Raw genomic sequence first — 450014 nt, 5'->3', positions numbered from 1 at the left:
ACATTGCGATTATGCTCGGCATAGGTCTCGGAAAAGGCGTGCCCGCCCGTGCCGTCGGCCACGAAGAACAGATAGTCGCTATCGGGTGGATTGAGCACGGCGCGAATCGACGCCGCGCCCGGATTGGCGATGGGCGTCGGGGTCAGGCCTGTGAAATGGTATGTGTTGTAGGGGTTTGAGGCGTTATCCAGCTCGGAGCGGAAAATCCCGCGGCCCAGCGGCTCGCCCTGGCTGATCCCGTAGATGATGGTGGGATCAGATTGCAGCATCATGCCCCGGCGCAGGCGGTTTACAAACACGGCGGCCACCAGCGGGCGCTCGGCGGCCACGCCGGTCTCCTTTTCCACGATGGACGCGATCGTTATCGCCTCCTGCGGCGTCTCGAAAGGCAGGTCGTCGGCGCGCTGGGGCCAGAGCGCCTCCAGCAGAGCGGCCTGAGCAGCCGCCATGCGGTCCAGCACGGCCTGGCGGCTCGTTCCGCGATCCACCATATAGGTCTCCGGTAACAGCGATCCTTCGGCCGGAACCGCGTCGATCTCTCCGATGAGCACCGGCGAGGCTTCAAGAATGCGCACGATCATGGCGCTGGTGAGCCCTTCGGCGACCGTCACCGGATACTGGATCGTGTCGCCGTCACGCAGGATCTCATAGATCTGCGCCATTGAGGCGCCTTCGGGAATGGCGAATTCTCCGGCCTTGAGATCGCGGTCGCCGCCGTCGATCGTCACCATCAGGCGGAAGATGCGCGCATCGGAGATCAGACCCTCGCGCTCCAGCTGATTTGCGATGGCGATGAGGCCGGAGCCGCGCGGCAGCTGCACCGTTTCTTCCGCACCCACGGGGCCGGAGGCGTCAAACTGCGCGTTCAGCCAGGTCCAGCCGCCCCACGCCATCAGGCCGGCGATGAGCGCCAGCGCGATCAGCGTTCCGGCGAGCCAGACGAAAATACGGCCCAGCACGCCGGATTTCTTCTGTTTGGAAGGTTTGGAGTCGCCGTCCATCGCGGAGGCTCCCTGGCGCTAGTCGACGCGCTTGAAGACGACCGAGGCGTTGGTGCCGCCAAAGCCGAACGAGTTGGACAGCGCAGCGTCGACTCGTTTCTCCACCGCCTTGTGCGGGGCGAGATTGATTTTCGTCTCCACGGACGGGTTGTCCAGATTCAGCGTCGGCGGGCAAATCCCGTCGCGCATGGCCAGGATGGAGAAGATCGCCTCCACCGCGCCGGCCGCGCCCAGAAGATGGCCCACTGCGCTCTTGGTGGAACTCATCACCAGGCCGTCCGCGGCATCGCCGAACAGGCGCTCCACCGCGCGCAGCTCAATCTCGTCGCCCTTGGGCGTGGAGGTGCCGTGGGCGTTCACATAATCAATGTCGGCCGGGGTGAGCCCAGCGCTTTTCAGCGCGGCGGTCATGGCGCGAAAACCGCCGTCGCCGTCATCGGCCGGGGCGGTGATGTGATAGGCGTCGCCGGACATGCCGTAGCCTGCGACTTCGGCGTAGATCGTCGCGCCGCGCGCCTTGGCGGCCTCGTATTCTTCCAGGACGACGACGCCGGCGCCCTCGCCCATGACGAAGCCGTCGCGGTCCTTGTCCCAGGGCCGCGATGCGGCTTTGGGATTGTCATTAAAGTCGGTGGACAGGGCGCGCGCCGCGCCGAATCCGCCATAACCCAGCCGGGTGACCGCAGCTTCGGCGCCGCCGGCCACCATCATGTCCGCATCGCCATAGGCGATCAGCCGGGCCGCATCGCCGATGGCGTGGGCGCCGGTGGAGCAGGCGGTGACGACCGAATGGTTGGGCCCTTTAAGGCCATGGCGGATCGAGATCTGGCCGGAAGCCAGATTGATCAGCATGGCCGGGATCACGAAGGGAGACAGCTTGCGCGGCCCCCGCTCGTGCAGGGTCACCGACGCATCGTAGATGGTCTGCAGTCCGCCAATGCCGGAGCCCACAAGAACGCCGGCGCGCTCCAGCGCGTCCTCGTCCTTGGCCGCCCAGCCGGAAGATTTCAGCGCCTCGTCGGCGGCCGCGATCGCGTAGAGGATGAACTCGTCGATCCGCTTGCGGTCGCGCGCCGGCATGACCGCTTCGGGATCAAAGGATCCCTCCACGCCTTCGCCGCCGCCATTGCGGCCGTCCACGCGCGGAATGATGCCCGCGACATGGCTCGCCAGATCGCTCACATCAAAATGCTCGATCCGGGCGAGACCCGACTGGCCAGCCAGAAGCCGGCGCCAGACAAGTTCGGTTCCGCAACCGAGCGGGGACACAAGCCCCAGCCCGGTGACGACGACGCGGCGCTTGGTCATGCGTGCCGAGCCTTAGGCTTGCTTCTCGGAGATGAATTTCACCGCGTCGCCGACCGTCTGGATGTGCTCGGCGGCGTCGTCGGGAATTTCGATGTCGAACTCTTCTTCAAACGCCATCACAAGCTCGACATTGTCGAGGGAGTCGGCGCCGAGATCGTCGATGAACGAGGCCTTCTCGATGACCTTGTCTTCTTCAACGTCGAGGTGCTCGACAACGATCTTCTTAACGCGATCAAAAACGTCGGACATGTCGGACCCTTTTTCCAATGTCTCGGCGGTCGGCTCTTTTCGGCTTTCCGCATCTTTCTTATGCAATAACAGGCAGCAAGGCTCCCTGCCGGATCGTGCGGGCTGATAACACGCCCATCTCACCTACGCCAGCAGGTAGAGGTCTGGCAAGACGGCGCGTTCATCACGCCGCGCTCGTCTAGATCATCGCCATCCCGCCATTGACGTGCAAGGTCTGGCCGGTGACGTACCCCGCCTCCTCGCTGGCGAGATACAGGCAGGCGTTGGCGATGTCTGCGCCCGTCCCCAGCTTGCCGGCCGGAATCGTACCGAGAATCAGCTTTTTCTGGTCCTCGGTGAGCGCATCGGTCATGGGCGATTCGATGAAGCCCGGCGCCACGCAATTGGCCGTCACGCCGCGCGACGCGACTTCCTGGGCCAGCGCCTTGGTGAAGCCGATCATGCCGGCCTTGGAGGCGGCGTAATTGGTCTGGCCGGCGTTGCCGGTCACGCCCACCACCGAGGTGATGCCGATGATGCGCCCGAAGCGCGCTTTCATCATGGGACGCAGGCACGCCTTTGACAGCCGGTAATGGGCCTCAAGATTGACCTTGATGACCAAATCCCAGTCCTCATCCTTCATGCGCATGAGGAGCTGATCGCGAGTCACGCCGGCGTTGGAGATCAGGATGTCCAGCCCGCCCAGCGCTTCGCTGGCCTGTTTTGGCAGGGCGTCCACCGAATCGGAGTCAGCCAGGTTCGCCGGGCAGATCTCCACCCGCTCGCCCAGCTCATCGGCGAGGGCCTTCAGCTTCTCTTCGCGCGTGCCCGACAGGGCGACGCTGGCGCCCGCCGCATGGAGCTTGCGGGCGATTTCGGAGCCCAGCCCGCCGGTGGCGCCGGTGACGAGGGCTTTCTTGCCGGTCAGGTCGAACATGTGGATTTATCCCTTCAACGAATTCGCGAAGCTTTCGAGATCGTCCGCAGTCACCAGCGCGATCCCCTCCGCCTCCTTGATATGACGCTTGATCATGGGTGTCAGCACTTTCGCTCCCGCCTCGGCGAACCGGTCGACCCCTTGGGCGTGCATATAGTCGACGCTCTCGCGCCAGCGCACCTTGCCGGTGACCTGCTCCACCAGTTGATCGCGGATGGTCGCCGCGTCGGACACGGCAGCCGCTGAGACATTGGTGACCACCGGCACGAGGGGATCCGTTATGTCGGCCTCGCCCAGCGCTTCTTTCATGACATCGGCGGCCGGCAGCATCAGCGGGCAGTGGAAGGGCGCGGAGACCGACAGCATGATCGCCTTCTTCACGCCGCCGGCCTTGGCCGCCTCCAGCGTCGCTTCAACGGCGGACTTGGCGCCGGAGATGACGATCTGGCCCGGCGCATTATCGTTGGCGATGGTCACGACGCCATGGGCCGACCCGGCGTCCACCGCCTTGGCGGCGGTCTCCATGTCCGCACCCAGCAATGCAGCCATGGCGCCCTGCCCGGACGGCACGGCGGCCTGCATGGACCGGCCGCGCAGCTTCAACAGCTGCGCCGCCTCGGTGAGCGACAGCGCGCCAGCCGCGCACAGGGCCGAGTATTCGCCCAGGCTATGACCGGCCACGAATTTCGCCGCCGTCACGTCCACACCGAACTCTTGCTTCAGCACCCGCATGGCGGCCACCGACACCGCCATGATCGCCGGCTGGGCGTTCTCGGTGAGCGTCAGCTCCTCGATGGGGCCATCCTGCATCAGCTTGAAGAGCTTCTGATCGAGCGCGGCGTCGACCTCGTCGAACACGTCGCGCGCCACCGAGAATTGCTGGCTCAGCGGACCGCCCATGCCCACGGACTGACTGCCCTGGCCGGGAAAGGTGAATGCAAGCGCCATTAACGCGCCTCCCTGAAAATTTCTGTGTGGTCTTTGAAGGCGGGATAAACCGCGCGGGGGCGCGCTGGCAAGGCGGGGCTCGCATCCATTGGATCAGGCGTGCTAAACGTCAGTCTATGAACCTTGAGCAAGTCATCGCCGTGTTAAGGTCGGCTCAGCCCGAGCTAAGCGAACGCTATGGCGTGTCGGGGATCCGCGTGTTCGGCTCGGTGGCCCGCGGCGAGGCGAAAGCGGCCTCCGACATTGATGTCGCTGTCGAGTTCTCAACCGGCCAGGATCCGCTTGCAATCCTCGGGGCTGCGGGCCTTATCGGCGATCAGTTCGACGTGCAGGTGGACGTGGTGAAATACCCGGTCCGCAACGCCGAGCTGGCCCATGCGATCGAAACGGATGGCGTGCGTGCCTTCTAGACAGCCCGAAAGCCGGTTGCGCGATATCGTCTTCTCGGTCGAACGGATCGACACAATCATCAGTGCTGCAGGCGGGCTGGAAGAGGCGTTGGCGCCGGGCTCGATATTTCGCGACGCGCTCGAACGTCGCTTGCTCATCATTTCCGAGGCGGCGGTGAAGCTTGGCGCCGGCGCCGAAAGCCAGGCGCCCGAGATCGACTGGCGCGGCGTGAGAGGAATCGGAAACGTGCTTCGGCATGGATATGATCAAATCGATATCGAGACCCTGTCGCTGGTCGTGACGCGCGAATTGCCCGCACTGAAGGCGGCGTGTATCCGCCTCCTCTCAGACAACCCCTGACACACCCGGCCCGCTTGCCCGGCGCGCCGTTGGCGTGCCTCACGTCGGCCTTCTCGGAGACCTCACGAGCAGCGTTGAAACGATGACGGAGCGCGCCGCCCCTGCCCACGGCCTGGCCGCCTGATCGGGCAAGGCGGACGCAAGCGCCATGGAACGCGCCTCCCTTGGAACTTATTTGTTGAGCGCGGGGATAGACCGGGCGGGTGGCGCAGTGGCAAGCTTCCCGTATGCCTGAAGAACTTGCGCGAGATTTAGCTTTAATCGTCACGGGTGCGGCGCTCACGCTAATCGCCTCAGTGTGTGTGAAACTCATTGAGAGAGCATTTGAGCGGCGGGATCACGACGCTCAGCGCGAACGCCTTCGAGTGATGTTATCAGAAGAGGTCGAGCAAATTGCTGAAATGCTGGACGTCGATTTGCGCCCGCGTCAGCAGCGCCTAGGAAGCGGGTTTTTAGAAGGTGCGCTCCTTACGGACTTCGAAGCGCCTCTGAAGCGGTTGGGCGACGTTGCCCGTAACAAAATACTATTTGAATCGTACTCAAGCCAGCTCATATGGTTTGAGGGTTATCTGCCTAATTCTCTTGTAAAATTCTACTCTAGGCTTCCTGGATACGTAGACCGGCTTGAACATGCCGCAAAAACTCAAGACGAGAATGAATGGGAAGCGGAAAGGATCAAAGCTTACAGGCATGCCGACGCTTTGAAATACGATCTTTCGCAGGCGAAGAAGAATTAATTACGGTCGCGCCCTTGGTCTTGGTCTGAATTACGGTCGCGCCCTTGATCTTGGTTTGAAATGCGGGACCAACGATGACCCGCTTGCCCCCTCACCCTGTTTCGCGTATGACCCGCCGCTCACCGGCTGCGGTCCCCTGACCGTCATGCATCCCTCAATGACGAAGGGTGCAGGTTCAGGGGAACCGACGCGGATGGTCCGGCCCTTCGGCCCTCCCGCGCCGCAGCCCAGAAGAAGGGACGAAAGTCTATGAACAAGTACGAACACGTGTTCATCTCGCGGCCGGACGCATCGCCGGCGCAGGTGGAGACCACGCTCGAGGAGCTCAAAGCCCTCGTCGAGGAAAAAGGCGGCAAGGTCAACAAGACCGAATACTGGGGTCTTCGCACCCTGGCCTACCGCATGAACAAGAACCGCAAGGGTCATTACGGCTATCTCGACATGGAAGCCGGCAACGACGTCCTTGACGCGCTCGACTACAAGCAGAAATACGCCGACGACGTCATGCGTTACATGACCGTCAAGGTCGACGAGCTCACCGAAGAGCCCAGCGCCGTGCTGCGCAAGGGCGACGACCGCAAGCGCCGCGACCGTGACGGGCGCCCCGAGCGTGGCGATCGTCCCGACCGCGGCGACCGTGACCGCGGCGATCGTGGTGATCGCGGCGACCGCGGCGACCGGCGCTAGGAGGCGTTCATCATGGCTGATCAGATTTCCAACATCCCCGCCCGCCGCGCGTTCCAGCGCCGCCGCAAGGTGTGCCCGTTCTCAGGCGAAAACGCGCCGAAGATCGATTACAAGGACGTGAAGCTTCTTCAGCGCTACATGTCCGAGCGCGGCAAGATCGTGCCCTCGCGCATCACCGCCGTTTCGGCCAAGAAGCAGCGTGAGCTGGCCCGCGCCATCAAGCGTGCGCGCGTTCTTGCTTTGCTGCCCTATTCGGTCGATTAAGGAGGAAGTCCAATGCAAGTCGTTCTCATCGAACGCGTCGACAAGCTCGGCGCCATCGGCGACGTGGTGGACGTGAAGCCGGGCTTCGCCCGCAACTTCCTCCTGCCGCAAAACAAGGCCCTTCGGGCGACCGAGGCCAATATGGCCCGGTTCGAGCGCGAGCGCGAAGCGCTTGAAAAGCTCAACGCCGAGCGCGCCGAAAAGGCCCGCGAAGAAGGCTCTCACCTGGACGGCGCGAAATTCGTGCTGATCCGTCAGGCCTCCGAGAGCGGTCAGCTCTACGGCTCGGTGTCCACGCGCGACATCGCGGACGTGACCACCACCGAGGCGCTGACCATCACCCGCGGCATGGTGGACCTGAATACGGCCATCAAGACGCTGGGCCTGCACGAGGTTCGCCTTGTCCTGCACCCGGACGTGGACGTGATCGTCACCATCAATGTGGCGCGCACTGAAGAGGAAGCCGAGCGTCAGGCCAAGGGCGAGGACGTGATCCGTTCCGCCGCCGACGAAGACCGCGCTCTGGCCGAAGCCCAGGCCGCGGCCCTCTTTGAAGACGGCGCCGAGCCGGACGAACTCGCCAACGGCGAGTACGAAGGCGAAGCCGCCGAGGATGAGGAAAACGCGTAGGCGTCTCCTTGTCATCGCGATGAAGATCACGGGCGGTCCCTCACGGGGCCGCCCGTTTTCGTTGGAGATCACCGTGATGCGCACAAGCGATACGATCCGCCTCGCCCATTGCGGCGATATGGCGGGCCTGGCCGCCCTGATCCACGCCGCGGTGCACGAGGGTGCGGCAGGCGCTTACACCCCGGATCAGCTGGCCGCCTGGTCGCCCGCGCCCAGGAGCGCCGCGGGCATGGCGAAGCGACTGTCCGGCCAGATCATACTGGCGGCGGAGGATGCAGCCGGGCTTTCAGGCGTCTTCACCCTCACCGGGGCCGGAGAGATCGATTTCGCCTATGTGCGCCCCGACCGCAAAGGCGACGGGCTGGCCGGTGCGCTCTACGACGCGATCCTGCAGCATGCCCGCGCCCGCGGCCTCGCCACCCTGACGGTGCAGGCGAGCCATATCGCCCGGCGCTTCTTCGAAAAGCGCGGCTGGACGCTGGTCGAGACACAGACGGTCCGCCCAAACGGCGTGGCGATGGAGAATCACCGCATGATGATCAAAATTTCACGCTGACGGGTTATCCACAGCGCGTCGCACACGCGAAGCTGAGGCGGCGTGGTACGATCTGGGTCTAGGCGCCGGGCGCGCCGCAGGTTTCGGGCTTGTCCACAGCGCGCTGTGGAAATCCGCGAATCCGCCGCTGAAAAGATCAAGACTGCAATATGCGTGAAGGCTTCGCTATTGGAGCACTATGACCGCTGATCCTCTCCACGAGCCGGGACACATCCCGGCGTCCGAGCCCTTCGCCCCGCCCCACAATATCGAGGCCGAGCAGGCGCTGCTGGGCGCCTTGTTGTTCGACAACGAGGTGTATCAGCGCGTCGGCGACTGGCTGAAACCCGACCATTTCTACGATCCGCTGCATGCGCGGATCTATGAAACGGCGAGCCAGCTGATCATCGGCGGATCGCTGGCCGACGCGGTGGTGCTGAAGAGTAAGTTCGAGCGCGATCCCGGCATGGCCGAGATCGGCGGGCCGGTTTACCTCGCCGATCTGATGCGCGAGGCGCCCGAGCCCGCGTCAGCGCCCGAATATGGCCGGCTGATCTATGATCTCGCCCTGCGCCGCGAGTTGATCCGCTTTGGCGAAGAGGTCAGCCACAACGCCATCGGGTCTGTGGATTCGGTCCCCGCCACCAGCGTGCTGGAGGAAGCCGAGCGCTCGCTTTTCGCCCTTGCCGAAACCGGCGGCACGCAGAAGACGCTGCGGCCCTTCCATGAGGCGCTGGAGGAATCCATCGCCATGGCCTCGGCCGCCTATCAGCGCGGCGGCGGACTGTCGGGAATTTCCTCAGGGCTTAAAAGCCTGGACGCCAAGCTGGGCGGCATGCACCGCTCCGACCTGATCATCCTGGCCGGCCGCCCGTCCATGGGTAAGACATCGCTCGCCACAAACATCGCGTTCTCGGTGGCCCAGGCCTACAAGGCCGAGGAAAGCTCGGACGGACACCGCAAGACCACCGACGGCGGAATCGTCGCATTCTTCTCGCTGGAGATGAGCCAGGAGCAGCTCGCCACGCGTCTGATCGCCGATTATTCGGGGATTTCCAGCTACCATATCCGCCAGGGCAAGATCGACGCGGCCCAGTTTGAGGACATTCGCGACGCGGTGTCCGAGATCAACACGATCCCGCTTTACATCGACGACACCGGCGGTCTCTCCATCGGCGCCATGACGGCGCGCGCGCGGCGCCTAAAGCGCCAGCGCGGGCTCGACATGGTGGTGGTGGACTATCTTCAACTCCTCACCGGCTCGGGCAAGACCGACAGCAGGGTGCAGGAAATCTCCGAGATCACCCAGGCGCTGAAATCCCTGGCCAAGGAGCTCAACGTTCCCGTCATCGCCCTGTCCCAGCTGTCGCGTCAGGTGGAGAACCGGGACGACAAGAAGCCCCAGCTCTCCGATTTGCGCGAATCCGGCTCCATCGAGCAGGACGCCGACGTGGTCATGTTCGTGTATCGCGAAAGCTATTATCTGGAGCGCCTGGAGCCGAAAGAAGGCACCGAAGAGCATCTCAAATGGGAAGACGAGATGCGCGAGATCAGAAACCAGGCCGACGTGATCATCGGCAAGCAGCGCCACGGCCCCATCGGCTCGGTGAAGGTGGCGTTCGATCCAGAACGCACCAAATTCTCCGATCTGGAGCTCAACTACCAGCCGCGCGAGTTCGACTAGCCCGCGCCAGCGCGAACCCCGCCATGGCCAACGCAAACAGCGTCAGCAGCCTTGCAGTGAAGAACACGCCCGCCGGCAGATCCTGAACCGCCCGCCAGAGGGGCCCGGGCAGCACTGCGTCCAGCACCGCGGCGATTCCGGCGAGCAGGTCTGGCCCGCTTCCCAGATAGGCGCCCAGCGAGACGGTGAAGCCCGCCCCGCTCAATGCGAGATGACCCAGCGCCGCCGCGTCGGCAAGCGCGCCCACAAGGCACAGCCAGGCGAATGCGGCGGCGATGGGGGCCATCAGGCGTCCTCCCGGCCAAGCTCGCTGCGCAGCCGCTCGACCCTGAGCTCCAGCCGGCGCAGCTCCAGCATCAGCCGGTTTTCCGCCATGAAGGGGGTCAGCGACGTCTTCACCACCAGCGCCATCACCAGCAGCACCGCCGCAGGAAGCCCGGTCTTCAGTGCGAGCAGAGGATCGTTCGCCTGGAAGAACAACCAGGCCATCCACACCCCGCCTGCAAACAAGCCGATCTGCACGGCCATCGTCATAAGGCTCATCCAGCCGCGCGGCCCCTTGAACAAGGACAGGCCGACTTCAAAAAAGCCCGGCTCGCGGCCGAACACGCTCTCCGGCGCGGTGCGCTCTTCTTCCAGCGCCCGGTCGATCATGCGGTCGAGATCATTGGTCATCTGCTCCTCCTGTGAGCATCGCGCGCAGCTTGCGCCGCGCGTGCATGAGGCGGGTCTTGATCGTCCCCGCCGGGACATCGAGCGCGGCGGCGGTCTCCGCCACGCTCAAACCTTCAAAGTGATAGAGCGCGATCGCGGCGCGCTGATCGCCCGGCAGCGACGCGATGGCGGCGCGCACCTTGGCGAGATCGGCGTCGCGCTCGGGATCGTCATGCGGCGCCGACTCCGGCTCGGCGGCGGCCGCCGCACTCAGATCACGATCACGCCGCGCCCGCCCGATCGCCTGGGCGCAGCAGCGCGTGACGATCTGGAAGGCGAAGGCGGGAAACGCCGCCTCGTCGCGCAGGCGCGGCAGGCTGCGCGCAATCCTCAGCCAGGCCTCCTGCACCGCGTCCTGGGCCATCTGGGCGTCTGAGGTGAGCCGCCAGGCATGGCCCATGAGGCGCGGCTGAAACCGCGCCACCAGGTCACGCTCGGCCCGCGTGTCTCCGGCGCGCGCAGCGGCGACCAGATAGGCGTCCAGAGCTCGGTTCAGATCACGCTTGGCCACCGGCCTCTCCCATGGTTCACAAGTAAGGTGCGCCGCACGCGGGATTCGGTTCAATGGACGAGAGAATTTTCGCGATGCAGCATCGAGGGGGCGACGCGGGCGCCATGATGGGCCATATCTGGGACATCCCTTCCGCAGCCTGTCAGCGTCCATGACCTCTAACGATCAAAGCTTTCCCGACGACCGGGTCTCGCCGCGCCTGGTGATCAATCTCGACGCCGTGGCGCGCAATTATCAAAGCCTTGCCGGGCGGGCGCCGAACTCAGAGACCGCGGCCGTGGTGAAAGCGCAGGCCTATGGTCTCGGCGCGGCGCAAGTGGCCCGGCGCCTCCTGCGCGAAGGATGCCGCAGCTTCTTTGTCGCGACCCCCGAAGAAGGCGCGGAACTGCGCCGGGCGTTCGGCGGCGGCGAGGCTGAAATCTGGGTGTTAAACGGCTATCGTCTCGATACGCGCGGCCTGTTCGCTGAAGCCCGCCTGGGCGCGATCCTCAACAGCGATAGAGATCTGGAGGCTGCGCTGCAGGAGCCTTACGGACCCGTGGCCCTGCACGTGGACACAGGCATGAACCGGCTGGGTCTTTCGCCGGAACAGGCCGCAGCACTGACCCCGGATCAGCTGGAAAGCCTCGATCTGCGCCTTGTCATGAGCCATCTCGCCTGCTCCGACGATGCAGGCGCCATCATGAACGCGGCGCAGCTCAAGCAATTCGAGGCCGTCGCCGGGCATTTCCCCGGCGTGCGGCGCTCGCTGTGCAGCACCGGCGGCGTGCTGCTGGGCTCGGATTATCATTTCGACCTGGTGCGGCCGGGCATCGGGCTTTACGGCGCCACGGCCAACCCCGGCGAAGATCACGGGCTTGAGCCGGTCGTGCGCCTCGAAGCTCCGGTCCTGCAACTGCGCCGCCTTGAGCGCGGCGAGAGCACCGGCTATGGCGCGACCTATGTGGCCGACCGGCCACGGCTCACAGCGACGGTGGCCGCCGGCTACGCCGACGGGTTGCCGCGCGCGCTCTCCGGGTCAGGATACGCCCGCTTCAACGGCGCAAAGGCGCCTATCCTCGGCCGTGTCTCCATGGATCTCACAGTGCTCGACGTCACCGATTGCGAAGACGAAGTCCGCGCCGGCGCTCCGGCGTCGTTCCTGGGCGCCGATCTGGGCGCCGTGGCGCAGATCGCGGACACCCTGCCCTATGAGATCCTGACCGGGCTCGGCCGCCGGGCGGCGCGGATCTATGAGGGCGCGGCGTGAACCCGGTGCGCGCCCTTGGGGCCGGCCTGCTGGCGCTTCTGCAAAGCGCCGGCGCGGTGACGCGTTTTGCGCTGGAGACGGTGTTCGCCGCCGTGCGCCCGCCGTTTTTCGGCGGCCAGCTTGTGCAGCAGCTGTTCCGGCTGGGCTTTCTGTCTCTACCCGTGGTGGGCCTCACCGCCCTCTTCACCGGCGCGGCGCTGGCGCTGAACATCTATACCGGCGGCTCGCGTTTTAACGCCGAAAGCTTTGTGCCCAACATCGTTTCACTGGGGATCGTGCGCGAGCTTGGCCCCGTGATCGCCGCGCTCATGGTCTCTGGGCGGGTGAGCTCCGGCATCGCGGCGGAGATCGGCGCCATGCGCGCCACCGAGCAGATCGACGCGCTTCATACGCTGGCCACAGATCCCATGCGTTACCTCATCGCGCCGCGCGTGATCGCGGGCGTGATCGTCATGCCGCTACTGGTGGTCGTCGCCAATCTAATCGGCATTCTGGGCGGGTTCGCGGTGTCGGTGCAGACGCTGGATTTCGATCCCGGCGTCTACACTAAGAACACCCTGGACATCCTGGAGCCCTGGGACGTGTTGTCTGGCCTCGTAAAGGCGGCCGTGTTCGGATTTTTGCTCACCCTCATGGGCTGCTATCACGGGTATAACGCCGAGGGGGGCGCCCAGGGCGTCGGCCAGGCCGCCACCAACGCCGTCGTCTCCGCCGCCGTGCTGATCTTCGCGGCGAACTTCCTGCTCACCTCGCTGTTTGTGTGATTCGATGACCGCTCCCGACAAAGCCAAGGTGAAAATCGCCTGGAAAGACGTGACGGTCCGGTTCGGGTCAAAACCTGTGCTCGACGCCTTCAACCTCGAGGCCCATGAGGGGCGCTCGCTGGTGATCATCGGCGGGTCGGGCGTGGGCAAGTCGGTGACCATCAAGACCGCGCTGGGGCTCATCAAGCCCAATTCCGGCAAGGTGGAGATCGACGGCCGTGCGGTGAAGCATAATCGCGAGGATGATCCGGGCGTGGCTCAAGTGGGCATGCTGTTCCAGTCCGGCGCCCTGTTCGACTCCCTGCCCGTGTGGAAAAACGTCGCCTTCCGGCTGCTCCACGCCGAGCATATGAACGCCGACGAGGCGCGCGAGCGGGCGCTGGAGGCCCTCGATCAGGTGGATCTGGACCGCGAGAACGCCGACAAGCGCCCCAACTCTCTGTCCGGCGGCATGCTGAAACGCGCAGCCCTGGCCCGCGCCATTGTCGGGCGGCCAAAAATCCTGTTCTTCGACGAGCCCACCACGGGCCTCGATCCCGTCACCGCCGACGTGATCAACAAGCTTATCCTGCGCCAGGTGAAGCATCTGGGCGCCACGGCGGTGTCGATCACCCACGATATGGCGTCGATGCGGACCATCGCCGACGAAGTGGCCATGATCAAAGCCGGCAAGATCCTCTGGCGCGGCCCGCTGGACGGGGTGGAGTCATGCGAAAACCTGGAAGTCTGCCGCTTCGTGCAAGGGCGCAGCGAGGACGACTAACCCGGCATCCGCCCTGAATTCCCCGGCCAGCCCACCAGGGCGCTTATCCTGGACATGGCCTTGCGCGACCCGCGCCCGCTGAAGAAAAACGCCGGATCTCGGCCGGGAATTCAGGTGGGCTGCGGGAAAGCCGAATCACTCCCATTGCGCTATTCTTGCGCGCAACCGCCGCCGCCACGGACAGTCCATGCCCCGTTCCGACACCGTCTATGTCTGCCAGTCCTGCGGGTCGGTGCACGCCAAGTGGGCCGGGCGGTGTGATGGGTGCGGATCGTGGAACACGCTGCAGGAAGAAAGCGACCACCGCGCGCCCATGGGCACAGCGGCCAAGGCGGTCTCGAAGGCCCGGCGCTCCAAGCTGGAGCTGTTTGACCTGGGCAGCGAGACCGACGATCCGCCGCGGTTTGAAACCGGTCTGGCCGAGCTGGACCGGGTCGCCGGCGGCGGATTCGTGCCGGGCTCGGCGGTGCTGGTGGGCGGCGATCCGGGGATCGGAAAATCCACGCTTCTGCTGCAGGCCGTCGCGCGTCTGGCGCTGAACGGCGCAAAGGCGGTTTACGTCTCCGGCGAGGAGGCCGCCGATCAGGTGCGGCGGCGCGCACGGCGCTTGGGGCTCGCCGACGCGCCGGTGTCTCTGGCGGCGGAGACCTCGCTGGAGGTGATCCTGGACGGGCTCAAGAAAGAGACGCCGGACATCGCCGTGATCGATTCGGTGCAGACGCTGTGGTCGGATCAGCTGGCCGCCGCGCCCGGCACGGTGGCCCAGGTGCGCGCCTGCGCCCAGGAGCTCGTTCGCTTTGCAAAGAAGCGCAACACGGTGATCGTCCTTGTGGGCCACGTCACCAAGGACGGCCAGATCGCCGGACCGCGCGTGGTGGAGCACATGGTGGACGCGGTGCTCTATTTCGAAGGCGACCGTAACCACCAGTTCCGGATCCTGAGAGCGGTGAAGAACCGCTTCGGCCCCACCGACGAGATCGGCGTGTTTGAAATGGCCGAGGCCGGGCTGCAGGAGGTCGCCAACCCGTCCGCCCTGTTCCTCACCGGGCGCGGCGAAGACGGATCGGGCGCCGCGGTGTTCGCCGGCATGGAGGGCACGCGCCCCGTGCTCACCGAAATTCAGGCGCTGGTGGCGCCGGCCGCCTTCGGCACGCCCCGGCGCGCGGTGGTGGGCTGGGATTCAGGGCGCCTGGCCATGGTTCTGGCGGTGCTGGAGGCCCGATGCGGGCTTGGCTTTGGGGGCCGCGACGTTTATCTCAACGTCGCAGGCGGGCTGAAAATCTCTGAGCCTGCGGCGGATCTGGCGGTGGCTGCAGCCTTGATTTCCTCCTATCTCGATTCCCCCCTGCCCCATAACGGGGTCGTCTTCGGCGAAATCGCCCTGTCGGGTGATGTGCGCCCGGTGGGCCGGTCGGAATCGCGACTCAAAGAAGCCGCCAAGCTGGGATTCAAGCAGGCCCTCGCCCCGTGCGGCGTTGATGCGGCGGGCATGATGGTCAACGGCGTTGATTCGGTTCAGGCGCTGGTGCGCCGGCTCGGCCAGGACGCGGCCTAGTCCGCACGAGGTTTTCAGGGAGGTTGACCATGGACGCCGGATTTTCAGCCTTCGATCTTTTCGCCGTTGCGGTTCTGTTCCTCTCCGGGCTGATGGCCCTGATGCGCGGCTTCGTGCGCGAGGCGCTTACGGTGACGGCCTTCGTGGCCGCCGCGCTCGCTGCGCTTTGGGCGCGCCCGGTCTTCGCCGGCGTGCTGGAGGGCCCGGTGGGCGGCTCGCTCACCGCCAACGCCATCGCCATGGCCACGGTCTTCATTCTGGTCTATCTGGCGGTCAGCTTCGTCACCAGTTCGCTGCAAAAAAACGTGAAGCGCGGCGAAGACGTGCCAACCCTTGACCGCGCTCTGGGCTTCGTATTCGGCGTGGCGCGCGGGCTGGTCCTTCTGGGCCTTCTGGTGGTGGTTTTCGTCAACGCCAGCGGGGGAACCGCCCCGGCCTGGATGCGCAATTCGCAGGTCTATCCGCTCGCGCGGGCCACCGCCGGCCTGCTTCAACATCTCGCCCCCGCAGGCAGTCCGATCGATCCGGACACTGCACAAAACGGGGCGCAAGACATTGACGAAGACCCGATCGGTCGCCTTATCCAGCAGCGAACAGCCGAGGATGACGAGGGATGAGCTTGCCAACCCTGACATACGACGCCGAGACCGATCGAGCCCGCGAGGAATGCGGCGTCTTCGGCGTTCGCGGCGCGGATGAGGCCGCAGTGCTCTGCGCCTTCGGACTTCACGCCCTGCAGCACCGGGGACAGGAAGCGTGCGGGATCACCAGCTATAACGAGGGCCGCTTCCATTCAGAGCGGCATCTGGGACTGGTGGGCGACCACTTCACAGATCCCAAGCGTCTGGCGGGTCTGGCGGGCGCGGTGGCCATCGGACATGTGCGCTATTCCACCTCCGGCGGCGCCGCCCTGCGCAATGTCCAGCCGCTCTACGCCGATGTGCGCGGCGGCGGCGTGGCGCTGGCCCATAACGGCAATCTGACTAACGCCCGGGCCCTGCGCGAGGAGCTCACCAACCAGGGCGCCATCTTCCAGTCCACCTCCGACACCGAGGTGATCCTTCAACTGGCGGCGAAATCGCGCAAGACCAAATCGGTGGACCGGCTGATCGCGGCGCTGCGCCAGGTGGAAGGCGCGTTCGCGCTGGTCGCCATGACGAACGACAAGCTTCTGGGCGCGCGCGACCCGCTGGGAATCCGGCCGCTGGTCATGGGCAAGCTGGACGGCGCGGTGATTTTCGCCAGCGAAACCTGCGCGCTGGACATGATTGGCGCCACCTTCCTGCGCGAGGTCGAGCCCGGCGAGATGGTGATCGCCACCGACGACGGCATTGAGAGCCGCCGCTATGCGCCCGCCGTACCGGCCCGGCCTTGCGCGTTTGAATACATCTATTTCGCCCGCCCCGACTCGGTGATCGACGGCATCTCCGTCTATGAGGCGCGAAAGCGCATGGGTCGGCGCCTGGCGGAAGAGGCGCCCGCAGACATCGACGTGGTGGTGCCCGTGCCCGACAGCGGCATGGCGGCCGCGCTCGGATTTGCTGAAGCCATCGGCAAGCCGTTTGATCTGGGGATCATCCGCGCCCACTTCGCCGGACGCACCTTCATTCAGCCCACACAGGCCAAGCGTGATCTCGGCGTCCGGCGCAAGCACTCGGCCAACGCCTCGGTCCTGAAGGGCAAGCGCGTGCTTCTGGTGGACGACTCCATCGTGCGCGGCACCACCTCGAAGAAGATCGTCGGGATGGTGCGCGAGGCCGGCGCCACCGAAGTGCATCTGCGCTCGGCCTGCCCGCCCATCACGCACCCGGACTTTTACGGCATCGACATGCCGATGCGCGAAGAGCTCATGGCCGCCAGCCATGATCCCGAGCGCATGCGGGCCATGCTGGAGGCGGACTCGCTCGGCTTCCTCTCGGTGGACGGGCTGTACTGGGCCGTGCGCGGTGAAACGCGCAATGACGCCCGCCCGCAACTGGCCGATCACTATTTCACCGGGGACTACCCCACACGGCTTGCGGATCGCGATCGCTCGCAGTCCGACAAGGACACCCAACTCTCATTCCTGGTTGACGCATGACGAACTCTCGCCCGCTTGAGGGCCGCGTGGCGCTGGTGACCGGCGCATCGCGCGGTATCGGCTATTCAGCCGCCCTGAAACTCGCCGAAGCCGGCGCCCACGTGATCGCTACGGCGCGCACTCAAGGCGGGCTGGAGGACCTGGACGACGCCATCGAGAAGGCGGGCGGATCTACGACCCTCGTCCCAATGGACCTTCAGGCGCCGGACTCCATCGAGAAGCTGGCCGAGGCGGTGGCGAAGCGCTGGGGCAAGCTGGACTGCCTGGTGGTGAACGCCGGCGTGCTGGGCGTCATCACACCGGCCGCACAGATCCCGTCGAAAGTCTGGAACGAGGTTCTGGGGGTCAATCTGATCGCCCCGGCCCGCTTCATCCGCGCCTTTGAAGGCCTTCTTAAAAAATCAGACGCCGGCCGCGCCGTGTTCACCACATCCGGCGTCGGCAGCCGCAGGGCCAAGGGCTATTGGGCCGCCTATGGCGCGTCCAAGGCCGGGCTCGACAATCTGGTTCAAAGCTGGGCGCTCGAGCTTGTGGACTCGTCGGTCCGGGTGAACCTGCTCAATCCCGGCGCCGTGCGCACCCGCATGCGCGCCAAGGCCGCGCCGGGCGAAGACCCCCAGTCCCTGCCCCATCCCGACGACATCGCCCCGCTCTTCGTGACCCTGTGCTCACCCGAAGAGACCCGCCACGGCGAGATCATCGACGCGCAGTAGTGAGCTGACACCGCCAAGGGGTGGGCGGCGGGGTGCTGGCGCCAATGCCACAAAGGCTCACGCGCGTCATCGCACCCCACCAGGCCCGAGGTTTTGCCTCGACCCGTTCGGCGCGTCGACCGATCCCCAGGATCGGTCTTTGGCCCCTCACCCCCATAAAGGGGAGGGACAGAGAGCCCGGCGCTTGTCCTCCCCCTTGATTGGGAGGTGTCCTGTAGCGGAGCGGAAGGACGGTAGGGGTGGCGGCGGCGCCCCAGCGAAACGCCAACCTTCCTCATCCTGAGGAGTCTTTTTGCGTCAGCAAAAAGCCTTTAAAGGACGCAGAGCGCTCGATCCTGCGGGGTCCTTCGAGGCTCGCCTCTGGCTCGCACCTCAGGATGAGGGTGGCGGGAGCGGGCCGAGAACGAGCCGAACCCGCCCTTAATCCGCCAGCACCACCAGCACCGCGCCGTCGCTGACCTGGGCGCCTTCGGTGACGGGCACCGACTCCACCACCCCGTCGGCCGGGGCGGAAAGCGCGTGCTCCATCTTCATGGCTTCGAGGACCACCAGGGTCTGGCCCTTCTTTACGGCGTCGCCAGCCTTCACCGGCAGAGAGAGCACCTTGCCGGGCATGGGCGCCTTGATCTGGCCGCCGGCGTCCAGCGCATCGGCGAGGGCCGCCGGGTTGTAGCGCTCGATGAGGTGGGTTTCGCCACGCGCATTGACGAGCACGGCGCGGCCATGGCGTTCAAAGCGGGCGCTGACCGGATCGCGGTCCAGCTCGGCGAAGAGCTCGCCGGCGCCATAGCTCGGGCGATCGAGCACGAGGGTCTGCTCACCCACCTGCGCCTCAAGCCGGTTCGGGCTGAAAGCCAGGCGCACGGCGCGCCGCTCGCCGCCGGCGTCCAGGCCGATCTCGATCACCGGCGCGCCGTTTACGCGAAAACCGTCGCGCACATCGAAGGGATCGGCGCTCGCCGGCGCCAGGGGGCCGCCTTCGGCCATGGCCAGAGCCGCGGCGGCGTAGGACAGGGCCGGCGCGTCCTTCGGGGCCAGCTCCTCCAGGCGTTCATCGATGAAGCGCGTGTCCACATCGCCGGCGCGGAAATCGGCGTGATCCAGCGCCCGCCGCAGGAAGCCGGCGTTTGTCTTCACCGGCCAAACCATCAGCTCGTCATCGAGAAACTCGACGAGCTGGTCGATCACAGCCTCGCGGGTCTCGGCGGAGGCGATGATCTTCGCGATCATGGGATCATAGTGAAGCGTGACCTCGCCGCCCTCCTCCACCCCGGATTCAATGCGCACACCGAATTCTGGAAGGTTCAGCCGGTCCAGCTTGCCGATGGAGGGCAGAAAGCCGCTCGCCGGATCCTCGGCGTAGAGGCGCAGCTCCATGGCCGAGCCGTGAAGCGTAATCATGTCCTGGGCCGGAAGCTCGCCGCCGGCGGCCACATGGAGCTGGAGCGCCACCAGATCATAGCCGGTGACTTCCTCGGTCACCGGATGCTCCACTTGCAGACGGGTGTTCATCTCCATGAAATAGAAACCGTCTTCGCGCAGCGGCCCGGAGCCGTCGACGATGAACTCGATCGTGCCCGCGCCCACATAGTCCACCGCCTTGGCCGCGCGCACGGCGGCGTCGCACATGGCTTTGCGCACCGTCTCGGTCATGCCGGGCGCGGGCGCTTCCTCGATGACTTTCTGGTGGCGGCGCTGCAGCGAGCAGTCGCGTTCGAAGAAGTGGACGACGTTTCCATGGCTGTCGCCGAAGATCTGCACCTCGATATGGCGCGGGCTGGAGATGAATTTCTCGATCAGCACCCGCTCGTCGCCGAAGCTGGAGGAGGCCTCGCGTTTGCAGCTGTCGAGGGCTTCGAGGAATTTTGCGCTCTCTTCGACCTTGCGCATGCCCTTGCCGCCGCCGCCCGCGACCGCCTTGATCAGGACCGGGTAGCCGATTTTGTCGGCCTCGTCCTTCAGATCGTCCGGGTCCTGGCCCTCGCCGTGATAGCCGGGCGTCACCGGCACGCCGGCGGTCTCCATCAGCTTCTTGGCGCGGTCCTTGAGGCCCATGGCCTCGATGCTCTCAGGGCTCGGCCCCACAAACACGATACCCGCCTCGGCGCAGGCGCGGGCGAAGCCGGCGTTCTCCGACAGAAAGCCGTAGCCCGGATGGATCGCATCGGCGCCAGTGGACCGGGCCGCTTCGATGATGAGATCAGCCTTGAGATAGCTCTCACGCGCCGGCGCCGGGCCCAGACGCACCGCCTCGCCGGCGTCGCGCACATGGGGCGCGTCAGCGTCGGCGTCCGAATACACCGCCACGGTGTCGATCCCCAGGGCGTGCGCGGTGCGCATGACGCGGCGGGCGATTTCGCCGCGATTGGCGATGAGCAGCTTCTTGATCATGGACGTCCTGGAGCCGGTTCGAAGATGGGTCCGCGTTGTGCGCCATGGCGCGCCAAGGTTCAAGCGCCGGGGGCGTCCGCAAGGCGGCGCACCCCGGATGCGCCGGGGGGGCTCCGCCTACTTCGCGTCTTCGCGGCCGCGCACCGCCGCCGCCAGGACGAAGCTGATCAGCATCAGGAGATACCAGCTGCCCAGCTTTGCGATATGCACCGGCCGCCAGGCGAGTTCCTGACCGGGGTAGCTCCAGGCGCGCGCGAACGTGCCGATATTCTCTGCAAACCAGATGAAAAGGGCCACCAGCACCAGACCCAGAAGAAGCGGCATGGGGCGGTGCTTCTCGTCGGGGCGAAACCAGACAACGCACGGCCCGTAGATCAGGGCGCTGGCCAGAAACAGCCCCCATCGCAGATCCAGGGTGAAGTGATGGGTGAAGAAATTCACATAGACCGCGGCCGCCAGGATCGCCTGCAGCCAGAGCGGTGGAAACCGGTCGAACCGGAACGCGAAAATCCGCCACACCCGGACGAGATAGCTGCCCACCGCCGCATACATGAATCCGGAGAAGAGCGGCACACCCATGATCTGCAAAAATGCTGCATCCACTTCGGGATAGACCCAGCTTCCCACATGGACTTTGAAGATCTCCATGAGCGTGCCCACCAGATGAAACACCAGGATCACCCGCGCCTCGGCCAGCGTCTCCAGGCGCAGGGCCAGCATGGCGATCTGGATGAGGAGCGCGCCGATGGTGATGGCGTCATAGCGCGCCAGCGCCGCGTCTTCCGACCAGAGGAGGAAGGTCGCCAGCAGCAGCGCCAGCATCAACCCGCCGAACAGGCACGCCCAGGCCTGCTTGATCCCGAAGGCGACGAATTCGAACAGCGCCCCGGTGACCGGGCCGCGCACGAAAGCATCGTGCAGCCGTGTTCGGAAGGCGTGAAGCGCGCGCTCGGTGCGAGGCGGCAGCGCCATGGCTACTCGGCCCAGCCCGGCTTTCGCTTCTCCAGGAAGGCGGTGAGGCCTTCACGGCCCTCTTCGGAGACCCGGCGATCGGCGATCTGGTGGGCGGTCTTGCGCAGAAGGGAGTCGTTGATCTCGTGATCGGCGACCATGTCCACCAGCTTTTTCGCGTCATGGACGGCGCCCGGCGCGGTGGAGAAGGCGAGCGTGGCCAGGTGCTCCATCATGTCGTCGAGCTCGTCGACGCTGTCGACCACGTACTGGGCGAGGCCGATCTGGTGGGCGAAATTCCCGTCAAACCCCTCGCCCGTGGCGAACAGGGCGCGGGCGTAGCGCGGGCCGATCGCTTTGACGACGAAGGGCGAGATCGTGGCCGGCGTCAGGCCCAGGCGCACTTCGGAGAAGCGGATCTTCGCGTCCTTGACCGCCACGGCCACGTCGCACGCCGCCATCAGGCCGGCGCCGCCGCCCATGGCCGCGCCCTGCACCAGCGCCACGGTGAGCTGGGGCAGGTCGAAAAGCTTGTGCAGCATGCGCGCGAGACCCAGCGCGTCTTCCACATTGTCGTCATGGGTCCAGTCGGCGGCCGCCCTCATCCATTCAAGATCGGCCCCGGCTGAGAAGCTCTTGCCCGCGCCGCGCAGGATCACGATGCGCACCTCGTCGGCGTTGGCGCGCAGRKYYNCGAAGATGTCGGAGAGCCGCGCGATGACATCCGCGTTGAAGGCGTTGTGCTTTTCGGGCCGGTTCAGGGTGATCACCGCGGCGCCGCCGGGCGTCACCTCCAGCAGGACTTCATCTTCAATCGCCATGGCCGACCTCGCTGAGAAACTGCGTAGCCCCCTTCCTACTGCGCGCCGGCCACAAGAAAAAGCCCGCCGCGGCGCAAGGGGCCGGGCGGGCTGTCATTTTTCAAGGTGCGGCGGCGCGGATCAGCGCGGCAGCACGATCGACTTGATCAGGTAGAGCACGGTCAGGCCGATCAGATAGGCGCCGGCGGCGAACGCCAGATACTGCCAGTAGACCATGTCGGTCACAGGCGGCAGGGAGAAGCTGGCGCCGTCGCGCACCATGGGCAGCACCTGATCAACGACCACATGGACGATGACGCTGGCAACGGTGAAGATCAGGATCGCGCCGTAGGACGGCATCAAAAGCGCCATCACAAGGCCGATGACACCTAGCTGAAGACCAAAGAACAGCCAGTTGACGCCCCCGTCTTCAGCGGCCGGACCAAAGGTCTCCACGCCGTTCATGAGCCATGCCCAGACCGGCTCGACATACGGCATGACCGGGTCGAGAAATTCCATGACTTAATCCCCTCGTTCAGCGGCCCTCGGCCACCCACGGTGTCGGAGCGTGCCAAATCGTTAACAAAAAGCAAGGAAAACGATGATTCGGCGGAGATTAAATTGTGCGCCGTCGCGAAAATCCCACGCTTTCCTGAAAGCGTTCAGCGTTTGAGCAGCAATTGGCGCACCAGCATGAACACCGCGATCACGACCAGGTAGCCGGCCAGCAACACCGCGACATAACGCCAGAACGGGTATTCGAGAATGTCCGGCAGAAGCAGCGGCGCGCCCCGCGATACGACAGGCAGAAGACTGTCGACCAGCACGTGAATGATCGTTGCGCCCAGCGTGAACATCGGCAGGCGGCGCCAGCTCGGCAGGATGAGGGCCGCGACGAATGCGATGATCAGCCCCTGCACCCCGTTGACCTGGTCAAATCCGGCCCGAAAAAACGCAAGAACGTCATTGAGAAATTCCATTTCACCCCTCCCGTGCCGGATCCAGTCATCCGCCCCGCATCCAGCATCGCCAGATTGGGCTTTCGGGGCAAGGCCGGGCGCGTGACATCATTTTGACGGCGCTGTGACGCCGCCTACAAGCCGGCCTACATCCGGAATACGCCGAACTTCGTATCCTCGATCGGCGCGTTGAGCGCCGCCGACAAGGCCAGGGCCAGCGTGCGGCGGCTGTCTTCAGGCGCGATGACGCCGTCGTCCCAGATCCGGGCGGTGGAGAAATAGGGCGAGCCTTCGGCTTCGTAGGTCTCGCGGATCGGCGCCTTGAAGGCGGCTTCCTCGTCCGCGCTCCAGGTTTCGCCCCGCGCCTCCATGCCGTCGCGCTTGACGGTCGCGAGCACGCTGGCGGCCTGCTCGCCGCCCATCACAGAGATGCGCGCATTGGGCCACATGAAGAGGAATCGCGGAGAGAAGGCGCGGCCGCACATGCCGTAATTGCCTGCGCCGTAAGACCCGCCGATGACAAGCGTGATCTTGGGAACACGAGCAGTGGAGACGGCGGTGACGAGCTTGGCGCCGTCCTTGGCGATGCCCCCGGCCTCGTATTTGGAGCCCACCATGAAGCCGGTGATGTTCTGCAGGAACAAAAGCGGGATCTTGCGCTGGCAGCACAGCTCGATGAAGTGGGCGCCCTTCAGGGCGCTTTCAGAAAACAGCACGCCGTTATTGGCGATGATCCCCACCGGCATGCCGTGCAGGCGCGCGAATCCGGTGACCAGCGTCTCGCCATAAAGCTTCTTGAACTCGTCAAAATACGAGCCGTCCACTAGGCGCGCGATCACCTCGCGCACATCATAGGGCTGGCGCACGTCCTTGGGGATGACGCCGTTCAGCGTCGCCGGGTCCAGCGCGGGCTCCTCCGGCTCTTCCAGAAAGACCTGTTTCGGCTTCACAGTGTTCAGGCCCGCGACAATGCGGCGGGCGATCTGAAGCGCGTGGTCGTCGTCGGCGGCGTAATGGTCCACCACGCCGGAGGTGCGCGCGTGCACGTCCGCGCCGCCTAGGTCTTCGGCCGAGATCACCTCGCCGGTGGCGGCCTTCACCAGCGGCGGGCCGCCCAGGAAGATCGTGCCCTGATTTCGCACGATGATGCTCTCATCGCTCATGGCCGGCACATAGGCGCCGCCGGCCGTGCAGCTGCCCATGACCACCGCGATCTGGGGGATGCCGGCGGCGGAGAGATTGGCCTGGTTGAAGAAGATGCGGCCGAAATGGTCGCGGTCGGGAAACACCTCGGCCTGGTGAGGCAGGTTCGCGCCGCCTGAATCCACCAGATACACGCACGGCAGATGGTTTTCCCGCGCGATCTCCTGGGCGCGCAGATGCTTCTTCACCGTCATGGGATAATAGGTGCCGCCCTTCACCGTGGCGTCATTGCACACGATGACGCATTCGCGCCCCGAGACCCGGCCGATTCCGGTGATCATGCCGGCGCCGTGAACATCGCCCTCGTAAAGGCCGTTGGCGGCCAGCGCGGACAGCTCAAGAAACGGCGAGCCGGGATCCAGAAGGCGCTGCACCCGGTCGCGGGACAGAAGCTTGCCGCGTTTCAGATGCTTCTCCCGCGCGCGCTCATTTCCGCCCAGAGCCGCTGTGGCCGTCTTGTCTTTAAGCTCCGCGACCAGCGCCTCCATGGCGTCGGCGTTGGCTTTGAACGCATCGGAGTTCGGGTCGAGCTCGGAAGTCAGTCGGGTCATGGCGCGCCTTTAATTTGTTCGAAGACGCGGGATTAGCCCGCCGCGCGCGATTTCTCAACGATGCAGGGCGTTGATTGATGAGCCGAGGGTCAACGACCGCTGCAGATTCGTTTCAGGTCCTGCTCTGGCGTCGCGCTCACCATTTTTCTCGCGTCGCATATGCCGCGATCGCGAGTTAGATGAAGACGGCGACCACGCCAAGCCGGTAGCCCCCCGTTATTGCGTCCAGAAATAGGAACGCGCCGGCTGCCGACATTACCGAACAGTAGATGACCAATACCCGCTCCACGATTATCCCTCCTGCGTTGGCGCAGCGCTTGGAGGCATCCTGGCCGGCATGCTCGCCGTGTGATCGAGTGTTTCATTGGCTGCAGCGTTCCACCGCGAGCGCCTAGTCCACCCGATTGGGTCCAATTTTATCTCTCAAAACATAAAAAGAGAGCCCGATCTGGGCTATGAAGCCTGCAAGCGCCGGCAGGCCGGATCCAAACAAATCCCCGACAAGGACCTGCATTCCGATCGCCGACATCAAAGCGCAAAAGATGGCGAGCACTCTTTCAATCATCGCCGCCTCCATGAAGCGCTGGCGCGATCAGGCAGACCGCACCAGCTGCTCATGTTCAAACCTAACCGCCAAGGGCTGCAGACGCCATTCCACCGGCGAAGCTTCCCCCGATAGCATCAGCGGCATTCGCGCCGCGACTGCTTGCGGCAGCCGGTCCGCGGACGGCTCTGATCCCGGCGACGATGCCGCGGCCCGCAGCCCCGCCGACAAACCCTGAGGCAGCCCCGATCGCAATTTCATCCCAGTCTTCAGCCTGCAATCCATCGCCCATGATTTCCGCCCCAATTGCGAATGCGGCGCCGGCGCCGGCGCCGGCGCCGATAAAGCCGAAACCTCCGGTGACTTCGTCAAGCTCAACGAAGGTCAATTCGCGTCCAATCGTCTGGGTCAACGGTTTTCTCATTTCGATGTGTTCGCTTAGCCGCTCAACCTTGCAGCTTATGATAGGTTTCCGAATCCCCTACCGAAATCAACCATAAATTTATAATGGTATTTGCGCGGGCTGCATTTCTGCTCGCAAACGCGCTTGTCCGCGTGCAGCCGCCCAGGCCATGGTGCAACTTCAAACCTAGGAGCCGCGCATGCCCGCTTACACCAGCTTCACCCTATCCGCCGACGGCCCCGTCGCACGCCTCACCCTCAATCGCCCCGACAAGCGCAACACCATGACGCCGGCCTTCTGGCGTGAACTGCCCGAGGCGGTCATGGCCCTGTCGGATGCGGGCGAGACGCGGGTGCTGATTCTTGACGCGGAAGGTCCGGTGTTTTCCGCCGGCATGGACATTTCGGTGTTCACCAACCCCGATGCGCTGGCGACCGACAGCGCGGCGGCGCGCGAAGCCTTCATGACCGCCGCCACGGCCCTGCAGGACGCGTTCACGGCGTTTGAGCGCGCGCGCTTTCCGGTGATCGCCGCGGTCCAGGGCCCGTGCGTGGGCGGGGCGGTGGACATGATCACCGCCTGCGATCTGCGCTACGGGACGCAGGACGCCTGGATGCGCATTGAAGAGACCAATATCGCCATGTTCGCCGATGTGGGCACGCTGCAGCGCCTGCCGGGCCTGATCCCCGAAGGCGTGGCGCGCGAGCTCGCCTATACCGGCGAAAGCCTGAGCCCGGAGCGCGCAGAAAAGCTCGGGCTTTACAACGCCGTGCTGGCTGATTCTGAGAGTTTGCGCGAGCATGTGGACGCGGTCGCCGAAAAGATCGCCAGCAAGGCTCCGCTGACGATTTCCGGCGTGAAGCGCTCTTTCCTCTACGCCCGAGACCACACCATCGCCGACAGCCTGGAGCATGCCATGACGCTGCAGGCGAGCCTGTGGAGCACCGACGACATCATGGAGGCGATCACGGCGCGCGGCGAAAAGCGCGAGGGGAATTTCGCGCCGCTGAAGCCGGTCAAACGCATGGGCCGCGGGTGACGGAAGGCGGCGCGCCGCGCCCTGTCCGGGGTGCGTCGCCGGTCCAGCAATCTTTAAGCTTTGTGAGGCATGATCACCCTCGAACTTTCCGGGGGCGCGCATGCATATCATCAATCAGAACGTCAACAGCTTTCGTAAAGCGCGCGGACGGCGCCTGTCTTCGTTTCTAGCAGCGCGCGCCGCTGCGGCGGGCCGCAAGCTTGTGATTCTGGATGTCGGCGGTCAGGCGATCTTCTGGGACAATGTCTCGCTGGACTGCGTCGAGCGCATTGATCTGGTGAACCTCACCGAAAGCGAGCTGGATTCCAGCAGCATGACGCAGGGCGATGTGGAGTTCCGGCGCCTTATCGGCAATGGCTGCGCGCTGACCGAGGTCGCCGACAAGGCCTATGACGTGTGTCACTCCAATTCGGTGGTGGAGCATGTGGGCCTGTGGCGCGACATGGAGAACTTCGCCGCCGAGGCGCGCCGGGTCGCCCATGCCGGCTGGATGCAGACCCCGGCGTGGGAGTTTCCCATCGAGCCGCACCTGCGCCAGCCGTTCATTCACTGGTTCTCACGGCCCATCCAGCGCAAGTTCATGAACAAGCCTGAATGGATGCCCAACCCGACCGCCAACGAACGGCGGATCTATATCGAAGACTTCAACCTGCTTTCCAAGGTGGAGTTTCAGGCGCTCATGCCCGAAGCAGATCTCTGGACCGAGCGCCTTGCCGGGCTTCCAAAATCCTATGTCCTGAGCTGGGTCTGCGAAGCCCCTTGAGCACGCACCCGGTGTGCTGTCTGTTGGTGATCCGGCTTTAGAACAAGGCGACGCCCGGCCTCATGGTTGATCTCAATCTTGGTTTCCTGCCCTTCCTGAATCGGGTGGAGAAGGCGGCCCTTAGAGCCGTCGAGACCGAGGTGGAGTGGTTCTGCCTGCCGTCGGGACAGACCCTGTTTGAAGAGGGCGAGCCGGCCGACGCGTTTTACCTGGTGCGCTCAGGCGCGCTGGGGGCGTTCCGCACCGGCGCTGACGGCCGCCCGGAGCTGGTGGGCCATATCCGCAAAGGAGAACCCATCGGCGAGATGGCTCTGGTGGAGGACCGGCGCCACTCGGCCAGCGTCTATGCGCTGCGCGACTGCGAGCTGATGCGCCTGCCCAAGCAGGCCTTCGACCGGCTGACGCGAAAGCACGCCTCTCTGATGCACGAGCTGGCGCGCATGATGCTGTTCCGCCTGCGCGGCGGCTCGCTCAATCAGCGCGCCGAGCCGAAAGTGTTCGCGCTGATCTCCACCTCGCCCACCATCGATCTGGAGTTCCGCACCGCCGAGCTTCAAGGCGCGCTCAAGGCGCTGGGCGTGAAAGCGGCGGTGCTGGGCTATGAGATGAAGGAAGCCTCCAGCCGCAAGCTGGACGCCATGGAGGCCGACCACGATGTGGTCCTGCTACACGCCCGCCTGGCTGATTCAGAATGGGCGCGCCAGGCCATGGGCCGGGCCGACCGGATCTGGCTCATGGCGCGCGCCGATGCGCGGCCCTCGACGCCGCTGATGCCCGACGACCCCTCGCCGGCTGCGCGGCTGAAGCTGATCGACGTAGTGATGGTCCACCATGGCGGCGACCGGCGCGAGGCCAGCCCGCAGGACTGGGTTGAAGCCGCCGACGCTGCGCGCTGCTTTCACTGGCGCCAGGGCAAGCCCGGCGATGTCCGCCATCTGGCGCGCACCATAGCGGGCCGCTCGGTGGGACTGGTGCTGTCGGGCGGCGGCTCGCGGGCCTACGCCCATATCGGCGCGATCCGGGCGTTTCGCGACGCCGGCGTGGAGTTTGATTTTTTCGGCGGCTCGTCCATGGGCGCCATCATCGCCGCCGGCGCGGCCATGGGCTGGGACGATAACGAGCTGGAGGACCGCATGCGCGCCGCCTTCGTCACGTCCAATCCCTTGTCGGACTGGACGCTGCCGGTGGTCTCGCTCATGCGCGGCAAACGTGTGGATCAGCGCCTGGCCGAACATTTCGGCGAGGTCAGCGTAAACGATCTCGCCCGCCCGTTCTTCTGCATCTCCTCCAACCTCTCCGACGCGACGGTGAAGGTGCATCGCAGCGGGCGTCTGCGCGAGGCGCTGCGCGCCTCCATCGCCATTCCCGGACTGCTGCCACCGGTGGTTCAGGGCGAGGACGTGCTAGTGGACGGGGCGGTGTTCAACAATTTCCCGGTCCAGGAGATGAAGGCGTTCCACCGCGGCGTGAATCTCGGCTGCGACGTGACGCGCACCAACACTATCAATCCGGGCGACTTTGTTGATGCGCCGGGCTTTTTCGGCTGGGCGTTCAAGCACGGCCTGTCCGAAGCCCCGCCCATCGCCTCGCTCCTCATGCGCGCCGCCACCGTGGGCGCCATGGAGCAGCACGCCCAGTTTCGAAGCGCGGCGGATTTGCTGGTCCTGCCCGATCTTGATCTGGATCTGCGGGAATGGAAGCGCTTCGACGATGCGCTGGAGGCCGGCTATCGCGCCGGGGTGGAGGCGCTGAAAGACGCGCCGTCAGAGACCAGCCTTTTACTCAGCCGGACACGCGGCGTCGCGGTTTAGGATGGCGCCCTGGGCGAACAGCTCAGAATCGCAATCGAGGTGGAAGGTGCGCCGCCGTAACGGCCCGGACGGCAAGTACCGAGCGAGTCAACGTCTACGGCGGCGAAGCAGGTAGTGACCGTACGCGAAGTTGAAAAAGTTCCACACAATCACCAGGAAGAGCAAATTCGCCAGCAAATGCGCCAATCCGCAGTCAACAAAATGCGCAGCAAATCCAAAGGCGACTGAAAACACGATAAATTGTATAATGAAGTAAGACTGGGCGTTCTTATTTTTAATAAATTTTCTGGCAATGATGTTGTCTTCGATTTCAGGTCCGAAAGAACGGACTGCAAGGACGGTCGAAAACCAGTCCAGGAACGAAAAGACGGCGATCTTTGCGATCACCGTCAGCGGACAGGGGATGGCGGAAATCGCGAAAGACTCGACCGCCATCCCCCGACTCCCGCCTACTTCAGGACCTTGGCGGCATGGCCATGCATGCCCAGCCCGACGCCGGCCAAAGCGCCGATTCCTGCACCGGTGGCAACCTCGTCCCAGTCATCCCAGCCAAGACCATCTCCGGCCACCTCACGCGCCATGGCGCCGGCGGCGCCTACAAGTGCGCCCCCGCCCGCGCGCAGAGCGTAATATCCAGCGAGCACCGGCAATCCGGCGCCGCCCACTTGATCGATTTGCGAGGGGCTCAAAGGTCGAATAGAGGCGTCAACGATTTGTGTCATTTTCTACTCCATTTTGACGCTTAGGGTGCGGCCGATCCTCTTATAGTATTATTTTCTGCCGCCAGATCAACCATTAATTAGCAAAAATGTTAGCGGCGAAAGGCGCCAAGCCGTGACGCGGGCATCTCGCCAAGAGGACGTCCCTACCCCGGAGTATCGGCATCGGGATGAAAGGTTTGCTGCGCCTTCAGGCGCTCAGGGTCCACATTCCCGAAGCCCGGCAGGCCGCCATTGTCTTTCAGCATGCGCGCCATGTGCATGAGGTTCCAGCTCATGAACACCGCGTTGCGCTGGGTGAAAGTGTACTTCGCGCCGCCGCCTTCCATATCGGCGTAGCCGGGACCCGGGCCGATCTCGCCGATCCAGCCGGTTTCGGCCTGGGGCGGGATGACGTAGCCGATGTGGGACAGGGCGTGGAGCATGGTCATGCAGATCTGCTTGACCCCGTCCTCATTGCCGATGACCACGCAGCCCCCGGTCTTGCCGTAGAAGATGTACCGGCCCTTCGCGCTGGTCTGGCCGGAATGGGCGTAGAGACGCTCCAGCAGCAGGCGCGCCACCGAGCTTTCCTCGCCCAGCCAGATCGGCGTGCCGATGACGAGAATGTCCGCCGCGCGCACGCGTGTCCAGATTTCCGGCCCGTCGTCGCGCTCCCAGCCCGCTTGCGTCATGTCCGGATGAACGCTCAACGCGATCTGGTGGTCCACCAGGCGCACGCTGTCCACACTGACGCCGGCCCCGGTCATGATCTGGCGGCACACATCCATTAACGCGTCGGTGTCGGAGGCGTCCGGTGAACGCTTCAGCGTGGAGGTAATGAAAAGCGCCGTGAGATCGCCGTACCGGGCGGGCGGCTTCTCCAGGGGGGGATGGGCCATGGGGCGAGGCTCCGTTCTGGTCGCCTCCGCCCCAACGCGCAGGCCCGGCTGCTGGTTTCCGGCTTCAGGCCGCCACGTCCCAGTCCGGCGCCCAGTCGGGATCGACGATGCGGTGGTTGCGGCTGCGCAAATCGTGGATCCGGCCCATCTCCTGTTCGCTCAGTTCGAAATCGAAGACTTCGAAATTGCTCTCCACATGGGCGTTGGAGGACGAGCGCGGGATCGCACAGACCCGCTCCTGCTGGATCAGCCAGCGCAGCGCCACCTGAACCGGCGTCTTGTCATGGGTTTTCGCGATCTCCTTGAGGCCGGAATCATCAAGCACCTCGCCCTGGGCGATGGGCGAGTAGGCGGTCAGCGCCATGTCGTATTTCTCGACTGCGTCGAGCACCGGGGTCTGATCCAGGAAGGGGTGATACTCCACCTGATTGCAGATCAGCGGCGCCTTGGAGAGAGCGACCGCCTCGCCAAGCCAGGTGGTGGTGAAGTTGGAGACGCCGATATGGGCGGCCATCCCGCCGTCACGGCAGGCGTTCAGGGCGTTCAGCGTCTCGCTGAGCGGCACGTCGGTCTGGGGCCAGTGCAGCAGCAGAAGATCCACCTTGTCCACTTTCAGCCTGGACAGGCTCTCCTTCACGCTGGCTTCAAGATCACCGGCGGTAAAGCGCTCCATCCAGACCTTGGTGGTGAGGAAGATGTCTTCGCGCGCCACGCCTGAGTCCGCAATCGCGCGCCCCACCTCGCCTTCATTGCCATAGGCCTGGGCCGTGTCGATATGGCGGTAGCCGGTTTCCAGCGCCGCCTTGACGCCGTCATAGGCGTCGCCGTCTTTCAGCTTCCAGGTCCCGAAGCCGAGTTTGGGGATGGACGCGCCCTGCACGTCGACGGCGGATTTCCGGGTGATTTTCGCATTGTGAGTCATGGAGGCCTCCTTTGGCGTTCCTGCTTCACCCGTCCTAACGCGCAGGACGCCTGCGCGTTTCGTGGCGCAAACGCCGGCGGCGCCCTGCTTCCGCCTCGCGCCGGCCGCCCGCACAAAAAGCCCCGCAGGCTTTCGCCTCGGAGGTCTGGGCATCAAGAGCGCGGGAGGTCCCGGGCGTCGGCGTGGCTTGGGCGTGGCATAGGCCAAGGCTAAGGCGTGGCTTGGCCACCCGTCGCCTCCCGCAACTCCATCAAAGCGCTGTGATGACAAGGCCCGGCGATCTTACGCCGGGAAGGCCGCCCGCCGGTCTTAGGCCCTCTGATCCTATGGCGGGGCGCCGGGCCGGTCATCGTGGCGCCACGCTTCATCGCCGTTTCAAAGACGTCTCGAGCCGTCCCGTCCGCGGTTGGAAGCGGGGACAGTATGGGGGAGGTGTGCGAGGGGGCGGATAAGCCTGACCCGGAACGCGCCTTATCCTGCAGGCCCTTCGAGGCTTTTTCTTCGAAAAAGACTCCTCAGGATGAGGAAAACTTCGTTTCACATTCCCTCATCCTGAGGTGCGAGCCCGGACTTGATCCGGGCGAGCCTCGAAGGACCCTCGGATCACGACGCTGTCACCGCAGCCGCCCAAAAACAAAAAACCCCGGCGCAACCGCACCGGGGTTTTCCATCTGATATCCACTTATCGCTACCGCGTGGCGTTGAACAGTTCCCGCCCGATGAGCATGCGGCGCACTTCGCTGGTGCCGGCGCCGATCTCGTAGAGCTTGGCGTCGCGAAGCAGGCGGCCTGTGGGATATTCGTTGATATAGCCGTTGCCGCCCAGGATCTGGATCGCGTCCAGCGCGCACTGGGTGGCGGCTTCGGCGGCGAACAAAATGGCGCCGGCGGCGTCTTGGCGGCTGGTCTTGCCGCGGTCGCAGGCTTGCGCAACGGCGTACACATAGGCGCGGCTGGCGTTCATGCGGGTGTACATGTCGGCGATCTTGCCCTGGATCAGCTGGAACTCGCCGATCGCCTGGCCGAACTGTTTGCGCTCGTGCACATAGGGCATCACCACGTCCATGCAGGCCTGCATGATGCCCAGCGGCCCCGCCGCCAGCACCGCGCGCTCATAGTCGAGCCCGCTCATCAGGACGCGCACCCCGCCTCCGATATGGCCGAGCACGTTCTCCTCGGGCACTTCGCAGTCGTCAAACACCAGCTCTCCGGTTTCAGAGCCGCGCATTCCCAGCTTGTCGAGCTTCTGGGCGACGGAGAAGCCTTTCATGTCCTTCTCGATGAGGAAGGCGGTGATCCCCTTGGAGCCGGCGGCCGGATCGGTCTTGGCGTAGACCACCAGCGTGTCGGCGCTGGGCCCGTTCGTGATCCACATCTTGGAGCCGTTGAGGACGTAGCGGTCGCCCTTTTTCTCGGCCTTCAGCTTCATGGACACGACGTCGGAGCCCGCGCCGGTCTCGCTCATGGCCAGGGCGCCGATATGCTCGCCGCTGATGAGCTTGGGCAAGTACCTGGCGCGCTGTTCGTCATTGCCGTTGATGCGGATCTGGTTGACGCAGAGGTTTGAGTGCGCGCCGTAGCTCAGGCCCACCGACGCGCTCGCCCTCGAGATTTCCTCCATGGCGATGCAGTGTTCCAGATAGCCGAGCCCGGTCCCGCCGAGCTCTTCCTCCACGGTGATGCCCAGGAGCCCGAGCTCGCCGAGCTGCGGCCAGAGATCGGCCGGGAACTCGTCCTTCTGGTCGATATCGTGGGCGCGGGGCGCAATTTTGTCGGAGGCGAAGGAGCGCACGGTGTCGCGCAGCATCTCCGCAGTTTCGCCGAGGGGAAACTCGAGCGTGGGGTATTGGTTCGAGATCATGAAAGGCGAGATACCACGCCGGGAGAAACGGTCAAGCCGGGCTCGTCGCCCTTAGACAAGATAGGGCAGCGCACCAAGGCCGGCGGCGCACGCGCCAACCGTGACCCCGGCGCCAAGACGCGCCCAGAGCCGGTCGCCGGCCCCGCCCATGAGAGCGATATGAAAGGCGGTGACCCAAAGACCTGTCACCGCCCAGACCACCGGCTCATACACGCCGTTATCACCGCCCGGACCGACCAGATTTGAAAACGGCTCGGCCAACACGACCAGCGCGATGAAGCCGAACAGACCGTACTGGGCGCCCCTCAGGCAGCCCTGCAGGGACCGCTCGGCGAGCCGCCACACCCTTGCAGACACATAAAAGGCCAGCCCGAGCGCGACCGACGCCAGAAAGATCGGCAGGCCGATGGAGGCCGCGCGCCAGAACTGCCCGTCGCCGGCGGCGCTGCGGACATCCTCACCCATGGTGATCAGCGCGCCGTCGGACTCAGGCGACAGCAGCGAGGCGGCGACGAGACCGCAGAACAGTCCGATGACGAAGAACGGCCCCGGTGCGAGCAGAATTCCGCTTCGCCCCTGATCCTGAACTTCGCGGATCTGCGGCCGCAGCAAGGCTGGCCAGAACAAAACCGCGCCCAGCGTCGGCGCCAGGCACACCAGGGCCAGAGACACTTGTGTCAGCGCCCCGTCGATCATGCCGAGCGTTCGCTTGCCGTCCTGCAAACCATCTTCAGACATCGTCTCACCCCTGAAGGCGAGTATTGACGATGCTGGCACGGTGCGCCAGTCGCCTTGATCTGGCCGGACGCGCCTAGGCCTTCTTGCTGGTGAGTTTGCCGACCACGACCCAGCCTGAGGACACCAGGAGCAGCACGCCGCCGGCGAACAGGCCGGGCGGGATCCAGTTATAGCCGAGCCCTGCGGACAGATAGGCGTCCATATTGGCCATGATCTGCCAGGCGCCCAGCCCGGCGAGCGCGGTTCCGGCCACCAGATTGGCGCCGTGCACCCAGTCGCCGCGTCCTTCGACAGCGCCCGGCGGGGTCTCTTCAGACTCATAGTGAGCCTCGGGACCGGCGACGAGCGCCGGTTCCAGCTCCGCCTCGTCCTCGCCCATGTCTTCGGCCTCGCCGTCTTCGTGATGGTCGGGGCCTTCGCTTTCGCCGCTCATGCCGGGGGCGGCGGCGGGCGCTTCGGCCGGATGGGGCGGCGCGTTTTCAGTCCTCTGGACCAGGCCCACCGAAACGGTGGCGTACACAGGTCCCGGAGCGGCGCTGGCCACGGCCTTGCCCGGACCGGCGGCCTCTTCGGGCCCCGGCTCCGGCGAAGCGTCTGCGGTCTCGGACGGCGCGGAGTCGGCGCCGGCGGCGTCTAGGGGCGCAGCCTCCGGCTCGTCGTCATCCTCGTCGTAGAAGTCCCAGCCCACCACGTCGGGCTGCAGGAACGAATAGCCCAGCTGCGTGGTGGATAGATCGCGCGCCGGGGACGCGGCGGCGTCCGTCTGCGCCTGATGCGCGTCGCTGGCGTCTTGAGCCGCATCTTCTTGAGACGCGTCCTGCGCCTCAGGCTCGGGAGCTGTCTCAGGCCGGCGCACCCCGGCGACGGATACCGACTGGGAGATATCACCGGCCATGCGGCTCATCACGGCCTTAATGGCGGCGTCCTGGGCGGCTTTTCGCGCACCCGCCTCGAATTCATCCAGCCCGCCGTGTTCAGTCTGCGGCGCATCGCTGAAATCAGCGGCGTCGAGCGCCTCGCTGGCGGCCGGCGCTTCAGGATCTGTTGCGGCCGCAACCGGTTGCGACTCGACGACCTCAGGAGTCTCAATCTCGGGCGCGGTCTCTATGGGTTCAGACGCACTTTCCGCGCCGGGCGTGTCGGACATCTCCGCAGCGGCGGGCTCAGCCTCGGCCTCAAGATCGGGCGCGGCGGCAGGCGCCGCGTCTTCCGGGTCTTCAAACGCGATGTCCACATCCACCAGACGGCCCGGCCTGGCGACAGGCCCGGATACCGGCTCCGGGTCGGCTTGATGCTGCGGCGCTTCGGCCGCGGACCCGGTGTCTATGCCAGGCTCAGCTTCAATTTGCGGCGCCGCACCGGCAGACGCCGGCGCGCCGGACAGGCCAAGCATCAGCGCTTTCTCAGCGGCGCGGCGCTTCACCAGCAGATCAGAGGTGACCAGACGCCCGTCCTCGCTCACCCTCACCCAGGTCTCGAGCGCGGCGGCGGCCGCCTCAAGCTTTCCGGCTTTGGCCAGGCGCGCCACGTCGGAGACCTTGAAGGCGTTCAGACCGACCGAGGCGGCGAAACTCACAAGCGCGTCGCGCACCGGCGCCGAGATGTCCTCGCCCAGGGCGGCGTGCACGGCGGTCTCCGCCTGGAGCACGTCGTACATCAAAAGAAGCTCGGCGTTCTCGCGAGACAGCGACACGCCGGACTTCGCCGCGGCGGTGTGGCCATAGCCCACGACCCATCTCTTGCCGCGGCGCACGGCCTCGCCATGGAAGGGCTCAAAGGCCTTGATCAGTTCGCGCGCAGCGCGGGTGGATTTCAAACGCGGTTTCATCGCTGTCCCGTTTCAGAACGGCCGGTTTCAAGCACAGCCGGCGCGATGCAAGCGCAGGGCCGTCAGGGCGCGGGGCGGATCACGTCCACCGATTCAACGGCCGTGAAGGGCGCGAAAAAGCCTGCGCCCGCGCCGCCGCCGATGAGCCAGATCTCGCCGTCCAGCGTCGCCGCCGCAGCTTCGGTGCGCGCCGCCGGCATGGCCACGCCGTCGCGCCAGGCCCCGTTTACAAGCTCCAGATGGTCGTCCAGCGTGCGCCGCATGTCGGCGCTGCGCCCGCCGAACACGTGCACGACGCCGTCAATCGCGGCCGCCGCATGCCCCGCACGCGGCTGCGGCAGCGCCGGACCGGCGCGCCATGTCCCGGCTTGAGGATCGTAGACATCCACCAGCGCGCTCGCCTCCCCGTCGGCGGCGCCGCCGATCAGCCAGATCTCGCCGTCCGCCTCAACCGCGGCGGCGCCGCGGCGATTGGTGTGCAGCGGCGCGGGAAGCGCCGACCAGACGGCCGAATCGCGGTCGAACACGAACATGCCCGGCGCACCGTCCTCACCGCCGAGAGCGTACAGCTTGCCGCCGGCCACGACCATGGAGAACGCGGCTTTAGGACCGGGCAGCGCAGGCTCGGGGCTCCATTTGTTTTCGGCTTCGTCAAAACTCCAGACCTGAGCGGCAGGCTCCGGCCCGCCCTCGTCGGAATAACCGCCGGCGACCCAGACCCGGCCGTCGAACGTGGCCATGGCGAAACGCTCCAGCCCCACCGGCAGGGGTTCGCGCGGGCTCCAGCGGCCCGTATCGGGGTCATAGACCTCAAAATCATCGCGCGGGGCGGTCAGACCGGCGCCGCCGGCCGCATAGATCTTTCCGTCCAGAACCGCCGCCGACAGACCGGAGCGGGCATGGGCCAGATCAGGCCCGGTGCGCCAGGGCCCCGACAGGGTGAAGCCGGACGCCGCCGGAGCGGAATTCGCAACTGGGGCCGCCGCGTCCTGCGCCATGGCCTGCGCCGCCGCCGCAAAAAGTATCCCGGAAAGGATCGCCGTCATCGCCTTCATGGCGCCATCACCTCTTCTTCGCCCTGGTGTCCGATTTGGGAAAGGGAGCACTCCGATTAAAGCAGAACAAGGGCGCCGAGCCCGAGAAACACGAAGAACCCCACCACGTCGGTCACCGTCGTCACGAACACCGCGCTGGCCACCGCCGGGTCGGCGCCCATGCGCCGAAGCCCCAGCGGCACCAAAATTCCGGCGAGGCCCGCGCAGGCCAGTGTGATCACCATGGAGATCGCAATCACGCCGCCCAACGCCCAGTCCTGGAACCAGAGGCCGGCGACGACGCCCATCACGATGGCGAAGATCACGCCGTTCACCGCCCCGGCGGCCAGTTCGCGCCAGATCACGCGCATGGAATTGGACATGGTCAGATCGCGCGAAGCGATGGAGCGTACCGCGACAGCCAGCGACTGGGTCCCGGCGTTTCCGCCCATGGAGGCGACGATGGGCATCAGAACCGCCAGCGCCACAAGCTGGGTGATCGCCTCGTCGAACAGGGCGATCACCGCCGAGGCGAAGACGGCCGTGCCCAGATTGACCAGCAGCCAGGGCGCGCGCGCCTTCACGCTGCTGTACACCGTGTCGGACTGACCGGCGTCGTTCACGCCGGCGAGCGCGAGCATGTCTTCCTTGTTCTCCTCCTGGATGACGTCGACGATGTCATCCACCGTCAGCATCCCGGCCAGGCGGCCGTCATCATCGACCACCGGCGCGGAGATCAGATGGTATTTCTCGAACAGATAGGCGGCGTCCTCCTGGTCGTCCTCGGGGCGGATGATGATCTTGGTGGGATCCATGATCTCTGAAAGCGGCACCGCGCGCTGGCTGCGCATCAGCTTGCTCACCGGCACCGCCCCGATGGGCTTGAAGCCTTCATCGATGACGAAAACCTCAAAGAACAGGTCGGGCAGATCCTCGCCGGCCATGCGCATATGGTCGATCGTATCGCCCACCGTCCAGAATTGCGGCGCCGCAACGAACTCGCGCTGCATCAGGCGCCCGGCGGTCTCCTCCTCGAAAGCCAGCGAGCGTTCCAGATACTGCCGGTCTTCGGCCGACACCGCAGCAAGAACCGCAGCGCGCTTTTCGTCGTCGAGCTCCTCGACCACCAGCGTCATGTCGTCGGAATCAAGATCGGCGAGCGCTTCGGCGATATGCACCGGGTCCAGCGCGTCCACCACGTCGCTGCGCGTATCCACCGCCAGCTCGGCGAGCACGTCGCCGGTGAACAGGTCCGGCGCCAGACGCGCAAGCTGGTCCTGCTGCTCCCAGGCGAGCTGCTCGATCAGGTCGGCGATATCGGCCGGGTGCAGCTCCAGCAGCAATTCGCGCGCATAGGAGGCGTCCTGGTCCGAGGCCGCGCCGGAGAGCTCCTGGACCAGCCGGTGATGGGCGCCCGGGTCGTCGGAGCGCTCGGCGGGGTCTTCGATGAGCTCGGCGGGATCGGCCATGGGCATGCCCCCTAAACAGTGCTGATTGACGCGATGCGAGGATAGACGCGCTGCGCTGCGAAAGCGAGACGGCCCGTCAGGGCCTCCGGCGATCATGGCCCGGGGCCGAAGCGCAAAAAACCCGCCCGGCGTCGCGCGCGGGCGGGTCTGAAGCATCACGAGGATGGTGCGGCCGAGAAGACTTGAACTTCCACGGGTTTTACCCCACAGCGACCTCAACGCTGCGCGTCTACCAATTCCGCCACGGCCGCGAAAGAGGAGGCAGGCTGGTACCAAGTCCTTGGGGGTTTGTGAAGCCCTGATCTGCGCCTGGCCGCCCCGGTTTAAGCAGCAAAATATTCATGCACGTCGGCGGCGGTGGTGATCGCCACGGCGACCCGGTCGCCCTGGATGACGATTTCACCGCGCGCGATGGGATGATTATTGGCCAGGATCCACACCTCGTCATGCTCTGCGGCGTCCAGCGGGATCACCGCGCCGCGGCCCATGCGCAGGAATTGGTGGATCGGCATCGTTGAGCGGCCGAGCAAAACACTGATTTCAACCTGAACGGACCCGAGCTGACTCATGGCGAAACTGGATATCCTGCCCTATCTGGAGCGAAGTCTTGCCTTCGCGGACCTGCTCAACGATGGTCCGCGCCGGTTTCCGACCCGTTAAGAGACTGCTCACCATGTCGAACCCTCTTCCCCCCGCCGGCTGGGCCGTCAGCCCCGCGCGCGTGCCCTATGAAGCCGCCGTCGCCGCCATGGAGGCGCGCGCCGAGGCCATTGCAAAGGGAGAGGCCGGAGAGCTGGTCTGGCTTCTCGAGCATGATCCGCTCTACACCGCCGGCACGAGCGCGAAGGAGAGCGACCTGCGCGAACCGGAGCGGTTTCCCGTGTTCAAGACCGGACGCGGCGGCGAGTATACCTATCACGGGCCGGGCCAGCGCGTGGCCTATGTCATGCTGGACCTGACGCGCCGGGGCCGCGACGCCCGCAAATTCGTGCGCGATCTGGAGCAGTGGATCATCGACGCGCTGGATCGCTTCAACGTGGACGGCGAGCGGCGCTGCGGGCGGGTGGGCGTGTGGGTGGACCGCACCCAGCCTGGCGGTCCGGAACGCGAAGACAAGATCGCCGCCATCGGCATACGCCTGCGCCGCTGGGTGAGCTTTCACGGGATCGCGCTGAACGTGGAGCCGGACCTGTCGCACTTTGGCGGCATCACGCCGTGCGGAATCTCCGATCCGCGCTACGGGGTGACGAGCCTTGTGGATCTGGGCCTGCCGGTGACCATGGACGACGCCGACGACGCCCTGAAGACCAGCTTTGAAGCGATCTTCGGCGCGACCGAGGCGGCCGACCCGCCAGTCTAGCCGTCAGCGCCTCAACGTGTTGTCTGGCTAGTCTTTGCGGCCGCCGGAGACGCTGTAAGGCCGGCTCGGCCAGCGTGACCAGACAGCTGCGAACGCCGCGATCACGCCCCAGAACGCCCAGGTGGACGGCCAGTCGCCGGCGCCGGCGATCCGGGCGAGCAACTCTGGAGAGCCTTGCAGGCGCGCCTGATAGGCCTCCTGCGTCACCGGATCATAGGCCGCCGCCTGCATCGCCGCGGCGTCGTTCACGTTCACGCCCTGATCGGCGAGAAATTGCAGGAAATCAGGATAAAGCGCCGCCGTGATGGCGATCAGCGCCACAACCGACTTGGCGACGACGGCCATGCCGACGGGGAGCGCCAGCATCAGGATCGGCCGCCCCGCATCGCGCAGCCGGTTCGCCAGAGCGAACGCCAGCAGAAGCAGTACAGCAAGCCAGGCCGGGAACACCAAGCCGCCAAGGACCGTCAGGCGCACCGCATCGCCCAGCGCTACAAGCGCCAGGGCGATCTGGAACGTGCGCGCATCAGAGCGGCGGCCCGGCTGATACGCCCTGCGGAAATCGAACTCGGCCATGAACGGGCTAGGACTCCTGCCAGAAAATACAGACGCGCGCGCCGGTATGGAACGGCGCGCGCGTCGCTTCAAGTCGCCTGCTCTGCGGTGAAGCCGCCTTAATCGCCCTGGCGAGCGGCCGCGTCACCCCCATTGGTCGCCTGACCTGCGTCGGCGGGCCGCTCCTGCCGTTCGGAGCGTTCAGTGGAACGCCCCGCGCCCATTGAAAGCGCCTCCATAGTCAGGCGCTGGCGCAGCTTCTCCTTGTCTTGATTCACCATGCCGGGAACAAGAAAGAGATCAACAAACACCCAGATCCCTGAAATGATGATGCCAAAGAAGGTTATGGTCAGAATTAGCTGGACGATCGCCGTGCCGATACGGCCAAGATAAAATCGATGGGCGCCGAACAATCCCAGAAAAATCAAGAGCAGATAGGCGACCACTATATTCTTGGCGTCATTGGTGACGCGCTGCTCGATAAGCATGCGTTCCGCGGTGTCTAGCGACATTAATCAGCCCCCTGATTGTTTTGGCCGGAGAAGCCGACCGGAGTAGTGGCGCTCGCCCCTGAGCGTCGCACCATCGTTGACGCCCACCCTTGAGATGACACGGCTGCAAGCGGCGGCGATCAAACGCCGTCCGCGGGCTCAGTGTCGCCCGACGCACCCCGGCCCGCCGGCAGCACCGCGTTGAGCCCAAAGGCGAACGCCGCCGAGATGAGCGTGGAGACAATCAGAATCGGGACCATCGCCGCCTCGGTGACCGGCTCCATCGCCGCCTGAATCGCCTGCTGGTCACCGCCAGCGAAAATGCTTGGATCGAGCCCGGAGCCCATCAAAACGAGGAACCCGGCCACGCCCTGCGCGATGATCCAGAGTAAAACCACCAGGGCGGTCCACCAGCCTGAGCTTCCCGCCGCATGGAAGCGCTTGATCCAGGCCGCGACCCAGCAATAAGCCAGGACCAGCCCGAGGAAGAACAGCACCGGCCCCAGCGCCGGTAAGGCCATTTCAATCGCGTCGCTGACGAGGCTGACGGCGATCAGGATCACCGCAGCGACGGCGAAACCGGACTTGGTGATGGTTCCTTTGGGAACGAAAAGCGCGTGCACAATGCTCATGAAAGGGCCTCCCAGCCTCCAGTGTCGAATCCGATCTGGTCTTCGAGTCTAATATCCGCCGTTCGGCGCGTCACCTGTGGACGCGGTGCGCGCCTCGCTGACCTGTCCTTCAATCAGGGGCGCAGGCCCGTAGGTGTTCGCGCCGGGATCCGGCTTCAGCAAACCGACCCAGAGCGTGTAGCCGAGCCAGACCAGCGTTCCGAGCGCCAGCATGAACAACGCCCCGCCGCTGGCCGCCAGGAAACTCATGATGCTTTCAGGGCTCGGATCGGTGTTGTTCATGCCGTCCAGGATCAGCTGAAACAGGCCGGCGCCCAGCATCACGGCGGCGATGATCGTCAAGAGGATGCTCAGCGACCAGGGGATGGCGTGAAGCCAGGCGGTCTTGCCCGCATCGTGCAGGCGCTTGCCGTAAATGCAAATCCCCATCCACACCAGGGCGAACCAGAGGATGAAGCCGATGATCGGCAGGACATTCACCAGAAGATTTCCGCCGATCATGATCAGCACGCCGATCCAGAACGGCTTCTGGCCGATCCGTCCGTTCGGGTCGAACAGCGTCTTGCCCCAGTCCATGGCGTGCGTCCTCCTGCGCTGATGTTGCGACTTCAAAATCCCGTGCGCCGGGCCCTTGTGTCAAATGAAGGCTTGGTCACGTAGAGCTACTCAAACTCGATCAGAAGCTCGTCGGCTGCGACGCTGGCGCCGGGCCGGCAGCTGATCGTCTTGATCACCCCGTCCATCTCGGCGCGCAGCACGTTCTCCATCTTCATGGCCTCCACGACCATGAGCGCCTCGCCCGCCTTCACCTCCTGGCCGGGCTCCACAGCGACCGAGACGACGAGGCCGGGCATGGGGCTGGTCACAAGCCTGGCGGTGTCGGGCTTTTCTTTCTCCGGCAGGCGCGCGTGCAGCTCTGCGGCGCGCGGCGTGCACACCAGAACCGTGGCGGCGAAACCGCGATGGCGCAGCACATAGCCTTCGGTGCGGTCGGCGATGGACAGGGCGAAAACGTCCTCGCCCAGACGGGCTTCAAACAGATGCTCGCCCGGCTTCCAGCCTGTGGAGAGGCGCACATGTTCGCTGCCCAGCGCCGGCATCCAAAGCTCGGCGCCCTCCCCGTCCAGGCGGATTTGAACCGGAAAGTTCTGCTTGTCGAGAATCACCACGAATTCATGGGTTCCGCCCGGCGCCGGCGGCGGGCTGAGACGCCCGGTGATGCGGCCGGCGCGCTCGGTGAAGACGGCGTGCACATAGGCCGCCGCGGCGGTCATCCAGCGCAGCTGGCTTTCCTTGGCCAGCGTGCCGAAAAAGCCTTCAGGGAAGTGCTCGTCGATATAGCCGGTGTGGATCCGGCCGGCGCGGAAATCGGGCTCTTCCAGCACCGCCGAGAGGAAGGGCTTGTTCGATTGCAGACCCTCCACATGGAGCCGGTCGAGGCTCTCCGCCAGCGCGTCGATCGCCTTCTCGCGCGTGTCGCCATAGCCGATGACCTTGGCGATCATCGGGTCGTAATACATGGAGATCTCGTCGCCCTCGCGCACCCCGGAATCAATGCGTAGCGAGCCCGGCCCCATGGGGCCTTCAGGCGGCTCGCTATAGCGTTTCAGACGTCCGATGGAGGGCAGGAAGCCGCGATACGGGTCTTCGGCGTAAAGCCGGGCCTCCACCGCCCAGCCCTTGGGCTTCAACTCGGCCTGGGTCACGTCCAGCGTCTCGCCGGCGGCGACGCGGATCATCTGCTCTACCAGGTCGATATCATGGGTCAGCTCGGTGACCGGGTGCTCCACCTGAAGCCTGGTGTTCATCTCCAGAAAGAAGAAATTCTTCTCCGGATCGACGATGAATTCCACGGTCCCGGCGCTGTCATAGTCCACCGCCTTGGCGAGCGCGACCGCCTGATCCCCCATTTTCTTGCGGGTCCGGGCGTCCAGGAAGGGTGACGGCGCCTCTTCCAGAACCTTCTGGTTTCGGCGCTGCACCGAGCATTCGCGCTCATTGAGGTGGACGACATTGCCGTGCTTGTCGCCCAGCACCTGAATCTCGATATGGCGGGGGCGCTCGACGAATTTCTCGATCAGGATACGGTCGTCTCCGAAGCTGGACTTCGCCTCGTTGCGCGCCGCCTTGTAGCCCTCGCGCACCTCGCCTTCGGAGCGCGCGATGCGCATGCCCTTGCCGCCGCCGCCCGCCGACGCCTTGATCATCACCGGATAGCCGATATCGCCCGCCACCTCGACGGCCTGCTGGTCGTCCTCGATCTCGCCCTTGAAGCCGGGAACCGTGCTGACGCCCGCCGCCGCGGCGAGCTTCTTGCTCTCCAGCTTGTCGCCCATGGCGGAGATGGCGTGGGGGTTCGGCCCGATCCAGGCGACGCCGATCTTCGCCAGCGCCTTGGGAAAATTCGCGTTTTCTGAAAGGAAGCCGAAGCCTGGGTGGACCGCGTCCGCGCCTGTGTCCTTGATGGCCTGAAGGATCTTGTCCATGGCGAGGTAAGACTCGCCCGGCGCCGGCGGGCCGATGAAGACCTTTTCGTCGGCCATCTCCACCGCCATCGTGTCCGCGTCGGCCTCAGAATAGACCACCACGGTGGGGATGCCGAGACGCTGACAGGTCTTGATCACCCGGACGGCGATCTCGCCGCGATTGGCGATAAGGATTTTCTTGAACATCGGCGCGGCGAGCCCCCGGGAATGACAGGTTCAAATCGGTATCCAAGGGTTTAGCGCGCGTGCGCGCCGCCCGGCAAGCCGGGCCGGTGATCGAGGCGAGCGATCCCTTGACGCCGCAACGACCATCATCGCCTCGGCCCATGGCGGGGTCAGCGCCGGCCGGGCGCCGGCAGATCGCGCCGCAGCGCCTCGGCCTCGCCGGCCAGACCGGAGACGACCTGCGTGAGACGCGCCAGATTGGCGTCGAAGGCGCGCCGCGACTGCGGGTCAAAGACCAGACTTGCGTCCTCGCGCCGGGCCCGCTCCAGATCCGGCGCGAAATGCTCTGCCATGCGCCCATGGGTCACCGAAACCGGGTCGGCGCTGAGCATGACCCGCAAACGCTCCAGCTGGGAGGCGAGGTGTTTGGGCGCGCCGGCCTTATCGGACGCGCTCAACGAAGACAGGGTTAGCGAAGACAGGCGCGGCGATGCGGCGATGGCTTCAAAACGCTCCATCACCGGCTGGATCGCGTCGCCATCGCTGGAGGCCGCGAACGCCCGCAGCGCCGACAACTCGCCCTCCAACTCGCGCAGGCGCAGCGCGGCTGCGTCAGCCGCATCCGCCAGCGCTGTACGGGTGCGCGCACGCCGCCGGCGCGACAGAGCGATATTGACCGCCAGCGCCGCGATAAAGCTCACGACGAAGACGACCGCCGCCACGATCAGTGGCGTGAAGATCGGCGAAGTCATAGTCAAAGCCTCCCCCAAGGCCCTCCGCCGGCGACCCGGCGCGGTTAACCCGCGTTAACCTTAGCCAAGAGCGAGGCCGCCGTCATCCATCATCAGACCGGCCGCGTTTGAACAGATCCGGCTCGAAACGCCCTTCCAGCCAGTCCATCTCCACGCTGCGAAGCCGCGACAGCACCGAAATCAGGAAAACCGTAGACCAGCCCAGAAGCAGGAAGCCGTTGGCGCTTTGAATTGCGGCCAGGATTCGCCAGCGGCTCTCGATCACCAACTCGCCGTAGCCCACCGTGGTGAAGCTGGAAGTGGAGAAATACAGCGCCGCCTCGAAGGTCTGAAACTCCCCTAGCGCGATATAGACCGCCGCATAGAGCCAGATCTGCACCGCATGGGTGGCGAACAGGCCCAGCACCACGATCAGGATCACCCCGGCCTGTTGCAGAACATAAGTGAGGCTGGCGATGCGTGGCGCACGCCAGCGCATGATCCAGATAAGCACGGCGAGCCCGGCGATCTGGACGATGACGGTAAGCGCCACCATCAGGGCGGAAAGGAGCAGCGGTAAGACAAGCATGAGCGCACCCTAGAGACTTTTCAGCAAAAGTGGGTACCGGTTTCGCGGTTCGAAAAGGCCGCAAATCAGAGATCTAGAGCGATTTTGGCCGATCAGAATCGATCAAAATCGCTCTCGCGCAATCCGGCTTGACGCGCCCGCCTGGAACGCTCGACCCTTCATGCAGAAAAACAAGAACCGGGAGGACATCATGGCCGACATCAAGGTGACGCCCAGCGGCGCGGCCCTGGGCGCTCAGGTTACGGGCGTGGATCTATCCGCGCCGCTGGACGATGCGAGCGTAGCGGCGATCCGCGCAGCCTGGCTGGAGCATCTGGTGCTCGCCTTTCCCAGCCAGCCCATGGACCATGACGCGCTGGAACGGTTCACCTTCTATTTCGGCAGGTTCGGCGACGATCCCTTCATCGCCCCCCTGCCCGATCGCCCGCACATCATCGAGGTCAAGCGCGCAGCGGACGAGAAAGCGAGCGTATTCGCCGCCGCCTGGCATTCAGACTGGAGCTTCCAGGACACCCCGCCGGCGGCCACGATCCTGCATTCCAAGGTGATCCCGCCGGTGGGCGGCGACACCCTGTTCTGCAACATGTACAAGGCCTATGAGGCGCTCAGCGACGAGACCAGGGCGCGAATCGAGGATCTGGAGGCTGTGCACTCAGCCGGCCTCGCCTATGCGCCGGACGGGGTGTACGGCGCGACCGACGGGCCGGACCGGTCCATGAGCATCCGCGCCGACCCGCGCGCCCATGCGAAGAAAACCCACCCCGTCGTCATCACGCACCCGGAAACCGGGCGCAAGGCGCTCTTCGTCAATCCAGGCTATGTACGCACCATCGAAGGGATGTCGGATGAGGAGGCCTTCATGCTCCTGATCGAGCTTTACGAAGCCTGCCACGCCGAAACGAACCTATACCGCCACCGCTGGGAGCCGGACATGCTCCTCATGTGGGACAATCGCTGCACCCAGCACATGGCCACCGGCGGCTATGACGGCCACGCCCGGCTGCTTCACCGCACGACGGTGGCGGGGCCATAGCCGAGAAAAGAGGCTATCCGGCCATCTTCCTGGCCTGGCCCACCCAGTCATCACGCTCGATCCGGCCGCGCCCGTTGATCAGCATGTCGTAGCGCTCGACATCTTCGCTGGACCATCCGGCGATCTCGCTCACCCTGGTTACGCCGGCGGCGTTGAGCTTCTCGGCGGCCTTCGGGCCAAGCCCCTTGATCTGGGTGAGGTCATCGCCTGGATCGGGATCCGGCGCGCCGGGACCCGCGCTGGTTTCGCCTTGCGGGCCGTCGGTCACCGGACCGGCGTCGGCGCCCGGCGCCTGCATGGGTGCGGTCATGGCCATGGCGCTCCTGGCGTCCGGAGCCGGGGAGGCCTTCGCGGCCTTCGAAGGGGCATCGTCCCCGCCGTCATCCAACGCAGCCGTGCCCGGCGAGCCTGCTTCGCTCGCAGGGCCGGACGCTTCGTCCGGCGCCGGCGTTGAGGCCGCCGCCGCGCCGGCGGTTCCTGCGGGCTCCGCTCCCGGCTTTGGCGTGGACTCTCCAGCGCTCAGACGGGGCCGCTCCGGCACGTCGGAACGCGAGCGCACCACCCAGCCGGTGATCACCCCGCCGGCGAAGGCGAGAAGAAGCAAAATCCACATGTGCCAGGTCAGCCAGAGCATCATCTTATCCTTGGTTGGTGTCGGTCTGTTCGGAAACCGCGCCGGAGCCGGCTTCGGTTCCTTCGCCGGTTCCGTCCCCGGTTCCGTCTTCGCCAGCTGCGCTAGCCGCGGCGTCGGCGCGGATCGGCTCGACGGCGGCCACTTCAAACGACACGGCGCGCGCGGCGTCGGGCGGCGCAACGGAGGTGGCGAAGCGCGACGGGTCGACACCGGCCTGGGCCATGGCGGCGACAATGGCTGCGGCGCGCATCTGCGCCAGATCGGAGCCGCCTTCGTCCTCGCGAACCCGCACCTGAAGCGGGTCCGCGCTGCATGCGGCGAAGGCCTCACCGGCCCGGCGAAGGGCGGTGCTGGCCGGCGCGGTGAGCGCGTCCAGTCCCGGTGAAAAGCTGATCGGCCGTCCAGCCAGCGCGGCGCGCACCAGCATCGTACACAGAACTTCATCATCCACGGCGCCCTCATAGGCCCCGCCATCGCGCCGGATCAGTGCGGCTGTGCGAAACTCGCCGACCGCCGTCTGAAACGCTGCGCGCACCATGTCCTCGGTCTGGGCGTTGGCGGCGAGCCCGGCCAGCGCGACCCGTTCGCTTTCAATCAGGCCCACCCCGGCGTCGAGACGCGCCAGCTCTTGCAGCAGAAGGCGCACGGCGGACTCCCAGCCCAGGGGAGCGCCGCCGGGAAAGATCCGCAGATCACTCTCCACCTGACCCCCGAACAGGCGCTCGGCCAGGGCGTTGATCCGGGCGGCGGCGTCGGCGTCGGGCGCGAATCCCGACAGGGTGAGGCGCGCGCCCGTCCGCTCGGCGCGAAGCGAGAATTCCTCCTCCGCGTTGGCAAGCGTGGTTTCGTCCACGACGCGCGTGATCCCTCCGGCGACCACGCCGCCGGCCCAGTCGGCGCGGGTCAGCGCCGCAAGCGCGGCCTGGCGGGCTTCGACGCCGGGCGCACGACCACCAAGATAGGCGACCTGGCCGTCAAGGCGGACCTCGGCCCATTCATCGGCGCGTATTCGATAAAGCGCTTCTTCGGCGTGGGTCTGGAGCCGCGCCTCAAGCGCGGTGCTGGACACCGGGCTGGCGTACACGGCGAGAGCGGCCAGAACGAAAAAGATCGCCAGGCAGATGAGCGCGGCCTTTCGGCGGGGAGACAGCATATCGCGTCCTGTGCGGCGGGTTACTCAGGCGGGAGCCCGAATGAAAGCATAGCGAGACATGCGCCCGGCTTGAACGGTGAATCGCGTCAGAAGGTGAACGGCGCGGCGCCGCGGACGTGCGGCTCGATCCTCAAGGCCCGCTGCAGCGGGGGAAAAGCGCGCTCGGCGCATTGAGCACGCTCGCAGAGCCTACAGGACAAACCCACCGGCGTGAACGCCTCGCCCGGCTTGTAGACAAGGCGGTGAGCTTCCTTGGCTTCACACCCCACCGCAACGGCGTTCATCGCGGCGCCGCCGTCGGGCAGCTGGCGCGTCACCGCGCGCGCGATGGAGACGAAGCGCGCCCCGTCAGGCAGCTCCAGCCCCTGCACCTGCACGCGCTCCGGCGCGCGGAACGCATCAAACAGGCGCCAGCGCGCACACCCGCCGCCGGACCGGGCGAACGCCAGGACCCCGCCGCCGAATCGTTTGGTGATGTTGCCGGCCTGATCGATGCGGATCATGAAAAACGGCACGCCGCGAGCGCCCTGGCGGTTCAGCGTGGTGAGCCGGTGACAAACCTGCTCCCAGCTCACATTGAAGCGCCGGCGCAGCGCATCGATATCGTAGCGCACCGTCTCGGCCGCCTTCTGGAACGCATCATAGGGCATGAGAATCGCGGCCGCGGCGTAGCTGGCGAGGGTCACCCGGTAGAGCCCGCGCGCCTCGGCGCTGAGGCCGGTCGCCCGGTCCGCCTCTTCATCCAGCGCCTCGCCCATCTCCAGATTAACCAGCGCCGCAGCGATATGAAAGGCGCGCGCCGCCGGCTCCAGCAGATCGCTGAGCAACAGCTTGCGGGCGTGAAAGTCGAACCGGCGAAGCGCCCCGCCCATGACCTCGTCGTCATAGCTGCGCACCGCGGCGCCGTGGACCGATCTGAGATGCTGGGTCAGGGCCGTCTCAAGGCTGGGATGATCCTCCAGCATGGCGCGCAGGCGCTCGGCCTCGTCCTCAAGGGCGGGAAAGTAGTTCTGCTTGCCGTCGAGCGCGTCGCGCACTTCTTCCAGGGGAGACAGCCCCGCCGCGACCCCGCCCTCTGCGGCGCGCGCGGCCAGATCGGCGGCGGCGGCGCTGGTGTCGCGATAAGCCTGGTAAAGCCGGGCCAGCGCCTCGGCGGCGCGCGGATGGGCGTCGGCGAGCTCGGTAACATCACGCCGATCCAGATCGGCGCCCTTGAGCACCGGATCGGACGCGGCCTCGGTCAGATCGGCGATGAGCTGGCGATCGCTCTCGGCGGCGAATTCGCGCACATCAATGTCAAAAACCTGACTAAGCGACAGAAGCACGCGGGCGGTGACCGGCCGCTGATTGCGCTCTAGCAGGTTGAGATAGCTCGGCGATACGCCCAGACTTTCAGCGAATTGCGCTTGAGTCTGGCTGAGATCCCGGCGCATCCGGCGCAGGCGCGCGCCGGCGAATAATTTTTCCTGACCTGCAATCACTTAGCGCACCGTTGTCATGTTAATTACATCGTTACACGTTTACAGAGATCATTTGTCTACTTCGTTTCTCCTTTCTGCACAAGCGTCCCTCGACCTTCGCGGCTCCATCGTGTCTAAGTCCGCACAACGCAGATTGAAGGGCCCGAACCATGGCTTCGTTTTACGACATCATCCCCGCCGCCGCCGAAGGCCGCTTTGACGGGATCGAACGCAATTACACCCCCGAGGACGTGCTCAAGCTGCGCGGATCGGTGCAGATCCAGCACACGCTGGCCGAGCGTGGCGCGCAGAAGCTCTGGGAGCTTTTGAAGTCCGAGCCCTACGTCAATGCGCTGGGCGCCCTGTCGGGCAACCAGGCCATGCAGATGGTGCGCGCGGGCCTGAAGGCGATCTATCTGTCGGGCTGGCAGGTCGCCGCCGACGCCAACACCGCCGGCGCCATGTATCCCGACCAGTCGCTCTACCCGGCCAACGCCGCGCCGGAGCTGGCCAAGAAGATCAACCGCACCCTTCAGCGCGCCGACCAGATCGAAGTCGCCGAGACGGGCAAGGCGAGCCGGGACTGGTTCGCGCCGATCGTGGCCGACGCCGAAGCCGGCTTCGGCGGCACGCTGAACTGCTATGAAATCATGAAGGCCTTCATCGAAGCCGGCGCCGCGGGCGTTCACTTCGAAGACCAGGTCGCCGCCGAGAAGAAGTGCGGACACCTGGGCGGCAAGGTTCTCATCCCCACCAGCGCCCACCAGCGCAATCTGCACGCCGCGCGCCTGGCCGCCGACGTCATGGGCGTTCCCACCCTGACCGTCGCGCGCACCGACGCCGAAAGCGCCACGTTGATCAACTCCGACATCGACGAGCGCGATCACGAGTTCATCGATTATGACGCCGGCCGCACCGCTGAAGGCTTCTACCGCCTGAAGCAGGGCATGGGTGTGGATCACTGCATCAAGCGCGGCCTGGCCTACGCCGAAGTGGCCGACCTTCTCTGGTGGGAGACCTCCAAGCCGAATCTGGAGGAAGCCAAGCGCTTCGCCGAGGCGGTCCAGAAGAAGTATCCGGGCAAGATGATGGCGTATAACTGCTCGCCCTCGTTCAACTGGGAAGCCAATCTGGACAAGGCCACGATCGAGACCTACCAGAAAGAGCTCGGCGCCATGGGCTACAAGTTCCAGTTCGTCACCCTTGCCGGCTTCCACCAGCTCAATTTCGGCATGTTCGAGCTGGCCCGCGGCTATCGCGATCGCGGCATGGGCGCGTACTCGGAGCTGCAACAGGCCGAGTTCGCCGCCGAGAAGGACGGCTACACCGCCACGCGTCACCAGCGTGAAGTGGGCACCGGCTATTTCGACCTGGTCAACATGACCCTGTCGGGCGGCACCAGCTCAACCACGGCCATGGGCGCGTCCACCGAGACCGACCAGTTCAAGACCGACGCCGCCGAGTAAGGCGCACCGCTTGCTGAAGCCGGACCCGCGCGTTCGCGGGTCCGGCGCTTCAGCGCCGCGCCGCGCGACCTGCGAGGCCCCATGATTTCCGTCTGCGATCTTTGCGACGCCCATCCCGACCGGGTCCAGGTGCTGGAGCCGGTTTTTTCAAGCTATGGCGGGCGTGACGCCTTCTTCGGGCGCGCCGAAACCATAACCGCCCACGAAGACAATAGCCGCGTGCGCGACGCCGTGAACGAGCCCGGCGACGGCCGCGTTCTCGTGGTCAATGGCGGCGGCTCGCTGAAACGCTCGCTCCTGGGCGGCGATCTTGCGGGCAAGGCGGCCAGGAACGGCTGGTCCGGCGTCATCGTCTATGGCGCGGTGCGCGATATCGCCGAGTTGGAGGCTGAGCCGCTGGGCGTGCTCGCCCTGGCGCTGATCCCCATGAAAACCGAAAAGCGGGGCCTTGGCGTGCGCGGCGGCGCCGTTTGCATCGCGGGCGCCGTGGTGAACCCCGGCGACTGGATCTATGTGGACCGCGACGGCGCTATTGTGGCCGCAGAGCCGCTGCACGAGACCTGATTTTCAAACAGATACGAAGAGGAGCGCCCGATGCGCGACACGCCCGACGGCCTGAATATCCGTGGTGAGATGAAGCCGGGTTATGAGGAAATCCTCACCCCTGACGCGCTGGCTCTGCTCGCCGACGTGCACCGGCGCTTTAACGCAGAACGCCTGCGCCTGCTGGCTGAACGCGAGGCACGCCAGAAGGGTCTGGATTCCGGCGAAGACATCCTGGACTTCCCCGCCGAGACCGCCGCGATCCGCGCCGGCGACTGGACCGTGCCCACGGCGCCCGCCGACCTTCAGGACCGCCGTGTGGAGATCACCGGCCCGGTGGACCGCAAGATGGTCATCAACGCGCTGAACTCCGACGCCAAATGCTTCATGGCCGATTTCGAGGACGCCTCCACTCCGTCCTGGACGAACATGATGGACGGCCAGATCAATCTGCGCGACGCCAATGCGCGCACTATCGCCCTCACGGACGAAGCCTCCGGCAAGAGCTACGCGCTGAATGATGATCCGGCGGTGCTGATCGCCCGCGCCCGCGGCCTGCACCTGGACGAGGCCCATGTGACGGTGGACGGCGAGCCGGTGTCCGGCGGCTTTTTCGACTTCGTGCTGTACCTGATCCACAACCACGCCAGCACCGCAAAGAACGGCTCGGGGCCGTACTACTACATCCCCAAGCTTGAGACCCGGTTCGAAGCCCGCCTCTGGTCGCTGGTGATCCGCCACTGCGAGGAGGCTCTGGGCCTGAAACGCGGCACGGTGCGCATCACGGTGCTGATCGAAACCCTGCCGGCGGCCTTCGAGCTGGATGAGATCCTTTATGAGCTGCGCGAGAACATCACCGCGCTCAACGCCGGGCGCTGGGACTATATCTTCAGCTATATCAAACGCCAGAAGACCGACGCCTCCAAGGTCCTGCCGGACCGCGCGCAGGTCACCATGACTGCGCCCTTCATGGCGGCCTACGCCAAGCGTCTGATCGCCGTCTGCCACCGCCGCGGCGCCCACGCCATGGGCGGGATGAGCGCCTTCATCCCGGTGAAAAACGACGACGCGGCCAACAAAGCCGCCGTGGACAAGGTGCTCGCCGACAAGACCCGCGAAGCCTCCATCGGCCATGACGGCGCCTGGGTGGCGCACCCCGCCCTGGTGAAAGTGGCGCTGGAAGCCTTCGACAAGGTGATGCCGGGGGCCAATCAGCTCGACACCAAGCCGGAGGTGACCGAGGATCGCGACGCGCTGATCCTGCCGAACGAGGGCACGATCACGGAAAGCGGGCTCTACGGCAACGCCGATGTGGCGATCCGCTATATCGCCAGCTGGCTGCAAGGCCGCGGCGCGGCGCCGATCCATAATCTTATGGAAGACGCCGCCACCGCCGAGATCAGCCGCGCCCAGCTCTGGCAATGGCGCACCCACGGCGCGAAGACCGATGACGGTCAGGTGATCGACGACGCCCGCGTGAGCGGCGTCATCACTGCGGCGGCCGAAGCCATCAAGACCGAGATCGGCGCCAACGCCTGGACGGTGGGACGCTTCGACGAGGCCCGGGAAATCCTTGAGGAGATGAGCCTGTCGGACAGGTTCGAAGAGTTCCTCACCCTGCCCGCCTACAAGAAAGTCGCCCAGGTCTAGGCCACATCTTTCACGGCGAAAATCAGCCCGGGACGGTGATCCGTTCCGGGCTTTTTTGTGTCCGGCGGCCGGCGGCGCCAAACGCCCACAGCTGTGAGCGCAGCGCCAAGAACAACAAAGGGCCGAAGCTTTCGCTCCGGCCCCGTGCCGTCCTCCCCGACTGGTCATCGGGAAACTGCGTGCGAAATTTAGAACTCGCTGCGCAGGGTCACGCCGAAGGTGCGAGGCGCACCCAGGAACGCCATGTAGCTCGCGGTCGCGCGCGGGTCGTTAGACGTCCCCGCTCCGCCACGGCGGCCCTGAGCGAAGGCGTCGAACGCCACCTGCGCATAGGTTTCGTCCGTGAGGTTGCGGCCCCACAGCTCCACCGACCACAGACCATCTTCACGGCCCAGCGCAAAGCGCGCGTTCACCAGGGCGAAGCCGTCCTGCACCTTCTCCGGATCAAGATCAGACCCGGTGTTGTACTCCGACACGTAGCGCGCATCGGCGGAGGCGGTGAACAGCAGGTTATTGAACACCGTGCGCTCATAGATCGCCTGACCGGTCACGAAGTGTTCCGGCGACAGCGAGAAGTCCTTGCCTTCGATCGCGTCCACCAGCGGATCGCCGGTGTTCACCGTCGTATATTCGGTGTTCACATAGGCGTAGCCGGCGGTCAGGTCGAGGCCCGGGATCGGCGTTGCGTACGCCATGTCGAGCTCAACACCCATGGACTCCGACTCGTCCACGCTCTCCACCACAAAGGCCAGGCCGTTGAAGGTGTTGAGCTGGTAGTCTTCGATCTGCTGCAGGAAGGCGGCGCCGTTCAGCTGCAGAACGCGACCGAACAGCTCGGATTTGAAGCCGATTTCGTAGGAGTCGATGATTTCCGGAGCAAACGAGCTGTCGGCGTTGGTGTAACCATTGGCGCCGATCGGACCGTTCAGCTGACGGTCCAGGTTGAAGCCGCCGGCCTTGAAGCCGCGCGAATACCCCGCATAGACCATCACTTCGTCATTCACGTCATAGGTCGCGCGGAGCGTGCCGGACAGCTCCTCGTCAGACCGTTCGCGGTCATAGCCGTTGGCGTCAAGACCGGTCCGTGCATACGGCAGGCAGGCGGACGGGACCAGAGCCGCCAGCGCGGAGCCGGCGAACGTCGCGGCCGGATTGAACCCGCCATAAAGTTCGAAGATGCGGCAACCCAGCGGCGAGTTGGTGTCGAACGTCGCGTAAACGTCCTTGGTCTCGTTGGTGTAACGAAGACCCGCCGTGATCGCGAGGTTGTCGGTGAGCTGATAGGAGTTGTGCGTAAAGATCGCCCAGCTGTCGGCCGTCTGATTGTAGACGTCCTGGTTCACTCCCGAACCGGCCGGGAAGAAAGCGCCGGCGGGCTGAGGCGCATAACCGGGCAGCGCCGGCAGGCCGAGGCCGCCCAGAGCCAGGCCGTTCAGGGTCTGGGAGATGAACAGCGGGTTGGTGCCGCCCGAAGACGCCAGGCCGAGGAAGGGTTCCCAGTCGTCGCCGTAGCGGATCGCATCACCCAGCACCAGATCTTCGTGGGAATAGAACGCACCCACGAGCCAGTCGAGATTGCCATTGACGCCGGTCAGTCGAAGCTCCTGGGAGAACCGCTCCAGATCCGTGAAGTTGTTGTCTGAATCACGATAGGCGATGTCTGCGGCCGAATAGTCGATGTCTTGGCTGCGCGAGTTGGACCAGTTGCGGAATGCGGTCACAGACGTCAGCGTGCCGATCGGCAATTCGATGTCGAACTCCCCGGAAATCCCCCAATCCTCGATCTTCTGCTCGTAGGGCCGGTTGGCGTAAGCGATGCGTGCTTCCGGGTCAGCGGGGAAACCAACACCGCCGCCGGTCGCCCGCGAAGTCACCGCGCCGACAAGGGCTGCGGCCGTTGCGGTGTAGTCGTAGGAAACCGCCGAACAGCAGAGTTCATCCCGCTCGGAATAGTCGGCGATGATGCGGCCCTCGACCATTTCGGAAGGCGTCCACAACAGCTGGCCGCGGACCGTGTAGTAATCCTGGGTTTCGGAGTCGCGCACGTCGAAGGAGCCACCCTCATCCAGCACCAGGCTGGTGAAGCCGTCGCGCTTTGAATCAGCGGCGAACAGACGGAAAGCCAGCTGATCTTCGATGATCGGGCCGGTGAGGTGCGCTGAATATCGCTGATAGCCGTAATCGCCGAGCTCGGCCTGCACGCTGCCGCCGAACTCAAATTCCGGCGCTTCGGTCACGATATTCAGAACGCCGGCGGAGGTGTTCTTGCCGAACAGGGTGCCCTGGGGGCCGCGCAGCACTTCGATGCGCTCAAGTTCGCCGAGATCGCCGAAGCCCACGCCGTTGCGCGAGCGGAACACGCCGTCGATGTAAACGCCGACCGAGCTTTCGAGGCCGAAATTGTCACCGACCGTGCCGACGCCGCGGATACGCGCCGTGGTGATGGTCTCGGACTGGGTCGAGGTGACCATGAGGCCCGGCGCGATGGAGATCAGGTCCTTGATGTCCTGAACGCCGGCCTGGGCGAGCGACTGGCTGTCATAGGCGCCGATGGAGATCGGAACATCCTGGGCGCTCTGCTCGCGCTGCTGGGCGGTGACGGTGATGACGTCGAGCGTACGGCGCTCGCCGCCGCCGACCTGATCGATGAGCTGCGCGTTCGCGGCCGCGCTCAGCGCGACAGACGACGCCGCGGCGAACAAGGCGACTCGCGTGAATTTAGACACCATGATTGTGCATCCTCCTGAATGGATCGGTCCCCGGTTTTGTCCGGGAGCGTTTTTGTTGCAGCGCAATACGTGCACTCCCACACAGAGTGTCCGAATTCGGGCCTGGAATGAAGCGTCCCAGTACAGGCTCACCCGACGCCAAACCCCTATTATTCGAACCTTTCTTTTCTTTTCACAGAAGTGTTGCATCGTAGTCACGCCCAAAACCGGCGCCCGCTATGCTGCAATTGCGAAGAGATAGGGATTTCCGGCGCTTACCGCTTGCAAAGGAAACCGGGTTATTCTGCCTTCAGAGCCGGGAGAAAAGGCGAGACTCGCCCCATGGACGACGCCGTGATGCAGGCGCTCAAGCGCCATCTGGCCAGTGCGGAGACGTTGGACGTCAGCCGCTATCAGTTCGTGAACATGGAGGCGGTGAAGGCCGCCGCCGGCGCGATCTGGCCGGAAGTTCGCGCCCGCGTTTTCCTGGCCTCGCGCTCCATCATCGAGCGCCGCATCGCCGAGGACGACCTCGTCTTACAATGCGCCACCGGATTTCTGGTGATCTACAAGGCGACCACCGGAGCCATGGCCGAGCAGACGACGGCGCGTATCCGCGCCGACCTGGAGCGCTTCTTTCTGGGCGAGCGATTCGCCGACCTGATGCGCGTTCAGGCCACCAGCGAACGGCTGACCCCGGCCGAGTTTGAAGCCGCCATGGCCGAAGCCGGGCTTGAAGAGGCTGATCCGGCGCCGCCGGCCGCCGCGCCGCGCGCCAACCATCCCGGCCTGTTTCGCTCGATGGAGTTTCATGCGGCGTGGGACGTGCGCAAGGAAGCGGTCGCAAGCTATTTCGCCAAACCGGTGGTGAGCGAGACCGAAGACGGTCCGGATCTAAGCGAGGCTTCGCTCAATGCAGCCCTGTCGCGGCCTGAAGACCGGCTCGCCTTCGACCAGGCCGTGCTCGCACGCGCGTGCGAAGCGCTGACTAGGCTGCTCCAGGCCGGCACGCGCTGCGCGCTGATCGTCCCGGCCGGCTATGGCGCCGTTTCCAATTCGCGGCTGCGGGCCGGCTATGTCACCGCCCTCGCCCATTTGCCGCGCGAGCTGAAAAAGCTGATCTGGGTGCGTCTCGTGGGCGCGCCCGGCGATACGCCGGCCTCTGTGATCGCCGAGACCGGCCGCACCCTGCTGCCCTATACCGGCCAGCTCTTTCTTGACGCCGACATCCGCTCGGTGACGCTTGAACGCCAGATGGAGAGCGACGCCCACTGGCTGGGCGCGCGCCTGCCGGACAAGCTCACCGAGGCCGCGCGCCAGGATGTGGAGCGCTTCATCGCCCTGGCCAGGCGGGGCGGTCGCCCGGTCTATTTTTACGGCGTGAATGACTGGGAACGCTTACGCTACGCCTCGCGCACACCGGCGCGCCTGCTGGCCGGATCCGCAATCGGACGCCATGATTCGCCGCCCGCCCCGTTTCGCCTGACCCGCAACGGGCTTCTGTCGCGCGCCGCGTGACATCTTGCGCTGGCCTCCGGCTCGGCTAGGGTTCGCATCAACAGAGATAGAAATTTCGGGGAGATAAGTCATGAAACGCGCCCTTATGGCGGCGGCCTTGTGCTGCGCCGCGCCCTTCGCCGCCCAGTCGCAGACCGAGGACGCACAGCCGGCCGCGGGCGGCCCGCTTCAGGCCGCCGATATTTTCAGCCTGGAAATGGCCACCGATCCGCAGATCAGCCCCGACGGGCGCCAGATCGCCTATGTGCGACGCTCCAACGACATCATGACCGACCGTACCCGCCAGGCCGTCTGGGCGGTTGATTTCGCCGGGTCTGACCATCGCCCCCTCGCCTCGGGTTCGGCGAGCTATTCCAGCCCGCGCTGGTCGCCGCAATCGGACCGGCTTGTCGTGAGCGCCAGCGAAGACGGCGAGACGACGCTGGAAATGATCTGGCCGGAGACCGGGCGTGTTGCGCGCCTGGCCGAGCTGCCCTTCGGCGCCGGCGCTCTGAGCTGGTCGCCGGACGGGCGCTGGATCGCCTTCACCATGTTCACCCCGGCGCCGGGCCCGCAAGTGGATATCGGCATGCCTCCCAAGCCGCCGGGCGCCGAGTGGGCCGATCCCGCGCTGGTGGACGAAACCACCCGGTATGAATTCGACGGCGTGGGCGAAATTCCTGACGGGGCGAGCCAGATCTATCTGATCAGCGCGGAAGGCGGCGCGCCGCGCCGGATCACCAATGTGGCCGACGGCCAGATCTCCGGGCTCGCCTGGACGCCGGATTCGGGCCGGATCCTGTTCAGCTGGGGCGGCCGCGAGGAGGACGGCTTCGATTTTCGCACCAGCGACATCTATGCAGTGACCCCGCAGAGCGGCGCGTTGCAGCAGATCACTGACTTTCCGGGGCCCGAGGGCTCGCCGGCCGTGTCGCCGGACGGATCGCGCCTGGCCTTTCTGGGCGAGGCCGCCCGCGAGGAAAGCCATATCGACACCGATCTCTATGTCATGCCTCTGAACGGCGGCGAGCCGGAACGCCTGCTGGCCGATCTGGATCGCGGAATCGACCAGATCGAGTGGGCCGATAACCGCGGCCTGTACGTGCGCTTCGATGATGCGGGACACACCGTGCTGGCGTATGCCGGGCTGAATGGCGGGCTGGACCGGCTCACCGACCGCATCGGCGGGACCACGTTCGGCCGGCCCTACACGTCGGGATCGTTCTCCGCCTCGTCGAACGGACGCTGGGCGGCGACGCTGGCGAGCGCGTCAGACCTTGCCGATGTGGGCGTGGGGTCACGCCGGGGCCAGGCTGAAGAGATCAGCGATCTCAACGCCGACGTGCTGGGCGTACGCGAGCTGGCGCGCGTGGAACGGATGACCTGGGAGAGCTCTGCGGATGGGATGGAGATCGAAGGCTGGATCGCCTATCCGCCGGGGTTTGATCCAGACGAGTCCTATCCGATGATCCTTGAGATTCATGGCGGGCCGCACACCGCCTATGGACCCCAGTTCTCCGGCGAGGTTCAGCTCTTCGCCGCCGCCGGCTATGTGGTGCTCTACACCAATCCGCGCGGCTCCACCTCCTATGGTGAGGACTTCGCCAACGAGATCGACAAAAACTATCCCGGCGACGATGTGGCGGACCTGCTTTCCGGCGTCGACGCGCTGGTGGAGCGCGGCTTCATCGATGAGGACAGGCTATATGTCACCGGCGGATCGGGCGGCGGCGTGCTCACCGCCCAGCTGATCGGGGTCACCGACCGCTTCGCCGCAGCCGCAGTGGGCAAGCCGGTGATCAACTGGACAAGCTTCGCACTCGCCGCCGATATCGGCCCGGTGATCCTGCGCTACTGGTTTGGAACCACGCCCTGGGAAAGCCCTGAGGAATACTGGCGCCGATCCCCGCTCTCGCTGGTGGGCGAGGTGGAGACCCCGACCCTGGTGTTCGTGGGCGCCGAAGACCGCCGTACCCCGGTGTTCGAGGCCGAGCAATACTATAACGCCCTGCAGATCCGCGGGATTGAAAGCCGGCTGGTGCGCATCCCCGGAACCTATCACGGCATCGCCGATTCACGGCCCTCCAGGCTGCTTCAAAAAGCCGGCCATATCCTGGCCTGGTTCGACGATCATGGCGGCTCTGACGAACAGGACTAGCAAGGCGAGCGGTCCGGCCACAGCGGCTGGACCGGCTGCTAGACCCTCGCGCTGGGGCGCGCCGCGCAGGCCTCGCGCCAGGTGGCGAGGGCATTCAGATCCTCGCCTGGCTCCAGCTTCACCCAGCCGGCGAACTCCACGAAGATGAAGGCCGTGATGTCCGCGACAGAGAAGGCGTCGCCCGCAAGCCAGGGCGTTTGCTGCAGCCGGGCGTCGAGGGTGTGGAAGAATTTCGACCCTCGCGCGCGCCCCCGCTCGGCGAGCTCCGGGATCTGCGCCACGGGGTCAGGGCCGGGCAGCGCGCGGTCCTTCATGGCCCTGGAGGTGTTGCGCAGGATCTCCATGACGCTCATCAGCCCCTCAAATTCGGCGCGCCAGGTCCATTCGGCGACGCAGGCCTGCTCCACCGAAGAGCGGCCCATGAGCGGCGGATCTGGGAACTCCGCCTCCAGATAGCGCGCAATGGCCGCGTTCTCGCAGAAGCGCTCGCCGTCCTCTGTCACCAGAACCGGCACGGTGCAGCCCGGATTGACCTGTCGGAACGCGTCGGAGAATTGCTCGCCGCTGCGCAGATCGACCTCGATCGTTTCCACTTCGACGCGCTTCTCAGCAAGAATCATCCGGGCGCGGCGCGGGCTTGGCGCAGTGGCGCAATCATAAAATTTCATCATGAGTACAGTCCTTTAATCTAATTCTCCTCAAGCGAAATCTGAAGGCCGGATACGGGCCACGTCAAGGCGCGCTTCTATTGCTCCGCCCAGCGCCAGGATCGTGTCTTCCTTGAAGAGCGGGGCCCAGAGGCTCGTGGCCTGAGGCACGGAGAAGGTCGCCCCGCTTTCATCGGCCGCGGCGCCGAAGATCGTGCGGGTGGGCTGTTCGGAGAAGCCGGACCGGAAGGCGAGCTGGGGATGTCCGGTGTAATTGGTGATCAGCAGCATGCCGCCAGCGAAATTCGGCCCGATCACGGCGTCCAGCCCCGCCATGCGCTCGGCCATCATGGTCTGAGCGTGGCGGCGCAGCCGGTCGGCGTTGACCATATCCACCGCAGACGCAAAGCGGGCGCGCCGCCAGGTGTTGGGCCAAGCCGCGTCGTCCTGCCAGGTGAGCTGATCGTCGAGATCATCAAGGGTCAGCCGCTCGAACGCGGCGGCGGCTTCCGCCTCCAGCTGGATCAGCATGGTGTCATAGGGCTTGTCGTCGATATTAAAGGCGACGAGCTCGACGCCCAGCGACCGGGCGGCCGCAAGCGCCGCGCGGTCGCCGTCAGAGCCCTGCTCAAACCAGGCGGGGTTATAGCCCAGGCGAAGCCCGCTCAGGTCCCGTGACAAATCGGCGCCGAACGTCGTTGAAAAACTTGCAGGATCACCGTCGTCCGCGCCGTTGATCGCAGCCAGGACCAGCCCGGCGTCGGGGGCGGAGCGCACGATGGGGCCGATCTTGTCCAGCGACCAGCACAGGGCCATGGCGCCGGTGCGCGCCACCCGGCCGAATGTGGGGCGCAGCCCCGTGGTTCCGCACCGGTGCGAGGGCGAGACGATGGAGCCAAGTGTCTCGGTGCCGATGGAAAAGGCGCACAACGCAGCCGCCGTCGCCGACGCCGGACCGGCCGAGGAGCCCGAACTGCCCTCATTGGGGTTGAACGGATTGCGGGTCACGCCGTCATACCAGATGTCGCCATAGGCGATCGCGCCCGACGTCACCTTGCCCAGAAGAACCCCGCCCGCTTCTTCGAGGCGGCGTGCGACCACGGCGGTGCCCTGCGCCACGCGGCCTGAGTACACGCTCGCGCCCCAGGTGGCGGGCAGGCCCTCCACATCGATGATGTCTTTGAGGGTATAGGGCACGCCGTGGAGCGGCCCGCGCACCCGGCCGGCCGCGCGCTCGGCGTCCCGCGCCCGCGCCTGCGACCTTGCAAGATCGGCGGTGACGGTGACGAAGCACTCAAGCCGGCTCTCATAAGCGGCGATGCGCGCCAGATAAATCTCGGTGAGCTCAAGGCTCGAAAGGACGCCGCGCTCCAGCCATTGGGCCTGCATCCACACCGGAGCAAACGCGATGTCGGCTGCATCAGACGGCAGGCGCGGCGCCCGGCCCAGCCCCGTCACCCCGCCCCCGGCCATCTCATAGGCGCCTCCGGGCAGCCGCGGGTCGAAGGTCAGGGCCGGAGCCAGCGCGTTGGGCTTCTCCACCGCGCGCAGGCGCTCGGCCCGGCCGATCCAGGCCTCGATCCCCGCCAGCATCTGCTCACGCTCGTCAGCGGTGTAGGAGACGCCCAGAAGCGGCTCGGCGCAGGCGAAAGTTTCCCGGGTCACCGGCGTCACGGCAGCCTCCTGAGCGCGCGCGCTCGCCGCGAACCCCGCCCCTGCGCCGGCCATCAGGCCGAGAACCCCGCGGCGCGTGGCCGCCGCTTTGGCGAATCGAGTCATGGCGTTTCCCCTCATTCATTCCTGTGGCGCTGCGAAGCGGTGTTCATACCGGGTTCATCGGCGCGCTTATTAACCTTGGCAGGCTTCGTCGCGGCGCAAAACTTGCCGACATTGACCCTTAAAACAACAATTATGGCGAAGACTCCCTATTTCAGCCCAACTTCGGAAGCTTGCTTGGGTTTGGTTAATGCGGGGCCGTGAATAAAAAGGGGCATATCGCCATGGACGACCACATCCAATCGCGCCAAGCCAGCCCGCAATCCAACCGTGACCTTTTAAGGGGGGCGGATTTGATGGATCGCGCCGAGCTGAAAGCCCACCAGATATCCGACCGGCTGACCTATGCGTATCAGCGCGCCGGTTCAGCCTTCGTCGCCTACATGAATTTCAAGGATACGCGCGGCAGCCGCTTCGGCGAAGCCACCGGCGCGCAACCGATTCACCGGGCGCCGGCCTATCCCGACAGCCACATCATGACCTTCTCCATCCTGGCGGGTCTGGTGCTGTTTGAAGGCCTGGCGAACGCCTACTTCTTCTCCAAGGGCTCCGATCTGGGCCTTCTGGGCGGCTGGATCCAGGCGATCACGGTGGCCAGCGCCAACGTCATCGCCAGCTTCTTCATCATCGGCTTTCTGGGCCTGCGCATGGTGCAGAACCCGCACCGGCCCTTCTCCTTCGCCGCGGCGCTGATCTTCATGCCGCTGGCCACCGCCTTCGTGGTGTTCTTGAACTTCGCCGCCGCGCACTATCGCGATCTGCTGGAGATCAACGCCGCCGTGCTCGCCCAGGGCGGGATCGAGCAGACCGGCCAGATGCTGACGCCGGTGACGCGCGCGCTCACCCTGGCGCCGTTTGAAACCCTGGAGGCGCTCCTGCTGTTCGGCCTGGGGATCACCTTCGCCGTGATCGCCGCCTTCAAGGGCGCGACCTTTGATGATCGCCTGATCGGCTATGGCGCGGCCCATCGCCGCCTGGTCAACGCCTCCTCGCATCTGGCGGCGGTTCTCAAGCAATTGCCGGCCAATAGCGGCGCGGCGGACGGCGAGATCGTCACCGGCGCCAAGCTCACCACACGCCAGCGCGCGGCCGATCTGAAAGAGCTGATCGACGACATGTTCGCCCAAGAGGTTGAAGACGCGCTGGCCCGCCATGAGCGCCGGCGCGAGGGCCGAGATCCGGCTGACGCAGAAATTTATTCCAACGATCCCCCGCCCCGGGCCTAGACTTCAGCGGCGCGCCGCGCTCGTCTGTGAACTGCAGGGGCGTGGTACGCGTTCGCTAAGCGTCTCTTGAGGGGGATCACATGCGCGGCAAAGACATATTGGGGATCTTCAACATCCTGATCGTGCTCGGAGTGCTGGGCGCCATCAGCTACGCCGCCCTGGTGCTGCAGCCCGAAGAGTACGATCCCGACACGCTGTGCCTGGCCGGTGAGACCCCGCCGCACATGGCGCTGGTGATCGACAAGACCGATTTCTATTCGCCTGAGCAAGCGGTCCGCATCGAAGGCCTGGTGCTGGACAGCCGCGACCGGCTCACCGTCGGCGAGATGCTGTCGCTCTATGAGCTGGACGCGCGCGGCGCGCTGATCAACACAAATGACTTCGCCCTGTGCAATCCCGGCCGCGGCGATCAGATCAACCCCCTCTACCGCAATCCCCAGCGCGTCGAAGCACGCTACCAGGCGCTGTTCGAGGGCCCGCTTCAGCGCGCGCTGGACGATCTGGTGGAGCCCAAGGAAAGCCCGGCGAGCCCCATCGTCGAGGCGCTGGCGCGGCTGGCGGTGGAAGAAGACTTCGACCGCGAAACGCCTCAGCGCACGGTGATCCTGGTCTCCGACATGCTGCAGAATTCAGCACTCTTCACCGTCTATGGCCGGGGCCGGTCTGATCTTACCCGCACCCTGCCCGACCCGCGCCTGGTCGCAGACGCAGTGACGGCGGAGTTCGGCGACGCGCTGGCCGGTGTGACGGTCGAGGTTCACCTGATCCCCCGCCCCGGCTGGGAAGCCCAGCAGGCCGGGGTGATCCGCGCCTATTGGGAAGAGGTGTTCCGGCTCCTGGGCGTGCGCGACACCTGGACCGCGCTTTAGGCGCGGCTCAGCCTCGGCGTCAGCCCGCCGCCCTCTCCAGCACGCACACGTAAAATCCGTCCGTTCCGGTGCGGTGGGGTGTGAGCTGGATGGCGCCGTGGCGGCCTTCGAGTTTTGCAAGACGGGCTTTCGCGCTGTCGGCGAGGCGGCCCGACGATGCGATCGCCTCGCTGGCCGGGACCGGCGTGAAGTCGTCGCGGCCGTTAAGGAAGGCGGTGACGCGCTCCTCGTTCTCATCCGGCAGGATCGAGCAGGTGACATAGATGAGGCGCCCGCCGGGCTTCACATAGGCCTGAGCCCTGGCGAGCACCTCGTCCTGTTCGGCCATGCGGCGCTTCAGGGCTTCGGACTTCAGCTTCCACTTGCTGTCCGGGCGCCGCCGCCACGTGCCGGAGCCGGAACACGGCGCGTCGATGAAGACCACATCCATGCTGGCTTCCAGGTCGCCCAGCGTCTCGGCCTCCTTGCCGTCGCGCACTTGCACATTGCGCGCCCCGGCGCGCTGCAGCCGCGCCCAGATGGCCTTCAGGCGGCGCCCGTCATAATCCCAGGCGTAGAGCTGGCCGGTGTTTTCCATCAGCGCCGACAGGGCCAGCGTCTTGCCGCCCGCCCCGGCGCAATAATCGAGCACTTGTTTACCTGCGATTTCACCGGCGGCGAGCGCGGCGATCTGGGAGCCGAGATCCTGCACCTCCACCCAGCCCTTGCCGTAGGCGGGGATACTTTCGGCGCCCGGCGACTTGGCGCGCGGGTCGGTCTCGGGAATGCGCAAGCCGTCAATGACGAGATCGCTCTGCTGAACGTCCTTCAGCTTCGCCTTCACCGCCGCCACGGCGCGCTCGGGCTCGGTTTTCAATGTGTTGATGCGCAGATCCACCGGGGCGCGGCCCGCCATGGCCTGGCCCTCGGCCACCGCATCGGCGCCGAACGCCTTCTTGAAGGCCAGGGTCAGCCATTCAGGGATATCAGCGGCCACATGCAGCGGCGCGCCTGCCTCGCGGGCGCGCAGAAAGCCGCCCTTCTCTGCAGCCGTCAGCGGCTGCGGCGCGTGCTCGTCGCCGTCAAACATCGCCTCAATGGCTTCGGACTCCAGACCCCAGGCGATCGCCAGCGTTCCAAGGGCCAGCGCGCGCGGCGTGTCTTCAGCCATGGCGTCGCGAATGCTCGCCCGGCGGCGCAGCGCGTCCATCACAAGGCCGGAGATCCAGGCGCGGTCGCCGGACCCGGCGAAACGATGCGCCTTGCCCCAGTCGCGCAGCGCGTCCTTCACCGGTTGATGCCGGTTCAGCACCAGATCGAGAACCTCGATCGCGCCTTGCACTCGTCCGCCGTCACGCATGGCGCCGCCTTTCATTCAATAACCGCCCGATTTGCGGCGCGGCGTGGCCCGGCGGTCTGCTAGAACCGGGCCATGTTGTTTGATCCGCCATCCCAAACCGTACTTTATGACGCCTTGCTGGCGCGCGACCCGGCCTTTGACGGGCGCGCGCTCGTGGGGGTTACATCCACCGGCGTGTTCTGCCGGTTGACCTGCCCGGCGCGCAAGCCGAAGGCGGAGAACTGCCGCTTCTTCGACACCGCGTCCGCCTGCTTAGAGGCGGGGTTCCGCCCGTGCAAGCGCTGCCGCCCGCTGCACGCCGGCGCCGAACCGCTGGTCACCGCGCTGGTGGAGGCGCTTGAGGCCGACCCGGCCCGGCGCTGGGACGAAAGCGCGGTGAGCGCAGAGGGCTATGACCCTTCCACCGTGCGCCGGGCCTTCAAGCGCGAGTTCGGCGTCACCTTCCTGGAGATGGCGCGCCTGCGCCGGCTGCGCGAGGGCTTCACCGCCGTGGCGAGCGGCGAGCGGGTCATAGAGGCGCAGCTGGCGGCGGGTTATGAATCCGGCAGCGGATTTCGCGCCGCCTTCGCACGCCTGCTAGGCGTCGCGCCGGGCCGGCTGAGCCCGGACGCGCTGCTGCGCGCCTCGCCGATCGATACGCCGCTGGGCGCCATGCTCGCGGTGGCCGACGACCATGCGCTGCACTTGCTGGAATTCATGGACCGCAAGGGTTTGCCCGCTGAGCTTAAGCGGCTCGCCGGACAGCCAGGCGGTCTGGGGTGCGGGCGCACCGGTATCCATGAACGCATCGAGGCTGAACTGCGCGCCTATTTCGCCGGCGAGCCGGTGCGATTTGAAACGCCGCTGGCGCTTCACGGCGCCGCGTTCGCCCGCTCGGTCTGGGCGGCCCTGCGCGCCATTCCACCCGGCGAGACCCGCAGCTATTCAGACATCGCGCGGCAGATCGGACGCCCGGACGCCGTGCGCGCTGTGGCGCGCGCCAACGGCGCCAACCAGATCGCCATAATCATCGCCTGCCACCGCGTCATCGGCGCGGACGGATCGCTCACCGGCTATGGTGGCGGCCTGCATCGAAAACGCGCGCTTCTGGAGCTGGAGCGCACAGCCGCGAGAACCACGCCATGACGCCTGCAGACAAGATCCAGCGCTTCAAATCCCTGCACCTGCCGGGCGATCCCCTGATCCTGCTGAACGCCTGGGACGCCGGCTCGGCGACGGTCCTGGATGCAGCGGGAGCCCCCGCCATCGCAACAGCGAGCTGGGCCTGCGCCGCCGCCCACGGAGAGACGGACGGCGAGCGGCTGGCGCTGGATCTCGCCCTCGCCAATCTGGAGCGCATCATTGCGGCGGTCAAAGCGCCGGTATCCTTTGATCTTGAAGCTGGCTACGGCGCGGATCCAAAAGCGGTCGCCGCGTCGGTGGCGCATGCGATCAAGATTGGCGCGGCGGGCCTCAATCTGGAGGACAAGCGTCCCGGCATGGACGGGCTTTTAAGCGTGGATGAGCAATGCGCCCGCCTGAACGCTGCGCGCGGCGCCGGCGCCTATTTCCTTAACGCGCGTACCGATGTGTTCCTGGAACGGCCCGCACTGGAGCACGCCGCCGCCCTGGACGAGGCGCTGCGCCGGGCGTCCGCCTACGCGGGCGCGGGCGCCGACGGTGTGTTCATCCCCGGCCTGACCGATCCGGCGCTGATCGCCCGGTTCTGCGCAGCCTCGCCCTTGCCGGTGAACGTCATGGCGCTGGACCCGGAACCGGTGAGGGCATCCCTCGCCGAGGCGGGCGTGGCCCGGGTCAGCACAGGGCCCGGCGCCTATCGCGCTTTGATGACAGCGTTCGGCGAGCGCGCAGAAGGCCTCTACCGGCGCGAGGCTCAGCCCGCCTGACCCCCGCTGAACGCGAAAACCGCCAGACGAACCCACATCACAAGGATGCAGATTGCGCCCAATGAAAACACGGGTATGCGTAATCCGACCGCATTGGAGGTCGAATATATAAGCGCGTGAACGACGCGCGTCACCACGTAGAGCCACGCGGCGCCAAGCATCACGGCGTCTTGAACCTGCAGCACGATTGCAAGGATCGCCGCGGCGAAGAAATACACCGGGGTCTCGAACTGGTTGTTAAGCGCGTTGGAAATCTGCTGGGTTTTCGCCGGCCAGGCTTTCTGACCCAGATCAACATCACCCGGCTTCACCGCGCCCGCTCCAAGCGCCTTGAAGCGCGCGGCGCCCATGATCACGACAAGCGCGAAGAACACGAGCACCTGGACAAAGATCGGCGCCAGAATCGGGTGCACGGCCAATACGGGGCCCATCAGGACGGGCTGGGATAGTTCGGCGCTTCGCGCGTGATCGTCACGTCGTGGACATGGCTTTCCTTCAGCCCCGCCCCGGTGATGCGCACGAACTCGGCCTTTTCCTGGAACTCGGCGATGGATTTCGCGCCGGTATAGCCCATGGCAGCGCGAAGCCCGCCCACCATCTGGTGCAGGATCGGACCCACCGGGCCCTTATAGGCGATCTGGCCTTCAATGCCTTCGGGCACCAGCTTCATGGCGTCGGTGACTTCCTTCTGGAAATACCGGTCGGCCGAGCCGCGGGCCATGGCGCTGACGCTGCCCATGCCGCGATAGGACTTGTAGGACCGGCCCTGATACAGGAACACCTCGCCGGGGGCTTCTTCGGTGCCCGCCAGCATGGAGCCCATCATCACCGTGTCGGCGCCGGCCGCGATGGCCTTGGCCATGTCGCCGGAATACTTGATGCCGCCGTCGGCGATGATCGAGCCGTCAAAGCCTTGCTTGGCGCGGGCGCACTCGATGATCGCGGTGAGCTGGGGAACCCCGACGCCCGCCACGACGCGCGTGGTGCAGATCGAGCCCGGCCCGATGCCCACCTTCACGCAGTCCGCGCCGGCGTCGAACAGGCCGCGCGCGCCGTCATAGGTCGCCACGTTTCCAGCGATGACCTGGGCCTTGTTGGAGGCCTTCTTGATGCGGCGCACCTGGTCGAGCACGCTGACGCTCATGCCGTGGGCGGTGTCGATGACCAGAACGTCCACACCGGCGTCCAGCAGCGCCTCGGCGCGCTCAAAGCCTCGATCGCCCACCGTGGTGGCGGCGGCGACGCGCAGGCGTCCGTGCTCGTCCTTGGCGGCGTGCGGATAGGCTTCGGCCTTCATCATGTCCTTGACGGTCATGAGGCCGACGCAGTGGCCTTCGTCGTCCACCACCAGGAGCCGCTCGATGCGGTGCTTGTGCAGCAGGCGCCGGGCCTCGCCCTGATCCACGCCGGGCTTCACGGTGACGAGATTTTCGCGCGTCATCAGCGAGCTGACCGGTTGGGACAAATCGTCGGCGAAGCGCACGTCGCGATTGGTGATGATGCCCACCAGCCGCCCGGTGGGGCCGCCATTGGCCTCCACCACAGGAATGCCGCTGATGCCGTTGAGCGCCATCAGCTCCTTGAGCTGAGCCAGCGGCGCGCCGGGCTCGATGGTGATCGGATTGACCACCATACCGCTTTCATAGCGCTTCACCCGGCGGACCTCTTCGGCCTGCTCTTCATTGGAAAGATTGCGGTGAATGACGCCGATGCCGCCGGCCTGGGCCATGGCGATGGCCAGTCCCGCCTCGGTCACGGTGTCCATGGCCGCCGACAGAATGGGAACGTTCAAACCGATGTTTGCGGTAAGCCGGGAGCGCACGTCTGCGTCGGCTGGCAACACTTCCGACGAACCGGGCTGCAAGAGCACGTCGTCGAAGGTGAGCCCCTCACGAATCTGCATGGGGAGGCCTCCTTCTCTCTTGCAAGCGCGCTTTAGCAGGATTCAGAAAAAGGGCAAGGCGCGTGCGCGGCGCGAGGGGGTCACCAGCCAACGGGCCCAGTCCTTTCAGGTCTTTCGGAAATTCTTTGGGAATTCCTGGTTATGCTCTGGAAGATGGCGACATGCGTGCGCGACAGGAAAGACCCGAATGAAGACCCGACCCTCCCTGGAACACCTTCTTGCTCATACGCCTGGGCTGGTCGGAGTCGCTTCGACAGACGGGCGCTTTGTGCGCCTGAGCGCCGCCTGGGAAAAGCTTCTCGGGGCGCCACTGTCCGAGCTTGAAGGCGCCGAATTCATTCAGTTCGTTCACGCCGACGATGTTGCGCCAACCCTTAAGGCGTTAGCGCGGCTAAACCGCAATCTGCCTGTAATCAGTTTTGAGAACCGATACCTGTGCGCGACCGGCAAGCACCGTAGACTTGTCTGGCGGTCTAACCGAGGCGAAGACGGCTTCATCTATTTTATCGTAGAAGATGTGACTGAAGCGCGAACGCTGCACGAGACACTGGAAGCCTCAAGCGAGCGGCTTCGGCAAGTGGCGGAGATCGCCGGCATAGGAAGCTGGGAAGTCGATCTGATCAATCAGACTGTATTCTGGGATGAAACGACCCGGCGGATCCATGATGTTCCGGACGAATACGTCCCAACGCTTGAGGCCGGCGTCAACTTTTACGACGGAGACGCCGCCGAAACGATCGGGCGAGCGGTTCAAAATGCTATCGACACAGGCGTTGCGTGGGATCTAGTCCTGCCCCTGATCACATTCACCGGCAATCAGATCTTCGTGCGGGCCAGCGGGCGGCCTCTTTTGGTTGAGGGCGTCGCAACGCGCCTGACCGGCACTTTCCAGGATATAACCGAGCAACAAGAATATGCAGAACATTTGGAGCTGCGCCGTGTAGCGGCGGAGACAGCGAATGAGGCGAAGTCGCGGTTTCTCGCGAATATGAGCCATGAAATCCGCACACCGCTAAACGGCGTCTTGGGGATGGCGCAACTGCTTCAGCGTACTCCGGTCAACGAGCGCCAAAGCTTCTACCTAGAGACCCTTCGAGAATCCGGGAACGCGCTGGCGAGCCTGGTGGACGATGTGCTTGATCTTGCCCGGATCGAGGCTGGCGAGGTGCGCCTTGCCGAGGAGCGCTTCAACCTTCACGAAGTGATTGGCTCAGCGCGAAGCGCCATCGCCGCGCAAGCGGCTCAGAAGGAGTTGATGGTCACTGTCTCAATAGACCGCTTGCTACCAAAAGACGTGTTAGGCGATTCAGTCAGACTCAAGCAGGTTCTCATCAATTTGCTCGGCAACGCTGTCAAATTCAGCGATCGCGGCGCGATTAAACTGCTGGCGGAACCCTTGGGCGACGCCTGTGTCCATGTGAGCGTGATCGACACTGGGCCCGGCGTGCCTGACGCCATGAAAGGTCTTATTTTTGAACGATTTACACAGGTCGACTCCTCTGACACACGTCGCAATAGCGGGACCGGCCTCGGCTTGGCTATATGTCGTGATCTGGTGAAGCTCGCTGGTGGCCGCATCGGCGTGAAGGATACGCCTGGAGGCGGCGCGACTTTCTGGGTCGAATGGCCCATCACACAGACGAGTGTAAGCTCGACGAAAAACCCGCTGCCGCATAAGCGCGAGCCCGAAAAGACCGTCCTAGTCGCCGAGGACAATATGACCAACGCGGTGATGCTTCAGGAGGCCCTAGGCGGCGCCGGCTATAAGGTTTTGCATGCTCACAATGGGCGTGATGCGGTGAAGCTTGCACGAACCGCCCGGCCCGACCTGATCTTGATGGATATCCACATGCCCGAGCTAAGCGGGATCGAAGCAATCATGCAGATCCGGCGCGAGATAAACATGCCTGCACCATGCATTGTCCTGACGGCGGATGTCACCGCTGAAATGCGCCAAAAAATCGAGGATCTGGCTCCGCTCGAGACTTTCTCAAAGCCCTTCGATCTGAACATTCTGCTTCAGACGGTGGACCGCACGCTTTCAGTCAATCCTCTGAAAAGTATCGCCTAAGCCACCTTCGCCGTCACCGGCTCCGGTCCCCTCCACGCTTCGCGGGTGGCCAGGTAAAGCTCGGGGCGGGCGAGGTTCAGGCGGGCGCGGGCTTCGTCCAGTTTCAGGGGGAGAAGCTCCAGCAAATCCACCGCAGAAAATTGGGTGGAGGTGCGCGCCAGGCGCACCGCCTCACCCACCATGCGGCCCACCGGCCAGGACGGGATTTCGGCGCGGATGCGAAGGCCGGCCATCCGCCCCAGCAGGCGCGAACCGCGCAACCCGGTCTGGGTCCCGGTGAACACCAGCAGCAAAGCTTCGCCCAGAGGGTCGCGGCCGTATCCGGTGAGGACGTGATAGAGGTCATGGGTCAACGACATCATATAGGTGAGCGCATAAAGCTGCGGATAGGAATCGCGCAGCGTCGCCATGTCCTGTGGCGCCTGCGCCCAGTGAGCGTCGTGAACGCCGGTGGGGTGCAGGTTTTCCCCGTCCAGATACTGCAGGTACGCCGCCGCGAACGTGCCGGGCCCGTGGCTTTCCAGCGTCGCCCGGTCGGTGAGGATACGTCCGATCCGCTCGCGGTCGGCGACCACGCTGCGCCCGTATTCGCTGTCGAAGAACCGGTCGAACCAGTCCTCCTGAGAGCGCCCGTTCACCGCTTCGAAGAACGCGAAGACATGGCGGGTGTCGTCGCGGTCATTGACCAGATCGCGAAACGCCCTCAGCGCCTTGATCGGACGCACGGGGCGATGCGGATAGCGCGGCGCTGATGCGGCCATGGCGGCGGACCTTTCTAGGTTGACCCAATAATTGTGAACGCCGTTCACATATCGCGTCAAGGCGCCGTCGAATTCAAGTCGCCCTGCGGCAGGGCTCGGCGCGAAAAAAAGGCCGGGGAGGTCTCCCTCCCCGGCCTTCTTCAGCCTCGTCTGCGGGGTCTAGAACTCGGCGCTGACGCCGGCGTAGTAGGAGCGGCCAAGGGCGCCCACCGGGGTCTGCTGCGTGCCGATATCCGGAAGCTGATTGCCCAGATTGTTCACGCCCGCATAGAGCTGGATCGCATCGGTGAAGCCGTAGCGCACCTGCACGTCATGGGTCCAACGCTGATCATACATGATGAACTCCGGGCTCACGATGTCCGGATCGCCGGCGGTGACGTTGCGGTCGAAGCGGCGGGTCTCGTCATACCAGTTCGTCCCGTAGTTCACGGTCCAGCGGTCCATGTTCCAGGTCACGTCGGCGGTGGCCTGCCATTCGGGATAGCCGGCGTCGCCGGCCTGCTCGTCAGGCTCGGAGTCCGGCAGGTCCTGCAGGGTCAGGCTTTCCAGGTGAGAGCCGGCCAGCGAGAGGGTGAACGTGCCGATGTCACGCTCCATGCCGAAATCACGCGGATCATTGAGATACCGCGCCGAAAAGTCGACGCCCGAAGTGGTGTAAGAGCCCACATTGACGAAGAACTGATCGAAGAAATCGATCTGGCCGGTGGCCGGATCGCGGCTGACCAGGTCACAGAACTGGTTGGGAAGCGGCAGGTCGACGCATTGCTCGGCGAGCGCCTGCGGGCTGACGCTGAGGATCGCGTCCTCCAGCTCGATGTCATAGTAGTCCACCGCCACCTGCAGGCCTTCGATGAAACTCGGCGTAAACACCACGCCATAGGTCACCGTATCCGCGGTTTCAGGAACCAGATTTGGATTGCCGCCGACGCGGCCCTCGACCGTGGAGGACTTGGTGTCCTCGAAGGTCGACAGATCGACGCCGAGGATCGCCTGGCAGTTCTCGAACCGCAGATCGGTGCCCTGATCCACCGCACGCCGGTCGCAAGGATCGGCCACGAAGGCGAAGGTCTGGGTCTGCGGCAGGAACAGATTGGTGATGTTCGGCGCGCGCACCGCCTGAGCGACCGTGCCGCGCAGCATCACCTGCTCGTTGATCCGCCAGATGCCGCCGACTTTCCACGTGTCGGTCTGACCGGCTGTGGAGTAGTCGGACCAGCGATAGGCGGCGTCGATGGTCAGCTCTTCGATGAAGGGCAGACCGGCGAGCACCGGCGCTTCAATCTCGCCGAAGAATTCGGTGACGTCGAACGAACCCGACGAATCGGTCCGCTGGCCGATCCAGCTGATATCCTGTCCCAGAGCCGCCGATTCCTTCTCGATGTCGGAGGCGAAGGCGCGGGATTCTTCTTCACGGTATTCCGCGCCGAGCACCCACTCGACCGGACCGCCGGGAAGCGAGAAAAACACTTCGCTGTCGCCCGCGAGGAAGGCCTGGAAGACGCTCTGCTCGATCTCGTCGCGATAGGTCTGGGTGTCGGTGATCCAGGCCGCGGCTTCGGGGGAAATATTCTCACCGAAGACATTGGCGGGGACGCAGCCCGAATTTGCGCCCGGCGTGAACGTCGTGCCGAACAGAGCCGGATCAAGACCGCCGGGAACGGCGGTGGGGTCCAGGTCCGACCGGCAGACGATCTCGCCGGTCGCCGGGTCCACCACCGAGTCGATGGCGGCCAGGAAGCGGTCTTCCAGCCGGTCGCCGTAATAGTCCGTTTCCGCTTCGGTACGGCCATAGACGTAGGACGCTTCGTAGGTCAAACCGCCGAGCACGTCGAACTCACCTTCAAGGCCGGCCACCGCGCGCAAGGTCTGACGCTGGATGTCGGTGCCCGTGAAGCCGAGGTCGAAATTGTCGCGGCCCATGAAGACCGTGCCGCCGCCGGCTGAGGCGCGGATCGAGTCGGGCATGAACGCGGCATCGCCGGCGATCGGGATGAAGTAGTCAAAGGTAGGCTGGCCCTGGAATCCGGTATTGGTCTCGACGTATTTCAGCTCGCCGAACAGGGCGTGGTTGGGGGTGAGGTCGTAGCGCGCGGTGGAGTTCAGCACGACGCGCTCGTTCTCGGGCAGAACCTCGTCGACGAAATCGTCCAGGCGCGTGCCGGAGCCGCCAATGGTGATGAAGCCGCCGGTGTACTGGCCCGGCCGGTACACATCGCCATTGCCTTCAAAATTGATGCCCGTACCGGCCAGGTCGCCGGGAACGCCGGAGAAGTCGGTGTAGACAAGGCCGCCTCGGGCGGTGTCGATATAGCGCGCGTCGCGCACGAAGATGCGGTCGACGACATTGGGATCATCGCCGTTGAGCTCGGCGGGATTATCCACCAGCGTCCAGCGGCGGCCGGGCGTAAGGAAATCGCGATCGCGGGCGTTCAGGCTGGTGTCATGAGCGTATTCGGCGGCCAGCGTCAGGTTCAGACGGCCGTCGAGGAAGTCGCGGCCGGAAAGCGCGCTGACGAACACATTGTCGGCGCCGCCCGCCTCGGTCGTGCCGACCTGAGCGCGGACCTGATCGCCCACATAGGTGTCGCGCAGCACGAAGTTCACCACGCCGGAAACGCCGTCGGCCCCGTACACCGCCGATGCGCCGCCGGTGAGCACTTCAACGCGCTCGACCAGGCCCACCGGGATGGTGTTGATGTCCACCGAGGCCGAACCTTCGCTCTGGGCCACATGGCGGCGGCCGTCCACCAGCACCAGCGTGCGCTCGGTGCCGAGATTGCGCAGGTTCAGCAAGTTCAGGCCGGCGGATCCGGAATTGCCGGTGTCGGCGCTGTCCTGGCTGTCAAACGAGTTCACCAGGGCGGGAAAGTCCTGCAGGAAGTTCGTCAGGTTGGTGGCGCCGGAATTCTGGATGTTCTCGGCGTCGACAGAGACGACCGGAGCGGACCCGGTGAAGTCTTCACGCACAATGCGCGAACCGGTGACGGTGATGGTGTCGGCCTGGGAGGCTTCGGTCTCGCCCTCTTCGGCCTGGGCGAAGGCGGCCCCGGAGAGCGCCATGCCGGTGAAGCCCGCCAGAATCGTCGTCCGGGTCAGTCCGGATTTGAAGTTTCGCATGTGGTTTCCTCGAATGAAGGTTCGATGACAAAAATCGAAGACCCCCTCCCTGCACTGGCGGCGTGCAGTCGCACAATCGCGAGCGCTGCGATCAGCTGGCAATGATCTGCCGCGCGCAACACGATCGTTGTAAATCCGTCACGCAATGTGGCGGGAATAAGAAATACATTATTTTTCAGTAACTTCTGGAACAACTTCTGAGGTCTATAAATCAGCTCTTGTTCGTAAATTTGAAAACGGAGCGTAGCGGCGGCTCCATCCGCAGCATCCATGGCGCAGAAAACGGGCTGCGATTTGATGCGGCGGCGAGCAGAACGAGGCCGGTCCGCGGACGGCTCGCCCTACCCCTTGAAGCCCGTGGCGATGAGGAAGGTTTCCGCACTTTCCTGACGGCTGGCGGGGGGCTTGTAATGGCGCACCTTGGAAAAGCGGCTCTTCAGGAGATCCAGCAGCTCGGTGGTGGCGCCGCCCTGGAACACCTTGGCGACGAAGCCGCCGCCGGGGCGCAACACGTCCATGGCGAAGTGAGCGGCCAGCTCCACCAGCGCCACGATGCGCAGATGATCGGTGGCCTTGTGGCCGGTGGTCCACGGCGCCAGGTCGGAAATCACCAGATCGGCCGGACCGTCCAGCGCCTCCTTGAGAACCGTGTCGGCGCCCTCTTCGGTGAAATCCAGGGTGAGAAGGATCGCGCCGGGTACCTGCTCCATCTCCAGAAGATCGACGCCGGCCACGTGGGACGCGCCGCGCCGCAGCGCGACCTGCGTCCAGCCGCCCGGCGCGGCGCCCAGATCGGCGATGCGCATGCCCGGCTTGATGAGGTGGAACTTGTCGTCCAGCTCGATGAGCTTGTAGGCGGCGCGCGAGCGATAGCCGTCCTGCTTGGCGCGGGCCACGTAAGGATCGTTGAGCTGGCGCTCCAGCCAGAGCTTGGAGGAGTATTTGCGCCCGCGCGCAGTCTTCACACGGGTGTGAAACTGCTTGGCCGCGCGCGCATCGCCGCCCTTGGTCACAGGGCCCGAGCGCCGGCGCCGGCGCTTATCGTCGCCTGCGCCGTCTTCACCGCCCTGGCCGCCCTCGCCGTTTTCGTGATCGTCCTGGCTCATGCTTCGTCCTTCCCGGCGGCCGGGCGTCCGCCTGATCCGCCCCGCTTGCCGCGCCGCCGGCGCGGCCGCATGAGATTGTGCAGCATGCCCTCGCGCAGGCCGCGGTCGCCGATGCGCACACGGCTCACCGGCCATGCATCAAGCACCGCTTCATAGATGGCGCAGCCGGCCACAACCAGCTCGGCGCGCTCCTCGCCGATGCAGCCCTCCTGCGCCCGGCCCGCCCGATCGCGCGACGACAGGCGGTCGCAGGCGGCGCGCGCCTCGGGAACGCTCATCCACAGACCGTCCACCCGGTCGCGCATGTAGCGCTCCAGATTGAGGTGGACCCCGGCCACCGAGGTGACGGTGCCCGACGTGCCCACCAGATGCGCCTTGCCGGCGTTGAACACCGGGCGCATGCGCCGCGCGCCCTTGGGCGGTTTGAGATGCTTCGCGGCGTGGGCCTTCATGGCGCGATACCATTCGGCGCGCGCCGCATCGCCTTCGGGTTCGGGAAAGTGATCGGAGAGGGTGACGACCCCCAGCGGCATTGTGGACCAGCCGCGCAAAGGCGGGCGGCCGCCCGACGCGTAGCCTCCGCGAGCGCGCCATTCAGCCAGATCCACCCAGCACAGCTCGGTGGACCCGCCGCCGATATCCAGCACCAGCGCCGCGTCCATGGTCTCGTCCATGAGATCAAGACTGCCCAGAACCGCCAGGCGCGCTTCCTCTTCCGCGGTGATGATCTCCAGCGGCAGGCCGGTGGCCTCGATGGCGCGGTCGATGAACTCCCGACCGTTCTCGGCGGCGCGGCAGGCCTCGGTGGCGATGCAGCGCATCTTCACCACCTCGCGCTTCTTCAGACGCTCGGCGCACACTTTCAGAGCGGTGATAGCACGCTCCATGGCCGCCTCGGACAACCTGCCGGACGCGGTCATCCCCTCGCCCAGGCGCACGATGCGCGAATAGGCGTCCACCACGCGCAGGCCCTTGCCCTGGCGGCGCGCCAGCAGCAGGCGGCAATTATTGGTGCCCAGATCGATCGCTCCGTAGACGGGGTCGGACGCGCCCTTGCGTCGGCCCCTACTCGGGCGCGGCCGCGCCGGTCCGGATCCGGCTGCGTCCTTTGCCATGTCGTCTGTCCTTTTGTGTCCGGCGGATCGCCCGTCCGGCGCGCCGGTGCGGCGCAAGCTCAGACGGGGGTGAACCGGACATATCCAATACCGTTTGTGACAGGATAACACGCTTGGCGCGAAGGAAAAGCGGCGCATGAGCCGGCATGCCGCGATCAAGACCAGCAAGGGGTCTCGAACCTGCGCCGCGAAGGCTTATGTTTAACGCTAAAGCAAGGGAGAGACTTCACCATGGCCGCCATGAGACAGGCCAAATTCGCCATCGGAGACGTCGTGCGTCATCGCCTCTTCCCGTTTCGGGGGGTGATCTATGACGTCGATCCCGAGTTCGCCAACTCGCAAGAGTGGTGGCTGTCCATCCCCGAGGAAATACGTCCGAAGAAGGATCAACCCTTCTACCATCTGCTGGCGGAGAACGATCAGACCTTCTACCCCGCCTATGTGTCGGAGCAGAACCTGGTGCCCGACGCCCATAATGGCGGCGTGGCCCATCCCAAATGCGCCGAACTGTTCGAGGGCTTCGATGGGGAACGCTACGTGCTCAAGCGGTCCAATGCGAGCGTGAACTAACCACGTGCGGCTCACAGCCTGCGGCCGCCGCAGATTTCACAAAGGATCGCGGTCGAGTGTTTCGCCGCCGTTTTCACGCTGCGGGACGCGGGCTTCTGCATGCGGATTGCCGTTCAGCTGAAGGCGGTGCGGCTTGAACCCGACCTGAAAACCGGGCGGCCCGGCCCCGGCCACGTCCCCACCCCCAACGCCCTGCTGGCGCTCGTCAGCGCTTTCGCCGGGCCCCCATGGGCGCCCGGCGGAATCCGGTATTGACAATCATTCTCATCTTTGGTTTTTGCGGATCATTCTCATTTGCACCCCCTTGGGAAGGATCTTTCGATGCGTACGCTTCTCGCCGGCGTTTCCGCCGCAGCCATCCTCACGGTGTGTGTCGCCGGACCGGCTTTCGCCCAGATCAGTGAAGCAGCCGACCGCACCGCCGACCCGGAAGACACGATCGTGGTCACAGGCCGCGCCAGCGCCCTTTACCGCATCGGAGAGATTGAATCCGGCAAGCTGCCGATCGATCCGCTCCTGTCCACGCAGACGATCCAGATCATCAACGAGCAACTTATCGAGGACCAGGGCGCGCGCGACGCCCAGGATCTTTACCGCAATCTCGCCGGGGTGGATTTCTTCAGCTACGCCGGCGTCACCGCGCGCGGTTTTCGCCAGGAGGAAATTTTCTTCGACGGGCTGCGCGGCGATCCCTACGCCGGCTTCTCCGTACCGCAACTCTTCAACATTGAACGTATCGCCTATCTCAAAGGACCATCGGGAATGCTCTACGGCCCCGGTGCGCCGGGCGGTCTGTTCAATTACGTCACCAAGAAGCCCCGGTTCGAGGAGTCGATGGAGACGCGCCTCACCGTTGGAACCGAGGCGCGCTATGGCGCCGCCATCGAGGCCGAAGGCACGCTCTCTGAACGGGTGGCCGCGCGTGCGGGCGTGTTCTTCGAGGACCGCGACCTTCCGCGCGCCAACGCCGACAGCACATCGCAGATTGTCGACGCCGGCTTGCTCGTGGATCTGGGCCGCGGGGAGCTGACCCTGCAGGCGACCCATTACGATCAGGATCTGGGCGCCAACCGTCTGCGCGGCGTTCCGGTGGATGATTTCGGCCGCTTCCGCACCGACCGGCGCTGGAACCATAATGAACCGAGCGACTTTCTGCGCCTGCAATCCACCGTGCTTCAGGCTCTTGTGGACTATGAGCTGACCGACTCGCTGAGCGTCGATTTCGGCCTGCGTTACAATGACGCCGAGGAACGGCAACAATATCACGAGCCGCGCGGCCTGTTCCCGCGCCAGAATTCGCTTGGCCAGTTCGTCGACGCCTCAGGCGCGGCCGTGGCCAACCCTGCGGACGCCGAGCTGGTCATGGTTCGCGAGTTCCGCGACCAGCTGCGTCCGGGCGAATCCTGGTCGGCCGGCGCCAACGCCATATGGGAGACCGAAATCGCCGGCATGGCCAATCGCGTGCTCGTGGGGGCGGACTGGTTCACCGACGAGCGGGGGCTGGTGTACGACCTGGCCCGCGGCGACAACGTCTCCGGCAACGACGGCCAGCCGAACCCTCTCGGGCTGCTGAACCCTGATTACGGTCAGACCGATCCGTCGACCTACACCACGGTGGCGCCGTTCGGTGACCGCTTCTTCGAAGCCGAGCGGGCGGGCGCTTATCTACTCAACGAGCTGACGGTGGATCGCCTGATCCTCACCGGCGGCCTGCGCTTCGACAGCTTTGAAGACGTCACCACCCAGCGCTTCGATGACGGCCGTGTGGTCTCGGGAAGCGCAGAGGACGAGGCGCTGACCTACCGGCTCGGCGCGGTCTACCGCGTCACCGACGAGGTCTCCGCCTTCGTGCAGAGCGCCGACAGTTTTGAACCGGCCGGGCCGGGCTCGTTTGATGCGGACGGAAACCTCATCGATCCGTCCGAGGGCGAAATCGTCGAAGGCGGCCTGCGCTTTGCGCTGAACGGCGGACGCCTCCAGGGCACGGTGGCGGCATACCATATCGTGCGCACCAACATCGCCCAGGCCGATCCCGATCCGAACGCCCCGGCCGGCGCACTGATCACCTTCGGCGAGATCACCAGCGACGGGTTCGAGACCACGATCGCCGCCGACATCACGCCGAACTGGGTCGGCACGTTCAGCTACGCCTATAACGATGCGCGCATCACCGAAACCACGGGAGCGAGCATTACAAACGCCGTGGGCGACCGCTTCGCCAATGCGCCGGAGCACTCGGCCGGTTTCTGGACGCGCTATCAATTCCCGCAGATCAACACCGCGATCGCGTTCGGCGGCGATTATGTGAACGTGCGCCAGTCGCTCTCCGGCCAGAAAGTACGTCCCTATCTCATCTTCGACGCCTCGCTGATCTACGAGACGGATGTGTGGCGCGCCGTGCTGCGGGCCGACAATCTGTTTGACGAAACCTATGCGGCCTCCGGCTTTATCGACCGTACGGGGCACTTCCCCGGCGAGCCGCGCTCGATCTTCCTGGAGATCGGACGGCGGTGGTAGAGGGACCCGTCAGCCAGGGGAACGCCAACCCGGCCGCGAGCAGGCCTCCGGCCGGGGCGGGTGCTCCCCCTGCCCGCGCCAGCGAGCCGAACGTGAAAAAGCGTTCCATCTGGTGGCGCCTGCATCAATGGGCGGGCCTGCAGATGTCGCTGTTTCTGGCTTTCGTCTTCGTGACGGGCACGCTGGCGGTGTTCTCCTATGAGATGGACTGGATGGCCCGGCCCGCCATGTGGGCGGCGCCGACACCGGTGGAGGACCGGGTGAGCTGGGGCGCGGTCGGCGACGCCGCCTCGGCCCATGCGCCGGACGCTGAAGTCCTGAACGTCTACGGCCCGATCCATCCCGCCGCCACATTCGACGTGGTGATGCGCGGTGAAGACGGGCCGTTTCACATCTATGTCGACCCACGCACCGGCGAGGTGACCGGGACCGGGCCGTGGCCCGGGTTTCAACGCTTTCTCAGGAACGCTCACCGCCATCTCATGATCCCGGTGAAATGGGGCGTGTCGCTGGTCAGCCTTGCGGCGGTGTTCCTGGCGTTCAGTCTCGTCACGTCGTTCTGGGTCTATAAAAAGTGGTGGCGGGGCTTTTTCCGCCTGCCCAAGGGGCGCACGGCGCGCGCCTTTATCGGCGATCTGCATCGCTTCGCCGGGCTCTGGTCGATCTGGTTCGTCGTGCTGATGATCCTCACCAGTTTCTGGTATTTCGCCGAACAATGGGGCGCCGCCGCGCCAGCCGCGAACCCGTCACGTCCGCCGGCCCCGATATCGCTCGCGCAAGGCCCATCCCTCGCCGCGACTCCCGTTGCGACCCCCGGCGCGGCGGTGAACCGTGCGGTGGACGAGCTGCTGTCCGAACGCCCGGATTATCGCATCGCCCAGGTCTACTGGCCACGTGGCGAGGACGGGCTGTTCCAGATCCACGGCCATTCGGGCCGCGCCATCCTGGTGCGTCCGCGCGCCAACGTGGTCTGGGCCGATCCGGCCACCGGCGCGATTCTCGGCGATGTGGATCCATCGCGCCTGAGCCTTCACACCCGCATCGCCGAGGCCGCCGACCCGCTGCATTTCGGCACGTTCGGGGGCTACTGGACGAAGACGCTCTGGTTTGTTTTCGGCGTGTTCTTGAGCGGACTGGCGATCACCGGCGTGGTGATCTACGCCCTAAGGATCGCCAAGCAGGACAAGGCGCCGCCGCGCTGGCGCACGGGGCTTGTGAAATCCTGGCGCAAGATGGGCCGGGCGCGCTGGCTGGCGGCGGGGCTTGTCGCCCTGCCCTTCGTGCTGGCCCCGGTGGTGCTTTAAGTCAGGCGACGGTTCGCGGCGCGGCCAGAATGACCATAGCGCCGAGCAGGCAGATCGCCGCGCCGATCAGGTCCCACCGGTCCGGTCGCAGCCCTTCCATGAGCCACAGCCAGGCCAGCGAGCTTGCAATATAGACCCCGCCATAGGCCGCATAGGCGCGCCCGGCGGCGATCGCCTCCACCAGGGTCAGCAGGTAGGCGAACAGGGCGAGCGAGGCCAGTCCGGGGACGACCCACCACATGGATTTGTCGAGCCGCAGCCACGCCCAGAATGCGAAGCACCCCGCAATTTCTGCAAGCGCTGCGGCCAGATAGACGGCGATCGTCCGCACAGGCTCACCCTTCGTAGCGCACCACCGTCTGCTCGATGGCGCCGAAGATGGACTTGCCGTGATCGTCCAGCATCTCGATACGGATCACATCGCCCGGCGTCATGAATTTCGTCTTCGGCTCGCCGTCGTAAATCGTTTCGATCATGCGGATCTCGGCGATGCAGGAATAGCCTTTTCCGCCCTCGCTTACCGGCTTGCCCGGGCCGTCGTTTAACTTGTTGGAGATGGTGCCCGAACCCACGATGGAGCCGGCGGTGAGCGGGCGGGTTTTCGCGGCGTGGGCCACCAGCTGCGCAAAATCGAACGTCATGTCCACATGACAGTCCGGCTCGCCGAATTTCTCGCCGTTGAGCCAGCTGGTGAGCGGCAGGTGCACTTTGCGCCCATCCCACTTGTCGCCAAGCTCGTCCGGCGTCACCGCCACCGGGGAAAAGGCCGTGGGCGGTTTGGACTGAAAGAAGCCAAACCCCTTGGCCAGCTCGCCGGGGATCAGGCCGCGCAAGGACACGTCGTTCACCAGCATGATCAGCCGGATTTCCTTCGCGGCGGCGTCCACCGACAGGCCCTGCGGCCCGTCCCCGGTGATCACCGCCACCTCGCCTTCAAAATCACAGCCCCATTTGTCATCGCCCAGGGGGATCTCTTCGCGCGGTGAGAGGAAGGCGTCGGAGCCGCCCTGATACATCAAAGGATCGGTCCAGAAGCTCTCCGGGATTTCCGCGCCGCGCGCCTTCCTCACCAGCTCCACGTGATTGACGTAGGCCGAGCCGTCCGCCCACTGGAAGGCGCGGGGCAGCGGGGAGAGCGCGTCATGCTCGTGGAAGCGCTCGCGCGGGATCGATTCGCGCATCAGCTCCTCGGACAGGCTGCGCAGCTCCGGCTCGCAGCGCGCCCAGTCATCCAGCGCCGCCTGCAGGGTGGGCGCGATCATGGTGGCGTCGGCGCAATACGCCAGATCCTTGCTGACCACCACCAGGCGGCCGTCGCGGGAGGTCGATTTCAGTGTGGCGAGTTTCATGGGGCAGTATCCTCGTAAACTAGCAATCCGTGATCTAGGACCGCGGGCAATACTATTTGGTCATCATCACACACAAGCCAGAGGTCGATCTCAAGGCCGGTCAAATCGCATAAGTCGTTAGCCCACCTTCTTTTACGAAATGGGAATATCCCCTCCGCACTAGCGTGCTCCGAAGCACCAACCTCGACCGCCACATCGAGATCGCTCTCTTCACAATGGCAGCCTTTTGCTCGCGAACCAAATATCCAAAGGCGAATAATTTCCGGCTCGTTAGAGGCCCAAATTCTCACAGTTTCAAAGACTTCTTTAAGTTCCACCCTACTCCGCCGCGGCCTTCGGCTTCCAGCTGTTCACGTAGTCGGGGTTCTCCACGCTGGCGGCGCCGTCGCCCACGTCCAGGGGATCGCGGGTGTCGATCATGACGGCGTATTCGTCAGTGGCCGGTTTCTTCTGCTCCATCATGTTGTTCAGAGCCTTCGGATGCGGGCCGTGGGTGAAGCCGGAGGGGTGGAAGGTCATCATGCCCGCATCGATATTGTCACGGCTGAAGAAATCGCCGGCGTGGTAGAACAAGACCTCGTCGTAATCGTCATTATTGTGGAAAAACGGCACCTTAAGCGCGCCGGGATCAGTCTCGAACGGGCGCGGCGCGAAGGTGCACACCACGAAGCGGTCCGACAGGAAGGTGGTGTGGGCGCTGGGCGGCAGGTGGTAGCGGTGGCTCATCAGCGGCCGGATATCTTTCACGTTCAGGCGCACCGGATGCAGCTCGCCATGCCAGCCCACCGCGTCCAGCGGATTGTAGGGATAGGTGATGGTGGAGACCTGGCCGCGCTTCTTTACCTGCACGGTCCATTCGTGGTCTGCGTCGGCCTGCTGGGCGCGGAACGCCTCGTCCATGGCCGGCACGTCCAGGATCGCCGGATCGAACACGGCGTGGGGACCGGCCAGACCCCGGTCCGGCAGGGTGTAATGGGTGTTGGTGGCCTCCACCATGAGCACGGCGGTGGGCGCAGAGGGCGCCAGGCGCCACATCGTCCCGCGCGGCAGGACGACATAGTCGCCGGCGGCGTACTCCAGATGCCCGAAATCGCAGAACAGCGACCCCGTGCCCTGATGGATGAACAGGAGCTGGTCGCCGTCGCCGTTGCGCGCGAGCGTCTCCATGGCGCCGTCCAGCTTCCAGAAGCGGATATCGATGTTGGAATTGCCAAGCACGCTCGCCGCGCCCCAGGGTGAGGCTTCGGCGATGTTCAGACGGTTCAGATCAAAGGCGCGGGGTTTGAGCGGACCCTCAAAATCAGTCCAGCCGGTGGGCGGGCGCTTGTGATGCAGGAAGGCGGCGGGGCCGAAAAACCCCTCCTTGCTCATCTCGCGCTCATAGGGCGCCTCTTTTGGAAAGTCGGCGTGCGCCTGACGCGAGGCGGTCCCTTCGGTGCGGCTGGCGTAAATCCATTTGCGGGCCATGGGGGCCTCCAGTGATGACGTTCTGCCTTATCAATTTAGTTACATTTGAAACTAAATGAAAGGGCGGCGTGGTGCTTGACCTCATCGTACCTGTCCGCATCATCGGATCTGTTCTAATCGACGGATACAATGAGCGACGCGCCAAAATCCCCCTCAGACGACGAGCGGCAAGGTGGTTTGAAACGTGCAGGGTTCAGCCTTGGCGCGTTCGTGATCACGCTTGGCTTTATCTGGATCGTCTTCGAGAATCTGGCGTTGGCGCTTATGGTCGCCCTGGTTCTCGCCGGCGGCGCGCAGGCCCTTCAGCAGAAGGTGAAGCGGGACTGACCGGCGCGCGCCATTCCAGGCGCGGCGGCTGTCAGTCCTCATCCCCATAGATCGACACCACGGCTTCACCGCCCTCCACAAGGCTCGCGCGATACATGCCGGCGGTGTTGAAGGCCCAGGCGGGCTGGCCGTGGGCGAGCATGACCACGCCGCCATCGCCGCCGAGCGCGGTCAGCTCGTCCATGATCACAGCGCTGAGCGCCTCGTCCGCGCTTTGCCCGGCTTCGAGATAGGTGCAGATGCGCGCCGCCACGTTGAGGCGGATGAAATACTCTCCGGTTCCGGTGGCCGAGACGCCGCAGTCCGGCGTGGCGTAGGTGCCCGCCCCGATGATCGGCGAATCGCCGACCCGGCCCCAGCGCTTCGAGGTGGTCCCGCCGGTGGACGTGCCTGCAACGATCTCGCCGGTTTCGTCCATGGCCACGACGCCCACAGTGCCGAACGCATGCTCGCGCTCCATCAGGTCCAGCGCGCCTTCATTGACGGGCTCAGGCTCGGGCGCGCCTTCGGGGCGGGCGGGGATGTCAAGGCCAAGGCGCGCATTCTGGCGCTCCATGGCGGCCCAGCGCCGCTCGGTGAAGAAATGGCTCGCCGGGACACGCTCCAGCCCCTGCTCGCCGGCGAACGCCTCCGCGCCGGGTCCCTGCAGCATCACGTGGGGGCTGTCCTCCAGCACCCGGCGGGCCAGCGTAATGGGATGGCGCACCTGGGTGACGCCTGACACAGCGCCGGCCTGATAATCCGAGCCGCGCATGATGGAGGCGTCCAGCTCGTTGCGGCCTTCGGAGGTAAACACCGCGCCGCGCCCGGAATTGAATTTCTCGTCGTCTTCGAGGGCGCGAATGACGGTCTCCACCGCGTCCATGGCCGATCCGCCACCGGCGAGAATCTCGCCCCCCGTCCGGACCGCATCCGCCATGGCGGCGCGGTAGGCCGCCTCGGCGGCGGCATCCATGTCGCCGCGCTCGATCACCCCGGCGCCGCCATGGACCACGATGGACCAGCGCGGCGCGTGATCATCGGCGAACGCGGGGCTCGCGGCGGCGGCGGCGCAGGCAAGGGCGGCGGTCAAAAGGCGCATATCGGTCTCCCCGGGCTATCAACGCCCCCAGAGCAGCGCGTTCGCGCGCCGCGCGCAAGGGGTGACCCTGCGCCGGACCCGATTTCAGAAATGATCAGCCGCGCGCGCGGCGGCGCTCGCCCGGGGGCGCAGCACCGGGAGCCGCTCCAGCGATGTGGAGCGCTCCATGCGCCGCGCCGAGTCGATGCACAGGGCGCGATTTTCTTCAGACGCCCATTCGCCCACGTCGGCGGCGCCCACCGCCTCCTCGATCAGGGTCAGCGAATGGCCGCGGTCCTGGGCGTCAAACAAGGTGGCGCTCAAGGAGGTGCCGGCGGAAAAACCAATCAGATAGGCCTGCGAGCCCAGGCTTCCCTCCAGAATTCCGTCCAGATCCGGGTGAGCGTAGGCCGACACGCCCGCGCGGCGCAGCAGTACCTCGCCGGGGCGCGGCTCGCAGCCCGGGATCGGCTGGGTCATGCCCATGCCCGCCATCAAGGGGCCGCCCTGATGAAGCTGGGCGTGGACCAGGGTCCAGGCGTTGGCCCGCGCGGCGGCGATGATGTCCGCGCACAGAGCGCCGATCTCCTCGCCGTCGGGATCCGCCCAAGGGCGGCCCGGCGCGGCGAACTCCATCTGGAGGTCAAGGCAAAGAAGAACTGGAACGCCTAACAGCATCACGCCGCTCCCTTTATCGCCGTCTAGCGCGCCGGTTGCACGCTGCGCGCCCGCTCATATTGCGCCGGCGACGCACCCCGGCGGATGGATTCGTCCAGCGGCCCCGGCCGGTCCCAGTCACCCTCCGGCCTGTCGAGGACGAGAGGGTCGCTGTCCATGGTCAACGCGTCTGGATGGGGATCATACCGCCCCTCCACTTCAGCGTAGGCCCTGTCGGAGAAAACGAAAACCCCGCGATGTTCACGATGTGTCAGGCCGTGGCGCCGCTTCCAGTACTCCAGCAGCTGATGCTGAACCTGACCCATGAGCAGGGTGTAGCCCTTGCGGCGCAGGATCTCGATCGCGGTCTCCATGATCAGCTTGCCGGCATGACCGGAGCGCGCCTGCGGGCGCAGGGCGACCCGCTCGATCTTCACGAACCCGGCGAACCAGCGCATGCGCAGGCAGCCCACGGGCTCGTCGCCCATCTCCACGATCAGATGGGTGGCGCCGGAGAAGTCATTGCCGTCATATTCTTCCTCATAGGGGCAGTCCTGCTCGTGCATGTAGACGAGCGCACGCACCACCATGACCTTCTGCAGATCGTCCAGAGAACGCGCCACGCGCACCCGTAAACGCGGCTCGAATTCGTCCGCCAGCATACCGTCCATCATTCGCCCCCAGTGGCTTGGTTGTTTTCAGGACCGTTCATGCGCGGGCACCCAGCCCAGAAAGGCGCCGCCTTTGGGCCCGTCCAGCGCTGCGGTCATCATCTGCCCTTCCCGGCTGACCGGGCGGGCGAACAGCGCGATGTCGGGGAAGGCCCGGCGGCGCGCCTCGGTGACCGCGCGAACGACCGCGCGCTTGGCGTGAGGCGTCGATCCGGTCAGGCACCAGACATAGATCGCGTCGGCGCGCTCACCGGGCTCGCACAAATGCTCAAGATCCGGGTCAGCGGGCGAAAACCGCCGGTACATCAGGGCCTTGAAGCCGTGCGCGTTCAGGTAAAGCAGCGCAATGAAGCCGTCGGTGAGCCCGGCCTCGTCGGTGCGGCGGAAAAAGCAGCGCCGGGTCTTCAGCTCGCACGCGCGCACCCTCTCGGCCGGAACGAGCTCGCCGCCCAGCGTCCGGGCGCCCAGATCCAGCGCAGCTTTGATGTCGGCGAGGTCGGCGCTGGGCGTGAACCCGCGGCGCGCAAGTATGTCACGAAGCTTATCCGTCCGCGCAGCTTCACCACACGCAGACTCGCCTTGCAGACTGTAGTCGTACATATTCGCCCCCCGCAACGTTAAGCGCTTGTTTACTTTTTCGATGCGCAACGTGCGTCTGCGATGTTGGAATGGCCCCCATACGCAAATCGGACGACAGCAGACGATGACCCCCACTCCGCGCCCGCAATTGTTTGACTGGGATGATCTGAGAATCTTCCACGCCCTGGTGGCGGCCGGTACCATGAGTGCGGCGGCGCGACGGCTCGGCATCGGTCAGCCCACGGTGAGCCGGCGCCTGGAGCAGCTTGAGACACGCATCGGCGCCCGTCTTGTGACGCGCGGCGCCGACGGGGTGGAGCTGACCGATGTGGGCGAGCGCATCTGGACCCAGGTCCAGATCATGCAGTCCACCGCCGGCGACATCGAACGCATTGCTCACCAGGCCGACCGCGCCGACGCCGGCACGGTTCGCCTGGCGGCGCCTGAGGGGCTGGCCGGGTTCTGGATTGCGCGTCACCTGCCCGGCTTTGTGGAAGCCAACCCATTGATAAATCTGGAGATCTTGACGCGGGTGGAGGGCGAAAGCGCGCCGGAGGGCGCCGACGTGACCTTGCAGATGGTGGAGTCCAAGCGCATGGCCTATGTGGCCAACCAGCTGGCCACCCTGCACTACGTCCCGTTCGCCTCACGCCATTATCTGGACACCTACGGCCCGCCGTCGGGACTTGCCGACGTGCTCAACCACCGCATCGGCGATCTGGTGAGCTATCGCCAGCAGCAGACCCACTGGCCCAAGGAGGCCAGCGCCATCAAGCAGATGATGAACGCATCGCTGACCACCGACAGCTCGGCGGTGATCAGCGAGGCGACCCGTGCCGGCGCGGTGATCTCCATGCTGCCCACCTACGCCGCCCACACCTTTCCGGGCCTTGTCCACGTGGATATGGGGCTGGTGGTGCCGATCACGCTGTGGATGGTCTATCACCCCGACCAGCGCCGGGTGACGCGGGTGAGGAAGGTGATCGACTGGCTGCGCGAGATTTTCGACAGCGCAGACTATCCCTGGTTCCGCCGCGATTTCGTCTCACCGTCCGAATTCGGCGACGTGGAGACGGTGACCGTGCGCGGCGAACGCCCGAGGCCGAAGCCGATCTAGACGGCGCGCCGCCCCTTCAGCGCCACCCCTCCACATGGAAGAGCTTGCCGTGCTCCTCCACGGCGAAGCGGTCGGTCATGCCGGCGATATAGTCGCACACCGCGCGCGCCGTGGCCCGGCCGCCCGGACCTTCCGCGCCGCGCTGGATCTCGGTCGGCAGCAACATGGGATCAGCGAGGAAGGCGTCGAACAGGTCGCGCACGACCCGCTTTCCCTTCTCCTTCATGCGCTTGACCTTATAGTGCAGATACATGTTGGCGTAGAGAAAGCGGCGCACCGCGGCGAGCTTCTCGGTCATCTCTTCCGAAAAACTCACCACCGGCCGGCCTAGCGCGCGCACCGCCTCGGGGCTGTCCACACCGCTTTCGGCCAGCCGGCGCCGGGTTTCGGTGAGCACGTCTCCTACCATCTCCCCGATCATCTCGCGCACCGCCTCGTGGATCAGGATGGTTTCGCTGATGCCAGGAAAGCGCGCGCGGGAGTTTCTGAACGCCTCGCCCACCAGCGGCAACTCCATCAGCTGATCAAGCTCCAGGATCCCTGAGCGCAGCCCATCGTCAATATCGTGATTGTTGTATGCGATGTCGTCGGACAGCGCCGCGATCTGCGCCTCCACGCCGGCATGGGTGTGCAGCTCCAGCTCGCGCCAGCCCTCATAGGCGGTGAAGCCCCAGGGCAATGTGGCGGCGTCCTCGCCGGCGCCCATGAGCGGGCCGTTATGCTTGACCACGCCCTCCAGCGTCTCCCAGGCCAGATTGAGGCCTTCAAACTCGGGATAGCGGGTCTCCAGCTTGGTCACCACGCGCAGGGTCTGGGCGTTGTGATCAAAGCCGCCGAACTTCGCCATGGCGTCCTGGAGCGCGTCTTCGCCCGAATGACCGAACGGGGGATGCCCCAGATCGTGGGCGAGCGCGGCGGCCTCGGCTAGATCCTCGTCCACGTCCAGCGCCCGGGCCAGCGTGCGGGCGATCTGGGAGACCTCCAGAGAGTGGGTGAGGCGCGTGCGATAGGCGTCGCCTTCATGGGCGACGAAGACCTGGGTCTTTTCCTTCAGGCGGCGGAAGGCGCTGGAATGGATGATCCGGTCGCGGTCGCGCTGGAAGGCGGTGCGCATGGCGCTTTCGCCCTGAGCGAAACGGCGCCCGCGGCTGCTGGCCGGGTCGCAGGCATAGGGGGCGCGCGCCATCTCTGTCTCCAGAATAATGAGAGGCCTTTGCAAGACCGGGTGCAAAGCTCCATATAACAGGGCAGTATGAAACGCGAACCCCGCTCTTTCGGAGGCGTCCATGGCCACCACGCTGGCATCCGCCAATATCTCACTTTCGCCCAGCGCCGCGGCGCAAATCAATCAGATCATGAAGGCGCAAGGCGCTGAATTCCTGCGCGTTTCCGTTGTCGGCGGCGGCTGTTCCGGCTTTTCCTACAAGTATGATCTGGTGAGCGAGGCCGAGGCTGACGATCTGCGGATCGAGAAGGACGGCGCCACGGTTCTGATCGATCCCATGAGTGCGGACTTCCTCAATGATTCGGTTATCGACTATGTGGACGAGCTGATCGGAGCGAGCTTCCAGATCAGGAATCCGAACGCCACCGCCGCCTGCGGCTGCGGGACGAGCTTCTCGATCTAAAACACTGTCCCCGGGGGGGATTCATGAGCCTGACGGTTTCGCAGGCGCTTCGGCGCCGCAGTTCCACGCGCGCCTTTCTCGACACCCCCGTCCCCGCCAGCGAGGTCGAAGCGCTGCTGGATACGGCGCGCTGGTCGGCGTCCGGCGGCAATGTGCAGCCCTGGAAGGTGGTGGCCGTCGCCGGCGAGGCGCGCCGGCGCGTCATCGACGCGGTGAAGCAGAAGCTTGAGACCGACCCGTTCACCAACGAGGCGCGCTTTCCGGTCTATCCTGAAAAGCTGTGGGAGCCCCATCGCTCCTGGCGCTATGAGCTGGGCGAGGACATGTACGCGCTGATGGGCGTGCCGCGCGAGGACAAGATGGCGCGCCTCAACTGGCTGATGCAGAACTATGAGTTCTTCGGCGCGCCGGTGGGCCTGTTCTTCATCATCGACGAGCGCATGAACCAGAACCAGTGGGCGCATCTTGGCATGTTCATGATGAGCTTGTGCCTCGCAGCCGAGGAAAAGGGCCTGGCTACCTGCATGCAGGAAGCCTGGACGCCCCATTGCGACACCGTCGCCAAGGCCATCGGCGTGGAACAGCCCGACATCGTCTATTGCGGTCTGGCGCTGGGCCACGCCGACCCGGACGCGCCGGTGAACCAGCTGCGCTCCAAGCGCGCTGAAGTGAGCGAGATCGCACGGCTGGAGGGGTTTTAGGGCGCTTTTCCAGCACGCCCCTCAAGGTCGCCCAGGTCTCACGAGCAGGGCATGATCAACCCCTTAAAACCCGCAGGTCAGCCTGCCCTCGCACAGGGGCGCGACGCTGACGAAGGCGAGCCAGGCCAGCAGGGCCACAAGCCAGAGCACCGGAATGAAGAAGGCCAGCCGTACGCCGGTCCAGGGCGCCTTGAACAGGGTGAACGCCACCCAGCCGAGCACGAAGCCCAGACCGCCGGCGACCGGACCGCCGAGCATCAACGCCATGACGGCGTAATACGCGGCCATCATGGCGTCGCTGGTCGCGCTGGCCCCCGCCGCCGTCATCAGCGTGGGCACGTAGAGCCCCGCCCCGCCCACCGCGATGGCCAGCGCAGCAAGGCTCGCCCCCAGCATGGCCAGAACGGCGAGGAACGTGTACCGCTTGGGCTCCAGCGCGCCCGCGCCTGCGTCGATATCGGCCATGGCTTTTCTCCGCCTGCATTCAGGACTGAACGATGACTCTCACCCTCGCCTCGTGGAACGTCAACTCTATCAAGGCGCGCCTGCCTAATGTGCTCGACTGGCTGAAGGAGAAGGGCCCGGACATCGTCTGCCTGCAGGAGATCAAAACCGTCGACGACGCCTTCCCGCGCCTGGAGATCGAGGACCTCGGCTATAATGTCGAGACGGTGGGCCAGAAGAGCTATAACGGCGTGGCGATCCTGTCCAAGCGCCCCATCGAGGAGATCGCCCACCGGGCTCTGCCCGGTGAAGAGGACGAGCCTCAGGCGCGCTATATCGAGGCGGTGATCGCTGCTGAAACCAGCCCGGTGCGGGTCGCCTCCATCTATCTGCCCAACGGCAATCCCTCGCCGGGGCCGAAATATGATTACAAGCTCGACTGGATGAAGCGCCTTAGGGCGCGCGCCGCCGAGCTTCTGACGCTTGAAGAAGCGGTGATCCTCGCCGGCGATTACAACATCATCCCGCGCGATGACGACGTGCACGACGCCGCCGCCTGGGCGGGCGACGCGTTGATCCGCGAAGAAAGCCGCGACGCGTTCTCGGCGATCAAATGGCTGGGATACGCCGACGCCTTTGAGCAGGCCGACGGGCGCGCCCACCAGTACACGTTCTGGGACTATCAGGCCGGCGCCTGGCCGAAAAACAACGGCATTCGCATCGATCATCTCCTCCTTTCCCCGCAAGCCGCCGACCGGCTTGAGAGCGTGGAGATCGACCGGGGCCCGCGCGGCGAGGAAAAGGCCAGCGACCACACGCCCATCATCGCGACATTCCGGCTGTAGCGGCTTTCGCCGCCGGACGCGTCAGTGCACCGCGCGCTCAATCTCGCGAATCACAACGCGCCAGGCCGGCGCCGTGGGGTCGATCAGCTCGAAATGGCCGGCGTCCTCGATCTCGATCAGGCGAACATCATCGCCGGCCGCCTCAGCTCTCGCGGCGTAGGCCTCGCCCAGCGCAGGCGGCACGATGGGATCTAGCGCGCCCGAAACGATCACCTGGGGAACGCCCAGCGGTAGAAGCCGCGCCGGGCTGGTGTCGGCGTAGAGATCAGCGCGCCCCTCGCCAACAAGTGACGCAACGATCTCCGGCTCGCCGCACCGGCCCGGCCCCGTGGCGGCGTAGTCTTCCAGATCGTTGAGGCCGGCGAGCGAAATCACCGCGTTGGGCGTGAACGGATCGGCGCCGGCGCGCGGAGCCCCCGGCGCACCCTCGGGCAGGCGGGCGCGCGCGGCGCTCCACAGCGCCAGATGCCCGCCGGCGGAATGGCCCACCATGACCGTGCGCGTCAGATCCAGCGGATGGTCTTCGCTTAAAGACCGCACATGGTCGGTGGCGGCGGCGACCGCCTGAAACGTGCCCGGATAGCCGCCGGTCTCGTGGCCGACACGCGGATAGGTGATGTTCCAGACCGCGTAGCCGCGCCTCTTCAGATCGGCGTTAAGCTGATCCTGCAGGATCGTGCCGGGAATCTCCGCCCGCCAGCATCCGCCGTGGATCATGATCACCAACGGATGCGGACCGGCGCCGGCCGGCAGCCAGAGCTCGCCATAACGTTCCTCGCCCTCACCATAGGCGATGATGTGATCGGCGGCGTCGCGCTCCCGGTCCAGAAGATCGCGCCAGGTGATCGGGCGCTGATCGGCATAAGGGTCAGAGACGCAGGCGGCCAGCAGAAACGGGAGCAGAAGAGCGAGATGTTTCATAGCGGTATTTGCGCCCGGCAGGGGCGGCGGGGCAAGGCTCCGCCTCTTCCGCACGCCTATTCGCTCTCGTGCTCGGCGCCGACGCGCTGGGCGAGAGCCGCCGCCATGAAGGCGTCCAGATCGCCGTCCAGCACCCCGCCGGTATCAGAGGTCTCCACGCTGGTGCGCAGATCCTTGACCATCTGATAGGGCTGCAGGACGTAGGAGCGGATCTGGTGGCCCCAGCCGATATCGGTCTTGGAATCAGCTTCCGCCTGGGCGGCCTCCTCACGCTTTTGCAGCTCCAGCTCATAGAGGCGGGCGCGCAGCATGTCCCAGGCGTTGGAGCGGTTCTTGTGCTGGGAGCGCTCGTTCTGGCACTGCACCACGATGCCGGTGGGCTCGTGGGTCAGGCGCACCGCCGAATCGGTCTTGTTGATGTGCTGACCGCCGGCGCCGGACGCGCGGTAGGTGTCCGTGCGCACATCTTTTTCGTCGATCTCGATATTGATCGTGTCGTCCACCAGCGGATAGGTCCACACGCTGGCGAAGCTGGTGTGGCGCCGGCCCGACCCGTCAAAAGGTGAAATGCGCACCAGGCGATGCACCCCGGCTTCAGTCTTCAGCCAGCCATAGGCGTTCTCGCCCTTGATGAGGATGGTTATTGATTTGAGCCCCGCTTCCTCGCCGGCCTGGGCCTCGATCACCTCCACCTTGTACCCTGAGCTTTCAGCCCAGCGCGTATACATGCGCGCCAGCATGCTCGCCCAGTCCTGGGCCTCGGTGCCCCCGGCGCCGGGATGGATCTCAAGATAGGAATCGTTGGCGTCGGCTTCCCCGGACAACAGCGCCTGCAGCTCGGCCTTGCCGGCGCGCGCGCGCAGCTTCTGAAGGGCTGCGCGCGCCTCGGCGAACAGATCCTCATCGCCCTCCGCCTCTGCCAGCTCGGCGACTTCGAGATTATCAGCCAGCTCGGCCTCAATCTCGGAGACCTCGCTCATGGAGGCGTCGAGCTTGTTGCGCTCCTTCATGAGCGACTGGGCGCGGGCGGGATCCTCCCACAGGGCCGGGTCCTCGGCCTTGTCGTTCAGCTCATCGAGCCGCTTCTGCGCCGTATCCCAGTCAAAGACGCCTCCGGAGCAAGGCGGTGGACTGTTGGATGGCGGCGTTCAGATCAGAGATTTCGGCGCGCATGGGCAAGCATCCTCGGCAGAGCGGAATTTTGAAAGGTTACAGACCAGGGGCTTAGCAAAGCCCCCACGCCGCACACAAGACGGATCAGTAGAGATCGCCCAGCTCGTCGGACGGCTCTTCCTCGCGCGGCGCTTCGCTTTCGCCCTGGCGCTGAGCGCCGCGGCCCAGGGCGCCGGCGCCGAAGCTGAGGGTCTCCTCGGCGTCGCTGGCGCCGCGGCGGGGCTCGGTCCCCGGCTTGAACGCCTCCAGGATGACGCCGGGACGCCCGATCACGCCGGGCCGGCCGGTCTCGTAATCCACCGGCGCAAGATTGACGCCGTCGGGCACGCGGAAGTTCGCGATGGGGTATTGCTCAAGCACCGGCCCGAGAAAATCGCGCGCGATGGGCGCGGCGACCCGGCCGCCGGCCTCGCCGGAGCCCAGCGGCAGCGGCGTGTCGAAGCCCACATAGACCCCGACCACCAGATCCGGCGAGAAGCCGACAAACCAGGCGTCGCGAAAATCGTTGGTGGTGCCGGTCTTGCCGCCCAGCGGCCGGCCCAGAGAGCGCAGCGCGGTGGCCGTGCCGCGCTCCACGGCGCCTTCCAACATATGCACGACCTGATAGGCGGTCACCGGATCGATGACCTGCTCTCCGGCTTCGGTCAGGACAGGCTCTTCGAGCCCCGGCTCCCACTCTTCCACATCGCAGCCAATGCACTCGCGTTCATCGCTTCTGAAGATGGTTTCGCCAGAACGCGCCTGCACCCGGTCGATGATCGACGGCTCCACCAGACGCCCACCATTGACCATGGCCGCATAGCCGCCCACCAGATTGATCAAACGCGTTTCGCCGGCGCCCAGCGCCATGGCCAGTGTCGGCTGAAGATCCTCGTAGATACCGAAGGCTTCGCCATATTCGGTGATGGGACCCATGCCCATTTCCTGGGCCAGGCGAACCGTCATGACGTTACGCGACAATTCCAGGCCGCGGCGCAAGGTCGAGGGGCCGTAGAAGACCTCTGAATAGTTCTGCGGGCGATAGAAGCGCGTCGACTCGTCGCCGGACGCCACGAAGGGCGCGTCCAGAATGATCGAGGCCGGCGTGTAGCCGTTGTCCAGCGCGGCGGCGTAGACGAAAGGCTTGAACGACGAGCCGGGCTGGCGATTGGCCTGAACCGCGCGGTTGAACTGACTTTGGGCGAAAGAATAACCGCCCACCATGGACAGCACCCGGCCGGTGAACGGGTCGATGGCGAGAATCGCGCCGTTGACCTCTGGGATCTGGCGCAGGCCGTAATGGTCATCCGCGACCGTCTGCCCGGGGGCGTCCTCGGCGACGAGATCTTCAACAATCACGATATCGCCCAGTTCCAGCACATCGCCGGGAGCGCGCACGGCGCCGCCGGTGCGCGGGAAGCCTTCGTCGTCGCGGCGCGGCTCGCGCGCCCAATCCAGAGCGTAAAGCGGAATCTTGCCGCGTGCGCCATCTGCAAAGCCGATATCGGCGTAGGCGCCCGTCAGCTCCAGCACCACGGCAAGGCGCCAACCGTCATCGAGGTCGGCCGGCGGATCGATCTCGCTCAACTGCTGGGGCCAGGCGTCGAAACCCTCCAGCGTCATCAGCGGCCCGCGATAGCCGTGGCGGCGATCATAGGCTTCCAGCCCGTCGCGCAGCGCCCGGCGCGCGGCGAGCTGCATGGAGGTGTCCAGCGTTGTGCGGATCGACAGGCCTTCGCGGTAGAGCTGGTCCTCGCCGTAGCGGTCGAACACGTCGCGGCGCACCTGCTCCACGAAATATTCCGCGGCCAGATATTGCTCGCCCTCAAGCCGGTCGACGGTCTCCAGGGGCCGCTCCATGGCCGCCTCGGCGACCGCGTCGGTGACATAGCCGTTGGCGGCCATGCGCGAGAGCACGTAGTTGCGCCGCCCGATCGCGGCCGCCGTGCGCCTGGTCGGGTGATAGTTGTTCGGGGCCTTGGGAAGCGCGGCGAGATAGGCCGCCTCCGCCAGCGTCAGCTCGTCCAGCGACTTGTCGAAATAGTTCAGCGCCGCCGCCGCCACGCCGTAAGCGCGATTGCCCAGATAAATTTCGTTGAGATAGAGCTCCAGGATCTGGTCCTTGGTGAAGGCGCGCTCCATGCGCCTTGCGATGACGATCTCGCGCACCTTGCGTTCGATGCGCTGTTCGGAGCTGAGCAGAAAGTTCTTCGCCACCTGCTGAGTGATCGTGGAGCCCGACTGCAAAGGCGCGCCGGGATTGCGTATCCGCGTGATGACCGAACGGATCCCGCCGCGGATCATGCCGAACAGATCCACCCCGCCATGCTGGTAAAAGCTCTTGTCCTCGGCCGAGAGGAAGGCGGCGATGACGTCGGGAGGAATATTCTCGATGGGCACGAAGACGCGCTGCTCAATGGCGTATTCGGCGATCAACTCGCCATCGCCGGCGTGCACGCGGCTCATGATCGCCGGCTGATACTCGGCCAGCTGCTGATAATCGGGCAGATCCTGGGTGACGCGCACCGTGTAGACGATGGCGAAAATCACAAATACGACGCCAGCCAGCATAGCGGCCCCGCCGCCCCATAGGACGGCGCGCAGCGCATTCTTCCAGGTGAAGAGCTTCATGAAATCCTCGTCGCCCACGCATGCTTGATGCACGGGCTTTTGCCGCCCTCGATTGGCGCCATTATGGCGATCGCGCGGTTAAACGCCACCATTGGGCGCGACGCAAGACTAACGCGCCGAGCGCCCGCCCGGTCCAGCCGCCGACGCAAGGTATCCGGTGCGCTCGTCACCGCCGCCGCAATGAATGAAGTGCTGGTCCACGGCCGCGACGACCGCGTTCATCAGCCGGGACAGCTGGCGCTCGTCATTGAGCATGCGCGCATCGTCAGGATTGGTCAGAAAGCCCATCTCGAACAGGACGGCGGGGATCTGGGAATCGATCAGCACGGCGAGATTCGCGCGGTCGATCTCGTTGCGCCAGAGCGAGCGCGTGCGGCCCACTTCGGTGAGCAGCATCTCGGCGAACCGGTCGCTCTCCTCGACTTTCTGCGTGATGGTCATGTCGCGCAGAATCTCGGTGGCGATGGGCGAACGGCCGCGCTCGACCCAGTCGCCGTCGGTCTCCGCCTGGCGCCGGGCCCGGTCCATGGCCCGGCCGTTCATGGACATCACCGAAGCGCCGCTGGCGCTGCGGCTGGCGTCCGGCGACGCATTGGCGTGCAGGGAAATGAACAGATCCGCCTCAAGATCGCGGGCGATCCGCGGACGCTCGTTCAGATCAATGAAGACGTCGGTGTCGCGCGTCATCACCGCATCATAACGCCCGGTCGCCTCCAGCAGGTCGTGAAGGATCAGGCCCGCGGCGAGATTGACGTCCTTTTCATGGCCGCCGCCGAAGCGGGCCGGCGCCCCCGGATCGCGTCCGCCATGGCCGGGGTCGATCACCACGCGCACCACCGAGCAGCTGGGCGGAAGCGTGTGTTGAGGCGGCGCCGGGGAGGACAGCTCGGTGGAAATCGCCGAAAGCAGTTCGGCCATGTCGTCAGTGTCGCTGAAGCCTGACGCCTGCAGGAAGGCGGCCCGCGACACAGGCGCGACATCCACGACGGTGCGATAATCGCCGTTCGGCAAGGGATCCAATGTTATGTGGCTGCGCACGGCATAGGGGCCGGTGAGGTCAAAGATGATGCGTGGAGCGCCGGACTGCGCGTCGAACACGAACGCGCCCACCGCCGCGCGGCCAAGCCCTCCGGCCTCAAGGCCGGGTACGTTGAAGCGGGCGCCGCGCGGCAATTCCAGCACCAGGCGTTCTGTGGGTTCGGCCAGCGTCATGACACGGGTCCGCACCGGGGCGGAGGTCTCCACCACGATTCGCGTCATGTCGGGGTGCTCGCCAAAGCGCACTGCGGTCACGTCGTCGCCGCGCGCGGCGCCGCCAAGCGCGGCGAAAAAGCTTGCAGTCAGAATAATCGTCAGCAGCCGTAACACGATCTCACCATCCCTATAGGGCTTTGCAACACCTTGCATTTTCCGCCTCTTAAAGGCCGGGCGGCGCATGCGGGAAATGGCAGACTACCCCGGACGCCTTGCGATTCGGTTAGCGAGACGTCAACGCTATCTAACACGGGAAAGCTCGCTTTTCATCGCCGTGGATATGGTGCAGTGTACTCAGCGCCGAACTCAGGCTCCGCGTCCGTACTCTTGCGGAGACGGGAGCCGGTCGGACAGTTCAGGCCTAGCGATGACATCCGCTTCTGGCTTGAGCACGCAGAATTTCTGGACGACGCGCGGGCGGTTTTCCGCCTGCGCCGGCGCCACAACACATGACGGGCACGATCGAGGCGGCCGGGCTTTATGCCGGCGATCGCCGCGACGCGCCCGAAGGACCAATCCCATGCGCTCAGCGCACGCGACACGCCCCGCCCCGACCGAAACGGTCCGGACCGACACAATGCGGACCGGACGAATCGCAACGGGTGCGGCCAGGGCCGAAACGGCTCACGCCGGCCAGGCTCTTCGCCACGCGACGCGCTCCATCAAACGCCGCAGCCCGACCCGCTCGTCCCGCCTCGCGCGACAGGCCGGTTCCGCTCGGCATGGAGTCATTCCCAATGTCCCGCAAAATGCTGATCGACGCCTCACACCCGGAGGAAACCCGGGTCGTCGTGGTCGAAAACAACCGCGTTGAAGAGTTCGATTTCGAGAGCGCTTCGAAAAAACCCATCCGGGGAAATATCTATCTGGCGAGAGTGACGCGCGTAGAGCCCTCGCTTCAGGCCGCCTTCGTGGAGTATGGCGGCAACAAGCACGGCTTCCTCGCCTTTAACGAGATCCACCCGGACTATTATCAGATCCCCCACGCTGATCGCGAGGAACTGCGCAAGCAGGAAGCCGAGATCGTGGCCGATTACCCCGACGAAGGCGGCGCCGACTCCGATGAGGAGAAGGACACGATCCCTGACGAGGACGACCTGATCGACGAAGCGGCCAAGAAGCGCCGCAACTTCATGCGCAAGTACAAGATCCAGGAAGTGATCAAGCGCCGTCAGGTGCTGCTTGTGCAGGTCGCCAAGGAAGAGCGCGGCAACAAGGGCGCGGCGCTGACCACCTATCTGTCGCTGGCCGGCCGTTATTCGGTGCTGATGCCCAATACTGCGCGCGGCGGCGGGATTTCGCGCAAGATCGCCAATGTCTCGGACCGCAAGCGGCTGAAATCAGCTGTGGGCGAGCTGGACGTGCCGGGCGGCATGGGCCTGATCATCCGCACCGCCGGCCAGGACCGCACCAAGGCCGAGATCAAGCGCGACTACGAATATCTGATCCGCTTGTGGGAAGACATCCGCACCACCACGCTGGAGAGCGTCGCCCCGTCGCTGATCTATGAAGAGGGCAATCTCACCAAGCGGGTGATCCGCGATCTTTATGACAAGGACATCGAAGAAGTCCTGGTGGAGGGCGAAGAAGCCTACAAGGAGGCGAGGGCCTTCATGAGGATGCTGATGCCCAGCCACGCCAAGAAGGTGCAGCATTACAAGGAGGACACGCCCCTCTTCCTGCGTCACCAGGTGGAAAGCCAGCTGGAGTCGATCCACTCGCCGGTCGCGCAGCTGAAATCGGGCGGCTATATCGTCATCAACCCCACCGAGGCGCTGGTCTCCATCGACGTCAACTCGGGCAAGTCCACCAAAGAGCGCAATATCGAGCAGACCGCGCTGCGCACCAATCTGGAGGCCGCCGACGAGGCGGCGCGCCAGATGCGCCTGCGCGACCTGGCCGGCCTTCTGGTCATCGACTTCATTGACATGGACGAGAACAAGAATGTTCGCCAGGTCGAAAAATGCATGAAGGACGCGCTGCAGCGCGACCGCGCCCGCCTGCAGGTGGGCCGCATCTCCCAGTTCGGTCTCATGGAGATGAGCCGTCAGCGCCGGCGCACCTCTCTGGTGGAGGGCTCCAGCGATATCTGCCCGCAATGCGGCGGCGCCGGCCATGTGCGCTCGATCGAGTCCAGCGCCCTTGTGGCCTTGCGCACCCTTGAAGAAGAGGGCGTGCGAGGGCGCACCGCCAAGGCGCGCCTGGCCTGCCCGGCCGAAGTCGCGCTCTATCTGCTTAACGAAAAGCGTGACGCGCTGGCGCTCATCGAGCAGCGCTATGAAATGCGCGTGATCATCGCCGCCGAAGACGGGATGATCCGCCCCGATTGCCGCCTGGAGCGTCTTGAAAGCCGCAAGGAAGCCGCACGCGCCGAGGCCGATGCGGCTGCTGAAGCGCCTGCGATCACGGCGACGGCGCTTGAAGCCTCCCGCCCCGAGTCTTCTCGCCACGAGCCGTCACGCCGGGCGCCGACCCGCGCCGCGCCTGCGGTTCAGGAGGCGGACGACGAAATCGAGGATGAATTCGAGGATGACGGCGAAACCCTTGAGGCTGCGCCCAAGCGCCGCGAGGATCGCAGCGAGCGCCGCGCCCAGGATGAGTCAGAGGATGACGGCGCCAACGGCAAGAAGCGCCGCCGCCGCGGCCGCCGCGGCGGGCGCAATCGCCGCCGCCGTGATGAAAACGGATCGGAAAACGGGAGCTTGGACGCCGAAGCCAATGCGGCTCTGGACGGCACGCAGTCCGGCTCGGGCGACTCCGGCGGTGACGTCCTGCAAGTGGTGAACCCCACCGGCGGAGACGACTTCTCCGGCGGCGAGGCGCCTGAAAAGCGCGAACGTCCCGGTCGTCGCCGTCGCCGATCTTCCGAGGACGAACCAGAAAAGACCGCATCCGGCGCCGAGGGCGACACCGCCGCGCCGGCGCCCGCTGAAGCCGGCGCTTCCGAAGACGGCGAGAAGAAGCCGCGCCGACGCCGCCGCCGCCGGGCAGAGCCCGCCGACAACACGCCCGCTTCAGGTGAAGCTGAGGCCCCGGTGATCGGCGAGAGCCCGGCTGCGCAGCCAGGCGAGACGCAGGCTGAAGCAACCCAGGCTGAAGCCGCGCCTGAATCCGAAGCCGCACCCAAGCCCAAGCGCCGCACCCGCCGCAAGGCGTCGCCGTCAAACGACGCCGATGCACCGGTCGTGGATGAAAGCCCCGCCGCCCTGGGCGCCGAAGCGGTCGAGGACAAACCCAAGCGCCGCACCCGCAAGAAAGCCGAGCCCAAAATCGACGCTTCGGCGGACGCCGACACGGCGCCGGTCGCCAAGGCCAAGCCGAAGCCGAAGCCGAAGCCCAAGCCGAAGCTGAAGCCGGAACCCGATCCAGAACCCGAAACGGCTTCCGAATCTCCCCGGCCGGCCGAGACGCCCGCCCCGGCGAAGCCGTCCGGTGAGAGCGGCGATACAGATGGCGACACAGGTTCCGACACAGGCGGCGGCGATGACGGCAAATCGGCCAAGCGCGGCTGGTGGCAGCGTTCGTCGAAATTTCTCGGCCTCGGCTGAGCAAAGCATGGCGGCGCCGGACTTGTCTGAAGGTCCGGCGCCGTGCAGCTTTGGTGTGCGGAGGGGTTCGCACGCCATAATTCAGCGCTAAATTCGGTATCGGATGGGGTGAAGCAGCGCTTTTCGGGGTAAGCGCAGAAGACGGAGGGCGACATGCCCGGACTGTTTCGCACACTCGCCGGCCAGCTGACCGGAGCCCTTGGCGCGGCCGCCCTGGCCACTGCGCCTGTGTTCGCACAAGGCCTCATTCGCGATACCGAGATCGAGGCGGTGATGCGCGAATACACCGATCCTCTGCTGGAGGCGGCTGATCTCGATACGCGTTCGGTCGACGTGTATCTGATCGGCGACATGGAGTTCAACGCCTTCGTCACCCAGGGCCAGAACATCTTCCTGCACACCGGCCTCATCGTTCGTGCTGAAAACCCGGGCGAGATCAAGGGCGTGATCGCCCACGAGATCGGCCATATCGAAGGCGCGCACCTGGCGCGCACCGGCGAGGCGGCGCGCGGCGGCATGGCGACCATGGCCGCCTCCATCGGTATCGGCCTGATCGCGGCCATGGCCGGCGCCGGCAGCGCTGGCGCGGCGATCATCGCGTCCGCGCCGCAATTTGCTCAGATGGACATGCTGCGCTACTCGCGCGGTCAGGAGGCCTCCGCCGACCAGGCTGCGGTGCGCCTGCTCACCGCCACCGGCCAGTCGGGCCGCGGACTGGTGACCACGTTCGAGCGTCTCGCCTATCAGGAGCGCATGAGCATGCAGCGCCGCTGGGAGTATTTCCGCTCCCACCCGCTTTCGTCCGACCGCGTCTCGGCGCTGCGCCGCAATGTGGAGGCGTCGCCCTTCGTGGACACGCCGGACACCCAGGAAGAAATAGACACGCTGCGCCGCATCCAGGCGAAAATCATCGGATTCATGGTGCCTCCCGCCCAGACGTTCAATCGCTTTCCAGACTCCGACACGTCCTTTCCCGCGCGCTACGCCCGGGCGGTGGCCTATTACAAGCAGGGCCTGACTGATAGGGCCGAGGAAGAAGTGGACGGGCTTCTGGAACTGGAGCCGGAGAACGCCTTCCTCCACGAACTGAAAGGTCAGATGCTTTATGAGAGCGGGCGTATTGATCAGTCTGTGGCGCCCTATCGGCGCGCGGTGGACCTGATGCCGCAGGCGGCGCTGCTGCGCATCGGACTGGCCGGCTCCCTGATCGCCCATGGCGACGAAGCCGGTGTGCGCGAGGCGGTGGGCCATCTCAACTTCGCTTTGGTGAATGAACCCGACAACACGTTTGGCTGGTTCCAGAAATCCCTTGCTCATCAGGCGCTTGGAGAGACGGCCATGGCCGAGCTCGCTACCGCGGAGCGCGCCTACCATACCGGCGACGAGATGCAGGCCCACATCTTCGCCCAGCGCGCCCACGAAGACCTGGAGCGTGGCACCGAGGGCTGGATTCGCGCCGCCGAGATCATCGCCGTGACCCAGCCCACCAGCCGCGAAGTGCGCGAATGGAACCGGGTGGAACGCGGACGCCGCCCGAACTTTTGAGCCGCTTGGAGCGCCCGGGTTCACGGTGATTTGACCCCGATTTGAGCCCAAATCGGCCCTCGGGCGCCGCCGTGTACTTGGACACGGGCGCGCGCCGCGCTTAAGACTGGGTGAGATCAGACCTGAAACCTGGAGACGCCCCATGCGCCGCCTCATCGCCGCCCTCGCCGCCTCTTTCGCCATCGCTGCATGCTCGGGCGCCGACGACGCCTCCGCCCAGCAATCCGATCAGACGCCGCGTGACCGTGTGGCGATCGAGGAGATCGTGCGCAGCTATCTTCTGGAAAACCCCGAAGTCATCGAGGAAGCCCTGATGGAGCTTCAGCGCCGCGCCCGCGACCGCGAGCGCATGGGCCAGGTGCAGGCGGTGACGAGCGAAGCCGAGCAAATTTATAATGATGGCCGCGATCCCGTGATCGGCGCAGCGGACGCGCCGGTGACAATCGTGGAGTTCTTCGATTATCGCTGCCCCTACTGCGCCATGACCAATGACTGGGTTCAGACCACGCTAGAAGAGCATGGCGACCAGGTGCGCTTCGTGTTCAAGGAATTCCCGATCAACGGCGCGGCGTCCACCGAGGCTGCGCGCGCAGCGCTCGCCGTCTGGCGGCTTCAGCCGGACGCCTACGGCGATTTCCATGACCGGGTGATGACCGCCACCGGCCCCCTGCCCTCCCAGCGCATCGACGAGTTGGCCGCCGCCTCCGGCGTGAACGTGGACGCCATGCGCGCTGAGATGACCTCAGATGAGATCACCGCTCATCTGGAAGATACTCGCGATCTCGCCCGCACCATCGGCCGGGTGGGCACGCCGTTCTTCATCGTGGACGGCATGATCGTCAACGGCGCAGATCTGAACGGCCTTGAACAGGTTCTGGAAACTGCGCTGCAGCGCGCCGGCTAGGCCGGCCAGGCTGCGGGCCGCTCCCGCCTAGATCAGGCCCGCCAGGGGGCTTGAGGGGTCGGCGTATCTTTTCTTGGGCATTCGCCCGGCGAGATAGGCCTCCCGGCCCGCGATGACGGCGTGCTTCATGGCCGACGCCATGAGCACCGGGTCTTTGGCTTCGGCGATGGCGGTGTTCATCAGCACGCCGTCACAGCCCAGCTCCATTGCGATCGCGGCGTCCGAGGCCGTGCCAACGCCCGCATCCACGATCACGGGAACCCTGGCCTCTTCGATGATGAGGCGGATATTGACCGGGTTCTGGATGCCCAGCCCCGAGCCGATGGGCGCGCCGAGCGGCATGATCGCGCAGGCGCCCGCCTCCTCGAGCTTTTTGGCGTACACCGGATCGTCAGAGCAGTAGACCATCACGTCGAACCCCTCCTTGATCAGCATCTCGGTGGCGCGCAGCGTCTCGGCCATGTCGGGATAGAGATGCCTTGGGTCGGAGAGGACTTCCAGCTTCACCAGCGTCCAGCCGCCGGCTTCGCGCGCCAGGCGTAGCGTGCGCACCGCGTCCTCGCCGGTGAAGCAGCCGGCGGTGTTGGGCAGGAAGACGTATTTTTCCGGATCGATGAAATCCACAAGGCGCGGCTTGCCTGGATCGGAGAGATTCACCCGGCGCACAGCCACCGTGATCATCTCCGCGCCGGAGGCTTCAAGCGCCCGGGCGTTCTGCTCATAGCTTTCGTACTTGCCCGTGCCGATGATCAGGCGGGAGCTGAGTTCGCGGCCGGCGACAGTGAGCGGGCCAGTGTGCGGGGCGGTGTGCGGGGATGTATCGGTCATGGGGTTCTCCTAGCGCGGCGCAGGCCGCGCGTCATCTTGCTCAAGCGCCCCGAGGCGGTAGGATATTCAATATAACTTCGCTGCGCGCGCCGGGCGGGCGGCGCAGACAGGGGGATTTTCCATGCATCCAGCCACAAAAGCGGCGTCTCTCGTCCTTGCAATCGTCGGTCTGCTGAACTGGAGCTATGCCGGATACCAGACTGTCCAGGGCGAAGCAGTCTCCGACAGCTTGCCGCTGATCATCGGCGGCCTCGTCTGCTTCACGATGATCGTCATTCTGAACGCCGCGACAAGGCGCAAGAAGGACTGAAGGCTTAGCCCCCGCCCACGAAGTGAACGATCTCCAGCCGGTCTTCCGGCGCGATTGTGATCGCGTCATAGGCTGACCGCGGCGCGATCTCCAGATTGCGCTCCACGGCCACTTTGCGCGGATCAAGGCCCAGATGGGCCAGGAAAGCGGTGAGGGTCAGCCCGGCCGGCGCGCTGCGCACCTCCCCGTTCACGGTGACGGCGATCTCTGTCATGGTCTCGTTCGCACTCATGGTGGTCTCCAGGATTTCAGGCTCCAGGCACGCACCTTGCTTGTTTTCCCGTAGGTCCACGTCGTAGAACCGAGGTCCCACGTCAAGGCTTCCCCGCTGCGGAGTATCTGTTTGAAGCCGATCCATATCCTCAACGGACCCAATCTCAACCTGCTCGGCACGCGCGAGCCGGAGATCTACGGCCGTTTGAGTCTCGCCGATATCGAGACGCTGTGCGCCAGGCGCGCTGCGGATCTCGGCGCCGACATCGTTTTTGACCAGACCAACCATGAGGGCGTCCTTGTGGACTGGATTCAGCGGGCGGGGCGTGAGGCCTCGGCCATCGTGATAAACCCGGCCGCCTACACCCACACATCGATTGCGCTTTACGACGCGCTCAAAGGGGTGGACGTTCCGGCTGTAGAAGTGCATCTGTCCCAGCCTGCCGCCCGGGAGGCGTTCAGAGCGACAAGTTATGTCGCCATGGCCGCCAAGGGCTCGATTTCCGGCTTCGGCGCCTTCGGCTATGTGCTGGCGCTGGAAGCCGCACATAATCTCGCCGCTCAAGACGGCTGAAAGATAAACAAAAGAGGGGGTTTCGCCCATGGCGTCCAACACGTCCCGACCGCAGATCGATTCCAAGCTCGTGCGCGAGCTCGCCGACATCCTCAATGATACCGAGCTGACCGAAATCGAAGTGGAAAAGGGCGAGTTGCGCATCCGCGTGGCCCGCGAGGTTCACGCCGGGCCGGTGCATTACGCCCCGGCGCCTCAGGCCGCGCCCGCCGCGCAGCAGCCGGCGGCGGCGCCGGCCAGCGCCGTGTCGAGCCCGCCTGAAACGCCGGCCTCCTCCGGCGCCGCAGATCCCAAATCCCATCCGGGCGCGGTGACGTCGCCCATGGTGGGAACGGTCTATGTGCGCCCCTCGCCCGAGGCCGAGCAGTTCAAGAAGCCCGGCGATTCGGTGAAGGAGGGCGAGACCATCCTGCTCATCGAGGCCATGAAGACCTTCAATCCGATCACCGCGCCGAAATCGGGCAAGCTCGCCGAGCTGCTCGTGGACGACGCCCAGCCGGTGGAATACGGCGAAGCGCTGTTCATCATCGGCTAGGGGCCCCACATGTTCGACAAGATCCTGATCGCCAATCGCGGCGAGATCGCCCTTCGCGTGCATCGCGCGTGCAAGGAAATGGGCATCAAGACGGTTGCGGTTCACTCCGAAGCCGACGCCAACGCCATGCATGTGCGCCTTGCAGATGAGAGCGTCTGCATCGGGCCGCCCCCGGCGGGACGCTCCTATCTGAACGTGCCCCAGATCATCGCCGCCGCCGAAGTCACCGGGGCCCAGGCGATCCATCCAGGCTACGGTTTTCTTTCTGAGAACGCCCGCTTCGCCGAGATCGTGGAGGCCCACGGCCTGACCTTCATCGGCCCGAGGCCGGAGACGATCCGGCTCATGGGCGACAAGATCACCGCCAAGAAAGCGGCCATGGAGGCCGGCATCCCCGTGGTGCCCGGTTCTGAAGGCGCGATCGAGGACATGGTCGAAGCGCGCAAGGTGGCCAAGTCCATCGGCTTCCCTGTCCTCATCAAGGCCGCCTCGGGCGGCGGCGGACGCGGCATGAAGGTGGCCCAGGACGAGGCCAGCCTTGAAAGCGCGCTGCAGACCGCATCTTCGGAAGCCAAGGCCGCCTTCGGCGACGGCGCCGTCTATATCGAGAAATATCTTGGCCAGCCGCGCCATATCGAGATCCAGGTCCTCGCCGACGAACATGGAAACGTCATCCATCTGGGCGAACGTGACTGCTCGCTGCAGCGCCGTCACCAGAAGGTGCTGGAGGAAGCGCCTTCGGTGGCGCTGGATTCCGCCATGCGCGCAAAAATCGGCAAGACCGTCACCGACGCGGTGAAAGCCATCGGCTATCGCGGCGCCGGCACGGTGGAGTTCCTCTACGAGAACGGCGAGTTCTACTTCATCGAGATGAACACCCGCCTGCAGGTGGAGCATCCGGTGACCGAGGCGATCACGCGCATCGATCTGGTGCGCGAGCAGATCCGCGTCGCCGCCGGCCTGCCCCTGGACCTCAAGCAGGAAGACGTGAAGTTTGAAGGCTGGGCCATCGAGTGCCGCATCAACGCGGAAAACCCCGAAACCTTCTCGCCTTCGCCGGGCAAGGTGACAGAGTTCCATGCCCCCGGCGGGCTCGGCGTTCGCCTCGATTCAGGCCTCTACACCGGCTATGTGATTCCGCCCTATTACGATTCCATGATCGGCAAGCTGATCGTGCACGGCCGCGACCGGGACGAGGCGCTGATGCGCCTGCGCCGGGCGCTGGGCGAGATGGTCGTCGGCGGGGTGGAGACCACGATCCCGCTCCACCTGGCGCTGCTGGAGGAACCGGCCTTCCTGTCGGGCGACTACCATATCCGCTGGCTGGAAGAATGGCTCGCGAAGCGCGCCAAAGGCTAGGCGCATCAGGGGTCAGGCGCGAGGCTTGCAAAGCGGGAAGCGACGATCATCTTCCCCATATCGAGCTGTGCCATGATGAAACACATCACCGCCTTGACGCTTCTGATGGCGAGTCTGGCCGCCGCGGTCCTTTCGGCCGTTGTGACAGGCGCGGCGGGCGCGCAGAACGCAGGCGAGATCGCGGCTGTGCAGGCCGGGCGCTCCTGCCCCGGCTGCAATCTATTTCAGGCCGACCTCGCCTATCGCGACCTGCCCGGTGTGGACCTCTCCAATTCGCGCCTTCGCCAGGCGGACCTGAGCCTTGCAACGATGAATCGCGCCCGCTTCGACGGCGCTGATCTGTCCGTCGCCAATCTGTTCGGCGCGCGCTTTTCCGGGGCGAGTTTTCGCCGCGCCGACCTCACCCGGGCCAATCTGGTGGGTGCGCATTTTGGCGGCGCGGACCTTAGCGGCGCCGTACTGGACGGCGCGACGCTCGCCGGCGCAGAGTTGCAGGAGGCTCGCGGATTGACGGCGGCGCAGCTCTCGCGCGCCTGCGGGGACGCCTCGACCCGCTTGCCCGCCGGCCTCTCCACGCCGTCCTGCGCGCGATGACTGGCCCGGTTCAGCGACTTACCGCGAATTAAGTCGATCTCGCCTGATCGATTGACTAGGTTTCAGCCCATGAGCTTGAAACACGCCCTTCTGGCGGCCGCAGCGGCGGCTGCGATTTCGGCCCCGGCCCACGCCGGCGAGGACCCGCACAAGCGCCTTGTCATCGGCGGCGATTGTCAGGGCTGCGATTTCGCCGACAGCAATCTGGCGAACGCCCAGTTTCTTGGCGGCGATTTTTCCAACTCCGACTTCTCCCACGCCGAACTTCTCGGCGCGCGCATGTCCGACATGGTTTTGGCCGGCGCCGACTTCGCGCACACCTCCATGATCGAGGCGCGGCTGACCAGCGTCGACTTCTCCGGCGCCGATCTGGCCGATGTGGACTTTGAACGCGCCCGCCTTCACCAGGTGGATTTCGCCGGAGCGCGCCTGGAGCGCACCACCCTCACCGGCGCGGTGATGTTGCAGGTGAGCTTCGCCGGCGCCGACCTTGGCGGCGTCCGCGCACGTGACGCCGTGCTGCGCCAGGTGGATTTCACCGGCGCCGACATGCGCGGCGCGGAGTTCGCCCAGTCTCACTTCTTCGGCGCGAGCCTTGAAAGCGCCGATCTTCGCAGCGCAAAGCTGGCGGGCGCTATCTTCGAGCGCGCCGACCTCAGCCGGGCCGATTTTCGCGGCGCCGACCTGGCCGGCGCGCGCTTTGTCTCCGTCGATGTCACCGGCGCCGATTTCACCAGCGCCCAGGGCCTTGAAGCCCAGAGCTTTCGCCAGGTCTGCGGCGCCCAGGTGGCGGGACTGCCGGCGAGCCTGAGCGTTTCTGACTGCGCAGTCAGAACGGACATGGCCGCCTATGGCGATCCGCATACCGGGTCCTCCGCCTACGCCACCGGGCTCGATGGACGCCGAATCGCCTTCGTTCAGGCGCGCGCCGCGATTGAAGCGGCTATGGCCGAGGCGGAGGGAAATCTTGCAAACACCGCGGTGGAGCGCGAAGCGCTTGGGGCTGCCCGCGAGGGGCTGCGCGCGGCTCTGGCCGCTCTGGCCCAGTCCCATGGCGACATCGAAGCCGCCCTTGAAAGCGGCGCCGGCGAGGCGAGCTGGAGCTTCGAGATTCGCCGAGCCGAGCTGGGAGAACCGATCCGCGTCATCCTGGAGCAGGCCGGAGCAGCGTCCGCACCGCCTGCTTCGCCTGCGACGCCGGCCCCGCCGAGGAGGGTCGATGGCGCGCAGGAGGACTTGATCCTGCGTCTGGGGCCCCTCTCCGTCCAACACCGCGTCGACGTGCAGCGGGCTGAAGAGCAGGCCCGCATTGCGAGCGAAGCCCAGCGAGACGCCGCCGAAGCCGCAGCCGACGCCCAGCGCCGCGCCGCCGTCGAAGAGCGCCAACGTCGCGAGCGCGAGCCTGACTAGCTTTTTGCGTATGGGTTGTGCTGCGCCTTGACGATCAGACGGATCGGCACGCCGGGCAGATCGAACGCTTCGCGCAGCCCATTCACCAGATAGCGTTTATAGCTTTCGGGCAACTGCGAGGCCCGGCTCGCCATCAGGACGAAGGTGGGCGGGCGCGCCTTGGTCTGTGACAGATAGCGCGGCTTCACCCGGCGCCCGTCAACCGCAGGCGGCGGATGGCGCTGGGTCATTTCCTTGAGCCAGTCGTTGAGATCGCGCGTCTTCACCTTCACCGACCAGTTGGCGTGCAGCGCCTTGACCGTCGGCATGATCTTGTCGAGGCCGCGCTCGGTAAGGCCTGACACCGGGATCAGCGGCGCGCCCTTCACCTGGGGCAGAAGGCGTTCGAATTCCTCGCGCAGCTCGGCGAGCTTGGCCTGCTTGTCCTCAACCAGATCCCACTTGGAGATCAGCACGACGAGGCCGCGCCCCTCCTCCACGATCCGGTCGGCGATGGTGAGGTCCTGCTTTTCAAACGGGCGCTCGGCGTCCACCAGCAAGAGCACGATCTCGGCGAACTTGATGGCGCGCAGCGTATCCGCCGCGCTCATGCGCTCCAGCCGGTCGTCCACCTTGCCGCGTTTTCGAAGACCGGCGGTGTCGTGCAGGCGCACGCGCTCGCCATTCCATTCCCACTCCACCGCAATGGCGTCGCGGGTGAGCCCGGCTTCCGGCCCGGTGATCAGGCGCTCTTCGCCGATCATGGCGTTCACCAGCGTGGACTTGCCCACATTGGGCCGTCCGACGACCGCCAGACGCAGGGGCGCGTCTTCCGCGTCTTCGTCCAGGCCGTCGGAATATTCGAGATCCGCGGAGGTCTGGCCTTCCAGCACCTCGACCAGGCGGGCGTAAAGATCGGCCATGCCCTCGCCGTGGGCCGCGGACACCGGCACCGGCTCGTCAAGCCCAAGATTCCACGCCTCGAGGGCGCCGTCATCGCCGCGCGCGCCCTCACACTTGTTCACCGCCAGGATCACCGGCTTGTCCGACTTGCGCAGCACTTCAGCGAAGCGCTCGTCCAGCGCGGTGACGCCCTCGCGCCCGTCGATCAGGAACACGCAGACATCGGCTTCGGCCAGCGCGGCCTCGGTCTGGGCGCGCATGCGCGCTTCAACGCCCGTCTTCTCGTCCTCATAGCCGGCGGTGTCAATCAGGCGCAGCTCCAGATCGCCGATCCGCCCGCGGGCCTGGCGCCGGTCGCGGGTGACGCCCGGACGGTCGTCCACGATCGCCAGCGGCTTGCCGGCGATGCGGTTGAACAGGGTCGACTTACCCACATTGGGACGCCCCACAATAGCCAGGGACGGCAAGCGTTTCACGAGACATGCTCCATTACAAATGCGAGCGCCGCGGCCTGACGGGCCGCGGCGCATGACGCCAGCCTGCTCAAATGCGCCTTTATCGGTACGCGATCAAGCGTCCCTCGTCGGTGAACACCACAATGGTCTCCTGCGCGATCACGGGAGCGATGAAGACCGAGTCTCCCACATCGCGATCTTCCAGCCTGTCGCCGGTGGCCGGATCCAGGATCACCATCTGGCCCTGCGACGAGGCCAGCACCAGCCGATCGCCCGCAAGGATGGGGCCGGCCCAGCTGATGCGGTCACGGCGTCTGCGTTCATTTTCAAAGGCGTCGAGCTGGGTGATCCAGCGCACAGTGCCGCTCGTGCGGTCGATAGCCGCGACTTCGCCCTCGGTGGTCACCAGGAACAGAAAATCGCCCGCGAGATACGGCGCATGAAGTCCGCCCGCCGGCAGGGTCCAGACTCGCTCGCCGCTGCGAATGTCGAACGCGGCCATGATGCCCGAATGGCTCATGGCGTACACGCGGTCGCCGACGGCCACCGGGCTGGCGGCGATGTCGTTGATCGAAGACAGAGGCGTGAGCCCGCCGGTCCGGGTGAGCGAATCCGACCACAGCACCGTTCCGTTCTGCACGCGCAGGGCGACGATCTCGCCCGAGGTGAAAGGCGCGATCACCACCTCGCCGGAGACAGCCGGGCTCGGAGCGGTGAGCAGGCGCGCGGTTTCTGCGATGGAGCGGTGCGTCCACAGGACTTCGCCGTTCCGGGCGTCGATGGCCAGCAGCTCGTTATCGTCGGTGGTGGCGAAGACCCGGCCCTCCACCGCGGTGGGCGCGGAGTGGAACGGCGTCAGCGCCTCGGACCGCCACAGCACCTCGCCGGTGTCTGCGTCGAGCGCGTAAAGGGTCATGCCGCCGTCATGGGCGAAGATGCGTCCATTGTCATAGGCGACGCCGCCGCCGAAGGTGAGCACGCGGTCGCCGTTCCCCCGGAAGGGAATCCAGCTGCCCTCGGCGGCCTCCCGGCGCTCCTCGGCCAGGCGGGTGCGCCAGGTCTGCTCGCCGGTTTCCAGCGATCGGGCGGAGACGCGGCCCGAGGCGTCGATGGCGAAGACCACGCCCTCGGCGATCACGGGGCGCGCATTGAGACGCCGGTTATTGTTGGAGCCGTCGCCCGCGCTCTCCCGCCACAGCCGGTTCAGGCCGCCCGAGGCTTCGGTGTGCTGCATGGCGTGGGTGGGATAGCCGTCCGGCTGCGGCCAGGCGCTGTTCACATAGGCGCGCGGCAGCGTGACCGGGCCTTGTTCTATATTGGAGGACAGACGTTCTTCGAGCTCGAGTATGGAGATCCGCTCCGACCGCGCAGGAGCGTTGGGATCGTCCTCCTCCTCGCCGCCGAAGGGGTTGAGGCTGGAGAGACGCTCGCCGGCGCCGCACCCGGCCAGGACGAAACTCGCCGCAACGGAGGCGGCGAGGGTAAGGGCGCGGATCGACATCAAAGGCCGTCCTCCTGTTGAAGCGGAGCGTCCGGTTCGGCCGGCGCAACGGCGGGCCCTTCGACCGGGGTTTCGGCTTGGGCTTCAGCCGGGGCCTCGCCCATCACCTCGGCAGGAACTTCAGACGCCGCCTGCGCGGCGTCTTCAGACACCGCTGCTGGTGCGTTCTGAGCAATAAAGGTCAGCGCCTCGGCCGCACGGCGCGAAACGCCCGGCGGCGCATCCAGCGACACCGAAAGCAGTTCATAGGCGCGGCGCGCTTCCTCCCAGCGCTCGGCGCGGACAGCGGCGGCGGCGATGAGCTCGCGCGCCAGCGCGCCAAACGGCGCATCGCCCTCGGTCAGCGGGCTCAGGCGCACACGCACATCGTCATAGGAGAGCCCGTCGAACTGCGCGAGCGTGGCCTTGTAGGTCGCCAGCTGACGCGTCAGCGGCTCCGGCGAACGCTCGGCGGCGGCGCCGAAATAACGCGCGGCCTCCTCGGAATTATTTTGCTGCAGCGCAATTTCACCTCGGCGCAAAAGCGACAGCGCTGCGTAGCCGCGCGGCCCGCTCTCGGCAAGATCGGCGAATCCTGCGTCAGCGGTGGACAGATCCCCCGAGGCGAGCGCTTCGGCGGCGGCCATGTACTGGTCGGACGCCTCGGCGCTGGTCCGGCTCGAATTCCAGTCCCAGAACTGATAGCCGGCCGCGCCCAGCACAATCGCTGCAGCGACGCCCGCCACCCAGGGGCCATAGCGGCGCAGGGCCGCCTGATACCGCTCACGGCGGAGTTCTTCCTCGACTTCGTCGAAAACGTCGACCACGCGTCAGGCCTCACTCGTTCCATACAATAACGGCGCGGACCCTAGCCGCGTGTGGTCAGCCGGGCAATACAGCCCTGCTGTTTCAGCCCTTCCGGGGCTTGTAGACTTCAGCGTCTGACGGGAAGGCGCGGGTGCGAACCTCCTCGGCATAGCGTTTGACGCCCTCTTCCATGGCGCTCTTCACATCGGCGTAGCGCTTTACAAAGCGCGGCGTCCAGTCGAACAGGCCCATCATGTCCGGGGTGACGAGAATCTGCCCGTCGCATTTGGCCGAGGCGCCGATTCCGATCGTTGGCGCCTTGACCCGCTCGGTGATTTCTTCGGCGAGATCCTCGGCCACGCCCTCCACCACAATGGCGAAAGCCCCCGCCTCGTCGGTGGCGATCGCTTCCTCGATGACGCGCCGGCGGGAGTCCGCGTCTCGGCCCTTCGCCTTGAACCCGCCCTCGGCGAGCGCCGCCTGGGGCCGCAAGCCCACATGGCCGATCACGGGGATGGCGCGCTCGGCCAGATAGCGAATCGTTTCCGCGATGAAGACGCCGCTTTCCACCTTCACCGCCTGGCAGCCGGTCTCGCGCAGCACACGTGCGGCGTTGTCGAACGCCTGCTCCTTTGACCGCTCATATGTGGAGAACGGCATGTCCACGCACACCAGCGCCCGGTCCGACCCGCGCATCACCGCCTGGCCGTGCATAATCATCATCTCCAGCGTCACCGGAATAGTGTTGGGAAGCCCGTGCACCACCATGCCCACCGAATCGCCGACCAGCAGAAGATCGCAGTGGGGATCGAGCAGCCGCGCCATGGGCGCGTCATAGGCGGTCAGGCAGACCAGCGGCTCGGCGCTCTTGCGCGACCTTATATCGGGCGGGGTGAGACGTTTGACCGGAGTTTGTTTCTGCGCGGACATCTGGCCGTCTCCCGGGCGGTGCAGCTGATTTGGCGCGCACATTAGCGCGAATCCGAAGCTGCACAACGCCAGCCACACGACGCCATTGGGTCAGGCCAGGCGCCCGCCCGGCAGGACACGCGCAAACACCAGAGCGACAGCGGCGAACGCGAGTGTCACGAGCGCCTCCGGACCGACTAAGCCGGCCGCCTGGCCCAGCACGCCGTCCATGTCCAGCATCGAAACGTCCACCAGGCGCTCCAGCTGGGTTCCCGCTATGGCCGACCCGGTCGCCCCGGCGCCGCCCAGGGCGAGAAACCGCACACGGCTGGTCCGGCCGAGCTCCGAGATGACGTGAGCGGTGAACACAGGATCATGCTCCGGCGGACCGGCCGCCTGGAACATGGACGTAAGGTGCGCGTCGAAGGCCGCATCGAACGCCGTGCCGGCGCTGTCGGAACCATCGTTCCGCCTCATCGCGTCTTCGCCATTAATGGGATCAGGCCCGCTCATGCGGCGACCTCCTTGAGCTCGAACCAGGCCTGCAGCTTCGCCCGTCCGCGATTAACATGGCTCTTCACCGTGCCCAGGGGAAGCCCGGTGGCTTCGGCGGCTTCGGAATGGCTCATGCCACCCGCGTAACACATGATCACGCAGGTTCGCTCCTCCTCGCCCAGCGTCGCGAGCGCGCGATCAAGATCAATCCGGGCGCCGGCGGGACCCGCCGGCACATGGTCCTCGCCCGGCTCCGCCTGCAGCCGCTCAAGCGCGGCCTCGGCGGCCTTGCGCTTTCGCGCGCTCATCAAAAATTCGGTGTAGGCGATGCGGCACAGCCAGCCCTTGAACGAGCCTTTGCCGCTATAATCTTCGATCTTCGCATAGGCCTTGATGAAGGCGTCCTGCGCCAGATCGTCGGCCATGGCGGTGTTGCGGCAAAGGCGCATCAAAACGCCGCGCACGGCGTTTTGGTGGCGGGTGACAAGCGCCCCGAAGGCCCGCTTGTCACCGCCCGCAATCACCAGGGCGATCAGTTCCGCGTCGCTGGCGTCCACGCCGTCGCCTCCCGGGCCCGCTGCCTAGCCCGCGTTCTCGTCTTTGTTCTTGCGCAGGCCCGCCAAGCCGAACAGCACAAGCACGACGCCGATAAAGCCCGGGAAGGCCGCGATGGCGACGAAAATCGGGACGATATCCGGCGAGTCGCCCAGATCAGCGGCGTTGATCGACATGCCCAGCACCACGAAGGCCGCCGCCACCGCAACGAGGATCAGGCCTGACTTGAGATCACCGCCCTTGGGTTTTTCCTGGGCGCCCAGCGCCTTGATCGTGGCCGGGTCCAGTTGCTGACCCGAGCGGATCGCGTCGCGCACGGTCTCCATGACCTGTTTGCGCTTCGACGTCCCGGCCCAGACGTTAAAGCCCACAATGGCTGCAACCATCGCGAACGCACCCAGGGGAACCAGAATATCTTCCATTGTTTATCTCCTCGAACTGCGCCGCTGACCCGGCGCTTCTACCCCTAGATGCCCGGCGCAGACGGTTCGGATGCAAACCCCACCACCGCGACGCCGAACAGCTGCATATGGAAGATCGCCAGAGCCGCCGAAGCGCCCAGCCCAATCACCAGCGCGGCGATGTCCGCGCTCCAGTTACCGGGCCGTTCAAACGCGCCGCCTACGGCGTATCCCTCGATCATCAACATGACCGACCAGGCGAAGAACGCGCCGAACAGGACCAGTGAGGCGATCTCGCCATTGGCCAGCAAATGCGATCCCGACCACAGAACCGTGGCAAGCGTCATGGGATGGCGGGTAAGCGAGCGGATATGGCTGGGAAGATAGGCCGCCGCCAGAAGCACCAGCGACACAGGAACGGCGATGAGCGCCAGGGTGCGCGTCCATTCGGGCGGGTTCCACACCGCCTCGGACGGGTGCGCCAGGATATGTCCATAGATCACCAGCGACAGGCCCACCGCCGACAGCACCGAATAAAAGATCCAGTAAAGCGTGTCCCCGATCACCGAGACAGTCAGCCGCTTTATCCCCAGAACGCGCGTAAAGTGCACGCCCAGGAAGATCGCCAGTCCGATAATGAGTACGCCCATAAGCCCCGAAACCCCCTGACTGTTATGAAAGCATAGAGCGACTCCGCCAAAAGCCGCCAGCACCTCGACCACGCATTTTCGCGGGTTAAATTGAGAGTGTGTGAAAGAGGTCCCATGCCCGCACTGATCCGATTTCTGATCCGGCACGCCCTGATCGGCGCCGCCATCGGGATCGCCTTCACGGCGGCGATCCTGATCCTGGATATAGGCTCTATCCGCACGATGACCCGAGGCTCGGTCGACGGGACCGGAATACGGCTTCTGCTTGCGTTCTTCGTCTCCACCACATTCGCCAGCGCCCAGATGGGCGTCGCGGTGATGTTTCCGCCCAGCCGCAAGAACGACCCCATGGCGCCTCCGGACAGGGACGGCGAGGACGAGTCCTAATCTTTGAACGCCGGGTCGGGGACCATGGGCGGCAGGCTGTCGCGCATTTCGTCGGCGCCGGACATGCCTGCGCGGCGATTGACCATGACCTGCATGCCCTGCTGGCCCGGCAGACGGCGCAGGGCCGGATCGAGCTGCGCGCCGTAGAGCCCCGCCAGCGCGTTGAAGCGCGCCTGCGTCAACGCTTCGATCCGGGCTGCGCCCTCGCCGGCGGCGTAGGCGGCGAGGTCCGCCGCAGGAACGCTGTCGCAGCCGATCTGACCGTCCTCGCGACCGAACGCCCGCACACAGGCGAGCCCGCGCAGCGCCGACGACCGGGTGGGGAAGGCCGTCTCCCCCGCCGCCCCGCCGGGAGCGTCCAGAACCACCGCCTCGCCGACCGGAATGTCTCGCGGCGCAGCGGCGTCCGCAGGAGCGAGGTTTGAGGTTTCGCGGGGCGGCGCCGGTTCGGCCATGGCCAGCGCCGGGGGCTCTGCGAGGTCCACCTCGGGCTCCGCCGCAGGCTCGCGCGCCGGCGTCACCAGTTCCACATGCACCACCCGGCGCGGCGGCCCTTCCAGAGGCGTCTTCGCAGCCAGCCAGATGACGGCGGCGAGGCCCGCGCAGTGCAGCGCGGCGGCCCCGAGGAGCGGCGCGCCACGGCGCATCCCGGCTGCGAGGCGCGCGGCGGGTGAATTCTTCGGCGGATCGAAATCTTCGAAGACGGCCAAGCCTGACACCCCACGCACGAACGAGGCGGTGAACGCACTCTATCATCGCGATCAGCGCTCGTTCATGACGGAATCGTTAGTTCCCCTCCATGTGCCTCGCGCGTTAAGACATCGCGTAATCAAGCAACCTACGGGGAATACCTCATGCGCAAGCTTCTGCTCGCCGCCGCCGGCGCGGCCGCTATCGCCGCCGCCCTTCCGGGCGTCACCCTCGCAGCTCAGCAGGCCGAAACCGCCGAGGGTCAGGCCCAGGCCGAGACCAATCCGCTGCTCGCCGAGTGGACCGGCCCGTATGGCGGCGTGCCGGCCTTTGACCAGATGGACCTGCAATATCTGCGTCCGGCGCTGGAAGAGGGCATGAACCGCTATCGCGCGGAAATCGACGCCATCGCGCAGAACCCCGAGCCTGCGACGTTTGAAAACACCATTGTGGCGCTGGAAGGCGTCGGCGATGATCTGGGCCGCGTGTTCACCTATTACGGCATCTGGTCGTCCAACCTCTCCTCCCCCGAATTCCGCGAGATCCAGCGCGAAATGGCGCCGCGGATCAGCGCGTTCTATTCGGAGATCAATCAGAACAAGGATCTGTTCGCCCGTGTTCAGGCGGTCTATGAGAGCGACGAGGTCGAGACCTTGCGCCCCGACCAGCAGCGCCTGGTTCAGCTGACCTATGACGGGTTTGCGCGCAACGGCGCGACCCTGGACGGTGAAGCCGCAGAGCGCTACGCCGCGATCCAGTCGCGCCTGGCGGAGCTGCACACGCAGTTCTCCAACAACGTGCTGGCCGACGAGGAAAACTATGTCACCTGGCTCACCGAAGAGCAGCTGTCGGGCCTGCCCGAGAGCCTCGTGAGCGCCGCCGCCGCGGCGGCCGCCGACCGGGACCGCGAGGGCGAGTACGCCATCGTGAACACCCGCTCCTCCATGGACCCCTTCCTGACCTATTCCGACGAGCGCGAGCTGCGCCGCCAGGTCTGGGAGACCTATTATTCGCGCGGCGACAATGGCGACCAATTCGACAACAACGCCCTGATCGCCGAGATCCTGCAGCTGCGCGACGAGCGTGTGGAGCTTCTGGGCTACGACAACTACGCGCAGTGGCGCCTTGAAGACCGCATGGCCGGCACGCCGGAGCGCGCGCTGGAGCTGATGGAGACGGTCTGGCCGGCCGCCATCGCCCGCGTGGAGGAGGAGGTCGACATGATGACCGACCTCGCCGCCCGGCGGGGCAACGACATCGACCAGATCCAGCCCTGGGATTATCGCTACTACATGGAGAAGGTCCGCCAGGCCGAATACGACCTCAACTCCGAGGAAGTGAAGCAGTACTTCAATATCGAGAATTTGCGCGAGGCGATGTTCTTCGTTTCCGGCGAGCTGTTCGACTTCGCTTTCGAAGAAGTCACCGACGGCTCGGTCCCGGTCTTCCATCCCGACGTCCGCGTCTGGGACGTAACCGACACCGAGAGCGGCGAGCATATCGGCCTGTTCTATCTTGATCCCTATGCGCGCACCGGTAAGCGGTCCGGCGCGTGGGCGTCCAGCTATCGCGGCCACTCCACGTTCGACGGCCAGGAGACGGTGCTGTCGTCCAACAACTCAAACTTCATCCAGGGCGCGCCCGGCGAGCCGGTCCTGATCAGCTTTGACGACGCAACGACCTTCTTCCACGAAATCGGTCACGCCCTGCACGCGCTTTCCTCCAACGTCGTCTATCCGACGCTCAATGGCGGCGTGCGTGACTATACCGAGTTCCAGAGCCAGCTTCTGGAGCGCTGGGTGCTCACCGATGAAGTGATCGACAATTATCTTCGCCACGCCGAAACCGGCGAGCCCATGCCGGACGAGCTGGTGGAGAAGATCCGCGCGGCCTCGACCTTTAATGAAGGCTTCGCCACCACCGAGTATCTGGCGAGCGCGCTGGTGGACATGTACTACCACACCGCCGATCCCGAGGGGCTCGACCCGGACCAGTTCGAGCGCGAAACGCTGGAGCGTCTGGGCATGCCCGATGCGCTGCCCATGCGTCACCGCAGCCCCCATTTCGGGCACATCTTCTCCGGTGAGGGCTATTCGGCCGGCTATTACGGATACATGTGGGCCGACGTGCTGACTTCGGACGCAGCGGAAGCCTTCGCCGAAGCGCCGGGCGGCTTCTACGACGCCGATCTCGCCGAGCGCATGGTGGAAACCCTGTTCGCCCCGCGCAACAGCATCGACCCGGCCGAAGCCTATCGCCAGTTCCGCGGCCGCGACGCCACCGTCGAGCCGCTCATGCGCGATCGCGGCTTCCCCGTTCCGGGCGAGGATGAGGGCGACGAAATGGGCGAAGACCCGGCGCAGTAAGCGTCAGGGTTTTCTCAAGCGAGTACGGAGCGGGCGGCGCGAAAGCGCCGCCCGTTTTCGGTTGTGCGGCTGCGCGCCCCATGGCCCCTTCACCGTTGTTCAGGCATTAATCCCTTATGCCCGAAGACCAATCGCAACCCGCCCGCCTCGCCCTCGACGTCACCGGCATGACCTGCGGCGGGTGCGCCCGGCGGGTGGAGGCGGCTCTGTCGGCTGCGCCGGGGGTGCGCGAAGCCACCGTGAATTTCGCCGCGCGCACGGCGGACCTCGTGCTCGAGCCCGGCGCCGCGCCTGAACCCATCCTCGAAGCGCTGCGCAAGGCCGGCTATGACGGCGCGCCGGTGAAGGGCTTTGCCGAGCGGGCCAGGGCCGCCGGCCAGGCGCAGGACCAAGCAGAGGGCCATGGGAGCGGCCATCACGACCATGGCGAGGTCCCGCTTCGCGAATTGCTCTTCGCCGCGGCGCTGACTCTGCCGATCTTCCTCATCGAGATGGGCGGCCATGTGATCCCGCCGCTGCATGCGATCATGATGGAAGGGTCCGGGCGCACCGTCCTGAACTGGGTGTTCCTCATTCTGGCGAGCCTGGTGCAATTCGGGCCGGGGCGCGTCTTCTACCGCCACGGCCTGCCCGCGCTTCTGCGCGGCGCGCCGGAGATGAACACGCTGGTGATGCTGGGCACGTCAGCGGCGTGGGGCTACTCCGCCGTCGCCACAATGGCGCCGGGCCTGTTCCCTGAAGGCCAGGCCCAAGTCTATTTTGAAGCCAGCGCCATGGTGGTGACGCTGATCCTGCTGGGCCGCTTCCTCGAGGCGCGCGCCCGGGGCCGCACCGGCGACGCGATTCGGAAACTCCTGTCCCTGCAGGCCAAGACCGCCCGCGTGCGCCTGGCCACCGGCGCGCTGGAAGAGCGCGCCATCGAAGACGTCGCCGTCGGCGATGTCATCGAGGTGCGCCCCGGCGAGCAGATCCCCGTGGACGGCGATGTAATCTCCGGATCGAGCCATGTGGATGAAAGCATGCTCACCGGCGAGCCCCTGCCCGCCGCCAAGCATGAGGGCGACCGGGTCACCGGCGGCACGGTGAACCAGACCGGCGCCCTGGACATGAAGGCCGTCGCCGTGGGCGCCGACACCGCGCTGGCGCGTATCGTCGCCATGGTGGAGGAGGCCCAGGGCGCCAAGCTGCCGATCCAGCAGCTGGTGAACCAGGTTACTAGCGTGTTCGTGCCCGTGGTCATGGGCCTTGCCGCCCTCACCTTCGCGCTCTGGCTGATCCTCGCCGGTTCGCTATCCCTGGCGCTGATCAACGCCGTGGCGGTGCTGATCATCGCCTGCCCGTGCGCCATGGGGCTGGCGACGCCGGTCTCCATCATGACCGGGACCGGGCGCGGCGCCGAGCTGGGCGTCCTGTTCCGCCGCGGCGACGCGCTGCAGGGCTTAAGCCGGGTCGCCACCATCGCCTTCGACAAGACCGGCACGCTGACGCAGGGAAAACCCACGCTCACCGACCTCCACGTCGCGCCGGGCGTCGACGAAGACGAGGCGCTGAGGCTCGCGGCGAGCCTTGAAGCGCGCTCCGAGCATCCGATCGCGCTCGCTGTCGTGAAAGCCGCGCAGGACAAGGCGCTGACGCTTGCGGCTGTCACCCGATTCGACGCGGTTTCCGGCCACGGCGTCTCTGGCGAAGTGGACGGGCGCGCGGCGGCCGTGGGGGCCGGTCATTTCATGGAGCGGCTGGGCGTTGATGTTTCAGGCCTCGCTGAAGTCGCAAGCGGGCTGGAAGCCAAAGGCCGCGCGCCGCTCTATCTGGCTCTCGACGGCGAGGCCGCCGCAATTCTGGCCGTGGCCGATCCAGTGAAGCCGAGCGCCAAGGCCGCGATTCAAGCGCTCCACCACGCCGGGCTGAAGACCATGATGATCACCGGCGACGCCGCCGCACCCGCCAACGTGGTCGCCAAAGAGCTGGGCATTGACGACGTGCGCGCCCGGACCCTGCCCGGCGACAAGGCGGACGCGGTGAGGGCCCTGCGCGCCGGGGGACCCGTCGCGTTTGCCGGCGACGGCGTCAACGACGCGCCGGCCCTTGCCGAAGCCGATGTGGGGATCGCCATGGGCGCGGGCACGGACATCGCCATTGAAAGCGCGGACATTGTGCTGATGGGCGATGATCTGAACGCGGTGGCGTCGGCCTATGGCCTGTCGAAGGCGACGCTGTCCAACATCAAGCAGAACCTGGTCTGGGCGTTCGGCTATAACGCCCTGCTCATTCCGGTGGCCATGGGGGCCCTTGCGCCCTTTGGCGGCCCCACCCTGTCGCCGGTGCTGGCCGGTGCGGCCATGGCGGCGTCCAGCGTCTGCGTGGTGCTGAATGCGCTGAGGCTGAAGGGCTTCAAGCCTGCGGCGCCCGGTCGTGGTGGCGAAAGCACGAAATCGGGGTAAACAGACGCGCCTGAGATGACCGCTGGAAAGCCCGCCATGACCCAGACCCTGACGATCCGCCAACCCGACGACTGGCATGTGCACCTTCGCGACGGCGACATGCTGAAGCTTGTAGCCCCCGCCACCGCCCGCCAGTTCAGGCGCGCCATCGTCATGCCCAACCTGGTTCCGCCGGTGACCACCATGGCCCAGGCGTCCAGCTATCGCGACCGGATCCGCGCGGCGGTGGGACCGGACAGCGATTTTGAACCGCTGATGACCGCCTATCTCACCGACACGATCGATGCTGGCGAGCTGACGCGCGGCCACGCCGCCGGCGTGTTCACCGCCGCCAAGCTCTACCCGGCCGGCGCCACCACCAATTCGGCCAGCGGCGTCACCGATGTCGAAAAGATCTATCCAGTGCTGGAGGCCATGGCCGGGATCGGCATGCCGCTTCTGATCCATGGCGAGGTTGTGAGCCCCGAGATCGACATTTTCGACCGCGAGAAAGTGTTCATCGACCGGATCCTGTCCAGGATCGTCGACACCTTCCCAGGCCTGAAAATCGTGCTGGAGCACATCACCACCGAGGACAGCGTAGAGTTCGTCAAAGCCGCGCCGGACAGTGTGGCCGCCACCATCACCGCCCATCATTTGCGCATCGACCGCAACGACATGCTGGTGGGCGGAATCCGGCCCCACATGTATTGCCTGCCCGTGGCCAAGCGCGCAAAACACAAGCACGCCCTGCGCGCCGTGGTGCAGACAGGCAGCCCCAAATTCTTCCTGGGCACCGACTCCGCGCCCCATGCCCGCCACGCCAAGGAAAGCGCCTGCGGCTGCGCCGGCATCTATTCAGCGCCGGCGGCCCTTGAAAGCTACGCCCAGACCTTTGAGGAGCTGGATTGCCTGGACAAGCTGGAAGGCTTTGCCAGCGAGCACGGCCCGCGCTTCTACGGCCTGCCCCTGAACGAAGAGACCGTGACGCTGGAGCGATCCGGACTGGACGTGCCCGAGCGGATCGACCCGGACGGCGAAGCGGTGACGCCCTTCCACGCCGGCGAGCGTTTGGACTGGCGGCTCGCGGACTGACCCCCGCCTGATGCTCACTCGCCCGCAAAATCGGGCAGCGGGACGGTGATCTCCCGCGCCACGGGCTCTCCGCGCATGAAGGCGTGCATGGCCGCGCCCACGTCCGGGCTCGTCATGAAGAGGTTATGGCCGGCGTTGATCACGGTGACCGCGGTGAGATCGCTCAGGCCCGCAGTCGCCTCGCGCTGGCCTTCTGGATAGGTGCGCCCGTCCAGCGTGCCGGTGAGCACCAGGACCGGGCCGTCATAGCTCGCCTCCTGCCGGAACGCCTCGCCCAGATCCATGTCCGGCCACACATTCGCAAGCTGGGGCATGGGAAAGTTCAGATAGGGCCCGGTCAGGCCCGCGTCAGATTGAGCCTCGAACTGCGCCATCCGGGCCGGACTGATGCCGGAGGCGATGTCCATGGCGGTGGACATGGCGCGCATCGTGATCGGTTCGCCTGGATTGAAGAAGCGCTGGGCGAAGACCTGCGCCATGCCGGGCTCGCCGGCGTCCAGCGTCGCATAAAGCGGCAGCAGCCAGAGCGCGTTTTGCGGATCGGACGCGGCGCCCGACAGCATCTGCAGATGGTCCTTTGTGAAGGCGAATTCCATCGGCGCGCCGTCCGGCCCCTGCACGGTGAGCATCATCGGTTCCGCCTCGAGCCTGGCTTGCACCCGGCGCATCAGGGCGACCACATCGCCATAGCGGGCAGCCGCTTCAGGCTGGCTCGCCACAGCCTCGCTCAGCCGCGCAAAGAAGGCGTCGGTGCGCGACGGCAGCTTCACCGTTTGATCGAGGCCTTCCGCGCTCGCCAGAATGATCTGATCGAGCTCGTCCGGGATCGTCTTCATAGCGGCGAGCGCCAGGTGCGTGCCGTAGGAAATGCCCCACAGATCCAGCTTCTGCGCGCCCAGATGACGGCGCAAATCCGACAGATCGGCGACGCTTTCCAGCGTGGTGTAGCCCTCAATGGCGATCCCCTCGCCCGCCCAGAAGCTGCGGCACTCCAACGCCGCAGCCCGGTAGGCTGACGTCATCTCCTCAGACGCCACACGCCGGTCCTCAGCCAGATAAATTACGGTCCGGCAGGCGGGCAGAGCAGTGGAGTCGCCCGTGCCGCGCTGATCTAACGCGATCACGTCGCCATGCTCGCGCATGGCCATGAAGAGCGGGAAACGCCGGCCCGCGGCGGTCCCCGAGCCCGATCCCCCCGGCCCGCCGGCGAGATAGACGATGGGGTCGCCCGGCGTCTGCGTGGTGGTGGGAAAGCGCACATAAGACAGGGTGATCATCCGGCTCGCCGGGTTCGCCCGGTGCTCGAAAACCTCGAGGCTTCCCCGATACGCCGCGACGGTGTCGCCGCTCTCGGCGGTAAATTCGATTTGGGTCTCACCGGGCTGCGGCTGGGCGGCCAGATTGGCGGAGAGGCCGGCGGACAAGATGGCGGCGAGGCTTGCGGCGGCAATCATGATTTCTTGCTCCGTTATGGACTAACCCCCTCTTCATCGCCGCCCGCGCCGACGCGCGCACCCTGCGATCGGCCAGCGGCGCCAAGCGTTCGGCGAGCGGCGCGCGCGGATCGGCGAACGGCGCGACTCTTTGGCCGAGCGGAGCTAGCCTGAACGCCATGACTCGTCTGCTCGCCGCCCTCATCATCTTGATGGTCGCCGCCGCGCCTGCATCTGCGCAGGTCTGGACTGTGAGCAACGATGTGCGCGTCTGCCCGGCGGAGCCCGGCGAGGCGGCGCCGCCGGATTTCACCGCCCAGATTTGCGAGACCACGCCCTTCTGGGCCGCCAACGCCCAGAACCGAACGATCTGGATCGAGGCGGTGATTGAACTGGAGACGGCGCCGGATCCGCTATCGGGTCCTTACGCGCTCTTCCTGTCGGGCAAGATGGCGGTTGAAGCTCAGGTCAACGGCGCGGTGATCGGCGCCAACGGCATTCCAGGCTTCAGCGCCGCCGAAGAGACCGCCGGGCGCATGGACGCGGCGCTCTTCCTGCCCGCCCAGCTTTTACGCGCCGGTGAGAACCGCGTGGTGCTTAAAGCCTCCGGCCATCACAGCCTGATCCAGCTCGCCGCGCCGACCCACCGCATCGCCATCGGAGCCTTCGCCGATCCGCGCCGGCGGATCCTCGGCGGCTATCAGGGCTCGCTTGCGACGTCGGGCGCGTTCGCCCTCGCGCTGGTCTTCTTTGCAGGTCTCGCAGTGCTTTCCCCCCGCCGCGCCTCGCCGTCTCTGCTGGCGGCGATCGCACTGGTCGCCGGTTTTCAGCTGATCGCCGAAGCCGGGCGCGGCCTCTTCGCCTATGGCTATCCCGTGCAGGATTTGCGTCTCCTGGCGCTGGTGGCCGGGGCGGCGGGACTGGCCCTGCTCACCACCGGCTGGAGCCTTGTGCGCTTCGCCCCGCCAAGGGCCATTGTGAGTGCGGGGCTCCTCAGCGGATTGGCGGTCGTGATTCTTCTGATCGTCGTCTTTGGGCGGGGCTTTGATGAAAAAGCCGCACTGACCCTCATGGCCGGGGCGGTCGCCGCCGCGGCGCCGCCCGCCTGGCGCGCCTGGCGGCGCCGGAAATGGGTCCCGGCGCTGTGGGCGCAGGGTTTTCTCATGTTTGCTGCAAGCGCCGTCCTTGCGCCCCAGAGCCTGCTGGACCGCACGGTGTTCTGGGCCCTGAGCGCGTTATTGCTGGTGAATGTCCTGGTCGAGGCGCGCGGTTTCGCAGCGGAAAGGTTGCGGCGCGAGGGAGAGACGCGGCGCGCCGACACCCTCGCCGCCGCCCTGGCGCGTGTGGAGCAGGCCGCTCACCCGGTCCAGATCGCCCTCAATTCAGCCGGGCGCACTGACTATGCCGACGCCGCCGACATCGCCCGGCTCAACGCCGCCGACGACTATGTGGAGCTAGTGTTCAAGGACGGACGAACCCTGCTGCACACCGGTGCGCTGGCGAAGCTGGAGGCGCAGCTGCCGGCCAATTTCCTGCGCGTGCATCGCTCGTGCATCGTCAACACCGACGAGATCGTGGCGCTGGAACGCGAAGCCGGCGGCTCCGGGCGGCTTGTCCTGAGAACCGCAGGCGAAGCGCCGGTGAGCCGGCGCATCCTACCGAAGGTCCGGCGCGCGCTGGGGACCGGCTAATCGCATGCCGCCGCAATGTCGAAATGCACCACCTCGGCGCGATCCCCCAACTTTTCGTAGAGCGCAATAGCAGGTGGATCTTCGGGATCGGCCTGGACAAAGATCACCGACGCGCCGACCTTGCGCGCCAGCGGCCTTAGCGCCGCGATCAGCGACGTAGCGACCCCGCGCCGTCGATGACTTTCACCCACCGCGATATCGTAGATATAAATCTCGGCGCGGGCCTGCTCGAACTTGTCGAGAACATAAGCGACCAGGCCGCCAATGACCGCCTCGTCCTCAAACGCCGCCAGCGCGATGACATGGGGTTTGGCGAGCCAGGCTGAGAGATAGGCGTCCGGCGGCGGCGCTGACGCGTAAGGCTCAGGATCCTCGAACGCCGCCGCGAACACCGCGTTCAGCAGCCGCATCTGCGCTACATCATCCACGCCGAGCCGGCGGACCGTGACGGGGCGCGCCATGATCAGAACCGGCTGCGTCTGCGCATGCCGCCCGCGAGCCATTTTCGGGCCGCGAACCCGACAGACAACGCAGCCGCCAGAAAAAGCGCCGCCCCGTTCAGTGCGGCGGCCCCTTGGGCGGAGATCACCATCAAGGCCAGCGGCGACACCACCGGCGCCAGCCCCCACGCCGCCGCAAACAGGGCGACGACAAGCGCGAGGCGGGTCGCCAGCTCGGCGCGAAGCCGACGCCGGGCGACAGCCTCCATGACGCGGAGCACGAACGTGTTGTCCGGGCGCGCCGCGGAGCGGACGGCCCAGGTGTGAGTGTCGGTCTTAGCCCAGACCTCATCGAGCAGGCGATCAATCTTGCTCATCGGCGTCTCCCGTCATCGCGCGCAAGCTGGCCTTGGCGCGGGCGATGTTCGATTTCACCGTCCCGAGCGGTTGGTCCAGAATACGCGCTGCGTCGGCGTGGGACCAGCCCGCACCCTCGCACAGGGCGAGCGCGGCGCGCTGATCCATGGACAGCATCGCCAGCAATTGACGCGCTGTGGCGCCGGCCTCACCCGTCGGGTCGATGGAGGTCTCGCGCATCTGCGCCCACTGCCCGTCCCGGCGCCAGCGCCGCATCAGGCTGCGGGTTCTGGAGGCGGCTTTTCGAAACGTGATCCCCATGACCCAGCTCTTAAAGCGCGCAGGATCCTTTAGGCGCGACAGCCGGCTCCAGGCGTGGACGAAAGCGTCCTGCGCCACATCCTCGGCTTCGCCCGGATCGGCCAGAAGGCGGCGGGCGAAGGCGCGCACGGCGCCCTTGTGGCGCCGCACCAGCCGGCCATAGGCGGCGTCGGAGCTCAGCGCCGCACGCACCAACCACGCATCTTCGCTGTCATCGCCAACGGGCGTCACGATTCGCCGCCTAGCGCCGGCGCCCGAACAGGCTGCTGACCAGAAACGCCAGCGCCAGGACGCCCAGGATCAATGCAACGAAGTAGAAGCTCTGGGCATCCTCGCCCATCATCCCGGTATAGCCCGCAAACGCGAACACGCCCGCCAGGCCGGCGAACAGCACCACCAGAAACGGCGCGGCGCCGCCGCGACCGTCCGCCGCGTCCTCATCGTCGTCATCTGACCGGCCATCAAGATTGGCTAGAAGCGCGGCCGGGGGTTCATGACCGCTCGCGGCGTAGCTTTTGAGAAGGTCGATCTTCGCCTGGGTGCGCTTATAGCGCATGAAGCTGCCCCATCACGCTGCGATGAAGAAAAACAGCGGGAAGAGCAGCCACCAGTACGAGCTGAACAGGTCATAAAAAGCGTCCATGGTCGTGCATCCTTTCACATCCACGCCCCCAAAACAGAGCGTTTCATGTCTTGGTCGCCGCCGCGGGCGGATCTGGATGCAGGGGGGCGAAAAAAGATGCAGGGGACCGGTCACCGCGCCGGCGCTTCTTGCGTGACGACCTCGTAAAAGGCGCGCCCGCGACGTCTAGTAGTGCGGCGGTTTTTCGCCCTGCGGCGCAGGGGCGCCCGCTTCCAGCTCGGCGATGCGGTCGTCGGACGCCACCAGGCGCGCCTTCAGCCGATCGATATCCTTCTGCTGCAGCGCAAGGGCTTCGGACAGCTCCTCGATCACACGGGCCTGGTCTGCGGTGTACATTTCAAGCCGGTCGAGGCGGTCTTCGGTCATGGGGCTTTCCTAAGGGGGTCAGAGCAGTGCGCCGACGGCTTTCGAGCCGGGCACGTCACCGTATTTGGCGTCGCGCGTCCAGAGCGGCGCGTCGAGCATTTCCGCCAAGGCGAGACAGGCCGCGTCATAGCGGGTGAGATTATCGCGCAGCGCCCAGATTCGGCCGACCAGCGCATGGCGCAACACATTGGGCGCCTGCGCCGTGCGCGCCGGGCCGATATCACCTCGATAAGACAGTCGGAGAAATGTCTGCAGGACTTCAAGGTCAACCACTTCTGACGCCGCCATCTGTCGACCGGCCGCCTCGATCCGGTCTTTGATCTCAATGGCGCCTGGACCGTGCAGGAACATCTCCAGCCCGAGCGAGGCGTCGATGACGATCACCGCCGGTCGCGCTCTTCATGGACCATATGAAAAATCTCGTCACCGCCGATGTCGATGGGCTCCATGCCCTCCATGCGCCGCACCATCGACGCCCAGTCCGGACGCGTCAGCTCACGCTCGATCATCGGCTTGAGGTGTTCGCTCACGCTCATGCCGTCGGCGGCACCGCGCACTTTGAGCACGGAATGCGCCTGCTCGCAGACCTCGCTAATCCGAATATGCTTGTTCAAGTAGAAGATATCATGTCCGGAACAAAAGGTGTCAATGCGGAGGTTGCGCCGGTGCCCAGAGGGGAGCTGAGCACCGGCGCGCACGGTCAGGCTCGGGGAATGGGGACTGCCTCGCCTGACTGTCCGGTTGGGCTGTTGGCGCACGAGACGGCGGCCGCGTCGGTTTGACCGGGGCGTCCAAAGAGGGCGCTCCAGACCTCCCGAGGGCTTCGGGCCCGGCGCAGGTCCTTGATCAGATTGCCCCACTCATGAAAGGCGATGACGAAGGGGTTGTTGCTCAGCACCGGCTTCGTGAGGCCGTAGATGACCGGCTCGCCAGCGCGCTCGGCGGCGAACGTGCCGAACAGACGATCGAACACGATGAGCACCCCGCCGAAATTCTTGTCGAGATAGTCCGGGTTCGATCCGTGGTGGACACGGTGGTGGGACGGCGTGTTGAGCACCCATTCGAGCGGGCCCAGCTTGCCGACCGATTCGGTGTGGATGAAATATTGGTAACGCAGGTTGATCAGCATCAGCGTAGTGATGAGCAAAGGGTGAAACCCCATCGCCGCCATGGGTGCGAACACCAGCCACGATCCCGTGAGCGTGCTGGTCCATCCCAGGCGTGTGGCGGCGGGCAGCGTGAACTCGTTGGTGGAGTGGTGCACCGCGTGGGAAGTCCAGAACCAGCGGATCGTATGGCTGAATCTGTGCTGCCAGTAATAGAAAAATTCGAGCACGAGGAAGCCCGCAATCCATGTGCGCCCATCATCCAGCGCCCATTTCACAGGCGCGATCGAATAGACGGCAAGCAGACCGCCGAACATCAATCCATAGGTGAGCGTTCGTGAAATGCGCTGACCGAGGGCCGTGCCCAACGTGCCCGCCAGGGCGCCCAGGTCATAGCCGCGCCCGGTTCGCTTCCGCCAAACATACTCCGCGCCGGAACACACGATGATCAGCCCGGCCAGGCCCACGAGGACAGGGTTCTCCACGATTGAGCTCTCCATAATTCGGCCCCGTATCCGCATCGCGCCGTTAGGCGGCTCGCGATGTTCCGACAAGACGGCCCGCTTCTGGTCCGCCAAAACCGTTTAGCGCCCCGGCGTTGCCGGTGTTTGCAGCGATGGATACGAAGTTCGACGAAGTGTTGCCGGACGGCGCTCGCGCGCAACAAAGCGTCGCAATTCTTCCATGGAGAGGCGTCATCCCTTGGGGTATGAGGTTTTTATGGAAGCAGAGCTAAAAGTTCTGGTGGTGGACGATGATGTTCAGATTCTTGAACTCATCGAGGGCGTGTTGTCGCGCAATGGCATCACGGTCGCGTGTGCTCAATCCACGCGTGAAGCTGACCGGCGACTTGAAGTCTTCCAGGCCGATTTGATAGTGCTTGATCTAATGATGGCCGGCGAGGACGGACTGGAATATTGCCGCCGTCTGCGTCAGACTGTGGCGTTGCCGATCATCATGCTCACCGCCCTGGCCGAAGACGTTGACCGCATTGTCGGCCTGGAAGTCGGCGCCGACGATTATCTGCCCAAACCCTTTAACCCACGCGAGCTGGTGGCGAGAATCCGCGCTGTCATGCGCCGTGGCGGCGCCCGGGCAACCGCCCGCCCGCAGTCCCGGACGACGGTGCTGAGGTTCGGCCGATTCAAGCTGCATCCAAGCCGCCTTCACCTGGAACGGGATGATGGAGGCTCGATCGCGCTGACATCGGGCGAGTTCGCCCTCTTGCTCGCCCTGGTCGAGAACGCGCCGCAGGTCCTGTCCAGGGACCGGCTTCTGGATCTGTCTCGAGGCGCCGCAGCGAACCCGTTTGATCGCAGCATCGACTCCCAGATCAGCCGCCTGCGCGGCAAGATCGAGGCGAACCCCAGGCGGCCCGAATACATCAAGACCGTGCGCAATCTCGGCTATGCGTTCGCCGCCGATGTATACCGGGTCGAGCTTTGATCCAGCCGGTCACACGCTTCATGTCCTCGATCGCCGCTCAGGTGATCGCCGCAACGCTCGGCGCATTCGCCCTTTCTATTTCCCTTATGCTGGCGCTCCTTGAGGGTCCTTTCACGCTCTGGGTCTATCCGCGCACCGTGGCCGAGAACGCGGAAATGATCGAAGGGTTCGTTCAATTGATCGAACAGGCTTCAGAAGACGATGAGCGCCTGCTGCTGAACGCCTTTCAGAGCCGCGATCGGGCGGCCTTGATCACCCCGGGATTCGTTGAGGCGCTGGGAGATCGCAGCGACCTTCGCAGCCGGTTCCTCGGCCAGGGATTTGGTCTGGCTGAGCGCGACATCCGGTTCGCCAGCCGGGGGCCGGCTCAGCTGGGCACGCTGGATTACAATGATGCGACGGCGCTTTTCACCGCCGGCTATGCGCTTCAGATCGGCGTGGAGCTCAATGACGGGCGGGTCCTGAACATCTGGATCGCGCCGTCCATGTCACTGGACCGGCGGCCGGCCGTCATTGGATTTCTGATTCTGGTGTCGGTGCTGGTCGCGCTGTCGCTGAGCGCCGCCATCGTCTTCATCGTCAACCGCCCCATCCGACGTCTTGAGCTGGAGGCTCATACAGTCGAGCTCGCCGATGCCGGCGGCTCGGTATCGGAACAGGGGCCGGTCGAACTGCGCCAGCTGGCCGCAGCGCTCAATCAGATGCGCCGCAGACTCGCGGGCCTCATCTCCGAGCGCGAGCAGATTATCGCCGCGATCGCCCATGACGTGCGTACAGGGCTCACCCGCGTTCGGCTCCGCCTCGGCGAGAGCGGCCTGGCCAAGGCGCCAGGGCTGGACGACGATCTCAATCAGATGGAGCATCTGGTGTCAGACATGGTGGCCTACGCCCGCGCCGAGAGCCCGTCCGGTCACCGGGAGCTGGTGAAGATGAACCAGTTCCTCGAAGACGTCGCCGCCCATGCTCCAACGCCCGTGCGCTATGAAAGCGGGCTTCGTGCAGGCGAGACCTTCGTCATTGCCGCTGATCCGATCGCGCTGCGCCGTTTGTTCGAGAACTTGCTGGAAAACGCCCGCCGCTATGGTGGCGGAACGGTCACCATGCGCGTGGCCGTCGAGCGCGCCGATCTCGTCATACGCATCGAAGACGAGGGACCGGGCGTTCCGGACGACCAGATCGAAGCCGTGTTCAAGCCCTTCCAGCGCCTGGAGAGTTCTCGCAACCGGGCGACCGGCGGCAGTGGTCTCGGTCTGGGCATCGCGCGTTCCATCGCCAACGCCCATGGGGCTTCGCTCGCTCTGGAGAACCTCAGGCCGCGGGGGCTGGCCGCCGTCGTGACGTTTCCCGGCGAGACCCGGACCTAGCCAGGTGCGATCGCCGGCGACCTCGCGCGGCGCCTCGCAACATTTCGCCATATAACCGGCAAACCCCGGCATTATCACCGCCGTATGGTCCCTCTCGAAAGCGAATGGAGATGCGTGACCATCATGACGAGGTATTCACTGTCCGCAGTCCTGGCCGCAGGTCTGATGACCACGTCCTGCGCCGGCGGTTCGTCCGCCGAGCCGGGCGCCCCCGCCATGCCGCTCACCGCCGACACCCAGATCGCGCCGCCGGTCGGTCTGATGTTCGCCGGCCTGGACCAGGATCTGGATGGGATCATCAGCGCCGAGGAGATCAGCGCGGCCGCGCCGGTCATGTTTACAGCCAGCGACAGCAACAGCGACGGCGTCCTGACCGGGATCGAGTTTTCACAATGGTCCGAACGCCATCTTGGCGCGGCCCATACCAATCCTGGACGGTTCCGCTTCGACCACGACCAGAACGGCCGCATTACGCTCATCGAGTTTGAGACGACCTTCGACGGGCTGCGTGACCATTTCGATCAGAACCGGGACGGGGCGCTGGAGCGCACCGAACTTCTCGTCACCCTGAACCCGCCGGACATGGCAGCCATGCAGGCCCAGATGCAAAGCCAGATGATGCGCCGCGCCCAAGAGATGTGCCGCCGCAACCGAGGGTAATATTCGTCAATTCTTCAGTTTCCAACCCGGATCTGAACGGTCCGGTCAACAGAGGCCAAACCAGGGAGTCACACCATGAGCCTTCTGATCACCGCGCTCGCCGCAAGCCTTTCCGCCTCTGCCTTCCAGCCGGCCGATGCGCCGCAATGCATTCAAAATCCCGGCCAGCTCCTGGAAGCCGACATGAATATGGACGGGATCATCACGCGCTCGGAAGTCGCAGATCGCCGAGCGAACATTTTTGTGCGGCTGGACCGGGATGGTGATGGAATCGCCAGCATGGAGGATGCGCCGCGCCGCATGGGTCGGGATCGATTCACCGAAGCGCTGAATCAGCTATTGCCCGAGTTTGACGCCGATGGCGACGGCGCGCTTGAGCGCGACGAGTTCGTCGCCGGGCCGACGCCGGGATTTGATCGCGCCGACGCCGATGGCGACGACCAGCTTGACGCCGAGGAACTCGCCGCGCTGCAGGCCCTCGCCTGCGACGCGTAAGATTTTTCTGATACGCTCTCTCCGTGATGAGGCCGGGCGAGGTCTCATCACGGATTTGCTTGCTGGGGGGGCAAATGATCACGAAGCTGCGCGCAGGCGTAACAGTCTTCGCCGCCTCGAGTCTTGCGGCCGGGTGTGCGCTTACTCCCGAGCCGACGCCGAGTGACGTGGTCGGGGAGATCACCAGCCAGGGCGCGTTCGTGTACGCGGATATCCAGCCCGGCGTCCTCACAGCCGGGCAGGTCGAATGGTGGGTTGATATCGCCGGCCCCGGCCTCTCGCGCGGCGCCGATCAGCTGCGGGCCCGCAATTTCGATCTGATCGAAGCACGCGAGCGTGTCGTCCAGTCCGAGCTTCGCGCCGCCCAGGCCCGCGGCACCCGGTTGCCGTCAGCTGGCGGGGATGTCGGTGCGAGCTATAGCCGCGGCCCGATCCCGCCCTCCGGGTATGCCTGGGATGACAGCTACTCCGTCGGTGTGACGGCGAGCTTCGATACCGACATTTTCGGCGCCCTGCGCGCGAGGTCGCGATCCGCTCAGCTCAGTGCGCGGGCCTCCCGCCTGAACTACCAGGCCACCGAGCAGCAACTGATCACGGTTCTGGCCCAGTCGTGGGTGAACGCGGCCACTCTGCAACGACGGCTCGATCTGGCCGAAGAGATCGCGGAGAGCTACGAAACCACCTATCGCCTGACGGACCAGCGCTATGACACCGGCTCGCGGAACACGTCGGCCTCCGACGTTCAGATCGCGCGCCAAAATCTCGAGGCGGCGCTGGCTGATATTCCAGATCTGGAGACCCAGCTCGCGGCCCAGCTGATTCAGATTGATGTTCTGCTGGGCCAAACCCCGGGCCGGACGGCGGAAACCTTTGAAGCCGATCTGGATCTCGATCGCGAGATCGTCGCGCCGGGTGGCTTCCCCGCCGATCTTCTCGCCCAACGCCCCGACGTAGCGGCCGCCGGCCTGTCCTACGAGGCGGCGCTCGAAGACATCGGCGCAGCGCGCGCAGACCTGTTTCCAGGCTTGTCCCTAACCGCCGCGCTAAGTTTCCAGGGCGAGGATCCCGGGGATGTCGTCGAGTTCGACGAGCTTCTCGCGAGCCTCGCCGCCTCTTTGACCCAGCCGATCTTCCAGGGCGGCCGCCTTCGCCAGGAGGTCCGTGTGCAGGAATCGGAGGCGCTGGCCCTTTCAAGCGCATATGCGCGCGCCGCGTTGACCGCCTTGTCAGAGGTGGAGACCGCGCTGGTCCAGCAATCTGGATTGGTCCGCCAGCTCGAGCAGCTCGACGCTGCACTGCGCTCGGCGCAAATCTCCAACCAGATCGCCCAGGACCGCTATCGTCAGGGTCTGATTTCACTTCTCTCGGTTCTTGAAACCCAGCGCAGCCTGAACGCCGCGAGCCTCAACATCATCCTGACCGAGCAGGCTTTAATCCTGGCTCGCATCGATCTTCACCAAAGCCTCGGGGGGCAATGGTTCGAGCCGGCTGAAGAACCGGCTCCAGCCGTGCAGTAATCGTCATGTCGCAATCACCGTCATCCGGACGCCTGTCGCTCAGCGACCACTTCAAGGGCTGGCTTCAGATCGCGCTTGTCGTCGGCGTGCTCGCGCTGGGCGTGATCATCAATCAGGTGCTGTCCGCCGCGTCCTCGCCCCCGCGCCAGAGCGTGTCGGGGGATGACGCCATCCTGGTCGAGGTGATCCAGCCCCGGCCCGTCAGCACGCCGCTCATCATTCGTGAGTCCGGCGCCGCCCGGTCGCGCAACACCGTGGGTCTCACCCCTCAGGTCGGCGGCCAGGTCGTTGAGGTCTCAATCAATCTCGCCTCCGGCCAGCTGTTCGAGGCCGGCGAAGTCCTGTTCCGCGTCGACCCGTCCGACTATCAGGCCGAGCTGGACCGGGCGAATGCCGACCTGTCTGCGGCGCAGGCTGATCTGCGCGTCGAGATGGCCGAAGCCGACGTCGCCCGGAACGAGTGGGAGCTGGTCAATCCCGGTGAACCGGTTCCCGATCTCGTCGCCCGCGGGCCGCAGATCGATCGCGCCGAAGCGGCTGTGGAATCCGCAGCCGCGCGCCAGCGCACCGCGCAGCTGAACCTTTCGCGCGTGGCGGTCTCCCTGCCGTTCTCCGGGCGGGTCGTCAGCACCACCGTGGAACTCGGGCAAACGCTTTCGCCGAACCAGACCTATGGCCAGGCCTATGCTCTGGGTAGTCTGGAGGTGTCGGTACCCATCAACGCCAACGCATTGACGCGCCTCGAGCCGGCGGTTGGACGCCCCGCCATCCTGCGGATCGAAGGCGGGCGCTCAATGCGCGAATATCCCGCCGAAATCACCCGGGTCGAAGCTGAGCTGGATGCGCAGACCCGCCTCGCCGGCCTGATCATCCAGCCCGTCGGCCAGACCGACATTCTGCCTGGGACGTTCCTAGAGGTGGAAATCACAGGCCCGGTGATCGAGAGGGCGCTGCCTATCCCCGAGCAGGCGATCTCGGACAATCTCGACGTCTGGGTGGTCCAGAACGGGCGCCTCGCCCGGCGGTCCATCACGCCGCTCGGTCTCAACGAGGACGGCGCGCTTCTGGTCGCGCAGTTCGCCTATGGAGAGGGCGTCGTCATATCCCCGCTGGTGTCGCCGACCGAAACCACGCCGGCGCGCATCGTCGAGGGCGGGGGTGAGCTGTGAGCGCTGGTGAAAAGCCTGTCGAAGGCGGGGGGATCGTCGGCTGGTTCGCTCAGAACGCCGTCGCCGCCAATGTCCTGATGGTCGTCCTGATCGCAGCTGGACTGATCATGATAACGCGCACCAATGCGGAAGTTTTTCCGACAATTGATCCGCGTACGATCACCGTGTCGGTCGTCTATGGCGGCGCCTCGCCTGATGAGATCGAGTCCAGCATCACAAGACGCGCCGAGGAGGCGGTCATCGGGATCGAAGGCGTGAAGCGTGTCAGCTCGCGCGCCGTTGAAGGGTCCGGCTCGGTCACGATCGAGCTGACCGACTTCGCCGAAGCCCGCGTGGTGGCTGAAGACGTCCAGTCCGCCATCGATCAGCTCGCCGAATTCCCACCGGAAAACGCTGAGGCTCCGGTGGTGCAAGTGGTCACAGTCGCGTCCAATGTTGTTCGCCTTGTGGTGACAGGAGATGTCGGCGAACTGGCCCTGCGCCAGGCGGCCGAGCGGCTGGAGCGCGACCTGATCTCTCTGGACAACGTGACCTCCGTCACGCTCCAGGGCGTACGCGATTACGAGATCTCCATCGAAATCTCCCAGGCGACGCTCAGCCAGTACGGGCTGACCATTGAACAGGTTTCAAACGCCATTCGAGCAGATTCGGTCAATCTGTCCGGCGGTTCGCTGCGCACCAGCGCGGGCGATATTCTGCTGCGCACCGACAAGGAAGCCCGCCAGGCCGCCGAATTCGGCGAAATCGTCATTTTGAGCGACTTTGAAGGAAAGCGTGTTTTGCTGCGCGATATCGCCGCCATCCGCGACGAGTTTGAGGACGCTCAGCTTATCAATACTTTCAACGGCCTCCCCGCAGTCTTCCTGCAGGTCGCCCGCAGCGAAAGCGAAGACGCCTTCGACGTTGCGAACGCAGTAAAGAACTTTGTCGCGGGCTATGTCCCGCCGCCGGGCATCCAGGTCCAGGTCGTCGGCGATGACACCGAGCGGATCTCGGACCGGATCAATCTGCTTGTGCGCAACGCGCTCATGGGACTTGCACTGGTCTTTGTCTTTCTGTCGGTGACGCTTGATCTGCGACTTGCTTTCTGGACGACCGTGGGCATTCCGGTCGCTTTCATCGGCGGCTTCATGATTTTCGGTCAGTTCACGACCATCAACATGACTGCGCTCTTCGGCCTGATCATGGTGCTCGGGATCGTGGTCGACGACGCCATCGTGGTCGGCGAGAACATCTACGAGCGCCAGACCCGGCAGGGCCATGGCATGGCTGGCGCCATCGACGGCGCGCGCAGCGTGCTGGCGCCGGTCACGATCGGCATTCTGACCACCATCGCCATTTTTGCGCCGCTCCTCTTCATGGGCGGCGTGCTCGGCCAGCTGCTGCAGCCGGTGCCGATCGTCGTCATTTCGGTGCTGCTTCTGTCGCTGGCCGAAGTCTTCCTGATCCTGCCCTCTCACCTGGCCCACGGATCGGAGTGGACGGTCGGGCCCATGCAGAAATTGAAGCGCGCGGTGCAGGGCGGATTGGACACCCTGCGCGACACGGTGATGGTTCCCCTCGCGAGGTTTGCGGTCTCGATGCCCTACGTGGTCATCGCGGGAGCGATTTCGGTGCTGCTCATCGCCGCCGGCGTGATATCCGGCGGGCATGTTCGCTTCGTCTTCTTCCCGGCCGTGGAGGGCGAAGAGGTCGTCGTCCAGCTGGAAATGCCCAAGGGCACCGCGTTCGCCCAGACCGAACGGGCCATGTACCAGCTGGTCGAAGCGGGCTATGAGGCGGCCGGCGGGCAGGACAGCCCGCTTTACCGCAGCCTGTCGGTCACCATCGGCGGTCAGCTCGCATCTGGGTTCGGCGTGGACGGCACGATCATCGGATCAGAGCTGGCCACAGCCACCATGGAGCTTGCTCCGGCGTCAGAGCGCAATCTGACCTCGGCCGAGATCGAACGCCGCTGGCGGGAGGCGGTCGGCGAGATCGCCGGCGTGCGCAGCCTGGTCTTCACTTCGGAGGGCCTGAGCGGCGGCGATGATCTCAGCTTCAACCTCGCCCACGCGGATACCGATCAGCTCTTCCTGGCGGTTGATGATCTGGTCGCGGCGCTGTCTCTGATCGAGGGCGTGTCGGAGATTGAAACGTCCAAAGAGCTAGGCAGCCGGCAGCTCGCCTTCACTCTGACCGAGGCGGGCGCGGCGGCTGGTCTGACCGTCCGTGATCTTGGGTCCCAAGTGCGCCAAGCCTATTTCGGTGAAGAGGTCCAACGCCTGCAGCGGGGCGGCGAGGAAGTGCGCGTCTATGTGCGGCTTCCTGAAAGCGAACGGCGCAGCCTGTCAGACCTGGTACGCATGCGCATTGCGCTTCCCAGCGGGGAGGAAGCTGATCTCAGCACGGTGGCGCGGGTGGAGGAAACGCGCAGCTACGCGTCCATCGACCGGGTCGACGGCCGCCGCGTGATCTCCATCACCGCTGATGTCGATGAGGCTGTGACCACGCCGAACGATGTCACGGCGCTGCTTGAGGATCAGATCCTTCCCGATATGACCGCGACCTATCGCGGGCTTTCGGTCAGCACGGAGGGTCAGGCCGCTGATCAGGCTGAAGACCTCGCCTCGCTATTGAACAATCTGGTTCTTGGAATACTGGTCATGTACGTGCTGCTCGCCAGCACGCTGCGTTCCTACACGCAGCCCATCGTCATTCTGCTGGCCGTTCCGTTCGGTGGCGTTGGGGCCCTCGCCGGCCACATGCTGCTTGGCTTCGACATGAGCTTCCTGTCCCTGTTCGGCATGGTGGCGCTAGCCGGTGTCGTGGTGAACGACTCCGTCGTGCTGATCGACTATTTCAACGGCCTGCAGAAAAGCGGAACAGGGACAACGCGCGAGAACATCGTCCTGGCGGTCCAGCGCCGCTTCCGGCCGATCCTGTTGACCACTTTGACAACATTTATCGGCCTGGTCCCGATGATCTCAGAGACCAGCGTCCAGGCTCAGTTCCTGATCCCCATGGCCGTCAGCATCGCCTTCGGCATCGTGTTCGCCAGCCTTGTGGTGCTGATCATGGTGCCGGCCTTCCTCGCCATCGGCGCAACAAAGGCTTGAAGTCACCATTCGTCTCTAGCGCTTCGAAATCATTCCCACTCAATCGTGCCCGGCGGCTTGCTGGTCACGTCGTAGACCACCCGGTTCACGCCGCGCACTTCATTGATGATGCGCGTCGCGGTGCGTCCCAGGAAGTCGTGGTCGAAGGGGAAATAGTCCGCCGTCATGCCGTCGGTGGAGGTCACGGCGCGTAAGGCCAGCACATTGTCGTATGTGCGCGCATCGCCCATTACGCCGACGCTCTGGACCGGTAGGAGTACGGCGAAAGCCTGCCAGATGGAGTCGTAGAGCCCGGCCTTCTTGATTTCCTCTATATAGATGCGGTCGGCCTTTCGAAGGATGTCCGCCTTCTCCTTGGAGACCGCGCCGGGGATGCGGATGGCGAGGCCCGGTCCGGGGAAGGGGTGACGGCCCACGAAGGCGTCGGGCAGGCCCAGCTCACGGCCGAGCGCCCTTACCTCGTCCTTGAAGAGCTCGCGCAGCGGCTCCACGAGCTTCATGTTCATGCGCTCAGGCAGCCCGCCCACATTGTGGTGGGACTTGATGGTGACGCTGGGCCCGCCGTCAAAGCTCACCGACTCGATGACGTCGGGATAGAGCGTGCCTTGGGCCAGGAAATCAGCGCCGCCCACCGATTTGGCGTGCTCTTCAAAGACGTCGATGAAGAGCTTGCCGATGGTCTTGCGTTTCTTTTCCGGGTCGCTTTCGCCCTCAAGGGCGGTGAGGAAGCGCTCCTCCTCGTCGGCGGCCACCAGCGGGATGTTGTAGTGCTCGCGAAACAGCGTGACGACCTGGTCGGCCTCGCCCGCGCGCATCAGGCCGGTGTCCACGAACACGCAGGTGAGCTGATCGCCGATGGCTTCGTGGATCAGAACGGCCGCAACGCTTGAATCCACGCCGCCGGAAAGCCCGCAGATCACCTTGCCGGAGCCCACCTGCTCGCGGATCTTGGCGATGGCTTCTTCCTTGAAGGCGGCCATGGTCCAGTCGCCGTGCATGCCGGCGATCTCATGGGTGAAGTTGCGAAGGATCAGGGCGCCGCGCGGCGTGTTGACGACTTCGGGGTGGAACTGCACGCCGTAAAAGCGCCGCGCCTCGTCGGCAATGGCGGCGAACGGCGCGTGGGTGGTGGCCGCGATGGGGTGGAAGCCCTGGGGCAGCGCATTGACCCGGTCGCCATGGCTCATCCAGACCCGCTCCAGATGGCCCACATCTCCCAGCCCCTTGAAGAGAGGGCTTATCGCGGTGATCTCGATGTCGGCGCGGCCGAACTCGCGCTCATCGGCCGGCTCGACGCTGCCGCCCAGCTGGGCGCACATGGTCTGCTCGCCATAGCAGATGCCCAGCACCGGCACGCCCAGCTCGAAGACTTTTTGAGCTGCGCGCGGGGTGCCCTCGCCGTGGACGCTGGCCGGGCCGCCGGAGAGAATCACGGCCCTGGGCGCGTATGTCTCCAGAAACGCGTCGTCGACACGATTGAAGGGGTGAACCTCGCAATACACCCCGCTTTCGCGAAGGCGGCGAGCAATGAGCTGGGTGACCTGACTGCCAAAGTCGATCACCAGCGCTTTTTCATGATGGGCCTGAATCTCGGTCATGCACGCGCTTTAGCGCGGATCAGGCCGAGCGGGAAGAGGCCGGCGCGGCCCAAAGGCGGGCGCCGGCCCCTTCACCGAAAAACGGCTACGCCGCCTGCGCCTCCACGGCGTCCACCGCATCGGACACCGCCGCCTTTTCCGCGTCGGAGCGGAATCCCCAGCGGCCGGCGTCTACGACGCGCACATCGGTGATTCCGAGAAAGCCGAGCACATGGCGCAGATAGGGCGTCGCGAAGTCGATCTCGCTGTCCACGGCCGTCCCGCCCGAGGCGACGACCAGCCAAGCGGTCTTGCCTCTGAGAAGACCTTCTGGACCGGCTTCGGTATAGCGGAAGGTGCGCCGGACCCGGGCGATCATGTCGATCCACCCCTTCAGGCTCGCCGGGATGGTGAAATTATAGACCGGAACCGCGATGACGATGTGGTCGGCGGCCTCCAGCTCCACCACCAGTTCGTCGGACGCCGCGAGCGCCGCCTGCTGGGCGTCGCTGCGCTGGGCCGGGTCAGTAAAGTTGGCGCTCACCCAAGCCGCGTCAACAAAGACCGGTGGCTGCGCCGCAAGGTCGCGCAAGGTCACGGCGCCCGTCGACCCGGCGAGGCGCCGGGCGAGACGGTCGGACAGGTCGCGCGACACCGAGCCTTCGATGCGGGCGCTGGAGTCGATGCGAAGAATACGGATCACGCGGATCTCCCAGAAATCGATGGCCATCGCGGCCGCTGGCAGACCATTAAATGCGCCATCCTGAGCCGGGATTTAATCCTCACAGTGGGAAGCTCTTTGTTTCTTTATCGGCAAATATAGGCACAAAAAAAGGGCCGCAGCGCGCTGCGGCCCTTACGAGGGGAGGTTGGGAGGGCGGATCAGCCGGCGCAGGCGACCAAGGCGCTGTTGGTCGCCACGGCGGCCTCGCCGGCGCCCAACTCGGCGGCGCGAGCAAAGTCAGCGGCCGCAGCTTCGCTTTCGCCTGACAGCCACAGCGCGGCTCCGCGATTGGTGTAGGCTTCCCAGCTTGCGTCATTCATCGACACCGCCAGGGTGCAGGCTTCGGCGGTTTCCAGATTGGACTGATTGGCCAATGCGGCGCACAGATTGATCTGGGCGGCGGCCTTGTTCCGGCTGGACGTGCCGGACTCAAGCGCCTCGGACGCAAAGTGCTGAGCCACGGCCCAATCGCCGCGTTCGATGCGGCTCTGGGAGGCGCGGACATCGGCATTGGCTGCGGTGACGCCCACGAAGACGGGTGCGGACGGACAGTCCTGAGCCTGAGCCGGGCCGAGAGCTGCGAAAAGGCTCAGCGCTGCACCTGCGAGAAGCGGGGAGAGTTTGGCGAACATGGAGATAGTCCTTCAGGTCTGGCCGGCCAGCGCCCGCCGTTCAGTTCGCCTATCAATGTAGTTGCTTCACCGAAGTTTGAAAAGTGAACACCGTTAGATTTTTGGAAAAAACACGACAAATTTCCGTTGTGCGGCGCACAAGTCGCGGCATCATATCGACTTTCAAGGCTTTGGCGGCGGCCTGTTGCGCCCTATCGCCCGCTCTGCTCCGCGTCAGACAGCCAGGCGTCCAGCCGCTCGGCCAGATCCACCGCCGTGGCCACGGCGCCGGCGTAGAATTCCGGCTCGATGATGGAAAACTCGTCGCTCGGCTGGTGATAGTGCTCGTGATCCTCGACGCCCAGATAAAGGAAGGGTGTGCCCGCCACGTGGAACGGTCCATGATCGGACAAGAGCGTCCAGTCATTGCGCGGATCGCCGTCCGGCCGGTCATAGCCGGCGCGAAGCGCCAGCGGCGCCTGCTCGGCGGCGGCTTCGACAACCGGCAGAAGCGAGGGCGTGTGATAACCGCCCGCCGCCCAGATATCGCCTTCGGGGCTGTAGCCCAGCATGTCGAGATTGAAATTGAGCGCCACCGGCGCGGCGCCGTCGGGCGCCGACGCCACGAAAGCGCGTGCGCCGTGCAGGCCCCCCTCTTCGGCGTCAAAGGCGATGACCAGAACGTCGTGCTGAGGCGGGTTGACCTTGAAGTGCTCGGCGATGGCCAGAATGGCGCCCACGCCCGAGGCGTTGTCATCGGCGCCGTTGAATATCTCATTGGCCTCGCCCGGACCCACATGATCGTAGTGGGCCGTCACGGCGAGGGCTTTTGACCGGTCGGCGCCGGGGATGACGCCAATGATATTGTACCCGGTGAGCGTTTCGCGCTCGCTCTCGGGATCGCGAAAATCCACCGGACGCTGGAAATCAAAGCCGTGGACGAAGTCCTCGCCCACGCTGTCCAGCCCAAGCTCTGTGAAGCGCCCCACCAGATAGGCGCGCGCCAGGGCGTTGGCCGGCGTCCCCACAAGCCGCCCCGCCATGGCGTCATGGCTGAGAACGCACACATCGCGCAGAGAGGCCGGAGACACCGCGCCGCAATCGGCGATGATCGCGTCGGGCAGAACCGCCATGGCTGACGGTGCGTCAGAGCCCGCCGGCGCCGATCCGGTGTCCTCAATGGCGCCATCATCAGGCTGCTCAGGGGCGCCGCAGGCGGCGAGCGTGAAACTGGCGAGGGCGAAGAGGGCGAAAGAACGCATCAGGCTGGCTCCGGTCATGGCGCCGAGGACGGCGTTTTCCTATACTGGGGGGCCTTAGGTAGACCAACAAGGAGAGCCCGCCAATGCCCATGCAGGCCGAGGACATCGCCGAAATGATCAAGGAGGGCGTGCCCGGCGCCCAGGTCGAGATCATCGATCTCGCCGGAGACGGGGACCATTATAAAGCGGTCGTCATCGCCGAAGCTTTCGAGGGCATGGCCCGCGTGAAGCAGCACCAGCTCGTGTACGCCGCACTCAAGGGCCGCATGGGCGGAGAGCTCCATGCGCTGGCGCTGGAAACCCGTGCGCCATCAAAGGGTTGATATGGTAATACTTCAATTGACTCGATATCGTCGAAATTACGAGCTCATCGTGTGATCAAGAATGGTCCGCAGACGACGGGAGCCGGCCATGGCGATCAACGATTTTTACGAGTAGATTTTCGATGCCTCGCCCATGGCCACGGCGATCATTGACCGCAATTACCATTTGCCGCGCAGCGACATCGCAATGGACTGCATCAGTGGTTACCGCAGCGTCCCAGGAAAATGTGGTCCCGCACCCGGCCGTCTTGACCGAGCCGGACGCCTAGCCCACGTATGCCACTGTAGTTTTGCTCAGGAGCGCCCCATGACCGACCAACCCACGCTCGACGCCATCAAGAAAGCCGTTACCGAGAACGACGTGGTCGTTTTCATGAAGGGCACGCCCACTTTTCCCCAGTGCGGTTTTTCATCGGTCGTGGCGCGCATTCTGGATCATTTGCAGGTGGAATACGCCGCAGTGAACGTGCTGGACGACCATGACGTCCGCGAGGGGATCAAGGCCTATTCTGACTGGCCCACCATTCCCCAGCTCTATGTCAAAGGCGAGTTCGTGGGCGGCTGCGACATCATCAAGGAGATGTTCGAAGCCGGCGAGCTGCAGCAGATGTTCAAGGAAAAGGGCCTGGTCGAGGCCTAAGCGCGAATGCGCGGCCCGTCCACCTTCTCACCAGTCCCCAAAAACCAGGGCCGACGTCAGGCCCTAGTAAAAGTCGTGATTGCGCGGATTGATGACACGCAGCGACGCGCCGTCGGGCAAACCCAGCTCGTCCTTGGTCCAGCTCAGCTCCACGCCGGTGGGCAGCATGGCGCGGCAGTCATCCGGGTGCACGCGAATGAGCGCAAGGTCGAATGCCCAGCCGGCGTTCGCCGCACCGGTCACTTCGGGAAAAAAGCTGTCCTTGGTGGTGCATCCGTTGGACGGCACGCGAATACGGACCGAGGGTCCCTCGTCGCGCCAGGATAAGACCGGGGTGAGCTCCGCCCCGAAATTGAACGGAGTAAGCGGCGGCTCTTCGTACGCCGGTGCGCATGCGCCGAGCGTGAGCGCCGCAGCGGCGGCGAATAGCATGAGCGTGCGCGCCATGGCGGCCTCCTGAATATCCCTCACCTTTAACTCTAAACCGGACCGGGGCCGAGCGACAGCCGATCGCGGCGATAAATTCGCGGCGGCGCGGGACGCCGGCGCCAAGACAAAGAAAAGGCCCGCCGGATCGCTCCGGCGGGCCCGATCTTGGTGATCCCCGTAAAACTTACGAGGAGTAGAATTCGACGACCAGGTTCGGCTCCATCTTCACCGGATAGGGGACCTCGTTGAATTCCGGCACACGGGCGTAGGTCGCCTTCATGCCCTTGGCGTCGAGATCGAGATAGTCCGGCACGTCACGCTCCGGGCTGCCCAGAGCTTCGAGCACCAGCGCCATGTTGCGTGACTTCTCGCGCACTTCCACGACGTCGCCCGGCTTGACGATGTAGGAGGCGATATTCACGCGCTTGCCGTTCACCTTGACGTGGCCATGGTTCACGAACTGACGCGCCGCGAACACGGTCGGCACGAACTTGGCGCGGTAGACGATGGCGTCAAGGCGGCTCTCCAAAAGGCCGATCAGGTTCTCGGCGGTGTTGCCTTTGCGGCGCATGGCCTCGGTGAACAGACGCTTGAACTGCTTTTCGGTGATGTTCCCGTAATAGCCTTTCAGCTTCTGCTTGGCGCGCAGCTGAATGCCGAAATCGGACATTTTGCCGGCGCGGCGCTGACCGTGCTGGCCGGGGCCGTAGGAGCGTTTGTTCACCGGGGACTTGGCGCGGCCCCAGATGTTCTCGCCCATGCGGCGATCCAGCTTGTATTTCTGTGTATGGCGCTTCGACATAATCTTCCTATCCTGGACGCGGCCCGGTGCAGCGCCCTCTTCGCTGCACGATCAAAACGGCGGTTCACGCGTCGTCCGTCAGAGTTGAACGAGCGGTCGGCTTCAAGGCCGGCCCATGAGGGAAGCGCGCGTTATGGCGACGGGGCGCCACAATGTCAATCTCCGCAAGCCTTAGAGGCTCAACCGGCGAAGGATGCCTGACACTCGTCGGGGGTCGCGCCCTCGGGCTGGATCGTGACGCGAAGCTCGCGAAGCAGCAAGGCGCGGGCGCCGCCCTCGATATCCGGCCAGACGCCGACGAACTCAACTTCATTGAGCGGCGCGTCCGGGCTCACCTGATAGCAGAAGCCCACTGTACGGAAATCCACGCCCACCGGGACGTATCGCCAGCCGCTATCTCCGCCGCCGCTTGTAAAATACGCAAGCCGCGCCTCGGTGATCGCAGATTCCGGCGCCGCGCGCAGGCTCGCCTCGATTTTTAATAGACGGCCCGGCACGCGAGCTTCGAATTCCGGCGGTATCACCCCGGCCACGCCCGCCGAGAGGCGGCCAGCCACTTCCAGGCTCGCCGTCGCTGTCAGGCGCGCCACCGGCGCGCCGCTGGCGGTGAACAATTGAAACCCCGTGCCCGGCCCGGGCAAGAGCTGGGCGAGCGCCGGTCCGGCCATGACGAATTCGGTCTCGGTCACCACCGGATCTTCGCCGCTGGGCTCAAGCGCCATGGCCAAGGCGATTAGCCCCGCCGCGAACAGCACCGCGCCCGGCATGAACAGCCAGTCCGGCGGCGAAAGCCGCCCCAGCCCGCCACGGGGCGTGGAACTGCGTCCGCTATCGTCCTGGAGGGAGGACACCATGACTCTTTCTCCAATCCCGCAGCCGGAACGCTGTCTGGAAAGCCGCTACCTTGCCCGGTCTAGAGGATTTTTCCGGCGGCGAACAGCGTCGTTCCGGCGCACTGGCGCACCGCGGCGCGCGCTCCGGCCACCGCGTCCAGGCGCTCGCACAACGGCGCGGTCCGCGCTAAGAGCAAGTGGGGGCTGATGGGAGACAGCGGTGCGCATACTCGTCACAGGCGGCTACGGGCTGATCGGACTGGCGGTGGTGCGTGCGCTGATGGCGCAGGGCGTCGAGGTGCGCGGCGCTGGCCGGCGGCCGCAGCTGGGCGCCGCGCAGGCGCCGGGCGCGCACTGGGTTCAGATCGACATCGCCCGGACGGATCAGCGCCTTGACGCCGCGCTAGAGGGCGTGGACGCGGTGGTGAACGCAGCCGGCGCGCTGCAGGACGGCGGAGGCGATGATCTGGCGGGCGTTCATGACACCGGGGTCGGCGCGCTGCTGGACGCCTGCCGCAGGGCCGGCGTGCAGCGTTTCGTGCAAATCTCGGCCTCCGGCGCGGCGCCTGACGCCTCAACGCATTTCTTTCGGACCAAGGCCGCCGGCGATGCGCGGGTGCGCGAGAGCGGGCTCGCCTACGCGATCCTGCGCCCCAGCCTTGTGCTCGGCCCTGAAACCCACGGCGGATCGACGCTGCTGCGTACGCTGGCCGGCCTGCCATTTGTTCAGCCCGTCGCACACGCGGACTCGCTCATTCATCTGGTCGCTCTTGACGATGTGGCGCGGGAGGCCGCCCGCTTCGCCATGGGCGAACGCGCCATGGATGTGGAGCTGGATCTCGCAGGCCCCAAACCCGTGCGCCTTGGCGCATTGATCGCCGGCCTGCGGCGCAGGCAGGGCCGCGGGGCCGCGCGGATCCTCCCCCTGCCGCCGGTTTTCGCCGCGCTGGCGGGCGTGGCGGGCGACGCCGCGGCGGCGCTGGGCTGGAAGAGCCCGCTGCGCTCCACCGCCATGCGCGTCATGGCCGAGGGCGTGCCCGCAGATTCCGCCGCTCACACGGCGCTGGGCTACGGCCCGCTTAAAACCACCGAGCAGGTGCTCGACACCATCGCCGGGATGAAGCAGGAGCGGATATACGCCCGCGCCCTGCCCCTTCGCGTGCTGGCGGCGGTGACGCTGTCGGCGTTCTGGATCGTCAGCGGCGCGGTGGGGCTGGCGCAGATCGACGCGGCCACGAGCCTTCTCACCAGCGCCGGCATGGACGAGCGCGCCGCGCGCGCCTTCGTCGTTTCGGGATCCCTGATTGATCTGGTTCTGGGGTTCGGCGTGCTGGTGCGGCGCAGCCATACCGCCGCGCTTCTGGGCATGATCGCGGTGACGCTGGGCTATCTCGCGGCCGCCAGCTTCGTGGTTCCGGCCCTGTGGCTCGATCCCATGGGTCCGCTGGTGAAGACGATCCCCGCCATGACGCTGGCGCTAGTGGCGCTGAGCCTGAGAGAGCCGCGCTGATGCTCGCCGAGCTGATCCTGCGCCTGGCCCATGTGACCGGCGCCGCGGTCCTGCTGGGCACCGGGGCGGGCATAGCGTTCTTCATGGTGATGGCGCGGCGCACCCGCGACCCGAAGCTCATCGCCCATGTGGCCGGCACGGTGGTGATCGCCGATCTCGTCTTCACCGCCACCGCCGTGATCGCCCAGCCGGTCACCGGATACCTTCTGGCGCGCGAAGTCGGCTGGTCCATGGGCGAGCCCTGGATCGTGCTCTCGCTGGCGCTCTATGTCGTCACAGGGGCGTTCTGGCTGCCGGTGGTTTGGATCCAGATGCAGCTGAAAACCCTCGCCGAGACCGCCGCGGCGAGCGCAGCGCCGCTGCCGCCCGCCTTCGACCGGCTCTATGCGATCTGGTTCGCCTGCGGCTTTCCCGCCTTCTTCGCGGTGGTGGCGATCCTCTGGCTGATGATCGCGCGGCCGGTGTTCGCCTAGGCGCCTAATCCTCGCGGATGATTCGCGCCTTGCCGCGTCCCAGCGTCAGCGCCTTGATGGCGCCGCGCAGGGTGCGCACTTCCTGGCTGGTGACGCCGCCGCGCGCGAAGATGTTGATCAGGTTCTGCATCATCAGCGGCGTTTTTTCCGGCGGGTAGAAGAACCCCGCCCGGTCAAGCTCGTCATGGAGATGGCCGTAGAGCCCGTCGAGCTCGCCCTGGCTGGCGGGGGCCTCCATAGGGCTCCAGGCTTGCGGCACGCCCTCGCCTGCGCGCCATTCATGGGCGAGGACGCCGCAGGCCATGGCCAGGTTGAGGCTGGTGAAATCCGGATCCACCGGCAGCGAGATCACCGCCCTGGCGCGGGCGATCTCCTCGTTGGAATGGCCGGATTTCTCCGCCCCGAACATCACCCCGGCCCGGCGCCCTCCGGCGAGCGCCCCTCGAATCTCGCCCATGGCCTCGCGCCCCGTCATCACAGGTTTGATCATGTGGCGCGGCGTGCCGGTTGTGGCGTACAGCAGATGGCAGTCGGCCACCGCCGCCTCCAGCGTTTCAAAGACGCGCGCATTGGTCAGCACTGCGCTTCCCGCCGCCATGGTTTGCGCTGCCGGATTGGGCCAGCCGTCACGGGGCGCGACGATTCGCAGGTCGGGAATCGCGAAATTGCCCATGACGCGCGCGCAGGCGCCGATATTCTCGCCCAGCTGGGGGCGGCACAGGATAAAAACGGGCGCCTGATCCATTGAATCGACCATGGTGGGGGGCAAGGGCGCACACCCGCGCCCTTTCTCTCTCCGGTCCGCGGTGCTAGACACCCGCGCGACATCCGTCCACCCCTGGCGCGCGGCCTCCCCTGTCCGTCTTGCGCGCGGTAATGTTGAAGAACAAGAGAGTTTCGAACATGGCGAAGATCAAAGTCGACAATCCGGTCGTCGAACTCGACGGCGACGAGATGACCCGCATCATCTGGGCGTTGATCAAGGAAAAGCTGATCCTGCCCTATCTCGATATCGACTTGAAATACTACGATCTTTCCATCGAAAAGCGCGACGAAACCGACGATCAGATCACTGTTGAGTCCGCTGAAGCGATCCGCCATTACGGCGTCGGCGTTAAGTGCGCGACGATCACGCCGGACGAAGCGCGGGTTGAAGAGTTCGGCCTGAAGAAAATGTGGCGCTCACCCAACGGCACCATCCGCAACATTATCGGCGGCGTGGTGTTTCGCGAGCCCATCGTGATCAAGAACGTGCCCCGCCTGGTGCCCGGCTGGACCAAACCCATCGTCATCGGCCGTCACGCCTTCGGCGACCAGTACCGCGCCACCGACATGAAGGTGCCCGGTCCCGGCAAGCTGACCATGACCTACACCCCGTCGGACGGCGGCGAGCCGATCACCCATGAGATCTTCGATTTCCCCAGCGCGGGCGTCGCCATGGGCATGTATAATCTGGACGAGTCCATCCGCGACTTCGCCCGCGCCTCGCTGCGCTACGGCCTGGAGCGCGGCTGGCCGGTCTATCTGTCCACCAAGAATACGATTCTGAAGGCCTATGACGGGCGCTTCAAAGACATCTTCCAGGAGGTGTTCGACGCCGAGTTCAAGGACGGCTTTGCGGCCAAGAAGATCACCTATGAGCACCGCCTGATCGACGACATGGTCGCCGCAGCGATGAAATGGTCCGGCGGCTTTGTCTGGGCGTGCAAGAACTATGACGGCGACGTGCAGTCCGACACCGTGGCCCAGGGCTTCGGCTCACTGGGTCTGATGACTTCGGTGCTGATGACGCCGGACGGCAAGACGGTGGAGGCCGAGGCCGCCCACGGCACTGTGACCCGCCACTATCGCCAGCATCAGAAAGGCGAGAAGACCTCCACCAACTCCATCGCCTCGATCTTCGCCTGGACCCGCGCCCTGCACCATCGCGGCCGCATGGACGGCAATGAAGACCTCATGGCCTTCGCCGACCGGCTCGAGCAGAGCGTCATCAGGACGGTCGAATCCGGCTACATGACCAAGGACCTCGCGCTCCTGGTGGGCGACGAGCAGGGCTGGCTCTCCACCGAGGGCTTCCTGGACACCGTGGGCGAGCGCTTCGCCGAAGCGATGAAAGACATCGTCTAAGGCGCTTCAAAGCCCCACACCAAATGAACGAGGCCGGGCGGCGACGCCCGGCTTTTTTCATTCCCCCTTCCCGTCCGCCCGCGCGTATTCGTCGTCGCGCTCCTGGGCCAGACGGTCGCGGACGGTTTCCGGCGACAAGCCGAAGCCTTCCAGCGCGCGGCCGGCCAGCGCCAGCGCGGCCTCGATGGCCTCCAGAGTCACATGGGTGGCGCCGGCCTTGGTGAGACGGGCGGCGTGTTCGCCATCCCGCGCCCGCGCCAGAATCACCGCGTCGGACCGCAAGTCGCGGATCGCGGCGACCACGGCGCACGCCTTGTCGGGATCGTCCACGGACACCGCGAACAGCTCCGCCTTCGCGGCGCCGGCCTTTTTCAGGATTTCAGGGTCGGCCGCATCGCCGTAATAGGCGCGCCAGCCGTCCCTGCGCGCCCTGGCCACCCGCATGGCGTTGCGGTCGAGGGCGAGCACCTCCACGCCCTCGGTTTCCAGCACCCGGCCGATGGCGCGGCCAACACGGCCCATGCCGGCGATGATCACATGACCTTCAAGATCGGAGAAGTCCGCCATGGCCGGACCGGTGTCCGGGGCCGGGGCCAGGCGGGCGGAAAGCGCCGCACCGATGCGCGCCAGCGCCGGGGTGAGCAGCATGGACAGGCCCGCGATCGCCGCGACGATGGCCTGGGTCTGGGGATCGATGATCGCGCCGGCTGCGGCGGCGGCCAGGATTACGAAGGCGAACTCGCCGGCCGGCGCCAGAAGGAAGCCCGCCTCCAGCGCCAAGCGGCCATTGCCGGCGAACAGCCGACACGCCGCGTAGACGATGGCGAATTTGAGAACCAGCATCGCCGCCAGACCGCCGAACACCAGGATCAGGTTCTGCGCCACGGCGCCCAGATCGAGCCCGATCCCCACCGTGGTGAAAAACACGCCCAGAAGCAGCCCCTTGAACGGCTCCAGATCGACCTCGGCCTGGTGCTTGAACTCGGTCTCGCCCAGAAGAAGTCCGGCGAGAAACGCGCCCAGCGCCAGCGACAGCCCGGCCTCCTTGGTCAGAAGCGCGGCGCCCACAAGCGTCGCCAGCGTGATCGCCATCATCAGATCGCGCCCGCCGACCTTTGCGACCAGGCGGAACGCGCGCTTGAGCACATAGCGGCCGATGAGCACGATGATGGCGATGGCGACGAGGCCCTGAACCAGCGCCTCGATGATGACGGCTGTGACGCCCTGCTCGTCCGCGCCGGCGTCGCGCGCCAGAAAGCCCACCGTGATCAGGAAGGGCGCCACCAGAATGTCCTGCATCAACAAAACCGCCAGCGAGGCGCGGCCCAGCGGCGTTGCGGACCGGCGCTCTTCGGCGAGGATCTGCATGACGATGGCGGTGGACGACAGCGCCAGCGCCAGGCCGATCACCACCGCCACCGGCGCCGTCAGCCCGATAAGGACGCAGGCCGATCCGATGGCGGCCGCGCTCAATCCCGCCTGCAGCCCGCCGGCGCCGAACACGGCGCGCCGCAGCGCCCAGAGCCTCTGGAAGGAAAGCTCAAGCCCTAAAAGAAACAGGAGGAAGAGCACGCCCAGCTCGGCGAAGGGCGCGGCGGCCTCGGGATCGGAGACCGTCACCCATTCCAGCACCGGCCAGCGTTCGGCCATGGCGCCCAGCACATAGGGACCCAGCAGCACGCCCGCGATGAGAAAGCCAAGCACGGCGGACAGCCGCACCCGCTTGAACAGCGGCACGACCACCCCGGCGGCGAGCAAAAACACCGCCGCGTCCTTCAGCCAGACATCGTGGCCGCCGCCCGCCTCCATTGTGCGCTCCCGCTGCTGGCTTATTCGTTCAGTCTACACGCGATCGCCTGCAGGTTAATGGGCGAAGTCCGGTTCGGCAGGCCCATCAGGCGTTACCTGGCGCCTAGATCGCGCGAGAGGGTGACGAACACCTCCGCCGCGATGCGCCAGTCATCGCCTTCAAGGCGCCATTTGGCGAAATACCGCCCGGCATAGCGCACCATGACGCCGTCGGACGACCAGGCGCCCGTCCAGCGGCCGGTTTCGGCCGCCAGCAGGCCGTCGCCGCCCACCTCGATCCGCTTGGCGGACCGCACATAGGTCAGATCGCTCGCCTGACCCATGAGCGAGCGCCAGGCGTCGAGCTGCGCGCCGCGGCCGGCCATGAGCTCCGCGTCGTCGCCGGGCGTCAGGGTGCAGTCTTCGCACAGGACACTGGCGACAGCCGCCAGATCGCGGTCGGCGAGCGCCTGATTGAAGCGCGCCCGCGCCGCCAGGATCGCGCGGGCTGCGCGCTTGTCGCCGCTCGTCTGGATGTCGGCGCCGGGCCGTGCAGCACGCGCCATCAGCCGGCGAGCGCGGCCCGGATGGCGTCAAGCGCGGCCTCGGCCTTGTCGCCGTCGGGTCCGCCGGCCTGGGCGAAATCGGGACGCCCGCCCCCACCCTTGCCGCCGACCTCGGCCGCGCCGGCCTTGACCAGCTCCACTGCGTTGAACCGGCCGATGAGATCATCGGTCAGGCCCACCGAGAGCGCAGCCTTGCCGTCATTGACCCCGATGAACACCGCTATTCCCGAGCCCATGGCCTGGCGCGCCTCGTCCACAAGGCCGCGCAGATCCTTGCCGCCGACGCCCTCCACCACCCGGCCGGTGAATTTCACCCCGGCGATCTCTTCGGCCTCGGCCGGCTTGGCGCCGCCGCCGCCACCCATGGCGAGCTGCTTCTTGGCTTCGGCGAGCTGGCGCTCCAGCGCCTTGCGCTCGTCCTGCAGGGCGGTGATGCGCTCGGCCAGGTCGGCGGTGGGAATTTTCAGCGCCGCGGCGGCCTGCTTCGCGCGTCCCGCCTCAGTTTCCAGATACTGGCGCGCGGCCTCGCCGGTGAAGGCTTCAAGCCGGCGCACGCCAGCGCTCACCGAGCTGTCGGAGATGATCTTGAACAGGGCGATATCGCCGGTGCGCTCCACATGGGTGCCTCCGCACAGCTCCACCGAATACGCCTTGCCGGCCTTATCCAGCGAGCGGCCCATGGTGAGCACGCGAACGCTGTCACCGTACTTTTCTCCAAACAGGGCTAGGGCGCCCGCCTCGATGGCGGCGTCCGGGGTCATCTCGGCCGTCTTGCCCGGAGCGTTCTGCCGGATCACGGCGTTGACCTGGGCCTCGACAGCCTTGGCCTCATCCTCGCTCAGCGTGCGCGCATGGGAGAAGTCGAAGCGCAGCCGGTCAGGGCCCACATAGGAGCCCTTCTGGGTCACGTGCGGGCCCAGAACGTCGCGCAGGGCTGCATGGAGAAGGTGCGTGGCCGAGTGGTTCGCCTTGGTCCTGGCGCGGCGTTCGGCGTCGATCTTCAGGTGGGCGCCCTCGCCCGCCTTCACCAGGCCAGTCTCCAGCGTGCCGATATGGGCGTAGAGCGCGCCGGCGCGCTTCTGCGTATCGTCGACGATGAAGCGGGCGCCGTTTTCAAACTCGATCACGCCGCTATCGCCGATCTGGCCGCCGCCCTCAGCGTAGAAGGGCGTGCGGTCAAACACCAGCGCCGCAGGATCGCCCGCGTGCAGCGTCTCCACCTCCTGGGCGCCGGCCACGATTGCGCGCAGCACGCCGTTGGCCGTTTCGGCGGCGTAGCCGACAAAGCCGGTTTCGGCCAGGCGCGCCTTGAGATCGAACCAGAGCGCATCGGGCGCGGCGTCGCCCGAACCCGACCAGCTGGCGCGGGCATCGGCCTTCTGTTTCTTCATGGCCTTGTCAAAGCCGGCCGTATCCACGCCGATCCCCTTGGCGCGCAGGGCGTCCTGGGTCAGATCCAGCGGGAAACCGTACGTGTCGTAGAGCTTGAACGCGGTCTCGCCGGGCAGCGCCTGGCCTTCGCTCAGCCCCTCGGCGGCCTCTTCCAGCAGGGTGAGCCCGCGGCCCAGCGTGCGCTGGAAGCGCTCTTCCTCGGCGCGCAGGGTTTCCTCGATGACGGGCAGCGCGCGATTGAGCTCGGGGAAGGCGTCGCCCATCTCATCCGCCAGCGTCGGCGCCAGGGTGAACAGGACCGGCTCGGACGCGCCCAGCATGTGCGCATGGCGCATGGCGCGGCGCATGATCCGGCGCAGCACATAGCCGCGCCCTTCATTGGACGGGGTCACCCCGTCGGCGATGAGGAAGCTTGAGGAACGCAGATGGTCGGCGATCACGCGGTGGCTGGCGGCCTCGGGCCCCTGCGCCTTCACGTGGAGCGCTTCTTCGCTGGCCGCGATCAGTGTTTTGAACAGGTCCACATCATAATTGTCGTGCACGCCCTGAAGCACCGCCGCGATGCGTTCCAGCCCCATGCCGGTGTCGATGGAGGGCTTGGGCAGATTCTTTCGCGAGCCGTCGCCCTGCTGCTCGAACTGCATGAAGACCAGGTTCCAGATTTCGATGAACCGGTCGCCGTCCTCGTCCGGAGAGCCCGGCGGGCCGCCAGGGATGTGCGGGCCGTGATCGTAGAAGATTTCAGAGCACGGACCGCACGGGCCGGTGTCGCCCATGGACCAGAAATTGTCGCTGGTGGCGATGCGGATGATCTTCTCGTCGGGAAGGCCGGCGATCTTCTTCCAGAGGCCATGCGCCTCGTCGTCGTCGTGATAGATCGTGACGAGGAGCTTGTCCGGATCCAGCCCGAACTCCTTGGTGATCAACGTCCAGGCATGGTGGATCGCCTGTTCCTTGAAATAATCGCCGAAGGAGAAATTCCCCAGCATTTCAAAGAAGGTATGGTGGCGCGCGGTGTAGCCCACATTGTCCAGATCATTGTGCTTGCCGCCAGCGCGCACGCATTTCTGCGAGCTGGTCGCGCGCGAATACGGGCGTTTTTCCGCCCCTGTGAAAGCGTTCTTGAACGGCACCATCCCGGCGTTGACGAACAACAGCGTCGGATCGTCCTGGGGCACGAGCGGCGCCGATTGCACCACTTCATGGCCGTTGGATTTGAAATAATCCAGGAACTGGCGGCGGATATCGCGCAAGGCGGTCATGCAAGGGCTCCGTGCGCCGGTGGGCGCTTCGATGTCTCATGGCGCGCGGCGGTTTTTTGCGTCGCGCGTACAACGTCACGCGCACATATACGAAGGCGAGCCCGGCTTCGCCAAGCTTGCGGTGTAGATTTGCTGAAATACCATGGCCGGAACTTGCGCGCGGATCACCGTCACAGCGCCGTCACTGCGTTTCCGCCCACAGGTCGAAGCGGTCATGGCCCCAGTATTTCTGGCCGCGATCCACCAGAAAGGGCACGCCGAACACGCCGTCTTCGCAGATGCGGGCGCGGTCGGCCTTGAACGCGGCGTGTATCGCCTCGTCGGCTTTCAGCGCGTCCATGTCCGGCAGGCTCCAGCCGGAGCGCACGGCGCATTCGGCCAGAACCGCCGTGTCGGAAATGTCCAGCCCGTCGCCCCAGCGCGCATCGGACACCGAGAGCGCGAACGCCATGGCCGCGCCGTCGCGCTTTGCAGCCTGAAAGGCGCGATTGGCCGGCGCCCAGTCCACATCGAAGGGGTCAGGAAGCGCCAGAGGCAGCTTCATGCGCGCGGTCATCCGAATGACGTCCTCGATATAATAGTTGCGCTTGTATTTGTTGGCCGCCGGATCGGCAAACCCGCCCGCATCCTCGGGCGGGCCGGTGAAGGCGATTAGCTCGCCCTCGAACCGTGCGCGGGCCAGCTTGTGAAGGCCAAGCCTGGAGTACGGACTTCTGAACCCGAAATAACATCGGGCGCCGGATCCCGTGTCCGCCATGCCTCACCTCCTCGAATCTGGACGCTGTTAACTTAACACCGCGCCCTGGCCGCGCTAACGTTTCGTTAATTGAAATGCTCGGCGCTAAGCGAGGGTGGCCGGCGCCGGATGAAACGGGCTTTCGAGGGGATCGCCGAAATGACGTCAGAAGTCATGATCATGAACCGGCAGGCAGTGGTGCTCGCCGCCGACAGCGCCGTGACCTACGGGGGCGGGCCGGAACCGGTGGTGACGCTGGAGGCGGAAAAGATCCTGCCAATCAGCGAAACCATCGCGCTCATGGTGTATTCGCGCGGCGACGTGCTGGGCCGGTCCTGGTCGCACATCGCCCACGCCTTCAAGCGCGAGAGCGCAGCGCGTGAATTTGAAAGCGTGCGCGCCTGCGCCGACGCCTTCTTCGCCTTTCTGGACAAGAACCGCCGCCTGTTCCCGGAAAACGAGGAGAATGAGGAGTTTGAGGGGCTGATGCGCGCGGCCTTTCTCACCGTCCTGTCCCACGCCAAGGCCATGCGCAATTATCCCGGCGGCGGCTATGAAGGCGATTCAGACGCCTTCGAGGCGGCGCTTGCCCTTTATATCGAACACCTCACCCACGACGAGGCCGGGTCCGAGCGCGAACGCCTTGACGTGTTTGAGAGCTTTGACCGCCGCGCCTTCTATGAGCGCTACGGCGAAATGCTGGACGCACTCATCCGCGACAGTTTGGGCGAATTCGGCATGGCCGAGCAGATGCGCGCGAGGCTGTTTGATTTCGCCTATCTCATCGCCACACAGCCTGCCTTCCTCGAACCCTATGCGGGCCTTGTGTTCGCCGGATTCGGCGAAGGCGACGTGTTCCCGGTCTACGCACACTATTACGCCTCGATCTTCGTGGACGGCGTAATGAAGCGCGCCCATGACGAGACCACCGCGGTGGGCGTGGACGAAGGCCCCAACGCCTATCTGCGCACATTTGCGCAGGCGGAGATGACTCACGCCTTCCTACGCGGCGTCCACCCGCTCATGTTCGACGTGATGCTGTCTTTAAACCTGATCACCAACGAGGCCGCCGCCGAAGCCGCGCTTAAAGAGGCGGGCCTGGGCGAGGCGGAAATGGACGCGGTGCTGCAGCGCATGCGCGCCGAGGCCCTGCCGCGACTCACCGGCGAATTCGTCAACGCCGCCCAGTCCATCAGCCAGGAAGAATTCATCAATCCCTTCATCAAGGTCGTCTCGGCGTCGGGCAAGAGACAACTCGCCGAAACCGCCAAGGCGTTGGTGGAGCTCAACATTCTCAAGAGCGATCTGCATATGAGCCAGACCGGCGTGGGCGGCGAGGTCGATGTCGTAATGGTCTCGCGCACCGGCGGTGTGGAGTGGTATGCTAAAAAGTCGTGAATGGGGCGAAAGACAGGAGCGTGTGATGACCGAAGAGACCACCCGCCTGAATATCGAACGCGCCCGCGAGGCGCTGACCCGCGCCCGCATGGACCAGGTGTCCGCCGCCGTGCGCGCACCGCGCCCGGCCGACCTCTCCCGCCTTCGCGAGGAGCAGGACCGCCGCGCGTCCATCGATAGCCGCGCCGGCGCATTCCGCGAAACGGTCCGGTCAAGCCTTGGCCTCGGCGAGTATCGCGGCCCCGGCGTGCCCACCACCAGCTATGTGGCGCAAGCCATGAGCGCACCCTTATGCGACGCTGACATCTGCGCCCCGGCGCTCCATCCGGCCCTACAGACCCTTCAGCCGCAAACGTCCGGCGAAGCGGCCGCGCCTGCGGCGCCGACCACCGTTACGGCGACACCCGAAGTCGCGGCGCAGGACACCGACGCGGGCGCGCCCCCGCCAGCCTATGGCGAGGCTTCGCCGGCGCGCGCGACGGCGACCATGGCGGAAGAGACCGTCACCGATGAAGGCGACGCCTTCACCGCACTGCCCGAGGGTTATGTGGCTGAAGAAACGCCGGCCCCGGCCACCGCGCCGAAGCCGCGCAAGCGCCGCAAGTTTCTCGGGATTTTCTAGGCGAGAGCCCCCGGGACATGTCTGAACGCAAGACGCCGCGGCGGGCCGCTCAACCCCCGCAGCGTTTTCGTTCAGGCCGTCAGAAGCAGCCTGCAGATCGCTTCAAGACCCGCCTGATCATCGGAATCGAACGCGTCCAGCTGCTCTGAGTCCACGTCCAGCACTGCGGCGAGCTTTCCATCCGCGCCGAGGACCGGAACGACGATTTCCGATTTCGAGCGGCTGTCGCAGGCGATATGGCCGGGAAAGGCGTGCACGTCGCGCACCAGCTGGGTCTCGCCGCTTTGCGCCGCAGCGCCGCAAACCCCTCGCCCGAACGGGATGCGCAGGCATCCAAGCGTGCCCTGATAGGGACCCACCACAAGCTCTTGCGGCTTTTGTGGATCCACCACGTAAAAGCCCGTCCAGAAAAAGCGCGGCGCGAAATTGTGCGCCAGCAGGCAGGCGGCCGTGGCGTAGCGCGCGGTGGCGCTGGTTTCACCGGCCACCACCGCCTCGATCTCCTTGGCGAGGCGGGCATAGGCCTCGGCTCTGGTTTCGCCGGGGGCGGCGGTGCTCATGGCTTCGGCCATATCAAGCTCTCCCTGTCTGACCCGCCCAACTTAGTGGCGCGCGCGCCAGAAAAAAGCCGTCTCTCACGAACTCGTGCAGCCCGGCTCACGCGTCCGCGAGCGGTCGTGTAGTGCGGGCCGACCAAACGCAGCCTAGCGTCCGGCCATCGCATAACGGGCCGTTTGCAAGGCCCGCCCTTACGGAAAGGTCACTCCATGAAACACGCCTCGCTTCTCGCCGCCGCCGTGCTGGCTGTCTCCGGTGCTGCGGCCCTGCCGGCCGCGCCCGCCTTTGCTGACGACCTGGTCTATACGGGCCTGTTCTCCAACACCGGAGCGGGCGGCTATGACGTGGTCGCCTACCATGGCGAAGGCGGGCCCATGCGCGGATCCCGCGATTTCGAGACCCGATGGAACGGCGCCGACTGGCGCTTTGCAAGCCAGGCCAATCTGGATCTCTTTCTGGCCAACCCTGAGACGTATGCCCCGCAATATGGCGGCTACTGCGCCTGGGCCATGGCTGAAGGCTATACGGCCAAGGGCGATCCGGAATTCTGGAACCTGGTGGACGGCAAGCTCTACCTGAATTTCAACCGCGATGTTCAACAGACCTGGGAAGAAGACATTCCCGGCAATATCGAGCGCGCGGATGCAAACTATCCGGCAATTTTAGAAGACTGATCCTGTCCTTAGGGGGACGCCATGATGTCACACATTCGAATACTCGCCGCCTACGCCGCCGGACTTTTCATCGCCGCGATTTTTGTGGACTCGCTTCGGTTCAAGTTCGCCGGCCACGAAACACCCCGGCATATCTTCACGACCCTGCGAGACTGGTCGGGTATCGAGCTGTTCTATCCCGCCGGTCCCTGGATAATCGGGCTGGCGGAACTGGCCTCGGCGCTGCTGCTCATCGCGGTGGCGCTCATGATGCGGCTGACGGGGCGAAAAATCGTGGAAGCGGCTTCCCAGGTCCTGGGCGCGTTCATCGCGCTGGGCGTGATGAGCGGCGCCATCGGATTTCACCTGTTCACCCCGCTGGGAATCGAGACGCCGGTGGAATGGGTCGGCGGAGCGGCCACAGCTTTCAGCCCGGCCCTGTTCATCGCCGCCTGCATCAGCTGGTCGTTGGCGCTACTGATCATCGCAATTCGCGGCCGCGAAGCCCTTGGCGCCGTGCGCACATGGCGGGCCGCGCCGGCCGCCGCCTGACCCGCCTCGCCCTGCGTGCAGCGCGATGGTTGAACTCATGGGCGGATTCATGGTGGTATCAGAGAGTAATGCGTTAATTCCGACGCACGCGATGGAAGGATGGGATCAGTAATGCCGACACATGCGCAAGTCGCAGCCAAATTGCTCCGCGACGCCGCGGGCTTCTTCTCCACGGTGGGCGAACAGAATCCGACGCTGACAGACCAGATGGCCGAGAACGCCAACGTGTTTCAACAGGTCGCAAACTTGGTCGAGACCGATCCGCAGGGCGAACTGCAACAGCCTGAAGGCGCGCCCGGCGCGGAGCCCCCGGCCGGCGCCAACACCTGACGCGTCGACGCCATCATTAAAAAAGGCGCGCTTCTTCGGAGGCGCGCCTTTTTCTTTGCCTGATTCCGGCCCTGGCGCCCGGGCGCGAAGGTCAGCCTGTCAGTCGGCTTTACGCTCAACACCCAAAAGCGCGTCGGCCAGCGGCCCGGCGCCGAAACGGATCGGATCCGTGGCCGGCAGCCCGGTCTGGACCGAAGCGGCACGCACGGCGGCGCGCGCACGATCCTCGTCAAGGCGGCGGGTGTTCAGGCTCACACCTATGGCCTTGCAAGCCGGATTGGTGACGCGCGCGGTGGAGAGATGGGCCTGAATGGTCTCAACCAGGGTCGGCGTCTCGCGGCCCGGCAATCCGCGCATCTCAGCGCGCTCTGCTTCATGGGCGATGATGATGGCGTCCGGCTGGGCGCCGTGGACCAGGCCCGTTGTCACCGCAGCAAAGCTGGGATGCAGAACGCTCGCCTGACCCTCGATCACGTCCCAGTGGTCGGGCTCGTTTTCCGGGCACAGCATCTCCACCGCGCCGGAAACGAAATCGGCCGGCACCGCGTCGATGGCGATCCCGGCGCCGGAAATCAGAACCCCGGTCTGGCCGGTGGCGCGGAACGTCGCCTTCACGCCGCGCCGCTTCAGCTCGGCCTCCAGCGCCAGGGCGGTATAGTTCTTTCCCACTGCGCAATCCGTGCCGATGATCAGCACGCGCTTGCCCGCCCGGCGCTTGCCGTCGCCCACGGGCAGCGGCGCGCCGGACCAGTGGCGCACGTCATGGAGGGTGCGGCCAAGGCGTTCGGCGGTCTGGGCGATCTCCGGATTGGAGGACAGGCGCTGATGCAGGCCGCTGGCGATATCCAGCCCGGCTTCCAGGGCGGCCAGCAGGGTCGGCGTCCAGCGCGGCGACAGCACGCCGCCCCGGTTGGCGACCCCGATCACAAGGGTTTTAGCCCCTGCCGCGGCGGCCTCCTCCGGCGTCATGTCCGGCAGGCCGAGATCAAGATTGGAGCCTTCAAAGCGGTTCTGGCCGATGCATCGCTCGGGCCGCCAGTAATAGACTCCCTCAGCGGTCTTCGCGCCGACATCCTCGGCTGCAGACCCGGCCTCGCCCAGAAACAGGAGGTAGGGCGCGTGAATCGTTTTCAAATCGTCTCTCCATCGCCCCAAAGCCCGGCGGGCGGCGGGCTCATGCGGCCCCGCCCGTCCATCACAAGCGCCGCGTCGTCTTCGGCCAGCCAGAACGGCCCGTCAAGATCGACGAAGTCGGCTGTCTGCGCGAACAGAAAGGCCGGCGCGATCGCCCGGGCGCCGCAGATCATGCAGCCCACGAACATCCGTTTGTCCAGCGCACGCAGGCGCGCAGCCATGGTCAGGGCGTGGGTGAGCCCGCCGCACTTGTCCAGCTTGATGTTGACCACGTCATAGCGCGAGGCTGCGCGGTCGATATCGGCCAGGCTTTGAATGCTTTCATCACCGCACAGGGGCAGCGGGCCGTAATAGCCCTCCAGCGCAGCATCAAGATCCGCCGGCAAGGGCTGCTCCAGAAGCGCGAACCCGGCCTCGAACAGGGCGTCGGCGTTGCGCGCCAGCATGTCGAACGTCCAGCCCGCATTGGCGTCGGCGATCAGCGTGGCGTCGGGCGCGCCGCGGCGGACCGCCCTCGCCCGCTCGGCGTCAAGACCGTCCTTGGCTCCGAGCTTCACTTTCAGGAGCGCCAGCCCCGCCGCGTCGCGCGCGGCGGCCTCCATGGCCTGCGGCGTGTCCAGGCTGATGGTGAAGGCGGTGGTGAGCGGGCCTGGCGCCGGAACGCCCAGACGTGCGGCGACAGAGACGCCGGTCCTTCGCGCCTCCAGATCCCACAGCGCGCTGTCGACGGCGAAGCGCGCCCCGCCCGGCCCCATGAGATCCTGAAGCGCCGCGCGGTCCAGCCCGCCCTCAATCGCGCCGCGCACGCCCTCGATCTGGGCCGCGAGGCTTTGCGCGGTTTCACCAAGATAGGAAACGCCGGAGGCCTCCCCCAGGCCTTCCACGCCGTCCTCGAGCAGGACGACCTGAACGGCGGTCTGCACCACGCGCGATCCGGTGGAAATGACAAAGGGGCGTTTCAGGCGCCGTGACAGGACACGGACGATAAGCTCGGGCATGGGCGTCTCCGGCGGCGCGGACTCGCGCGGCGCCAGAGTGCAGAGCTTTGCCCCGGCTTTAAAGGCCTATCCGTACTTCACCGAGCAGCCATAGGGCCGCGTCGCCGCCGGGTCGGGCGTTTCGCCCGCAGCCAGCGCATCAAGGGCGTTGGCGACATAAGCGATAGGCGCCGGATCGCCCTCGGCGGGACGCGGTTGATCGTCGATGCCGCCGGCGTATTGAACAAGGCCCTCGCCATCGATCACATACATGTGCGGCGTGGTGCGCGCGTCATAGGCGCGCCCGATCACGCCTTCAGGATCAAGGATCGTCGCCGCCGGGGCCGCGCCGCGCTCTTCATTGAGGGCAAGGGCCGTGGCGCCGTCCACATGGCCCTGCTGTCCGGGCGCCGAGCTGATCACCTGGATCCAGACGACGCCGTCTTCGGCCGCTGCGGCCTGCAAGCCCTGCATTGCGCCGCCATAATGGCGCACGACATAGGGGCAGCCGTGATTGGTCCATTCCAGCACCACCGTCTGGCCCGCATAGTCAGACAGCGAGATCGTCTCGCCGCTGGCGGTGAGGCCGGTGAAGGCCGGCGCGGGCTGGCCGGGCACGGCCTCAGCGCGAGCGTGGGCGGCGAATGCGGCCATGGTCAATGCAGAGGCGGCGAGGAGCCCCCCAAGGGTGGTGAGATTGCGTCGCGTGAGGGTCATGGTAAGCGCTCCATCCGGGGTTAAACATTTAGTCTACGGCGCGGTTCAACGCCTGGATCACCAGATTGCCGGTCAACAGGGGCGGCAGCACTTCGGGCGCGCCCCCGCCGGCGGGGTAAACCAGGTAGAGCGGGACGCCGGGGGCGCCGTGGCGGGCGAGCTCGGCGGCGATCACGGAATCTCGATTGGTGAAGTCAGCGCGCAGGAGCGCCACGTCATGGGTGGCGAAGGCGTCCTTCACCGAGCCTTCGGAAAGCGCGCCGAGCTTGTTGACCTGGCAGGTCACGCACCAGGCCGCGGTGAAGTCCACAAACACAGGCCGGCCGGCGGCGCGCGCCTCGTCCACCGCCTCATGGCTCCAGCTCGCCCACTCGCCCCCCGCCGGGGCGCCCATCTCCACCGGCTCGAGGCGGGCGGCGGCGAGCACGGCCGCGACAGCCAGGATCGCGCCGGCGATGGCTGTAATTCGCGCCGCGGCGCCGCGCATGGAAAACGCCCAGGCGGCGAAGCCTGCCGCCAGGAAGGCGGCGAGCACCCAGATCACACCGCTGGCGCCCACCTGGGCGACGAGCACCCAGATCAGCCAGATCGCGGTGGCGAACATGGGAAAGGCGAGCACTTGTTTGAACCGGACCATCCAGGGCCCGGGCCTTGGCAGAAAGCCCAGAAGCACGGGGAAGAAACTCACCACCACGAAGGGCGCGGCGAGGCCGACTCCCAGGAAAGCAAAGACGGTGAGCGAGGCGTACACCGGCTGGGACAGGGCGAACGCCAGCGCGCCGGTCATGAAGGGCGCCAGGCACGGCGCCGCGACGAACACCGCCAGAACGCCGGTGAGAACCGCGCCCCGGCGCCCGGTGTCGCGCACGCCGGATCCCACGGTCTGCAAGCTTGCGCCCAGCTCGAACACGCCGAGAAAATTCAGTCCGATCATGAACATCAGCAGCGCCAGGCCCGCCACCACACCGGGCACCTGAAGCTGAACGCCCCACAAATCAGGCAGGCCCGCGACCCGAAGGATCAGCAGCAATCCGCCCAGCGCCAGAAAGGTCCCGATCACCCCGGCGGCGAAGAGAAGGCCGAGCACGCGCGCCTCGCCCCGCTCGGCGCCGCGCTTTTCCGCCAGGGTCAGCGCCTTCATGGACAGGATCGGGAAGACGCAGGGCATGAGGTTGAGGATGAGCCCGCCCATGAGCGCAAAGAGCGCCGCCTGCAGGAAGGACAGGCTCACAGCCGCCGCGGCGGGGCTCTGGCCGGCGCCGCCCGCGCCGCCTGCCCCTTCAGGATTTAACGGGGCCGCCCCGGCGCCGAGGGAGAGCGCGTTCACCGGATCACCGGGCGCCGCCACTGCTTCCAGGGCGACACGATCGCCGGCGGGCGTGTCGAAGCTCACCAAAAGACGCTGCGGCCCGTCCACGCCGGAGCGGGCGAGATACCCGCCCGCCACATCGATGCGCAGCGCGCCGGGGCCCGTGGAGACACGCTGCTCGGCCGCGTGGTCGATCAGGCCGGATACGTAGGGAAAGAGATAGACGTTGGACATGCCCTCAAGCGAGGCGCCGGCGAAAGTGAAGGAGAGCCCCTCCCCGCCTTCGCTCACCGCCGCCTCAAAGCCCTCCGGCGCAGGCTGCGGCGCGGCGGCGAGCGCGGCCTCGACGAGGCGCGCGCCGGAGCGGTCGGCGCGGCTTTCACCCACCTGAAGGCTCAGCGTCAGGCTCGCCTCCTCGGGAATGCAGATATCCTCGCAGACAAGCCAGGTGGCTTCAGCCGGGATCTCGACACGGCCGGGCGCGAACCCTTCCGGCACGGTGACGGGAACCGGCAGGGTGACGGTGTCGGAATAGCCGTAATTTGTAAGCGGACCCAGTGGATAGGCGTTGGGCGCCGGCCAGATGATCTCTCCGGCGCTCCAGCCTTCAGGCAGATCGAGGGTCAGCCGCGTCGGCTCGCCGCTGTCGCCGGGATTGCGCCAATAGGTGTGCCAGCCGCGCGCGATCTCCTGGTGCAGGGCGATGTGAACCGTCTCGCCCGGCGCCACCGAGGCCCGGTCGGCCACCAGCGATGCGTCCACCATGGGGCCGTCGCCGGAAAACTGGCCGGCGGCCGGCGCCATGGCGGCGGCGATGAACACAATCAGAAAGGCGATCAATCGGATCACGAAACGCACCTCGAGCTTTGACAGCCTGCAGGTATAAGCCAGACCGCCCCACGCATTAACCGCCCTGACGGCCTTGTGATCGCGACGTGTCGCCTCAGCTCTCGTCTTTGTGGAAGCGGTCGAAGATGTGCTTCACCCGGCTCCAGACGCGCGGATGGCGCTTGAGCCAGTCGGTGATGATGCGGTGAGCGGTCTTCGAGGTGCCCGCCAGCAAAAGCAGCGCGAACAGCGCCAGCGGCAGGCCGAGCGGGATCGGCAGGAAAAAAAGCGGCACCGCGAGCACCAGCAAAAACAGGCCCAGCGCCACCGCGACGGCGCGAAGCACCGCCTGGATCACGCCGCTGACCTGCTTGCGGCCCCAACCGCCGACTGGCTCGTTCATCGCCACCGTCTTGCTCCATATCGCGCCGCCGGAGTTCCGGCGCGCTTCTCTAATGTCTAGATTACAACGCTTAACTTCAAGCCAAACCGGACCGGGCGCTGTGTTTCATTTTCGTAACCTGACCCGTACACGCCCAGAGTATGGCGCCGGAGAAACAACGGTTTTTGATCCCGGGTCCGAGGCCGGCCCCCGTTCAGCCGCCTACAAGGCGGCCTTGCTGCATAACGCGCCGCGCGGTTCAGAAGACCGAAAGGACGTGCCATAAATCATAAAGATGATCGCGACCGGGGCCCCGCATGACCATGAAGCTGGAGTGGATACAGGTGCTTCGCGCGGTGGCGGCGGTCATGGTTTTGATCGCGCATCTGACCCAGCACGAGCTGCGCTTTCTGGACGCGGCCATAAGCCCGCTCTGGACAAGCGCCGGGGTGTCGGGAGTCGATTTGTTCTTTGTGATCTCCGGCTTTGTGATGGTCTACGTGACCCGCCATGCGCCCCGGGGATCGTCCTATGCCGGCCGCTTCCTCTACGCCCGGATCACGCGGATCTATCCGCCCTACTGGCTCGCCACCCTTGGCGTTCTGGCGGGCTATGTGGTGTTCGGCTCGGCGCTCAACCGCGAGGCCGGCGACTTGAATCTCATCACTTCCGCCCTGCTCTGGCCGGATCAGGACCTGCCGATCCTGATGGTGGGATGGACGATGATCCACGAGATATATTTCTACCTCGTCTTCGCCGTTCTGCTGGTGGCGCCGCGGCGTTTTCTGCCCCTGCTTCTGGCGGCGTGGCTGAGCCTGATCGTGATCGCCGGGCTGATCGTCCCGCAATCGGACTCGCCGGTTTTCAACCTGATAACCCATCCGCTCACCGCCGAGTTCGTGCTGGGGGGCGGCGCGGGGCTCCTCGCCGTTTCGGGCCGGCGCACCCTCGCTTTACCCATGATCGCCGCAGGCTGCGTTTGGTGGATCGCGGTGACCGCGAACATCGCCTGGACCGGCCATGAGAGCACGCCTGAAGGATGGCGCAGGGTGCTCGCCTACGGCGTTCCGGCGACGTTTATCGTTTACGGCGCCGCGTGCCTGGACTGGACCCTGAAGGCTCCACGGGCGCTGGTGGCCGTGGGCGACTGGTCCTACGCGCTTTACCTGGTCCACCTTCCCATTATCGCCGCGCTCGTCCGCCTCTGGGCTGGAGCGTTTACGGACGGCGGGTCGGCGTCCTCCGTCGGGTTTATCGTCACCGGCGCGGCGCTGAGCCTGGCCGGCGCTGCGCTCATGCATCACGTGTTTGAAAAGCCCGTGCTGGCCCTGACACGCAAAGCGGGCGACCGAATGTTTCCGGCCGCCCGCCCCGTCGCCGATACGCCCGGCGAAGCGACGAAGATCTGGTGACTATTCGGCCGCCTGAGGCGTCGCTTCCGGCTGGGTCCAGCGCAGCACCGGATTGCGGGCCGCCTGGGTTTCGTCCAGACGCTTGGCGGGCGCGTGGCGCGGCGCGGCGGTGAAGCGCTCGGTCTCACCGCTTTTGGCGGCGTTGGCCAACCCCTCCAGCGTATCGCAGAAACGATCCAGCGACGCCTTGCTCTCGGTCTCGGTGGGCTCGATCAGCATCGCCCCGTGCACCACCAGCGGGAAGTACATGGTCATGGGGTGATAGCCCTCGTCTATCATCGCCTTGGCGAAGTCGAGGGTGGACACGCCAGTACCTTCCAGGAAGCGGTCGTCGAACAGGGCTTCGTGCATGCACGTGCCCTCGAACGCCTGCGTCATGACGCCGGACAGGCGCGCCTGGATGTAGTTGGCGTTCAGCACCGCGTCCTCGGCGACCTGGCGCAGCCCGTCGGACCCGTGGCTCATCATGTAGGACAAGGCGCGGGTGAACATGCCCATATTGCCGTGGAAGGCGGTCATGCGGCCGAAGGGATCGCCTTTAGCGTCCGCCTCATGCTCGACGATGGACCAGCTGTCTGCGGTCTTCACCACGTAGGGCACCGGGGCGTAGGGCGCGAGCGCCTCGGAGAACACCGTGGGACCCGAACCTGGACCGCCGCCGCCATGGGGCGTGGAGAAGGTCTTGTGCAGGTTGATGTGCATGGCGTCGATGCCCAGATCGCCCGGCCGCACCCGGCCGACAATGGCGTTGAAGTTCGCGCCGTCGCAGTAGAAATATCCGCCCGCCTCGTGGATCAGGTCGGCGATTTCCTTGATGTCGCGCTCAAACAGACCGCAGGTGTTGGGGTTGGTGAGCATGATGCCGGCGACGTCGTCGCCCAGCTTGGCCTTGAAGGCCTCCATGTCCACGCGCCCGCCGGCGTTCGCCGGGATCTCGTCGACGGTGAAGCCGCACTGCACGGCGGTGGCCGGGTTGGTCCCGTGGGCGCTTTCCGGCACCAGCACGCGGCGGCGCTTGCTCTCGCCGCGCGCGTCCAGGGCGGCGCGGATCGCCATCATGCCGCACAGCTCGCCATGGGCGCCGGCTTTCGGGCTCATGGCCACGCACGGCGTGTTGGTGAGCGTCATCAGCCAGTGGGCGAGCTCGCCGATCAGTTCAAACGCGCCCTGCACGGTGGATTCCGGCTGCAGCGGGTGAATGTCGATGAAGCCGGGAAGCCGCGCCAGCTTCTCGTTGAGACGCGGATTGTGCTTCATCGTGCACGAGCCCAGCGGATAGAGCCCAAGATCGATGGCGTAATTCTTCCGGCTCAGGCGCACATAGTGGCGCATTGCTTCGGGCTCGGAGAGGCCCGGTAGGCCCAGCTCGCCCTCGCGGTCCAGACCGCCGAGCCGGGTTTTCGTCCCCTTTGGCTCTTCAAGGTCCACGCCGCAATTGTCGAAATGGCCGCGCTCGAAGATCAGCGGTTCGGCCTGGTCCAGCCCGCGAGAGCCGGAAAACGTGTCCTCATAAGCGCCCGCGTCATAGACGTGCAGCGGCTTGGACGGACGGCCTTGAGTGTTCATCGCCATGGTTAGAGCACCTCTTTGAGCGCGGCTTCGAGCGCGTCGAAGTCTTCCGGCGTATTGGTTTCGGTGGCGGCGACCAGCAAGAGATCGCCGAACTCGCCCTTGGGATAAAGGCGGCTGGCCGCAACGCCGCCCAGGACGCCCCTGTCGGCGAGCGCCTGCACGACTTTGGCCGCGTCGCCAGGCAGGCGCAGGGTGAATTCGTTGAAGAATGCGTCGGTGACCAGCTCCACGCCCGGCAGGGCGGAAAGACGGTCGGCCAGCTCGCAGGCGCGCTCATGGTTGATGCGGGCGAGCTTGGTGAAACCCGACTGGCCCAGCAGCGTCATGTGAACGGTCCAAGCCAGCGCCATCAGGCCGGAATTGGTGCAGATGTTCGAGGTCGCCTTGTCGCGGCGGATATGCTGCTCGCGGGTGGAGAGGGTCAGCACGAAGCCGCGCCGTCCGTCCGCGTCCACCGTTTCACCGGCCAGACGCCCCGGCATGTTCCGCAGGAAGTTGCGGTCGCCGCGGCAGGCGAAGAGGCCCACATAGGGCCCGCCGAACTGCAGGCCGACACCAAGGGACTGGCCCTCGCCCACCACGATGTCGGCGCCCATGGCGCCAGGGCTCTTCATCAGGCCCAGCGACAGCACCTCGGTGAACACGGCGATCAACAGCGCGCCCTTGGCGTGGGCGGCTTTGGCCAGCGGCTCAAGATCATGGACCTGGCCGAACACGTCGGGGTTCTGCACCACGACGCAGGCGGTCTCGTCATCAATGGCCGCGGCGATATCGTCCAGCGAGCCGGGCTTTGCGCCCTGGCTCACCGTGTCGATATCCATGTATTTGGCCAGTGTATGGGTGGAGCCGGCGTAGTGGGGATGCAGATTACCGCTGAGCACCGCCTTGTGGCGCTTGGTGACGCGGCTTGCCATGAGCACCGCCTCGGCGCAGGCGGTGGAGCCGTCATACATGGAGGCGTTGGCGATCTCCATGCCGGTAAGCGCCGCCACCTGGGTCTGGAATTCAAACAGGGTCTGCAGCGTGCCCTGGCTGATTTCCGGTTGGTACGGCGTGTAGCTGGTGAGGAATTCAGACCGCTGGATCATGTGATCCACCGTGGCCGGCACATGGTGCTTGTAGGCGCCCGCGCCCACGAAGAACGGCGCCTCTCCGGCGGAGAGGTTCTTCTTGGCCATGCGCGTGAAGGCGCGCTCCACCGCGATCTCGGTCGCCTTGGGCGGCAGGTCCACCGGCCCGTCCAGGCGCGCCGCCTCGGGCACGTCAGAGAACAGATCGTCGATGGAGGCGACCCCCACCGTTTCGAGCATCGATTTACGATCCTCGTGGGTCAAAGGTAGATAGCGCATCGGCGTTTCAGCCTCTCTCCAGCTTTCGCGCCCCGGGCGGACAGGCCCGGCGCGGCGTGCGAATTCATCGTTTGGCGGCGCGACATAGGCCGCCGCCGGGCCATGTCAGCCCGGCGCGGCGTTTTCTCGCAGACCTAGTCGGTGTGGGCCTTGTAGGCGTCGTCGTCCATCAACGCGTCGAGCTCGCTCTTGTCGGCGACGGCCAGCTTCACGAACCAGCCCTTGTCGGCCGGGCTTTCATTGACCGTGCCGGGCTCGCCGTCGAGCGCGTCATTGACCGCGATCACCTTGCCGGAGATCGGGGCGTAGACTTCCGAGGCGGCCTTCACGCTTTCGACAACGGCGAGCTCGTCGCCCTGCTTGACCTCTTTGCCCACTTCAGGCAGCTCGACGAACACGACGTCGCCCAGCTGTTCGGCGGCGTAGGCGGTGATGCCCATGACGGCGTTTTCGCCGTCCATGCGCACCCATTCATGCTCTTTGGTGTAACGGGTCTGGCTCATTGGTGTGCTCCCCTTGAAACCTGTCTTGAAACTCTAACCGCGGAAAAAGCGATGCTCTGAAAACGGTGTCTTGACCACTTCGGCCGGGCGCGCCTTGCCGCGCACCATCAGGTCCAGCGCCGTACCGGCCTTGGCGAGATCGGCGCGCACATAGCCCATGGCGATGGGCCCGCCCACGGTGGGGCCGAACCCGCCGGACGTGATCACGCCGACAGCCTCGCCCTCATGCTGGATCTCCGTCCCCTCGCGCGCCGGCGCGCGATCGTTGAGGACGATCCCGACGCGCTTCTTTTCCGCTCCGTCCTCGATCTGTTTCAAGATGCGGCGGGCGCCGGGGAAGTCGGCGCGCTCGCGCCGGGACTTCGCCACCGCCCAGGTGAGCGAGGCCTCGACCGGGGTCACCGTCTCGTCCATGTCGTGTCCGTAAAGGCAGAGCCCGGCCTCAAGGCGCAGCGAATCGCGCGCACCAAGGCCGATGAATTTCACGCGGCTGTCACCCAGCAGCGTTCGCGCCAGGGCTTCCGCCTCGACGTTCAGAACGGAAATTTCAAACCCGTCCTCGCCTGTATAGCCCGAGCGCGAAACAAGCACGTCATGGCCGGCAAGATTCAGGCGCGCCGCCTGCATGAATTTCAGCTCGCTCGCACCGGGGCAGTGGGCCTCCATGACGGACACCGCTTCCGGCCCCTGCAGCGCCAGAAGCGCGCGGTCGTTCAGCTCGATCAGCTCTGCGCGGCGGCCGAAATGGTCGCGCATATAAGCAAAATCGCCGCCCTTGGTGGCCGCATTCACCACTACGAACAGGAAATCGTCCTCGGGGCGGGAGATCATCAGATCGTCCATGATCCCGCCTTCGGGGTTCAGGAGCAGCGTATATTTCTGCTGATTGGGACCCAGCGCTTCGACATCGGCGGTGATCAAGTCCTCCAGCGCCCCGGCCTCGCCGGTGACGCGGGCCTGGCCCATGTGGGACACGTCGAACAGGCCGGCGTGGGTGCGCGTATGATGGTGCTCGGCCATCACGCCTTCACCCTCGTACTGGACCGGCATCTCATAGCCGGCGAACGGAACCATTTTGGCCCCAAGCTCCATATGGAGGTCGTAAAGCGGGGTGCGATGCAGCGGCGTCTCGGCCATGGCGGCGTGTCTCCAAAGTCTTCGCGCGGTTGCGCATCCGGCGCCGGCTCATGCCGACACCACCCGCGCCCCCGCTGTCTCGAAAACCTGAGAGATTCCCGCAAGCCCCGGCGAACCGGCGCGCGCATTGCTCCTTCGGTGGGGCTCGATCCATCCGGTATCGAACCCGCTTTCCAGCGTCGGCCTAGTCTCTTGCGGTCCTGCAGCCTGAGCGTTTCCGGGGCGGTTGCGCCTTCGGCGCCGGCGTCTTCGGCCGGTCTCTCCCGCAAGGGAGCCGTCATGTAATTTCGCAACCAGCCCGCCTCACGGCGCTCCTTCGCGAGCGCAACAAACTAGCGGAGGCGTGATTCGAGTCAATGTGCCTGAACGCGCCGGAACGCATCGAGCCGCGATCGAAGGCCCGTGGGGTCTCCGGTCGCGGCTCGCGGGCCGGTTTGCGGTTGCTGCTCCGCGCCCCGGCCGACCGGCCCTGACGCATCGGGAGCGCCCAGGACCGGTGTCGGCGATAGGGGTCTATGCAGAGCGGCGGCGCTGGCGCTCCTGGTGCAGGGCGAAGACGCGCGGATCGCCGAGCTTCTCGAGGGCGCCCGCCAGGGTGCGTTCCTGGCAGTCAGCTGCGATGCGCACCTGCAACAGGCTGCGCGCCTCAAAGACGTCGCAGTAAGCATCCACCCGACGCTCCAGGGCATCGAGCACATGGGCGCGGCCTTCCGCGCTGCGCAGCTGCCAGGCTTCATAGCTGAAGGTGAACTCCTGAGCGCTCGCCGCACCGGTGAAGGCGGCGCCGGAAAGCGCCAGGCAGGCGATGAGGGTCTTGATGGCGGGGAGGGTCTTGATGGCGGGCATGGTCCTGTCTCCTGGTTGAGGCCACTCACGTGGCCGGTTCGGGGCGCGGCCGACGCTGTTGCTGGCCGCGACGTCTTCACCATCCCCCCTGACCTCGCCCAAATCCTCAGGCAGACCTGAGGAAGTTCTAAGAAGTTCTGAGAGTGTTGTTTTAATTGTGTTTTTGGCCTCATCTTTTTCAAGAATTCAGCTCAGGAGCCGTGACGCGCGTGCTTGGGCGCGGTAAAACGTAGGGGCTGCAGGTTTGGGGAGCGCGCAATGACAGAAGAAGCCGCGAAGCGGTTCGCCGAAGAACCGCGGCGCCTCGCCGCCGATGGCCTGGTCCTTGACCGGCGCGACGAGACAGCCACGCTTCATGGAGCGCCGCTGGATATTCGCGGCAAGCCAATCCGCCTGCTCGCCCTCCTGATGGCCCGCGCACCCGATCTTGTGACCAAGGACGCGATCATCGCCGAGGTCTGGGACGGTCTTAGCGTGTCTGACGCAGTGCTCACGACGGCGATGCGCGAACTGCGCGCCGCTCTGGGCGACGATGCGCGCGCGCCGCGCTGGATCAAGACCGCCCATGGGCGCGGGTATCGCTTCATCGTCGCGGTGACGCCAGCGGCCCCGGCGGCCGAGGCGATCGAGGACGCCGCTTCGCCCTCGGCATCCACGGCCCTGCGGTCGCCTCAGCCCGGAGCGCCGTCAGCGCCGCCGACCGAAGCCGAGACGCCGGCGCCGTCTCAGCCGCGGCTGCTCGGCGTGCGCCCGGCCCATGCCGTCATCGGCGCCGTTCTGGTGATCGCAGTCGGCGTCATCGCCGCGTTCACGCCGGGCCTTCGTACGCCGTCGGCGCCGGACCAGTCGGTAGCGGTGCTGGGCTTCGAGGCTTACAGCGAGGACGGCGACGCGCTCTGGTTTGCGGACGGATTGTCAGAGGAAATCAGCGCGGCGCTGGGGCGCATCCCAGACCTGCAGGTCGCGTCCCGGCGCGCCACTCTGGCCTATGACGGGGACACTCAAACCAGTGTCGCCGCCATCGGCGAAGCCTTGAACGTGGCCCATCTGGTGGATGGCTCGGTCCGGCTCGACGGCGAGCGGGTGCGTGTCACCGTCAACCTGATCGAGGCGGCAAGCGGGGTTCAGCGCTGGTCTGACACCTATGACCGGAACTTCGCCGACATTCTGGACCTGCAGGGCGATATCGCGCGCCATGTGGCCCAGGTCCTTGATACCGCCCTTAACGCCCAGGCGCTGGACGCCATGGTGGAAGCCGGAACGGACTCGATCGCCGCCTATGAAGCTTACTTGCGCGCCCAGGCGGTGATCACTGAATTCAACCGCACGGGTGACGGACGCGACTGGGCGCAGGCGCTGCCCCTGCTTGACCGCGCCCGCTCCATAGACCCGGACTTCGCCGAAGCTCATGCGGTTTCCGCCATGGTGTTTCGCTATCTCAACACACCCTCTCTGGTCATGAGGCCGGATCCATTGACTGGCGAAGCCTATCTGCAGGCGTATTCAGAGCGCATGAACGCCGCTGTGGCCGCCGCGCGCGACCCCCTGCAGGCCGCCGTATACCGGGGCCGGCGCGAGCAGGAATTGTTCAACCTGGACGCTGCGCGACAGGCCTATGAGGCCTATCTGGCCGAACGTCCCAACGATACTGATCGCTTGTTCGACCATTCCAACACGCTGGTGATGATGGGTCGCCATGACGAAGCGCGTGCGGTGGTGCGCCGGCTTGACGCCCTCCTGGCTCCAACGGACATCCAGAATCGCGGTTACCTTATCCAGCATGCGCGAAAGGCGCGCGATTTCGACCTGGCTGTCGACATCGCCAGCCGGACGCTGCAGGTCGACCCCTATCATGGCGTCAGCCTTATCGAAGCCCAGCTGGCGATGCATTATGCCGGTCGCCATGATGAAGCCGCCGCGATCGCAGCGCGCATTCAGGAAAGCGAGCTGGGCCGGTTCGCCAAGCTGTTCAGCGAGATCTATCGGATTTGCGCAGCCGGGGACGGGGCACAGGCCCTGGCGCTGGGTCAGATGTTCATCGACGAACCGCGCGCGGTGTTCCAGGGCTACGACATGCTGCGGCTGATCGGGCGCGAGGACGCCGCCTACGCCAGGCTCGCCCCGCTGGACGAACCCGGCGTGCCGGGACGTCTGCGCGAAAGGCTCTTCGATCCGTCGTTTGACCCGCGCCGCTTTGCGAATCTCGCCGACGCCATCGAACGCGCCGGAGGGTCGATCGCGCCGCCCGAGCCGCCGCTGGTCTTCTGCCCGCCCGAAAGCTGAGGTTACATCCGCTCCGGCACGTCCATGCCGATCAGGCCGAGCGCGAGCTCCAGCTGCTTGAGCGTGGTCTCCGCCAGGCGCAAGCGCGAGGCTCGAACGCCGGCGTCTTCTTCCGGCAGGATCGGGCAGGCCGCATAGAAGCCCGAAAAGGCCTGGGCGAGGCCGTAGGCATGCTCGCACAGGATATGCGGCGCCCGGCCGGTCTCGGCGCGCTCCAGCGCGATTGCGAACCCGTCGAGCCGGCGGATCAGCGCCGCCTCGGTCTTGTCGGTGACCTGCACCGGGCCGGGCTCCACGCCTTTCTCTTTGGCTTTTCGCATCAGGGATTTAACGCGGACAGCCTGATACAGGAGATACGGCCCGGTCTTGCCCTCGAAGCTGACGAAGCGATCAAGATCGAAGATATAGTTGGTGGTGCGCACATTGGAGAGATCGGAGAATTTGATCGCGGCGTTGGCGACGCTGCGGGCCACCTGATCAAACTCCGCAGTGGAGAGCTCCGCGCCCAGGCCCGCCTCGTTCAGGCGGGCGCGAGCGCGCTCCAGCGCCTGCTCGATCAGATCGGCGAGCCTGAACGTGCCGCCGGAGCGTGTCCGCAAACGCTTGCCGTCGGCGCCGTTCACCGTGCCGAACTTCACGTGCTCCAGCCCGCCGGCCTTCGCCAGGTCGGCCTTCATTGCAGCGCGGAAAACCTGTTCAAAATGATCGCTTTGCGCCAAGTCTACGACGTATAGGATGAGATCTGGATCGTATTCGCGTCGCCGGTCGAGGATCGTCGCCAGATCAGTGGTGGCGTAAAGCGCCGAGCCCGTGCGGGAGACCAGGATCAGCGGCGCCAGATCCTTCTTGTCGTCCTCTTCGGCGACCCGCACGATCCAGGCGCCCTCGCTCTCCTCGGCGACGCCGCGGCTTTTGAGATCCTCCACCATGGCGGGGATGAGATCATTGACGTCGCTTTCGCCCTTCCACAGGTCGAAGCTGACGCCGAGGGCCTCGTAATCGGCTTTCAACGCCCGAATCGACACCGTGATGAAGTGGGCAAGCAGCGCGCGATAACCGGGACGGCCGGCCTGAAGCTCGGCGGTGGCCTTCTGGGAGCGCGCATTGCGCTCGGGGTCTTCCTTGGCCCTGGCCGACGCCTGGGGGTAAAGCCGTGACAGATCCTCGATCGTCACCGGGCTGGTCTCAGGATAAGGCCCGGTGAAATCCGCGTCGAAATACACAAGGCCGGGCTGCTCGTCTTCCAGCTCGGTGACGAGATGGCCCATCTGCAGGCCCCAATCGCCCAGATGAACATCGGAGATCGTCTTGTGACCGCGAAACGCCAGTAGTCGCTGAAGGCAGTCGCCGATCACCGCGCTGCGCAAATGGCCCACATGCATGGGCTTGGCCACGTTCGGTCCGCCGAAATCAAGCATCACCGTCATGGGCTCAGGACTGGTCCCCGCCCCGGCCCGATCATCAGCCGCGACAGCGTCGGCGCGCGCCTCATAATCGCGCGCGGCCGGCGTGAGATTGAGAAAGCCGGGCCCGGCGATCTCAACGGCGAGATCCGGCGCGCTTGAGGCAAGCCGCTGCATCACCGCTTCGGCGACGGCGCGCGGATTCTGCTTTGCGATCTTCGCCGCCGCCATGGCGCCATTGCATTGATACGGCGCCAGGTCCGGGCGCCCGCTTTCATTCACATGCCCCAGATCGGCGGGCAGGCCTTCCGCAGCGAAGGCGTCCGACACGGTTTTGGAAAGCGCGGCGATGAGCGAGGTCATGGCGGGTTCGTCCCGAGGGCGCGGCCCTCAAGGCAAGCCGCGCTGTTCATGGAAATTCGGTCAGTTCTGACCGGCGTCGACGCGGAAGCGAAGACCGGAGCGATTGAACTCAAGCTGGTCTTCGGTGAGCTCAAAGCCCACCAGCACTTCGAAATTCACTCCGGACGTATCGGCGTTGGCGCGCGGAATGGCGACGGGATCGAAAATTTCGGTGACTTCGACCCGGTCCTGGCCCGGCCGAAATTCGATGGTGACCGGAAATACCAGCTTTTCGATCACAACGCTGTCCAGACCGGTGACCGCGACGAACATGTCGTAGGTGTGGGTCGAGCCTTCCGCGGCCGGTCCGCGCCCGAACGCCATGCGGATCCCGACCTCCATATCGATCGGGGTGGCGTTCCGGTCGGTATAGCGGCAGCGGCTGACCACATTGATGATCTCGCCGGTGAAACCGACATTTCCGTAGGCGATCTCATCGCCATTGATCTGCACCAGCCGGTGCGCGTCATAGAGCGCCAGCGCATTCGGGCATGGGCCCGGATTGGGCTCGCGCTCGCTCAGCGGGTTGCGCACCGACTGACACCCGGCCAGAGCGAGCGCGGCGGCGAAGACGGTGAGGGCTTTAAGACGCATAAACGATCCCCAAATGAAGGGTTAAGCTGTAACGAGGCGAGCTCCCCTTGCCCGGGCGCACAGGTTTGATACAGGCTGTCTATTACGCGCGCGGGCTCGCCGCAACGCCCGCCAGCGCCGGTATGCGGAGATTTCATGTCTGAAGACAGCGCCCTGATCCTGCTTCTCGCCAGTCCGCGGGGCTTTTGCGCCGGCGTCGACCGGGCGATCCAGATCGTCGAGCGCGCCCTGGAGCGTTATGGCGCGCCGGTTTATGTGCGCCACGAGATCGTTCACAACAAGCATGTGGTCAACCGGCTCAAAGCCATGGGCGCGGTGTTTGTGAAAGAACTCGACGAATGCCCCGACGACCGGCCGGTCGTGTTTTCCGCCCACGGCGTTCCAAAGCACGTGCCCGCTGAGGCTGCGGCCCGCAAGATGCTCTATGTGGACGCCACCTGCCCTCTGGTGTCCAAGGTCCATGTGGAGGCCCAGCGCCACCACAGGAACGGCAAGGAGATCCTGCTCATCGGCCATGCCGGCCACCCTGAAGTGATCGGCACGATGGGCCAGCTGCCCGATCAGGCGATACACCTGATCGAGACGGTTGCGGACGCCAAAGCCTTTGAACCCAGGGACGCGGCCAATCTCGCCTTCGTCACCCAGACGACCCTGTCGGTGGACGACACCGAGGAGATCGTGGCGGTCCTGCAAGACCGCTTTCCCGAGATGGCGACGCCGTACAAGGAAGACATCTGCTACGCCACCACCAACCGCCAGCACGCGGTGAAGGCCATCGGCGCCAGCGCCGATCTGGTGCTGGTGGTGGGCGCGCCCAACTCATCCAACTCAGTGCGTCTGGTGGAGGTCGCCAAGCGCGCCGGCGCCAAGGACGCCCACCTTGTTCAGAAAGCCGGCGACGTGGACTGGAGCTGGTTTGACGGCGCGACGCGCGTCGGGATCAGCGCCGGCGCCAGCGCGCCGGAGGAATTGGTGGAGGACCTGATCGCCGCCATCGCAAACCGGTTCGCCGTACGCATCGAAGAGGTGCGCGTGGCGGAAGAAGACGTCGTCTTCAAGCTGCCCCGCGAAGTGGCCTGACCGCCGCGCGCCGTTGCGCCGGCGCTGAGGGGCCTTAGCTTGCCACACATGGCCGACATCGATTCTCCCGCCGCCCCTCGCAAGAGCATCGCCGACGCCCGTGCGGCCATGGCCGAAGTGTTCGGCTTTCGTGATTTCAGGCCCGGCCAGGAAGAGATCGTCGATCAGGTCCTCGCCGGCCGCGACGTGCTGGCGGTCATGCCTACGGGGCGCGGCAAATCCCTGTGCTATCAGCTGCCGGCCATCGTGCGCGGCGGGCTGACGCTGGTGGTCTCCCCCCTTATCGCGCTGATGCGCGATCAGGTCACCGCCCTCCAGGCGAGCGGCGTGGAGGCGGGCAGCCTCACCAGCGCCGACAGTCCGGAGGACCGCGAGCACACCTGGTCGCGGCTCGACGATGGAAGCCTGCGCCTTTTGTATGTGAGCCCGGAGCGCCTGGCCGCGCCGGGCCTCGCCGAGCGGCTGGGGCGCGCCGGCCTCACCATGATCGCCGTGGACGAAGCCCACTGCGTCAGCCAGTGGGGCCATGATTTCCGTCCCGACTATCTACGCATCAAGGAGCTGGCCGAAGCCGCCGGCCGGCCCCAGATCGCCGCCTTCACCGCCACCGCCGACGCAGCGGCCCGGCGAGACATCGCCCAGCGCCTGTTTACGCGTGAGCCGGCCGAATTCGTCGCCGGGTTTGACCGTCCCAACCTGCATCTGGCCTGCGGCGCCCGCCGCTCCGGTCCCGCCCAGGTGCTCGCCTTTGTAAAGGCGCGGCCCGAGCGTTCGGGCATCATCTACTGCACCAGCCGCAAGGCCTGCGAGGATCTCGCCGACAAGCTCCAGGCCGAGGGCGTTTACGCCCTCGCCTACCATGCAGGGCTGGACTCGGGCGTGCGCGCCTGGCGCCAGGACGAATTTGTGAAGGGCGACGGCGTTGTGATGTGCGCAACGGTCGCCTTCGGCATGGGCGTGGACAAGCCGGACGTGCGTTACGTGCTCCACGCCGCCCTGCCCAAAAGCGTCGAGGCGTATTACCAGGAGATCGGCCGCGCCGGGCGCGACGGCGACCCGGCCGAGACGCTGATGCTTTGGTCGCTGGCTGACGCGGCCCTGCGCCGGCGTCAGATCGCGGAGAGCGAATCCGACGAGACGCGCAAGCAGATGGAGCTGCGCCGCTTGGGCGCGCTCATCGCCTATTGCGAGGCGCCGCAATGCCGCCGCCAGACCCTGCTGTCGTATTTCGGAGACGAAGCCGAGCCCTGCGGCAATTGCGATCTCTGCGACGATCCGCCCAAGCTTATCGACGGCGCTGTGCACGCCCAGAAGGCCATGAGCGCCATCGCGCGCACCGGCCAGCGCTTCGGGCTGGAGCATCTGACCAGCGTACTGCGCGGGTTGAAGACCGAGAAGGTGCTCGCCCGCGGCCACGACCAACTGCCCACGTTCGGCGTGGGAGAAGAGCTCTCCAAGGAGCAGTGGATGAGCGTGTTCCGCCAGCTCTTCGCCCACGGGGCCATCGACCAGCCCATTGACGGCCATGGCGAGTGGGTGATCACGCCCAAAGGCAAGGAGATCCTGTTCGGCCGCCAGCCTATCCGCCTGAGGCCGCCGGAAGAGGCGCGCGGGACCAAGAGCGCACGCTCGCGCCCGGTCTCCGACGCGGCCGAGGCTTTGTCCAGCGAGCGCGACCGCGACCTCTACCAGGCATTGCGCAAGCTGCGCCTGGAGATCGCCAAGGAAACCGGCAAGCCGGCCTATACCGTGTTCGCCGACCGCACCCTTATCGAGCTGGCGCTGAACAAGCCGTCCACTCTGGACCAGATGGGCGAATGCTTCGGTGTCGGCGCCCGTAAGCTGGAGCGCTATGGCGAGGCTTTCCTGGCCGCGATCGCCAGCGAGATGTAAGACGGCCGCGGACACGTCAGAGGACCTTAACCTATCCCTGCGCGTAGTGGGGATATGATCCAGGCGATGAAAATTCTGCTTGTCGATGACGACCCCACCGAATTCATCTTCCTCGAGGATGCGCTGGACGCGGACGGGGGCGGGCATGAGTTGAGCTATGCCGAAAGCGGTCGGGCGGCGCTCCGCCAGCTTCGCGAGGTCACGCCCGACGTCATCATCCTTGATCTGCGCATGCCGGGCATGACCGGCTTTGACGTGCTGGAAGCGGTGCGGGCCGACCCGTCGCTGGCGGGATCGGCCGTGATGGTGCTGTCCAACTCCGCCATCGCCGCAGATCGCACTCAGGCGCTCGCACTGGGCGCTCAGGACTACCGGGTCAAGCCGCTGACCCCGGACGGCTACGCCGAACTGGTGGACGCCATGGCGAAACTGGCCAGTCCCGCAAGTCCCGACTCCACGGGCCGTGCCTGAACCGGCGGCGCGCTAGAGCTTTTTCAGTAAAAGCGGGTCCCGGTTTCGCGGTTAGAAAAGGCCACAAGTCAGGGATCTAGAGCGATATTGGTTGACCAGAATCGACCGTAATCGTTCTAGCGCATCGTCTCGTAAGTCACGCGATTGCGGCCGTCTCGTTTGGACTGATAAAGATTCTTGTCCGCCCGCTCCAGCAGCGCCTGGCGCTGCTCGCCCTGGTGAAGGGTGGCGACGCCCATGGAAATCGTCACATGGCCAAGATCGTCATTGGTCTTGCGCCGGGTCAGGCGCTTGCGAGCGATGCGCTGGCGAACGGTTTCGGCGTAGGAACCCGCCTCGCTGAGCGAGGCGTCAGGGATCACAATTGCGAACTCCTCACCGCCATAGCGCGCAACGGTGTAGGTCGGCGCCGCCTCGGCCGCCAGAACCGACGCCACAAAGCGAATCACCTGGTCGCCGGTCTGATGGCCCCAGGTGTCGTTGAACTGCTTGAAGTGATCGATATCGCACATCACCACCGAAAGCGGGCGTGCCTGCTTATGGGCTGTGCGAACCGCCTCCGACAGCGCCTCATCCAGGCGCTTGCGATTGGCCAGCCCGGTGAGGCCGTCCTTAAGCGTCTCCACCCGCAGAGCCTGGACATCGCTTTTCAGCGTGTTCATCTCCGCGAGCGTCTGCTGCAGATTCCTTTCCAGATCAGACGAGCGCTGTTCAATCAGGCGATTAGCCGAGATGAGCACGTTCAGGGCATGGCGCATTTCGTCAGAGCCACGCGCCGACGCCAGGCTTTGCCCGCCGCAGGCCAGCGCCCCGTGATACTCCCGGCGCGCCTCGACGGCTTCGCTCAACCGCGCCTTGAGCGCGACAAGCGCGCCCGAAGCAGCGCGGCCGGCTTTAAGGGCGTCGTCCTCGACCCTGCGATAGCTGAAAAAGGTGGCGAAAAGCTTCGCGCTGTAGGCTTCGTCAATGGCGTCTCCCGCCGTGGTCCGGCTGTCGACCGCCTCGCAAAGCGCTAGGTTTGTCTTTGAGACATAGGCGGTCCAGACACGGAAATTCTCCGGCGTCGGGCCAAGCCCGCGCTCAGCCATGAATTCCACCGCTGCAAGGGCGGCTTCCATTGTGTCACAAGCCGTTTCGAAGCCGGAGGCTGGGGCTGGGGCGGCGTGTGCGGCGGCGGTCATGGCGGTCCTCACGATTGATGCATGAGGGTATTCCGCGATGCTTAACCCAAGCCTAATTCTACCCGAATTTTGTCCGGACCTTTGGACATTTGCGCGTCGAGCGTCGGACCTGAATCGCAAGGCCTCAAGCAGCCATCGCGCACCACCCCGACTCGATTTGTTCTGGACGAGGTTTGGTGAGCCGACAGGGGTTCGAACCCTGGACCTACTGATTAAAAGTCAGTTGCTCTACCAGCTGAGCTATCGGCTCCCAGACGCGACACCGAATTGGTCCCGTCGAGAGGCGCGGAAACTAGTCGCGCGCGGTGCGAGGGTCAAGCCGTACATCCCCCCTTGTCAGCCCCTTTTACAGCGCAGCACAGGACGGTTACCGCGCCTGGAAATTTGGGTAGGCTGGCGGCCATGAAGCAGATCGCGTTCAAGCCTCTTGCGGCGATGCTCGCTACGCCGCTCGCCTTGGCGGCGCTGCTTGGGGCTTGTTCCAGCGCGCCCGACGCCGGTGACGTGGCCGGCGACACGCTGGGGCTCGCCCGCGAGCGCCCGGGCGAGATTGTCCTGGAAGAAGACGCGCGCACCGCCGCGACCCCCTATGGCGGCTACAGCGCCCGCGTGGACTGTGTGAATGCAGCGCGCGACATCGCCCGCCTCACCGTGCATCTCGGCGCCGACCTTGAAGCGCCGGCTCGCGAAGCCACAGGCGAGGACGAGGCGGACGGGGCTCTGGAACGCACCCGCGAATTCGCCAGCGATGTCTCAAATGATCTGCCGGACATGGCCTCGGATGCGGCGGTGGATGCGGTGGTGGGGCTGAATCCGGCCCGCCCGGTCGTGCGTTTTTTCGGCCGGGCCGGCGAGACCGAGGCCGCCGCCCGGCGAGAGCGCGAGCTTGCGCTGAAACGCCGGGCGTGGCTCCGCGGCGCCTTCGATGCATTGGAGTGCGAGTCCGCCCTTTTGATCGACAGTCTTGAGCGCCAGGGACTCGCGACGGCTCCCTGGGACTGACGCGCATCCGACTGATTGCCCGGTTTGGCGCCCACGCACCGGCAGGAACGTTCCGAATGTTATCTGTGGGCTTTTTTCACTCCTCACCAGTGAATTCTGGAACTCTCCAGTACAGGCGGCGTTATTTGCAGGCCGACACCCGAAAGGCGATAAGATTATCACATCGCATAAAATTTTCGGCGTGAGAGCACCCCGTTCTGTATTTTAATTCCGAGCGTTCCATCCATTCGCCGCATAGGTCATTAGCCCGTGCCCACGGCGAGTATTGATTGAACGCGCACAGGAGCATTTCATGTCCAGACTTCTCATGTCCGCCGCAATCGCCGCCCTGATGAGCGCGCCCGCAATGGCGCAGGCCGATCCCGCGATGGCGCTGGCTGATAACATCTCAGCGAGCACCGAGGCCGCAGGCGACGCCGCCGACTGGAAAACCAGCCATGCCTGGATCAACGCCGCGGTCTATGACGAGGCCGGCGATCAGGTCGGAATCGTCAACCGGGTGCGCCTGAACGACTCCGATGACGGCGTGCGCGCACTGGTGCTCGACACCGGCGGCTTCCTCGACAAGGGCATGCGCCATGTCAGCCTGCTCAGCGACGAAGCGACCGTGATCACCCGCGACGCCCTGCCCGCAAGCTGGATGGTGACGCACGAGGGCCCGACCGGCGCACCGGGCGAGCCCGCCTCTGATGGCGACACCACGACCGAGCGCAGCTGGTGGGAGTTTGGCCGCGAGGATGACGACGCAGGCGGCGACCCTTCCGCCATGCCGAACTTCACCCTGATCACGCTGGACTTCACCGCCTACGAGATCGCCATGATGCCGCAATTCACCGCCGGCTCGTCCAGCCACGAGCAGCCGGAAGCCAGAGCCGCCTCAACTGCGAGCTCCGCCGATGAGGGCCGGGCTGATGCATCTGCGGGTCTGACGAGTGTGTCCGATGATGAAAGCGATGCGGCAGACGACGCCGCCGCAGATGAGAGCCGGAACGACGGGCGCGGACCCAGCACCGCGTCCACTGATGTACGTGTGGCCCTGGTGACCAACGATGAGCGAGAGGCCGCCGCCTCGCAACGAGCGTCGATGAACGAGGACGCCGCCAAGCCCGACATGCCCGCAACAAACGAGTCCGCCAATCCGTTCAGCCTCGCCTGGACCGATGTTGAGTCCGCGATGGATCGCAGGACCGGCATAAGTGACGAACCAGTGGTCTCCGAGGCTGGCTGGACCGACGACAACACCCTGGTCGGCCAGGACGTCTATGCTCAGGACGACACCCGCCTCGGCGCGGTGAGCCGCGTCCGGCAAGACGGCCCTGGGCTGGAGGCCGAGCCCGTCACCCTCATCATCATCACCGACACCATGGGTGAGCGCTCGGTTTCCCTGGAAGGGCGCGACTGGTCCAGCCGGCGGCGCGAAGGTGTAGACGCCCTGACGCTGGATTATCAGGACCGGGGCGAGTTCGAGCAGAATTCCGCGCCTTACTCCGCCGCTGATCGCCTCGATGACGGCGAGAGCGACACCCCTGAATGGACCGACCAGCATGACTGGGTGAACACCGCGGTCTATTCGCGCAGCGGCGAGAAGATCGGCGAAATCGAGCGGGTTCGCGGCGGCGCCGGAGCCCTGCACCCCCGCGCCATTGTTCTGGAGACAGGCGGTTTTCTGGACATCGGCGGACGCGAAGTGGAGCTGAGCGGCTCGAACTTCCGCCTCACCGACTATGAGGGTGAGCAGGTTCTGCAAATCCGCTACACGCAGGACGAGATCATGCAGATGCCGACCTTCGATGAGGCCGGCGCTTCCGATTATCTGTTGAGCGATAATCCGCTCGAAGTCGATGAAACTGAGACCGGGTCCGACGACGATGAAACCGAGAGCGGCGGTACACGTTAACGCCATCTGATCTCGGGTCGAAGCTCTCCTCTGAAGGCTTCGGCCCCGGCGCAATGCATCCTCCCCTTGCAGCGCGCCCACGCTTGGCGCCGGTCGAAAGACCGGCGCCTTTTCCTTGTGCGGAGGGAAGCGATCACGCGGGGAGAGGCCGGATCGGGTTAGACGCTCTGCGTCCCCTCGTCCCATTTGGCTCGGAAATCCTTGCGGAAAGTTTCGAACTCGCCCGCGGCGATGGCTGCGCGCATGCGCCGGGTAAGACCCTGATAATAGGCGATATTGTGCCAAGACAGGAGCATGGAGCCGAGATATTCGCCCGCCCGGATCAGGTGGTGGATATAGGCCCTGGAATAATCGCGGCTGGCCGGGCAATCGATCTCGGGCGCCAGCGGCTCCTTGTCCTCGGCGAAGCGGGCGTTCTTCAAATTCATCGGGCCGAAATCCGACCAGGCCTGGCCGTGGCGCCCCGATCTTGTGGGCAGGACGCAGTCGAACATGTCGATCCCGCGCGCCACGCTCTCCACCAGATCAATGGGCTTGCCCACCCCCATGAGATAGCGCGGGCGCTCCATCGGCAGGTGCGGCGTCGTCACGTCGAGCACCTGGCACATCATCTCGAAGCCCTCGCCCACCGCGAGCCCGCCCACCGCGTAGCCGTCATAGCCGGCATCCACGAGCCCTTGCGCGCTTTCGCGGCGCAGATCTTCATAGGTGGAGCCCTGCACGATGCCGAACAGAGCCTGATCCGCCCGCTCGCCGAACGCGGCTTTCGAGCGGGCGCCCCAGCGTAGCGAGAGCTGCAGCGAGCTGGCCGCCTCATCGCGTGTGGCGGGATAGTTGGTGCACTCGTCCAGCTGCATGGAGATGTCGGCGCCCAGCAAATCCGCCTGGATCTCGATGGAGCGCTCCGGGGTGAGCATGTGGGACGAGCCGTCGAGATGGCTTTTGAACGCGGCGCCTTCCTCGCTCATCTTGCGAAGACCGGCCAGCGACCAGACCTGAAAGCCGCCTGAGTCGGTGAGGATCGGCCCGTCCCAGCGCATGAATTCATGCAGGCCGCCAAGCCGCTTCACCCGCTCCGCGCCGGGGCGAAGCATGAGGTGATAGGTGTTGCCCAGTATGATGTCCGCGCCGGTCTGCTTCACCTGATCTGGATACAGCGCCTTCACCGTGGCCGCAGTGCCCACCGGCATGAAGGCGGGCGTGGCGATGTCGCCGCGGGGCGTTTTCAACACCCCGGTGCGCGCGGCGCCATCGACGGCGGCGATTTCAAAGGGGAAACTGCTCATCAAATCAGACGCGTCCTGCGGCGAACGGAATAGAGATGAGCTGGAAAGACGAAATCGAGCATTTACGCAAGCGCCAGAGTCTGGCGCGCGCCATGGGCGGACCGGAAAAACTCAAGCGTCAGGCTGACGCGGGCCGGCTGAATGTGCGCCAACGCATTGATCTTCTGCTGGACGCGGGAAGCTTCAGGGAGATCGGCTCGATCACCGGAACGCCGCAGACCGGCCCCGACGGCGAACTCGCCGGCTTCACTCCGGCCAACTGCCTGTTCGGGCGCGGAACGATCGACGGGCGCAAAGTTGCGGTGGTGGCCGATGACTTCACGGTGCGCGGCGGGGCCGCAGACGCGGCGATCATCGAAAAGCAGATCGAGGCCGAGAAAATGGCCGGCGAGCTCGGCCTGCCGCTCATCCGCCTGATCGAGGGCACGGGCGGGGGCGGATCGGTGAAATCCATCCTCGACATGGGCGCAAGCTATGTCCCCTTCAATCCGGGCTGGGACCATGTGGTGGCGAACCTGTCGCGGGTGCCCGTGGTCTCCCTGGCGCTGGGGCCGGTGGCGGGCCTGGGCGCGGCGCGGGCTGTGTCGAGCCATTACTGCGTCATGGTGAAAGGGCTCTCGCAGATGTTCATCGCCGGCCCGCCGGTGGTGGCCGGCATCGGCGAACACGTCACCAAGGAGGAGCTGGGCGGCGCGGACCTGCAGCTGGCCGCCGGGGCCGCCGACGACGCCTATGAGAGCGAAGCCGACGCCCTGTCGGCGGCGAAATGGTTCCTGTCCTACCTGCCCGACAGCGTCGGCGAAGCGCCGGAGCGCAAGCCCGTGCGCGATGATCCGGACCGGACGGATGAGAGCCTTCGCGAGATCGTGCCCCGCGACAAGCGCTACAGCTACGACATGCGCAAGATCCTTAGCGCCACGCTGGACAGCGGAACCGTGTTTGAGATGGGCCGCCATTTCGGCGCCAGCGTCATAACCGCGTTCGCGCGCCTGGACGGCTGGCCGGTGGCGGTGCTCGCCAGCAATCCGCAAGTCTATGGCGGCGGCTGGACGGCGGAAGCCGCCCAGAAAGTCACGCGGTTTGTGGATCTGGCCGAGACCTTCCGCCTGCCGGTGGTGCATTTTGTCGATGTGCCCGGCTTCGTCATCGGGCGGCGCGCCGAGCAGGCCGGCACGATCCGCCACGGCGCGCGGGCTCTGTCGGCGATCTATCAGGCGAGCGTGCCCTGGTGCACCATCCTGATCCGCAAGGCCTACGGCGTCGCCGGCGCGGCGATGATGGACCATACCCGCTTTCGCTATCGCTACGCCTGGCCCAGCGGAGACTGGGGCTCGCTGCCGCTGGAGGGGGGAGTGGAGGCCGCGTTCAAGAGCCAGCTTGAAAAGGCCGAGGACCCCGCCGCCATGAAGGCGGAGCTTTCAAGCGCCATGAGAAACCTCGCCTCGCCGTTCAAAACCGCTGAGCGCTACTGGATCGAGGAGATTATCGACCCGGCCGAGACCCGAAGCGTGCTCACCGAGTTTGCAAACCTCACCGCCAAGCTGCGCATGAAGCAGACGCCCGGCGTTCGCTATCGCCCCTGACATGCGGTGCCGGAGCGGCTGGCGCGAAGACGTGAATGGTCTAGCTTTCGCGGCAGCTTGAAGGACCCGCCCATGCCCGTGATCACCACCGCGTCTGAAGTCATCGCCCTGTTCGCCGCCGCCGGCCTGTTCGGCGCCATGGTGTTCTTCCCGATCGTCGTGGCGCCCACCGTGTTCGCCACCCTGCCCGAGCAGACCGCCGGCCGCTTCCTGCGCGCAGTGTTTCCGGCCTATTACGCCTTCGTCGCGGCCAGCGCGGGGCTGTGCGCGGTGGCGCTGATGCTGATCGGAGAGTCATGGTCCATCGCCGCCTGGGCGATCGCGCTATCGACGTTCGTTGTGCGCCAGGTGCTGGTCCCGAAGATCAATGTCTGGCGCGACGCGCAGCTGGAAGGCGAGGCGGGCGCGAAGGAGAAGTTCGACACCGGACACAAGATCAGCGTGCTGATCAACGCCGGCCAGATCATCCTGGCGGCCTGCCTTGTCTATGTGACCGGAACGCTCTGACCGACGCGCCAGAGCAGGCTTGAATCCCCGTAGGAGAAGAAGCGGTAGCCGGACGCCACCGCATGAGCGTAGGCGGCGTGCATGGCGTCATATCCCGCCAGCGCGCACACCAGCATGAACAGCGTTGATTTGGGCAGGTGGAAATTCGTCATCAGCGCGTCCACGACCCGAAACTGATAGCCGGGCGTGATGAAAATGTCGGTCTCGCGCGCCTCGGCCCGCACCGTCCCGTCTGGCTCCGCCGCGCTTTCGAGGGTGCGCAGCGATGTTGTCCCCACCGCGATGATCCGGCCCCCGGCGGCCCGCGCCGCGTTTATCGCGCCGGCGGTCTCGTCACTGATCTGATACCACTCGGCGTGCATCTGATGATCTTCAAGGTTTTCGGTTTTCACCGGCAGGAACGTGCCGGCGCCCACATGAAGCGTGACATGGGTGGCGGCGACGCCACGGCGCGCCAGCGCCTCGAACAGGCGATCTGTAAAGTGCAACCCCGCCGTGGGCGCCGCGACGGATCCCGATTTCTCCGGATCGGCGTAAATCGTCTGATAGTCCTCAAGATCGGCCACGTCAGCGGCCCGCTTTGACGCGATATAGGGCGGCAAGGGCGGCGCCCCGGCGGCGACGATGGCCGCGTCCAGCGCGACCCCGGAGCGGTCAAAGCTCAAGACGATCTCTCCGCCCACCAGCTTGTCGGAGACCTGCGCCGTCAGCCCGCCTTCAAAGGTGAGCGTATCGCCCTCTTTCAGGCGCTTGGCCGGCCGGGCGAAGGCGCGCCACACCGCTTCGCCGTCGCGCTTGTGCAGATTGATCTCGATCGCCGCGTCTCCGCCGCCGCCAACAGGGCGCGCCGGGCGTACGCCGGTGAGCGCAGCGGGAATGACGCGCGTATCGTTGAACACCAGCAAATCGCCGGGCTCCAAGAGATCCGGCAGATCCAGAACGCCTCTGTCCTCTAGTCCGCCCTCGCTCACATGGAGCAGACGGGCGGTGTCTCGCGGCCGCGCCGGACGCAGCGCGATGCGGTCTTCAGGCAGATGAAAATCAAAGTCAGAGAGCTTCATGGGGAGCGATTAACCGGGGCGGGGGGCGGCCGCAAGGGGCGCACGCCACAGCCCTCGCGGCGCGCAAACCGCTTTCACGTGCGCAGGCGCGCTTATAGGCTCGTCACATGCGCGCCCTTGTCCTGATCTGCACCTTCGCCGCCGTCGCCGCTTCAGTGGTGCTGAGCCTCGCCGGCGCGGTGTCCGCCTTCGCCGATATCGTCAATATCGCCTGGCCGTTCCAGCTCGCCGCAGGTCTCGTTGCGCTGGCGATGCTCCAGCTTGTTCGAACCCCGCGCTGGCCCTGGCCGAGGCGTGCCGCGCTTGTCTGCGCCGCCGGGCTCGCCATCGCCGGAACACCCTGGGCGATGCTGCGTCCGGCGACCGGCGAGACGCCCGCAGGCGTCGAGCCGTTTCTGGTGGTGACGACGTTCAACGCCTGGGCCAGCAATACGGACCCGGAGACGGCCGCGGCGGCGCCGATCCTGACAAGCGCCGACATCATCGCCTTTCAGGAAATCGGGCTGAACGCGCGCGACCTGCCGGCCCGGCTCGCGGCGAGCCACCCTTACCGGGTTCGGTGCCGGTGGTCGGTAGAGCTTGTCTCCCGCCTGCCCTTCGAGGCGTCCGGATGTGGCGACATGCTCGCCCTGCCGGCCGCCTGGGCGCGCGTGAGCATGGACGGAAGCCCGGTGACGGTCCTTTCCGTCCATCTGGCCCGACCATTCGCGTCGAACTGGTACGACGCCCATCGCGAAGCCCTCTCGACGCTGATCGGCGAGTTTACAGACCCGCTTGTGGTGATGGGTGATTTCAATACCGGGGAAGGCGGATTCATGATGGCGGGGCTGGAGCGTGATCTGGCGCCGCTGCGCCGGGTCACACGGGGCCATCGCACCTGGCCGTCAGAGCGGATGTCGCCAGTGCCGCTTTTGGGCATCGACCATGTCTTTCTGGGCGAGGGCCTGTGCGCCGCATCTGTCAAAGTCGGCCCGCACGCCGGCTCCGATCATCGCCCGGTGCAGGTCGGCGTGGCCCGGTGCTTGGCCCCCTGACACAGCCCTCGAATACGGTCCCGCCGACCGTTAAACTCGGGTCGTTTCATACGAGGGTTTTAGCGCCGTCCGCGCGCCGTGCGAGGAGATAGAGCATCCCTCAAGGCGGCGCCCCGGAGCGGAGCCGGGGCGCGCCTCGAAGGAGCTTCGCCATTTTGTCCCTACTGGACCACAGCTTTGTGAATCTTGCCCGGATTGCGGGGCGGCTCGCCCTTGGGCAGGGCGTCCACATGTTCGATGCCGTCGGTCACTTCGCCCCAGACGGTGTACTTGCCGTCGAGGAAGTTCACCGCATCAAGGCAGATGAAGAACTGGCAGTCGGCGCTGTCAGGATCGTTGGTGCGGGCCATGGAGCAGGCGCCGCGCTCGTGGGGCGCATCGTTGAATTCAGCCTTGATCTTCTGGCCCGTGCCGCCGGTGCCGCGCCCGTCCGGGCAGCCGCCCTGGGCGACGAAACCGTCAATGACCCGGTGGAAAAGCAGGCCGTCATAAAAGCCTTCGGAAACCAGCTCGGTGATGCGCGCGACATGCTTGGGCGCCAGATCCGGGCGCAGCTTGATGGTCACGTCGCCCCCGTCAAGGGTGAGCACGAGGGTGTCGGCCATGGGTAAAACTCCAGTTGTTGAATGCTATTGCGAGATCCGCACAGGCACGTCGATCTCGCAGATGTCAGGAAGATCGCCCCTTGCGTTGCGCACGGCGTCAAGATAGCCGGCGAAAGCGTCAGAGCCGGTGTCCATCACCTCGATGGTGGCGCGCTCGGCTTGCGGAAGATCGCTGGCCACCGAGACGTCCTCGATGAAGGAAGGCGAAAAGCCCGGCGTTTCGCCGAGCGTGCCCTCATTGAGCGCATAAACCACGTCCAGGCCGCTCCGAACCTTGCCCCAGACGGTGTACTGTGCGTTCAGATGCTCGGCCGAGCCGCGCACGATGTAGAACTGGGCGTTGCCCGAATTGGGATCGGCGGTGCGCGCCATGGCGGCGGCGCCGTCGCAATGCAAAAGCCAGGAGCTCACCCGGCCGTCGCCCATGATCGACGCAGCCGCTGACGCCTGCGTGCCGGCGGGAAAGCCGTTCCAGAAACCGGCCTGCACCCGGCTGGTGTCGGCCCGCGGATTGACGACGCGCTCCTGAAGCTCGCTGACCTCAATCGCGGCGGGGTCGCGGCGGATCGTGAATTCAGCCTGAATCGGCGCGGTGGGGGCGTTGACCGAAGGATTGTCCAGCGCACCGCCGCCCTGGGCCATGAAGCCGTCGATCACGCGGTGCCAGACCTTGAAATCAAACCAGTCGCTGCGGGCGAGCTCGCGCATGCGCGCGGTGTGCGTCGGCGCGAACGCCTCGGCCAGTTCCACCCAGACCACGCCCTCGGTGGTGGTGATGCGCAACAGATTGTCCGCATCCACGGTCCGCCAGGCGCTTTGCGGCGCATCTGCGATCGCCGCCGCCAGCGCCCCGGTCTCCTGCGCCGCTTCGGCGTCCCGGCCAGCGACTTGAGCGGACGCGGCTGCTTCGGCCCCGGAATCTTCTGTCTGGGCTTCGGCCTGCGTTTCAGTTTCGGAAGCGGCCGTCCCGGTCTCGCTCTCCGCGCAGGCGGAAACCGAGAGGACAAGCGCAGAGGCGCCGGAAGTCAGAAGGGTCGCGAAAAGCCGGGTCATTGGCTGAATTTCTCCAACAGGCGCGTCTTCACCAGCGATGGGACGAAGGGATCTATGTTTCCGCCCAGCCTGGCGATCTCTTTCACCAGGCGCGACGCAATGGCCTGATGACGTGGATCAGCCATCAGAAACACGGTTTCGATGTCAGCATTAAGGCGCTGATTCATGCCAACCATCTGGAACTCATACTCGAAGTCGGACACGGCGCGCAGGCCGCGGATGATCGAACCGGCGCCCACCTCTTCGGCGAAATGCATCAGCAGGCCTTCGAAAGGCAACACCTCGATCTCGGTGTCCCCGGCGACGCTCATCGCCAGCTCGCGGGCCATGTCCACCCGGTCCTCAAAGGAAAACAGCGGCCCCTTGGAGGTGTTCAGCGCCACGCCGATGACCAGCTTGTCATACAGCTTCACCGCCCGGCCGATAATGTCGAGATGGCCGTTGGTGATCGGGTCGAACGTGCCCGGATAGAGCGCGACGCGCTTTTTCATGGCTCACACCTCCCCAGGCGTCTGGCCGTCCCCGCTGTCCGGCGCATCAGGGGTTTCCAGCCCACCGGGTGTATCAGGCGCATGCGGTCCATCAGGCCCAAGCCCCTCGCCGTCTTCACCGGCGCCATCATCGCTTTCCGCGACGCGCACCACCGAGACCACCTTCTCGCCGTCACCCAGCCGGATCAGGCGCACGCCCTTGGTGGCGCGAGCGGCGATGCGCACGGTGTCCACCGGGAAGCGGATCAACTGGCCGCCGTCGGTGACGGCCATGACGGTGTCGGTGTCCACCACGGTGAAGCAGGCTGAAAGCGGTTCGGGGAAGCGCTTGTCCTTGGTCCACACGCCCTGGCCGCCGCGGCCCTGGCGGAAATATTCATAGGAGATCACGCGCTTGCCGAGCCCGGATTCGGCCACGGTGAGGATCAGCTCTTCATTGGCCTTCATCTCAAGGAAGCGGACATTGGACAGGTCGACCTCTTCCTCGCCTTCTCCGGCGTCCAGATCATCGTCCAGCGTTTCCAGCTCTTCGTCGCCCTCGCTACGAAGCTCTTCGCGCCGGCGCTTGATATAGGCGCGCACTTCGGCGCGGCTGACCTCCAACGCATTGAGCACCGCCATGGAGATGAGGCGGTCACCGCCTTCCATACGAATGCCGCGCACGCCGGTGGAGTTGCGGCTGGCGAAGACGCGCACGTCAGTGACGGGGAAACGGATCGCCTTGCCGTTGGCGGTGACCAGCAGCACGTCCTGATCGGGACGGCACAGGCGCACGTCGAGGATTCGCCCGACCTCCTCGTCCAGCTTCATGGCGATCTTGCCGTTGCGGTTCACCTGCACGAAGTCGGATAGCTTGTTGCGCCGCACAGTTCCGTTGGTGGTGGCGAACATGACGTCGTAATCGCCCCAGCTCTCTTCATCCTCGGGGAGCGCCATCACCGAGGTGATCCACGCGCCCTCGCCAAGGCTCGGCAGGAGATTGGTGAGGTATTTGCCCTTTGTGTTGGGCGCGCCCACCGGAAGGCGCCAAGTCTTGGTCTTATAGACCATGCCGTCGGAGGTGAAGAACAGAAGCGGGGCGTGGGTCGAGGCGACGAACAGGGTCGCCACGAAATCCTCGTCCTTCATCGCCATGCCGGCCCGGCCGCGGCCGCCGCGATGCTGGGCGCGATAGGTGGAGAGCGGGGTGCGCTTCACATAGCCGCCATGGGTGAGCGTGACGACCATGTCCTCGCGCGGGATCAGGTCCTCGTCCTCCATCTCCAGCTCGCCTTCAACGATGATGGAGCGCCGCGCCACGCCGAACTGGGACTTGGCGTCCTCCAGTTCGCCGCGAATGATCTCGCGGATGCGGGTGGGGCTGCTGAGGATGTCGAGATAGTCGGCGATCTGTTCGGCGAGCTTGGCGGCTTCATCGCCGATCTCGTCGCGGCCCAGCGCCGTCAGGCGGTTCAGGCGCAGATCGAGAATGGCTTTGGCCTGCTCTTCGGTGAGGCGGATGACATTGCCCTCACGGATCACCGAGCGCGGATCGGCCACCAGCTCCACCAGCGACGCCACGTCGGACGCCGGCCAGGCGCGTTCTTTCAGCTGCTCGCGAGCGGTGGCGGGATCAGGCGCGGCGCGGATCAGGCGGATGATCTCGTCGATATTGGCCACAGCCACGGCGAGACCGACCAGGACGTGGGCCCGGTCGCGGGCTTTTTTCAGGTCGAACTTGGTGCGCCGGACCACCACTTCCTTGCGGAAGGCGATGAAGGTCTCAAGGAAGGTGCGAAGGCCCGCCTGCTGCGGGCGCCCACCGATGAGGGCGAGCATGTTCACCCCGAAGCTGCTCTGCAGCGGGCTCCAGCGAAACAGCTGGTTCAGGATCACGTCCGCGTTGGCGTCCTTCTTCAGCTCCACCACCACCCGCATGCCGGTGCGGTCGGATTCGTCGCGCAGATCGGAAATGCCTTCAATGCGCTTCTCGCGCACCAGATCGGCGATCTTCTCAACCATGGTGGCCTTGTTCACCTGGTAGGGGATCTCATGGATGATGATCGCCTCACGGCCCTGGCGCACCGTCTCCACGCTGGTTTTGCCGCGCACCAGGACCGAGCCCCGGCCCTCCATGAGCGCCTTGCGCGCGCCGGAACGGCCGATGATCTCGCCGCCGGTGGGAAAGTCCGGCGCCGGCACGAATTCCAGCAATTCCGCGTCGGTGACGCCCGGATCGTCCAGAAGCGCCAGCGTCGCGTCCACGACCTCATTCAGGTTATGGGGCGGGATATTTGTGGCCATGCCCACCGCGATGCCGCCGGCGCCGTTGACCAGAAGATTGGGATAGCGCGCCGGCAGAACGACCGGCTCATGCTCCGAACCGTCATAGTTGTCCTGGTAATTGACCGTATCCTTGTCGATATCGGCCAGCAACGCCTCTGCCGGCTTGTCCATGCGGATTTCGGTATAACGCATGGCGGCAGGCGGATCGCCGTCCACCGAGCCGAAATTACCCTGACCGTCCAGGAGCTTCAGCCCCATGGAGAAGTCCTGGGCCATGCGCGCCAGCGCGTCGTACACCGCGCTGTCGCCGTGGGGGTGGTATTTACCGATCACGTCGCCGACGACGCGGGCCGATTTACGGTACGCCTTGTCGTTGGTGTAGCCCTGTTCGTGCATGGACCACAGGATCCGCCGGTGCACCGGCTTCAGCCCGTCGCGCGCATCAGGGATGGCGCGGCTGACGATCACGCTCATGGCGTAATCAAGATAGCTGCGCTTCATCTCGTCTTCGATGAACACCTGCGACCCGCCCGGGGCCGGCATGGAGGGTTCTTCGCTCATAGGATCTTCAGGAGGCAGATCGCTCAAAACCGTCTCGTCCGTCGCTGGCGCGCCCCGCCGGAAGGATGGCGGGCGGCGTAAAATTCAAAGGCGGAACGCGCCGTTCAGAATCGCACGGCGCGGCTGTCACACCGGTGTAGCAAGCAGGGGCAAAACCGGCAAACGGCGCGGGCTGTGAGGTGTGGAGAAGGGGGCGGCGAACCGGCTTTCGAACGCGGTCCGTCGGTAATTGCCTACCGCAGTTAAACCCTGGGGCTGCAAGCAGGCAAAAACCATACTTCTGGAATCATTTTATACCTTTTATAGTGGTATTTTTATTGCCACGATAGACACTCGGTGAAACTATGGAGCGATCTGAAATGTGAAGAAAACACTCGGAACAAGCGTCGTTGCTCTGGGCTCAGTGGCCCTCGCAGCCTGTAGCATAACTGGGCGGGGATACGGGGAATGCCAAACCTCCGGTAACTGCAAAGTTGGAGTGGAGGTCGTCATTACAAATGAGAATGACCGTACATTAATCTATGGATCAGATCTATCCGTTGACTTTACTGGCTCGACCGTGAATCCGCCCAGCACCGGAACATATGTTATCAGAGGCATTAATTCTTCGACCGGCGCAAGTTCAGTCACGCTTGCGCCTTGGCATCTTGTGAATGGCAAATCCGTGCTTACCAACCCGTCAATGTTCGATACTTGGTTGCAGTCACTTCCAAGCGGCGTTGACACCCTTCAAGTCGAAGATTTTATGCAGGTTGAAACCGTTAGCGGCACCAACACTTTAGCGCTTGAGTTCTTCCACGGAACGACCTCGCTCGGGGTGGCGCAGGATACGTGGACGGTCAGTAGCGGCTGTGGGGGGATTTTCCAACCTCCCTGCTAACCTGCGCGAAACTGGCGCGCTGCACTCGGCAAGCGCACCAGTTTCGTACTCCGTATCCTAGACTGCACTTCAGATTTCGCGCATGCGGGGAATTAGGTTAGTCCTAACCTACCCCTCTCCTGCCCGCCCCTAACTCGCCTTAGCTGAGCGCATCATGCTGAAATCCAATGCATTGAAGCTTCTGCCAGCAACTGTCCTTCCGCTCGCCTGCGCCGGTTGCCTGGCGTTTCCCGACCCGTGGGCGACCCTGACCGATGACTCACAAGACTTGGAGGGGACGTTCGAGCTTCAATATGTGCTGATGACACCGTTTGGCCCTGGCTTCGCTTATCAGACCGGGTCCCAGCTTGCGCAGCTTGACCCGAACGGTTCATCTCAATCTATCGCCGACACCAGAGCGGCGGCTTCAAATCCGACCGTGCACGTGGCCGGTGACGGGCCCGGGTATCGGATCGAACCCCTTGTGGAGGAAGTGGCCAAAGGCGTTGAAGCGGGCGCTCGGTGGTTTCCAGACACCTTTGCCGACGGGTTCAGGGTGACGCTGCATCTGGAAAATCATGAAGCCATTGATTTTAGGAGAACCTTCATCGCGAGCAGATCCCCGTGGCCCATGGCGTTCGCGACCCATGGCGATCGGGTGGACACCGCCGCCGAACGCGTCGCTTTTGCAAGCACAATCAGCCACGAGGCCTATCATTTGGCGAATTCCGTTTCCCGGACCGGCTTGGCTCTGCCGGAATTCGAGGCGCGCCCGGATGCAGGGTGGATTTATGAAGAAACCGCGGCGAACCTGATCGGCGCATGCGTGCGAATCGAGCTCGGCCAAGCCGTTGGACTGGACCGGGCTGCGGCCTTAACAATTGACCTCATTGATGAAAGGACGGGAGATCGGCAGACGGTTTCGCCGCCCTTGCCGCCCTCTGTGACAGCCCGTGTCATCGATGCCATGGCCGCAACACATGAGCCCAACGAACACCCGAGGCTCCTCTGGGCGTGGAGCTTTTACCAGACCGTCTTTCATCACTATGCAAACGGAGCCGATCGCATTGCTCCGAACACGCTTGAGGCGGAGCGATTGATCGCGGCCTGCGACCGGGTCGGGCCGGACGTCACGCAGGTGGAGGCGATACTGCGGTCGCTTGGTTCATCCTAAAACTGGCGAACCCGCCCCCTCGTCAATGCGTTGCGCCGTGATAGGTTCGCTTTCGAACCGCAACGCAACGGAGCCCGCCCATGACCCTCGCCAAACTCTTCACCGCCGCGTCCGCCGCCGCCCTCCTGGCCGCCCTGCCCGCCTGCGCCCAGGAGGACCAGCAGGAGAACCCGACCGAGGGCCAGAATCAGACCGAGGACACGCTCGGCGGTATGATGCAGGACGCCGCCGACGACATTCAAGACGAGCTGAGCACCGCCGCCGATGAGATGACCACGACGAGCACGGCCTCCGGCCGCATCATCAACCGTGACCGCGAAGCGGTGGGGACGGTGACGTTCCAGCAGGGCCAAGACGGCGTGGTGGTGACGATCGAGGCTGATTTGAGCGCCGGAACCGGCCAGTGGCATGGCGCGCATCTGCACCAAGTCGGCGATTGCTCCAATAACGACTTCACCAGCTCTGGCGGACATATCAACCCGGACGGGAACGCCCACGGCTTCCTCAACGCCGACGGTCCCGACAACGCCGACCTGCCCAATGTCTGGCTCCACACCGACGGGACGATGCGCGCCCAGGCCTACACCACGCGCGTCTCGGTGGACGGTCAGACCGATGCGCCGGCGCTTCTGGATGCGGACGGCAGCGCGCTGGTGATCCACGAAAACCAGGACGACATGGAGGCCCAGCCCATTGGCGGCGCCGGAGCGCGCATTCTGTGCGCCGTGATCGAGGCCGGCGCCCAGTGAGGCTCCGGGGCGGGGCGATGCCGGGCCGAACCATCACCGGCGCCTATTCACGCCGGGCGGTGCTGACCGGGGCGGGCGCAAGCCTCGCGCTGGCCGCTTGCGCGCGCGGGCAAGAGACCGAGCAGGCTCTGGCGCCGGGCTGGACCAGCGGACCGGCTCTGCCGATCCGGGTGCAAGAGATTTATCCGGCGGTTTTGTCGGGCGCGATCTATGTGGCCGGGGGTCTGTCGCCGGATGCAGGGTCCGGCGCGATCGGGATTTCCGACCGCGTGTTCGCCCTGACGCCGGGCGCGAACGCCTGGCGCGAGCGCGCCCGCCTGCCCCTGCCGATCCACCATCCAAATCTTGTGGCGCTGAACCGCTATCTCTACGCGGTGGGCGGCTTCACTGCGGAAAACGGCGGCGCCTGGTCCATGAGCCGGGCGGTGCGCGTCTATGATGAAAGCCGCAATAAATGGTCGGCCGGGCCGGACATGCCCCACCCCTACGCCGAGACCGTGGCCGCCGAGCTGAACGGCGGCCTTCACGTGGTCACCGGGCGCAGGCCCGCCGGCGCCGCCAACCGGCTGTGGGGCGACCACGCCGACACCAACGCCCATATCGTTCTGGACCCGGCGGTAGGCCAGTGGCGCACCGCGCCGCCGGCGCCCACGGCCCGCAATTCAGCCGCCGGAACCGTTCTGGCAGGGAAGCTTCACGTGGTGGGCGGACGCACCGTCACCGGCGGCAATACGCCCGTGCATGAAGTCTACGATCCACAGGAAGAGCGCTGGGACACTCTTGCGCCCCTGCCCGAACCCGCCGCCGGTCCGCGCGGCGCCGGCGGCCTGGCCGCCGCGACGCTGGGCGATGCGTTTTATGTGTTCGGCGGCGAGTGGTTCGATAATACAGGCGGCGGGGTCTACAGCCAGGTCTGGGCTTATGACGCTGCTGAAGACCGCTGGCGCGACGCCGGCGCCATGCCGACGCCCCGCCACGGGCTCGGCGCGGTGATGCGCGACGATGCGATCCACACCATCGCCGGGGCCGCGCGCGCCGGCGGCAATGAGACCAGTGCGGCGGTTGAGGTGTTCAGGCCTTAAGGCTCGATCAGGGAGTCCGGGGCGCCGGCGGCCACCAGGGCGGCCCGCGCCAGCCGCTCGCGAAGGGCGCCCTCGCCGGCCTCGTAATCAAGGTCCACATTAACGGCGAACAGCCAGGTTTCGGGCTCGCCGCCCTCGTGCGCCTCCAGCCAGCCCACATACCAGCCATGGTTGGGCGCATCGCGGATCGCCCAGCCGGTCTTGGCGTAAAGCGTCCAGTCCTCGCCGGTGCGATGGCGCATGATATCGATCACATTGTCCTGGACAGTCCCATCAACCGGCAGGGTTCGGGCGTGGAGCCGGGCGAGAAAATCCACCTGTTCGCGCGCCGAAATCTCCAGGGGGCCCTGAAGCCAGAACGTGGCGATATTATCCGCGCCGCCGATTTCGCCATTGCCGTACTCCAGCCGCGACACCGCCTCGCCCATGCGCTCATGGCCAACTTCGCGCGCCCAGTGCTGAAACGCCCATACGGCAGAGCGGCGAAACGCGGTGCGCAATGTCTGATCCTGATCCCAGCCGCTTGAGCGTTCGACTCCGTCCCAGGCGAGCGCGTCCAGGTCAGGATCGGCGACCACCCCGGTTTCCAGAATGATCAGCGCATTGGGAATCTTGAACGTGGAGGCCGGGATCATCCGCCGTTCCACCCGCTCACCGCCGGCGGTCCACTCCGCGCCGTCTGAGAGCCGCCGCACGAGGATGGCGCCGGTGGCGTTCTCGGCGGCGAGGATGGGGTCAAGCGTGTCTTCGCCGGGCGGACCTTGGGCGAGCGACGGTGCGGCTAGACAGAGCGCGGCGAGGCCTGCGTAGAATAGCGAAATCAGCCAAGCATTCATCCAATAACCGGAGAACCGACAATGTATGGCGCGAGTCCTTCTGGGTGGTAGGCCATAACATTACGCAGGTTACGACTAACTATTTCATTTCCCGCTTGTCCAGCCAGCCACAGCTCTACTCTCCCAACCACGTTTTCTACAAATTGTACAACGCTGTACACGTAGGCATCATTCAATCGACAATTGGTGAACGTCATAGAGCCTGGTGGAGTGAAGATGATTCTAGCGACATTGTGGCTCATTCCTCCGTATCGCCCTTGATGGACTACTCCGCAACGGAATGAATAAAAGTCTTCGGGCGAAAGGTAACTAAATTCCGGACCAGATAGATTCTCTTCGCACCAAGCAAGGTAGCGTCTCTGTGTAGACCGACCGTCTTCGTGGGCCAATGCTGCGCAAATGTCCGGAAGTGTAGCGGACATTGATATAGCTAGTAACGGCAAGCCATAATTAGCGGCTCGCCGCACTTCTGTAAGCAATGGATCCAAAGAGGCCATTCAAAAAGCTAGCTCCATCAGAACGGAATGTCGTCGTCCAGCGTATCCGACGAGAAGTCCTCGCGGGGGCGGTCGTTGGAACGGCCGCCGCCAGAACCGCCCTGAGAGCCGCCGCCCTGAGAACCGCCACGATCGTCGTCATAGGACCGGCCGCCGCCACCACCGCCGCCGTCATTCTTGCCGTCCAGCATGGTCAGCTCGCCGCGGAAGCGCTGCAGCACCACTTCTGTGGTGTAGCGGTCATTGCCGTCGCGATCCTGCCATTTGCGAGTCTGCAGCTGGCCCTCAACGTAAACCTTGGAGCCCTTCTTGAGATAGTTTTCGGCGACCTTGGCGATGTTGTCGTTGAAGATCACCACATTGTGCCATTCGGTCTTCTCGCGGCGCTCGCCGGTGGACTTGTCGCGCCAGTTCTCCGACGTGGCGATGCGCAGATTGACCACGGGGTCGCCGGAGTTGAGGCGGCGGATTTCAGGGTCTGCGCCGAGATTGCCGACCAGAATGACCTTGTTGACGCTGCCCGCCATTGAAAACTCCCTCGCCAGGTAAGGCTCTTGTCGCTCACGCGATATTTGTTCACACTCTGTTCCGCCGGTCAACGCCGGCGCGACTCATGTGTTAACGAACACCAAGGCGCCGTGCCTGTCCACGCCGCCCGCAGCATGCTCCACAGCTTTGTGGTGGCGGGGGGCGGCCTTGGGCCCTAGTTATGACGCGATCAGCTTGAAGGACGGATTTGATCCATGGGCGAACCGCTGAAATCAATTTCGGTGCGCGGCGCGCGCGAGCATAACCTGAAAGGCGTCGACGTGGACCTTCCGCGCGACAAGCTCATCGTGTTCACAGGGCTCTCGGGCTCCGGCAAGAGCTCGCTGGCGTTCGACACGATATACGCCGAGGGCCAGCGCCGCTATGTGGAGAGCCTGTCCGCCTATGCCCGCCAGTTCCTGGAGCTGATGAGCAAGCCGGACATGGACTCCATCGAGGGTCTGTCGCCGGCGATCTCCATCGAGCAGAAGACCACCTCGAAAAACCCGCGCTCCACCGTGGGCACGGTCACCGAGATCTACGACTATATGCGTCTGTTGTGGGCGCGGGTGGGCGTGCCCTACTCGCCGGCCACCGGTGAGCCCATCAGCGCCCAGACCGTGTCCCAGATGGTGGACCGGCTCACCGCGCTGGAGGACGGCGCGCGTCTTTACCTGCTGGCCCCCATCGTGCGCGGGCGCAAAGGCGAATACCGCAAGGAATTCGCCGATCTGCAAAAGCAGGGCTTCCAGCGGGTGAAGGTCAACGGCGCCTTCTACGAGATCGACGAGGCGCCCGAGCTGGACAAGAAATACAAGCACGATATCGACGTCGTGGTGGACCGGGTGGTGATCAAGGAGGGGCTGGAGCAGCGCCTCGCCGACAGCCTGGAGACCGCCTTGCGCCTGGCCGACGGTATCGCCGTGGCCGAGTTCGCCTCTGACTCCGGCGCCTACGAACAGCATGACCGCATCGTCTTTTCGGAGAAGTTCGCCTGCCCGGTCAGCGGCTTCACCATCGAGGAGATCGAGCCGCGCCTGTTCTCCTTCAACAATCCCCACGGCGCCTGCCCGGCCTGTGACGGGCTGGGCGCGAACCTGAAATTTGACGAGCATCTGGTCGTGCCCGACCGCGACAAGACGCTCTATGACGGCGCGGTGGCGCCCTGGGCGCGCGGCACGTCGAAACTGTACCAGCAGACGCTGCAGGCGCTCGCCGACCATTACGGCGCCTCGATGTTCACGCCCTGGCGCGACCTTCCGGCGAAGTTCAAGCGCACCGTGCTCGACGGCACCAAGGAGAAGATCAAATTCACCTATGAGGACGGGCTGCGCCAGTTCTCCACCACGAAGAGCTTTGAAGGCGTGATCCCGAACCTTTCGAGGCGCTGGCGCGAGACCGATTCCAGCTGGGTTCGCGAAGATCTGCAGCGCTTCCAGTCGGCCCAGCCTTGCGAGACCTGTCGCGGCAAGCGTCTGAAGCCCGAAGCCCTGGCGGTGAAACTTGCCAACGCCGACATCTCCGAAGCCGGTGAGCGCTCCATCCGCGAGGCGCGCGACTGGTTTGATACGGTGGAGGCGACCCTCTCGCCGAAGGATCAGGAGATCGCCCGGCGGATCCTGAAGGAAATCCGCGACCGGCTGAAATTCCTCGTCGATGTGGGGCTGGATTACCTTTCCCTCAGCCGCGCCTCGGGCACGCTGTCGGGCGGGGAAAGCCAGCGCATCCGCCTCGCGAGCCAGATCGGCTCAGGCCTCACCGGCGTGCTCTACGTGCTCGACGAGCCGTCCATCGGCCTACACCAGCGCGACAATACCCGCCTGCTGGACTCCCTGCGGGGCCTGCGCGATCTGGGCAATACCGTGATCGTGGTGGAGCACGATGAAGAAGCGATCGAGACCGCTGATTATGTGGTCGATCTCGGCCCAGCCGCCGGCGTTCATGGCGGCGAGATCGTGGCCGAGGGCACGCCCAAGGAAATCGCCGCGAACCCCAAATCGCTCACCGGCCAGTACATGTCGGGCAAGCGCATGGTGCCGCTGCCCGAGCGCCGCCGCACGGTGGATCTCAAACGCGCGGTCACCGTGAAGGGCGCGACCGGAAACAATCTGAAAAACGTCGATGCGGCCTTCCCGCTGGGCGTGATGACCTGCGTCACCGGCGTGTCGGGGGGCGGCAAATCCACCCTCACCATCGAGACGCTGTACAAAGCCGCCGCGCGCCGGCTTTCCGGCGCGAATAACGTTCCGGCCGAGCACGAGACGGTGCTCGGGCTCGAACAACTCGACAAGATCATCGATATCGACCAGTCGCCCATCGGGCGCACGCCGCGCTCCAACCCGGCCACCTATACCGGCGCCTTCACGCCGATCCGCGAATGGTTCGCCTCCCTGCCCGAGGCGCTGACGCGCGGCTACAAGCCGGGGCGTTTCTCTTTCAACGTGAAAGGCGGGCGCTGCGAGGCGTGCCAGGGCGACGGGGTGGTGAAGATCGAGATGCACTTCCTGCCCGACGTGTTCGTGGAGTGCGATGTCTGCCACGGCGCCCGCTTCAACCGCGAGACGCTGGAGGTGAAGTTCAAGGGCAAGTCCATCGCCGACGTCCTGGACATGACCGTCGAGGAGGCCGCTGATTTCTTCAAGGCGGTGCCGTCCGTGCGCGACAAGATGGAGACCCTCAAACAGGTGGGTCTGGGCTATGTGAAGGTGGGCCAGCCCGCCACCCAGCTCTCCGGCGGTGAAGCCCAGCGGGTGAAGCTGTCCAAGGAGCTCGCCCGCCGCGCTACCGGCAAGACGCTCTACATTCTCGACGAGCCCACCACGGGCCTGCATTTCGAGGACGTGCGCAAGCTTCTCGAAGTGCTCCACGAGCTGGTGGACGCTGGCAACACCGTGGTGGTGATCGAACACAATCTCGACGTCATCAAGACCGCCGACTGGCTCATCGATCTCGGCCCCGAAGGCGGCTCGGGCGGCGGCGAGATCGTCGCCTGCGGCACGCCGGAGGATGTGGGCGAGGTGGAGGCCAGCTGGACCGGCCGCTATCTCAAGCCGCTTCTGAAGCGCGACCGGGCGCGTCAGGCTAAGCTGGCGGGGTAGCGCCGTCCGTCACCGGTTCGGCGGCTGGAGACTTTGAGGCGTGGTCTGTCACGCTCGCATCGACTGAACTGCGCCTCGACCCGACCGTCCATGTCCGTCTGGCTTGAAGCTGCGACCATGACTCATCGCGGAGCGCCCCTTGCACCCGCACTCAGCTGCGTCCGGCTCGGCGGGCGATCAGCACGGCGAGCACCGCACTGATTACGCCTGCAGCCAACGCCTGGCCGAAGGTCTCAGGTCCCACGGTCGTGCTGCCCGGACCCGCCATGCCGGTGGCGCGGGCGAACACTTCGGCGAACGCGGCCTTGGCCGACAGGGACGGATCCTCGAACAGAAGCGCCAGTGTCGGCGCGCCCACTGCGGCGGCGTTGAAGGCGCCGTGGGCGGCGACCGCCTCCCACACCGAGCGGGTGAGCACGCACAGAAGCGCAAAGGCGAGCCCGGTCAGGCCGAGCCCTAAAAGCGCGACCAGGCCGAAAGCGAAGCCGGACACGAAGACATGGGCGTGGAACACCGTAAAGAAGGCGCTAGAGACGATCACCGCCGCCGCCACGCCCCAGCGCGCCGCCAGCATGCTCATCAGCCAGCCGCGGAACACGATCTCCTCGGCGGCGCCCTGCACCAGAAAGACCGAGCATCCCAGAAGCACGGCGAACACCGCGCCGGCGGGCGGAATCCCGGCAACGGCGTTGCTCCCCAACGCCTCGCCCGCTTCGCCGCGCGCGCCCAGCGCAAGGGCGGCGGCGCCGACGGCGATCACCAGAACCACGCCGAGCACAAGGCCAAGCAGGTAGCGCGGCGCGGCGCCCGGCCCGAGGCCGATCGTCGCGAGGGACCGGCGCTCGAACGCCTTGATCCACAGGACCGTCAGTCCGCCCCAGACGAGGAACTGCACCAGCACAAGGGGCAGCATGAAGGTCAGCGTGTCCTCGGTCATGCGCCGCTGAATCTCGGCCGGATCCACGCCGCCGAAGGCGAGCACGCCCGCATAGACCGCCGACCCGGCCACAATCACCACACCCGATACGGCGAAGCCGGCGAGGGTCAGCAAGAGCGCCGCCCAGCCCCAGGTGCGCCGCGATCCGTCCGGCCAGGTGGCGTAGAGCGCGCGCGTCATTCAGGTTCACCCTCAAGAGCCAAGCGCACGCCGATCGCCCGGGATACCGCCATGATCGGCACGAACAGCAGGTTCGAGGCCAATATCAGCAGGAACGCAAAGGCCGCCGCGCCCGCGTCAACCACAAGAATGCTGTACACCTCGTACTGGGCGAGCGGGTTTTCAGGCTGCTCAATGGCGGCCTGCACAGCCCGCCAGGGGCTGGCCGGCGTCAACGAGAGCAGGCTTACCGAGATTGCGATATTAACCAGATACGCGAAGGCATAGCCGAGCCAGGCCAGCAGCAGCGCCCCCATCCGGCCCCGCGACAGGCGCCAGGCGTCCGCAACCGCGATGCGGCCCGTCATGAAGACCACTCCCGGCAAGGCGGTGAACCGCATCTGGACGAGGATGAGAAAGGCCACGAATGCAGCAAAAACCAAAAGGCCCGACACAATCGCCGGCCCGGCGCCGCCAATCGCTGCGGTCACGCCGATGATGATCGCCCCCAGGAAGAGGACGCCCAGATAGCCGGCGATGAAGACCGCCAGAACGATGAGAAAGCTGAGGAGCAGCCGCCCGTAATCGCTCCAGCCCGGCCACAGCCGCAGGGGCCGGTTGAAAAACAGGTCCAGCCATAACGCCTCGATCCAGATCGAAAGAGCCGCCAGCGCCAGATAGACCGGCGCTGTGAGCGCGCTCACGCGCAGAGCCGCCGCAACCTGCTCGGCTGGCGGGGCCTCGGCGTTCAGCCCCGCCCAACCCATGAGCCAGACCATGGCGAATCCGGTGGATGCAAAGATCAGCGCCTGCAGGATCGCAAGGCGCAGGAACGCCATGGGATTCGTACGAAACACCACCCATGCATAGCCGAGCGCAGCCCTGGCCGTATACCGCGCCGGGACGGCGCCCGGGACCGTGCCGGTCATGGCTCAGCCCTCTGCCGGCGCGTCGCCCACCGAGCCGGCGGGGGCGCTGAACGTCTCTTCATGGCTCAGCGGATCATTGGCGTGGCGCACCGCGACATAGGCGCCGGGACCGTGCCAGAACGCCTCGAACAGGATCTGAAAGAGGATCTGCAGTAACACGACCACGCCAAGACCGATCAGGGCGCTCGGCCGGGTGAAGATGTCGGCCAGGATGGAGAACACGATTTCCGGGTCCGCCTCGGGGTCCAGCGCCGACAGGGCGCCGATCAGATCAGCCGCGGCCAGAAGCACTGCGACCTGCTGGGCCAGGCTCACCACGATGGCGCCGCCGACATAGATCACGCACGCCAACAGATAGACCAGGAGCATCCAGGCGGTGATCGAATTTGTCGCTGCAAAGGATCCAAAAAAGCGAAAGCGGCGCTGCTGCACGCTCATCGCCGGCGCGGCGGCGAGCTTGAGCGCCAGGATTATCCAGATGACCACCGCCGCGACCACCACAAGGGACGACACCGCCGCGCCGCCCAGCACGGCGCCGGTGTCGCCGCCGGCGGCCTGCGCCGCGATAGTTGGGGCCACCGCGACACCGATCGCGACGCCCCAAAACACCATGTTCAGCAGGATAAAGAGGATGTTCACCCCGATGAGGCGCAGCTCGTCGCCGCCCAGGCGGAACGGGATTCCGCCGGCCACCTCGTCGCGGGTGAGAAGCCGCAGCCAGGCGCCTTGCGCCAGCACCAGCGCGAGAAGGCCGCCGATCCCAGCCAACATCGCGCCTGCAAAAAGGCTGGCGGCGTATCTCAGGATTGTGGCTTCATCCGGCTCGACGCCCTCGGCCAGAGCCCCGAAGAGTTCCGCCCAGAACGGCCAGAGCAGCGCCAGCGCCCCGCCGTAGATCACGGCGTACAGGATGATCTGCCACAGCGCGATCCAAAGGACCGCGCCCGGGCGGCGGCCGAGCGCCTTGAAGAAAAAGAATGCCGCAGATGTGAAGTTGAACGCAGGCTTGTCCATCGTCTCCCCCGAAACTGGTTTCCCCACCGAGGCGAGACTAACAAGACGCGCGGCTCAGGTCTCCGGGTCGGGAGGCGATTCTTCGGTTTCTGTGCGATATTTAACATAGAGCGCACACAGCGCCGCGGCGCAGGGCGCGGCCACCAGAGCAATTTTTCCGGCCCCGTAGATCAGCGCAGCGACCCCGAACAGCACCGGGTTGGTGGACAAAGTGTCGGCGCCGGACGTCACTGCGCTTTGCGCTGCGCCCGGCCATGCCCCGATCAGGGCTTCACTGAGGCGATTGAACACCACCAGGAAGATCACGCCCGGCGCGGCGGCCAGCACCAGCGTCAGCGCGATTTCAAGGGCGCGACGCTTCCCAGAGAACGGCCAGGCGGTGAGCACCTGCACCTTACGCTGATCCACCGTGGCCGGATAGGCCATGACGAGGCGGGCGAAGAACCACAGGCTGAAGCCGATGAACACGATGGCCGTCAACCAGACCGCGCCCCATTCAGCCGTATTGAGCAGCGCGAACGTGTTCACCGCATCGGCGGGCGGTTCGTCGTAACCCTGGCGGCTGATGGCGACCATGCTGGCGCCCAGAATGATGCAGAACGCCAGAAACGCTGCGGTCATCACGACGATGCCTACCAGAAGCACCACCAGAAACGCCGCCCACAAAAGGCGCCGCTCGTCCGGCCCGAAGCCGGGCGCGCCCGCTTCGCCATGGAGCGCTGTGCGCCCCCAGGCCGAGAGCGCCACAACGAAGATAACGAACCCAGCCAGGATGAACACCAGGGCCGTCGGCGCGCCCCAGCCGGCGCCGGCGGCGGCGTAAGCGGTGGACAGCGTCTGGGCGGCGAAGATCACGCCATAGATCAGCGCCCCGGTGAGAACCGGGCGGGAATTGTCCAGCGGAAAGCGGAAGGCGGCGCGCAAGGCGCTTATGTCGAGGATGGTCATGGCGGCGGACATAGCGCCGAAACCGGCCCCGGCCAAGCCACGCGGCGCCAGGCCGCAGGGCCGGTTCTAATCGCGCTGGCTGATGCGGCAGACTTCGATTAGCTCGCCCGCCTCGTCACGCAGCTCCGTGCAGGGATCAAAAACGAAAGCTCGATTAGCGTTGAGGCCGGTGGTGAGATGGTGGCCAGTGACGGCGTCGCGCAAGGCGCCGCCCTCTTGCGGCGGATAGGCCAGCTCCAGCTTAGCTCGGCGAACCCGCGTCTGATGGTTCGTGCGCACCTCAAGAATCACGTAGGCCGCGTCGCCCGCCCCCGCCGCCGGATCCACCAGGATTCGCTCGGGCGCGCCGCAGTCCTGCGCCGCCAATCTGGACCCAAGATAGGCGGAGTGAGCGTACCAAGCGTCGGATGTGGCCCAGTCGCCCGGTTCAGTGGCGAGGCGGCGGACCACCCGGCGCTGATACTGGTCCAGCCCTCCTGCCGCGTGGGCGATCCTTTGAGCCGCCCAGAACCAGTAGCCGGCCGGAGCCTCCACCACTTCAAACCGCGCCGCCACCCCCAGAATCCAGGCGAGACGGGCGCCGTCGGGCGAGATCGAACACCGATCAGATTCAAGACGGGCCATGGCCAACGCCGCCGCTTCACCCGCCGCAGGGAGATTCCCCGCAGCCCAGGCTTCATAGGCTTCAACGAGAGCCGGCACGGAGTCAGCGGCGCTATAAAGCTCGCTGTCAGGACCCGACGCCTGCAGGCCCAGGGCGGTCAGCACAAAGAGAAGCATTGACCGCATCGTTCAATTCCTTAAAGCGAAGGTGAACTCTGTCATCACATCTTCACGAACCACCGGGGATCCGTCCACCAGCTTGGGCTCATAGCGCCAACGCTCAACCGAGCGCACGGCGGACTCGCCGAAATCTGGATGGGGCGCTGAGAACAGAACCTCGATGTCCTGAGTGCGTCCGTGCTCGTCGATATCAAACTGCACCAGTGTGATGCCCTGAACGCGCGCAGACTCCATCCGGGACGGATAACTTGGCGACGGTCGACGCAAGGGCCGCGCATCACGATTGTTTTCATCCTCGATCGTCTCATCGCCGGCGTCGTCGGCGTTGTCGCATTCGGCGAGACAGGGCTCGGCGACCCATCCGCCCTCGGCGAAACGCTCAAGTAGAACGCGCCGGTCGGTATCGCTCAGGCGCCCGCGCGAGTAATGCCCCCAGGCTCTGGCGATATCCGACGCCCGGTCGGCGACTTCGAAGGCCTCAAACAACTGATTTGCAACCTCAAACCAGAACGCCGCGTCGCGGTCATCGCCTCTGAAAGCCCGTTCAATTCCGGCGTAAAACGCCAGGAAGGCGCTGTCGGCGTTCAGGTCCTGACCCGATCGCCGCCACGCCTCGAACGCTTCGCGGCCGCGTTGTCCGGCGACCATATTGCCGCCGCTATTCCAAGAGGCGTGCGCCTGAAGCGCGCGGGTGCGGGCAATTTCGAAGTCTCGCTCGGGCTCCTCTGGCAGCGCCTCGAGCGCATCGGCCAACGTGTCGGCGCGCCTGCTGGCCTCCTCTTGCTCGCCGCTGAGAAACAACGTCTCCACCGCCCGCCGCTCCATACGGACCGCTGCGAAGCCGGGTTGACCGGTCTGCCGATAAAGCTCGCCGGCGCGTGTGAACGCCTGAATGGCGATGTCCAGGCGATCCATGGCGGCGGCAAGCGCGGCGTAGTTTTCGGCCAGCACACCTAGCGTCGCCGCATCTATCTGCTCCGCCTCACCCGCCTCTAACGCATCACGCGCCGCGCTCAACGCAGTTTCGGCGTCCCCGGCGTCATAGGCCTGCTGATAGCGGGCATAGGCTTCGGTCACAGAGTCCGGAAGCGTCTGGGCGCCCGCAGGCACGGTCAACAGCGCAGTCATCAGCGCGATGCATAGCGATATAACCTGCAATTTCACACCAAACTCCCCTCTTCTCTCAAAAGGAGAAAACTGCAATCCGAGCTGAGGGTCAAGGCCGGGCGGGGCGAGCCTGCATTTCGGCCCTCGCAGTGTTTGAGCGTCAGGCCCGCAGCGCGTATATGGACGTCATGACCCAGACCCCAATCCATATTATCGGCGGCGGCATGGCCGGCTGCGAAGCCGCCTGGCAGGCCGCAAACGCCGGCGCACAGGTCGTGCTTCACGAAATGCGCGGCGTTCGCGGGACCGAGGCCCACCAGACCGACGGCCTGGCAGAGCTGGTGTGTTCCAACTCCTTCCGCTCCGACGATCATGAGACCAATGCGGTGGGGCTTCTCCATGAGGAGATGCGCCGGGCCGGCTCGATCATCATGGAGAAGGCGAAGATCGCCCAGGTGCCCGCCGGCGGCGCGCTGGCGGTGGACCGCGACGTGTTCTCGAACGCTGTCACCGCCGCCATCGAGGCGCACCCGAATATCCAGATCGTGCGCGAAGAGATCACCGGCTTGCCGCCGCAGGACTGGGACAGCGTGATCATCGCCACCGGCCCCCTCACCTCCACAAGTCTGGCCGAGGCGATCCACGGCCTCACGGGCGAGGGGGAGCTGGCCTTCTTCGACGCCATCGCGCCGATCCTTTATGCCGACTCCATCGACATGAACGTCGCCTGGAAGCAGTCACGCTACGACAAAGGCGAGACCGAAGAAGACAAGGCGGCCTATATCAACTGCCCCATGAACAAAGATCAGTACGAGGCCTTCATCGACGCGCTGGTGTCCTCGGAAAAGACCGAGTTCAAGGACTGGGAGAAGGACACGCCCTATTTTGACGGCTGCCTGCCGATCGAAGTGATGGCCGAGCGCGGGCGCGAAACCCTGCGCCATGGGCCCATGAAGCCGCGCGGCCTGACCAATGCCCACAACCCGGATGAAAAGCCCTATGCGGTGGTGCAGCTGCGCCAGGACAACGCGCTGGGCAGCTTGTTCAACATGGTCGGCTTCCAGACCAAAATGAAATACGGCGTCCAGACCGACGTGTTCAAGATGATCCCAGGCTTGCAGAACGCCCGCTTTGCGCGCCTTGGCGGCATTCATCGCAACACCTTCCTGCATTCGCCCAAGCTGCTGGATGGTGTGATGCGCCTCAAGGCGCGTCCGTCCCTGCGCTTCGCTGGGCAGATCACCGGCGTTGAAGGCTATGTGGAGAGCGCGGCCATGGGGCTTCTGGCCGGACGCTTCGCGGCTGCGGAGAAGCTGGGCCAGCCGATCGCGCCGCCGCCGCCCACCACGGCGCTGGGCGCGTTGCTCACCCACATCACCACCGGCCACGTGCCCGGTAAGAAGGGCGCCTTCCAGCCCATGAACGTGAATTTCGGCCTGTTCCCTGAAATGGAGGCCCCGCGCAAGGGACCCAACGGTGAGCGCCTGCGCGGGGCCGCGAAATCCCAGGCGCGCAAACGCCTGATGACCGCGCGCGCCCTCGCCGACCATGACGCCTGGCGCACCGGGATTGTTTCGCAGGCGGCGGAGTAGTCCAGCGAGGGACCCTAGATCCGCCCGGTGAGCGAGCCCCATGTGAGCCGCCATTGGCGGGCCGCCAGCGGCCGGTCGGCGGTCTGGCGGTAGGGGTCTTGGAGCGCCTTGATCTGCTTCAGGTAGCCGCGCGCCAGCCCGGCATAGCCGAGCGCGGGAAACACTTCGGCCGGCAGGACCGAGCGCGTGCGCGACAGCATCGCCTGCGCCTCGTCGGCTTCGGCGATGAGGCCTTTGAGGGCCGCCTTGGCGTCGGCCGGCTTGGCGCCCTGGTGCAGATCGGTCTCGTTCAGCGGCGCCCCGGCGAGCTCGTCGGCGGCGAAGGGCGGACGCCCGGCCTGACACAGCGCCGGAAAGGCGCGGATCAACCCTGTGAAGCCCCAAAGTCGGCCCGCCGCATGGATCGCCGCGCCCGCCTCTCCGCCAAGATCGAGATCGGGTTTGCACAGGCGGGCGGCGGCCCGCATCAGCGTGACGGCCGTCCGGTCCACATAGTCGCGCCGGTCGGCGCGCGTGGGAAACGGCCCCTCGCCCAGATCAGCCGCGCGCGCCTCCACCAGGGTTTCCAGCGTTTCGCGGTCCGGAGCGCCTGGCGCGGCGCGCAGTTCGGAGAGCGCTTCATAGATGTCGTGGCGGCGTACTTTCGGTGGATCGGCGAACAGATCGGCCACCGCCTCACGCGCCCAGGCCAGGCGCATCTCGCCGATCATTGCATCGCTGACCGCCTCGGGCACCCGCGCGATCTCGTGATAAAACGCATAAAGCGAAAACAGGCGCCCGCGGATTTGCGGCGGCGCGAACAGGGCCGCCATGCGCCGGTCAGGATCGGAGGTCTGCAACAGGGCGTCGAAATCGGTCATGGATGGCTTTCAGGCCTTGGGCACGCGGGCGAGGCGTCAGGGACGTTGAAGGTGGACAGCGCGGTGGTTGGAACCATATGAAGGCTGCGAGACATTTCCAGAGACGCATGCATCTCGGCTGCATCCAAATTGAGCCGTTCGCCGATGCGATGCGTTTTCTGGGATGCAGACCGCTCACATCAAGGGAGACCCCCATGGCCTTTACGCTTCCCGACCTTCCCTATTCCAAGGACGCCCTCGCTCCGCATATCTCGGCGCAGACCCTCGAGTTTCACCACGGCAAGCACCACAAGACCTATGTGGACAAGGCCAACGCGGCCCTGGACGGCTCCGACTATGACGGCTCGGACCTGGACGCCACGGTCAAGAAGTCGTGGGACGCCAAGGACATGGGCATGTTCAACAACGCCGCCCAGATCTGGAACCACACCTTCTACTGGAACTCCATGAGCCCCAAGGGCGGCGGCGCGCCCACCGGCGAGATCGCCGATGCGATCACCAAATCCTTCGGCTCGTTTGAAAAGTTCGCTGAAGAGTTCAAGAACGCCGGCGCGACGCAGTTCGGGTCCGGCTGGGCGTGGCTGGTGAAAAACGGCGACACCCTGGAAGTGCGCAAGACCCTGAACGCGGAAACCCCGCTGACGGAGTCCGGCGTCACCCCGCTCATCACCATGGATGTCTGGGAGCACGCCTACTATCTGGATTATCAGAATCGCCGGCCCGACTATATGGGCGCCTTCCTGGGCAATCTGATCAACTGGGACTTCGCCAACGCCAATCTGCGCGCTTAAACGCAGGCTGAAGAACCGGAACGAACAAGGCCGCGGGGCGCAACACCCCGCGGCCTTTTTTTTCGTTGTGTCCTCAATCGCTAGTAAGGCCGAGCGCAATTCACCGCCCGGGTGTGGCCCTGGAAGCCTTCCGTCCCGGCGCCGCATCGTCGATACTGAGATACGCGATTTCGATTTCCGGGGATTCTCACGATGGATTTTTCACCCGCCTTGCGCCGCCGTCTTGCGCTCCTGCTCGCCGTAGCGAGCGCCGCCGTGCTCGCCGCATGTGAACCGCCCACCCCGGACACGCCAGACGCCCCGCCGCCGGTCAGCACTGAAGTCACAGAGGCCGCCCCGGCCGCACCTCAGATCGCCGGCTTCACCCGCTCCGGGCTGGACGCCCTGGACGAGCGCCTGCAGGCGCTGGTGGATGCGGGTGACCGCTCCGGCGTCGTGGCGGTGCTCGCCCGCGGCGGAGAGGTGCGCCACGTGGCGGAGGCCGGCTACGCCGATATCGCGGCGCAAACGCCCATGACCGCCGACACGCTTGTGCGCATCGCCTCCATGAGCAAGCCGGTGACGGCCGTCGCGGCGATGATGCTGATTGAGGAGGGTGTGCTCAGCCTCGACACTCCGGTGAGCGACTACATTCCCGCGTTCGCCACTGCGCGCGTGGCGACCTCCACTTCGGTGGACGACGCTTACGAGATCCCAACCGAGCCGCTGGAGCGAGCCATCACGGTCGAGCACCTTCTGACCCACACCTCGGGGATTGGCTATATCTTTGATTATCAGACCAATCTGGGCGCCCTTTATATCGGCAACGACATCTATGCCGGCGGCGGCGAAACCTTCGCCGAGCGCATGGAGACGCTGGCCGGGATGCCGCTGTATTTCCAGCCGGGCGAGCGCTGGTTCTATTCCTACGCCAGCGACGTGCTGGGCTTCATCGTGGCCGAAGCCGCCGGTGAGAACCTTGAAGCCTTCATGCAGGCGCGCATCTTCAGCCCGCTGGGGATGGACGACACCACCTTCTTCCCCGACGAGGGCCAGCAGGCCAACGTCGCCACGCTCTACACCCATGACGATGTTGGCGATCTCACGGCGGTCTCGAGCGCGGAGGATCTCACCCGCGCCGCGCCGTTCGAGGCGGGCGGCGCGGGCCTGTTCTCGACGGCGAATGACTATCTGCGCTTTGCTCAGATGCTGGCCAATGGTGGCGAGCTGGATGGCACGCGGATCCTCTCAGCTGAAAGTGTCGCTGCCATGACCGCGCCCCATGTGCAGGCTGATCGCGCGCCGCAGGGCATGAGCGATATGGATATGGGATACGGCTATGGCGTCGGGGTCACCTATGAAGGCCCTGGCGCGCACCCGCACCGGCGCGTGGGCGATTTCGGCTGGGCGGGGTATTTCGACACCGAGTTCGTCGTCAGCCCCGCCACCGGCATGGTCGCGGTGATCCTGGCCCAGGAACAACCCGGCGCCACCACTGCCGAAACCACCGGCGCGCGCGCCATATTCGACGAACTCGCCTACGGCGCCCTGCCGCGGGAGAGCTAGTCTTCGCCCGCGTCCAGGTCCTCGCCGTCCAGAAAATCCACATGGAACTGGGCGGCTTCATCCTCGGAGAAGAGATCCTCGTCCGGCACGCCGAGACTAAGGCCGGGGCTCGGCACGGCGAAGTCGGGCGGCAGGCGGTTGGAGAGAAGGCCGGCCGCCTTCAAATCCGACACGCCGGGCAGGTCTGAAATGCTGGGCAGGCCGAAATAATCCAGGAAGGCGTCGGTGGCGCCGTAGGTCACCGGCCGGCCCGGCGTGCGCCGGCGTCCGCGCAGGCGGATCCATTTCATCTCAAGAAGCTGATCCAGCGTGCCTTTGGACACGGCCACGCCGCGGATCTCCTCGATCTCGGCGCGGGTGACCGGCTGGTGGTAGGCGATGATGGCCAGCGTCTCCAACGCGGCTTGAGAGAGCTTTCTGGGCTCCTCGCGCTCTTCGCGAAGCAGGAAGGCGAGATCCGGCGCGGTCTGGAAGCGCCAGCGTCCGCCCACCTCGGCCAGGTTCACGCCCGCGCCCTGATACTTGGCCTGCAGGGCGTTCAGCACAGCGCGCACATCGGCGTCGTCGGGCAGGCGCGCGCGCAGGGTTTCGATGTCCAGCGGCTCGGTCGCCGCAAACAAGAGCGCCTCGGTCATGCGCAAAAGCTCGGCGTCATTGTCCACGGCCAGACGCACGCCCGGCGGGCCGGAATCGCCCCTGGTCCGGTCGCCGGCTTCGCTCTGAAGCGCCTTGATCGCTTCGGCGATCGGATCGCGATCATCATCGCTCATTTCGCGCGCTCCCCTTTGTCGACGCCGCGCATCCAGATCGGCGCATAGACCGCTTCCTGGCGCAGCTCGGCGTCGCCGTCCTTGGTGATCTCCAGCGCCGCCAGCAGCGAGCTGGCCATGACGCTGTCCCGCCCCGGCGCATCCAGGCCCAGCTCGTCCTCATCAGGCAGGAGCGTGTCCAGCCTGTCCCAGCCGGTGAGGCGCCTGGTGATGCCGGTGAGGCGCTTTCTCGCCTGCTCCAGCGAATATACGCGCGGCACGGTGGGTTGATAATTGCGCAGGGCCTCGCGCTCGCGGCGCACGGCGTAGGCTTTGAGCAGATCGTAGAGCTCGGCCTCATAAGCCGGCGTCTTTACGCTGCGCACGCCTTCCGGCATGCCGCGTGCGAACACATCGCGGCCCAGCACGGACCGGGCGTAGAGCGCCTTGCCGGCTGCGCGCATCGCGTCCAGACGGCGTAGGCGGAAGGCCAGCGCGGCGGCCATGATCTCAGGCTCGGGCTCGTCATCGTCGGGCCGGGGTTTGGGAAGCAAGAGCCGGGATTTCAGGTAGGCGAGCCAGGCCGCCATCACCAGATACTCCGCCGCCAGATCGAGGCGTTTCTTTCGCGCCTGCTCGACAAAGACAAGATACTGGTCGGCCAGCTCCAGCATGGAGATATGGGCCAGATCCACCTTGTTCTTGCGCGCCAGCGCCAGCAGGAGGTGGAGCGGACCCTCCCATCCGCCGATGTCGAGGATCAGCGTCTCGCCCTCGGCGGCGCCGTCCGCCGCCTCGAACGGATCTTCTTCGAACCCGTCGAAAAGATCGCTCATCTAGAGCTCCAGACCGGCCTCGTTGAACAGGGCGGAGAGGCGGGCGCACCCCGCATCGAAATCAAGATCCTGCGGAGCCTGGCGCAGCGCCAACGCCGCCTCGGCGCGCTCAAGGGCGCGCCCGTCAAGACGCGGCGCCGCGTGGGCGATCTCGACCATTTCGGCGCGCTCGCCATTGCAGTGCATCAACAGATCACAGCCGGCGGAGAGCGCCCGTTCAGCGCGCTGCTGGAACGATCCCGACAGCGCCTTCATGGACAGATCATCGGTCATGAGAAGACCTTCAAATCCCATATGCCCGCGAATGATCCGGCCTATCACCTCTGACGACAGGGTCGCCGGGTCGTCGCGGTCAAGGGCCGAGTAGACCACATGGGCGGTCATCGCCATGGACGCGTCCGCCAGCGCCCTGAACGGCGCAAAATCAGTCTGCGCCAGCGTGTCTTCGTCGGCGTCCACCACCGGCAGCTCCAGATGGCTGTCGGCGCCGGCGCGTCCGTGGCCGGGCACATGCTTGATGACGCCGAGCACGCCCTGATCCAGCAGCCCCTCCAGCGCCGCGCGGCCCATGGCGGCGACTGGGTCGACCTTGGTGTGCAGCGCACGATCGCCGATGACGTCGTGGGCGCCGGGGACCGGCAGATCCAGGCACGGCGCGAAATCCACGTCCACGCCCGACGCAATCAGCTCGGCGCCCAGCAGGCGATGGTTCAGACGCACCGCCTCCAGCGCCAGATCCGGCTCGCGGTCCCAAAGTTCGCCAAAGCGAGCCGCCGCCGGAGCGGCGCGCCAGGCGGGAGGCCGGAAGCGCTGCACGCGTCCGCCTTCCTGATCGATGAAGACCGGGACATTGCGGCCCATGAGATCGCGCAGGCTCTCGGTGAGCCGCAGCACCTGGCCCGGCCGGTCCACATTGCGGGCGAACAGGATGAAACCCCACGGATCGGCGTCGCGGAAGAACGCCTTTTCGTCGCTCGTCAGGCGCTCGCCTTCAAAGCCGTAGAGCGCCGCGCTCGCCATCAGCGGCGCGCCACCATGCAGGCCTGACCGCGCGCCTGCAGGGTCTGGCAATACGCGTTGGCCGCATCACGCGTCGCGAAGCCGTTGACGCGAAGGCGGTAATAGATGCCGCGCTCACCCAGATCGGCGCGCTGAATGTCTGCGTTCCGGCCACTGGCGAGGTCGGGAAAGCTGCGCGCGAAACGGCGCCAGTCGGACTGGGCGTCCTCTTCAGAACGAAACGCCGCGATCTGCGCCAGATAGGGCTGGGCGGCGCCGGGCTGAGGCTCGGCGGGAGCCGGTCGGGGCGTAGCGGCAGGCGCAGCCTCGGCGCGCGCTTCACTCTGCGCCCGCTCGCGTTCGGCGATGACATCCTCGATCGACGGATCTCGCGCCGGCTGGCTGGAGTTCGGCGCGGGTTCAGGAGCAGGCTCGGGCGCTTGCTCTGACCGCCCGGACGGAGCGGGCTCGGCGCCGCCCTCTTCGCTCGGATCGCCATCGGCATCACCCGTCATTTCGTCGGCGTCCGCGGTCTCGATACGCGCTTCAGGCAGGCTCACCGGCTCTTCGCTCACCGCGCGGGGCGCAGCGGCTTCGCCGCCATCGGCGCTGCGCTCTCCTGAACGCAGGCCATGGACGCCAAGATCGGGTTCGTCGGTTTCATCCCCTTGCGGCGCCACACGATAAGGCTCGGCGTCGGCGGTGATCACCGGGCTGTCGCTGCGCTCGCGCACGCCCAGCTGGAAAGTGTTGTAGACCACGGCCACAAAGAGCGCGAACACCACCGCCGCGGCGGCGAGAAACAGCCAGCCGCGCCGATCCTGCTCGGCGTCGCGCGCGTCGAAGGTCTCGTAATCGTCAGGCGGCGGGGCGTAAGCCCCCAGGCGGCGGTCGTCGTCGCTCATGGCTCACTCGAGAAATGCGGTCAGCCGATTCGGCCAAACTTGTACGCTGTCACCATAGCAAGCCCCGGGCGCGAACGCCTCCCCGGTCGGCAGGCTCTTTCCACAGGCTTTTGACTAGACCGCGATAAGCGCCGCACACACGCGCCTTGCCTCGCCGGCGAGCAGGTTATAGGTGCGGCACGCCGTGGCGGTGTCGAGCACCTCAAGCCCCACGCCGGCCTCGCGAAACGCCTTGCGCACTTCGGCGGGCGGATGCTTCAGGGCGCCGCCGACGCCCAGCACCACCATGTCCGGCTTGTCGGCGCGGTTGAGAAAAACCGCAAAGTCACCCGGCGTCAGCGCGGCCGGATCGGCGGCCCAGGGCCGCGCGGCGCCGTCGACGATCAGCTGTGAGCCGTCCTTGCGGGCGCCGGCGATGCGAAACCCGCCCTCGCCGAACGCATCAATCGGCGGCACGGCGTAGGACGGGGTCTCTCTACGGCGCATTATCGACCAGGGCGCCTTCGCCCTCTTCACCGCTCTCGCGGCGCACACCGGTGAGGGTGAGCAGAGGCGCGGCGACAAAGATCGACGAATAGGTGCCGATCGCCACGCCCCAGATCAGCGCCAGCGCAAAGCCCTGCAGCGCCGGGCCGCCGATAAAGGCCATGGCGACGATGGCGACCAGCGTCGTGCCCGAGGTCAGGATGGTGCGCGACAGCGTCTTGTTGATCGCCATGTTCAGGACTTCGGCGGTGGGTTTGGTCTTGTACTTTCTGAACTTCTCGCGGATGCGGTCATAGACCACCACGGTGTCGTTCATGGAATAGCCCACGATGGTCAGGATCGCCGCGATGGTGGAGAGATTGAACTCCAGCTGGGTGATCGCGAAAAATCCGATTGTGGCCACCACGTCGTGGGCCAGCGCCAGGACGGCGCCCACCGAGTACTGCCACTCGAACCGGAACCAGATATAGACCAGCATCAGGAGCAGCGCGATAAGCACGGCCATGGTGCCGGCCACGACCAGCTCGCCGGAAACCTGGGGTCCGACAACTTCGACGCGGCGATAATCGATGTCGGAGAACGCACTGTTCAGAGACGCCTGGATCGCCTCGCGGGTGACCTGCTGGGCGGCTTCATCATCCTCCACCCCGTCACGTATCCGCTGATCGGGAAGCGTCAGACCAAGTTCCCGGGCGCGCTGGAACACGGCTTCGCCGCCAGCCTGATCCAGGGTTTCCACCCGGATAAGCACCGCGTCGTCCGAGCCGAATTCCTGCACCTGGACGTCGCCGATCTGGAGAGAGTCCAGCTCGGTGCGGATGGCGGAGAGGTCGGCGGGGCCGTCGGTGCCGATCTCGATCAGCGTTCCGCCGCGAAAGTCGATGCCGAAATTCAGGCCCATCCCCAAAAACGCACCGGCGCTGGCCAGCATCAGCAGAAGCGACAGGACGAACGCGGCCACACGCCCCTTGATGAAGGGAAAGTCGGTGTCGACCGGAAGAAAGCGCACAAGGGCGAGTTTCATGGCGTCTAGGTCCCCTTACATGGCCAGCGTTTTGGGCCGGCTCACGCGCAGCCAGATGGCGATCAGCAGGCGTGAGAAGACGAAGGCGGTGAACACCGAGGTGAGGATGCCGATGCCCAGCGTCACGGCGAAGCCGCGCACCGGTCCGGCGCCGATCATGTAAAGCACCGCGGCGGCGATGAAGGTGGTTATGTTGGCGTCAAGGATCGCCGAGAGCGCCCGGCTATAGCCGGTCTCCAGCGCGTTTGTGACCGTTCGCCCGAGCCGGTATTCCTCCCGGACCCGTTCAAAGATCAGCACGTTGGCGTCCACCGCCATGCCGATGGTGAGGATGATGCCCGCGATGCCCGGCAGGGTCAGCGTCGCCTGCAGGCCCGACAGCGCGCCAAGCAGCAAAGCCACGTTCACCACCAGCGCCGCCGTCGAGACGATCCCGAAGAAGCCATAGGCAAGAAGCATGAACACGATCACCAGCGAGAAGCCGATGAGTATCGCGGTCTGACCACGATCGATGGAGTCCTGCCCAAGCCCCGGACCCACCGTGCGCTGTTCGATGGGCGAAAGCTCGGCCGGCAGAGCGCCGGCGTTCAGCATGTTGGCGAGATCACTTGCCGACTGAACGGTGAAGCCGCCCTCGATAATGCCCGACCCGCCCAGAATGGGAGAGCGGATATTGGGCGCGGAGATGATTGAATCGTCCAGCACAATGGCGAAGCGCCTGCCCACATTCCGGGCGGTGGCCTCGCCGAAGGCGAGCGAGCCGGACTGGTTGAAGCGGAAGCTCACCGCAGGCTGGCCGCTCTGGTCAAAGCTCTGGCTTGCGCTCACCAGCTGCTCGCCGGTGATCAGCGGGCGGGTCTGAACCGCCAGATAGGGCTCGCCCGGACGCTCGGTGGACAGGATCGTCACGCCCGGCGGGGTACGCGCCTGTCCGTCAGGGCCAGGGTCGACATTGGCTTCCACCATGTGGAAGGTCATACGCGCCGTGGTGCCCACCAACTCGATAATGCGCTGTGGATCGCTTTCTCCGGGCACCTGGACCAGCACGCGATCCTCGCCCTGGCGGGCGATGGTGGGCTCGGTGGTGCCGGTGGAGTCGATTCGCCGGCGGATCACCTCGATGGACTGGGTCACCGTACGCTGGCGAATGCTTTCAAACGCCGCCTCGGTGATGGACAGACGCAAAGTGCGCCCGTCTTCTCCGCGCTCGATATTCAGCGTGTCCTGCAGGGTCTGCTGGCCAGCGGCGTTGGTCACCGGCTCGTTGATATCCTCAAGACGCTCCAGGGCGCGCTCCAGGTCCTCGGGGCGCGACAGGCGCGCCACGACCTGGCCGCTCACCACAGCAGGCGGCGCCGAGAGGATGGGCGGATCCTGTCGGAACGTGGCGCGCACGTCCTCGGCCAGATTGCTCAGTCTTTCCTCGCGCACGCCCTCCATGTCCACTTCGAACACCAGATGCGAGCCACCGCGGAGATCCAGGCCGAGATTGATCGAGTTGTGGGGCAGCACCCGCCAGATCCCCACCGGCTCGCCCGCCGCGTCAAGACGCTCGGACGCCGGCACGAAATTCGGCAATATGAACAGGAAGCCGATCAGGCAAACGGCGGCGATAAGCCCCGTCTTCCAGGTGGAGAAGTAAAGCATTGAGCGGTCCGCCCGTATTCAAAAACGGCGCGGCGCCGGGGACCCCGGCGCCGCTGAAAGGCTTACTGGCCGTCTTAGTCAGACTTGGCCGATGCGGAGTCGTTCGCCGGTTCGGTGCGATTGCGCACCTCGGTGATGGTGGGCTTGAGCACTTTCACGCGAACGCCCTCGGCGATCTCCACCATGGCGTCGGTGTCGGTGATCTTGGTGATCTTGCCCACGATTCCGCCCTGGGTGAGGACTTCGTCGCCCCGGCGCAGGCTGTTGATCATCTCGGTGTGCTTTTTCACGCGCTGCTGTTGCGGACGGATCAGCAGGAAGTAGAACACCACGAAGATGAGCAGGAAGGGCGCAAGCTGCAACAGCATGGCGCTCATGCCCCCTCCGGCGGCGGCGGCGATGGTCGCGGTTTCGATCCCAGAAAGCATGATGACTCCGTCTGTCCCGGTCGGTTCAAGGTGCGCGACTATATCGGGGCGAAAGCGCGTTGCAACAAGAGGCGCCGGTCAGGAATCCGCCCCGGAGCGGGCGGGGAGCACAGTTTCGGGATCTATCGGGCTGACCCCGCGGCGCACCTCGAAGTGCAGGAGCGGCTGTGTGACCGGCCCCGACTGCCCGGCGTCGGCGATGTGATCGCCTGCCCGCACACGCTGCCCCACCTGGACCTGCAGCCGCGAATTCATGGCGTAGGCGGTTGTGATGTCGCCACCATGGCGCACAAGGACGAGCTGGCCGTAATTGGGAATTTCGTCAGAGGCGTAGATCACCTCCCCGTCGGCGGCGGCGAAAACCGGCTCGCCGAACTGCGCACCGATGCGCAGCCCGTCCAGCTTGTCAGGTCCGGACCTGGAGAACCGCGCAAGCACGGGGCCGTTGAGCGGCCAGATGAATTCACCTGGCGCACCGAGCTGCACCTGCGCCGCAGGCGGAACCGAGGGCTGGGTGCGGTCCACCCCGTCGCGGCTGGTCGGCGGCGGATCAAGGGTCGGCCCGGACGAGGGTCCGGGCGTGCCCGGCCGGGTGCGGGATCCGCCCGACGGCGCCTCGGCCACAAGGCGCGGCCTGCCGGTAACGCGCAGCTCCTGACCGGGATGAATCGTATAGGGGGGGCGCAGATTGTTGAGCGCGGCGAGCGCCTGCGTATCCATGCCGTGGGCCAGCGCGATGCGGTACAGATTATCGCCGCGCCGCACCGTGTAGGTGGGGGGGCGTGGCATGGAGAGGCGCTGGCCGGGATTGATGGCGCTGGGCGAGCGAAGACCGTTGGCGTCCGCCAGGGCGTTCACATCCACCTCGCAGCGGCGTGCGATGGCGTACAGAGTATCGCCGCGGCGGACCGTCACTCCGCCCGCGCAGTCAGGACTGGAGGCATAGCCGCGTTGAATCGGCGCAGTCTCGCGTCCGCCCCCGGCGCACGCCGAGACGGCCAGAGCAGACAAACAGACAAGACTGGCGAACCGGCGGCGCATCGCAGCGTGACCTTGACCATGGGACGCGAAAGGAGCCCCAGTATCACGCGGCGAGCGTTAACCGGACGTTGACTTTACGCGGCTCACTCGATCGCTGTGAGTCGCTCATAGTCGCCCAGCCCGCACGCGCCCTGACTCATGTTCGAGCCATTGTCGATCACGCGGATGATTTCACCGCGGCACAGCTGTCCTGTGGGGATCTCGTATTGAAGATAGGTGAAGGAGCGATCGGCGCCGTTACAGCCTCGGCTCACGCGGTTGAGATACATGTCGCCATTGACCGTCTCCACCAGCCAGTGGCGCTCGTCCAGCGGCTTGATTTGATCAATTCGGTTTGTGGAGAGGCAAGATTGGGTCTCGCCGGTGAAGTTGTACCGCGCCAGCGTTTCGGCGGCCTCCGCCGACATGTCCGGCTCCATCATTTCACCAGGCGCGCAGGCCTGAAGCGTAAGCGCGGCGAGGCCGGCGCCCGCGGCGGGAAGTAGAAAGCGAAGCATCACAGGCTCCTTTAGAATTGTGGTGTCAGACCGGTACGGTCGACCGCCCCCACCTTAACACGCTCGCGCACCATCTGGTTCGATGAAGCGAGGGAAATAAGGCAAAACCTTGGCGAGGCGAGGCCCGGCGCTCTACAAAGTTCGCGCCGCGCCGGGCACCAACGGAACAAAGCGCACGTCGAACAGGGCGGTTTCCTCAAGAGCGCCATTCTCATCGCGGGTATACCGCATCAGGGTCTGCACTGCGCCGTTTTGCACGGGTGAGACTGCGATTCCGCCCGCTTTGAGCTGCTCAAGCAGCCCGTCGGGGCGTTCAGCAGCGGCGGCGGTGACGATTATGCGGTCAAACGGCGCCTGCTCGGGCCAGCCCTTGGAGCCGTCGCCGACCCTCGTAACGATATTGCTCAGGCGCAGCTGGGCGAAGCGCGCCTCCGCCTCGCGCGCCAGGGTGCGGTATCGCTCCACGGTGTAGACCCTGCGCGACAGGCGGCTGAGAACGGCGGCCTGATACCCAGACCCGGTCCCGACCTCCAGCACCTTGCAGCGATCATCCACTTTCAGCGCCTCGGTCATAGCCGCGACGACGAAGGGCTGGGAAATGGTCTGACCGCAATCAATGGGCAGCGGGCGGTTCTGGAAGGCCTGGTCCTGAAAGCCTTCAGGCACGAACAGATTTCGCGGCGTTCGCTCGATGGCGCCGAGTACGCGCTTGTCGGAGATTCCGGCGTTGCGCAGCGCCATCAGGAGCTGAATGACGCGGGTATCGGGCCCCTGGCTCATGGCTTGAAGTCTTGGAAAGCGCCGGCGAGGCGCTCGCGCGCCTCAAAATGAGTCAGATCAAGATGCAGCGGCGTGATCGAGATGCGCCCCTCATAGACGGCGCGAAGATCGGTGCCCACGGCCGGATCGGATTTCTTGCCGCTGAAGCCCAGCCAGTAATAGTCCCGGCCGCGAAGATCGGTCCGCTTGTCCGCATAAAGCACCGTCTGATCGCGTACACCCTGCACCGTGGCCTCAAGCCCCGCGACATTGTCCGGCGCGCGGTCGGGGAAGTTCACGTTCATCAAAACGTTCTCGCTCCAGGGATGCTGCAGCAGGCGTTTGAGCACGGCCGGGCCGTGATGGCGCGCGGTCTCCCAGCGGATCGTGCTGCGCCCCTCAAAGCCATAGGCCTGCGACCAGGCGATGGAGGGAATGCCCAGCTGGGTGCCTTGCATGGCGCCGGCCACGGTTCCCGAAAACGTTACGTCCTCGGCGATGTTCTGACCTGAATTGACACCCGAGAGCAGTAAGTCCGGCGCCTTGCCGTCGATGAGACCATGAACGGCCATATGCACGCAGTCGGTGGGCGTTCCCGTGACCGAAAACCGCCTGTCGCCCAGCCGCTGCACCCGCAGCGGCGCATTCAGGGTGAGCGCCCGGCCCATCCCCGACTGCTCTTCGGCGGGCGCCACCACCCAAACATCATCGCTCACTGAAGCGGCGATATGCTCCAGCACCTCAAGACCCGGCGCATGGATCCCGTCGTCATTGGTGATGAGAATGCGGGGGTTGGTGTCGAGCATCATGTATCGCCTTCAAAAGAGCATGGGGCACGGTCGTGCGTCCTTCGAGGCTTTTCGCTGAAGCGAAAAGACTCCTCAGGATGAGGAGGACAAAGACTTAAACTCACCCTCATCCTGAGGAGCGAGCCCGCCAGGGCGAGCCTCGAAGGACGCGCAGAATAAATCTCACCCGATCTTTTCAAGTCCGCCCATGTAGGAGCGCAGCGCATGCGGGATCGTCACCGAACCGTCTTCGTTCTGGTGGTTTTCTAAGATCGCCACCAGGGCGCGCCCCACCGCCAGGCCAGAGCCGTTAAGGGTGTGGAGGTATTCAGGCTTCTTCTCGCCTTCGCGGCGATAGCGCGCATTCATACGCCGGGCCTGGAAATCGCCGCACAGCGAGCACGAGCTGATCTCGCGATAGGTCTCCTGGCTGGGCATCCAGACTTCCAGGTCATAGGTCTTGCGCGCCGCGAACCCCATATCGCCGGTGCACAGCAACATCACCCGGTAGGGCAGCTCCAGCCGGCGTAGGATCTCTTCTGCGCACCCGGTCATGCGCTCCAGCTCCTCGCCTGACTGCTCCGGCGTGGTGATGGAGACCAGCTCCACCTTGTGAAACTGGTGCATGCGAATGAGCCCGCGCGTATCCCGCCCGGCCGAACCGGCTTCGGACCGGAAGCACGGGGTCAGCGCGGTGAGCCGCAGGGGAAAATCGGCTTCGGCGTGGATCGCATCGCGCACCAGATTGGTGAGGGGGACTTCGGCGGTCGGGATGAGCCAGAAACCGTCTGTGGTGCGGAACTGATCCTCGGCGAACTTCGGAAGCTGACCGGTGCCAAACAGCGCGGTGTCGCGCACTAGATACGGCACGGCAGTTTCGCGGTATCCGTGCTCCTCGGTCTGAACGTCCAGCATGAACTGGCCGAGCGCGCGCTCCAGCTTCGCCAGCGGGCCCTGCAGCACCGCAAAGCGGGCGCCGGACATGGCGGCGGCGCGTTCAAAATCGAGGCCCATACGCTCGCCCACGGCCACATGGTCTTTCGGTGTGAACGTGAAATCCCGCGCCTCACCCCAGACACGCACTTCTTTGTTCTCGCTCTCGTCGGCGCCCTCGGGCACGTCGGGGAGCGGGCGGTTGGGCAGCGCCGCCAGGTGCTGATTGAGCACCTCCTCGGCGGTGCGCGCCTCCTCGGTAAGGCGCTCCATCTCGGCCTTGAGGTTCTCCACCGTGCTGCGCAGCTCGGTGAAGCGCGCCTCGTCGCCCTGGGCTTTCGCCTTGCCGATCTCCTTGGACTTGGCGTTACGCTCGGTCTCCAGCTCCTGCAGGCGCGCCGTGGCGGCGCGGCGGCGCGCGTCGAGATCGATCAGGCGCTCGGCCTGGGGCTCCAGGCCGCGCTGCTTCATGGCCGCGTCAAATGCGGCCGGCTCGTCGCGGATCAGTCGAATATCGTGCATGGGGCGCGGCTCAAATCAGGGGGACGGGACACGCGCCGGTGATACGCGCGGCGGAGCGTTGCGGCAACCGGGGGAGTGAGGGGTGGCCGTCTTTGTCCCTCCCCCTTGATGGGGAGGGTGGGCCGAGGCGAAGCCTCGGGTCGGGTGGGGTGGCAAGCGCCAGCTTTGAACGCTTTGTGCGGCCACCCCCTCCGTCCCGAAGCGGAGCTCCGGGACACCTCCCCCATCAAGGGGGAGGACAGCTACGTCCTTACACCTCGGCCTCCACCTTCGGCTCCACCAGCTTCACCGCGAGGATGGACAGGCCGTAGAGCCCGAACATGGCGGCGCCGAGGAAGATCTGGCTGATGGGATCCGGCGGGGTGACGAAGGCCGCGAAGGCGGCGATTCCCACAAGCGCAAACTTCCAGGAGCGTACAAGATCGCCGCTGGTCAAAAGCCCCGCCTTGCCCAGCAAAGACAGCATCACGGGAAGCTGAAAGCTCACCCCGAAGGCCAATGCCAGCGTGGTGACGAGGTTGAGATACTCGCTGACGCGCGTGAGCAGCTGGATCTGCGCGCGCCCTTCGGCGCCCATCTGCTCCTGGCCCAGAGCAAAGCTCATCACAAACGGCAGGATCAGGTAATAGACGAACGCCATCCCGGCCGCGAACAGGGCCGGCGACGCCACCAGAAACGGCGCGAACGCAAGCCGCTCATTCTTGTAAAGCCCTGGCCGCACGAACGCCCAGACCTGATAGGCGATGACGGGAAAGGCCAGCGCGATCGCGCCGAACAAAGCAAGCTTCAGCTTGACGAAGAAAAACTCCAGCGGCGCCGTGAAGATGAGCTGAAGCTCCAGCTCGTCGCCCCGCACCTGCCGGGCCGCGTCTTCAAACGGCACCAGAAGCACGTTGTAGATCCACTCGGCGTAGACAAAGCAGACGGCGAAGCCCACAGCCACGGCGCCCAGCACCCAGATCAGCCGGTCGCGCAGCTCTTCAAGATGCGCCATCAGGGGCGCGCGCGAGGCTTCCACCTCGTCTTCATCTTGCGGTCCCGCAGCCATGCTCAGCCGGTCTTCTTTTTCGGTTCGGAGGGCTCAGGGCGAGGATCCTCCAGTGAGCCGGACAACCCGCCCAGATCCGGCGCAAAGGCCGTGTCGCCGGAGGCGGCGGCATTGGCGCCGGGTTCACTACCGGACACCGCCTTCGCCCTCGGCTCGATGTCCGCGCGCGGACCGGTCATTTCCGCCTCATGCTGGCCGCTATCTGGCTTGCCAGCGTCCTGCTCGCCCGCTTCTGCGGCCGGACCGAATTTCAACGGCTCGCCCTTGAGCGGCTTGTCCTTAGCGGAGCGGGGATGGGGCTTGTCCTCGGCGCCGGCGCGGATGGCGTCGGCCTCGGCGTCCTTGAACTCGCGCTGGATCTCGGAGAGCGGGTTCGCCTTCTTCAAGGCCTCCACTTCCTTTTTCAGCTCGGCGAGTTCGGCTTCGCGGCCCAGCTCGTCAAAACTATTTTGAAACTCGCGCGCCAGACCGCGCATCTTGCCCACAAAGCGGCCAAGACGGCGCACCATCAGCGGCAGGTCCTTGGGACCCACCACGACCAGCGCGATAATCGCGATGACCAGAAGTTCCGGAGCGCCGATGCCCGGGTTCATCACCTAGCCCCCGGTGCGCTCGTCCTCGCGGCGGGGCGGCGCCTCGCCCGGGGCGTCGGCTCCCAATGCTTCGCGGCGGCTCTCGCCGTCCTTGGCGTCGGCCTTGGGGTCGCTGGACTCGTCATCCTTCAACCCCTTGCGAAAGGCAGTGACGCCTTTGGCCATGTCGCCCATGAGCGCAGAGATCTTGCCCCGCCCGCCAAACAAAACGAGCAGCAGGATCGCCACGATGAGAATGCCTGTCCAATGCGGACCCATGTCGCGTCTCCCGTGGACCGCGCAGCGCGCGGCGTTCTAACCGTCTACACATGTAAGGGATGATGGTCCGCGAATCCAACGCCGCCCGCACGCGGAGCCGGAAATGACTCAGAATTTCGACGCCAGCCCTAGTCTCGCCCGCGAGCGATCACCCAGTTCCAGTAGCGTAGAACCGTCTGGGCTTTGTCTGTGGACAGCGTCTCGAACACCGCCTTGGCCTGTTGCAGACGCACGACGGCGTCGGTTCCGTGCGACGAGGCGATCATGTCTTCAAGATGATAGCGCGACAGGCCGGTCGCCTTGGCCAGCACCGCGCAGGGCTCGCCACCGAAATCATCAATGATGCGGTTGAAAAGATCGCGCTGGATGTTGGCCATCACACAGCCTTCGGCGCGCAGCACTTCGGTGAAGCCGACCTTGCCGGCCCGCTCCACCACCGCCTCCAGCGAGCCGTAGGGCGACACCTCGGCGGCCTCGCGGTCGCGCTGGCGCCGATCGATATAGGCGAGCGCCTCGGTGACCGTAGGATCAGGCTCGCGCTCCCTGGCGGCCAGGGGAAACACGTCCGCTGCGGCTTCCTGCAGGATCGTCCGGCTGGCGGCGAAACGATCCAGGATGAGCCGGCGCAGCGAATGGGGCGTCGCCCAGAACAGGACGAAAGCCTGGACCGGCCGCAACTCGGGCCGCTTGATCAAAAGCTTGGCGATCTGCTCGTTCTCGGCCGCCTCGCGCACCAGAAAATCGGCGGTCTGGGTTGCAAGCCGGGCTCCAGGATTGCGCAGGACCGCGGCGATGGTGTCCGGGTCCCCGGCCCGGCAGAGCGCAGCGGCGACGGTCTCGGACACCGACTCGCGCCGGGCCAGCGCTAGCCGGTGACGCAGCTCGCCCTTGGCGGCGATCTCCATCATGTCAAAATCGGTCAGGGAGTCGCTCGAGCGCAGGATCGGTTCCGCGATCTCATAGGCGTCCATGGCGAGCTTGCGTAAAAGTCCCGCGGGCGCCTCGGTCTGTTCGGCGAGGCGCGCAGCCACCTTGGCGCGCAGCGCGGGATCGGCCTCTCGCAGCAACTCGTCGAGCACGTCGGCGGTCATCCAGCGTTCCTGGGGCGAGACTCGGCTCGCCGGCAGGCAGACAATGTCAGCCAGACGGCGCGTGAGCCGGGCGCGCGCCCGGCCGCTGGCGGGCGGCGGCGGGGGCGCAGGCTCGGCGGGGCGAAAATCTTCAGCCATGGCGGGCCGGTCACCTCATCGACGCAAGCTTCAGGCTCGCATGAATAGCGACGCTGCGTTAAGGAATAGTCTAAGCGGCGGCAGCAAACCGAGAACACGCGTTACTCATTCCTGGCGCGCAACACCGTGGTGAACCCTGTCACCAAGGTGGCCCTGCGCATGGGCTTGCCAGGATTCATCTTGCAAAAAGCGGTGGTCATGGCGTCCCGAATCCAGCTCGCCACCCTGATCGAGGGCACGGAGCCGGGTCGATCCGGGCTGCAGTCCGTCCTATATGATCGGGACGTGTCGTTCAGGAGACTTCCCCCATGCCCCGCCTCCCCGCTGAAAAGATCGCCGAGCTTCGCAAGAACCTGCCTGCGGAAATTGAACGCATCGCCTTTCACGAAGGCACCGAAGCGCCCGGCTGCAGTCCGCTGAACGCCGAAAAGCGCGACGGCGTCTATGCCTGCGCCGTGTGTGGCGAGGTGACGTTCACCAGCGCCGAGAAGTATGAGAGCGGCTCGGGCTGGCCCAGCTTTTATGCGCCGGCGAATGAGCACGCGCTTGGCACCAAGCGCGACTTCAAGCTTCTGGCGCCGCGCACCGAATTTCACTGCGCCAATTGCGGCGCCCATCTGGGGCATGTGTTCAATGATGGTCCCAAACCCACCGGCCTGCGCTACTGCGTGAACGGCATGGTGCTGGACTTCCGACCCGGCGGCGGCGAAGACTGACGCCGCTCACCAGATTTTCAGGGGGCCGGTCGGCGATCCCGGACCGGTTGAACGCACATGACCCAGACCTTTCTCACGCACGCGCGGCGGGCGGTTATGCTTGTCGGCGCAGCGGCGCTCGCGCTGACCGCCTGCCAGGAGGCCGGCGCGCCCGCCGACGACCAGACCACGGAGACAGACACCGCAATGGATGCGTCGAACCAACCGACAGATCTCATCGCCCGCGCCGTCAGCTTGGACGCGCCCACGCCCGAGGCGCGCCCGCTTGTCATTGAGCAACTGGGCCGCACGCGCACCGACGAATTCGCCTGGCTGCGCGATGACAACTGGCAGCAGGTGATGCGCGAGCCGTCGGTGCTCGACGCCGATGTCCGCGCTCATCTCGAGGCGGAAAACACCTATTATAATGCGGTGATGGAGCCGCTGTCCGGTCTTGAAGACCGGCTCTACGCAGAAATGCGTGGACGCATCAAGGAAGACGATTCCAGCCCGCCCGAGAAAGACGGCCCCTGGTTTTACTACACGCGCTTTCGCGAAGGCGGTCAGTATCCGGTGTTCGCGCGCCGTCCCGCCGGTGAGGACGGCACGATCAGCGGTGAAGAACAGATCATCTTCGATGGCGACGCCGAAGGTGCTGAGTCGGAGTATTTCGACATCGGCGCGGTGGAGCCCAGCCCTGACCATCGTTATCTCGCCTACGCGGTCGACACCGCCGGATCGGAATTCTACCGGATCAAGGTGCGTGATCTTGAGACCGGCCAAGAGGTCACGACCCTGACCGACGAGGGCTACGGCTCCATGGTCTGGGCGAACGATTCCCAGACCATCTACTGGGTCTGGCGCGACGAGAACAATCGCCCTCGCCGGGTCTACCGCCAGCCGATCACCGAGGCGGAGCCGGAGTTGATCTACGAAGAAGAAGACACCGGCTATTTCCTCGGCGTCGGCAAGACCGACGGCGACACCTGGATCGTCCTGTCGGCCAGCGACCACACCACCAGCGAAATGCGGCTGTTCGACGCCAATAATCCGGTCGCCGAGCCGATCCTGGTGTCGGAGCGCGAAGGCGGCGTGGAATACTCGCTCACCGAGGCGGGCGGCAAGATCTTCGTGCGCACCAATTCGGGCGGCGCCGTCGACTTCAAGATCATGGAGGCGCCCCTGGCCGATCCACGCCGGGAGAACTGGGCCGAGCTCATCGACCATCGCGCCGGCGTACTTGTGAACGGCCTGATGGGCTTTGAAAACTGGCTAGTGCGTATGGAGCGCTCCGATGCGCTGCCGCGCATCGTGGTGCGCGATCTGTCCAACGACGAAGAGCACGAGATCGCCTTCGACGAGGAGGCCTACGCGCTGGGTATGGATGGCGGCCTGGAATACGCCGTCGACCAGATGCGCTTCTCCTATGAGAGCCCGGCGACGCCTGAAGAAACCTATGATTACAATATGTCGACCCGCGAGCGGACGCTGATCAAGCGCCAGGAAATCCCCTCCGGCCATGATGCGTCCGACTATGTGGTGCGCCGCCTGCACGCCACCGCGCGCGACGGAGCGCTGGTGCCCGTCACCCTGCTCTATCGCGACGGCACGCCGCTGGACGGCTCGGCGCCAGTGCTGCTGTACGGCTACGGCTCCTACGGGATCACCATCCCGGCGAGCTTCTCCACCTCACGGCTAAGCCTTGTGGATCGCGGCATGATCTACGCCATCGCCCATATCCGCGGCGGCATGGCGAAAGGCTATCAGTGGTATCTCGACGGCAAGCTTGATCAAAAGCAGAACACCTTCAACGACTTCGTTGATGCAGGTCGCTTCCTGGTCGCCGAAGGCTACACCAGTGAAGGCCGGCTTGTGGCCCATGGCGGCTCGGCGGGCGGACTTCTGGTGGGCGCGGCGATCAATCAGGACCCGGCGTTGTTCTCCGCCGCCATCGCGGCGGTGCCGTTTGTGGACGTGCTCACCACGATGAGCGATCCGTCCCTGCCACTGACGCCGCCGGAATGGCCCGAATGGGGCAATCCGATCGAAGACGAGGCCGCCTACGATTATATCGAGAGCTATTCGCCCTATGATCAGGTGAGCGCGCAGGCCTATCCGCACGTGCTGGCCACGGCCGGCCTGACCGATCCCCGGGTGACCTACTGGGAGCCGGCCAAATGGGCCGCCCGCCTGCGCACTAGACGCACCGATGACGGCCTGACCCTCATGCGAACCAATATGGGCGCGGGCCATGGCGGCGCGTCCGGGCGCTTCGACTCGCTGAAAGAGCGCGCCGAGGAATACGCCTTTGCGCTGATGACGGCGGGCCTGGCCGACACCGAAGCCGCCGAAGCGAGCGCGGCGGCGGCCCTGGCCGGAGACGACGCCGTGGGCAGGTCGGACAACTAAGCCAGCCATATTCGGCAACGAACTTGGCGGTAGAAACGGCGAACGGCGCGGGGAGCTCTCCCCGCGCCGTTTCTCCATCAGACGCTCACTCCTCCAGGCGGAAATTGAGCTCAGTCACCATGCCGCGCCGGATGACGGCGCCCGGTGCACGCGAGGCGTCGGCGGCGTGACGCCAACGCTCCACGGCGGCGATCGACGCGCGCGCAAACGCCGCGCTGTCACATCGCACCACCTGAATATTCGCCGTCGCACCACTGGCAAGAATGTCGTAGCTCACCGAGCAAACGCCCTCCACGCCGCGGCTAAGCTCACGAGCTGGATATACCGGGTTGGTCCGGATCGTCATAGGCGGCGGCGGAACAGCTATGGGCTCACCGCGAAGCACCTCGCGAGGATCCAGCGTCGGTTGCTCATAGACCCCGTCGGCCCCCATCGCGCCGGGCGCATCGGCCCGCGACTCGATCCTCGGATTGACCGGGGGCGGCGCGACTGGCTCAACCTGATCAATCCCCATGGACTCAGGCCGCGGATCCACCGGCTCCACCTCGAAATTGATTGTGATCCGGGTGACCGGTTCAGGCTCCACCAGCGTGATTATTTCCGCTTCGATAAGGCGCTGCATCAGTGCGAAAAGTGCAAATGTAACCGCGGCGGCGGCAAGCACGGCGAGCGGCCAGCGCAAAGACCAGCCGCCCGACGCGCGGTTAACCCCACTATCCGAGAGCCCCGATGGAGCTGGGTGAATTGGATGAACCATGACGAAACCTCCAGTCCGGGCACGGCGCTGCGCCGCACTTAAGACTCGACAGTCTACAATAAAATCCCTCAGAACACGAATCCGTGAACACTGTTCATCTTATAATGGCGCGTTGCACGAAAGTTCGGCGATGGCCGGACAGAAAAAACCCCGCCCTGCGATGCGCATGGCGGGGCGTTTTCAGGCGCTGGAAAACCCCTAACCCTCCGCCTGGGAAGCCCCGTTGTCGGCGCGGGCCTGCTCGGCCTGGGCGTCAGAGATGCAGGGCTCGCGCGTCTGATCACCGGTGCGCAGGTTGAACCAGGTGGAGCAACGATCCGGAATGGCGCCCTGCGGGAAGGCGACTTCCCCGTCCTCACCCACTTCACCGATGAGCACGAGCTGGCGCCGTTCGGCGTCGATGGTCAGGCGGCATTCATCGATCTGGACGCGTTCACGCTGGCACGCCCGGCGTTCGACACCCTCGATCTGGGAGTTCACGAACTCGATCCAGCCGTTCGCCTGTGTGCGCGAGCTCGGGAAGCGACGCCCCTCGCTGAACGCCTGCAATGCGCCCTGAAGCTCCCCCTGCTGGAAGCGCGCCGTACCCAAAAGCACCCAGGCGTCGCCGTTTTCACGTGCGCTCAGGCCGCCACGCTCAATCGCCTGAACAAAGGCGGCCTCTGCATCTGCGTAATTATTCAGCTGATAGTGGGCTTCAGCCAGACGAAGCGACCATTCCGATGTGCCGGTCTCCCGGGCGAGCCGCTCAACGACGGGAATAGCCTGGTCAAACTCTGCGGCCTGACGCCACATATTCCCGAGCCGCTCGAGCTGCTCGACATTACCCTCGCACCGGCCTGAATTGATCGCCCGCTCGAGGATGTTCGCGCCCCGGTAGGGATTGTCGAAAGCGGAGTAATACTGGGCCAGGCGGAAAACTTCGTTACATTCCTCAAACAAGCCGTTGAGATACATCAGCTTGTTGGCTTCGAACGCCTCATCCTCGCGATCAAGACGTGCAAAGATGGACACCAGATTCTGCCACGAGCGGCGTTCGCCGGGATAGGCTGATAGCCCCTCGCGGATCACGCGTAGCTCGTCCTGGGGACGGTCCAGCTGATTATAGTAAAACTGCATGAGATTGAAGTCGCCGAGCGTCTTGTTCGGTTCCTCACGGTAGAACTGTTCCGCATAGCGAACGCCTTCGGAATAGCGATCAGCTTGCGCATAGGCCGTAGCCAGCATCTTGGCCAGGCGCGTGTTCAATGTCGCGCCGTCTCGGATCGCAAGCTCGAACTGGCGGATGCCCTCGTCGATTTGCTCCTGGGCCATGTAGAGCTGGCCCACATTGATGCGCAGCGTATTGGCTTCTTCCTGAACCAGCGCGCCGGTTTCAATCACGGCGACGAAATCACGCGTCGCCTGTGGAAGATTGTCCTGATTGTAGTATGCAGTCGCGCGCAGACGCAGCACGATGGACCGCTCATAGGGTGTGAGCTCGGTGCTCAGAAGCGGCGTCAGGGTGGAGATCATCCCCGCCCAGTTCTCAACGTCCTGCTGCTCGATCGCGGTCTGGACCCGCTGGCCCACAGCAGCCGACAGCGTTCTGTTGGCCTGCTCTTCTTCGGAGCGTTCGTTGTTGTTGCGATTGCGCTGGGCGTCGGCCGGTGCGGCCAACGTCAGTACGACGGCTGTCGCCGCAACCAGGGCCGAAAATCCGGCGATCGCCGACTTTGCGGAAACGGCGTTGATCAAACGTGCCATCGATTGGCTCCTTAAGGTCGGCGCCCCGTCTCAGGCCCGGTCAGGACCAGAGACGGGGCGGCCCGCGTCAATCTTCGAGGCGGAAGGTGAATTGGGTCACGACGCCGGTACGGCGCACGGCGGTGCCTTCAACGATCTTCGGCTGGTAACGCCACCGCTCCACCGCACGGATCGCGTTGCGTTCGAACAGCGAGCTGTCGCAATCCATGATCTGGATATTCGTGGTGATGCCGTCCGGAGTCACGTCGAACGTCACCGTGCAGTCACCCGACACGCCCCGTTCGGCGGCGCGCATGGGATAGTCCGGCTCGATGCGGACCAATGGCTGTGCGTCACGGTCAGAAACCGAGAAGCTGACAGAGTCACCGGTCAGGCTGGGCGCGTCGAAATCAGGGATCTCGCCGACGATCGTCGACATGTCCTCGCTCGGTGCATCGGCGGCGGCGCGTTCGATCTGGGGCGGCGGAGGCGGCGGCTGCACGTCCTCCACGTCGTCGAGGGTCACGTCCCGCTGACGAATATCGAGCTGTTCGACTTCCTCATTGATGACGATGCGAAGGTCTTCCTCTGCGTCTTCCAGAAGGACCTCGTCGGTGAAGATGAGACTCTGCATGAGCATGAAGAGCAGGAAGGTGATGACGCCTGCGATCGGTACTCCGATCAAAAGGCGGATAAGACTGGCCATCGTGTCTCCTCCCTATTGTTCGCGTGTGGAGATTGTCACGTCGATGTCCATATTGAGCAACAGCTCCTGAACATCGAGGACGGTGCCGGCAGGCGCGCCGTCATCGCCCTGGATCATGGCCTCCGCGCGCGGATTCTCCTCGCGCAGCTGCTCGAAAACGTTCCGGAGCTGGTTCAGCTCGTAAATGTCTCCGTCGACGTAAATCTCGTCATTGGCCGTGACGGCCACCAGCAGGGTCGGTTTCTCCCGCTCCTGTGTCACCGTTTCAGGGCGGATGATGTCCGCGCCCGGTTCCTTAACGAACACGGCGGTCACGATGAAGAAGATGAGCAGGATGAACACGACGTCCAACATGGGCGTCATATCCAGCTGGGGCTCTTCTCCGTCAGTCATTACGCGGCTTTGTCGGCGAGCCATCTTTGTTCTCCCCTGCCGTCTACTGGGCTTCGGTGGCGCGCGTAATCGATACGGGTATCGAATTTGCGCGCAACTCATCGATGATCCGCACGATCGTTCCGTGCTCGGCTTCCTGGGACACCTCGATGACCACAGCGGAGTTGGGCTGTTCAGCCCGAATCCTGGAAACCGCAGCCATGACCCGCGACTCCGCGGTTGCGTCACGATTTACGAACACCCGGTTCTCATTGCTCACCTGAACAAAGATCGGCGGAGGGGCATCGACCGGCGGCGGCTGATCACTTTCCGGCGGCGGGGTCAGATCGATCCCTTCTTCCTGGAGGAAGGTCGCCGTCACGATGAAGAAGATGAGCAGGATGAAGACGATATCCAGCATCGGCGTCATGTCGATATTGGCTTCGTCACTCCCGCGTCTTGATTTTCTACGCATGGCTTACTCCACCTCGAGCTCATCGCTCAGCTCGTGCACGCGGCGCTTGGCCATGCGTTCGATCTGATTTGAGAACATAAGGCCCGAAAGGGAGGCCACCATGCCCGCCATGGTCGGGATCGTGGCCCGCGCGACGCCGGAGCTCATCGCCCTTGCGTCCGAAGACCCCGAAATCGACATGACGTCGAACACGGCCACCATTCCCGTCACGGTGCCCAGAAGGCCGAAGAGGGGAGCCGCTGCGACGAGCGTCTTGATGAGCTCCACATTCTGCTCGGCTTTCTGTTTCACCTCGGAAATGAGCTGATCCCGGACGGCGAGGGCGTGCCAGGAGTGATGGTCGCTGCGCGCCCCCCACTCCTTGATCACCCGGCTTCGCACGCCTTTATGCGCAAAACCGAAATAGGCCAGCCGCTCCAGGATGAACGCCCACATTACGAAGGTCAGCAGCATGATCCAGTTCAGGATCGGGCCGCCCCGCTCCAGGAATTCCTGGAGACTTTGCAAGGCGCCTGAAACATCCATCGGTTCTTTCCTCTAGCCCGCGGACTTTTCTTCGGCGTGACGTGCGATGATGCCGGCGGCCTGCTCTTCCAGGGTCTGCTGCGCGCCGCGCGCAAAGCTCGCCGCGAAGGAGTGGATGAACAGGAGCGGGATCGCCGCGATCAGGCCGGACACCGTCGTCACGAGGGCTTCGGAGATGCCGCCCGCCATGATTTTCGGATCGCCGGTGCCGAACAGGGTGATCTGGGTGAAGGTCCGGATCATCCCCGTCACGGTGCCGAGAAGGCCCAGAAGCGGGGCAACGCCGGCGGCGAGCTTGAGGAAGTTCAGACCGAATTCAAGCTTCGGAGTCTCGCGAAGGATCGCTTCGTCGATCTTCAGCTCGATGGTCTCAACCGAACGGTCCTTGACCTCTTCATAGGCGAGCATGATGCGGCCCAGCGGGTTGGACTTGGATGCGGTAGACCGGCGCTTCTGGGCGTTGATGGCCGAAGTGGTCATCAAGAGCGACAGAAGACGGAAGATGCCGAAGGAGGCCGAGACGATCAGCAGCGCGGCGATGATCTTGGCCACGATGCCGCCCTGCTCGAAACGCTCCGACAGGCTCGGCATGTCCTTGTAAATCTGCAGCAGAGCGCCGCGAGACGGGTCGATCGGGCCGGCTACGATCTCGCCGGGCTCGGCGTTGATCAGGTTGGACGCCGCACTCATGAGCGAGCCCGGCGGCTGCTGCTCGAGCTGGACCAGATTATAGCCGGCGCGCGAATTGCCGGAATCGCTGGCCCACGTAGCGAACACCGGGCCGCCATCGTTAGCGATGGCGAGGAAGGCGCCGACGCGGGTCACAGGAACTGGCTGGCCGTCATTGAGGCCGACAACCCGGCGATTGAAGGTGATGACCTCCGACTGGGCGTTCATTTCCTGGATCAGCGCCTCGTAGATAGCGTCCAGCTCGTTGCGCTCGGGGAGCGTGCGGCTTTCGGCCGTATCCAGCAAAGCTTCGGCGCGCCCGGGATACTGGGCGGAAATCAGCGAGGCCTGCAGGATCGAGCCGAATTCACCGGCCGCCTGGCGCGCGGCGCCGAACAGCTCGCCGAATTCGCCTTGAGCTGCGCGGAGCTCTGCGTCGAGCTCGGAAATCCGGGTGCGGTTGGCTTCAAACTGGGCCTCGGCCTCGCTGGCCTGGGACTCAAGGCTCGCAAGGCGGTTGCGCGCCTGGGACAGCAAAGCCGCCTGCCGGTTACGATCTTCACGGAAGGTGGCGATGCGGCGCTGATTTTCAGCCTCGGCTTCGCGGGCGTCCTGGCGGACCCGGTCGAGAAGCTGCGAAATCGAGGTCACCGGCTCGCGGTCGGCCTGAGCGAAAGCCGGAGCCGACGCAAGACCCGCCATGAGCGAGACGGCTGCAATGGTTTTGATGAGCATGTTCATCGGATAAATTCTCCCGTCTCGTGCGGTTATTGAGCCGTCTCAGGCCCGGGAACCGGGGCCACGAAGACTTCCGGAGTGGTGACTTCGTTCGCAATGCGGAACGCGCGATCAACGTTGGCCGCCATGCCGCCCGGCACGGGACGCCATTCAGGATTGGCCTTGGTCAGCATCTCGACCCCGCCGCCGACGCGGCGGATCAGGGCGACACGGCCGACCTGCAGGATATCAGCCTGCTGGGGGACGCCGTCGACCATGACTTCCTGCGAATAGGCCCGCAGCGAACGGCCCGCGGCGGCTTCCGCCTCGTAGGCGTTCAAAAGCACGCGATACTTTTCGGCCGGCGGGATCGCCGCATCACCAAGCGCTTCCTGGATCTCAGCGAGGCGCTCGCGCCGGCTTTCGATCTGGAAGGGCAGGTCCTGATCCACGAACGCTTCAAGGCGCACGTACATCTCAAGCAGCATTGGCGTAAGGTCACGCTCGATGCTGCCGACCCGCTCAAGCTGGGTCTGGAGCGAAGACAGCTCATTTTCCTGAGAGCGCAGGAAAACCCGCTGCTGCTCGAGATAAACTTCCTGGCCCTGGATCTGCTCCTGCAGAGCAAGATACTGGCGCTCGGCGTTATCCGCGTCGTCGGCCAGCTGGTTGATCTGCTCCTGAGCCTGGGCGCCTTGCTGGGTCGACTGACGTGCGACCTGCAGCGCCTGATCGAGTTGGGCTTGTGCTCCACCGACGCAGACCAAGGCCGTGATGCCGGCCGCCAGCGTCGTGCGGATACCTTTCAAGTTCTTAGACATTTTTCGCCTCACAGTAGCCGGCGCGAACTTGATGTCCGCGCGCTTCCGCTTTCCCTCGCTCTTCGGTGCGCCGAACGTCGCCGCGACGGCTTCGGGCCCCAACAAATTAAACGCGGCGCGCCGCGCCGCAACGGCCGGATCCCGACCGCCGCAGAATGACTCTGAGGGCATAACGTCTATTTTCGTCATCCCCTCGTAGCGCGGCGTTGCCCGCCGTCTCTTTCATTTGAATCGACGCTAGCACCGGCTTTACGAACCGATCAACCGCTCATGCAGCGTGTGGCCGCTTAAAAACCGGCTCTTGACCCTTTTCTACCGCGCCAGGGTGGCCTTTTTACGACAGGTGCGCAGGCGCTACAGGATTGTTCTCTAAGCTATTAATCATAAATATGAAATTATACGAGGGCGCACATGGATAAATCTTGTTTTCGGTGGCGCTCGGCGCGGCCGCGCACGCGGCCGCCGAAAATTTGGCGCGCCGCTCGATCAGGCGCAAAGATTAACGCGCCGCCGGTCTCACCACAAAATGCAGGGCGCGCGCATGAGTTTGACCGGGCGCGGCGTCGGTCGCGCGGCTCCGCCGTAAGTATGGTGCTCGGGCGGCTTGGTCGTATGGAATTCAAGAATGGCTGGGGCGCCAGGATTCGAACCTGGGAATGGCGGTACCAAAAACCGCTGCCTTACCACTTGGCCACGCCCCAGCAGGACCAGGAGGGCCCGGTCACGGGCCGCGTTATTAGCCCGGCTTTTTTATCGATGCAACGGGCCTTGCTGCAGGTTTCCCACCATGTGCATAGCTCTGCCGTGAGCCGATTGCATTGAGGGTGCGGCTTGGCTATAAGCCGCGCCTCGGTTCGGAGTATAGCTCAGCCTGGTAGAGCACTGTCTTCGGGAGGCAGGGGTCGCAGGTTCAAATCCTGCTACTCCGACCAGATACTCTTCGCTCGGCCCCGATCCGGCGAAACGCTTAAATCGCCCGCTCCCTCTGGAGCGGGCGATTTGCGTTTCAGACCGTGCGTGGCGCCGCGGCGACAGGGCGGCGTCGCCGGCCCGGACGCCCTCGCCCTTGCCTCGACCTGTCCGCGCGTCCGGCCTAGGCTTGGACCGATATGAGGCCTCGCCGACGCGCACCGTAGGTCGAGGACGATAGTCGAGGGGATAAAATGAAACAGTTCTGGTCGAGTTTTTTAGGCACGATCACCGGGCTCTTGGTCGCCACCCTGCTGATGGCGCTGTTCGCCGTGTTCGCCGTGGGCGGATTGATCGCCTCGGCGGTGCAGAGCGCTGATGACGCCCAGAGCGCCTCCCTGCCCACCGGCGCAATCATTCTCGAGCTGGATCTTCGCGAGCCGCGCACCGACCAGCCCTCGATGAGCCCGTTCGCCTTCACCACCGCCCTGCCCCACACCGATCTTCTGATCGCCCTGGAGCGCGCGCGCGGCGATGCGCGGGTCGAGGCGGTGTTCGTGCGCGCCAACGCCCTGTCCATGGCGCCGGGCCGCGCCGAGGAGATTCGCGGCGCGCTCAATGCGCTGTCGGCCGCGGGCAAGCGTGTCGTGGTGCACGCGCAAGGCTTTGAAGGCCCGGCCGTAGCCAATTATTTCGCCGTCGCAGGCGCCGATACGCTTTGGCTGCAGGACAGCGCCAGTTTCTCCGCCACCGGCTATACGTCTGAAACGATCTTTTTCGGCGACGCCATAGAGCAAGCCGGCGCAAGGGCGGAATTTATGCAGTTCTATGAATACAAGAACGCCGCCGATCCCTTCCTCAGCGCCGACTACACCGAGGCCCACCGTGAGGCGACGCTATCATGGCTCGGCTCGCTGTTTGACACCGCAATAGACGCGGCCGCCGCAGATCGCGGCATGGCGCCGGAGGCCATGCGCGCCCTTATAGAGGCGGGGCCGTACAGCGCCGAGGCGGCCCTTGAATCCGGGCTCGTCGATTCTCTGGGTCATGTGCATGAGGCGCGCGAGGCCGCGCGAGGCGATTCCAGAACAGCGCGTTTTGTCCAGGCGGCCGTCTATCACCGCGCCGGCGCGGCGGGATCAGGGCCGGTCATTGCGCTGATCGGCGCAGAAGGGGCCATCGAGACCGGTAACGGCGACACCGGATTCGGCGGCGCCGTGATCGGTTCCGACCGGATGAGCCGGGCCATAGATTCGGCCGCGCGCGATTCCTCGGTGCGCGCGATCATCCTGCGCGTCGACAGCCCGGGCGGCTCCGCCATTGCGTCTGATCAGATCTGGGACGCCGTCGTGCGCGCAAGGGAAGCGGGCAAGCCGGTGGTGGTCTCTATGGGATCTGTCGCCGCATCGGGCGGCTATTACATCGCCGCGCCCGCTGACCGGATCGTCGCGAACGCATCCACCCTCACCGGGTCCATCGGGGTTGTGGCCGGAAAGATAGTGGTGGACGGGGCGTTGCAGCGCCTGGGCGTCAATATTGAGCCGCTGTCGGTGGGGGGTGAGTTCACCACCGCCTTCTCCTCGGCCACGGTGTGGAGTGAGTCCCAGCGGGCCGCCTATGAGCGCCTGGCCGAGGACGTCTACGCAGATTTCACCGAAAAAGTCGCCGAGGGACGCGATTTGCCCCTCTCCCGCGTGCGCGAACTCGCCCGCGGCCGTGTGTGGACCGGGGCCCAGGCGCTGGACCATGGGCTAGTGGATCGAATCGGCGGCTTTCAGGCGGCCGTCGAGGAGGCGCGCGGCCTGGCGGGCCTGGCCGCGGATGAACCTTCGCGCCTACGCCGCTACCCGTCCCAGCTGACGCCGCTGGAGGCCTTCCAGCAGCTCTTCGGCGTCACCGCCGACGGCGCAGAGGCGGCGGTCCGGCTCAATGCACTTCTTGACCTTCCTGAAGTGCGCGCAGCCCTGCGCGAACGCGAACGGCTGGCGGCGCCGGGCGTGCGCCTGGAGAGCGCCGATGCGGAGCGGGCCGCCGAGCCTGACCAGGGGCGTTGACCGGCTCCCCTGACTAAACCAGGGCGCCCAGCAACAGGACGACTAGAAAGCCGATCAGCAGGACGAAGAAGTACAGCGTGTCCAGAAAAAGCGTGCGCAGAACGCTGGTGAAGCGCCCACGCGCGTAAACCACGCGGTGGATCCGATAGAGATAGATATTCGAATACACGATCAGGATCAGCCAGGCCCAGCCCGCGCCGATCAGGCTCGACGTCAGCATGAGAAGCGCCATCACCAGAAACAGCGCCGAATGGATATGCAGAGAGACGATGAGGTGATCAAAGAAGTAAAATCCGCGCCGCCAGACATAGATCAGCCCCAGAAGCAACGCATAGACCGGCACCATGACGAACATGATGCGCGGAATCCAGGCGGTCACCGCATCCAGCCAGCCGCCGGGATCGGCCGCGACCTCAGCGAATCGATCCCCCAGATAGCGCCGCACCGGCAGGGGCCATGATGTCTGCAGCGCAGGCTCACCGAAATCCTCAGGTGCAAAAAATCGCCGGATCGTTTGAGGATTGTTCGCGTCCCCAAAGTCGATGTCGAGCACATCTCCGCCGGCGACGACGACTGGACTGGTCGTGGCGTCCTCGTCCGCCTCGGTCGCCGGAGGCGCGGTTTCACCCGCCGCGTCGGGCGGCGCGCGAGCCACATCTCCGCCTTCAGCTTCAGCTTCAGCTTCGGCCTCTGCCTCTGCCTCAGGCTGGTCCGGGGCCTCGCGCGGGCGCTGACCCGACCCGATCAAGTCCAGCGTCGCGCGCATTCGCTCGGCCTCGAGCGGCGTCATGCTGCCGTCCGCCAGCCCGTCGCGAATCTGAGCCTCGATCTCTTCTATCACCTCAGCGCGCTCGGCCCGCGCCATGCCCGCAGCGCCCGACTGGGCGGAATCCACCAGACCGTCGAGCCCGGGGATCAGAAGAAAGAAAATCACCGACGCTATGATGTAGAGCCGGAAGGGCGGCATGTAGCGCGCCCGCTTGCCCTTCAGAAAAGCGCGCGTGAGCCGCCCCGGACGAAACAGAAGCGCCGGCAGCGTACGCAGGACCCGCCCGTCCAGCGCGGTCAGGCCCTCGAAGATCTCCGACGCCAGACCGTGAACCGGACGATGATATTCATCGTCCACCTGGCCGCAATTGTGGCAGACCGGCCCCTGCAGCGTGGTTTCGCAATTGGCGCAGACGCCGTCAGGGGTATCAGGGGAGAGCGTGGCCGGCCGCGAAGCTTTCGCCCGCACCTGACCACCGCCCGCCGCGGCCGCAGCTGCGGCCGCGTGCTCAGCGGAGGTCTGGGCGGCCTGTTCAAGCTCGTCGCCGTCCATCCCCTCCCCCTGCTTTCCCGATCAGCCTAGCCCTGACTGCTCGCCCCGGCTGCGTCCGCCGCGGCGGCTGCGGCCTCCGCATCAACCGTACACAGATAGCGAGTGCGGTGAATATGGACCAGATTGTCTTCCCAGCCGGTCACGTCCGGGTTCACCAGCGCCTTGTTCACATAATAGACAATTGGCACGTAGGGCATCTCGTCGAGCATCATCTGCTCGGCTTCCGCCAGCATCCGTCCACGCTCTTCTGCATCCAGCGTGCGGTTGGCCTGATCCACCAGCGTGTCGTACGCCTCGCTGCTCCAGCGCGAATAGTTCATCGGGATCGACCCGGTCTCGGCCAGGAACAGGAAGTTGTACGCGTCGTTGTAATCGCCGATCCAGCCGCCGTCGCCGATCGCGTAGTCGCCGGCGCGCAGGTTGGAGTAGTGGATCTGGGTCTCGATGCCGATGATTTCGGCGTCCACCCAGTCGGCGATCAGTTCCCAGTCCTGCTGGACCACCGGCGCCACGCGGGGGTTATCCCCAGTGGTTCGGTGTGTGTATTCGAACTGCAGCGGGTTGTCCGGACCGTAGCCGGCTTCCTCCAGCAGCGCGCGCGCCATCACCCGCCGCTCTTCAATCGGAGTGTCAAACCACTCGATGCGGGCGGTGTCTGGATAATCGTTCACGCCCGGCGGCACGAAGGAATAGGCCGGGATCTGACCGGCCTGCAGGATTTCCTCGGCGATGAAGGTCCGGTCGATCGCCATGCCCAGCGCATTGCGGACCCGCGGATCGTCGAACGGCGCCTCGGTGGTGTTGAAGGAGAAATAGACGATGCCGAGATAGGGATTGATGCGCACATACTCAGGCACTTCGCGGCGCAGGAATTCGAGATTCTGACCGGCGAAATCGACGTTCAGGTCCAGCTCTCCGTTCCGAACGCGGCGCTCGGCGGCGGGATTGTCGACGGTGGGATAGTAGAACACCTCGTCCACGCAGACATTTTCGTTGTCCCAGAACAAGGGGTTGCGCTCGGCGAGCACGAAGTCGTTGGCGCGCCAGTTCACCAGCTTGTAGGGCCCGTTCACCTCGATGTTCTGGGGCTGGATCCAGGCGTCGCCATGCTCCTCCACCACGTGCCGGGGCACCGGGAAGGTGGTGTAGTGGGTCAACAGGCCTGGAAGATAGGGCGCCGGAAATTCCAGCTTGATCTGGAGCGTGCGCGCATCGAGGGCGTTCACGCCCAGCTCTTCGGGGGGAAGCTCGCTGGTGTTCACCAGGCGCGCATTCTCGATCGGGTAAAGAAGCGACGCATACTGGGCCAGAGTCGCGGGATCGAGAATGCGCCGCATGGCGAATTCAAAGTCATAGGCGTCCACCGGCTCGCCGTCCGACCATTGCGCCTCGCGCAGGGTGAAGGTCCAGATCAGGCCGTCTTCACTGACCTCCCAGCTTTCGGCCATGCCCGGAATCGGCTCGCCGGCCGCATCCTCGGTGAACAAGCCGATGAACATGTCGCCGATAATGTTGTTCTCCCAGGTCCCCGACGCCTTGTGCGGGTCCAGGGACAAGGGCTCTGCGCCGTTGCCGCGATGAAGTACGACGCCGTCGCTTTCAGAACCGCCTCCGCTGCAAGCGGCGAGCGTCAGGGCCGAGGCGCCGGCGGCCAGCGCCAGGGCGAAACGTCGGGTGAAGGTCATAAAGGCATGCTCCCCTGCATTGCTTTAAATCGCGCGGGGTTGAGTCCGCGCTGGTGTTTCGGGTCCGCCGTGGGCCCGCGAAGGTGCGGCGGCGGCGTTGACTGACGTGTGCGCGTTTCGCGCACGGTGCGCCATTGCAACGCTTTGACGCGAGCTTGAAAGTCCGCACATGAGCGTTCGATGAATGCATTGCGCTTGACGCTGCGTTAATGTCCTAGAGAACCATACCTGTTTTCAAGCAAAACCGGAGAGTCGCCTGCATGCTTACGTCAAGAATCGTCGCCGCTTTGGCATGGCTCGTCGTTCCGGCAGGGGCTCTGGCCCAGGACCCGTCCGACGGTGGGGCCGTAGAGTCTCTCTTCTCCTGCCGCTCCATCGAAGACCCGCAGGCCCGCCTGGCCTGCCAGGACGACCGCCTCGCCGAGCTCTCTCAGGCGCTCGATTCCGGCCGGGTGGTGCTGGTGGAACGCGATGCGATTCGAAATGTGGAGCGGGAAAGCTTCGGCCTGTCTTTGCCCAGCATCGCCGGCCTCGGAGCCTTTTTCGGGCGCGGCGACAATGAGGCGCGGGTTTCGGCGCCCGTGCAGGCCGAAACTGAAACCAGAGCTGAGGACGGCTCGGTGACGGTGTTTGACGACTCTGGCTCCGTTGACGAGATTCGCGGCCTCGCCGTCGAGCGGGTCACCACCGACCGGGTCGGCAAGCTCACAGTTTATCTGGAGAACGGCCAGGTCTGGCGCCAGACAGATACGGCGTCCGTCAGCGTCCGCCGCAGCCATCTCGACGGTCTGACCGCAACGATCAGCCGCGGCGCCTTGAGCTCCTACTTCATGACGCTCAGCCACAATAGTCGCCGGTTCCGCGCCGAGCGTTTGCGCTGAGCCTCGCTCTGGCCTGAACCCGCCCTCGCAGCCCCGGCGCGCGATCGATCCTCTGGATTGATCGCGTCTCACGAAGTGTTTGAGGATGCGTGCGCTATCGATCCTTCGGATCGATCGCGTCTCGCAGGCCGTCACCGATGAAGTTGAAGCAGAACAGCGTGATCATCATGGTCAGCGCCGGGAAGATCAGCGTCCACGGTGCGATCTCCATGTCGCGGGCGCCGTTGGAGATCAGATTGCCAAGCGAGGTCAGCGGCTCCTGCACGCCCAGCCCCAGAAAGCTCAGGAAGCTCTCGGCCAGGATCACCACAGGGATCGTCAGTGTGACGTAGACCACCACCGGTCCAAGCACGTTGGGCACGATATGCCGACGGATGATGGAGAATTGCGACACGCCGGCGGCCTGAGCCGCCTCGACGAACTCCATGCCCTTCAGCGAGATCGTCTGACCGCGCACGATGCGCGCCATGGTCAGCCATTCCACCGCGCCGATGGCGACGAAGATCAAAATGATGTTCCTGCCGAACACCACCATCAGGATGATCACGAAGAAGATGAAGGGCAGCGAATACAACACGTCCACGATACGCATCATCAGTTGGTCGACCCGGCCGCCCACAAAACCGGCCGTAGCGCCCCAGATCACGCCGATGGCCAGCGACACCATGGTCGCCACAACGCCCACCATCAAACTCATACGCAGGCCTACAATCACGCGGGCGAACAGATCGCGCCCCTGAGCGTCCGTTCCGAAGATATGCAAGTTTTCAAAAGTCGGTCCGATCTGGACCCGGTCGCGGTAGATGAAGGTGGAATCGTGAACCCACAGAAGCGGTCCCACGATGGCCAGCGCCACGAGGACGCCCAGCAGGATCAGGCCGAACACGGCCGCCTTGTTGCGCAGAAGACGGGTCCGCGCATCATCCCAGAGCGAGCGCCCCTTGACCGCCGCGTCCTCGATCATGCGCGCCTTTTCGGAGGGCGTTGAGGTGAGAACCATCAGTCGTACTTCACTTTCGGATTCAGCGCCGCGTACAGCAGATCGGCCACCAGATTGAGAATGATGATCAGACTGGCGTACAGGATCACCACGCCCATCACCACGGTATAGTCGCGCTGCAAGGCGGCGAACACGAACTGGCGTCCGATGCCCGGCAGAGAGAAGACCTGCTCGATGACGATGGAGCCGGTGAGCAGCGCCGCCGAGGCCGGGCCGAGATAGCTGACCAGCGGCAGGATCGCGCTGCGAAGCGCATGCTTGAAGATCACCGCCGGCGCCGACAGCCCCTTGGCGCGCGCCGTACGGATATAGTTGGAGCGGATCACCTCGATCATGGAGGCGCGCATGAGGCGTGAGATGATGGCGATCTGCGGCAGGGCGAGCGTGATGACAGGCAGAATCAGCCTGTCCAGGGTCATGCCGTGTCGTGGATCAAGCCCGCCCGATGGCAGCCAGCCCAGATAGATGCCGATGGTCAGCGCCAGGATCGGACCCACCACAAAGGGCGGAATGACGATGCCCACCGTGGCGAAGGCCACCACGCCGTAGTCGGCCGCCGTGTTCTGGCGCAACGCGGCGATGGAGCCGAACACCACACCCACGCCCACCGCCAGAGTCATGGCCAGAACGCCCACCGTGGCCGAAACCGGAAAACCTTCAGCGATGATGTCGGCGACGTCCTTGTCGCGAAATTTTAGCGATGGTCCGAGATCGCCGCGCACCAGCCCGCCGAGATAGTCGATATACTGCTTCCAAACCGGCTGATCCATGCCGTAGGCGGCCAGCACGTTTTGGCGAATCTCTTCGGGCATGGGCCGTTCCAGATCGAACGGACCCCCAGGCGCAATGCGCATCATAAAGAACGCCAGCGTGATGATCACAAGGATCGTCGGGATGGCGACAAGAATGCGGCGGGCGATAAAAGCGGGCATTTAAGAGCCGGAAAAGCTGTCGGATGAGGACGGGTTATTGGGCTGCATGGCTGTTTTGATCAAGAACGCCTCGCAGTAGGCTCGATTTATTCCAAACGCTCAAGTGTTTCCGGTCCCGCTTCGCTCCGCTCCATGGAGACGATCACGGCGCTGGCGGACGACGGCGCCGGCGCGGCGAAGGCGGCCAGAGTGATTTTGACCGCCAGCAAGGCGATGAAGGTCAGCGCCGCCAGACGCAGGCGGCGCGATAATGAAACGGCCAGGCGCTTGATGTCGGGCATTGGCGGCACCTCCTCTGCACGGCGCGGTAAAGACCGCCCTTGCAGGATGCTTGCCGCTATCGCCGGAGCCCGGCCCAGCGCCTTTGTCATGCTCATGAATGCGTGATCACGGCTGAACCGGGCGTGAATTGCGCCTACTCGCGACCGGCGTATCCTGACCCGTATGTACGAAGAGCGATTCTGATGGCGGCGCGCGCCTGGTGGCGGGATTTCAGCCTGGAGGGCGGCGCATTGCGCGTGCGCAAGACCGGCGCGCTCGTGCCTGTGGAGCCCGGCGTAATCGGCGAATTTGCAGCCTGGCTGCGCTTTCATCTGGCCGTTGAGGCCAGCACGGCGGCGCGCCGCCCGAGCGGTCCGGCGGTATGGTTCGCCCCTGATGCGCCCCGTCCCTGGTACTTGATCTGGCCCGTGGCCCGCCTGGCGGGCCTGCGCTTCGCGACGAGCCCTCAGGAGGCTGACCTGGGCTTCTGCTTTGAAGACGCGACCGTCACCGCGCCGCCGGCAGGCGCTGCGCTGCACCATATCAACGCCGCGTGCCTCGATGTCTCGAAATCGCACGTCTCCACCGTCTTTGAAACGGTGACGGGGCGAGCGCTTCTGGTGAACCCGGAAACGTTCGAGGGCGACATGGTCGCCAAGTCAGAACACAACGGAGCCCACGATGGCCGGATCGTTCAGGGCCCCTGCGCACGTGCGCCGGGCCTTGTGTATCAGCGCCTGATCGACACGCTCTGCGATGACCGGCTGGTGGAGGATCTGCGCTGTCCCACCGTCGACGGCGAGGTTCCAGTGGTGTTCATCAAGCGCCGCCCGGCAAGCGCCCGGTTCGCCAACGCCAACACCCAGGTTTTCAAGCGCACGCCCGAAGAGGTCTTCGACGCCGCCGAGCGCGATCTAATCAAACGGTTCTGCAAGGCCATGGGCCTTGATTGGGGCGGGATCGACGTGCTGCGCGACCGGCGTGACGGACAGATCTGGATCGTCGATGTGAACAAGACCGACATGGGGCCGCCCACGGCTTTGCCTCTGAACGAGAAGATGGCGGCCGCGCGCACGCTGGCGCGGGCGCTGCGCGCCTACGCCGAGCGCCTGGCCGGACCGGGATGGGAGACCACGCCGTGAGCATACCCTTTGTGCGCGAGTTCGACTTCGAATACGGGCGGTGCGACCAGCTGAGCCCGCTGGTGCGCCGGGTGATCGCGCCCAATCCGGGCCCCTTCACCTTCACCGGCACCGGCGTGTTCATTGTCGGACGCGGCGAGGTCGCGGTGATCGACCCAGGGCCCGCCATGGAAGACCATGAGGCGGCGCTGGACGCGGCCCTTGAAGGCGAGCGCGTCATCCATGTTCTGGTGACCCATCACCATCTCGATCACTCGCCCCTGGCCCACACGCTGGCGAAAAAACACGGCGCGAAGGTTCATGGCATGAGCCCGGCGATCGCCCCGGCCGAAGGCGGCGAGGTGCGCATGGAGGCCGGCGACGATCACGGCTTTCGTCCCGACCTGGAAGTCGCCGACGGCGATCAGTTCAAGGGTCCGGGATGGACGCTCACCGCACTCCACACGCCGGGGCACACCTCAAACCATGTCTGCTACGCGCTGAGTGAGGAGAACACGCTGTTTTCCGGCGACCATGTCATGGGCTGGTCCACCTCGGTGGTGAGCCCGCCGGACGGGTCCATGGGCGATTATATCGCCCAGCTCAGACGCGTACGCGCGCTCGATTTCGACGTGATCCGCCCCACCCACGGCACGGCGATCGAGGCGACGGCGCCCTTCATGGACGCCTATATCGAACATCGCCTGAACCGCGAACGCCAGATTGTCGCCCAGCTGAAAGAAGGCCGCACGCGGATCAAAGACATGGTGGCGCATATGTACGCCGACGTGGACAAGCGCCTGCATCCGGCCGCCGCCCATTCGGTGCTGTCCCACATGATCCATCTGGTCGAGCAGGGCGCAGTCACCACGCCCGCCGAGCCGGGCCTCGACGCCGATTACCGGCTGGCCTGATGAAGTCAGAATGGGGGACGCTATGATAAGGGGCCTCGCAATCGCCGCCGCACTTGTCCTTTGCGCGTGTTCGCAGACAGTGATCACCGCTCAGGGCTATGTTTATGATCTGGCTGGCGCGCCGGTGGAGGGCGCGGTGATTGAGGTGGGCGACGGCGCAGCCTCGGGCGGGGCGGTCTCCGGGCCCGACGGTCATTTCACCATCAAAGCCGTTCGCCCGTCTCGCAGCGTGCCGTTGCCGGCATCCAGCGTCTTGCCAGAACCGCTGGAGCTCAGCGCCCATAGCAGCGTGGGTGCGGGCTTGTCCCAGGCCACGGTCCTGTCCGTCGGCGAAACAGCCGGAACGCGCGCCGATTTCATCCTGTTGCCCTTTGCCGACATCGCGGCGGCGCAAGCCTTGCTCACCCGCCGGGCGAGGGCCTGCGGCGCGGTCGAGGGGCGCGCCTACGCCCACGCCATGCTGGACCGGCTGGACCAGATCCGGGCCTCGCCAGCGGTTCAATCAGTGATCGCAACGCGCGGGATCGAGGGCCTGCCCCTTCGCCTGGAGGCGCTGGTGATGAACGCACGCCATGACTGCGCTTTGCCGGAAGAAAACTGGCGCGGCGATATCGCGGCCCTCGAAGCCACGTTCGGCGATTACCGCTAGCGCACACCCACGCAGGCCCGGCTGGCGCAAAGGGCGCAGCCGGCCGAGCCGGCGTGTTGCGCCTTGACCTTGTGCAGCGGTGCGGGCAATCACCTCATGGATGAGCGACAGTCCGGACCCCTCCGCCAAAGAGGTGCGCCGCGCCGGGCCCAAGGCCTGGCCGGGCCGCATCGTGGCGTTCATCAAGCGCAGCTTTTCTGACGGACGCTCGCCGGCGCTCTGGCTCGCCGCGCTCGGGGTCGGGCTGGTCGCGGGCTACGCCGCTCTGGCCCTGCGCCTCGCCATCGAGGCCGTTCAGCTGGTCGCGTTTCAGGACGGGAGCGAGCGTCTGGCCAGCGTGGCGCGCCAGCTGTCCCCGCTTCACATTATCGCGGCGCCCATAATCGGCGGACTTGTCGTGTCCGCGCTGCTCTATGCCGGTGAGCGCCTCGGCTGGCTTAAGGAGACCCGCGCCCTTGGCGTCAGCGACGTCATGGAAGCACGCGCGGTGACCGGTGGAAAGATGGAGGCCGCGCCAGGCCTCCTCTCTGCAGTGATCGCGGCGGTGTCGCTGGGGTCTGGCGTCTCGTCGGGCCGCGAAGGCCCGGCGGTTCATCTTGGCGCGACGCTCGCCAGCCTGATGACGCGGCCGCTGGGCCTCCCGGCGCGCGGCGCGCGGATCATGCTGGCCTGCGGCGCGGCCAGCGCGGTGGCCGCCAGCTTCAACGCGCCGGTGGCCGGCGCCCTGTTCGCCTTCGAGGTGATCCTGGGGCATTACGCCTTGCGCTCCATTGCGCCGGTGGCGGCGGCCAGCGTCACCGGCGCGGTGGTGGCTCGCATTCATTTCGGCGCCCAGCCCGCCTTCGCCATCCCCGAGCTTGATCCGGCGAGCCTGTTTGATTTCGCCGCCATGGTGCCGCTGGGGATTGCGGCGGCGGGGGTGGCGATCCTGTTCGTCATGGGCGCCGCGAACGCCCCGCGCATCGTCGCCGAGCAGGCGAAAAAGCTCGCCTGGCCGCTCTGGGCGCTGCCGCCGTTTGGCGGTCTGCTGGTGGGGATCATGGCCGCCGGCGCGCCGGAGATTCTCGGCGTCGGCTATGAAGCCACCGCCACGGCGCTCGCGGGCGGATACGGGATCGGCTTCCTCGCCGGACTGCTGGCGTTGAAACTCATCGCCACGGTGACCACGCTGGCGTTCCGGTTCGGCGGCGGGGTGTTCTCGCCCTCGCTCTATCTCGGCGCCATGCTCGGCGCCCTGTTCGGCGCCATCGCAGCAACCCTGTTCGGCGAGCAGACCGCAGGCGCCGGCTTCTTCGCCGTGGTGGGGATGGGCGCGGTGTCCGGCGCGGTGCTGGGCGCGCCGCTCTCCACCACGCTTATCGTGTTCGAACTCACCGCCAATTACGAAGCCTCCATCGCGCTCCTGGTGGCGGTCAGCCTCGCCACCGTGATCACCACCTCGGTCACAAAAGGCAGCTTTTTCCACAAGATGGTGGAGCGTCACGGCTACGACCTCACCAAGGGAGACGCCCGCGTCATCCTGCAGACCATCCGCGCAAGGGACATCATGACCGCGCTCGACAAGGCGGACCGGGCGGCCGAGATGGACGAGCCCCATGTCTACGAAGACGATTATCTGGGCCGCGTGATGGGCTTCTTCTCGGCGGAAAAGCTGGACGGCGCGCCGGTGCGCTCAAGAACCGGCGATCAGCCCATCACCGGCTACATCACCAAGGCCGACGCCCACGCCGCCTATGCGCGGGCGCTGCAGATCAGGCATGAGGAGGAGCATCGTTAGGGGGTGATGCGAAGCAGGCTGGCGAGGATGGCGGTCACCTCGGCGACAGTCTCGTGCGGCGCAACCGCAATCTTGCGAGGCCTGCGCGCCGACAAATCCAGCGCCCTCACCTGATCAACCAGCACCGCGCCGGAGACCGGCGAACCGTCCGGCAGCATCACCTTGAAGGCGAACGGCGACCGGTTGGAAGTGATCGGGCAACCGATCGCGGTCGCGGATGCGGTGTTGTAAAACGCCGGGGTCAGAATGAGGAACGGACGCCGGCCCGCCTGCTCGCGTCCCTCCTGGTCCTTCATGAACGCCGACACCAGGTCGCCGCGCTCGAGGACCATCGCCGGCTTAGTCACGGATCACTTCCGCACCGACATCCGGCCCCCAATCTACGACTTCCGGGGGCTGCTGCGTCTTCATTTGTGCGACGAGGTCCTCCAGACTAGGCCGCGCGCCCGCCGCCACGACAAGAGTCTTCCCCTCCAGCGTCACCTCCACCTCGTCGCCGGCCTTGATGCCCAGCGCTTCAAGATACGGCTTTGGAAGGCGCAGGGCCGCCGAGCGTCCCCATTTTCCGATCAGCGCTTTCATGGCGGCCTCCAAAGCTCGTGATAGCCTTTGTGATATCACATACCGGGGCGCATGTCGCCTTTAACGCGCGCACCTCACCCCCTGCCCTTCCGCCTCCCGCGTGCTAGTTTCGTTCTCCTTTCGAATCGAAGCGCCGCGAGGCCTTGCATGTCCGATCTGCCGCTGTCCCAGCAAGCCGCCGCCCGCGCCCCGCGCGTCGGGGCCACGTCATACCTGCAGGGCCTCAATCCCGAGCAGAGCAAGGCGGTGCAGACCGTGGACGGGCCGGTGCTGGTGCTCGCCGGCGCCGGGACGGGCAAGACGCGGGTGCTCACCACGCGGCTGGCGCATATTCTCGCCACCGGCCGGGCGCAGCCCTGGCAGATCCTCTCGGTGACCTTCACCAACAAGGCCGCGCGCGAGATGAAGACCCGGGTCGGCGCGATCATCGGCGAGCAGGTGGAGGGCCTGCCCTGGCTGGGCACCTTCCACTCCATCGCCGCGCAGATCCTGCGCCGCCACGCCGAGCTGGTGGACCTGAAATCCAGCTTCACCATCCTGGACACCGACGACCAGATCCGGCTGATCAAGCAGATCCTGGAAGCCGAAGGGATCGACACAAAGCGCTGGACGCCGCGCCATTTCGCCAGCCTGATCGACAGCTGGAAGAACCGCGCGCTGACCCCCAAGCGCATCCCCGAAGAGGACAAGTGGAGCTTCGCCGACGGCAGGGCCGGCGATCTCTACCGGCTCTATCAGGAACGGCTCTCGGTGCTGAACGCCTGCGATTTCGGCGATCTTCTGATGCACAACATCACGATCTTCCAGGAAAACGCGGATGTGCTCGCCGACTTCCAGAGGAAGTTCCGCTACATCCTGGTGGACGAGTATCAGGACACCAATATCGCCCAGTATCTCTGGCTGCGCCTTTTGGCCAAGGGCTCCAACAATCTTTGCTGCGTGGGCGATGACGACCAGTCCATCTATGGCTGGCGCGGCGCGGAAGTGGACAACATTCTGCGCTTTGAAAAGGATTTTCCCGGCGCCGTGGTGATCCGGCTGGAGCGCAATTACCGCTCCACAGGCAATATTCTGGGTGCGGCTTCAGGCCTCATCGCGGCCAACAAGGCGCGCCTGGGCAAGACGCTTTGGACCGAGGATGATCCCGGCGAGAAGGTTCAGGTCTCCGGGCTCTGGGACGGCGAGGCGGAGGCGCGCTTTGTCGCCGACGAGATCGAATCCCATGTGCGCACTGACGGCAAGCATTCCGACATCGCGGTGCTGGTGCGCGCGTCCTGGCAGATGCGCGCCTTTGAAGACCGCTTCATCATGCTGGGTCTTCCCTACAAGGTGATCGGCGGGCCGCGCTTCTTTGAACGCGCCGAAATCCGCGACGCCCTGGCCTATTTGCGCCTGGTGCGGGCGGAGACCGACGATCTGGCGTTTGAGAGGATAATCAACACCCCCAAGCGCGGCGTCGGCGAGACCAGCGTGCAGAAAATCGCCGCCGTGGCGCGCGCCAGCCGCGTGCCCATGGTGGAGGCCGCGCGCCTTATGACCCGGACCGACGAGATCAAGGGCAAGGCGCGCTCAGGCATCCAGGCCTTCCTGCGCGATCTTGATCGCTGGACCGACGAGGCCAAAGAACGCCGCCATGACGAGCTCGCCGAGGTGATCCTCGATGAAAGCGGCTACACCGCCATGTGGCGCGAGGACAAAAGCCCGCAGGCCGCCGGCCGTCTGGATAACCTGAAAGAACTCGTGCGCTCCATGGGCGGGTTCGACAGCCTGGAAGCCTTTCTGGAACACATCGCCCTGGTGTCCGACGCCGACCGCAAGGAGGACGGCGAGGAGGTGTCGATCATGACGCTCCACGCCGCCAAGGGCCTGGAGTTTCCGCTGGTCTTCCTGCCCGGCTGGGAGGAGACGGTGTTTCCCTCCCAGCGCTCCATGGACGAAGGCGGCACGGCGGCCCTGGAGGAGGAGCGCCGCCTCGCCTATGTAGGCATTACGCGCGCGAGGGAGCGGGCCGTCATCAGCTTCACCGCCAACCGGATGATCTATGGCCGTTGGCAGAGCGTGATCCCGTCTCGCTTCATCGACGAAATGCCGCCGGCGAACTGCGAAGCAAAATCAGAGACCGGCTATTACGACGCCGGGCCGGGCTTTGAGGGCGTGTCAGAACCCGCCGACCCGTTCCGCTCCTCCTATGAAAGCCCGGGGTGGAAACGCTTCCAGGCCAGCAAGGCCGCCGGGCGCCGCGCCGATCCCGGCGTGCTGGAAGGCACGGCCCAGCTGATCGAGAGCGGCGACGCCAATTCCGTGGGCGGAAACTCGAAATGGCGCCCCGGCGACCGCGTCTTCCACCAGAAATTCGGCTATGGCGTGGTGAAGATCACCGACGGCGCCAAACTCACCGTGGCCTTCGACAAGGCGGGCACCAAGAAGGTGGTGGCGAGCTTTGTGGGGGCGGCGCCCTAGGACGAGGTGTAGGGCTCGGTAAGACGCTCGAGTTCGGAGCGAGCGCTCTCAAGCAGTTTATTGATTTCTATAGCTTGAAGCGATGTTGGATCATCCGTTCTAAAAATGACCTGACTCACATCAACGTTTCCCAATTCCGTCTCTGGATACACAGCGAGTGCAGCATCAATTTTCTGTCGTACTCTTATTACATTATATAAAGCATCGTATGCCTCCTCTCCAAATGCGGCCCTCGCGAGCGGCAGAGATTGAAATATCTTTTCCCACGTATCACTATAAGAAGAAATTCTATTTATCAAAACTGTCTGATTAATAAACTTTTGTTGTTTATCATCATTTAGATGTTTAATTTGTTGTGCAATCAGTTTCTCAGCCTCGGCAAGCTCACTAGCGTTCAAATTTCTGACTCTGATACTTGATATTGCAAATTCAGCTTCATAGAAACAAGCTAGAATTTGAACAGAAATATTTCTGTTATACTTAAATTTCTCACGCTCGGCCCACTTTCTAAAGTTGTCAGCGGCCAACAACACCGCGACAGCACCTAACAGGGCGCCTAACCCACCGAGCATTGCGCCTGTTGAGGCCCAGTCAACGCAATAAAACCAGATACCGAAACCACATTCGCTCAATTTGAAGCCCTTCCCTAAACCCCACCCAGCAAAAACGCCCCCGTCAGCAGCAACCCCGTCGTCCGGTTCGACTTGAACCGCGCAAGGCAGTCCCCGCCGTCTTCGGGATCAAAGCCGCTTGATTGCCATAAGAGGTGCACGGCGTAGACCGCAAAGCCCAGCGCAAAGAAGAGATGCGCGCCGCCCACGACGCCCGCGACCGCGGCCAGCAGCGCCGAAGCGATGTAGAAGCCCGTGACGCCGGGTTTCACGCCCGGGCCCAGCGCGCGGGCGGCGGATTTGACGCCCACCAGGGCGTCGTCCTCCTTGTCCTGGCAGGCGTAGATCGTGTCATAGCCCAGCGTCCAGAAAATCGCCGAGGCGTAGAGGATCAGCACGACCGGATGAAAGGGCGAGCCCAGCGCAGCGGCGCCGGCCACGGGTATGCCCCAGTTGAAGGTGAGTCCCAGCCAGGCCTGCGGCCACCAGGTGATCCGCTTCATGAAGGGATAGGCCGCCACCAGGATGAGCGCCGCGAGGCCGGTGAGGATCGCCGCCAGCGGCAGGAGCAACAGCACCACGAGCCCCGCAAGGCATTGGGCGATCAAGAAGATCCAGGCCGCGCGCAAGGACACCGTACCCGCCGCCAGCGGCCGGTCGGCGGTGCGGGCGACCTTCGCGTCCAGATCACGGTCGATAATGTCGTTATAGGTGCACCCCGCCCCGCGCATGGCCACGGCGCCGATTCCGAACAGCACCGCCCACCACAGATCGACCCAGGCGAGGCCCGTCTCAAGCCGCACCGCGGCGAGCCCGAACCAGCACGGCAGGGCGAGCAGCCAGAAGCCCACCGGCCGATCATAGCGCGCCAGCCGCAGATAGGGGCGCAACGCTTCTGGCGCACGGTCCACCCAGCTGGTGGGCAGCGAATCGGCGACGCGGCGGTCAGAATGAAGGGTCACAGGAGTAAAAGCACCCACTTGCGGCTGAATTTCAACGGTCTGTCATACGCGGCCTCTATGCCATAGCCAAGCGCAGGGAGGGAGTCGCCATGATCGCCGCAATCCGCACCATCGCCGCCGGCCTTGCGCTCGGCATGGTCTCCTCCGCCCAAGCCCAGGCGCCGCTCATGCCGGCCCGTGACGCGGTGGAGCGATCCATTGCCTCGCCCGCCTCGCCGCTTCCGGAAGCCTGGATCGAAATGAATGTATGCGGAGCCGGGGAGGACGGATCGCGAGGATATCTGAATTCCAAGGAAAACTATCGCGATCGCGGATCGCTGAACGTAGAGCTTACGGCGCCGGTGCGCGCCGCGCTCGCCGCACGTTATGGCGGGGACCCGATAGATGTCCTCTTTGCAGAGCGTATCCGCGTCTACGGCGCTGTGCGCCAGGTTCGCATTTCCGTCTTTCGCCAAAGCGACGGCGTGACCGTCGGGTCCTATTTCCAGACGCAGCTGCGCCTGGCGTCGGCCGACCGGCTGGAGGTGGTGGCGCGTACCGCCGACCTTTCCGACGACGCCGCCTGTGGTCCACTGGCCACCTAAACCCCCGTAATCGCGATCGTCTTCGGATTGGTGAATTCCAGAACCCCGTCGCGGGCGAGCTCGCGGCCGTATCCCGACTTCTTCGCACCGCCAAAGGGCAGGCGCGGATCGGAGGCCACCATCTGGTTCACATAGGTGGACCCGGCGCTGATCCGCGTGGCGGCCGCCTCGATCTCGGCTTCGTCGCGCGACCAGAAACTGGCGCCCAGCCCGTAGCGATGGTCATTGGCGAGGCCGATGGCTTCGTCGAGATCGCGGGCGCTGAACAGGAGGGCGACGGGACCGAACAGCTCGTCATCATAGCCAGGCGTGCCCCTGGGCACGCTTTCCAGCACGCCCGGCGTCACGAAGGCGTGGTCCAGGCGTTCCGGCGCCAGTGAGCTGGCCGCGCCGCCCTTGAGGGTGGCGGCCACCTGCTCCATCAACGTGTCGGCGGCGCCGGTGTCGGCGAGCGGGCCGATATCGGTGTCCTCGTCCATGGGATCGCCCACCTTCAGCGCCTTCATCTGCGCCAGGAATTTCTCGCGATAGGCCTCATAGACCTGCTCGTGGATGATGAAGCGCTTGGCCGCGATGCAGGACTGGCCGTTATTCTGCGTCCGCGCTTTCACGCCGATCTTCGCCGCTTCGTCAAGGTCGGCGCTGGGCATGACGATGAACGGATCCGAGCCGCCCAGCTCCATGACGCTGGGCAGGATCGCCTTGCCGGCCTGCTCGGCCACTTTCGAGCCCGCGCCTTCCGACCCGGTGAGCGTCACGCCGCGCACCCGCTCGTCGGCGATGACTTTCGAGCTAAGCTCGGAGTCGATCAGAAGGGTCTGGAACGCCCCGTCCTCAAAGCCTGCGCGTTTGAGCACGTCCTCGATGGCCAGCGCGCTGCCCGGCGTGTTGGAGGAGTGCTTCAGGATCCCCGGATTGTCGGCCATGAGATTGGGCGCAGCGAAGCGGAAGACCTGCCAGAACGGGAAATTCCACGGCATCACCGCGAACACCGGCCCGATGGGCACGCGGCGGATGAAGCAGCGCCCCTTCTCCGGCGCGTCCAGCGCCTCGTCGGCGAGAAACGCCTCGCCGTGCTCGGCGTAGAAGCGGCACGCCGCGGCGCATTTCTCGATCTCGGCGCGGGCCTGGACGATGGGCTTTCCCATCTCGGAGACCATGAGCCTTGCATGGTCCTCCTTTTCCGCCTCCAGAATCTCGGCCGCCTTCACAAGGCGCGCGGCCCGGCTGTCATAGCCGGCGGCCCAGAGGGTCTGAAACCCTGCGTGGGCGCGCTCCAGCGCAGCGTCCACATCGGCCTCGCCGTGGCGCTCATAGGTGGCGATCGCTTCTCCGGTGGCCGGGTTGATGACGGTGATGGTGCTCATGGCGCGCCCTTCCTTTGATGCCGGGACCTGACACAACGCATGCGCGCCGCGTTCCGTTCGCTGCGCTTAGTCTGTAGAAAGCCGTCATGACTGTCGAACCGCGCCTTTACCTCGACGCGCCGCTCACCGCCGGCGCCCACCTGGATCTTGAGAAGGATCAGGCCCATTACCTTTTAAATGTCATGCGCCGCGGCGCCGGCGACACGGTGCGCGTGTTCAACGGCCAGGACGGCGAATGGCGCGCCGAGATCGCGGAGGCCTCGCGCAAGCGCGCCGCGCTCACCCTGCTGGAGCAGACGCGGGCGCAGACCGCCGCGACGGACCTGCATCTCTATTTCGCCCCGGTGAAGAAGGCGCGCACCGACTTCATCGTGGAGAAAGCCACAGAGCTTGGCGCCGCCGCCATCACGCCGGTGATGACACGGCGCACCATGGCCGACCGGGTGCGCATGGACCGGATGGAAGCGCTGGTGCGCGAAGCCGCCGAGCAGACCGAGCGCCTGGACCTGCCGCGCGTGGGCGAGCCGGTCTCGCTGGTGCAGATGCTCAACGGCTGGGACGAAACCCGAAAGCTGATCTTTTGCGACGAAGCCGGCGACGAGGACGACTCCCCCTGGGGCGGAGAAGCAGGACGCGCCGCGCCGATTCTGGCGGCGCTTTCTGGCGCTCAACCCGAGTCCTGGGCCATCCTCATCGGTCCTGAAGGCGGATTTGATCCAGCCGAGCGCAATCTGTTGCGCGGGCGGAGCTTCGTGGTTCCGGTGACGCTGGGGCCTCGCATCCTGCGCGCCGACACCGCCGTGGCCGCCGCCATGAGCGTATGGCAGGCGGTGCTGGGCGACTGGGGCTAGTCAGGGTCTGTATTCGCCCAGATCGCCTCTACATGGGCAATAAAGAACGCGTCCTTCTGGGCGAATACGATCCCGTCCGCGCCATTCTCCGCCGCCGTTCCGGACCGCAGCACAATGCCCTCGATCAAGCCTTGTGAGGCGTCGCGAAACAAAGCGAGACTTTCTTCAGGCTGATCCAGCCGCTCCAGCAGAATGCGTCCCAGAAACGCTCGGTTGCTCGCCAGCGCAGGATGGTGGTGTTCCAGGGCATGAACGCGCAGATCCAGAGCTTCCCGGTAGGCTGACGCGGCGGCCGTGTACTGACCACGCTGCTCCAGAACGTGGCCGAGCGCACTCACCATATTTCCAAGAGAAACATCTGAGCGCGGCTCCAGGGCGCGCATGTCTTCGATACCCTGGCGCATGAACCGCTCAGCATCGGCCATCTGCCCCAGCGTCATGAGAAGATAGCCCTGATTGTAATCAGATAGCGCCCGGACGGATGTGCCTCGCGGCCAGACTTCCGCCACCAGGTCGGCGGACCGCTGTGACGCTTGAAGGGCCTCATCGCGGCGGCCCTGAAGCGAAAGATTCGTCGCCAGCTCGTCCCAGGCAACGCCCAGATCATTGCCGGATGAAAAGCCATAGGACTCGTGGATCGCAATAACGCGGCGCGTGACCGCCTCGGCGTCCTCCAGATTGCCCTGCAGGCGCAAGATCTTTGCAATGTCCAAAAGCGGATAGGCATTTCTGCGTGCGTTTTCGCCGTCCCGGGCCACCAGGATCGCCAGCTCAGCATTGAGGTGCATAAGCGCTTCGGTGAACTGGCCCTGGGCCTTACGCAGGCGGGCCATGGCGCTATGCCAGTCCCGGCGCTGATCGTCCCGCGCCTCAGTGATCAGGGCGCTTGCGGCGTCCAGCAGGGTCTCGGCCTGCGGCAGCTGCCCGCGATGATAGAGGACCTCCGCGCGCTGGATCATTACGTCCACGCGCGCCTCGTTGGCAGACGGGCCAAGCGCGTCATACACGGCCTCGGCCTCAAGGAGTGAAGCCAGCGCCGCGTCCGCCATGCCGGACACGCTCTCCACCGTGGCGAGCGTCTTCAGGCCTCGCCCGTATTCCAGGCTTTCACGCCCGTATACCTCGGCGCGCAACGCTGTATTCCGGCGCGCAATTTCAAGCGCGCGATCCCGGTTCGAGTTGTAAACAAGGTGGATCGCGAATGGGTCCAGAAGGCTGACAAGCAGGCCCTCATCTCCGGCTCCCGCATCAAGAAGCCGGAGTGCATCCTCATAGACCGGCTCGGCTTCATTGGGCCGTAGTTGTTCGTGCAGAGCCAGCGCGAGGTTGTTCAGCGCCCGGGCCATCAGCAGGGGCTGGTCGTCAGCCCGCGCGGTCAAAGCGTCGATGCGGGCGCGCGCATTGGCCTCCGCGTCGACGAAGCGGGCGGAGCGAAACATGGCGGTCCAGACCCGTTCCAGCGCGGCGATGGTCCGCAGGCCTGACGCGCCGTCCATTCGACCGATGAAGTCCGCGTAGTCCTCCAGCGCGGGCAAGGCGGCAGCGTAGCCTGACGTGGTTTGAACGCTGATCGCCCGGTTCAGCAAAAGGACGGCCATGACGGCGTCGGGCGTGTCCGGGGCCGCCGCCGCCGCTTCATAGGCGCTTTGATGGAGCTCGGCCGCAACGTCGAGCAGACGCGCAGCCCACGCCCGATGAGCGATCGCTGAGAGGATGCCGGCGTAATCCATGTCAGCCACGGCCGTGGCCGTGACGCGCTCACCAAGGGCGCGCAGGCCATCTGCGTCGCCCAGAGTGATCAAGGCATCCGCCTGCTCGCCCGCGAGCGTCATGATGGTCATATCGCCGGACTCACGCGTCGACAGGGCGATCACCAGGGCTTCCTCGCGTGCGTCAAGGGCCTGCCGGGTGTTTCCCTGAGCCTCCAGATCGCGCGCCAGCGCCTCCAGGACGAACCCGACATAGGCGTGATCTGGTCCATGAACGTCAGTGTAGATCTGCAGGGCGTGGCGCCGTTGCTCGCTGGCCTCCTCATAGCGGCCAGCGGCGTAAAGAGCGGTGGCGTAGGTATTCAACGCGCCGGCGCGCGCCTCGCGCGTCTCATCGGTGTCTGTGCGGACCCGGAGCGCATGCTCAAGGTAGGCGATGGCGCGTTCGGGATCGCCGGCCTCGAGCGCGGTCCTCCCGGCATAACCGATATAGGCGTCGATCTCGGCGTCGGGGGTTCCAGCGTCGCGGTGGAGGGTGAACCCGGTCTCCAGCCAGTCCAGCGCTGTGACCGGTTCACCGGACTCGCGGGCCAAAATCGCTAGCGAAAACGCCGTGCTGGCCCGCTCGCCGGGATCGGTGTCGGGGATGGCGCGGAACACCGCCTCGTAGAGCGTGTAGGCGCGCGCGGTCTCGCCGGCCTCATAGGCCGCCAGAGCTGGCGCACGCAGCGACTCATAAGGGTCCTCCACGACCGTCTGGGCGAGCGCGCCTGCGGCTGCACTTGCCCACAGGACCCCGCCGGCGATCCAGTAAAGCATGCTGTCCCTCCCTTTCAGCCCATCCTAGCCCGGTCGCGCGCCCGGCAATCTGACAAGTATCGACAGGTCGCGCCCTTGCCGGTTCGCGTGTCCCCGAATAGATGTTGGCGGCTTCAATTGGTGGAAGGCCGTACAAACCTCATGAGCGGGACGTATAACCCAGGCGGCGAAGGCGCGCCCATCGAGAGCAAGGCCCAGCTGATCGGGCATATTGCGGCCGGCGAGAAACCCGCCGAGGCCTGGCGCATCGGCACCGAGCACGAAAAGTTCGGCTTTACCAACGACGGCCACAATCCCCTGCCCTATGACGGCGACGGCCCCACCGTGCGCAAGATGCTCGAAGGCCTCACCCGCTTTGGCTGGGAACCCATCGAAGAGCACGGCAAACCGGTGGCCCTGAAGCGGGAGGGCGGCTCCATCACGCTGGAGCCCGGCGGCCAGTTCGAGCTGTCCGGCGCCCCGCTGGAAGACCTGCACGAGACCTGCCGCGAGGTGAACGGGCATTTGCGCGAGGTGCGCGAGGTCGCCGACGAGATCGGCGCGGGATTCCTGGGGCTCGGCTTCTCGCCCAAATGGTCGCTGGAAGACACGCCGCTCATGCCCAAGGACCGCTATCAGATCATGAGGGCCTATATGCCCAAGGTCGGCGGTCTGGGCCATCAGATGATGTTCCGCTCCTGCACGGTGCAGACCAATCTCGATTTCTCCAGTGAAGCCGACATGGTCAAGAAGATGCGCGTCTCGCTGGCGCTGCAGCCGCTGGCTACGGCCCTGTTCGCCAACTCGCCGTTCAAGGATGGCGGGCTCAACGGCTATCTCTCCTATCGCGCCCATGTCTGGACCGACACCGACCGCCACCGCACCGGCGATCTGCCCTTCGCATTCGAGGAGGGCTACGGCTATGAGCGCTATGTGGACTGGGCGCTGGATACGCCCATGTATTTCGTCAAGCGTCAGGGCAAGTTCCTGGACGCGTCGGGCCTCAGCTTTCGCGATTTTCTCAAAGGCGAGCTCTCCATCCTGCCCGGCGAGCTTCCGGTGCTCAGCGACTGGGAGGATCACCTCTCCACCCTGTTTCCCGAAGTGCGCCTGAAAACCTTCCTGGAGCAGCGCGGCGCCGACGGCGGCCCGTGGAATCAGCTCTGCGCCCTGCCCGCCCTCTGGGTCGGCCTGCTCTATGACCAGGCGTCACTGGACGCCGCCTGGGACTATGTGAAGGACTGGACCGCGGACGAACGCGCCGCCCTGCGCGCCGGCGCGGCGAAACACGCCCTGAAAACACCCTTCCGCAGCGCTACCCTGCAGACGGTCGCCAAGGACATCCTGGCGATCTCGCGCTCAGGCCTCAAAGCCCGCGCCCGCATGAACGCCCACGGCGAACACGAAGCGCTGTTCCTGGACGATCTCGACGAGATCGCCAGAACGGGCGTCAGCCCCGCCGAGCGGCTGATCGAGCGCTATAAGGGCGCGTGGGGGGAGAGTGTGGAGCCGGTGTTTGAAGAACGGGCTTATTAGGTCCCATACGCGCGCCACCTGATTTCCCAGACCCCGGTCCTGAATTCCCGGACGAGCCCGCAGGGGGAAGATCCGGGACCTCAAGCAGGATAAGACGCCGAACCCTGAAAAAGGTCCCGGCTCTGCGGCCCCGGAAGACGGGGCCTTGGCCGGGAATTCACTTTGCTGAAGGATCACGGCATAATTCTCCTCAAGGGAGAATTTCATGGATCGGGCGTACGTCTACATACTCACCAACAAGCCCCATGGCGTGCTCTATCTCGGCATGAGCAATGTGAATTTGTGCCGCCGGCTTTGGGAGCATCGTACCGGCGCCACGCGCGGGTTCGCCTGGAAGTATAACTGCCATCGCCTGGTCTGGTGCGCGCCCTTTCCCGACGTCACCACCGCAGCCGAAAACGAATACCGGATGAAGCGCTGGCGCCGCGCCTGGAAGATCGCCCTGATCGAAAAAGAGAACCCGGACTGGCGCGATCTCTACGAAGAGATCTGCACCGCCTGACCTCGCCCGCACCTGAATTCCCGGACGAGCCGAAGGCGATGATCCGGGACCTCAGGCAGAATTGGGCGCCCCATCCTGAGGAAGGTCCCGGCTCTGCGGGTTTCACCCTTGGCCGGGAATTCAGGACTTAGCTGGCGAGCACCAAAACTCCCCACCCGTCCACCAGATCGCTCCGCTGCAGCGAGAGCCCCTGCGCCACATAGGCGCGGGTGACGCCGTCGGCTTGTTCTTCCAGCAGCCCTGAAAGCACCACGGTTCCGCCGGGCTCCAGCACCGCTGCGATCTCGGGCGCCAAGTGGATCAACGGGCCAGCGAGGATGTTGGCGAGGACGAGGTCGAAGCTGCGGCCTTCGAACGCTGGATGATCAAAGCCGTCGGCGATGACGGCCTCGAACGCCGTGTCGTTGCGGGCGGCGTTCACCGCGGTCTCCTCCACCGATTCCGGGTCGATATCGGTGGCGAGAATGTCGGCGTCCGGCCACAGCTTGGCGGCGGCGATGGCCAGAAGCCCGCTTCCCGTGCCGAGATCGAGGATGCGCTTTGGCGCGAGACCCGCCTCATAAAGCCGGTCCAGCGCCTCCAGACAGCCCTTCGTCGTGCCGTGATGGCCGGTGCCGAAGGCGGGGCCGGCCTCGATCCACAGGCCGATCTGGCCGGGTTGCAACTTGTCCTTCTCGTGCTCGCCATAGACCATGAAGCGCCCCGCCGCGATCGCCGGCAGGCCTTTCAGCGACAGGGCGATCCAGTCTTCGTCCGGCAGAGGCGCGAAATGGACGGTGAAGGCCTCGCCCTCAAGATCGAGCGCCGCCAGCCATTCGTCCTCGCGCACGCGGTCGGCGAAGAGAAGCTCGATATAGCCGCGGCTGGCATCGTCCTCGGCCTCGAACAAGGACCAGCCCAGCGCCGGCTGATCGTCATGCTCGCCCAGGCGCGCATTTGCGGCGCTCAGGGGCGCAAGGGGTCCGTCGATGCGAAGGCGCCAGATTGTGGACATGGAAAGCTCCTGCTCTGTGTCGCCAGCGTGTTAGGCGGTTTCGATGCGCCGTGCCAGCCGGGCGTCACGCGCCGCGCGCCCATTTGGTGAAACGCCCCGTTGGTGAAACATGGGTTGGAGCGGGCGCGCGCACACGGCTATAACGCCGCCATGACACAGCCGCCCGCCAAGTTCGACCTTGATGATCTGAGCGCCCGCACCGCGCCGGAAGCCTGCGAAACAATGGCCCATGTGCGCGACGGCGTGGACCGGCTGGACCGCGCCCTTGTGGCCCTGATCGCCGAGCGCTCGCGCTATATGGAGGCCGCCGCCCGCATCAAGCCGAGCCGCGACCGCGTGCGCGACGAGGACCGGATCGAGGACGTGGTCACCAAGGTGAAGGCGGCGGCGGAAACCGCCGGCCTGCCCGTGCAGATCGCCGAGCCGGTCTGGCGCGAGCTGGTCGAGCAATCGATTCGCTATGAATTCACAGTCTGGGATTCGCGCAGAGACTAAGGGTCTGCGCCGGCCCCTAGGACGCCGCCTGGGCCGCGCTCATGGCGGCGCGCGCCTCTTCGCCGGTGTCGCGCACCAGGGTGAGCGCCTCCGGATCCAGCGGGCGCGCCTCTGCGGCCTCGCACGCCTCACCCAGCTTCATCGCGCCAACGCCGCGCGCCGCGCCTTTCAGCGTATGGGCCGCCCGCGCCCACACATCAGCGTCGCCGGACGCGTCCGCCATGGCCGAGATGCAGGCGTCGATCTGGGCGTTCAGAAGCGAAAACAGCTCCGCCTCCAGCACCGCCTCGCCGCCGGTGTATCGGGCCAGATGGTCGCGATCGAGTGCGGGCGCGTCCATGGCGTGCCTCCTTTAACGTGAGCGCACAGCGTCGCACGACGAGGCTTAAGAGGGGGTTTGCGGGGCGAACGAAAACCGGCGGCTAAGCCGCCGCAAGCGCAACCGCGCGCCGGCCCCTTATGGGCCGCTCGACCGAGCGGACGCAAGGGAGAACAAGAAAAAATGGTGCGGGCGGCCGGACTTGAACCGGCACGGGAGTCGCCTCCCAACGGATTTTAAGTCCGGTGCGTCTACCAATTCCGCCACGCCCGCGTGCGAGGGGAGCACCCCTCATACGAAACGGGCCGGTCCTTGAGAAGACCGGCCCGCAACGCATTCACAGATAAAGGGATGATCAGCGTTTGATCTGATCCTGGGTGGTGATGATCTGGCCGCACAGCCCGTACTCCACCGCATCCTTGGCGCCGAGCCAGAAATCGCGGTCGGTGTCGGTCTGGATCCGCTCGAGCGACTGGCCGGTGGCGTCGGCGAAGATCTGGTTCAGGCGCTGGCGCATGGTGCGCATCTCGCGCACCTGGATCTCGATATCGCTGGCCATGCCGCCGGCGCCGCCGGAGGGCTGGTGCAGCAAAAAGCGCGTGTTGGGCAGCGCATAGCGGTCTTCAAGCGCGGCGCCCACATAGATCAGCGCGCCGGCGCTGGCGACCCAGCCCGATCCCAGCGTGATGACCCGCGGTTTGATGAACTTCATCGTATCGTGGATCATGTCGCCGGATTCCACGTGGCCGCCGGGGCTGGAGACCACCATGAGGATCGGCTCGTCGGATTTGGCCGCCATGGCGAAGAGCTGGGCGCACACGCGCGCGGCCACCCTGTCGTTGATTCCACCGGTCACCAGGATCGTGCGGTTGTCGAACAGGGCCTTGCCGACAAAATCTTCCTGCTTGGTGGCCTGCTTGTCGACATCCTCGTCTTCGTCCTCGTCGTCATTTCTGATCAGGCGGTTGTCGAATTGGTTCACCATGGACCGGTCCTTCGTCTCAAATCGGCGCGTCTGGGCGGTGCGCGGCGCAGCGATAACCGCCACACCCGCATGTCATGACGGACCCTAGGGCGCGCGCCCTCGCCCGGCAAGGCGGGCGCGCGCCTTGGCTGCACGCCGCGCCAGAGCCGAGCCAAAGCCGGCCGAGAGCCGGGCGATCGCAAGTTGGACCCTATTCGCCCCGCCCCGGCGCCCTCAGGCGCTCCTGCGCCGCAGCGCTTTCAGCCAGCGACAAGAGCTGCAGGAATTCGCCACGATAGCCGAACGGGTCCGCCCCGCGGGCGCCGCGGGCGATGTCTGCTGCGTCCTCAAAGGTGAAATCGTTCAGGTAGGCGTCGCCGCGCAGCAGCTGGGCGTAGGCCGCCGCCGCCACCGAAAAGCGCACATCGTCGCCGGCTTGCGCGAAGGCGCGCGTATCAGCGTCCGTCACGGGCGTTTCGATGAGTCGGCTCTCGTCTTCACCGGGCTGCTTATAGCGGAGGCGCAGGAAGGCGAACTCGCCGTCTGGATCGCCGGCCGCCTCTGCGGTTTGATAGCGCAGGGGCTCCAGCAGGAGGCCCTCGCTTCCCGGCGCGGCGATCTCGTAGATCGCGGTCACAGAATGGCCCGAGCCGATCTCGCCGGCGTCCACCGCGTCATTGTTGAAGTCAGAGCGCTCAAGCGCGCGGGTTTCATACCCGATCAGGCGGTATTCGGCGACGCGGGCGGGATTGAACTCCACCTGGATCTTCACGTCGTTGGCGATGGGAAACAGCGTCGAGCTCGCCTCCTCCACCAGAAGCCGGCGCGCCTCGGTGAGGCTGTCCACATAGGCCGCCGTACCGTTGCCGGCCTGGGCGATCTGCTGCATCAGCGCGTCGTTGTAATTGCCGAGCCCGAAGCCCATGACGGAGAGATAGATCCCCGTCTCGCGCTTTCTGGCGACGAAATCCTCCAGCCGCTCGCCGCTGGTGACGCCGACATTGAAATCCCCGTCGGTCACCAGGATCACGCGGTTGACCGCCTCCGCGTCGAAATTGCGCTCGGCCAGGGCGTAGGCCAGGCGCAGACCCTCCCCGCCTGCGGTGGAGCCGCCCGCCGATAGCGAATCCAGCGCCGCGTCTATGCGTCCGCGCTCCGACACCGGCGTCGGCTCAAGCACTACGCCCGCCGCGCCGGCATAGACGGCGATGGCCACCGTATCGTCGGGCCTTAGCTCCGACAGCATCATGCGGAAGCCCTGGATCGCCAGGGGCAACTTGTCCGGGCTCGCCATGGAGCCGGACACGTCTATGAGGAACACCAGATTGGAGCGCGGCTGCTCATCGGGAAGCACGTCATAGCCCTGCACGCCGATATGCATCAGCTGGGTATGGGGATTCCACGGCGTTTCGGTGACCGTCACGCTGGCGCGGAACGGATCCTCGGAGGTTTCGGGAAGCGGATATGCGTAGTCGAAATAATTGATGATTTCTTCAGGCCGAATGGCGTCACGCGGCGGCAGGACGCCGCTTTGAAGGGCGCGGCGGGCGCGCGCATAGCTGGCGGTGTCCACATCGATGGAGAAGGTGGAGACCGGCTCTTCGGCCACGGCGATCACCGGATTGGCGTCCACATCCTCGTATTGCTCGCGGTCCTCGGCATAGCCCGGCGGGACCGGCGCGGGCTCGGCGGCGATCGTGGCGCGGCTCATCGCGGCGCCGCCGAACATCGCCATGTCCTGGGAGTAGGGTGGCGGCGGCGGAGGAGGCGGGGGCGGCGGAGCCGGAGGCGGCGTGACGGCGCTCTCCGTGGTGCAGGCTGCAAGCAACACAAGCGCGGCGCCCGCGGCGCCGAACGAAAACCGTGACCGAAGCGTCCTCATGAGCAATCCCCTTTTCCTGCCTGGTGACAGACACCACGCTCCGCTTCGATTGGGGCGGCAATGGGGAGGTTATGAGGCTTTTAACGCCTCAAGTTCGCGTTTCACCGCTTCAAGCTTCGCCTGATCGACCCCGCGCGCCACCAGCGCCACGCCGCGGCGAAAGCCGCCCTCGCCGTCGTCTTCAAACCAGGGATAGGAGCCCAGAGACACGCCGTCATGGGCGTCCTGAACGGCTTTCAGGCGCGGCGCGATATCGCCCTCGCGCACGCCTTCAAGGCGCACGGTGACGGAATGGGTGACCCGGCCGCGCGTCAGCCTGGGTGCGATGTCCTCCAGCATGCCGCGCGCGATCTTGGGCACGCCGGCCAGAACGAACACGTTCTCGATCTGGAAGCCCGGCGCGCCGGTGACCGGATTGTCCACCAGCACCGCGCCGTCGGGAATGCGCGCCATGCGCAGGCGGGATTCGGTGATCTCGGTCCCACTTTTCTCATACCAGGCTTCAAGGATCGCCCGCGCGTCCCCGCGCACGTCGATCGCGCGCCCGAACGCGGCGGCCACCGCGTCTGCGGTGATGTCGTCATGGGTCGGGCCGATGCCGCCGGTGGTGAAGACATAGTCGCACCGCGCCGACAGCGCCCGCACCGCCTCTACGATGGCGTCCTGGTCGTCGCTCACCACGCGGGCCTCGCTGAGCGATATCCCCAACGGCGCGAGAAATTCCGCGATCTGCTGGATATTGATGTCGCGGGTGCGTCCGGAGAGGATTTCATCCCCGATCACCACCACGCCCGCCCTGACCGCCTCGCCCGTCTCACCCATCTCGACCTCGTCTGCTTGCGCCTTGTGGGACGGGGACTATGGTGCGCCGAACGCAATAAGTCCAAAGGCCTCCATGCAGTTCACATCCCCGCTCCTGCCCGGCCGGCCGATCAAGCGATACAAGCGATTCCTGGCCGATATCGAGCTGGACGGCGGCGAGAGGATCACCGCCCACTGCCCCAACCCAGGCTCCATGATGGGGCTGCAGGCGCCGGGCAGCCGCTGCTGGGTGTCGGTGAGCGACAATCCCAAGCGCAAGCTGAAGCACACGCTGGAGGTTCTGAAAGCCGACGGCACGCTGGTGGCCATGAACACGATGAGCCCCAACAAGATCGCCGAGGCGGCAATCGATAACGGCGAAATCGCGCCCCTGTCCGGCTATGACGCGATACGGCGCGAGGTGAAGTACGGGGCGAATTCGCGCATTGACCTTCTTCTCACCGCTGAGACCCGCCCCGACTGCTATGTGGAGGTGAAGAACTGCCACCTCATGCGCACGCCGGGTCTCGCCGAGTTTCCAGACAGCGTCACCACGCGCGGCGCCAGGCATTTGTTTGAACTGAGCGAGCGGGTGCGCGCCGGGGACCGCGCGGTGCAGCTTTTCATCGTTCAGCGCGGCGACTGCACGCGCCTTTCGCCGGCTGACGATCTGGACCCGGCCTATGCACAGGCCCTTCGCGCCGCGGCGACGGCCGGTGTGGAGATCCTCGCCTATGGATGCGACGTGACCCTTGACGGCGTGACGCTGGAGAAACCCTTGGAGATCGCGCTGTGAGCCCTACCCCGCCAAACCCCTTCTCAGAGAGTCTCACCCCTGAGAGCGCCGGCTGGGACATGCCCGCCCCCCATGTGCGCACGGTGACCGCCACGGCGTCCGAGATTGATATTTTCGGCCATGTGAACAACGCCGTATATCTGCGCTGGGCCGACGAGGCGGCATGGGAGCATTGGGAGCATTCCGGGCATGACCACGACACCTGCCGTGATCTTGATCAGGGCATGGCGATTGTGCGCACCGAAGCCGACTATCTGGGCCATGTGCGCGAGGGGGACCGCATCGCCTGCGCGGTCTGGATCCCGGTCTCCGACGGGCGCCTTCGGGCCGAGCGCTGGTATCAGTTCCGCCGGGTGAGCGACGGCGCGACCGTGTTTCGCGCGGTCACCAAGCTGGTCTGCTTCACCCTTTCCAGCGGCAAGCCCACGCGCATGAAAGGCGCCTTCGCGGAGCACTATGCGAAGCCGGATCCGGCGCTGGCCGACGCGGCGGCGCGCTTCATGACTGAATTGAAACGTTAGACTTGGCCGCAGCTTCGTTATAAGCGCGCCCAAAGCTTCAAGAAACACCACGGGGACCCGCCCATGCGCATGACATTCGCCGCCGCCAGCGTGCTGGTGCTCGCCGCCTGCACCACGCCTTCAGCGCCGCAAGCCGGCGCACCGTCCATGGCCGAGGCCACCGAACCCGCGCAGTCGGTGCGCGCGGGCGCCATTGAGGCGCATATCCGCTTCCTCGCCGACGATCTGATGGAGGGCCGCGAGGCGGGCGAACGCGGCTATGATCTGGCCGCCAATTATGTGGAGGCGCAATATCGGCTCATCGGACTCGAGCCCGCCGGTCTTGAAGGCTATCGCGCGGCGGTCCCGCTGCAGACCGTCACGGCCCTGCCAGAGGCCGCCCGGTTCGATATCGACGGCGAAGCGCTGACCCCCGGCGATGACTTCATCGTGGCGGCCTCGGCCCACCATGATGAGAGCGAAGTGACCGGCGAGGCGGTGTTCGCCGGATATGGCGTCGTGGCGCCGCAGCTGGGCGTGAACGACTATGCAGGCCTGGACGTCGCCGGCAAGATCGTCGTGATCCTCGCCGGCGTGCCCGAAAACGCGCCGTCGGATGTCGCCGCCCATCTCAATAACTCCGGCACGCGCGCGGCCTTCGCTGCGCAGGCCGGCGCAGCGGGACTCGTCACAATCCCGGCTGATGGCTTGACCCGCTACACGTACTCGCGCCGCGCCGCCCGCGCGCGCCAGCCCTCCATGACGGTGGCCGCCGACGCAGGCGCCGCGAGCCTGCAGGTGGAGGCCGCCCTCTCCGAAGCCGCGGCCGCGCGCCTGTTCGAAGGCGCACCGGAGAGCTTTGAGACCGTGATCGCCGCCGCCCGCGCCGGTGAGGCCGTTCCCGCTTTCGCACTGGGCAAGACCGTGACGCTGGCTCAGGCGACGACCCGCGAAATGATCTCTGACGACAATGTTGTGGGCGTGCTGCCCGGGTCGGATCCCGCACTTGCAGGCGAGCCGGTGATCGTCACCGCGCACCTTGACCATGTGGGGATCTGTCGCCTCGAAGAGGCGGAGGACCGGATTTGTAACGGCGCGCTGGACAATGCGTCTGGGACCTCGATCATGATCGAGACCGCGCGCGCGCTGTCGCAAGGCCCGGCCCTGCGCCGCCCGATCGTGTTCGTGGCCCTCGCAGCCGAAGAAAAGGGCCTTCTGGGCGCCGCCCATATCGCGGCAAACCCGACGCCGGCCATGGCCGGCATGGTCGCCAACATCAATCTGGACATGCCGGTGATCCGCTACCGGTTCGAGGATCTGATCGCGTTCGGCGCCGAGCATTCCACGCTCGGCCCCCTGGCGGAAGCCGCGGCCGGCCGGCGCGGCGTCGCGCTCACCCCCGATCCCCTGCCCGAGCAGGCGCTGTTCACGCGTTCAGACCACTATCACTTCGTGCGCGCAGGCGTGCCCTCGCTCTTTTTGATGACGGGCTTCTCCAGCCCCGATCCCGAGGACGATGAAGGCCAGGGCTTCCTGCGCTTTCTGGGCGGCGATTATCACGGCCCGGGCGACGAAGCCGACGCGGTGCTGTTTGAGGAAGGCGCCAAATTCGCCGAAATCAACATGGAGATCATCCGCGAAGTGGCCAACGCCGACGCAACACCGGCCTGGAACGAAGACAGCTTTTTCAAAACCCTGGCCGACTAGGGCCGATCCAGGCCCTGCCGGCTCGACTGCACCTTGAAGCGCCCGGCGCGGATTGGCCGCGCGCCTGGGCGTTTCTTTTGTGAACACGCATGATACACACGGGTCACGAGCAAGCAGGAGAAGACGGTGAGCGAGACCGGGACCGAGGCCGCGCCGGTGCGCGACGGCCAGATCAAGCGCCATGGGCCGGACGGCTTTGAGGGCATGCGCAAGGCGGGCCGGATTTCCGCGCGCGCCCTGGACATGCTGGTGGACATGGTCAAACCCGGCGTGACCACCCAGCAGATCGATGATGTGGTGCGCGAGTTCTTCCTCAAGGAAGGCGCGGCGCCCGCCACCCTGTTCTATCGCGGTTACACCAAATCCAGCTGCACCTCGATCAATCACGTGGTCTGCCACGGCATCCCCAACGACAAGCCCCTCAAAGAGGGCGACATCGTCAATATCGACGTCACCTGCATCAAGGACGGCTGGCACGGCGACACCAGCCGCATGTATCCGGTGGGCGAAGTCCGCCGAAAGGCCGAGCGTCTGGTGGAAGTGACCTATGAGGCGATGATGCGCGGCATCGAGCAGGTGAAGCCGGGCAATACGTTCGGCGATATCGGCCGGGCGATCCAGGAGCATGCCGAGGCGCAGCGCTTCTCCATCGTGCGCGATTTCTGCGGCCATGGCCTCGGCCGCCTGTTCCACGACGCGCCGAACGTTCTGCATTTCGACGAGAAAGGCATGCGCACCGCCGTGCTCGAGCCGGGCATGTTCTTCACCATCGAACCCATGCTCAACGCCGGCAAGGCGGGCGTGAAAGTTCTGGGCGACGGCTGGACCGCGGTGACCCGCGACAAGACCCTCTCCGCCCAGTTCGAGCATTCGGTGGGCGTCACCGAAGACGGGGTGGAGATCTTCACCAAAAGCCCGCAAGGCCTGGACTGCCCGCCTTATTCGTGAGGCGGACTGGCGCACCAACCCTGATCGCCGCGCGACGTGCTGGCCGCCGTTACAAACTTTAATATTTCCTTTACAATCTCGCGACCGCCCTGCTTAGATTTTCCAACGGGGAAAAGAGGGGGGAACACCGTGCGCGAATTTCAGCGTATACTTGGGCTTGTATTCATACTGACCGGGCTTGGCCTTTTGCAGTTTCTGCTAATACCAACCCATGAGCCTCAGCTCATGATCGGGCTCCTGGGAGCCGTGCTGTTTCAACTCGGCTTGAACGCACTGTTCTTGGATTGGCGCCTCAAATCCGGCGCCCACCGCGCCAGCTCCGGCGACAGGCTGAGTACGACCGGTTCCTGATCGGCAAGCGTGAGCCACACGGCCAGGCGGCGGGCGCGTTGCTTTGAAAAGCTGGCGCCGCCACCCCCTCCGTCCGCTGCGCGGACACCTCCCCATCAAGGCGGAGGAGTAAGGCGCTCGCTCAAACCGCCTTCGCGAACCGCAACAGCCCTAGCCGTGCAGCTGCACCGCCTCGGTGATCTTGTGGACCAGGTCGTCGCCGTCGGCTTCGTGGATGGTGACGTAATCGCCAAGCCGCAGGGTGTGGTCGCCAAGCTTGAAGACCGGCTCGTCCGGGCCTTCGCCCTCTTCGTCATAGTGGAAAAACCAGTTTGAGCCGCGATGGGTGAGCCAGCCGTCGGCGCGCTCTTGATCATCGGGGGAGAAGCGGATCACCGTGCAGGCTTTCTTGTGCTTGCGGTAAAGATCGGCGTCCAGCTTGCCGTCCTTGTCCAGCGGCGCGGTGATGACGTAGCCGCGCTCGTCGTCGCCGTCGATGATTCCGGCATCCGGGTTGCGCCCCAGGCGCAGGGTGAGACGGGTCAAAGCCATGGGCGAATCTCCTTTTTGAAATCGGTCAGTGGGCGATCAGAAGAGATGGCCCTTCCGTCGCCCCCAGAAGCGTGCGGGTGACCCCGCCAAAGATGAACTGGGCGATGCGCGACTGGCCGTAGGCGCCGGCCACCAGCAGGTCGCAGCCTTCAGCCCCTTTCAAAAGTGCGTCGCCGAGCCCGCCGCTTGTGGAAACGGGTGTGGAGGTCGCTTCGATCCCTCGCCCTGACAGCCAGTTGGCCAGGCGGTTCGGCGCGGCCACGGCGCGGTCCTGATAATCGAGGTTTTTCGAGCTGTGCAGGATCGTCACTTTAACCCCCGGCTGAAACAGCGGCTCGGCGGCGAACGCAGCGCGCGCAGCCTCTTTCGACCCGTCCCAGGCCACGGCGATTGTCTTCGGCGGCACAGCGCCGGCCCGCGGCACAAAAACCGGGCAGCCCTCCTCCACCAAGCAGGCGGTGGTGAAATCAGCCAGCGATCCCTTGCCCGCCGCGGCGTGCGGACAGGTCACCAGAAGCCGCACAAGGCGGGCCTGCTGGGCGGCGTCGGACGGGCTGTCGCAGATGCGCCGGAAGCTCGCGCCGTCGGACAGCTCGCCCGTCATGGCGGCGAGAAAGCTTTTCTCAGCCGTCTTGCAGGCCCTGTCGGTCTCCTCGCGCACCGCGTCCAGGGCGGAGCTGACCACCGAGGCGCCCGCCGCCCCCGGCCCGGTCCACAGCATATAGGCGGCCGGGTCCGGCTCCACGAACAGGCCGCGAATGTCCGCCCCGAAGAGCGGGGCGAGCCTGGTGGCGGCGGCGATCGGCGAGGTGTCGGCGTCCGAGCCCTGCAGCGCGACGAGAATGCGTTCGCGTTTCATCATGGTCTCCCTGTGCCAAGCCCTTTGGTCACGACGGGCTTTTCTTGAACTTACGCCGTTTCGCGCTACGACGGGAGGGAAAGCTCATCAAGGCGGGACAAAGTGGCGCGGTCACCGGCGAAGGCGAAACCACCCAGAGCCTGGCAACGCATGTTGTCGGGGCGCCGGCTTGATCTGCTGGACCCCTCCCCGTTTGATGTGGAGATCGACGACATCGCCCAGGGCCTGGCGCGGGTGGCGCGCTGGAACGGGCAGACCATGGGCGATCACGCCTTCTCTGTGGCTGAACATTCGGTCATCGTGGAGGCGCTGTGCGCCGAGCTGGAACCGGACTGGCCCGCCGCATGGCGTCTGGCCGCCCTGCTGCACGACGCGCCCGAATATGTGATCGGCGACATGATCTCGCCGTTCAAGGCGGCGCTGGGCTATGACTACAAGGCGTTCGAAGCCCGGCTGGAGGGGGCGATCCACATGCGCTACGGCCTGCCGCCGGACCTTCCCGACGAGGTTCACAAGACGATCAAGCGCGCAGACCGGTTGTGCGCCTTCTTCGAGGCGACCCAGATCGCCGGCTTCAGCGTGGAGGAGGCGCGCAAATTCTTCGGCCGCCCGCCGAAGGGTCTCTCCATCACGATCAATCCCCTGCCCGCCCGCGACGCCCAGATCCTTTTCCGGGAGCGGTTCGACACGCTGTTTGCCCGCGTGGAACGGGACCGCCGGTCATGAGGCCCAGGATCGACATGGCGGCGCTCGGGCGCATCGTCGTCGGGCTGAACGCGGTGATCTTCGCGGCCGGCGAGACCGAGCTGAAAGTGCTCGTCACAGAAAGCCTGGAGGGCGGACAGACCGCGCTTCCCTTCGGTCCGTTCGACCCGGAGATCCACCGCACGTTCGAGATCGGCCTGCGCGAATGGGTGCGCGGCCAGACCGGGTTCGAACTGGGCTATGTGGAGCAGCTCTACACCTTCGGCGACCGGGGACGCGAGGCGCCCGTGGCGGCGCTGGCCGGCGCGGAGGACGCTCGGGTCATTTCGGTGGGCTATCTTGGACTCACCCCCCAGGCGCGCACACTAAAGGGCGATGAGGCGCGCTGGCTGGGCTGGGCGCGGTTCTTCCCCTGGGAGGATCATCGCGACGGCCGCCCGGCGATCCTGGACGGGTTTCTGGAGCCGGCGCTTCGAAGCTGGTGTGATGAAGCCGCGGCGCCCGGCCGCCGCGCCGCGCGCTATGATCGGGTGCGGGTCTGCTTCGGGCTGGACGGCGCCGCCTGGAACGAGGAACGCGCGCTGGACCGCTACGAGCTTTTGTACGAGGCCGGGCTGGTGGCCGAAGCCGCCCGCGATCGCGGCGAGCCGGCGCCGGCTGAAAGCGCGGGCGAGGCGATGGCGTCCGACCATCGCCGGATTCTCGCGACGGCCCTCTCCCGCCTGCGCGGCAAGATCAAATACCGCCCCGTGGTGTTCGAGCTGACCCCGCCTGAATTCACCCTCTCCCATTTGCAGAAACTGGTGGAGAGCGTGTCCGGCTTTCCCCTGCACAAGCAGAATTTCCGCCGCGCGCTGGACCGGGCCGGCTTTGTGGAAGGCACCGGCCGCATGGAGAGCCGCACCGGCGGACGCCCGGCCGAACTGCATCGCTTCGTGCGCGAGACGCTGAAATCGGGGACCGCACTGGGCCTCACGATTCCGCGATTGAAGGACGCCGCGTCATAAATCTGACTTGCCACCGGGGTTGTCAGGCGTATAGTCCCTCTCCACGTTAGGCTCATCTAGAGCATAAGCCCGGCGGCGACCCTTCGCCGCCATCTTTAAGGCCCGCCTAATGCTCACTTCGAGCAAAAGCGTTCGAAGCTGCATCACGCGGGACCACGGGAGGCGACAATGGACGGCATGACTTTCCCCGCGAGCACCTGGCCCGAGGCCGATGCGCTCGTTTATGACGCGGCTGTCAAAGCACGCGTCGATCATCTCTATGAGCGCGTGAAGGACGTGGTGACGCCCATGGAGTGGCCGAAATTCGCGCCGCTCATCGACGCCATTAACCGCCTGAAGGTGGAGCGCGGCGCAACGATCCTGGCGCACAACTACATGACGCCGGAAATCTTCAACTGCGTCGGCGACATCACCGGCGACAGCCTGAAGCTCGCCCAGGTCGCCGCCGAGGCCGAGGAGGATGTGATTCTCCAGGCCGGCGTGCACTTCATGGCCGAGACCGCGAAAATCCTGTCGCCGCACAAGACCGTGCTGATCCCCGACATGGAGGCCGGCTGTTCGCTGGCCGCCTCCATCACCGGCGCGGACGTGCAGCGCATCAAGGCGGCCTATCCAGACCTTCCCATCGTCACCTATGTGAACACGTCAGCCGAGGTGAAGGCCTGGTCCGACATCTGCTGCACCAGCTCCAACGCAGTGCAGGTGGTGGAGGCCGTCGCCGCCCAGTGGGGCGTGGACACCGTGATCATGATCCCCGACGAGTATCTGGCCAAGAACGTCGCGGCCCAGACCGGGATCAAGATCCTCACCTGGAAAGGCTCCTGCGAAGTGCACGAGCAGTTCACCCCGCAGGATCTCGATGACTTGCGCGCCGCCCACCCCGACGCGGTGATCCTGACCCACCCCGAATGCCCGCCGGACGTGATGGCCAAGGCTGACTTCGCCGGCTCCACCGGCGCCATGGCCAGCTATGTGAAGGATCACGCCCCGAAAAAGGCGATCCTGATCACCGAATGCTCCATGAGCGACAATGTCTCGGTGGAGAACCCGGGCGTCCAGTTCGTGAAGCCCTGCAATCTCTGCCCCCACATGAAGCGCATCACGCTCAAAGGCATCTACGAAGCCCTGCGCGACATGAAGCACGCCGTGGAGGTCGATCCGGTGATCGCCGAGAAGGCGCGCGCCAGCCTGCAAGCCATGCTGGACCTGCCCAAGGCGGCCAAGCCGCCGCACTTCGACACGGGGCGCGACGCCGTCGCCGTCCCGTATGTGAGCGTTTAGAGGCTGAATTCCCGGCCAAGCGCAAAGCGCGAAGAGCCGGGACCTCAGGCCGATAAAGGCGCTCTATCCTGCGCGAGGTCCCGGATCTTCGGCCATGCGGCCTCGTCCGGGAATACAAAAGTGAGTGCAATGACCCATCCCCTCATCATCGCCGGCGCCGGCATCGCAGGCCTCTGGACGGCTCTGCACGCCGCCCAGCGTCCGGTGATCCTGCTAACGGGTTCAAAGCTGGGCGAGAACAGCTCGACCGGCTGGGCCCAGGGCGGGGTGGCCGCAGCGCTGGGCGTTGACGACGCGCCGTCGCTTCACGCCGCCGACACGATCGCGGCGGGCGCAGGGCTGGTTGATGAAGACGCCGCGCGCCTGCTCGCCGAGGCCGGACCGCGCGAAATCGAGGACCTGTTCGCCCTGGGCGCACCCTTTGAAAAGGACGGCGACGCCTGGTCTTTGTCGCGCGAAGCGGCCCACAGCCGGGCGCGCGTCGCCCGGGTGAAGGGCGATCAGGCCGGCGCCGGCATTCTCAACGCCCTCATCACCGCCGTGCGCGCCGCGCCCCATATCGACATCCGCGAAGGTTGGCGCGCCGAGAGCCTGATCCCCGACGCCGACGGCGGCTGCGCCGGCGTGCTCGCGCGCGACGCGGACGGCGCCCTGCACCGGATCATCGCGAGCGACACCGTGCTCGCCACCGGCTCGCTGGGCGGGCTCTATGCCGTGACCACCACGCCCTGGACCAGCCAGGGCCAAGCCCTCGCCATGGCGGCGGGCTTGCGCGCCGAAATCCGCGATGCGGAGTTCGTGCAGTTCCATCCCACCGCCATCGATATCGGCCGTGACCCCGCGCCACTGGCCACCGAGGCCCTTCGCGGCGAAGGCGCCACGCTCATCGACGCAAAGGGCTCGCGCTTCATGAAGCCGGTGCACGCCGACGCCGAACTGGCGCCGCGCGACGTGGTCGCCCGCGCCGTCCACCGCCAGGTGAAAGCCGGCAAGGGCGCCTTCCTGGATGCGCGCGCCGCGGTGGGCGAGGCCTTCCCCGAGCGCTTCCCGGCCGTGTTCGCCGCCTGCATGTCCGGCGACATCGATCCGCGCACCCAGCCCATCCCCGTGGCGCCGGCGGCGCACTATCACATGGGCGGGATCGCCACAGACCTTTCCGGCTTCACCGGCGTGGCGGGCCTGTGGGCGGTGGGCGAATGCGCCGCCACCGGCGTCCACGGCGCCAACCGGCTGGCGTCCAACTCGCTTCTGGACGGGCTGGTCTTCGGCCGCCGCGCGGCTGTTGCATTGCGCAAGTCCGCGCCGCGCGCCCTCAACCCGCTTGAGGCGTTCGCGCCGCCCAGCCTGCCCGGCCCGGCGCTGCAGCGCTTGCGTCAGGTCATGGCGGCCGAGGCCGGCATGGAGCGTGACGGCGCCGGACTGTCGCGGCTCATCTCGGTGATCGACCAGCTTGAGGCGCGCTACGGCCCGGCGCCGGCGCTGATCGCTGCGCGCTTCGTCGCCGCAGGAGCGTTGGCCCGCACCGAAAGCCGCGGCGGCCATTTCCGCAATGATTATCCGAAAACACGACCGACCGGAGTCTCCACCCGCATGCGCCTAGACGACGCCCGCGCCGTAACCGCCACGGCCCTGCCCGCCGCGGAGATCGCGGAATGAGCCTTCAAATCCCGCCCGTGCCGCGCGGCGTCGTCGCAGAAATCGTCGCCGTGGCGCTGGACGAGGATCTGGGCGGACGCGGCGATCTCACCTCGCTGGCGACGATTTCCGAAAATGCGCGCGGCACGTTTCAAATCGTGAGCCGGGCTGAAGGCGTGCTGTGCGGAATACAGGCCGCCGACGAGGTCGCCTCCCAGGTCAGCGCCGAGCTGATCATCGACTGGCGCGCGAAGGACGGCGACTCCATCGCCAAGGGCCAAGCCGTCGCCCTGATCAAGGGCCCGGCGCGCGCCATTCTCACCGCCGAGCGCTCGATCCTGAACTTCATGGGCCGGCTGTCCGGCGTCGCCACGCTCACCCGGCGTTATGCAGACGCGGTGGAGGGGACCGGCGCCCGCGTCGCCCACACCCGCAAGACCACGCCGGGCCTTCGCGCCCTGGAGCTTCAGGCGGTGCGCGCCGGCGGCGGCGCGCCGCACCGCTTCGGCCTCGATGATGCGATCCTCATCAAGGACAATCACGTCGCCCTGTGCGGCGGCTCGGTGAGCGAAGCCGTGCGCCGGGCGAAGGCCTTCGCCGGCCACATGATGCGCGTCGCCGTGGAGGTGGACCGCCTCGACCAGCTGGAGGACGCCCTGTCGGCCGGGGCGGAGAGCGTGCTGCTGGACAATTTCAGCCTCGACGATCTTTCCGCCGCGGTGAAACAGGCCAAAGGCCACGCCACGCTGGAAGCCTCCGGCGGGGTGACGCTGGAAACGATCCGCGCCATCGCCCAGACAGGAGTCGACATCATCTCGGTGGGCGCACTGACCCACTCCGCGACGAATTTCGATCTGGGACTGGATGCGGTTTAGGTGGGGGACGCCGCCCACTGGTGCTCACAATTGCTTGCAGGCATGGGCGCCAGACGGCCTTCAGCGCGCCAGCGCTACGACTGCGCGCCAATGGCCCGCCACCGGCGCTTCCGCGGGATACACCTCCAGCATGACCTCTGGCGCGATCCCGGTCTCTTCAAACACCGCGCCGTCCGGACTTGCAAACACCTCGTTCGACAACTCGAGCAGCCAGCCATTGGGCAGCGGCTTGGCCAGCGGTGTGGAGAAGGCGCCGCGCGTGGTTGTGCCTGCATGGGTGACGTTGGGGAGCTGGCGGAGGGCGAGCGTCGCCAGTTCGCCGCCGCTGACCGTCACGTCGCTGGTGAGGAGAATTACCTGACCAGTATAGCGCGGCCCGTCCGCCGGCTCGATCACATGGGGAAACGGCGCAAGGCCGGAGCCAAGCGCCTGCGTGGTGAAGCCCACGAAAGACATATCGGTGAAGCGGCCCGGCAGGGCCTTGGCCACCCGGTCCCAGCCGCCGCGATTATTGGATAGATCCACGATCACACGGTCGGCGCCCTGAAACGCCGTAAACGCCTCATCTAGGGCGGCGTTGAATGCCGCCATTTCCGCTTCGGCCCACTGCGGGCTGGCGAAATCTGTCAGGTCGGTGAACCCGCCCATGACGAAAAGCTGTAGATAGCCGACACGCACGCCGTGCTCCGGCTCGATGACGCCCCAGAGCAGGCGGTCGTTCAGCGTGTGCACGGCGCTTTCGCCGAGCCCGGCCGCCGCCTGCTCCAGCAGCGCGATAAGCCATGGCGTTTCGCCTCCGCCGGCGCGCGCGCGCGGCAGGGTCTCGCCCAGACCGTCCTGCTGGCGGCGCGGCTCGCCGTCCACCACGCCGATCAGCTTGGTGTGACTGTCCGACAGCCCGTCCATATACATAGCGAGCGCGTTCCAGAGCTCAGCCTCGCTCATGGTGTCATGCACCGTCCGCCGAAGCCGCTCGGCCCGCACCCTCCGGTCGGGCAGGCGCCGGTCGAAGAAGGCGTAATGGCGCTTGAAATGATCCAGAAACGCCGCCGCAACCGCTGTCGGAGTGGCGTCGACCGGCGCGTTGCATTCTGCAGGCAGGGCGTCCAGCCGGTCGAAGACGACATTGGTGTCGCCGTCCAGAAGCTGGAAGATGGCGGCGTCGCCGGGCAGGTCGCGAGCGTAGCGATAGCTCACAGAGGCCATGGCTGACATGTCACGCGTCCCAACGGGCGTGGCGTAGCAGACATCGCCCGATTGAAAGCGGGTCGCGCCTTGGGCATCGATACCTAGGACCCAGCCATAGCCGCGCGACCGCCAGACTCCGCGAAACTCAGGCGCGGTTTGGCCGGCCTCGGCGTAGAGCAGCGTCAGCGGCCCGGCATCCAGCCAGGGCGTATCATCAGCCGGTTCAACGCCAGTCAGCGCGCAGCCGGCGACAAACGTGCACGCGGCGCAAAGAACGAGACGGATCATGGGAACTCCAAAAAGTGACCGCAGTCACTTTTATTGATCCTGATGGCGTCATGCAAGGAGTTTCACGAAGCCGCGGGCGCGCGCTTCGATAACGCGGTCGATTTCGAACGCGCCCTCGGCGTTGACCCATTCGCGCACCGTGCCGGTGAGCACGGCGAGGAACAGAGCGGCGGCCTCATCGGGGTCGACCTCTCCCCTCACCTCGCGATCGGCCTTCGCCGAGCGCATCAGCGCCTCGAACCTGGCCCGGGCCCGCGCGTCGGCCGCATGCTCCACGGCGCGCAGTTCGAGGTGAAGCGCGGACAGGCGCAGCTTGGCGCGCCACAGCTCCGGCTCGCCGAGCACAGGCGCCAAGGTCGCCGCGCACGCCGCGGCCAGCCGGTCGCCGAGCCGTCCGGACGGCGGATCGAACCCGTCGGCCTCTTCAGTGGCGCGCCCATACCACTCGAAAAGCAGATGCTCTTTGGTGGGGAAATGATTGAAGAAGGTGCCCTTGGCCACGCCCGCCTCGGCGCAGATTTGAGAGACGCTCACCGCGTCATAGCCGTGGGCGCAGAAAAGGGTCAGGCCTGCTTGATAGAGGCTCTCGAACACGGCGCGCTTCTTGCGCGCGCGTCGGCCGGGCTCTTCATGGATCTCGCCGCTCATCGCCACAGTTCACGCAGATACGCCACCGCCATCATCGCCGCTGGACGGCTCCGGCACGCCTACGCCTCGCGGTCAGAGACCAGCAGCTGACGCTCGGAGCGATTCGGGAAGCGGTAGAAGATGTGAGCGCCGATGCGGCGCGTGCGCACCAGCGAGTCGTTCCAGATCGGATCGACGGCGGTGGTGTGATAGTGCGTTGCGCGCCGCGTGACCGGCTGGGCGAAGCCCATGAGCGCATGCTCGGCCACCAGCTGGGCCCGCTCCCAGGTGCGCCCGTAGGGCGTGCGCACCAGCGAGCCGTCGCAGGTGAAGGTGAACTGGCAGCCGGTGACGCGTTCACTGCCCTGATACACCACGCCGCACACCGTGTCGGGATAGGCGCGGTGGCGTACGCGGTTCAGCACCACTTCAGCCACGGCCGCCTGGCCGGCGAAGTTTTCAGAGCGCGCCTCGTAGAAGATCGCTTCAGACAGGCAGCGGCGCTCGCGCGCAGCGGCGCGGGCCGCGTCCAGGTGCATGGTGTCGAAGCTGCGAAGATCGTCGAGGGCGCGCGCGGTGATGCGGGCGCCGAAAACTTCGTCGGACTCAACGGTGAAGCTCGCGAACTCCAGCGAAGCCGGGGCTTCATCCCAGCGCGAGGTCGCCGCATCGTCGAGATAGGCGCCGGCCATGTCGCGCCAGACGCCGGCCTCGTCCTGCTCGCGCACACGCTCCGGCGCCAGCGCCAATACGCCCGCCATGAAGACGAACGCCAGGGCGGAGGCGGCGCCTCCCGTCCAGCGCTTGATACGCGCTTTTGTCGATCCAGCGGTCATGTCGCCGTCTCTCCTCGCAGCGGTCTCAGGGCCGTTTCGCACATCGTGCGGCGGCCTGAACCGATACATCGTCCCGGACATCGGGAAAGTCACAGCGAGCCGTTGCAAGGCGTGCGCCGTAAAAGGGGACCTTAGCTAGGTTCCCCGCTCCGGCGGGTCAATAGACGTCAGGGCCGGGCGGAAATAAGGCGAGCGCCGCCATATTCTCACCCAACTCGCGGAAGCACCTATGGTTCCATAGGCTTAGATGGAATTTCAGCTGTCCCGTTTCAGGGCCGACTGGGCCGCGGCCAGTCGCGCTATAGGCACGCGGTATGGCGAACAAGACACATAATCAAGCCCGGCGCCCTCGCAGAAACGAATCGAGGCCGGGTCGCCGCCATGCTCGCCGCAAATGCCAAGCTTGATATCGGGACGGGTCGCACGGCCGCGTTCCACGCCGATTTTTATCAAGTCTCCGACGCCTTCCTGATCGAGGCTGACGAAGGGATCCTTCTCGAAGATTCCAGCTTCCAGATAAGCGCCCAGGAACTTGCCGGCGTCGTCGCGCGACAGGCCGAACGTGGTCTGGGTCAGATCATTGGTGCCGAACGAGAAGAATTCCGCGTGCTCGGCGATGGCGCCGGCCAGCAGCGCCGCGCGGGGCAATTCGATCATGGTGCCGATGAGATAGACCGGCGCGGTTCCGGTTTCTTCCTCGACCTTTTTGGCGATCGCCTCGATGCGCACTTTCAGGATCTCCAGCTCCTTGGGCAGGGCCACGAGCGGGATCATCACCTCGGCCACGGGCTGGACGCCGGTTTCCTTCTCCACCAGGGCCTGCGCCTCGAAGATGGCGCGCGCCTGCATCTCGTAGATCTCCGGATAGGTGATCCCGAGGCGGCAACCGCGATGGCCCAGCATGGGGTTGGTCTCGTTGAGGTCGCGCGCCCGCGCCATGAGCTGGTCGGCGGGAAGCCCGGTGGCCTGCGCGACCGCCTTCACGTCTTCCTCGGTGTGGGGCAGAAACTCGTGCAGCGGCGGATCCAGCAGGCGGATCGTGCAGGGCAGCGAGCCCATGATCCGGAAGATCTTCGCAAAGTCGTCGCGCTGCATGGGCAGGATCTTGGCCAGCGCCTTGATCCGCCCGGCCTGGGTGTCGGCCAGGATCATCTCGCGCACGGCGGCGATGCGGTCGGCGTCAAAGAACATATGCTCGGTGCGGCACAGGCCGATGCCCTCGGCGCCGAAATCTTTGGCTGTCTGAACGTCGGCGGGGGTTTCGGCGTTGGTGCGCACCTTCATGCGCCGCGCCTTGTCGGCCCACACCATGAGCGAGGCGAAATCGCCGGTGACTTCCGGCTTGATCATGGGCGCCTCGCCGGCCAGCACTTCGCCGGTGGCGCCGTCCACGGTGATCATGTCGCCATGGTTAAAGGTGCGCCCACGGGCGGTGAAGCTCTTGGCTGCGGCGTTGATCTTCATCTCGCCGGCGCCGGAGACGCACGGGCGCCCCATGCCGCGCGCCACCACGGCGGCGTGGCTGGTCATGCCGCCGCGCGCCGTGACGATCGCCTGGGCGGCGTGCATGCCGTGAATGTCTTCCGGGCTCGTCTCCACGCGAATGAGGATGACCTTCTCGCCCAGCGCGGCCATATGCTCGGCCTCGTCGGAATCAAACACCGCCTTGCCCACCGCGGCGCCGGGAGACGCCGGCAGGCCCTTGGCGATGACGTCGCGCGTGTAGCCGTCATCGATCATCGGGTGCAGCAGCTGGTCCAGAGCGCCGGGCTCCACGCGCAGCACGGCCTCCTCCTCGCTGATGAGGCCCTCCTCCACCATGTCCACGGCGATCTTCAGGGCGGCGCGCGCCGTGCGCTTGCCGTTGCGCGTCTGGAGCATCCAGAGCTTGCCCTGCTCGACGGTGAACTCGATGTCCTGCATGTCGCGGTAATGGATCTCCAGCTTCTCGAAGACCTCGGTGAGCTGGGCGAACACGTCGGGAAGCGCGGTCTCCATGGAGGGCAGCACGTCCTCCATCTTCACGCGCATGGATTCAGTCAGGCATTGCGGCGTGCGGATGCCCGCCACCACGTCCTCGCCCTGAGCGTTTATCAGGAACTCGCCGTAATAGCCGCGCTCGCCGGTGGAGGGATCGCGGGTGAAGGCGACGCCCGTGGCCGAGGTGTCGCCCATATTGCCGAACACCATGGCCTGCACGTTCACCGCCGTGCCCCAGCTGGCGGGGATGTCGTACATGCGCCGGTATGCGATGGCGCGCTGGTTCATCCAGCTGCCGAACACCGCGCTCATGGCGCCCCAGAGCTGATCGCGCGGATCGGTGGGGAAGGGATGGCCCAGCACTTTCTGAACCGCCTTCTTGTACTCCACGATCACCTCTTCCCACTCTTCGGCGGTGATCTCGGTGTCGAGTTGGTATTCCCGGTCCTCCTTGAAGGCCTCCAGGATTTCTTCAAAGCGCGAATGGGACACGCCCAGCACCACGTCGGAATACATGGTGATGAAGCGGCGATAGCTGTCCAGCGCGAAACGCCGGTCGCCGGAGAGCTTTGCCAGGCCCTCGGCGGTCTCGTCGTTGAGGCCCAGATTGAGCACCGTATCCATCATGCCGGGCATGGAGGCGCGCGCCCCGGACCGCACCGAGACCAGCAGCGGATTGCCAGGATCGCCGAACGTCTTGCCGACCTTGGCCTCCAGCGCTTTCAGCGCTTCTTCGACCTGATCCTGCAGACCTTCGGGATAGGTCTCTCCGTTGTCGTAATACGCTGTGCAGACCTCGGTGGTGAGGGTGAATCCCGGCGGCACCGGCAGGCCCAGCGTCGCCATCTCGGCCAGATTGGCGCCCTTGCCCCCCAGCAGATTCTTGTCGTCCCGGCTGCCGTCCGCCGATCCGCCGCCGAACGCGTAAACCCACTTGACCATTCTGGCTCCCCTAAATCCTTTTTGCCCGGCCCCTGTAAGCAAGGCAGGCGCCGACTTCTCCGCCGCGCCTCAGCCCTCCAGCCGGGAGAAGTCCGCCACCGCATCCACCGCCGCACGAATCCGCGACAGCAAAAGCAGCCTATTGCGTCGCACAATACGATCTTCCGCGTTCACGACAACCGCCTCAAAGAAGCCGTCCACGAAGCGGCGCAGTTTTGACAGCGCCGCCATGGCCGATTCAAAGTCTTCCTCGGCCAGCGCCGCCGTCGCCACGGCCTCCGCCGCCTCCAATTCCGCAATCAAGGCGCGCTCTTGCGCCGCATCCGCGGTCCTGGCGATGGCGATGAAAAGCGCGGCGGAGTCCGCTTCGCTCAGCGGGCCTTCGCCATCCGCATCCGGCGCGCGTTCCAGCGCCTCGAGGCGCGCTACGGAAAGATCGAACCCCTTCTTCTCCTCGGCGGCGAGAATGTTCGCCGCCCGGCGATACCCGGCCAGCAGCGCCGCGCCGTCCTCGGTCTCCAGAAACGCCTGCAGCGCCCGGGACTTGTTGGTGACGCGCACGAGGTCGTCATCGCCAAGGGCGAACACCGCATCGATCACGTCATGGCGCACGCCTTCGTCCTTGAGGTGGACTTTGAGACGGTCGGCGAAGAAATCAAAAAACTCGTCCTCCATCCATTCAAAATGACTTGCAACCAACCCACCCGCGCGTTCGGAGTTTTCGTTTCCATCTGCGTTTTCAACGTCGACGAGACCATACCGATCCGAAAGTCCAAGGTGATCAACAGCCAACCTGAAATCCTGCAGAGCGGTGAAAGCATCGGAATTCTGAAAGACTTCTAGAGCGGCTGGCGGGACGCCTGGATGAGGCCAGTCGCGACAATTTTCGACAAAAGCCCTGACTGTTTTTACCAGCTCGTCGTCCGTATTCGCATATGCAGAAGCAATTCCAAAAGACTGCGCATCAAAAATTGATGTCATTAAGAAACGCGAAGCATCCTTTTGCTTTACGATCTTCAAAAACGCAAGAATAAGACCGAACGGAATCTGCTTAAGGTGTTTCAATATCCCGGTACGGAAGAAGTGATTTATTGATGGTTCGTGGAAACGAACCTCCAACAAAATCCGAATAACCCCCAGCGCCGCCCTTCGCAGGGCGAACGGGTCCTTCGACCCTGTGGGTTTTTCGTCGATAGCCCAGAAGCCCACCAGCGTGTCGAGCTTGTCGGCAAGCGCCACCGCCGCGCTCACCGGCGCGGTGGGGACGGCGTCGGAGGGGCCCTGGGGTTTGTAATGGTCGCGGATGGCGTCGGCGACGGTTTGGCGGTCTTTGTCGCTTAGCCCTGAGAGCCCGCCCTCGTCCTTCGAGGCCCGCTTCGCGGACTCCTCAGGATGAGGCCTCTTTTGCTCTCCCCCTCCCACATTCTGAGGTGCGCCCCCGGACGTGGTCTGGGGGCGCCTCGAAGGATCGGCCTCCAGCGCATAATAACGCCCCATCACCCCCTGCAGCTCGGGGAACTCATAGACCATCTGGCTCACCAGATCGGCCTTGGCGAGCTTCGCTGCGAGGTAAGCAAGCTCCGGGTCCGCGCCCACAGCTGGCGCGAGCTCGCGCGCCAGCGCCGCGACGCGCTCCGTCTTGTCGGCGACCGTGCCCAGCTTGTCGTGGAAGGTGACTTTCGAGAGCTCAGCCGCCATGGCCTCCAGGCCCTTGGCGCGGTCCAGATCCCAGAAATGGCGGGCGTCGGAGAGACGCGCCGACAGCACGCGGGCGTTTCCCGCCGCGATGGCGGCCCCGCCGTCGGGGGCGTCCTGATTAGCGATGACGACGAATTTCGGGGCGATCTTGCCGCCTGAGTCCGCCACCGCGAAATATTTCTGGTGGGTCTTCATGGTGAGCTGGATGACTTCCGGCGGTAGGTCCAAAAAGCCCGGATCCATGTCGCCCAGAATGGCGACCGGATGCTCCACAAGCCCCGTCACCTCGTCCAGAAGGCCGTCATCCTCCACCAGAACCAGCCCTGCATCGGCGCAGACCTTGCGCGCATCCAGCAGGATTTTCGCCCGCCGCTCGGTGCGCGAGAGAAGCACGCCGTTCTCTTTCAGCTTGATCTGGTAATCGTCCCAGCCGGACACCGCGAAGGGGCCGGAGCCGTGAATGCGGTGGCCCTCGGTCACGTTCGAGGCGGTGATCCCGAACACCTGCGCCGGGACGATCTCGCCGCCCAGAAGCGCGACAATCCGCTGCAGCGGACGCACCCAGCGCTGGGCGCGGTCTCCCTCGCCGAACTTCATGCTCTTGGGCCAGGGGAAGGCTTTCACCATTTCGGGAATCGCCTCGGCGATCACGTCGGCGGTGTTGCGACCCGGCTTTTCAATCACGGCGATGTAGAACGCGCCCTTCTTGTTTTCCTCGATGCGGCATTGATCAAGGCTTGTCAGCCCGGCGCCGCGCAGAAAGCCTTCAAGGGCTTTCTCCGGCGCGTCGGTGCGCGGGCCCTTGCGCTCCTCGCTCACATCGGCGGTCTTGTCCGGCAGGCCGGTCATGGACAGCCCGATGCGGCGCGGCCCGGAGAAGGTCTCCAGCGCGCTCCACTCCAGCCCCGCCTCTTTCAGCCTGGCGGTGAACAGGCGCTCAAGATCCGCCTCGGCGCGCGCCTGCATGCGGGCGGGGATTTCCTCGGAGAAGAATTCGAGAAGGAAGTCTGACACGGGTGCGGTCCTAATGATTGCTCGCCTGCATGCGGGTATAGGCCGGGCGCGCGTGAAGGCTGTCTATATAGGCGCCGAAAGGAGACTCCTTGGGCAGAACGCCGAAATGGCGAAGCCAGCCCAGCGCGCCGCCCACCAGAATGTCGGCGGCCGAGAATGTGTCGCCGAGAATGTAGGGCGACTCCTTCAGGGGCCGTTCCACCAGCGTCAGCGCGGTCTCCCAATCGCCCCAGCCGACCCGGCCGGGATCGGCGTCCCAGCCCTGAACCTTCGCCATCATGGCCGGCTCCAGAACGCTGGGACGAAACACCGACCAGTAGAGATACGCGGCGCGCTTTTCGTCGCCGACGGCCGGCGCCAGCCCCGCTTCGGGAAATTCGTCGCACAGATAGAGCGAGATCGCAGCCATCTCGCCGATCACCTTGCCCTTGTGGCGGATCGCGGGAACCTTGCCGGCCGGATTGATCGACAGATAGCTGGGCTCGCGCGTCTCGCCGCCGAACACGTCGACCTTCCTCAGATCATAGGCCAGGCCCATCTCTTCGAGCAGCCAGACCGTGCCGGTGGAGCGCGTGTTGGGGCCGTGCCAGACAGTGATTTCGGCCATCAGTCGGCGCCGATCGTCTTGGCGAAGGCCGGACGGCTGGTGACCGCATCCACATAGCGCTCGATGGCCGGACGCGCCTCCATGAGGCCGAACTCTGTCGCCCAGTTCAGCGCGCCGCCCACCAGAAGGTCGGCCGCAGTAAACCAGTCGCCGAACAGATAAGGCTCGGCGGTCTGAAGGCGGGTCTCCAGCGCGTCGACCACCGCCTCCACATCGCCCCAGCCGGCCTGGCGGCGGTTGGTTTCGAACTTGAGGCCCGCCTGCAGCATGGCCGGATCAATGGCGGTGCCCTGAAAGATCAGCCAGCGCAGATAATCGCCGCGGCGCGGATCATCGAGCCCCGGCGCCATGTCCACCGGCGTCTTGTATTTGTCGGCCAGATAGATCGCGATGGCCGGCGTATCGCTGACGCTTACCTCGCCGTCCAGAAGCGCCGGGATCTTTCCCAGCGGACTGATGGAAAGAAACTCCGGCGTGCGCATGGAGCCGTCTTCATACTCCACGCGAACAAGCTCGTAGTCCACGCCCAGCTCTTCCAGGAGCCAGTGCGTCATGGTCGCGCGCGATTGCGGATTATGGAAAAGTTTCAGGGTCATCAGGCGGCTCTCTCACGTTCAAGTTTCACCCATGCATCCGCGCAGCCCTTGGCGAGCTCGCGCACCCTTGCGATCCAGCTGGCGCGCTCGGCCACCGAAATGGCGCCGCGCGCATCCACCAGATTGAACAAATGGGAGGCTTTCAGGCAGAAGTCATAGGCCGGAAGCGGCAACGGTTTTTCCAGCGCCAGCAAAGCCTTGCACTGATTTTCCGCGCCCTTGAACCAGTCGATGAGCATGTCCACGTCGGCGCGCTCGAAATTGAAGGCCGATTGCTGGCGCTCATTCTCCAGGAACACGTCGCCATAGCTCAGCCCGGCTCCGTTGAAATCAAGATCGTAAACGTTTTCAACGCCCTGCACATACATGGCCAGGCGCTCCAGCCCGTAGGTCAGCTCGCCGGAGACCAGCTCCACATCCTGGCCGCCCACCTGCTGGAAATAGGTGAACTGGCTCACCTCCATGCCGTCGCACCAGACCTCCCAGCCCAGCCCCCAGGCGCCCACGGTGGGGTTCTCCCAGTCATCCTCCACAAAGCGCACATCGTGCAGCTTGCGGTCCACGCCGATGGCGTCCAGCGAGCCCAGATAGAGGTCCTGCAGGTTTGACGGAGATGGTTTGAGGAGCACCTGAAACTGGTAATAATGCTGCAACCGGTTGGGGTTTTCCCCATAGCGCCCGTCGCCGGGCCGGCGCGAGGGCTGCACATAGGCGGCGCGCCAGGGCCGGGCGCCAAGCGAGCGCAGGGTCGTCGCCGGGTGCAGGGTGCCCGCCCCCACCTCGGTGTCGTAGGGCTGCAGAATCGCGCAGCCCTGGTCGGCCCAGTAGCGCTGCAGGGTCAGGATGAGGTCCTGAAAGGACGGGGCGTCAGGGTTTCGCATGGCGGCGGAAAATCCGGCTCTTTTTCAAGTCGCGCGAACCTAGGCGCGGTTACCGGACCGATCAAGCGGCCCGTCCGCGTTGGGATGTCGACCAGACAGGCGCCAGGCAGACACAAAAACGGCGGCGCGCCACCCCGGACACGCCGCCGTCATCAGGCCGTCCCCCCATCGGACGGTGGTTCCTGGCCCCTAGCGGTAGGTCTGCGCCGGACGCCAGATGCCGTCAGTGCCCTGGCACATATACACAAGGCGGCCCGACGACTGCATGTCGCGGCAGGCGCCGTTGGCCGGCGCACTGGCCGAGCCCTGAGAAGAGCCGGCGGTGTAGACCTGGGCCTGGCCGTAGGAACCGCTGTCGGACGGGCGGTAATCAGGGCCGCCGAGCAGCTCACCGGACGAGCGCCCGTATCCGTCGTCATAGCCGTAGCCGTCATCGACGCGGCGATCATCGTAGCCGTACTGGTCATACCCGCCGGTGTCGTAGCGCCGGCTGTCGTAGCGCCGATCGTCGTAACGCGGATCCGCGTAGCCGTAAGCGTCGCCGCGATAACCCACATCGGACCCGTAATGGCCCGGCGCCGCGCCGTAGCCTCCGCCGCTGCGGCGGGCGTAGGCGTCGCAGCCGCTTCCCGCCCCGCCGACGGCCGCACCGGCCACCGCGCCAAGCCCGGCCCCGGCGAGCACGGCGCCGTCATTGCCTTCTTCCTGGTAGCCACGACCGCGATGTCCACGATATCCATGGTCGCGCCCACGATAGCCGCGGTGGCCGCGATAGCCGCGCTCATTGCGCGCACGGTCCTGGCCGCCGTCGTGGATTTCCGCGCCGAGCACGGCGCCGATGACGCCGCCGATCACCGCGCCGGCGATCTGACGGTTGCGCTGCTGGGCGATGCATTGCTCATAGCTGGGGCCCTGGTTTCCATAGCGCGACTGGGCGCCATAGCTCTGGGCCTCGGCCGGGCTGAGGCCGGGAAGCACGAACGCTGCGCCGCAGGCGGCGGCGAGGAGAAAACGGGTCATGGAAGACCTCCTCTTCTGGCGCGCCACGAGGGCGCGGACCTTTTGATCTTACGCAAACCTTAAGCCATGAGCCATGAGCCGGAGATGAACGGCTTCAGGACGAAAAAGGCCCGCCCCACGAGGGGGCGGGCCCTGTCTTGCGCGCGGCCTACTGGCGCCGCGCCACCTCCCAGCGGCCATACCGGTCGCGGCACATGCGCACCCGGTCATAGGCGACCTGTCCGTTGGGGAGGAAGATTTCCGCGTCGCCCCAGCGGCACTGATTGCCGCGATACTGGTGCCAGTCACGGGCGTAAACCACGCCGCGGACACCCGAATACGGATTATTCCAGTAATAGGGCCGGTCGTTGGAGAAGGCCGAATGCACCGCATAGCGGTACTGGCCGCGATCGCAGTCGTTGAACGAGGCGCCGAGCCCTGCGCCCAAAAGCCCGCCGGCGAGCACTGCGCCGCCATCGCCTTCATACGCGGCGCCGCCCAGGATCGCCCCGATCAGCGCTCCGGCCACCACCCCGTCGCCATCGGACCGGCAAAACCGCTGATCATAATGGAAGGTGTTGCGGGAATAGTGGTCTGTATACCGGCGGTTATAATGCCAGCTCGCACGGGCCGGGGCATGACTGTAGACACGCCGCGGCGGAGTGTGGACGCGCGGCGCCGGGCGGTGTCCGCGATAGTGCTGATCCACACGGTGCACCGGCTGATTATAGCGGTGATCGCGGCGGTGATCGCGCTGATCGACCCGGCGGTCACGACGGTCGTACCCATGATCGCGGCGCTGGTCGGACCGGTCGAAGCGCTGATCCCGGCGTTGTTCTCGGCGATCGGCGCGCGGGTCGCCCCGCCGGTCTGCTCGCTGCTCGGGGCCACGATTTTGAACCGCATCCCGGCGGCGCTCCTGCGCCATGTCCGGCCCCGCGTCCCGGCGCCGGTCGGGGCGTGCCTGTCCGGCTCGATCAGGCCTTGAAGCCGCGCGTTCTTCGCGGCGTTCGCCGCGGCCGCGCTCGGCGCGTTGCTCGCCGCCCCGCTCCCGGCGTGCGTCCCGGCGCGCCTCACGACGGTCTCCGGATCCGCGCTCAGGGCGTTCCTGAACGGCGGTCATGCTTTCGGTGCTGGCGAGCGTTGCGGCTTGCGCTGCGGGCGCGAAGCTCGGGCCGGGACCTGCAAGCAGGCCCGTGACCAGAACGGCTGCAGCAAGCGATCGATACATCATCGCGCTTGGCCTTTCTGTCTTGAGCGCCGGACACACGCCGGCTCGGTAACCAAGGGGTAAACGCGCTAACCTGACACCTGGATGAACAAAAGGTTCATAAAACCTGGGAATACGACATCAAGTGACTGTATTTACCGGGCTGTGAGCGGATCAAGTCCGGGCGGCGGCGCCAGGCCCGGGCTGGCGAAGGCCATAACCTTGAACAAGTCGCCCATTTCATCGGAGCTGGTGAGCCGTTCAAGCTGGCGCATGAGCCGGCCCCGGCCCGCCTCGCCGGCGGTGCGCGCCAGCGCTGCGGCGCGCTGTTCGATGCCCAGCCCGGTCAGGAAAGCGCCTTGCGCATTAGGGCCGTAGACATCAAGGCCTTCCGCCTGCGCCAGTGCGCCCAGCCGGTCGAACGCGGCCCAGGCCGTGAGATCGGCGCCGCCGGGCCGGTCCAGCGGATCGACCTTCTCATGCTTGCGAATCGCCTGCAGCGTATCGCCGAATTCCGGCGCATCCGATCCGTAGTCGATGAACAGGGCGTAGCCCGGCGCGGCGTGCAGGCGCGCGGCCACCGCCTCAACCAGCGGCGGGTCGCCAGGGCGCAGCTCCACCAGCGTTCCATCCGGCGCAGCGCGCAGAGCCTCCGGCAGGGTCTCAATGTCGGCCTCGCTCAAGACGGAACCAAGCCCGAACGCAAAGCGCGCCGGGTCTTTCGGGTCCAGCCCCACCACCCGCTCACGCCAACGACCGTCCAGGCGCACGCCCTGGCGGATCGGCAGGCAGTCCAGAAACTCATTGGAGACGATGACGCACGGCCCCTTGGCGGCCTGCTCCAGCTGCCTGGCCCAGCGCACCGGAACCGGCGCCCGCGACAAGGTCTCGCCCTGGACCATTTTAAGCGCCGGGCTCGCCTCTACCAGCGTGACGTCACAGGCTTCCAGAAAGCCCGGCATGGCCCGGCCGGCGCGCAGCATGTCGCTCATCATTCGGCCCGTGCCGGGGCCCAGCTCGATGAGCTGAACCGGCGCGGGCGCGCCCATCTGACCCCAGACCTCGGCTGTCCACAGACCCAGAAGCTCACCGAACATCTGGCTGATTTCCGGCGCGGTGATGAAGTCGCTGGCTGCGCTCAGAGGGTCCTTGGTGGCGTAGAACCCGGCTATGGGATCAAACAGCGCCTCGCCCATGAAGGCGGCCACTGAAAGCGGGCCCTCGGCGGCGATGCGCTCTCTCAGGCGGGCCGCGAGCATCGCCAGCGGGCGTAACTCGTCACTATCAGAAGTCATGGATCCTTACGCGGCCGCTTTGTCGCCAATCGCCGGTTTCTTGAGCGCCCGACGCACCAGGAAGGCGCCTAGCGCGATCATGGGAACGCACAGCAGCATGCCCATGGTGACATAGCCCTGCAGCGCTTCGGGCATGTGCCGGTCCGGTTCGCGCACCAGCTCCACCAGGGCGCGGAACACACCGTAGCCGATCAGGAACACGCCGGTGGAAAGGCCCGGCCGGGCGAGAATCCTGAAGCGATAGATCAGCACCGCTAGGATCGTGAACAGCACCGCGCCTTCCAGGAACGCTTCGTAGAGCTGGGAGGGGTGACGCTCGGCGCAGATCGGATCGGCGGCGAAGCGCATGCCCCAGGGCAGGTTGGTTGGCCGTCCCCACAGCTCGCCATTGATGAAGTTCGCCAGACGGCCAAAGAACAGACCGATAGGCGTCGCGGCGGCCACCGCGTCGGCCACGCGCAGGACCGGCGCCTTGTAATGGCGGCTGGTGAAATACATCGCCAGCGCCACGCCGATCAGCCCGCCATGGAAGCTCATCCCGCCTTCGGCGATTCCGGTGATGACCCAGAGCGGTCGCTCCCAGATGGCGCTGGTCTGATAGAAAAGCACATATCCCAGCCGCCCGCCGCCGATCACGCCCAGCATGATCCAAAGCGCCAGATCGTCCACGAAGGCGCGTGAATAGGGCGCGATCTTGGTGGCCGTGGTGGTTCCCCACAAATCGTCGCGCTTCACAAGGCGCATCACCCACCACAGGCCGATGAACAGCCCCGCGATATAGGCCAGCGCATACCAGCGGATCGGGAACGGGCCGAGGCCTGCGATCTCGGGGATGGAAAAGAGAACCGGATCAATCAGGTCGAAGGTCGGCGGGCAGTATTCCATGAGAGATTTCCCGTCAGCTGACGCCCGAAATACGGTTAACTTCGGCCAGGCGCGTTGCCATCACCCTGGTCGAACCCCTATATGAGCCTTCATAGCAGAGCGAGCGGTGTTGTCATGCAGTCGCGCAGCCCAATTTTCAACGATCTGGCCGATCTGATGACGGACGCCTTTTCTGCGGCCCAGGCCGCAGGCGAGGAAGCGCGCACGGCGCTGCGCGCCCGCGCCGAGCGCATGGCCGCCGAGCTGGATCTGGTCAGCCGTGAAGAATTCGACGCGGTGCGAGAGCGCGCTGAGGCGGCCGAGGCCGACCTTGATGCGCTGAAGGCGCGAGTCGACGCGCTGGAGGCGGCCGCCAAGAGCCCCGCCCGCAAGGCTCCGGCCAAGCGCAGTGCGGCGAAAAAGTCATCCAGTTAAGCCGCTTTAATCAGAAACCATGAAGGCGGTTGCGCTGCGGAAACCTTGCAGCGTACCGTCGAAGACGTGCGGGCGGTGAGTCGCCCGCGGCGAGGGGGAGAGGACCTTATGGAGCTCAGCACCCAGGACCACGTGACGGTCGCCGACCCGCTTGAAAGCATCGAGCAGGCGGTGATCGCAGAGCAGTTTCCCTACGAGCGCGACGAGCTTGAATTGCATCTGGCGGCGCCGGGCGCCTGGCGCGACCACCAGATCTGGTTCGCCTATCGGCCCGAGCTGGATGTAATCCATGTCTGCTCCAGCCTGGAGCTGAAAGCTCCGGATAATCGCTACCGCGATGTCTGCGAGCTTGTTACGCGGCTGAACGAGCGGCTGTGGATGGGCCATTTCGATCTGTGGAGCGATGACGGCTCCATCGTCTTCCGCCACGCGCTGACGCTGACCGAAGCCGCGGGCGTGACGCCGGCCCAGGCCGGCGCCCTGATCGAGGCGGCCAAGGAAGCCGGTGAGCGGCTCTACCCGGCCTTCCACTATCTGCTGTGGAGCGGCAAGAGCGCCGCAGAAGCGGTGGCCGCCGCCATGTTCGACACGGTGGGCGAAGCCTAGCCTCTCCTTTCGAGCGATCCGTGTCCCGGCGCCGTCACGACGCGCTCACGGGCGATCTTATCCATCTTCAGAACATGCCTCGCCCGCCCGGAAGCTCCCGGGCGGGCGGTTCTGTCTGAGGGCTCGGGTCAGTCGGCGGGATCACGATTGCGCCCCGGCGCAGACCCCTGAGATAATTCGGCGAAAACGGGGCGAAGGCGCCGGAATCGCGCCTTGAAATGACCCCTAAATCGCCCCTGCCCAACATGGAGCCGTTTTCAAACCTCGCGGGTTTTCTCTCACAGGTCGACGGGACGGACCGTTCCGCCGAGCCGATTCGAAGCAAAGGAGAATTCGACATGAAAACCCTGTTCACCGCCGCCGCCACCGCCGCTCTGATGGGCGGCGCCGCCTTCGCACAGGACGCTGGCGTGTCCTTTGGCGATGTTGACGCCAATGCAGACGGCAAGCTCTCCGTCGAAGAGGTCCAGGCCGTGGCGCCGGACGTCACCGAAGATGAGTTCGACAGCTATGACGCCGACGCCGACGGCTATCTGCAGGAGCCGGAATTCGACACCTGGCTCGCCGCTTACACCGGATCTGAGAACGAGGATCCCGACGGTGATGACGGCGACGACCCGATGAAGGGCTAACGCCAGCAAGACAGCGTGCGCCCGGGACCTCGCCCCTCTGACCCCGCCCAGGCGCGTTCCCGGCGCACGACTGGCCGCCCGCTCCGCATTCGCGGGGCGGGCGGTTTTGCGTAAAAACGCCTTGGCGCCCCGCACCCAGCGGGGCGGGCGGTTTTGCGTGAAACCGCTGTGGCGCCCCGCACCGCCGGCTGCGCGGATTTGCGGTGCGGCGCCCTCGCCCCTTTCCAGCAAGGCCCGTGATCGCCTATACGCGCGGGGCTGAACCAAGCGGGCGCCGCGGCGCGAAAGGATATTTCATGGGTTTCAAATGCGGCATCGTCGGACTTCCAAATGTGGGCAAGTCCACCCTGTTCAACGCCGTCACCCAGACCGCGGCGGCCCAGGCGGCCAACTATCCCTTCTGCACCATCGAGCCCAATGTGGGCGAGGTCGCGGTGCCCGAGCCGCGCCTGCAGGCTCTGGCCGAAATCGCCAAGTCAGCCAATGTCATTCCGGCGCGGATGAGCTTCGTCGACATCGCCGGACTGGTGAAGGGCGCCAGCCAGGGCGAGGGCCTGGGCAATCAGTTCCTGGCCAATATCCGCGAAACCGATGCTGTGCTGTACGTGCTGCGCTGTTTTGAAGACGGCGACGTCACCCATGTGGCCGGCAAGGTCGATCCCATGGCCGATTTCGAAACCGTGGAAACCGAACTCATGCTCGCCGATCTGGAAAGCCTGGAGAAGCGCCGCGCCAATCTGGAGAAGAAGGCCAAGACCGGCGACAAGGACGCCAAGGCCATGCTCGGCCTGGTGGATCTGGCGCTGGCCGAGCTGCAGGAGGGCCGCCCCGCCCGCCACGCCGCCGTGCCCGAGGATTCGCGCAAGGAATGGCGGATGCTTCAGCTTTTGACCGCCAAGCCGGTCATGTTCGTGGCCAATGTGGACGAGGACAGCGCCGCCACCGGCAATGCCTACTCTGAAGCGGTGAAGGCGCGCGCCACCGAGGAAGGCGCCGCCTGCGTCGTGATCTCGGCCAAGATCGAGGCCGAGCTGGCCTTGCTGGAGGAAGATGAGCGCGCGGAATATCTTGAAGAGCTGGGCATTGAAGAGCCGGGCCTGAACCGCCTGATCCATGCCGGCTATCAACTTCTGGACCTCCAGACCTATTTCACCGCCGGCCCGAAGGAGGCGCGCGCCTGGACCATCCGCAAGGGCTGGACCGCGCCGAAAGCCGCCGGCGTCATCCATGGCGATTTTGAACGCGGCTTCATTCGCGCCGAGACCATCGCCTTTGACGACTATGTCGCCAACAAGGGCGAAGCCGGCGCGCGCGATGCGGGCAAGCTGCGCCAGGAAGGCAAGGAATACATCGTGCAGGACGGCGATGTGATGCTGTTCAAATTCAACGTCTAGACTCGCGGTCCGGCCCTGTGACGGGCCGGCGCACCGAGGCGAACAGGGCGTGCGTCGCGTCGCGGCGCTGCTCGAAATAATGCTCGCTGGGCGCCACAAACAGGAGAAGGTCGAGCACCTCGCCCTTCACCGCCGCCAACGCCAGGCCTGAAATCTCCAGCCCGCCCGGCCGCTCGAGCTTCAGCGCGTAGAGCACGCCGCGATCGTCGCCGAAGGCGTGGTCGCGCATCGCCGTCACGCGCACGTTTTCATAGCCAAGCGCGGCAAGGCTCGCGGCTAGAAAATCATCCAGGCCGTCCGCCGGGGTGCTCGCCCACCAGCGCGGATACACTTCGAAACCCGGCGTCACCAGGCCCCGCCCGTCGGTAAGGCTCGCCACGAAGAGCCGGTCCAGAAGCGGTCCGTGGCGGGTGAGTTGATCGGTCGCCACCTCCGGATCCATGCCGGGCCAGATCAGCGTCATGGGCCTATCCAGCTCAAAGGCGAAGCGCGGCGTCTCGATCAGGCCCGGCCCGACGGTTGCATCGTTTGACAGACATCCGCACAGGGCCGACGCGGCGAAGACGATTGCGGCGAGCCTGGCGCCCCGGGCCATGAAGCCGGCGAGCCTCATGAGCGCTCCATTCCAGTCAGATTGGCGAGCCGCGCAAGCTCACGGGCGTGGCGGGCGGCGCGGCGGGGATCGCGGATCGAGCGGTCGCGGCGCGCTCCCGACCACAGCACTTCGCCCGTCTCCAGATTGACCAGCGACAGGACGATGCGCCGCTCAAGCCCGGTCAGCGCCACATCGAACATCTCGCCGATCACGATCTCTGCGGCGCGCTGATAGCCTTCGGCGTATTCGCCGGTCACCGAGACGAACAATCCCGTGCGCGCATCATGGGCCGTGGTGAGATTTTGTCCGGCGGGACCGAGACCGGGCCGCCCGCGGGTGGCGACCGGCGTGCGCCCGGTGAGCGGCCGGTCAAACCCCATAAGGCTTTCCGCCACGGGGCGGTGCAGCCGCGCCAGGGTCCAGGCGGCGTCGAGATCGGACTGATCGTTGAGAAAGACCGGAATGCGGTTGCGCTCGGCCAGCGCCGAAGCTGCGGCGTCCAGAACCGGACGGCGCACCGCCTCGCTCCAGTCCCGGCGCAGGCGAAACGCGCCGCCCAACCGGCGCTCGCCCAGCGTGACATGGACCGGCATCACGAGGATGCGCCCCGCTGGCGCCGCACGCCCCGAGGCGTAGAGCCCGCCTGCGCATCCGCCCGCCAAAAGCGCCGAACCGCATAGCGCCGCTCCCGTCAGTATTGACGCTCGAAGTATCGAGCGCCGTGTGATGCCGCGTTCCATGCGCGCCCCCAATACGCGAACTCAGGCACGGATTATCGCGCATCAGGGGAGAAACGCAAATTGCACTCAGCCCTGATCATCTTTCGCCTCGTCCTCCTTGGCCTGACGAGTCTCGTCGCGGATCTGAGCGTAGGCGAGCATGGCGAACAGGGCCGTGCCGCCGATCATGTTGCCGATCAGAGCCGGTACGATGAAGCCGCCCACACCGGCCAGCAGACTCATTTCGCCAGCAAGCGCCAGCACGCCGACTTCGACGGCGCCGACGATCACATGGGCGAACTCGCCGAGGCCGAGAATGTAGATGATCGTCACCACGATGAAGAATTCGCCGTTCTTTGCGTTCGGCAGCATCCAGACCATGGCCGCCACCAGGAAGCCTGCGGGGACACCAAGCGCCATGGTCTCGAAAAAGCCCGGCTCCATGGCGTGGCGGGCCACCTCCAGCGCGCCGGCGAAATGCTCCGGCTTCAGCACGGGCAGGAAGCTGAGAACGCAGGCCGAAAGCGCGGCGCCGATCAGGTTCGCCGACAGCACAATGAGATAGAGCCGCCCCATTCGGTAAAAGTTGGAGCGGGTGAAGTTGGCCGCCAGCGGGAGAATCGCCGCGATCGTGTTCTCGGTGAACAGCTGCAGGCGTCCGAACACGACAATCACAAAGCCGGTGACATAACCGAGCGGCCGGATCAGATCACGCACCATGCCGGGTTCGGTACTGGCGGTGATCATGCCGGACACGGCCAGCGAGAACGCCAGCGCGAAGCCGGCTGCGATCCCTGACCAGAACAGCGATGCGGCGGGGCGGGTCATCTCCTCGGCGCCCTCACGGCGCACGATTTCAAACACCATCAATGCGCTCGGGCGCACCCGTTCATTCACCGCCTGCTCGGCTTTCCAGCCCTCGACAGTGCTGGAGTCCTTGGGGTCGGTGCTTTCGGTTTCGGCAGCCGCTTTCGCGCGAGAGACGGGTCCGCTCGCCATATGAATCCTTTCACAATCGGGGTGGAGCCATAATTTACGCACGCGGCATGCTTTGGTTCCCCGCTTGGGTGGGCTGAAGCTTCAGTGCGCGGGGCCTAGGCGCAGGCGCGAAGCGGCGTTACATGTCCCGGCCATGAACTACAGACACGCTTTCCACGCGGGCAATTTCGCCGATCTGCTCAAGCACGCGGTTCTCGCCCTGTGCCTTGAGCATCTGAAGAAAAAGTCCAAGCCGTTCCGCTATATCGACACCCATGCGGGTATCGGCGCCTATGATCTGTCCAGCGACGAGGCGCGGCGCAGTCCTGAATGGGAGGGCGGAATCGCGCGCCTGCTCGCCGCCTCTCCGCCGCCGGAGATCGCGCGCATCCTTGCGCCGCTGCTGGACACGGTGAAAGCGATGAACACCGGCGCGGACTTGAGCGCCTATCCCGGGTCGCCGGAGCTCGCCGCACGGCTGATGCGCGAAAGCGACCGCATGACCCTGTGCGAGCTTCACCCGCAGGATTCCCGCACGCTGGACCAGCGCTACGCAAAAGACGCGCGTGTGAAGGTGGAGATGCGCGACGGCTATCGCGCCCTGCCGGCGCTTCTGCCGCCGCGTGAAAAGCGCGGCCTGATCCTCATCGATCCGCCGTTCGAGCACCGCGACGAGATGGCTCACATGGCCGAGGCGGCACTGGCCGCGATCAATAAATGGCAGGACGGAACGTACATCTTCTGGCGCCCGCTGAAGGATTTATGGGCGGCGGAGCGCTTTGACGTCGGGTTCGCCGAATGGCTGATCGAGGAAAAGGGCTTTGACGCGGAGAAAATCCTGCGCGCCGATCTCTGGGTCCGTGAGCCGGGTGGAGACGGCAAGCTCGCCGGCGCCGGCGTGGTGATCATCAACCCGCCCTACACGCTTGAGGCGGACCTCAAGGCGCTCCTGCCCTGGCTGTGTGATCTGCTGGCCCAGGACGAGGATGCGGGCTGGCGCCTGGACGGCGCCATCGCCGAAGACAGTCTGAGCGTCGACGAGTTCTAGAACGATTTTCGTCGATCTTGATCGCCCGGTACCGCCCTGCTCACGGGTCCAGCTTCGCTTAAAAAGGCTCTAGCCCGCCTCGGTCTCGGCCGCCGGCTCGACCTCGCGGCCGGCTCCCACGTCAAACAGCCGCCCCTTCTCGGTCCAGATCACCACGGCGAAGGAGGCGGACCCCATCACCAGAAGTCCGGCGATGAGCGGCACCACCGTGCCGTCATAGAGCTGGCCGATGACCGAGCCGAGCACCGCGCCGGCCATGGACGTCACCGCGCCATAGAGCGCCGCGGCCGTGCCGGCGCGCTTACCCGCGGGCTCCATCACCAGGGAAGAGAAGTTCGAGCCCATCATGGCGAACAGCATGAGCGACGCCGCCAGAAGCGGAAAATACACCCAGAAAGGCGGTTGCCCGGTGAGCGCGATGCCCAGATGCACCACGTTGACGACCACGAAGACGGCGAGCGCCACGTGGGAGATGCGCCGCATGCCCAGGCGTCCGACAATGCGCGCATTGAGGATGTTAGCCGCCGCCAGCCCCAGCGCCACCGCGCCGAACGCCACGGCGAACCAGTCTTCAAGCCCGTAAAGCTCTGCGATGATCTGCTCGGACGTGGCGATGAAGGCGAACAGGGCGCCGAAAATGAAACCGGCGGCGATGATATAGCCTGCGCTCTGCCGGTTGCCGGCCGCGGCGAGATAATTCTTCGCCGCCGAAGCGAGGCTGAATCCGATGCGGTTCTCCGGCTGCAGGGTTTCGGGAAGGCGGACAAACATCCAGACCGCAAGCCCGGCCGCGAGCGCGAACAGGATGGCGAAGATTGCATGCCAGTCGCTGAACGCCAGCACGGCCTGGCCGATCCCGGGCGCGAGGATGGGCACGACCATGAACACCGTCATCGCAAAGCTCATGATCTCCGCCATGCGCCGGCCCGACACCAGGTCGCGCACCAGCGCAACGGCGATGACGCGCGTCGCCGCCGCCGCCGCGCCCTGAAGCGCGCGCGCGGCGATCATCAGCCCCATGGTGGGCGCCATGACGCAAATCACCGTGGAGACCAGATACGCCCCGAGCGCCCATAAAAGCACGTTGCGCCGGCCCAGCGCGTCGGTGAGCGGACCGAACACGAGCTGCGCGATGCCGAAGCCGAACACATAGGCGGTGATCACGAGCTGGCGGTCATTGCCCGGCGCGCCCAGCGCCTCGCCGATCTCGCCCAGCGCCGGCAGGAAGATGTCGATGGACAGGGCGTTGAGCCCCATGAGGGCGCCCACCATGGCGATCAGCTCGACCGTGGTTATGGTCGGCCGCTTGGGATCTGGAGACGCGTGTAGCAAAAAACTAAATCCAAAAAGCGCAACGCCGTCTCAGCTAGGCCGGGCGGGCGTGCAAGTCGAGGCCGCAGCGAAGCCCGGCTCAGTAGTCGGGATCGTTGTCGAACGGCCAGCCGGGCGGAAGATCAGCGGGAACCGAGCCTTGAAAGGCCGGGGCGCGCTTTTCAAGAAAGCTGGTCACGCCCTCCACCGCATCCGCGCTCATGCCGCGATGGAGGATGGCGCGGCTCTCCAGCCGGTGCGCCTCCATGGGATGACTGGCGCCGAGCATGCGCCATAACAGGCGCCGGTTCATGGCCACGGAAACCGGGGCGGCGCTTGATGTCAGCGCCCTCGCCCGCTCCATCGCGCGCTCCAGCACCGCCTCAGGCGTCTCGCACAGCTCGGAAACGAGGCCGCGCTCCATCGCTTCTTCAGCCAGGAAAGTGCGCCCCGAAAGACCCCAGTCCAGCGCCGTCTCCACGCCCACGATCCGGGGCAGGAACCAGCTGGCGCAGCCGTCCCAGGCGATGCCGCGCCTGGTGAACGGATAGGCGAATTTCGCCCCCTTCAAAGCCACACGCCCATCCATGGGCAGGATCATGGTGGCGCCGATGCCCACCGCCGCGCCGTTGATGGCCGCCACCACCGGCTTTTCGCTATCAAAAATGCGCAGGTTTAAAAGCCCGCCGAAATCGCGCCATTGCGGATCAGTGTCCACCAGCCTGCCCTCAGATTTGGCGCTGGCGACCGCATTGAAGGTCTCCGCCCCAAGCGAAAGATCCGCCCCGGCGCAGAATGCGCGCCCGGCGCCGGTGACCACCACCGCTTTCACCGACGGATCGGCGTCGGTCTCGTCAAAGGCGGCGCGGATCTCCTCGCCCATCACGGTGGTGAAGGCGTTCATGGCGTCCGGGCGGTTCAGCGTCACAAGGCCGATCCCGTCGGAAATCTCGAGCTTCACCTGTTCGGCCATGGGAGTCCTCCGGTAGTTTTTTTCTTTTTCGCCGCGCAGTTTAACCCGCTTGCCGCGCGCGCAAACCCCGTAAACGAAAACGGCCGGTCCCCGTGAGGGACCGGCCGCATGTCATCGGATCAAGACCCGCTTACTTGTTGGGCTGCGGGGTGGTGCGCAGGTACGGCTTGATCTTCTTGTAGCCCTTGGGGAAGAGCTTGTCGGCGTCGGCGTCCGACAGGCTCGGCACCACGATTACGTCCTCGCCGTCTTCCCAGTTCACCGGCGTGGCCACCTTGTAGCCGTCGGTGAGCTGCAGCGAATCCAGCAGGCGGAGCACCTCGTTGAAGTTCCGGCCGGCGCTGGGCGGATAGGTGAAGGTGGCGCGGATCTTCTTGTTCGGGTCGATGATGTAGACCGCGCGCACCGTGACCTTCGGGTCGGCGTTGGGATGGATCATGTAATAGAGCGCGGAGACGGACCGGTCCTCATCGGCGATGATGGGGAAGTTCATGGTCACGTTCTGGGTCTCTTCGATGTCCTTGATCCAGCTGTGGTGGTCCGCGATGGGGTCCACCGACAGGGCGATCGCCTTGGCGCCGCGCTTCTTGAATTCGTCTTTCAGCTTTGCGGTGTAGCCAAGCTCGGTGGTGCACACCGGGGTATAGTCGGCCGGGTGGGAGAAGAAGATCACCCAGTCGTCTCCGATCCAGTCGTGGAACTTGATCTTGCCGTCAGTGGTCATCGCCTCGAAGTCCGGGGCGACGTCGCCGAGCAGAAGCGCCATGATTTTTCTCCCTGATAAGGTTTGCGGGGGGCGTCGAACGCAGCTTTACTTGGGCTTCGAGCGGCGAATGCGCAACCCCGATTCCGGTTCGGTCGCCCCCTTGTGACCGAACACGCGCCCGCGTCCAACACCTATGAGGCCCGCCCATGCCCAGCCTGATCGTCATGCGCCACGCCAAAGCCGTCGACCGGCTCGAAGCCGAGGACGACTTCGAGCGCGGCCTGACCGAGCGCGGCCGCGCCGATGCGGTGCGCGCAGGCGAGGCGATGAAGGCGGCCGGTTTCATCGCCGACCATGCGCTGGTCAGTCCGGCACGGCGCACCCGCGAAACCTATCAAGGCCTGGCGCACTCGGTGGGCGATCCCAAGGTGACGAGCCCCATGGCGCTTTACCACGCCTCATCGGAAATGCTGGAGCGCGCGGTGAAAACCGCCCTGGCGGAGGGCGCGCAGTCCATCGTGCTGGTGGCTCATAATCCCGGCGTCGGCACCTTCGCCCATTCCCTGGCCGTCTCCGCCCAGGACACCGCGGGCCTGCCTCAGGGCTGGCCCACCAGCATGTTCGCCGCCTTCGAGCTGAACCCCGGCGAAGGCCGCCTCACCGCCAGCAAGCGCCTGGCGCTTTTCGATCCCAAGGCCTAGAACTTCGCCTCAGAAGGGAGCGTCGGCTCGACCGTGTCGAGGCTTTACGGGGCGCTTCCCTCGCGTTTTCCACATCTGATTCGCTTTTCAGGAGAAAGCATGGTTAAGTTTCCCGTGACGGGAGGCGGGGCATGGCGATCTCCACACGCACAGATTCGGCGTCTCCGGGTGCACGGCGAGGTGAGCCGTGCGCGCAGGCGGCCGCCTTCGCCCTGCTCACTCAAAGGCCGCAGGCCAGCGCGGGCCGGGCCCTGTTCCCGCCCTTAGCGCTCTGGGCGCCGGTTTTCAGCTTTGCGGCGGGATTTGCACTGTTCGCGCCGGGCGCCGCCGCATTCATCCTTCTATGCGGCCTCATGATGTTCGTGTCGGCGCTTTGCATGCTTAGGCTTCTGGGGGTGTTCGCGCCGCGCTGGTCGCCGCGCCGCCCCCTCAACGCCGGCGAGACGCCGCCGGTAAGCGTCATCGTCGCGCTTTACAAGGAAGAGGCCGTGGTGGCCGGCCTGATGACCCATCTGGCGCGCCTGGACTATCCACGCGACCGGCTGGAGGTTCTTCTGGCGCTTGAGGAGGGCGACACCGCCACCCTCACCGCCGCACGCGCCGCAGCCCGGCGAGCGACCGTGCGCACCCACGTGCTTGTTGTTCCGCCCGCAGGACCGCGAACCAAGCCGCGAGCGCTGAACTATGCGCTGCAGGCCGCTCAAGGGTCGATGATCGCCGTGTACGACGCCGAAGACGCCCCGCGCGCCGATCAGCTGCGCGCCGCCGCCGAAGCCTTCGCCGCCGATGGCGGGCTGGGCGTCGTGCAGGCGCCGCTGGGCTGGTATAACCGCGACCGGTGCTGGCTGACGCGCCAGTTCGCGCTGGAATACGCCGCGCAGTTCCATGCGCTTCTGCCCGCCTATCATCGGCTGGGCTTGCCTTTGCCGCTGGGAGGGACCAGCAATGTGTTTCGGCGCGAGGCGCTGGAGGCGTGCGGCGCCTGGGATCCGTTCAATGTGACAGAGGACGCCGATCTGGGCTTCCGCCTCGCGCGCGAGGGCTGGCGCGCCGGGCTGATCGAGCCTGGCACCGCGGAAGAAGCGCCGGAGACGCGCAGGGACTGGAGCGGTCAGCGCAGCCGCTGGCTGAAGGGCCACGCCGTCACCTGGCTGGTGCAGATGCGCGATCCACGCGGGCTGGCCGGGACGGCCGGGCTGCGCGCGCTGGCCGCCCTGCAGCTCAGCCTTCTGGCGAACGTGGTGTGTGCGGTCGGTTATCCGGCTGGTCTTATCCTGATCGCGCTCACCGCGGCCGGGGCGCTCTGGGCGCCGGTGCAGGCCGTGTCGCCGGCGGGTCTCGCCGCGCTGGGCGCGGGGCTGGCCGCGCACATGGCGGCGATGGCCTGCGCGGCGGCTGGTGCGCGCCGGGCCGGGTTCGCGCCGCGCCTCACCGATCTGGCGGCCATGCCGGCCTACTGGCTGCTGCAGCTTCCCGCCGCATGCCGCGCCTTGCACGAGCTTGCAGTGCGCCCCTATGTGTGGGTGAAGACCCGGCACGGGGTCTCAACGGCTCGACGCGAGGCGCCCGATGTCCCTTCCGATTACGCTGGCGCTGATGGCGCTGGACGCCGCCCTGTTCGCCTTCGCCGCCCGGCGCGGCGCTCGCCCCTCCGATCCGCTGCGTCCGCGCATGGTCCCGTGGACGCCGGTCGCGATTCTCGCCGGCGTCGCCTTTATCCTGTTGCTCGCGCACCTGTTCGCCCTGATGGGGCTTGAGCCCCAGAACCGGCTTTCGCGCTTCTAACCCCTTTGACCGCCGCCAGATCCCGCGCCCGCCTCCCCCGGCATGAACAGCGAGAAAAGCGCGAAGGCGCAGAGGACGAGGAACACCGCAAGGGCGATTGCGACGCCCAGGTCGCGCCAGGTTTTGGGCAGGCTCTTCCACCACGCCAAGAGCTGATCGCCGAACAGGAGAACCACGGCGCCCATGGCCCAGTAGCGCGCCGAGCGGCCCACCGCGACCGCGACCAGGAAAACCCATGCCGGCATCTCCGCCAGTCCGGCCGCGAAACTGGCCGCCTGCACCGGGATCGGCGCCAGCATGGCGAAGGCCACCGCAGGCGGTCCCCAATCCTCGATGCGCTGGCGGGCGAGATCCAGATTGGCTTCCAGCGCAGGGCGCGCCAGGATGAAACCCTCCAGCGCGTCAAACGCCGCCCGGCCCGCCAGATAGCTCAGGAAACACCCCACCACGCTGCCCAGCGTGACGATGGTGATCACCTCCACCGCCGCCCGTTTGCCGCGCAGCATGTAGGCGGTCATGGGAAACTCGATGGGCCAGGGAAAGACGGTGGATTCCAGCACCGAGCCCAGAAGCAGGAACGGCAGGGCCCAGCGCCCGCGCGCCGCATCGTCGAGGCGGCGGCGCCAGCGTGTGATCTTGCCGGGCCGTCTGCTCTCCTCGCCGCTCTCAGGATTCATCGTCGGTCGATCCATTAAGGCGCTAACGAACAAACCCGGCGATCGGGTCAGTCAAAGCGCAGTGCAGCGGGCGGCATGGTTCAGGCGATCGAGCCTGGGGGCCTCGGGACGCCGCCGAATTCAGCCCGCCGCGGAGAGGCTCAACCGAAGTCGACGTCGTCGCCTTCATCCTGATTCTGCGTGTCGGTGGAGCGCCGCCACGGTCCGGAGAAGCGCGGGTCCTGGCGCCGGCGCCGGTCGGGACCGAAATAGCCCGCAGATTTGACAAAGCGGCGAGGCCGCTCGATCAGCGACACCAGCCGGTTATACAGATCCACCGGGCGCACCGGCTTGGCCAGATACTCGTTCACACCGGCGTTGATCGCCTCGAGGATCCGTGTCCGGTCGGTGTGACCCGAAACCATGATGATGGGCAGATACTTGTTCGGGCTGTCCGACGCGGTGCGGATCAGGCGGGTGAATTCCAGCCCGTCCACATCGCCCAGCATGTAATCCACCAGCGCCAGATCAGGATTGGCGCTGCGCATGATCTCGAACGCGTCTGCGGCGTCGCGCGTCTCCACGATCGTGCGCACGCCGAAACCCTGCAGAATCGTCCGCAATATGGTGGACATGTGAGCGTTGTCCTCAAGAATGAGGACACGTACGCGTTCAAAACTGCCTTGGGACATGGCGAATCCGGACGACTCCGAGAGCTTGCGAACATGCTGCCCTGCAAGCGTTAACCAAGGCTTGAACGGGGGCGCGAAACCTCATCCCGCCGGCTTGATGAGAAAGTGGCCGTGCAGCGTTGCGATGGGCGCTGAGCGCCGTTCCTGCCAGGCCTCGACGCGCACATTGGCGACGCGGGAGCCCTGGCGGGTGATGGCCGCGCGGGCGTACACGTCGCTGGGCCGGCCGGGGCGCAGATAGTCCACGGCCACATCAATGGGCTTGGGCAGCGCGCTGAGATCGCTGGCGGCCAGCAAGCCGGCTGAGGCGGTGATCTCCATGAACGCGCCGATGGCGCCGCCATGGAGCGCGGGGATCAGCGGATTGCCCACCAGCGCCTCGGCGTAGGGCAGGATGCCCGTCAACTCGTCGCCATGCTCGTCGAACAGGACGCCGAGCCGCTTCACATACGGGCTGGACAGGAGGGGAGACAGCCGTTCGCTCATGGCCGACCGCCTTTCTTCTCCACCTTCGAAATCGGAGTGAGGCCGTCCTCGATCTGCGACCGCGCCCGATCCGCCGCGTCCTGGCTCACCCGTGTCACCATGAAGGCGGCGTGGGCGGTGGCGATGGGATCATCGACGTCGCCGTTATGGGCGACGGCGCTGACAAAGGCGATGAGGCCGGAGACCTTCACGGTATGGGCTTCTGCGATGACGTCGAGCCCGGGCGTCGCGGGCCGCATGTAATCGAGACGCAGATCCAGCGTCGCGGTGGCCTTGTCCCCGCCCAGCCCGGCGAAGGCCGCCGTGCCGGATGCATGATCAAGCAGCGCCGTGACCACGCCGCCATGCATCACGCCGGTTTCAGGATCGCCCACCAGGTCGTCGCGATAGGCCGCGCGCATCACCGCTTCACCAGGGCGGATCGCCTCCAGCGTGAAGCCGAGATCGACGGCATGGGGACTGCCGGCCACCAGAAGCGGGGCGAGCTGGTCCAGGCGGGCTTGAAGATCATCGCTCATGGGCGAGGGTTGTAGGCGCGGCGCGGCGATATTTCCAGTGGGCTTAAGCCGCCGCGCGGCGCGCCACGATGCGTTCCAGACCCGCCACCACATCCAGGCGCATCTCCAGCGCCTCGCGCTTGAGATCGCTCAGCTGGGCCAGCGCGCCGCGATGTAGCGTGATGATTTCGCGCGCTTCGGCGTCAATGCTGTCGCGGCCCTCTAAAAACCGCTCCAGCGATCGTCCGACGCGCGCCGACAGCGGATCCTTGCGCCGCAGGCTCTCAAAAATGATGGCGCGCGCCTGATTGAGAGCGGCGCCCGCCGCGCTCACATGGCCGTCGGCGACGTCGCGGTCGCGCTTGTAATCGCCGCGCAGGGGCCGCGCGGCGCGCCGGTCCGGTCCGGAAAAGCGCGCGGTGGTGACGAAGGGACGCGGCCGCTCGGTGATTTCGGTCAAGCGCTCGGCCAGCCTTGCGGGCGAAACAGGACGCAGAGCCAGCGCATCGGTCCCGCAGTCGCGCACATATTCCATGTCGAGGAGCTGGCGCCGTGCGGTGATCACAAGGCTTGGCGTGTGCGCTCCTGCGCCCTCGCGGCGCACTGCGCGCACCAGGTCGGGCCCGCCGCCGGGGGCCTCGTCTTCGGCGTCGCGCCAGTCCGCCAGCAGCACCGGATCGTGGGCCTGCCCGATGAACCAGCGCGCGGCTTCGGGTGTCTCGGCGGCTGTCACCCGCTCGGCGCCGGCGGCGCGCAGGATTTCGACGGTGAGCCTGCGGGTAAAGCGGACAGGATCGCAAACGATGAGCGGCCGCTGCCGCCAAGGGCGCGCCGCTGTAACTTTTCGCCCGTTCAAGAACACAACATCCGCCGTCATCGAGGCCCCCGCACTAAGGCCGGGAGACTAGCCGAGCGAGACGGCTCGCGCGCCTGAAACCGCGCCGCGTGGTTAGCAGATGGTGAAACCTAGCGCCGCAGCACCGCGCGCAGGATATGCCAGATCGCCCAGATGGGAACGATCACCACGGCGCCCAGGATGAAGTATTTCAGCGCGTTGCCCACAAGGTCGAAAAAGCCGCCGAAGAAGCTGTTCCACGCTTCGCCAACCGTGGCGAAGAAATCCACCCAGAGATCAGCCGGGTCCACGTTGAAGAAGGCCAGCAGGAGCCCCACCAGCACGCACAGGAAAAACAGGATCACCAGATCGGAGAACCGGACATCTGTAATCCGCCCGAGAAGGCCGGACCGCTTGGGTTTGGGGTTCGCATCGCTCATGGGAGGACCTTGTGCGGCGATTGGGGCGCGAAAAGGGCGGCTGGCGGGACTTGCTCCGCGATCGTTTCGGTGACGGATAACTAACCCGGCCGCGGCGGGTCAGCAAGAACAGGCCCGACCCAAGCCCGGCCTTGGGGGCCTTCTGTGCCGAGACCTGACTGCGCAGCAGGAACCTGGCGTCGCACGGAAACGTTGGTTCATTCAGCAAATCTTGAAAGGAGTTCACATGCGACTGTATTTCGCCGTTCTCGCCGGCCTTCTGACCGCTCCGGCTTTCGCCCAGAATCCGCAGGACGCAATGTATGAAGTGGCCGATCGCACGCCGCTGCCCGGCTTCACCATCAATGCCGATGTGGCCGACGATCTGGATGTTGTGGACGCGACCAACCGCAAGATCGGCGAAGTGGAGGAAGTGGTCGGGCCGAACCGGGATACGCCGGAAGCCCTGGTTGTCGATTTTGAAGACGCGATCGCCGAATACGGTCGGCAGGACCGAATCATTCCGCTGAGCGCCTTTTCCTTCGACGGCGGCTTTATGGTGCTCGCCGACGACACGGCGGTGTCGGATATGCCGATCTGGCGCGACGACTGATTTTGCGCGCTTCAGCGACCGTGAGCATCAAGCCCAAGGCAAGGATGACACGGTCGCAAGCAGACTCGTACCTGCAAACGTATAAGGGGCTTGCCGGTCGGCAAGCCCCTTTTTTGCTAAAGACGGCGCAGCGGCCGCCTATTCGACGGTCTTGTGAATCTCCACCTGGTGGGGATAGGGAATCTCGATGCCGTTTTCGTCAAACGCCAGCTTCACCTTCTTGTTCATGTCGAAATGCAGCGCCCAGTAATCCCCGGCGGCGCACCAGGCGCGCACCACATAATCCACGCTGGAGGCGTTGTGGGCTTTCACTTCCACGAAAACGGCCGGGTCCTTGCGCACCCGCTCGTCGGCCTCGAACAATGCGCGCAGAACTTTCTGGACCTTGTCGATCTCGTCGTCATAGCTGGCCGAAAACACAAAGTCGCAGCGCCGCTCAGGATAAGCCGAATAGTTGGTGATCACATTGTCCCAGGCCTGGCCGTTGGGAATGATGATCTGGACGTTATCGGGCGTGTTCAGCTCGGTGTAGAACAAGGTGATGTCCTTCACCGTTCCGGCGACGCCGGCGATGTCCACGTACTGACCGATGGAATAGGGCCGGAAAAACACGATCATCACGCCGGCCGCCACATTGCCCAGCGTGCCCTGCAGAGCCAGGCCCACCGCAAGGGTCATGGCGCCCAGAGCCGCCACAAGGCTGGTGGTCTCCACACCGAAGCGGGTGAGCACGGCGATGAGCACCACCGCGATGATCCCCCAGCGCACCAGCGAGGAGAAGAAGCTGGCCAGCGTCTTGTCCATGCGCGGGTTTTTCTCGGCGAGCTTGCGCACCGAGCGGCCCGCCGCCCCGGCGATCATGAAGCCGACGACCAGGATAACCGCGGCCATGGCGACATTAATCAGCGCTTGAACGCCCACGGTCATGAGATAGCCGGTGATGGTCTCCACCGAAATGGACGGCCCTGCGGCGGCGAGGAGGTGGATCGTCATGTCAGCCCCTTGGATGCGCTTTTATGAATTCGGGCTATTTACCACGGGTTCCGCGCGTGTCGAAATGTTCTTCCAGAAGCGTCTCAAGCGTCTCGATCCGGTCGGCTTCGGCGCTGGGTTTGTCCCAGCGGATGCGGTGAACCCGGGGAAAGCGCATGGCCAGGCCCGACTTGTGGCGCGGCGAGCGCTGCAGGCCTTCGAACGCGATCTCCAGCACGAGGCCGTGGTCAGCGGTGGCGGTCACCGAACGCACCGGTCCGAAGCGCTCAAAGGTGTTGTCGCGCACGAATTTGTCGAGCTTCTTCAGCTCCGCGTCGGTGAAGCCGAAATAGGCCTTTCCCACCGGCACCAGCGTGTCGCCCTCATCCTCCCCGCCGTCGACCCAGACCCCGAAGGTGAAGTCTGAATAGAAGCTGGATCGCTTGCCATGGCCGCGCTGGGCGTACATCAGCACGGCGTCCACCAGGAACGGATCGCGCTTCCATTTAAACCATGGCCCTTTGGGTCGGCCCGGCACGTAGACGCTGTCGAGGCGTTTCAGCATCACCCCTTCGGCGTGGGCGTGGGGCGGATCGGCGCGCAGGGCCTCCAGGGCCGCCCAGCTTTCGATGGGCACGAGGCCCGATACATCGAGGCGATCCGGCGCCGCGTCGATGAACGCCTCCAGCCGGGCGCGGCGCTCGATGAACGGTTTGCGCCGCAAATCCTCGCCTCCCACGACCAGAAGATCATAGGCGCGGATGAAGGCCGGGCGCTGTTCCATCATCTTCTTTGACACCGTTTTGCGATTGAGCCGCTGCTGCAGCTCGGAGAACGGCGCCACCCCGCCCTCCCCGTCGCGGATCAAAAGCTCGCCGTCCACCGCGCCCTCAAACGCCAGCGCCGCAATGACGTCAGGGAAAGCATGGGAGATGTCATCGCCGGTGCGCGTGTAGAGCCGGCGCACGCCGCCCTCGCTAACCGCTTGAATCCTTATGCCATCCCACTTCCACTCGGCGGCGAAATCGGCTGGATCAAGCTTTGAAAAGTCTGCGCTGTCCACCGGATTGGCGAGCATCACCGGCCTGAACGGCGCCTTGGCCGCACTCACCGGCTTGCCGGCGCGCCCCTCAAGCCAGGCGAAGAGGTCTTCATAGGGCGGGGCGAGGCCGTGCCAGAGCTCCTCGATCTCGGTGACGTCCACCGCGCCGAACTGCGCCAGCGCGGTTTTCGCCAGCCGCGCCGAGACGCCGACGCGCAACCCTCCGGTGACCAATTTCAGCAGCGCCCAGCGCCCATTGGCGTCCAGCGCATCCAGCCAGGCTGCGATGAGCTCAGGCGCCTCGGCGCGGGTGGCGCCAGACAGCGTCTCGATCACTTCGGCCAGATCCGGCGTGCGGTTGGCGCCGTGGCGTGTGGGCCAGATCAGCGCCGTGGTCTCGGCCAGATCGCCGACAAAGTCGTAGCTCAATTCAAACAGGACCGGATCAACCCGCTCGGCGGCCATGGCCCGGATGGCGCCCGCCTTGGCGCCGCGAAACTCCAGCGAGCCGGTGATCGCCGCCAGCGCCAGGCCGCGCTCCGGGTCCGGCGTCTCGCGGAAATGATCCACCAGAATCCGGAGCTTGGCGTTGCGCTGCGGCGTCAGGGACAAGGCGTCCAGAAGGCGGGCGAAGCGTTCCATGAGCCTCGATATAGGCGCGCGGCGGGCCGTGTGTGAGGCGACGCCCTGAATCGCCTCTTCCATACCGGGTTTCCGAGCCGGGCGCGCCGGGGTAATCCTTGGGTTCAGAAAAACACGCGAGGGGAAAATCATGAGCGACGCCAAGCCCGACGCCGCCAAGGTGGAGCACCAGAAGGGGATTCTGGGCGCCATCGAGAAAGCCGGCAACAAGCTGCCGGATCCGGCCTTCATCTTCTTCTATCTGATCCTCTTCATGATCGCGATCTCGACGATCACAGCGATTTTCGGCCTGTCGGTGGCCCACCCAACCCAGACCAATCCCGACGGATCGCCGGTCATCGTGGAGGCGGTCTCGGCCCTGTCGCCGGACGTCATTTCCTACCTGCTGGTGGAGATGCCGAGGATTTTCACCGGCTTCTACCCGCTGGGCTATGTTCTGGTGGTGATGCTGGGCGCCGGCGTCGCCGAGCGCGCGGGCCTGTTCGGCACGGCCATGCGCGCCGCGGTGCGCGACGTGCCAAGCCGGCTGCTCACCCCGGCGGTGGCGCTGACGGCGATGATGGGCAATCTGGCCGCGGACGCGGCCTATGTGGTGCTGATCCCGCTTGCTGCGGTGATCTTCGCCGCAGCCGGCCGGCACCCGGTAGCCGGCATAACCGCGGCGTTCGCCGGTGTATCGGGCGGGTTCTCCGCCAACCTTCTGCCCGGCCAGCTGGACGCGCTTCTGTTCGGGATCACCGAAGCCTCGGTGCAGGCCGCCGATCTGGGCGTGCCCTGGACCATGAACATTGCGGGCAACTGGTACTTCATCGCGGTGATGACGTTCGTCTTCCTGCCGGTGATCTGGTTTGTCACAGACCGGATCGTCGAACCGCGCCTGGGTCCCTGGACCGGCGGCGCGGTGGCCGGCGGCAAGGGCACGCAGGACGACGAGGACGTCAACGCCCCGCTTACGCCCGGTCAGAAAAAGGGCTTGGCGCATGCGGGCCTGGCGACGCTGGCGGTCATGGCGGTGTGGGTGATCCTCACGGTGGACTTGGTGCACCTGATCAGTTTCGGCAACTTTTCCATGTACCCGCTTGTGGACGGCGTGCCTAACGCGCCGCTGTTTGATGAGGCGGTGATGCAGGATCCCGAGGCGAACATCGCAGTTGCCCTGGTGCCCATGTTCTCCTCGCTGGTGGCCGGCTTCATGCTGCTCTTCATCTTCGCCGGCGTCGCCTACGGTAAGGCGGCGGGCACGATTCGGACCCATCGCGACATCATCGACATGATGACCGGCGCCATGAAGGACATGGGCTACTACCTCGTACTGTCCTTCTTCGCGGCCTACTTTGTGCAGATGTTCAACCAGTCCCAGCTGGGGCTGATCTTCGCGGTGAACGGCGCCAGCGCCATCGAAAGCTCAGGCCTGCCTTTGCCTCTGGTGCTGGGTCTCATCGTACTGTTTGCGGGCGTGCTGAACCTCTTCGTGGGCTCGGCGAGCGCGAAATGGGCGCTGATGGCGCCGATCCTGGTGCCCATGCTCATGCTGCTGGGCGTCAGCCCGGAAATGGCAACAGCCGCCTACCGGGTCGGCGACAGCGGCACCAACATCATCACGCCCTTGATGGTGTATTTCCCGCTGGTGCTGGTCTTCGCCCGCCGCTGGGCGCCTGAATTCGGCATCGGCTCGCTGACGGCCTCCATGGTCCCCTACTCGCTCTGGCTCATGGCCAGCGGGATCTCGCTGACGATCCTCTGGGTGTTCTTCGGCCTGCCGCTGGGCCCCGGCGCCAGCGTCAGCTTCCCGATCCCCGGCGCCTGAGCGGCGGGACCTTAAGTGTGTGAAGGCCCGCCGCGAGGGTTCGCGGCGGGCCTTTTCATGTTTGCGCGAAGCGAAAACCGCCTCACCCTGCTTTTCGATACGCAGCACGACTCCGACAGCTAGGCGGTCCTCCAGACCGAACGGCGGCGGCGATGATCCAGGCGCCGAGTTTATCGGGCGAAACGCTTGCCAAGCCGTCCACGGGACCCGAGGCTGCTCCCTCATACTTTGCGGGGGCGGGACCAATGATCAGACCATGGATAGCGGCGGCGCTAACGCTCGCTGCGGCGGCGTGCGGCGGACCTCAAACCGATGAGGGCGACACGCTTCATCGCGGCAACCGCATGGAGCCGCTCTCGCTGGATCCCCATGTGGCCTACATCGTGCCGGAGACGCAGATCGTCTCGGACCTGTTCGTCGGGCTCTATCAGCGCGACGCGGACGGCCGCGCCATTCCAAGCCTGGCCGACAGCGCGACGGTGTCGCAAGACGGCCTCACCTGGACCTTCACCCTGCGCGAGGCGCAATGGTCTGACGGTGTCGCGATCTCAGCCGGCGATGTGGTCGCCGGCTTACGAAGGGCGCTCGATCCGGCGACGCGCAACGCTTATCCCGACACCCTATTCGTCATTGAAAACGGTCAGGAGATCGCAAGCGGCCGCGCGCCGGTGGAGTCCCTGGGGGCGACCGCGCTGGATCCGCGCACGGTAGAGCTGCGCCTTGAATATCCGGCGCCGTTTCTGCCCTCGCTCCTGGCGATCGCAGGCCAGCCGGCGCCGCGACATGTCATCGACAGCCACGGCGAGGACTGGATCAAGCCGGAAAACATCGTCGTCAACGGCCCGTTCAATCTGGTGCGCTGGGAGTCCAACAATCTGATCGAGCTGGTCCGCAATCCGCTCTTCTTTGAGGCTGAAACCGTCTGCCTGGACCGGGTGTATTACTATCCCACCACAGACACCGCCGCGGCCGAGCGCCGGGTGCGCAATGGCGAGCTGGACATGAATGCCGAGTTTTCCGGCAATAATCTGGCCATGCTGCGCGAGCGCCACCCAGACCTGATAGACATCGCGCCCGGCCTCACCATCCGCACCCTCACCATGAATACGCGCAGCGACATCACCGGCGATGTACGGGTGCGCTGGGCGCTGGGCCTGGCGGTGGACCGGCGCTTCATCGCCGATGAAGTCCTCTCCGGCGCCGACGATCCCTTGTTTCGTTATGTGCCCGACGGGATCACCGGCCAGGCGGACAATATCCGTCTCGACTATGCCGATCAGCCTATGGAAGCGCGCCGCGAGCAGGCCCGCGCCCTGCTGGAGGCGGCCGGTTACGGCCCGGACAATCCCCTGGAGTTCACCTTCCACTATGCGCCCTCCTCCGGCTGGCCGCGCGTGGCGCCGGTGATCCAGGAGGACTGGAGCCTGATCGCGGACTGGGTGCGGGTAGAGATCGCCGTGCGTGATTCCCAGCTGCATTATGACGCCATGCGGGCGGGCGATTTTGTCGTGGCCACATCGGGCTGGGTCGGCGATTTCGACGACCCCTACGCCTATCTGCTCCAGTTCATGAGCGAGGCGGGCGACACCAATTTTTCCAAATGGAGCGATCCGGCCTTCGACGCCCTGGCCGACCAGGCGCTTCGAACCCTCGACCTGGGTGCGCGCACACAGCTATTCGGCCAGGCCGAGACTATTCTACTGGAGTCAGCCGCCGACATTCCGGTGTTCGTGGAAAGCAGAAAGACCCTGGTGGGGCCGCGCGTGCGCGGCTGGCGCACCGGTCCCATTCCGATGATCCCCAGCCGCTGGCTTTGCGTGGAGAACGGCTAGGGACGGCGTCAGACGCAACGGGTCCATGGGCCTATGCACGCGACGCAGGGCGGGCTTGCGAAACCGGTCCTACCGCGCACCGGCGGGCGGGCGCATATCGCGCTTTGCACCGACCCGCATTTGAAAGCGCATCCCATGTTTCATGCCGACGATCATCTTCGCCTGACCGGCGCCACCGGTCTTCGCTCACTCGCCCGCGGTGAAACCGCCGGCGTGCGCTCGCGCCCGCGTACCACCGATGTGGATGCGTTCCTGGAGCGCTCCGGCCTCTCGGGTTTCGCGCGCAAGCGTTAGACGCCGCGGCGGCTCGCTCGGGCTTGTAGGCGGACGGCGGTCGAACCTGCGGGGTTTGCAAGGGCGGCCCTCCGTCGGCCCCTTAAGGACCGCACGAGCGAGCGGACGCGCGGGAGACCCGGAGACACCTCGCCTCAGGCGAGGCCGAACCACATGAGAATCCCGCGAATCGCGCCCAGCGGCGCCAGCGCGATATCAAAGATCAGCCAGACCCATTTCAGCATCATGGCGTCGCGCACCACGGCGGTTATCCACCCCGCCAGCGCCACCACGCCGAGGCAGCCGCTTCCAAGGCAGCCGCCATCGCGCTGCTGTATGATGATACGAGCCATGGCGTGACGCTATCAGGCCAGCCGGGCGGGGAAAAGGACACAGCTCGGCGGGCGGTGTCGGGCGCTGCGAAATCCGGTCGCCTTCCATCTCGCCAACGCCTTCGGCGCCTGCTAAAGCGAGCCCCATGAAAACCGCCGTTATCGTCTATCCCGGCTCGAACTGTGACCGCGACGCGGCCATGGCGATCGAGCGCGTCACCGGAACCGCCCCGGCCATGATCTGGCACGGGGAGTCCGCCCTGCCCGCCGACCTTGATTTCATCATGGTGCCCGGCGGGTTTTCCTATGGCGACTACCTGCGGTCCGGCGCAATCGCCGGCCGCTCGCCGATCACGGCTGACCTGGTGAAGCGCGCCGAAGCCGGCACGCCGATCCTGGGCGTCTGCAACGGCTTCCAGATCCTCACCGAGACCGGGCTTCTTCCCGGCACGCTGATGCGCAATTCCGGCCTGCGCTTCATCTGCGACCGCGTGAAACTGACGGTGGAGAGCGCCGACACCGCGTTTACGCGCGGCTATGAACGCGGCCAGAACCTGACCATCCCCATCGCCCACCATGACGGCAATTTCTTCGCCGATGACGAGACGCTGGACCGCATCGAGGGCGAAGGCCAGGTGGTGTTTCGCTATGTCGACAACCCCAACGGCTCGGCCCGCAACATCGCCGGCGTCATGAACGCCCGGGGCAATGTCCTGGGCATGATGCCCCACCCAGAACGCGCCGTGGACCTGACCCATGGCGGAACCGACGGGGTGGCGCTGTTTGAAAGCATTCTGGGGACGGTGACCGCATGACCAATCCTGCGCAAAACCGCTACGCCGACGGCATCGACGAGACCATCGTTCTCGAGCACGTCACCGCGCAGGAATACGAGATCATCCTGAAGGAGCTCGGCCGCGCGCCGAACCTTGTGGAGCTGGGGATCTTCTCGGTGATGTGGTCGGAGCATTGCTCTTACAAATCCTCGCGCCTGCATCTGGCGAAATTTCCCACCACCGGCGAGCGGGTGATCTACGGCCCCGGCGAGAACGCCGGCGTGGTCGATATCGGCGACGGTCAGGCGGCCGTGTTCAAGATGGAGAGCCACAACCATCCCAGCTTCATCGAGCCCTATCAGGGCGCGGCGACCGGCGTCGGCGGAATCCTGCGCGACGTGTTCACCATGGGCGCGCGCCCCATCGCGCTGATGAACGCGCTGCGCTTCGGCGATCCGAACCATCCCAAGACCCGTCAGCTGGTCTCCGGCGTATCGGCGGGCATCGGCGGTTACGGCAATTGCGTGGGCGTGCCCACGGTGGGCGGAGAGACCAATTTCGACAAGGGCTACAACCAGAACATCCTGGTGAACGCCATGGCGGTGGGTCTGGCTGATTCCGACAAGATCTTCACGGCGGCGGCGCGTGAGCCCGGCTTCCCGGTGCTCTATGTGGGCGCCAAGACCGGCCGCGACGGCATTCACGGCGCCACCATGGCCTCGGCGGAGTTCGGCGAAGGCTCCGAAGAAAAGCGCCCCACGGTTCAGGTGGGCGATCCCTTCACCGAAAAGAAGCTGATCGAGGCGTGCCTGGAGCTCATGGCCGAAGACGCCATCAGCTCGATCCAGGACATGGGCGCGGCCGGCCTCACTTCGTCCTCGGTTGAGATGGCCAGTTCCGGCGGGCTCGGGATCGAGCTTGATCTGGATCACGTGCCCCAGCGCGAAACCAACATGACCGCCTACGAGATGATGCTCTCCGAGAGCCAGGAGCGCATGCTGATCATCGTCAAGCCCGGCCGCGAGCATGTGGCCGAGCGCATCTTTAAAAAATGGGATCTCGACGTCGCCGTGATCGGCAAGACCGCCGAGCATGGCCGTCTGGTGCTTCGCCACAAGGGCGAGGTGGTGTGCGATCTGCCGCTGGATCCCATCGGCGAGAACGCCCCGAAATACGACCGCCCCAGCTATCCGGCCGAAGCGCGCGCCAGCATCAAGGCCAAGGATCTCCGCGCCCCGGACGATCTCGGAAAGGTTCTGCTCCAGCTCATGGGCTCGCCGGACATGGCGTCCAAGAAGTGGATCTGGAGCCAGTATGACCGCCACGTCATGGCCGACACCGCCGCCAGCTCGGAAAGCCCGTGCGACGCGGCGATCGTGCGCATTCACGGCACAAACAAAGCGCTGGCCATCACCACCGACTGCACGCCGCGCTACTGCCTGGCCGACCCGTTCGAGGGCGGCAAGCAGGCGGTGGCCGAAGCCTGGCGCAATCTGACCGCTGCGGGCGCCGATCCCATCGCCATCACCGACTGCCTGAATTTCGGCAATCCCGAACGCCCCGAGATCATGGGCCAGTTCGTGGGATGCGTGGAGGGCATGGCCGAGGCGTGCCGGGCCCTCTCCTTCCCCGTCGTGTCGGGCAATGTCTCGCTTTATAACGAGACCGAGGGCCGCGCGATTCCGCCGACACCGGCGGTTGGCGCGGTGGGGCTCATCCCCGATATCGCACAGCGCGCCGGCTATGGCTGCATGCAGGCCGGCGACGTGGTTCTTGTGATCGGCGACACCGCCGGCGCCCTTGGGGCCTCGCTCTATCTACGCCTGTTTGAAAACCGCGAGGACGGCGCGCCGCCCCCGGTCGATCTGGCGGCGGAAAAGCGCAACGGCGATTTCGTGCGCGGCCAGATCCGCGCCGGGCGCCTGAAAGCGGTCCACGACCTCTCCGACGGCGGCCTCGCCGGCGCGGCGGCGGAGATGGCGCTGGCCTCCGGATGCGGGATCAAGTTCGCCCACACCGGCAAGACGCCGGCCTTCGCCTGGTATTTCGGCGAGGACCAGGCGCGCTATCTCATCGCCTGCACCGCCGAGGCCGCCGAACAGATCCGCGCCGAGGCGAAAGCCGCCGGCGTGCCGGTCCAGATCGCGGGCCTGGCCGGCGGGCCTGAGATTTCGGTCAACGGCGCCCACGCGGTCAGCCTCGACGCCCTGCGCGAGGCCCATGAGGGCTGGATGCCAAAGATGATGGCCGGCGAACCCGATGCTGTAGCGGCGGAGTAGGGCCGCCTCGCCCGCTCCCGCCTTGAAAGCTGAAACGCGGCGCCTCCTTCAAAGAGATCGGCGCCGGCCGCTAAACCCGGGCCCGCTTCAGCGAGCACGGCGCGTAGCCGTCGCGGGTCAGGGCGCCGACGGATAGTCCCAGCTTGGGCGCGGCGGTGAGGAAGTCGGCTTCTCCGGCGTGCTCGGCCAGGAGGATCGCCAGACGCGCGCACGCTTCGGCGTCAGAGCCGGCGTCATGGTGCTTCAGCGCGATATCAAAATACTCGCACAGCACGTTCAGCTTGGCTGATCCCACATGGGGCCAGGCGCTCTGCGCGCCCTTCACCGTGCACAGATAGGCCGCCTCCACACAGTCCAGCCCGTACCACGCGCAGGTCTGACGCAGCACGCTCATGTCAAAGCTGGCGTTATGGGCGATGAGCGTCGCGCCCTTGAGTTTGGGCGCCAGCCCCTCCAGCAGCTCGGGCCATTCAGGAGCGTCGGCCACGTCGTCCGGCATGATGCCGTGCACGGCGACATTCCAGCGCGAAAAGCGCATCTCGGGCGGTCGGATCAGGAACGCCTCGGTCTCCACCACGCGCCCGTCCTCGATATAGGACAGGCCGATCGCGCACGGGCTCGCCCGCTGCTCGTTGGCGGTTTCAAAATCAATGGCGATCAGGGTCATGGGGTAAAATTAGGCTGCGTCGCGCGGGCTGTCACGGGGCCGGCGCTGAAGGCCAGCCCCCACACCACCCTACCCGCCGATCAGCGCCAGCCATTCATCCTCGGTGAGGGTCTGGACGCCCATCTCCTGGGCCTTCGTCAGCTTGCTTCCCGCCCCCGGTCCAGCGACCAGATAATCGGTCTTGCCCGAGACCGAGCCGGAGACCTTGGCCCCCAGCGATTGCGCCCGCGCCTTGGCTTCGTCCCGGGTGAATTTTTCCAGGCTGCCAGTGAACACCACGGTCTTGCCCGAGACCGGGCTTTGCGCGGCGATCTGCTCGGCGTCCTCGACGCTCACATGCTCCAGCAGGCGGTCCAGGGCGGCGGCGTTGTGGTCTTCGGCGAAGAACCGGCCCAGCGCGTCCACCGCCGTGTCGCCGAGCCCGTCGATTGCGAGCATCGACTCGCGCGCCTCGCCGGGATCGGCGGCGGCCTGCGCGGCGGCGCGAAACTCGCTCCACGAACCGTAGGTGCGCGCCAGAAGCCGGGCGGTCTCCTCGCCCACATGGCGCACGCCCAGGGCGTTGATGAAGCGCGACAGGGCGATGGTCTTTCGCTCATTGATCGAGCCGAAGAGGTTCCCCACCGATTTTTCGCCCCAGCCCTCGCGGGTCTGAAGCGGCGGATCCAGCTCGCCGGCGGCGTTGCGGCGCTCCAGCGTGAAGATGTCGGCGGGCTCCGTCACCGCGCCTTCTTCGTAGAACGCCGCCACCTGCTTTTCGCCGAGGCCTTCGATGTCGAAGGCCTTGCGGCCGACAAAGTGTTTGAGATGCTCCTTGCGCTGATAGGGGCAGGCGAATTCGCCGGTGCAGCGGCGCACCACCGACACCTCGCCGGTGCGCGCATTCACTTCGCGCTCGGCCGGCGTCTGTAGCGGGCACGGGCAGACTTTGGGAAACGCGTACGGCCCGGCGCCGGCCGGGCGCTTGTCTTTAAGCACCTCGACGATTTGCGGGATCACGTCGCCGGCGCGCTGGATCACCACCGTGTCGCCCACCCGCACGTCCTTGCGGGCGATCTCGTCTTCGTTGTGCAGTGTGGCGTTGGAGACCACCACGCCGCCCACGGTCACCGGCTCCAGCTTGGCCACCGGAGTGAGCGCGCCGGTGCGGCCCACCTGGATCTCGATGGCGTGCAGCAGTGTGGTGGCCTTTTCAGGCGAGAATTTGTGGGCGATGGCCCAGCGCGGCGCGCGGGAGACAAAGCCAAGCCGCTCCTGCCAGTCCAGCCGGTCAACCTTGTAGACCACGCCGTCAATGTCATAGCCGAGCCCGGCGCGCTTTTCCTCTAGCCCGCGGTAATGGGCGATCAGTTCGTCCACGCCGGTACAGCGCGCCATGTCGTCATTGGTGGCGAAGCCGTAGCGGGCCAGGCGCTCCACCGCGCCATACTGGGTGTCGGAGAGAGGCTCGGACAACTCGCCCCAGGCATAGGCGAAAAACCGCAAGGGCCGCCGGGCGGTGATCCCCGGATCGATCTGGCGCAGCGAGCCGGCGGCTGCATTGCGTGGGTTTTTGTAGGCGGGCTTTCCCAACTCCTCCTGGCCCGCATTCAGCGCGGCGAAATCGGCATGACTCATATACACCTCGCCCCTCACCTCAAGCACCGCGGGCGCGTCGCCGTTCAGGGTATGAGGGATGTCGGCGATGGTCTTGAGATTGGCCGTAACGTTTTCGCCCGTGCGTCCGTCGCCGCGCGTGGCGCCCACCACCAGCTCGCCGTTTTCATAGCGCAAGTTTGCGCTCAGCCCGTCAATCTTGGGCTCGGCGGTGAAGACCGGCGTCTCCGATAGGTTCAGGAAGCGCTTGATGCGCTCCACGAAGTCAGCGACGTCCTCGTCTGTAAACGCGTTGCCCAGCGAGAGCATGGGCACGGCGTGGGGCACTTCGGCAAACTGGTCGGAGGGTCTGGCGCCGACGCGCTCCGACGGGCTGTCGGCGCGCTTGAGGGCTGGGAAGCGCTCTTCGATCGCGGTGTTGCGCGCGCGCAATGCGTCATAGGCCGCGTCCGAGATCGCCGGCTTGTCCTTCTCGTAATAGGCCCGGTCGTGCTTGGCGATTTCCTTGGCCAGGCGTTCCAGCTCGGCTTTGGCGTCGGCTTGCGTGAGCTGGTCCGGGTCTTTCATCGCGGCGGACATGGGCGAGCCTTTTTTCGAGTCATCACCGGCGAAGAAAGAGGCCGGAGAGGTGTTTCGGTCAAGGGTGTGCGGACCGTCAAAAGACCCTCGCGCGGTCCACTAGGCGCGAAGCGCGGCGACCTTGTTATCCACGCATCAACGCCTGGCGCGTCGCCAGACCAGCCGGAAATCTGCATCGGAATGCTCCGAGGCGCCCCCATCCGCATCATCGTCGCCATCCTCGTCAGCGTCGTGATCTAGCGGGCCTGGATGCGCCGCCTCATCAAAATCGAGTTCCTTATAGAAGCCGCGCAGCTCGCGCGCGCCAAAGCCCACCGCCACTTCAATCCGGTCATGGCGGGACTTCAGCCAGTCCACAAAGCTGCGGCCCACGCCTTCGCCCTGATGCTCGGGATCGACCAGCAGCGCATCGATCACCACCGCACGGTCCGCTGAGTCATAGCCGAGACAGCCCAGCACCCTGCCCTCGCCCACGGCGGCGATGAGCAGCGTGCCGCTCGCCATGTGCCGGTCGATGAAGGCGCGCGCTCGCGCCTCGCGCTCATCGGCGGTGAGGCGGCGCCGGCCGGCCTCGAGACCGGTCCGCCAGAGATGTTGGAGAGACGCCAGATCGCCCGGCCGCGCATTTCGAAGTTTCAAAACAACCTAGCTCGACATCAGTTGATCGGCCGCCGCGCGGGCGGCGTCGGTGACTTGCGCGCCCGACAGCATACGCGCGATCTCCTCGCGGCGTTCCGTCTGCTCCAGCAGGCGCACGCCGGTGCGCACGCCCTCGCCGGTTTCGGCCTTCTCGATACGAAAATGCAGGGCGGCGCGGGCGGCGACCTGGGGTGAGTGGGTGACCACCAGCGCCTGCCCGGTGGCGGCCAGCCGTGAAAGCCGGTGGCCCACCGCGTCGGCCACCGCGCCGCCGACGCCCTGATCCACCTCGTCAAACACCATGGTCTTGGCGCCGCCGCGCTCCACCAGGCACACCTTCAGCGCCAGGGCGAAGCGGGAGAGCTCGCCGCCGGACGCGATCTTGTCCAGCGCACCAAAGGGCGCGCCGGGATTGGTCGCCACCTCGAACGCCACCCGGTCCCAGCCCCGTGCGCCCGGGCGCGACGGGTCCGGCTCGACCGCGACGCGAAAGCGGGCCTTGTCCATTTTCAGCGGCGCGAGCTCGGCCTCGACTGCGCCGGCGAGCTTGTCGCCGGCGGCCTTGCGCATCTTCGACAGGGCGCCGGCGGCCTTGGCGTAATCGGCCTCGGCGGCTTTCAGGGCGGCCTCGGCTTCCTTCAGCCGGTCATCGGCGTGTTCGATCATGTCGAGGCGGTCGGCCAGCGTGTCGCGCAGACCGGCGAGATCCTCGACCTCAACGCCATGCTTTCGCGCCGCGCCGCGCAGGGCGAACAGGCGTTGCTCCACCGCGTCCAGCCGGCCCGGCTCCACTTCAAAGAGCTGCGCCGCGTCGGACAAGGCGTCCTCGGCCTCGCCAAACTCGATCAGCGCGCGGTCCAGCGCGCCGGCGGCCCGCTCCACCGCCGCGCGGGCGGCTCCAGCCCCGGACATCGCTTCGCCCGCAGGCTCGGCTTCGCCAGACGCGAGGCCGGGCGCAGCGCCCCCCTCCGCGCCTAAAGCGCCGCGCACGCGTTCAAGCCCGCGCAGCGCCGTATTGAGCCGCTCAGACAGGCCCTCGCCGCCGGCGACCGCCTCCATGGCGTCCTGTAATTCGGTGAGCGCGCTTTCGGCCTGCTGCAGGAATTTGCGTTCTTCGGCGAGGCTCGCCTCTTCGCCGGCTCGCGGCGCAAGCGCGTCCAGCGCCTCGACGCTGTCGCGCAGAAACGTCTCTTCGCTCGCCGCCTTGTCGCGGGTCGCAGTGAGCTCATCAAGGCGGGTGCGGGCCGCGGCGAGCGCCTTGAAGGCGGACTCCACGGCTTTGCGTTCACGCTCAACGCCGGCATAGGCGTCCAGCAGCCCGCGATGGGTCTTCGGGTCCAGAAGCCCGCGCCCGTCATGCTGGCCGTGGATCTCCACCAGAAGCTCGCCGAGGCGCGCTAGAAGCCCGACACTGGCCGGCTGATCGTTTACATGGGCGCGCGAGCGACCGTCGGCGGACAGGGTGCGGCGCAGGATCACCGGCTCGCCGGGCTCGATGACGAGGCCCGCCTCTTCGATGACGGAATAGACGGGATGGCCGGGCGCCGGTTCGAACACCGCCGAGGCCATGGCCTGGTCGGCGCCGACACGCACAAGGCTGCGCTCGGCCCGGTCGCCGCAAGCCAGACCCAAAGCGCCCAGAAGGATGGATTTGCCGGCGCCGGTCTCGCCGGTGAGCGCCGATAGGCCGCCCTCGAACACAAGCTCCAACCGGTCGATCAGAACAATGTCGCGAATCGAGAGCGAAGTCAGCACGCCGCCCGGCCCATAGTGTCCGCCCTAGCCGAAGATGCGATCGATCGCCCGGCGCAAAAGCGACGGATCGCGTTCGAGATCCTCCGCGCCCGGTATGGCGATGCCGCGGGCGGTGAGAAGGTCATAGCTGTCTTCGTACCAGTTCGAGCCGGGGAAGTTATAGCCCAGCACCGAAGTGACCTGACGCGCCTCCTCGTCCACGCCCAGCGCCACATAGGACTCGACGAGACGGTGGAGGGCTTCAGGGGTGTGGCTGGTGGTCTCGTAATCGCGCACCACATTCTGGAAGCGATTGATGGCGGCCAGGTAATAGCCGTTGCGCATATACCAGCGGCCGACACTCATTTCCTTGCCGGCCAGGTGGTCGCGCGTCATGTCCATCTTCAGACGCGCGTCCGAGGCGTAGGGGCTGTCGGGAAAGCGGCGCACCACCTGCTGCAGCGATTCAAGCGCGGTGCGCGTCGTGGATTGATCGCGGCCCACATCGTAGATGCGCTCGTAATGGCTGATGGCGATGAGGTAGTAGGCGTAAGGCGCGCTGGAGCTGCCCGGGTGAAGCGCGATGAAGCGCTCGGCGTCCGAGATCGCCTCGTCGTAAAGCCGCGCCTCATAGTTGGAATAGGCCGCCATGAGCATCGCCCGGCGGGCCCATTCGGAGAACGGGTGCTGCCGCTCCACCTCGTCAAAATACGCCGCCGCCTGATCATAGCGCCGGCGCTGCAACGCGTCGAAGCCCTCATTGTAAAGCCGCTCGACCGGCGTCTCGACATAGGCCAGCTCGGCGTCGCGATTGCCCCCGCAAGCAGTGAGCATCAGCGCCGAGGCGACGATGAGAAGAAGAGCGCGGACGGCGTTCGTCATGGACCAAGGACCTCTTGCATCCCGTCGCGCCCGGCGGCCCATGGCATGGCCTCGCGCTCGAGAATTTCCGGTTCGCTAGTGGTTTAACCGATGCAGGCCGCGGGCGAAAGCATGCTGTCAGGTGAAGCCGGCTCGCAGCGTGAAGCCTTCAACGCAAGACGCCTCAGGATCGCACGAGGCGCTCTTCGACCGCCGCGTCATTCTTGATCGTCGCCCAGCGCCAGGCGGAGGTGTCGGCCAGCAGCGCGGAGACGGCCTTGGCGTTCAGCCCGTGACCGGGGCGCACCGCACGGTAAAGGCCCAGGATCGGCGCGCCGGCCAGATAAAGATCACCCAGCGCGTCCAGCGCCTTGTGACGCACGAACTCGTCGGCGAATCTCAAGCCCTCGGGGTTGGCCACCTTGCCCTCGTCGAGCACCACGGCGTTCTCCATGGAGCCGCCGCGCGCCAGACCGGCCTTCAAAAGCGCATTGAGATCGCGGCGAAAGCCGAAAGTGCGCGCCGGGGCGACCAGTTCGGAGAATACTTCGCGCGACACTTCAAAAGCGAAGTGCTGCCGCCCGATGGCCGGATCATCAAAATCGATCTCCACGTCGATCGCCGGCTTCAGCGACGGCAGGAACATGGCGCGGCGCGCCCCGTCCTCAACGGCGACGGGCTTCAGGACCTGAATCCCGCGGCGCGGCGCCGGGGAGGTTTTCAGACCCGCGTGCAGGATGAGTTTGACGAAGGGCGCCGAGCTGCCGTCCATGGCCGGCACTTCCGGCCCGTCCAACTCCAGCAGGAGATCGTCGATCCCCAGCCCGGCCAGCGCCGCCATCAAATGCTCAACCGTCGCCACCGAGGCGCCGGCCTCATTGACCAGCGTGGTGCCAAGGTCGGTGGAGCGCACAAACTCGCGGCGCGCAGGCACGCGCGGATCGGCGACGTCCAGATCGGTGCGCTCAAACACGATGCCGGATCCAACCGGGGCGGGCTTCATGACCATGCGCACCCGCGCGCCGGTGTGCAAGCCGATGCCGGCGCAAACCGCGGCGGAGTTCAATGTGGTGCGATGAGACATCTGACCGGTCTTTCCTGTCGCTCTTCGCGCCCTGCCCGCCGCTTTTACGGTCTAAGCCCGACGCAACCCCTCTAGTACGCCATGCACCCTACGCGCCTTAGCACACGCAGCAATTAAACGATTGTTGCTTGATGTTACCGGGCGTAACACGCCGCGGATGGCGGCATCGGCGGGCGGCGGGCTTCAGCCGTCGCCGTGGAACAGCACGCCCAGCGCGTCGAGATAGGCGCGCCAGGCGGTGCGGCCTGATTCTGTCATCCGGGCGGTGGTCAGCGGTTTTGATTTCACGAAACGCTTGTCGATGGCGATATAGTCGGCGGCGTCCAGCTTTTTCAGATGGATGGACAGATTGCCGTTGGTGGTCTCAAGCGCCTGAGCGAGCTCGGAAAAGCTCGCCGATCCCGTCTGCGACAGATACGCCATCACCCCCAGGCGGATGCGTCCATGAATGACGTCGTCCAGCGAATCCGGTTTCAGCCTGGCCATTACAGCGTGCCGTCTTCGTCCAGACTCGGAGGCTCCGCCCGCAGCAGGCGTACGCCAGGCGCCACGCCGATCAAAACCATTATTCCGGCAAGGAACAGATATAACACCGCTTCGCCGGCCAGAACGGGCGTCACTGCTGCGGCCACGAAGGCCGTCCCGGCCGGCGCACGTAGCCAAGTTTCACCAGACGCCGCAGCGGTGGCGAGCATGGCGGCGCCGTAAAGCACCAACGCGACCGAGGCGATGAAGTCGAACAGGATCATGGGGGCTCCGCGCAGTTCGACCGCAGCGACCACGCCGGCGACGAACAGGAATATCCCAATCCCGGCTCCGCGCCAGACCTCACGCTCGACCCGGTTTCCCACCGCCGATTGGCCCGGCTTACGAGCTGCGCCACGCGACAGCAGCACCATCCCCGCGCCGCCCGTCAACCCGAAGGCGAGCCAGACAATTTCGATATAGGGGGGCGTGCCGATCAGCCCTGAAGCAAGCAGATAATGGGTGGTGTATGCGACGGACAGCAACGCGCTCCAGAAAAGCAGGTAACGCCCGCCCAGTAGCGGCGCCCTGGCCGCCCGGTCCGTCATGGCGCGCACGTAAGCTAGGTCGCCGCGCGGATCGGTGGTGTCTTGATCGCTCATGCCCGTCTCCCGGGGTTTGGTGGGCGAAGTCCGGACGCCTGAAGGACGCCCGGAGACTCGTCAGTCAGGATAGATCATGCTCAACGACACCGAGGCGCCGTCAGGGCCGACCGTCACGGCGGCGTCAGAGAAGCTGGGTTCTCCTTCGGCCAGGGTCCCGGAAAGCGCCCAGCCGTCCATCGGCCAGCCGTTCTCATCGCGGTCAAAGACCTGATTTCCGTCATCATGCCAGATCGACACCGCATAGGCGCCTGGCGGTACGTCGAACGTGAACTCATGGGCGCCCGGCTCTGGAGCCTGCACGATCGTGCCGGCCGTTCCGGCGTTTTGCATGTACTCCGCCTCGGTCTGGACCGAGACATAGAGCGGGCCGTCGCCCTGAACGCCGTCGAGCGAAACTGTCAGGGGCGCGCCGTAGGCCACAGCGCCCAGAAGTGCGGCGGCCGAGGCGGTGATGAGCGTTTTCATGTCGTCTCCTCCTTTTGATGGCGACAACAAATTTGTATTTTAAACTAGCTCGTCATGTCAACTGATTGGCTTCTGAATTTTTGCGGGGCGGACGGTATGCACGAAAAAGCCCCGCGCCGGGGGCGCGGGGCTTGTGTCGGGCTCTTACGGAGCCTGCTGGCTAGTTGGCCTGGCGGCGCAGGAAGGTCGGGATCTCCAGATCTTCCTCTTCATGGGGTTCGCCAAACAAATCGTTGCTGCGCGAATGGGCCTGCTGGGCTTGAGGCCGCGGGGCCGGCTCGGCCGGACGCGAGCTTAGCGGGTCGCGCCGGGGCTCCGGTGCGGGCTTCGCGCGGCGGCCGAACAGAGACAGGCCGCGGCGCGGCGCCTCCACTTCGGCCTCACGGGCGCGGGGATGCTCGGCGCGTCCGCGCGGGGCGTTGATCTCACGCTCCAGACGTTCGCGGGTCTCCACCACGGCTGGTTTTTGCGGCGCGGGCTCATGGGTTTGATAGGTCGGCTCCTGAGCGCGGTCCTGGCCCCGGTCTTGGACATGATCCTGCGACGGCGCTTCGGGTTGCGGCTCGGCGGCGTGCATATCGGCGCTGGTCTGGGACGCGGCGGGGCCGGAGACTTGCGCGCGCGGCTGCTCGTTGACCGCCACCGCATCGGCGGCGCGGCGCACAAGCGGCTCGGCCTGGCGCTGCGGACGGGTTTCGCGGGCTTTCCACGCCTGGGCGATCGGCTCGGGCCGGCGCGCGGGCTGAACGCATTCCTCGGCGTCGATGCCGGTGGCCACGACCGAGACACGGATCACGCCGTCCAGGCCCGGATCGAAGGTGGAGCCGACAATGATATTGGCGTCCGGATCGACTTCGTTCCGGATCTCGTTGGCCGCCTCGTCGACTTCATAAAGCGTCATGTCCATGCCGCCGGTGATGTTGATGAGCACGCCCTTGGCGCCCTTCATGGAGACATCGTCCAGCAGCGGATTGTTGATGGCGTTGTGGGCGGCCTCCACGGCGCGCTTGTCGCCGCTGGCTTCGCCGGTGCCCATCATCGCCTTGCCCATCTCGTTCATCACGGTGCGCACATCGTTGAAGTCGAGATTGATCAGGCCGGGCATGACCATCAAGTCGGTGATGCCGCGCACGCCCGAATGCAGCACCTGATCGGCCATGCCGAAAGCTTCGGCGAAGGTAGTCTTCTCCGTGGCGATGCGGAACAGGTTCTGGTTCGGGATGATGATCAGCGTGTCCACATGCTCCTGCAGACGGTCAATCCCCGCCTCGGCCAGGCGCATGCGCCGCGTGCCTTCAAAATGGAACGGCTTGGTGATTACGCCCACGGTGAGGATGTTCTGCTCGCGCGCGGCGCGCGCGATCACCGGCGCGGCGCCGGTTCCGGTGCCGCCGCCCATGCCCGCGGTGATGAACACCATGTGGGCCCCCTGCAATTGCTCGGTGATCTCGGCCAGGGAGTCTTCCGCCGCCTGCTCGCCGACCTCCGGGCGCGCCCCGGCGCCCAGCCCCTCGGTGATGCTCGCCCCCATCTGGATGCGCCGGTCGGTCTTGGCTCGCGCCAGGGCCTGGGCGTCGGTGTTCGCCACCACGAAATCCACGCCCTCCAGCTCCGCTTCGATCATGTTGTTGACCGCATTGCCGCCAGCGCCCCCAACCCCGAAAACGAGGATGCGGGGCTTCAGCTCTGTGGACTCGGGCGCGGAAAGATTGAGGGGCATGGCGCGGACTCCGTCGCGAAGCACAATGGTTAAGGGACGATTAGAGAACCAGCATGCGCTGCGTTGTTTAATCGCGGGTTAAGCCAAGCTTCGAAGAACATTAGGACTTTCGCGAACGCTTCGGGAACGAAGGATTAACGAAACACTGCGCCGCGTTAATCCTGTCCCGCTTCCCTGGCGCGCCGGGCTGCGGCGCTGGCGGCCAAAGCCTCACCGTCGGTCATGGCCGATCCGGCTGCAGTTTCAAACAGACGCGCAGCGTCGGCATAGCGCCCCGACTGCTCGCGAAGGCGCGCCAGCCCCAGGGCGGCGCGAAAATGCTCCGGCTGAAACGCAAGCACGCGCTCATAAAGCCCGGCTGCGTTACGGGTCTCGCCCGCCTCCACCAGGCAGTCGGCATGGTCGGTCAGCCGATCAAGATCCCAGGGCGCGTCAGCGAGCGCTGAGGCCTGGGCGTCGCACGGCCCGGGCCCGGGCTGTGACGCGGCCTCGCCTGCATTCGCCGCAGCCTCGAGCGCACCAGGATAGCCTGCGGGCTCGCGTTGAGGCTCTGACCGGGAGCTGCGCTGCGGAACGGACAGGGCGTCTTGCGATGCGGCTTCAGGTTCGACGTCCGGCTGCCGCGCCGGATCGGCCGCCCGATCCGACGATTGCGCCAGGCTCGGCGCCGATCCTGGATTGGCGTCCGGCCCGTCGGCGGGCCCGGCCTGCGCATCGTACGAGCCGTGCGCGTTCGCTTGCATTGAAGCGTATGACGACGTCGAGCCCGGCGCCCCCCCCCGGGAAGCGCCCTGACCCGCTGCGATCTCGCCGTCATGGCGGGCGCCGTCGCTAAACTGGATCAGCACCCCGCCGCGGCGAAGCTCGGCCCGGGCGCCGGAAAACCCGCCCTCCAGGACAAAGCCGTCGGCGGTCACGAGAATGCGCGAGAACCCGGCCTCGCCATAGGGTTCAAGCGTGCGCGGCCGCCCGCTCCAGCCCTGAAACGAAACGGCGACGCGGCCTGGGCCAGCGCTGGAGGTCATCGAGGCGGGGGTGTCGTCGAGTGCGACGAACACGGCGCCGCCGGGAAGGGCCAGCAGGTCCTTCACCTCGCCGGCGCCCGCAGGCGCGGCGGCGGCCGCGCTCATTGCGAGCACGGCGCAGGGGGTGAGGAAACTGCGTCGAAAAAGCGCCATGGTGTCTGTGTGAGGCGAGTCGCCCCTGCGCGCCTAGCGGCTGGCGCTCAGGGCAGACCTGCGAGCGAGGCCGTTGCTCGCGCGCCAGATCCGACCCCGGCTCCGGCGCCGCCGCCGCAGACATCATCTCCCAGCGCGCCGATCACCACCCCGTCGGCGCCGCGCACATGTTCCCAGAGATAGCACCCGTCCCCGGCGGCGGGCGGGCGGCCCGGCGCGTACACCGGGTCGGCCTCGCCGGGCTGGCCCGGCGCATCGGCGGCGACCACGCTCCACTGCGGGCGGGCGCCGCCCGCGCTACAATCCCAGCGCCCGGTCTCGCCGAACCGGAAGCGGATCACCGGCGCACCGGCCTCCCCACGCGCATGGATCACATGGGCGGGTCCTGCGGCGCGCAGGCTCGCCATGGCGCTTGCGCGCGACGCTTCGAGGCAGGCTTCGATCGGCTCAAGATAGCGCGGCAAGGCCTCGCTCCAGCGTACGCTGGGGCCGACCTCGCGCGCGCACCCTTCATAGCTCAGGCGCCCGGCCCGCACATGCACGAAGCGGGCATGGTCGCGGCCGCCCGCCCGGCACACGCCGGACACAAGCTCCACCTCCACCGGCACGCCGCGGTCGCTGACCCCTTCAAACCGGCGCACGCCGTCGCTCAGCCATGAGCGCTCGGGGTCAAGCTCGGCCACCAGGCTGGGCGCGCCGTCCACGGCATGGCGATAGAGAATGACCGGCCGACCATCCTGCTCGTCAAACTCCATGAGACCGGAAAACGCAGCGCCGGCGAGCACGTAACCCGGTGCGGAGGAGCCGGCCGACCCGGTCGCGGCCGTCGTCGTCGCGGACCCGGTAGCGAAGCCCTGCGCCATGTCGGGCGGCGGGGCGCCGGTCGTGCAGGCGGTGAGAAGCAGAACACCGCCAAAAGCGGCGAATCTGGTAACAACATCCATGCGGGCCATGGCGCATCCCCTTGCGGTCCGGTTGAAACGCTACACGCCGGGATGCGCGACAGGAAGGGCCGTCAGGTTAAGCTTTGCTCATGAGCGGTGATTCCCGATACGGCTTTTATGAGTTTTTCTGCGGCGGCGGCATGGCGCGCCGCGGCCTCGGACCGCGCTGGCGCTGTGATTTCGCGAATGATTTCGACCCGGCCAAAGCCGCCGCCTATACCGCCAATTATGGCGACGGCGATCTGCATGTGGGCGATGTGGCCGCGGTGAAGCCTGATCAGCTGCCTGGCGCCGCCGATCTCGCCTGGGCGAGTTTTCCCTGCCAGGACCTGTCGCTGGCCGGCGCCCGCGCGGGCCTGTCGGGCGGCCGCTCCAGCGCGTTTTATCAGTTCTGGCGCCTGATCGAGGCGCTTCAGGAGGAAGGCCGCGCTCCGCGCCTGATCGGGCTGGAAAACGTGCCGGGGCTGCTCACCTGTTCTGGCGGCGCAGACTTCACCGCGCTGTGTCGAACGCTGGATGCGGGCGGCTACCGCGTCGGCGCCCTGGAGATCGACGCGCGCTGGTTCGTGCCCCAGTCGCGGCCGCGCCTGTTCGTCACCGCGCTCCGCAAGGATCTGGAGATCCCCGAAGATCTGGTTCTGGACACCGCCCCGGACATGCTCAGCCCGTTTCATACCCGCGCCGTTAAGAAGGCCGTCGATGCGCTGCCCGCCGATCTTAAAGCCAATTTCCTGTGGTGGGCCCTGCCCGTGCCGCCGGCGCCCAATGAGACGCTGGAGCACAAGCTTGATCCGCCCCGCCGCACCCCCTGGCACAGCCCGGAAGAGACCCGGCGCCTGCTCTCGCTGATGAGTGCGGCGACCCGCAAGAAGCTCGACGCTGTGAAGGCGCAGGGAACGCCGGCCATTGGTGCGCTTTACCGGCGCATGCGTGTGGAGAAGGATGTGAAGGTGCAGCGCGCCGAGGTGCGCTTTGACGGGCTGGCCGGGTGCCTTAGAACCCCCGGCGGCGGCTCGTCGCGCCAGTTCATCGTTTCGGTGAAGGGCCGCCGGGTGCGCACCCGGCCCATGACGGGGCGCGAATACGCCCGTCTCATGGGCCTGCCCGATGACTATGTGCTGCCGGGTTCTGAGCGCGCCGCCCTGCATCTGGCCGGCGACGGCGTGGCGGTGGACGTGGTGCGGTTTCTGGGCGAGCACCTGTTTGAACCGGTCCTCGACCATGCCCGGGCCGCGGCGCTCGCGGCCCAGTGACGGGGAACGAGACCGGGGAGCCGGGCGAAGCCGGTTCGAACCCGAAGGGTTCGCAAGGACGACCGTCCGCCCGCAGCGTCAGCGAGGACCGACTGAGCGGACGCGAAAGAGGACAGGAAAAAGTGGGGAACGAACCCGGCCGTCACGACGTCTTCACGCCTGAAGAGCGCTCGCGCGTCATGGCGCGGGTGAAGGGCAAGAACACCAAGCCCGAACTGAAAGTCCGCCGCCTCGCCCATGGGCTCGGCTATCGCTATCGCCTGCACCGCACGGATCTGCCCGGCACGCCGGATCTGGTCTTTGCCGGACGGTGCAAGGTGATCTTCGTTCATGGCTGCTTCTGGCATGGCCATTCTTGCGCCCGCGGCTCGCGCAAGCCGAAGACGCGCGCGGACTACTGGGCCGCCAAGATCGCCCGGAATCGCGAGCGTGATGCGCGCGTCCAAGCCGAACTCAAGGAGCAGGGCTGGCAAAGCCTGACGCTCTGGGAATGCCAGCTGAAGGACGCCGAGGCGCTGGCCGCGCGGATGAACGCGTTCCTGACTTAAACGTCCACGCCCACGGCGTCGGCCAGACGCTCAAATCCGTCGCGCTTTAGAAGATCGGCGAGCCCGTCACGGATGCGCACCGCCAGCCCGGGGCCCTGATACACCAGCGCGGTGTAGAGCTGGACCGCGTTCGCGCCGGCGCGGATCTTGGCGTAGGCGGTTTCAGCCGAATCCACCCCCCCGACGCCGATGATGGGCAGATCCGGCCCGGCGGCTTTTCGAAAGGCGCGCAGCACCGCAGTGGAACGCTCGAACAGGGGCTTGCCCGACAGCCCGCCGGGCTCCTCGCGATTGCGGCTCTGCAGCGTGTTCGGCCGCTGGATGGTGGTGTTCGACACGATCAGGCCGGACAGCTTGTGCGCGGTGATCGCCGACAGGATGGCGTCCACATCGGCGTCCTCTATGTCCGGCGCGATCTTGATGAAGACCGGCTCGGCCCAGCGCACGTCATTGACCTTCTTCAACAAATCATCCAGCGCCGCGCCGGTCTGCAGTCCGCGAAGACCCGGCGTGTTGGGCGAGGAGACATTGAGAGTGAAGAAATCGGCGAGCCCGGAAAGCGCCTTCAGCAGGATCGCATAATCCCCAGCGCGATCCTCTGAGTCCTTGTTGGCGCCCAGATTGACGCCCACCACGCCCGGCGCCGGGCTTTCCTGGCGCGCCTCAAGCCGGGCCTTCATCGCATCAAGGCCCTCATTGTTGAAGCCCATGCGGTTGATCACCGCCTTGTCCTCGCGCAGGCGGAACAGGCGTGGTTGCGGATTGCCGGGCTGGGGGCGCGGCGTTACGCCGCCAACCTCCACAAAGGAGAAGCCGGCGCGCAAAAGCGCATCGGGGACTTCAGCGTTCTTGTCGAACCCGGCGGCGAGGCCCACCGGATGGGGCAGTTCGATCCCGCCGATCGCGGTGCGCAGAACCGGGTCGGGCGAAGCCGCCGCCTTCGGGCCGAATCCCGCCTTGAGGCCGCGAAGCGCCGCGCGATGGGCGGTTTCGGCCGGCAAGAGCGTCAGGAGCCGGGCGGCCAGATCGCTCATGTCAGCTCCTCGGGCAGGCGCCATTCGCCCTCATCGCCCTGCCGGATCAGATGCACGGCGCGCACAGTGTCCCAGGCAATCACGCCGTAGACATGGGGGAAGCTCTCCCCGCCCCGGGATTTTTCCCATTTCAGACTATCGCCCAGCGCCGCCGCGTCGATCTCTGCCACGGCCAGACGGCTCGCCCCGGCGTAGTGGGCCATCAGCGTGCCCGCGAGCTGTTCGCGCGTGGAGCAATGGATAAAGCCGTCGGCTTTGTCATGGGCCTCGCCCTCGTAGGCGCCGGCGGTTGCGGCGGCGGCCAGGGCGCCGGGCGCGGCGATGCGATAGATCGTGTCTGTCATGGCGCGCACCTAGCCCCGCGCGCCGTCATGCGCAAGAGGATCCGTAGAGGCGACCGCCCGGCGCCCATGCGCACCGCGCGGCTTTCGATCCGTAAAAAAGGTGGTGAAAGGAAAGTTTTCCTGCTAAAGGATCACAAATCATGAGAGAGACCGGCCATGCTCACCCATGCCCAGATCTGGCGCGGCATTGACCGCCTGGCCCAGCGCGCCGGCCTGTCCCCGTCCGGCCTCGCCCGCCAGGCAGGACTGGACCCCACCACTTTCAACCCGTCCAAGCGGGTCAGCACCGACGGCTTGAAGCCGCGATGGCCCTCGACCGAGAGCCTTTCCAAGGCGCTGAATGCGGCGCGGGTGAATTTTGAAGATTTCGCCGCGCTCGCGGGTGGAGGCGCGGCGGGCCGCTCGGTGCCGCTGATCGGCTTTGCGCAAGCCGGCAGCCAGGGCTTTTTCGACGATGCGGGGTTTCCCGCCGGCGCCGGCTGGGAAGAGGTGCGCTTTCCCGGAGTCGAGGACGACAACGCCTATGCGCTGGAAATCTCCGGCGACTCGATGGCCCCGGTCTACCGTGACGGCGACCGCATCGTGGTGGCGCCCGACGCCCCGCCCCGGCGCGGCGACCGGGTTGTGGTGAAGACCCGCGGCGGCGAGGTGATGGCCAAGGAACTCGGCCGCGTCACCGCCCGCACGGTGGAGTTGATCAGCCTCAATCCGGACTATGAGGATCGGATCCTCGATCCGGCTGAGATCCTCTGGATCGCGCGGATCGTGTGGGCGAGCCAGTAGGCCCCTAAGGCCAGATCGCCTCGGGCGGCATGGAGGAGAGGATGCTCTCGATATTGCCGCCGGTCTCCAGGCCGAACTTGGTGCCGCGGTCATATAGGAGGTTGAATTCGGCGTAGCGGCCGCGGCGGATCAGCTGTTCGCGGCGATCGGCCTCGGTCCAGCTTTCTCCCATCCGGCGCTCGACGATCTTCGGATAGATGTCCGCGAAGGCCATACCCACATCGCGGGTGAACGCGAAATCCGCCTCGAAATCGCCCGTGTCTAGATGGTCGTAGAAAATCCCGCCGGTGCCGCGCGGCTCGGCGCGGTGCTTGAGCCAGAAATACTCCTCGCACCAGGCGTCGAAGCGCTCGTAATAATCCTCTCCATGGGCGTCGCAGGCCGCTTTGGCGGCGGCGTGGAAGTCCCTTGTGTCCACAAAGCTCTTGTCGCGCTGGTAATCCTGGGTGGGGTTGAGATCCATGCCGCCGCCGAACCAGTTCACCGTGGTGGTGATGAAGCGCGTATTCATGTGCACCGCCGGCACGTGCGGATTGCGGTGGTGGGCGATCAGCGAAATACCCGTGGCGAAGAAGCGCGGATCGTCCTCGGCGCCGCGCACCCGGCCGGCGAACTCCGGGCTGAACTCGCCAAACACCGTGGAGACGTGCACGCCCACCTTTTCAAACAGGCGCCCGCGCATGATGCCCATGACGCCGCCGCCCAGATCGTCGCCTTCACCGCCGCGGCTCCAGGGTTTCAGCTCGAACCGCCCCGCCTCGCCGGAATACAGCGCGGGATCGGCCTTGTCCTCCAGCGCCTCGAACGCCGCGGTGATCCGGTCGCGCAGCGATTCAAACCAGGCGCGGGCGCGCGCACGGCGCTCCTCCAGAGTATCGGCGGCGGGTTGGGCGAGATCGGTCATGGCGAGTCCTTGAAATTCTGGATGTTGCGAGACAAGCGCGCGCCGCCCGATTTGGCAAGCCGCGGCCGGCGCTTGCGCCGCAAATCTGCATCGTCGTCCACATGCGGCGCCGGGCGCTGGCGCGCAAACACGAGCGCGGCTAGGCTCGCCCTCCTATTACAATCATCGTTCGAGCCCGCCCATGTCAGATCCCCTCGCCCAGTTCCAGGCCGCGCTTCAATCGGAGGACCTGCTGGCTGTCTCCATCGCCGCGCGCGCCCTGATCACGGCGGCGCCTGCGCTGGGGTCGGACTGGGCCGGTGTCGCCGGCGCCGCGCTCGAGGCCGGTGACGAGATCGCTGCGCTCGACGCAGCAAAGCTGCTTGTGACGGCGGCCCCCAATTATCCCCAATCCCATGTCTGGATCGCCTCGGCGCTGTCGGCCATGGGCGACCATGGCGGCGCCCTCGCCGTGTTGGAGGCGCAGATCCAGCGCTTTCCCGGAGAGGCCGATCTTCATCGCCGGGCCGGGCGCGCCCTGATAGAGCTCGGTCGCTCCAGCGCCGCCCATGACCGGTTCAAGGCCGCCATCAATCTGAACGGCTCCGACGCCCTCGCCTGGGAAGGTCTGGCTGAGGTCCGCGCATTCAAGCGTGGGGACGAAGCGTTGCTGGCCATGGAGGAGCTGCGTATCGGTTTTCCCGCCGAGACGCCGGACCGCGATCGCGGCGTGCTGTCCTACGCCCTGGCGCGCGCCTATGACGCGCTGGGTGATCACGAGATCGCCGCCCGCCGAATCGCAGAAGCCGCCGCTTTTTTCCGCCAGAGCGCGCCCTTCGACGTAGCCACCCACCAGCACGCTATGAGCCGTATCGCCGCGACTTACGACGACCGCTTCGCGAAGGCCAATGAGGAGGCCGGCGTGCTCGACGCGCGCCCGGTCTTCATCATCGCACCACCCTGCACCGGCGCTGACTGGATCGCGAAAACCCTGTGCGCCGGCGACGGCGTGGCCCGGCTGGCGCGGCGCAACGCGCTGTTCTGGATGGCCGCCTCGCCGCTCGGCGATCATGACAGCGAAGCGCTCCTGCGCGAGCTGGACAGCGGGGAAAGCGAGGGCCTGTTCACCTCCATCGCCCACACCTATCTGGCCCGCCTGGGCGAACAGGTGGGCCGCGACGCGCGCCGGGTGATCGACCCGTCAGCCCTCACTGAAATGGCGGCCGGCGTCATGGGGCTGTCGCTTCCGGCGGCGAAATTCATCCGCATCACCCGCGAGCCCCGCGATCTGGCCTGGGCGATCTACGCGCGCCGGTTCCGCCGCGGCCGCAACTGGAGCTATCACCCCGACGACATTGCGCGCGTTCTGGCCTCCCATAGGCAGCTCTGCGCACGCTGGGACGCCCTGTTCGGCGACCGCATCCACACCCTCGCCTATGAAGATCTTGTCGCCGACCCGGCCGCCGCCATGAAGCCGCTGGCGGCGTTCCTGGGCGTTGATCCGGCGCCGGTCACCGCCGAAGCCTGGCTTCGCGCCGACGTGCTGAAAGCCGACCCGGTGGGCGTGCACAAACGTGTGGGATCACGGTTTGAACCGGTGGAAGCGGCGCTGAAGCGGGCGGGTCTTGTCTAGGCGCAGCGCTCGGCGCGCACCAGGCGCGCCATCTCGGCGCCCGCCTCGCGCACCGGCGCGCCCGATTGCTGAATGCGCGCCAGGATCATGGCGCCTTCCAGCGCCGCCAGGGTGAGGCCCGCCAGGCGCCGGGCCCGATCCGGCGGCGCCCCGTCATCGGTGATCATCTGCGCCAGCGCCTCCACCGTCCGCGAGAACGCGCCGGCGATGGCGCAGGCCAGATCGCCCTCGCTAGGGGTCTGCTCCAGCGCCACTGTGGCGAGCGGACAGCCGCGCGTGAAGCCTGACCCTTCCAGCCAACCGGCCAGATCGCTGGCGAAGGCTTCAATGGCGCCGGCGGCGTCATCGGCCGTCTCACGGCGCGCGCGCAGCGTCTCACGCAGGAGCCCGCCCGCCCCGCGCATGGCGGCGGCGGCCAGTTCCGCCTTGCCGCCGGGAAAATGATGATAGAGCGAGCCCTTGGGGGCGCCCGCCACGGTCAGGATATCCGACAGCCCGGTGGCGGCGTAGCCCTTCTCCTGAAAAAGCCGGGCCGCCGCGCTGATCAGGCGCGCGCGCGAATCCGGAGCGCCGGCGCGCCCCTGTGCGGACGTGGCTGCGCGCGGCTCTTCGGGCGTCGGACTTGTCCTGCGTTTGATCTCGAGTTTTTCAGCCATGGCGGGCTCCCTGAATTCACCTTGCCCTGGTCCGGCGGCCCGTGTCTATATAGACCGGTCGGTCTAGACGGGAGACAAGCATGGCTGAGAATGACAAATCCGGCGCGGGACATCCCGCCAAGGCCGCCAGCCGCCAGGCCGCGGCGGGCGTGAAAGTCGACGCCGCGCTCCTGCGTGAGGTCGTCAAGATGCAGCCCTTCACGCGCTGGACCGGATTGGAGATCCTCAAGGCAGAGGACGGCGTGGTGGAGACCCGGCTCGTCTTGCGGTCCGAGGACATGACCCAGCACCACGGCTTCCTCCATGGCGGGCTGGTGGGCTTCCTGGCCGACAACGCCGCAGCTTACGCCGCCGCCACACTGGTGGGCGACGTGGTCACCAGCCAGTTCTCCCTCAACTTCCTCGCGCCCGGGATCGGCGAGGCGTTCCGCGCCCGCGCCCACGTGGTCAAGGCCGGCAAGCGCCAGGTCACCGTGCGCGTCGACGTCATCGCCGAGCAGGGAAACAAGGAGAAACTCATCGCGGTGGCCCAGGCCACGATCACCCCGGTGGGGTGACGGCTCCAGGCCCGGCGGCGATGAAAGGGCGCCGACTCCGGCCCGCATCGCGGTGCTCACCTATGACGAGTACGGCAATCCCGGCCCCACCAATACCGGCCGCTATCAATACACCGGCCAGACCTGGCTCGCCGACGCCAGCCTCTATCACTACAAGAACCGCGCCTATAATCCCCGCCTCATGCGGTTCATGCAGGCCGATCCCATCGGCCACTCAGGCGGGATGAATCTCTACGCCTATGTGGGCGGAGACCCTGTGAATTACGGCGATCCGTGGGGGTTGAGCCGCCTTGTAAACCAAGTACCGCATGATCCGCCGCCCCCAACAGACTGTGATGCATTCGGGACCATCTGTGGCAAAAGGATTCGGCTTGCGAGCCTGTGGGAGGCGCTGGCGGACTCGATCCGAGACGAAAATAGGCGCGTCCTGCGGAACGCAGCCTACGTGGGCTTTGATGTGGGTGAGGTGGGAGTTAGCAACCTGCAGCCGAGGGTGGATGAGGGAGAACAACCGTTTTGCCCCATAGACTTTACGCCCCATGGGGAGTCAAAGGGACAAAACCCGAGGCATAGTGGGTATGGATATAATACTGACCTCCCCGGCGGCTATAACGATGCCGTGGCTGTATTCACGGGGCTAAGCCGGCTTGCGGGCGATACGTCCACGCGAGTAAGCCCGCAATTCGGCAGAGCTGATATCCTTATGCGATCGTATCCCACCGGTATACAGTTGCGAAGGAGTGTAAGGGACGGTCGCTGGCGGATAGACATACCAGCCAACACGTTCCAGCTGACCGAGCCAGAGACAATTCATTTCACAGGTGGAGAAGGCAATATATGCCCGACATGATACATAAGCGTATTCTCGAAGATGCCCGCCAAATTCATGTTTTGCTCGATTGGCCGAGAAAGCCCATGGAAGTTGTTTCAATTTTATTTGAAACCGATAGCGGCATGTATATTGCGATCCCCCAAGAAGATACGGAGAATGGCTTTTACGAGAGTTACATGTACGCGACGCCTGCAAAACCGTCGGAAATAAATGATTTCAAATCAGTGTTGGGCAGTTCAAGAATCCGATCCTACGACGGCCCCATAAAATCTTATGGTACGACTGTCATTCATCCGATTTCGCCCGAGACGCAGAATATAGGGCAAAAAAAAATAGAAATTATTATGAATAATAATAGAAAATTGTCCTTGATTAGCGATCGAAATGGGACATACACCTATACATTCATGCTTTTTGATAATTAATAGTATCATTGATGCGTAAGACGACGCCAGAACGATGTTCCGAATCGCCTCTAGGCCAAATCGAAAGATCTGTAATAATAAAAATTGATTATGTTTTAATCTTATACATATTGTTATTTATTTCCTTCGGGGTATTTTATTTATTCAATTTCCGTTTTCAGATAATTGGTTTTAATGTTGATGGCATATTGGCAATTTGTATCCTTATCATGACCATTTGGGGTGGCGTCAGGGGTTGGCGGTCAGATCGGTGAAGCTAGAATTTCGATTCGCGGCGCCATCGCCCCGTACAACGACTCCACCGGGGCGGTGCGCACACGCTGGGTGCACGGCCCGGGCATGGATGAGCCGCTGGTGGAATACGCCGGCGCGGGGACCAGCAACCGCACCTTCCTGCACGCCGACGCGCGCGGAAGCATCATCGCCCACACCAACAGCTCTGGAGCCCTCACGGCCACCCTCACCTATGACGAGTACGGCAATCCCGGCCCCACCAATACCGGCCGCTATCAATACACCGGCCAGACCTGGCTAAGCGACGCCGGCCTCTATCACTACAAAAAACCGCGCCTATAACCCCCGCCTCATGCGCTTCATGCAGGCCGATCCCATCGGCCACTCAGGCGGGATGAATCTCTACGCCTATGTGGGTGGAGACCCGGTGAATTTCGGCGATCCATGGGGGTTGTCCAAGGATGTGATCGTCGTCATGGGTGCGGCCCCCGATTGTGACGTCAATTGCCGCGTCGCACGGCGCTGGCGCGCGCTGCGCGATTCCGTACTTCGCGAAAACTACGCCACATTGAACCGGGTATCGCTTGAGAGCGTGGAAAAGTCTATCACGCAGGGTGAACACCAGCCTTCAAACTCCTGTCCAAAAGTGTCAATATCCGAAGGCCAATCACCGACATCTCATGCATTCGCATCGTTGGACGGCGCGGTCGCAGCAGTCGCTGAGGCGGCAAGAGAATTCACGGCGCGCACGGGGAGCGAAGTCGCGGGTCGAATATATTTTCGCCATGGAGGATACGTCCACGGGCCGCTTGCGATCGGACTACCTGGCGGCGGCTCGGTACGACCGCCCGAAGTCACGGATATGCGAAACTTTAGCGCAACGTGGCATAGCCAACCCTCAGGAAGCACTCACGCCAATCGGTTTTCACTTCGGGACCAGAACGCGCTTAGGGGCGACTTCTATCAATTGAACCGCACAGCTTCGTTGTCGGAGTATGTTGTCGGCCCCGATCGTATTGGCGCACTCACTCTCCCAGGGTCGCGATTGGGTGGTTTTCCAAGAGGTGGTCGAACTGTAATGGAGACCTGCCCATGATCTGGTTGCCCGCGTTAGTCCTTGCGCTCACCGCCAGCGACTGGCCCGACAGCTGCGCCGACCCATACGAGCGCTACGATATCCCGCCCGGCGGCGTGCCGGTCCAGCGCACCTGCACGTTCTATGGACGCGATGCCCTTTTTTTGGCGCACGCCCACAACATACTGAGCTCTTACCCGAAGCGGTTCGCAAGTGAGAAGTACCAGATTGAAATCGTGGAATGGGTGGGCGCCTATCAGGTGAGAATGTCGCTCGACCCGGCCTACCAGATCGACTGCGAGGCGCGGCACGGCGCGATCCTGGAGCTCATTATCAATTATCCGGTTTCAGATTCAGAGTTCGAAAGAGCTTTGGAACACCACCAGATAGGAGTGATTGTGACGGTTTCCGAGCAGAATAATTCAAGGTTAGGGTCTCGGTTCACCTGTCCAGCTTATTATGAAGCCCATCCTCACCCCCTGCTTTCTGACGACGACCTATGGGAGGGCGATGGCTAGCAAGGGGAATCGCCCAGTTCGTAGCAGCCGCCATCTGGACAAAAATCGGGGACACACACCTGTTTCCCTTGCGCCAACGGTCGCCTCGGGTCGCGCATCACGCGCTCGAACCAGACCTTCACCTACACCTATGACGCCCTTGGCCGGGTCACCAATGTGGCCGCACCGTCCGGCACGCCGGGCTCGGGCTACACCTACGACAATTTCTCTAACCTTCTCACCGCCTCGGCGGCCGGGCGCACGATCACCAACACCTGGGATGCGCGCGGGCGGCTGATCCTCCAGGCTGGCCCCAACGGAACGGTGAGCTACACCTATGACGCGGCGAACCGGCGCACCGGGCTTGGATAGCCAAGCAGCTTTTAGGGGGTGTACGACTATAGCGCCGCCAGCCGGCTCACCGCGATCCGTGAGAACGGCGCCATGTCCGGTGTCGGCGTGCTGGCGGGCTTCGCAGGAGCTTGACCTCGCGCTCGCCAATGGCGAGAGCCGAGGACGATCTGGGGCAGGCGGTCTCGGCTCCGCTATCGGGCAGGCGGGCCGTCCGTTCAGGAGCCTGCCCGGCGCTGCTTCACGGGCTTTGGACGCTCTCGGCGACGCCTCCCGCACGCGCGCACCTGCGCAATTGCGCCGCATCCGGCATGAAGCCGGTTGAAAAACGAGGGGGGTCGTTTTAAGCCGCGTCTGTGGCGGGTTCTGCGTACAACACCTGTGATGCGTCAGCGCGACGCATCGGCGCGCAGAGACCCGGTTCTAAATCTGGCTTGGCCGCCGGCGCTTTGCGGGGATAATCCTCGCATCTCGGCGGACGGTTCCAATCGAGAGGTCGGCACGTGACGGACGTGAATAACAATCCCGAGACCGGGCAAGAGCCCAGCCGCAGGGACTTCATCTATATCGCCGCGATCGGCGCCACCGCGGTTGGCGGCGTGTTCGCCATCTGGCCGTTCATCGATCAGATGAATCCGGCCGCCGATACGCTGGCGGAGGCCACCACCGAGATCAACATCGCAGAGCTCTCCGAGGGCTCTGAAATGACCGTGATGTTTCGCTCGAAGCCGCATTTCGTGCGCATGCGCTCGGCCGCCGAAGTCGAGGCCGCACGCGCAACCGAGATGTCGGCCCTGCCCGACCGGAATGCGCGCAACGTCAACATCGAAGACGGCGCGCCGGCCACCGATGAGAACCGCTCGGCGCTGACCGCGGTCCTGAATGACGGGGTGGAAGTCGACGACGCGGTGCGCGCCTCGCTGCTGGTCACCAGCGCGAGCTGCACCCATCTGGGCTGCGTGCCGACTTCGGAAGCCGGCGATTACGACGCCTGGTTCTGTCCGTGCCACGGCTCGCACTATGACAGCTCGGGGCGCATTCGCCGCGGACCGGCCCCTGAAAACCTCCCGATCCCGCCGATGACCTTCATCTCGGCGACGACGCTGCGGCTCGGCTAGGAGAGTTCCATGAGCGGACCAAGCACTTACGAACCCAAATCCGGTCTGACGCGCTGGCTTGACGCGCGCCTGCCGATCGCCCGGCTGGGCTGGGATTCCTTCGTGGATTTCCCGACCCCGCGTAACCTGAACTACTGGTACACGTTCGGCGGCATCCTCACCGTCTGCCTGATGGTGCAGATTGTCACCGGCATCGTGCTGGCCATGCACTATGTGCCCCACATCGATTACGCCTTCGACTCCGTCGAGCGCATCGACCGGGACGTGAACTTCGGCTGGCTTCTGCGCAACATCCACGCAAACGGCGCCTCCATGTTCTTCCTGGCGGTGTACCTGCACATGTTCCGCGGGCTCTATTACGGCTCCTACAAGGCGCCGCGCGAGCTTCTCTGGATCCTGGGCGTGGTGATCTACCTGCTGATGATGGCCGCCGCCTTCCTCGGCTACGTGCTGCCCTGGGGCCAGATGTCCTACTGGGGCGCCATGGTGATCACCAATCTGTTCGGCGCGCTGCCGCTGATCGGCGGACCGGTGACCGAGTGGCTGTGGGGCGGGTTCTCCGTCGGCAATGCGACGCTGAACCGCTTCTTCTCCCTGCACTACCTGATCCCGTTCATCATTGCGGCCGTGGTCGGCCTGCACGTCTGGGCGCTGCACGTTCCCGGCAACAACAACCCGACCGGTCTGACTGTGAAGACCAAGAACGACACCCTGCCCTTCCACCCGTACTACACGGCCAAGGACGGGTTCGCGATCGTGCTCTTCCTGGTCCTGTTCGCCTTCTTCGTGTTCTACTGGCCCGACGCACTCGGCCACGCGGACAACTATATCGAGGCGAACGCTCTGGTCACCCCGGCCCACATCGTGCCGGAATGGTATCTCCTGCCGTTCTACGCGATCCTGCGGGCCGTGCCTGACAAGCTGGGCGGCGTGATCTTGATGTTCGGCGCCATCGCGGTGCTTTTCGTCCTGCCCTGGCTGGACACCAGCAAGGTGCGCTCGCTGCGCTACCGCCCGCTGGCCCGCTGGTTCTTCTTCTTCTTCGTCATCGCCTGCCTGGGACTGGGCTGGGCCGGCCAGGCCCTGCCCGACAACAAGGTTCCCGTTCTGGGCGCCATCGGCATGGACTTCCTGCTGCTGGGCCGTCTTTTGACGATCTACTACTTCGCCTACTTCCTGGTGATCCTGCCGGTTCTCGGCTTCATCGAGAAGCCGACCGCGCGCCCGGCCTCCATCGAGGACTCCGTGCTTGGAACCGGCAAGAAAACCGACACCGGCGGCAAGGCGACTGCGCCCCCCGCCGCTGCGCCCGCCGAATAGGAGTGCGAGACATGAAATCGATCCACCGCCTCCTCGCCGCCGCTTTCGGGGTGATCGCCCTCGCGACGCCGGCAGCCCTTGCGGCCGCCGGCGAGCAGAAGAAGCCCGAAGAGCATGAATGGTCCTTCGAAGGGCCGTTCGGCTCCTTCGATCAGGCCTCCCTGCAACGCGGTTTCCATGTCTACGAGCAAGTCTGCTCGGCCTGCCATGGCATGCGCCAGCTGGACTTCCGCCATCTTGGCTCCGAGGGCGGGCCGTTCTACATGGACGAATACCCCAACCCGAACGAAAACCCCGTAGTCCGCGCCATCGCCGCGAACTATCAGGTCGAGGACGGGCCCGACGAATACGGCGACATGTTCGAGCGGCCCGGCCGGCCCTCTGACGATCTGCCCCGCCCCTACGCCAACGAGCAACAAGCCCGCGCGTCCAATGGCGGAGCCTATCCTCCGGACCTGTCGGTGATCATCAAGGCCCGCTACGGCGGTGCGGAATATGTCCGTTCGCTGCTGCTTGGTTATGAGGACGAGGCCCCCGAAGACGTCGATCTGCGTCCGGGCCAGTACTACAACCCGTACATGGCTGGCGGCGTGATCGCCATGCCGCCCCAACTCTGGCCTGATCTGGTGGAGTATGAGGACGGCACCGAAGCAACGCCCGAGCAGATGGCTCACGACGTGACCGCCTTCCTGGTGTGGGCCAGCGAGCCGCACATGGAAGCGCGCAAGCGCATGGGTCTGATGGTCATGATCTATCTGCTGATCCTGTCCGGGCTGCTCTACGCCGCCTACCGTCAGGTCTGGAGCAATGTGAAGCACTAGGCGTCACGCTCCACGTAAATTTCGGAACCGGGCCGTCTGCCTTGCAGGCGGCCCGTTTTCGTATGAACACAAGCACGATAAGACAGAGGCCATGAAAAAAGATCCCGTCATCGTCTCCCCGCACCAGCAAGGCTGGGCTGAAGAGGGCCTGGACTGGGCCGAGCGCGTCGCCGGCGCCCTGGGCGAGGATGCGCTGCGGGTTGACCATGTGGGCTCCACCGCCGTGCCGGGCCTTGCGGCCAAGGACGTCATCGACATCCAGGCCCTGGTGATCCGCCTGGACGAACCTGAGGTGCTGATCAACCGGATGACCAAAGCCGGCTTCCGGCACGACGCCGATAACACCGGCGACCCGCCCCATGAAGACACCGCGCCCATCCTCGGCGAGGACGACTGGAAAAAGCTATATTTCCGCGAGCCCAAAACCGAGCGGCGCGTCCATGTGCATGTGCGCAGAAATGGCGGGGCGAGCGCGCGCAACACGTTCCTCTTGCGCGATTACTTACGCGATGACGCGGCGGCGCGGCGCGATTACGGCGCGTTCAAACTGGCGCTGGCCGAGAAGACAAAGAAGGATCGCGACGCCTATCAGGCCATCAAGCGGCCCTTCATCGCCACGGCCCTGCGCGCGGCCGAAGGCTGGGCCGAGCTGAACCGGTGGCAGGCCAGCGCGCCCGACGCGTTCTGGAGGAGCGGCGAATGAGCTGGAAACTGGGCATAATCGGCGGATCCGGCCTGTACGGCCTTCCCGGCCTTGAGGACATTCGCAAGCAGCGCCTGCATACGCCCTGGGGCGAGCCGTCGGGAGCGCTGGTCCATGCCCGGCTGGAAGGCGTGGAGCTGGTCTTCCTGCCCCGCCATGACGAGAGCCACCGCATCCCGCCGTCCAACATCAATTACCGAGCCAATATCGACGCCCTCAAACGCGCCGGCGTCACCGACGTGCTGTCCCTGTCCGCCTGCGGATCACTGAAAGAGGAGCTGGCGCCGGGCGCCTTCGTCGCCGTGGATCAGTTCGTGGACCGGACCTTCGCGCGCGAGAAAAGCTTCTTCGGCGAAGGCTGCGTCGCCCATGTGGCCATGGCCGATCCGGTCTGCAAGCGGCTCTCCAGCCTCGCCGCCGACGCCGCAGAGGCCGCCGGCGCCGCCCACGTGCAGCGCGGCGGGACCTATCTCGCCATGGAGGGACCGCAATTCTCCACCCGCGCCGAAAGCGCCCTCTACCGGTCCTGGGGGCTGGACGTGATCGGCATGACCAACATGCCCGAAGCCAAGCTCGCCCGCGAAGCCGAGCTGCCCTACGCCTCCATGTGCATGGTCACCGACTATGATTGCTGGCGTTCAGCCGACGACGATGTGGACATTAACGCCATCCTCAAGGTGATGAAGGCCAACACCCAGACCGCCCACGCCCTGGTGCGCCACCTGGTGGCGACGCTGGCGAAAACCGAACGCACGACCTCACCGCAAGGCATCGAGACCGCGCTCGATTACGCCATCCTCACCGCGCCGGACCACCGCGATCCCGAACTCGTCACCAAGCTTGACGCGGTGGCGGGCCGGGTTCTGGGCTAGAGCCTTTTCAGCGAAAGCGGGTACCGGTTTCGCGGTTCGAAAAGGCGATTAGTCACAGATCTAGAGCGGCGTCGCGGAGCGCCGGAGAGGCGTTTTCTCCGGGAAAAATGGCCATGAGCTGATCGGCGATCGTTGTCTGCGTGATCTCCATGGTGTGGCCGGCGGAAAGCTAGATATGGCTGGTCGCATAGCCGGGATCCCTCAGTCCGCCAAGGGCGAGCCTCGCCGCGCCACCGCGCCGCCCTATTTATTGGGCAAAGAGGTCCAATGCGCGCCGTCCTCGCCTGTCTCACCTTGCTCGTAAGCAGTCCCGCCCTGGCGCAGCCGGGTGTGCAGGCGGCCTATGACGCGGGCGAGTGGGCCACGGTGCAGGATCTCGCTGCGAGCGCGTCGGACGCTTTCTCCAGGACGCTGGCGGCCGAAGCCGCGCTCGCTCCGCTGATGCTGGGTGAGATGGCCGCAGCCGAACAGAGCGAGAAGCGCGAAAGGGCGCGCACGGCCGTCAATCTCGCTCGGGCGGCGCTGGATATTGATCCGGACTATCCGCGCGCCCGCCTCGCCTACGCTGCGGCGCTCGGCTATCAGGGCCGCTACACCAATCCCTTGAGCGCCACCCTCGCCCGCCTGCCCCAGCGCAGCCGCACTCAGATGGAGCGGGCCTTGACTCTCGACCCGGCCAATCCCTGGGCCAATGCGCTTGTGGGCGCCTGGCATCTGGAGGTGGTCCGCCGGGCCGGCGAAGGCGCGTTCGGCGCCGACAGCGAAACCGGGCTGGAGCGCTATCGCACCGCCGTCAGGCTCTCGCACACACCCGATATTCCCTATCACTTCGCCCTCGCGCTGCTGGCCCGTGACGCTGAGGCCCATGGCGAGGAGGCGGTTGAGCATCTGCGCGCCGCCGCCGTTATGGACGCTACGAACACGCTGGAGGCCGGCATGCGCGAGCTCGCGCAATCGCTGCTGGAAACCGCAGAAACCTCCGGCTCTGCCGCCCATGACGAAGCGGTGCGCCGACTTCAGGAATAAAGGGGCTCCGTTTCGTCCGGAAAGACCCCGTCAACGTCGCTGTGCTCTGCTGGCGCGATCAGCCCGCCGCCTACGCGCTCTTCTGCTTCGGCGCGCCGTCCAGTGTTTCAAGCTGACGCTGCGTGTCGTCGATCAGCCCTGAGATCGCATCGGTGGATTTCGCCGAACGGTCCGCCAGCTCACGCACCTCGCTGGCGACCACGGCGAAGCCGGCGCCGTGCTGACCGGCGCGCGCCGCCTCGATACTGGCGTTGAGCGAGAGAAGATTGGTTTGCGCCGACAAGCCCTTGAGCTCTTCGGCCATGCCCCCGACACGGACGAGCACCTCGTTGACGATTTCACGCGTCTGCTCGATTGAGCGCCGGCGCTCGGTGACGTCATTGCCGTACAGCACGAACCGCTCCACCGCCCCGTCAAAGCCGCGCAAGGGCTGGATTGCGCCGGAAACCCACGCCTCTGCTCTGGTTCCCGTAATGCGCAGCTCGCAGGTGATCGCTTCCCCCGCTGTCAGGCGGGCGTGTTCGGGCCCGCTGATCAGATCTTTCAGTTTCAAGTGGCTGCGCGTCGCTCCGACATCGGTCAGAAGTGCGTCGAACACGCCATTGCTGGCGACCACAGCGCCGGATGGATCCCATTCCCCCACCACATTGCTGGCGATGATCGCCGCCATGCGCGCTTCGTGTTCGATGGATTGCTGCTTCACCCGCGTGATGTTGGCCTGGACCGAGATGAATCGCTCCACCGCCCCGCCGGACCCGCGCACCGGATTGATGGACAGCGAAATCCAGTAAGCTTCTCCCCGCTTGGTGTAGTTCAGGATCTCGTCATAGAACGCCTCGCCCTCGCTGAGCCGGGCGGCGATAGGTGCGCGGGTATCTGGATCGGTGCCATGGCCCTGGAGGACATCACCCGGTTTGCGGCCGTGCACTTCGTCCGCCGCGTACCCTGTGAGCCGCGTGAAGCCGGGATTGACGTATTCTATCCGGCCCTGGGCGTCGGTGATGATCACTGAATTGTCGGTTTCGTCGGCCACCAGCGACAGCAGCTTGAACTGCTCGCGCTGGCGCACGGCGTCGTCCACGTCCTTCACGAAGGCTGTGTAGGAGATCTCCCCGTCCACTTCGATCTTCGACAGGGACAAGGCGCCCCAGCGCCGCTCGCCGTCAGCGCGTTCCACAAGAACCTCGCGCGACGTGCCGACAATCTTGTCCTGCCCGGTGCGCCGATTGGCGTCCACCCAGCTGTCGTGCCGGTCCCGCATTTCGCTGGGAACCAGCATCTTTACATTTTGACCTATCACCTCGGCCGCCTTGTAACCCCAGAATGTCTCGGCGGCGCGGTTGAAGAAGGTGACATTGTTGTGGGCGTCAATGGACACCACTGGGTCGATGGCCTGGTTGAGGGTCTGGGTGATGATCTCGCGCGCCCGGCGCTGCTCTGTGATGTCCTTGACGAAGGCGGTGTAGAGGATCTTGTCGCCGGACCGCACTTTGGACAGGGAAAGATTCGCCCATGCCTTCGAGCCATCCTTCCGCTCAATCTCCACATCCCGCGACGTTCCGACAATTTTGTCGCGGCCGGTGGCGCGATTGGCGTTCACCCAATCGTCGTGGCGATCCTGCATGAGGTGCGGCACGAGCATTTTGACATTGCGGCCGACGACTTCATCGGCGCCATAGCCCCAGAGCGCCTCGGCGGAGGCGTTGAAAAAGGTGATGGCGTTCGTCTCGTCGATGGAGACGACCGCGTCGAGCGCCTGGGTCAGGATCTGCCGCGTCATTTCACGCGCCTCCCTCTCGGCGCTGACATCCTTCACGAAGGCCGTGTAGTAGGCCTTTCCGCCCGCGTGGACCTTGGAGAGGGACAAATTGGTCCACACGCGCGAGCCGTCCTGGCGAATCAATTCCACATCGCGCGAGGATCCGACGATCTTGTCGCCCGCGCCGGCGCGGTGGGCGTTGACGAAGCCGTCATGCCGGTCGGCCATGTCCGGCGGTACGAGCATCTTCACATTGCGCCCGAGAACTTCCTCGCGCTTCAGGCGCCAGAGGGCTTCAGCCGCCGCGTTGAAGAACACGACGCGATTGTTCGGATCGATCGTGACGACCGCATCAATGGCCTGTTCAAGCGCCTGGCGCTCCAGCGAGGATCAAAACGCGACGACACTCATGACTCAGCTCCTTGGCCCAATGAGAAGGGCGCCAGAAAAGCGCGGCGTGAGTAAAATTATTACTAACCAAGTTCCCGCGAAGAAACTCGGGATTTAGGCCTCGATCCGGCCGGTGTGGCGGCGTGCAGACGCAGTCGTGAAAAAGCCCCGGCCGCGGGGCCGGGGCTTGATCGACTGCGAGCCTAAAGGCCCGGGTCTATTCCGCGTGCAGCGCGCTGGTGAGGGCGCGGTTGGACAGGGATTTGTCGAAATTGGCCCACACGCCGTCATCGCCATGCCAGGCGCCCTTGGTCGCGCCCTTGGAGTATTCGGTTGCGCGCGCTTCGAAGAAGTTGGCGTGCTCGACCCCGTTCAGGATCTCGGTGAGCCACGGGATCGGGTGGTCCTTGACGCCGTAGATCGTCGGCAGCTTGAGCTGCTTCATGCGCCAGTCGGCGATGTAGCGGATATAGCCCTTGATGTCGTCGGGCGTCATGCCTTCCACTTCGCCGGCCTCGAAAGCCAAATCGATGAACTTGTCTTCCAGGCTCACCACCGTCTTGCAGCAATCGGCGATGTCGTCCTTCACGCCTTGAGTCAGAGCGCCGGACTCCTCGGCGAAGGTGTGGAACATCTTCATCATGCCCTCGCAGTGCAGCGACTCATCGCGCACCGACCAGGATACGATCTGGCCCATCCCCTTCATCTTGTTGAAGCGCGGGAAGTTCATCAGCATCGCAAAGCTGGCGAATAGCTGCAGACCTTCGGTGAAGCCGCCGAACACCGCCATGGAGGTGAGGATGTCGCGGTCGGTCTCGACGCCGAACTTGCCCAGATAATCGTGCTTGGCCGCCATCTCCTCATACTCCATGAAGGCGGAGAACTCGGTGTCGGGCATGCCGATGGTTTCCAGCAGCAGCGCGTAGGCGGCGATATGCACCGTCTCCATATTGGAGAAGGAGGCCAGCATCATGCGCACTTCAACCGGTTTGAAGAGCGGCATGTAGTTTTCCATGTAATTGCCGCCGACTTCCACATCCGACTGGGTGAAGAAGCGGAAGATCTGCGTGAGCAGGCCGCGCTCCTTGTCGGTGAGCTTGGTCGCCCAGTCTTTGCAGTCCTCGCCCAGCGGCACCTCTTCGGGAAGCCAGTGAACCTGCTGCTGGGTCTTCCAGAAATCATACGCCCACGGATAGCGGAACGGCTTGTAGGAATGGCTGGGCGTCAAAAGTCCCGGACGGTCTGAAGCGATGAGGGTCATGGTCGGATCTGTCGTCCCCGGCTCGATTGGGTCGCGCAGTATGGCGCAGCGCTTATGTCTACATATTGTGGTTAAAGGGGTCTGAACGTCCACCCCTTGTGACTGTTTGGCGCAGCCTATCCACAGGCCCGCGCAGCATCGGACTCGATCATCTATGATTCTAGAACGCCCGGGACAGGGAAATCGCGCCGAATTTCTGCATGCCGTTCTGGCCCTGAAACTGCTCGGTGCGCACGATATAGGTAAAGGCCAGCCGATAGCGCCCGGCGTGGATTGCGGCGCCCGCCTGCAGATCGGCCACGGCGAAATATTTTTCCACGCTGGCTGAGTCGGTGAAGGTGTTGCCGTCCAGAAAGACGTCGCGCGCCACACCATAGGCCCCCACCCCGGCGAACACATAGCCGGCGACTCCCTCGCCCGGCCGGTAAAGGCTGGACGGGCCGATGGCGGGGCGCAGGCGCGGCGGGGCGAACGCCTGATCCAGGCCGAATCCGGCGCGCACCGTGGCGCCTACCGACGCGCTGGTGCGCAGCGTGCCCAGCGTCAGGCCGGCATGGGTCAAGGCGTCCAGCTGCAATGGCCCGATATTCGGCCCGGTATGGCGCACTCCGCGCTGGCCGGAAATGGCGAAGACGATCTCGTCCTTCAGCTGCGCGTCCCAGCCGAGCGGCTGCTCGCCGTCAATGAGCTGGTGCCAGCTTTCCTGAATGAACTCCCCGCCGGCGCTGGGGCCGATCAAGCCGATATCGATCATCACCGTGTTTTCCGCATTCGCCTCGGAAGCGGCGGCGAAAAATTGCACCGACAGATGCGCCGCGTAGGGGTGATCATCCGCGGGCGGAACCTCCAGCGTGATGTCGCGCGGCGTATACAGCGTGTGGGAGACCGCAAACCCGTCGCGCAGTTCGATCCCGTCCAGATCCACAAAAGGCTGGGTGCGCGCCGCGCGCCGGAGCCAGGGATTGAAATCATCGGCGGGCCGCACCCATTCAAGGCGCAAACCATTGGAGTAATTGCGATCCGTCCCGCCGAACAGATCATTCTCGACCACCAGGGAGATCATCCCTCGATCGGGCCCCGGGGCAGTCGGCTGCGCCGGCTGGGCGGCGAGCAGGAGTGCGGCCAGAGCGATCACCCTTCAGCGGACCTGAAGCTCGGCCTGGGTGTGCAGCACGCCAGCCTTCATGACGTGGGTCAGGCTGCGAAACGCGGCGATATCCTCGCGGGGATCTTCGGCCAAGACCAGAAGATCGGCGGCCTTGCCCGCCTCGATTGCGCCGATCTCGTCGGCCAGGCCCATGGCCGCAGCGCCGGCGCGGGTCGCCATGACGATCAAGGCGTCGGTGGGAATCCCGGCGGCCTGCATGCGCTCCATCTCCTCATAGATGGACGGGCCGTGCAGGGTCAGCGGGTTGCCGGCGTCGGTGGCCACGATGATTCGTCCGCCCGCGGCGTGAACGGCGCGCAGATTGGCGTCCATCTGGGCGTTCGAGCGCCCGACGCTTTCCATCTCCGATAGCGCCCAGGCGGCGTCCAGCCATTGCGGCGCGGCCTCGGCGAAGCGCTCAGGGTGGGCGATGCGCTCGCGCATGGCGTCGTCCACGCAACTATTCGGATCATCGATCTCAGGCGCGGCGCCCAGCGCCACCGCCGCCAGCGCGCGGCTCCAGTTCTCACCGACCACCAAGGTGGGCGCGTAGACCGCATCATTGGCAAGCAGAAGGTCTATGAATTCGGCGTCCACCGGCGCGTCCTCGACCGAATGGACCAGCATCTCCGCCCCGGCGCGCAGGGCGGACTTAGCGTTCGCGAGCTCGGTCGCGTGGACCCAAAGCGGCAGTCCGGCCGCGTCGGCGGCCTCGCCCACCAGCATCAGCCGCGCCTCCAGGATTTCGCGCTCGCCTTCTGGCGGATCGAGAAACCAGACCTTGACCGCATCTGCGCCGATCTCCTGCACATGCGCGACGCCGGCCAGCGCGGCTTCATCGGAGTCCATGGGCAGAAAAAGGAGCTGATCCTCAAGCTCGCCCCACGCGAAGACGCGATTGCGCGCGCTGGCGTGGGTGATCAGCGGTCCGGCCGCGATCCGGCGTACGCCGTCCGGTCCAGCCGAATCGGCGCCTGGCGCGTCGGTGACGGTCCAGTCCTGCCCGCCCGTATCGATCACGGCGGTGACGCCGCTGCACAGATAAGCGCGTGGCCAGCGGCCGGGATCGGCGCGCAGGGCCGCGACCGTTTCGGGATAGGGATATACGTCGCGCGCCTCGATCCCGTCCGGCCGCCCGTCGAGCCAGCCGGTTTGGCCGTAATGGACATGGCCGTCCACCAGACCCGGCGTAATGAAAGCGCCGGAGACATCAACGATGGTCGCGCCCTCAGGCGCGGCGTCCATGCAATCTTGCGATGCGCCGGCGCAAGTGATGCGCCCGTCCTCGATGATCACCATCGAAATCGGGATCGCCGCGCCGCCATTGCCGTCGATCAACGTCCCGCCCGCCAGCACGGTCTGGGCGTTCGCGACTGCGCCGAACGCCAAAGCGCCCACGGCGGCGGCCAGAATGGTATTGGATTGATGTGTCATGGCGCGTCCTTCCGACTTCACTCAAAGGTCTGCCTGTACCCCGAGCGGGTCAAGCCGGGCGGAAGACCGCGCAAGAAAAAAGCGCGGGCTGTTCGCCACGCGCTTTTTCAGTTTCGCCTGTGAAGGCGACGGACCGTCAGCCTAGCGCCGCCAGGTCAGCGAGAAGGCGGCGAACCCTTCCTGCGTGTCCCAGCTTTCCTGGGGCATGGAATATTCGGTCTCCCGGTGGACATAGGCGAAGGAAAGGTCGGTGCCGCCCAAACGCATGGCCACGCCCGCCTGGGCGTCGCCGACAATGGCGTAGGGCTCCATCGCCAGCGCGCCGCGCACGTCAAAGCCCTGTCCGGGATCGTACATGACCGCCTGCCGGTCGGCCCCGGCGAAGAACCACCAGGCCGGGCGGTCGAATTCGGTGTTGATATACTGGCCCAGGCGCACCGTGGCGCCGGTCTCCAGCGCAGCGCTCTCGCCGCCGACGCTGACGCCGGCGCGTGGCGCCAGGCCGTAATCGAGCCCGTCGGAGGCGGTGGTGTCGAACGAGCGCTCATAGCGCAGGGCCATTCGGCGCGGCTGGTCGCGCTCCTGGCGCAGGGCGCGCCCGGCGCTTTCGGCGTAATCGGGCCGGAACCCGAGGAACGCCGCATCGGGCGCTCCACCGTCAAACAGCGAGACGCTCACGCGGCCCCCTGTCGGCGAGTAGGCGAGCGTGGCGTCACCGCCGGAAAACGCAGCGAGGCGGTCGCGGGCCGGAGATTCGATGCGTGCGACCATCACCGCGTCAGCAAACCGCGCAGCCGCGGGCCGCGGCGAAGCGACATCGGCGACCGCCGACGGCCGAGCGGTGTAACGAAGCGTCCCAGCCATGGGCGCGCTGGCCAGGCGGGCGCCAGGCTGGCGCGGCGCGGCGCGATCAAATTCCTCGTAAAGCGGCCCGAGAATCATTGTGCGCACGTGCTCGGAGGATGTCGCGCTTGACTCCTCCACCTGCGCCAGCGCGGGTGCGCAAGCGAGACCCGCGACCATGGCGGCCCCGGCGAAAACCCGGCCCTGCCGGCTGGTCTGTGATGAAAAGCTCTGCGGCTTGTGTTCCATCTTGTCCTGTTCGCAAGCGACTCAAACCGCCGCCGCGTCCTCCCTGTAGATGATGACATCATAACACATCAATTCACCGTGAAGAGCAGGTTTTCACAAAAACAGGGTCACCAAATTCTTACCTGCGTTCCGGCTCGCATTTCTCTGCGCGTCACCGCCGAGAGTGACAGTTTAACGTGCCGTCACGCTAAGGCGTTCCGCATGAACAACGCCTGAAAGCCCGCCCGAGCGGCGACCCATGTGTAAAATCAGGCGTGTGCGCCATGCGCCTCGCGCGCATGCGAACTGGCGCTTGCTCGGCTTGCGATCACGGCGGCGCCTCCGCCGCCACAGGAAAGCTGGCCAACTAGTCAAAAATATTTGACATTATATCAAGAATTTTTTACTAGACCAAATGTCTAAAATTTTTGATACAGTATCAAAGGAGTTTGACATGTCATTTCAGGAAAAGAGCAATCTCGCCATGTTGGCGATTCTGACCCTGGTGTTCGGCTGGTATTTCGGCGTGGTCGTGCCGCCCTTCTTCGACCTTGAGGTCGCGCCGCCCGCCGCGGCGGTGGGCGGATTGCTTATGGCCCTCACCATCTTCCTCGTGGTGCTGTCGATCATCGCGCACATCCTGCTCGCGGCGCTCGCCCCAAGCCAGTCCGGCGCCTCGGATGAACGCGACCGGACAATCGAGACGCGGGCGGACGCGCGCTCAGGCTATGTGGTTGGGTTTGGAGCGATCATGACGCTGGGGCTTCTGGTCTTCGGTTTTGCGCCGTTCTGGGCCGCAAACGCACTGCTGGCGTCGCTGGCCACGTCCGAAGTCGTGAAAGCGGTCCTGCGCGCGATTGATTATCGCCGGGGGTTCTGATGGCGAAACCCACTCGCATCAGAAACCGCATCCGCGAGCTGCGCTTTCACGCCGGCGAGATGACCCAGGCCCAGCTCGCCGAGCGCATCGGCATGACCCGCCAGACCGTACTCGCCATCGAACAGGGCAAATATTCGCCCTCTCTGGAGAGCGCCTTCCAGATCGCGCACGTCTTCGGCGTCGGGCTGGATGAGGTGTTCCAGTACGGTGAGGACGGGTGAAGGGGTGAGCCGCACCCCGCACCCGCGGGCCTAATCGTTGGCCTTGCCGGCCTGATCGATTTCGGCGGCCGAGAACGTCCACTCTCGATTGCAGTATTCGCACGTCATGGCGACCTTCCCGTCAGGATCGCTCATATGCTCGCGGTCATCGCTGGGAAAGCGCGCGAGCAGGCGGGCGAGCCGGTCATGCTCGCAGGCGCAGCGGCGCACCACCGGACGGCTCTGCTCCACGCGCACGCCCTCTTCATGGAAGAGGCGGAAGAGCAGGCGACCTGACGTGATCACCGGATCAATCAGCTCGTCGGGCTCCACCGTATCGAACAGCGCGCGGGCGTGGTCAAAATCGGCGTCGGTTTCACCGCGGGCGTCATCGGCGGCGATGCGCTGGATCAGCGCGCCGCCGCAGCGCCAGACATAGGTCCCGCCGGCGATCATCTGCCGGCCCACGGCGAGCTTCAGGCGCGAGGGCACCTGTTCGGACTGGTCGAAATAATGCTCGGCGGCGGCGGCCAGGGTCTCGCCCTCGATGGAGGTGACGCCCTGATGGCGCTCCATCCCGGGGCCGGGGTCCACGGTCATGGCGAAATGGCCGCCGCCCAGCAGCATCTGCGCGCCCACCGGCCCGCCATTGACCTTCTCCAGCGTCTTCACCCGCTCGGGATCGTACTTGGCGTAGGCGCGCACGCCCTCGCCCGGCACGAAATCGGCGACGACGAACGCCACCGCGCCCTCGCCCTCCACATGCTGACCTTCAGAGCCGGGTCCGCTGGCCTGGACAATGAGCTTGCCCTCGAATTTCAGGGAGTCCCCGATCAGGGTCGCGATCATCGCCGCCTCGCCCACCAGGTGGGCGACGCTAACCGGATAGGCATGGGCGGACAGGATCGCGTCCGCCGTGGCCCCCAGGCGGACGACGCGGCCGCGCACAGGCCGGCCTTCCAGCTGGAACACCGTAACGATGTCGTCGCCGGCTCCGAAATCGTCCGGCGCCGGCGTCTTCCCCATTTCGCCCATCAAATCGTAATCCCTCCGAGCGGCGCTTACGCCGCCTCGCGCTCAATCTCGCCCAGCGCCCTGTCCAGCGCACCCACAGCTTCGCGCACATGATCCTCGTTGATGATCAATGGCGGAGCCAGGCGCGCGACATTGTCGCCGGCCGCTCCCATGAGCAGATGGTGTCCACGCGCTTTTGCGACCAGTGTCTTGTTCACATAGCCTTCAGTCAGCTTCAGCCCGATCAGAAGGCCGCGCCCGCGCACTTCCACGACCTTGTCCTTGTGCTCGTCTGCGAGGCCGGAGAGCTGCTGGCGCAGCGTGTTGGAGATATCCACCACGTGCTGCATGAAGCCGGGGCTCGAGAGCTCGTCATAGACGACATTGCCCACCGCCATGGCCAGCGGATTGCCGCCGAATGTGGAGCCGTGGGTGCCCACCACCATGTGCTCACCCGCCGCGTCGGTGGTCAGGCACGCGCCCATGGGAAAGCCCCCGCCGACGCCCTTGGCCACCGCCATGATGTCCGGCGCGGCCGTGCCGGCCCATTCATGGGCCCACATCTTGCCGGTGCGCCCGGCGCCGCACTGCACCTCGTCATAGATCAGCAGAAGGCCGTGCTCGTCGCACAGCTCGCGAAGCCCGCGCAGGCAGACGTCGGGAATGGCGCGCACGCCGCCCTCGCCCTGCACAGGCTCGACGCAGATCGCGGCGGTCTCCTCGGTGATCGCGGCGCGCAGCGCGTCATGATCGCCGAACGGGACCTGATCAAAGCCCTCCATGCGCGGACCGAAGCCCTCCAGATATTTCTCGTTGCCGCCGGCGTTGATCGCGCCGAACGTGCGGCCATGGAACGCGCCGGTGACGGTGATGATGCGATACTTGTCCGGGCGGCCGTTGGCGTAGTGGTAATGGCGCGCGGTCTTCAGCGCGGCCTCCATGGCCTCGGCGCCGGAATTGGTGAAGAACACCCGCTCGGCGAAGCTGTCGCGGCAGTATTTCTCCGCCAGCTCGATCTGGCCGGCGACGCGGAACATGTTGGAGGTATGCCAGAGCTTTTCAGCCTGGTCCTTCAGCGCGGCCACCGCCTTGGGGTGGGCGTGTCCGAGCCCGTTCACCGCAATGCCGGAGATGAAGTCGAGATATTTGTCCCCGCCTTTTTCGAACAGATAGGCGCCCTCGCCGCGCTCGAAATCGAGATTGGGCGGCGCGTAGGTTTCCATCAAGGGCTTCGGCATGGACGGACTCCGTCGGACGGGTGTGTGAAAAACGAACCGCCTGATCTAGGCGGATTGGGCTCAATCCTTCAAGCGCCAGCCTGAGCGCAGCAGCAGATAGCTGGCGGCGAGCAGCGCGAGATTGATTGCGGCGGCCATCACGGCGCCGATCCAGAGAACGCTGTCATGGGCGCCGATAAAGCCGTAGCGAAACCCGTCGATCAAGAAGAAGACGGGGTTGGCGTGGCTGATGGAGTAGAACGGCTCGGGCAGTATTTTGATCGAGTAGAACGTGCCCGACAGAAAGGCGAGCGGCATGATGATGAAATTGCTGATCACCGCGAGATGATCAAACTTCTCCGCCCAAAGCCCCGCGATCAGGCCGATCATGGAGAACATGGCCGCCGCCGACAGGCCGAAATAGAGCACCGCCCAGAGATGAACGATCTCCATATTGATGAAGGGCGCGATGGCCAGCCCGGTGGCCAGCGCCACCAGGGCGCCGCGCGTCACGGCGCCGCCGATGAACGCGGCGGCGAGCTCTGACGGGCTCAGCGGCGGCATCAGGAAGTCCACGTGATTGCCCTGCACCTTGGCCACGATCAGCGAGCTGGAGGAGTTGGCGAAGGAATTGTTCAACAAACCCAGCATCACAAGGCCTGGAGCCAGAAAACTGGTGAACTCCACGCCCATCATGTCGCCGCGCCGCGATCCGATCGCGAGCGAGAAGACCATCATGTACAACAGGCTGGTGGCAACCGGCGCCAGGATGGTCTGGAAATGCACCTTCAGGAAGCGGCGCACCTCCTTCTTGTAGAGCGTCCACAGGCCCAGCCAGTTCACCGCGCCCAGCGCGCGCGGCTGCGGCGCGCTGACACTGGCGCCGGCGCTTGTGTCGTGCGGCGCAAGGCCCTTCGCGGTGTCGGTGGCGTGATCGGCCATGGGCGGGCTCCTGTGGGTCAATGCGTGACACCGGCTTTAGCACGGGTTCGAGCGGCTTCGCACCCTCGCCGCTGAGCGTCGCGGAGCGCTTGAGTTCGAGATCGCGATTGAAAGCGAAAGCCGGGCGAAGAGCGAAACGCCGCTACCAGCCGACGCCGGCGCCCACCAGCAGGCCGGCGCCGAACAGCACGCACGCGCCCAGGGCGAGGCCAGCGCCGATGAGGATCCGGCCGATCAGCTGCTCGCGCTGGTGATCGAGCTGTTGGGGATGAGTAAATGCGCTGTCGGCCAGAAGGCTCGCCGGGTCGGCCTCGCCGCCATGGCTGGACGCGGCGCCGGTGGAGAACTGGCACAGGCGCGCCAGCAGATCCACCGCCAGGCGCGCGGTGGCCTTGTCTTCCAGTTGCAGATGCACCGTGCCGGCGCCGTGATTGAGACGCTTGGCGCCCAGCGGCGTTCCGGCGGCCCCGGCGCCCGGCGCGCTGGTGAGCCGTGAATAGCGCCGCACCTCGTCGGCGTCTGAATCTTCAGGGTCCGACTTGTCCGACGGCAATTCGAACAGCGAGAGGCGCATAAGGAATTCGGCGAGATTGGCGCGCTCCAGAAGTTTCAGCCGGTCCTCGCGCGACAGCCCGTCCGCCCCCTTCACCAGCGCCTCACCCAGGCGCTGAATGCGGATCGCTGCGGCCATGGGCTCCTCCACGCCCTTCAGCGCGGATTTGTCGTCCTTGGGGCCGCCACGCGACAGGCGCCGGCCGAACGGGCCGCGCTTCACATCGCGGGCCGGCTTACCCCGTACGAAGGGACCGCGGATCACGCCGCCAAAGCTGGTCAGGCAGGAATCAAACGCCATGCGCGCGGCGCGCACCGCCGCGCTGTGGCGCACCTTGTCCGACAAGAGATCAGAGGTGAGCAGGCGGTCGGCCTGCCAGAGGGCGCGGGCGGCGGTCTGCAGGGATTGGCTGGCCGCTTCGGGATCGAATGTCTCGGCGTCCGAAAGGACTTCGCCGCCCGCTGCGCCGGCGTTGCGGCGGCGCTCCAGCGCGGTGTCCGCCTGACGGTTGAGCGAATAGAGAATAAGGTCGAACTGGTCATCGCGATCGCGCGGCCAGTCGTCCCGGCGCCACCGCCCAAGCTGGAAATACCAGCGCGAGGCGCCGCGCTGCAGGCGCGTATTGAGGTCGCGGCTGAAATCCAGCTGGTCGTCGCTGGGCAGGAGATCGAAGAAAACCTCGACGAAATCAAACAGCAGAAGGTTCGCCGCCACCGACCATTTCGAGCCGCCGAACGGCGCCTCGTCCGGCGCGCGACCCTCTGTGTTGAACACCCAGTCCAGTCCGCTCTCGCAGACCTGCGTCAGCAAGGTGGGCCGGGCGCCGCGGAACGGTTCGCGTGATTGCAGATAGGCGTCGGCCATGCGCTGGCGGGCGCGCCGGGGCAGATCCTTGACGGTGTGCTTTTCGTTGGCGTTGGCTATGGCGCGCGCGACCTGGGCGCGCAGCGCGCTTTCCTCCGAGACGTGATGGTTTTCGGTTTCCGCCTCCGACCAGAGGCGCTCGGCGGCGTCCTCGGTCAGATCGCGATAGCGATGAAGATAGAGGTCCTCGTCAAACAGGCCCCCGCTTTCAATGCGTGCGCGATAGCGCTGCGTGAACAGTTCGGCGACGCTCACACCGCTCCCCCCGGCGCAGATCCGCGCCTGGCGCGCTCCAGCAACGCAGCCTTTTCAAGCGCAAACCCGCTATCGATCCAGTCCGCCTCGAGCCGGGCGAGGATGTCGCCAAGCGCGGGGCCGGGTTCAAGACCCGCCGCCACCAGATCCTTGCCCGTCAGGGGAAAATGCGGCCGGCGCCAGTCACGGGCCGCGGCGATATCGGCGTCGGCGTCGCCCAGGCCCTCGGCCTCGTCCAGGCGTAGGCGCGCGATCACGGCGTCCGCGCCCAGCGCGTAGAGCGCGCGGTTGCGGGCGGCGGCGGAAAGGCCAGGGCGAACGCGCGGCTCGCCGGCCCGGGCGATCATGGCCCCGGCGCGCGCGCTCTCGCTCTTGGACGCTTTCATGCGCTGCATGACGCCTTCCACCGTTTTCCCCTCTCGCCCCACCAGCGCCACAAGGCGCAAAAGCGCATCGAGCTCGCGAGTCTTCCCTCGGTCGGCGTTAATTATGCCTGCGAAAAGTTTAAAGTCGAGCCGCGCAGGTAAGACTTCCTTAAGGACGTGACCTTCCTGCATCGCCTTTACGGCCTCACGCGGGTCGGGCGCGAGCAGAAGTTTCTTCAATTCCTTCCATACCCGCTCGGCGGAAAGATCGCGGATCGTCGCCGCCATTCGCGCGCAGGCGGCGTGGCCGTCCGGGTCGATCCCTGCGCCGTACCAGGCGTTGAACCGGTAAAATCGAAGTATCCGCAGGTGATCCTCGGCGATGCGGTCGCGCGCCTCGCCGATGAAGACCACCCGGCCGGCCCGTGCATCCTCGACGCCGCCCAAGGGATCAAACAGCGTCCCGTCGCGGCGTGAATAAATGCTGTTGAGCTTGAAATCTCGGCGCAGCGCGTCTTCGCGCCAATCGGTGGTGAAGGCCACAACGGCGCGCCGCCCGAACGTCTCCACATCCTTGCGCAGGCTGGTGACTTCAAAGGGTTTGCCATCCACCACGGCGGTCACCGTGCCGTGGGCGATTCCGGTGGGGGCGACCTTGATCCCGGCTGCTTCCAGGGCGGCGGCGGACTCCTCCGGGGTGAGCTGCGTGGCGATGTCGATGTCATCGACCGCGCGCCCCATCAGGGCGTTCCTGACGCATCCGCCCACAAAGCGCGCCCGGTCGCTGTCTCCTGGGCTCAACGCCTCCATGACGCGGCGCGTGTCAGGCGCGTTGAGCCAGGGGTGCCCGGCCGGATCGAGGCGCAGACTCATCGCGACGGGTCGTTGGACGGCTCGCGCTCGCGCTCCTGGAAGCTCCCGGGGCGAATCTGCCCGTCCTGAAGGCTCGGCGGGATATAGACGCCGTCCCCGTCGCCCTGCCCGATTTCAAGCACGGCCATGGCGAGGAGCGCGGCCACCGAGCAGGCGAAGCCCGCGCCCACCAGGATCGGCGTCGGCGCCGGCGCGTCGGGCGTTCCCTTGACCATCCGCCACAGCGTCCAGACGATGAACGGAAGCGAAAACACGACCAGCAAGATCACTGCAATACGAAGCATCTCATTCTCCTCGCCGGCGCGGTCAGCCCGGTCTTCAAACCGGGCGCCGGCCCGCCGCATAGCGCGCCGAGAGCGCTTTCAGCATCCCCGCCGTCGCGCCCCAGATATAGCGCCCTTTCCACGGCATGGCGTAGTAGCGCCGAAGCATGCCGCGAAATTCGCGCTCCTCCAGGCGATGGTTAGCCGGATTCATCAGGAAGTCGAACGGCGTCTGGAAGATCTCCGCCACCTCGCCGGGATCGGGCTCGAACGCCAGCGGGCCTTCGGCGAGGCCCAGAAACGGCGTCACCTCATAGCCGGTCACCGTCTCATAGGCCTCCCAGCGCCCCAGCAGTGTGACCTGCGACGGATCGACGCCGATCTCCTCCCGGGTTTCGCGCAGCGCGCACTCGGCCAGCGTTTCGCGGCCCGCCATCTGGCGCCCGCCTGGAAAGCTCACCTGGCCGGCATGGGCCTGCAGATGGTCGGCGCGCAGGGTCAGGACCAGGCGCAGGCTCTCGCCCTCGCGCTCCAAAAGCGCCAGCACGGCGGCGGGCTTCAGCGTGCGTCCCGTGGGGGACGGCGCGCCGTTGAGATCGCCGTCACCGATGGCCGGCGGGCGCGAGCGGGCGTTCACCGGATCCAGCGCCGCCGACAGCCGCTTGATCACTGCGTCCGCGCTTTTGCTCTTCACCGGCTGCGTGCTCACGCTTTGGGCCCCAGCGCGAAGAACACGCCCCGGCTCCAGACGCCCATCATGGTCTCGCCGGTCACGGTCTCACCCTCCACGGCCAGCTCCGCCAGATCATAGAACGCCGCGCGCGTGATCAGCGCCTCCAGCCGGCCGCGCACATGCACATAGGGTTCCGGCTCGCCGTCTTCGCTCAATTCGATACGAAGCGGATGCTCGGGCCCTGCAACGATGAGATCATCCATATTGGTGGCGAAGGCGATGCGCTGATCGCGCCCCTCGCCTGCAGCGTCGATGCGCACCGCCACGAACGGCGCGGCCTCCACCTTGATGCGGATCTTCTCCACCGGGGTGACGAGATAGGTCTCCCCGTCCGCGTCCTTCCTGAGGATTCGCGCAAACAGGCGGACCAGCTTCTCGCGCCCGATGCGGGTTCCCTCGTGCCACCAGGAGCCGTCGCGGCGGATCACCATGTCCATCTCGCCGCAATACTCCGGCTCCCAGCGCTCCACCGGCGGATAGCCGCCTTCGCCCTTCGTGCTCTCCGCGGCGGCGAGCAGGGACTGCATTGCATTTTGGTCAGGTTGGGGTCCGGCCATGGACACCTCTCCTGGCTGCGGCCATGTTTGGCCAAGATCAGGTTAGCCATGGATGTAAGCCGATGAGCGCCGAGAAGAAAGCCGACACCGCCACCGAGGCGCGCGCCGACGCCGCCGCTGAGCGGTTGCAAACGGTCAAGACTTCGCTGGCCCGCGAGATCATCGGGCTGGATGAGGTGATCGAGCAGACCCTCGCCGTGGTGCTGTCGGGCGGGCACGCCCTGCTGGTGGGCGCGCCGGGCCTGGCCAAGACCCGCCTTGTCCACGCCGTCGCCAAGGTCACCGGCCTTGATGACAAGCGCGTGCAGTTCACCCCCGACCTCATGCCGGCCGATATTCTCGGCTCTGAGGTGCTTGAAGAAAGCGCCGGCGGCGAGCGCAGCTTCCGCTTCATCCCCGGCCCGGTCTTCTGCCGCCTGCTCATGGCCGACGAGATCAACCGGGCGAGCCCGCGCACCCAGGCGGCGCTGCTGCAGGCCATGCAGGAGGGCTTCGTCACCATCGCCGGCCAGCGCCACGACCTGCCCAAGCCCTTCCACGTTCTGGCCACCCAGAACCCGATCGAGCAGGAGGGCACCTATCCCCTGCCCGAAGCCCAGCTTGACCGCTTTTTGATGCAGATCGACGTGCCCTATCCCACGCGGAACGAGGAAAAGGCGATTCTACTGGCCACCACCGGGACGCAGGACGCCAGCGCCGAAACGATTCTCTCGCCGGACGAGGTCGCCGATCTGCAGCAGCTGGTGCGCGCCATGCCGGTGGGCGAGGAAGTGCTCTCGGCCGTGCTGGACCTCTTGGAACGCGCCCGCCCCGACCGCTCACAGGACGCCGAAGTGCGCGACGCCGTGGCCTGGGGCCCCGGCCCCCGCGCCGGCCAGGCGCTGGTGCTCGCCGTGCGGGCCCGCGCGCTTCTACAAGGCCGTCTGGCGCCCTCCACCGAGGACGTGGCCGCGCTGGCCGGTCCGGTGCTGAAACACCGCATGGCGGTGACCTTCGCCGCCAGAGCCGACGGCCTGTCGGTGGAAAAACTCATCGCGCGGCTGGCGAGCGAGGCGGCTCGATCCTCATGAGCTGCGGCTTCACGGCGTCGGCGGGGAGACACCCCCATGGCTGAGCCCCGCTTCACGCGTCTGCGCCGTAGCGCTGAACACGCGGCGTCGCGCTTTCCCGCGCTGCTGGCGGACTCAGAGCGCATCGCCGCGAGCGTCGCCCACGGCGTGCACGGGCGTCGCAAATCAGGGTCCGGGGAGACTTTCTGGGAATATCGCCACCACCGGCCCGAAGACGGCGCCCGCGGCGTAGACTGGCGCCGCTCGGCGCGCGGGGACCAGCTCTTCGTCCGCGAAACCGAATGGGAGGCGGCCAACGCCGTCCATTTGTGGCGCGACGGCGGGGCCGGCATGGAGGCGGGCTCGCCAGGCATCGCCTCCAAGCGCGACCGCGCGGCGGTCTGCCTCATCGCGGCGGCGAGCCTTCTGATTCGCGGCGGCGAGCGCGTCGCGGCGCTGGGCGAAACCGGACGCGCGCGCTCTGGCCGGGTGGGTCTGGAGCTCACAGGACGCGCCCTCGCCGACGGGCCGGGCGCGGTGAGCCATGTGGAGGCGCCGAACCTGCCGCGCCACGCCCGCGTGATTCTCGCCAGCGATTTTCTCGATCCGCCGGAGACCTGGGCCGCGCGCCTGTCTGCGCTTACAGGCTCCGGCGCTGGCGGCGCGCTGCTGCGGGTCATCGACCCGGCAGAGGAAGACTTTCCCTTCGAGGGCCGGACCCGCTTCAAGTCCGCAGGCGGCGGCGGGCCGCTGCTGTTTGGCCGCGCGCAGGACGCCCGCGCCGCCTATCGCCAGGCCTGGAGCGAGCATGGCGGCGCGCTCGCCGCCATCGCCCGCCGGTCCGGCTTCCAGCTTGTCACCCACCGCACCGACCGCCCGGCGGCCAACGCGGTGATGGCGCTCTATCAGGCGATCGCGGGAGACCGCTGACATGCTGAGTGCGCCATGCTGAGTTCGCTATGTTGAGTCTGGGACCCATCGCTTTCGGCGCGCCGTTCGCGCTCGCGGCGCTTCTGGCGCTGCCGCTTTTGTGGATGGTGCTGCGCGCCACGCCGCCGGCGCCGCGCGAGGTGATCTTTGCGCCGATCCGGCTTTTGCAGCGTATCGCCAAGACGCCTGAAAGCCCGCAGACGACGCCCTGGTGGGTCATTGTCTTGCGCCTACTCATGGCGGCGCTCGCCGTGCTGGCCCTGTCGCGCCCGGTCTGGCGGCCCGACCCGGCGAGCCTCACCGACGCGCCGCTTCTGGTGATCGCCGATGACAGCTGGGCGGGGGCGCAGGCCTGGCCCGCCATCGAAGACGCCGCCCGCACACGGCTGGAGGCGGCGCGCGCCGACGGGCGCGACGCGGCGCTTCTCCTCACCGCCGCCGGGCCGGACGCCGCGCCCCTGCGCTTTGACGACGCCAGCGAGGCGCTGGCGCGCCTCGCCGCCCACAAGCCCCGCAGCTGGCCAGCGGACCGCGCCCGAGCCGCCCAGCGCCTGGACACGGCCATGGCCGAAGACGGCGCGCCCCGCCGCCTGGATACGGTCTGGATCGCCGACGGGCTCTCCGGTGAGGGCGATGCAACCCTCGCCAGATTGGCGTCGAGCTATGGCGCGGTGCGCCTGCTGCTACCGCCGCCGCAGGAAAGCCTGCGCGCGCTCGCCGGCATCGAAGCGGTCTCCGACGGCTTCACCGCCATTGTTCGCCGGGTGGAGGGGGGGCAAGCCGCACCGGTCTCCGTCACCGCGCTCGCCGCCGACGGGCGCGCCATCGCGCGCGCCGAAGGCGCGTTCGAAGCCGGGGCGGTCGAGGCGCGCCTGACGGCGAGGCTGCCGCTGGACCTTCGAAACCGGATCTCGCGCGTCGCCATTGACGGCCCGGCCTCAGCCGGCGCCGTCCACCTCACCGGCGGCGGCTGGGCGCGGCCCCGCGTCGGCCTCGTGGACCCTGAAGGCGGGCGAGAAGGCCAGCCTTTGCTTTCCGATCAGCACTACGCCCGCGAGGCCTTGATCGGCGCGGCGGAGATCGTCACCGGCGATCTTGAAAGCGTGCTGGAGACCAACCCGGCTGCGCTGGTGCTCACCGATTCAGCCAACGCTGATGATCCGGCGCTGGAGACCTTCGTGCAGGAAGGCGGTCTGATCCTGCGCTTCGCCGGGCCGCGCCTTGCGGCGGGTCCAGGCGGCATGCTGCCCGTGCGCCTGCGTCAGGGCGGGCGCCTGTTCGGCAGCGCGATGGCCTGGGACGCGCCCCAGGGCCTCTCCCCCTTCCCCGACGACAGCCCCTTCGCCGGCCTCACCGCGCCGCAAGAGGCGCAGGTGGAGCGTCAGGTTCTAGCAGAGCCCGGTCCGGCGCTGGACGCCCGCGTCTGGGCCCGGCTTGAAGACGGAACGCCGCTTGTCACCGCCGAGCGGCGCGGAAACGGCTGGGTGGTGCTTTATCACGTCACCGCCGGGCCGAGCTGGTCGTCGCTGCCGCTCTCCGGCCTCTTCCCGGCCATGCTGGAGCGCACGCTGGCGCTCGCCGGCGGGTCCGACCCGCCCGCGCCGTCCGCCGGCGCCTGGCGGCTGGAACAGCTTTTGAGCGGCGATGGAACGCTGGTGGATTTCAATGGCGAGGCCGACGCCGTTCCCGCCGACGCCTTCGCCCAGGCGCGCGCCTCGGCGGCGACGCCGCCGGGGCTGTGGAGCCTCGGCGCGGCCAGCGCGGCGCTGAACGCCGTCCAGCCCGGCGACACGCTTGAACCCATGAGCCGCAGCCTGCCCGGCGCAGTGGTGGAGCGGCGCGGCGACATCCGGGAGGTCCGCTTCACCGGGCCGCTGCTGGCGCTGGCGCTGATCCTTCTGATCGCCGACACCCTGATCGCCCTGATGCTCGCCGGACGCATGCCGCGCTTTATCCGCTCTGCCGGCTCCGGCGCGGCGGCGTTACTGGCGGCGGTGCTGGGCGCGACCCTGTTGAATGACGGCGCGCACGCCCAAGAGAGCGAGGACCTCGCCCAGGCGCTGGAGGTGCGTCTGGGATATGTCATCACCGGCGATGCACGCACCGACGCCCTGTCGCGGGCGGGGCTCGCCGGATTGTCGCGCGAAAGCACGCGGCGCAGCGCGGTGGAGCCCGCCGAGCCGGTGGGCGTAAGCATCGAGCGCGACGAGATCCTGTTCTTCCCCATGCTCTACTGGCCGGTGACCGAGGATGCGCCCGCCCTCACAGAAGCGTCCGCGGCAAAAGTCTCGGCTTATCTGCAGGCGGGCGGGCTGATCGTTTTCGACACCCGCGACGGACGCCTTGAACGCCCGGGCGGCGCACCGCACCCTGGGCTGGTGCGCATTCTGGACGCCATCAGCCCGCCGCCGCTGCAGCCGATTCCCGACGACCACGTGCTGGGCCGCACATTCTATCTGCTCGATGATTTTCCCGGCCGCTATCCCGGCGGCGATGTGTGGGTGGAAGCCACGCCCGAGGGCAGCGCCCGCGACGGCGTCTCCGGCCTGGTGATCGGCTCGGCCGACTGGGCGTCGGCCTGGGCGGTGGATGAAACCGGACGCGCCCTGGCCCCGGTGGAAGGCGGCGAGTTCCAGCGCGAGCTGGCGATCCGCTTCGGGGTCAATCTGGCCATGTACGCGCTCACCGGAAACTACAAGGCCGATCAGGTCCATGTACCGGCCATTCTCGAACGCCTGGGTGAAGATCAATGAATGCGGCGAGCCTTGATCTTTCCCCGCTGATCGCGCCGGGGCTGATCGCCGCGCTGGCCATTCTGGCTGCGTTGGCGGGCGGGTTTGCGGCGGCGCGCGGCGGCCGCGGCTGGATCTTTCGCGGCCTCGCCGCGCTGCTGGGCCTCGCTGCACTCCTGAACCCCGCTCTGGTGCGCGAGCAGCGCGAGGCGCTGTCCGACATCGCGCTGGTGATCCGCGACGACAGCGCCTCCATGCAGATCGGCGAGCGCGCGACCCAGGCCGACGCCGCGCTCGACACGCTGCGCCGGGCCGCCGCCGACGATCCCTCGCTGGAGCTGGTGGAGGTGGCGGGCGGCCGCGCCGAGGACGGCACCCGCCTCACCGATCCCTTGCGCGAAGGCCTGGGGCGAATTCCGCGCGAACGCCTGGCCGGTGTCGTCGCCATCAGTGACGGGCAGATCCATGACGGGCCCCATGAGGCCGATGACTACGGTCTGGACGCCCCGGTCCATCACCTGCTCACCGGCGACCCGCAAGCCGGCGACCGCCGCCTTGTGGTGTCCGAAGCGCCCCGCTACGGCCTTGTGGGCGAGCCGGTGAGCTTCACCCTGCGCGTGGTGGACGAGACCGCGCCGGCCGGCACCGCCGAGGTCACCCTGTCTGTGGACGGCGGCGATCCCATCACCAGCCGGGTGCGCATCGGCGAGGACGTCACGGTGCGCGCGCCGCTGGCCAATCGCGGCCCCAACACCATCCAGCTGGAGGTGGAGCCCGGCCGCGAGGAGCTGTCGCTGATCAATAACCGCGCCGCGGTGAGCGTCACCGGCGTGCGCGACCGGCTGCGGGTCCTGCTGGTCACCGGCGAGCCCCATAACGGCGCGCGCGCCTGGCGCAATCTTCTTAAGTCCGATCCCAGCGTCGATCTGGTGCACTTCACGATTTTGCGCCCGCTGAACAAGGATGACAGCGTGCCCGCCGATGAGTTGGCGCTGATCGCCTTTCCCACCTTCGAACTGTTCCAGCTGCGCCTGAACGAGTTTGATCTGGTGATCTTCGACCGCTACCGGCGCCGGGGCATTCTGCGCCCGCTCTATTTCGACAATATCACCCGTTATGTGGAAGGCGGCGGGGCGCTTCTGGTGACCACCGGACCGCCCTTCGCCGGCCCGGAAAGCGTCGCGCGATCGCCCCTCGCCGCGGTGCTGCCGGCCACGCCCGACGGAACGATCCTGGAAGGCGCCTTCACCCCGCAGATCAGCGACGTGGGCGCGCGCCATCCGGTGACCGCGCCCATGGCGGGCGGCGAGGCGGGCTGGGGACCCTGGTACCGGCGCATCGGCGCGCGGGCGGTGGCCGGCGAGACCCTGCTGGAAAGCCCGGACGGTGAGCCTCTGCTCACCCTCGCCCGCGCCGGCGAAGGACGCGCCGCGATCCTGCTCTCCGACCAGGCCTGGCTCTGGGCCCGCGGCCACCAGGGCGGCGGTCCCCATGACGAACTGTTCCGGCGCGTCGCGCACTGGCTCATGGGCGAACCCGAGCTCGACGAGGAACGCCTTTCGGCGACGGTCTCCAATGGTGAACTGGAAGTGGTGCGCACCACGCTGGCCGACGACGCGCCGCCGCTGGAGATCGAGTGGCCGAGCGGCCGCACCGAGACCCTGGAGATGAACGGCTTCAGCACGGGGCGCTTCATTTCCACGACAAATTCCGACGAGCTCGGCCTCATCCGGCTGCGCTCCGGAGACCTCACCGCCGTGGTCAGTTCCGGGCCTTTGAACCCGCGCGAATTCGCCGATCTGCGCCCCGATCCGGACGGGCTCACTCAGCTGGTGGACGAGACCGGCGGCGGCGTTTTCCTGTTGAATAACAACGCTTCACCATCGGTACGCCGGATCTCCGAAGGGTCGTACGCCGCTGGCGGAGACTGGATGGGGCTGGAGCGCCGGGGCGCCTACCGGGTGATCAACGCCGAGCGCACCCCCCTGGCGCCGGGCCTGCTCATCGCCGCTCTCCTGCTGTCTCTCCTCGCCGGCGCCTGGCGCCGGGAGGGGCGCTGAGCGTTTCCTGACTGGAAAAACTCAACAGTCATAGCCTCCGCTTATACCCGGGCCTCTCCCCGCTTAGATCTAGCCCCAACACAGCAAACAGACGGGAGAGCGACATGATCGATCCACGCCCATTCGACAGCCTCGGCGCCTTTCGCACCGACTGGCTGAACGCAAAACACCATTTCACCTTCGGCGGCTATCACGATCCCAAGCGCATGGGATGGGGAAACCTAAGAGTCTGGAACGACGACGAAATCCAGCCCCAGACCGGATTTCCGCCGCATCCGCATCAGGAGATGGAGATCATCACCTATGTGCGCGACGGCGCCATCAGCCATGAAGACAGCCTGGGAAACAAAGGCCGCACGCTGGCCGGCGACGTGCAGGTGATGAGCGCGGGCTCCGGCGTCCGCCACGCCGAATTCAACAAGGAGGACGCCCTCACCCGGATCTTCCAGATCTGGATCCTGCCCGATGAACGCGGCGGCCAACCCTCTTGGGATGCGAGGGAATTTCCCAAGACCGGGCGGGAAAACGAGCTGGTCGTTTTGGCCTCGGGCCGCGCCGGAGACGAAGGCGCACTGCCGATCCGCGCCGATGCGCGCGTGCTCGGCGCCACGGTGACGGCAGGCTCCGAAGTCACCTACACGCTGGAGCCTGGCCGCCACGCCTATCTGGGGCTCGCCAAGGGCGCGGTGAAGGTCAACGGCGTCGCCCTGAACGCCCGCGACGGCGCCGCGATCAAGGACGAGGCGACGCTCACCATCACCGCCGGCGAAGATGCTGAAATCGTACTGGTGGACACAAGATAAGCCACCGCGTTAAGCGCATCTTCAAGCCCGCCGCGCTAGCTCGTGGCGGGCTTTTCCTTTGCTGACCGGAGTTAACCCATGGGCCGTCTCGCCACCGTGTTCACCGCGCTGATTGCGCTCATCGCTCTTCAGGGCTGCTTGGCCGCCACGGCGGTGGGCGTCGCTGCCGGCGCCGCCGGCGCCACGATCGGAGTGGCCGGCGATGTCGCCGAAGGCGCAGTGAAGATCGTCACCCCCGGCGGCGATGAAGACGACGAGGATGAAGACGGCGAACGCCGCGACTGACCGGTCGCACCGGCCGCGCCTTGAGCCGCGTCAGGGCGCCCCGATCAATTTATGGGTCTGGAGGCTGAGGCTCCATTTGGGATTTCGCAAACAGTAATCGAAGGCGGCTTTCGCGTTCTGCATCTGGTTCGGCCCGTCCATGGGCTGGAGGCGAAACTCGCGGAAGTCCAGATGCTCGAATCTGTCCGGCATGGCGTCGGCCTGGGGATAGACCAGCTTCAGCTCATGGCCTGCGGTCTGTTTCAGCGGCGCGCTGGATTTGGGGCTGACGCAGATCCAGTCGATTCCGGCCGGCGCCTCAATCGTGCCGTTGGTCTCCACTGCGATCTCGAAGCCTTCGCGGTGGAACGCCTCGATCAGGGTTGCGTCCAGCTGCAGCAGCGGCTCGCCGCCGGTCAACACCACACAAGGCCGCCCGCCGCCGGGCCAGAGGCCGAAGGCCGCCGCCGCCAGATCAGCCGCCTTGCGAAACTTGGCGCCGTTGACGCCGTCAGTTCCCACAAAGTCGGTGTCGCAGAAGGTGCAGACGGCGCTGGCGCGGTCCCGCTCCAGCCCGCTCCACAGATTGCAGCCGGAAAAGCGCACGAAAACTGCAGGCCGGCCCGTCTGGCCGCCCTCGCCCTGCACGGTGAGGAACATTTCCTTGACCGAATAGGTCATGCCCCACCCCGCCACTCAGCCCAGCCCGTGGCGCGCAGATCGCAGGCCGGGCAGTCGCCGCAGCCATAGCCCCAGGCGTGGCGATGCTCCCGGTCGCCGCGATAACAGGTGTGGCTCTCCTCCACGATGAGATCCACAAGCGCGTCGCCGCCCAGTTTGTGGGCGAGCGCCCAGGTCTCGGCCTTGGTCAGGTGCATGAGCGGGGTGTCGATCTGGACAGTTTCGTCGAGACCCAGAGAGATGGCGCGCTGCTGCGCCTTGATCGTCTGCTCGCGGCAATCAGGGTAGCCGGAAAAATCAGTTTGGCAGACGCCGGTGACCAGGTGCGGCGTGGCGCGGCGATAGGCGTGGGCGCCGGCAATGGTGAGGAAGACCAGATTGCGGCCCGGCACGAAGGTCGTGGGCAAGCCCTTCGCGCTCATGGCGAATTCGGCCTCGCGGGTGAGCGCGCTTTCAGCCAGCGCGCCATAACCGGATATGTCCACCACAACGTCCTCGCCAAGGCCCGCAGCCCAGTCGGGAAACGCGTCCATCATGGCGGTGCGTACACGCGTGCGCGCCTGCATCTCCACACCGTGGCGCTGGCCGTAGGCGAAGCCGATCGTCTCCACCCGCTCAAAGCGGGCCAGCGCCCAGGCAAGACACGTGGCGGAATCCTGGCCGCCTGAAAACAGCACCAGAGCCGCGTCGGATTTGAGGTGTTCGTTCATGGCGGGCTATATCCGCTCTTGAAGGCTGAGATGCAAGGAGTGCAAGGCGATGAGCGACATGGCGATCCTCTACACCACCTGGCCGGACGAGGAGAGCGCGGCGGCCGCCGCCGAGACGCTTCTGGACGAGCGGCTTATCGCGTGCGCGAACGTTATGGGACCCGCGCGATCCATCTTCCGCTGGAAAGGCGAGACCTGCCTGGAGTCCGAGACAGTGGTGCTGTTCAAGACCGGCGCGGCCCACGCCGGAACTGTTCGCGACCGGCTGATCGCCCTGCATCCCTACGAAGAACCCGCCATTGTACAGCTGGGCGTCGAGACCACCGGCACGTCGCCCGCCTTCGCCGCCTGGGTGGCGGCGGAAACGCCGGGTGCGGACTGAACCCGCCGGCCTCCCAGGGCCCCGGTTCGTGACAGAGCGGTGAAGTTTCGGTGAAACGCCGCTCCGGTTAACTCAAACGCAAGCGCCGGCGCGGCTTTCTTGATACCCGGGTTGGGGAGTTCCCACCTGGGTGTGGGAAGAATTTCATGAGCCGAACGGTCCGCTCTCTTTTGCAGGATGCGCCGCAACTTGACCCGATGACGACAGGGTCACAGGTCTACGATCTGTTCTCCGAGGACGCCGAACTGCTTGTATGCGCCGTCGTCCAGGACGGCAGGCCAATCGGTCTGGTGGCGCGCAACGTCTTTTTCCTGCGCATGGCGGACACTCACGGGCGCGCCTTGTTCGCCAAACGGCCGATCACCTTCATCATGGACAAGGATCCGCTCCTGGTGGAGAGCGATCATCTCGTGTCGGAGCTTTCGCGCCATATCCTCACCGACCGCAATTCGGCGCTGTTGGACGGCTTCATCATCACGCGGGACGGCGAGTACGCCGGCGTCGGCTCCGGCGTCAGCCTGATGAAAATGCTCCAGGCGGAAAGCGAGGAGCGTAACCGCAAGCTCGTCGCGCTGGCGGAGCAACTGGGCCGAGCGCGGATCGAGGCGCTGAGCGCAAACCAGGCGAAGAGTGAATTCCTGGCCACCATGAGCCACGAGATCCGCACGCCGCTCAACGGCGTTCTCGGAGTCGCGCAGCTGCTTCAGGAAAGCGGGCTGGATCCTAATCAGGCGCGCCTCGCCAAGACTATCCGAACCTCTGGGGAAGTGCTCCTGCGCCTCCTGAACGATGTGCTGGACCTGTCCAAGATCGAAGCCGGCAAGATGGACCTCGATCCGGTCCCGTTTGAGATCAACGAGCTGATCCAGTCCACGTTCTCACTCTGGCGCCCCCGGGCGGAGGAGCAGAACCTGGCGTTCAGCGTCGACTTCGACGGCGCGACCGGCACGCGCGTGGTCGGGGATCCCGTTCGCCTGAAGCAGGTCATTTTCAATTTCATCGGCAACGCCATCAAATTCACCGCCGAAGGATCCGTGCGAGCGCGCCTCAGCCTGACCGATATCGGTCCAAGCCGCACGGTTTTGCGCGTCGAAGTCGCCGACACCGGTTGCGGCGTCCCCACCGAGGCGCACGCCAAGCTCTTCACCGCATTCACCCAGGCCGACGGGGCGACCTCTCGCCGATACGGCGGCACCGGGCTCGGACTCGCCATTTGCAAGCGCCTCGTCGATCTCATGGGCGGCTCGATCGGCTTCGACAGCACGCCGGGTAAAGGCTCGACTTTCTGGTTTGAAGCGCCGCTGCAGCGGGCGGCGGCGGCCGACCCGTCCTCGCAAGCCGAGCTCCCAACCGATGCCGTGGTCGGGATCACGGGCGACGGTCCGCGTATCCTCGTCGCCGAAGACAACCCGATCAATCAGGAAGTCATCCTCGGATTTCTGAAGCTCAGGGGTTGGACATGCGATCTTGTTGCGGATGGCGTCCAGGCGCTCGCTGCAGTCCAGAGCGACCCTTATGACGTGGTGCTCATGGATGTCCAGATGCCCGGCATGGACGGCGTCGAGGCCACACGGCGAATACGCGCTCTTAAGACGCCTGCCTGCGACGTCTCGATCATCGCGCTAACCGCCAACGCGATGCGCGGGGATGAACACCGCTGTATTGAGGCGGGCATGGACGGCTATGTCGCAAAACCGATCGAGCGCGAGCGCTTGTTCGGCGAAATCGCACGGGTTCTGGCGCAGGGCTGCCGCGCCAGCGGTGCGGCTTGAGCGGCATCAGGCGATACGGCGCAGATTGGCCTGGGCCGCGGTGTCGTCTTTCAGCGCGGTGTTGAGCGCCTCCAGCAGAGCCTCGGCCGCCACCGGCGCGCGCACCAACGTCTCCATCGCGCCCGCCCGCACAGGCATGTCGAGACCGCGCGACAGACGCACCACCGGGGTCATCGCCGCCGTGGACGCCAGCGCCCGGATCTCGGCGGCCGCGTCTTCGATGTCGCCGTCGTCCAGAGCAAGGCCCAGAACCACCGCGTCATAGGCTGCGGCGCCCAGAGCTTCGACCATTTCACCGCTTGAAGTGGCGCAGGTGACAACGCAATTGAACGATTTGAGATAGCCCAGCAGAACCGAACGCCGCGCCGGATCGGTTTCGGCCACCAGCATGCGCAGGCGCCGCGCGTCCACGGTGAGCTGTTCGCCATCAGCGTATTTGTCGATCCGGCTGGACGGCTTGAGCCCCACTTCGAACCAGAACGTAGAGCCGGACCCGGCGGGCTTGTAGCCCACCTCGCCGTCCATCAGCCCGGCCAGACGCTTGCAAAGATGCAGGCCGAGCCCGGTGCCGGCCTCACGGATCGCGCTGTCCATCTTGTCTGACGCCAAGGCGTCGAACAGGTGGGCGCGCGCGGATTCGGGCACGCCGCACCCGGTGTCGCGCACCTGGAAGCGCAGACGCGCGGACCCGTTGTCGTGGGTGCGCGTGGTGACCGTGGCGACCACGCCGCCGGCGTCGGTGAAGCGCACCGCATTGGCGAGCAGGATGCGCGCAAGCTGCATCATCCGGTCGCCGTCGGCGCGCAACGCCATGTCAGCCTCGCCGGCGATCTGAACCTCAAAGGCGAGCCCCTTGGTGGAAGCGACCGGTTCGAACTGGGCGCGTGCGCGGTCGGCCAGAGAACGAGCCGTCACGTCCTCCAGCTCAAGCTCCAGGCGGCCGGCCTCGATACGTGAGACGTCAAGAACATCGGTGAGCAGGCGGTTGAGCTGCTCGCCGGATTCGCGGATGCGCAGAGCCATGCGGCGCTGCTCGCCGCCGGCCGCGGATTCCTCCAGCAGCTGGGCCATGCCCAGCACGCCGTTCAGCGGAGAGCGCAGCTCATGGCTCATATTGGCCAGCAAGGCGGCGCTGGCGCGGGCCTGCTCCTCGGCCTTGCGGGCGGCCTGGTCATTATGGTCGGCGAGCCTCGACATGGCCGCAGCCTGAGCCTCGGTGTGGCGGCGCGCCTCGTCCAGTTCGACATTGGCCTTGACCGCATCGGTCAGCGTGGAGGCGTAGGTCATGGTCAGCGAGTTCATCGCGAGGAAGAAGCCCACAAGCAGGGCCGCCACAAGAAGCCCTTCCCAGGTGCCGGTGAGCGCCAGCGACAGACCCCACAGCCCCAGCGCCGGAATTGTGTAGGCCAGCACGACACGGTGTTCGGCCGCGCTCGTCATGGCGGCGCCGGCGGCCATACCTGCGATCACCATCGCCACGGCGTTGCTCGCGATCACGGGCGCGTCCGGGCCGAGCAGGAACGGCGTCAGACCCCAGCACACGCCCACCACGCCGGATATAACGATATAGCCGGTGATCTCGCGGTCGGTGGGAACGCGGTCATCCTTGTGAGCGCGCCACATGGCGCCAAGGCGCAGGAGCGCCGCAAAACTGAGCACAACAAACCAGGCAGCGTGCATCACCATGTCCACATGGCCGATGAACAAAAAGCTCAAAAGCACCGCGTTGATGATGTTCAGCGGAACCGCGCGCAGAGCGCTGCGCGCCACAAGCAGCCGCTTTGTCCGGCGCGTTTCCGCCGCGACGGCTGCGCCTTCGTCTGTCTTGAACCCCATTACACACCCATCTTGCTGACCGCTTTTTGTGCGGTTCTATGGAGGTCAAACTGGCACACAGGTCTTAAAACGCGGTGGACGCGTCGTTCACCTTGTCGCAACGCCTCGCCTTCCCCATTGTTGGAGAGACCGAAATGTCAGGCTGTTCGCCGTCCTGTCCTGTGGAGACGCCCCTGTGATCGCCCCTTCGCGCCTCACCCCGCTGCATCTTGTACTGACCGCAGGCCTCGCCCTGGTTCTCGCCTCCTGCGGGCGCGACGCGGGCCCGGAGCCACAGGGCGCCGACACCGGCCTGGAGCGTGTGGATCCCTCCATCGAGGCGGAGCAGATCAGCTGGCGCGACCTGATGCCCGATGACGAGCTTGATGCGCTGGAAGCACTGAACGAAGGCCGGGCGGATCCCTCGCTTATGAGCCGGTTCACCGGCTCCAGCCCGGTGGAGAACCAGATCGGCACCTTCAATGTGGTGGAGGATCTGGCCGGCGCGGTGGTGCGCATGCCCGGCTATATCCTGCCGCTGGATTACGCCCAGCAAGGCTCGGCGCGCGAATTTCTGCTGCTGCCCTATCACGGGGCGTGCGTGCACTATCCGCCGCCGCCGCCGAACCAGATCGTCTATCTGAGAAGCCCCGACCCCATCGAGTACAGCTCCCTGTGGGAGCCGGTCTGGGTGGAGGGCCGCATGGAGATCGAGCGCGTCGACACTGAACTCGCTGCGGCGGCCTACACCCTGATCGTGCGTTCAGTCAGCGATTATCAGCCCTAGATCGGTTCTAGGGCGCCGTCGCCTCGTCGCCTTCGGGCAGGAGCGCGTTGCGGTACGCCCACACCGCTGCATCGACGTCCTGCGGCGAGGGAGCGCCCTCGGCCGGGCCGTCATATTCGCCCAGCGCGGCTTCCAGCGTCACCAGAAGATCCGATAGAGGGCCCGCGATCACTGGCATCGTCTCCATCAGTTCCTCACCGTTACGGCGGGCGTAAAACTGGACGGCGGCGTTGAAACCATAGGCGTCCAGCCACGACTCTCCGGCGAAACCCGCGGCGCTGGCGAAGCCGTATTGCAGGGCGGCGCGATCGGCCAGATCCAGAATCACCTCGCCGTCCACCTGGCCCTGGCTGGTGCGCGGCGCCGGCGCGGCGGCCGCGGTCTCGTCCAGCAGACGCAGAACCTCCTGGACCGCCTCGCGGATTTCGTCGTCGGAGGCTTCCTGGAAGTGCAGAACCGCGGCCCGGTTCATCTCCTCCATCATGGAAGGCGCGCCGCGCTCCACCGCCACCGGCTCGAAATCGACGTAGATTTCAGACACCGGGTGAGAGAACATCGCCGCGGCGGCTTGGCGCTCGCCCGCCTGCAAGGCCGCCAGCCCGGCCAGGTAGTGAGCGCGCATGACTTCGATCGCGGAGATATAAACCACCGGGTCTTCCACCGCGACGGAGGCGTCGATGCCAAACTCGCCGCCAGCCTCGCCGCCCTCTCCGCCCTCTCCGGCCTCGCCGCCCTCTTCAGCGAGCGCGGCCCCGGCGTTGGCGGCGCCGGGCTCTTCATCCGGGGTGCTCTGCGCGGTCTGGGCCGCCAAATCATTCCGGGCTGCCGGCTCGCCGCAGGCGCTCAGCGAGCCGGCTGCGATCGCCGCCAGGCTTGCGGTCCAGATCAGAGGCGATTTGCGGATGGCCATCGAGTTGTCCTTTGCTTGATGTCGCCCATGTGCTAGCGCGTCTGAGACTTAATCGCAAGAAGGGCTCATAATGCTCCATCGCCTCGCCGAAGTCCTGAACGCCGAGGCGCTGAATACGGTCCGCGATCTGGCCGCGGACCGATCAGCCTTCATCGACGGCGCCTCCACCGCCGGCGCCGCGGCGCGCGCGGTGAAGGCGAACCGCCAGATGGCGCCGGGCCCCAAGGCCGACACGATCCGGCGCCTGTGCGAAGCCGCGCTGAGCCGTCATGGCGTGTTTCAGGCCGCCGCCCAGCCCAAGCGCATCCTGCGGACCCTGATCAGCCTGTACGGTCCCGGCGAGACCTACGGGCTGCACGTGGACGACGCGATCATGGGCGGCGCGCGCAGCGATCTGTCGTTCACGCTCTTTCTAGCGGACCCCGAAGACTATAAGGGCGGGGAGCTGGCGCTACAGGATTCCTCGGGCGAGACCGAAATCAAGCTGTCGGCGGGCGACGCGGTGCTCTATCCCACCGGCGCGCTGCACCAGGTCAAGCCGGTGACCGGCGGCGAACGCCTGGCGGTGGTGGGCTGGGTGCGCAGCTATGTGCGCCGGGCTGATCAGCGCGAAATCCTGTTCGATCTGTCGCTTACCCTGAACGCGCTGCACGCCCGCGACGGCAAGAGCGCGGAGGTGGACCGGCTGATGAAGACGCGCACCAATCTGCTGCGCCAATGGGCGGAGGATTAGCCTGTCTTGTCCGGCTCGTGACCGCGGCTGAGTGCGCCATGGGGCGTCAGCGGCTCTCCGGGCGTGACCTGATAGCCGGCCCGGCGCAGATGCCGCGCCAGATCGCCCGCCGCCAGACGGCAGGCGTCCAGCCCACCCAGCCGCGTCCGCCAGGGCGACCGCCACAGCGCGTAGGCCAGGGCGTCACGCAGATCACTGTCTTGGTCGCTCATGGGGGCGCCTCGGTCGGGGTTGCGGAAGATCGACCACGAGAACATTTATAGAACAAAAAGACTGAGTTCAGCCAGCCCGGCGCCGCCCCGACCTGTGCATAAAAGGTGACAGGTGCTGCTTTGTGACCAAATCGTAACCCCTAAAGGCTTGGCCGGAGCGCCCGCCTCGCCCTAGGTTAGGCGCGTATGTTTGGGAGGGGAGCAAACCCATGACACAATATCGCAGCCGCTGGTTTGCGGCGCTGCTGGCGGCCGTGATGGTCGGATCGCCCGCGTTCGCGCAGGACGACGACAGCGACGAGGACGAAGACGAAGCCGAGGAAACGATCGAAACCTTCGTGGAGGATTTCGACGCGATTGAAGGCTTCTTCACCCTCTACCGCAATCCCGAAGACGGCGATCTCTTCATGGAGATCAGCGAGGACCAGCTCGGCGACGAGGTGATCTATTTCACCTACAGCGAGAACGGCGCTCCGCGCGTCGGCCATTTCCGCGGCCAGTTCCGCGCCAATGAAGTGCTGACCTTCACCAAGCGCTATGGCGAGATCGAGATCGCGGCGCAGAACACCAACTTCTCCTTTGACGCAGATAACGCCCTTTCGCGCGCGTCGGAAGCCAACATCACCCGCGCCCCGCTGGCCTTGCTGGAGATCGAGGCGGAGACGCCCGCATCCGGTGAAGGCGAAGAGGCGACCCCGGCGCGCTATCTAATCAATGTGGGCGACCTTCTCAAAGGCGAGGATCTGCACCAGATCAAGCCGACCGCGCCGCGCGGACCCGGCGCTGAAAACGCGTTCGGCCTGGGCCGGCTGCAGTCTGGCCAGACCCGCATCACCGATGTGCGCTCTTACCCGGAGAACACCGACGTGGTGGTGGAGTATGTCTACCAGGAGAGCAGCCCGAGCAATCGCGGCGGGCCCGAGATCACCGACGCGCGTTCGGTTGCGGTGCTTCTGCAGCACTCCTTCGTGGCCATGCCCGAAGAGGGTTTCGAGCCCCGGGCTGATGATTTCCGCGTCGGCTATTTCGGCCAGCGCGTGACCAATCTCACCGACACCACGATCACGCCCTATGACGACGTGATCAATCGCTGGCGCCTGGTGAAGCAGGACCCGGACGCGGAGCTTTCCGATCCGGTGGAGCCCATCGTGTGGTGGATCGAAAACACCACGCCGGTGGAGCTTCGCGACACCATTCGCGACGCGGCGCTGACCTGGAACCAGGCGTTCGAGGCGGCCGGTTTCTCCAACGCGGTTGAAGTGCGCGTGCAGCCCGACGACGCCGACTGGGACGCCGGCGACATCCGCTACAACGTGCTGCGCTGGACCTCCTCACCCACCCCGCCCTTCGGCGGCTACGGGCCGAGCTTCACCAATCCGCGCACCGGCGAAATCATCGGTGCGGACATCATGCTGGAATACGTCTTCCTGACGAACCGCATCCGCTATTCGGAGCTGTTCGACGTGGCGGGCCTGTCCGCCTGGCTGCCGGCCGACCAGATGGCCGAGCTCACCGGCGAACCGCAACACATGTTCGAACACGACCACGAAAACGGCGCGATGTGCAATTTCGCCGAACATCTCCAGTTTGAAACCCAGGCCGGCCTCGCAACGCTGCAGGCCCAGGGCGCGAGCACCGTGGAGATGGACGAGCTGATCCGTCAGTCCCTGCACTATCTCGTCATTCACGAGATCGGTCACACGCTGGGCCTGATGCACAATATGGGCGCGAGCTCGGGCGTGAGCCTGGACGAGCTGGCCCAGGGCGAGACCGTCACCAACTCCATCATGGACTATCCGGCGCTGAACCTGCCGGCGGAGCTGAGCGACACCGTGCAGTATTCCCAGGAAATCCCGGGGGCGTACGACATCTGGGCGATTCAGTACGGCTACACGCCGGACGAAGCCGGCCTGCCGCAGCTCCTCGCGCGCTCCACCGAGCGTGAGCTGTTCCTGGGCAATGACGCCGACGATATGCGCGCGCCGGGCCGTCATATCGACCCGCGGGTGATGATCAACGACCTCTCCGACGATCCCGTGAGCTGGGCCCAGGGGCGCGTGGCTCTCATGAACGAGACCATCGCGGCGCTGCCGGAGACGACCGTTAAAGAGGGTGAAACCTATCAGACCCTGCTCACCAGCTATCTGATCCTGTCAGGGCAGCGCTTTGGCGCGGCCAACGTGGCCAGCCGCCATGTGGGCGGGATCTACAACAACCGCGCCGTGGTCGGTCAGGAGGGCGCACAGACGCCCTTCGTGCCGGTCCCGCGCGAGAAGCAGGAGCAGGCGCTGGAGGTTCTCGAAGCCGCCGTGTTCGGTCCGGAGGCCTTCACTGTCGAGGAGGCTTTCGCCGATCGCCTGCAGCGTCAGCGGCGCCTCTTCGATCACTTCCCGACCGATGAAGACCCGTCCCTGCACGAGCGCGCCTACGCCCAGCAAATGGCCATCATGGCCCATCTGCTGCACCCCAACGTGCTCGACCGCATGGGCGATGCGTCGCGCTATGGCGGTGATTATGCGCCGGCCGAATACCTGCAGGATCTCACCGAGATCGTATATGCGGCCGACGTGCGCGGGGAGCCGAACACCTACCGGCAGAACCTGCAGATCGCTTATCTGCAGCAGCTGGCCTCCATCGCCAGCCCGTCCAGCCCCTATGCCCCGTTCGCGCGGTCGGCGGCTCTGGCCTCGATCAACGACATCAAGGGCTGGGTGGGCCCGGACTGGATGCCCGACCTGATGGGCTCGCGTGAAGCCCGCGCCCACCGCGCCCACCTTCGCGCGCTGATCAAGGCGTTTGAAGGCTAGACGCACTTAACAAGCCTGAACACGAAGCCGCCCCTTCCGGAAAACGGGAGGGGCGGTTTTCGTTGGCGCCTAACCTGTGCTGCTCCAACAGGCCGTGGAGCGCTCGCCGGTCGACGCCTAGCCCGACGCAACTCTCTAAGAAGAATTCTCTCAGGCGAATTTATAATTCGAATTTATTTTTAATTGTATTCGGGTTTAATGGCGGTTCTGCTTTGATGGACAGGCGGAAGCGTCATAACCATGAAAGGATCTTGCAAAATGAAAAGCTTCTTACAGCGTAAGCATGAACAGACCCAGCAATCTCTGCGCGAAATTGATCCGGTCGAATTCGCTCGCATCACCGGCGGCAACGGCCAGTTCGCCGATCAGTTAGGCGACGACAGTTGCAAGAATGCACGACCACCCCGACATCGACCATCACGCCAAACGGGGACGGCAGCTGCTGCACCCCGGACTGCGTCGACTAAACCAACGGCGATGGCGCCGGGCCGCTTCGGCCTGGCGCGTCGCTGCTTCCTTAGCGCCAAGGCACTCCATGCTTTTCATAACCGGACTTGAAAACGACGATCATGTCGCGCGCACCTGCGAAGAACTCGCCGGACGCTCTGACGATTTCCTCGTCCGTGATTATACGAAGGGCGCTGCGCTTTCGATAGACGTCGGGGCGTCCGGAACAGCTGCCGTCCGCTTCGAGGGGCGGACTTTCAGCCCGGATGATGTGATCTGGAACCGGGCGAAATTTTTTCCCGGCACGCCGTTGTACTTTCAGGACACTCAGGGCAAGGAAAACGAATTCGACCGCCATCGCCGACACTCAGTGCGTGAAATGGAATGGAAGTCGGCGTTTCTCCTACTTGGAGCCCTTTATCCGGAGCAATTCATCAACAGTCCGGTTGCCAAGTGGCGCATGTCAAAACCGCATCAGCAGGTCGTGGCCGCCGGCCTTGGATTCGCGACGCCGGCCTCGCTCGTGACGTCTTCACGGTCAGAAGCAATCACCTTCGCTGAGCGTCAGGGATCAATGATAGTCAAATCACTTGCAGGCCAGCGCGTCAGATTTAAGGAACAGTCTGGCGTGGAGGATAAGGTCATCATGACCATGAGCTGTGAGCCCGCCGAAGTGCGCGACGCGGCCGACACCGACATCGCGGCTGCACCGCACTTCTTTCAAAAGCGCATCATCAAAGACCACGAAGTGAGGGTCTTTGCTCATCGCGGCGCATGTTTCGCGTTCCAGATCAACTCCCAAAGCTACCCTTACACCCAGGTCGATTGGCGTTACGGATCTGGATATCTCGACTTCCAGCCTTGCGATACGCCGCCTGCGATCATGGAGCGGATAGACCGCTTTCTGGAGGCGTTCGGCCTGTTTTACGGAAGCTTCGACTTCATAGTCGACCCGCAGGGCGCCTGGTGGTTTATAGAATGCAACGAAGACGGCCAATGGGGTTGGCTGGACGAGAAGGTTGATGGTGCTATGACTCGATCATTCGCGCAGGCGGTGTATGATCGATTTATTAATAGCACAAAGGTTGATCTGTGATGATTTCTGGTCTCATCGCCGCGTCGCTCCTTTCCGTTTTCGCTTCGCAGGCCGCCAACGGTTTGGCGCCGATTGCCGAGTGCCAAAGCCGTTTGACCGATTGCGCCGCTGGCGAATGCCAAGCTCAAGAGATTGAAGCAGAATGCGATTTCACCTCATTGAGCCAAACCGATGTCGCCATTGTACGCGCTGAGGTTCGAAACGCCGCGGCGCGCCTGGTCGAGGACCCAGCGGGCCGCCGCGCCTGCAGGGCTTTCTTCAGTGCCGCGTTCGAGAACGCTGCGAACCGCGTGCAGTCGGAGGGGCTTATGCTGAGCTATGGGGTGGAAGACCCGTTGGTTTCCCTTGACGGCGTGGCGAGGGAGCTTGTTTTACGCGCGGAGTTGGAGGTGCGTCTGACAGAAGCCGCGTTTACGGCCATGAACGAAGAGCGCCGGGCATGCCCGCTGTCACCCCCGCTCGCCGTCACCTACATGCGCGCACAGAACCTCGCCTTCGCCGAACGCAATAACCTTTTGGCGCGCGCTGAATTCGATCCCGCTTTCGCGGGCCTACGCGTGCCGGTTTTTCTTATCTATCTGCACGCGGACCTCTGGCAGCAACGCCAAGGCGCGGCCCTGGAGGTGTTCCAACGCCTCTCCGCCAACGGCCTTTACGGCGAGGCCGCGACGGAAAATCTCTCCCAAAGGGTTGCGGCCCAGCAGCCGCTTTATCGCCCGGAAGACCTTGAGGGAGGCTGGACGCCTTCTCCTGCGCCGAACTGACTCGCTCTTGCCGTCAGCAAAGGCCTCACACGAAGCCAGCCTCGGAGACCGCCGCCGGCCCGATACGCCTTAGAACAGTCCGAGCGTCGAACCGCCGCCGCCGTTGAGGCGCTCCAAGCCAGCGGAATAGTTCGCCAGCTGGGCCTGCAGATAGGCCGGCACGGTTCCACCGCGCTTGCCGGCCTTCGGGCCCGCCAAAAGATCTTTCAGCGCGGGATCGGTGGTCAATTCCCTGTGGGCGCGCTGGACCTTGGAGACGGCGTTGGACAGCGCCTCCATGGCCGCCAGCGCCCCGTCCCGGTCGGCGATGGAGAGGACTTTGGGAATCTCCAGCGCGAAGACTTTGGGGGCGTCGGACGTGGTGTCTTCATTGCGGCGCAGGAGCGACGCCTTGCCGCGCAATCCCCCTTCGGGCAGGCCGAGACCGGAGAGCGCGTCCTGGCCCTCCTTGCCGGCCGACAGCGTGACGGTGACGCCTTCCTTGGGGGTGATGCGCAGCATGTCGCCCTTGGCGGACCGGCGCACGTCGGCGGTGGCGTCCAGCACCAGCGCCGCGTTCAGCTTGAAGGTCAGGGACCGCATGGTCTCGTCGGAGTCGATGGTGATCTTGCGTTTGCGCCCGCCATCCACCGAGACATAGAAGTGATCGCCCTCGCGCACGCTGGAGCGCGCGGTGATCACCCGGCTGTCGGCGTAGGCGACCGAACCGGACGGCAGGCCCAGACGGTCCAGCACGCCGTCGCCGGCGGGATCCACCATGATGCCGGAGGCCTCTGAAAGTCCGCCCCGGCCTGACACCTGCTGGGTCCACTGCACGGCGCCCGTGGCGGCGTCGAACCCGGCGGCGAAGGCGTTGCGCGCGCCCACTTGCGTGGCGCCGGGAACCGCGCCGGAGGTCTTGCCGGCTATATAGACGCCGGTGCCGAAAACGGTGACGGAGCTGGCCGAATCATCCTCGGCCGAGCCCAGAAAGCTGGTGTAATCGACGCTCGCCGTGCCGCCGCCTTCGCTGATGCGCACCAGCATGGCGTCGCGCCCGCCCTGATTGGCGTTGACCTGACTGCCGGTCTGGAAATTGGCGCCGGCCGCGCCGGACAAATAAATCGCACCGTCATCGCCAACCGCGATCCCGCCGATTCGCCCGCCGTCCAGATCGCCCAGATCGAGCCTCCAGGCCGCGGCGCCGGTTCCATCATCGCCGGCGGCGTACTTGGTCAGAACCGCGCGCCCGTCCACTTCCGCGGCGACGATCAGGCCCCCGTCGGAAGCAAGCGCGCTCGCCTTGATGCGTTCGGCCCCGGCGCCGGTCTCGACACCGCGCGTGTAGAGCGTGGCGCCGTCCGCGCCGAGGGCGCGGACATAGGCGTCCGACCCGCCGCCGTTGGAGACCCCGCCAAAGGGTGATCTGGTTTCGCCGCCGATATAGACCGTGCCGTCTGCGCCCAGGCTGACCGTGTTCGCCTTGTCGTCGGCGCTCCCGCCAAAGCGGCGCGCCCATTGCTCCACACCGTCACCGGAGAATTTCACCACCAGCGAATCCAGGCCGCCAAGCTGTGTCGTCTCACCCAGGGCGCCCTTGACCGAGCCTGCGACCACGACATTGCCGCTGGAGTCCACCGCGATCGATGCGCCGGAGGCTTCGCCGGCGGCGCCCAGGGTGCGGGTCCAGACCCTCTTGCCGGTGGTGTCGTAGCGCATGAGGACAAGGTCGCCCTCACCCTTGATCTGCTGGCCGTCAACGCTGCTGGTCGCCTGGCCGACCACATAGATCTCGCCGCCGGGACCGCGCGTGGTGGCCAGGATCTCCATGGGGTTGGTGGTCTGGCTGGTGGAGGTTTCGCCGTCTTCACCAGTGGATTCAGTCACCGTGGGATCAGCCTCGATCCGCTTTGCGAAATCAAGCGCGCCGCCGCTCGCCAGATTGACGAATTTGGACAGTTGTCCGGCCGCCGTATCGCCGGTTCCGCTGATCCCGGCGGTGTAAACCGCCGGCGCACCGGCGGCCTCGCTGAAGCTGATTTTTTCGGTGAGGATGCCCTCGATCTTGAAGCCCCAGTTGTTTCCCGGAACGATGCCATTCTCGTCCGGCTCACCAAGCCGCACGCGTGACAGGCGCGTCAGCATGCCGGCCGTTTCAAGCTCGGTGTTCACTGCCGTGACGAAATCATCGAGCGTTCGGTCGGCGTCGGCGCCCAGAGAGATGTTCACCGGCGTATCAACGCCGTTCTTGCGCACGGTGATGGTGAAATCCATGGCTGGGGCGAGCGCGTCCACGGGCGCGTCGAAGGCTCCGCTGTGGACCATCCCGCCGAAGTATTCCGAGCGACCGCGCGAGATCGCCAGCGTGCTTTCGGCCTTGGACAGGTCTTCGCCCCTCAGGACCGAGACGCCCTCAAGTCCGAGGCCGTCGAAATAGGCGCTCATCTGATCAAGGCCCTCGCCGAAGCGCCGTTGCCAGAATGCGCGATCGGTTTCGCTGGCGGTCTTTTCACCAGCCGCCGAGGCGAGCGATTGCAGGCGGCGCAGGCCCTGGTGAAGGGCGAAGAGCTTCTTCTCGTCCTCGCTCACCTCCTGGTCGGCGAAGCGGCCAAAACTCTGATCGAAGAAATTTCCGTCGGCGAGGACCGAGCGCCGCAGCGTATCCAACGCCACGATCTCGCCGCGCGGGTCCCACGGCGCCAGGACGCCTGAGTCGCGCGATGTGGTCTGACCGTTCTGGGTCTGGGGCGCAGGGGTGCGAGGACTGCTCAGAGCCAGGCTCTGGGCGGCTTGCGCGTTGTAATACGCGCCGAGCAAACTCGCCGAGAACACCATGGCGTCCTCAATCCTCCAGACCGGCGCACACACTGCGCCACCAGTGATACTGCGCCAGGACCCGCTAAGAAACCGTTAGGATTTAAGCTGAATGAGCCGTTACGCCGCGCGCAGAAAGCTCACCGGCCGGGTCTGTGCCGCGCCGCGATCGCTGGCGCTGAGCCGGCCCTGATCCACCAGATCGGTGTTCAGCGCGGTGATGTCGGGACGGCGAAGGCACAGCCCCGCGATCTCGGCTGCGCCCGCGCTGCATGCGGCGGGGCCCAGCGCGGCGTGAACGGCGCGGGCGAAGGCGAAATCGGCCTCGTCCTCGAGCCGCCAGCGCAGGTGCTCCATGCCGCCGCCCGGTCCGCGCAGATTGGCGAGCCTGGCGCCGTCGAACGCGTCCAGAAACCGGGCGCAGGTTGCATCCACGGTGATCGCCGCGAGCATGGCGGCGTTCACCGCCTCACAATCAAGCCCGTCGGGAAACAGGGCCGGCGCGGCGTTGGTGGCGATGTCGGCTGCGGCTTCGGATAAAAGCGCCAGCACGCCGCCGGCGATGACAGGATCAAAAAACGGCTGAACGCCGGGCACGTGAAGCACACGGTCGGCGCCCGCCTCGCGCGCGGCCTTGGCCACACCCCAGAGCGGAGCCTCGAGCCTGGCGCGGGTGACGAAGGCCCCGGCGTCCTGCGCAGCTTCGGCCAGCGATTCTTCCGCCTCGCCATGGGGAATGACGACGGCCACAAGCTCGGCGCCCGGCGTCGCACGGGCGCGCTCGATCGCGATCTCGATGGCGTAGCGATTGGAAAGAAGACCCAGCGCAACGCCGGCCGCGCCGGCGGCGCCTGAAGCAGCGGTGATCACGACAGCGGTGGCCACGGGCGGTCTCTCCTGCCTCATCGCACTTGGTGCACACCATGGCGCCCCCGCGCCTAACGGCCCGTTAACCCGGCGCGTAGAAAGGTTAACGGTAAACGAATCGGCCGCCGTACGGGCGGCCCGGCAGCGGGGCTCTCCATGACCAGCACGGCGCACGATCTCGACCGGATGTTTCTTAACCGCGACTTCTCCGAGCCGCGCATCAATCTGGACGGAAAGACGGTGCTGATCACTGGCGGAACTGGCAGTTTCGGCACGCTCTTCGTGGAGACGGTGCTCAAGGAATACAAGCCGCGCAAGCTCATCATCTTCTCTCGCGACGAGCTGAAGCAGTACGAGATGGCCCAGCGTTTCAGCCCGGCCGAGCATCCGTGCCTGCGATATTTCATCGGCGACGTGCGCGACGAGGACCGCCTCGACATGGCCATGCGCGGGGTGGACGTGGTGGTCCACGCCGCCGCGCTGAAGCATGTGCCGATCGCCGAATACAATCCGTTTGAATGCATCAAGACCAACGTCATGGGCGCGCAGAACGTGGTCACCGCCGCGATCAAGCGCGGAGTTCGCCATGTCTGTGCCCTGTCCACCGACAAGGCGGCCAGCCCGCTCAATCTCTATGGCGCGTCGAAGCTGGCGTCTGACAAGATCTTCACCGCCGCTCAAGCCATGGGCGGGGCGGACGGGCCGGTGTTCTCGGTGGTGCGCTATGGCAATGTCGTCGGCTCGCGCGGCTCAGTCGTGCCGTTCTTCAGAAAACTCGTAGACGACGGCGCCGACCACCTGCCCATCACCGATGCGCGCATGACCCGCTTCTGGATCACGCTGAGCCAGGGGGTGAACTTCGTCCTTTCGGCGCTGGAAATGGCCAAGGGCGGCGAGATCTTCGTCCCGAAAATCCCGTCCATGTCGACGGTGGATCTGGCCAGGACCATCGCCCCTCACCTGCCCCATAAGATCGTCGGCATCCGTCCCGGAGAAAAGCTCCACGAGGTTATGGTGCCCGAGGACGACGCCCGCTCCACCGTGGAGCTGGACGACCGCTACGTGATCCTGCCGTCCTTTGAGACCAAGGTGCGCGAGGCGTGGCTGGCGTCCGGCGCGAAGCCGGCGCTCGACGGCTTCGCCTACGCCTCCAACACAAACCCCGAGCGCCTGGACGCGCGCGCCCTGCAATCGCTGCTGGAAGCCCGGCTGACGGCATGAGGGCCGGGCTGGACACCGGCCGTTTCGCCAGCGAGGGCTTTGCGGTCATTGGCGGGCCGAAGATCGCGGCGGCGAAGGCCGAGGCGACCGCAGCCCTGACCGACATGGCCGCCTTTATCTCGCGGCGGGTGCTGGGAGAGGCGCGCGGCGAGACGCTTGGCGATCTGCTCGCCCACATGCACGCCGCCGAGACCGACCGGGCCGCCACGCGCGCCTGCTATGAGGTCTTCCCCACCCTTCCCGAGGTGATCGCCCTGATCAATGCGCGCGCTTTCAAGGAAGCGGCGCGCGCCGCCGGTCTGGCGCGCCCGTGCGCCGGCACCAATCCGCTGATCCGGCTTGATCGGCCCCGTGACACAAAGTTCTCGACCCCCGCCCATCAGGACTGGTGGTATTCCATGCTGTCCGACCGCGCCGTCGTGATCTGGACCGGCCTCGGTCCGGTGGACCCGGATATGGGGCCGGTGGAGGTGATCCCGGGATCGCACCAGAACGGCGTCGCAGCGTTCCGACCCTATGAGGCCGGCCATGAGTGGTTTGAATGCGCCACGCCGCCGCCGGACAGCGCCTTTGTCGCAACGGCGCCCGGGCCGGATGAGGCGGTGATGTTCGATCAGCGCCTGATCCATCGCAGCGGAGCGAACCGGTCGACGCGCATCCGCGTCTCGGTCCAGCTTAGATACAATGATCTCGAGACGGCGGCGGCCATGACCTCCACCTTCACGCCGTCGCTCTCGCGCTGGGTGCTCGAGCGTCAGAAGGCGGCGCTGGAAACCGGGGCCGCGTCATGAGAGCCGAACGCGCCCTGAAAACCGCCCATTGGCGGGCGACCAACTGCGATCTCTGCGGCGAACCCCGGCTGGAGATCCTTGGCGAGCGCAGCCATCTGGTGCGCGGCCGGACAAGTAATTTCCATATGGCGTTCAAGGACGCCGCCTGCCCGTCCTGCGGCTTTGTCTGCGCCGCCGAACGCCCCGACGAGGCGTTCTTGATGGCCTATTACCGCGACGCCCATATCGGCCATCGGGGCGGCGAGCTGCATTTCGACGCGCAGGCGCGCACCGCCATGGTGGTGCGCCACGTGCCCGCAGGCGGGCGGGTGATCGAGATCGGCGCCAATGACGGCGCCTTCACAAAGCTTTTGTGCGAAGCCGGGTTCGACGCTTTCGGCTTTGACCCGGTGGAGGCTGACGAGGCCGCTGGCGTGGCGAAAGGCTATGTGGCCGACGGAAGCGGCGCACCGGCGCCGGGAGAAGCCGACGCGGTGGCGGCCTATTACGTGGTCGAGCACGTCACCGATCCACGCGCCTGGCTGGCCGAGTTGGTGCGCCTGGTGAAACCGGGCGGCGTGGTGATCCTGGAAGCCCCCAATTACGAGACGCACCCTGAAGACTCCCTCAATGTGGAGCATTTACTGCATTTCACGCCGGAAAGCCTGACCCGGCTTGCGCGTCTGAGCGGTCTTGAGCCGATCGAGACCGGCGCCGGAACCGTCGCCTACGGCCAGAGCCTTGTGGCGCGCAAGGGCGGCGCAGCCGAGGCGCAGACGCCGACCTCTTCCCCCCCGCCGGACAGGGCCGAAGGCGCCGCATTGCTGGCGCGCGCCCGCGCGGCCTATGACACCGCCCGCGACGCCCGTGAGGCCCGCGCAGACGCGGCGCGCCGCGCGGCGAACCTGGCGCTGGAGAGCGCCGGGGAGGACGCCGCTGCGGTGTTTTTGTGGGGCGCGAACGAATACGCCGAGCGCGCGGCGCCGATGCTGGCGCAGCACTTTGCAAGGGTGCAGGTGCTCGACAAATCACCGAGCAAGGTGGGCGGGGCGTTCCCGGGGCTCACCGAACCGGTCGCCCATCCGGACGCTGTCGCCGGCGTGGACGGCGCAGTGTTTCTGGTCTGCTCGCCCAACTGGAACGCCCAGATCGCCGCGGAGATCAGGGCGCGCCCCCTTCCGGCGCGCGCTGTCATCGATGCGGTGAAGGGTGAGCGGCTTTAGCTAGCTTTCTCCATCAGAAAGAACGTGCCGTCGTCCGACTTCGCGATCGGGTCGCGATGATAGAAAAAGCCGTAATCGACCAGCTTCAGATCAGCGTAGCGGTCCAGCATCTCGCCGGCGAAATCGCGCTTGAACAGGCGGGCGCTGTGGCCGCGATAGGTCACCTCCACCGGGGTCGGGTTGTAATACTCGAACAACAGGATGTGCCGGCGGCTGGTGCGGTGTAAGAGCTCGTAGATCTCTGGCAAAACCTCAGGATTCATGTGGATCAGCACGCCGCAGATCATCGACAGATCATAGGTCTTGTCGCTCTCATAACCGAGCGCTGAAGCGGTCTCCACCTCGGCTACGCCGAGCTTCCTCGCGGCTTCAGCGGAGGTCTCATTGATCTCGATGGCGCTGAGCCTGGTGGCTGGCGAAACCCGTTTCATGGCCACCAGGTTCAGCCCGATATTGCAGCCGATTTCGAACGCGCTTTCCACCGGCGCGGCCGCTTTGAGCATGCGCGCCATGCAGGCGGTGCGCGCGGCGACAAGATCGTCAGAGAGCGCGCAACGCTCGCGGTAGGCGTCGCCGAATTCACCGGCCCAGAAGGCCTCCTGCTCGGTGCGATAGCTCATGAAAACTCTCCTGAAACGGCGGCGAGGCCGGCCTTGATGATCTCGGCGAAGCGCCAGTCTTCCTCGGTGTCGATATCCACGCCTTTCCAGCGCGGTAGTAAAAACGGCCGGAACGCCAGCGCCTGCGTTCCGTCAGTGTCGGCCCGCAGGGTCTCGGCGGAAAAGATCGCAAAGGCTCCAGCGTCGCGGTAGGCGCTGGACAGATCCTGGCTGCGGTTTGCGAACCGATCGGACGAGACGGGATGCAAGATACCGCCCTCCTCCACCATGAGCCGCTCCGGCGTGCCGGCGTCCACCACCGACAGAAGCGGGTTTTGGGGCGCGGCGGCGAAGGCTTTGAGGGCGACACGAAGATCGTCCGCCTCGATCAGCACCGCCGTGGCGTAGACCAGCGCCACCGTATCGAACATCCGCCCGCGCGCAGCGTATTCAGCCAGCACCGCCTTCACCACGTCCCGGATCGGCGTGTGATCATCACCCAGCGACGCGGGGCGGGCGAAGTCCGGCGGCGCGCCGTACTTGGCGGCCACCGCCGCGATCTCGTCATCCTCGGTGGAGACATGAACCGTGTCGAAGGCTTCGCTTTGAAGCGCGGCGGTCAGCGCATGAACGAGCATGGGCTCGCCTGCGAAATCGCGGACATTCTTGCGCAGGATGCGTTTTGATCCGCCTCGCGCCGGGATCACGCAGAGCACGCTCACGCTTTCAGATCCTCGCCGACGCCCGAGCGCAGGATCTCAAGGCTCTCCGGCAGCGCGTTCATCACCAGATCGAGCGTGCTCATATAGGGCTCGAACTCACCATGAAGCTGCGGCCAGACCGGATGTTCATACGTGAAGTAAAATAATTCCACCCCCGCCTCAGCCAGCGCCGGATCATCCTCCAGATAGTCCTTCGAGCCCGGCGGGGAGAGATAGCGCGCCGCCCCGTGCGCGCTGCACAGATCGGCCAAACGCTGAGCCTTTACTGAGGTGACCGGGGTGGCAGAGCTGGTCACCAGATCCGCGTTCAGCCCCATCAGCCCGGCTAGCGCCTCGATCAGGGCGATATTGAGCGCGCACAGGCCCTTATCCGCTTGCTCGAAGGCCGGCGCGATGCGCTCCATCACGGGCGCGTAGTGGGGCGCTTTCTTGTAGGCGTGATCAATCGTCTTCAGGGCGGTCGCCGCAAAATCGGAGTCAGGATTGAGCCGGGCCTGGGCGATGGTCTGATCACGCAATCCCTTGGTGAGCACGGGCGCGGTGAGCCAGAGCGGGCCGCCGGCTGTCTTGATGCGGTTTCGCTGCTGCCAGGAACGCTTGTCGAACTGCACGTCGTCCAGCAGCACGAAGCGGTCCACCCGGTCCATGAGCGCGAAATACCCGGCCCACGGCAGAAAGGTCGGCTGCATGATCGCCAGCGTCTCGACGCGGGCGACCGATGCGGGAGACGCGTTCGCGCTCACCGCTCCACCGCCGCGCACACGCCGGCGCGCCCGTAATCATTACCGTTGTAGAACACGACCCGCCTGCCCTTGTGGGGCAGCACGATGAAGTATTCCAGCATGTCTGAGTCCGGCCCGCCTGGCGTCGGCTCCAGGCCCGGCCCCTCGGGATCACGCGTCCAGGTGAGGCCGTCTTTGGAGTAGGCGATCTGCGCCCGGTACGCATTTCCTTTGGATGCGAACCACATCAGCCAGCGCGCGCCGTCGTGGTAGACGAAGGGCCGCGCCAGGGCGTTTTCACCGGGTGCGAAATCGATGGCGACGCGCCCGTCCCGGTCCCAGTTGCGCCCGTCTTTCGAGATTGCGATCTGGATGTTGTAGCGCGGCAGGTCAGGGTTCACCCATCCTGTCCCAGCCACGTAATACATGCGCCACGAGTCGCCGTCGCGAACCACCCACGGCGCGGTGTTGATATATGGATTGACGTGACAACGCTCCAGAATCGGCGCGCGGTTCAGCCGGGTGAACGGCCCCGCATCGCCCTGTCGTGACGCCAGCCCGCCATAAAGGTCCATGCGCGTCGTGCCGCCGGGTTTGAAGCCGATGTAATAGAGCAGCGTTTCGCCGCCATGCTTGACGAGGCAGCTTGGGAGCACGCCGTTATCGTCAAACGCGCCCAGCGGTCCCGGCGCCAGCAGCGGCTCGGTTGAGCGCTCGATGATGCGATCGGGCTCGTCCAGATCGATGAGCGCCCACCCCACATGGGACTGGTTCTGGTCGTTCCGGCCCGCTTGCCAGATCCGCCAGAGCGAGCCCTCCACATGTTCAGGCGTCGGCAACATGGCGTGGGTGCGGCTCCACCATAGCGAGGCGTCCGGCTTGATCACGAGGCCGAGCTTGTCCCAGCCCATCAGTCCAGCCCGAAATAGCGATTGCGGATTTTCATCGCCTTGGCGTCGTCGCCGTCCAGCAGGGTGGAGGGCGCGCCCAGCGCCACGCCGCCATCGCCCATATCCTTGACGATGCTGGCGCCCATGGCGATGAAGCAGTCATCACCGATGGTCAAAAAATCGCGCAGCGTGGCGTTGACGCCAAAGAAGCAGCGCTGGCCGATCGTGCAATGGCCGGACACCACCACATGGCTGGCGAAATAGGTGTGGTCGCCGATCACCGAGCCATGGCCGATATGATTGCCCGACCAGAGCATCACATTATTGCCGATGCGGCAGGTGGGCTGGATCACCTGGTCTTCCAGGATGAAGCAGTTATCGCCGTGAACCAGATCCGGCCAGACGCTGGCCTTCGAACAGATATAGCTCGCCATCGTGTAGCCGGCCGCCTTCACCTGTTCGTATTTCGCCTGCCGCAACCGGTTGAGCTTTTGATAGGACAGCGCCACGTGGACATCCGCCTCGCTGGGCGCAAAATCCTTCAGGGTCTGCGACCAGCCGAGCAGCGGCTTACCCTCAAAGCGCTCTTCGCCGGCGTATTCATCATCGACGGTGAACGCCGCGACCGTTCGGCCAGCATCGTTTTCAAAGTAATATTTGGCCAGGCTTGCGATCTCACCGGAGCCGAAAATGACCAGGGGCCTGCTCACGCCTCGCCTCCGATCATGGCCTCGGTGAGCGCTTCATGCTCGTCGATGTCCACTGCGGCGCGCTTGCCGAAGATCGCCTCGAACCGGCGCGCCGGCAGGCCCTGGCGCGCACGAATGGCGCGCAGATTGTCAGGCCCCAGAACCTCGCCGGCCTTGATGGCGCGGGTAGAATGAAAGCAGCGCTTGTAGATCGGCGATTTGGTCTCGGCCTCTTTCATTCCAAACTCGGGCCGGCCGAGGCATTCATGGGCTTCACGCACGGATCTGCACAAAATCGCCAGCTCGTCCGGCTCGATGGCGAAGCTGGAATCCGGCCCGCCGTCGGAGCGGTCCAGGATGAAGTGCTTTTCAATGATCGCCGCGCCCAGCGCCGCCGCCGTGATCGGCGCGGTCACGCCCAGCGTATGGTCGGAGAAACCCGCCACGACGCCGAACCGCTCTGCAATCGCCGGGATGGTGGAAAGGTTCGCCGCGCTCAGCGGCGCGGGATAGGCGCTGACGCAATGCAGAAGCGCAAAATCCGGCGCGCCGATCCCGGCCAGAAACGCCACCGTCGCCTCGATCTCCTCCAGCGTGGCGGTGCCGGTGGAGAGGATAAGCGGCTTGCCGGTGGCGGCGGCCTTCTTCACCAGCGGCCAGTCGGTCAACTCGTTGCTGGCGATTTTGTAGGCCGGCGCGCCCCAGGCTTCCAGCCGGTCAACCGCATCGTCATCGAAGGGCGAGGAGAAGACGGTGATCCCGATCTCGCGTCCGCGTTCGAACAGGCTGGGAAACCAGTCATAGGGGGTGGCGGCTTCCTGGTAGAGCTTGTGCAGATTCCAGCCCGCCCAGGTCCCGGTGGTGATCTGGAAATCCGGCTTGTCGCTGGGCAGGGTCAGGCTGTCGGCGGTGTAGGTCTGGAACTTCACCGCATCGGCGCCGGCGGCCTTGGCCGCGTCGATCATGGCCAGCGCCTTGCCCAGATCCTTGTTGTGATTGCCGGACACCTCGGCGATCACATAGGGCGGCTCGCCCGGTCCGATGCGCCGGCCGTTGATGGTGAGATGCTTTGGGTGAGGCGCGCCGCTCGCGTCCATGGAAGGTCCGCCAATTTGCCTTGTCAGCTTAGCTTATCGCGCGATTCGCAGGAGAATCGTTAAACGCCTGCGCGGGCCGGCGCTCTATGATCGCCCCGTCACCGCCCGCGTCATAGCCCAGTCATCGCTCCGCCAGGGCGTAGAAGAAGTCCAGCGACGCAGCCGGGTGATGCTCGGTGCTGCGCCCGGTCAAGACCCGGCGAAATACGCCCGAGCAAAGGGATTTCAGGTCCGCTTCGTCGTCGGGGTAGGCCATGACCTGGCCTTTGCGAAAATCGTCAAAGCCGAGCCTGTACTGATTGGGGCCGAGGCGCTGGGCGCTCTCGCGGATGAAATGCTGCGGGCCGCCGGTGACGATGAAGGCGCGCCCGCCCGGCTTCAGGACGCGGGCGTATTCGGCGAGCCCGGCCTTCAGTCCGCCAGTGTCGTCCTGATAGTGGAGTACGTTGACCGACAAAAGCAGATCAAAAAAGCCGTCCTCGAACGGCAGCGCCGTGTTGGTTCCGGTTCGGATCTCGGCGGCGATGGACTGCTCGGCGCAGGCGGTGCGCGCCAGGGCGACCATCTCGGCGTTGATCTCCACCCCGAAACAATCACAGCCCCGGTCCGCGAACGGCGCCAGATTGGCGCCGTGCAGCACCCCCACGTCGAGCACGCGCGCGCCCGCTCCCACGATCACCGGCCAGCCGGTATAGCGCTCGCTTAACAGCACGTGGAGCATGAGCTCGGCGGGAAAGCTGCGCGCTTTCGCCGGCCGGGCGCCGGCCACCACGCTGGTGGTCCAGGCGTCGATCTTGTCACTCATGGGGTCAGCTCCAGAAGGCCGAGGATCAGGCTGGCCATCCGCGCGGCCCCCCGCCCGTCGACGCGGGCGCGCCCTGCCGCGCCGGTGCGCGCCACGGCCTGCAGACCCGGGCGTTCAAGCGTCTCCAGTCCAAGGCCCAGGATCAGGCCCTCGGACATGAAATGTTCGCCGGTGGCGCGCTCGGCCTCGGTCTGGGGCAGCACATGGACGGCTTTACCCAGCGCCATGCACTCCAGCGCGGTGGTGCCGGCATTGGTCACCGCAAAGCTGCATCCGGCCATGAGCACGGGCAGGTCCGGCGGGCTGACGCGCACATCGACGCCGGCGGGCGCATCGGCGAGCCGGCTCGCCAAGGGTCCGCGCACCAGAATCACGCGTTCTCCCGCCGCCGCAAGCTTCACAGCCGCTTCGACGCCCAGATCGCCCACATCAGAGCCCCCGACGCAGATCAGGACGTAACCCCCATCATGCGGCGCCTGCTCAAGGATTTCGCGGCGGATCAGGGCGTAGGCGAGGCCGTATTCGCAGCGCGCCGCCGCCATGGGGATGGGCCTCGGATCGGTGCGGATCGCCAGATCAGCCTGCGCCTCGCCCCCATGGTCAAGCACGGCGACGCGCCGCCCGGCTGCCGTAGCGCCGCGGATGGCGGCGTCGTCGGCATAGGGCAGATCAAGGACAAGAATATCGGCCCCGCTGGAGGCCGGTGCGCGCGCCGCATCCGCCGCCTCCAGCTCACCGGCCAGCGCGTCACGCGCCGCGTCGGAACGCGGGTCAAACCGCACGATGGCGCCGAACTCGCGCAAAGCCGCCGCAAGGGTTTGCGAGCGCGAGAGATGACCGAAGCCAAGCCCCGCCCCGCCATCCACAGCGATCTCCACCAAAGGCGCGCTCATAGCTTCAGGGCGAACGCCAGCGCATCGGCGACGCGGCCCACATCGGACTCGCTCATGTCGGGATAAAGCGGCAAGGAGAGCGTCTTGTCATAATAGGTCCGCGCGCCCGGCAGATCCGCATCGCCATACAGCGCGCGGTAATAGGGCTGGGTGTGGACCGGAATATAATGCACCTGACTGCCTACGCCGCGCTCTTTCAGGCGCGCCATCACACCCTCGCGCGTGCATCTGGCGGCGGCGAAATCGACGCGCACATTCATCAGATGCCGGCAGGGATCGACGCCTCTTTGAAAGGCCGGCGTCCACACAAGGGGCGCAAACTCTGTAAGAGCGGTCTCATAGGCGGCGCACAGCGCCCGGCGCCTGGCCGCGAATTGCGGAAGGCGGGCGAGCTGGGACCTCGCCAGAGCGGCGAGGATGTCCGGCATGCGGTAATTCCAGCCAAGTTCGCTCTGTTCATACCACCAGGGCGCTTTGGCCATGTCGGCATGTTCAAAGCGCGTGGAATCGCGCTCCACGCCGTGGGATCGCCGGCGCGCCATCAGTGCGGCGAGCGCGCTGTCGCGCGTGGTGACCATGCCCCCCTCTCCGCTGGCCAGGGTCTTGACCGGATGGAAGGAAAACGTCGCCGCATCCGAGCGCGTGCACGCGCCAGCGGGATCACCGGACGCATCCACCGAGCCGATGGCGTGGCAGCTGTCTTCAACGATTTTCAGCCCAGCCTCGCGCGCCGCCGGCGCGATCGCCGCCATGTCGCACATGGCGCCGCCCAGATGTACCGGGAGCACCGCTTTGGCGCGTCCCCCGGCCCGCGCGAGCGCCTCGGCGAGGGTCTCAAGGGTGAGAAGGCCGGTCTCCGGATCCACATCGGCGAACACCACGTCCGCGCCGCAATAGCGCGCGGCGTTGGCGGTGGCGAGAAACGTGATCGTCGGCACGATGCAGACATCGCCCGGCCCCACGCCCAGCCCCTCCAGCGCCAGATGCAGCGCCGCGGTCGCGCTGTTGCACGCCACGCCATGGGGCGCGTTCACAGCGGCGGCGAAGTCGGTCTCGAAGGCGGGGATTTCCGGGCCGGTGGTGAGATAGTCGCTCTGCAGAACACGCGCGACGGCGGCCAGATCACTTTCGTCGATGGACTGGCGCCCATAGGGCAGGAAAGACTCGCTCATGAACGGCGTCCCACTGGATTGAGAGGCCAGCATGGGGTGAGTCTGTTAACGGGAGGATTCGCCCGCTGTCCCTCTGGTGCAGCATCGCTCGCGGGCGCACCGCGCCAGGCTAAAGGCTCAGCACCCGGCTGAAACGATCGCCGCGCCGCTCGATCTCCACTGGCCAGCGTGATGCGCCGTCGGCGTCTTCCAGCACGCGTTCGGCGTCATCGATCGTAGCGATGGGTTCCTCGTCTAGCGAAACCAGCAGATCGCCGGCCTGAAAGCCGAAATAGTCGGCTGCGCTGCGCCGGGCGACGTCGATGACCACCACGCCGCGTTTGAAGGGATCAATGCCGTTCTCGTCATTGAACGCGGGCGAAAGCTGCACCAGCTCGGCGCCGGCAAGCGGATTGCGGCCGTTCACGGTCAGGCGGCGTCCCTCAGCGTCGCCCGGCGCCGGTCGTGCTTCAACCGTAAGCTCCATGGGCTCACCATCGCGCAGAAGGCTGACCTGCGCGCTTTGCCCGATGCGACGTGTGGCGAAGCGGAAGCGCACGCCGGCCTCGTTATTGACCTCGACCCCGTCCACCGCGACCAGTACGTCGCCGCGCTCAAGGCCCGCCTCTTCGGCGGCGCCGCCCGCCCAGAGTTCGGAGACGATGGCGCCGCGCGGGCGATCAAGCCCGATGGAGCCGGCGAGATCCGCCGTCACCGGCTGCAGCCGCGCGCCGAGCCAGGGCCGCACGATGGCGCCGTCGGCAAGCGCCGCGTCCACCACGGTGCGCACCATCTCAACCGGCACTGCAAACCCGATCCCGTTGGAGCCGCCGGAGCGCGAGAAGATCGCGGTGTTCACGCCGATCAGCTCGCCGTTCATATCCACCAGCGCGCCGCCGGAATTTCCCGGGTTCACCGCGGCGTCGGTCTGAATGAAGAACGCGTAGTCGGTTATGCCCACATCGGTGCGCGCCAGCGCCGAGACGATGCCGGACGTCACCGTCTGGCCCACGCCGAACGGATTGCCGATGGCCAGCACCAGGTCGCCGACCTGCGCGTCGCCCGCTTCGTCATAGGGCAGGACCGGCAGATCCTCGCCGGCGTTGATCTTCAGGATCGCAAGATCGGTGCGCTCGTCGGCGAGCAGAAGCTCGGCCTCGTACTCGCGCCGGTCGGAGAGCACGACCCGCAAATCCTGCGCCCCCTCCACCACGTGATTATTCGTCACGATGACGCCGGAGGCGTCCACGATGACGCCCGAGCCCAGCGAATTGACCTCGCGCTGGCGCACCTGAGGCCCGAAAAACCGCTCGAAGAACGGATCGCCGGCGAACGGCGAGCGCTGATTGATCACCCGGCGCGAATAGACATTGACCACCGCCGGAGCGGCCTGGCGCACCACCGGCGCGAAGGAGAGCTGAACCTGGGTCTGGCTTTGCGGGGTTTCGCGCCCGGCTGGCCCGGCCGCTTGCGGAGCGGGCTCGGACGGGCTGGCCGGCTCGGGGCGCTCCTGGGCGCAGGCCGGCGTCATGAGCGACAGGCCGGCGGCGGCGGCGAGAATGACAGATCGGATCATGAGGACGCCTCGCGGGAAATAAACAAACGCTTCGCCCATTTAAGAAAGCCCAGCCCGTGTGAACAGCCCCTGAAGCCTTAAGCTTCTTTCACCTGGCGCGTGTGATGACGCCGTCACAGCGGGGCGCTATGATCGAAGAAGGGGCGTTTGGCGAGGGGAAGAGTGCATGTTCGGACGCGACAAACCATTGCGGCTGTTCAAGCCGGCCAAAGCACGGCGCGAACTTTTGCGCATCGAAGAGCGCGCCAGCGAGGAATACGCGGTGCTCTACAAGGACGGACGCGCAAAGGCGCTGGACCGCGCCGAAGATGTGGCCCAGGAAAAAATCGCAGAGGCCGCGCAGAAAACCGAAGCCGAGGTCGCGAGGGACCAGGCCAAGGTCGAGGCGAATTTCTGGGACAAGCTGAAACGCGTCGCGCGCCAGATCCCGTTTCTGGAGGATCTGCTCGCGGCCTATTACGCCATGCGCGATCCGGCGACGCCGCTTTATGCGCGCGCCGCCCTGGTGTTCGGCCTGATTTATTTTCTGTGGACGTTCGACATCATCCCCGACTTCCTGGGCGTTATGGGGTTTGCAGACGACGGCACGGTGCTCGCCACCATCATCGCCCAGGTGGGCGGATCGATCACTGAAGATCACCGGGAAAAGGCCCGCGACGTGCTGGGCGTGGGGGTTTAGGCCGCCTCGATCCCTCCCTCACCCCTCAGGCAGGATCTGATCCATGCTGCGGGCCGGCTCGGCGCACGATCCGCCCACGGGCTTTGCCGGAACGCCGGCCACGGTGCAGCGCGCCGGTACCGGCTGCAGCACCACCGAGCCGGCGGCGATGCGCGCCTCGTCGCCCACCGTGATGTTGCCCAGCACTTTCGCGCCTGCACCTATCAGCACGCCGCGCCCGATTTTGGGATGGCGGTCGGCCTCGTCGGCGCCGGTGCCGCCCAGCGTCACCTCATGGAGGATCGAGACGTCATCGCCCACCACGGCGGTTTCGCCGATCGTCACCGACGTGGCGTGATCGATCATGATGCCGCACCCTAAAAGGGCCGACGGATTGATGTCGACGCCGAAGCGCTCGCTCATACGGCTCTGCAGGTGAAAGGCGAGCGTCTCGCGCTCCTCACCCATCAGCCAGTGGGCGATGCGGTAGCAGAGAAGCGCGTGGAAGCCCTTGAAATACAGGAAAGGCTGCAGCAGCGACCGGCTCGCCGGATCGCGCTCGTCCACCGCCATCATGTCGGCGGCGGCGCAGGTGGCGATCTTCGGGTCGGCGTTCAGCGCTTCCCTCGCGATATCGTGCATCTGCAGAAGATCGAGCTGGGCGTCGGCCATTTTCTCCGCAATGCGGTGGGCGAGCGCTTCAGCAAAGCTGTCATGGCGCAGGATCGCCGCGTTGAGGAAGCTCGCGAGCACCGGCTCGCCGGCGGCCGCGGACGCCGCCTCGAAGCGCAGGCGTGACCAGACCCGGTCCTGCAGGCCCTGATCTTCTCGGTGGGAGGGTTTGAGAAGCGACATGCGGTCTCCGAAAAACTTCGCGCCTTCAGGAGCGCGTCAGGACGGCTCGGGCGAGATCTTTATCAAGGGCGCCGGTGCGGGCGAGATGATCCGCCGTCGCCAGCATGACTACCGAAAACGCATCGCGGATCTCGCCAGACATGGCCATCGCCAGCGCACTCTGCAACGGAAGGCGTTTCATTTTCATGTCCGCTTCGCCGCCCTCCCGGTCGGGCGGCCCTTCGGTGAGCCCCCAGGCGAGATAGCCGTCGGCGCGTTCGTCGGTGACTGAATTGGACATGTCCAGGCTGGTGAGATGGCGAAAATGCGCGGCCGTGTAGCCGGTCTCCTCGGCAAGCTCGCGCTTTGCGGTCAAAAGCGGATCCTCACCCTTCGGGCCGCCGCCCTCAGGCAGCTCCCAGCTGAACGCGTCCAGCGCAAAACGGTGCTGTCCCACGAGAACTGTATCGCCGTTTTCAAAGACCGGGCAGATACCCACGGCATGAAATTTCGGCTCCATCACGCCGTAAAATCCGGGCGACCCGTCGGGCAGCGTCACATCATACTCACGCACGCTCATCCACGGATTCTGGTAGGCGAGCCGTTCGGCGTGAATGCTCCAGGGACCGCGTCGTTTCATGCTCAGCCCTTCCCGCTTCAGGCCGGTTGAGGCTCGCGCGCGACGGCCGGTCGGTCAAATCGGGCGAGCAGCACGAAGGCGGACGGCGCAAACACCAGCGCCAGCAGCGCCGAGCCCGACACCCCGCCGGCCACGGCGGCGGCGAAGGGCAGCCAGAAGCTGTCGCCCTCGATCAGAAGCGGCGCGAAGCCGCCGATGGTCGTCAGCGTGGTCGCCACGATGTGCCGGGTGGCGTCCACCACCGTCTCGCGGATCGCCTCGGGATCTCCGGCGCGCGCCTTGTCATTGGCTTTGAGCGCCGAGAGCACCACGATGGAGCCGTTGATCGACAGGCCCACAAGGCCCAGCGCACCCACAATGGCGTTGAATCCAAGCGGCGTGCCGAACAGCCAGACCCCGAACATGGCGAGCCCCACCGACAAAAACCCCACCACGAAGATCACCCCGGCGTAGCGGAATGAGTTGAACGCCAGCACCACCGCCGCGACCATGAGCACCAGAAGCGGTCCGGCGGTGGACATCAGATCGGCCATGGCCTCGCCCTGGTTCTCCGCCTCGCCGCCAACGATGACACGATAACCGTCCGGCGGCTCCAGGCCGGCGGCGTCCATGCGCGCAAAGAAATCAGCCAGCACCGGCGCCGGCAGCACATAGGGGCTCAAAAAGCCGTACACCGCATTGGAGCGCTGACCGTCGGTGCGCGTGATCACCGATGTTTCAGGCGACAGGGTGAACTCTCCAAAGGCGGAGAGGCTGGACGGCGCCTGCCCGGCCCGGGCCGGCATCGGCGCGGCGCCCAGAATATCGGGGCGGTCGCGGCGTGATTGCGGGGCGATCACGCGCACCGGCAATTCCTCCACGCCCTCCAGAACCGAGCCGCCGATCACTCCGTCGATCTGGCCGCGCAGGCTTGACGCCAGATCGGTCAGGCGCAGCCCCGCCAGGCTCGCCCCCGCCTCATCAGCATAAAGACGCACCATGGGCTCTACCCGCGCCAGGCCGGCCTCGGTATAGGTGACGCCGGGCGTCGCCGCCAGGATCAGACGGATATCGTCGGCCAGCGTGTCCAGAACCGCCAGATCAGGGCCCACCAATGTCAGCTCGATCGGCGCGTCGGCGGGCGGGCCCTGCTCGAACGGCAGGGCGAGGAGCTGGGAGTCGGGAAAGCTGTGGCGCAGATCGGCCTGTACGTCGGCCACGATCCGGCGCGTCTCGTCGGTGGAGCCGGTGCGCACGAAGCCCTGCGCGAAATTTGGCTGACCCGAAACGCCGCCAAGCATGTTGTAATACACGCGCGGCCCGCTCTCCCCGAGCACCCAGACGACGTCGAGGATCTCGTCGCGCTGTTCAAGAAGCGCCGTGGCTTCCACCACGCGTCGCTCAGTCTCCTCGATGGAGCTGGAGGGCGGCGCGATCAGGCGCAGCTGAAACATGTCCCGCTCGGTCTGGGGGAAGAACTGGCTGGAGAGCGTCGTCGCGGCGGCGAAGCCGGCCACCGGCAGCATCAGGCCCACCACAAGGCCGAGCAGAGGCTGTGCGATGATCCCGTCCAGCGCCTTGCGATAAATCCCCGCCAGAGGCTTGGAGCGCAGCCCGTCGCGCCACCAGGGCTGGTCGGGCTCACCAGCTCGTCCGTCATCGAACCAGGCGGCCAGGGCGAGAATGACGGTGAAAGCAAGCACGAAGCTGGCGGCCACCGCAAAGATCACCGAAGTGCCGATCATGCCGATGAACTCGCCCGCCGAGCCGGGCATCAGAGCGATGGGCGCAAAGGCGAAAATCGTGGTGAGCGTGGACGCGAGCAGCGGCCCGAACAGGGTCTTGACCGCTTTTTCCACTGCGGCCAGGCGCTCCAGTCCGCGGGCGCGCAGAAGCCGGTAGTCGTCGACCACCACAATAGCGTTATCGATCAAGAGCCCCAGCGCCACCACAAGCCCGGTCACCGACATCTGGTGCAACGGCTCGCCGAACAGATTGATCAGCAGCACCACGAGCAAAACCGTGAGCGGCAGGGCCGAGCCGGTGATCAGCGCGGCGCGCCAGCCCATCATCACGAACAGCACCGCAAACACGATGAGCGCCGAGAAACCCAGATTGACCGCCAGTCCTGAAAGCCGGTCCACGACATATTCAGCCTGGGCGAAGACGATCTCCACATCGACGCCCGGATTGGCGGCGGCGAAGGCGGTCACCGCCTCCTGGGCGCGCGAATCCCAAGCGGAGACCTGCAGGCCCGGTTCAAGATATCCCGCCACCAGAATGGTGCGCTCGCCATTGATGAGCGCACGCGAGGCGGCCGGCTGACGTTCGCCTCGCTCTATGTCGGCGATATCGCCAAGGCGCACGAAATCACCGCCCGAGCCTGAAATCGGCGCGGCCCGCAACCGGTCCAGACTGTCGAAGGCGCCGTCCACTTCGACGGTCAGATCCAGCGTTCCTCCGGTCAGGCGCCCGGCGGGCGTCTTGGCGTCGGACCGGACAAGCACCGCGGCGATGTCCGACGGCGTCAGGCCCAGTGATGCGGCGGCCTCAGGGTCCAGCGTGACGCGCACTTCTTCTTCCGGCGCGCCGAACACGCGGGTTTCGTCGGTTCCAGACACAGCACGAAGGCGGTCGGCGAGATCGCGCGACAGGCGGCCCAGCGGGCCGAATCCGGCGTCCGCGCCGTCGCGCCATGTGAGGGCGACCACCAGCGTCGCGGCTCCGGTGTACTGACGGCGCACCTCCACCGGCCCGGCGCCATCCGGCAGGCCGGCTGCAGCGCCGGACACGGCGTCACGAATTTTCGTCCAGGCCTGTTCAACCTCGGCGCCGGTAAGGTCCTCACGGATATTGATGTCGAGCACGGCGATATTGGCGCGCGAGACCGACCCAATCTCGTCGACCTCCACCAGCTCTTGAAGCGCAGCTTCCAGAGGCTCGGTGACGAGCGCCTCCACCCGCGCCGCATCGGCGCCGGGGAAGGGTGCGATGATGTTGCCGAACCGCTCGGTGAGGCTGGGATCTTCCTGGCGGCCCACTACGGCCAGCGCCGCGAGTCCCGCCACCATCACCAGGAACAGGGTGAGCACCGTCAGGCGAGGAAGGCGGAAAAACAGTGAGGATAGCGAGCCCATGGGGTCAGTCCTCGCGGCGCGGTGCAACGCGCTGGCCCGGCGTCACGCGATGCACGCCGGACGACAGGATCAGGCTCCCCTCCTCCACCGCGCCGGTGAGGAAGACTCGATCCGCCTCGCTGTGCAGAATCTCCACAGGCCGCGGCTCAAGGCGCCAGGCGCCGTCCTCCTCGACCAGCACATAGACCGACCAAAGGCCGCGCCGCCCCTCGGAGAGGGCGGTGAGCGGGGCCCAGAAGCCGCGCTGGCGAAGCTCGGTGGACAGGATCAGACGCGCCACCGCGCCGCTCTGCACATCCACCGCATCTTCAAGGTCGAAAACCGCCTCCACCGAACGCGCTCCGGGGCTGATCACCCCGGTCTGGGCCCGGAAGCGCGCTGTGCGCCGCTCGCCGGCGATGTCGAACGGGTGAAGCTCGCCAGGTGTAATCTTGCGCGCTTCCGCGGCGGGCAGGCCGACGCGAATTTCCAGCGCAGCAGCCTCCACAAGGGTCAGCACTGCGGCGCCCGNSSSCSNCAACGGCGCCCTCGTCCAGGCTGCGCGCGATGATCACCGCATCATAGGGCGCGGTGAGCATCGCAAGATCGATCTGCACGCGAACCTGATCCGCCGTGGCGCGCGAGGCTGCGGCGCTGGCGCGCGCGGCGTTGTGGTCAGCTTCAGCCTGATCAAGAGCCTGGGCCGAGACATGGCCCTGCTCCACCAGCGTGCGGCGGCGCTCCAGCGTCACTTCGGCGAGGCGGGCCTGGGCGTCGGCGGCGACAGCCTGCGCCCGCGCTGCAGCGAGCGACGCGGCAAGCGCGCGCGTGTCGAGGCGCGCAAGCGTTTGGCCCGCCACGACCCGGTCACCCACATCGGCGGTGATTTCAGCCACACGGCCCCCGGTCTCGAAGCCGAGCGCGCTGGACCGGCGCGCCTCCACAAGGCCCGGATAGGCGCTTTCAATGAGGGTGAGGTCGAAATAATCCGCCGACAGGGCGTCCACGGGTATCGGCTCCGCTGTGGTGGTCGCCTGGGAACCTGCATCAGCGCCGCGCAGCGCGCTGACGGCCACGACCACCACCACCAGCGCCAAGGCTGCAGCGAGCACACCCAGCGCGAAACGGCCGCCGACGATTGATGCTATGCGCGCCATGGCGCTTACTCCCACCCAAATTACGGATGGGAATATAAGTTAGCTACTGGCGTTCGGAAAGTAAACAGTGTTCACATCCTGACTTATTTTTTAAGGCGTTGTTTTTTAGACCTTAAGCCCGGCGTTCAGGCGCTCGACCAATCGATCCGAGCCGAGGCCTCGCATCACCATCTCGGCGTGGAAGGCGATCATGGCGTCCAGGGTGAGCGCAGGATCGTCGGCGCACCCGGGGAATTTTTCCTTGGGAAAATCCGGCACTGTGACGGCGAGCATGGTCAGGCCGTGGGACGCGGCCCAGACGGAGTTGGAGGCGAGCTCCAGATTGGCCTTGCGGAACCAGCCCGCTTCAATGGACTGCTCGATCATCTGGTGCAGATGTTCGGCCGCGGCGTAGGCGAAGCTGTCCTCGTGGGGCGCGTCCTGTTCGTCCCACTGGCCACCAAAGGCGAGTTTGTAATGAGCGGGCTGCTCCAGACCGGTCTCCACGTAGGCGCGCATGCATTTGGTGCAAAGCAGCGGACCGTCCTGAAGATCGACGCAGACCTGCTGCATCCGACCCAACAAGCGCTCGAAAAATTGTTCGCGGATCTCGCGATACAGCGCTTCCTTGGAGTCGAAATACTTGTAGAGGGCGGCCGGCGAGTAATCGATGCGCTCGGCGATGCGGCGCATGGACAGGCCAGCCTCGCCTTCCTCGGCGAAGATCGCCTCGGCGGCGCTGATGATGGAATCGCGCACCTTGCGCCGCCGGCGCTCAGCCGGGGTCAGGTCGTCTTCGCTGATGGTCTCGGCCGCCATGAGCGTGAAATTCCCTTGTCCTGCGGTCGCGCACCCTTGCAAGCGCACTCTTCAAGCTTCAGGTATATCCCGCGCCTAAGCAATCCACAAAACTCCGCGCGCTGAGCGATCCCGCGCCGCGCGCCGATCCTGGGGTCATCCACATGACGAACGCGCCGACCTTCCCCGAACCCGGCCAGACCCTCGCGCCCGCCCACCCCAGCCAAGAGACGCTGGAACTGCTGGCGCGCCGGCGCTCCACCACCGCCAAGGCCATGACCGGACCAGGCCCCTCGCCCGACCAGCTGGAGACGCTTCTGCAAATCGCCGCGCGCACGCCCGATCACGGCAAGCTGTTTCCCTGGCGCTTTGTGGTGTTCGAGGGCGAGGCCCGCGCCCGCTTCGGTGAGGTTCTCGAGGCCCGCCTGCGCGAGATCGAGCCCGACGGCCCGGCCGAGCGCTACGCTCTGGAACGCGGCCGCTTTGAACGCGCGCCGGTGGTGATCGCCGTGATCAGCGACGCCATGGAAAACCACAAGATTCCAGAGTGGGAGCAAATCCTGTCAGCCGGCGCGGTGTGTCAGAACATGCTGATCGCGGCCAGCGCCATGGGATTCGCCGCCCAGTGGCTTACCGAGTGGTACGCCTATGACAAGGTGGCGAAAAAGGCCCTGGGCCTTGATCCCGGCGAACGCGTCGCCGGTTTCATCTATGTGGGCTCCGCCACCGAAGATCCCACAGAGCGCCCGCGCAAGGCGCCGCGGGTGAGCCGCTGGGGCTGAAGCCTGCGAACGGTGTCCTTCCCTGCGGGCGGCAGGAGGAGGCATCGCGGTTACAGCGTTGAAAGCGCTACGCCGTCTCGCCGGCCAGGCGCTTTTTCGCGGTTTCGGCGCCGATGAGCGGCAGCAGTTCCGACATCTCCGGCCCGCGCTGCTGACCGGTGAGCGCCAGGCGTAGCGGCATGAAGAGCTGCTTGCCTTTGCGGCCGGTCTTTTCCTTGATGGCGTTGGTCCATTCAGACCAGCTGTCAGGCCCCAGCGGAGCGGCGGGCAGCAACGCAGCCGCCTCGGCGGCGTAATCAGCCTCCTCGATCACCGGCTCCACCGGCCCGTCCACCAGGCGGCGCCATTCGGCGACATCTTTCAGGCGAGTCAGATTGGGGCGCACCGCGTGCCAGAACTCCTCGCCGCCATCGGCGTCGAGCTCAGACAGAAGCGCCTTCACATCGGCGTATTCCAGCGTGTGCAGGAGTTTCGAGTTCAGGCGCTCCAGCTCGGCCGGGTCGAACCGCGCCGGGGTGCGCGAGATCTTCGCCAGGTCGAAATCGTCAGCCAGCTGATCGATCGAGGTGCGGATCTCCACCGGGTCCGACGTTCCGATCTTGGCCAGCAGCGACAGGACGGAAAGCGGCTCAAACCCCTCCACCGCGCGCAGATCGGCGATCGCCAGCGATCCCAGGCGCTTGGAGAGCTTCTCGCCGTCCGGTCCCACCAGAAGCGGGAAATGGCCCATGTGCGGCACGGCGTCCTTGCCGCCGATCGCCTCGAAGATCTCGATCTGGGCGGCGGAATTGGTGACGTGGTCTTCGCCGCGGATGATGTGGGTGACGTTGGACTGGATGTCGTCCACCACGCTGGGCAGGGTGTAGAGATAGCTGCCGTCGGCGCGGATCAGGATCGGGTCGGAGACGGAACTCGTCTCGATATGGCTCGGCCCACGCACCAGGTCGCTCCACGCGATGCGTCCGCCCGACAGTTTGAAGCGCCAGTGCGGCCGGCGCCCCTCGTCCTCCAGCTCCGCCTTCTCGTCCTCGCTGAGCGACAGGGCGGCGCGGTCATAAACCGGCGGCTTCCCTTGCGCGCGCTGGATCCTGCGCTTTCTATCCAGCTCCTCCTCGGTCTCGTAGCAAGGGTAGAGCAGGCCTTTTTCGATGAGGTCCTGCTTGGCGGCCTCATACTGAGCAAAGCGCTCTGACTGCCTGAAGCTTTCCTCCCACAACAATCCGAGCCAGGTGAGATCATCCTTGATCCCCTGCTCGTATTCGGCCGTGGAGCGCTCCAGATCCGTGTCGTCGATGCGCAGAAGCACTGTGCCGGCGTGCTTTCGCGCGAACAGAACGTTCATCAGCGCGGTGCGCACATTGCCCACATGAATGCGGCCGGTGGGGCTCGGGGCGAAGCGGACTTTCACGGTCATGGAGGCGCCAGACTGGTTACGGCGCGCGCGGGCTGCGGCGCGCCTGACGATTGGAAGCTTGGCGGCTGGCTTTAGACCCAGCCGAAGGCGAAATCAAATGGGCGAAATCAAACGCGCGAGCGCGAGCCGCAGGCCTCATCAATGCGCAACGCCGCTTCAAGCGCGGCGAGCCCCGCAGCGCCATCGGCCGCAGGCCGGCTGTCATGGCCACGCGCGGCGCTGACAAAGGCGGCGGCGTTGGAGCCCAGGCTGTCTTTCGCCATGGCGGTGTCGTTGAAGTCCGGATCCAGCGCCAGACCGGCCGGATTATCAAAGGCGCGCGCAATGAAATCCACGCGAACCACCGCCTCGCCGTCATACTCGATCGTCATCACCCGGTCGCGATCAGGCGCGACACGGCTGGCTTCAAGCCGCGCCGAGACGCCGCCGGGAAAATGCAGCACGGCCTTCACATGGTCGGCGAGCCCGGCGCGGTTCTCCAGCATCTCCGCCTCAATCCGGTCGGGGCGGGCGCCAGCAAGCGCCAGGGCCAGGTCGATATCATGGATCATCAGGTCCAACGTCACCGAGACGTCGAGATTGCGCGCGCTGGCCACGCCCATGCGCCGGGCGTCCAACGCCTTAATCCGTGGCAGATCACCGAAGAGGCCCATGGCGCCAAAGACGAAACGCTCCTGATGGCCGACCCGCAGCACCGCCCCATTCAGATCGGCGATCTGTACCAGCTCGCGCGCTTCTTCCAGCGTCGCCGCCAGGGGCTTTTCCACCAGCACCGCCTTGCCGGCGTTCAAGGCACGTCGGGCCGCGTCATGGTGAAACACCGCCGGGCTCGCCACCGAAATCACGTCGCAGGCCTCCACAAGGGCCTGCAGGCTCTCGAACGGTGCGCCGCCGTGCCTGGCGCAAAGGGCTGCAGCGTGATCGTGAACCGGGTCGAAGACGCCGAGAAACTCGACGTCGGCGAAAGCGGCGTACTTGGAGGCGTGGTAGCCGCCGAAAACGCCCGCGCCGACGACGCCGGCACGCAGAATCTTTTGTGTATCGCTCATGGGGAAGGGCAACTCGCACGGGCGCGGGCGAAGTGCAATCTAGGCCGATCATCACCGCGCCTCACATTTGATTGCCAAGTATTGCCGCTTGCCTCCAAACAGGCGCCATGCTGCTGTTGCACACGCGACTTTACTGGGGGCCGCCATGACGTCCGAGAATCAGACACCCATAGATGGACCCAACGGCCCGCAGTTAAGTGAGCTTGCTGACGCCTTCTTCGGCTGGAACGCTCGCTTTGGCCGGACTCTTGTTGATTCCCTGCTCAATCCGGCCGCCGTCGCGCGCGCCGCCCTGGCGAGCGACACGACACGCTATGCAGGGCCGCTACGGCTGTTCGTGTTCCTGTTCGGCCTCCTGCTCGGCATAACGGCCTTGCTCACGGGCGGCTCCATGGCAAGTGTGGAAACCTTCACCACCGCCACTCCGACCCAGATCGAACTCTGGCTTTCCGGATCAGAGGCCACCCTCGCCGAGATCAATGGAAGCCTGTCCTTCTGGATGGGACTGGCGGTCTGGCCCATCTCAGTGATCTCGGCCGCACCCTACATCATGCTGTTCAAGGGATACGCCCCCAAGCGCACGGTCTACGGCCACACGCTTGTCTATCTGATGACCACGAACGGAGCGATGGCGCTGCAGATCGTAGTGATGCTGGCGCTAACGCCCTGGCTGGACGTTCAGACCAACGCACTCATCAGCACGAGCTTGTTGGCTTTGGTCTATTTCTACATCGGCGGCCGGATTGTGGCGGAAGTGTATTCGGCCACCTGGCTGGGCGCGACATTCAAAGTCATCGGCCTGATCGCCCTGACACCGGTCGCGTTCATTCTAAGCGGCGCGCTGCAGTTCGCGGTCGTTGAACTCGTCTCCCAGTCAGCGCATGGCCTGTCATTGTTTGACCTCATGTCCTTACCGCAAACGGGAGACCCTTTATGAAAAGCCGCGAAATTCACCTGACCAGGCACTTCACCGGCGCCGTCAAGCCTGAGTATTTCGAGATATCCGAAGTCGACTTGCCCGATCCAGGCGAAGGTGAGATCCAGGTGAAGAACGCCTGGCTTTCGGTCGATCCCTACATGCGCGGGCGCATGATCGGCATCAAGACTTATGTGGACCCCTTCCAGGTAGGCGGGCCCATGGAAGGCGGCGCCGTCGGCCAGGTGGTGAAATCCAAGGCCGACGGGTTCGCCGAGGGCGACTGGGTGATGAGCATGAATGGCTGGCGCGAGGGATGGACCGCCCCTTCCGCAGGGATCACCAAGATCGACGCGAACCTGCTGCCTGCCGAGGCCTATCTGGGCGTCGCCGGCATGCCTGGCATGACAGCCTATATCGGCCTGAAGCGGATGATCGATCTGAAAGCGGGCGAGACCCTGTGGATGAGCGCAGGCGCGGGCGCCGTGGGCACGGCCGGCATCCAGTTCGCCAAGGCCATGGGCGCCAATGTCGTCGCCACCGCGGGCGGCGCGGAGAAGACCGCGTTCTGCACCGAGATCGGCGCCGACGCCGTGGTCGACTACAAGGCGGTGGATGATCTGGCCGGCGCGGTGAAAGCGGCCGCCAAGCCGTTGGGCGGCGTCGACGCCTATTACGAAAACGTCGGCGGCGACCATCTGCAGGCTGCGCTGGACGTCATCAAACCCTTCGGCCGTTTTGCCGTCTGCGGGATGATCGCGCGCTATAACGACGACACGCCGCTGCCCGGCCCGACGAACCTCACTCAGATCGTCGCCAAGAAGCTGACCCTTCGCGGCTTCATCGTGTCTGACCATTTCGACCTGCAGGGCCAGTTCATAAAGGACCTCTCCGGCTGGATGATGGCGGGCAAGGTGAAGACCCGCGACACCGTCTATGACGGCATCGACAAGACGCCGGAGGCCTTCATGGGCCTTTTTACCGGCAAGAATATCGGCAAAATGCTGGTGAAGCTCTAGGAGGCGTCGAGCATGGGCGGGGATGGCGGCGAAGATCAGGCGGCGAAGCGAGGTGAGCGCAGCGAACTCCTGGAGGAGACGCTGGGTTTCAATTTTCGGAGCCTGAAAACCCTGGCGGATCTATGGGTCCGGCCGCGAGCTGTCATGGCGGCCATCACCGCCCGGGACCGTGTGACCTACACGCCCATGGTGCGCCTTTTCCTGGCCCTTATCGGGCTGCAAATCGCCATCTCGGTCCTCTGGGGCGGATATGGCGGCCTCATGGCGGACGGGCTGGAGGCGATGCCCGAGGATCAACGCGCCGCGATGATCGAGAGCATCGGCCGGCCGCTGGACGAGTTCCTGTCAATCTTTGGCAATGTCGCGTCCGTGTTGCACCCGCCCCTGGTTTCCGGAGTCACCGCGCTCAGCGTACTGGTTCTGGGAGCCTTCGGCGAGAAGCGCTCCTTCGCCGTCAACCTGAACCTGGTTTTCGCCGTCCTGACGGCCGGCAGCCTCGTCGGCTTGGGCCTGCTGTTCTCCATGGTGTTCGTGGAAGCGAACCCGGCGCTCAATCTGGTGCTGATCGGGGGGGCGTACTGCCTCACCTGGTTTCGCGGGCTGCCCAGTGAGGTGGCGCGCACAGGGACGGGCCGGATCGTGAAGTCGATCGTGTTGGCGCTGACCATGCTAACCCTGGTCCTGATCGGCGGCGTCATCCTGCAGGTGATCGCCGTGGCCGCGGCGGTCGCCTGGCCCTAGGTGCGGACTGGGCGGCGCATCATGCGTCCGAGCGTGAAGCCGCCCAGCACCGCGCCAACGAGGCAGGCCAGCAAGTCCTGATCGAACATGTGCTGGAACCCTGCATAGCCCATACACGCCACGGCGACAGCCAATCCGGTGGCGGCGATTCTGTTCAGGATGGGGACATTTGATCGGGTCATGCTTTCCCAAATGCAAACAGCGCGCCGAAAATCAGGCTTTTGTTTACCATACGGAGCAACTGAAGCCGAGATCGCAGCAAAAATCAGCCAGATCGCCTGCATAGCCTTGCCTAGAGGGCTTAGAATCGCGCTTGATGCACAACGTCCAACGACACGGTCGGGTGGGCAGGCGTTTTTGCAGACCCGACTTATAATCAACTCCAGTGGGGGACTCCCTATGAACAAGTCCGAACTCGCCAAAGCCGTCTCTGACAAAGCCGGCATCACGCGCGCCCAGGCCGGCGACGCCATCGACGCGCTCGTCGACGCCGTTGTCGCTTCCGCCAAGAAAGACGATGCGGTTCAGCTGGCCGGCTTCGGCACGTTCCACGCCAAACACCGCGAAGCGCGCGAAGTGCGCAATCCGCGGACCGGCGAGAAGATGATGTCCAAAGCCAAGACCGCCCTGGCGTTCCGCCCGGCCTCGGCTCTAAAAGACATCTAAGCCCTTAAGGCTTTTAAAGCGCGTATCAGACCGCCGTCCGGGCAACCGGGCGGCGGCTTTGTTTTACGGGATGGAGCGGAGCGATGTCGGACGATCAGTCCTCCTCCTTCACGAGGGAGGTGCGCCGCGCGCCAGCGGGGGGGCGCAGGAGGTGCAGCGCCAGGCCTTCGCAGCGGAGCGCATTTGCGTTCTCCTCCCATCCAGGCCGCAGCTTTTACTCTGCTTCACAGTCCCCGGGAGCGGGAGAGAGTGGCGCGCCGGACGCCCCTACTCCGCCGCGCTCCGCAGCCCTTGCGCAGGCTTGAGCGCGTCGGCGATCTGGAACGCCATCTCCAGCGCCTGGTCGGCGTTGAGGCGCGGATCGCAATGGGTGTGGTAGCGGCTGGACAGATCGGCCTCTGACAAATGCCCGGCGCCGCCGACGCATTCGGTGACGTCCTGGCCGGTCATTTCAAAATGCACCCCGCCCGGCTCGGCGCCCTCGGCGCGCAGCACCTCGATGAAGGTCTTCAGCTCGCGCAGCACATTGTCGAAATCGCGCGTCTTGTAGCCGTTGGAGGTTTTCTGGGTATTGCCGTGCATGGGATCGCAGGACCAGACTACGTTGCGGCCTTCAGCCTGCACCTTGCGCACCAGCGGAAGCAGGCCATTCGCCACCTTGTCCGCGCCCATCCGCACATAGAGCACCAGCCGGCCGGGCTCGTCGCGCGGGTTCAACCTGTCGATCAGACGGATGAGCTCATCCGGATCCAGCGACGGGCCGCATTTGAGACCCACCGGGTTTTCGATGCCGCGCATATATTCCACGTGGGCGCCGCCGGGCTGGCGCGTACGATCGCCGATCCAGGTCAGGTGCGCGCTGGTGGAGTACCAGCGCCCGGTCTGACTATCCATGCGGGTCATGGCTTCTTCAAAGGGCAGGTGCAAAGCCTCGTGGGAGGTGAAAAAATCCACCCCCTCAAGGCTCGGCGCCCCGTCCGGCGTCACGCCGCACGCGCGCATGAAGGCCAGCGCCTCGCCGATCCGGTCGGCGTATTCCTGATAGCGCTCGCCGGCCGGGCTGCCGGCGAGGAAATCCAGCGTCCACTGGTGGACATTATGCAGATCAGCGTAGCCGCCCGACGCCAGCGCGCGAAGTAGATTCAGCGTCGAGGCCGACTGATCGTAGGCGCGCAGAAGACGCTCTGGGTCGGGCACGCGCGCTTCAGCCGTGAAGGCCATGTCGTTGATGGAATCGCCGCGATAGCTGGGCAGCTCCAATCCGTCGATGGTCTCGGTGTCGGCCGAGCGCGGCTTGGCGAACTGGCCGGCGATGCGGCCCACCTTCACGATGGGCTTGGCGCTGGCGAAGGTCATCACCACCGCCATCTGCAGCAGCACCCGGAAAGTGTCGCGCACGGTCTCGGCGGAAAACTCCTTGAAGCTCTCCGCGCAATCGCCCCCCTGAAGCAGGAACGCCTGGCCCGCCGACACATTGGCGAGCTGGCGCTTCAGCCGCTTCACCTCGCCTGCGAACACCAATGGCGGTCGGCGCGCAAGCTCTCCCTCGACGCGCGCGAGCACTTCGGCGTCGGGATAGGTGGGCAGTTGCAGCGCCGGCTTTGCGCGCCAGCTGTCAGGGCTCCAGGCGGTCATCTCATCCTCAATCGGCCGGCGCATCAGTCCGGTCCTTATAAATCAGGATAGCGTCGATGCTGCGCCGCGATAACCCCATTGCGGCAGAGCGACGCGCAGACATCCGGTCATCCCGGCGCACGGGATATTGGCGGCCGCTCTTCGAAACCCACAAATCCAGCCAGGCCGGATGGCCTCGGTCGGCCTTGCACGGTGGAAGCCGTCCCGTTCGCTCCATAGCCGCGCCACGCCGCCAAGGGCCGACCTGCGCAGCGCCCCCCTACTCCGCCGCAGACGCCGCCTCGGGCGGGGTCCATTTTTCGCGCAGGGTCACCAGCTCTTCAGCCACTGTTGGGTGCACCGCGCAGGTGGCGTCGAACTGCGCCTTGGTGAGGCCCGCCTTCACCGCGATCCCGACGCCCTGGATGATCTCCGGCGCGTCGTCGCCGGCGATATGCACGCCCAGCACGCGCTGGTCGGAGGCGCGCACCACCAGCTTCATGAGCATCCAGTCGGGATTGTCGGTGAGCATGCCCTTCATGGGCCGGAATTTGGACTTGTAGACATCCACCTCGCCGTGGATGCGCCGGGCGTCATGCTCGGTCAGGCCCACCGTGCCCACGGGCGGCTGGGTGAACACGGCGCTGGGGATGTCGTCATGGTCGTAGGCCGTGGGCGTGTCACCGAACACGGTCTCGGCGAAGGCCGCGCCCTCACGGATCGCCACCGGTGTCAGATTGACCCGATTGGTCACGTCGCCCACGGCGTAGATGTGGTCCACATTCGTTTTTGAATAGGCGTCCACCTTGATGGCGCCGTTGGTCTCCGTCTCAACCCCGGCGGCCTCCAGGCCCAGACCCTTGGTGTAGGGATCGCGGCCGATGGCGAAGACGATCTGGTCGGCCTCAATCTCGTCGCCATTAGCCAGGGTGACGGTCTTGAACCCGTCCTTTTCCGGGTGCGGCTGGATCTTTTCAAACACGGTGTGGGTGATGACCCGCACGCCGGACGCTTTCAGGGCCTCGTGGATGAAGGTGCGCACATCCTCATCGAACCCGCGCAGCACGGTGTCGCGGCGATAGACCAGGCACACCTTCACCCCTAGCCCGGCGAAAATCTGCGCAAACTCACAGGCGATATAGCCGCCGCCGGCGATCACCAGATGCTCGGGCAATTTCTTCAAGTGAAACAGCTCGTTGGAGGTGATGGTGTGCTCCACGCCCTCCAGATCCCAGTCCTTGTTCGGCGTACCGCCGGTGGCGATCAGTATGTGCTTCGCGGTCACACGGCGGCCGCCCGCCAGCGTGATCTCGTGGGGGCCGGTGATCTCGGCGCGCTCCTCGATCAGGTCGACGCCGGTATTGTTCAGATTGCGCGCGTAAATGCCTGAAAGCCGGTCCACCTCGGCGTTCATGGAGTCGCGAAATTTCGGCCAGTCGAACGAGACGCTTTCGGGCACGTCCCAGCCATACTGGCGCGCATGCTTGATGTGCTTGGGATAGCTGGAGGCGTAGACCATGAACTTTTTCGGCACGCAGCCGCGAATGACGCAGGTTCCCCCCGGCCGGTGTTCCTCGGCCACGGCGACGCGCGCGCCCTTCAGCGCCGACATGCGCGACGCGCGCACCCCGCCCGAGCCGGCGCCGATGGTGAACAGGTCGTAGTCGTATTCGGCCATGAAGGTCTTCCCGCGCTTTTATCCGTATTTGAACCCAGATGTGCGGTGTCGCACCGCAAAGGTCAAATCGCTGCGCAGCTCCCGGCGCCGCCGCCGGGAACGGCGCTGCGGCCCGGACGTTCGCCCTGCCCCTCCCCGCACTGATTGGAGCTTCTCATGGCGAGCCAACTTCACACCATCAATCCGGCCACCGAAGAACCCATCGCCGATTATGATCTGATGACCGACGACGAAGCCTTCGCGGCGGTCGAGCGCTGCCATACCGCTTTTCTTGAGTGGAAGGCGCGCAGCCTTGAAGACCGCGCCGAAATCATCCGCGCCATCGGCGCCGAGCTTCGCAAGAGCGCCAAGGACTTCGCTGCGCTGATGACAGAAGAGACCGGCAAGCTTCTGCGTGACGGCGAAGCCGAAGCCGAGCTCTGCGCGGCGATCTGTGATTACACCGCCGACACCGGCCCGAAAGCGCTCGCCGACGAAAAACGCGAGATCGACCCCGGCCGGCAAGGCTATGTCACCTATTCGCCGATCGGGGTGATCTATGGCGTTCAACCATGGAATTTCCCCTGCTATCAGGCGGTTCGCTATTCGATCGCCAATCTCATGGCCGGCAACGGCGCCCTTCTCAAGCATGCCGAGTGCTGCACCGGCAGCGGGATCTTCCTGCGCGATCTCTATGAGCGCGCCGGTTTGCCCAAGGACCTGTTCACGCTTTTGTTCATCGACCATGACCAGTCCGACAAGATCATCGCTCACAAGCGGGTGCGCGGTGTGACGCTCACCGGCAGCGACAAGGCCGGCAAAACCGTCGGCAGGAAAGCCGCCGAGGCGCTGAAAAAGACCGTGCTGGAACTGGGCTCCAACGACGCATACCTGGTGCTTGAAGACGCCGATCTGGACGTGGCCGTGGAGCATTGCGTGAAGGGCCGCATCTTCAACAATGGCGAGACCTGCGTCAGCGCCAAGCGCTTCATCGTCACTGATGCGGTCTATGACGCCTTTCTGGAGCGCTTCGTGGCGGCCATGGATGCGATCCGGATGGGCGATCCCACCGATGAGACCACGCAGCTTGGCCCCATCGCCCGCAAGGATCTGCGCGACACGCTGGCCGGCCAGGTCGACGACAGCGTGAAGAAGGGCGCGAAAATCCGCTGTGGCGGCGTGGTCCCGGACCAGCGCGGATTCTACTATCCCGCCACTGTGCTCGAGAACGTCAAGCCCGGCCAGCCGGCCTATGATGACGAGCTTTTCGGCCCCGTGGCCTCGGTGATCCGGGCTAAGGACGATGAAGACGCCATGCGCATCGCCAATGACAGCCGCTACGGCCTTGGCGGCGGGATTTTCTCCAGGGACGAGGACAAGGCGTTCCGCCTCGCCCGCGACCATTTCGATACTGGCATGGTGTTCATCAACGGCTTTAACATCGCCACCCCCAACATGCCGTTCGGCGGCGTGAAGGACTCCGGCCATGGCCGCGAGCATGGCGGGTTCGGCATGAAGGAATTTGTGAATATTAAGGCCATCGCGGTCTTCTAGCCCCTCGCCTCTACAAAGCCCTGCAGCGCAGCCTCACCCGGACACGGCCGCTTCGAACCCGAACGGGTTCGCAAGCGTGCCCGCGCGCCTGCCCGAGTGGGCCGGAGCGAGCGTAAGCGAGCATCCTTGATAGAAGCGGCGCCGGTTGAGGGACTCGAACCCCCGACCTTCGGTTTACAAAACCGCTGCTCTACCAGCTGAGCTAAACCGGCCTGCCGCGAGCGAAGCCATACGACACGGCGCTGCGCACGCCAAGTGTTCGGGGCGGTTCCTGGTGCATGAGGACTGCGCCATCGCCTCGCGAAGACGGGTCCCGCCGCTTCAGCGCGGCGCATCCATCGGCAAATCCGCCACCGAAACGCCATGAAGGCGCCAAGCGCCGCCATTGTTCTCGAACACCAGATCAAAGCGCAGCGAGCGCGGCCGAAACTCGAACCCACCACGCAGGCGCAGCGTGCGGGAGTCCAGCATCACGGGCGGCTCGTACCAGGTCGGCGCGGCCAGAACCGCCCGTCCCACATCAAGGCGCGCCTGACGCAAGGGCTGGAAGGTGGCGGCCAGAGAGGCCGGCGTGTTGCGGTCCTGAAAGCCTGAACTGCCCAGCGCGTGGACCATGGCGTAGTCATTCATCCGGTTGGCGTTGTCCAGCGTGATGAGGGTCTGCCATACGAGGCGCGACAGAACCGGCTCGTCGGGAACCTGGCCCGCAGTCTGGGCCGAGGCCGGGCCCGAGCAGCCGAAGAGGACAAGGAGCAGCGCTCCACATCCGGCGGCGAAAAGCCGCCGGATGCAGAACGCCGCCATGCGAACGGGGGCGCGGGGCACGCCTACCAGCTCGCCGCGAAACCGACGCGTCCGCCGGTTTCGCCCCGGTCGACCCCGCTGGCGAGGCCGGCGTTGAACTGGATCCTCCGGCTGGCTCGATAGGCCGCCGACAGGCCCAGAGCGCCTTCATCGTCGTAGAAGCCATAGCCGCCGCTCACCGCAAAACGCTCGCCCGGCGGCACGTAGGCGGTATCCAGCGCGATCGCCGCGGCGATCCCGCCCCTGTTGTCTGCGATGGCGTCGCGATTGGCCGCGATCAGGCCGGCATTGCCGGCGATCCTGGCGGACAGAGAATAGTCGGCGGCGAGATTGCCGAACCGGTCGGTGGTCACCACGCCGAGATCGCCCAACTGGGCCGACCGGCTCGCATCGGAGCCGATGCCGGCCATGGTGTAAGTGCTGTCGCCGGAGCCAATCGCGACCTGATTGTCGCGCGTGGCCTGCGCCCCGTTGCCGATGGCCACCGAATTGACGCCGCTGGCGCCGCTTTCATTGCCGAGCGCGATGGCGCCGGCGCCGCTGGCGTCAGCCGCCTCGCCCACCGCCAGAGACCGCACGCCGGAGGCCGAGGCCAGATGCCCGATGGCGTGGGCGCGTTCCGCAGTCGCGCTGGAGCGCCAGCCATAGGCCGTGGCGCCGGGGCCGGCTGCGACCGCTTCGCCGCCGACGGCGGTCGTGGACGGGCCGGTGGCCGTCGTGGTCGTGCCGATGGCGACTGCATCGGCGCCGTCAGCCGAGGCCTGATTGCCCACCGCAATGCTCTCCAGCGCCGATGCATTGGCGGCTTCTCCAACCGCCAGGGACCGAACGCCGGACGCCGAGGCGAGATGTCCCAGCGCATGGGCGCGTTCGGCGGTCGCTTCGGACCGCCAGCCGAACGCCGTCGCGGCGATTCCGTTGGCGACCGACTCCCCGCCAGCGGCGATGGTGGACGGTCCTGTCGCCGTGGCCATGGTGCCAAGCGCCACCGCGTCCACGCCGTCGGCCGCGGCGAGATTGCCCACCGCGACGCTTTGGAGACCTGAAGCATTGGCCGCTTCGCCCACGGCGAGCGAGCGCACGCCGGACGCCGAGGCCAGATGCCCCAGGGCGTGGGCGCGTTCAGCGGTCGCTTCTGCGCGCCAGCCAAAGGCCGTCGCCGCGATTCCAGTGGCGTTGGATTCTCCGCCCACCGCCGTCGTCGAGGTCCCGTTGGAGACCGCCTCGGTTCCCACCGCCAAGGCGTCGACACCGGTGGCCGACGAATCGACGCCGCACTCCAGCGCTGTGGGTTCAGTCGCCGCCGCGTTGCAGTCGGGGGTCGGGTCGGCGAGCGCGCCGGGCGCGCCCAGCGCCAGCAAGCTGACGGCGCCCAGGAACTGAATGACGGTTCTGGTTTCGGGCATGAGACATCTCCTCTTTTAGCGCCTTCTCTGATGAGGCGCATAAAGGGAGGACGCAGCCCGCGCCTGACCGGATTAAAAAAAGTTCATCGGCCAAAGCGAGCGCACGGCCCGCACGCAGACGCAGATCGCATGGGCCAGGGTTCAAGCGCGCGGCGAAGCAAACCGAGCGCCATGGTTTCCCTGACGCGCCGGGGAAGCTATGACGAGTCCGCTCATCTCCTTCACCCAAGCAAGGTTCGCCATGGCCCGCATCCTCGTCACCAGCGCCCTGCCCTATATCAATGGCGTCAAGCATCTCGGCAATCTGGCCGGATCGATGTTGCCGGCCGACGTCTATGCGCGGTTCAAGCGCCTTGAGGGCCACGAAGTTCTGGCCATCTGCGCCACCGACGAGCACGGCACCCCGGCCGAGCTGGCCGCCGCCTCAGCCGGCCAGGACGTGGCGCAGTATTGCGACGAGCAGCACGAGATCCAGAAACGCCTGGGCGAGCAGTTTCATCTGTCCTGGGACCATTTCGGGCGCACCAGCTCGCAGCACAACAAGCAGCTCACCCAGCATTTCGCCGAAGCGCTGGAGGCCAACGGCCTGATCGCCGAAGTGGTTGAAAAGCAGATCTATTCCATTGACGACGCCCGCTTCCTTCCCGACCGGTATGTGGAGGGGACCTGCCCCAATTGCGGGTTTGAAAAGGCGCGCGGCGACCAGTGCGATAATTGCGGCAAGCTGCTGGATCCAGTGGACCTGATCGAGCCGTACTCGGCGGTCTCCGGCTCGCGCAATCTGGAGGTTCGCGACACCCGCCACCTCCAGCTCAAACAGACCGACATGGAGGCGCGCATCCGCGCCTGGGTCGACGCGGCCGAAGGCTGGCCGCCGCTGGCCAAATCAATCGCCTATAAATGGCTCGATGAAGGCCTGCGCGACCGCACCATCACCCGGGATCTGAAATGGGGCGTGCCCGTCACCAAAAACGGCGAGCCGCGCGAGGGCTTTGAATCCAAGGTCTTCTATGTATGGTTTGATGCGCCCATCGGCTATATCGCCGCCACTGCGGAGTGGGCGGACAAGGCGGGCGACGACTGGGAGCGCTGGTGGCGCACCGACAAAGGCGCGGACGACGTGCGCTATGTGCAGTTCATGGGCAAGGACAATGTCGCCTTCCACACGGTGAGTTTTCCGGCCACGATCCTGGGCTCTCAGGAGCCCTGGAAGACAGTGGACCGGCTGAAAGCCTTCAACTGGCTCAACTGGTATGGCGGCAAGTTCTCTACCTCCAACAAGCGCGGCGTCTTCATGGACCAGGCGCTGGAGCTTCTACCAGCTGACTACTGGCGCTGGTATCTCACCGCTTATGCGCCTGAGGGCGGCGACGCGCAGTTCACCTGGGAGCACTTCCAGGGCGCCATCAACACCGATCTCGCCAATGTTCTGGGCAATTTCGTCAATCGGATCACCAAGTTCGGCGCCTCGCGCTTTGACGGAAAGATTCCGGACGGCGGCGAGCCTGGCGAGAATGAGGCGTGGCTTGAGGCCGAGCTCGAGACGCGCCTTAAAACCATAGCGGCCCACTACGAAGCGATGGAGTTCCGCAAGGCCGGCGCGGAAACCCGCGCCTTGTGGGCGGCGGGCAATGAATACCTCACCCGGGCCGAACCATGGGTGAAGTTCAAGACCGATCCAGAAGCCGCGGCGCTGGGCGTGCGCACCGGGGTCAATCTCGCCGTCATCGCCGCCATTATCGCCCAGCCGGTGATCCCCGAAGCAGCCGCGAAAATCCTCGACGCGCTGCGCGTGCCCGAAGACAATCGCGCCTGGCCGACTGGCTCGGCCAAAGCGCTGCTGGACGCCCTGCCGCGCGGTCTCGCCTTCGAGGCCCCGCCTATCTTGTTCAAGAAAATCGAGGACGATCAGGTGGCTGAATGGGCGGAGCGCTTTGGCGGCGAAGCAGGTTAGCGCTTCGTTTAGCCTGATCGGCGAAGCTGCATGCAGAAGCTGGCGAGCCTGATCATGGATGCTGCACTGACATTGGGAGAGGACGCGCTCACCGCCGAGGCGTTAACGCGCGCCAACGTGAACCCGGAAACCGGGCTCGCGACCGATTATCTCAACCATTTCAACGAAGCGGTCATGCTCATCGAGATGGCTGTCGACATGCCCGATCTCGCCGAAGACGTGCTGGCCTGGTCGCCGTGCAGCTATGAAGCCCATTTCGAGCACACAAATTACACCGGCAAGGACGTGGCCATCGCCGCCTGGCGCGCCGCGCCGCGCAGCGTGCGCGCTGATTTTGAAACGCTGACCGCAGCGCTGAACGAGGCGCTCGCCGATGCGCAGGAGGCCGTCCGCGGCGGCGACTTCGCCCGGGCCACGCAGATCGCATCCATCGATGTGGAGCCCCTGCTCGCCGAAGCGCGCGCCTGTGTCAATGGACGCACCGAGGGCGCAGATCTCGACGACGGAAGCGCGGCGCAAGCTGGTGTCGACGCTCTGTTCAGCTAAAGCGCCACGACCTTCGCAACGGCGTCGGGCATGCGATGTTCGGACCGGGCGTCCAGGCTCTGCGCCCAGGTATCGGCGAGTTCCTGCCGGTCCCAGTGCCCATGGAGCTCACCCTGCACCGCCTGGATAAGCGGCGCGTCGCGCCAGCCCGGCGCGGCGCCAAGATGCGCCAGCGCAGCGGCCACTTCGCGCATCTCGCCGACACACTCCCAGGGCTTGGCGCCGGTGAGCCCGGCGATCTCGCGCAGGAACTGCAGATTGCCGGCGTCATGGAGCGGCTGCGACTGGAATATCTCGCCATGACGCGAAACCGGCAGGAAGGGCGCGAGCAACACCGCCGTATAGACGCACTTCGCGCATTCCCCGCACCAGCGCCGACCGGGCGCCAGCGCGGCGTCGCCTGCGAACACGAAGTTACGATTGCAGCTGGCGAAAATCTCCAGCGCGAACTCGGCGCGCGTCGCCAGATAGTGGGCGGTCCAGATCTCCGTGACCGGGCGCAGGACCGAGAAATACTCGAACCCCGCGCCGGCCGCCGTGAAGGCGGCGCGCAGGGCGTCCTCAAAGGCGAGAGATTTGGAAAATTGATGATTCACCGGATGGCCGTTGGCCTCCATGGTGGGTTCGCTGGCCGCCTTCTCATTGGCGAACACCACCCAGTCCAGCCCGCGCGCCGCGGCGTAAACGCCCAGCAGGATTGAGTTAATTCCGGTGATGGGGATATGGCCGTTGAGCGCCTCGCCCGATTTCGACAGTGCGATGAGGCGCGGGTCGATGGTGCGGCGAATGAGGGTGACCGGCGTCTCGCTCATGGCCTGCAGGCGGTCGCCCACCTTGTCCGACAGGATCACGCTCACCCGTTCCGCCGCGCCGCCGGCGGCGTCGATGATGGCGGAGGCCACATGGCTGTCCTTGCCGCCGCCAAAGGCGGTGACGGCGCGCGGTGCATGGGCGGGAGCGGCTTTTCGCGGCGCCGGGGCCGGCGCGCCGGCGTCAGGGCCTTCGATCGTCAGCGCCGGGGGATAAGCAAGCGCATTGCGGACATAGAATTCGCCCAGACCCGGCCCGTAGGTGAGGTCCGCCAGGGATTTGGCTTCCCCGGTGAGCGGAAACTCGCAGCGGACAAGTCCCGCCGGCGCGGCCTTGTAATAGCTCGTTCCGATGAGAATCGCGGCGAGCGCCAGCAGGCCGTCTCGCATCGCCGGGTCGATGGCGGCGAGGCGGGCGGAATCGGGAAAGGCCACGGTCTCGGCGAATGTCCCGAAGCGCGGGCAGTCGAAGCTGAAACGGACTGTGTTTTCAGCAAGATCGACTTGCGGAACGAAAAGCGTGAAGGCGTCGGCCATAAGGATCTCCGGCGGGGTCACACACACCCTAGGAGGCCGGGCGAAACTGCGCCAGACGGCGCGGCGCCCCTAGGCGGGTTTGGCGTCCACGATGCGCCACATATAGTAGGCCAGGTGGCTGCGGTGGGGGGCGAAGCGCGCCGCCGTGCGCACGGTCTTGCGGCGGGGGCTGGTGAGGCGTTCCAGCGTTTTGCGCGCGGCGACGTCGCCATCGGGCCAGACGTCTTCTTCGCCGAACCAGAACATGTTGGCCATGTCGGCGGTCCACTGTCCCACGCCCCAGATCGTGGAAAGCGCGTTTGCGCGGGTGACGGCGTTCATGTTCGCCAGGTGATCAGGATCAAGGCGGCCGTCCTTCACCGCGTCGGCGATGGCGATGAGGGTCTTCACCTTGGCGTTCGACAGGCCGCAGGCGCGCAAGCCCTCGGCGCGGCCGCCATGAAAGCCTTCCAGCAGCGGCGCCCCCTCGGCCTCCGCCGCCGCCTCGACCCGCGCCCAGATGGAGCGGGCGGCGATGACGCTTAGCTGCTGACCGGCCACCGCGCGCGCCAGATACTCGGGAAACGGCGTCTCGTCGCGCCGCGGCAGCGGCGCCGGACCCACGCGCTCCATCGCCTCGGCGAGCGTCTGACTCAACGCGGCGGCGACGTCGAGAAAGCGGGCGTGGATGGAGTTGGTCATCGGCGAGGGTTATGGAGTGAGCGCCGCCTGTGAACAAGCGGCTAGCTGGGGCCGTGCTTCGTGGCCAGGCGCACGCCGCTCATCTGCCAGCGCGCAGCCGGCGGGAAGAAATTGCGGTAGGTCTCGCGCCAGTGCCCGGCCGGGGTGAAACAGGACCCGCCGCGCAGCACCAGCTGGCCGCTCATGAATTTACCGTTGTATTCACCTACCGAGCCGCCGGGCGGATAAAAGCCTGGATAGGGAGAATAGCTCGACGAGGTCCATTCCCACACCCCGCCGGCGAGCTGTTGCAGGCCGGCCTCGGGGTCGGCGGGCAGCGGATGGCGCACCGGGCCGTCAAAGAGAAAATTCGAGGAGGCTGAACTGCGCCCTGCGGCGAGTTCCAGCTCGGCTTCCAGCGGCAGGCGGGCGCCCGCCCACTCGGCGTAGGCCGACGCCTCATAGCCGGAGACATGGCAGACCGGCAGGTCATCGCGCACCGGAATCAGGCCGTGGAGCGTGTATTCAAACCAATCCCCGTCGATCTCGCGCCAGTGCAGCGGCGCGCGCACCCGGTTCTGGTCGATGAAGTCCCAGCCGTCCGACAGCCACAGGCTTGCAGCCGTGTACCCGCCATCGTCCATGAAGGCGCGCCATTCCCCGTTTGTGATCGCGCGCTCGGCCAGTTCAAAATCGTAGAGCCAGGTCTTGTGGCGGGGAAACTCGTTGTCATAAAGGAAGCCGCCGCCGTCGGTACCGGTCTCCACCAGCCCGCCTTCAAAGCTGCAAAAGCGCAAGGGCGCCGGATCGACCGGTTCAGTGAGCCCCGCCCCGTCCTTGCCGAACGGCGCGAACGGCGCAGGCGACTGGGAGAGGACGTGCTTGATGTCGGTGCAGATCAGCTCCTGGTGCTGCTGCTCGTGATGAATTCCCAGCTCGATCAGCGGTGCGATTTTTGACCAGGTCTCGTCGCAGCAGTTCTCCGCTTTCAGAACGATTTCGGCGGTGACATAGTCGCGATAGGCGAGGATGTCGGAGAGCAGAGGCCGGCTCAAAAGCCCGCGATGGGGCCGCGACCAGCGCTCGCCCACCGACACGTAATAGCTGTTGAACAGATAGCCGAACCGCTCGTCGTAGAGCTTGTATTCGGTGAACATTTCAGCCAGCACGAAGGTCTCGAAAAACCAGGTGACATGGGCCAGATGCCATTTGGTCGGACTGACGTCCGCAATGGTCTGCACCTGCATGTCTTCGGCCGTGAGCGGCGCAATCAGCGTTTCGGTCTGGGCGCGGGTTCGGCGGAATGTCTGTAGCAGACGCTCACGTACGCCGAGCTCCTCTCGGAAGACGAGTGCGGGATGCATCAACGCTCCTTTACGCGCGCTTGCGCTCACAGCTCAACCACCGGCTCGCCGAAGATCATGGCAAGCACCGCCCCGCAGACGCAAGGGTAATTCCAGGCGAGACGCTTTCAAGAACGCGTGACACGCCGAAGCGTGTCGCCCGCCAGATCATTTTGAAGACGCGGCGGCGGGCGCGGGCCGCACCGAAACACGAGGGCGCCGCATAGGGGGACTTTAGGCGGGCGGTGCGCCGCCCTCCTAAAGCCCGAAACGCGCCCAGATCTGACGGCTTTCGATCACATCCACCGCCGAGCCCATGAAGCGGGCCAGCAGGCCGCCCCTTGACGGGCTGAGCACCTTGATCCTGGTCTTTTCGCCGAAGCGACGCTCCAGCTCGCTGCGCGCCTCGCCCAGCGCGTCGATCAGGCCCGCCTCGATCGCCTCCTCACCGGTGAACACCGAGCCGTCAAACAGCTCCATGTCCGTGTTGAGCTTGTCGCCCCGGGCGTCCTTGATGAGCTGGATGAACTGTTTGTGGACGCTCTCCATCAGGCGCGTCATGCGCGCCTTCTGCTCGTCGGTTTCTTCCGAGAACGGATCGCCCAGCGATTTGCTCTTGCCGGCGGTTTTCAGCCGGCGCCGTACGCCGATCTTCGCCATCGCCTCGGTGAAGCCGAAGCTGGCGCTGATCACGCCGATGGAGCCGACGATGGAGGCCGGGTCGGCGAAGATTTCATCACCCGCCGCGGCGATCATGTAGCCTCCGGACGCCGCCACATCCTCGCAGAAGACCAGCACGGTCTTGTCGTTCTTCTTCGCCAGATGGCGGATGCGGTCATGGATCAGACGCGACTGGACAGGGCTGCCGCCTGGTGAATTCACCGCAATGGCGATCGCCGGCGCGTCGGCCATGGCGAAGGCCTTGTCCAGAAGCTTCTCCACCCGCGCCAGATTAAGCGCCGAGGCGTTGCGCCCGCCGGCCGCGATCATGCCCTCAAGGCGCACAAGCGGCACTTCGGGCACGGCCGAGCCGGTGGCCTTTCGCAAAGCCGCTCCGGCCTTGCGCGCCTGGTCGGTGAGGGATTCGAGGACAGAGGACATGACTGCTCCTGAGTAAGCCTCCCCTTGAACTGGGCCGCTCAAGGGTGAAGCGCAAGCCTTGCTTCGCCTTTCAGCAGCGCTTGCGCCCGGCTGGTGTAGGCCGAGCCGGTCTCGGGATGCAGCACGAGCGGCGCCAGGAGACGCAGCGGCGCCTTACTCACCTTGCGCGCCGCCACGATGACCCGCTTGGCCGGCGCGTCCTCGCGGCCCTGGACCGGCAGCACCGCGATGTCGCCGGCGCGGCCCTGAAGCGGAGCAAGAATCGCCGCCAGCGCATCGGCGCGATGGACAAGGGTGAGCACCCCGCCCTCCTTTAGCCGCCTCAGCCCCGCCTCGATCCAGGCGGCCAGGCCCGCCTCATTCATCCAGGCGCCGGTCTTGCCCGCCTTCGGCGCGCGCAGGGCGCTCGGATCGTCAAAGAACGGCGGATTGAAAAACACCGCATCAAGAAGCGGATCGGCGCGCCGGGCGAGCGCGTCCGCCTCCACGATCTCCACGCGGTCGGTCAGGGCGTTCAGTTCGGTATTGCTTCGGGCCAGCGCCGCGGCTGCGCCCTCGCGTTCCACGCCTGTCAGGCGGGCGCCCGGATTAAGCACCGCCGCGCCCAGAAGCGCCGCGCCGGCGCCGCAACCGAACTCGGCGGCCCGGTCGCCGGGTTTCAGATGGATCGCCGCGGCCAACAAGGCCGCATCAAGGCCCGCCCGGTATCCGTCGCGCGGTTGGTGAAGGCGGATTTTGCCGCCGAGAAAGGCGTTAAGAACCGGCGTGCTCACGCCCCGGTCCCGGGATCATCCTTGGGCATCGCCTCGGCCAGCACGCGCCGGGCCCGCGGGCCGTCCGCCTCAGGGACCAGCAGCCGGCGCTTGACCCAGGGCAGCGCCCCCCCGAACACCGCAGCCGTGTTGGCGTCCAGCGTCACGGTCTCGATGCCGGCGTCTTTGAGAACCGTCTCGGCGAAATTGAGCCGGATGGGATCATTTGTGGTCAGGACCTCGATCATGCGGGGCCTCCGATCTATGTGGACGCGGTGGCGGCGACGAAAACGCGCGCCCGCCATTTGACGCGGCGCCGTATGCTTGCCGCGACGATAGGCGCTACCTATTGTGCAGCCGCGACAGTAGTGACGGCAAGAGGGCCAAGGGGTGAACGGTCTCCCGCAAGCGGATATGAAAGACGACGCGCTCGATCCGGTCGCGCGCCTCACGGCGCTCGGCGGCGCGGATATGAAGCGGGTCGAGGCTCTGCTCGCTGATCGCATGGCGAGCGAGACCGATATCATTCCAAAAGTCGCGCGCTATCTCGTGGAGGCCGGCGGCAAGCGGATCCGCCCGCTGATCACTGTGGCGAGCGCGCGCATGCTGGGATACCAGGGCGACGGCCATATCTCGCTGGCTGCGGCGGTGGAGTTCATCCATTCGGCGACGCTCCTCCACGACGACGTGGTTGATGACAGTGATCTGCGGCGCGGGCTCAAACCCGCCAATCAGGTCTGGTCCAATCCGCACTCGGTGCTTGTGGGCGATTTCCTGTTTGCGCGCGCCTTCATGATGATGGTGGACGCCGGCTCCATGCCCGCCCTGAAAGTGCTCAGCCGCGCCGCCGCCGTGATCGCTGAAGGCGAGGTCCGACAACTCGCCGCCGTGCGCGACCTCGAAGTCTCACGCCAGGCCTATATGGGCATTATCGAAGCCAAGACAGCCGAGCTGTTCGCCGCCGCAGCGCAGGTGAGCCCGATCCTCGCCGGCGCCGGACCCGAGCTTGAAGAGGCCATGGAGATTTATGGCCGCGAGCTCGGGCTGGCTTTCCAGCTTGTCGACGACGCGCTGGATTATGGCGGGGTCGCCGTGGATCTGGGCAAGAACACCGGTGATGATTTCCGAGAGGGCAAGATCACCCTGCCCCTGGCGCTGGCTATCGAAGCCGCCGACGCCGAGGAGCGCGCCTTTTTCGAGCGCACGATCGGCCAGCTTGATCAAACCGGCGCCGATTTCGAAACCGCCGTGGCCCTGCTGAACAAGCACGGCGCGCTGGACGCCACGCTGGAGGCCGCCCGCGGCCACGCGCGCCGGGCGGTGAAAGCCCTGGACGCCGCTCCGAAGAATGAATGGTCGCACGCGCTGGCCGCCCTGGCCGAGTTCGTGGTGGAGCGGGCGTATTGATCACTTCTGTCCCTCCCCTTCATGGGGAGGGTGGGCCGAGGCGAAGCCTCGGGTCGTGTGGGGTGCACCGCCGGCGCTGCATCTTTCACGTCTCCCGCCGCACCCCCTCCGTCCGCTTCGCGGACACCTCCCCCATTAAGGGGGAGGACAAAAAGGGGCCTTCGGCGCACACCCCCTAAGCGAGCCTTCAAGCCTTCAGGAGCCCCCCATGCATATCTCCAGCACGTTCGACGCCGGCAACATCATCGTGAAGTCCGCCAAAGACCCGAAGAATGTCCGCCTGGAGATCCGCAAGGATCACCAGTCAGACTTTTACCAGTGGTTCTATTTCAAGGCGTCCGGCGCCAGGGGCGAGGCCTGCCGTTTCGTCATCGAGAACGCCGGCGGCGCCGCGTATCAGCAGGGATGGCCGGGCTATCAGGCCTGCGTCTCCAGCGACCGGGAGGTCTGGGAACGCGCCGAAACGTCCTATGACAAGGGCGAGCTTGTGATTTCCCTCACCCCGGACGCCGATGCGGTCTGGATCGCCTATTTCGCCCCCTACTCCATGACCCGCCATGACAAGCTGATCGCCGCCTGCCAGCAGCATCCCCGGGTGAGGCTGGACGTGCTGGGGCAGACGCTGGACGGGCGCGACATGGACCGGCTCACCATTGGCGAGCCGGGCGAAGGCAAGAAAACCATCTGGGTGATCGCGCGCCAGCATCCCGGCGAGACCATGGCCGAATGGGCCGCCGAAGGCTTTCTGGACCGCCTGCTGGACGATGCCGATCCGGCGAGCCGGGCGCTGCTGGACCGCGCCGTGGTCCATGTCGTGCCCAACATGAACCCGGACGGGTCCTTCCGCGGGCATCTGCGCACCAACGCCAAGGGCGTCAATCTCAACCGCGAATGGGACAAGGCGACGCAGGAGAACAGCCCCGAAGTGGCGTGCGTGCTAGAAGCGATGCGCGAGACCGGGGTCGATCTCTTCCTCGACATGCACGGCGACGAGGCGCTGCCCTATAATTTTATCGCCGGCGCCGAAGGCACGCCGGGCTGGAACGACGAGGCCAAGGCCCTGCTGGAGCTCTATAAAAGCGAGCTGATGCGGTTCAATCCGGACTTCCAGACCGAGCGCGGCTATCCCGAAAGCCCGCCGGGCACGGCCAATCCAGCCGTGGCCACCAATTACATGGCGCCGGCGTTCAATTGCCTCGCCATGACGCTGGAAATGCCGTTCAAGGACAGCGCCATCACCCCCGACGAGGCCCAGGGCTGGTCGCCGGAGCGCTGCCTGCACATGGGCGCGGCCCAGATCGACGCCATGCGCGCCGTGCTGGACCGGCTTTAGGCGGCAGTCGCCCCGGCCTGACCGCCGCGCTTACTCGCTCGGCTCGGCCTCGGGCTGCGGCCGGAAGTCCATGTCAGTGTCGGCCACCAGATAGGTGAAGATGGTCCAGGCGGCGACGTTCTGGGCCATTTCTTCCGGCACGATCTTGTCGAACGTGTCGTTGGGCGTGTGGTGGAACTCGAAATAGTCCTCGCCGTTCTGCTCCAGCCGCGCCATGGGCACGCCCATGAAAGCCAGCGGGATCATGTCGGGACCACCGCCGGACTCATTACCGCCCCGGATGATCCCCAGCGGCGCCAGCTCGCGGCCGATGGCGTCGAAAAACGGCAGGGCTTCTTCGCTGACATTGGAGCCGAAGCGCCAGACTTCGCGCGCGCCGAAATCGCTTTCCGACCCGATGACGTGGTTTTCAAGCGTTCCGTCCGCGGCGCGCGCCCGGGCATAGGCGCGCGCTCCGACCAGCCCGACCTCCTCGGCGCCGAACAGCACCACGCGGATGGTCCGCCTTGGATGGCGCGGCAGATCGCCGATCAGCTTGGCGGCCGCCATGGTGATGCCGACGCCCGCCCCGTCGTCCAGGGCGCCCGTGCCGGTGTCCCAGCTGTCCAGATGCCCGCCGATAACGACGATCTCATCGGGCGCTTCAGATCCCACGATCTCGCCGATGACATTGCCGCTCACCACCTCGCCGCGCCAGCCTGCATAGGTGCGAAGGCGGATGCGCAGCGTCTCGCCGCTCTGCGCGATGCGTTCGATCTGGTCGGCGTCGGGCCCGGAAACCGCCAGCGCCGGGATCTCCGGGCGGCGATCATCGGGAAAGCTCATCATGCCGGTATGCGCAAAGCGGTTGGAGCTGGTGCCCACCGAGCGGATCAGCACGCCGAGCGCACCGCGGTCCTCGGCTTCATGCCAGGCGCGCGTACGCTTGCGATTGGCCCAGCCATAGCCCTCGCCGGTGCGCGAGGCGACCATGCGGTCATTGATGAAGACCAGCCGGCCGTCCAGCGCGTCGTCGGCGCCGTCAAAGGCCAGCAAAGCGTCAAAGCTGTCGAAAAACACCACTTCGGCTTCAAGGCCGCCTTCGGGCGTCGCCGCCGCGCCGCCCAGCGAAATGGCGTAGAGCGGCTGCGGGAAGGGCGAAGTGATGGCGACCTCTTCATAGATCGAGCGCCCACGCGTCCAGAGATCCAGAGGAAACTCCTCCACCCGCACGTTTTCAAAGCCGAGCTCGGTGAGCATCGCCGCCCCCCACTCGCGCGCCCGCGCTTCCTGAGGCGTGCCGGCGAGACGCGGGCCGATCTCGGTGGTCAGGCTTTCAGTGATCTCATAGGCCAGATTGCTGGCCAGAGCCGCATCAGCCAGGCCTTGCGCGGTTTCAGCCTTTGCAGGATCAAGGCGATGGATATCGTCCTGCGCCAGGCCCGGCGCGGCGGCGAGGCCGAGCGCCAGTATGGAAACGGCGGCACGGCGGGCGGATTCTAGCATGGCGATCTCCGGAAACTATCTTTGAGCGGACCTTAGCCCGCGTGCGCCCGGCAAGGAAGACGCCGGCGGCGGCAGGCGCGCTTGTTCGTGATGGTGTTCCACTGCGCCACGAACGTTTATACCTGAGGTCATGATGACCATTCATGACGACGATTCCCCCTTGTCTACGGAGCGCGTGACGGCTGAACACGGCGCGGCGCGCGCAGCGATCACCGGCCCGGACGCCGCGCCTGGTCACGGCGCCTTTGCGCCGGGCATGGTGGCGCGCGTCGGCCTGGCGATCGGGCGCCGCCTGCCAAAGGGCCGAGCCGGGTTAAGGCTCGCCGGCGCGGCGCGCCCGCTGGCGCTTTCAGGCCTCAAGGACGGGCGCTGCGACGTGGAGGCGCTGGGCCTGCGCCTGCGCCTGCATCCAAAGGATAATCTGTCGGAAAAGCGCCTTTTCCTCACCCCGCAATGCTTTGATCCTGATGAGCTGGACGCGGTGCGCGCCGTGATGGCGCCGGGCAAGACCTTCATGGACATCGGCGCGAACGCGGGCGCCTACGCCCTTGTGGCGGCCAAGGCCGGCGGGCGGGCAAGCCGTGTGATCGCGGTGGAACCCCAGGCTGAGATGCGCCGGCGCATGCTGTTCAACGCCCGCCAGAACGGGCTGGAGAATCTCGAGGTCACAGGCGTCGCCCTTTCAGACTATGAAGGCGAGGACGTGATGCGCATGGTGGCGGGCAATCTGGGCGGGACAGCGCTCACAGGGCCCGGCCAAGCCTGCGGCGAGGCGGTGCGGGTGACCACGCTGCCCACGCTGATGAGGGAGCTGCGCATCGAGCGGATCGACGCCATGAAGATCGACGTGGAAGGCGGCGAGCTGGACATTCTGTCGGCCTTCTTCAAACAGGTCGACGCCGACCGCTGGCCGGAGCTCATGGTGCTGGAACGCGCCGACCTGGCGGGGCGCGATGCGCCGGACGCGGCTGCGTTGGCGCAATCCAAGGGATATAAAGTTCAACGATACACCAGAATGAACGTTATTCTGGTGCGGTAGGCGCGCACGTGCGGACGCCGGAGGGGACGCCGGCGAATTTCGGGCATGGGGGACGACACGACATGAGTGTGGATAGAATAATCCCTGGGCGCACGAAGGATCTGGGCGGATTCCAGGTCTCCCGCGTGCTGCCCATTGCAAAAAAGCGGCGCGTGGGCCCGTTCGTCTTCTTTGACGAGATGGGACCGGCGACCTTCAAGCCGGGCGACGGAATCGATGTCCGCCCTCATCCCCATATCGGGCTGTCCACGGTCACCTACCTCTTTGAGGGCGAGATGGACCACGCTGATACGCTGGGCGTGGCGAAGACCATCACGCCGGGCGCGGTGAACCTGATGACATCCGGGCGCGGCATCGTGCATTCAGAGCGCACCGGGCCGAAAGCCCGCGCCGCCGGTCATCACCTGCACGGCATCCAGGTCTGGATCGCCCTGCCCATGGGCCAAGAAGACCAGGCGCCGGATTTTCAGCATGTGGCCGCCTCCGACATCCCGGAAGTGGAACAGGGCGGTGCGGCGCTGCGCGTCATCATGGGTGAGGCCTTCGGTGTGAAATCGCCGGTGAAGACCCACTCCCACACGCTTTATGTCCACGCAGAATGCCCGGCCGGCTCGGTCTTCCAGCTGCCCTCAGGTCAGGGCGAGCTGGCGGCCTACATCGTCTCCGGACAGATCGAAACCGGCGGAGAGCCGGTGAGCGCCGGGCGGATGGCGGTGTTCTCCGCCGGCGAGGCGCCGGTGATCCGGGCGCGCACAGACAGCCGCGTCATGGTGCTGGGGGGCGCCGATCTGGGTGAGCGCCATATGGAGTGGAATTTCGTCGCCTCTAAAAAAGACCGCATCGAACAGGCCAAGGCCGATTGGCGCGCCAGCGCCGAGGCCGGCTTTCACGACACGGTCTTCGCCCTGCCTGCAAGCGAGGACGAATACATTCCCCTGCCCGGCGATCCGGATCCGGGCCCGCCGCCGCGCACCAGAGCGGAGCCCACCAGCTGAAGCAATCCAGGCGCCCGGGGCCTTAAAGGACCAGGTGCGCTATGACGCGCTGCAGCATGGATTTTCAGATGATTTGAGCGCCCCCCGGCGCTAGAACGGTCCCCCTCAAGGCGGACCCCGGCGTTCAGACCGCGGACGCCGATGGCGAGCAGGCAGCCCGAACGGGGGACCATCCATGGCCGACGGCATGATCACGGCGCGCGATCTCAGCGATCTTGGGATATCGGACGCGTTGAAACTCAATGTGAACTGGAACGAAGAAGCGCTCTATGAAGAGGCTGTGCGCCGGGGCGAAGGCCGCGTCGCCAAGGGCGGGGCGCTGGTGGTGGAGACCGGTCAGCACACCGGCCGCTCGGCGCGCGACAAGTTCACCGTACGCGACGAGACCACCGAGAGCACGATCTGGTGGGATTTCAACGCCTCCATGACGCCGGCGCATTTCGACGCGCTGTGGGACGATTTCAAGGCGCACATGAAAGGCCGTGAATTGTTCGTCCAGGAGCTGTTCGGCGGCGCCGATCCGGCCCATCGCCTTCCGGTCCGGGTGGTCAACGAGCTGTCCTGGCACTCGCTCTTCATCCGTCACCTTCTGCGCCGGCCCGACGCCAGCGATCTTGAGGATTTCCAGGCCGAGTTCACCATCGTGAATCTGCCCAGCTTCCAGGCCGACCCCGAGCGCCACGGCACGCGCGGAGAGACGGTGATCGCGGTCAATTTCGCCAAGCGCCTGGTGCTGATCGGCGGCACCTCTTACGCCGGCGAAACCAAGAAATCGGTCTTCACCATCCTGAATTATCTGCTGCCCGAGCGCCGCATCATGCCGATGCACTGCTCGGTCAATAAGGGCGAGCAGGGCGACAGCGCGATCTTCTTCGGGCTCTCCGGCACCGGCAAGACGACGCTATCGGCAGATCCCAAGCGGGTACTCATCGGCGATGACGAGCATGGCTGGTCGCCCGACGGGCTCTTCAATTTTGAAGGCGGCTGCTACGCCAAGATGATCCGCCTCGACCCCGAGGCCGAGCCGGCGATCTTCGCCACCACGAAGATGTGGGGCACGGTCCTGGAAAACGTGGTGATGGATCCGGTATCCCGCGAGCTGGATCTGGACGATGCGACGCTGGCGGAAAACTCCCGCGGCGCTTATCCGCTGCACTACATCCCCAATTCCTGCGACAAGAATGTCTGCGGCCATCCCAATAATCTGGTGATGCTCACCTGCGACGCGTTCGGCGTGATGCCGCCCATCGCCAAGCTTACGCCGGCCCAGGCCATGTACCACTTCCTGTCGGGCTACACCGCGAAAGTGGCTGGCACCGAGAAGGGCGTGACCGAGCCCAGCGCCACGTTCTCCACCTGCTTTGGCGCGCCCTTCATGCCGCGCCACCCGTCCGAATACGGCGCGCTTCTGCGCGATCTCATCGCCGAGCACGGCGCCGATTGCTGGCTGGTGAACACCGGCTGGACCGGCGGGCCCTATGGCGAAGGCAAGCGCATGCCCATCAAGGCGACGCGCGCACTTCTCAACGCGGCGCTGGACGGCTCGCTCGCCGGCGCGGAATACCGCATCGATCCGGTGTTCGGCTTCGCCGTTCCGGTGAGGGTTGAGGGAGTCGACCCCGCCATCCTGAACCCGCGCGAAACCTGGTCAAATCTGGCCGCCTATGACGACCAGGCCGAGAAGCTCGCCGACATGTTCGTGGCGAATTTCGAAAAGTTCGAAGAGCACGTGGCCGCCTATGTGCGCGCCGCGGCGCCCAAGCCCGGCGAGGCGAAAGCCGCGGAATAGGCGGCGCCGCTTCACTGAAACAGAAAAACCCCGGCGCGGCGCGCCGGGCTTTTGCTATCCACATCTCATGGACGCGCGCTTCCTCACCGCCTTCGACCGGCTGCCGCCCGGCTACCAGACCGGCTCTTATCGCGGTGAACGCTGGGGCGTGACGATCACCGGGTGTCCGGGAGACCCCGTGCGCAAGCTCTATGGCGAGCGCCTCTCCGGCGGCGACCATGTGAGCTTCAACCTCTACACGTTGGCGAGCGGACCAGTACTGAAGCCCTGCGAGATGCCGGAAGCCAAGGTGGTTGCGTTCGTGCTGGGATTTGCGCCGGACCTCTGACGCAATCAAGACGCCTGCCCAGGGACAAAAAACGCCCCGGTCGGGAGACCCGGCGCGAGGCGTTTTTGTACGTCAGACGCTTGGAAGCGGCCTGGACTGACGGCCCCTCTTAGCCCTGCGCGGCTGCGCTGGGTTTGCCGCTGGAGCGGGTGCGGGAACGCCCCCCGCCCTGGCCGCCACGGCCCTGACCGCCTTTACCGCCCTGGCCGCCGCGATTCTGGCCGCCCTGACCTTGCGGACGACCGCCGCCGGACCGGCCCCGGCCGCCGCCCCCGCCGCCGCGGTTTTGCTTCAGCTTGGCCGCATCGCCCTTGGGCATGGGCGGGGCGTCGTTCAGGCCGGCGATCTCCTTGCCGATGAGCTTTTCGATATCCTTCAGAAGAGTGCGCTCATCAGGGGCCACCAGCGACAAGGCGCGGCCGTCCGCGCCGGCGCGGGCGGTGCGCCCGATGCGGTGGACATAGCTTTCCGACACGTTGGGCAGTTCATAGTTCACCACCACGGCCACATCGTCGATGTCGAGCCCGCGCGCGGCGATGTCGGTGGCCACAAGCACCGGCGACTTGCCGGACCGGAAGGCCTCAAGGGCGCGCTCGCGCTGGCCCTGGGATTTGTTTCCGTGAATGGCGGCGGCCTTGTGGCCGTAGCTCACCAGCCGCTGGGCGACCCGGTCCGCACCCCGCTTGGTGCGGGTGAAGACGATCGCCTTCTTGCCCGCTTCCGGCGCCATCAGGTCCACCAGAGCTTCAGGCTTGTCGGCCGAGTTCACGTAGAAGACCTTCTGGTCGATACGCTCCACCGGCATGGACGGCGGGCTCACCGATACGGTCACCGGGTCTTTCAGGAAATCGTCGGCCAGCTGGCGGATCTGGGACGGCATGGTGGCCGAGAACATCACCGTCTGGCGCGGCTTGCCGGCCTGGGAGAGGATCTTGCGGATCGCCGGCATGAAGCCGAGATCGAGCATCTGGTCGGCCTCGTCCAGGATCACGACATTGGTGTGGTCCAGGCGAACCTTGCCGGTGGACATGTGGTCGAGAAGCCGGCCCGGCGTGGCGATCAGGATATCAAGGCCAAGCGCCAGCTTCTTGATCTGGGGGCCCGGCTTCACGCCGCCGAACACCACTGCATGGGTGAGCCCGGCATGCTTGCCATAGGTCTCCACGCTGGCGCCGATCTGCGCGGCGAGCTCGCGCGTGGGCGCCAGGATGAGGGCGCGGCAGGTGCGTCCGGGCGCCTGCTTGTTCTGCGCCAGAAGCCGGGTGATCAGGGGCAGCACGAAGGCCGCCGTCTTGCCGGTGCCGGTCTGGGCCAGGCCCACAACATCGCGTCCGGCCAGAACCGGGGCGATGGCGCGCGCCTGGATCGGCGTCGGGGTCTCATAGCCCTCGTCCAGAACAGCGCGCAGAACCGGCTCGGCCAGGTTCAAATCAGTAAATTTCGTCATATCAAACTTTCTCGCGCGCCCGACATTCCGGGTGCGGCGTTGATGTCATTCATAGGAGACAACTGCGTAGATCAGCCGCCGTCGGCAGGCGCTGTTGCGCCCAACGCCCGGACAGGAGTTCCTGGAGCTGCAAGCTCGAGGCCGATCCGATAGCGATCAGGTGTAAGAGCGGCGTCCGCTCTCTCCACGCACCCGATCGCATGCGTAGAAGTCATGTGGACGTGTTCTGCGGCGAAAGCAAGGCGGAAGGCTCGCGACGCCTGCGCCATGCGGCTATAACCGGCCTGATCCAAGCCAGGAGCCTCGCCATGGACGCCAAGACCCCGACGCCGCCTGCGCCTCCGCCCGCAGACGTGAACTTCACATTTTCTGAGGCCGAACTTGATGCGTTGAAGGCCTATGGCGAGGTGCGACGCCATGAAACCGGAGAGGTGCTGGTGCGCGAAGGCGACCGGCGGGTGGACAATCTGATCACCCTCTCGGGCCAGACCCATATCTTTGTCGAGGGCCGGGACGGGCCGACCCGACTTGGCTGGATGGAGCGCGGCCAGTTTTCCGGCGATATCGGGGTGCTTACCGGACAGACCAGTCTAGCCAGCGTCACCATGGGCGAAGCGGGCGAGGTTCTGCACATCCCGTTTGATCGCTTTCAGCGTCTGCTGGTGGAGAACTCGGCGCTGTCCGACATCTTTGTGCGCACCTTCACCGCCCGCCGGGTGTTCGCCCTGTCGCGCACAGACACGCCGGTGATCGTGCTGGGCTCGGCGCTGGACCGGTCCGTGTTCGCGTTGCGCGATTTTCTCACCCGCCATGGCGCGCCGCACAGCTGGTACGATCCGGTGACCGATCGTCTGGGCGCGCAGATTCTCGACGCCAAGGGGCTTCAGCGCTCCGATCTTCCCATCGTGGTGATGGGCGCGCAGCGCGTCCTGATCAAGCCGACCGTGAACGACATCGCCGCCGAGCTGGGCTCCGACCTTCTTCCCGACGGCGCGGCGGCAGACGTCATCATCGTGGGCGCCGGGCCCGCGGGCCTGGCCGCCTCAGTCTATGCCGGGTCAGAGGGGCTCACCGTTCTGACGCTGGACGCCGACGCCCCCGGCGGCCAGGCGGGAACCAGCTCGAAAATCGAAAATTATCTCGGCTTTCCCATGGGCGTCTCCGGACGGGAGCTGGCGGACAGGGCCGCAATCCAGGCGCAAAAATTCGGCGTGCGCCTGGCCGCGCCGGTGGAAGCGTCAAAGCTTCTGCCGCTGGACGACGGCGCCTACTGCGTTCACACCGAGGACGGTCGCACGCTCAAAGCCCGCGCGGTGGTGATCGCAACGGGCGCGCAGTATCGCCGTCTGCCGATCGAGAACCTGGAGCAGTTTGAGGGGCGCGGCGTCTATTACGGCGCCTCGCCGCTGGAGGCGCAGCTGTGTTCCAACGCCGACGCGGTGGTCGTGGGCGCGGGCAATTCGGCCGGTCAGGGCGCGGTTTTCCTGTCGCGCACCGCCCACAGCGTCCATGTAATGTACCGGCGCGCCGACATTCGCGAGACCATGAGCGAATATCTGGTGCGACGCCTGGAGGAGGCGGGGAACATTCACCTCCATCCGCAGACCGAAATCGACCGTCTGATCGGCGCCGAAGGCGACGAAACGCGGCTTGCCGCGATGGATCTGAAAACGCCCTCAGGGCCGCAGCGTTTGGAGGCCGGCTTCGCCTTCCTGTTCACCGGCGCGGCGCCGTTCACGCAGTGGCTGCCGGACGCCGTGGCGCGCGACACCCGCGGCTTTGTGAAGACCGGACAGGAGCTGGAGACGCTGGACCTTGTGAGGGCGGGCTGGACGCTCGACCGCATGCCGAGCGTGTTTGAGACCAGCCTGCCGCGCGTCTATGCGGTGGGCGATGTGCGCGCCGGCTCGGTCAAGCGTGTCGCCAGCGGCGTCGGCGAAGGCAGCGTTGTGGTCAGCCATATCCATGGCGCGCTCGGTGAAATGTCGCGCAGGTAGCGCGATCACACGATCGCGATGAGCGGCGGGGTTTGCAGCCGGGCCGCAAAAGCCCACCTTTGCGGCGATGAAACGCCGCAAGGAGACGCCGCGATGACGACTTACACCCCGCCAAGGGTCTGGACCTGGGACAGCGAAAGCGGCGGCCGGTTCGCCAACATCAACCGCCCGATATCCGGCGCGACACAGGACAAGGACTTGCCCGTGGGCGAGCATCCCTTCCAGCTCTACTCGCTGGCCACGCCCAACGGGGTGAAGGCCACGGTGATGTTCGAAGAGTTGCTGGAGCTTGGCCATTCAAACGCCGAGTACGACGCCTGGCTGATCAATATCGGCGACGGCGACCAGTTCACCAGCGGATTTGTGGACATCAATCCCAACTCCAAGATCCCCGCCCTGCTCGACCGCAGCGGCCCGGAGCCGGTCCGGGTGTTTGAGTCCGGATCCATTCTGGTTCACCTGGCCGAGAAGTTCGGTGCCTTTCTGCCCGAAAGCGGGCCGGAACGAATCGAAGTGATGAATTGGCTGTTCTGGCAGATGGGCTCCGCGCCCTATCTCGGCGGCGGGTTCGGGCATTTCTACGCCTATGCGCCTGAGAAATTCGAGTACCCGATCAATCGCTTCGCCATGGAGGTGAAACGACAGCTCCATGTCCTGGAAACCGCCCTGACTGACCGGCCTTATATCGCCGGCGATGAGTACACCATCGCCGACATGGCGATCTGGCCCTGGTATGGCGGCCTGGCGCTAGGCAAGCTCTACGAGGCCGGCGAGTTTCTGTCGGTGCACGAGTACAAGAATGTGCGCGCCTGGGCCGAGAAGATCGGCGAGCGCCCGGCCGCCAAGCGCGGCCGGCGCGTCAACAAGCTCTGGGGCGACGAAGCCGACCAGATGCGCGAGCGTCACGGGCCGGGAGATTTCAAGGCGTAATTGAAGCGTGAGGGGAGCAAACCGGCGTATCAAATGCGTCGGTTTGCTCAGGTCTACTGACTGCGTGACGCTTCGCGCCATGCGTCGCAGCCGTTGCGCCTGTTGCCGAAAGAGTCCGGCTGGAACACAAAAAACCCCCGGCCATAAGGCTCGGGGGTTGAATTTGGGTGCGGGGGTAGGATTTGAACCTACGACCTTCAGGTTATGAGCCTGACGAGCTACCGGGCTGCTCCACCCCGCAACAGCTCTATTTGACGATCCACGACGGACCTGCGGGCTGAAATGACAAACCCCCGGCCGAAACCGGGGGCTGGCCAGGCCAACAAAGGTAAATGGAGGACTGTGTCGTACGTGCGGAGCGGGCGGCGACCTACTCTCCCATGCCTTAAGACATAGTACCATCGGCGCAGAGGGGCTTAACGGCCGTGTTCGGGATGGGAACGGGTGCGGAACCCTCGCTATAACCACCCGCTCGGCGCGTGCGACACAAAAACGTAGAGACATTCTGACTTATCGGGCTTCAACACATGGGGGCGAAGCGATCGCCGTCCATGAGCATCGTAAGATCAAGCCGATCGAGCAATTAGTACTGGTCCGCTCCACACATTGCTGCGCTTCCACTTCCAGCCTATCAACGTGGTGGTCTTCCACGGCTCTCAAGGGATACCTGGTTTTGAGGGGGGCTTCCCGCTTAGATGCTTTCAGCGGTTATCCCTTCCGAACTTAGCTACCCTGCAATGCTGCTGGCGCAACAACAGGTCCACCAGAGGTTCGTCCATCCCGGTCCTCTCGTACTAGGGACAGCTCCTCTCAAGTATCCGACACCCACGGCAGATAGGGACCGAACTGTCTCACGACGTTCTAAACCCAGCTCACGTACCGCTTTAATTGGCGAACAGCCAAACCCTTGGGACCTGCTCCAGCCCCAGGATGCGATGAGCCGACATCGAGGTGCCAAACAATGCCGTCGATATGGACTCTTGGGCATCATCAGCCTGTTATCCCCGGCGTACCTTTTATCCGTTGAGCGATGGCCCTTCCACGCGGGACCACCGGATCACTATGGCCGTCTTTCGACTCTGTTCGACCTGTCAGTCTCACAGTCAGGCTGGCTTATGCCATTGCACTCAACGAGCGATTTCCGACCGCTCTGAGCCAACCTTCGCGCGCCTCCGTTACTCTTTGGGAGGCGACCGCCCCAGTCAAACTACCCACCACGCAGGGTCCCGAACCCGGTTTCACGGGCTGCGGTTAGACGTCAATGAGGATAAGGGCGGTATTTCAAGGGTGGCTCCGCCAAGACTAGCGCCCTGGTTTCATAGCCTCCCGCCTATCCTACACATATCGCCACTAACGCCACTGCGAAGTTGTAGTAAAGGTGCACGGGGTCTTTCCGTCTGACCGCGGGAACTCCGCATCTTCACGGAGAATTCAATTTCGCTGAGTCTCTGCTGGAGACAGTGGGGAAGTCGTTACGCCATTCGTGCAGGTCGGAACTTACCCGACAAGGAATTTCGCTACCTTAGGACCGTTATAGTTACGGCCGCCGTTTACCGGGGCTTCAATTCGGTGCTTGCACACCTCCTTTTAACCTTCCGGCACCGGGCAGGCGTCAGACCCTATACGTCGTCTTGCGACTTCGCAGAGCCCTGTGTTTTTAGTAAACAGTCGCCACCCCCTGGTCTGTGCCCCTGGACACTGCTTGCGCAGCGCCAGGCTCCCTTCTCGCGAACTTACGGGAGCAATTTGCCGAGTTCCTTCAGCAGAGTTCTCTCAAGCGCCTTGGTATGCTCTACCAGTCCACCTGTGTCGGTTTAGGGTACGGTCTAATGCGGAAGCTATTTCCAGGGGCGCCTTCACCGCTCACTCAATCCAGTAAGAATGAACGATTTCCAGAACCCGTCACTTTCCGCTGGCCCAGGAATGTTAACCTGGTTCCCATCGACTACGCCTTTCGGCCTCGCCTTAGGGGCCGGCTGACCCTGCGCTGATTAGCATTGCGCAGGAACCCTTGGACTTTCGGCGAGAGTGTCTCTCACACTCTTTATCGCTACTCATGTCAGCATTCTCACTTCTGATACCTCCAGGAGACCTCACAGTCTCCCTTCATCAGCCTACAGAACGCTCCGCTACCGCTCTTTCGAGCCCGCAGCTTCGGTGCAACACTTAAGCCCCGTTACATTTTCCGCGCAGGAGCGCTTGACCAGTGAGCTGTTACGCTTTCTTTAAAGGATGGCTGCTTCTAAGCCAACCTCCTGGTTGTCTAAGCACTCCCACATCGTTTCCCACTTAGTGTTGACTTTGGGACCTTAGCTGGCGGTCAGGGCTGTTTCCCTCTCCACTACGGACCTTAGCACCCGCAGTGTGTCTGCCACGCATTACTCCTCGGTATTCGGAGTTTGGTTAGGTTTGGTAAGCCGGTGAGGCCCCCTAGCCCAT

At 65.7% G+C, this 450014-nt stretch carries 434 protein-coding genes, 7 tRNA genes, 2 rRNA genes and 1 riboswitch (2 of these 444 only partly in view); of the genes, 177 read left to right on the top strand and 266 right to left on the bottom strand.

Features of this window, described 5'->3' with window-relative positions; translation table 11 throughout:
- The 5 genes from mltG to fabD form a co-directional block, all read right to left on the bottom strand.
- A protein-coding gene (gene mltG / locus ACWCOP_RS06610) for an endolytic transglycosylase MltG (protein WP_478250435.1) crosses the window boundary here: on the bottom strand, positions 1-1001 show its 5' portion. Its footprint begins 46 nt before the window's first position; the window shows 1001 of its 1047 coding nt (coding positions 1-1001); its start codon is at positions 999-1001; its stop codon lies off the left edge, out of view.
- 18 nt (positions 1002-1019) lie between these two features.
- The gene (gene fabF / locus ACWCOP_RS06605) at positions 1020-2309 is read right to left on the bottom strand and encodes a beta-ketoacyl-ACP synthase II (protein WP_478250434.1); all 1290 of its coding nucleotides are present in this window, start codon (positions 2307-2309) and stop codon (positions 1020-1022) included.
- A 12-nt stretch (positions 2310-2321) separates the two neighbouring features.
- On the bottom strand, positions 2322-2558 hold the full coding sequence (locus ACWCOP_RS06600) for an acyl carrier protein (RefSeq protein ID WP_478250433.1): 237 nt from the start codon (positions 2556-2558) through the stop codon (positions 2322-2324).
- 178 nt (positions 2559-2736) lie between these two features.
- The gene (gene fabG, locus ACWCOP_RS06595) at positions 2737-3474 is read right to left on the bottom strand and encodes a 3-oxoacyl-[acyl-carrier-protein] reductase (protein WP_478250432.1); all 738 of its coding nucleotides are present in this window, start codon (positions 3472-3474) and stop codon (positions 2737-2739) included.
- Between the two features lie 6 nt (positions 3475-3480).
- Entirely contained in the window at positions 3481-4422 is a 942-nt protein-coding gene (gene fabD / locus ACWCOP_RS06590; RefSeq protein WP_478250431.1) for an ACP S-malonyltransferase, read from the bottom strand.
- Positions 4423-4538: 116 nt separating this feature from the next.
- Between fabD and ACWCOP_RS06585 the strand changes: the two genes are divergently transcribed.
- From ACWCOP_RS06585 to ACWCOP_RS06550, 8 genes are all read left to right on the top strand, one after another.
- Complete coding sequence (locus ACWCOP_RS06585; RefSeq protein ID WP_478250430.1) at positions 4539-4832, top strand: nucleotidyltransferase family protein; 294 nt, start codon at positions 4539-4541, stop codon at positions 4830-4832.
- Between the two features lie 16 nt (positions 4833-4848).
- Positions 4849-5172 (top strand): HepT-like ribonuclease domain-containing protein, encoded by a 324-nt coding sequence (locus ACWCOP_RS06580; RefSeq protein ID WP_478250429.1) that lies wholly within the window; start codon positions 4849-4851, stop codon positions 5170-5172.
- A 227-nt stretch (positions 5173-5399) separates the two neighbouring features.
- A complete protein-coding gene (locus tag ACWCOP_RS06575) occupies positions 5400-5909 on the top strand; it encodes a hypothetical protein (RefSeq protein WP_478250428.1) in 510 nt (169 codons plus the stop codon).
- A gap of 249 nt (positions 5910-6158) precedes the next feature.
- Entirely contained in the window at positions 6159-6596 is a 438-nt protein-coding gene (rpsF, locus tag ACWCOP_RS06570; RefSeq protein WP_478250427.1) for a 30S ribosomal protein S6, read from the top strand.
- 12 nt (positions 6597-6608) lie between these two features.
- Positions 6609-6860, top strand: coding sequence for a 30S ribosomal protein S18 (gene rpsR, locus ACWCOP_RS06565; RefSeq protein WP_478250426.1), 252 nt, complete (start codon positions 6609-6611; stop codon positions 6858-6860).
- Between the two features lie 12 nt (positions 6861-6872).
- A complete protein-coding gene (rplI, locus tag ACWCOP_RS06560; RefSeq protein ID WP_478250425.1) occupies positions 6873-7490 on the top strand; it encodes a 50S ribosomal protein L9 in 618 nt (205 codons plus the stop codon).
- Between the two features lie 76 nt (positions 7491-7566).
- A complete protein-coding gene (locus ACWCOP_RS06555) occupies positions 7567-8046 on the top strand; it encodes a GNAT family N-acetyltransferase (RefSeq protein WP_478250659.1) in 480 nt (159 codons plus the stop codon).
- A gap of 178 nt (positions 8047-8224) precedes the next feature.
- Positions 8225-9709, top strand: a complete 1485-nt coding sequence (locus tag ACWCOP_RS06550; RefSeq protein ID WP_478250424.1) for a replicative DNA helicase — start codon at positions 8225-8227, stop codon at positions 9707-9709.
- On the opposite strand, the gene ACWCOP_RS06545 is transcribed toward ACWCOP_RS06550, so the two are convergent.
- Genes ACWCOP_RS06545 through ACWCOP_RS06535 form a run of 3 tightly spaced genes read right to left on the bottom strand, consistent with a single transcriptional unit; the run spans position 9681 to position 10934 of the window.
- Positions 9681-9995 carry a hypothetical protein gene (locus tag ACWCOP_RS06545; protein WP_478250423.1) on the bottom strand — a complete coding sequence of 105 codons (315 nt, stop codon included), beginning with the start codon at positions 9993-9995 and terminating at the stop codon, positions 9681-9683. The two genes, ACWCOP_RS06550 and ACWCOP_RS06545, sit on opposite strands and share 29 nt — an antisense overlap.
- Positions 9995-10384, bottom strand: coding sequence for a DUF6768 family protein (locus tag ACWCOP_RS06540; RefSeq protein ID WP_478250422.1), 390 nt, complete (start codon positions 10382-10384; stop codon positions 9995-9997). Before ACWCOP_RS06540 ends, ACWCOP_RS06545 begins: the two co-directional genes overlap by 1 nt.
- Positions 10374-10934, bottom strand: a complete 561-nt coding sequence (locus tag ACWCOP_RS06535) for an RNA polymerase sigma factor (protein ID WP_478250421.1) — start codon at positions 10932-10934, stop codon at positions 10374-10376. The genes ACWCOP_RS06540 and ACWCOP_RS06535 overlap by 11 nt, the downstream gene beginning before the upstream one ends.
- Before the next feature lie 151 nt (positions 10935-11085).
- Here ACWCOP_RS06535 and alr point away from each other — a divergent pair, with 151 nt between their 5' ends.
- The 7 genes from alr to ACWCOP_RS06500 all read left to right on the top strand — a co-directional run bounded on the left by alr (position 11086) and on the right by ACWCOP_RS06500 (position 18058).
- Complete coding sequence (alr, locus tag ACWCOP_RS06530; protein WP_478250420.1) at positions 11086-12183, top strand: alanine racemase; 1098 nt, start codon at positions 11086-11088, stop codon at positions 12181-12183.
- Positions 12180-12947: an MlaE family ABC transporter permease gene (locus ACWCOP_RS06525; RefSeq protein WP_478250419.1), complete on the top strand. Its 768-nt coding sequence runs from the start codon at positions 12180-12182 to the stop codon at positions 12945-12947. Before alr ends, ACWCOP_RS06525 begins: the two co-directional genes overlap by 4 nt.
- A gap of 4 nt (positions 12948-12951) precedes the next feature.
- Complete coding sequence (locus ACWCOP_RS06520) at positions 12952-13710, top strand: ABC transporter ATP-binding protein (RefSeq protein WP_478250418.1); 759 nt, start codon at positions 12952-12954, stop codon at positions 13708-13710.
- Positions 13711-13897: 187 nt separating this feature from the next.
- Entirely contained in the window at positions 13898-15265 is a 1368-nt protein-coding gene (radA, locus tag ACWCOP_RS06515; protein ID WP_478250417.1) for a DNA repair protein RadA, read from the top strand.
- Positions 15266-15294: 29 nt separating this feature from the next.
- Complete coding sequence (locus ACWCOP_RS06510) at positions 15295-15882, top strand: CvpA family protein (RefSeq protein WP_478250416.1); 588 nt, start codon at positions 15295-15297, stop codon at positions 15880-15882.
- Entirely contained in the window at positions 15879-17345 is a 1467-nt protein-coding gene (purF, locus tag ACWCOP_RS06505) for an amidophosphoribosyltransferase (RefSeq protein ID WP_478250415.1), read from the top strand. Before ACWCOP_RS06510 ends, purF begins: the two co-directional genes overlap by 4 nt.
- Positions 17342-18058 (top strand): SDR family NAD(P)-dependent oxidoreductase, encoded by a 717-nt coding sequence (locus ACWCOP_RS06500; protein ID WP_478250414.1) that lies wholly within the window; start codon positions 17342-17344, stop codon positions 18056-18058. The genes purF and ACWCOP_RS06500 overlap by 4 nt, the downstream gene beginning before the upstream one ends.
- 420 nt (positions 18059-18478) lie before the next feature.
- Here the strand turns inward: ACWCOP_RS06500 and ACWCOP_RS06495 are convergent, their stop codons facing one another.
- The 8 genes from ACWCOP_RS06495 to ACWCOP_RS06460 all read right to left on the bottom strand — a co-directional run bounded on the left by ACWCOP_RS06495 (position 18479) and on the right by ACWCOP_RS06460 (position 25869).
- Positions 18479-20449: an acetyl/propionyl/methylcrotonyl-CoA carboxylase subunit alpha gene (locus ACWCOP_RS06495; RefSeq protein ID WP_478250413.1), complete on the bottom strand. Its 1971-nt coding sequence runs from the start codon at positions 20447-20449 to the stop codon at positions 18479-18481.
- A 117-nt stretch (positions 20450-20566) separates the two neighbouring features.
- Positions 20567-21421 carry a DUF817 domain-containing protein gene (locus ACWCOP_RS06490; protein WP_478250412.1) on the bottom strand — a complete coding sequence of 285 codons (855 nt, stop codon included), beginning with the start codon at positions 21419-21421 and terminating at the stop codon, positions 20567-20569.
- Between the two features lie 2 nt (positions 21422-21423).
- Positions 21424-22221, bottom strand: coding sequence for an enoyl-CoA hydratase-related protein (locus tag ACWCOP_RS06485; RefSeq protein ID WP_478250411.1), 798 nt, complete (start codon positions 22219-22221; stop codon positions 21424-21426).
- Positions 22222-22341: 120 nt separating this feature from the next.
- Positions 22342-22719, bottom strand: coding sequence for a hypothetical protein (locus tag ACWCOP_RS06480; protein ID WP_478250410.1), 378 nt, complete (start codon positions 22717-22719; stop codon positions 22342-22344).
- A 143-nt stretch (positions 22720-22862) separates the two neighbouring features.
- Complete coding sequence (locus ACWCOP_RS06475; protein WP_478250409.1) at positions 22863-23180, bottom strand: hypothetical protein; 318 nt, start codon at positions 23178-23180, stop codon at positions 22863-22865.
- Positions 23181-23305: 125 nt separating this feature from the next.
- Entirely contained in the window at positions 23306-24913 is a 1608-nt protein-coding gene (locus ACWCOP_RS06470) for a carboxyl transferase domain-containing protein (protein ID WP_478250408.1), read from the bottom strand.
- Positions 24914-25304: 391 nt separating this feature from the next.
- On the bottom strand, positions 25305-25478 hold the full coding sequence (locus tag ACWCOP_RS06465) for a hypothetical protein (protein ID WP_478250407.1): 174 nt from the start codon (positions 25476-25478) through the stop codon (positions 25305-25307).
- Between the two features lie 61 nt (positions 25479-25539).
- Entirely contained in the window at positions 25540-25869 is a 330-nt protein-coding gene (locus ACWCOP_RS06460) for a hypothetical protein (RefSeq protein ID WP_478250406.1), read from the bottom strand.
- A gap of 190 nt (positions 25870-26059) precedes the next feature.
- Here ACWCOP_RS06460 and ACWCOP_RS06455 point away from each other — a divergent pair, with 190 nt between their 5' ends.
- The 3 genes from ACWCOP_RS06455 (at position 26060) to ACWCOP_RS06445 (ending at position 29473) form a co-directional block, all read left to right on the top strand.
- Positions 26060-26899 carry an enoyl-CoA hydratase-related protein gene (locus ACWCOP_RS06455; protein WP_478250405.1) on the top strand — a complete coding sequence of 280 codons (840 nt, stop codon included), beginning with the start codon at positions 26060-26062 and terminating at the stop codon, positions 26897-26899.
- Positions 26900-26999: 100 nt separating this feature from the next.
- Complete coding sequence (locus ACWCOP_RS06450) at positions 27000-27662, top strand: methyltransferase domain-containing protein (protein WP_478250404.1); 663 nt, start codon at positions 27000-27002, stop codon at positions 27660-27662.
- Positions 27663-27724: 62 nt separating this feature from the next.
- Positions 27725-29473, top strand: a complete 1749-nt coding sequence (locus ACWCOP_RS06445; protein WP_478250403.1) for a patatin-like phospholipase family protein — start codon at positions 27725-27727, stop codon at positions 29471-29473.
- An 87-nt stretch (positions 29474-29560) separates the two neighbouring features.
- Here ACWCOP_RS06445 and ACWCOP_RS06440 read toward each other — a convergent pair whose 3' ends face one another.
- The 11 genes from ACWCOP_RS06440 to ACWCOP_RS06390 all read right to left on the bottom strand — a co-directional run bounded on the left by ACWCOP_RS06440 (position 29561) and on the right by ACWCOP_RS06390 (position 39494).
- Positions 29561-29908, bottom strand: coding sequence for a hypothetical protein (locus ACWCOP_RS06440; protein WP_478250402.1), 348 nt, complete (start codon positions 29906-29908; stop codon positions 29561-29563).
- A gap of 14 nt (positions 29909-29922) precedes the next feature.
- Positions 29923-30195, bottom strand: coding sequence for a hypothetical protein (locus ACWCOP_RS06435; protein ID WP_478250401.1), 273 nt, complete (start codon positions 30193-30195; stop codon positions 29923-29925).
- 143 nt (positions 30196-30338) lie between these two features.
- Positions 30339-31073 carry a flavodoxin family protein gene (locus tag ACWCOP_RS06430; RefSeq protein ID WP_478250400.1) on the bottom strand — a complete coding sequence of 245 codons (735 nt, stop codon included), beginning with the start codon at positions 31071-31073 and terminating at the stop codon, positions 30339-30341.
- 64 nt (positions 31074-31137) lie between these two features.
- The gene (locus ACWCOP_RS06425; RefSeq protein ID WP_478250399.1) at positions 31138-31995 is read right to left on the bottom strand and encodes an aldo/keto reductase; all 858 of its coding nucleotides are present in this window, start codon (positions 31993-31995) and stop codon (positions 31138-31140) included.
- Between the two features lie 688 nt (positions 31996-32683).
- Positions 32684-33856 carry an isovaleryl-CoA dehydrogenase gene (locus tag ACWCOP_RS06420; protein ID WP_478250398.1) on the bottom strand — a complete coding sequence of 391 codons (1173 nt, stop codon included), beginning with the start codon at positions 33854-33856 and terminating at the stop codon, positions 32684-32686.
- Between the two features lie 51 nt (positions 33857-33907).
- Positions 33908-34594 carry a hypothetical protein gene (locus ACWCOP_RS06415; RefSeq protein WP_478250397.1) on the bottom strand — a complete coding sequence of 229 codons (687 nt, stop codon included), beginning with the start codon at positions 34592-34594 and terminating at the stop codon, positions 33908-33910.
- A 73-nt stretch (positions 34595-34667) separates the two neighbouring features.
- Entirely contained in the window at positions 34668-36422 is a 1755-nt protein-coding gene (locus tag ACWCOP_RS06410) for a glycoside hydrolase family protein (protein ID WP_478250396.1), read from the bottom strand.
- A gap of 62 nt (positions 36423-36484) precedes the next feature.
- Entirely contained in the window at positions 36485-37477 is a 993-nt protein-coding gene (locus ACWCOP_RS06405; RefSeq protein ID WP_478250395.1) for a Kelch repeat-containing protein, read from the bottom strand.
- Positions 37478-37533: 56 nt separating this feature from the next.
- Positions 37534-38925, bottom strand: a complete 1392-nt coding sequence (gene mgtE / locus ACWCOP_RS06400) for a magnesium transporter (RefSeq protein ID WP_478250394.1) — start codon at positions 38923-38925, stop codon at positions 37534-37536.
- Between the two features lie 164 nt (positions 38926-39089).
- A tRNA-Leu gene (locus ACWCOP_RS06395) sits at positions 39090-39176 on the bottom strand.
- Positions 39177-39248: 72 nt separating this feature from the next.
- On the bottom strand, positions 39249-39494 hold the full coding sequence (locus ACWCOP_RS06390; RefSeq protein WP_478250393.1) for a FliM/FliN family flagellar motor switch protein: 246 nt from the start codon (positions 39492-39494) through the stop codon (positions 39249-39251).
- Between the two features lie 104 nt (positions 39495-39598).
- Here ACWCOP_RS06390 and lipB point away from each other — a divergent pair, with 104 nt between their 5' ends.
- Positions 39599-40285 carry a lipoyl(octanoyl) transferase LipB gene (gene lipB, locus ACWCOP_RS06385; RefSeq protein ID WP_478250392.1) on the top strand — a complete coding sequence of 229 codons (687 nt, stop codon included), beginning with the start codon at positions 39599-39601 and terminating at the stop codon, positions 40283-40285.
- Between the two features lie 27 nt (positions 40286-40312).
- On the opposite strand, the gene ACWCOP_RS06380 is transcribed toward lipB, so the two are convergent.
- The 7 genes from ACWCOP_RS06380 to ACWCOP_RS06350 form a co-directional block, all read right to left on the bottom strand.
- Positions 40313-40861 carry a hypothetical protein gene (locus tag ACWCOP_RS06380; RefSeq protein ID WP_478250391.1) on the bottom strand — a complete coding sequence of 183 codons (549 nt, stop codon included), beginning with the start codon at positions 40859-40861 and terminating at the stop codon, positions 40313-40315.
- Positions 40862-40959: 98 nt separating this feature from the next.
- Positions 40960-41352 carry a TM2 domain-containing protein gene (locus ACWCOP_RS06375; RefSeq protein WP_478250390.1) on the bottom strand — a complete coding sequence of 131 codons (393 nt, stop codon included), beginning with the start codon at positions 41350-41352 and terminating at the stop codon, positions 40960-40962.
- Between the two features lie 119 nt (positions 41353-41471).
- Positions 41472-41963 carry a DUF805 domain-containing protein gene (locus ACWCOP_RS06370; RefSeq protein WP_478250389.1) on the bottom strand — a complete coding sequence of 164 codons (492 nt, stop codon included), beginning with the start codon at positions 41961-41963 and terminating at the stop codon, positions 41472-41474.
- A 48-nt stretch (positions 41964-42011) separates the two neighbouring features.
- On the bottom strand, positions 42012-42539 hold the full coding sequence (locus ACWCOP_RS06365; RefSeq protein WP_478250388.1) for a DUF805 domain-containing protein: 528 nt from the start codon (positions 42537-42539) through the stop codon (positions 42012-42014).
- Positions 42540-42625: 86 nt separating this feature from the next.
- Positions 42626-44635, bottom strand: a complete 2010-nt coding sequence (locus tag ACWCOP_RS06360) for an acetyl-CoA carboxylase biotin carboxylase subunit (RefSeq protein WP_478250387.1) — start codon at positions 44633-44635, stop codon at positions 42626-42628.
- Positions 44636-44784: 149 nt separating this feature from the next.
- Positions 44785-45366 (bottom strand): hypothetical protein, encoded by a 582-nt coding sequence (locus tag ACWCOP_RS06355; RefSeq protein WP_478250386.1) that lies wholly within the window; start codon positions 45364-45366, stop codon positions 44785-44787.
- Between the two features lie 82 nt (positions 45367-45448).
- Positions 45449-45934 (bottom strand): ion channel, encoded by a 486-nt coding sequence (locus ACWCOP_RS06350; RefSeq protein ID WP_478250385.1) that lies wholly within the window; start codon positions 45932-45934, stop codon positions 45449-45451.
- Between the two features lie 190 nt (positions 45935-46124).
- On the opposite strand from ACWCOP_RS06350, the gene ACWCOP_RS06345 reads away from it, so the two are divergent.
- Entirely contained in the window at positions 46125-46967 is an 843-nt protein-coding gene (locus ACWCOP_RS06345; RefSeq protein ID WP_478250384.1) for a TauD/TfdA dioxygenase family protein, read from the top strand.
- 13 nt (positions 46968-46980) lie between these two features.
- On the opposite strand, the gene ACWCOP_RS06340 is transcribed toward ACWCOP_RS06345, so the two are convergent.
- The 3 genes from ACWCOP_RS06340 to ACWCOP_RS06330 form a co-directional block, all read right to left on the bottom strand.
- Entirely contained in the window at positions 46981-47604 is a 624-nt protein-coding gene (locus ACWCOP_RS06340) for a hypothetical protein (RefSeq protein ID WP_478250383.1), read from the bottom strand.
- A 1-nt stretch (position 47605) separates the two neighbouring features.
- Positions 47606-48754 carry a hypothetical protein gene (locus ACWCOP_RS06335; RefSeq protein ID WP_478250382.1) on the bottom strand — a complete coding sequence of 383 codons (1149 nt, stop codon included), beginning with the start codon at positions 48752-48754 and terminating at the stop codon, positions 47606-47608.
- 86 nt (positions 48755-48840) lie between these two features.
- Positions 48841-50235, bottom strand: a complete 1395-nt coding sequence (locus ACWCOP_RS06330) for a helix-turn-helix domain-containing protein (RefSeq protein ID WP_478250381.1) — start codon at positions 50233-50235, stop codon at positions 48841-48843.
- A gap of 149 nt (positions 50236-50384) precedes the next feature.
- Here ACWCOP_RS06330 and aceA point away from each other — a divergent pair, with 149 nt between their 5' ends.
- The 3 genes from aceA (at position 50385) to aceB (ending at position 53873) form a co-directional block, all read left to right on the top strand.
- Positions 50385-51680, top strand: coding sequence for an isocitrate lyase (aceA, locus tag ACWCOP_RS06325; RefSeq protein ID WP_478250380.1), 1296 nt, complete (start codon positions 50385-50387; stop codon positions 51678-51680).
- Between the two features lie 81 nt (positions 51681-51761).
- Positions 51762-52244 (top strand): ribonuclease E activity regulator RraA, encoded by a 483-nt coding sequence (gene rraA / locus ACWCOP_RS06320; RefSeq protein ID WP_478250379.1) that lies wholly within the window; start codon positions 51762-51764, stop codon positions 52242-52244.
- A 30-nt stretch (positions 52245-52274) separates the two neighbouring features.
- Positions 52275-53873, top strand: a complete 1599-nt coding sequence (gene aceB, locus ACWCOP_RS06315; RefSeq protein WP_478250378.1) for a malate synthase A — start codon at positions 52275-52277, stop codon at positions 53871-53873.
- A 188-nt stretch (positions 53874-54061) separates the two neighbouring features.
- Here aceB and ACWCOP_RS06310 read toward each other — a convergent pair whose 3' ends face one another.
- Entirely contained in the window at positions 54062-56602 is a 2541-nt protein-coding gene (locus ACWCOP_RS06310; protein WP_478250377.1) for a TonB-dependent receptor, read from the bottom strand.
- A 321-nt stretch (positions 56603-56923) separates the two neighbouring features.
- Here ACWCOP_RS06310 and ACWCOP_RS06305 point away from each other — a divergent pair, with 321 nt between their 5' ends.
- Together ACWCOP_RS06305 and ACWCOP_RS06300 are read left to right on the top strand one after the other, a co-directional pair.
- On the top strand, positions 56924-58099 hold the full coding sequence (locus ACWCOP_RS06305; protein WP_478250376.1) for a hypothetical protein: 1176 nt from the start codon (positions 56924-56926) through the stop codon (positions 58097-58099).
- Between the two features lie 70 nt (positions 58100-58169).
- Entirely contained in the window at positions 58170-60236 is a 2067-nt protein-coding gene (locus ACWCOP_RS06300) for a S9 family peptidase (RefSeq protein ID WP_478250375.1), read from the top strand.
- A 38-nt stretch (positions 60237-60274) separates the two neighbouring features.
- Here ACWCOP_RS06300 and ACWCOP_RS06295 read toward each other — a convergent pair whose 3' ends face one another.
- Together ACWCOP_RS06295 and ACWCOP_RS06290 are read right to left on the bottom strand one after the other, a co-directional pair.
- Positions 60275-60907 (bottom strand): glutathione S-transferase family protein, encoded by a 633-nt coding sequence (locus ACWCOP_RS06295; RefSeq protein ID WP_478250374.1) that lies wholly within the window; start codon positions 60905-60907, stop codon positions 60275-60277.
- A gap of 27 nt (positions 60908-60934) precedes the next feature.
- Positions 60935-62662: an amidase gene (locus tag ACWCOP_RS06290; protein WP_478250373.1), complete on the bottom strand. Its 1728-nt coding sequence runs from the start codon at positions 62660-62662 to the stop codon at positions 60935-60937.
- Positions 62663-62883: 221 nt separating this feature from the next.
- Here ACWCOP_RS06290 and ACWCOP_RS06285 point away from each other — a divergent pair, with 221 nt between their 5' ends.
- Complete coding sequence (locus ACWCOP_RS06285) at positions 62884-63885, top strand: hypothetical protein (protein WP_478250372.1); 1002 nt, start codon at positions 62884-62886, stop codon at positions 63883-63885.
- An 80-nt stretch (positions 63886-63965) separates the two neighbouring features.
- Positions 63966-64754, top strand: a complete 789-nt coding sequence (locus tag ACWCOP_RS06280; RefSeq protein WP_478250371.1) for a hypothetical protein — start codon at positions 63966-63968, stop codon at positions 64752-64754.
- A gap of 19 nt (positions 64755-64773) precedes the next feature.
- Here the strand turns inward: ACWCOP_RS06280 and ACWCOP_RS06275 are convergent, their stop codons facing one another.
- Positions 64774-66093: an RsmB/NOP family class I SAM-dependent RNA methyltransferase gene (locus ACWCOP_RS06275; RefSeq protein WP_478250370.1), complete on the bottom strand. Its 1320-nt coding sequence runs from the start codon at positions 66091-66093 to the stop codon at positions 64774-64776.
- A gap of 72 nt (positions 66094-66165) precedes the next feature.
- Here ACWCOP_RS06275 and ACWCOP_RS06270 point away from each other — a divergent pair, with 72 nt between their 5' ends.
- Entirely contained in the window at positions 66166-67218 is a 1053-nt protein-coding gene (locus tag ACWCOP_RS06270) for a bifunctional transcriptional activator/DNA repair enzyme AdaA (RefSeq protein ID WP_478250369.1), read from the top strand.
- Entirely contained in the window at positions 67215-67979 is a 765-nt protein-coding gene (locus ACWCOP_RS06265) for an isocitrate lyase/PEP mutase family protein (protein ID WP_478250368.1), read from the top strand. The genes ACWCOP_RS06270 and ACWCOP_RS06265 overlap by 4 nt, the downstream gene beginning before the upstream one ends.
- On the opposite strand, the gene ACWCOP_RS06260 is transcribed toward ACWCOP_RS06265, so the two are convergent.
- Positions 67967-68392, bottom strand: coding sequence for an MAPEG family protein (locus ACWCOP_RS06260; RefSeq protein WP_478250658.1), 426 nt, complete (start codon positions 68390-68392; stop codon positions 67967-67969). The two genes, ACWCOP_RS06265 and ACWCOP_RS06260, sit on opposite strands and share 13 nt — an antisense overlap.
- A 17-nt stretch (positions 68393-68409) precedes the next feature.
- Entirely contained in the window at positions 68410-69882 is a 1473-nt protein-coding gene (gene guaB / locus ACWCOP_RS06255) for an IMP dehydrogenase (protein WP_478250367.1), read from the bottom strand.
- 187 nt (positions 69883-70069) lie between these two features.
- Between guaB and ACWCOP_RS06250 the strand changes: the two genes are divergently transcribed.
- Positions 70070-71953, top strand: a complete 1884-nt coding sequence (locus ACWCOP_RS06250; RefSeq protein WP_478250366.1) for a PAS domain-containing hybrid sensor histidine kinase/response regulator — start codon at positions 70070-70072, stop codon at positions 71951-71953.
- On the opposite strand, the gene ACWCOP_RS06245 is transcribed toward ACWCOP_RS06250, so the two are convergent.
- The 4 genes from ACWCOP_RS06245 to ACWCOP_RS06230 all read right to left on the bottom strand — a co-directional run bounded on the left by ACWCOP_RS06245 (position 71950) and on the right by ACWCOP_RS06230 (position 78052).
- Positions 71950-72714 (bottom strand): Coq4 family protein, encoded by a 765-nt coding sequence (locus ACWCOP_RS06245; RefSeq protein ID WP_478250365.1) that lies wholly within the window; start codon positions 72712-72714, stop codon positions 71950-71952. The two genes, ACWCOP_RS06250 and ACWCOP_RS06245, sit on opposite strands and share 4 nt — an antisense overlap.
- A 159-nt stretch (positions 72715-72873) precedes the next feature.
- The gene (locus ACWCOP_RS06240; RefSeq protein WP_478250364.1) at positions 72874-75831 is read right to left on the bottom strand and encodes a TonB-dependent receptor plug domain-containing protein; all 2958 of its coding nucleotides are present in this window, start codon (positions 75829-75831) and stop codon (positions 72874-72876) included.
- A 341-nt stretch (positions 75832-76172) separates the two neighbouring features.
- Positions 76173-76937, bottom strand: a complete 765-nt coding sequence (locus ACWCOP_RS06235) for an RlmE family RNA methyltransferase (RefSeq protein ID WP_478250363.1) — start codon at positions 76935-76937, stop codon at positions 76173-76175.
- On the bottom strand, positions 76934-78052 hold the full coding sequence (locus ACWCOP_RS06230) for a Ppx/GppA phosphatase family protein (protein ID WP_478250362.1): 1119 nt from the start codon (positions 78050-78052) through the stop codon (positions 76934-76936). Before ACWCOP_RS06230 ends, ACWCOP_RS06235 begins: the two co-directional genes overlap by 4 nt.
- Before the next feature lie 240 nt (positions 78053-78292).
- Here ACWCOP_RS06230 and hspQ point away from each other — a divergent pair, with 240 nt between their 5' ends.
- From hspQ to ACWCOP_RS06210, 4 genes are all read left to right on the top strand, one after another.
- Positions 78293-78622, top strand: coding sequence for a heat shock protein HspQ (hspQ, locus tag ACWCOP_RS06225; protein ID WP_478250657.1), 330 nt, complete (start codon positions 78293-78295; stop codon positions 78620-78622).
- 99 nt (positions 78623-78721) lie between these two features.
- A complete protein-coding gene (locus ACWCOP_RS06220) occupies positions 78722-78877 on the top strand; it encodes a hypothetical protein (RefSeq protein ID WP_478250361.1) in 156 nt (51 codons plus the stop codon).
- Between the two features lie 66 nt (positions 78878-78943).
- Entirely contained in the window at positions 78944-81139 is a 2196-nt protein-coding gene (locus ACWCOP_RS06215) for a TonB-dependent siderophore receptor (protein ID WP_478250360.1), read from the top strand.
- A gap of 92 nt (positions 81140-81231) precedes the next feature.
- On the top strand, positions 81232-82443 hold the full coding sequence (locus tag ACWCOP_RS06210) for a PepSY-associated TM helix domain-containing protein (protein ID WP_478250359.1): 1212 nt from the start codon (positions 81232-81234) through the stop codon (positions 82441-82443).
- Between the two features lies 1 nt (position 82444).
- On the opposite strand, the gene ACWCOP_RS06205 is transcribed toward ACWCOP_RS06210, so the two are convergent.
- The 4 genes from ACWCOP_RS06205 to ACWCOP_RS06190 are packed head-to-tail and all read right to left on the bottom strand — an operon-like array spanning position 82445 to position 85259.
- Positions 82445-82774 (bottom strand): YnfA family protein, encoded by a 330-nt coding sequence (locus tag ACWCOP_RS06205; protein WP_478250358.1) that lies wholly within the window; start codon positions 82772-82774, stop codon positions 82445-82447.
- 4 nt (positions 82775-82778) lie between these two features.
- Entirely contained in the window at positions 82779-83792 is a 1014-nt protein-coding gene (locus ACWCOP_RS06200) for a fumarylacetoacetate hydrolase family protein (RefSeq protein WP_478250357.1), read from the bottom strand.
- Positions 83789-84082, bottom strand: a complete 294-nt coding sequence (locus tag ACWCOP_RS06195) for a nucleotidyltransferase family protein (RefSeq protein ID WP_478250656.1) — start codon at positions 84080-84082, stop codon at positions 83789-83791. The genes ACWCOP_RS06200 and ACWCOP_RS06195 overlap by 4 nt, the downstream gene beginning before the upstream one ends.
- A gap of 28 nt (positions 84083-84110) precedes the next feature.
- Positions 84111-85259 carry a homogentisate 1,2-dioxygenase gene (locus tag ACWCOP_RS06190; RefSeq protein ID WP_478250356.1) on the bottom strand — a complete coding sequence of 383 codons (1149 nt, stop codon included), beginning with the start codon at positions 85257-85259 and terminating at the stop codon, positions 84111-84113.
- A gap of 129 nt (positions 85260-85388) precedes the next feature.
- On the opposite strand from ACWCOP_RS06190, the gene ACWCOP_RS06185 reads away from it, so the two are divergent.
- The gene (locus ACWCOP_RS06185) at positions 85389-85586 is read left to right on the top strand and encodes a hypothetical protein (protein ID WP_478250355.1); all 198 of its coding nucleotides are present in this window, start codon (positions 85389-85391) and stop codon (positions 85584-85586) included.
- A gap of 31 nt (positions 85587-85617) precedes the next feature.
- Here the strand turns inward: ACWCOP_RS06185 and ACWCOP_RS06180 are convergent, their stop codons facing one another.
- From ACWCOP_RS06180 to ACWCOP_RS06165, 4 genes are all read right to left on the bottom strand, one after another.
- Positions 85618-86667 carry an isoaspartyl peptidase/L-asparaginase family protein gene (locus tag ACWCOP_RS06180; RefSeq protein WP_478250354.1) on the bottom strand — a complete coding sequence of 350 codons (1050 nt, stop codon included), beginning with the start codon at positions 86665-86667 and terminating at the stop codon, positions 85618-85620.
- 84 nt (positions 86668-86751) lie between these two features.
- Positions 86752-87324: a cysteine hydrolase family protein gene (locus ACWCOP_RS06175; protein WP_478250353.1), complete on the bottom strand. Its 573-nt coding sequence runs from the start codon at positions 87322-87324 to the stop codon at positions 86752-86754.
- Between the two features lie 23 nt (positions 87325-87347).
- Entirely contained in the window at positions 87348-87965 is a 618-nt protein-coding gene (locus tag ACWCOP_RS06170; protein WP_478250352.1) for a GNAT family N-acetyltransferase, read from the bottom strand.
- 36 nt (positions 87966-88001) lie between these two features.
- A complete protein-coding gene (locus ACWCOP_RS06165; protein ID WP_478250351.1) occupies positions 88002-88574 on the bottom strand; it encodes a hypothetical protein in 573 nt (190 codons plus the stop codon).
- Positions 88575-88677: 103 nt separating this feature from the next.
- On the opposite strand from ACWCOP_RS06165, the gene ACWCOP_RS06160 reads away from it, so the two are divergent.
- Positions 88678-89670, top strand: coding sequence for a LysR family transcriptional regulator (locus tag ACWCOP_RS06160; protein WP_478250350.1), 993 nt, complete (start codon positions 88678-88680; stop codon positions 89668-89670).
- A gap of 16 nt (positions 89671-89686) precedes the next feature.
- Here ACWCOP_RS06160 and ACWCOP_RS06155 read toward each other — a convergent pair whose 3' ends face one another.
- Positions 89687-90856: a deoxyguanosinetriphosphate triphosphohydrolase gene (locus ACWCOP_RS06155; RefSeq protein WP_478250349.1), complete on the bottom strand. Its 1170-nt coding sequence runs from the start codon at positions 90854-90856 to the stop codon at positions 89687-89689.
- Between the two features lie 100 nt (positions 90857-90956).
- On the opposite strand from ACWCOP_RS06155, the gene erpA reads away from it, so the two are divergent.
- Both erpA and ACWCOP_RS06145 read left to right on the top strand, forming a co-directional pair.
- A complete protein-coding gene (erpA, locus tag ACWCOP_RS06150; protein WP_478250348.1) occupies positions 90957-91298 on the top strand; it encodes an iron-sulfur cluster insertion protein ErpA in 342 nt (113 codons plus the stop codon).
- A gap of 23 nt (positions 91299-91321) precedes the next feature.
- Complete coding sequence (locus ACWCOP_RS06145) at positions 91322-91999, top strand: nitroreductase (RefSeq protein WP_478250347.1); 678 nt, start codon at positions 91322-91324, stop codon at positions 91997-91999.
- A 63-nt stretch (positions 92000-92062) separates the two neighbouring features.
- Here ACWCOP_RS06145 and ACWCOP_RS06140 read toward each other — a convergent pair whose 3' ends face one another.
- Entirely contained in the window at positions 92063-92464 is a 402-nt protein-coding gene (locus ACWCOP_RS06140) for a hypothetical protein (RefSeq protein ID WP_478250346.1), read from the bottom strand.
- A 32-nt stretch (positions 92465-92496) separates the two neighbouring features.
- Between ACWCOP_RS06140 and ACWCOP_RS06135 the strand changes: the two genes are divergently transcribed.
- Positions 92497-93288, top strand: a complete 792-nt coding sequence (locus ACWCOP_RS06135) for an exodeoxyribonuclease III (protein WP_478250345.1) — start codon at positions 92497-92499, stop codon at positions 93286-93288.
- A gap of 21 nt (positions 93289-93309) precedes the next feature.
- Here the strand turns inward: ACWCOP_RS06135 and ACWCOP_RS06130 are convergent, their stop codons facing one another.
- The 4 genes from ACWCOP_RS06130 to ACWCOP_RS06115 form a co-directional block, all read right to left on the bottom strand.
- The gene (locus ACWCOP_RS06130) at positions 93310-94209 is read right to left on the bottom strand and encodes an alpha/beta hydrolase family protein (protein ID WP_478250344.1); all 900 of its coding nucleotides are present in this window, start codon (positions 94207-94209) and stop codon (positions 93310-93312) included.
- 56 nt (positions 94210-94265) lie between these two features.
- Positions 94266-95382, bottom strand: a protein-coding gene (gene prfB / locus ACWCOP_RS06125; protein ID WP_478250343.1) for a peptide chain release factor 2 whose coding sequence is annotated in 2 segments (ribosomal slippage) — positions 94266-95312 and positions 95314-95382 — 1116 coding nt in all. Because the reading frame shifts where the segments join, the coding sequence is not laid out codon by codon here.
- An 84-nt stretch (positions 95383-95466) separates the two neighbouring features.
- Positions 95467-98025, bottom strand: coding sequence for a penicillin-binding protein 1A (locus ACWCOP_RS06120; protein WP_478250342.1), 2559 nt, complete (start codon positions 98023-98025; stop codon positions 95467-95469).
- Between the two features lie 75 nt (positions 98026-98100).
- The gene (locus tag ACWCOP_RS06115) at positions 98101-99360 is read right to left on the bottom strand and encodes an N-acetylmuramoyl-L-alanine amidase (RefSeq protein ID WP_478250341.1); all 1260 of its coding nucleotides are present in this window, start codon (positions 99358-99360) and stop codon (positions 98101-98103) included.
- A gap of 623 nt (positions 99361-99983) precedes the next feature.
- On the opposite strand from ACWCOP_RS06115, the gene ACWCOP_RS06110 reads away from it, so the two are divergent.
- From ACWCOP_RS06110 to ACWCOP_RS06100, 3 genes are all read left to right on the top strand, one after another.
- Positions 99984-102794 carry an Rne/Rng family ribonuclease gene (locus ACWCOP_RS06110; protein ID WP_478250340.1) on the top strand — a complete coding sequence of 937 codons (2811 nt, stop codon included), beginning with the start codon at positions 99984-99986 and terminating at the stop codon, positions 102792-102794.
- Between the two features lie 153 nt (positions 102795-102947).
- Positions 102948-104339, top strand: coding sequence for a M48 family metalloprotease (locus tag ACWCOP_RS06105; protein WP_478250339.1), 1392 nt, complete (start codon positions 102948-102950; stop codon positions 104337-104339).
- A gap of 142 nt (positions 104340-104481) precedes the next feature.
- Positions 104482-105243: a DsbA family protein gene (locus ACWCOP_RS06100; protein ID WP_478250338.1), complete on the top strand. Its 762-nt coding sequence runs from the start codon at positions 104482-104484 to the stop codon at positions 105241-105243.
- Between the two features lie 27 nt (positions 105244-105270).
- On the opposite strand, the gene ACWCOP_RS06095 is transcribed toward ACWCOP_RS06100, so the two are convergent.
- Entirely contained in the window at positions 105271-106071 is an 801-nt protein-coding gene (locus ACWCOP_RS06095) for a thiazole synthase (protein ID WP_478250337.1), read from the bottom strand.
- A 121-nt stretch (positions 106072-106192) separates the two neighbouring features.
- On the opposite strand from ACWCOP_RS06095, the gene ACWCOP_RS06090 reads away from it, so the two are divergent.
- The gene (locus ACWCOP_RS06090; RefSeq protein WP_478250336.1) at positions 106193-106381 is read left to right on the top strand and encodes a hypothetical protein; all 189 of its coding nucleotides are present in this window, start codon (positions 106193-106195) and stop codon (positions 106379-106381) included.
- Positions 106382-106385: 4 nt separating this feature from the next.
- On the opposite strand, the gene thiS is transcribed toward ACWCOP_RS06090, so the two are convergent.
- On the bottom strand, positions 106386-106613 hold the full coding sequence (gene thiS / locus ACWCOP_RS06085; RefSeq protein WP_478250335.1) for a sulfur carrier protein ThiS: 228 nt from the start codon (positions 106611-106613) through the stop codon (positions 106386-106388).
- A gap of 111 nt (positions 106614-106724) precedes the next feature.
- On the opposite strand from thiS, the gene aroQ reads away from it, so the two are divergent.
- From aroQ to ACWCOP_RS06060, 5 genes are all read left to right on the top strand, one after another.
- Entirely contained in the window at positions 106725-107168 is a 444-nt protein-coding gene (aroQ, locus tag ACWCOP_RS06080; RefSeq protein ID WP_478250334.1) for a type II 3-dehydroquinate dehydratase, read from the top strand.
- A 28-nt stretch (positions 107169-107196) separates the two neighbouring features.
- Positions 107197-107703: an acetyl-CoA carboxylase biotin carboxyl carrier protein gene (gene accB / locus ACWCOP_RS06075; protein ID WP_478250333.1), complete on the top strand. Its 507-nt coding sequence runs from the start codon at positions 107197-107199 to the stop codon at positions 107701-107703.
- Positions 107704-107712: 9 nt separating this feature from the next.
- Complete coding sequence (accC, locus tag ACWCOP_RS06070; protein WP_478250332.1) at positions 107713-109062, top strand: acetyl-CoA carboxylase biotin carboxylase subunit; 1350 nt, start codon at positions 107713-107715, stop codon at positions 109060-109062.
- A 72-nt stretch (positions 109063-109134) separates the two neighbouring features.
- Positions 109135-109656: a pentapeptide repeat-containing protein gene (locus ACWCOP_RS06065; RefSeq protein ID WP_478250331.1), complete on the top strand. Its 522-nt coding sequence runs from the start codon at positions 109135-109137 to the stop codon at positions 109654-109656.
- A gap of 69 nt (positions 109657-109725) precedes the next feature.
- Entirely contained in the window at positions 109726-111066 is a 1341-nt protein-coding gene (locus ACWCOP_RS06060) for a pentapeptide repeat-containing protein (protein ID WP_478250330.1), read from the top strand.
- Here ACWCOP_RS06060 and der read toward each other — a convergent pair.
- From der to ACWCOP_RS06020, 8 genes are all read right to left on the bottom strand, one after another.
- Positions 111063-112424, bottom strand: coding sequence for a ribosome biogenesis GTPase Der (der, locus tag ACWCOP_RS06055; RefSeq protein ID WP_478250329.1), 1362 nt, complete (start codon positions 112422-112424; stop codon positions 111063-111065). The genes ACWCOP_RS06060 and der overlap by 4 nt on opposite strands.
- A gap of 79 nt (positions 112425-112503) precedes the next feature.
- Positions 112504-113904: an outer membrane protein assembly factor BamB family protein gene (locus ACWCOP_RS06050; protein WP_478250328.1), complete on the bottom strand. Its 1401-nt coding sequence runs from the start codon at positions 113902-113904 to the stop codon at positions 112504-112506.
- Complete coding sequence (locus ACWCOP_RS06045; protein WP_478250327.1) at positions 113904-114710, bottom strand: tetratricopeptide repeat protein; 807 nt, start codon at positions 114708-114710, stop codon at positions 113904-113906. Before ACWCOP_RS06045 ends, ACWCOP_RS06050 begins: the two co-directional genes overlap by 1 nt.
- An 82-nt stretch (positions 114711-114792) precedes the next feature.
- On the bottom strand, positions 114793-115620 hold the full coding sequence (panB, locus tag ACWCOP_RS06040; protein WP_478250326.1) for a 3-methyl-2-oxobutanoate hydroxymethyltransferase: 828 nt from the start codon (positions 115618-115620) through the stop codon (positions 114793-114795).
- Between the two features lie 90 nt (positions 115621-115710).
- Entirely contained in the window at positions 115711-116112 is a 402-nt protein-coding gene (locus ACWCOP_RS06035) for a hypothetical protein (protein WP_478250325.1), read from the bottom strand.
- Positions 116109-116651, bottom strand: coding sequence for an RNA polymerase sigma factor (locus ACWCOP_RS06030; protein WP_478250324.1), 543 nt, complete (start codon positions 116649-116651; stop codon positions 116109-116111). Before ACWCOP_RS06030 ends, ACWCOP_RS06035 begins: the two co-directional genes overlap by 4 nt.
- 24 nt (positions 116652-116675) lie before the next feature.
- Entirely contained in the window at positions 116676-117071 is a 396-nt protein-coding gene (locus ACWCOP_RS06025) for a DUF6249 domain-containing protein (RefSeq protein WP_478250323.1), read from the bottom strand.
- 44 nt (positions 117072-117115) lie between these two features.
- The gene (locus tag ACWCOP_RS06020) at positions 117116-117700 is read right to left on the bottom strand and encodes an NnrU family protein (protein WP_478250322.1); all 585 of its coding nucleotides are present in this window, start codon (positions 117698-117700) and stop codon (positions 117116-117118) included.
- Positions 117701-117814: 114 nt separating this feature from the next.
- Between ACWCOP_RS06020 and ACWCOP_RS06015 the strand changes: the two genes are divergently transcribed.
- Positions 117815-118087: a hypothetical protein gene (locus tag ACWCOP_RS06015; RefSeq protein WP_478250321.1), complete on the top strand. Its 273-nt coding sequence runs from the start codon at positions 117815-117817 to the stop codon at positions 118085-118087.
- Here ACWCOP_RS06015 and ACWCOP_RS06010 read toward each other — a convergent pair.
- Positions 118084-118797, bottom strand: coding sequence for a hypothetical protein (locus ACWCOP_RS06010; protein ID WP_478250320.1), 714 nt, complete (start codon positions 118795-118797; stop codon positions 118084-118086). The two genes, ACWCOP_RS06015 and ACWCOP_RS06010, sit on opposite strands and share 4 nt — an antisense overlap.
- 144 nt (positions 118798-118941) lie before the next feature.
- On the opposite strand from ACWCOP_RS06010, the gene ACWCOP_RS06005 reads away from it, so the two are divergent.
- The 3 genes from ACWCOP_RS06005 to pyrC all read left to right on the top strand — a co-directional run bounded on the left by ACWCOP_RS06005 (position 118942) and on the right by pyrC (position 124658).
- Positions 118942-121143, top strand: coding sequence for a M3 family metallopeptidase (locus ACWCOP_RS06005; protein WP_478250319.1), 2202 nt, complete (start codon positions 118942-118944; stop codon positions 121141-121143).
- 116 nt (positions 121144-121259) lie between these two features.
- Positions 121260-123584 (top strand): heavy metal translocating P-type ATPase, encoded by a 2325-nt coding sequence (locus ACWCOP_RS06000; RefSeq protein ID WP_478250318.1) that lies wholly within the window; start codon positions 121260-121262, stop codon positions 123582-123584.
- A 36-nt stretch (positions 123585-123620) separates the two neighbouring features.
- The gene (gene pyrC, locus ACWCOP_RS05995) at positions 123621-124658 is read left to right on the top strand and encodes a dihydroorotase (RefSeq protein WP_478250317.1); all 1038 of its coding nucleotides are present in this window, start codon (positions 123621-123623) and stop codon (positions 124656-124658) included.
- A gap of 14 nt (positions 124659-124672) precedes the next feature.
- On the opposite strand, the gene ACWCOP_RS05990 is transcribed toward pyrC, so the two are convergent.
- Positions 124673-126112: an alpha/beta fold hydrolase gene (locus ACWCOP_RS05990; protein ID WP_478250316.1), complete on the bottom strand. Its 1440-nt coding sequence runs from the start codon at positions 126110-126112 to the stop codon at positions 124673-124675.
- 158 nt (positions 126113-126270) lie between these two features.
- On the opposite strand from ACWCOP_RS05990, the gene ACWCOP_RS05985 reads away from it, so the two are divergent.
- Positions 126271-127782: a LytTR family DNA-binding domain-containing protein gene (locus tag ACWCOP_RS05985; RefSeq protein ID WP_478250315.1), complete on the top strand. Its 1512-nt coding sequence runs from the start codon at positions 126271-126273 to the stop codon at positions 127780-127782.
- Here ACWCOP_RS05985 and ACWCOP_RS05980 read toward each other — a convergent pair.
- From ACWCOP_RS05980 to ACWCOP_RS05945, 8 genes are all read right to left on the bottom strand, one after another.
- The gene (locus tag ACWCOP_RS05980; protein ID WP_478250314.1) at positions 127779-128243 is read right to left on the bottom strand and encodes an AAC(3)-I family aminoglycoside N-acetyltransferase; all 465 of its coding nucleotides are present in this window, start codon (positions 128241-128243) and stop codon (positions 127779-127781) included. The two genes, ACWCOP_RS05985 and ACWCOP_RS05980, sit on opposite strands and share 4 nt — an antisense overlap.
- A 2-nt stretch (positions 128244-128245) precedes the next feature.
- Positions 128246-128599 (bottom strand): hypothetical protein, encoded by a 354-nt coding sequence (locus ACWCOP_RS05975; protein WP_478250313.1) that lies wholly within the window; start codon positions 128597-128599, stop codon positions 128246-128248.
- On the bottom strand, positions 128586-129131 hold the full coding sequence (locus tag ACWCOP_RS05970) for an RNA polymerase sigma factor (RefSeq protein ID WP_478250312.1): 546 nt from the start codon (positions 129129-129131) through the stop codon (positions 128586-128588). The genes ACWCOP_RS05975 and ACWCOP_RS05970 overlap by 14 nt, the downstream gene beginning before the upstream one ends.
- A 10-nt stretch (positions 129132-129141) precedes the next feature.
- Positions 129142-129456: a hypothetical protein gene (locus ACWCOP_RS05965; RefSeq protein ID WP_478250311.1), complete on the bottom strand. Its 315-nt coding sequence runs from the start codon at positions 129454-129456 to the stop codon at positions 129142-129144.
- A 252-nt stretch (positions 129457-129708) separates the two neighbouring features.
- Positions 129709-129909, bottom strand: a complete 201-nt coding sequence (locus ACWCOP_RS05960; protein WP_478250310.1) for a SlyX family protein — start codon at positions 129907-129909, stop codon at positions 129709-129711.
- Positions 129910-129927: 18 nt separating this feature from the next.
- Positions 129928-130293: a type II toxin-antitoxin system VapC family toxin gene (locus ACWCOP_RS05955; protein ID WP_478250309.1), complete on the bottom strand. Its 366-nt coding sequence runs from the start codon at positions 130291-130293 to the stop codon at positions 129928-129930.
- Positions 130290-130475 carry a hypothetical protein gene (locus ACWCOP_RS05950; protein ID WP_478250308.1) on the bottom strand — a complete coding sequence of 62 codons (186 nt, stop codon included), beginning with the start codon at positions 130473-130475 and terminating at the stop codon, positions 130290-130292. The genes ACWCOP_RS05955 and ACWCOP_RS05950 overlap by 4 nt, the downstream gene beginning before the upstream one ends.
- Before the next feature lie 134 nt (positions 130476-130609).
- Positions 130610-131500, bottom strand: a complete 891-nt coding sequence (locus ACWCOP_RS05945) for a sterol desaturase family protein (protein WP_478250307.1) — start codon at positions 131498-131500, stop codon at positions 130610-130612.
- Between the two features lie 235 nt (positions 131501-131735).
- On the opposite strand from ACWCOP_RS05945, the gene ACWCOP_RS05940 reads away from it, so the two are divergent.
- The 7 genes from ACWCOP_RS05940 (at position 131736) to ACWCOP_RS05910 (ending at position 140764) form a co-directional block, all read left to right on the top strand.
- A complete protein-coding gene (locus ACWCOP_RS05940; protein ID WP_478250306.1) occupies positions 131736-132461 on the top strand; it encodes a response regulator in 726 nt (241 codons plus the stop codon).
- 20 nt (positions 132462-132481) lie between these two features.
- Positions 132482-133825, top strand: a complete 1344-nt coding sequence (locus ACWCOP_RS05935) for an ATP-binding protein (protein ID WP_478250305.1) — start codon at positions 132482-132484, stop codon at positions 133823-133825.
- A 123-nt stretch (positions 133826-133948) separates the two neighbouring features.
- Positions 133949-134485 (top strand): EF-hand domain-containing protein, encoded by a 537-nt coding sequence (locus ACWCOP_RS05930; protein WP_478250304.1) that lies wholly within the window; start codon positions 133949-133951, stop codon positions 134483-134485.
- A 75-nt stretch (positions 134486-134560) separates the two neighbouring features.
- Positions 134561-134980 carry an EF-hand domain-containing protein gene (locus tag ACWCOP_RS05925; RefSeq protein ID WP_478250303.1) on the top strand — a complete coding sequence of 140 codons (420 nt, stop codon included), beginning with the start codon at positions 134561-134563 and terminating at the stop codon, positions 134978-134980.
- Positions 134981-135054: 74 nt separating this feature from the next.
- On the top strand, positions 135055-136497 hold the full coding sequence (locus ACWCOP_RS05920; protein WP_478250302.1) for a TolC family protein: 1443 nt from the start codon (positions 135055-135057) through the stop codon (positions 136495-136497).
- Positions 136498-136502: 5 nt separating this feature from the next.
- Positions 136503-137666, top strand: coding sequence for an efflux RND transporter periplasmic adaptor subunit (locus ACWCOP_RS05915; RefSeq protein ID WP_478250301.1), 1164 nt, complete (start codon positions 136503-136505; stop codon positions 137664-137666).
- Positions 137663-140764: an efflux RND transporter permease subunit gene (locus ACWCOP_RS05910; protein ID WP_478250300.1), complete on the top strand. Its 3102-nt coding sequence runs from the start codon at positions 137663-137665 to the stop codon at positions 140762-140764. Before ACWCOP_RS05915 ends, ACWCOP_RS05910 begins: the two co-directional genes overlap by 4 nt.
- Before the next feature lie 29 nt (positions 140765-140793).
- Here the strand turns inward: ACWCOP_RS05910 and guaA are convergent, their stop codons facing one another.
- The 4 genes from guaA to ACWCOP_RS05890 form a co-directional block, all read right to left on the bottom strand.
- Positions 140794-142362 carry a glutamine-hydrolyzing GMP synthase gene (gene guaA, locus ACWCOP_RS05905; RefSeq protein WP_478250299.1) on the bottom strand — a complete coding sequence of 523 codons (1569 nt, stop codon included), beginning with the start codon at positions 142360-142362 and terminating at the stop codon, positions 140794-140796.
- 85 nt (positions 142363-142447) lie between these two features.
- The gene (locus ACWCOP_RS05900; protein ID WP_478250298.1) at positions 142448-143044 is read right to left on the bottom strand and encodes an FMN-dependent NADH-azoreductase; all 597 of its coding nucleotides are present in this window, start codon (positions 143042-143044) and stop codon (positions 142448-142450) included.
- Positions 143045-143223: 179 nt separating this feature from the next.
- A complete protein-coding gene (locus tag ACWCOP_RS05895) occupies positions 143224-143697 on the bottom strand; it encodes a hypothetical protein (protein WP_478250297.1) in 474 nt (157 codons plus the stop codon).
- A gap of 191 nt (positions 143698-143888) precedes the next feature.
- Positions 143889-144938, bottom strand: a complete 1050-nt coding sequence (locus tag ACWCOP_RS05890; RefSeq protein ID WP_478250296.1) for a M28 family peptidase — start codon at positions 144936-144938, stop codon at positions 143889-143891.
- Between the two features lie 83 nt (positions 144939-145021).
- On the opposite strand from ACWCOP_RS05890, the gene ACWCOP_RS05885 reads away from it, so the two are divergent.
- Together ACWCOP_RS05885 and grxD are read left to right on the top strand one after the other, a co-directional pair.
- Positions 145022-145261 carry a BolA family protein gene (locus tag ACWCOP_RS05885; RefSeq protein WP_478250295.1) on the top strand — a complete coding sequence of 80 codons (240 nt, stop codon included), beginning with the start codon at positions 145022-145024 and terminating at the stop codon, positions 145259-145261.
- A 307-nt stretch (positions 145262-145568) separates the two neighbouring features.
- Complete coding sequence (gene grxD, locus ACWCOP_RS05880; RefSeq protein WP_478250294.1) at positions 145569-145901, top strand: Grx4 family monothiol glutaredoxin; 333 nt, start codon at positions 145569-145571, stop codon at positions 145899-145901.
- A gap of 63 nt (positions 145902-145964) precedes the next feature.
- Here grxD and ACWCOP_RS05875 read toward each other — a convergent pair whose 3' ends face one another.
- The 3 genes from ACWCOP_RS05875 to ACWCOP_RS05865 form a co-directional block, all read right to left on the bottom strand.
- Positions 145965-146348, bottom strand: a complete 384-nt coding sequence (locus ACWCOP_RS05875) for a hypothetical protein (RefSeq protein ID WP_478250293.1) — start codon at positions 146346-146348, stop codon at positions 145965-145967.
- Between the two features lie 166 nt (positions 146349-146514).
- Positions 146515-147132, bottom strand: a complete 618-nt coding sequence (rpsD, locus tag ACWCOP_RS05870; RefSeq protein ID WP_478250292.1) for a 30S ribosomal protein S4 — start codon at positions 147130-147132, stop codon at positions 146515-146517.
- A gap of 179 nt (positions 147133-147311) precedes the next feature.
- Complete coding sequence (locus ACWCOP_RS05865; RefSeq protein ID WP_478250291.1) at positions 147312-147986, bottom strand: hypothetical protein; 675 nt, start codon at positions 147984-147986, stop codon at positions 147312-147314.
- A 199-nt stretch (positions 147987-148185) separates the two neighbouring features.
- Here ACWCOP_RS05865 and ACWCOP_RS05860 point away from each other — a divergent pair, with 199 nt between their 5' ends.
- Positions 148186-149475, top strand: a complete 1290-nt coding sequence (locus tag ACWCOP_RS05860; RefSeq protein WP_478250290.1) for an SDR family oxidoreductase — start codon at positions 148186-148188, stop codon at positions 149473-149475.
- Positions 149475-149948, top strand: a complete 474-nt coding sequence (locus ACWCOP_RS05855) for a DUF2269 family protein (RefSeq protein ID WP_478250289.1) — start codon at positions 149475-149477, stop codon at positions 149946-149948. Before ACWCOP_RS05860 ends, ACWCOP_RS05855 begins: the two co-directional genes overlap by 1 nt.
- 4 nt (positions 149949-149952) lie before the next feature.
- Here ACWCOP_RS05855 and ACWCOP_RS05850 read toward each other — a convergent pair whose 3' ends face one another.
- Complete coding sequence (locus ACWCOP_RS05850) at positions 149953-150693, bottom strand: RNA methyltransferase (protein ID WP_478250288.1); 741 nt, start codon at positions 150691-150693, stop codon at positions 149953-149955.
- 158 nt (positions 150694-150851) lie between these two features.
- Here ACWCOP_RS05850 and ACWCOP_RS05845 point away from each other — a divergent pair, with 158 nt between their 5' ends.
- Positions 150852-152075, top strand: coding sequence for an NADP-dependent isocitrate dehydrogenase (locus tag ACWCOP_RS05845; RefSeq protein WP_478250287.1), 1224 nt, complete (start codon positions 150852-150854; stop codon positions 152073-152075).
- 57 nt (positions 152076-152132) lie between these two features.
- On the opposite strand, the gene ACWCOP_RS05840 is transcribed toward ACWCOP_RS05845, so the two are convergent.
- From ACWCOP_RS05840 to ACWCOP_RS05825, 4 genes are all read right to left on the bottom strand, one after another.
- Positions 152133-153884, bottom strand: a complete 1752-nt coding sequence (locus ACWCOP_RS05840; RefSeq protein ID WP_478250286.1) for a cation:proton antiporter domain-containing protein — start codon at positions 153882-153884, stop codon at positions 152133-152135.
- A 92-nt stretch (positions 153885-153976) separates the two neighbouring features.
- On the bottom strand, positions 153977-154429 hold the full coding sequence (locus ACWCOP_RS05835; protein ID WP_478250285.1) for a nuclear transport factor 2 family protein: 453 nt from the start codon (positions 154427-154429) through the stop codon (positions 153977-153979).
- Complete coding sequence (gene alaS, locus ACWCOP_RS05830; protein ID WP_478250284.1) at positions 154429-157083, bottom strand: alanine--tRNA ligase; 2655 nt, start codon at positions 157081-157083, stop codon at positions 154429-154431. Before alaS ends, ACWCOP_RS05835 begins: the two co-directional genes overlap by 1 nt.
- A 181-nt stretch (positions 157084-157264) precedes the next feature.
- Positions 157265-157840, bottom strand: coding sequence for a DsbA family protein (locus ACWCOP_RS05825; RefSeq protein ID WP_478250283.1), 576 nt, complete (start codon positions 157838-157840; stop codon positions 157265-157267).
- Positions 157841-157978: 138 nt separating this feature from the next.
- Here ACWCOP_RS05825 and ACWCOP_RS05820 point away from each other — a divergent pair, with 138 nt between their 5' ends.
- Positions 157979-159217 carry a hypothetical protein gene (locus ACWCOP_RS05820; RefSeq protein WP_478250282.1) on the top strand — a complete coding sequence of 413 codons (1239 nt, stop codon included), beginning with the start codon at positions 157979-157981 and terminating at the stop codon, positions 159215-159217.
- Between the two features lie 25 nt (positions 159218-159242).
- Positions 159243-159839, top strand: coding sequence for a hypothetical protein (locus ACWCOP_RS05815; protein ID WP_478250281.1), 597 nt, complete (start codon positions 159243-159245; stop codon positions 159837-159839).
- 71 nt (positions 159840-159910) lie between these two features.
- Here the strand turns inward: ACWCOP_RS05815 and ACWCOP_RS05810 are convergent, their stop codons facing one another.
- A complete protein-coding gene (locus ACWCOP_RS05810) occupies positions 159911-160411 on the bottom strand; it encodes a GAF domain-containing protein (RefSeq protein WP_478250280.1) in 501 nt (166 codons plus the stop codon).
- 195 nt (positions 160412-160606) lie between these two features.
- On the opposite strand from ACWCOP_RS05810, the gene ACWCOP_RS05805 reads away from it, so the two are divergent.
- From ACWCOP_RS05805 to ACWCOP_RS05795, 3 genes are all read left to right on the top strand, one after another.
- Positions 160607-161071 carry a YHS domain-containing (seleno)protein gene (locus ACWCOP_RS05805; protein ID WP_478250279.1) on the top strand — a complete coding sequence of 155 codons (465 nt, stop codon included), beginning with the start codon at positions 160607-160609 and terminating at the stop codon, positions 161069-161071.
- Between the two features lie 21 nt (positions 161072-161092).
- The gene (locus ACWCOP_RS05800) at positions 161093-161602 is read left to right on the top strand and encodes a hypothetical protein (RefSeq protein ID WP_478250278.1); all 510 of its coding nucleotides are present in this window, start codon (positions 161093-161095) and stop codon (positions 161600-161602) included.
- 111 nt (positions 161603-161713) lie between these two features.
- Positions 161714-161932, top strand: coding sequence for a hypothetical protein (locus ACWCOP_RS05795; RefSeq protein WP_478250277.1), 219 nt, complete (start codon positions 161714-161716; stop codon positions 161930-161932).
- A gap of 99 nt (positions 161933-162031) precedes the next feature.
- On the opposite strand, the gene dgcN is transcribed toward ACWCOP_RS05795, so the two are convergent.
- The 5 genes from dgcN to ACWCOP_RS05770 all read right to left on the bottom strand — a co-directional run bounded on the left by dgcN (position 162032) and on the right by ACWCOP_RS05770 (position 167306).
- Entirely contained in the window at positions 162032-163066 is a 1035-nt protein-coding gene (gene dgcN / locus ACWCOP_RS05790; protein WP_478250276.1) for an N-acetyltransferase DgcN, read from the bottom strand.
- Complete coding sequence (locus tag ACWCOP_RS05785; protein ID WP_478250275.1) at positions 163063-164064, bottom strand: dipeptide epimerase; 1002 nt, start codon at positions 164062-164064, stop codon at positions 163063-163065. Before ACWCOP_RS05785 ends, dgcN begins: the two co-directional genes overlap by 4 nt.
- A gap of 66 nt (positions 164065-164130) precedes the next feature.
- On the bottom strand, positions 164131-164760 hold the full coding sequence (locus ACWCOP_RS05780; protein WP_478250274.1) for a redoxin domain-containing protein: 630 nt from the start codon (positions 164758-164760) through the stop codon (positions 164131-164133).
- 28 nt (positions 164761-164788) lie between these two features.
- Positions 164789-166918: a protein-disulfide reductase DsbD family protein gene (locus ACWCOP_RS05775; protein WP_478250273.1), complete on the bottom strand. Its 2130-nt coding sequence runs from the start codon at positions 166916-166918 to the stop codon at positions 164789-164791.
- Positions 166919-167012: 94 nt separating this feature from the next.
- Positions 167013-167306, bottom strand: coding sequence for a hypothetical protein (locus ACWCOP_RS05770; RefSeq protein WP_478250272.1), 294 nt, complete (start codon positions 167304-167306; stop codon positions 167013-167015).
- Between the two features lie 290 nt (positions 167307-167596).
- Between ACWCOP_RS05770 and ACWCOP_RS05765 the strand changes: the two genes are divergently transcribed.
- On the top strand, positions 167597-168691 hold the full coding sequence (locus ACWCOP_RS05765) for an acyltransferase family protein (protein ID WP_478250271.1): 1095 nt from the start codon (positions 167597-167599) through the stop codon (positions 168689-168691).
- Here the strand turns inward: ACWCOP_RS05765 and gcvPB are convergent, their stop codons facing one another.
- From gcvPB to ACWCOP_RS05740, 5 genes are all read right to left on the bottom strand, one after another.
- Positions 168692-170263, bottom strand: a complete 1572-nt coding sequence (gene gcvPB, locus ACWCOP_RS05760) for an aminomethyl-transferring glycine dehydrogenase subunit GcvPB (protein WP_478250270.1) — start codon at positions 170261-170263, stop codon at positions 168692-168694.
- A gap of 2 nt (positions 170264-170265) precedes the next feature.
- Positions 170266-171612, bottom strand: coding sequence for an aminomethyl-transferring glycine dehydrogenase subunit GcvPA (gcvPA, locus tag ACWCOP_RS05755; protein WP_478250269.1), 1347 nt, complete (start codon positions 171610-171612; stop codon positions 170266-170268).
- A 134-nt stretch (positions 171613-171746) separates the two neighbouring features.
- A complete protein-coding gene (gene gcvH, locus ACWCOP_RS05750) occupies positions 171747-172115 on the bottom strand; it encodes a glycine cleavage system protein GcvH (protein ID WP_478250268.1) in 369 nt (122 codons plus the stop codon).
- A 33-nt stretch (positions 172116-172148) separates the two neighbouring features.
- Positions 172149-173252, bottom strand: a complete 1104-nt coding sequence (gcvT, locus tag ACWCOP_RS05745; RefSeq protein ID WP_478250267.1) for a glycine cleavage system aminomethyltransferase GcvT — start codon at positions 173250-173252, stop codon at positions 172149-172151.
- A 185-nt stretch (positions 173253-173437) separates the two neighbouring features.
- Positions 173438-173528: riboswitch (glycine riboswitch) on the bottom strand.
- Between the two features lie 237 nt (positions 173529-173765).
- Entirely contained in the window at positions 173766-174098 is a 333-nt protein-coding gene (locus tag ACWCOP_RS05740; RefSeq protein ID WP_478250266.1) for a UrcA family protein, read from the bottom strand.
- A gap of 258 nt (positions 174099-174356) precedes the next feature.
- Here ACWCOP_RS05740 and ACWCOP_RS05735 point away from each other — a divergent pair, with 258 nt between their 5' ends.
- Complete coding sequence (locus ACWCOP_RS05735) at positions 174357-176381, top strand: winged helix-turn-helix domain-containing protein (RefSeq protein ID WP_478250265.1); 2025 nt, start codon at positions 174357-174359, stop codon at positions 176379-176381.
- A gap of 2 nt (positions 176382-176383) precedes the next feature.
- Here ACWCOP_RS05735 and argS read toward each other — a convergent pair whose 3' ends face one another.
- Both argS and ACWCOP_RS05725 read right to left on the bottom strand, forming a co-directional pair.
- A complete protein-coding gene (argS, locus tag ACWCOP_RS05730) occupies positions 176384-178147 on the bottom strand; it encodes an arginine--tRNA ligase (RefSeq protein WP_478250264.1) in 1764 nt (587 codons plus the stop codon).
- A 60-nt stretch (positions 178148-178207) separates the two neighbouring features.
- The gene (locus tag ACWCOP_RS05725; protein ID WP_478250263.1) at positions 178208-178780 is read right to left on the bottom strand and encodes a hypothetical protein; all 573 of its coding nucleotides are present in this window, start codon (positions 178778-178780) and stop codon (positions 178208-178210) included.
- Positions 178781-178915: 135 nt separating this feature from the next.
- On the opposite strand from ACWCOP_RS05725, the gene ispH reads away from it, so the two are divergent.
- From ispH to ACWCOP_RS05710, 3 genes are all read left to right on the top strand, one after another.
- On the top strand, positions 178916-179860 hold the full coding sequence (ispH, locus tag ACWCOP_RS05720) for a 4-hydroxy-3-methylbut-2-enyl diphosphate reductase (RefSeq protein ID WP_478250262.1): 945 nt from the start codon (positions 178916-178918) through the stop codon (positions 179858-179860).
- A gap of 48 nt (positions 179861-179908) precedes the next feature.
- Entirely contained in the window at positions 179909-181753 is a 1845-nt protein-coding gene (gene recQ / locus ACWCOP_RS05715) for a DNA helicase RecQ (RefSeq protein ID WP_478250261.1), read from the top strand.
- Positions 181754-181819: 66 nt separating this feature from the next.
- On the top strand, positions 181820-182224 hold the full coding sequence (locus ACWCOP_RS05710; protein WP_478250260.1) for a response regulator: 405 nt from the start codon (positions 181820-181822) through the stop codon (positions 182222-182224).
- A gap of 116 nt (positions 182225-182340) precedes the next feature.
- Here the strand turns inward: ACWCOP_RS05710 and ACWCOP_RS05705 are convergent, their stop codons facing one another.
- Both ACWCOP_RS05705 and ACWCOP_RS05700 read right to left on the bottom strand, forming a co-directional pair.
- A complete protein-coding gene (locus ACWCOP_RS05705) occupies positions 182341-183342 on the bottom strand; it encodes a GGDEF domain-containing protein (protein WP_478250259.1) in 1002 nt (333 codons plus the stop codon).
- A 237-nt stretch (positions 183343-183579) separates the two neighbouring features.
- Positions 183580-183655 (bottom strand) — tRNA-Lys (locus ACWCOP_RS05700).
- 152 nt (positions 183656-183807) lie between these two features.
- On the opposite strand from ACWCOP_RS05700, the gene ACWCOP_RS05695 reads away from it, so the two are divergent.
- Positions 183808-184407, top strand: coding sequence for a hypothetical protein (locus ACWCOP_RS05695; RefSeq protein ID WP_478250258.1), 600 nt, complete (start codon positions 183808-183810; stop codon positions 184405-184407).
- A 292-nt stretch (positions 184408-184699) separates the two neighbouring features.
- Positions 184700-186304, top strand: coding sequence for a PRC-barrel domain-containing protein (locus ACWCOP_RS05690; RefSeq protein ID WP_478250257.1), 1605 nt, complete (start codon positions 184700-184702; stop codon positions 186302-186304).
- Between the two features lie 158 nt (positions 186305-186462).
- Here the strand turns inward: ACWCOP_RS05690 and tgt are convergent, their stop codons facing one another.
- Positions 186463-187590, bottom strand: a complete 1128-nt coding sequence (tgt, locus tag ACWCOP_RS05685; protein WP_478250256.1) for a tRNA guanosine(34) transglycosylase Tgt — start codon at positions 187588-187590, stop codon at positions 186463-186465.
- 35 nt (positions 187591-187625) lie between these two features.
- Here tgt and ACWCOP_RS05680 point away from each other — a divergent pair, with 35 nt between their 5' ends.
- Together ACWCOP_RS05680 and ACWCOP_RS05675 are read left to right on the top strand one after the other, a co-directional pair.
- Entirely contained in the window at positions 187626-189173 is a 1548-nt protein-coding gene (locus ACWCOP_RS05680; protein ID WP_478250255.1) for an acyl-CoA carboxylase subunit beta, read from the top strand.
- A gap of 72 nt (positions 189174-189245) precedes the next feature.
- Complete coding sequence (locus ACWCOP_RS05675; protein ID WP_478250254.1) at positions 189246-189680, top strand: DUF4149 domain-containing protein; 435 nt, start codon at positions 189246-189248, stop codon at positions 189678-189680.
- Here the strand turns inward: ACWCOP_RS05675 and queA are convergent.
- Positions 189659-190741: a tRNA preQ1(34) S-adenosylmethionine ribosyltransferase-isomerase QueA gene (gene queA, locus ACWCOP_RS05670; protein WP_478250253.1), complete on the bottom strand. Its 1083-nt coding sequence runs from the start codon at positions 190739-190741 to the stop codon at positions 189659-189661. The two genes, ACWCOP_RS05675 and queA, sit on opposite strands and share 22 nt — an antisense overlap.
- Positions 190742-190848: 107 nt before the next feature.
- Here queA and ACWCOP_RS05665 point away from each other — a divergent pair, with 107 nt between their 5' ends.
- Positions 190849-191775 (top strand): endonuclease/exonuclease/phosphatase family protein, encoded by a 927-nt coding sequence (locus ACWCOP_RS05665; RefSeq protein WP_478250252.1) that lies wholly within the window; start codon positions 190849-190851, stop codon positions 191773-191775.
- Between the two features lie 161 nt (positions 191776-191936).
- On the opposite strand, the gene ACWCOP_RS05660 is transcribed toward ACWCOP_RS05665, so the two are convergent.
- The 4 genes from ACWCOP_RS05660 to gyrA are packed head-to-tail and all read right to left on the bottom strand — an operon-like array spanning position 191937 to position 196750.
- Complete coding sequence (locus ACWCOP_RS05660; RefSeq protein ID WP_478250251.1) at positions 191937-192380, bottom strand: peptidylprolyl isomerase; 444 nt, start codon at positions 192378-192380, stop codon at positions 191937-191939.
- Between the two features lie 24 nt (positions 192381-192404).
- On the bottom strand, positions 192405-193433 hold the full coding sequence (locus tag ACWCOP_RS05655; protein WP_478250250.1) for a peptidylprolyl isomerase: 1029 nt from the start codon (positions 193431-193433) through the stop codon (positions 192405-192407).
- A complete protein-coding gene (coaD, locus tag ACWCOP_RS05650) occupies positions 193430-193924 on the bottom strand; it encodes a pantetheine-phosphate adenylyltransferase (RefSeq protein WP_478250249.1) in 495 nt (164 codons plus the stop codon). The genes ACWCOP_RS05655 and coaD overlap by 4 nt, the downstream gene beginning before the upstream one ends.
- Positions 193925-193927: 3 nt before the next feature.
- Positions 193928-196750, bottom strand: a complete 2823-nt coding sequence (gene gyrA, locus ACWCOP_RS05645; RefSeq protein WP_478250248.1) for a DNA gyrase subunit A — start codon at positions 196748-196750, stop codon at positions 193928-193930.
- Positions 196751-197784: 1034 nt separating this feature from the next.
- On the opposite strand from gyrA, the gene ACWCOP_RS05640 reads away from it, so the two are divergent.
- The 3 genes from ACWCOP_RS05640 (at position 197785) to ACWCOP_RS05630 (ending at position 200614) form a co-directional block, all read left to right on the top strand.
- Positions 197785-198783 carry a hypothetical protein gene (locus ACWCOP_RS05640; protein ID WP_478250247.1) on the top strand — a complete coding sequence of 333 codons (999 nt, stop codon included), beginning with the start codon at positions 197785-197787 and terminating at the stop codon, positions 198781-198783.
- 80 nt (positions 198784-198863) lie between these two features.
- The gene (locus ACWCOP_RS05635; RefSeq protein ID WP_478250246.1) at positions 198864-199532 is read left to right on the top strand and encodes a superoxide dismutase family protein; all 669 of its coding nucleotides are present in this window, start codon (positions 198864-198866) and stop codon (positions 199530-199532) included.
- 17 nt (positions 199533-199549) lie between these two features.
- A complete protein-coding gene (locus ACWCOP_RS05630) occupies positions 199550-200614 on the top strand; it encodes a Kelch repeat-containing protein (protein WP_478250245.1) in 1065 nt (354 codons plus the stop codon).
- Here ACWCOP_RS05630 and ACWCOP_RS05625 read toward each other — a convergent pair.
- Both ACWCOP_RS05625 and ssb read right to left on the bottom strand, forming a co-directional pair.
- Positions 200611-201450, bottom strand: a complete 840-nt coding sequence (locus tag ACWCOP_RS05625) for a penicillin-binding transpeptidase domain-containing protein (RefSeq protein ID WP_478250244.1) — start codon at positions 201448-201450, stop codon at positions 200611-200613. The two genes, ACWCOP_RS05630 and ACWCOP_RS05625, sit on opposite strands and share 4 nt — an antisense overlap.
- A 514-nt stretch (positions 201451-201964) precedes the next feature.
- Positions 201965-202474: a single-stranded DNA-binding protein gene (ssb, locus tag ACWCOP_RS05620; protein WP_478250243.1), complete on the bottom strand. Its 510-nt coding sequence runs from the start codon at positions 202472-202474 to the stop codon at positions 201965-201967.
- Positions 202475-202690: 216 nt separating this feature from the next.
- On the opposite strand from ssb, the gene uvrA reads away from it, so the two are divergent.
- Positions 202691-205573, top strand: coding sequence for an excinuclease ABC subunit UvrA (uvrA, locus tag ACWCOP_RS05615; protein WP_478250242.1), 2883 nt, complete (start codon positions 202691-202693; stop codon positions 205571-205573).
- Between the two features lie 151 nt (positions 205574-205724).
- On the opposite strand, the gene ACWCOP_RS05610 is transcribed toward uvrA, so the two are convergent.
- The 6 genes from ACWCOP_RS05610 to ACWCOP_RS05585 form a co-directional block, all read right to left on the bottom strand.
- Positions 205725-206690: a CPBP family intramembrane glutamic endopeptidase gene (locus ACWCOP_RS05610; RefSeq protein ID WP_478250241.1), complete on the bottom strand. Its 966-nt coding sequence runs from the start codon at positions 206688-206690 to the stop codon at positions 205725-205727.
- Entirely contained in the window at positions 206687-207598 is a 912-nt protein-coding gene (locus tag ACWCOP_RS05605; protein WP_478250240.1) for a hypothetical protein, read from the bottom strand. The genes ACWCOP_RS05610 and ACWCOP_RS05605 overlap by 4 nt, the downstream gene beginning before the upstream one ends.
- Positions 207599-207601: 3 nt before the next feature.
- A complete protein-coding gene (locus ACWCOP_RS05600; RefSeq protein WP_478250239.1) occupies positions 207602-208612 on the bottom strand; it encodes a hypothetical protein in 1011 nt (336 codons plus the stop codon).
- Positions 208613-208666: 54 nt separating this feature from the next.
- Positions 208667-209560: a hypothetical protein gene (locus ACWCOP_RS05595; protein ID WP_478250238.1), complete on the bottom strand. Its 894-nt coding sequence runs from the start codon at positions 209558-209560 to the stop codon at positions 208667-208669.
- Positions 209561-209626: 66 nt separating this feature from the next.
- Positions 209627-210340, bottom strand: a complete 714-nt coding sequence (locus tag ACWCOP_RS05590; protein ID WP_478250237.1) for a hypothetical protein — start codon at positions 210338-210340, stop codon at positions 209627-209629.
- Between the two features lie 12 nt (positions 210341-210352).
- Positions 210353-211507 (bottom strand): energy transducer TonB, encoded by a 1155-nt coding sequence (locus ACWCOP_RS05585; RefSeq protein ID WP_478250236.1) that lies wholly within the window; start codon positions 211505-211507, stop codon positions 210353-210355.
- A 131-nt stretch (positions 211508-211638) separates the two neighbouring features.
- Here ACWCOP_RS05585 and trmFO point away from each other — a divergent pair, with 131 nt between their 5' ends.
- Positions 211639-213042 (top strand): methylenetetrahydrofolate--tRNA-(uracil(54)-C(5))-methyltransferase (FADH(2)-oxidizing) TrmFO, encoded by a 1404-nt coding sequence (trmFO, locus tag ACWCOP_RS05580; protein ID WP_478250235.1) that lies wholly within the window; start codon positions 211639-211641, stop codon positions 213040-213042.
- Between the two features lie 14 nt (positions 213043-213056).
- Here the strand turns inward: trmFO and ACWCOP_RS05575 are convergent, their stop codons facing one another.
- Complete coding sequence (locus ACWCOP_RS05575) at positions 213057-213902, bottom strand: squalene/phytoene synthase family protein (RefSeq protein ID WP_478250234.1); 846 nt, start codon at positions 213900-213902, stop codon at positions 213057-213059.
- A gap of 194 nt (positions 213903-214096) precedes the next feature.
- Between ACWCOP_RS05575 and ACWCOP_RS05570 the strand changes: the two genes are divergently transcribed.
- Positions 214097-214693 carry a superoxide dismutase gene (locus ACWCOP_RS05570; protein ID WP_478250233.1) on the top strand — a complete coding sequence of 199 codons (597 nt, stop codon included), beginning with the start codon at positions 214097-214099 and terminating at the stop codon, positions 214691-214693.
- 192 nt (positions 214694-214885) lie between these two features.
- On the top strand, positions 214886-216238 hold the full coding sequence (locus ACWCOP_RS05565; protein ID WP_478250232.1) for a serine hydrolase domain-containing protein: 1353 nt from the start codon (positions 214886-214888) through the stop codon (positions 216236-216238).
- On the opposite strand, the gene scpB is transcribed toward ACWCOP_RS05565, so the two are convergent.
- The 17 genes from scpB to ACWCOP_RS05480 form a co-directional block, all read right to left on the bottom strand.
- Positions 216235-217008, bottom strand: coding sequence for an SMC-Scp complex subunit ScpB (gene scpB / locus ACWCOP_RS05560; RefSeq protein WP_478250231.1), 774 nt, complete (start codon positions 217006-217008; stop codon positions 216235-216237). The genes ACWCOP_RS05565 and scpB overlap by 4 nt on opposite strands.
- Positions 217005-217823 carry a segregation and condensation protein A gene (locus ACWCOP_RS05555; RefSeq protein WP_478250230.1) on the bottom strand — a complete coding sequence of 273 codons (819 nt, stop codon included), beginning with the start codon at positions 217821-217823 and terminating at the stop codon, positions 217005-217007. Before ACWCOP_RS05555 ends, scpB begins: the two co-directional genes overlap by 4 nt.
- Positions 217824-218843 carry a beta-N-acetylhexosaminidase gene (gene nagZ / locus ACWCOP_RS05550; protein ID WP_478250229.1) on the bottom strand — a complete coding sequence of 340 codons (1020 nt, stop codon included), beginning with the start codon at positions 218841-218843 and terminating at the stop codon, positions 217824-217826.
- Entirely contained in the window at positions 218843-219727 is an 885-nt protein-coding gene (locus tag ACWCOP_RS05545) for an SPOR domain-containing protein (protein ID WP_478250228.1), read from the bottom strand. Before ACWCOP_RS05545 ends, nagZ begins: the two co-directional genes overlap by 1 nt.
- 114 nt (positions 219728-219841) lie before the next feature.
- Positions 219842-220213 carry an Mth938-like domain-containing protein gene (locus ACWCOP_RS05540; RefSeq protein ID WP_478250227.1) on the bottom strand — a complete coding sequence of 124 codons (372 nt, stop codon included), beginning with the start codon at positions 220211-220213 and terminating at the stop codon, positions 219842-219844.
- Entirely contained in the window at positions 220203-221237 is a 1035-nt protein-coding gene (gene secF, locus ACWCOP_RS05535; RefSeq protein ID WP_478250226.1) for a protein translocase subunit SecF, read from the bottom strand. The genes ACWCOP_RS05540 and secF overlap by 11 nt, the downstream gene beginning before the upstream one ends.
- A 15-nt stretch (positions 221238-221252) precedes the next feature.
- Entirely contained in the window at positions 221253-222884 is a 1632-nt protein-coding gene (secD, locus tag ACWCOP_RS05530; RefSeq protein ID WP_478250225.1) for a protein translocase subunit SecD, read from the bottom strand.
- A gap of 74 nt (positions 222885-222958) precedes the next feature.
- Complete coding sequence (gene yajC / locus ACWCOP_RS05525) at positions 222959-223312, bottom strand: preprotein translocase subunit YajC (protein ID WP_478250224.1); 354 nt, start codon at positions 223310-223312, stop codon at positions 222959-222961.
- A gap of 78 nt (positions 223313-223390) precedes the next feature.
- Complete coding sequence (locus ACWCOP_RS05520) at positions 223391-224227, bottom strand: LysM peptidoglycan-binding domain-containing protein (protein WP_478250223.1); 837 nt, start codon at positions 224225-224227, stop codon at positions 223391-223393.
- Positions 224228-224436: 209 nt separating this feature from the next.
- Positions 224437-224850, bottom strand: coding sequence for a hypothetical protein (locus ACWCOP_RS05515; protein WP_478250222.1), 414 nt, complete (start codon positions 224848-224850; stop codon positions 224437-224439).
- 132 nt (positions 224851-224982) lie between these two features.
- Positions 224983-225630 carry a protein-L-isoaspartate(D-aspartate) O-methyltransferase gene (locus tag ACWCOP_RS05510; RefSeq protein WP_478250221.1) on the bottom strand — a complete coding sequence of 216 codons (648 nt, stop codon included), beginning with the start codon at positions 225628-225630 and terminating at the stop codon, positions 224983-224985.
- The gene (gene surE, locus ACWCOP_RS05505) at positions 225627-226415 is read right to left on the bottom strand and encodes a 5'/3'-nucleotidase SurE (protein ID WP_478250655.1); all 789 of its coding nucleotides are present in this window, start codon (positions 226413-226415) and stop codon (positions 225627-225629) included. The genes ACWCOP_RS05510 and surE overlap by 4 nt, the downstream gene beginning before the upstream one ends.
- Positions 226416-226580: 165 nt before the next feature.
- Positions 226581-227852, bottom strand: a complete 1272-nt coding sequence (gene serS / locus ACWCOP_RS05500) for a serine--tRNA ligase (RefSeq protein WP_478250220.1) — start codon at positions 227850-227852, stop codon at positions 226581-226583.
- Between the two features lie 250 nt (positions 227853-228102).
- The gene (gene tatC, locus ACWCOP_RS05495) at positions 228103-228900 is read right to left on the bottom strand and encodes a twin-arginine translocase subunit TatC (RefSeq protein WP_478250219.1); all 798 of its coding nucleotides are present in this window, start codon (positions 228898-228900) and stop codon (positions 228103-228105) included.
- 2 nt (positions 228901-228902) lie between these two features.
- Positions 228903-229493: a Sec-independent protein translocase protein TatB gene (tatB, locus tag ACWCOP_RS05490; RefSeq protein WP_478250218.1), complete on the bottom strand. Its 591-nt coding sequence runs from the start codon at positions 229491-229493 to the stop codon at positions 228903-228905.
- A 3-nt stretch (positions 229494-229496) separates the two neighbouring features.
- Positions 229497-229751, bottom strand: coding sequence for a twin-arginine translocase TatA/TatE family subunit (locus ACWCOP_RS05485; RefSeq protein WP_478250217.1), 255 nt, complete (start codon positions 229749-229751; stop codon positions 229497-229499).
- 128 nt (positions 229752-229879) lie between these two features.
- A complete protein-coding gene (locus tag ACWCOP_RS05480; RefSeq protein ID WP_478250216.1) occupies positions 229880-230980 on the bottom strand; it encodes a DUF2336 domain-containing protein in 1101 nt (366 codons plus the stop codon).
- Positions 230981-231288: 308 nt separating this feature from the next.
- On the opposite strand from ACWCOP_RS05480, the gene msrB reads away from it, so the two are divergent.
- Complete coding sequence (gene msrB / locus ACWCOP_RS05475) at positions 231289-231696, top strand: peptide-methionine (R)-S-oxide reductase MsrB (protein ID WP_478250215.1); 408 nt, start codon at positions 231289-231291, stop codon at positions 231694-231696.
- Positions 231697-231792: 96 nt separating this feature from the next.
- Positions 231793-234084, top strand: a complete 2292-nt coding sequence (locus ACWCOP_RS05470; RefSeq protein WP_478250214.1) for a S9 family peptidase — start codon at positions 231793-231795, stop codon at positions 234082-234084.
- A gap of 85 nt (positions 234085-234169) precedes the next feature.
- Here the strand turns inward: ACWCOP_RS05470 and ACWCOP_RS05465 are convergent, their stop codons facing one another.
- The 9 genes from ACWCOP_RS05465 to ACWCOP_RS05425 all read right to left on the bottom strand — a co-directional run bounded on the left by ACWCOP_RS05465 (position 234170) and on the right by ACWCOP_RS05425 (position 241552).
- Positions 234170-234748, bottom strand: a complete 579-nt coding sequence (locus ACWCOP_RS05465; RefSeq protein WP_478250213.1) for a TonB family protein — start codon at positions 234746-234748, stop codon at positions 234170-234172.
- A gap of 291 nt (positions 234749-235039) precedes the next feature.
- Positions 235040-236587, bottom strand: coding sequence for a tetratricopeptide repeat protein (locus ACWCOP_RS05460; RefSeq protein ID WP_478250212.1), 1548 nt, complete (start codon positions 236585-236587; stop codon positions 235040-235042).
- A gap of 67 nt (positions 236588-236654) precedes the next feature.
- Positions 236655-237272: an energy transducer TonB gene (locus tag ACWCOP_RS05455; RefSeq protein WP_478250211.1), complete on the bottom strand. Its 618-nt coding sequence runs from the start codon at positions 237270-237272 to the stop codon at positions 236655-236657.
- A gap of 12 nt (positions 237273-237284) precedes the next feature.
- Entirely contained in the window at positions 237285-237665 is a 381-nt protein-coding gene (locus ACWCOP_RS05450; RefSeq protein ID WP_478250210.1) for an ExbD/TolR family protein, read from the bottom strand.
- Positions 237666-237708: 43 nt separating this feature from the next.
- Positions 237709-238074, bottom strand: coding sequence for an ExbD/TolR family protein (locus ACWCOP_RS05445; RefSeq protein ID WP_478250209.1), 366 nt, complete (start codon positions 238072-238074; stop codon positions 237709-237711).
- A 48-nt stretch (positions 238075-238122) separates the two neighbouring features.
- Entirely contained in the window at positions 238123-238644 is a 522-nt protein-coding gene (locus ACWCOP_RS05440) for a MotA/TolQ/ExbB proton channel family protein (RefSeq protein WP_478250208.1), read from the bottom strand.
- Positions 238645-238656: 12 nt separating this feature from the next.
- A complete protein-coding gene (locus tag ACWCOP_RS05435) occupies positions 238657-240054 on the bottom strand; it encodes a MotA/TolQ/ExbB proton channel family protein (RefSeq protein ID WP_478250207.1) in 1398 nt (465 codons plus the stop codon).
- A gap of 26 nt (positions 240055-240080) precedes the next feature.
- Entirely contained in the window at positions 240081-241040 is a 960-nt protein-coding gene (locus tag ACWCOP_RS05430) for a DUF3450 domain-containing protein (RefSeq protein WP_478250206.1), read from the bottom strand.
- A gap of 437 nt (positions 241041-241477) precedes the next feature.
- Positions 241478-241552: transfer RNA gene (locus ACWCOP_RS05425), tRNA-Gln, on the bottom strand.
- A 154-nt stretch (positions 241553-241706) separates the two neighbouring features.
- Here ACWCOP_RS05425 and ACWCOP_RS05420 point away from each other — a divergent pair.
- Together ACWCOP_RS05420 and sppA are read left to right on the top strand one after the other, a co-directional pair.
- Positions 241707-241783, top strand: a tRNA-Pro gene (locus tag ACWCOP_RS05420).
- Positions 241784-242014: 231 nt separating this feature from the next.
- On the top strand, positions 242015-243814 hold the full coding sequence (gene sppA, locus ACWCOP_RS05415) for a signal peptide peptidase SppA (protein ID WP_478250205.1): 1800 nt from the start codon (positions 242015-242017) through the stop codon (positions 243812-243814).
- Between the two features lie 13 nt (positions 243815-243827).
- Here sppA and ACWCOP_RS05410 read toward each other — a convergent pair whose 3' ends face one another.
- Together ACWCOP_RS05410 and ACWCOP_RS05405 are read right to left on the bottom strand one after the other, a co-directional pair.
- On the bottom strand, positions 243828-245135 hold the full coding sequence (locus ACWCOP_RS05410; protein WP_478250204.1) for a DUF3667 domain-containing protein: 1308 nt from the start codon (positions 245133-245135) through the stop codon (positions 243828-243830).
- A gap of 26 nt (positions 245136-245161) precedes the next feature.
- A complete protein-coding gene (locus ACWCOP_RS05405; RefSeq protein WP_478250203.1) occupies positions 245162-246820 on the bottom strand; it encodes a peptide ABC transporter substrate-binding protein in 1659 nt (552 codons plus the stop codon).
- A gap of 260 nt (positions 246821-247080) precedes the next feature.
- On the opposite strand from ACWCOP_RS05405, the gene ACWCOP_RS05400 reads away from it, so the two are divergent.
- Positions 247081-247701: a hypothetical protein gene (locus ACWCOP_RS05400; RefSeq protein ID WP_478250202.1), complete on the top strand. Its 621-nt coding sequence runs from the start codon at positions 247081-247083 to the stop codon at positions 247699-247701.
- Positions 247702-247795: 94 nt separating this feature from the next.
- Here the strand turns inward: ACWCOP_RS05400 and ACWCOP_RS05395 are convergent, their stop codons facing one another.
- The 3 genes from ACWCOP_RS05395 to ACWCOP_RS05385 form a co-directional block, all read right to left on the bottom strand.
- Positions 247796-248701, bottom strand: a complete 906-nt coding sequence (locus ACWCOP_RS05395; RefSeq protein WP_478250201.1) for an ABC transporter permease — start codon at positions 248699-248701, stop codon at positions 247796-247798.
- The gene (locus ACWCOP_RS05390; protein WP_478250200.1) at positions 248701-249633 is read right to left on the bottom strand and encodes an ABC transporter permease; all 933 of its coding nucleotides are present in this window, start codon (positions 249631-249633) and stop codon (positions 248701-248703) included. Before ACWCOP_RS05390 ends, ACWCOP_RS05395 begins: the two co-directional genes overlap by 1 nt.
- Positions 249634-249719: 86 nt before the next feature.
- Positions 249720-249914, bottom strand: coding sequence for a hypothetical protein (locus tag ACWCOP_RS05385; RefSeq protein ID WP_478250199.1), 195 nt, complete (start codon positions 249912-249914; stop codon positions 249720-249722).
- A gap of 183 nt (positions 249915-250097) precedes the next feature.
- Here ACWCOP_RS05385 and ACWCOP_RS05380 point away from each other — a divergent pair, with 183 nt between their 5' ends.
- The 4 genes from ACWCOP_RS05380 to ACWCOP_RS05365 all read left to right on the top strand — a co-directional run bounded on the left by ACWCOP_RS05380 (position 250098) and on the right by ACWCOP_RS05365 (position 254355).
- Positions 250098-251036 carry a hypothetical protein gene (locus tag ACWCOP_RS05380; RefSeq protein WP_478250198.1) on the top strand — a complete coding sequence of 313 codons (939 nt, stop codon included), beginning with the start codon at positions 250098-250100 and terminating at the stop codon, positions 251034-251036.
- Positions 251033-251929 carry an MBL fold metallo-hydrolase gene (locus tag ACWCOP_RS05375; RefSeq protein ID WP_478250197.1) on the top strand — a complete coding sequence of 299 codons (897 nt, stop codon included), beginning with the start codon at positions 251033-251035 and terminating at the stop codon, positions 251927-251929. Before ACWCOP_RS05380 ends, ACWCOP_RS05375 begins: the two co-directional genes overlap by 4 nt.
- Before the next feature lie 10 nt (positions 251930-251939).
- Positions 251940-252578 carry a carboxypeptidase-like regulatory domain-containing protein gene (locus ACWCOP_RS05370; RefSeq protein WP_478250196.1) on the top strand — a complete coding sequence of 213 codons (639 nt, stop codon included), beginning with the start codon at positions 251940-251942 and terminating at the stop codon, positions 252576-252578.
- Between the two features lie 100 nt (positions 252579-252678).
- Entirely contained in the window at positions 252679-254355 is a 1677-nt protein-coding gene (locus ACWCOP_RS05365; protein WP_478250195.1) for a chloride channel protein, read from the top strand.
- On the opposite strand, the gene ACWCOP_RS05360 is transcribed toward ACWCOP_RS05365, so the two are convergent.
- Positions 254352-254702: a type II toxin-antitoxin system PemK/MazF family toxin gene (locus tag ACWCOP_RS05360; RefSeq protein ID WP_478250194.1), complete on the bottom strand. Its 351-nt coding sequence runs from the start codon at positions 254700-254702 to the stop codon at positions 254352-254354. The two genes, ACWCOP_RS05365 and ACWCOP_RS05360, sit on opposite strands and share 4 nt — an antisense overlap.
- Complete coding sequence (locus ACWCOP_RS05355; RefSeq protein ID WP_478250193.1) at positions 254695-254937, bottom strand: AbrB/MazE/SpoVT family DNA-binding domain-containing protein; 243 nt, start codon at positions 254935-254937, stop codon at positions 254695-254697. Before ACWCOP_RS05355 ends, ACWCOP_RS05360 begins: the two co-directional genes overlap by 8 nt.
- Before the next feature lie 147 nt (positions 254938-255084).
- On the opposite strand from ACWCOP_RS05355, the gene ACWCOP_RS05350 reads away from it, so the two are divergent.
- Positions 255085-257397 (top strand): ATP-dependent helicase, encoded by a 2313-nt coding sequence (locus ACWCOP_RS05350; RefSeq protein ID WP_478250192.1) that lies wholly within the window; start codon positions 255085-255087, stop codon positions 257395-257397.
- Here the strand turns inward: ACWCOP_RS05350 and ACWCOP_RS05345 are convergent.
- Entirely contained in the window at positions 257394-258029 is a 636-nt protein-coding gene (locus ACWCOP_RS05345) for a hypothetical protein (RefSeq protein ID WP_478250191.1), read from the bottom strand. The genes ACWCOP_RS05350 and ACWCOP_RS05345 overlap by 4 nt on opposite strands.
- 14 nt (positions 258030-258043) lie before the next feature.
- Entirely contained in the window at positions 258044-258970 is a 927-nt protein-coding gene (gene ubiA, locus ACWCOP_RS05340) for a 4-hydroxybenzoate octaprenyltransferase (protein ID WP_478250190.1), read from the bottom strand.
- Between the two features lie 89 nt (positions 258971-259059).
- Between ubiA and ACWCOP_RS05335 the strand changes: the two genes are divergently transcribed.
- Positions 259060-259554, top strand: coding sequence for a hypothetical protein (locus tag ACWCOP_RS05335; protein WP_478250189.1), 495 nt, complete (start codon positions 259060-259062; stop codon positions 259552-259554).
- Here the strand turns inward: ACWCOP_RS05335 and ACWCOP_RS05330 are convergent.
- Positions 259551-260921 (bottom strand): NAD-dependent succinate-semialdehyde dehydrogenase, encoded by a 1371-nt coding sequence (locus ACWCOP_RS05330; RefSeq protein ID WP_478250188.1) that lies wholly within the window; start codon positions 260919-260921, stop codon positions 259551-259553. The two genes, ACWCOP_RS05335 and ACWCOP_RS05330, sit on opposite strands and share 4 nt — an antisense overlap.
- Positions 260922-261007: 86 nt before the next feature.
- Here ACWCOP_RS05330 and ACWCOP_RS05325 point away from each other — a divergent pair, with 86 nt between their 5' ends.
- Positions 261008-261772 (top strand): 16S rRNA (uracil(1498)-N(3))-methyltransferase, encoded by a 765-nt coding sequence (locus tag ACWCOP_RS05325; protein WP_478250187.1) that lies wholly within the window; start codon positions 261008-261010, stop codon positions 261770-261772.
- On the opposite strand, the gene ACWCOP_RS05320 is transcribed toward ACWCOP_RS05325, so the two are convergent.
- The gene (locus tag ACWCOP_RS05320; protein ID WP_478250186.1) at positions 261769-264300 is read right to left on the bottom strand and encodes a tetratricopeptide repeat protein; all 2532 of its coding nucleotides are present in this window, start codon (positions 264298-264300) and stop codon (positions 261769-261771) included. The two genes, ACWCOP_RS05325 and ACWCOP_RS05320, sit on opposite strands and share 4 nt — an antisense overlap.
- A 141-nt stretch (positions 264301-264441) precedes the next feature.
- Here ACWCOP_RS05320 and ACWCOP_RS05315 point away from each other — a divergent pair, with 141 nt between their 5' ends.
- Both ACWCOP_RS05315 and ACWCOP_RS05310 read left to right on the top strand, forming a co-directional pair.
- The gene (locus tag ACWCOP_RS05315) at positions 264442-265815 is read left to right on the top strand and encodes a glutamate--cysteine ligase (protein ID WP_478250185.1); all 1374 of its coding nucleotides are present in this window, start codon (positions 264442-264444) and stop codon (positions 265813-265815) included.
- Between the two features lie 205 nt (positions 265816-266020).
- Complete coding sequence (locus ACWCOP_RS05310) at positions 266021-266317, top strand: GIY-YIG nuclease family protein (RefSeq protein WP_478250184.1); 297 nt, start codon at positions 266021-266023, stop codon at positions 266315-266317.
- 127 nt (positions 266318-266444) lie between these two features.
- Here the strand turns inward: ACWCOP_RS05310 and ACWCOP_RS05305 are convergent, their stop codons facing one another.
- Entirely contained in the window at positions 266445-267311 is an 867-nt protein-coding gene (locus ACWCOP_RS05305) for a 50S ribosomal protein L11 methyltransferase (RefSeq protein ID WP_478250183.1), read from the bottom strand.
- Positions 267312-267461: 150 nt separating this feature from the next.
- Between ACWCOP_RS05305 and ACWCOP_RS05300 the strand changes: the two genes are divergently transcribed.
- Entirely contained in the window at positions 267462-267806 is a 345-nt protein-coding gene (locus ACWCOP_RS05300) for a chorismate mutase (RefSeq protein WP_478250182.1), read from the top strand.
- A gap of 16 nt (positions 267807-267822) precedes the next feature.
- Here ACWCOP_RS05300 and ACWCOP_RS05295 read toward each other — a convergent pair whose 3' ends face one another.
- From ACWCOP_RS05295 to ACWCOP_RS05275, 5 genes are all read right to left on the bottom strand, one after another.
- Entirely contained in the window at positions 267823-268146 is a 324-nt protein-coding gene (locus ACWCOP_RS05295) for an Hpt domain-containing protein (RefSeq protein WP_478250181.1), read from the bottom strand.
- 163 nt (positions 268147-268309) lie between these two features.
- Positions 268310-268398 (bottom strand) — tRNA-Leu (locus ACWCOP_RS05290).
- An 82-nt stretch (positions 268399-268480) separates the two neighbouring features.
- Positions 268481-269110 carry an ATP-dependent Clp protease proteolytic subunit gene (locus tag ACWCOP_RS05285; protein ID WP_478250180.1) on the bottom strand — a complete coding sequence of 210 codons (630 nt, stop codon included), beginning with the start codon at positions 269108-269110 and terminating at the stop codon, positions 268481-268483.
- Positions 269111-269300: 190 nt separating this feature from the next.
- Entirely contained in the window at positions 269301-270824 is a 1524-nt protein-coding gene (locus ACWCOP_RS05280) for a vWA domain-containing protein (protein WP_478250179.1), read from the bottom strand.
- A gap of 216 nt (positions 270825-271040) precedes the next feature.
- Positions 271041-271793: a competence/damage-inducible protein A gene (locus tag ACWCOP_RS05275; protein ID WP_478250178.1), complete on the bottom strand. Its 753-nt coding sequence runs from the start codon at positions 271791-271793 to the stop codon at positions 271041-271043.
- A gap of 73 nt (positions 271794-271866) precedes the next feature.
- On the opposite strand from ACWCOP_RS05275, the gene sfsA reads away from it, so the two are divergent.
- The 4 genes from sfsA (at position 271867) to map (ending at position 275723) form a co-directional block, all read left to right on the top strand.
- Positions 271867-272568 carry a DNA/RNA nuclease SfsA gene (sfsA, locus tag ACWCOP_RS05270; RefSeq protein ID WP_478250177.1) on the top strand — a complete coding sequence of 234 codons (702 nt, stop codon included), beginning with the start codon at positions 271867-271869 and terminating at the stop codon, positions 272566-272568.
- Positions 272565-273089 carry an acyl-CoA thioesterase gene (locus ACWCOP_RS05265; RefSeq protein ID WP_478250176.1) on the top strand — a complete coding sequence of 175 codons (525 nt, stop codon included), beginning with the start codon at positions 272565-272567 and terminating at the stop codon, positions 273087-273089. Before sfsA ends, ACWCOP_RS05265 begins: the two co-directional genes overlap by 4 nt.
- Positions 273090-273152: 63 nt before the next feature.
- Entirely contained in the window at positions 273153-274775 is a 1623-nt protein-coding gene (locus ACWCOP_RS05260; RefSeq protein ID WP_478250175.1) for a M28 family peptidase, read from the top strand.
- Positions 274776-274901: 126 nt separating this feature from the next.
- Positions 274902-275723, top strand: coding sequence for a type I methionyl aminopeptidase (gene map / locus ACWCOP_RS05255; protein WP_478250174.1), 822 nt, complete (start codon positions 274902-274904; stop codon positions 275721-275723).
- 501 nt (positions 275724-276224) lie between these two features.
- Here map and ACWCOP_RS05250 read toward each other — a convergent pair.
- Both ACWCOP_RS05250 and ACWCOP_RS05245 read right to left on the bottom strand, forming a co-directional pair.
- Positions 276225-276605 (bottom strand): hypothetical protein, encoded by a 381-nt coding sequence (locus tag ACWCOP_RS05250; protein ID WP_478250173.1) that lies wholly within the window; start codon positions 276603-276605, stop codon positions 276225-276227.
- A 25-nt stretch (positions 276606-276630) separates the two neighbouring features.
- A complete protein-coding gene (locus ACWCOP_RS05245; RefSeq protein WP_478250172.1) occupies positions 276631-277467 on the bottom strand; it encodes a universal stress protein in 837 nt (278 codons plus the stop codon).
- A 147-nt stretch (positions 277468-277614) separates the two neighbouring features.
- Between ACWCOP_RS05245 and ACWCOP_RS05240 the strand changes: the two genes are divergently transcribed.
- The 5 genes from ACWCOP_RS05240 (at position 277615) to nadC (ending at position 282967) form a co-directional block, all read left to right on the top strand.
- Positions 277615-278190, top strand: coding sequence for an HD domain-containing protein (locus tag ACWCOP_RS05240; protein WP_478250171.1), 576 nt, complete (start codon positions 277615-277617; stop codon positions 278188-278190).
- On the top strand, positions 278187-279176 hold the full coding sequence (locus ACWCOP_RS05235; RefSeq protein WP_478250170.1) for an NUDIX hydrolase: 990 nt from the start codon (positions 278187-278189) through the stop codon (positions 279174-279176). Before ACWCOP_RS05240 ends, ACWCOP_RS05235 begins: the two co-directional genes overlap by 4 nt.
- Before the next feature lie 168 nt (positions 279177-279344).
- Complete coding sequence (gene nadA / locus ACWCOP_RS05230; RefSeq protein ID WP_478250169.1) at positions 279345-280457, top strand: quinolinate synthase NadA; 1113 nt, start codon at positions 279345-279347, stop codon at positions 280455-280457.
- Between the two features lie 129 nt (positions 280458-280586).
- Entirely contained in the window at positions 280587-282113 is a 1527-nt protein-coding gene (locus ACWCOP_RS05225; RefSeq protein WP_478250168.1) for an L-aspartate oxidase, read from the top strand.
- Positions 282110-282967, top strand: a complete 858-nt coding sequence (nadC, locus tag ACWCOP_RS05220) for a carboxylating nicotinate-nucleotide diphosphorylase (protein ID WP_478250167.1) — start codon at positions 282110-282112, stop codon at positions 282965-282967. Before ACWCOP_RS05225 ends, nadC begins: the two co-directional genes overlap by 4 nt.
- Before the next feature lie 60 nt (positions 282968-283027).
- Here the strand turns inward: nadC and ACWCOP_RS05215 are convergent, their stop codons facing one another.
- From ACWCOP_RS05215 to ACWCOP_RS05170, 10 genes are all read right to left on the bottom strand, one after another.
- Entirely contained in the window at positions 283028-284443 is a 1416-nt protein-coding gene (locus ACWCOP_RS05215; protein ID WP_478250166.1) for a S41 family peptidase, read from the bottom strand.
- 48 nt (positions 284444-284491) lie between these two features.
- Positions 284492-285091, bottom strand: a complete 600-nt coding sequence (locus tag ACWCOP_RS05210; RefSeq protein WP_478250165.1) for a TetR/AcrR family transcriptional regulator — start codon at positions 285089-285091, stop codon at positions 284492-284494.
- A 59-nt stretch (positions 285092-285150) separates the two neighbouring features.
- The gene (locus tag ACWCOP_RS05205; RefSeq protein ID WP_478250164.1) at positions 285151-285906 is read right to left on the bottom strand and encodes a cell wall hydrolase; all 756 of its coding nucleotides are present in this window, start codon (positions 285904-285906) and stop codon (positions 285151-285153) included.
- 255 nt (positions 285907-286161) lie between these two features.
- On the bottom strand, positions 286162-288828 hold the full coding sequence (ppdK, locus tag ACWCOP_RS05200) for a pyruvate, phosphate dikinase (protein WP_478250163.1): 2667 nt from the start codon (positions 288826-288828) through the stop codon (positions 286162-286164).
- Between the two features lie 69 nt (positions 288829-288897).
- Positions 288898-291540 (bottom strand): glycine--tRNA ligase subunit beta, encoded by a 2643-nt coding sequence (gene glyS, locus ACWCOP_RS05195; RefSeq protein WP_478250162.1) that lies wholly within the window; start codon positions 291538-291540, stop codon positions 288898-288900.
- A 10-nt stretch (positions 291541-291550) separates the two neighbouring features.
- Positions 291551-292147 (bottom strand): glutathione S-transferase family protein, encoded by a 597-nt coding sequence (locus ACWCOP_RS05190; RefSeq protein WP_478250161.1) that lies wholly within the window; start codon positions 292145-292147, stop codon positions 291551-291553.
- Positions 292147-292743 (bottom strand): glutathione S-transferase family protein, encoded by a 597-nt coding sequence (locus tag ACWCOP_RS05185; protein ID WP_478250160.1) that lies wholly within the window; start codon positions 292741-292743, stop codon positions 292147-292149. Before ACWCOP_RS05185 ends, ACWCOP_RS05190 begins: the two co-directional genes overlap by 1 nt.
- A complete protein-coding gene (locus ACWCOP_RS05180; protein ID WP_478250159.1) occupies positions 292743-293624 on the bottom strand; it encodes a glycine--tRNA ligase subunit alpha in 882 nt (293 codons plus the stop codon). The genes ACWCOP_RS05185 and ACWCOP_RS05180 overlap by 1 nt, the downstream gene beginning before the upstream one ends.
- Before the next feature lie 189 nt (positions 293625-293813).
- On the bottom strand, positions 293814-294644 hold the full coding sequence (locus tag ACWCOP_RS05175) for a hypothetical protein (protein WP_478250158.1): 831 nt from the start codon (positions 294642-294644) through the stop codon (positions 293814-293816).
- 148 nt (positions 294645-294792) lie between these two features.
- Complete coding sequence (locus ACWCOP_RS05170) at positions 294793-295152, bottom strand: hypothetical protein (protein ID WP_478250157.1); 360 nt, start codon at positions 295150-295152, stop codon at positions 294793-294795.
- A gap of 108 nt (positions 295153-295260) precedes the next feature.
- On the opposite strand from ACWCOP_RS05170, the gene ACWCOP_RS05165 reads away from it, so the two are divergent.
- Positions 295261-295611, top strand: a complete 351-nt coding sequence (locus tag ACWCOP_RS05165; RefSeq protein ID WP_478250156.1) for a hypothetical protein — start codon at positions 295261-295263, stop codon at positions 295609-295611.
- Between the two features lie 377 nt (positions 295612-295988).
- Here ACWCOP_RS05165 and ACWCOP_RS05160 read toward each other — a convergent pair whose 3' ends face one another.
- Both ACWCOP_RS05160 and lgt read right to left on the bottom strand, forming a co-directional pair.
- Positions 295989-297128: a class I SAM-dependent methyltransferase gene (locus ACWCOP_RS05160; protein ID WP_478250155.1), complete on the bottom strand. Its 1140-nt coding sequence runs from the start codon at positions 297126-297128 to the stop codon at positions 295989-295991.
- Positions 297129-297134: 6 nt separating this feature from the next.
- The gene (gene lgt / locus ACWCOP_RS05155) at positions 297135-298013 is read right to left on the bottom strand and encodes a prolipoprotein diacylglyceryl transferase (protein WP_478250154.1); all 879 of its coding nucleotides are present in this window, start codon (positions 298011-298013) and stop codon (positions 297135-297137) included.
- Positions 298014-298127: 114 nt separating this feature from the next.
- Here lgt and ACWCOP_RS05150 point away from each other — a divergent pair, with 114 nt between their 5' ends.
- From ACWCOP_RS05150 to ychF, 4 genes are all read left to right on the top strand, one after another.
- Positions 298128-298427: an accessory factor UbiK family protein gene (locus ACWCOP_RS05150; RefSeq protein ID WP_478250153.1), complete on the top strand. Its 300-nt coding sequence runs from the start codon at positions 298128-298130 to the stop codon at positions 298425-298427.
- A 108-nt stretch (positions 298428-298535) separates the two neighbouring features.
- Positions 298536-299033, top strand: a complete 498-nt coding sequence (locus tag ACWCOP_RS05145) for a type III secretion system chaperone family protein (protein ID WP_478250152.1) — start codon at positions 298536-298538, stop codon at positions 299031-299033.
- 338 nt (positions 299034-299371) lie between these two features.
- On the top strand, positions 299372-299665 hold the full coding sequence (locus ACWCOP_RS05140) for an EF-hand domain-containing protein (protein ID WP_478250151.1): 294 nt from the start codon (positions 299372-299374) through the stop codon (positions 299663-299665).
- A gap of 296 nt (positions 299666-299961) precedes the next feature.
- The gene (ychF, locus tag ACWCOP_RS05135) at positions 299962-301059 is read left to right on the top strand and encodes a redox-regulated ATPase YchF (RefSeq protein ID WP_478250150.1); all 1098 of its coding nucleotides are present in this window, start codon (positions 299962-299964) and stop codon (positions 301057-301059) included.
- Here ychF and ACWCOP_RS05130 read toward each other — a convergent pair.
- The 3 genes from ACWCOP_RS05130 to ACWCOP_RS05120 form a co-directional block, all read right to left on the bottom strand.
- Positions 301049-301672 carry a hypothetical protein gene (locus ACWCOP_RS05130; RefSeq protein ID WP_478250149.1) on the bottom strand — a complete coding sequence of 208 codons (624 nt, stop codon included), beginning with the start codon at positions 301670-301672 and terminating at the stop codon, positions 301049-301051. The genes ychF and ACWCOP_RS05130 overlap by 11 nt on opposite strands.
- Positions 301669-302394, bottom strand: a complete 726-nt coding sequence (locus ACWCOP_RS05125) for a hypothetical protein (protein WP_478250148.1) — start codon at positions 302392-302394, stop codon at positions 301669-301671. The genes ACWCOP_RS05130 and ACWCOP_RS05125 overlap by 4 nt, the downstream gene beginning before the upstream one ends.
- Before the next feature lie 66 nt (positions 302395-302460).
- Entirely contained in the window at positions 302461-303372 is a 912-nt protein-coding gene (locus ACWCOP_RS05120) for a formate/nitrite transporter family protein (protein ID WP_478250147.1), read from the bottom strand.
- Between the two features lie 133 nt (positions 303373-303505).
- Here ACWCOP_RS05120 and ACWCOP_RS05115 point away from each other — a divergent pair, with 133 nt between their 5' ends.
- A complete protein-coding gene (locus ACWCOP_RS05115) occupies positions 303506-304399 on the top strand; it encodes a 23S rRNA (adenine(2030)-N(6))-methyltransferase RlmJ (RefSeq protein ID WP_478250146.1) in 894 nt (297 codons plus the stop codon).
- Positions 304400-304468: 69 nt separating this feature from the next.
- Here the strand turns inward: ACWCOP_RS05115 and ACWCOP_RS05110 are convergent, their stop codons facing one another.
- The 3 genes from ACWCOP_RS05110 to ACWCOP_RS05100 form a co-directional block, all read right to left on the bottom strand.
- Positions 304469-305731, bottom strand: coding sequence for a multidrug effflux MFS transporter (locus ACWCOP_RS05110; RefSeq protein ID WP_478250145.1), 1263 nt, complete (start codon positions 305729-305731; stop codon positions 304469-304471).
- Between the two features lie 79 nt (positions 305732-305810).
- Positions 305811-306683: an enoyl-CoA hydratase-related protein gene (locus tag ACWCOP_RS05105; RefSeq protein WP_478250144.1), complete on the bottom strand. Its 873-nt coding sequence runs from the start codon at positions 306681-306683 to the stop codon at positions 305811-305813.
- 130 nt (positions 306684-306813) lie between these two features.
- Positions 306814-307449, bottom strand: coding sequence for a peroxiredoxin (locus ACWCOP_RS05100; RefSeq protein ID WP_478250143.1), 636 nt, complete (start codon positions 307447-307449; stop codon positions 306814-306816).
- 146 nt (positions 307450-307595) lie between these two features.
- On the opposite strand from ACWCOP_RS05100, the gene ACWCOP_RS05095 reads away from it, so the two are divergent.
- Positions 307596-308090, top strand: a complete 495-nt coding sequence (locus ACWCOP_RS05095; protein WP_478250142.1) for a SixA phosphatase family protein — start codon at positions 307596-307598, stop codon at positions 308088-308090.
- A gap of 131 nt (positions 308091-308221) precedes the next feature.
- The gene (locus ACWCOP_RS05090; RefSeq protein WP_478250141.1) at positions 308222-309847 is read left to right on the top strand and encodes a glycosyltransferase; all 1626 of its coding nucleotides are present in this window, start codon (positions 308222-308224) and stop codon (positions 309845-309847) included.
- Between the two features lie 24 nt (positions 309848-309871).
- Here ACWCOP_RS05090 and ACWCOP_RS05085 read toward each other — a convergent pair whose 3' ends face one another.
- The 6 genes from ACWCOP_RS05085 to ACWCOP_RS05060 all read right to left on the bottom strand — a co-directional run bounded on the left by ACWCOP_RS05085 (position 309872) and on the right by ACWCOP_RS05060 (position 313481).
- Positions 309872-310552, bottom strand: a complete 681-nt coding sequence (locus ACWCOP_RS05085; RefSeq protein WP_478250140.1) for a YqaA family protein — start codon at positions 310550-310552, stop codon at positions 309872-309874.
- 140 nt (positions 310553-310692) lie between these two features.
- A complete protein-coding gene (locus ACWCOP_RS05080) occupies positions 310693-311223 on the bottom strand; it encodes a response regulator (protein WP_478250139.1) in 531 nt (176 codons plus the stop codon).
- A gap of 81 nt (positions 311224-311304) precedes the next feature.
- Entirely contained in the window at positions 311305-311709 is a 405-nt protein-coding gene (locus tag ACWCOP_RS05075; protein WP_478250138.1) for a PaaI family thioesterase, read from the bottom strand.
- Positions 311706-312227, bottom strand: a complete 522-nt coding sequence (locus tag ACWCOP_RS05070) for a PaaI family thioesterase (RefSeq protein WP_478250137.1) — start codon at positions 312225-312227, stop codon at positions 311706-311708. Before ACWCOP_RS05070 ends, ACWCOP_RS05075 begins: the two co-directional genes overlap by 4 nt.
- Before the next feature lie 43 nt (positions 312228-312270).
- On the bottom strand, positions 312271-312939 hold the full coding sequence (locus ACWCOP_RS05065) for a hypothetical protein (RefSeq protein ID WP_478250136.1): 669 nt from the start codon (positions 312937-312939) through the stop codon (positions 312271-312273).
- Positions 312940-313172: 233 nt separating this feature from the next.
- A complete protein-coding gene (locus ACWCOP_RS05060; protein WP_478250135.1) occupies positions 313173-313481 on the bottom strand; it encodes a DUF6460 domain-containing protein in 309 nt (102 codons plus the stop codon).
- Positions 313482-313707: 226 nt separating this feature from the next.
- On the opposite strand from ACWCOP_RS05060, the gene ACWCOP_RS05055 reads away from it, so the two are divergent.
- Positions 313708-314073 (top strand): hypothetical protein, encoded by a 366-nt coding sequence (locus ACWCOP_RS05055; protein ID WP_478250134.1) that lies wholly within the window; start codon positions 313708-313710, stop codon positions 314071-314073.
- 138 nt (positions 314074-314211) lie between these two features.
- On the opposite strand, the gene ACWCOP_RS05050 is transcribed toward ACWCOP_RS05055, so the two are convergent.
- Both ACWCOP_RS05050 and ACWCOP_RS05045 read right to left on the bottom strand, forming a co-directional pair.
- Entirely contained in the window at positions 314212-315000 is a 789-nt protein-coding gene (locus ACWCOP_RS05050; RefSeq protein WP_478250654.1) for a mechanosensitive ion channel family protein, read from the bottom strand.
- A gap of 100 nt (positions 315001-315100) precedes the next feature.
- On the bottom strand, positions 315101-316729 hold the full coding sequence (locus tag ACWCOP_RS05045) for a cisplatin damage response ATP-dependent DNA ligase (protein ID WP_478250133.1): 1629 nt from the start codon (positions 316727-316729) through the stop codon (positions 315101-315103).
- Between the two features lie 130 nt (positions 316730-316859).
- Here ACWCOP_RS05045 and ACWCOP_RS05040 point away from each other — a divergent pair, with 130 nt between their 5' ends.
- From ACWCOP_RS05040 to ACWCOP_RS05030, 3 genes are all read left to right on the top strand, one after another.
- Positions 316860-318536 (top strand): AbgT family transporter, encoded by a 1677-nt coding sequence (locus ACWCOP_RS05040; protein WP_478250132.1) that lies wholly within the window; start codon positions 316860-316862, stop codon positions 318534-318536.
- 245 nt (positions 318537-318781) lie between these two features.
- On the top strand, positions 318782-320368 hold the full coding sequence (locus ACWCOP_RS05035) for a peptide ABC transporter substrate-binding protein (protein ID WP_478250131.1): 1587 nt from the start codon (positions 318782-318784) through the stop codon (positions 320366-320368).
- Positions 320369-320503: 135 nt separating this feature from the next.
- Positions 320504-320662, top strand: coding sequence for a hypothetical protein (locus ACWCOP_RS05030; protein WP_478250130.1), 159 nt, complete (start codon positions 320504-320506; stop codon positions 320660-320662).
- A gap of 134 nt (positions 320663-320796) precedes the next feature.
- Here ACWCOP_RS05030 and ACWCOP_RS05025 read toward each other — a convergent pair whose 3' ends face one another.
- Complete coding sequence (locus tag ACWCOP_RS05025; RefSeq protein WP_478250129.1) at positions 320797-320994, bottom strand: hypothetical protein; 198 nt, start codon at positions 320992-320994, stop codon at positions 320797-320799.
- A gap of 125 nt (positions 320995-321119) precedes the next feature.
- On the opposite strand from ACWCOP_RS05025, the gene purQ reads away from it, so the two are divergent.
- Both purQ and purL read left to right on the top strand, forming a co-directional pair.
- Positions 321120-321788: a phosphoribosylformylglycinamidine synthase subunit PurQ gene (purQ, locus tag ACWCOP_RS05020; RefSeq protein ID WP_478250128.1), complete on the top strand. Its 669-nt coding sequence runs from the start codon at positions 321120-321122 to the stop codon at positions 321786-321788.
- The gene (gene purL / locus ACWCOP_RS05015) at positions 321785-324028 is read left to right on the top strand and encodes a phosphoribosylformylglycinamidine synthase subunit PurL (RefSeq protein ID WP_478250127.1); all 2244 of its coding nucleotides are present in this window, start codon (positions 321785-321787) and stop codon (positions 324026-324028) included. The genes purQ and purL overlap by 4 nt, the downstream gene beginning before the upstream one ends.
- 70 nt (positions 324029-324098) lie before the next feature.
- Here the strand turns inward: purL and ACWCOP_RS05010 are convergent, their stop codons facing one another.
- From ACWCOP_RS05010 to ACWCOP_RS04955, 12 genes are all read right to left on the bottom strand, one after another.
- Positions 324099-324695 (bottom strand): 3'-5' exonuclease, encoded by a 597-nt coding sequence (locus ACWCOP_RS05010; protein WP_478250126.1) that lies wholly within the window; start codon positions 324693-324695, stop codon positions 324099-324101.
- Between the two features lie 69 nt (positions 324696-324764).
- Positions 324765-326870 (bottom strand): NAD-dependent DNA ligase LigA, encoded by a 2106-nt coding sequence (ligA, locus tag ACWCOP_RS05005; protein WP_478250125.1) that lies wholly within the window; start codon positions 326868-326870, stop codon positions 324765-324767.
- 135 nt (positions 326871-327005) lie between these two features.
- A complete protein-coding gene (locus tag ACWCOP_RS05000) occupies positions 327006-327509 on the bottom strand; it encodes an N-acetyltransferase family protein (RefSeq protein ID WP_478250124.1) in 504 nt (167 codons plus the stop codon).
- Between the two features lie 6 nt (positions 327510-327515).
- Entirely contained in the window at positions 327516-329264 is a 1749-nt protein-coding gene (recN, locus tag ACWCOP_RS04995; RefSeq protein ID WP_478250123.1) for a DNA repair protein RecN, read from the bottom strand.
- 24 nt (positions 329265-329288) lie between these two features.
- The gene (locus tag ACWCOP_RS04990; RefSeq protein WP_478250122.1) at positions 329289-330125 is read right to left on the bottom strand and encodes an outer membrane protein assembly factor BamD; all 837 of its coding nucleotides are present in this window, start codon (positions 330123-330125) and stop codon (positions 329289-329291) included.
- A 163-nt stretch (positions 330126-330288) separates the two neighbouring features.
- Positions 330289-331188, bottom strand: a complete 900-nt coding sequence (lpxC, locus tag ACWCOP_RS04985) for a UDP-3-O-acyl-N-acetylglucosamine deacetylase (RefSeq protein WP_478250121.1) — start codon at positions 331186-331188, stop codon at positions 330289-330291.
- Between the two features lie 183 nt (positions 331189-331371).
- Positions 331372-331674 carry a winged helix-turn-helix domain-containing protein gene (locus ACWCOP_RS04980; RefSeq protein ID WP_478250120.1) on the bottom strand — a complete coding sequence of 101 codons (303 nt, stop codon included), beginning with the start codon at positions 331672-331674 and terminating at the stop codon, positions 331372-331374.
- Positions 331674-332315: a hypothetical protein gene (locus ACWCOP_RS04975; RefSeq protein WP_478250119.1), complete on the bottom strand. Its 642-nt coding sequence runs from the start codon at positions 332313-332315 to the stop codon at positions 331674-331676. The genes ACWCOP_RS04980 and ACWCOP_RS04975 overlap by 1 nt, the downstream gene beginning before the upstream one ends.
- Before the next feature lie 60 nt (positions 332316-332375).
- Positions 332376-332783 carry a DUF2141 domain-containing protein gene (locus ACWCOP_RS04970; RefSeq protein WP_478250118.1) on the bottom strand — a complete coding sequence of 136 codons (408 nt, stop codon included), beginning with the start codon at positions 332781-332783 and terminating at the stop codon, positions 332376-332378.
- A 160-nt stretch (positions 332784-332943) separates the two neighbouring features.
- Positions 332944-334503 (bottom strand): cell division protein FtsZ, encoded by a 1560-nt coding sequence (gene ftsZ / locus ACWCOP_RS04965; RefSeq protein WP_478250117.1) that lies wholly within the window; start codon positions 334501-334503, stop codon positions 332944-332946.
- A gap of 155 nt (positions 334504-334658) precedes the next feature.
- Positions 334659-335681, bottom strand: a complete 1023-nt coding sequence (locus tag ACWCOP_RS04960) for a tetratricopeptide repeat protein (RefSeq protein WP_478250116.1) — start codon at positions 335679-335681, stop codon at positions 334659-334661.
- 47 nt (positions 335682-335728) lie between these two features.
- Positions 335729-336634 (bottom strand): hypothetical protein, encoded by a 906-nt coding sequence (locus ACWCOP_RS04955; RefSeq protein WP_478250115.1) that lies wholly within the window; start codon positions 336632-336634, stop codon positions 335729-335731.
- 80 nt (positions 336635-336714) lie between these two features.
- On the opposite strand from ACWCOP_RS04955, the gene ACWCOP_RS04950 reads away from it, so the two are divergent.
- Together ACWCOP_RS04950 and ACWCOP_RS04945 are read left to right on the top strand one after the other, a co-directional pair.
- Positions 336715-337878 (top strand): DNA cytosine methyltransferase, encoded by a 1164-nt coding sequence (locus ACWCOP_RS04950; RefSeq protein WP_478250114.1) that lies wholly within the window; start codon positions 336715-336717, stop codon positions 337876-337878.
- Positions 337879-338000: 122 nt separating this feature from the next.
- On the top strand, positions 338001-338426 hold the full coding sequence (locus tag ACWCOP_RS04945) for a very short patch repair endonuclease (protein ID WP_478250113.1): 426 nt from the start codon (positions 338001-338003) through the stop codon (positions 338424-338426).
- On the opposite strand, the gene ACWCOP_RS04940 is transcribed toward ACWCOP_RS04945, so the two are convergent.
- Positions 338423-339460, bottom strand: a complete 1038-nt coding sequence (locus tag ACWCOP_RS04940; protein WP_478250112.1) for a quinone-dependent dihydroorotate dehydrogenase — start codon at positions 339458-339460, stop codon at positions 338423-338425. The genes ACWCOP_RS04945 and ACWCOP_RS04940 overlap by 4 nt on opposite strands.
- The gene (locus tag ACWCOP_RS04935; protein ID WP_478250111.1) at positions 339457-339804 is read right to left on the bottom strand and encodes a DUF952 domain-containing protein; all 348 of its coding nucleotides are present in this window, start codon (positions 339802-339804) and stop codon (positions 339457-339459) included. Before ACWCOP_RS04935 ends, ACWCOP_RS04940 begins: the two co-directional genes overlap by 4 nt.
- Positions 339805-339960: 156 nt before the next feature.
- On the opposite strand from ACWCOP_RS04935, the gene ACWCOP_RS04930 reads away from it, so the two are divergent.
- Positions 339961-340587 carry a S24 family peptidase gene (locus tag ACWCOP_RS04930; RefSeq protein ID WP_478250110.1) on the top strand — a complete coding sequence of 209 codons (627 nt, stop codon included), beginning with the start codon at positions 339961-339963 and terminating at the stop codon, positions 340585-340587.
- A gap of 4 nt (positions 340588-340591) precedes the next feature.
- Here ACWCOP_RS04930 and hemF read toward each other — a convergent pair whose 3' ends face one another.
- Positions 340592-341491 (bottom strand): oxygen-dependent coproporphyrinogen oxidase, encoded by a 900-nt coding sequence (gene hemF / locus ACWCOP_RS04925; RefSeq protein ID WP_478250109.1) that lies wholly within the window; start codon positions 341489-341491, stop codon positions 340592-340594.
- A 181-nt stretch (positions 341492-341672) separates the two neighbouring features.
- Here hemF and ACWCOP_RS04920 point away from each other — a divergent pair, with 181 nt between their 5' ends.
- Positions 341673-343103, top strand: coding sequence for a sulfotransferase family protein (locus tag ACWCOP_RS04920; protein WP_478250108.1), 1431 nt, complete (start codon positions 341673-341675; stop codon positions 343101-343103).
- Here ACWCOP_RS04920 and ACWCOP_RS04915 read toward each other — a convergent pair.
- Positions 343100-343759 (bottom strand): TetR/AcrR family transcriptional regulator, encoded by a 660-nt coding sequence (locus ACWCOP_RS04915; RefSeq protein ID WP_478250107.1) that lies wholly within the window; start codon positions 343757-343759, stop codon positions 343100-343102. The two genes, ACWCOP_RS04920 and ACWCOP_RS04915, sit on opposite strands and share 4 nt — an antisense overlap.
- A gap of 80 nt (positions 343760-343839) precedes the next feature.
- Between ACWCOP_RS04915 and ACWCOP_RS04910 the strand changes: the two genes are divergently transcribed.
- From ACWCOP_RS04910 to ACWCOP_RS04850, 13 genes are all read left to right on the top strand, one after another.
- Positions 343840-344316, top strand: a complete 477-nt coding sequence (locus tag ACWCOP_RS04910; RefSeq protein ID WP_478250106.1) for a PaaI family thioesterase — start codon at positions 343840-343842, stop codon at positions 344314-344316.
- 52 nt (positions 344317-344368) lie between these two features.
- On the top strand, positions 344369-345166 hold the full coding sequence (locus ACWCOP_RS04905; RefSeq protein WP_478250105.1) for an RHS repeat-associated core domain-containing protein: 798 nt from the start codon (positions 344369-344371) through the stop codon (positions 345164-345166).
- Positions 345154-345573, top strand: a complete 420-nt coding sequence (locus ACWCOP_RS04900; protein WP_478250104.1) for a hypothetical protein — start codon at positions 345154-345156, stop codon at positions 345571-345573. The genes ACWCOP_RS04905 and ACWCOP_RS04900 overlap by 13 nt, the downstream gene beginning before the upstream one ends.
- Positions 345574-345795: 222 nt before the next feature.
- Positions 345796-346149 (top strand): hypothetical protein, encoded by a 354-nt coding sequence (locus ACWCOP_RS04895; protein ID WP_478250103.1) that lies wholly within the window; start codon positions 345796-345798, stop codon positions 346147-346149.
- 10 nt (positions 346150-346159) lie between these two features.
- Positions 346160-346903, top strand: a complete 744-nt coding sequence (locus tag ACWCOP_RS04890; protein WP_478250102.1) for an RHS repeat-associated core domain-containing protein — start codon at positions 346160-346162, stop codon at positions 346901-346903.
- Positions 346900-347400: a hypothetical protein gene (locus ACWCOP_RS04885; RefSeq protein WP_478250101.1), complete on the top strand. Its 501-nt coding sequence runs from the start codon at positions 346900-346902 to the stop codon at positions 347398-347400. The genes ACWCOP_RS04890 and ACWCOP_RS04885 overlap by 4 nt, the downstream gene beginning before the upstream one ends.
- Before the next feature lie 156 nt (positions 347401-347556).
- Positions 347557-347751 (top strand): RHS repeat domain-containing protein, encoded by a 195-nt coding sequence (locus ACWCOP_RS04880; protein WP_478250100.1) that lies wholly within the window; start codon positions 347557-347559, stop codon positions 347749-347751.
- A gap of 482 nt (positions 347752-348233) precedes the next feature.
- A complete protein-coding gene (gene petA / locus ACWCOP_RS04875; RefSeq protein WP_478250099.1) occupies positions 348234-348848 on the top strand; it encodes a ubiquinol-cytochrome c reductase iron-sulfur subunit in 615 nt (204 codons plus the stop codon).
- 9 nt (positions 348849-348857) lie between these two features.
- The gene (locus ACWCOP_RS04870) at positions 348858-350168 is read left to right on the top strand and encodes a cytochrome b (RefSeq protein ID WP_478250098.1); all 1311 of its coding nucleotides are present in this window, start codon (positions 348858-348860) and stop codon (positions 350166-350168) included.
- Between the two features lie 11 nt (positions 350169-350179).
- Positions 350180-350989, top strand: coding sequence for a cytochrome c1 (locus ACWCOP_RS04865; RefSeq protein ID WP_478250097.1), 810 nt, complete (start codon positions 350180-350182; stop codon positions 350987-350989).
- Between the two features lie 91 nt (positions 350990-351080).
- Positions 351081-351692 carry a GrpB family protein gene (locus ACWCOP_RS04860; protein WP_478250096.1) on the top strand — a complete coding sequence of 204 codons (612 nt, stop codon included), beginning with the start codon at positions 351081-351083 and terminating at the stop codon, positions 351690-351692.
- Complete coding sequence (locus ACWCOP_RS04855; RefSeq protein ID WP_478250095.1) at positions 351689-352564, top strand: S-methyl-5'-thioadenosine phosphorylase; 876 nt, start codon at positions 351689-351691, stop codon at positions 352562-352564. The genes ACWCOP_RS04860 and ACWCOP_RS04855 overlap by 4 nt, the downstream gene beginning before the upstream one ends.
- Before the next feature lie 267 nt (positions 352565-352831).
- Positions 352832-353590 carry a hypothetical protein gene (locus tag ACWCOP_RS04850; RefSeq protein ID WP_478250094.1) on the top strand — a complete coding sequence of 253 codons (759 nt, stop codon included), beginning with the start codon at positions 352832-352834 and terminating at the stop codon, positions 353588-353590.
- A gap of 70 nt (positions 353591-353660) precedes the next feature.
- Here the strand turns inward: ACWCOP_RS04850 and ACWCOP_RS04845 are convergent, their stop codons facing one another.
- The 5 genes from ACWCOP_RS04845 to ACWCOP_RS04825 all read right to left on the bottom strand — a co-directional run bounded on the left by ACWCOP_RS04845 (position 353661) and on the right by ACWCOP_RS04825 (position 360673).
- Positions 353661-355667, bottom strand: coding sequence for a methyl-accepting chemotaxis protein (locus ACWCOP_RS04845; RefSeq protein WP_478250093.1), 2007 nt, complete (start codon positions 355665-355667; stop codon positions 353661-353663).
- Between the two features lie 289 nt (positions 355668-355956).
- Positions 355957-357000 carry a ribonucleotide-diphosphate reductase subunit beta gene (locus ACWCOP_RS04840; protein ID WP_478250092.1) on the bottom strand — a complete coding sequence of 348 codons (1044 nt, stop codon included), beginning with the start codon at positions 356998-357000 and terminating at the stop codon, positions 355957-355959.
- A 160-nt stretch (positions 357001-357160) separates the two neighbouring features.
- On the bottom strand, positions 357161-358135 hold the full coding sequence (locus ACWCOP_RS04835; protein WP_478250091.1) for a lipid A deacylase LpxR family protein: 975 nt from the start codon (positions 358133-358135) through the stop codon (positions 357161-357163).
- A 3-nt stretch (positions 358136-358138) separates the two neighbouring features.
- Positions 358139-359581: an amidohydrolase family protein gene (locus tag ACWCOP_RS04830; protein WP_478250090.1), complete on the bottom strand. Its 1443-nt coding sequence runs from the start codon at positions 359579-359581 to the stop codon at positions 358139-358141.
- Between the two features lie 141 nt (positions 359582-359722).
- On the bottom strand, positions 359723-360673 hold the full coding sequence (locus ACWCOP_RS04825; protein WP_478250089.1) for a lipid A-modifier LpxR family protein: 951 nt from the start codon (positions 360671-360673) through the stop codon (positions 359723-359725).
- 433 nt (positions 360674-361106) lie between these two features.
- Here ACWCOP_RS04825 and ACWCOP_RS04820 point away from each other — a divergent pair, with 433 nt between their 5' ends.
- Complete coding sequence (locus ACWCOP_RS04820; protein ID WP_478250088.1) at positions 361107-361532, top strand: hypothetical protein; 426 nt, start codon at positions 361107-361109, stop codon at positions 361530-361532.
- On the top strand, positions 361532-361753 hold the full coding sequence (locus ACWCOP_RS04815) for a helix-turn-helix transcriptional regulator (protein WP_478250087.1): 222 nt from the start codon (positions 361532-361534) through the stop codon (positions 361751-361753). The genes ACWCOP_RS04820 and ACWCOP_RS04815 overlap by 1 nt, the downstream gene beginning before the upstream one ends.
- 30 nt (positions 361754-361783) lie before the next feature.
- Here ACWCOP_RS04815 and ACWCOP_RS04810 read toward each other — a convergent pair whose 3' ends face one another.
- The 8 genes from ACWCOP_RS04810 to ACWCOP_RS04775 form a co-directional block, all read right to left on the bottom strand.
- On the bottom strand, positions 361784-362767 hold the full coding sequence (locus tag ACWCOP_RS04810; protein WP_478250086.1) for an Hsp33 family molecular chaperone HslO: 984 nt from the start codon (positions 362765-362767) through the stop codon (positions 361784-361786).
- A 26-nt stretch (positions 362768-362793) separates the two neighbouring features.
- Entirely contained in the window at positions 362794-363984 is a 1191-nt protein-coding gene (locus tag ACWCOP_RS04805; RefSeq protein WP_478250085.1) for an acetylornithine transaminase, read from the bottom strand.
- 60 nt (positions 363985-364044) lie between these two features.
- Entirely contained in the window at positions 364045-364905 is an 861-nt protein-coding gene (locus ACWCOP_RS04800; protein WP_478250084.1) for an ABC transporter permease, read from the bottom strand.
- A 142-nt stretch (positions 364906-365047) separates the two neighbouring features.
- Positions 365048-366577, bottom strand: a complete 1530-nt coding sequence (locus tag ACWCOP_RS04795; RefSeq protein ID WP_478250083.1) for a hypothetical protein — start codon at positions 366575-366577, stop codon at positions 365048-365050.
- Complete coding sequence (locus ACWCOP_RS04790) at positions 366574-367815, bottom strand: CCA tRNA nucleotidyltransferase (RefSeq protein ID WP_478250082.1); 1242 nt, start codon at positions 367813-367815, stop codon at positions 366574-366576. The genes ACWCOP_RS04795 and ACWCOP_RS04790 overlap by 4 nt, the downstream gene beginning before the upstream one ends.
- Positions 367812-368099: a hypothetical protein gene (locus tag ACWCOP_RS04785; RefSeq protein WP_478250081.1), complete on the bottom strand. Its 288-nt coding sequence runs from the start codon at positions 368097-368099 to the stop codon at positions 367812-367814. Before ACWCOP_RS04785 ends, ACWCOP_RS04790 begins: the two co-directional genes overlap by 4 nt.
- A gap of 34 nt (positions 368100-368133) precedes the next feature.
- Positions 368134-368787: an NUDIX hydrolase gene (locus ACWCOP_RS04780; RefSeq protein ID WP_478250080.1), complete on the bottom strand. Its 654-nt coding sequence runs from the start codon at positions 368785-368787 to the stop codon at positions 368134-368136.
- Positions 368784-369368 carry a DUF1285 domain-containing protein gene (locus ACWCOP_RS04775; protein ID WP_478250079.1) on the bottom strand — a complete coding sequence of 195 codons (585 nt, stop codon included), beginning with the start codon at positions 369366-369368 and terminating at the stop codon, positions 368784-368786. The genes ACWCOP_RS04780 and ACWCOP_RS04775 overlap by 4 nt, the downstream gene beginning before the upstream one ends.
- A 62-nt stretch (positions 369369-369430) precedes the next feature.
- On the opposite strand from ACWCOP_RS04775, the gene ACWCOP_RS04770 reads away from it, so the two are divergent.
- The 6 genes from ACWCOP_RS04770 (at position 369431) to ACWCOP_RS04745 (ending at position 377227) form a co-directional block, all read left to right on the top strand.
- On the top strand, positions 369431-370438 hold the full coding sequence (locus ACWCOP_RS04770; RefSeq protein WP_478250078.1) for an AAA family ATPase: 1008 nt from the start codon (positions 369431-369433) through the stop codon (positions 370436-370438).
- 36 nt (positions 370439-370474) lie between these two features.
- On the top strand, positions 370475-371347 hold the full coding sequence (locus tag ACWCOP_RS04765) for a DUF58 domain-containing protein (protein WP_478250077.1): 873 nt from the start codon (positions 370475-370477) through the stop codon (positions 371345-371347).
- A 29-nt stretch (positions 371348-371376) separates the two neighbouring features.
- On the top strand, positions 371377-374100 hold the full coding sequence (locus tag ACWCOP_RS04760) for a DUF4159 domain-containing protein (protein WP_478250076.1): 2724 nt from the start codon (positions 371377-371379) through the stop codon (positions 374098-374100).
- Positions 374097-376139, top strand: a complete 2043-nt coding sequence (locus tag ACWCOP_RS04755; protein ID WP_478250075.1) for a hypothetical protein — start codon at positions 374097-374099, stop codon at positions 376137-376139. Before ACWCOP_RS04760 ends, ACWCOP_RS04755 begins: the two co-directional genes overlap by 4 nt.
- Before the next feature lie 104 nt (positions 376140-376243).
- Positions 376244-376942 carry a pirin family protein gene (locus ACWCOP_RS04750; protein WP_478250074.1) on the top strand — a complete coding sequence of 233 codons (699 nt, stop codon included), beginning with the start codon at positions 376244-376246 and terminating at the stop codon, positions 376940-376942.
- 78 nt (positions 376943-377020) lie between these two features.
- The gene (locus ACWCOP_RS04745; RefSeq protein ID WP_478250073.1) at positions 377021-377227 is read left to right on the top strand and encodes a hypothetical protein; all 207 of its coding nucleotides are present in this window, start codon (positions 377021-377023) and stop codon (positions 377225-377227) included.
- 30 nt (positions 377228-377257) lie between these two features.
- On the opposite strand, the gene queE is transcribed toward ACWCOP_RS04745, so the two are convergent.
- Entirely contained in the window at positions 377258-377887 is a 630-nt protein-coding gene (gene queE, locus ACWCOP_RS04740) for a 7-carboxy-7-deazaguanine synthase (RefSeq protein ID WP_478250072.1), read from the bottom strand.
- Positions 377884-378597 (bottom strand): 7-cyano-7-deazaguanine synthase QueC, encoded by a 714-nt coding sequence (queC, locus tag ACWCOP_RS04735; protein ID WP_478250071.1) that lies wholly within the window; start codon positions 378595-378597, stop codon positions 377884-377886. Before queC ends, queE begins: the two co-directional genes overlap by 4 nt.
- 49 nt (positions 378598-378646) lie before the next feature.
- On the opposite strand from queC, the gene cutA reads away from it, so the two are divergent.
- Together cutA and ACWCOP_RS04725 are read left to right on the top strand one after the other, a co-directional pair.
- A complete protein-coding gene (cutA, locus tag ACWCOP_RS04730) occupies positions 378647-378979 on the top strand; it encodes a divalent-cation tolerance protein CutA (protein WP_478250070.1) in 333 nt (110 codons plus the stop codon).
- A gap of 146 nt (positions 378980-379125) precedes the next feature.
- Positions 379126-380751 (top strand): ATP-binding protein, encoded by a 1626-nt coding sequence (locus tag ACWCOP_RS04725; protein ID WP_478250069.1) that lies wholly within the window; start codon positions 379126-379128, stop codon positions 380749-380751.
- A gap of 6 nt (positions 380752-380757) precedes the next feature.
- Here the strand turns inward: ACWCOP_RS04725 and ACWCOP_RS04720 are convergent, their stop codons facing one another.
- A complete protein-coding gene (locus ACWCOP_RS04720; RefSeq protein ID WP_478250068.1) occupies positions 380758-382587 on the bottom strand; it encodes an ATP-binding response regulator in 1830 nt (609 codons plus the stop codon).
- 175 nt (positions 382588-382762) lie between these two features.
- Here ACWCOP_RS04720 and ACWCOP_RS04715 point away from each other — a divergent pair, with 175 nt between their 5' ends.
- Entirely contained in the window at positions 382763-383353 is a 591-nt protein-coding gene (locus ACWCOP_RS04715) for a DUF3299 domain-containing protein (protein WP_478250067.1), read from the top strand.
- A 7-nt stretch (positions 383354-383360) separates the two neighbouring features.
- On the opposite strand, the gene ACWCOP_RS04710 is transcribed toward ACWCOP_RS04715, so the two are convergent.
- Positions 383361-384263: a hypothetical protein gene (locus ACWCOP_RS04710; protein ID WP_478250066.1), complete on the bottom strand. Its 903-nt coding sequence runs from the start codon at positions 384261-384263 to the stop codon at positions 383361-383363.
- Positions 384264-384333: 70 nt separating this feature from the next.
- On the opposite strand from ACWCOP_RS04710, the gene ACWCOP_RS04705 reads away from it, so the two are divergent.
- Entirely contained in the window at positions 384334-384996 is a 663-nt protein-coding gene (locus tag ACWCOP_RS04705) for a Fe2+-dependent dioxygenase (protein WP_478250065.1), read from the top strand.
- Here ACWCOP_RS04705 and ACWCOP_RS04700 read toward each other — a convergent pair.
- On the bottom strand, positions 384993-385208 hold the full coding sequence (locus ACWCOP_RS04700) for a hypothetical protein (RefSeq protein WP_478250064.1): 216 nt from the start codon (positions 385206-385208) through the stop codon (positions 384993-384995). The two genes, ACWCOP_RS04705 and ACWCOP_RS04700, sit on opposite strands and share 4 nt — an antisense overlap.
- A 209-nt stretch (positions 385209-385417) precedes the next feature.
- Between ACWCOP_RS04700 and ACWCOP_RS04695 the strand changes: the two genes are divergently transcribed.
- The 3 genes from ACWCOP_RS04695 (at position 385418) to ACWCOP_RS04685 (ending at position 390322) form a co-directional block, all read left to right on the top strand.
- Positions 385418-388015 (top strand): zinc-dependent metalloprotease, encoded by a 2598-nt coding sequence (locus tag ACWCOP_RS04695; RefSeq protein ID WP_478250063.1) that lies wholly within the window; start codon positions 385418-385420, stop codon positions 388013-388015.
- Between the two features lie 535 nt (positions 388016-388550).
- The gene (locus ACWCOP_RS04690; RefSeq protein ID WP_478250062.1) at positions 388551-389558 is read left to right on the top strand and encodes an MvdC/MvdD family ATP grasp protein; all 1008 of its coding nucleotides are present in this window, start codon (positions 388551-388553) and stop codon (positions 389556-389558) included.
- Complete coding sequence (locus ACWCOP_RS04685) at positions 389558-390322, top strand: hypothetical protein (protein WP_478250061.1); 765 nt, start codon at positions 389558-389560, stop codon at positions 390320-390322. Before ACWCOP_RS04690 ends, ACWCOP_RS04685 begins: the two co-directional genes overlap by 1 nt.
- A 69-nt stretch (positions 390323-390391) precedes the next feature.
- Here the strand turns inward: ACWCOP_RS04685 and ACWCOP_RS04680 are convergent, their stop codons facing one another.
- Both ACWCOP_RS04680 and ACWCOP_RS04675 read right to left on the bottom strand, forming a co-directional pair.
- Positions 390392-393136, bottom strand: a complete 2745-nt coding sequence (locus ACWCOP_RS04680; RefSeq protein WP_478250060.1) for an NHL repeat-containing protein — start codon at positions 393134-393136, stop codon at positions 390392-390394.
- A gap of 99 nt (positions 393137-393235) precedes the next feature.
- On the bottom strand, positions 393236-394000 hold the full coding sequence (locus ACWCOP_RS04675) for a glycosyltransferase family protein (protein WP_478250059.1): 765 nt from the start codon (positions 393998-394000) through the stop codon (positions 393236-393238).
- Between the two features lie 138 nt (positions 394001-394138).
- Here ACWCOP_RS04675 and pseB point away from each other — a divergent pair, with 138 nt between their 5' ends.
- Genes pseB through ACWCOP_RS04660 form a run of 3 tightly spaced genes read left to right on the top strand, consistent with a single transcriptional unit; the run spans position 394139 to position 397196 of the window.
- Positions 394139-395203 (top strand): UDP-N-acetylglucosamine 4,6-dehydratase (inverting), encoded by a 1065-nt coding sequence (gene pseB / locus ACWCOP_RS04670; protein WP_478250058.1) that lies wholly within the window; start codon positions 394139-394141, stop codon positions 395201-395203.
- Positions 395200-395994, top strand: a complete 795-nt coding sequence (locus ACWCOP_RS04665; protein WP_478250057.1) for a phytanoyl-CoA dioxygenase family protein — start codon at positions 395200-395202, stop codon at positions 395992-395994. Before pseB ends, ACWCOP_RS04665 begins: the two co-directional genes overlap by 4 nt.
- Positions 395991-397196: a class I SAM-dependent methyltransferase gene (locus tag ACWCOP_RS04660; RefSeq protein WP_478250056.1), complete on the top strand. Its 1206-nt coding sequence runs from the start codon at positions 395991-395993 to the stop codon at positions 397194-397196. Before ACWCOP_RS04665 ends, ACWCOP_RS04660 begins: the two co-directional genes overlap by 4 nt.
- On the opposite strand, the gene ACWCOP_RS04655 is transcribed toward ACWCOP_RS04660, so the two are convergent.
- The 10 genes from ACWCOP_RS04655 to ACWCOP_RS04610 all read right to left on the bottom strand — a co-directional run bounded on the left by ACWCOP_RS04655 (position 397193) and on the right by ACWCOP_RS04610 (position 406340).
- Positions 397193-397816 carry a pseudaminic acid biosynthesis-associated methylase gene (locus tag ACWCOP_RS04655; protein WP_478250055.1) on the bottom strand — a complete coding sequence of 208 codons (624 nt, stop codon included), beginning with the start codon at positions 397814-397816 and terminating at the stop codon, positions 397193-397195. The two genes, ACWCOP_RS04660 and ACWCOP_RS04655, sit on opposite strands and share 4 nt — an antisense overlap.
- Positions 397813-398517 (bottom strand): acylneuraminate cytidylyltransferase family protein, encoded by a 705-nt coding sequence (locus tag ACWCOP_RS04650; protein WP_478250054.1) that lies wholly within the window; start codon positions 398515-398517, stop codon positions 397813-397815. Before ACWCOP_RS04650 ends, ACWCOP_RS04655 begins: the two co-directional genes overlap by 4 nt.
- Positions 398514-399260, bottom strand: a complete 747-nt coding sequence (locus tag ACWCOP_RS04645) for a WbqC family protein (protein WP_478250053.1) — start codon at positions 399258-399260, stop codon at positions 398514-398516. Before ACWCOP_RS04645 ends, ACWCOP_RS04650 begins: the two co-directional genes overlap by 4 nt.
- Positions 399257-400150 (bottom strand): glycoside hydrolase family protein, encoded by an 894-nt coding sequence (locus tag ACWCOP_RS04640; protein WP_478250052.1) that lies wholly within the window; start codon positions 400148-400150, stop codon positions 399257-399259. The genes ACWCOP_RS04645 and ACWCOP_RS04640 overlap by 4 nt, the downstream gene beginning before the upstream one ends.
- Positions 400150-400839 (bottom strand): acetyltransferase, encoded by a 690-nt coding sequence (locus ACWCOP_RS04635; protein ID WP_478250051.1) that lies wholly within the window; start codon positions 400837-400839, stop codon positions 400150-400152. Before ACWCOP_RS04635 ends, ACWCOP_RS04640 begins: the two co-directional genes overlap by 1 nt.
- Positions 400836-401915 (bottom strand): pseudaminic acid synthase, encoded by a 1080-nt coding sequence (pseI, locus tag ACWCOP_RS04630; RefSeq protein WP_478250050.1) that lies wholly within the window; start codon positions 401913-401915, stop codon positions 400836-400838. Before pseI ends, ACWCOP_RS04635 begins: the two co-directional genes overlap by 4 nt.
- Before the next feature lie 121 nt (positions 401916-402036).
- On the bottom strand, positions 402037-402720 hold the full coding sequence (locus ACWCOP_RS04625) for a class I SAM-dependent methyltransferase (protein WP_478250049.1): 684 nt from the start codon (positions 402718-402720) through the stop codon (positions 402037-402039).
- Positions 402717-403613, bottom strand: a complete 897-nt coding sequence (locus tag ACWCOP_RS04620) for a hypothetical protein (protein WP_478250048.1) — start codon at positions 403611-403613, stop codon at positions 402717-402719. The genes ACWCOP_RS04625 and ACWCOP_RS04620 overlap by 4 nt, the downstream gene beginning before the upstream one ends.
- On the bottom strand, positions 403610-404785 hold the full coding sequence (pseC, locus tag ACWCOP_RS04615) for a UDP-4-amino-4,6-dideoxy-N-acetyl-beta-L-altrosamine transaminase (RefSeq protein ID WP_478250047.1): 1176 nt from the start codon (positions 404783-404785) through the stop codon (positions 403610-403612). Before pseC ends, ACWCOP_RS04620 begins: the two co-directional genes overlap by 4 nt.
- Positions 404786-404894: 109 nt before the next feature.
- Positions 404895-406340: a DegQ family serine endoprotease gene (locus ACWCOP_RS04610; RefSeq protein WP_478250046.1), complete on the bottom strand. Its 1446-nt coding sequence runs from the start codon at positions 406338-406340 to the stop codon at positions 404895-404897.
- 166 nt (positions 406341-406506) lie between these two features.
- Between ACWCOP_RS04610 and ACWCOP_RS04605 the strand changes: the two genes are divergently transcribed.
- Positions 406507-407019, top strand: coding sequence for a YkvA family protein (locus ACWCOP_RS04605; RefSeq protein WP_478250045.1), 513 nt, complete (start codon positions 406507-406509; stop codon positions 407017-407019).
- Positions 407020-407037: 18 nt separating this feature from the next.
- On the opposite strand, the gene cysE is transcribed toward ACWCOP_RS04605, so the two are convergent.
- The 6 genes from cysE to ACWCOP_RS04575 all read right to left on the bottom strand — a co-directional run bounded on the left by cysE (position 407038) and on the right by ACWCOP_RS04575 (position 413522).
- Complete coding sequence (gene cysE, locus ACWCOP_RS04600; protein ID WP_478250044.1) at positions 407038-407853, bottom strand: serine O-acetyltransferase; 816 nt, start codon at positions 407851-407853, stop codon at positions 407038-407040.
- Between the two features lie 25 nt (positions 407854-407878).
- Positions 407879-408472, bottom strand: coding sequence for an NUDIX domain-containing protein (locus tag ACWCOP_RS04595; RefSeq protein ID WP_478250043.1), 594 nt, complete (start codon positions 408470-408472; stop codon positions 407879-407881).
- A gap of 17 nt (positions 408473-408489) precedes the next feature.
- Positions 408490-411588, bottom strand: coding sequence for an efflux RND transporter permease subunit (locus ACWCOP_RS04590; protein ID WP_478250042.1), 3099 nt, complete (start codon positions 411586-411588; stop codon positions 408490-408492).
- Positions 411589-411592: 4 nt separating this feature from the next.
- Positions 411593-411919: a hypothetical protein gene (locus tag ACWCOP_RS04585; protein WP_478250041.1), complete on the bottom strand. Its 327-nt coding sequence runs from the start codon at positions 411917-411919 to the stop codon at positions 411593-411595.
- Entirely contained in the window at positions 411897-412724 is an 828-nt protein-coding gene (locus ACWCOP_RS04580; RefSeq protein WP_478250040.1) for an efflux RND transporter periplasmic adaptor subunit, read from the bottom strand. Before ACWCOP_RS04580 ends, ACWCOP_RS04585 begins: the two co-directional genes overlap by 23 nt.
- A gap of 105 nt (positions 412725-412829) precedes the next feature.
- Positions 412830-413522 carry a TetR/AcrR family transcriptional regulator gene (locus tag ACWCOP_RS04575; protein ID WP_478250039.1) on the bottom strand — a complete coding sequence of 231 codons (693 nt, stop codon included), beginning with the start codon at positions 413520-413522 and terminating at the stop codon, positions 412830-412832.
- 143 nt (positions 413523-413665) lie between these two features.
- Here ACWCOP_RS04575 and ACWCOP_RS04570 point away from each other — a divergent pair, with 143 nt between their 5' ends.
- On the top strand, positions 413666-414283 hold the full coding sequence (locus tag ACWCOP_RS04570) for a nitroreductase family protein (protein WP_478250038.1): 618 nt from the start codon (positions 413666-413668) through the stop codon (positions 414281-414283).
- 67 nt (positions 414284-414350) lie between these two features.
- Here the strand turns inward: ACWCOP_RS04570 and gltX are convergent, their stop codons facing one another.
- Positions 414351-415697 carry a glutamate--tRNA ligase gene (gene gltX, locus ACWCOP_RS04565; RefSeq protein ID WP_478250037.1) on the bottom strand — a complete coding sequence of 449 codons (1347 nt, stop codon included), beginning with the start codon at positions 415695-415697 and terminating at the stop codon, positions 414351-414353.
- A 107-nt stretch (positions 415698-415804) separates the two neighbouring features.
- Complete coding sequence (locus ACWCOP_RS04560; RefSeq protein WP_478250036.1) at positions 415805-416746, bottom strand: Gfo/Idh/MocA family protein; 942 nt, start codon at positions 416744-416746, stop codon at positions 415805-415807.
- 145 nt (positions 416747-416891) lie between these two features.
- On the opposite strand from ACWCOP_RS04560, the gene ACWCOP_RS04555 reads away from it, so the two are divergent.
- From ACWCOP_RS04555 to ACWCOP_RS04545, 3 genes are read left to right on the top strand one after another with little or no spacing between them, the layout of a single operon-like run.
- Positions 416892-417683, top strand: a complete 792-nt coding sequence (locus ACWCOP_RS04555; RefSeq protein WP_478250035.1) for a hypothetical protein — start codon at positions 416892-416894, stop codon at positions 417681-417683.
- Positions 417680-418681 carry an NADP-dependent oxidoreductase gene (locus tag ACWCOP_RS04550; protein WP_478250034.1) on the top strand — a complete coding sequence of 334 codons (1002 nt, stop codon included), beginning with the start codon at positions 417680-417682 and terminating at the stop codon, positions 418679-418681. The genes ACWCOP_RS04555 and ACWCOP_RS04550 overlap by 4 nt, the downstream gene beginning before the upstream one ends.
- Before the next feature lie 12 nt (positions 418682-418693).
- Positions 418694-419422: a hypothetical protein gene (locus ACWCOP_RS04545; protein ID WP_478250033.1), complete on the top strand. Its 729-nt coding sequence runs from the start codon at positions 418694-418696 to the stop codon at positions 419420-419422.
- Here the strand turns inward: ACWCOP_RS04545 and ACWCOP_RS04540 are convergent.
- Positions 419419-419604 (bottom strand): hypothetical protein, encoded by a 186-nt coding sequence (locus ACWCOP_RS04540; protein ID WP_478250032.1) that lies wholly within the window; start codon positions 419602-419604, stop codon positions 419419-419421. The genes ACWCOP_RS04545 and ACWCOP_RS04540 overlap by 4 nt on opposite strands.
- A gap of 217 nt (positions 419605-419821) precedes the next feature.
- On the opposite strand from ACWCOP_RS04540, the gene ACWCOP_RS04535 reads away from it, so the two are divergent.
- On the top strand, positions 419822-420088 hold the full coding sequence (locus ACWCOP_RS04535) for an HU family DNA-binding protein (RefSeq protein ID WP_478250031.1): 267 nt from the start codon (positions 419822-419824) through the stop codon (positions 420086-420088).
- Between the two features lie 267 nt (positions 420089-420355).
- Here ACWCOP_RS04535 and ACWCOP_RS04530 read toward each other — a convergent pair whose 3' ends face one another.
- Both ACWCOP_RS04530 and gor read right to left on the bottom strand, forming a co-directional pair.
- A complete protein-coding gene (locus ACWCOP_RS04530; RefSeq protein WP_478250030.1) occupies positions 420356-421747 on the bottom strand; it encodes a class II 3-deoxy-7-phosphoheptulonate synthase in 1392 nt (463 codons plus the stop codon).
- A 235-nt stretch (positions 421748-421982) separates the two neighbouring features.
- Positions 421983-423380, bottom strand: a complete 1398-nt coding sequence (gene gor, locus ACWCOP_RS04525; protein WP_478250029.1) for a glutathione-disulfide reductase — start codon at positions 423378-423380, stop codon at positions 421983-421985.
- Positions 423381-423536: 156 nt separating this feature from the next.
- Here gor and ACWCOP_RS04520 point away from each other — a divergent pair, with 156 nt between their 5' ends.
- Positions 423537-424913 (top strand): NAD-dependent succinate-semialdehyde dehydrogenase, encoded by a 1377-nt coding sequence (locus ACWCOP_RS04520; RefSeq protein ID WP_478250028.1) that lies wholly within the window; start codon positions 423537-423539, stop codon positions 424911-424913.
- 139 nt (positions 424914-425052) lie between these two features.
- On the opposite strand, the gene ACWCOP_RS04515 is transcribed toward ACWCOP_RS04520, so the two are convergent.
- The 3 genes from ACWCOP_RS04515 to ACWCOP_RS04505 all read right to left on the bottom strand — a co-directional run bounded on the left by ACWCOP_RS04515 (position 425053) and on the right by ACWCOP_RS04505 (position 427123).
- A tRNA-Thr gene (locus ACWCOP_RS04515) sits at positions 425053-425125 on the bottom strand.
- Positions 425126-425234: 109 nt separating this feature from the next.
- Positions 425235-425738 (bottom strand): hypothetical protein, encoded by a 504-nt coding sequence (locus ACWCOP_RS04510; RefSeq protein WP_478250027.1) that lies wholly within the window; start codon positions 425736-425738, stop codon positions 425235-425237.
- A 2-nt stretch (positions 425739-425740) separates the two neighbouring features.
- Positions 425741-427123 carry a YadA-like family protein gene (locus ACWCOP_RS04505; protein ID WP_478250026.1) on the bottom strand — a complete coding sequence of 461 codons (1383 nt, stop codon included), beginning with the start codon at positions 427121-427123 and terminating at the stop codon, positions 425741-425743.
- A gap of 241 nt (positions 427124-427364) precedes the next feature.
- Here ACWCOP_RS04505 and metG point away from each other — a divergent pair, with 241 nt between their 5' ends.
- Both metG and ACWCOP_RS04495 read left to right on the top strand, forming a co-directional pair.
- The gene (metG, locus tag ACWCOP_RS04500) at positions 427365-429077 is read left to right on the top strand and encodes a methionine--tRNA ligase (RefSeq protein ID WP_478250653.1); all 1713 of its coding nucleotides are present in this window, start codon (positions 427365-427367) and stop codon (positions 429075-429077) included.
- Positions 429078-429107: 30 nt separating this feature from the next.
- On the top strand, positions 429108-429623 hold the full coding sequence (locus ACWCOP_RS04495; protein ID WP_478250025.1) for a hypothetical protein: 516 nt from the start codon (positions 429108-429110) through the stop codon (positions 429621-429623).
- Here ACWCOP_RS04495 and ACWCOP_RS04490 read toward each other — a convergent pair.
- From ACWCOP_RS04490 to ACWCOP_RS04465, 6 genes are all read right to left on the bottom strand, one after another.
- A complete protein-coding gene (locus ACWCOP_RS04490) occupies positions 429620-430969 on the bottom strand; it encodes a MurL-like N-terminal domain-containing (RefSeq protein ID WP_478250024.1) in 1350 nt (449 codons plus the stop codon). The genes ACWCOP_RS04495 and ACWCOP_RS04490 overlap by 4 nt on opposite strands.
- Before the next feature lie 69 nt (positions 430970-431038).
- Positions 431039-431650 carry a DNA-3-methyladenine glycosylase family protein gene (locus tag ACWCOP_RS04485; RefSeq protein WP_478250023.1) on the bottom strand — a complete coding sequence of 204 codons (612 nt, stop codon included), beginning with the start codon at positions 431648-431650 and terminating at the stop codon, positions 431039-431041.
- Between the two features lie 41 nt (positions 431651-431691).
- Positions 431692-432993 carry an ergothioneine biosynthesis protein EgtB gene (gene egtB / locus ACWCOP_RS04480; protein ID WP_478250022.1) on the bottom strand — a complete coding sequence of 434 codons (1302 nt, stop codon included), beginning with the start codon at positions 432991-432993 and terminating at the stop codon, positions 431692-431694.
- 237 nt (positions 432994-433230) lie between these two features.
- Positions 433231-434073 carry a S49 family peptidase gene (locus ACWCOP_RS04475; protein ID WP_478250021.1) on the bottom strand — a complete coding sequence of 281 codons (843 nt, stop codon included), beginning with the start codon at positions 434071-434073 and terminating at the stop codon, positions 433231-433233.
- Positions 434074-434111: 38 nt separating this feature from the next.
- On the bottom strand, positions 434112-434846 hold the full coding sequence (locus ACWCOP_RS04470) for a tRNA1(Val) (adenine(37)-N6)-methyltransferase (RefSeq protein ID WP_478250020.1): 735 nt from the start codon (positions 434844-434846) through the stop codon (positions 434112-434114).
- The gene (locus tag ACWCOP_RS04465; RefSeq protein WP_478250019.1) at positions 434843-435073 is read right to left on the bottom strand and encodes a putative signal transducing protein; all 231 of its coding nucleotides are present in this window, start codon (positions 435071-435073) and stop codon (positions 434843-434845) included. Before ACWCOP_RS04465 ends, ACWCOP_RS04470 begins: the two co-directional genes overlap by 4 nt.
- Positions 435074-435239: 166 nt before the next feature.
- On the opposite strand from ACWCOP_RS04465, the gene ACWCOP_RS04460 reads away from it, so the two are divergent.
- Together ACWCOP_RS04460 and ACWCOP_RS04455 are read left to right on the top strand one after the other, a co-directional pair.
- Positions 435240-436232 (top strand): polyprenyl synthetase family protein, encoded by a 993-nt coding sequence (locus ACWCOP_RS04460; RefSeq protein ID WP_478250018.1) that lies wholly within the window; start codon positions 435240-435242, stop codon positions 436230-436232.
- Positions 436233-436440: 208 nt separating this feature from the next.
- Positions 436441-437565 carry a M14 family metallopeptidase gene (locus tag ACWCOP_RS04455; protein WP_478250017.1) on the top strand — a complete coding sequence of 375 codons (1125 nt, stop codon included), beginning with the start codon at positions 436441-436443 and terminating at the stop codon, positions 437563-437565.
- Positions 437566-437595: 30 nt separating this feature from the next.
- Here the strand turns inward: ACWCOP_RS04455 and ACWCOP_RS04450 are convergent, their stop codons facing one another.
- Entirely contained in the window at positions 437596-439050 is a 1455-nt protein-coding gene (locus ACWCOP_RS04450; protein WP_478250016.1) for a M28 family peptidase, read from the bottom strand.
- Between the two features lie 175 nt (positions 439051-439225).
- Here ACWCOP_RS04450 and ACWCOP_RS04445 point away from each other — a divergent pair, with 175 nt between their 5' ends.
- The 4 genes from ACWCOP_RS04445 to ACWCOP_RS04430 all read left to right on the top strand — a co-directional run bounded on the left by ACWCOP_RS04445 (position 439226) and on the right by ACWCOP_RS04430 (position 443201).
- A complete protein-coding gene (locus ACWCOP_RS04445; RefSeq protein ID WP_478250015.1) occupies positions 439226-440089 on the top strand; it encodes an FkbM family methyltransferase in 864 nt (287 codons plus the stop codon).
- 62 nt (positions 440090-440151) lie between these two features.
- Positions 440152-441084, top strand: a complete 933-nt coding sequence (locus ACWCOP_RS04440; protein WP_478250014.1) for a pirin family protein — start codon at positions 440152-440154, stop codon at positions 441082-441084.
- A 187-nt stretch (positions 441085-441271) separates the two neighbouring features.
- Positions 441272-442873, top strand: coding sequence for a phosphoenolpyruvate carboxykinase (locus ACWCOP_RS04435; RefSeq protein WP_478250652.1), 1602 nt, complete (start codon positions 441272-441274; stop codon positions 442871-442873).
- A 67-nt stretch (positions 442874-442940) separates the two neighbouring features.
- Positions 442941-443201 carry a hypothetical protein gene (locus ACWCOP_RS04430; protein ID WP_478250013.1) on the top strand — a complete coding sequence of 87 codons (261 nt, stop codon included), beginning with the start codon at positions 442941-442943 and terminating at the stop codon, positions 443199-443201.
- 109 nt (positions 443202-443310) lie between these two features.
- Here ACWCOP_RS04430 and ACWCOP_RS04425 read toward each other — a convergent pair whose 3' ends face one another.
- The gene (locus ACWCOP_RS04425) at positions 443311-444648 is read right to left on the bottom strand and encodes a DEAD/DEAH box helicase (protein ID WP_478250012.1); all 1338 of its coding nucleotides are present in this window, start codon (positions 444646-444648) and stop codon (positions 443311-443313) included.
- A 308-nt stretch (positions 444649-444956) separates the two neighbouring features.
- On the opposite strand from ACWCOP_RS04425, the gene ACWCOP_RS04420 reads away from it, so the two are divergent.
- The gene (locus tag ACWCOP_RS04420; RefSeq protein ID WP_478250011.1) at positions 444957-446645 is read left to right on the top strand and encodes an FAD-dependent oxidoreductase; all 1689 of its coding nucleotides are present in this window, start codon (positions 444957-444959) and stop codon (positions 446643-446645) included.
- Positions 446646-446738: 93 nt separating this feature from the next.
- Entirely contained in the window at positions 446739-447575 is an 837-nt protein-coding gene (gene yghU, locus ACWCOP_RS04415; RefSeq protein ID WP_478250010.1) for a glutathione-dependent disulfide-bond oxidoreductase, read from the top strand.
- Positions 447576-447739: 164 nt separating this feature from the next.
- On the opposite strand, the gene ACWCOP_RS04410 is transcribed toward yghU, so the two are convergent.
- The 3 genes from ACWCOP_RS04410 to ACWCOP_RS04400 form a co-directional block, all read right to left on the bottom strand.
- A tRNA-Met gene (locus tag ACWCOP_RS04410) sits at positions 447740-447816 on the bottom strand.
- Positions 447817-447932: 116 nt separating this feature from the next.
- Positions 447933-448047: ribosomal RNA gene (rrf, locus tag ACWCOP_RS04405) — 5S ribosomal RNA — on the bottom strand.
- Between the two features lie 90 nt (positions 448048-448137).
- A 23S ribosomal RNA gene (locus ACWCOP_RS04400) occupies positions 448138-450014 on the bottom strand (it continues 911 nt past the right edge of the window).

This window comes from Apolloniradiicaulis salifontis, from assembly GCF_053756655.1.
This window is presented reverse-complemented; position numbering and strand designations above follow the sequence as displayed.

Bases quoted from the DNA above. Each gene is read 5' to 3' on its own strand.
- fabF (WP_478250434.1), bottom strand. From the start codon at position 2,309: ATGACCAAGCGCCGCGTCGTCGTCACCGGGCTGGGGCTTGTGTCCCCG.
- ACWCOP_RS06600 (WP_478250433.1), bottom strand. From the start codon at position 2,558: ATGTCCGACGTTTTTGATCGCGTTAAGAAGATCGTTGTCGAGCACCTC.
- fabG (WP_478250432.1), bottom strand. From the start codon at position 3,474: ATGTTCGACCTGACCGGCAAGAAAGCCCTCGTCACCGGCGCCACCGGC.
- fabD (WP_478250431.1), bottom strand. From the start codon at position 4,422: ATGGCGCTTGCATTCACCTTTCCCGGCCAGGGCAGTCAGTCCGTGGGC.
- ACWCOP_RS06585 (WP_478250430.1), top strand. From the start codon at position 4,539: ATGAACCTTGAGCAAGTCATCGCCGTGTTAAGGTCGGCTCAGCCCGAG.
- ACWCOP_RS06575 (WP_478250428.1), top strand. From the start codon at position 5,400: ATGCCTGAAGAACTTGCGCGAGATTTAGCTTTAATCGTCACGGGTGCG.
- rpsF (WP_478250427.1), top strand. From the start codon at position 6,159: ATGAACAAGTACGAACACGTGTTCATCTCGCGGCCGGACGCATCGCCG.
- rpsR (WP_478250426.1), top strand. From the start codon at position 6,609: ATGGCTGATCAGATTTCCAACATCCCCGCCCGCCGCGCGTTCCAGCGC.
- rplI (WP_478250425.1), top strand. From the start codon at position 6,873: ATGCAAGTCGTTCTCATCGAACGCGTCGACAAGCTCGGCGCCATCGGC.
- ACWCOP_RS06555 (WP_478250659.1), top strand. From the start codon at position 7,567: ATGCGCACAAGCGATACGATCCGCCTCGCCCATTGCGGCGATATGGCG.
- ACWCOP_RS06550 (WP_478250424.1), top strand. From the start codon at position 8,225: ATGACCGCTGATCCTCTCCACGAGCCGGGACACATCCCGGCGTCCGAG.
- ACWCOP_RS06545 (WP_478250423.1), bottom strand. From the start codon at position 9,995: ATGGCCCCCATCGCCGCCGCATTCGCCTGGCTGTGCCTTGTGGGCGCG.
- ACWCOP_RS06540 (WP_478250422.1), bottom strand. From the start codon at position 10,384: ATGACCAATGATCTCGACCGCATGATCGACCGGGCGCTGGAAGAAGAG.
- alr (WP_478250420.1), top strand. From the start codon at position 11,086: ATGACCTCTAACGATCAAAGCTTTCCCGACGACCGGGTCTCGCCGCGC.
- ACWCOP_RS06520 (WP_478250418.1), top strand. From the start codon at position 12,952: ATGACCGCTCCCGACAAAGCCAAGGTGAAAATCGCCTGGAAAGACGTG.
- radA (WP_478250417.1), top strand. From the start codon at position 13,898: ATGCCCCGTTCCGACACCGTCTATGTCTGCCAGTCCTGCGGGTCGGTG.
- ACWCOP_RS06510 (WP_478250416.1), top strand. From the start codon at position 15,295: ATGGACGCCGGATTTTCAGCCTTCGATCTTTTCGCCGTTGCGGTTCTG.
- purF (WP_478250415.1), top strand. From the start codon at position 15,879: ATGAGCTTGCCAACCCTGACATACGACGCCGAGACCGATCGAGCCCGC.
- ACWCOP_RS06500 (WP_478250414.1), top strand. From the start codon at position 17,342: ATGACGAACTCTCGCCCGCTTGAGGGCCGCGTGGCGCTGGTGACCGGC.
- ACWCOP_RS06495 (WP_478250413.1), bottom strand. From the start codon at position 20,449: ATGATCAAGAAGCTGCTCATCGCCAATCGCGGCGAAATCGCCCGCCGC.
- ACWCOP_RS06490 (WP_478250412.1), bottom strand. From the start codon at position 21,421: ATGGCGCTGCCGCCTCGCACCGAGCGCGCGCTTCACGCCTTCCGAACA.
- ACWCOP_RS06480 (WP_478250410.1), bottom strand. From the start codon at position 22,719: ATGGAATTTCTCGACCCGGTCATGCCGTATGTCGAGCCGGTCTGGGCA.
- ACWCOP_RS06475 (WP_478250409.1), bottom strand. From the start codon at position 23,180: ATGGAATTTCTCAATGACGTTCTTGCGTTTTTTCGGGCCGGATTTGAC.
- ACWCOP_RS06470 (WP_478250408.1), bottom strand. From the start codon at position 24,913: ATGACCCGACTGACTTCCGAGCTCGACCCGAACTCCGATGCGTTCAAA.
- ACWCOP_RS06465 (WP_478250407.1), bottom strand. From the start codon at position 25,478: ATGATTGAAAGAGTGCTCGCCATCTTTTGCGCTTTGATGTCGGCGATC.
- ACWCOP_RS06455 (WP_478250405.1), top strand. From the start codon at position 26,060: ATGCCCGCTTACACCAGCTTCACCCTATCCGCCGACGGCCCCGTCGCA.
- ACWCOP_RS06450 (WP_478250404.1), top strand. From the start codon at position 27,000: ATGCATATCATCAATCAGAACGTCAACAGCTTTCGTAAAGCGCGCGGA.
- ACWCOP_RS06445 (WP_478250403.1), top strand. From the start codon at position 27,725: ATGGTTGATCTCAATCTTGGTTTCCTGCCCTTCCTGAATCGGGTGGAG.
- ACWCOP_RS06440 (WP_478250402.1), bottom strand. From the start codon at position 29,908: ATGGCGGTCGAGTCTTTCGCGATTTCCGCCATCCCCTGTCCGCTGACG.
- ACWCOP_RS06435 (WP_478250401.1), bottom strand. From the start codon at position 30,195: ATGACACAAATCGTTGACGCCTCTATTCGACCTTTGAGCCCCTCGCAA.
- ACWCOP_RS06430 (WP_478250400.1), bottom strand. From the start codon at position 31,073: ATGGCCCATCCCCCCCTGGAGAAGCCGCCCGCCCGGTACGGCGATCTC.
- ACWCOP_RS06425 (WP_478250399.1), bottom strand. From the start codon at position 31,995: ATGACTCACAATGCGAAAATCACCCGGAAATCCGCCGTCGACGTGCAG.
- ACWCOP_RS06420 (WP_478250398.1), bottom strand. From the start codon at position 33,856: ATGATCTCGAACCAATACCCCACGCTCGAGTTTCCCCTCGGCGAAACT.
- ACWCOP_RS06415 (WP_478250397.1), bottom strand. From the start codon at position 34,594: ATGTCTGAAGATGGTTTGCAGGACGGCAAGCGAACGCTCGGCATGATC.
- ACWCOP_RS06410 (WP_478250396.1), bottom strand. From the start codon at position 36,422: ATGAAACCGCGTTTGAAATCCACCCGCGCTGCGCGCGAACTGATCAAG.
- ACWCOP_RS06405 (WP_478250395.1), bottom strand. From the start codon at position 37,477: ATGAAGGCGATGACGGCGATCCTTTCCGGGATACTTTTTGCGGCGGCG.
- mgtE (WP_478250394.1), bottom strand. From the start codon at position 38,925: ATGGCCGATCCCGCCGAGCTCATCGAAGACCCCGCCGAGCGCTCCGAC.
- ACWCOP_RS06390 (WP_478250393.1), bottom strand. From the start codon at position 39,494: ATGAGTCAGCTCGGGTCCGTTCAGGTTGAAATCAGTGTTTTGCTCGGC.
- lipB (WP_478250392.1), top strand. From the start codon at position 39,599: ATGTCGAACCCTCTTCCCCCCGCCGGCTGGGCCGTCAGCCCCGCGCGC.
- ACWCOP_RS06380 (WP_478250391.1), bottom strand. From the start codon at position 40,861: ATGGCCGAGTTCGATTTCCGCAGGGCGTATCAGCCGGGCCGCCGCTCT.
- ACWCOP_RS06375 (WP_478250390.1), bottom strand. From the start codon at position 41,352: ATGTCGCTAGACACCGCGGAACGCATGCTTATCGAGCAGCGCGTCACC.
- ACWCOP_RS06370 (WP_478250389.1), bottom strand. From the start codon at position 41,963: ATGAGCATTGTGCACGCGCTTTTCGTTCCCAAAGGAACCATCACCAAG.
- ACWCOP_RS06365 (WP_478250388.1), bottom strand. From the start codon at position 42,539: ATGGACTGGGGCAAGACGCTGTTCGACCCGAACGGACGGATCGGCCAG.
- ACWCOP_RS06360 (WP_478250387.1), bottom strand. From the start codon at position 44,635: ATGTTCAAGAAAATCCTTATCGCCAATCGCGGCGAGATCGCCGTCCGG.
- ACWCOP_RS06355 (WP_478250386.1), bottom strand. From the start codon at position 45,366: ATGACTTCGCCGATCTTCACGCCACTGATCGTGGCGGCGGTCGTCTTC.
- ACWCOP_RS06350 (WP_478250385.1), bottom strand. From the start codon at position 45,934: ATGCTTGTCTTACCGCTGCTCCTTTCCGCCCTGATGGTGGCGCTTACC.
- ACWCOP_RS06345 (WP_478250384.1), top strand. From the start codon at position 46,125: ATGGCCGACATCAAGGTGACGCCCAGCGGCGCGGCCCTGGGCGCTCAG.
- ACWCOP_RS06340 (WP_478250383.1), bottom strand. From the start codon at position 47,604: ATGATGCTCTGGCTGACCTGGCACATGTGGATTTTGCTTCTTCTCGCC.
- ACWCOP_RS06335 (WP_478250382.1), bottom strand. From the start codon at position 48,754: ATGCTGTCTCCCCGCCGAAAGGCCGCGCTCATCTGCCTGGCGATCTTT.
- aceA (WP_478250380.1), top strand. From the start codon at position 50,385: ATGGCTTCGTTTTACGACATCATCCCCGCCGCCGCCGAAGGCCGCTTT.
- rraA (WP_478250379.1), top strand. From the start codon at position 51,762: ATGATTTCCGTCTGCGATCTTTGCGACGCCCATCCCGACCGGGTCCAG.
- aceB (WP_478250378.1), top strand. From the start codon at position 52,275: ATGCGCGACACGCCCGACGGCCTGAATATCCGTGGTGAGATGAAGCCG.
- ACWCOP_RS06310 (WP_478250377.1), bottom strand. From the start codon at position 56,602: ATGGTGTCTAAATTCACGCGAGTCGCCTTGTTCGCCGCGGCGTCGTCT.
- ACWCOP_RS06305 (WP_478250376.1), top strand. From the start codon at position 56,924: ATGGACGACGCCGTGATGCAGGCGCTCAAGCGCCATCTGGCCAGTGCG.
- ACWCOP_RS06300 (WP_478250375.1), top strand. From the start codon at position 58,170: ATGAAACGCGCCCTTATGGCGGCGGCCTTGTGCTGCGCCGCGCCCTTC.
- ACWCOP_RS06295 (WP_478250374.1), bottom strand. From the start codon at position 60,907: ATGATGAAATTTTATGATTGCGCCACTGCGCCAAGCCCGCGCCGCGCC.
- ACWCOP_RS06290 (WP_478250373.1), bottom strand. From the start codon at position 62,662: ATGACTCGATTCGCCAAAGCGGCGGCCACGCGCCGCGGGGTTCTCGGC.
- ACWCOP_RS06285 (WP_478250372.1), top strand. From the start codon at position 62,884: ATGGACGACCACATCCAATCGCGCCAAGCCAGCCCGCAATCCAACCGT.
- ACWCOP_RS06280 (WP_478250371.1), top strand. From the start codon at position 63,966: ATGCGCGGCAAAGACATATTGGGGATCTTCAACATCCTGATCGTGCTC.
- ACWCOP_RS06275 (WP_478250370.1), bottom strand. From the start codon at position 66,093: ATGCGTGACGGCGGACGAGTGCAAGGCGCGATCGAGGTTCTCGATCTG.
- ACWCOP_RS06270 (WP_478250369.1), top strand. From the start codon at position 66,166: ATGTTGTTTGATCCGCCATCCCAAACCGTACTTTATGACGCCTTGCTG.
- ACWCOP_RS06265 (WP_478250368.1), top strand. From the start codon at position 67,215: ATGACGCCTGCAGACAAGATCCAGCGCTTCAAATCCCTGCACCTGCCG.
- guaB (WP_478250367.1), bottom strand. From the start codon at position 69,882: ATGCAGATTCGTGAGGGGCTCACCTTCGACGACGTGCTCTTGCAGCCC.
- ACWCOP_RS06250 (WP_478250366.1), top strand. From the start codon at position 70,070: ATGAAGACCCGACCCTCCCTGGAACACCTTCTTGCTCATACGCCTGGG.
- ACWCOP_RS06245 (WP_478250365.1), bottom strand. From the start codon at position 72,714: ATGGCCGCATCAGCGCCGCGCTATCCGCATCGCCCCGTGCGTCCGATC.
- ACWCOP_RS06240 (WP_478250364.1), bottom strand. From the start codon at position 75,831: ATGCGAAACTTCAAATCCGGACTGACCCGGACGACGATTCTGGCGGGC.
- ACWCOP_RS06235 (WP_478250363.1), bottom strand. From the start codon at position 76,937: ATGAGCCAGGACGATCACGAAAACGGCGAGGGCGGCCAGGGCGGTGAA.
- ACWCOP_RS06230 (WP_478250362.1), bottom strand. From the start codon at position 78,052: ATGGCAAAGGACGCAGCCGGATCCGGACCGGCGCGGCCGCGCCCGAGT.
- hspQ (WP_478250657.1), top strand. From the start codon at position 78,293: ATGAGACAGGCCAAATTCGCCATCGGAGACGTCGTGCGTCATCGCCTC.
- ACWCOP_RS06220 (WP_478250361.1), top strand. From the start codon at position 78,722: ATGCGGATTGCCGTTCAGCTGAAGGCGGTGCGGCTTGAACCCGACCTG.
- ACWCOP_RS06215 (WP_478250360.1), top strand. From the start codon at position 78,944: ATGCGTACGCTTCTCGCCGGCGTTTCCGCCGCAGCCATCCTCACGGTG.
- ACWCOP_RS06200 (WP_478250357.1), bottom strand. From the start codon at position 83,792: ATGAAACTCGCCACACTGAAATCGACCTCCCGCGACGGCCGCCTGGTG.
- ACWCOP_RS06190 (WP_478250356.1), bottom strand. From the start codon at position 85,259: ATGGCCCGCAAATGGATTTACGCCAGCCGCACCGAAGGGACCGCCTCG.
- ACWCOP_RS06185 (WP_478250355.1), top strand. From the start codon at position 85,389: ATGAGCGACGCGCCAAAATCCCCCTCAGACGACGAGCGGCAAGGTGGT.
- ACWCOP_RS06180 (WP_478250354.1), bottom strand. From the start codon at position 86,667: ATGCGCCTTTTGACCGCCGCCCTTGCCTGCGCCGCCGCCGCCGCGAGC.
- ACWCOP_RS06175 (WP_478250353.1), bottom strand. From the start codon at position 87,324: ATGCTGTTAGGCGTTCCAGTTCTTCTTTGCCTTGACCTCCAGATGGAG.
- ACWCOP_RS06170 (WP_478250352.1), bottom strand. From the start codon at position 87,965: ATGCTGGCGGACGAATTCGAGCCGCGTTTACGGGTGCGCGTGGCGCGT.
- ACWCOP_RS06165 (WP_478250351.1), bottom strand. From the start codon at position 88,574: ATGTACGACTACAGTCTGCAAGGCGAGTCTGCGTGTGGTGAAGCTGCG.
- ACWCOP_RS06160 (WP_478250350.1), top strand. From the start codon at position 88,678: ATGACCCCCACTCCGCGCCCGCAATTGTTTGACTGGGATGATCTGAGA.
- ACWCOP_RS06155 (WP_478250349.1), bottom strand. From the start codon at position 90,856: ATGGCGCGCGCCCCCTATGCCTGCGACCCGGCCAGCAGCCGCGGGCGC.
- erpA (WP_478250348.1), top strand. From the start codon at position 90,957: ATGGCCACCACGCTGGCATCCGCCAATATCTCACTTTCGCCCAGCGCC.
- ACWCOP_RS06145 (WP_478250347.1), top strand. From the start codon at position 91,322: ATGAGCCTGACGGTTTCGCAGGCGCTTCGGCGCCGCAGTTCCACGCGC.
- ACWCOP_RS06140 (WP_478250346.1), bottom strand. From the start codon at position 92,464: ATGGCCGATATCGACGCAGGCGCGGGCGCGCTGGAGCCCAAGCGGTAC.
- ACWCOP_RS06135 (WP_478250345.1), top strand. From the start codon at position 92,497: ATGACTCTCACCCTCGCCTCGTGGAACGTCAACTCTATCAAGGCGCGC.
- ACWCOP_RS06130 (WP_478250344.1), bottom strand. From the start codon at position 94,209: ATGAAACATCTCGCTCTTCTGCTCCCGTTTCTGCTGGCCGCCTGCGTC.
- ACWCOP_RS06110 (WP_478250340.1), top strand. From the start codon at position 99,984: ATGTCCCGCAAAATGCTGATCGACGCCTCACACCCGGAGGAAACCCGG.
- ACWCOP_RS06105 (WP_478250339.1), top strand. From the start codon at position 102,948: ATGCCCGGACTGTTTCGCACACTCGCCGGCCAGCTGACCGGAGCCCTT.
- ACWCOP_RS06100 (WP_478250338.1), top strand. From the start codon at position 104,482: ATGCGCCGCCTCATCGCCGCCCTCGCCGCCTCTTTCGCCATCGCTGCA.
- ACWCOP_RS06095 (WP_478250337.1), bottom strand. From the start codon at position 106,071: ATGACCGATACATCCCCGCACACCGCCCCGCACACTGGCCCGCTCACT.
- ACWCOP_RS06090 (WP_478250336.1), top strand. From the start codon at position 106,193: ATGCATCCAGCCACAAAAGCGGCGTCTCTCGTCCTTGCAATCGTCGGT.
- thiS (WP_478250335.1), bottom strand. From the start codon at position 106,613: ATGAGTGCGAACGAGACCATGACAGAGATCGCCGTCACCGTGAACGGG.
- accB (WP_478250333.1), top strand. From the start codon at position 107,197: ATGGCGTCCAACACGTCCCGACCGCAGATCGATTCCAAGCTCGTGCGC.
- accC (WP_478250332.1), top strand. From the start codon at position 107,713: ATGTTCGACAAGATCCTGATCGCCAATCGCGGCGAGATCGCCCTTCGC.
- ACWCOP_RS06065 (WP_478250331.1), top strand. From the start codon at position 109,135: ATGATGAAACACATCACCGCCTTGACGCTTCTGATGGCGAGTCTGGCC.
- ACWCOP_RS06060 (WP_478250330.1), top strand. From the start codon at position 109,726: ATGAGCTTGAAACACGCCCTTCTGGCGGCCGCAGCGGCGGCTGCGATT.
- ACWCOP_RS06050 (WP_478250328.1), bottom strand. From the start codon at position 113,904: ATGTCGATCCGCGCCCTTACCCTCGCCGCCTCCGTTGCGGCGAGTTTC.
- panB (WP_478250326.1), bottom strand. From the start codon at position 115,620: ATGTCCGCGCAGAAACAAACTCCGGTCAAACGTCTCACCCCGCCCGAT.
- ACWCOP_RS06035 (WP_478250325.1), bottom strand. From the start codon at position 116,112: ATGAGCGGGCCTGATCCCATTAATGGCGAAGACGCGATGAGGCGGAAC.
- ACWCOP_RS06025 (WP_478250323.1), bottom strand. From the start codon at position 117,071: ATGGAAGATATTCTGGTTCCCCTGGGTGCGTTCGCGATGGTTGCAGCC.
- ACWCOP_RS06020 (WP_478250322.1), bottom strand. From the start codon at position 117,700: ATGGGCGTACTCATTATCGGACTGGCGATCTTCCTGGGCGTGCACTTT.
- ACWCOP_RS06015 (WP_478250321.1), top strand. From the start codon at position 117,815: ATGCCCGCACTGATCCGATTTCTGATCCGGCACGCCCTGATCGGCGCC.
- ACWCOP_RS06005 (WP_478250319.1), top strand. From the start codon at position 118,942: ATGCGCAAGCTTCTGCTCGCCGCCGCCGGCGCGGCCGCTATCGCCGCC.
- ACWCOP_RS06000 (WP_478250318.1), top strand. From the start codon at position 121,260: ATGCCCGAAGACCAATCGCAACCCGCCCGCCTCGCCCTCGACGTCACC.
- pyrC (WP_478250317.1), top strand. From the start codon at position 123,621: ATGACCCAGACCCTGACGATCCGCCAACCCGACGACTGGCATGTGCAC.
- ACWCOP_RS05990 (WP_478250316.1), bottom strand. From the start codon at position 126,112: ATGATTGCCGCCGCAAGCCTCGCCGCCATCTTGTCCGCCGGCCTCTCC.
- ACWCOP_RS05985 (WP_478250315.1), top strand. From the start codon at position 126,271: ATGACTCGTCTGCTCGCCGCCCTCATCATCTTGATGGTCGCCGCCGCG.
- ACWCOP_RS05980 (WP_478250314.1), bottom strand. From the start codon at position 128,243: ATGGCGCGCCCCGTCACGGTCCGCCGGCTCGGCGTGGATGATGTAGCG.
- ACWCOP_RS05975 (WP_478250313.1), bottom strand. From the start codon at position 128,599: ATGAGCAAGATTGATCGCCTGCTCGATGAGGTCTGGGCTAAGACCGAC.
- ACWCOP_RS05965 (WP_478250311.1), bottom strand. From the start codon at position 129,456: ATGCGCTATAAGCGCACCCAGGCGAAGATCGACCTTCTCAAAAGCTAC.
- ACWCOP_RS05960 (WP_478250310.1), bottom strand. From the start codon at position 129,909: ATGACCGAAGACCGCCTCGACCGGCTTGAAATGTACACCGCAGACCAG.
- ACWCOP_RS05940 (WP_478250306.1), top strand. From the start codon at position 131,736: ATGGAAGCAGAGCTAAAAGTTCTGGTGGTGGACGATGATGTTCAGATT.
- ACWCOP_RS05935 (WP_478250305.1), top strand. From the start codon at position 132,482: ATGTCCTCGATCGCCGCTCAGGTGATCGCCGCAACGCTCGGCGCATTC.
- ACWCOP_RS05930 (WP_478250304.1), top strand. From the start codon at position 133,949: ATGACGAGGTATTCACTGTCCGCAGTCCTGGCCGCAGGTCTGATGACC.
- ACWCOP_RS05925 (WP_478250303.1), top strand. From the start codon at position 134,561: ATGAGCCTTCTGATCACCGCGCTCGCCGCAAGCCTTTCCGCCTCTGCC.
- ACWCOP_RS05920 (WP_478250302.1), top strand. From the start codon at position 135,055: ATGATCACGAAGCTGCGCGCAGGCGTAACAGTCTTCGCCGCCTCGAGT.
- ACWCOP_RS05915 (WP_478250301.1), top strand. From the start codon at position 136,503: ATGTCGCAATCACCGTCATCCGGACGCCTGTCGCTCAGCGACCACTTC.
- guaA (WP_478250299.1), bottom strand. From the start codon at position 142,362: ATGACCGAGATTCAGGCCCATCATGAAAAAGCGCTGGTGATCGACTTT.
- ACWCOP_RS05895 (WP_478250297.1), bottom strand. From the start codon at position 143,697: ATGTTCGCCAAACTCTCCCCGCTTCTCGCAGGTGCAGCGCTGAGCCTT.
- ACWCOP_RS05890 (WP_478250296.1), bottom strand. From the start codon at position 144,938: ATGCGTTCTTTCGCCCTCTTCGCCCTCGCCAGTTTCACGCTCGCCGCC.
- ACWCOP_RS05885 (WP_478250295.1), top strand. From the start codon at position 145,022: ATGCCCATGCAGGCCGAGGACATCGCCGAAATGATCAAGGAGGGCGTG.
- grxD (WP_478250294.1), top strand. From the start codon at position 145,569: ATGACCGACCAACCCACGCTCGACGCCATCAAGAAAGCCGTTACCGAG.
- ACWCOP_RS05875 (WP_478250293.1), bottom strand. From the start codon at position 146,348: ATGGCGCGCACGCTCATGCTATTCGCCGCCGCTGCGGCGCTCACGCTC.
- rpsD (WP_478250292.1), bottom strand. From the start codon at position 147,132: ATGTCGAAGCGCCATACACAGAAATACAAGCTGGATCGCCGCATGGGC.
- ACWCOP_RS05865 (WP_478250291.1), bottom strand. From the start codon at position 147,986: ATGGTGTCCTCCCTCCAGGACGATAGCGGACGCAGTTCCACGCCCCGT.
- ACWCOP_RS05855 (WP_478250289.1), top strand. From the start codon at position 149,475: ATGCTCGCCGAGCTGATCCTGCGCCTGGCCCATGTGACCGGCGCCGCG.
- ACWCOP_RS05850 (WP_478250288.1), bottom strand. From the start codon at position 150,693: ATGGATCAGGCGCCCGTTTTTATCCTGTGCCGCCCCCAGCTGGGCGAG.
- ACWCOP_RS05845 (WP_478250287.1), top strand. From the start codon at position 150,852: ATGGCGAAGATCAAAGTCGACAATCCGGTCGTCGAACTCGACGGCGAC.
- ACWCOP_RS05840 (WP_478250286.1), bottom strand. From the start codon at position 153,884: ATGGAGGCGGGCGGCGGCCACGATGTCTGGCTGAAGGACGCGGCGGTG.
- ACWCOP_RS05835 (WP_478250285.1), bottom strand. From the start codon at position 154,429: ATGGCGCGTGCTGCACGGCCCGGCGCCGACATCCAGACGAGCGGCGAC.
- alaS (WP_478250284.1), bottom strand. From the start codon at position 157,083: ATGACCGCCTTGCGCGATATCCGCCGCCAGTTCCTGGATTATTTCAAA.
- ACWCOP_RS05825 (WP_478250283.1), bottom strand. From the start codon at position 157,840: ATGGCGGACACGGGATCCGGCGCCCGATGTTATTTCGGGTTCAGAAGT.
- ACWCOP_RS05820 (WP_478250282.1), top strand. From the start codon at position 157,979: ATGACGTCAGAAGTCATGATCATGAACCGGCAGGCAGTGGTGCTCGCC.
- ACWCOP_RS05815 (WP_478250281.1), top strand. From the start codon at position 159,243: ATGACCGAAGAGACCACCCGCCTGAATATCGAACGCGCCCGCGAGGCG.
- ACWCOP_RS05810 (WP_478250280.1), bottom strand. From the start codon at position 160,411: ATGGCCGAAGCCATGAGCACCGCCGCCCCCGGCGAAACCAGAGCCGAG.
- ACWCOP_RS05805 (WP_478250279.1), top strand. From the start codon at position 160,607: ATGAAACACGCCTCGCTTCTCGCCGCCGCCGTGCTGGCTGTCTCCGGT.
- ACWCOP_RS05800 (WP_478250278.1), top strand. From the start codon at position 161,093: ATGATGTCACACATTCGAATACTCGCCGCCTACGCCGCCGGACTTTTC.
- ACWCOP_RS05795 (WP_478250277.1), top strand. From the start codon at position 161,714: ATGCCGACACATGCGCAAGTCGCAGCCAAATTGCTCCGCGACGCCGCG.
- ACWCOP_RS05785 (WP_478250275.1), bottom strand. From the start codon at position 164,064: ATGCCCGAGCTTATCGTCCGTGTCCTGTCACGGCGCCTGAAACGCCCC.
- ACWCOP_RS05780 (WP_478250274.1), bottom strand. From the start codon at position 164,760: ATGACCCTCACGCGACGCAATCTCACCACCCTTGGGGGGCTCCTCGCC.
- ACWCOP_RS05765 (WP_478250271.1), top strand. From the start codon at position 167,597: ATGACCATGAAGCTGGAGTGGATACAGGTGCTTCGCGCGGTGGCGGCG.
- gcvPB (WP_478250270.1), bottom strand. From the start codon at position 170,263: ATGGCGATGAACACTCAAGGCCGTCCGTCCAAGCCGCTGCACGTCTAT.
- gcvPA (WP_478250269.1), bottom strand. From the start codon at position 171,612: ATGCGCTATCTACCTTTGACCCACGAGGATCGTAAATCGATGCTCGAA.
- gcvH (WP_478250268.1), bottom strand. From the start codon at position 172,115: ATGAGCCAGACCCGTTACACCAAAGAGCATGAATGGGTGCGCATGGAC.
- gcvT (WP_478250267.1), bottom strand. From the start codon at position 173,252: ATGGCCGAGACGCCGCTGCATCGCACCCCGCTTTACGACCTCCATATG.
- ACWCOP_RS05740 (WP_478250266.1), bottom strand. From the start codon at position 174,098: ATGCCCGCCATCAAGACCCTCCCCGCCATCAAGACCCTCATCGCCTGC.
- ACWCOP_RS05735 (WP_478250265.1), top strand. From the start codon at position 174,357: ATGACAGAAGAAGCCGCGAAGCGGTTCGCCGAAGAACCGCGGCGCCTC.
- argS (WP_478250264.1), bottom strand. From the start codon at position 178,147: ATGACCTCGCTCATCGCCGCGCTTTCCAAAACCGTGTCGGACGCCTTC.
- ACWCOP_RS05725 (WP_478250263.1), bottom strand. From the start codon at position 178,780: ATGCGTCTTAAAGCCCTCACCGTCTTCGCCGCCGCGCTCGCTCTGGCC.
- ispH (WP_478250262.1), top strand. From the start codon at position 178,916: ATGTCTGAAGACAGCGCCCTGATCCTGCTTCTCGCCAGTCCGCGGGGC.
- recQ (WP_478250261.1), top strand. From the start codon at position 179,909: ATGGCCGACATCGATTCTCCCGCCGCCCCTCGCAAGAGCATCGCCGAC.
- ACWCOP_RS05710 (WP_478250260.1), top strand. From the start codon at position 181,820: ATGAAAATTCTGCTTGTCGATGACGACCCCACCGAATTCATCTTCCTC.
- ACWCOP_RS05705 (WP_478250259.1), bottom strand. From the start codon at position 183,342: ATGGAAGCCGCCCTTGCAGCGGTGGAATTCATGGCTGAGCGCGGGCTT.
- ACWCOP_RS05695 (WP_478250258.1), top strand. From the start codon at position 183,808: ATGAAGCAGATCGCGTTCAAGCCTCTTGCGGCGATGCTCGCTACGCCG.
- ACWCOP_RS05690 (WP_478250257.1), top strand. From the start codon at position 184,700: ATGTCCAGACTTCTCATGTCCGCCGCAATCGCCGCCCTGATGAGCGCG.
- tgt (WP_478250256.1), bottom strand. From the start codon at position 187,590: ATGAGCAGTTTCCCCTTTGAAATCGCCGCCGTCGATGGCGCCGCGCGC.
- ACWCOP_RS05680 (WP_478250255.1), top strand. From the start codon at position 187,626: ATGAGCTGGAAAGACGAAATCGAGCATTTACGCAAGCGCCAGAGTCTG.
- ACWCOP_RS05675 (WP_478250254.1), top strand. From the start codon at position 189,246: ATGCCCGTGATCACCACCGCGTCTGAAGTCATCGCCCTGTTCGCCGCC.
- queA (WP_478250253.1), bottom strand. From the start codon at position 190,741: ATGAAGCTCTCTGACTTTGATTTTCATCTGCCTGAAGACCGCATCGCG.
- ACWCOP_RS05665 (WP_478250252.1), top strand. From the start codon at position 190,849: ATGCGCGCCCTTGTCCTGATCTGCACCTTCGCCGCCGTCGCCGCTTCA.
- ACWCOP_RS05660 (WP_478250251.1), bottom strand. From the start codon at position 192,380: ATGGCCGACACCCTCGTGCTCACCCTTGACGGGGGCGACGTGACCATC.
- ACWCOP_RS05655 (WP_478250250.1), bottom strand. From the start codon at position 193,433: ATGACCCGGCTTTTCGCGACCCTTCTGACTTCCGGCGCCTCTGCGCTT.
- coaD (WP_478250249.1), bottom strand. From the start codon at position 193,924: ATGAAAAAGCGCGTCGCGCTCTATCCGGGCACGTTCGACCCGATCACC.
- gyrA (WP_478250248.1), bottom strand. From the start codon at position 196,750: ATGAGCGAAGAACCCTCCATGCCGGCCCCGGGCGGGTCGCAGGTGTTC.
- ACWCOP_RS05640 (WP_478250247.1), top strand. From the start codon at position 197,785: ATGCTGAAATCCAATGCATTGAAGCTTCTGCCAGCAACTGTCCTTCCG.
- ACWCOP_RS05635 (WP_478250246.1), top strand. From the start codon at position 198,864: ATGACCCTCGCCAAACTCTTCACCGCCGCGTCCGCCGCCGCCCTCCTG.
- ACWCOP_RS05630 (WP_478250245.1), top strand. From the start codon at position 199,550: ATGCCGGGCCGAACCATCACCGGCGCCTATTCACGCCGGGCGGTGCTG.
- ACWCOP_RS05625 (WP_478250244.1), bottom strand. From the start codon at position 201,450: ATGAATGCTTGGCTGATTTCGCTATTCTACGCAGGCCTCGCCGCGCTC.
- ssb (WP_478250243.1), bottom strand. From the start codon at position 202,474: ATGGCGGGCAGCGTCAACAAGGTCATTCTGGTCGGCAATCTCGGCGCA.
- uvrA (WP_478250242.1), top strand. From the start codon at position 202,691: ATGGGCGAACCGCTGAAATCAATTTCGGTGCGCGGCGCGCGCGAGCAT.
- ACWCOP_RS05610 (WP_478250241.1), bottom strand. From the start codon at position 206,690: ATGACGCGCGCGCTCTACGCCACCTGGCCGGACGGATCGCGGCGCACC.
- ACWCOP_RS05605 (WP_478250240.1), bottom strand. From the start codon at position 207,598: ATGACCGGCACGGTCCCGGGCGCCGTCCCGGCGCGGTATACGGCCAGG.
- ACWCOP_RS05600 (WP_478250239.1), bottom strand. From the start codon at position 208,612: ATGGACAAGCCTGCGTTCAACTTCACATCTGCGGCATTCTTTTTCTTC.
- ACWCOP_RS05595 (WP_478250238.1), bottom strand. From the start codon at position 209,560: ATGACCATCCTCGACATAAGCGCCTTGCGCGCCGCCTTCCGCTTTCCG.
- ACWCOP_RS05590 (WP_478250237.1), bottom strand. From the start codon at position 210,340: ATGCTTCTCTTTGTGCTGACCGCCCTGGGCCTGCAGGCGTCGGGTCCT.
- trmFO (WP_478250235.1), top strand. From the start codon at position 211,639: ATGACCCAGACCCCAATCCATATTATCGGCGGCGGCATGGCCGGCTGC.
- ACWCOP_RS05575 (WP_478250234.1), bottom strand. From the start codon at position 213,902: ATGACCGATTTCGACGCCCTGTTGCAGACCTCCGATCCTGACCGGCGC.
- ACWCOP_RS05570 (WP_478250233.1), top strand. From the start codon at position 214,097: ATGGCCTTTACGCTTCCCGACCTTCCCTATTCCAAGGACGCCCTCGCT.
- ACWCOP_RS05565 (WP_478250232.1), top strand. From the start codon at position 214,886: ATGGATTTTTCACCCGCCTTGCGCCGCCGTCTTGCGCTCCTGCTCGCC.
- scpB (WP_478250231.1), bottom strand. From the start codon at position 217,008: ATGAGCGATGATGATCGCGATCCGATCGCCGAAGCGATCAAGGCGCTT.
- ACWCOP_RS05555 (WP_478250230.1), bottom strand. From the start codon at position 217,823: ATGAGCGATCTTTTCGACGGGTTCGAAGAAGATCCGTTCGAGGCGGCG.
- nagZ (WP_478250229.1), bottom strand. From the start codon at position 218,843: ATGGCGAGCGCGGCGCTCTACGGCTTTGAAGGCGAGCGCCTGACGAGC.
- ACWCOP_RS05545 (WP_478250228.1), bottom strand. From the start codon at position 219,727: ATGAGCGACGACGACCGCCGCCTGGGGGCTTACGCCCCGCCGCCTGAC.
- ACWCOP_RS05540 (WP_478250227.1), bottom strand. From the start codon at position 220,213: ATGCGCCGTAGAGAGACCCCGTCCTACGCCGTGCCGCCGATTGATGCG.
- secF (WP_478250226.1), bottom strand. From the start codon at position 221,237: ATGAAACTCGCCCTTGTGCGCTTTCTTCCGGTCGACACCGACTTTCCC.
- secD (WP_478250225.1), bottom strand. From the start codon at position 222,884: ATGCTTTACTTCTCCACCTGGAAGACGGGGCTTATCGCCGCCGTTTGC.
- yajC (WP_478250224.1), bottom strand. From the start codon at position 223,312: ATGCTTTCTGGGATCGAAACCGCGACCATCGCCGCCGCCGCCGGAGGG.
- ACWCOP_RS05515 (WP_478250222.1), bottom strand. From the start codon at position 224,850: ATGCTTCGCTTTCTACTTCCCGCCGCGGGCGCCGGCCTCGCCGCGCTT.
- ACWCOP_RS05510 (WP_478250221.1), bottom strand. From the start codon at position 225,630: ATGAGCCAGGGGCCCGATACCCGCGTCATTCAGCTCCTGATGGCGCTG.
- surE (WP_478250655.1), bottom strand. From the start codon at position 226,415: ATGCTCGACACCAACCCCCGCATTCTCATCACCAATGACGACGGGATC.
- serS (WP_478250220.1), bottom strand. From the start codon at position 227,852: ATGCACGATATTCGACTGATCCGCGACGAGCCGGCCGCATTTGACGCG.
- tatC (WP_478250219.1), bottom strand. From the start codon at position 228,900: ATGGCTGCGGGACCGCAAGATGAAGACGAGGTGGAAGCCTCGCGCGCG.
- tatB (WP_478250218.1), bottom strand. From the start codon at position 229,493: ATGAACCCGGGCATCGGCGCTCCGGAACTTCTGGTCATCGCGATTATC.
- ACWCOP_RS05485 (WP_478250217.1), bottom strand. From the start codon at position 229,751: ATGGGTCCGCATTGGACAGGCATTCTCATCGTGGCGATCCTGCTGCTC.
- ACWCOP_RS05480 (WP_478250216.1), bottom strand. From the start codon at position 230,980: ATGGCTGAAGATTTTCGCCCCGCCGAGCCTGCGCCCCCGCCGCCGCCC.
- msrB (WP_478250215.1), top strand. From the start codon at position 231,289: ATGCCCCGCCTCCCCGCTGAAAAGATCGCCGAGCTTCGCAAGAACCTG.
- ACWCOP_RS05470 (WP_478250214.1), top strand. From the start codon at position 231,793: ATGCTTGTCGGCGCAGCGGCGCTCGCGCTGACCGCCTGCCAGGAGGCC.
- ACWCOP_RS05460 (WP_478250212.1), bottom strand. From the start codon at position 236,587: ATGGCACGTTTGATCAACGCCGTTTCCGCAAAGTCGGCGATCGCCGGA.
- ACWCOP_RS05455 (WP_478250211.1), bottom strand. From the start codon at position 237,272: ATGGCCAGTCTTATCCGCCTTTTGATCGGAGTACCGATCGCAGGCGTC.
- ACWCOP_RS05450 (WP_478250210.1), bottom strand. From the start codon at position 237,665: ATGACTGACGGAGAAGAGCCCCAGCTGGATATGACGCCCATGTTGGAC.
- ACWCOP_RS05445 (WP_478250209.1), bottom strand. From the start codon at position 238,074: ATGACGCCGATGCTGGATATCGTCTTCATCCTGCTCATCTTCTTCATC.
- ACWCOP_RS05440 (WP_478250208.1), bottom strand. From the start codon at position 238,644: ATGGATGTTTCAGGCGCCTTGCAAAGTCTCCAGGAATTCCTGGAGCGG.
- ACWCOP_RS05435 (WP_478250207.1), bottom strand. From the start codon at position 240,054: ATGAACATGCTCATCAAAACCATTGCAGCCGTCTCGCTCATGGCGGGT.
- ACWCOP_RS05430 (WP_478250206.1), bottom strand. From the start codon at position 241,040: ATGACGAAAATAGACGTTATGCCCTCAGAGTCATTCTGCGGCGGTCGG.
- sppA (WP_478250205.1), top strand. From the start codon at position 242,015: ATGAAACAGTTCTGGTCGAGTTTTTTAGGCACGATCACCGGGCTCTTG.
- ACWCOP_RS05410 (WP_478250204.1), bottom strand. From the start codon at position 245,135: ATGGACGGCGACGAGCTTGAACAGGCCGCCCAGACCTCCGCTGAGCAC.
- ACWCOP_RS05405 (WP_478250203.1), bottom strand. From the start codon at position 246,820: ATGACCTTCACCCGACGTTTCGCCCTGGCGCTGGCCGCCGGCGCCTCG.
- ACWCOP_RS05400 (WP_478250202.1), top strand. From the start codon at position 247,081: ATGCTTACGTCAAGAATCGTCGCCGCTTTGGCATGGCTCGTCGTTCCG.
- ACWCOP_RS05395 (WP_478250201.1), bottom strand. From the start codon at position 248,701: ATGGTTCTCACCTCAACGCCCTCCGAAAAGGCGCGCATGATCGAGGAC.
- ACWCOP_RS05390 (WP_478250200.1), bottom strand. From the start codon at position 249,633: ATGCCCGCTTTTATCGCCCGCCGCATTCTTGTCGCCATCCCGACGATC.
- ACWCOP_RS05385 (WP_478250199.1), bottom strand. From the start codon at position 249,914: ATGCCCGACATCAAGCGCCTGGCCGTTTCATTATCGCGCCGCCTGCGT.
- ACWCOP_RS05380 (WP_478250198.1), top strand. From the start codon at position 250,098: ATGGCGGCGCGCGCCTGGTGGCGGGATTTCAGCCTGGAGGGCGGCGCA.
- ACWCOP_RS05370 (WP_478250196.1), top strand. From the start codon at position 251,940: ATGGGGGACGCTATGATAAGGGGCCTCGCAATCGCCGCCGCACTTGTC.
- ACWCOP_RS05365 (WP_478250195.1), top strand. From the start codon at position 252,679: ATGAGCGACAGTCCGGACCCCTCCGCCAAAGAGGTGCGCCGCGCCGGG.
- ACWCOP_RS05355 (WP_478250193.1), bottom strand. From the start codon at position 254,937: ATGAAAGCGCTGATCGGAAAATGGGGACGCTCGGCGGCCCTGCGCCTT.
- ACWCOP_RS05350 (WP_478250192.1), top strand. From the start codon at position 255,085: ATGTCCGATCTGCCGCTGTCCCAGCAAGCCGCCGCCCGCGCCCCGCGC.
- ACWCOP_RS05335 (WP_478250189.1), top strand. From the start codon at position 259,060: ATGATCGCCGCAATCCGCACCATCGCCGCCGGCCTTGCGCTCGGCATG.
- ACWCOP_RS05330 (WP_478250188.1), bottom strand. From the start codon at position 260,921: ATGAGCACCATCACCGTCATCAACCCGGCCACCGGAGAAGCGATCGCC.
- ACWCOP_RS05325 (WP_478250187.1), top strand. From the start codon at position 261,008: ATGACTGTCGAACCGCGCCTTTACCTCGACGCGCCGCTCACCGCCGGC.
- ACWCOP_RS05320 (WP_478250186.1), bottom strand. From the start codon at position 264,300: ATGCTTTACTGGATCGCCGGCGGGGTCCTGTGGGCAAGTGCAGCCGCA.
- ACWCOP_RS05315 (WP_478250185.1), top strand. From the start codon at position 264,442: ATGAGCGGGACGTATAACCCAGGCGGCGAAGGCGCGCCCATCGAGAGC.
- ACWCOP_RS05310 (WP_478250184.1), top strand. From the start codon at position 266,021: ATGGATCGGGCGTACGTCTACATACTCACCAACAAGCCCCATGGCGTG.
- ACWCOP_RS05305 (WP_478250183.1), bottom strand. From the start codon at position 267,311: ATGTCCACAATCTGGCGCCTTCGCATCGACGGACCCCTTGCGCCCCTG.
- ACWCOP_RS05300 (WP_478250182.1), top strand. From the start codon at position 267,462: ATGACACAGCCGCCCGCCAAGTTCGACCTTGATGATCTGAGCGCCCGC.
- ACWCOP_RS05295 (WP_478250181.1), bottom strand. From the start codon at position 268,146: ATGGACGCGCCCGCACTCGATCGCGACCATCTGGCCCGATACACCGGC.
- ACWCOP_RS05285 (WP_478250180.1), bottom strand. From the start codon at position 269,110: ATGGTGAACCAATTCGACAACCGCCTGATCAGAAATGACGACGAGGAC.
- ACWCOP_RS05280 (WP_478250179.1), bottom strand. From the start codon at position 270,824: ATGGCGATGTTCGGCGGCGCCGCGATGAGCCGCGCCACGATCGCCGCC.
- ACWCOP_RS05275 (WP_478250178.1), bottom strand. From the start codon at position 271,793: ATGGGTGAGACGGGCGAGGCGGTCAGGGCGGGCGTGGTGGTGATCGGG.
- sfsA (WP_478250177.1), top strand. From the start codon at position 271,867: ATGCAGTTCACATCCCCGCTCCTGCCCGGCCGGCCGATCAAGCGATAC.
- ACWCOP_RS05260 (WP_478250175.1), top strand. From the start codon at position 273,153: ATGCGCATGACATTCGCCGCCGCCAGCGTGCTGGTGCTCGCCGCCTGC.
- ACWCOP_RS05250 (WP_478250173.1), bottom strand. From the start codon at position 276,605: ATGGCTTTGACCCGTCTCACCCTGCGCCTGGGGCGCAACCCGGATGCC.
- ACWCOP_RS05245 (WP_478250172.1), bottom strand. From the start codon at position 277,467: ATGATGAAACGCGAACGCATTCTCGTCGCGCTGCAGGGCTCGGACGCC.
- ACWCOP_RS05240 (WP_478250171.1), top strand. From the start codon at position 277,615: ATGTTGTCGGGGCGCCGGCTTGATCTGCTGGACCCCTCCCCGTTTGAT.
- ACWCOP_RS05235 (WP_478250170.1), top strand. From the start codon at position 278,187: ATGAGGCCCAGGATCGACATGGCGGCGCTCGGGCGCATCGTCGTCGGG.
- nadA (WP_478250169.1), top strand. From the start codon at position 279,345: ATGGACGGCATGACTTTCCCCGCGAGCACCTGGCCCGAGGCCGATGCG.
- ACWCOP_RS05225 (WP_478250168.1), top strand. From the start codon at position 280,587: ATGACCCATCCCCTCATCATCGCCGGCGCCGGCATCGCAGGCCTCTGG.
- nadC (WP_478250167.1), top strand. From the start codon at position 282,110: ATGAGCCTTCAAATCCCGCCCGTGCCGCGCGGCGTCGTCGCAGAAATC.
- ACWCOP_RS05215 (WP_478250166.1), bottom strand. From the start codon at position 284,443: ATGATCCGTCTCGTTCTTTGCGCCGCGTGCACGTTTGTCGCCGGCTGC.
- ACWCOP_RS05210 (WP_478250165.1), bottom strand. From the start codon at position 285,091: ATGAGCGGCGAGATCCATGAAGAGCCCGGCCGACGCGCGCGCAAGAAG.
- ACWCOP_RS05205 (WP_478250164.1), bottom strand. From the start codon at position 285,906: ATGACCGCTGGATCGACAAAAGCGCGTATCAAGCGCTGGACGGGAGGC.
- ppdK (WP_478250163.1), bottom strand. From the start codon at position 288,828: ATGGTCAAGTGGGTTTACGCGTTCGGCGGCGGATCGGCGGACGGCAGC.
- ACWCOP_RS05190 (WP_478250161.1), bottom strand. From the start codon at position 292,147: ATGGCCGAAATCACTGTCTGGCACGGCCCCAACACGCGCTCCACCGGC.
- ACWCOP_RS05185 (WP_478250160.1), bottom strand. From the start codon at position 292,743: ATGACCCTGAAACTTTTCCATAATCCGCAATCGCGCGCGACCATGACG.
- ACWCOP_RS05180 (WP_478250159.1), bottom strand. From the start codon at position 293,624: ATGCGAAACCCTGACGCCCCGTCCTTTCAGGACCTCATCCTGACCCTG.
- ACWCOP_RS05175 (WP_478250158.1), bottom strand. From the start codon at position 294,644: ATGACCCGTTTTCTCCTCGCCGCCGCCTGCGGCGCAGCGTTCGTGCTT.
- ACWCOP_RS05165 (WP_478250156.1), top strand. From the start codon at position 295,261: ATGACTGTAGACACGCCGCGGCGGAGTGTGGACGCGCGGCGCCGGGCG.
- ACWCOP_RS05160 (WP_478250155.1), bottom strand. From the start codon at position 297,128: ATGACTTCTGATAGTGACGAGTTACGCCCGCTGGCGATGCTCGCGGCC.
- lgt (WP_478250154.1), bottom strand. From the start codon at position 298,013: ATGGAATACTGCCCGCCGACCTTCGACCTGATTGATCCGGTTCTCTTT.
- ACWCOP_RS05150 (WP_478250153.1), top strand. From the start codon at position 298,128: ATGCAGTCGCGCAGCCCAATTTTCAACGATCTGGCCGATCTGATGACG.
- ACWCOP_RS05145 (WP_478250152.1), top strand. From the start codon at position 298,536: ATGGAGCTCAGCACCCAGGACCACGTGACGGTCGCCGACCCGCTTGAA.
- ACWCOP_RS05140 (WP_478250151.1), top strand. From the start codon at position 299,372: ATGAAAACCCTGTTCACCGCCGCCGCCACCGCCGCTCTGATGGGCGGC.
- ychF (WP_478250150.1), top strand. From the start codon at position 299,962: ATGGGTTTCAAATGCGGCATCGTCGGACTTCCAAATGTGGGCAAGTCC.
- ACWCOP_RS05130 (WP_478250149.1), bottom strand. From the start codon at position 301,672: ATGAGGCTCGCCGGCTTCATGGCCCGGGGCGCCAGGCTCGCCGCAATC.
- ACWCOP_RS05125 (WP_478250148.1), bottom strand. From the start codon at position 302,394: ATGGAACGCGGCATCACACGGCGCTCGATACTTCGAGCGTCAATACTG.
- ACWCOP_RS05120 (WP_478250147.1), bottom strand. From the start codon at position 303,372: ATGGCGAGCGGACCCGTCTCTCGCGCGAAAGCGGCTGCCGAAACCGAA.
- ACWCOP_RS05115 (WP_478250146.1), top strand. From the start codon at position 303,506: ATGAACTACAGACACGCTTTCCACGCGGGCAATTTCGCCGATCTGCTC.
- ACWCOP_RS05105 (WP_478250144.1), bottom strand. From the start codon at position 306,683: ATGGCCGAACAGGTGAAGCTCGAGATTTCCGACGGGATCGGCCTTGTG.
- ACWCOP_RS05100 (WP_478250143.1), bottom strand. From the start codon at position 307,449: ATGGCGCTTCTGCTCGGCGACGTCGCCCCGGACTTCGAGGCGATGACC.
- ACWCOP_RS05095 (WP_478250142.1), top strand. From the start codon at position 307,596: ATGCCCAGCCTGATCGTCATGCGCCACGCCAAAGCCGTCGACCGGCTC.
- ACWCOP_RS05090 (WP_478250141.1), top strand. From the start codon at position 308,222: ATGGCGATCTCCACACGCACAGATTCGGCGTCTCCGGGTGCACGGCGA.
- ACWCOP_RS05085 (WP_478250140.1), bottom strand. From the start codon at position 310,552: ATGAATCCTGAGAGCGGCGAGGAGAGCAGACGGCCCGGCAAGATCACA.
- ACWCOP_RS05080 (WP_478250139.1), bottom strand. From the start codon at position 311,223: ATGTCCCAAGGCAGTTTTGAACGCGTACGTGTCCTCATTCTTGAGGAC.
- ACWCOP_RS05075 (WP_478250138.1), bottom strand. From the start codon at position 311,709: ATGAGCGAACGGCTGTCTCCCCTCCTGTCCAGCCCGTATGTGAAGCGG.
- ACWCOP_RS05070 (WP_478250137.1), bottom strand. From the start codon at position 312,227: ATGAGCGATGATCTTCAAGCCCGCCTGGACCAGCTCGCCCCGCTTCTG.
- ACWCOP_RS05060 (WP_478250135.1), bottom strand. From the start codon at position 313,481: ATGAGCGATGCGAACCCCAAACCCAAGCGGTCCGGCCTTCTCGGGCGG.
- ACWCOP_RS05055 (WP_478250134.1), top strand. From the start codon at position 313,708: ATGCGACTGTATTTCGCCGTTCTCGCCGGCCTTCTGACCGCTCCGGCT.
- ACWCOP_RS05050 (WP_478250654.1), bottom strand. From the start codon at position 315,000: ATGACCGTGGGCGTTCAAGCGCTGATTAATGTCGCCATGGCCGCGGTT.
- ACWCOP_RS05045 (WP_478250133.1), bottom strand. From the start codon at position 316,729: ATGGAACGCTTCGCCCGCCTTCTGGACGCCTTGTCCCTGACGCCGCAG.
- ACWCOP_RS05040 (WP_478250132.1), top strand. From the start codon at position 316,860: ATGAGCGACGCCAAGCCCGACGCCGCCAAGGTGGAGCACCAGAAGGGG.
- ACWCOP_RS05035 (WP_478250131.1), top strand. From the start codon at position 318,782: ATGATCAGACCATGGATAGCGGCGGCGCTAACGCTCGCTGCGGCGGCG.
- ACWCOP_RS05030 (WP_478250130.1), top strand. From the start codon at position 320,504: ATGTTTCATGCCGACGATCATCTTCGCCTGACCGGCGCCACCGGTCTT.
- ACWCOP_RS05025 (WP_478250129.1), bottom strand. From the start codon at position 320,994: ATGGCTCGTATCATCATACAGCAGCGCGATGGCGGCTGCCTTGGAAGC.
- purQ (WP_478250128.1), top strand. From the start codon at position 321,120: ATGAAAACCGCCGTTATCGTCTATCCCGGCTCGAACTGTGACCGCGAC.
- purL (WP_478250127.1), top strand. From the start codon at position 321,785: ATGACCAATCCTGCGCAAAACCGCTACGCCGACGGCATCGACGAGACC.
- ACWCOP_RS05010 (WP_478250126.1), bottom strand. From the start codon at position 324,695: ATGACCCTGATCGCCATTGATTTTGAAACCGCCAACGAGCAGCGGGCG.
- ligA (WP_478250125.1), bottom strand. From the start codon at position 326,870: ATGTCCGCCGCGATGAAAGACCCGGACCAGCTCACGCAAGCCGACGCC.
- ACWCOP_RS04990 (WP_478250122.1), bottom strand. From the start codon at position 330,125: ATGACGAACGCCGTCCGCGCTCTTCTTCTCATCGTCGCCTCGGCGCTG.
- lpxC (WP_478250121.1), bottom strand. From the start codon at position 331,188: ATGTCTCATCGCACCACATTGAACTCCGCCGCGGTTTGCGCCGGCATC.
- ACWCOP_RS04980 (WP_478250120.1), bottom strand. From the start codon at position 331,674: ATGGCCAGGCTGAAACCGGATTCGCTGGACGACGTCATTCATGGACGC.
- ACWCOP_RS04975 (WP_478250119.1), bottom strand. From the start codon at position 332,315: ATGAGCGATCAAGACACCACCGATCCGCGCGGCGACCTAGCTTACGTG.
- ACWCOP_RS04970 (WP_478250118.1), bottom strand. From the start codon at position 332,783: ATGAAAACGCTCATCACCGCCTCGGCCGCCGCACTTCTGGGCGCTGTG.
- ftsZ (WP_478250117.1), bottom strand. From the start codon at position 334,503: ATGCCCCTCAATCTTTCCGCGCCCGAGTCCACAGAGCTGAAGCCCCGC.
- ACWCOP_RS04960 (WP_478250116.1), bottom strand. From the start codon at position 335,681: ATGGCGCTTTTTCGACGCAGTTTCCTCACCCCCTGCGCCGTGCTCGCA.
- ACWCOP_RS04955 (WP_478250115.1), bottom strand. From the start codon at position 336,634: ATGGCCCGCATGGATGTTGTTACCAGATTCGCCGCTTTTGGCGGTGTT.
- ACWCOP_RS04950 (WP_478250114.1), top strand. From the start codon at position 336,715: ATGAGCGGTGATTCCCGATACGGCTTTTATGAGTTTTTCTGCGGCGGC.
- ACWCOP_RS04940 (WP_478250112.1), bottom strand. From the start codon at position 339,460: ATGAGCGATCTGGCCGCCCGGCTCCTGACGCTCTTGCCGGCCGAAACC.
- ACWCOP_RS04935 (WP_478250111.1), bottom strand. From the start codon at position 339,804: ATGACAGACACGATCTATCGCATCGCCGCGCCCGGCGCCCTGGCCGCC.
- ACWCOP_RS04930 (WP_478250110.1), top strand. From the start codon at position 339,961: ATGCTCACCCATGCCCAGATCTGGCGCGGCATTGACCGCCTGGCCCAG.
- hemF (WP_478250109.1), bottom strand. From the start codon at position 341,491: ATGACCGATCTCGCCCAACCCGCCGCCGATACTCTGGAGGAGCGCCGT.
- ACWCOP_RS04920 (WP_478250108.1), top strand. From the start codon at position 341,673: ATGTCAGATCCCCTCGCCCAGTTCCAGGCCGCGCTTCAATCGGAGGAC.
- ACWCOP_RS04915 (WP_478250107.1), bottom strand. From the start codon at position 343,759: ATGGCTGAAAAACTCGAGATCAAACGCAGGACAAGTCCGACGCCCGAA.
- ACWCOP_RS04910 (WP_478250106.1), top strand. From the start codon at position 343,840: ATGGCTGAGAATGACAAATCCGGCGCGGGACATCCCGCCAAGGCCGCC.
- ACWCOP_RS04900 (WP_478250104.1), top strand. From the start codon at position 345,154: ATGCCCGACATGATACATAAGCGTATTCTCGAAGATGCCCGCCAAATT.
- ACWCOP_RS04890 (WP_478250102.1), top strand. From the start codon at position 346,160: ATGCGCTTCATGCAGGCCGATCCCATCGGCCACTCAGGCGGGATGAAT.
- ACWCOP_RS04885 (WP_478250101.1), top strand. From the start codon at position 346,900: ATGATCTGGTTGCCCGCGTTAGTCCTTGCGCTCACCGCCAGCGACTGG.
- ACWCOP_RS04870 (WP_478250098.1), top strand. From the start codon at position 348,858: ATGAGCGGACCAAGCACTTACGAACCCAAATCCGGTCTGACGCGCTGG.
- ACWCOP_RS04865 (WP_478250097.1), top strand. From the start codon at position 350,180: ATGAAATCGATCCACCGCCTCCTCGCCGCCGCTTTCGGGGTGATCGCC.
- ACWCOP_RS04860 (WP_478250096.1), top strand. From the start codon at position 351,081: ATGAAAAAAGATCCCGTCATCGTCTCCCCGCACCAGCAAGGCTGGGCT.
- ACWCOP_RS04855 (WP_478250095.1), top strand. From the start codon at position 351,689: ATGAGCTGGAAACTGGGCATAATCGGCGGATCCGGCCTGTACGGCCTT.
- ACWCOP_RS04850 (WP_478250094.1), top strand. From the start codon at position 352,832: ATGCGCGCCGTCCTCGCCTGTCTCACCTTGCTCGTAAGCAGTCCCGCC.
- ACWCOP_RS04840 (WP_478250092.1), bottom strand. From the start codon at position 357,000: ATGACCCTCATCGCTTCAGACCGTCCGGGACTTTTGACGCCCAGCCAT.
- ACWCOP_RS04830 (WP_478250090.1), bottom strand. From the start codon at position 359,581: ATGACACATCAATCCAATACCATTCTGGCCGCCGCCGTGGGCGCTTTG.
- ACWCOP_RS04825 (WP_478250089.1), bottom strand. From the start codon at position 360,673: ATGGAACACAAGCCGCAGAGCTTTTCATCACAGACCAGCCGGCAGGGC.
- ACWCOP_RS04820 (WP_478250088.1), top strand. From the start codon at position 361,107: ATGTCATTTCAGGAAAAGAGCAATCTCGCCATGTTGGCGATTCTGACC.
- ACWCOP_RS04815 (WP_478250087.1), top strand. From the start codon at position 361,532: ATGGCGAAACCCACTCGCATCAGAAACCGCATCCGCGAGCTGCGCTTT.
- ACWCOP_RS04810 (WP_478250086.1), bottom strand. From the start codon at position 362,767: ATGGGCGAAATGGGGAAGACGCCGGCGCCGGACGATTTCGGAGCCGGC.
- ACWCOP_RS04805 (WP_478250085.1), bottom strand. From the start codon at position 363,984: ATGCCGAAGCCCTTGATGGAAACCTACGCGCCGCCCAATCTCGATTTC.
- ACWCOP_RS04800 (WP_478250084.1), bottom strand. From the start codon at position 364,905: ATGGCCGATCACGCCACCGACACCGCGAAGGGCCTTGCGCCGCACGAC.
- ACWCOP_RS04790 (WP_478250082.1), bottom strand. From the start codon at position 367,815: ATGAGTCTGCGCCTCGATCCGGCCGGGCACCCCTGGCTCAACGCGCCT.
- ACWCOP_RS04785 (WP_478250081.1), bottom strand. From the start codon at position 368,099: ATGCTTCGTATTGCAGTGATCTTGCTGGTCGTGTTTTCGCTTCCGTTC.
- ACWCOP_RS04775 (WP_478250079.1), bottom strand. From the start codon at position 369,368: ATGGCCGGACCCCAACCTGACCAAAATGCAATGCAGTCCCTGCTCGCC.
- ACWCOP_RS04770 (WP_478250078.1), top strand. From the start codon at position 369,431: ATGAGCGCCGAGAAGAAAGCCGACACCGCCACCGAGGCGCGCGCCGAC.
- ACWCOP_RS04765 (WP_478250077.1), top strand. From the start codon at position 370,475: ATGGCTGAGCCCCGCTTCACGCGTCTGCGCCGTAGCGCTGAACACGCG.
- ACWCOP_RS04760 (WP_478250076.1), top strand. From the start codon at position 371,377: ATGTTGAGTCTGGGACCCATCGCTTTCGGCGCGCCGTTCGCGCTCGCG.
- ACWCOP_RS04755 (WP_478250075.1), top strand. From the start codon at position 374,097: ATGAATGCGGCGAGCCTTGATCTTTCCCCGCTGATCGCGCCGGGGCTG.
- ACWCOP_RS04750 (WP_478250074.1), top strand. From the start codon at position 376,244: ATGATCGATCCACGCCCATTCGACAGCCTCGGCGCCTTTCGCACCGAC.
- ACWCOP_RS04745 (WP_478250073.1), top strand. From the start codon at position 377,021: ATGGGCCGTCTCGCCACCGTGTTCACCGCGCTGATTGCGCTCATCGCT.
- queE (WP_478250072.1), bottom strand. From the start codon at position 377,887: ATGACCTATTCGGTCAAGGAAATGTTCCTCACCGTGCAGGGCGAGGGC.
- queC (WP_478250071.1), bottom strand. From the start codon at position 378,597: ATGAACGAACACCTCAAATCCGACGCGGCTCTGGTGCTGTTTTCAGGC.
- cutA (WP_478250070.1), top strand. From the start codon at position 378,647: ATGAGCGACATGGCGATCCTCTACACCACCTGGCCGGACGAGGAGAGC.
- ACWCOP_RS04725 (WP_478250069.1), top strand. From the start codon at position 379,126: ATGAGCCGAACGGTCCGCTCTCTTTTGCAGGATGCGCCGCAACTTGAC.
- ACWCOP_RS04720 (WP_478250068.1), bottom strand. From the start codon at position 382,587: ATGGGGTTCAAGACAGACGAAGGCGCAGCCGTCGCGGCGGAAACGCGC.
- ACWCOP_RS04710 (WP_478250066.1), bottom strand. From the start codon at position 384,263: ATGGCCATCCGCAAATCGCCTCTGATCTGGACCGCAAGCCTGGCGGCG.
- ACWCOP_RS04705 (WP_478250065.1), top strand. From the start codon at position 384,334: ATGCTCCATCGCCTCGCCGAAGTCCTGAACGCCGAGGCGCTGAATACG.
- ACWCOP_RS04700 (WP_478250064.1), bottom strand. From the start codon at position 385,208: ATGAGCGACCAAGACAGTGATCTGCGTGACGCCCTGGCCTACGCGCTG.
- ACWCOP_RS04695 (WP_478250063.1), top strand. From the start codon at position 385,418: ATGACACAATATCGCAGCCGCTGGTTTGCGGCGCTGCTGGCGGCCGTG.
- ACWCOP_RS04690 (WP_478250062.1), top strand. From the start codon at position 388,551: ATGCTTTTCATAACCGGACTTGAAAACGACGATCATGTCGCGCGCACC.
- ACWCOP_RS04685 (WP_478250061.1), top strand. From the start codon at position 389,558: ATGATTTCTGGTCTCATCGCCGCGTCGCTCCTTTCCGTTTTCGCTTCG.
- ACWCOP_RS04680 (WP_478250060.1), bottom strand. From the start codon at position 393,136: ATGGTGTTCTCGGCGAGTTTGCTCGGCGCGTATTACAACGCGCAAGCC.
- pseB (WP_478250058.1), top strand. From the start codon at position 394,139: ATGACCAGCACGGCGCACGATCTCGACCGGATGTTTCTTAACCGCGAC.
- ACWCOP_RS04665 (WP_478250057.1), top strand. From the start codon at position 395,200: ATGAGGGCCGGGCTGGACACCGGCCGTTTCGCCAGCGAGGGCTTTGCG.
- ACWCOP_RS04660 (WP_478250056.1), top strand. From the start codon at position 395,991: ATGAGAGCCGAACGCGCCCTGAAAACCGCCCATTGGCGGGCGACCAAC.
- ACWCOP_RS04655 (WP_478250055.1), bottom strand. From the start codon at position 397,816: ATGAGCTATCGCACCGAGCAGGAGGCCTTCTGGGCCGGTGAATTCGGC.
- ACWCOP_RS04640 (WP_478250052.1), bottom strand. From the start codon at position 400,150: ATGGGCTGGGACAAGCTCGGCCTCGTGATCAAGCCGGACGCCTCGCTA.
- pseI (WP_478250050.1), bottom strand. From the start codon at position 401,915: ATGGACGCGAGCGGCGCGCCTCACCCAAAGCATCTCACCATCAACGGC.
- ACWCOP_RS04625 (WP_478250049.1), bottom strand. From the start codon at position 402,720: ATGAGTGACAAGATCGACGCCTGGACCACCAGCGTGGTGGCCGGCGCC.
- ACWCOP_RS04620 (WP_478250048.1), bottom strand. From the start codon at position 403,613: ATGAGCGCGCCTTTGGTGGAGATCGCTGTGGATGGCGGGGCGGGGCTT.
- pseC (WP_478250047.1), bottom strand. From the start codon at position 404,785: ATGAGCGAGTCTTTCCTGCCCTATGGGCGCCAGTCCATCGACGAAAGT.
- ACWCOP_RS04610 (WP_478250046.1), bottom strand. From the start codon at position 406,340: ATGATCCGATCTGTCATTCTCGCCGCCGCCGCCGGCCTGTCGCTCATG.
- ACWCOP_RS04605 (WP_478250045.1), top strand. From the start codon at position 406,507: ATGTTCGGACGCGACAAACCATTGCGGCTGTTCAAGCCGGCCAAAGCA.
- cysE (WP_478250044.1), bottom strand. From the start codon at position 407,853: ATGTCGCTTCTCAAACCCTCCCACCGAGAAGATCAGGGCCTGCAGGAC.
- ACWCOP_RS04595 (WP_478250043.1), bottom strand. From the start codon at position 408,472: ATGAAACGACGCGGTCCCTGGAGCATTCACGCCGAACGGCTCGCCTAC.
- ACWCOP_RS04590 (WP_478250042.1), bottom strand. From the start codon at position 411,588: ATGGGCTCGCTATCCTCACTGTTTTTCCGCCTTCCTCGCCTGACGGTG.
- ACWCOP_RS04575 (WP_478250039.1), bottom strand. From the start codon at position 413,522: ATGGCGGCCGAGACCATCAGCGAAGACGACCTGACCCCGGCTGAGCGC.
- ACWCOP_RS04570 (WP_478250038.1), top strand. From the start codon at position 413,666: ATGACGAACGCGCCGACCTTCCCCGAACCCGGCCAGACCCTCGCGCCC.
- gltX (WP_478250037.1), bottom strand. From the start codon at position 415,697: ATGACCGTGAAAGTCCGCTTCGCCCCGAGCCCCACCGGCCGCATTCAT.
- ACWCOP_RS04560 (WP_478250036.1), bottom strand. From the start codon at position 416,746: ATGAGCGATACACAAAAGATTCTGCGTGCCGGCGTCGTCGGCGCGGGC.
- ACWCOP_RS04555 (WP_478250035.1), top strand. From the start codon at position 416,892: ATGACGTCCGAGAATCAGACACCCATAGATGGACCCAACGGCCCGCAG.
- ACWCOP_RS04550 (WP_478250034.1), top strand. From the start codon at position 417,680: ATGAAAAGCCGCGAAATTCACCTGACCAGGCACTTCACCGGCGCCGTC.
- ACWCOP_RS04545 (WP_478250033.1), top strand. From the start codon at position 418,694: ATGGGCGGGGATGGCGGCGAAGATCAGGCGGCGAAGCGAGGTGAGCGC.
- ACWCOP_RS04540 (WP_478250032.1), bottom strand. From the start codon at position 419,604: ATGACCCGATCAAATGTCCCCATCCTGAACAGAATCGCCGCCACCGGA.
- ACWCOP_RS04535 (WP_478250031.1), top strand. From the start codon at position 419,822: ATGAACAAGTCCGAACTCGCCAAAGCCGTCTCTGACAAAGCCGGCATC.
- ACWCOP_RS04530 (WP_478250030.1), bottom strand. From the start codon at position 421,747: ATGCGCCGGCCGATTGAGGATGAGATGACCGCCTGGAGCCCTGACAGC.
- gor (WP_478250029.1), bottom strand. From the start codon at position 423,380: ATGGCCGAATACGACTACGACCTGTTCACCATCGGCGCCGGCTCGGGC.
- ACWCOP_RS04520 (WP_478250028.1), top strand. From the start codon at position 423,537: ATGGCGAGCCAACTTCACACCATCAATCCGGCCACCGAAGAACCCATC.
- ACWCOP_RS04505 (WP_478250026.1), bottom strand. From the start codon at position 427,123: ATGCCCGAAACCAGAACCGTCATTCAGTTCCTGGGCGCCGTCAGCTTG.
- metG (WP_478250653.1), top strand. From the start codon at position 427,365: ATGGCCCGCATCCTCGTCACCAGCGCCCTGCCCTATATCAATGGCGTC.
- ACWCOP_RS04495 (WP_478250025.1), top strand. From the start codon at position 429,108: ATGCAGAAGCTGGCGAGCCTGATCATGGATGCTGCACTGACATTGGGA.
- ACWCOP_RS04490 (WP_478250024.1), bottom strand. From the start codon at position 430,969: ATGGCCGACGCCTTCACGCTTTTCGTTCCGCAAGTCGATCTTGCTGAA.
- ACWCOP_RS04485 (WP_478250023.1), bottom strand. From the start codon at position 431,650: ATGACCAACTCCATCCACGCCCGCTTTCTCGACGTCGCCGCCGCGTTG.
- egtB (WP_478250022.1), bottom strand. From the start codon at position 432,993: ATGCATCCCGCACTCGTCTTCCGAGAGGAGCTCGGCGTACGTGAGCGT.
- ACWCOP_RS04475 (WP_478250021.1), bottom strand. From the start codon at position 434,073: ATGTCCTCTGTCCTCGAATCCCTCACCGACCAGGCGCGCAAGGCCGGA.
- ACWCOP_RS04465 (WP_478250019.1), bottom strand. From the start codon at position 435,073: ATGATCGAGGTCCTGACCACAAATGATCCCATCCGGCTCAATTTCGCC.
- ACWCOP_RS04460 (WP_478250018.1), top strand. From the start codon at position 435,240: ATGAAAGACGACGCGCTCGATCCGGTCGCGCGCCTCACGGCGCTCGGC.
- ACWCOP_RS04455 (WP_478250017.1), top strand. From the start codon at position 436,441: ATGCATATCTCCAGCACGTTCGACGCCGGCAACATCATCGTGAAGTCC.
- ACWCOP_RS04450 (WP_478250016.1), bottom strand. From the start codon at position 439,050: ATGCTAGAATCCGCCCGCCGTGCCGCCGTTTCCATACTGGCGCTCGGC.
- ACWCOP_RS04440 (WP_478250014.1), top strand. From the start codon at position 440,152: ATGAGTGTGGATAGAATAATCCCTGGGCGCACGAAGGATCTGGGCGGA.
- ACWCOP_RS04435 (WP_478250652.1), top strand. From the start codon at position 441,272: ATGATCACGGCGCGCGATCTCAGCGATCTTGGGATATCGGACGCGTTG.
- ACWCOP_RS04430 (WP_478250013.1), top strand. From the start codon at position 442,941: ATGGACGCGCGCTTCCTCACCGCCTTCGACCGGCTGCCGCCCGGCTAC.
- ACWCOP_RS04425 (WP_478250012.1), bottom strand. From the start codon at position 444,648: ATGACGAAATTTACTGATTTGAACCTGGCCGAGCCGGTTCTGCGCGCT.
- ACWCOP_RS04420 (WP_478250011.1), top strand. From the start codon at position 444,957: ATGGACGCCAAGACCCCGACGCCGCCTGCGCCTCCGCCCGCAGACGTG.
- yghU (WP_478250010.1), top strand. From the start codon at position 446,739: ATGACGACTTACACCCCGCCAAGGGTCTGGACCTGGGACAGCGAAAGC.